Genomic DNA, 450,331 nt, shown 5'->3' with positions numbered 1-450,331 from the left:
CACCGAGGATCACCGGCGCCGTGGAGACGATGAGCTCGTCCACGGCCTCCATGGCCAGGGCCTGTCGGATCACGTCGGCGCCGCCGCCGATCGAGACGTCCTTGTCGCCGGCGTCGCAGCGCGCGGCGTACAACGCGTGGTCGAGGCCGTCGACGAAGTGGAAGCCGTTGGCGGGGTCGGGCTGGTCCTCGATGTGGTGGGTGAGGACGACGAGCGTGCCCGGGAACGGGTTGTGGCCGCCCCACGCGCCGGCCGCGTCGTACATCCCGCGGCCGACGATGCCGCCGCCGATGCGCGCGACCAGTGGCTCGTAGAACGCCCTGTCGGCGTCGCTCATCGCGAAGGAGTGCTCGCCGTCGTAGGTCCACGGGCCGCCCATCACCCAGTTGTGCAGGCGCTCGCCGCCGCGGCCCAGGCCGAGCTCCGGCCCGTCGTCCGGCCCGGTGACGTAGCCGTCGACGGACGTGGTGATCGACGCGATGACCTTGCTCATGTGCCCATCCTCCTGAAGTCGGCTCCGCAGGGACAGACCGGCGGGCACACCGTCACTCATCGGTCACTTCTTGGTGGCGATGCCGGCGACCAGGTTGATGGTGCTCGCGAGGACCACGGCCCCGAAGACGTACGAGAAGAGCGTGTGCCGCAGCACCACCGCCCTGATCTCCGGGTCGGACACGGCGGTGTCGGAGACCTGGTAGGTCATCCCGAGGTTGTAGCTGAAGTAGAGGAAGTCCCGGTACGCCGGCGGGTCGTCGGAGTTGAAGTCGATGCCGCCCTGCGGCGGGCCGTAGTACAGGTAGGCGTACCGCGCGGCGTACATCAGGTGCAGGCTCGCCCAGGCCATGAACACGCCCGCCAGCGCCAGCCCCGCCACGATGTGCCGGTCGCCCGAGTGGGCGAGCAGCAGGACCACGACCCCGAGCAGGCCGGCGAGGGCGACACCCACCACGAACGGCTCCTCCGCGGCGGGACGGAACTCCTCGCGCCGCGCGTTGGTCCGCGTCTGCGTGGCGTCCATGGGCCAGAGCGCGACCCATCCGAGCAGCACGAACAGCCCGAGGGCCACGGGGACCCCGACCAGCACGGCGATCGTCCACGTCACCAGCGCGAGCCCACCGGCCGTGGCGGCAGCGCCCACGGCCAGAGCCACGAGCAGCCGCGCCGTCGCGCCGGAGCGCCTCATGACAGGCGTCAGACCAGGATCGACGGCTCGGTCTTCTCGCGGACCTCGTCCTCGGTGACTCCCGGCGCGAGCTCGACCAGCCGCAGCCCGTCCGGCGTGACGTCGAGCACGCAGAGGTCGGTGATGATGCGCTGCACGACGCCGCGGCCGGTGTAGGGCAGGTCGCACTCGTCGAGGATCTTCTTCGAGCCGTCCTTGGCGACGTGCTCCATCAGCACGATCACCCGCTTGGCACCGTGGACCAGGTCCATCGCGCCGCCCATGCCCTTGACCATCTTCCCGGGGATCATCCAGTTGGCGATGTCGCCCTTGGCCGAGACCTGCATGGCGCCGAGGATCGCCGCGTCGATCTTGCCGCCGCGGATCATCCCGAAGGACGTCGCGGAGTCGAAGAACGACGCGCCCTTGCGCAGGGTCACCGTCTCCTTGCCGGCGTTGATGAGGTCGGGGTCCTCCTCGCCGTCGTACGGGTACGCCCCGACGCCGAGGATGCCGTTCTCGGACTGGAGCACGAGCTCCACGTCGTCGGCGACGTAGTTGGGCACCAGCGTCGGCAGGCCGATCCCGAGGTTGACGTACGACCCGTCGGTCAGCTCCGAGGCCGCGCGGGCGGCCATCTCCTCGCGAGTCCAGCTCATCGGGGCCGCACCGTCCTCTTCTCGATCCGCTTGTCCGCGGCCTGCTCCGGTGTGAGCGCGACGACGCGCTGCACGAACACCCCCGGCGTGTGCACCTCGTTGGCGTCGATCTCACCCGGCTCCACCAGGTCCTCGACCTCGGCGATGGTCACCCGACCGCACATCGCGGCGAGCGGGTTGAAGTTGCGCGCGGAGTCCCGGTAGACGAGGTTGCCGTGCCGGTCGCCCTTCCAGGCCCGCACCAGGCCGAAGTCGGCGACGATCGACTCCTCCAGGACGTACTCGCGGGTCTCGCCGTTGACGGTGAAGTCACGGGTCTCCTTGGCCGGCGAGGATACGACCACGTTGCCGGCCTCGTCGTACCTCCACGGCAGCCCGCCCTCGGCGACCTGGGTGCCGCCACCGGTCGCGGTGAAGAAGGCCGGGATGCCTGAGCCACCGGCCCGCATCCGCTCGGCGAGCGTGCCCTGCGGCGTGAGCTCGACCTCGAGCTCGCCGGAGAGGTACTGCCGCGCGAACTCCTTGTTCTCACCGACGTACGACGAGATCATCCGGCGGATCCGGCGCTGGCCCAGCAGCAGCCCGAGCCCCCAGTCGTCGACACCGCAGTTGTTCGAGACGGCCTCGAGGTCCGTCGTACCGGCGTCCAGCAACGCCTGGATCAGCACCGACGGGATGCCACACAGCCCGAACCCGCCCACCGAGAGAGTTGCCCCGTCGGGGATGTCCGCGACCGCCTCGGCGGCCGATGCCACGACCTTGTCCACGCGAGGATCGTAGTCACGCGGCACCGAGGTCTCGTGACGGGACTTCGTCCCTCCTCGACGTGCGGTGCCGCCCTAGGCTGTTCGTGTGCCACCCGACTTCCCCGGAGTACGACTCCACGTCGTCACCGGCAAGGGCGGCACCGGGAAGTCGACCGTCGCGGCGGCGCTGGCCCTGGCGCTGGCGGGTCCCGGCAAGAACGTCCTGCTCTGCGAGGTCGAGGGCCGCCAGGGCATCGCGCGGATGTTCGACGTCGACCCGCTGCCGTACGCCGAGCGGCGGCTGGCCACCGGACTGGTCGGCGAGCACGGGGAACGCGGCGGCGTGGTGCACGCGCTGCACATCGACCCCGAGTCCGCGCTGCTGGAGTACCTCTCCATGTACTACAAGCTCGGCCCGGCCGGCCGGGCCCTGGACCGCTTCGGTGTCATCGAGTTCGCGACCACCATCGCGCCGGGGGTGCGCGACGTGCTGCTGACCGGCAAGGTCTACGAGGCGGTCAAACGCAACGCCCGCAACCGGGGTGCGATCGAGTACGACGCCGTGGTGCTGGATGCGCCGCCGACCGGCCGGATCGCCCAGTTCCTCGGCGTGACCAGCGAGCTGGCCGGGCTGGCCAAGGTCGGGCCGATCAAGACGCAGTCGGACAACGTGACCCGGCTGCTGCGCTCGGACCGGACCGCGGTGCACCTGGTGACCGTCCTCGAGGAGATGCCCGTCCAGGAGACCGTCGACGGCATCGCCGACCTCCGCGCACACGACCTGCCCGTGGGTGGCGTGGTGGTCAACATGGTGCGTCCCCAGGTGCTCGACCAGAAGTCGCTGACCGAGGTGCGCAAGGACGAGGTCGACCGGGCCGCGATCGCCGCCGACCTGAAGCACGCGGGCCTGGAGGCCGACGAGCTGCTGCTGGACGGGCTGGTCGCCGAGGCCCGGGACCATGCCGAGCGGCAGGCGCTCGAGGATGCGCAGCGCAAGGTCGTGGCCGGCCTGGGCCTGCCGACGTACGAGCTGCCACGGCTCGCCGACGGCATCGACTCCGGCGCCCTCCACGAGCTCGCCGCCCTCCTCCGCGACCAGGGCCTGGCATGACGCGCCCCGCACCCGGCCAGGCGCCCCTCCTCGACGTGGACGCGCTGCTCGACGACCGGTCGGTCCAGATCGTCGTGTGCTGCGGCTCGGGTGGCGTGGGCAAGACCACGGTCTCGGCGGCGCTCGCGCTCCGGGCGGCCGAGCGGGGCCGGCACGCGGTGGTGCTGACGATCGACCCGGCGCGCCGGCTCGCGCAGTCGATGGGCATCGAGCAGCTCGACAACACCCCGCGTCCGGTGGCGGGCGTCGACGCGACGAACGGCGGCAGCCTCGACGCGATGATGCTGGACATGAAGCGCACCTTCGACGAGGTGGTCGAGAGCCAGGCCAGTCCGGAGAAGGCGCGCCAGATCCTCGACAACCCCTTCTACCAGGCGCTGTCGTCGTCGTTCGCGGGGACGCAGGAGTACATGGCGATGGAGAAGCTCGGGCAGATCTACCGCGACTCGCAGGGCACCTACGACCTCATCGTCGTGGACACCCCGCCCAGCCGCTCGGCGCTCGACTTCCTCGACGCGCCGGAGCGGTTGTCGAGCTTCCTCGACGGGCGGTTCATCCGGCTGCTGCTCGTGCCGGCGCGGGGTCCGGCGCGGTTCATGACGGCGGGGCTGGGGATCGTGACGGGCGCGCTGACCAAGGTGCTGGGCGCGCAGGTGCTGCGGGACGTGCAGACGTTCGTGGCGGCGTTCGACACGCTCTTCGGCGGCTTCCGCCAGCGCGCGCAGCAGACCTTCCGGCTGCTCCAGGCCGACGGTACGGCGTTCCTCGTCGTGGCTGCGCCGGAGCCGGACGCGATGCGCGAGGCGGCGTACTTCGTCGAACGCCTCAGCGACGACGCCATGCCGCTGGCCGGCCTGGTGGTCAACCGGGCCGGCCAGCGGCCTCTCGGGGGGGTGACCCCCGAAGAGGCCTCGTCCGCAGCGGCCAAGCTGGTCAAGAGCCTGGGGAGAGAGGACCCAGGGATGACAGACAGCACGCAGGGGCCGCTGGCGGCGGGCCTTCTTCGCCTGTACGCCGACCGGAGCCGGCAGGTGGCTCGGGAGGCGGTGCTGCGCTCACGGTTCGCGGCCGCGCACCCCCAGGTGCCTACGGCCGTCGTCCCCGCTCTCGCGGGTGACGTCCACGACCTCGACGGTCTCCGTCGTGTCGGCGTCCTCCTGGGGGGTCAGGACGAAGACACTCGGCGGGAGACCGGCTGAGACCGGTCGGAACCGCTGGCGTCAGACGCCGGCCTTCACCGGTGACGTCGCGTTGGTGCGAGCCGTCTCGAGCACCGCGCGCCACTTGGCGTTCGGGTTGCGCTTGAGGAGGGCCCGGCGCTCGCGCTCGGTCATCCCACCCCAGACGCCCCACTCGATCTGGTTCTCCAGGGCCTCGGCCAGGCACTCGGCCTTCACCGGGCAGCCCGCGCAGAGCTTCTTGGCCTTGTTCTGCTCAGCACCCCGCACGAACAGCTGGTCGGGCTGGGATGCACGGCAAGCTGCTTGGCTTGCCCACTCTTCGTTCCACATGACTGACGTCCCCACATCCGTCTTGACCGACGTCCCCATGACGCCGCCGGGTTTCCCCACGGAGAAACGTAAAGTTTCGAGCGTTCCGCCCACAGACCCCTAAAGGTTGGTTCCGTCTAGTCCGAAATGACTATGGACGGGTGACTAGACATCGGCAGGTTCGGTGTCACTTCCGGGCAAGTCGGACCCCGGCAAGTCGACATTTCCAGGCGAGGAACCTAGGCAAATACCTAGGCGTGAGCCACCGCTGAGGAATGGGTCGACAGTGACTAGTCCCGTACATTGTGCCCATGGCTCGTCCCCGGTCCGACCGACTCTCCGCGCCCCGAGTCCTCGGCCACGTCGTGGTCATGCTGGCCGTGGCCGCCGTCATGGGACTGGTCGCCGCCGGGCTCGCGATCCCCTTCGCAGGGGTCCTCGGCATCGGCTCCAAGCAGGTCGCGGAGGGCATGACCGGGCTGCCGGCCGAGCTCAAGACCGAGCCGCTGGCCCAGCGCACGGTCATGGTCGACGAGGCCGGCAACGTGATCGCCACGATCTACGACGAGAACCGCGTCAACGTCCCGCTGAAGCAGATCTCGCGGAAGATGGTCAAGGCCATCGTCGCGATCGAGGACTACCGCTTCTACCAGCACGGCGCGCTGGACCTGAAGGGCACGCTCCGCGCCCTCATCACCAACCAGGCCAACAACGGCGTGGTGCAGGGTGGCTCGTCGATCACCCAGCAGATGGTGAAGCTGACCCTGCTGGCCCAGGCCAAGGGCAACGAGAAGAAGATGGCCGAGGCCACCGACGACACCTACGCCCGCAAGATCCGCGAGCTGCGCTACGCCATCGCCTTCGAGCAGCACTACTCCAAGGACTGGATCCTCGAGCGCTACCTCAACCTCGCCTACTTCGGCGACGGCGCCTACGGCATCCAGTCGGCGGCCAAGCACTACTTCAACAAGAACGCCAAGGACCTCAGCTGGGGCGAGTCGGCGGTGCTGGCCGGCCTGGTGAAGAACCCCACCGGCTACGACCCCACCAACTACCCCGACCGCGCGCTGGACCGGCGCGACGTGGTGCTGGACCGGATGGCCCAGCTGAGCGTCATCAGCGACGCCAAGGCCGAGCAGCTGAAGAAGAAGGGCCTGGGGCTCGACGTCGTCAACACCCAGAACGGCTGCGTGTTCAGCCGGGCGCCGTTCTTCTGCGACTACGTCCTCCAGCGGCTCTACCACGACAAGTCGCTGGGCGACACGGTCGCGGAGCGCAAGGAGCTCCTCAAGTCCGGCGGCCTCACCATCCACACCACCATCGACCTGCGCGACCAGGACGCGGCCGACAAGTCGGTTGCCGACCACGTCTACCCGACCGACCAGGCGATCGGTGGCCTGGCGATGGTCGAGCCACGCACGGGCGACGTGAAGGCACTCGCCCAGTCCCGGCCGATGGGTCGCGACCGCAAGAAGGGCGAGACCTACCTCAACTACGTCGTGCCCAAGCGCTACGGCGACTCCAACGGCTTCCAGGCCGGGTCGACGTTCAAGGCCTTCGTCCTCGCCGCGGCGATCCAGAAGGGCATCCCGCTCGACACCCAGATCAACGCACCGCAGCAGGTGCACATCCCGATGTCGGACTACCCGACCTGCGGCGGGCACAACTTCTTCAGCACCGACGTCTGGGAGCCGGAGAACTCCACCGGTGCCGGCACCTTCAACCTCTACACCGGCACCCAGCTCTCGGTGAACACCTTCTTCGCCCAGCTGGAGCTGCAGACCGGCCTCTGCGAGCCCTACCGCCTGGCCAAGGCCATGGGCATCGACCTGACCGACCCCAACCGTGAGCGCGTCCCGTCGTTCACCCTCGGCGTCGTGGAGACCAGCCCGCTGGAGATGGCGGAGGCCTACGCCACGTTCGCCGGCCGCGGCCTGCACTGCGCAGCCCGCCCGGTCACCTCCATCGAGGACGCCGACGGCAACGTCGTGAAGGACTACAAGGAGGACTGCCAGCAGGTCATCGAGGCGCCGGTCGCCGACGCCGTCAACGACATCCTGCGCGGCGTCCAGGAGCCCGGCGGCTTCGGGTACGACGCCGGCATCTCCCTGAACCAGCCCTCGGCCGGCAAGACCGGCACGATCAACGACAACATGGCGGTGTGGTTCGTGGGGTACACCCCCAGCCTCGCCACCGCCTCGATGATCGCCGGCGCCAACGAGGAGGGCCACTGGGTCAGCCTCAACGGCCAGACGGTGGGCGGCTCCTACATCGACGCCGCGCACGGCTCGACCACGGCGGGCCCGATGTGGGGCGACGCCATGAAGGTCATCCAGCAGTGGCTGCCCGACGACGACTTCACCCCGCCGAGCGGCCAGGACGTCGCCGGCGTGCTCACGCAGATCCCGCAGACCGGCGGGATGAGCGTCGACCAGGCCACCTCGCTGCTGGAGTCGCTCGGCTTCGTGGTCCAGCTCGGCGGCTACCGCGACACCGGCTACGCCCAGGACACCGTCGCCTACACGCTGCCGGGCGCCGGCTCCGACGTGGCCAGCGGCACGACGGTGACGATCTACCAGTCCACCGGCCACGCCCCGCCGAAGCCACCTGGCGGCGGCGGCGGCGGCGGTGGCGGCGGCGGCGGTGGCGGTGGTGGTGGCGGCGGCCACGGCCACGGTCACGGGAAGCCCCACTGACGCACCGCGTCCTCCACAGCCTGCGACCCATGTAACGCGGTGTTAGGTGGTCTTACCCAGCGCTTGAACGCTGGGTAAGCCATCCGAACACCGCGTTACATGCGGGTCGACCCGACGACCGGGCCGCTCCGTGTCAGACGGCTGCAAGTCGGCCACAAGGCGGGGCCGCGAGTGTCCTCCTCGGACAACGACGTCCAGCACTGACCCGAGGAGAGATCGAGATGAGTCGCACCCTGGCCGCCGTCGGCCGGTACGCCGCCACCCACCCGTGGCGCACCATCGGCCTGTGGGCCGTGGTCGCCGCGGCCGTCTTCAGCCTGGCCGCCGCGTTCGGCGGCCCCACCCGCGAGGACTGGGACGTCCCCGCGGCACCCGCGCAGCACGGCACCGACCTGCTCCGCGCGCACCTGCCCGAGATGGGCAACACGTCCGCCCAGGTCGTCGTGCACGACGATGCGCCGCTGCCTTCGGGCACCCTGGACGAGCTGTCCGGCCGCCTGGCCACCCTCGACCACGTGCTCCGCGTGACCCCGCCCCGGATGTCCGCGGACGGCGACACCGCCGTGCTCGTGATGCAGTACGACGTCCCGGTCACCGACCCCGACGTCTACGAGGACATCTCCCCGATCGAGGAGGTCGTCCAGCCGTACCGCGACGCCGGGCTCCAGGTCGAGCTGGGCGGCGAGCTGCCCGGCACGGCCGTCGGCACCATGGAGGGCGTCGGCGAGATGATCGGCATCGGCGTGGCCCTCCTGGTCCTGCTGCTGGTGTTCCGCTCGGTCGTCGCCGCCGGCGTGCCGATCGTGCTCGCCGTCGCGGGCCTCGCGGTCGGAGGCGCCGGGGTGACCGTGCTCGCGGGCCTCATCTCCGTCACGCCGTACGCCCCGACGATCGCCACCATGGTCGGGCTCGGCGTCGGCATCGACTACGCGCTGCTGCTCCTCACCCGGATGCTCGAGGGCCGCCGGGCCGGCCTCTCGGTCATCGAGTCCGCGGCCCGCGCCGGCGCCACCGCCGGCCGCTCGGTCGTGCTCGCCGGCTGCACGGTGCTGGTGTCGCTGCTCGGCCTCAAGCTGGCCGGCCTGACGACGTTCAGCACGATGGGGTTCGCCACCGCGATCGCCGTCGTCGCGGTGATGGGCACGTCGCTGACCCTGGTGCCGGCCGTCTTCCGGCTCACGCACCGGTGGGTCGAGAAGCGGTTCCTGCGTCAGGTCGCGCGTCCCCGGGGCACGCGTGTCGAGCGCTGGTCCCAGCGTGTCGCCGGACGCCCGGTGCCGTGGATCGTCGGGGCGGGTCTCGTCATGATCGTGCTGGCCGCTCCCGTCCTGGACATGCGTACCTGGCCGCAGAGCGGCAGCGACGACCCGGCCAGCAGCCAGCTGCGGCGGGCCTACGACCTGGTGACCGAGGAGTTCGGGGCGGGCGCGCCCACGCCGTACCTCTTCGTCGCCGACCGCTCGGTGGTCGACGCGGGCACGCTCGCCGGCACCGTGGCCGAGCTGCGGCAGCGCGACGACCTCGTCAACGTCACCGACCCGCAGGTCTCGCCGGACGGCGCGATCGCGGTGGTCTCGGCCGAGTCCGTGTACGTCGACAACGACGCCCGCACCGGCGACCAGGTGGACTCGCTGCGGACCGGCCTCCCGGACGGCGTCGACCTCACCGGCACCTCGCCGATGATGAGCGACATCGCCGACCGGCTCGCGGGGCGGCTGTGGCTGGTCATCGCGTTCGTGGTGGCGACGTCGATGCTGCTCCTGCTGCTGATGTTCCGGTCCGTGTGGATCCCGGTGAAGGCGGCCGCGATGAACCTGCTGAGCGTCGCCGCGGCGTACGGCGTGGTGACGGCGGTCTTCCAGTGGGGCTGGGGCCTGGAGCTGCTCGGGGTCGACCACGCGCGGCCGGTGTCCACGTGGCTGCCGATCCTGATGTTCGCGATCCTGTTCGGGCTGTCGATGGACTACGAGGTGTTCCTGCTGTCACGGGTGCGCGAGGAGTACGAGCGCACGGGTGACCCGCGGGGCAGCGTGGCCCGGGGCCTCGCGGCGACCGGCACGGTGATCACCGCGGCGGCGGCGATCATGGTCGCGGTGTTCTTCGGGTTCATCAGCGAGTCCGCGACCATCATCAAGATGCTCGGGTTCGGGATGGGCACGGCGATCCTGCTCGACGCCACGCTGGTCCGGATGGTCCTGGTGCCCGCCACCATGACGCTCCTCGGCCACCGCAACTGGTGGCTGCCGGCCTGGCTGGACCGGGTGCTGCCGCGGGTGGCTCCGGAGGTGCACGAGGACGCTCCTGTCCTCGAGCGCGTCTAACCCAGCTGCTCCCTGACCGCGGCCGCGACGACACTCCCGTCGGCGCGGCCGCGGGTCTTGGGGGTCAGCACGCCCATCACCCGGCCCATCGCCTTCATGCCCTCGCCGGCCACGCCGAGCTCGGCGATCGTCTCGGCGACCAGCGCCGCGACCTCCTCGGGGCCGAGCTGCTCCGGCAGGTACTCCGCGATCACGGCGGCCTCGGCCAGCTCCTTGTCGGCCATCTCCTGACGGCCGCCGTCGGCGAACGCGGTCGCGGCCTCGCGCCGCTTCTTGGCCTCCGTGGTCAGCACCCCGAGCACGTCGTCGTCGCTGAGCTCCCTGGCCTCCTTGCCGGCCACCTCGGCGTTGGTGATCGCCGTCAGCACCATCCGCAGCGTCCCACTGCGCACCGCGTCCTGGGTCTTGATGGAGGTGGTCAGGTCGGCACGCAGCCGGTCCTTCAGGGCGCTCATGCCGCCATTCTCGCGTGTCCCCGGTCGTGTGGAACCCTGGGTGGGTGCGCCCCCTCGACCTCCTGGCCCGCACCGCGACCGCGGGTGCGGTCGGTGGCGCGGCCCTCACGGCGTACGCGATGTGGGAGGCGCGGCAGTTCGTGCTGCGCACCGTCGAGGTGCCGCTGCTGCCACTCGGCCACGACCCGCTGAAGGTCCTGCACCTCTCCGACATCCACATGACGCCCGGTCAGCGGGTCAAGCAGGACTGGCTGCGCGGGCTGGCCGCGCTGGAGCCGGACCTGGTGGTGAACACGGGCGACAACCTGGCGCACCGCGACGCCGTGCCGGTCGTCACCGACTGCCTCGGCGAGCTGCTCGACGTCCCGGGCGTGTTCGTGTTCGGGTCCAACGACTACTACGAGCCCACGCTCCGCAACCCGGTCAGGTACCTGCTGCCGGACACCGGCAAGCGGCACGTCGACGAGCCGCAGCTCCCGTGGCCGGACCTGCGCGACCGGTACGCCGCCGCCGGCTGGCTCGACCTCACCAACCGGCTCGACACGCTGAAGGTCGGGCGCACGTCGTTCGCGTTCGCCGGCGTCGACGACCCGCACCTGCGGATGGACCGCCTCGATCTCGTCGCCGGGCCCGCCGACGCCGGGGCCGACGTACGGCTCGCCGTCACCCACGCGCCGTACCTGCGGGTCCTCGACCAGTTCGCCGCCGACGGGTACGACGCGGTCGTCGCCGGCCACACCCACGGCGGCCAGGTCTGCCTGCCGGTCGTCGGCGCGCTGACCACCAACTGCGACCTCGAGAACGCCCGCGCCAAGGGCCTGCACCGCCACCCCGCGGACTCCCGGGACGGCGACCCGGGAAGTACGTGGCTGCACGTCTCCGCCGGCCTCGGCACCAGCCCGTTCGCCCGGATCCGGGTCGCCTGCCGCCCCGAGGCGACGCTGCTGACGTTCACCGCGCGCCCCGCTTCGCCACCGGCCTCAACCGATTGGGAGGGCGCCGCGCGGCTCGGGTAGGGTGGCGCAGGTTGCGGACCTGGAACCGGCTCGACCGGCCGGTCCGCATCGGGCTGTGGCGCAGTTTGGTAGCGCGCCTCGTTCGGGACGAGGAGGCCGCAGGTTCAAATCCTGTCAGCCCGACCGTGTGATCTTTCAAGAGATGCGCGACAGCCGGACCTGCGAGCGGCAGGTCCGGCTGTTGTGATGTCGGGGCTCGAAGACCTGCCGCAACGACCCGCGAAGGATGACAATGGCTCATCGAACGCGGGGGGTAGCGCGATGACGACGGTCCTGCACCACAGCACTCAGTCCGCAGTCCGGCGCCTCCTCATGGCGGAGCCGGAGCCGGGACCTGGGCTGCCGTCGGCGGCGGTCGACGCCCTGGCAGACCTGATCGGCTGCGACAGCTTCGACCTCTGCGAGGCCGACGAGACGGGTTGGTGCCTCTGGGAGCGCGTGCTGCCCTACGAGCAGCGCGACCCGCAGCTGTGCGACGGGCCGTTGTATACGGGCCTCCAGCACGACGCCGCGTTGCCCGTCTCGCTGCGCGAGGCGAGCGACTACGAGCTCACCGACATGGTTCGGCTCGGGTTCCGCAATCGGTCGGGCACGGTGACACAGATCTCCTACGACCGCCGGCACCACCACTTCACCGTGGATGAGGTCTCCCTGCTGAGGATGGTGGAGCCAGCCATCCGCCGCCTGGTCAGGGAGTCGGCCCAGCCCGGCTCGGCCCACTCGCTCTCGGCGGCCGAACGACGGGTACTGACCCTGGTGGCGACCGGCGCATCGAACCGTGAGGTCGCCGAGGAGCTCTACGTGACGATCCACACGGTGCGCAAGCACCTGGAGAACGCCTACCGCAAGCTGGGGGTCACCAACCGCACGTCAGCGGCCCTTCTCGTCACGGGCGGCTCTTCGCGCATCGGCTAATGTCCCGCCGCTGCCTCGGCTGCCAGCGTGGGTGGGTCAGATACCCACACCCGTAGGAGCCGAACATGCGCATCATCGTCCCGAGCCTGGCCGTGGCGGCCGGCCTCGTCCTCCTCGCGGCACCCTCCCACGCCACGCCTGCCACCGGCGGGTGCCCCACCGGCAACCCGCGCTTCGCTCTCTTCGACGTCGCCACTGAGCCCTACGCCGTGGACAACGCAGTCGACGCGAAGGGCAACAACGACGGCTGGGTCTGCGCGCTGCCTCTGTACACCGTCCTGGACGAGAACGGGAACGAGCTCCCCTACTACAACTTCATCGACAACGTCGTGCCCCTCAAGTGAGCGCGGGGCGAGCCCCACCCGTCTCGCCCGTCCCACCATCGACGCCCCGCCGATCCGGCGGGGCGTCGCTCGTCTCCGGGCCAACTGGTCTGATCCAGTCCAGACCGATGGTCAAGGTTTCGCGGAACCCGTCATGTGGGCCGCCCACGCATCGCAGACTCCTGCCAACCAGATGTCCGGGGGGACGTCTTGGGGGGAACTTCCAGCCCAGCTCCACCAGCAGGAGTCCAACCCGATGCGCACCCTCCGAGCTCTACGCACCCCTGTGGCCGCCACGGCCGCGGTGATGAGCCTCGCTCTCGCCGCGACGACCAGTGGCGCGCAGGCGGACACGCGGACGGCCGCGCCCTCGTCCCACTCGACCCAGCAGCGCGGACCGGACAACGAGAACTACGACCCGCCGGTCTACTCGCCGACCACCCAGACGACGTACGTCGGGACTCCCGGCAACCCGCTCGTCCGCGGGTGGGGCGTGTACCAGGGCTTGGCCGAGATGGCCTGGCTGCCCTACGTCGTCGCCAGCCCCGACCAGCAGAACCTGCTGGACAAGATCGTGCAGCGCCCGAAGGCCACGTGGTTCGGCCACTGGCAGTCCGACAACGACATCACCGACCGCGTCCGGAAGTACATCGAGCTGACCACCGGCGGCGACCCCGACGTGCTCGTCCAGACCTCGATCTTCCGCATGGACCCCTGGGAGGGCGAGGCCTGCACACGCCTTCCCTCGGCGGCCGAGCAGGCGTCGTACAAGAAGTGGATCGACGGCTTCGTCGCCGGTGTCGGCGACGCCCACATGGCCGTGATCATGCAGCCGGACGGACCGTTCGCCCTGTGCGCCCCCGGCGGCTCGAACCTGCCGGCGCACATGATCCGGTACGCCGTCCGGATGCTCAGCGCCCTGCCCAACACCAGCGTCTACATCGACGCCGGTGCGGCCGACTGGAACCGTGACGACCCGCAGAAGGCGGTGCGCATGCTGTTCCCGATGGGCATCCGGTGGGCCCGCGGTTTCGCGCTGAACAGCACGCACTACGACTCCACCGAGCGTCAGGTCCGGTACGCCGCCGAGGTCTCGCAGGCGCTGGCCAAGCGCGGGATCCCCGACAAGTACGGCGTGATCAACACCGCGTCCAACGGCAAGCCGTTCAAGGGCTACAAGTACAACGGCCCGAACTTCGACAACGCGCGGGCGTGCACCTCGACCAGCGACAAGCACTGCGTCACGCTCGGCATCCCGCCGACCGTGGACGTCGCCGACCCGAAGTGGGGCCTGAACCCGCACGACCGCCGGCTCGCGGCCCGGTACGTCGACGCCTACATGTGGTTCGGCCGTCCGTGGCTCTACAACCAGGCGTCGCCGTTCGACATGAACCGGGCTCTGACCCTGGCGCGCACCACGCCGTACTGATCCACCTCTCACACCGCAGGTTTGCCGCGGGGGCCTCAGAGGCGCCGCGCGGACGTCCATCCCGGGCACGTCCGCGCGGCGCCGTGGGACACTGCTGGGCATGCCGGACGAGCCGTCACTCGAGCTGCCGTCGCTGTTCCGGCGCAAGAAGCGGCCGGTGGCCGAGGATGACGCGCCCGCCCCGGTGGTCGAGGAGCGACGAGGTCCCGCCCTGGTCGAGCAGGGACGCAGTCCCGTCTCGAAGCCACCCGAGCCGGAACCACCCGCCGGGCCCGTCGAGGCCCCTCGCCCCCCGCGCGGACCGCTGCTGTCCCCGCTGCCGGCCGCGATCCTGACCGGCGCCGTGGTCGGCCTGGTCACCGTCGGACTGGTGTGGCTGACGCTTCGCGGCTGCTCCAGCCTGCGGGGCACGTCGTCGTGCGGAGGGCTCGGGGTCGTGGTGCTGCTGGCGATCTTCGTGGTCGTGGTGCTCGCCGGACGTGCGCTCCTCGGGATCCTGGGGGTGCCCGATGCGGGCAGCACGTCGTTCTTGGCGATGGCCGTCGTGGCCGTGGTCGCGCTGCTCTTCGTCAAGGACCTCGAGAGCACGACCAGTGCCGGCGTGCTCGCCGTCGTGACCGCGCTGGCGTTCGGGGTCTCGCAGTGGGTGACGTCGAGCTTCACCGAGCCCGGCGACCGGCCGCGCTGAGGATCAGCGCCCCGCGACGACCAGCTCGGCGATCTGCACGGTGTTGAGCGCCGCGCCCTTGCGCAGGTTGTCGTTGCTGACGAAGAGGGCGAGCCCACGGTCGTCGTCCACGCCGGGGTCCTGCCGGATCCGGCCGACGTACGACGGGTCCTTGCCGGCGGCCTGCAGGGGGTTCGGTACGTCGGAGAGCTCGACGCCGGGCGCACCCGCGAGCAGCTCCTTGGCCCGGGCGACGGTCAGCGGCCGCTCGAACTCGGCGTTGATCGCCAGCGAGTGGCCGGTGAACACCGGCACCCGCACGCAGATGCCGGACACCCGGAGGTCCGGGATCTCCAGGATCTTGCGCGACTCGTTGCGGAGCTTCTTCTCCTCGTCGGTCTCGTCGAGGCCGTCGTCGACGATCGAGCCGGCCAGCGGGACGACGTTGTAGGCGATCGTCCGGACGTACGTGGCCGGCTCCGGGAACGCGACCGCCTCGCCGTCGTAGGCCAGCTCGCGGGCCTTGTCACCGGCCGCAGCCACCTGGGAGGCCAGCTCCTCGACGCCGGCGACCCCGGAGCCGGAGACGGCCTGGTAGGTCGCGGCGACCAGGCGCACCAGCCCCGCCTCGTCGTGCAGCGGCTTGAGCACCGGCATCGCGGCCATGGTGGTGCAGTTCGGGTTGGCGATGATCCCCTTGCGGGCCCCGGTCATGGCTCGCGCGATCGCGTGCGGGTTGACCTCGGAGACGACCAGCGGGACGTCGGGGTCCATCCGGAACGCCGAGGAGTTGTCGACCACGATCGCCCCGGCCGCGGCGAACACCGGGGCCAGCGCCCGCGAGGTGGTCGCACCGGCCGAGAAGAGCGCGACGTCCAGGCCGCTCGGGTCGGCGGTCGCGGCGTCCTCGACCACGACCTCCCGGTCGCCGAAGGGCAGCACGGTCCCGGCCGAGCGGGCCGAGGCGAAGAAGCGGACCTCGTCGGCGGGGAAGCCCCGCTCGAGGAGGATCTGGCGCATCGCGACGCCCACCTGCCCGGTGGCGCCGACGACTCCGATGGAGGTCATCTGCCGGTACCGCCGTACACGACGGCCTCGACCTCGTCGGCGTCCAGGTCGAACGCCGAGTGCGTGGCCTGGACCGCGGAGTCCACCTGCGCCTCGTCGACGATGACCGAGATGCGGATCTCCGAGGTGGAGATCATCTCGATGTTCACGCCGGCCGACGCCAGCGCCGCGAAGAACCGGGCCGTGATGCCCGGGTGGGACCGCATGCCGGCGCCGATGAGGGACACCTTGCCGATCTGGTCGTCGTACAGGAGCTTGTCGTAGCCGACCTCGTCCTGGATGCGTGCGAGTGCGCCCATCGCGGTCTGGCCGTCCTCGCGGGGCAGCGTGAACGAGATGTCGGTGAGGCCGGTGGCGGCCGCCGAGATGTTCTGGACGACCATGTCGATGTTGACCTCGCCGGCGGCCAGCGCCTCGAAGATGCGCGCGGCCTCACCGACCTTGTCGGGGACGCCGACGACGGTGATCTTGGCCTCGCTCCGGTCGTGCGCGACGCCGGCGATGATGGCCTGTTCCATGTCCGTGCCTTCCGTGGGATCGGCCACGACCCAGGTCCCCTCCTTGGTGGAGAAGGAGGACCGGACGTGGACGGGGATGCCGTAGCGGCGGGCGTACTCGACGCAGCGCAGGTGCAGGATCTTCGCCCCGGACGCGGCCATCTCGAGCATCTCTTCGTGGGAGACGCGGTCGAGCTTGCGGGCCGTCGGCACGATGCGCGGGTCGGCGGTGAAGACACCGTCGACGTCGCTGTAGATCTCGCACACCTCGGCGCCGAGAGCCGCGGCCAGCGCGACCGCGGTGGTGTCGGAGGCACCACGACCGAGCGTGGTGATGTCCTTGGTGTCCTGCGAGACACCCTGGAACCCGGCCACGATCGCGATCGAGCCGTCCTCGAGCGCCTTCACGATCCGGCCCGGCGTGATGTCGATGATCTTCGCCCGCCCGTGGGCGGAGTCGGTGATCACGCCGGCCTGCGAGCCGGTGAACGACCGCGCCTGGTGGCCGAGCTGGGCGATCGCCATCGCCAGCAGCGCCATGGAGATCCGCTCACCGGCGGTGAGCAGCATGTCGAGCTCGCGCGGCGGCGGCAGCGGCGTCACCTGCTCGGCGAGGTCGCGGAGCTCGTCGGTGGTGTCCCCCATCGCGGAGACGACCACGACCACGTCGTGGCCGGCGCGCTTGGTGTTCACGATGCGCTGGGCGACCCGCTTGATGCCGGTCGCGTCGGCCACCGACGAGCCGCCGTACTTCTGCACGACAATGCCCACGGGTATCTGTCCTCGTGCCGATCGATCTGCTGGTGGGGCGCGTCCGGCGCGTCGTTGCGCGGGACGGCGAACCCTGAGTCTAACGAGCCTCGTCGACCGGCTCGGCCAACATCTCATCCGCCGCGGCGACCTGCTCGGCGTCGACGTCGGCCACGTCGGTGTCGAGGCGGTCGTGGGCGACGACCGAGAGCAGCGCGTTGAGCAGGGCGCCGGCGAGGTTGCCCCACGAGGAGACGTAGGAGAACTGCCACCACCACAGCGCCTCGTCGACGTCACCCGAGCGGTAGTGGCGCAGGCCGTTCTCGAGGTCGGAGGCGATACTCGTCAGGTCGTCGGACAGGCTGCTGTCGACGACCTCGGGGTCGTAGGGGTCGAACACCAGGCTGTAGGTGTCCACGCCGCCGAACAGGGTGGCCAGCCGCAGCCGCATGTCGTCGAGGTCGGACTCGGGACCGACGTCGGGCTGGTACTCCGAGCGCGGCTCGAAGTCGACCTGCGCGCCGAGCCGGGCACCGGCCAGGAGCACCTGGCTGATCTCGAGCAGCAGCAGCGAGATCACCGTCCCGCCGTCCTGCTCGCGCGACGCCGCGCGCAGCGCGATCAGGAAGCTCTCCACGGAGTCGGCGATCGACGCCGCGAAGTCCTCGGTGGTGCTGTCGAGGGTCTCGATGGCCTCGATGTCCTCGACCGCCTCGAGGAGCTCGTCCTCGGTCACTCCTGCTCCCTTCATTCAGCAGAGCGCCTTCCCGCAAAAGCCCGTCCGAGGGTCACCTCGTCGGCGTACTCCAGGTCGCCACCGACCGGGAGGCCGCTGGCCAGACGGGTGATCCGCAGCCCGAACTCCCTGAGCATACGGGTGAGGTACGTGGCCGTCGCCTCACCCTCCAGGTTGGGGTCGGTGGCCAAGATGACCTCGGTGATGGCGCCGTCGGCGAGCCGGACCATCAGCTCGCGGATGCGCAGCTGGTCGGGTCCGACGCCGTCGATCGGCGAGATCGCGCCGCCCAGCACGTGGTAGCGACCCTTGAACTCGCGGGTGCGCTCGATGGCCACCACGTCCTTGTACTCCTCCACCACGCACAGCACTGTCTGGTCGCGCCGCGGGTCGCGACAGATGCGGCACTGGTCGTCCTCGGAGACGTTGAAGCAGATGGTGCAGAACTTCACGCGGGCCTTGACCTCGACCAGGACCTCGGCGAGGCGGCGTACGTCGACCGGGTCCGACTGCAGCAGGTGGAACGCGATCCGCTGCGCGCTCTTGGGACCCACGCCCGGCAGCTGGCCGAGCTCGTCGATGAGGTCCTGGATGATGCCTTCGTACATCGGGGTCGGCTAGCCGCCCAGTCCGGGCATGCCACCGGCCAGCGGGCCGAGGGTCTGGCTGGCGAGCTGGTCGGCGCGGCCCTTGGCGTCGCGGTAGGCCGCGACGATCAGGTCGCCGAGGTCGGCCAGGTCGTCGGCGCTGCTGCCGTCGAAGCCGCCCTCCTTGATCGAGACGCCGACGAGCTCGCCGACGCCGTTGACCGTCACCGAGACCGCCCCGCCGCCGACCGAGCCCTCGACCGTCGTCTCGGCGAGCTGGGTCTGGGCGTCCTCCAGCCGCTCCTGCATCTGCTGGGCCTGCTGGAGCAGGGCGTTCATGTCGAAGCCTCCGCCGCCGAGGGCGTCGAAGGGGTTGTTCTCCTGGGTCATGTCCGGGCCTTCCGGTGTTAGTGGTGCTTGATTTCCTCGATCACCTCGGCGCCGAGCTGTTGCTGGAGGAGCTCGGCACCGGCGAGACCGGAGGCGTCGATGTCATCGTCGTCGGGATGGGCCTCGGCGTCGGCCGCGGCGCGCGGGTCACCGGTGGTGTCGCTCCCTGGCGCCCGCGTCTGCTGGATCGCCTCGCGGGCCCTGGTCGCGGCCGTGGGATCGGTCTGCGGCGGCTCGACGGCGACGGTCGGCTCGGGATCGGGAGCCGGGGCGGCCGGTGGCGGAGCCTGCGCCGGCTGGGCGCCGGGGTCGACGATCGTCTCGACCTTCCAGTCGCTGCCGACCACGTCGATGGCCGCCTGCCGGACGATCTCCGCGCTGCCGCCGCCGTCGAACGACTCCCGCGCCCCGGCGTTGCTGAACCCGAGGGTGAGCGTGACGCTGTCGACCGCCACCACCTGGGCGTGCTGGGTGAGGTGGATCCAGGTCAGCCGGCGCCGGGCCTTCACGGCCTCCACGATGTCGGGCCACAGGCGGCGTACGTCGACCAGCGCGAGCGCACCGGCGGGCTCCGGTGCGGGCACGGGCTCGGGATCCGGCATCGGAGACGGAGCCGGGGACGGCTCGGGATCCGGGACGGGTGTGGGCTCGGGAACCGGCGCCGGTGCGGGCGTCGGCTCCGGCGCCGGGACGACCGCCGGTGCGGGCGGCGTGCTCGCGGCCGGTGCTCCGCCGATGGCGACGCGACGCTCGAGGCGCTCGAGGCGGGCCATCACGCCGTCGTGGCCGTCGGCGCCGGGCAGCAGCACGCGTGCGCAGATCAGCTCGAGCAGCAGGCGAGGTGCCGTGGCGCCACGCATCTCGGTGAGGCCGGTGGCGACCAGGTCGGCCGCGCGGCTGAGCTCGGCCGCCCCGAACCGGGCGGCCTGCGCGACCAGCCGCTCGCCGGCGTCCTCGGCCACGTCGATGAGGCCGGTGGCCGGGGCGTCGGGGACCGCGGAGATGATCACCAGGTCGCGCAGCCGGCGCAGCAGGTCCTCGGCGAACCGGCGCGGGTCCTGGCCCGTCTCGATGACCCGGTCGACGACCGCGAACACCGACGCCCCGTCACCGGCCGCGAACGCCTCCATCACGTCGTCGAGCAGCGCGTCGGGGGTGTAGCCGAGGAGTCCGGAGGCCAGCGCGTAGGTGACGCCCTCGGGACCGGCGCCGCCCATCAGCTGGTCGAGCACGCTGAGGGTGTCCCGCGCCGACCCGGCACCGGCGCGCACGACCAGCGGCAGCGCGGCCGGCTCGATCGTGACACCCTCCTTGGCGCAGAGGTCGGTGAGGTACGTGGAGAGCAGCCGCGGCGGGATCAGCCGGAACGGGTAGTGGTGGGTGCGCGAGCGGATCGTCGCGAGCACCTTGTCGGGCTCGGTGGTGGCGAACACGAACCGCAGGTGCGGCGGCGGCTCCTCGACCAGCTTGAGGAGGGCGTTGAAGGCCTGCGGCGTGACCATGTGCGCCTCGTCGACGATGTAGACCTTGTAGCGGTCGCGGACCGGCGCGAAGAAGGCCTTCTCCCGCAGGTCGCGCGCGTCGTCCACACCGTTGTGCGATGCCGCGTCGATCTCGATCACGTCGAGGCTGCCCGGCCCGCCGCGCGCCAGCTCCCGGCAGGACTGGCACTCGCCGCACGGGTCGGCCACCGGCGCCTGCTCGCAGTTGAGCGTGCGGGCGAGGATCCGCGCGCTGGTGGTCTTGCCGCAGCCGCGGGGCCCGGAGAACAGGTAGGCGTGGTTCACCCGGTTGGCCGCCAGCGCCGCCCGCAGCGGCTCGGTGACGTGGTCCTGCCCGATGACCTCCGTGAAGGTCTCCGGCCGGTAGCGCCGGTACAGGGCAAGGGGCGACTCCACCCCTGAACCCTAACCAGCGCCGCCGACAAGCGTGAGGGGGCCGAACTTCGGCGTCGTTCCTGCCGCTTTGGCGTCGTTGCAACGACGCCGAACGTCCGGGATACCCGCTCGAGCGGGTATCGCGACCCCAAGACCCCCGGACATGAAAAGGCCCCCCACGTACCCGGCAGAGCGCGCCTACCCTTGCTGCCTTCCGGCCCTGGGGGAGTTCGGCATGATGCCGCCACATGGGGGGTTGCCGAGGAGTCTAGGTGAGCGGTTCGTACGCCACCAATCGGCCGGCCAGGCGTCGGGTCGGGTGCCTGAGGACGCGCCAGAGCGCGTCGTGGGGCACCCGACCCAGCTGCCGGCGGGCGATTTCACCGCTCGGCGAAGCCCCCGGTAGCCTCCTGCGCGGAGGATTCGCCTAGTGGCCTATGGCGCTCGCTTGGAAAGCGGGTTGGGTTAACAGCCCTCAGGGGTTCGAATCCCCTATCCTCCGCCATTCCAGACTCCCCACCGGCTGATCCGCACTGCGGATCACTCGGTCCCCGCCGCGAAATCCGCTCGGTTCCGCTGCTGCGCCGCGGATACCGCGGCACCCGGCCGTCGGGCGACAGCAGCCCGTAAGGATTGGGCCTCCCGCGCGGCGACGGCCGGTGCCAGCATCGACCCATCCGAAGAAACACCTGGAGGAGAGATGGACACTCAGCACGCCGCCCTCATCAAGCGGTCCTACGACGAGCCGGACGAGAGGCGTACGCCGCCGCTCTCCACGGTCGACGTCGTCCATCTCGGGAACGGCATCTCGTCGGCACGGCTCACCCTGCAGCCCGGCTGGCGCTGGTCCGAGGCGATCAAGCCCGTGGTGGGCACCGAGCTCTGCGAGGTCCACCACGTGGGTGTCGTGCACGCCGGCCGCATCGGCGTCTCGCACGGCGACGAGACCATGGAGCTCGGCCCCGGCGACACCTACGTCCTCGAGCCCGGGCACGACGCCTGGGTCATCGGCGACACGGCGTTCGTCGGCTACGAGTTCGACAGCAAGGCGGCCGACTCGTACGCCACCGTCGACTCCTGAGGCAGGACGCCTCAGTCGCGGCGCCGGGCCAGCACCGGCCGCAGCATCAGGGCCAGCACCAGCGCGGCGCCGCCCAGGATCGCGGTCCACAGGGCCGTGTGACGGAGGGAGGCCAGCGTGTCGACCTCCGGTTCGGGGGCACGAGCACGGGGGTTCTCGTCGCGGGCGGAGCGGGTGTCGGACACCCGCCCGTCCGCGCCGGGGACGAGTGGCCGCGTCAGCGCCTCGAGCGGCTGGACGACTCCGGCGCCGGTGAGCTTCGTCGGGTCGTCGGTCGTGCCGGAGGCGGTGTTCACCAGCCGCGCCACGACCTCGTCCGCGGTGTCCTTCGGGTACCGCGACCACAGCAGCGCCAGCACCCCGCTCACCTCGGCGGCCGCCCAGCCGGAGCTGATGTCCTGGAGCGTGCAGGTGCTGCCGTTGACGGCCAGCACGACCGAGCCGTACGTCGGCGCCGCGACGTCGGTGGCCGAGCTCGCGGCCACGTTGACCAACGGGTCGGTCCCCTCGGGTGCACCACCGCCGGTGGCGTTCACGCCGACCACTCCGTCGTACCCCGCCGGGTAGACGTCCTTCGCCACGTCCTCGCCGGGCACCGCCGACGGGTGTGCCTCCATCGGCCCGGTCGCCCCCCGGTTGCCGGTCTCGGCGACCACCACGACCCCGGCCGCTCGGACGGCCGCCACCGCGGACGCCAGCTCGCCGGATGGCGCGACCGACATCGACACGTTCGCGATCCGGATGCCGTCGGCACTCGCATGTGCGGCCACCCAGCGCAGTCCGGCCGCCAGGGCGGCGGACGACGGCGGCTCGCCGTCGAGCGACGCCTCGTCGGTCGTGTCGTACACCCGGACGTCCAGGATCCCGGCCGCGGGCGCGACGCCGACCGGTCCACCGGCGGAGTCGGGCCGCGGGGCACCCGCGATGAGCGCCGCCACTGCGGTGCCGTGCGGGTCCTGGATCTCGCCGCCGCGCGAGATCGCCGTGCCGCCGACGACCGGGACGCCCCCGCCCTGTCGGGAGACGCCGGAGTCGAGCACCGCGACGTTCACGCCGGCACCCGAGCGCGCGATGCCGCCCACCAGAGCCTGCGCATCGGGGATGCCGAGCCGGTCCAGCGGCAGGCTCGGGTCGCTCGTGGTGACCACGTCGTCGCCGACGCTCTCGCACAGCACGCTGTCCAGCGCCCCCGCCGGGGACGGGACGGCCAGCACCGAGGCGACCACACCGGCCGCCACGAGCACTCGGGTCACCGGTCGACCCTCATGGGCCGACTCTCATGGGGCCGACTCTCATCGGCACGCCTTGCCGTTCGGCCGGACCGGCGGGCAGAGGGCGTCGGCGACGGAGAGGTTCACGCCGGGGTCGAACAGCTTGACCCAGGAGTCCGGGACCACCGGCGCGTCGTACCCCGCGTACCCGAGGTTGTCCGCCGCGTCCGCGCCGACCAGCGGGTAGCTCACGCCGTTGGCGTCGACCAGGAACGGCGACCCGTCGTCGGTGCTCGTCCACGCGCCCGACAGCACGTAGGCCCCGCCGCCGGCGCTCACGGACACCGCCCGCTGCTGAGCCGGTACGTCGCGCGAGGACGCGTCGGCGGTCGGCCGCACACCGAGCGCCACCACCGGCACCTGCCCCGCGGTCGCGGACAGCTCGGCGCAGTAGTCGCCGCGCACCTGGGTGAGCGTCTGCTGCGGCCAGTGCGCCTCCCGGTTCGGGACCAGCCGGGCGACGCCGATCCGGTCGGCCGTGAGCTCCTGCACCGGCCGGCCGTCGATCTCGGAGTTGCGCAGCACCGCCAGCGAGAACGCGTCCAGGGGCACCGGACCCTTCGGGGCGAGCACCACGCTCTCGCCCGGCGTGGTCACGATGTCGCCGACGCGGGCCCTCGCCGGGATGCCCGTCGAGCCGCCGGCGTACGGCGCCGGCTGACCGGCGCCGTCGATGCCGAACGTCTCCCAGGCCAGCGCACCGCCCACGGGCCAGAGGCGCAGCCAGTCGGCCGACACCTTCATGGCGTCGGCCCCGACGCTCAGGCCCAGGTCGCGCAGCATGTTGTCCTGGGCGCCCGGGTCGCGGGGCAGCGCGAACGTGTAGGCACTCGGCTGCTCGCCCCCGCTGGTCGCGGCCTGCGCGACGACGTACCTCGTGCCCTGGCTCTCCACCAGGAACCCGGAGTCCGGCGCCGTGGCCACACCCGGCGGCGAGGCCAGCCGCAGCCGCAGACCGGTGCCGACCGACGTGCAGGCGGTCCAGCCGGTCTCGACGAGCTCGGAGGTGTCGGGCACCTGCGCCGGCGCGTCGAGGATGCCGATCGGCTCGCCGATGCGCTCGGCGTTGATGGCCTTCTCCGAGACGTACGTCGGGTCGGCGTCGGCGCCCAGGATCAAGCGGGCCGAGGTGATGTTGACGACCGGCCGGATGACCAGGCCGCCGCCCTCGGGCGTGCTGACGAGGTACGGCTGGCCGCGGTCCTTGGAGATCACCAGGCCCGGCTGCTTCCAGTCCGCCTCGTCGCGGCCGAAGATCAGGCCGGTCACCGCGCCGCCGGCGACGACGAGCAGCGCCAGCGCCAGGCCGCCGACCAGCGCGCGGCCGGGCCTGGCCGGCTCGACCTCGCGGCCGCCCGGCGCGCCGGACACGAACGCCGTGACCAGACGACGCCGGCTGAACTGGTGCGCCTCGACGAGGTCGCGCTTGGTGGCCACCGCCCGTCCCTAGCCGACGGCGTCCAGCAGGCCGGTCGCGACGACCAGCAGGGGGAGCAGCGAGAGCAGGGCGATCGTCTCGGCGACGTCGCCGAGCCGTCCGCGGCGTACCGACGGCGAGGCCGGCAGCAGCGTCGCCGCCAGCAACAGGGCACCGGTCGCCGCCAGCGCCACGGCTGCGACGGGGCGCCAGTCGGGGTGCAGCCACAGCATCGCGACGCCCACGGACAGCAGGCCGAGCACGCCGGAGACCAGGCCGACCAGCACCTCGGTGCCGGTGCGGTACTGCCGCGTCCGCAGCATGACGACCAGGCACGCCATCACCGCCAGCACGGTGCCGGCGACGCCGGTCGACACGGCCAGCGGCGCGACCAGGACGAGCAGCAGGCCGACCGTCGCCGAGACCCCGACGAGGATCTCGTGGGCGGTGCGTGCGTCGGCGCCGATCTGCTCGGGGTCGATGTCGTCGGGGTCGGCGGTGATGTCCGCGACGGTGAACAGCTGGTCGACGTTGGTGCCGGTGGCGCCGAGCGCCAGCCACGGGAAGACGCTGCCCACGAGCACGACGAACACGAGCGTGCAGACCAGGACGACGGCGGGGTCGAGGTCGAGCTGCGCGGTGGCCAGTCCGGCGGCGACGAAGACCGCGCCCACCACGACCGGAGGGATCACCAGCGTGCGGCCCTCGCCGAGGCCGACGAGGGCGACCACCCCGGCGACCAGGGCCGCGCCCCCGGCCGCGGCGACGGGGTACCCGAAGAAGGGGTCGTCCCAGGCCCACATGAGACCGGCCACCGCGGCATACCCGGCGCCCATCCACGCCACCGCGACCGCGGCATCCGCCTCGTCCTGACCGCGCGACAGCACGATCGCGCCGACGACGAGCGCCAGCGCGACCAGGCCGGCCGCGGCCACCGCCACGGTCGACTCGTGCTGGATGAGCAGCGCCAGGGCACCGAGGGCCATCAGCAGGCCGGCGGCACAGAGCGCCGTACGCCGCCCCGTCTCGGGTGACCACGGCTTGAGGTCCCTCTCGACGACGTCGGCCATCGCCTCGACCACGTCGTCGTACACGCGAGGGCTCGGGTCGGCGACACCGGCGGTCACCGTGATGACCCCGCCGTCCTCGACGCCCTGGATGGTCAGGCCCGCGTCGGGGGTGAGCTCGCGTCCGTCCACGGTGACGAGGCGGTACCCGCCGTACACGGTGGTCGCGTCCAGCAGCCCGACGCTGCGCGCCAGCTCGGGCACCAGCTCGGCGACGGGGACGGCGCCGGGGAGCACCAGGTCGACGCGACGGGTCCCCGAGGCGACGGTCACCCGGACGAGCCCGGAGGCGCCGACGCCGCCTGGCGAGCTCAAGGGGGCCTGGGTCATCGGCGTCAGTCAATCACTCCCGAGCTCGCGCCCTCGTCGTCGATCCAGTCCCGGTCCTCGTCGAACAGCTCGACCGTCGCGGGCGTGCGCTTCTTCTTGTCCTTGTCCTTGCCGCGGCCCGAGCCACCGGCTCCGGTCCCACCGGCACCGCGTCGGCCGGCCGCGCCGCGCGAGCCGCCGCGGCCGGTGCCGCCGGAGGCCGCGCCGCCGGCCATCGAGCCGCGCGAGCCGGCGGTCCCGAGCGCGCCTCGGGCCGACCCGGCCGTCCGGCCGGAAGCACCGAGGATGCCGCCGCTGCGCAGGCCGCCGGTCGCGCCGGCCATCCCGGCCGCGCGAGCGCCGGCGCCGAGACCGCCGAGGATGCCCGCGCCGGCGACGCCGCCGACGGCCATCCCGCTCAAGGAGCCCGCCGAGACCGCGGGGGTCGGGGCCAGGTCACCGATGGGCGTGGTCGCGCCCGGCGCGGCGTACGGCGTCCCGCTCGGGTGCGGGGCGAGGCCGCCGCCGGGTCCGACGTGGCCCGGATGGTAGCCACCGCCCCCCGGAGCCACCGGTGTCGGCGTCGGGATGTGTGGCGTCGGGGTCGGCGTCGGCGTCGGGGTGGGGGTCGGAGTCGGCGTGGGAGTCGGCGTCGGGTGGGGGTGCGGGTGCGGGGTCTCCGGCGGGACGTGCGGTGGCACACCGGGCGTCGTGGGCGTGCCGCTCGAGGTCGAGGGCGTGCCGCCGGTCGGCATGATCGGCCCGGTGCTCGAGCCTCCGCCGCCGCCGGGACCGCCTCCGCCGACCTGGTCGTCGGGCACCTTCTCCATGACCGCGATGGCGTCCTTCCACGCGGTCTCGACCTTGTCGGCGTGCTGCTGCGACTTGGTCTCGCGGGCGTCGGCCCACGAGTTGTAGAGGTTCATCTGCCCTGAGTAGACCTTGAGGTCGCGCATCTGGTCGGCCTCGTCGTCGCCGGGCTTGCTCGGCGGGAACTCGGGCTTGTCACGCTGGTCGCCGTCCAGCTCGGACACCGCGGCCTGGGCGTTGCGGGTGACGGTGACGGCGTGCTGCAGCGCGGAGTGGATGGCCTCGATGTCGTCGGCGCGCTGGTTGACCTTCTCGCCGACCGCCTTGAACGCCTCGAGCGCGGAGGTGACGGTCTTCTCGGGGAGGTTCTCGCTGACCGGGGTGGAGACCGCGATCAGGGCCTCGCCGACCTCGCGCAGCTTCTCCTTGGCCTTCCGCCACTCGTCGAGCTCGTCGTCGATCGCGCCGTCGAGGCTGGCGCCGGCGATCAGGTGGCGCAGTCGCTGCTCTTCCTTACCCGCCATGGGTCTCACCCCCGTGGTGCTGGCCGTCCCCGTCGTTGTGCGGGTCGTAGGTGTTCAGGTGCGTGTTGTGGGCCTGGATCGTCAGCGCCTTCAGCAGCATCTCGTCGCCGATGGTGCCGTCGGTCGAGGTGATCCGCTTGGCCGCGGTGTCGATGCCGTCGGCGAACTGGCCGAGGTCCTGCGACACGTTGTCGAGCGAGCGCGCCATGATCCCGTAGACCCGGCGGTGCTGGTGGCTCATCGTCTGGCCCAGCGGGGAGGTGCCGAAGCGGCCCTCGGCCGACTCGTCCTGCTGGAGGCCGTGCTCGTCGAGGAAGTCCTGGGCGGTCTTGAGCTTCTTGACCGCCTTGTCGATCTCGTCCTGGGACAGCTCGATGCCGTCGTTCTTGGCCGCTGCCGCGATCTTGGTGATCAGGGCGCCGAAGTCCAGGAATCCCATCGGGTGTGCTCCTCGTGCTGGGTGTCTCGTGCCGACTGGGACCGGCAGTGCACTACCGGTCCCAGGAGGGCTGTGGGTGCTCAGGCCTTCGGGATGTCCTGGAAGAGCCCGGCGTTGTTGGCGTCGGTCTTGTGGTACTCGACGTTCGCGTTGCCGACACCGGTCGCGGCGTCCTGCAGGTGGTTGATCATCTGCGTCAGCGACTCGTCCCACTGCGTCTTGGCGGGGATGTAGGAGGCCTTCGCCTGGCCGCCCCACGCCATCACGTCGTTGCGGATGTCCTGGTCGAGGGAGTCGAGGACGCCCTTGATCTCGCGGGCCTTGGCGACCATGTCCTGGGCCGCGATCTCCAGCGCCTTGTGGTTGACGGAAATCATGTCGGAGTTCTCTCTTTCTCGAAGTCAGCCGACGGCTACTGGTTGAGGTTCTTGTTGAGGGCGAACATGTTCGCCGCCTGCGTCGAGTCCTGCTCCACCGACGTCTTCTGCGTGGTGGTGAGGGAGTCCTCGAAGCGCTGGAGCAGGTCGGTGATGGTCTTCTGGCGGTCCTGCCACTCGATCATCAGCTTGCCGAAGGCGCCGCCGCCGTCGCCCTGCCAGTCGCGGTGCATGTTGCCCAGCTGGGTCTGCAGCTCGCCGGCCTTCTTCTTGAACTCGCTCTGCGCGAAGTTGATGCGCTCACCGATCCGGACGATGCCATCGTGATCGATGTCCATGACCCTGGGGTCGTCGCCTGCCATGGGCTCCTCCTCTGTTCTCCCGAGCGACCCGGTGGCTGCCCGAGCTGGTGTTCCTGGTTCCCGGTCGATCGGGACAACGCGTACCTACCCGTGCCCGATGCGGCTAAACCTGGAAGTCGGTTTCCCACAGGCCGCTTCCGGCTTTCGGCATCACGAGGTGGATTCCCACAGGATGCGGAAGAAGCCCGCCGCGACGACCACGGCGGCGATGGCGAACGAGCCCACGACGCCCTCGGCGACCTCGGCCCGGCGCGACCACCAGGCCGACCGCCAGCCGCGGCCGGTCGCCACCGCCACGAGGACGAGGAGCACGGCGAGCGCGACCGCGGCGACCGCGACGCCCAGCCACTGGCCGTCGGTCAGCACCGGCACGACGGCCCGTGCGAGCGCCACCCAGGAGAACAGGCCCGCCATCCTCAGCAGCTGACGGGCCGCCGTGTGCCGGTAGCTGCGCGCACTGAGCAGCAGCCCGGCGCCGCACAGGAGCACGAGCACCCGTGCGCCGACCCGGTCGATGGGCAGGTCGGCGGCCTCGAGCAACAGCGGAGATGCCACGGCCGAGACGGCGAGCACGGCAGCGGCCGACGCGGTGATGATCGCCGAGCCGCGGGCCGCCACCGCGACGACGGCGGCCTCGGGTACGACGACGCGGCCACGCCGGCTCCTCGGCCTCTCGCGCGCGGACCAGGCCGTGATGGCCAGCCGGTCCATGTCGATGAGGAAGCTGTCGGGGACGTCGACCGCCAGGCCGGGCACCACGCGGGCAGCCAGCATCGCCAGCACCAGCAGCAGCGACCAGGTGACCCGGGGCGGGAGGTCGGCCAGGGTCGCCAGTGAGGTGAGCACGAAGAGCCCGCCCCCGGTCGCCATCCAGACCCGCGCCGCCGCGTCGGTGCCGGCGTCCAGTGCTCGGGCGACCGCGGCCGCCACCGCCGCCGCCAGCCCGGTGATGCCGAGCACCAGCGGCAGCTTCTCCGGGTCGGTCTCGGCCAGGAGTGCGAACGCCGCGGCCCCGGCGAACGCGGGCGCGGCCAGGGCCCGGACGTGCCGGTAGGCGCCGATCGGCAGCACGCCGAGGAAGGCGCCCACGAGCAGCACGTCGACCGCCACGTCGTGCAGCCGGTCGGAGGCGGAGCGCGCGGCGAACCAGCCGGCGAGCACCGCGACCGCGGCGGCCAGCGAGAGGACGAGCACCGAGATCGGACCCGCCTCCGCGCGACTCGTCAGCGATCCTCCGGGTCCGCGCCGCGTCGTCCTCACCGACGAATCGCGAGGGGGGCGGTGGACGGTCGTGCTGGCGACGAGCAGGTCGCCGCTGTCGACGCCGTGGTCGACGAGGAGCTCGTCGGCCGCCAGCGGCTCGCCGAGCTCGGTGTAGATGAGCGGGATCGCGGGCAGGCCGGCCTGCGCGGCGTACTCGCGGGCGACGTCGGTCGCGACGGCACCGGCAGGCACGAGGAGGTCGATCGAACCGAGGGGCCCGTGGACGGTCAGCGCGAGGCTCTGGTCGCCGCGACGCCCCGCACGACTACCGGCACCCCCGAGGTGACCTGCCATGCGGGGCAGGGTAGTCCGCCCTCGCGCCTATCATCGAGCGACTGATCCGGGCAGGTGGCAGGAGGCAGCGTGAGCACGACGCTTCGGGGCGGGCGGCTGGACCAGCCGGAGATGCCCACGGGCGAGATCGTCCTCCAGGCGCCGCCGCAGCTCGAGCAGCACGAGGGCGCCGGCGGCGTGCTCATGAACGCCATCCCGATGCTCGGCAGCCTCGGCTCGATCGTGCTGGTCGCCAGCATCGGCGGTGCGGCCGGAGGCGGCCGCAGCTACCTCGCGGCGGGCATGTTCCTGTTCGCCACGGTCGGCTTCGTCGTCGTGCAGATCGACCGGCAGCGCAAGCAGCGCACCCAGCAGGTGACGGGGTCGCGGACGGAGTACCTCCGGTACCTCGCCAACATCCGCAAGGTGGCCCGCGAGGCGGCCGACCAGCAGCGTCGGGCGCTCACCTGGATGCACCCCGCGCCGTCCGCGCTGCCCGCCCTCGCCGAGGAGCGGTCGCGGGTGTGGGAGCACCACTCCTCCGACGCGAGCTTCCTGCACGTGAGGTACGGCCTCTGCTCCCAGCCGCTGGCGCTCGAGCTGGTCGCCCCGGAGACGACGGTCGTCGACCAGGTCGACCCGGCCGCGGCGTCGGCCCTCCACCGGCTGCTGGTCGTGCACCGGCTGCTGCCGAACCTGCCGGCCTCGATCGACCTGCGGGCCTTCGACCGCATCGAGCTGTGCGGCCCCGAGGACGAGGCCCGGTCGCTGGCGCGCGCGATGATCTGCAGCGCCGCGGCGTTCCAGTCGCCCGGCAACCTCGAGATCGCGGTGCTCACCTCCGAGCAGAACCTCGCCCACTGGGACTGGATGAAGTGGCTGCCGCACGCGCTGTCCTCCCAGCAGAGCGACGCCGTCGGGCCGATGCGCATGGTGTCGACGTCGCTGAACGACCTGGCCGGTCTGCTGCCGCCCGACCTCAGCGAGCGGCCCCGCTTCGGCGCCGACGAGCGGCCGGCGACCCCTCACCTCTTGTTCGTGGTCGACGGCGGCGCTCTGCCGCCCGGCAACCACGTCGTACCTCCCGACGGGCTGCACGGCGTGACGGTGCTGGACCTGCCCGCGCGCTGGGACGAGATGGACGACGCGTCGTGCCTGCGGCTGCTCTTCGAGTCCGACGTACCGATCGACGAGGGGCGCCTGCCCATCAGCGCCCTGCGACTGCGCGAGGCACCCGTGAAGGCGCTCGCCGACCAGTGCGACCAGGCGACGGCCGAGGCCTTCGCCCGGCGGCTGACCCCGCTGCACGTCGTGACGGCCGGGGTCTCCGAGACCGGCAGCGGCGAGATCTCCGGACCGATGGACTTCATGGACCTGCTCGGCCTCGGCGACGTGCACGCCTTCGACCCGGTGCTGGCCTGGCGCAACCGGCCGGCTCGTGACCGGCTGCGCGTGCCGATCGGCCTGGGCGACGGCGGCAGCGTGGTCAACCTCGACATCAAGGAGTCCGCCCAGCAGGGCATGGGCCCGCACGGCCTGGTGATCGGCGCGACGGGCTCCGGCAAGTCGGAGTTCCTGCGCACGCTGGTGCTCGGGCTGGCGCTGACCCACTCCCCCGAGCAGCTCAACATGGTGCTCGTCGACTTCAAGGGCGGCGCGACGTTCGCCGGGATGGCGGAGATGCCGCACGTCTCGGCGGTCATCACGAACCTCGCCCAGGAGCTCACGCTCGTCGACCGCATGCAGGACGCGCTCTCCGGCGAGATGGTGCGACGGCAGGAGCTGCTGCGCGAGTCGGGCAACTACGCGTCGATCCGCGACTACGAGAAGGCCCGGGTCGCCGGCGAGCCACTCGCGCCGCTGCCGTCCCTTTTCATCGTGGTCGACGAGTTCTCCGAGATGCTGACGGCCAAGCCGGAGTTCATCGACCTGTTCGTCGCCATCGGCCGGCTCGGCCGCTCGCTCGGACTGCACCTGCTGCTCGCCTCCCAGCGTCTCGAGGAGGGCCGGCTGCGCGGCCTCGAGTCGCACCTCTCCTACCGCGTCGGCCTGCGCACCTTCAGTGCCGCGGAGTCGCGGGGCGTGCTCGGCGTGCCGGACGCCTACGAGCTGCCGCCCGTGCCCGGCCTCGGGTTCCTGAAGCCGGACCAGTCGACGCTGCTGAGGTTCAAGGCGGCGTACGTCTCCGGTCCGCCCACCGCTCGCTCCCGAGCTCGTCGCGAGGACGGTGGCACGGTGCGCGGGATCCTGCCGTTCACGATCTCCGAGGTGCAGACCCTCGAGCCGCCGCGCCAGGACGACGAGCCGGAGCCCTTCGAGACGCCTCGTACCTCGGCTCCTCAGGAACCACCGGTCGTCGAGCCGCCGCAGGGCGAGCAGGCCTCGCTCCTCGACGTCGCCGTCGACCGGATGGAGGGCCACGGCCCCGAGGCGCACCAGGTCTGGCTGCCGCCACTGGACGTCCCGGACACCCTCGACGACCTGATGCCCGACCTCGTCGAGGACCCGGTCCTCGGCCTCGTGTCACCGCAGTGGCGCAAGCTCGGGGGTCTCTCGGTGCCCCTCGGCACCGTGGACCGCCCGCGCGAGCAGCGGCGCGACACCCTCACGGTCAACCTCGGCGGCGCGACGGGCCACGCGGTCGTGGTCGGCGGGCCGCGCAGCGGCAAGAGCACGCTGCTGCGCACCCTCGTCACCTCGCTGGCGCTGACGACCACGCCGCAGGAGTCCCAGTTCTACGTGATGGACTTCGGCGGCGGCGCCTTCGCCCCGCTCGTCGACCTGCCGCACGTCGCCGGCATCGGCACCCGGTCGGAGCCCGACATCGTCCGCCGCATCGTCGCCGAGGTGACCGGCATCGTCGACCGGCGCGAGGCGTACTTCCGGGCCCAGGGCATCGACTCCATCGAGACCTACCGGTCGCGCCGGGGCCAGGGCCGCGCCGACGACGGGTACGGCGACGTGTACCTCGTGGTGGACGGCTGGAGCACCCTGCGGGCCGACTTCGACGAGGTCGAGATGCAGCTCCAGCAGCTGGCGGGCCGCGGCCTGACGTTCGGCTTCCACCTGCTCGTCGCCAGCAGCCGCTGGGCCGACTTCCGCGCGGCCATGCGCGACACCTTCGGCACCCGCCTCGAGCTGCGTCTCGGCGACCCCCTCGACTCCGAGATCGACCGCCGGGTCGCGGCCCTCGTCCCGGTGGGGCGACCCGGGCGCGGCCTGGTCACCAGCAAGCTGCACTTCCTCGGCGCCCTCCCGCGCATCGACGGCGTCCCCGGCGCGGAGACGCTCGGCGACGGCGTGGAGGACCTGGTGAAGCGCGTGTCCGTGGCCTGGAAGGGGCCGCAGGGTCCCAAGCTGCGCCTGCTGCCGGACCGGGTGGACCTGTCCGCGCTCGTCGCCGCCGTGCCTCCCCAGGACAAGCGGCTGCTCCTCGGCGTGAACGAGAAGGAGCTCGCGCCGGTCGGCCTCGACCCCGAGAGCCAGCCGCACTTCCTGGTGTACGGCGACGGGCAGTCCGGCAAGAGCGCCGTCCTGCGCGCCTACCTGCGCGAGGTGGTCCGCACGCGCACCCCGAAGGAGGCCCAGCTGGTCGTGGTCGACTACCGGCGGTCGCTGCTGGGCGAGGTGCCCGAGGACTACCTCCTCAACTACCTGACCTCGGCGACCCAGGCGACGCCGACGATCAAGGACCTCGCGGCGTACCTCGAGTCGCGCATCCCCGGCCCCGACGTCACCCCCGACCAGCTGCGCACGCGGTCGTGGTGGAAGGGCGCCGAGGTGTACGTCGTCATCGACGACTACGACCTGGTGTCCACCCAGCAGTCCTCGCCGATCGCGCCGCTCCAGCCGCTGATGGCGCAGTCGCGCGACGTCGGCCTGCACGTGGTCGTCGCGCGACGTTCCGGCGGCGCCGGCCGCGCGTCGTACGAGTCCGTCCTCCAGTCGATGCGCGAGCTCGCCATGCCCGGCCTGATGCTCTCGGGGTCGCCCGACGAGGGCGTGCTCATCGCGACGATCAAGCCGCAGCCACTCCAGCCCGGCCGCGGCCGGCTGTGGACCCGGGAGCGTGGCGTCGAGGTCGTCCAGGTCGGCTGGACCGAACCCGCCCTCTAGCTCGACTGCTCTAGTCCCCTAGGTACCCGTGACCCTTCCCGGTGCCGAGGTACCACGGCTAGGTTGCGCGGATCGGTGCGGCGTGCGGGTCGTACCAGGGAGGGGTTCCGCCATGTCACGTCGTACTCGCCCACTTCTCGCGGTCCTCGGCGCCGGGGTCGCCGTCGCGGTCGCCGCGGCCGGCTCCCACTCCGGTGCGGTGGCGGCGCCGAACGGCGTGCCCGGGCCACCGGCCAAGCCGACCAAGGTCGTGATCATCGTCATCGACGCGCTCAGCAAGGAGATCGTCGAGAAGTACGACATGAAGAACGTCAAGAAGCTGATGGCCGACTACGTCGACACGCCCAAGAGCTACCTGGGCCACACCGGCTCGGTGACCGTCGTGACGCACAACGTGATCACGTCGGGCCTGCTGCCCAAGCACACCGGCTGGACGACGGAGGGCTACCGCGACGTCGACCACGTGCTGGGAGACCGCGACACCGCCAACGGCATCAGCGACGGGATGTACATCAGCAGCGACTGGGACAACACCTCGATGTTCCCGGTCATGGAGCACTACGGCTACCCGAAGCTGGCCGACTACCTGGACGCCACGGGCAAGACCTTCACGATCAGCCCGAAGGTCTACGCGGCGTACGCGTTCGGCGGACCGGGCTCCAGCTCGATCATCACCTTCGGCAGCGCGACGTGCGGCACCGCGCCGAACACGACGAGCTGGCGCGGACCGCGCGGCATCAACGTGCCCAGCTACATCAGCGCGCCGTGCGGCGGCCGTTACTACGTCGAGCGGAGCAAGGTCTACGACACCGGCAAGCTGCCGGCGGTCATGTACCCGGTCTCCGACAACCGGTACGTCGTGGGAAAGAACCCCGACCACCTGGGCGGCGACATCTGGGCGACCGACATGGCGCTGGACGTCATGGACCACGAGGACGACTGGAGCGGCATCTTCGTCACGCTCCCGGGGGTCGACAAGGCCGCGCACATGTGGGGTGGCGTCAACGACCCGGACCCGACGGGTGCCGCCGGTGAGCCGATCACGCACGTGCCCTTCGCGGCGGCGACGGCCGACGCCCAGGTGGGCCGGATCATGGACAAGCTCGAGGCCGACGGTGAGCTCGACAACACCCTCGTGGTGCTGACGGCTGACCACGGCTCGGTCGCCGTGGCGAACCCGCCGAACGGCGTGAGCTCCGATGCGCACTTCCACGGCACGGTGTGCACGACCCCCGACTGCGGCTTCTTCAACTGGTACTACGGCAACGTCGAGAACGAGAACGACACGACCAACTACAACCAGCCGCAGGACGCGCTCAAGCCGCTGGTGGCCACCGACAACCTCGCCTTCTCCTACAGCGACTCCTCGCTCAACGTGTGGCTGCACGATCAGTCGCCGGCCGCGAAGGCCGAGGCCGCCGCGATCATGGCCGACATGCCGGACGTGACCGGCGTGTGGCGCAACGACGGTGACCACTTCACGCTGGTGTCACCGGTCCGCTACGACCTGATGTCGACCAAGGCCGAGCAGCAGTGGTTCGACAAGCACGCCCAGGAGCTCGTCGACACCCAGGCCGCGCCGTACGGTCCCGACCTGGTCGCCACCCTGCCCGACAACACGACGTACTCCGTGGCGGGCGACCACGGCGGCATCCAGCGGGCGGCCCAGGAGATCCCGATCGTCTTCGCCGGCGCCGGACTCGGCAGCAGGGACGTGATGGCGCCGGTCCGGTCGGTCGACATCATGCCGACCATCCTCAAGGCCCTGGGCATCGCGCCGACGGCCCCGATGGACGGCGTGGCGTACCCGCTGCCGAAGGCGAAGTAGTCCGCTGACCCAGGTCGGCGGTGCGCGAGTGTTGGTTCCTGCGACCGGAGCCAACACTCACGCTCCGCTGCCCGGGTGTGGCCGGGTCTAGCGCCGTCGCGCCGTCCCGAACATCCCCCGCGCGATCTCGCGGGCGGCCGTGCGCATGAAGTCCTTGAACGCGCCGGACTTCACGACGTCGGAGACGATGCCGCCGTCGTCCCCCCGGGAGGTGCGCGTCGAGGTACGCCGCCCACTGGAGGTGGGCTTCGGGATCGACTTGGCCCGCTCCTTCGCCGCGTCCTCCTCGGCCTGGCGACGGGCACCCTCCTCGACCTTGACCGCGAGCATCTCGCGGGCCGAGTCGCGGTCGACCGACGTGGCGTACTTGGCGTACCTCGGCGACGCGGTGACCGTCGCCTGCATCGCGGCCGGGTCGGCCGCGCCCATCAGCGACTCGGGGGCGCGCAGCCGCGTCCACGCGACGGGAGTCGGGGCGCCACGCTCGTTCATCACCGTCACCACGGCCTCGCCGATGCCCAGCGAGGTGATGACCTCGCCGAGGTCGTCGTACGCCGACGTGGGGTAGGTGTTGACCGTCGCCTTCAGCGCCTTGGCGTCGTTCGGCGTGTGCGCACGCAGCTGGTGCTGGACGCGGGAGCCGAGCTGGGCGAGGACGACGTCGGGTACGTCGGTCGGTGACTGGGTCACGAAGAAGACACCGACGCCCTTCGAGCGGATCAGCCGCACCGTCTGGGCGATCTGGTCGAGGAACGCCTTCGACGCGTCGTTGAACAGCAGGTGCGCCTCGTCGAAGAAGAAGACCAGCTTGGGCTTGTCGATGTCGCCGACCTCGGGCAGGTCGTGGAACAGGTCGGCCAGCAGCCACATCAGGAACGTCGAGAAGATCGCCGGCCGGTCCTGGAGGTTCGGCAGCTCGACCAGGGACACCAGGCCGCGGCCGTCCGCCGTCGTCTGCAGGAACTCCGACGACTCGAACTCCGGCTCGCCGAAGAACGCGTCGGCCCCCTGGTCCTGGAACCCGATCAGCTCGCGCAGGATGACGCCGGCCGTCGCGGCCGACAGGCCGCCGAGGTCCTTGAGGTCCGGCTTGCCCTCGTCGCTGGTCAGCCACGACACGACCGCGCGCAGGTCGGCCAGGTCGAGCAGCGGCAGGCCCTTGAGGTCGGCGTAGTGGAACACCAGCCCGAGGCTGGACTCCTGCGTCTCGTTGAGGCCGAGCACCTTGGACAGCAGGATCGGCCCGAACGCCGTCATGGTGACGCGCAGCGGGATGCCGGTGCCCTGGCCGCCGAGCGCGTAGTACTCCACCGGGAACGCCGTGGCGGCCCACGCCTGCCCGACCGAGGCCGCGCGCGACGCGATCTTCTCGCCGCCCTGGCCGGGGACGCTCATGCCGGAGAGGTCGCCCTTGATGTCGGCGGCGAAGACGGGTACGCCGTTGGCGCTGAGCTGCTCGGCCATCAGCTGGAGCGTCTTCGTCTTGCCCGTGCCGGTCGCGCCGGCGACCAGGCCGTGCCGGTTGAGCATGCCGAGCGGGATCTTGATGTGCACGTCGGTCAGGTCGGTGGCGTTGCGCATCAGGCCGCCGAGCTCCAGCGCGGCGCCCTCGAACGCGTACCCCGGCGCGACCGCGTCGACCAGCGGGTCCGGCTCCGCGGAAGGAGCGGCGGCCGCCGGCTCGGCCGGAGCCGCAGGGGCAGACGCAGGGTCGGGGGCCGCGGCAGGCGGCGCGGGTTCCGCCGGCACGGCCGCGGCGGCCGCCTCCGCCGGAGGGGGCGCGGCGGCAGCGGCGGCACCGGACTCGGCGGGAGGCTGTGCAGACGGTTCGGACGGCGTCGTGCTCATGGGGCGAAGACTAACCACGCCCCGGCGTACCCCTCCCTGAACAGGTGAGGCGCTCCTTCCCGACGGTTGCCTACACTCACCGCGTGATCTTCAAGCGCGTGGGAGACGGGAGGCCGTACCCCGACCACGGGATGACGGCCGGCGGCTGGGCCGCCGTCCCGCCGCGCCAGGTGCGCCTCGACGAGCTGGTCACGACCAAGGACACGTTGCAGCTGGCGGCGCTGCTGGACGAGGACTCCACGTTCTACGGCGACCTGTTCGCGCACGTCGTGGAGTGGCGGGGCGAGTACTACCTCGAGGACGGGCTCCACCGGGCGCTCCGGGCGGCCCTGCAGCAGCGCAACGTCCTGCACGCCCGCGTCCACGCCGTCGCCGGCTGACGCGCACGTCGGGAAATGGCCAGGGCACGGGCATGAACATCCACGTCAAGACGGTCATCACGCTGGTGGTCCTGGCCGGGATGCTGCTCCTCGGCGGCGTGTGGGGCTGGTCGGCGATCAGCGACCCCCTCCCCGGCAAGGAGGAGGTCGGCAAGTGCCAGATGACCACCCTCACCGCCGGCAGTCGCGTGCGGGCGAGCCAGGTGACGGTGAGCGTCCTGAACGCCGGCACCCGCGCCGGCCTCGCCGACCGGACCCTCGGGCTGTTCGCCGATCAGGGCTTCGGCCGTGGCGACATCGGCAACGCCCCCAAGGGCAGCGAGGTCGAGAACGCGCAGATCTGGACCGACGACCCCACGCGGCCCGACGTACGCCTGGTGCAGACGCGGCTCGGCCCGGACGCCGAGGTGGTACGCCGCGACGTGACCGGGGTGGGGGTCGTGGTCGTCGTCGGCAACTCGTTCGAGGAGCTGACGCCCGGCAAGCGCTCGGTGACCGTCCACGAGGACACGACGATCTGCTCCCCGCCCGACGCTTAGCTCTCGTCGGGCAGCCAGCGCGCGAGCCGTCCACCGAGGGACACGTCGCGCAGCCGCCGCTCGGTGGCCTCGCGCAGCCGCCGCGGCGTCACCACGAGCATGTCGTCGCCGCGCTTGATGACCGTACGCCGCTCGGGGACGAGGGGCTCCCCGTCGCGGATCAGCATGGAGACCGAGGCGCCGACGGGCAGCCGGAGCTCGCCGACCTCGACGCCGTGCAGCCGGGACGCCGGGGTGATGGTGACCTGGAGCAGGTCGGCGGCGATCCGCTCCAGTGGTGCCGCCTCGAGGTCCAGGTCGCGGGGCTCGTGACGCTCCTCCACGCCCAACAACCGCGCGACCAGCGGCAGGGTCGGTCCGGTCAGCAGCGTGTAGATGACGACCATCACGAACACCACGTCGAACAGCTGCGGCGAGCCGACCACGCCCTCGGCCAGCGGGATGGTCATCAGCACGATCGGCACCGCGCCCCGCAGCCCGGCCCACGACAGGAAGCCCAGCTCCCGCCAGGGCATCGGCTGCACCACCGAGCTCGCGAACACCGACACGGGTCGCGCGACGAAGGTCAGCACCAGCCCCGCGACGAGCGCCATCCCGACGGTGTCCCAGTGGATGCGGCCCGGGGAGAGCAGCAGGCCGAGCATGACGAACAGCCCGATCTGGGCCAGCCAGGCGACGCCCTCGGCGAAGGAGCGGACGGCACCGCGGTGCGGCAGCTCGGAGTTCCCGAGCACCAGCGCGGCGACGTACACCGCGGCGAACGGCGAGGCGTGCGCGAAGGCGGCGGCACCGTAGGACAGGAAGGCCAGGGTCAGCACGAGGAGTGGGTAGAGGCCGGACGACGGCAGGGCGGCCCGGCGCATCAGCCAGGCGCCGGCGAACCCGAGCACCAGGCCGAGACCGACGCCGGCGACCAGCTCGTAGACGATCAGCGCGCCAGTCAGGAACAGCCCGTGCTCGCTGAACGCCTCGGTGGAGATCAGCGTGACCAGCACGACCGTCGGGGCGTCGTTCAGCCCGGACTCCGACTCGAGGGCGCCGGACAGCCGGCGGCTGAGCGGGACCACGCGAAGCACGGAGAAGACCGCCGCCGCGTCGGTCGGCGAGGTGACCGCGCCGAGCAGCACGGACACCTCCCACGACAGCCCGAGCAGGTAGTGGGCCCCGACCGCCACCACGGCCACGGAGACCGCGACGCCGATCGTGGCCAGCGACAGGCCGATCCGCATCGACGGGCGGGCGGTGCGCCAGCTCGTGGTCAGACCGCCCTCGGCCAGGATCACCGCCAGGGCCGCGAACCCCAGCGCCTGCGCGACGTCCGCGTCCTCGAACTGGACGCCGAGGCCGGCCTCGCCGAGGGCCACGCCCATCAGCAGGTACACCAGCAGGCTGGGCAGACCCGAGCGCGACGAGATCCGCACGGCGAGGATCGCGAGGATGGTGACGGCCGAACCCACCAGCAGGAAGAGATCGAGCTGGTGGACGTCGAACGACACGAGTCACCCCTCTCCCGGGCGGCTGAACCGGGAGTCTAGCGACGCCACGGGCCGCCGGACGCGCGTCCGGCGGGCCGTGGACGAGACTCAGAGACCGCGCAGGCGAAGCACCACGCCTCCGTGGTCGGACGGCCACAGGCCCGTGGCCGGGTCCTTGCTGGCGACGGTCGTGCCGGTCACGCGCCCGCGGTCGACGGCGAGCGGGCCGCCGTCCGCCGTACGCCCGAACACCATGTCGATGCGGTGGTCGAAGCGCACTCCGGTCGGGTCGTCGACCGTCTCCGACAACCCCGAGGTCCAGCCCTGCTCGGCCGGCGCCCACTGCAGCCACTCGTCGGTGAACCCGCCGGTGCCGGTGATCAGCCGGTACGCCGCCCAGTGCGGCTGGGTGTCGCCGATGGACGTCTTCACCTTGCCGTTGAGCGGGTCTGAGTTGCAGTCGCACACGAACACCGTGGTGCGGTCCGTGGCGGGAGCCTGGGCCAGCAGCTGGGCGGCCTGGGCACGGGCGATGTCGGAGCTGAAGGCCTCCAGGTGGGTGTTCACGAAGCGGAACCGCGTGGCGCCCGACCGCACGTCGACCCACTGGTAGCCGCGGTCGAAGGAGATCGTGCGTCCCAGCAGTGGGACCGCCAGGTTGACGGCGTACACCGCCTGGCCGTCGTCCACGGCCGACAGCCCGTCCTCGACGTGCATCAGCACCACGTCCCGCATCGTCAGCCGGACATCACGGGCGTCGGGGCTGCCGGTGCCGGTGAAGCTCGGCGCCTCGACGTCCGCTCGCGGGGCGATGCTCACCGGCTCGTAGGTCACGCCCCGGGCCGCGAGGGCGTCGAGGAGCAGCTGGAGGAAGTCGTAGTCGGTGACGTCGGCGTTCGCCACCCCGACCTGGTCGAGCTGGAGCACGCCGTGCCGCCACCAGGCCACCTCCTGGAGGCCCACCAGGTCCGGCTCGGTGGCCACGATCTCGTCGGCCAGCAGGCCCGCGCGGACGCGGAAGTCGGTGTGGTCCACGATCGCGCGCGTCACGTGCGTGGCGTTGGCGAGCGCGACGAGCACCTGCTGCGGCGTCCCGCCGGCCTGCTGGGCGGCCAGGGCGGCGTTCACCGGCCGGTTGATGTCGGCGCCGAGGTACAGGTTGCGCGTCATCACGGTCACGGGCTTGCCCGGCCGGTGCTGCGGCCGGCCGGCGTCGGCCGGGGCGGCGACGACCGGCATGGCGGCCAGGGCGACGACGGTCGCGGTGGCGAGCAGGCGGCGAGCGTGCGAGACGAGCGACATGGGTTCCCTCCCCCTCGAGAAATGTCCCGCCATGGTCGCCCGGGCGCCAGGTTTCTTCACAGGGCAATTCGTCCCGAGTTTGGTGGGTGCCGCCCCGGGCACGCTCCTCCCACGACATCTCGGGAGGTCCCATGTACGGCGACACGACGGCGATCCGGCGACGCGCGGCCGAGCTGCGCGAGCGCGCCGAGGAGATCCGGGCCGAGGCCGACCGCCTGGTCGCGCGCACCGACGCGATCGGCTGGCTGGGACAGGCCGGGGACGCGCTGCGGGAGCGGGTCCGCGAGCGAGCGGTGGCCCTGCGTCGTTCGGCGAGCCGGCACGAGGACGCGGCCGACGCCCTCGACCGGCACGCCCGCGAGGTGGACCATCTCAAGCACCTCATCGACGAGATCGAGCGACGAGCACGCCGCCTGCTCGATGCCGCCGAGGGATGGGCCTCGACCTGGCTGCGGCACTTCGACCCGCCGGCGCCGGGCCACCTGGGCTGGCTGCACGTCGAGGTGCCCGGCCTGTGACCACCGTGGATCTCGAGCAGCGCGCGCTCGACGCGGGCCGGCTGCCACTGCGCCGGGTCGTCGGGGTCCACGCCGTCGAGGCGCTGGTCGCCGCCGACCCGCGTCTGGAGCCGTTGCGGTCACCGGACGTGGTAGTCGAGGTCGACCTCACCGCGGCCCGGCCCGACGGGCGGCCGGGGTGGGCCCGGCTGCGCTGCCGGCACGCCCTGCTCGGCGACCGGGTCGCCTCGACCGCGTGGGCCGGTGGACGCGTCGAGCTGGCGGCGTACGGCGTGGAGCACTGGCAGACCGAGCTCGCCCGCGCGGCGAGGGTGCCGGCGCCGGCCGGTGCTCCCGAGCCTCCGGGCGCGTGCGCCGACGTGCCTCTGGACGTGCTCCTCGGCGCCGGCGAGGCGATCCGCGCGGGCCGGCCGGACATCCTCGACGAGCTCGTCCGCCGGTCCGGGACCGCCGACCCGGCGGGGCTGCGGGCACAGCTGGTGCGGCTGCACACCGCCGTAGCCGGCCGCCTGCTCGCGACGGTCGCCGCCCGGGACGGCGGAAGCTCGCGGGCTGGCTGGACGAGCTGGCTGCTCTTCGGCGACGGGTGGCGCTCGCTGACCCCGGTACGTCGCGCAGGCCGGCCCGTCGTACGACTCGTCCCGGCGATGCCGCTGCGGCTGGGTGAAGAGGTGGCGTCCCTGGTGACCCTGGTGAGAGGACGGCGATGAGCGAGCCGCCACCCCTCCTCGACGTCACCGGCGGCTCGCACGGCCTGACGGTCGCCTACGACCACGCCCTCGGCCTGGCCGACGACTACGACGACGCCGGCGACCGGATGCGCGCGTGGGCGGCCGACGACGGCGCCGTCCTGCTCGACGGCGACCTCCTCGAGTCCGCACTGCTCTCGCCGGTCACGTTCGCCGAGGCCGAGGCGGCGGTGCTGGCCGCGACCAGCGGCCCCGAGGGCGTGCTGGTCGCGTCGGTGGTGTGGGAGACCGACGCGGTGACGATCCGGGTCGCGGTGCGGGCGACCCTGCTGACCGACGAGCTGGTGGCGCGGGCGATCGACCGGCTCGACCACGACCTGGGGTACGTCGTCGGCTACGCCGTCGGCGCCTCGGTCCCCGAGCTCGCGGTGCCCGGGCTGGTCCTGGGCGGCACGTTCTTCCTGATCTGGTCCCAGCTGCCCGACGACGCGAAGGGCCGGCTCGAGGACGCGACCCTCGACGAGCTGCAGACGTGGCTGGTCGCCCATCCCGAGGCCGTGCAGCACGTCGTCAACGGCAGCGGCGGCCTGCTCGAGGGCCTCTGGGACGGACTGGTGCCGCTCGGCCACCTGGCCGCTCCCGACACCGAGTCGGCGGCGGCGCTGCTGGCCGGCCTGTACGCCGACGGCCACGCGCACACCACGCCGACGACCCTCTCGGTGCCAGGTTCGGACACGCGTCCGGCCGACCTGAGCGCGCTGCTGCAGCACCTGAGCACCGTCAACGCCCTCTCGTCCGTCGACCACCCCGAGAACAACGGCACGATCGAGATCCAGACGATCCGGTCCGCCGACGGCTCGGTGCGTCACGTGGTCTACCTGCCGGGCACCGACGACCTCACCACGACGCCGTGGAGCCAGGACGGCGACGTCCGCGACCTCGGCACCAACCTGCTGCTCGTCAGCGGCCAGGACAACGCCTACCAGCACGGCATCCTCGACGCGATGCAGCAGGCGGGCATCCGGCCGGACGAACCGGTGGCCCTCGTCGGGCACTCGCAGGGCGGCATGGAAGCGGCCGCGATCCTGTCGCAGGGATCGCCGTACCACGTCACGACGGTGGTCACCGCCGGCTCCCCGACGGCGTACGTCGACGGCTTCCCGTCGGGCACCCACGTCCTGTCCCTGGAGAACCACGGCGACGTCGTCCCCCTGCTCGACGGCGCCGACAACGCGGACTCCGCGGAGCAGGTGACGGTGCGGTTCGACGACCACGAGACGACCCTCGACCGCAGCCACGGGCTGGACTCCTACGTCGCCGGGGCCGGCGCGGTGGAGGCCAGCGACGACCCCTCGATCCGGGACCAGCTGGCCGACTTGGCCGAGCAGGGTTTCGTCGGGCCCGCGGACGGGCAGGAGGTGACCAGCCAGGTCTTCCGGATCACCCGCGTTCCGTAGCGGACGGCAAGGGTTTGGCGGGCACGTCTCGGGGGAAGGAGCCAACCAGCTCAACGGCGCAGACTCAGTGGCTCGAGGGAGTGGGATGTACGGCGACACCTTGGTGATGCGCAAGCGCGCCGCCCAGCTGCGCGAGCAGGGCGAGGACATCCGCGCCATGGCCGAGCAGCTGGTCACCCAGAGCGACGAGGTCGCCCACGAGAGCGGCTGGACCGGTCGGGCCGCCGACGCCATGCGCGAGCGGGTGCGTGACCGTGCCGCCCACCTGCGCGAGGCCGCCCACGCCCACGACACCGCCGCCGCCAGCCTGGAGAAGCACCTGGCCGAGTGCGACCGGCTCGGCGAGTCGATCAGCGACATCGAGCGGAAGGTCTCCTCCCTGGTCGCCGAGGGCCACGCTCCCGCCGGCTTCTCCCCGCCGCCGTCCGGTCACAAGGACTGGCTCTCCGTCGAGCTACCGGGTCTGTGATGGTCACCGTCGACCTCGGCGCCCCACCCGTCCCGCCCGTCACCACCCTCGACGGACTCCCCCGACGCCTGCCGCTGACGCTGCCCGAGCTGCGGCTGGCGGCCGAGCACGCGGGGGGTGCCCCGCTCCCCTTCGAGCCCGCCGCCCCGACGACGACCAACCCGCTCGAGGACCGGCTGGGTCAGACCCGCGGCAGCAGCGAGGAGGCGGCGTACGCCGCGGCCGTGGACGCGCTCCACGAGCCGGGCGGCTCCCTGCAGCGACGCGGTCTGCTCGTCGACGGCCGCCTCGACCCGGCGCTCGCCGGGGCGATCGGCCTGCTCGCGACTCCCACCACCGCCGTCGACATCGACGTGGTCGTGGAGGGAGTGCAGGTCAAGGCCTGGCACCGCCGGTCCGAGCACGGCGTGGCGACGCTGTCGACCGCCGACGGCATCGTGTTCGAGATCGCCTGGCTCGCCCCGTCGCAGTGGGGGGACGAGATGTCCCGCGTGGCGACGCTGCCGAGCGACCTGCCCATGCGGGCCAGCGGCGTGCCGGCCGAGGTGGACGTGCCCTTCGAGCTGCTGGACGCGGCCGGCGAGGCGCTGCACAGCGGCCGCGGCGACCTGGTGCCGGTGCTGGCCGACCACCACGCCGGTGCCGTGGTCGAGGGCGACCGGCCGGTGCCCGACGCCGACGTCGCCGGCCTGCTCCAGACCCTGAGCCGCGAGTCCCGCGGCCGCCTGCGCGCGCTCGTCGCGCACGTGGCCGGCGGCACGCCCCGGACGGTCGGCGTGCTCTCCTGGCTGCTGCTGTCCGACGGGTGGCACGCCCTGGAGACCCGCACCGGCGCCGGCAACGCGCCGCTGGTGCGGATCCGCGCCGTCGACGCCAGCGACCTCGCGCCGGCGGTCGCCCCCCTGATCGCGGAGGTGTCGGCATGACCGAGCGGCCGGACCTCGACAAGTACGACCGCATGCTGCGGCTGGCCGACCTCTTCGACTCCTCCGGACAGGAGATGCGGGCGCGCTCCAAGCTCGGCGCCGAGATCCTGCGCGACGAGGCCGTCGCCGACTCCAGTGAGCTGTCGAAGGCGACGTACGACGTGGCCGCCGAGGACATCCGGTCGGCGACCACCGGCACCCACGGCCTGCTGACGCGTTCGATCGAGCTGGATGCCGACGCGCTGGTCGTCCGCGCCACCGTGCTCACCTACCGCTGGATCGACGAGCTGCAGGAGCTGGCGTACCAGACGCTCGGCTCGATCGCCGGCCGTGCGATCGGCTACCTGGCGCCCAGCGTCGCCCTCGGGGGCGCCATCGTCTCGGCCGGGCTGATCGAGACCGACGCGCTGGAGCGCGACGGCATCGCCGACTACCTCAACGAGCTCGCCGAGGCCAACCCCGAGCTGATGGACCACGTGACCAGCGGCGGCGGTGGTCTGGTCGAGGCACTCCAGCTGCGTTCGCTGCTCACCTCGAGCCTGCTGGCCGGTGACCGCGGCCGGATGGCGGCGGCCGGTGGGCTGCGGGCGATCGGCGTCGAGCCCTTCGCGGGCATCACCACCGCGGCCGTCCGCGACGTGGCGGGGCCGGTCGTCGCAGCCGGGCCCGAGGCCGCCGAGGCGGCCGTCATCCCGGGTTCGCCGTCCGCGCCGCGTTCGCTCGAGGAGCTGTTGACCAACCTGTCCCAGACCGCGAAGGTGACCGTCCACCGTGTCGGGGAGACCCGGTTCATCGCCTACCTGCCCGGGCCCGACGGCCCGACCCACGGCCGCCGGCTGCGGCTGGTCGGCGGCGACCCGTCGTCGTACGCCGCCCGGGCCGTCGCCGCGATCGAGGCCGCGGTCGGCGACACCGATGGCGCCACGGTGATGCTGGTCGGCTCCGCGTCGGGTGGCGTGGCCGCGGCCGAGATCGCCGCGGAGGCCCGCTCGGCGTCGTTCACGGTCGACCAGGTCGTCACCGCGGGCGCCCCGTCGGCCCAGGTGCCGACCCTGCCCGAGGGCACCCGGATGCTCTCCCTCGAGGACCGCGCCGACCCGGTCGCGCTGCTCGGCTCGCTGATCAGCGCGGGCGCCACCAACCGGCTGGTCGTGGTGTTCGACGCCGGCCAGCCGGACGGGGGCGGCGAGGCGCCGGCGTACGTCCTCGGCGGCCGCGCCGCCGACCGCGCCGACAACGAAGACCTGCGGGCCGAGATCACGCGCATCCAGGGACTGGGGTACCTCGCCGGCTGACCCGCACCCGAGGTGGCCGGTCGGTGAACCTTTGGTGACAACGCACGCCTGCGGGCTGCCCGCCGCGACGCTGCCGTGGCACGATCCGCACATGGGCATCAGGGCTGTCTTCGTCAACGCCAGGGAGCAGCGGGAGGCGAAGGCAGGCGAGACCGTGTTCGCCGAGGGCGACCGCGGCCCGGAGATGTTCGGCGTGATCTCGGGCTCCATCGAGCTGCGCAAGGGCGACCGCATCCTCACCGGGCTCGGCGAGGGTGACACCTTCGGCGAGATGGCCATCATCAGCGACGCTCCCCGGAGCCTCAGCGCGGTCGCGACCGAGGACTCGGTGCTCGCGGTCATCGACGAGAAGACCTTCCTGTACCTCGTCCACGAGACGCCGATGTTCGCCATCCAGGTGATGCGCTCGATGGCCGACCGGATCCGCGAGCTCGACGAGCAGGGCTAGACGCCCCTGGCCGGGCGCCTGTTCCCGGTCCTACCGTGAGGCGTGGGCCTCGACCGGGTCACCGACATCTCGGTGATCGTGCTCGGCCTGCTCTACGTCGGTCTCGGCGTCGCCGAGACCATCCGCGTGCTGACCAGCGGCGACGGCGGGTTGGCGTTCTGGTTCGGCTCCCTGGTCGGGGGAGGTACGACGGTGCTCGCCGGCCAAGCGCTGCGCCGCCGGCCCCGGCTCTCGGCCTGGCTGGTCACGGTCGGCGGGGCGGCCGGCGTCCTGGCCACCGCCTGGACGCTGCTCGTCCCGGTCTTCGCCGTCGTGGTGATCGTGCTGGCGTGGCAGCGGGCGACCGCACCCTGACTCTTCTGCGGCTGTTGCGTCGATGGTGTGGGGGTGCCGGAAATCGCGCGATCGCGCCCGTATTGCAGGTTTCCGGTCAGAGAATCTGCAGTAACCGCGCGATCGCACCCGTACTGCAGGTTTCCGGTCAGAGAATCTGCAGTAACCGCGCGATCGCACCCGTACTGCAGGTTTCCGGTCAGAAAGTCTGCAGTAACCGCGCGATCGCACCCGTACAGCAGATTCCCGGTCACAAAACCTGCAGTAACCGCGCGATCGCACCCGTACAGCACCCCGACACCCCGCACCCTCCCCACCCTGTCGGCGCCGACCCGTAGGGTCCTCGACGTGAGCCGACGATGAGCAAGATGGACAACCTGCGGGCCATGCGCGAGGCGAGGTACGAAGCCGCGGCCGCGCGCGCGAAGGGGACCCCGGCCACCAGGCCCGCCCTGGCGCCACCCGTGGCGCCGCTCCGGGTGGTGAGCGATGACGAGACGACGCCCGAGCCGGTCGCCGACGACGAGCTGTGCGGTCACCGCAACATGAGCGGGCGGACGTGCACCCGCGAGCGCGGGCACAGCGCCAAGAGCCACCGCTACTCCTGACGCCACGCGCCGCCTCAGACGAGGTCGTGCACGAACTGGCCGAGCTGGGTCAGGTTGCGGCACTCGGCCATCGGCATGATGCCGGCGTACACCGACGCCGCGCTGTCGCCGGTGTCCCAGTGACGGCGGTGCTCGGGGTTCAGCCAGTGGGCGTGCCGTGAGCGGGAGACCAGGTCGCGCAGCACGTCCTCGGCGAGATAGCTGTTGTTGGACCGGGCGTCGCCGAGCACGAGCAGCGAGCTCTTCGGCCCGAGCGCGTGCGGGAACGACTCAGCGAAGTCGGTGAACGCGCGGCCGTAGTGCGTCCGCCCCCACCGCGCGGCGTGCTCGGTGCTCGCGGCCAGGTCCGCCATCACGTCGCCCGGGTCGGCGCCCGGCACGAACAGCCGCGTCACCTCGTGCACCTGGTCGACGAACGTGAACGCCCGCACCTGCTGGAACTGCTCGCGCAGCGCGTACACCAGCATCAGCGTGAACCGCGCGAACGACGCCACCGATCCGCTCACGTCGCAGAGCACGACCAGCTCGGTCCGGTGCGGGCGCTTGGGGCGGTGGTACGTCGTCAGCGGCACGCCGCCGGTGGAGACGGAGGCGCGGACGGTACGCCGGAAGTCCAGCGGTCCGCGTCGCCGCGCGTGCTGCTCGCGCGCCAGCCGGCTGGCCAGGCGACGGGCCAGCGGCTGGATCTCCCGGCGCATCTGCTCGAGGTCCGCACGCTTGGCAGCGGTGAAGTCGAGCCGGTCGATGCTCGGCCGTACCGCGACGTTCGCGACGTGGTCGGGGCCCTTCTCCTCGGCGATCCGGCGACGTGCCTCGGCCTCGACGCGCGCGGTGAACGCCCCGACCCGGCGGGCTGCGATGCGTTCGGCCTCCTCCTCGGTCAGCCCGTCCCCCGTCAACGCGGCCACGATGCGCGCGATCAGGTCATCGGGTGAGAGCCGGCGCAGGGCCGTGTACGCCGACCAGCTCGACAGCCCCTGCCCACGACCCGGCATCGCGCCGAACCGCCCGACCGCCTCGACCGCGAGCCGTTGCTCCTCGTCGAGGTCCCCGGTCACGAGGGCGTCGAGGAGGGTCTCCCGGAGGGCAGCGCGTGCGGCGGGGTCGTCGCGCGCCGTCGGTTCCTCGTCGCCTGCCTCGGCCTCAGCGCCGGCGCCCACGAGCCGCGGGAAGTACAGGTCGAAGAGCGTGTCGAAGGTCGGCCGGTGCCCGTGCCGCTTCACCAGGGTGGCGGCGTACGCCGTTCGCACCGTCTCCCGGTCGTCCCACCGCAGCGCGGAGAGCGCCGACACCGCGTCGACGCCCTCGGCGAGGGAGACCGGGACGCCGGCCGCGCGCAGCGCGTGCAGGAAGCCGACGTGCCGGTCGACCAGGCCGCTCACGCTCAGCTCCGCAGCTTGAGCTCGCGGACCGCCTTGGCCTGGTCGGACGCGTGCTTGAGCACCACGCCGAGGGTCTCGTCGATGGCGGCGTCGTCGAGGTCGTGGATCGCCAGCGCGACGAGGGTGCGCGCCCAGTCGACGGACTCCGCGATCGACGGTGACTTCTTGAGGTCGAGCTCGCGCAGCCGGCCGACGGTGGCGACGACCTGCCCGGCCACGCGGTCGTCGAGGTCCGGTACCTGTGCGGTGACGATCGCCCGCTCGCGCTCGGCCGAGGGGTAGTCGAGGTGGAGGTACAGACAGCGCCGCTTGAGGGCCTCGGACAGCTCGCGGGTGGCGTTCGAGGTGAGCACGACGTACGGGCGGCGTACCGCTGTCATCGTGCCGAGCTCGGGGATGGTCACCTGGAAGTCCGACAGCACCTCGAGCAGCAGCCCCTCGACCTCGACGTCGGCCTTGTCGACCTCGTCGACCAGCAGCACCGTCGGCTCGTCGCGGCGGATGGCGGTCAGCAGCGGCCGGGTGAGCAGGAACTCCTCGGTGAAGATCTCGTCCTGGGTCTCCTGCCAGGACGCGTCACCTTGTTCGGCCTGGATGCGGAGCAACTGCTTCTTGTAGTTCCACTCGTACAGCGCCCGCGCCTCGTCCAGCCCCTCGTAGCACTGCAGCCGGACCAGTCCCGCCCCGGTCGCCCGGGCCACGGCCTTGGCCAGCTCGGTCTTCCCGACGCCCGCCGGTCCTTCGACCAGCAGCGGCTTCTCCAGCGCCCCGACCAGGAACGCGGTCGTCGCGGTGGGTCCGTCGGCGAGGTACCCGGCCTCACCCAGCCGCTCTCCTGCCTCGCCCGGACTCCCGAACCAGCTCACCGGTGGAGCATAGGGCCGGCGTTCAGGTCGGTTTCATGTCCGCCGCGTAGCGTGGCCGGCATGGGTGGGCTGAGGCGCCTCGGCAGGGCGCTGCGGACACCGACGGGGATCGTGGCGCTGGCCGTCGGGCTCGCCGTGCTGCTGCGGCTGCCGTTCCTGCACAGCCTGGCGTTCCCCGACGAGGCGGGCCTGCTGCTGGTCGCCCAGAACCGGCACGAGGGCGGCGGCAACCTGTACGGCACCCTCTTCGTCGACCGCCCGCCGCTGCTGGTCGTCTTCTGGCAGGTCGCCAACGTGCTCGGCGGCATCGAGGCCGCGCGCGTGATGGGGCTGGTCGCCGTCGCGGTCGTGGTGGCCGCGGCCGGCTGGGTCGGCCACACGCTGGCCGGTCGTCGCGGCACCGCCTGGGCCGCGCTCGTCGCAGCGGTGCTCGTCGCCAACCCGATGATCGGCACCACCGAGATCAACGCCGAGCTGCTCGGCGCCCCGCTGACCATGCTGTCGGTGGCGTCCCTGCTGGCGGGGGTGCGCCCGCCCGTACGCCGCCCGCTCCGCGCTCGACGTACCTTCCTCGTCCTGCTCGCGGGTGCCGCCGGCGCCGGCGCGATGCTGGTGAAGCAGAACCTCATGGACGCCCTGGTGTTCGGGGCCACCCTGGCGCTGGCGGCCGCCCTCGCGGGCCGCTGGCCCTGGGCGCGCTCACGCCGGGTGCTGGCCCTCGGCCTGGTCGGCGCGCTCGTGCCGATCGGCCTCACCCTCTTGTGGGCCGTCACCGACGGTCCGGGTCTCGTCCAGCTGTGGGACACGCTCTACGCGTTCCGGTTCGACGCCTCGCACGCGATCGGCAGCGTGCCGTCGCCCGCGAACGACGCCCGTCGGCTGTCCCTCGGCTGGCTGGCCGTCATCTCGGGCATCGGTGTGGTGGTCCTCGTCGGTGGGGCGACCTTGTGGCGCCCGCTGCGCGGTCGCGACCCGCTGGTCGTCGCGACCGGCGCCATGGTCGCCTGGGAGGTCGCCGGGATCGTCGGCGGCGGCAGCTGGTGGTCGCACTACCTGGTCGGCCTGGTGCCGGGCGCCGTGATGATCACGGCGGTCACCGCGACCCGCGGCACGTGGGCGCGTCGGCTCGGCGCGACCGCCCTGGCCTTCACGGTCGCCTCGGCCGTGGTGTCCGCCGGGCTCCAGGCGGGCAGCGCGCGCGTGCGCGACGCGAAGCCCGACCGCACGGAGGTCGTGGGCACCTGGCTGCGCGGGGCCGCCCGCCCCGGCGACACGGGCACCGTCCTCTACGGCAACGCCGACCTGCTGCTCGTGGCCCACCTGAGGCCCGGCACCGACCAGCTCTGGAGCCTCCCGTCGCGGACCCTCGACCCGGGCTCGGTCGAGCTCAACCGCCAGCTCAACGGGGCGACTGCGCCGACCTGGGTGGTGCAGTGGTTCCCACTCGACACCTGGGGACTCGACCCCGACCACCTCGTGATGGCCACGCTCAGCCTGAGGTACCGCGTCGTCGCCACGATCTGCGGCGTACCGGTCTACCTGCACCGCGGCGAGCACCGGGTCCTGCCCGGACTCGCCACGCCCTGCCCCTGACGACTGGCCACTGCTCCGGCCACCGGTCGCGAATCGTTGCTAGGCGGAACTCGCGACTCCCGCCGCGATCAGGCCCTGCGCCGCGGTGTACGTCGCCATCACGGCCGACTCCAGGGCGGGGCGTGGCTCGGTCAGCAGGAACTTCTGCGTCGCGAGCAGGGTGTCGGAGAGCACGAACAGCGCGGTGCCGGCCTGCAGCGTCCTGCGCGCTCCCTGCCCCAACCCGGGGTCGAGGACGCGCGAGGTCGCGAACATCCCGCAGAGGATCGTCGCGTACGCGGCGACCGGGCCGCGCAGCGCCGGGTCCTTCCGTCCGGCCGCCCAGCTCATCAGCGGGGCGGCGGTCAGCCACAGACCCGCCGCCAGCCTGAGGCCCGCCTCGTCGTAGTCCTTGCGCTGGCCTCGCACCGACAGGAAGGCCGCGATGTACGCCACGTGCGCACCGAAGAACGACCCGACGCCGGTCAGGAACGCGCGCTCGCCGGCGCCGAGCAGCGCCACGTCACCACCCCATGAGAACGCCTGGGCGACGGCCGTCCCCGTCCGCAGCAGGTTCCCGTCCGTCCTTGCGGTGCGCCCCCTGGTCCCCTCGAGGAAGGCGGCCGCCAGCACCGGCATGAGGGCCGGCTTGATGACGTACCGCAGCCGTCGGGCCGCCGCACTGGTGCTCGTGCCGGCAGCGACGCTGTCGGCGATGGCGAGGGCGGCGTACGCGGCACCCGGGATCACGATCCTGGATCGGGGCACGACCCTCATCCTGAGAGCGCGGATCGTGTGGCGCAAGGAGGGGCCTCGGCCCCTTCCCGTGCGTGTCAACCGGTGCGGCCGACCAGGTGGGTGGCCGCCTCCAGCAGGGTCGCGAACTCGATGACGCCATCAGCGCGCCGTATCCGGTAGCGATACTCCTCGGGTTCGCCGGCGTCGTCGGCCGAGGGGATCGGGAGCTCGACCGTGGTTCCGTCGGGCAGCGTGAGCACCGTCAGCCAGTTCATCGTCGACCCGTACCGGCAGGAGCGTGAGCCGGACGCGAGCCCCCGTCCCCTGAACGGGGACTCACGTCAGCGAGATGTGCAGCACCCAGGAACGCACCGTGCCGTGACGGCAGGCGACGTGGACGGCTGGCTGCGTAAGCCACGCTCATAGACGACTCCGGTCACTCCACGGAGCGGTGCCGGGCAACACCATCGAGATCCGGCCCGAGCGTCGAGGTCTCACCCTTCACGGGCGCCTATCCACACCCGATATCGAGGCTAACAAAGGCGCAGCCGGATGAGTAGAGCCGAGGCGACATCCGGCGGCTCGACGGCGACGTAGGCTGGAGCCACTGAGGGTTCCGAGTGTGTCGCCCAGACCCCGTGACATCGCCTTCGGCGCTCACCAGCGTGTCCCGGACCGTGGACGCAGGCGGGAACCCGACCAGTGGATACGACGCCGAGCGCCTTCACGACGCCAGAGCCCCAGGAACCGATCGAGCTGGCTGCGGCCTTCGCCGAGCTGCAGAACCTCGTCCTCGACGGCCCCGATGTCACCGCCTTCCTCCAAGAGCTCAGTGCCCTGGCGGCAGCGATCGTGCCCGGTACCCACTGCGGGATCACCCTGCGCCGCGACGGCCAGATCGCCACTGTGGTCAGCAGTGACGAGGTCGCGATGCGCATGGACGAGGTGCAGTACATGCGCGGCCGCGGCCCCTGCCTGGCAGCGATCCACGAGGGAATCCGCGTCGAGGTGCGGGACATGGAGACCGAGACCCGCTGGGGGGACTACGCCGGCCACGCCGTCGCCAACGGCATCCACAGCGTCTGCTCGGTGCCGCTCATCCTCGACGGCAAGACGTGGGGTGCGCTCAACCTGTTCGCCGCTACCCCCCACGCCTTCACCGACCACGACATCACGCGGGCCGAAGCCTTCACCGCCCAGGCCGCCACCGCCCTGACGATCCTTCTCCGCCACGCGAGCCACACCGTTCTCGACGACCAGCTTGGTGAGGCACTCGCGACCCGGGCTCTGATCGACCAGGCCCTGGGGATCTTGATGGTCACCCGCAAGATCAGCGCTCACGAGGCCTTCGAGATCCTGCGGCACAGCTCGCAGACCAGCAACCGCAAGGTCAGCACCATCGCGGCCGAGCTCATCGAGAGCCTGACCGGCCACCCACCCGAGCCCCCTCGACCACTCGCCCAACGCAGCTGATCCTCCCCCGGTCACGGCACGCGCACACACCTCGGCACGACCCGACGGATCCCGGCAGGCGACGTGCTTCGACCTAGCATCGAGATCGGTCATCCCGGTAGGGAAGAGGCAGAGACGGGTTCCACCGGAGGGGAGCATGGGTGAGCTGCACGTCCAGATGAACATCACGCTCGACGGCGTGATCCAGGCCAACGGGGGTCCGAGCGAGCAGGACGCGGGCTTCGGGTACGCCGGGTGGGAGGCGCCGTACGGCGACGACGAGTCGGGAGCGCTGGTCGTCGCCGACATCCAGCGTTCGGACGCCCTGCTGCTGGGGCGGACGACGTACGACATCTGGCGCGGGTACTGGCCGTTCCAGCGGGACCCGATCGGGGACGTGTTCAACAACCAGCCCAAGTACGTCGCGTCGCGAGGGACGCCGGAGCTGTCGTGGGAGGGCAGCACGCAGGTCCGGGACGCGGCGGCCGACGTGGGGGCGATCCGCGAGCGGCACCGCGAGACGCACGTCTGGGGCAGTGCGGACCTGTGCCAGACGCTGTTCCGCGAAGGACTGGTCGACCAGGTCAACCTGTGGGTGTGCCCGGTGGTGGTCGGCGAGGGCAAGAAGCTCTGGCCCGCGGGCACGATGCCGAGCCGGTACGAGCTGGCCGAGCCGCCGCGGGCGTTCCCCGGCGGCTCGATCCTGCTGCGGTACCGGCACGTCGACGGACCGCCGGAGACGGGGATCAGCGGCGCGAGCTGACCGGCCGGTACCAGGACCGCGGGGCGACGTCGTGTCGGTAGCGTGCCACTCATGGCCCTCGCCGACGACGTCATCGCCATCTGGGACGAGGAGCTGGCCGGGGTCGAAGCGTGGTCGCTGGTGCTCCGATGGCGCGACCTCGACGTGGACGTCCGAGGCGGCCTGGCCTACAGCGGCGCGTCGACGATCAAGACGTTCCTGCTCGAGCTCGCGTCATCGTCGCTGTCGTGGGACCTGCCGGTGACGGTGACGCCCGAGCACGCGGCCGCGGGTGACGGCGTCCTCAAGACCTGGCCGCTCCCGGTGACGCTGCCGCTGCACGCGGTGGCCCAGCTGATGACCGCGCTCTCCGACAACACCGCCACCAACGCGGTCGTGGACACTCTCGGCGGGCTCGTGGTGGTGAACGACGCTCTTGCTGGTCGCGGCCTCGCCTCGCGGATGCGGCGATGGGTCACCGGCCGGCACAGCGACCCGCGGTGCGAGGAGTGGGACTCGTCTGCGTCGTTGCCGTCCCGCGCCGGCCTCAGCGTCGTGGTGCCCATCGAGCACGCCGACGCGATCAGCCGGATGGTCTCGGCGCCGGAGCACGCGGTGGCCCGGGCGATGCTCGAGCAGCAGTGGCACCGCGACTCGCTGGCGCGGCCGCTCGTCGACGGGGCGCCGTTCGCGCACAAGTCAGGGTCCGTCGACGGCGTACGCCACGACGGCGGCACGCTGCTCCCCGGCACGGACGATGCGCTCGTCGTGCACTGCTTCACCGACGGTCCCGGGCGCGACGAGCTCCTCGACGACGTGGCGGCCGTGGGCATGGGCCGAGCCATGGCGCGGACGCTGCCCTTGCTCGGTCTGGGTCAGCTGCTCGCCTGACCCCGGCGCTGCCGGAACGCCGCGGTCTTGGTGCGGTTCTGGCAGGTCGTCGAGCAGAAGCGGCGGGTGCCGTTCTTGGAGGTGTCGACGTACACCCGGTCGCAGCGATCGGCCGCGCAGATGCCGAGCCGCCCCGCGAGGTCGGTGCCGATCGCGAGCGCGAGGCCGGTGGCGCAGCCGGCGCCCCAGCCGGTGGCCAGGCCGTCGGTGCTGCCGTGGAAGTGCACGTGGTAGCCACCCGTGGCCAGCGGGTCGAGCCGAGGCCGCGCACCGGTGCGCAACAGCAGCTTGTTCAGGACCCGCGCTGCCTCGACGAGGTCGTCGGCCTCGGTCGCCTCGAACACCTTGCGCATCTGGACGGCGTGCGCGGTCAGGGCGGTCGCCTGACGGGCGGTCACCTCGGGAGTACGCCGGCCGTTGCCGCCGAGTGCACGGGCCACGGCCTCGGCTCGTGCGGCGCCGACTGGGACATGCACGTCCTGCCCACCCCGGAGTCCCGGCGTGAGCTCGTTGACCAGGCGTGAGGCGACGTCGACGAGGTTGAACACGTGACTGTCGAACGTCATTTGACCAGTTACCGACCTTCATCTAGGTTGGAGAGATGTCACTGACAATACCGCGAACGACAGTGACGTCCTGGCGTGAGCTGCCCGGGTCTGTGTGGCTGCTGGTCGGCGCCCGAGCGGTCAACCGGCTCGGCGCGTTCACCCTGCCCTTCCTCACCGTGACCCTGGTCGCCGAGCAGGGTGCGTCCGTCGCCCAGGCGGGATACCTGATGGCGGCGTTTGGTCTCGCCACCATCCCGTCGCGGCTCGCGGGCGGGCGGTTGTCGGACCGCTGGGGACCGCGCGCCACCATCGTGGTCGGGCTGTGTGCGACCGCCGCGGCGCAGCTCCTCGTGGCGGGCTCCCGGACGCTGCCGCAGGCCGCGGTCGCCGTGGTCCTGCTGGGACTGGCGTTCGAGGTCTACGAGCCGCCGAGCCAGTCCCTGGTCGCGGACGCGACCGCGCCGGAGGACCGTCCGATCGCCTTCGGCCTGCTGTTCGCCGCACTGTCCGCCGCGGGGATGGGAGCGGGGCTGCTGGCCGCGCTGTTGGCCGGGTTCGACCTCCGCTGGCTGTTCGTGGCCGACGCGGTCAGCTGCCTGCTGTGTGCCGCCGTCATCGCCCGGTGGCTCCCGGTCGCTCGTCCGTCGTCGGCATCCGTCGCAGGCCCGGCGCGACCCTGGCGGGACCGGCGGCTGCTGCTGCTGCTCGGGCTGGGCACGCTGCTGGCGACCCTGTACCTCCAGGTCACCATCACCCTCCCGCTCACCGTGACGGGTCGGGGCCTGCCGCCCTCGGTGATCGGGCTGCTGCTGACCGCCTCCGCCGTGACCGTCGTGATCGCCCAGCCGCTTGCGGCCGCCCGAGCGCTGCGCCGGCTGGACGACCCGGTGGCGATGGCCGTCGCCTTCGTCGTCCTCGGGATCGGGCTGGCCGGCACGGGCCTGGCGACCAGCATCCCGGCGTACGTCGCCTCCACCGTGGTCTGGAGCATCGGCGACCTGCTCCTGATGGGCCGGGCCTACACGCTCGTCGCGGCGATCGCGCCCGAGGGCGGCAGCGGCGCGTATCTGGCCGTGTACGGGACCAGCTGGGGCTTCGCCGCGATCCTCGCGCCGGTGCTGGGCACCCAGCTGCTCGCGTCGACGGGCCCCCTGGTCACCTGGCTGCTGATGGCGATGGCCAGCCTCGGCCTCGCGGCGGCGTACCTTGCCGCACGTGGACCCCTCGGCGTACCTCGCGGCCCTGACCTCGGTCGCGACTGACGTCCTGGGCGGCGACCTGGTCGGTGTGCACCCGCACGGCTCACTCGTGCTCGGCGGGTGGCGCCCGGAACGCAGCGACATCGACGTGCTCGTGGTCGTGACCCGGCCGCTGACGGCCCCGGAGCAGGACGCTCTCGCGTCGGCCTGGCGCGCGATTCCCTGCCCGGCCGTCGGCCTCGAGCTCAGCGTGGTGCTCGACTCGGTGGCGGCGCACCCGGTCCCACGGGCGGCGTTCGAGCTGCACGTGACGACCGCGCCCGGCGACGAGAAGGACGTCGACGGCCACGGCCATCCCGGCGACCTCGACCTCGTCCTGCACTTCGCGGTCTGCCACTCCCTCGGCCTCCCGGGCTTCGCCCCCGTGCCGCGCGCGCTGGTGCTCGCCCAGCTCGCCGGCGAGATGGACTGGGCCGCCGAGCACAACCCCACCGAGTACGCCGTGCTCAACGCCTGCCGCGCCCTCCGCTTCGCCGTGGACGGCTCGCTGGTCTCCAAGGTGGACGGCGGACACTGGGCGCGCGGCCGCGTCGCCGACACCGACCGCCCACTCGTCGAGGCCGCCCTCGCCCGCCAGACCGGCGCCGACCCCGACGCCCCCCTCGACCCCGACGCCGTCCGCGCCTTCCTGGCCGCCGCCCGGGACGTCATCCGACGTGGTCGTCCGGGCGACCCGGGCGGATGACGTTCCGGAGAAGAAGAGTGGCGGTGGCGGCGGGATTTGAACCCGCGGTGGACTTGCGCCCACAAACGCTTTCGAGGCGTTCTCCTTAGGCCGCTCGGACACGCCACCGCCGGAGAGGCTACCGGAGGGTCAGGAGGCCCCCGAAATCAGGACGAGCCGACCGCACGCCGGGCCACGGAGGCCAGCATCCGGCGGGTCGCGAGGACGTGCGGGCCGAGGCCGATGACGACGAAGCGGTACGCCGCGCCTTGCGGACCGGGGAACACGGCGTGCGTCGTGGCGCTCAGCCGCGTCCCTCCCGAGGGCGCCGGGGTGAGGTCGAACACCAACCGGTACCGCGAGAACCGGTGACGTCCGGCCAGCTCGAGACGCTCCCCCTCGACACGCGAGGCGACCCCGAAGCCCGAGGGCGGCGAGGTGCCCAGCACCTTGGTGAGCAGGGAGCCTCGGCCCCCGACCACTCCCGCGAGGGATGACTCCAGCGCGGACCAGACCCGGTCGCGCGGGGCGGGGACGAGGACGTCGTGGGTGTCGACGTACGGCAGGTCCTCCACGCCACGAACGTAATCGGTCGCGCGACCGATGTACCGCACCCCTGCGTCGCCTAGCGTTCTCGTCCGTGACCCGTCTGCGCGACCTCCGGCCACCGTTGCTGGACGCCTGCATCGCGGCGGTGTTCGTGGCGCTCACGGCCGGCGAGGCACTGTTCGGGCCGGCCGACCAGCCGTGGTGGAGCTCGACGCTCGCGTGCATCGCGATGGCGTCGCTGGCATGGCGGCGGCGTGCCCCGCTCGGCGTGGCCGCGCTGGTGGTCGCGGTCAACGTGGCGACCAACCCTGAGGGGCAGTTCACCACGCTGCTGTCCCTGGTGCTGGTGTGCTTCACGGTCGGGTACGAGACGCGGCCACCGCAGTCGTACGCCGGCCTCGCGCTCGTCATCGTGCCCTTCCTGGCCGTCTCGATCCGGGACGACTTCGAGTTCAGCGATGCAGCCGCCGCGATGGTCTTCTTCGCCGGCCCCTGGGCCGTCGGCGTGCTGACCCGCGACCGGACCGTGCGTGCCACCGAGGCCATCGAGCGCGCCGAGCGACTCGAGGTCGAGGCCGCCCGGATCGCGGCCGAGGAGCGCACGCGCATCGCCCGTGAGCTGCACGACGTGGTCTCCCACTCGATCAGCGTGGTGACGATCCAGACCCAGGCGGTACGCCGGAGGCTCGGCCCCGACCACGAGCGGGAGATCGCGGACCTCGCGGCCGTCGAGCAGACCGCGCGGGAGGCGCTGGCCGAGATGCGCCGGCTGTTCGGGGTGCTGCGCACCGACGGCGAGTCCGCCAGCCTGGCCCCGCAGCCCGGGCTCGGCGAGCTCCGGCGGCTCGTCGACCAGGCCGGCGCCGGGGACATGACGGCCGAGCTGCACGTCGAGGGCGAGCCGGTCGAGCTCAGCCCGGGCCTGGACCTGGCGGCGTACCGCATCGCCCAGGAGGGCCTCACCAACGCGCTGCGCCACTCCGGCGCCCGGCACGCGACCGTCACCCTGCGCTGGGGCCCGTCGACGCTCGACGTCGAGGTTGTCGACGACGGCCGCGGCGTACCTGACGAAACGCCGAACGCCGGTCACGGCCTGGTCGGCATCCGCGAGCGAGTCGCGCTGTACGGCGGCACCGTGCGGCTCGAGCCCAACCCCGGCGGCGGCACGCGCCTGTCGGCCACCCTCCCCCTGAAAGGCCAGGAATGACCAGCCTCGTCATCTGCGACGACCAGGGCATGGTCCGCGCCGGCTTCCGGTCGCTGCTGGAGTCCGAGCCCGACCTCGAGGTCGTCGGCGAGGCCGCCAACGGCGAGGAGGCGATCGAGGTCGTCACCCGTCTGCGGCCCGACGTCACGCTCATGGACATCCGGATGCCGGTCCTCGACGGGCTCGCCGCCACCCGGCAGCTGATGGAGGCCGGCATCGGCACGAGCGTGCTGGTGCTGACGACGTTCGACCTGGACGAGTACGTCTTCGAGGCGCTGCGCGCCGGCGCCAGCGGGTTCCTGCTCAAGGACGCGCCGGCAGAGGAGCTCGCCGCCGCGATCCGCGTGGTGGCCGCTGGTGACTCGCTCCTCGCGCCCGGCGTGACGCGGCGCGTGATCGACGCGTTCGTACGACGCGGCGACACGTCGACCAAGCCGGTCGACGCCCGACTCGGTCAGCTGACCCCTCGAGAGCTCGAGGTCCTCGGCCTGCTCGCACGCGGGCTCTCGAACCAGGACATCGGCCAGCGGCTCTTCGTCTCCGAGGGCACGACCAAGACCCACGTCAGCAACGTGCTCACCAAGCTGCACCTGCGCGACCGCGTGCAGGCGGTGATCTTCGCCTACGAGAACGGCGTCGTGACGCCCGGCGAAGATCAGTCGTAGGACCGAGTCCAGAACCCGTCGCGCGACCGATCCGCGCCGAGGGCCGCCGGCCGGAGAGTCATCCCTGTCAACGACGACACCACTTCACAGGGAGACCGCAACCATGACCGCCATCACCGCCACCGAGTCCTCCACCTCGGCCACCTCTGCGCCGGAGGCCACCACGACCTCGCGCGCCGTCGCCGTACGCCGTGGCCTCATCATCGCCGCCCCGATCCTGGCCGCCGGCTTCGGCTTCATGGGTGCCCTGGGCGACCCGGCCGCCGGCCACAACGGCGCCGAGATGGTCAAGACCTACATCGAGAACCCGACCCCGCTGCAGTGGAAGTCCACGGGCTACCACTGGGCCTACGCCTTCTGGATGCTGCCGGCCTTCCTCGGTGCCGCGCTCGTCAAGGGCAAGGGCGCCTGGCTCGCCAACGTCGCGGCCCTGCTGGCCTTCGCCGGCATGGTCACGCTGCCGGGGATGCTCATCACCGACTGGTACGCCTCGGCGATCGGTCACGAGTTCGGCTACGCCGGCACCCACGCCGTGGAGACCTACATGGAGGACACCATGTGGGGTGTCATGGGCTTCGGGATCGCCTCGATGGCCGGGTTCGTCATCGGCGTGCCGCTCTCCGTGGTCGCGCTGATGCGCGCGCGGCTGGTGCGCTGGTGGACGCTTCCGGCGGTGGTCGTGCCGCTGGTCGCGCTGTTCGTCAGCCAGGGCGCGGTGTGGAGCGCCGCTGTCTGCGCCGTCTGCCTCACGGCGTACGCGGTCCCGCTGCGTGGCGCGGTGCGGAAGGCCTGACGACAGCGAGAGTTCAACGGCGCTGCTCGGCGAAGAACTCGTCGAGCAGCGCCGTTGCCTCGTTCGCGAGCACGCCCGCGAGCACCTCGGGGCGGTGGTTGAGGCGCCTGTCCCGGACGACGTCCCACAGGCTGCCGACGGCGCCGGCCTTCTCGTCGTACGCGCCGAACACCAGCCGCGACACCCGCGCCAGCACGATCGCCCCGGCGCACATCGTGCACGGCTCGAGGGTCACCACGAGCGTGCAGCCGTCGAGGCGCCAGGAGCCACGGGCGGCGGCGGCCTGCCGGAGCGCGACGACCTCGGCGTGACCTGTCGGGTCGTGGTCGCGCTCCCGGACGTTGCGGCCTCGGCCGATCACCTCGCCGGCCTCGTCCACGACCAGGGCGCCGACGGGTACGTCGCCGGTCGACAGGGCGAACCGCGCCTCGGTCAGGGCGGCCTGCATGAGGGCGTCGTACGCCGGTCTCACGCAGACGCCAAGCCGACGGCCTCGTCGAACAGCTCCCCGAACCCGAGCGCGCGGGCGACGTCCGACAGGACCTCGTCGGGGTAGAGGTCCACCTCCTCGTCGAGGAGCTCGCCCATCTCGGTCGCGTTCATGCCGAGGTCGGCCAGGAGATCCAGGTCGCCGGCGGGGACCTGCTCGTCGTCCTCCTCGAAAGCCGGCAGGCCGAGCGACTCGACCGCGGAGGCGGCGAGCTCCCACTCGTCGGCCGCGGTGACGTCGGAGAGCAGCAGACGCGTGGTGGTGCCGGCGACGCGGACGATCAGGAAGAAGTCCTCGTCCACGCCGATCAGGCCGACGGCGCCGCCGTCCCCGGGGAACCGCCGCAGGGCGTGGGCCAGGCTGTCCACGTCGACGAGGACGTCGTGGACGAGCTCCTGGAGCTGCCACGCGTCTCCCTCGCGGTAGGCCGCGAGGGCGAAGTCGATGCCGTCTGTCCGGTCGGACACGCGTCCAGGGTGGCATGCGAGGTCGGGCGAACCAAGCCCCTTTGCGCTGGGCGGCGACGCGCCGCGGAGGCCCACTAGGGTGCATGCCATGCGCGTCCACGTCGTCGACCACCCGCTGGTCTCCCACAAGCTGACCAACCTCCGCGACGAGAACACGGACTCCCCGACGTTCCGCCGCCTGGTCGACCAGCTGGTCACGCTGCTGGCCTACGAGGCCACCCGCGACGTGCGCGTCGGGCCGGTCGACATCGTCACGCCGGTGGGCCCGACGTCCGGCGTGCGGCTCACCGACCCCCAGCCCCTCGTCGTGCCGATCCTGCGCGCCGGTCTGGGCATGCTCGACGGGATGATGCGGTTGCTGCCGACGGCCGAGGTCGGGTTCCTCGGGATGATGCGCAACGAGGAGACGCTCCAGGCCTCGACGTACGCCGAGCGGCTGCCCGACGACCTGTCCGGACGCCAGTGCTACGTGCTCGACCCGATGCTGGCGACCGGCGGCACGCTGGCGGCGGCGATCCGGTTCCTCACCGACCGGGGCGCCGACGACATCACCGCGATCTGCCTGCTGGCCGCGCTGGAGGGCTGCGAGCGGCTCGAGAGGGACCTGGCCGGGCTGGACGTCCCGGTCACCGTGGTCACCGCGGCGATGGACGAGAAGCTCAACGACAAGGGGTACATCGTGCCCGGGCTCGGGGACGCCGGCGACCGGCTGTACGGGCTGGCGGGTTAGTCCTCCGGGACCCACACCGCGGCGTCGTGGGCGAACACCACGCGCCGCGGGTCGAACGCGCGCAACCGGTCGAGCCAGGCGGGGTACGCCGGGAGGGGCTGCTCGTGGCCGCGCCGGGTGGCATCTGCCGCGAGCACGTCGGCGCTGAACTGAGACGCCTGGTCGTGCGACTGGCCGGCCAGCACGATGCTGCCGTCATCGCAGACCACGGCCACGGACTGGTGGCCCTCGGTGTGGCCGGGCGTCGGGATGACGTGCACGCCGGGGAGCACCTCGGCCTCGCCGTCCAGTTCCTCGTACGTCGCTCCCTCGACGAGCGGCTCGAAGGTGTAGCCGCCCGCTCGTGCCGTGGCCAGCTCGGTGCGCTGCGTGACGACCCTCCGGCCAGGCAGCAGCGGGTTGCCGCCGCAGTGGTCGAAGTGCAGGTGGCAGTTCACGACGAGGTGGACGTCGTCGAGGGTCCAGCCGTGCCGGCCCAGGGCCTCGTCCAACGGGATGCGCCGGGGGCGGTACCAGGCCTCGGTCTCCTCGTCCGCTGCGCCGATGCCCGTGTCGAGCAGCACCAGCCCGGACGGGTGCGGCACGGCGTACGCGTAGACCGCCTCGACCCTCGGCGCCCCGCCCGTCTCCTCGGGCGGGCGCACGAAGGTACCCAGGAGCAGGCGGCGTACGTCGTCGACGAGCACGCCGTCGAACCTAGCCGGGCGCCGGGATCAGGTCGGGAAGATCTGCACCGTCCCCGTCGCGATGAGGATCAGCAGGAGCAGGACAAGGGTGCCCAGGACGAGGTACGCCCAGGACTTGCCGTTGCGCTCCTCCTTGGACTCCGGCGCGTCGTAGTGGTGGCCGTCCTGGCGGCCCATGCGGTCGTCGTGCGGGTCGCTCATGCAGGGTTCAACGAGGGCCGAGGTACAAGGTCATGGCCGTCGGCACACCGGATTCAGCCGGACTCTGGCGTCGTTCCTGCCGCTTTGGCGTCGTTGCAACGACGCCGAACGTCAGGGATACCCGCTCGGGCGGGTATCCCGACCTTCCCCCTGCGCGACCTACAGCGCCTTGACCGCGTTCAGCAGCTTGCCCAGCGACTCCTTGGCGTCGCCGAAGAAGAGCGTGGTGGTGGGCTCGAAGAGGAGCTCGTTCTCGATGCCGGCGAAACCGGGACGCATGGAGCGCTTCATGAAGATGACCTGCTTGGCCTCGTCGGCGTTGAGGATCGGCATCCCGTAGATCGGGGCGCCGGGGGTCGTCTTGGCGGCGGGGTTGACGACGTCGTTGGCGCCGACGACCAGGACGACGTCGGCGTTCTTGAAGTCGCCGTTGATGTCGTCCATCTCCTTGAGCTGCTCGTACGGCACCTGGGCCTCGGCGAGCAGCACGTTCATGTGGCCGGGCATCCGGCCGGCGACGGGGTGGATCGCGTAGTCGACCTCGATCCCCCGCTCGCTGAGCACGTCGACCAGCTCGCGCAGGGTGTGCTGGGCCTGCGCGACCGCGAGCCCGTACCCGGGCACGATGATGACCCGCTCGGCGTACCCGAGCAGGATCGCGATGTCCTGCGCGCCGGCGCTCTTGACCGGACGGTCGGAGGCCTCGCCCGCGCCGAGCGTCGAGCCGCCCTTGAGCGCGCCGAACATGATGTTGGCCACCGAGCGGCCCATCGCGCCGGCCATCAGCAGGGTGAGGAACGTACCCGAGGCGCCGACGAGCGTGCCGGCCACGAGGAGCAGGGTGTTCGACAGCACGTACCCGCCGGCCGCGACGGTCAGACCGGTGAAGGCGTTGAGCAGCGAGATGACGATGGGTACGTCGGCGCCGCCGACCGGCAGCACGAGCAGGACACCGATCAGCAGGCCGAGCAGCGCCAGCACGACACCCACGAGCATCGTGGTGTCGCCGATCAGCAGACCGCCGAGGGCGAGCGACCCGATCAGCGCCAGGCCGAACACGACCGGCAGGCCGGGGAACACCACCGGCCGCGAGGTCATCAGCTCCTGGAGCTTGGCGAAGGTGATGATCGACCCGGCGAACGAGACCGAGCCCACCAGGATCGTGAACGCGGTCGCCAGCAGGACGAACCAGCCTGGGTCAGCAGAGGGGTCGGCGGAGACCGAGACGATCTCGTGCAGCTCCAGCAGGGCGACCAGGGCCGCCGCGCCACCACCGACGCCGTTGAACAGCGCCACCATCTGCGGCATCTGGGTCATCTGCACGGTGCGGGCGCCGTAGACGCCACCGGCCGTGCCGATCGCGACCGCCACCAGGATCAACGGGACGTGGTCGAGGTCGAGGTAGAAGAACGGGATCGCGCAGGCGACCACGGCTGCGATCGCGCCGATGATGTTGCCGTTGCGCGCGGTCTTCGGGCCGGAGAGCCCCTTCAGCGCGAGGATGAAGCAGACGGCCGCGCCGAGGTACGCCAGCTGGGCCCAGACGGGAATGCTCACCGGCCGCCCTCCGACGGCGCGGGTGCCTTCGCGGGCTTCTTGCGCACGAACATCTGCAGCATCCGGTCGGTGACCAGGAAGCCACCGACCATGTTCACCGCCGCGAGCACGATCGCGACCAGCCCGATGGTCAGGGCCAGCCCGTTGTCGGTCGACCCGGTGACGATGATCGCGCCGAGCAGGATGACGCCGTGGATGGCGTTCGCGCCGGACATCAGCGGGGTGTGCAGCGTCGAGGAGACCTTGGAGATCACCTCGATGCCGACGAACACGCTGAGGATGAAGATCGTCAGCCAGACGACTCCCTCGTCCATCAGGACTGTCCTCCTTCTGCTGGGCCTTCCAGAGCTGCACGCGTGGGCTCGTGCCGGATCTCTCCGTCGTGGGTGACGCAGGATCCGGTCACGATCTCGTCGTCGAAGTCGGGAGCGAACGTGCCGCTCTCGACCCCTTCGACGGTCGGCGCTGTCATCAGCGTCAGGATGTTCACGACGTTCTGGGCGTACAGCCGCGACGCCGGCCCGGGCATCTGCGACGGCACGTTCTTGCCGCCCCACACCTGCGCGTTGCCGATCCGCACGACCTCGCCGGGCACCGAGCCCTCGACGTTGCCGCCGGTCTCGGCCGCGAGGTCCACGACCACCGACCCCGGCGACATCTGCTCGACCATCTCTGCGGTCACCAGCAGCGGCGCCTGCCGCCCGGGCACCGCGGCGGTGGTGATCAGCGCGTCGGCGTTCGCGATGTACGGCGCCAACAGCTCGCGCTGGCGGGCGGCCCGGTCCTGGGTCATCTCCCGCGCGTACCCGCCCGAGCCCTCCAGCGTCTCCAGGTCCAGGTCGATCGACTTCGCGCCCATCGACCGGATCTCCTCCGCCGCGGCCGCGCGCACGTCGTAGGCCCGGACCACCGCACCCAGCCGCTTGGCCGTCGCGATCGCCTGCAGTCCGGCGACACCGGCACCGAGGACGACGACCTCGGCCGGCTGGACCGTGCCCGCGGCCGTCATGTTCAGGGGAAAGAAGCGGCGCAGCATCCCGGCGGCGACGATCGCGCAGCGGTAACCCGCGACCAGCGCCTGCGAGGACAGCGCGTCCATCGACTGCGCCCGCGAGATGCGGGGCACCAGCTCCATCGCGAACGCCGTGATCCCGCAGTCGCGCAGGTCGCGCACCGTGTCCTGCTCCGTGGTCGTCGGCAGGAACGAGACGGTGGCCGCGCCACGCCGCAGCCGGCGGATCCGGTCCATCGACAGCGGCTGCACGGACACCACGACGTCGGCGTCGGCGATCGCGTCGGCGTCGATGACGGCACCCGCGGCGACGTACTCGTCGTCGGAGAGCAGCGCGTGCAGGCCGGCGCCGGGCTCGACGGCGACGTCGTACCCCAGCCCGGTCAGCTTCCCGACGAGCTCGGGCACCATCGCCACCCGGGACTCGCCGTCGCGTGTCTCAGCGGCGACTGCGATCTTCACGGATGCGACCCTAGTGGGCGCACCGGTGCACCGAGGTCAGGCGCCCAGCGGGAACGACGCCACCAGCTCGTGCCGCGGCCGGTTGTGCGGGCCCTGGCCGAGGTACGACGCGACGAGCTCGACCTCGGCCACGTCCCACGAGGGTCCGCGGTACCCGTCCATCAGCCGCACCCACGACGACGCATCTTGCGGGTGCTTCAGCCGGGCCACCGTGACGTGCGGCTTGAACCGCGCCCCGTCGACCGCCACGCCGGCCTTGCTCGCGGCCGCCCGCGCCCCGGTGGCCAGGCGGCTCATCTCCGACCTGGCTTCGGGGTCGAGGTCGAGACCGGCCCAGATCACCCGGGCGCGACCGACGTTCGGGAACGCACCACCGCCGGCGATCGCGGTGTGGAACCTCGTACGCCGCTTGGCCGCGCGCTCCAATCGCTCCTCGAGGTCGTCCCTCGACCGCTCGGGCACCTCGGCCAGGAACGCGAGGGTCACGTGCAGCTGGTCGCGCGGCGACCAGCGGAAGTCCGCGGAGCCGCGTCGGGGCTCGAGGAAGTCGTCGAGGTGGTCCAGCGCGTCCTCGGGCGGCCGGACGGCCACGAACATCCGCACGGCCGCGACTGTACGGGCCGGGCAGAGTGGTCCCGTGCGGATCGCGACCTGGAACATCTACAGCGGCCGGCGCATCGGTGAGGAGGTCGCCGACCCGGACCGGTTCGCCGAGGCGGTCCGGTCGCTGGACGCCGACCTGCTCGGCCTCCAGGAGGTCGACCTCGGGCAGCCGCGGTCGGGCGGGCACGACCTGACCGGCATCGCGGCCGAGGCCATGGGCGCGGTCGCCGGGCGGTTCGTGGCCGCGCTGACCGGGGTGCCGGGCGGCTGGCAGCCGGCCGACGGGACCCGAGCGGTGAGCGGGCCGGCGTACGGCAACGCGTTCCTCAGCCGCTACCCGGTGACCGGCTGGCGCACGGTACGGCTGCCGCCCGCGCCGGTGCCCGTGCCGTACCGGTGGCCGGGCCACCGGCTTCCCTCCCTCGAGCGCGACGAGCCACGGGTGGCGATCGTCGCGGACGTCGACGCACCGGGCGGCCCGATGACGGTGGTGACCACGCACCTGTCGTTCCTGCCGGTCTCCAACCGACGACAGCTGCGTCGCCTGGTCGGTGAGCTGCCCGGCGACGACCGCCCGCTCGCTCTCATCGGCGACCTCAACATGCGCCGCAGGCGGGCCGAACGTCTGACCCGCCTGGCTCCGCTGGTCACCGGGTCGACGTTCCCGGCCGACTCACCCACCCGGCAGATCGACCACCTCCTGGCGCGCGGACTCGGCCAGGCGACCGGCGGCCCGGTGGCGCTACCACTGTCCGACCACCAGGCGCTGGTGGCCGACCTGGCTTGAGAGGTTCACCGGGTCCACCACTTGTCGACCGTCTCGTCCTGCACCACGACGAGCTTCGTCGAGGCGGCCCCCTCCTGAAGCTTTGCCAGAAACGCGGCCGGGTCCGATCTCCGCTCGAAGAAGGCCTCCGGACTGTCGACCTCCGCGTCCAGGAACAGTGCGAGCCAGGCGAGATCGTCGCCTTCGGTCGTCTTCCACGGCGCGCTCTTCCCCAGACGAGCGACCCGCACCCAGCCGGCCGCGACCGTCCGATGGACCCCCGTCGCGGCGACGAGCTCGACCGGCGTGGCATTCAAGATGTCCCGGATGTCGGTGAAGCCCAGCTTCTTGAGCTCCTGGGCGTGGGGCTCGAAGAGGGGCAGCTCGAGGTAGTCCTTCGGAGCCTCGTCGCCCACCAGGGACTTGAACTTCCTGCGTCGCTCGACGTCCAACCCCGACCCGCGGAAGTACCGGAAGGATGCATCCTCGCGCGCGGTCTCCTTGAGCGTCGGGTCTGCCTCGACCGCCGCAGCCAACGAGGTCAAGGCGACGTCGATGCCCGTCAGGTCGTCGAGGCCGCCGTAGAGGCATGCCTCGGCGTAGAGCTCCTGCGCGGAGTGCGCCGTCGGCAACGGATAGTCCGCTCGAATCCGGGCAACTCCGAGGGGGGAGCCGGGTCGATGGGCGCCGACGTCGGCGGTGACGAACTGGACCAGGGGACGAATGCCGTCGACGAAAGCCTGCAGCTTCGCGTCGTCTCCCTGGTCGATGTGCGCAACGGCTCGCCGCAAGGATTCCTCGGCCGCTCGACTCTTCTCCCAGTGCAGGGCTGTCTGCAGCTCGTCGGTGTCGAACCTGCTGACGTTGAACCAAGCCACCGCGAGGTTGTAGTAGAGCCGGACGCGGAACGCTTCGTACCCCTCAGGTCCGAGCAGCCCGAACTCCGTGTGGAGCCGTTCGAGATCCTTGGCACTGGCGAGCCACTGCTCGCGGGTCTTGGTCTCCTCGTCGATCACCTGCGCCAGCCGCGCGAGGGCGTACCTGGGACCGGCCGCCACCGCCTGCCTCAGCAGCTCCCTCCGATCGCTGGCCTGTCCCGTCGCGAGCGCCATGGTCAGCATGGCCAGCGCGCGCCAACGGGTAGCCCCGGCGAGGCCCGGCCTCAGGGTCCGGTGGCGCTTGCTCAGGACGACCAGAGCGTGCGATGCCGCCGCGAGTGCCAGCCGATCCCCCGGCGCAACCCCGGTCGCTGGTTGCTCGTCGTCGTCGGACTTCTTCTCCTTCTCCGACGCGAACACGATCTCGGGCACCACCAGGACCGCGTCGTCCACGGCGCGACCATTGCGGGTCATGGTCACAGTCCCGGCCGACCCCTCCCGCACGGCCACCGTCAAGCGCCACGGAGGAAGGGGACGGACGAGGCGGAGCAGGGCGAAGACAGCCTTCGCCACGCCACCGGTGGGCACCTCGGTGAGGGCATCCTCCGGCAGCTTGGTGAGGTCGCTGGCCCCGGTCGAGGTGAGCCCTCGCGGCTGCGTCGAGCCCAGCTGGGTCAACGCTGCGATCAGGCGCTTGGTCTGGGTGGTGTCAACCGATCCGCTCGCGTCCACCACCTCGACCTGCACCGCCAGAGCCGTGCCGCGCGCCCCCGCGACGATCCAGACCCCGAACGCCGCCACCGCACCCCACAGGACTACCCACCCGACAACGACGACATCCCTGTACTGCACGGACACCAGGTCGACCAGCAGGCCGAACACCACCGTCACGGCGACCGCCGAGAGCACCAGGTAGGCGCCGCCGATCCACCAGCTCGCACGTCTCGACCTCTCGCCCGGGTCCTTCACGTCCGGACCGACGACGGTGCCGGTGAGGAGCCGCGACACGACGAGCAGCAGCGCAAGCACCCCACCGGCGGCGGCCAACGGCGTGGCGGCCGGGCTCACGTAGTGCTTGGTGAACGACTTCCAAGCCGTCTCGATCTGCTCGGGCCAGCTTCCCGGTGCGGACGAGGGCTTCTCTGCCGACGCCTCCAGGTCGTCCAGGACGGCCAGTCCACGACCGGCGCATGCGTTACCCGGGGACTCGGCCAGCACCGCTTCGTAGATCATCCGGGCGACGTCGTACCGATCCGCGTCGTGCTCGTCGGCGACGATCTCGTCGGCAACGCGGGTCGGTCGATCGACAGCGTCCGCGTCGGTACACGCCGCGACGGCGTGCGGGGCAAGCGCTGGGTCCGGGACCGCCGTCGAGGGCTCGTTCGCCGTGCTCAGCCCGCCCAGCACCAGGACGACGAGCACGAGAAAGGTCGCGACGAGGACGACGATCTGCAGGTCTCGCGATCCCAAGATTCTCTTCATCAGTCCCCCGAAAGATGCAGTGCTGGGCGAACGGTAACCCCCGAAGGGGGTCGGTGGCTCGCCCCGAGCCGAACCGGGCCGCCCGCTAGCCCACCTGGGTGCCGACGGCCTGACCGATGAGGTAGGTGACCAGCATGGCGAGCAGGCCGCCGCCGACGTTGCGCAGCACCGCTCGGCGCGCATCGGCGTCTCCCATGCGCGCGCTGACGTACCCCGTGAGCGCGAGCGCCACGGCCACCGAGGCGACCGTCACCCACAGCCGCGTCGACGCGCTGGCCAGGCCGATCGTCAGCAGCGGGAGCAGTGCGCCCACCGTGAACGCGATCATCGACGCCCACGCGGCGTGCCACGGGTTGGTGAGGTTGTCCGGGTCGATCCCCAGCTCCACCTCGGCGTGCGCCGCGAGCGCGTCGTGCTCGGTGAGCTCCTCGGCGACCCGCATCGCCAGGTCGGCGCTGAGCCCCTTCTGCTCGTAGAGGAAGGCCAGCTCGGCGAGCTCCTCCTCCGGCTCCTCGGCCAGCTCCCGCCGCTCCTTGGCCAGCAGCGCCTGCTCGGTGTCGCGCTGGGTGGAGACCGACACGTACTCGCCCGCGGCCATGCTCAACGCTCCGGCGCACAGCCCGGCGATGCCGGCGATCAGGATCGTGTGCGTGTCGGACGTCGCCCCCGCGACCCCGACCACGATGCCGGCCGTGGAGACGATGCCGTCGTTGGCGCCGAGCACCCCGGCGCGCAGCCAGTTCAGCCGGCTGGCGACCCCGCCCTCGTGCGGCTCGTCGTCGTGGAGGGCGGGCACCTCGGCCGAGTCGCTGGTCACACCCCGATCTTCCAAGCCCGCTTGGGCATCCGCAACGAAGGCCAGCCTCCCCTACTCGCGCGTAGGGTCGCCCCTGCGGATGAAGGACTGGGTTCCGGCGTGTGCTTGGATCGATCCAAACACCTTGAGGAAAGTGGGCGACCACGTGGAGAGCTGGCCGGGATCGGCGTACCCCCTGGGCGCCACCTTCGACGGCAGCGGCACGAACTTCGCGCTGTTCAGCGAGCACGCCGAGCGCGTCGAGCTGTGCCTGTTCGAAGGAGCGGGCGGCCCCGATGTCACCGAGACCCGCATCGACGTGACCGAGGTCGACGGCTTCGTCTGGCACTGCTACCTGCCGACCGTCCAGCCCGGACAGCGCTACGGCTACCGCGTGCACGGACCGTACGAGCCCGAGCAGGGCCTCCGCTTCAACCCGAACAAGCTGCTCCTGGACCCGTACGCCAAGGCGACGGCCGGCTCGATCGAGTGGGACCCGTCCCTGTACACCTACGACTTCGGCGACCCGGACTCGCGCAACGACGCGGACTCCGCCTCCCACATGTTGCACGGCGTGGTCATCAACCCGTTCTTCGACTGGGAGGGCGACCGCCGCCTCAACATCCCCTACAACGAGAGCCTCATCTACGAGGCCCACGTGAAGGGGCTCACCGAGCTGCACCCGGACATCCCCGAGAACCTGCGCGGGACGTACGCCGGCCTCGCGCACCCGGCCATCACCAACCACCTCACCAAGCTCGGCGTCACTGCCATCGAGCTGATGCCCGTGCACCAGTTCGTGCACGACAGCACGCTGCAGGAGAAGGGGCTCCGCAACTACTGGGGCTACAACACCCTCGGCTTCTTCGCCCCGCACCAGGAGTACTCCAGCGCCGCCGACGCCGAGGACAAGATCGGCCAGCAGGTGCAGGAGTTCAAGCAGATGGTGCGCTCCATGCACGCGGCCGGCATCGAGGTGATCCTGGACGTCGTCTACAACCACACGGCGGAGGGCAACCACCTCGGTCCCACCCTGAGCTTCAAGGGCATCGACAACCCGTCGTACTACCGGTTGATGGAGGACGATGCCCGCTACTACATGGACTACACCGGCACCGGCAACTCCCTGAACGTGCGCCAGCCCCACTCGCTCCAGCTGATCATGGACTCGCTGCGCTACTGGGTCACCGAGATGCACGTCGACGGGTTCCGGTTCGACCTCGCGGCGACGCTGGCGCGGGAGTTCTACGACGTCGACCGGCTCTCGTCGTTCTTCGAGCTCGTGCAGCAGGACCCGGTCGTCAGCCAGGTGAAGCTGATCGCTGAACCCTGGGACATCGGGCCGGGCGGGTACCAGGTCGGCAACTTCCCCCCGCAGTGGACCGAGTGGAACGGCGCCTACCGCGACACCGTGCGCGACTTCTGGCGCGGCGAGCCGTCGCTGGGCGAGTTCGCGTCCCGCCTCGCGGGCTCGGCGGACTACTACGAGCACTCCGGCCGCCGTCCGGTCGCCAGCATCAACTTCGTCACCGCGCACGACGGCTTCACCCTGCGCGACCTGGTGTCCTACAACGAGAAGCACAACGACGCCAACGGCGAGGACAACAACGACGGCGAGAGCCACAACCGGTCGTGGAACCACGGTGTCGAGGGCCCGACCGACGACCCGGAGATCCAGGCCGAACGCGCCAAGGCCCAGCGCAACTTCCTCGCCACCCTCCTGCTGAGCCAGGGCGTGCCGATGATCCTGCACGGCGACGAGATGGGCCGCAGCCAGGACGGCAACAACAACACCTACGCCCAGGACTCCGAGATCGCCTGGATGCACTGGGACACCATCGACAAGCCGCTCGTGGAGTTCACCGCCGCCATCGCCCGTTTGCGGCACCTGCACCCGACGTTCCGCCGCAAGCGCTTCTTCACCGGCAACACCGTGCGCACCGGCGACGGCAAGCGCCTCAACGACATCGTGTGGCTGCACCTCGACGGCCACCCGATGGAGCAGGCCGACTGGAACGGCGGCGCCCAGGCGCTCGGGATGTACCTCAACGGCGACGGCATCGCCGGACTGGACGCCCGCGGTCGCACCATCACCGACGACCACTTCCTCATCTACTTCAACGCCGACGGGCAGTCGCAGGTGACCCTCCCACCGGAGGAGTACGCCAAGGCGTGGGACGTCGTGATCGACACCAGCGGCGTGTCCGACCGAGCCACCACGTTGGCGGCCGGCGCGACGTTCGAGATCGCGACCCGCACGGTCGTCGTGCTCCAGGAGCACGCCGAGCCCGAGTCCGAGCCCGATCACTCCGTGGCGGCGTCCGTGGCCGCACTCACCCAGGCGACGGTGACACCTGCTGCCGACCAGCGCGCCGGCGACCGTCCGACCAAGGCGCCCGACGCCTGAGGTGATGCGCACACCTCGGAGCACCTACCGGCTGCAGGTCACCCCGGACTTCGACCTGCACGCCGCGGCGCGTGTCCTGCCGTACCTCCACGAGCTCGGCGTCGACTGGGTCTACCTCTCACCGCTGCTGCACGCCGCGAGCGGCTCCACGCACGGGTACGACGTCGTCGACCCGTCGCGGGTCGACGTGTCGCGCGGCGGTCCGGCCGGTCTGGCCGCGCTGTCGGCGGAGGCCCGTCGGCTCGGCATGGGCGTGCTCGTCGACATCGTGCCCAACCACATGGGCGTGGCCGACCCGTCCCAGAACGCCTGGTGGTGGGACCTGCTCGCACACGGCCGCGACTCGGCGTACGCCTCGGCGTTCGACGTGGACTGGGACGCGTGCGACGGTCGGGTGCTCGTGCCGGTGCTGGGCGACGACGGCTCGCCACCCTCGGTGGCGTACCCGACCCCGGCCGACCACTACGAGCTGGTCTCGTGGCGTCGCGGGGACAGCGAGCTGAACTACCGGCGCTTCTTCACGATCACCACGCTGGCCGGGATCCGTGTCGAGGAGCCGTCGGTGTTCGCCTCGTCGCACGAGGAGATCCGGCGCTGGTTCGCCGAGGGTCTCGTCGACGGTCTTCGTGTCGACCACCCCGACGGGCTGCTGGACCCCGCGGCGTACCTCTCCGACCTCTCCGAGCTGACCAACGGTGCGTACGTGCTGGTCGAGAAGATCCTGGAGCCCGGGGAGGCTCTGCCCTCGTCGTGGGCGACCGCGGGGACCACCGGGTACGACGCGCTCGGCCTCATCGACCGCGTCCTCGTCGACCCGACCGGCGAGCACCGGATGCCGGGGCCGTCCGTGGACTGGCCGACCCTGACGCACGACACCAAGCGCGCGGTGGCCGACACGTCGCTGCTGGCCGAGGTACGACGGATCGCGCGCGAGGCCGGCGCCTCTGCCGACGCGGTCGCCGAGGTGCTGGCCTGCTTCCCGGTGTACCGCTCGTACCTGCCCCGCGGCGTCGAGCACCTGGACGCGGCGCTGACCTCGGCGCGTGAGCACCGGCCCGACCTGGCCCGAGCGATCGACGCGCTGGCCGAGGTGCTCCGGGACCCGGACCACCCGGCGGCCCGGCGCTTCCAGCAGACCAGCGGGATGGTGATGGCCAAGGGCGTGGAGGACTGCGCGTTCTACCGCTGGTCCCGGCTGACGTCGCTCAACGAGGTCGGCGGCGACCCGTCGGTCTTCGCGGTCGCGCCCGCCGAGTTCCACGCGGCGATGGCCCTGCGGCAGCGCGACTGGCCGCACGCGATGACCACGACCACCACCCACGACACGAAGCGCAGCGAGGACACCCGGGCCCGGATCAGCGTGCTGGCCGAGGTACCTGAGGTCTGGGCTGCCGCCCTCGACCGCCTGCTCGCGCTGGCCCCCGTGCCGGACCCCGGCTTCGGATCGCTGCTCTGGCAGGCGGTGGTCGGGTCGTGGCCCGCCTCCCGTGAACGACTCCACCAGTACGCCGAGAAGGCGATGCGCGAGGCGGGTGACCACACGACGTGGACCGAGCCCGATGCGGCGTACGAGCGCGCCGTGCACACCGCCGTCGACGCGGCGTTCGACGACGCCGAGGTACGTGCGGTGCTCGACGGGCTGGTGGCGCGGATCGACGAGGCGGGGCGCAGCAACGGCCTGGCCACCAAGCTGCTGGCCCTCACGGTGCCGGGCGTCCCGGACGTCTACCAGGGCACCGAGCTGTGGGACCACGGCCTGGCCGACCCCGACAACCGCCGGCCGGTCGACTACGACGACCGCGTGGCCCTCCTCGCCCACGACGCCCACCCGAAGCTCCGGCTCACGGCGGCCGCGCTCCGCCTGCGCCGCGACCGGCCCGACCTGTTCACGACGTACGCCGCCGTGCCCGCCTCCGGACCTGCCGCGGGCCACGTGCTGGCGTTCGACCGGGGCGGCGCGCTGACGGTGGTGACGCGGCTGCCGATCGGGCTCGCGGCGCGCGGAGGCTGGGGCGACACCGTGCTCGACCTCGCCGGTACGTGGCGCGACGTCCTGACCGACCGCGTCGTGACGGCACGTGTCGACGACGTGCTGCGCGACCTCCCCATCGCGCTGCTGGTGAGGGAGTCGTGAGCGTCATCCACAGATCTCCGTACGACGTGTGGGCGCCGCGCGCGCAGCGGCTGAGGCTGTCGGTGGGCGATGCCATCCTCGAGATGACGCGCGGGGCTGACGACTGGTGGAGCCCCGTCGGACCCGTTCCCCACATCTCGGAGGAGGTCGACTACGGGTACCTGATCGACGACTCGGACACGCCCCGACCCGACCCGCGGTCGCGGCGTCAGCCGGCGGGCGTCCACCAGCGCTCGCGAACCTACGACCCCTCGTCGTTCGCCTGGACCGACGAGCGCTGGTCGGGTCGGCAGCTCGCGGGAGCGGTGGTCTACGAGCTGCACGTCGGGACGTTCACCCCGGAGGGGACCCTCGACGCCGCCCTCGGCCGGCTCGACCACCTGCGCTCGATCGGCGTCGACCTCGTCGAGCTGATGCCGGTGAACGCGGTGAACGGCGTGCACAACTGGGGCTATGACGGCGTGCTGTGGCACGCGGTCCATGAGCCGTACGGCGGCCCACCGGCCTACCAACGGTTCGTGGACGGCTGTCACGCGGCCGGCCTCGGCGTCATCCAGGACGTGGTCTACAACCACCTCGGGCCGTCGGGGAACTACCTCCCGGAGTTCGGGCCGTACCTGAAGCCGGGTCGCAACACCTGGGGCGACCTGGTCAACCTCGACGGCGATGGCTCGGCCGAGGTGCGGCGGTTCATCCTGGACAACGTCCGGATGTGGCTGGCCGACTACCACGTCGACGGTCTGCGGATCGACGCCGTGCACGCGCTCGCGGACTCCTCCGAGCTGCACCTGCTCGAGGAGATGGCGATCGAGGTCGCCGCCCTGTCGGCGCACCAGCGCCGGCCGCTGACGCTGATCGCGGAGTCCGACCTCAACGACGCGAAGCTGGTCACGCCGCGCGAAGCGGGCGGCTACGGCCTGGACGCCCAGTGGAGCGACGACTACCACCACGCGGTGCACGTCGCGCTGACCGGCGAGACCACCGGCTGGCTGGCGGACTTCGAGCCCCTGTCGGCGCTGGCCAAGGTGTGCGAGCGGGGGTTCTTCCACGACGGGACGTACTCGTCGTACCGCGGCCGCCCCCACGGCGTGCCCATCGACACGTCGGCCATGCCGTCCTGGCGGCTGGTGGTGAGCAGCCAGAACCACGACCAGGTCGGCAACCGCGCGGTGGGCGACCGGATCACGCAGTCGCTGGACGACGACCAGCTCGCCTGCGCGGCACTGCTGATGCTGGCCGGGCCGTTCACGCCGATGCTGTTCCAGGGCGAGGAGTGGGCGGCGTCGACGCCGTTCCAGTTCTTCACCTCGCACGAGGAGCCGGAGCTGGCCGAGGCGACGGCGCAGGGCCGCATCGCGGAGTTCTCCCGGCTCGGGTGGGACCCCGAGGTCGTCCCGGACCCGCAGGACCCCGAGACGTTCGCGCGCTCCAAGCTCGACTGGTCGGAGCCGACCGGGGGTCGGCACGCGCGGATCCTCGACGTCTACCGCCGGCTGGCCGAGCTGCGTCGCGAGCTGCCGGCGCTGACCGACCCGGCGTTCGCGCACAACCGGGCCGAGGTGGACGAGGACACCAGGCTGTTCACCCTGCACCGGGGCGACGTGGTCGTGGTGGTCAACTTCGGGACCGACGCGGCGACCACGAAGGTCCACGAGGGCTTGGAGCTGCGCTTCGAGACCGAGTCGGGCGTCGACCTCGACGAGGGCACGTTGACGGTGCCCGGGCACGCCGGCGCCCTGCTGGCGCCTACCCGAACGCGCTGACCGGCCACTCCGCGCGCTCGGCGCGGGACAGCGCCCGCACGACCCGGTCCTGCCCGTGCCGACCGGCCGACAGGGCGGCGAGCAGCGCCAGCACCGGGTGCAGCGCCTCGTCGTCGAACGCCGGGGCCGGCAGCCCGACGCCGGCCGCCAGGTCGTCCGCGTGCACGACGACCTCCATCAGCCGGACCACCAGGAAGTCGTCGGTGGCCAGCAGGCAGTCCTGCCAGGGCACGTACGTCGTCGGCCCGGCTGCCGCGACCGCCGCCGGCAGCGCGGCGACGGACTCCGCAAGGACCGCGAGCGAGTGCTCCTGACGCCCCGCGGCCATCGCGTTGAAGTCCGCGGCGATCGAGGTGTTCTCCTCGGCGCCGACGGGAGCCTCGAACCAGTCGGTGCGCCGGTAGAGCTCGACCAGCGACACCGTCTCGGCGTGCGGCGGCACGGGCTGGATCCCCAGGAACTCCACCGCGCACTCCGGCTGGCTCACCAGATGCCGCACGAGGCCGCCGACGCTGAACCCCGGCAGCGTTGACTCCTCGTCCCAGGCGTCGGCGATGCGCGCGTCCGACACCAGCGGCGTCAGCGCCTGCGAGGCGCGGACCAGGGCGTCGCGGTCGAGGGTCCCGGCGAAGGTGAGCGGCATGCGGTGAGGCTACGGACCACACCGGACGGTTCGCGTCCGCAGCCGACAACTGGTCAGTAGTACCAGGGGAACCGCGACCAGTCCGGGTCGCGCTTCTCGAGGAACTGGTCGCGGCCCTCGACGGCCTCGTCGGTCATGTACGCGAGCCGGGTCGCCTCGCCGGCGAACAGCTGCTGGCCGACCAGGCCGTCGTCGAGGAGGTTGAAGGCGTACTTCAGCATCCGCTGGGCCTGGGGCGACTTGCCGTTGACGAGCCGGCCCCACTCCAGCCCGACCGTCTCGAGCTCGTCGTGCGGGACGGCCTTGTTGACCACGCCCATCCGGTGGCCGTCCTCCGCGGAGTACTCCTGGCCGAGGAAGAAGATCTCGCGGGCGAGCTTCTGACCGACCTGGCGGGCCAGGTACGCCGACCCGTACCCGCCGTCGAACGACCCGACGTCGGCGTCGGTCTGCTTGAAGCGCGCGTGCTCGGCCGAGGCCAGCGTCAGGTCGCAGACGACGTGGAGGCTGTGGCCGCCGCCCGCTGCCCAGCCGTTGACGAGGCAGACGACGACCTTGGGCATGAAGCGGATCAGCCGCTGGCACTCGAGGATGTGCAGCCGGCCGAGCTTCGCCGGGTCGACGGACTCGGCGGTCTCGCCCTCGGCGTACTGGTACCCGGTCCGCCCGCGGATCCGCTGGTCGCCGCCGGTGCAGAACGCACGCTTGCCGTTCTTCTCCGACGGCCCGTTGCCGGTCAGCAGCACGCAGCCGACGTCGCTGGAGGTCCGTGCGTGCTCGAGCACGGTGAGCAGCTCGTCCACCGTGTGCGGGCGGAACGCGTTGAGCACGTCGGGGCGGTCGAAGGCGACCCGCACGGTGCCGTGCGCCTTGGCCCGGTGGTAGGTGAGGTCGGTCAGACCTTCGAAGCCCGGTACGACGTCCCAGGCCGATGCGTCGAACGTCTCGGACACACCGTCGATGGCGCTCATGGTGCGACCGTAGTGGGCGGCTAGCGTGCGGATGTGAGCCCTACTGGTCGAACCGCCCGCGTACGCCGCCCCCGCCCGCCCGACATGGACGTCCCGGTCGGTGCGACGCGGGTCTGGACCGACGGGGCCTGCTCCGGCAACCCGGGGCCGGGCGGGTGGGCCTGGGCGCTCGACGAGATGTCCTTCGCCTCGGGCAGCGCGGCCCGCACCACGAACCAGCGGATGGAGATCCAGGCCGCTCTGGAGGCGGTGCTGGCGAACGACGGCCCGTTGCTCGTCGTCAGCGACTCGACGTACGTCGTGAACTGCTTCCGCGACCGCTGGTGGCAGGGCTGGCTCGACCGCGGGTGGGTGAACTCCGCCAAGTTGCCGGTGGCGAACCGCGACCTGTGGGAGCCCCTCATCGGCGCGTTCGTGACCCGCGGCGACGTCGCCTTCAGCTGGGTCAAGGGCCACTCCGGCGACCGGATGAACGACCTGGTCGACGCGCTGGCGGTGGCCGCGGCACGGGGGTGACTCGGAACACGCCACGGATCGGGCCCGGATCTTTGGATCGATCCAATCCTTCCCGCACCATGGATGCATGACCACGATGAAGCGAGTACTGAGCCGCATCGACGCCTACACCCTCCAGGTCTTCAACGCCCCCGGCACCCACGCCCGCCGCCGCCACCGCTGAGGGGAATGCCGTCGCCCACCGCGGCGGTTACGCGGACATGAGCCTTCTGCAAGGTGAGTACGTGCCGAGCACCCAGGGATGGGTCCGCGACCAGGTCGAGGAGTACGAGTCCTCCGGCGGAGAGCGCGCGAACACGCTGCGCGGCGGCCAGGACCCGATCGTGGTGATCACCTCGGTCGGTCGGAAGTCCGGGGCCCTGCGCAAGAACCCGCTGATGCGCGTGGAGCGCGGCGGCAAGTACCTCGCCGTCGCCTCGGTCGGGGGCCGCCCGACCAACCCCGAGTGGTACTACAACTTCCTCGCCAACCCGGTCGTCGAGCTCCAGGACGGCCCGGAGCCGAGGCTCTACCGCGCCCGTCTGCTCGAGGCCGAGGAGCGCGCCGACTGGTGGGACCACGCGGTCCGCACCTGGTCGACGTACGGCGAGTACCAGAAGAGGACCTCGCGCGAGATCCCGATCTTCGTGCTCGAAGAGGTCTGACGGACGCTCTCGCGGGGTCCGCCCTGCGGGCGAAGGAAATCCGCCCGAAACCCGAGGAGCCTAGGCTCGTGCCATGAGTCTCCTGCTGCGGGTCGAGCTGCCCGACGTCCCGGGTTCGCTCGGACGCCTGGCGACCGCGATCGGTGCCGCCGGTGGCGACATCGAGGCGCTCGAGATCGTCGAGAAGCGGTACGACGGCACAGCCGTCGACGACGTGCTCCTCGAGACGCCCGTCGGCGTGATGCCGGACTCGATCGTGTCGGCCTGCAACGCCCTCGACGGCGTGCGCGTCGTGTGGATCAGCCGGTACGCCGCGGGCAACAACCTGTTCCTCGACCTCGAGGTCGTGGAGGAGCTGACCGCCGCGCCGGAGACCGCCCTGGAGCGGCTCGTCGACATGCTGCCGGTCACCTTCCGGTGCGAGTGGGGGGCGTGGGTCGCTCCCGGCGACGAGGTACGCCACGGCACCGAGGGCGCGCCGAGCGACGTCCCCTTCGTCCCGGCCGACAAGCCGATCCGGCTCGAGGGCGGCGAGGACGACGACGTGCGCTGCGCGGCCCCGCTCACCGGCAAGGACATCGTGGTGATCGGCCGGCGCGGCGGACCGGAGTTCCTGGAGTCCGAGCTCGCGCGCCTCGGCCACCTGGCCGGCCTGGCGGCCTCGATCTCCGAGCGCTCGGGTCGGTGAGCTCGCGAACCGAACCGAGGTGAGCGAGGAGGTTGAGGAGGCTCGGCGCACATCGGAGCGGAGCGACGAGATGCGTGAGCCGTCTCGAAACCAAGCCGGGGCTAGTCGGCCGCCAGCCGCTCGGCCAGCCCGGACGCCCGCTGGGCGCGGCGGGTCACCGCCGCGCGGACGGCCGCCTCGGTGCCGACGACCCGCACCTCGTGCTGTGCGCGGGTGATCGCGGTGTAGAACAGCTCGCGGGTCAGCAGCCGCGAGCCCTCCTCGGGCAGCAGCACGGTGACCTTCCGGGCCTGGCTGCCCTGGGCCTTGTGGATCGTCATCGCGTGCATGGTCTCGACCGCGTCGAGCCGGCCGGGCGCGAAGTCGCGCAGCCGGCCGGAGCCGGAGATGTAGACACGGCGGCGCTGACCCTGACGCACCACCACCCCGGTCTCGCCGTTGTAGACGTCGAGGGCGTAGTCGTTGTTGGTCACGAGCAGCGGCCGCCCGACGTACCACCCGGCGACAGCGGGCCCGCCGACCTCGCCGACCTCCTCGGCCAGCCAGCGCTCGACCAGGCCGTTCCAGCGGCGCACGCCGTAGGGGCCCTCGCGGTGGGCGCAGAGCAGCCGTTGCTGGTCGAGCGCACCGAGCGCACCGTCGGGGTCCTCGGCCTCGGCGTGGCGACGGATGTCCAGCGCCGCGCGGACCAGGTCCGGGCGCAGCTCCTCGACCAGTTGCTCCTCGGACGACGCCTCGACGAACGACACCTGGCGGGTGGAGGACCTCAGCACGTCCAGGACGCCGTCGGCGTCCTCGGCCTGCAGCGCTCGAGCGAGCTCGACGATCTCCTCCTGTTCCTCGAAGCGGTGGTTGTAGGTCAGCTCGACCACGGGTGAGTCAGGCCTGCCGGAGTAGCCGCGGACCAGGTCGCCGAGCACGGCGCCGGCGCCGACCGACGTCAGCTGCTGCGGGTCGCCGACGAGGATGAGCCGGCTGTCGGGCTTCAGCGCCTCGAGCAGCCGCGCCATCATCGTCAGCTCGACCATCGAGGACTCGTCGACCACCACCACGTCGTGCTTGAGGCGGTTGCCACGGTCGTGCCGGAAGCGGGTGGTGTTGTCGGGTCGCCACCCGAGCAGCCGGTGCAGGGTCACCCCCTGCGGCCGGCCGAGGAGGGCGACCGCCTCGGGCAGCCCGGTGAGTCCGGCCAGCTCCTCGCTCACCGCCTCCTGCAGCCGGCTGGCCGCCTTCCCCGTGGGCGCGGTCAGGGCGACCGAGATCCGCTCACCTCTCGCCGACGCCTGGTCGGCCACCAGCACCAGCATCCGCGCGACGGTCGTCGTCTTGCCGGTGCCCGGGCCGCCGGTGACGATCGTCGTCCATCGCCGCGCGGCTGCCGCGGCCGCGGCGAGCTGCTCGTCGCTGGCGTGCGTGCCACGCGCCTGCGCGAGCGCGCCGGCGAGCCGCTCCTCGTCCACGTCGGGCGGCGCTTGGGCGGACCGCTCCACCAGGTCGTCGCGTACCTGGCGCTCGAGGCGGTGGTACCGGTCCAGGTACAGCAGCCCGAAGTCCGACCGCAGCACGCCGCTGTCCAGCAGCCCGGACGACGCCACCGCGCCCTCCCAGGAGTCGAGGTCGGGCCAGGGCAGCTCCGGCGCGTCGGTCCGCACCTGGTCCAGCGACAGGCACACCGAGCCGCGGCGTACCGCCCGCACCGCCAGCGCGAGGGCCAGCAGCACCCGCTCGTCGGTCTCGCCGCCGAGCACGCCGACCCGGCGGGCGACGTGCAGGTCGGAGGCGGTCAGCAGCAACCCCTCGTTGAACTCCCCGAGCAACCCACGGCGCCCGGCGGCCAGCCGCCAGTCGTGCTCGCTCGTCGGCTCGAACAGCTCGGTCATCGCACTGGCTCCCGTCCTGGTACCCGTCCGGCCAGCAGGTCGGACAGGCCCTCCACCAGGGGCACCGGCGCCCGCCAGGTGAACACGCCGCACGGGGCGCCGTCGACCAGCGGCGTGTCGGGCCCGCACATCCCGCGGACGTAGAGGTACAGCACCTCGCCGAGATGAAGCTCCGGGTCGTACGCCGGCAGCCGCCAGCGCAGGAACCGGTGCAACACCGCGGCGTACAGCAGCGCCTGCAACGGGTAGTCCGAGTGGCCCATCGCCGCGTCCAGCGCTTCGGGCCGGTAGGCCAGCGCGGTGAGCGGCTCGTCGGTCGGGCCGAGCCAGTTGGTCTTGTAGTCCACCACGTGGAACCGCGACCCGCCCGGCCCCGGCACCCGGAGGACCACGTCGACCGAGCCCGTGAGGTACCCCCGCAGCGGCTGGTCGCCCAACGGCCCGCGCAACGGCTCGGCGTACGCCCGCACCGGGTCGCCCTCGGGCAGGTGGCGCTCGAGCAAGGGGGCGAGATCTCCGAGACGGACCTCCGGGCCCGCGGAACGCACGTCCCCACCCGCCAGCGGCAGCTCGAAGTCCATCTCGCGCAGCCGGTCCGACAGGGGTACGCCGCGCAGCGTGACGCCGTCCAGCCCGGTGCCGGGACCGCCGAGCGGCGAGTCGCAGACCGCGACCAGCGCGTCGGCCAGCTCCTCGCGGTCGAGCTCGACCGGCCACCAGCCGCGCTGCTCGTCGACGTGACCGAGCAGCTCGGCACGGAAGTCCGCCGCGGCCGGGTCGGCGTGCTCGAGCACGGCGTGCACCAGCGACCCGAACGTCGCTCCCACCGGCAGGCCGGCCATCGGGGAGGCGACATCCTCGCCCAAGCCGGTCGAGCCCCCGCGAGGGACGAGCGGGGTGTCGAGACCCTCCGACGCGACCTCCTCGTCGTCCTTGCCCACCACCTCCGGCTCGCTGGTGACCGCTTCCGCGACGGTCTCGACGCGGACGGCGCTGAGCGAGGAGTACGACGTACGCCGCCACGCGGCGTCCACGCTCCGGGTGAACCGGCGCACGCCGAGGGCGGGGATCGCGTCGACCTCGGGGGCGTCGGTGAGCTCGGCGACCTGCGCGAGCTCGGGCGCCGGCCCGCCGCGGTCACGCCACTCCCCGAACAGCCGGACGACCTCGTCGTCGGACGGCACGCCCGGCTCGCCAGGGACCTCGGACGCGTCGGCCGCGCGCATCAGCATCCGGTGCAGCGGCGAGGCGATGGTGTTCTTGGTCGGCGACCACCAGCAGACGACCTGGGACTGGGCGCGGGTGAGGGCGACGTACAGCAGGCGTAGCCACTCCCCGGCGTCCTCCTCCTGGGCCCGTCGTACGGCGTCGGACCAGCCGGCCCCGCCCTTGCCGACGTTGCGGCAGCGGGTGCCGTCGTCGTCGTGGTAGCGCGGCAGCTCCGGCTCCGAGACGTGCCGGTCGGCGACGGCGGGGAGGTAGACGACGGGGTACTCCAGGCCCTTGCTGGCGTGGATCGTCACCAGCTGGACCGCGGCCGCGTCGGAGTCGAGGCGGCGGGTGCGCTCCAGACCGCGACCCGCGCGACCCTCGGCGACCTGCTCCCGCAACCAGGTCAGCAGCGAGACCAGGCCGTGACGTTCGGTGAGTGCCGCCTCGTGCAGGGCCTCGCCGATGTGGCGCAGGTCCGTGAGCCGCCGGTCTCCGCCGACCTCGGCCAGCACGCGAGCGGGCAGGCCGGCGACGGTGGCAGCCTCCAGCACGGCGGCCAGGCCGCGGCCGCCGAACAGCTCCAGCCAGGCGCGCAGGGTGTCGGCCACCTCGTCGGTCAGGTCGTCGCCACGGCGGTCGAGGTCGGCTGCCGTGTGCCCGAAGAAGCCGGTCAGCGCCGCCGCGCGCACCCGCGTGCTCCGGTGCGGCTGCTCGAGCGCCTCCAGCAGCGTCAGCCACTCGACGGCGGCGGGCGTCGCGAAGACACTGCCGCCGCCGGCGATCACGCCGGGCACGCCGACGTCGGCCAGCGCGGCCTGGGCGTCGGCCAGGTCGGCGTGGCGGTAGCTGATGACGGCGATGTCGCGCGGTCGCACCGGCCGCCCGCAGTACGTCGCGCCCGAGTCGAGCAGGCGGCGGATGTCGTGGGCCAGGTCGCGCGCGATGCGCGGCCGCACCTGCCCCACCATCAGCAGACCCGGGCGCTTCGACACGTCCGTACGCCGCACCACCCGGACCCGGAACGGGTTGCCCGCCCCCTCCAGCCGGCTCGTGGCGTGGTGCGCCTCGACGTCGCGCACGACGATGCGCTCGTCGCCGAGCTCGGCCCCACGCAGCAGCTCCTGGAGGGAGGAGAGCAGCGGGGCGTCGCTGCGCCAGTTCACCGACAGCGTCTGCTGGGTCGCGGCGGTCGCGGCCGCGGTGAGGTACGTCGTGACGTCGCCGCCGCGGAAGGCGTAGATGGCCTGCTTGGGGTCGCCGATCAGCACCATCGTCGCGTGACCGGAGAAGGCGCGGTCGAGCACCTCCCACTGCACCGGGTCGGTGTCCTGGAACTCGTCGACCAGCACGATCCGCCAGCGCTGCCGCATCCGCTCGGCGGCGGGCGAGCCGTCGGGCTTGAGGGCGTCGGCGAGCTGGGACAGGAGGTCGTCGTAGGACAGGATGCCCAGCCGCCGCTTGCGCCGGTCCATCTCCTCGCGGACGGCGCGGGCGAACGACACCCGTCTCCCCGCCGTCGTGGCGCGGTCCTCGGACGCCGGCTCCAGCCGGGCCTGCGGGTCGTCGACCACCCGTCGCGCGATCGTCAGCGCCTCGTCGTAGGAGAACGCCGGGCCCTGCTCGTCGAGCGCGAAGGCGCGGAGGTACAGGTCGTCTACGGTCTCCTTGACCAGGTCGTCGAGGTCCTCGACCAACCGGGCGCGGGAGTCGGAGTCGCCGGCCACGCCGAGGGAGTCGAGCACCATCGAGCAGAACTGGTGGGTGGTCGCGATGGTGGCCGCGTCGAAGCCGACCAGCGCGTCGACCACCCGGCGGTGCGCGAGGCGGCGCCGGTCGTCGTCGTACTCGAGCAGCAGCTCCACGAGCGTCGACGGCTCGACGGAGGCCCGGTCGGCCGGGTCGTCGCTCAGCGCCCGCTCGGCCTCGACGAGCTGGGACCGCACCCGCTCGCGCAGCTCCTGGCTGGCCGCGCGGCCGAACGTGACGACCAGCATCTGCTCGAGGGGGGCGACGCCCTCCACGACGTACCTCGTCACGAGAGCACCGATCGTCCACGTCTTGCCGGTGCCCGCGCTGGCCTCGAGGAGCACGGTGCCGGTCGGCAGCGGGTCGGTGATGGTGAAGGGCTTCGGGTCGGTCACAGAGGGCCGACCTTCTCCACGCCGCTGAGCAGCGGCTCCCAGATGCGCCAGGCGTGCTCGGGCAGGCCGAGGTCGAGCAGCTCCTCGACCGGGAGGTGCGCGCCGAACACCCGCACGTGGTAGGCGTCCTCGTCCTCCTTGGCGAACGACGCGGCCCCGGCGAACCGGTCGGTCTCCCACTCGCGGCGGGCGGCCTGCTTGACGTCGATGTCCATGCCGCGCAGGGACTTCGCGTGCGCGTCGGCCCACGCGGCGGCGGTCGCGATCGGCACCGGGAGCGGCCTGGTCAGGCCGAGGTCGCGCAGTGCGACCAGGTCGCGCAGCCAGGTCAGGGCACGCTCGTCGAGCGGGCCGGTCAGCGCGCGCTTCGGCCCGGCACGCTCACGCCCGACGGCGTGGCCGGTCCAGCTCTCGTCGGGGTCGGATGCGGTCAGGGCGAGCAGCTCGACCCAGGTGCGCAGGCGCTGCTTGGCCTTGAGGCGGGAGTACCCCAGCGAGACCAGCTTGGTGCCGTAGACACCGGCGACCGTGCCGGTCAGCCGCCGCCCGTCGCCGAGGTCGACGTCCACATCGAGGGAACGCGACACTCCCGACACCAGAGACGCAGACGCGTTGAGCAGCTTCTGACATTCAGGGATCACATCTTGAAGGGCCTTCCAACCAAGGTTGAACGGCGGGATCCGCCCCCGCAGCCGCTCGGCATGGATGACAGCGTCGGGGTCCTCTCCATCAAGTGCCGCCTGTAGGATCTCGTCTCCTACCTGCCATTGTTCGAGAGCGTTCAGCGCAACCGGGATCGCGTCGACCAGCTCCTCAGACCGGAGCAGCATCCCGACGCCAAGACGCTCGCGAAGGAACGCCTTCGCCGGGTGTTCCAGGAAAGCGATCAAGTCTTCGAGGTTGACGTCCTCGGCCGCACGCGACGGCAGGTCGCCGGTGAGCAGCGGCGGCACCGGGCGACGTACGCCGGCGGCCGACCGCGCCCCGGCCAGCGCGCTGTCGTCGAAGGAGAAGGGCCGCTGGGTCGGGCCACGCAGGTCGGGCACGTCCCACTCGGGCGGGTCGACCGCCGGGTCACCGACCTTGAGGTTGCGCGGGTCGTAGGGCTGGAGCGGGTGCCGGACCAGGATGTCGTCGCGGACCGGTGCGGCGGTGGTGCGGTCCGCGGCGTCCAGGAGCTCGCCGAGCGGCACGGCGGGGGGGCGTCGCGCGCCGGAGTGCTCGTTCGCCCCGGTGTAGGTGATCACCAGGTGCTCGGTCGCGGCCATCAGGGCATCCAGCAGGAGCTGGCGGTCCTCGCTGCGACCGTCGCGCTCGCCGGTGCGCGGGTGGCGGGCGAGCACGTCGTCGCCGTCGACGAAGCCGGCGCGCGGGAAGACCCCGTCGTCGAGCCCGAGCAGGCAGACGACGCGGTGCGGGACCGAGCGCATCGGCACCATCGTGCAGACGGTGAGCGTGCCGGTGCGGAAGTTCGCCCGGGTCGGCCGGCCGGCCAGGCGGCCGCCGAGCAGGGCGCGCACGTCGGCCAGCCGGAGCTCGAGGTCGCCACCGGAGTCGGTCGCGGCGGCCCGCGCCAGCTCGCGCTCGAGCTGGGGGAACTGCCAGGCGTCGTCGGTCGGCACGTCGGTGAGGTCGCGGACGCCGGTGCGCAGCGCGGCCATCCAGTCCGCGACCGTGCGCGCGTCGGCCAGCGCGCGCAGGCAGCGTTCGAGCCGGTCGACCAGCTCGGCGAGGCGGCCGGCGAGGTCGATCTCGTTGCTGCCGACGTCGTCGAGGGGCAGGCCGGTGCCGAGGTGGCGGTGGTCGTCGCCGCTCATGGCCACGCCGAGGAGGATGCGGTCGAGCCCGGTGCGCCAGGTGTTCTGCGGGAAGCGGTCCATCGAGAACGACGCCCGCGCCTCCTGGTCGAGGCCCCAGCGGATGCCCGTGCGCGCGACCCACCGGCCGGCGCGCTCGAGGTCGTCGTCGGTGAACCCGAACCGCCGCCGGCACGGCTCGGTGGCCGCGAGGTCGAGCACCTCCGACGCGGTGACGCGGCCGCCGCTCAGCTCCAGCAGCACGCCGGCCACCGCGAGGAGCGGGTTGGTGCTGACCAGGGCCCGGTCGGCGAGCTTCACGCGGAGGCGGTGCGCGGGGTGCGCGACCACGCCATCCGTCCCGTCAGGGCCGGTCGGCGCGAGCCCGAACCCGGCCGAGATCAGCGGCGCGTAGGTCTCGATGTCCGGGCACATCACGAGGATGTCGCGTGGCTCGAGGGTCGGGTCGTCCTGGAGCAGGCCGACCAGCACCTCGCGCAGCACGTCGACCTGCCGGGACGGCCCGTGGCACGCGTGGACCTGGAGACTCCGGTCGTCGGGGTCGTGGTGGCGACCGGCCCGCTCGTCGACGGCCGGCGCGTGGTTGGCACGGAGGTCGTGCTGGAGGAGTCCGAGGAGCGTGCGCGGCTCGCTCTCCCGTGGGACCACCGCGTCGCCGGAGGGGAACCCGGCGCCGTCGAGCGACCGCCGCAGCTCGCGGGCGTCGCGGCCGAGGGAGGCGAGCAGGGGATGCCCGACGTGCGTCGCCGACTCGTCGGCGTCGCGGGCCACGACACCACCGAGCCCGGCGAGGTCGTCCCACAGCGCGGGCGAGGCCTGCGGGAGGTACAGGTGGACGTCGCGGTGCTCGCCGAGCGCGCCCAGCAGCTCGACCTCGGTGGCCGGCAGCCGGGTGTGCCCGAACAGCGACAGCCGCGGCGGCAGGTCGAGCCCGGCCCCACCCGCGCGCAGGGCCGCCAGCGTGGCGGCGTGCCGGACGTCGGGCGGCGGCCCGTCGACGCGGGGCAGCAGCCGACGCCAGAGCTCCGGCTGCCACGCCAGGTCCGGATCGATGACACCTCCCGCACCGTCGGTGTCGCGGCCCTCGCGCCAGTCGGTGACCAGGCTGGGCCGCTGCACGGCGTACGCGGCGAACAGGGACGCGAGCCGGAACGCGACGCTGTAGCGACGGTTCTGTCGCAGCTCGGCGTCGGCGCCGGACAGGCCGTGTCCGAGGTGGGTGGCGAGGGTCGCGCACCAGGGCTCGCCGAGGCTGGCGTCGATGGTGGCCAGCAGCGGCCAGACCAGCCGCTCGGGGTCCCAGGGGTCGTCGGCGTCGCGACCGATCAGCAGGGAGACCAGGGATCGTGGCTGGAGGAACCGCACCCCGGCGCAGACGCCGTCCCCGCCACCGCCGACGCCGAGCCGGTGGGACAGGCGCTGGGTCAGCCAGCGCTCGACGCCGCGGGCCGGGACGACCACGACCTCCTGCGCGAGCGGGTCGTCGAGCGGGCGCGCCAGCAGGTCCCCCAACGCCTCCGCCAGCAGGTCGGTGCGCGGGGCCCGGTGCAGGTGGAGCGCCACGAGGCGACCCTAGACGGGAGTTCAGACAGCACTGGCCGAACAGCACGAGGCCGGCGCGTACCCGTGATCCGCGCCGGCCCTCGTCGTGTGCTGTGGAGCTAGAACACCCTCCGGCGGGTGCCGCCGATCGGGACGAGGTTGAGCACCAGGCCCACGATGATCAGGACCAGCCCGATGACCGTGAGGATCGAGATGCTGGCGACCAGGCCGATGATGAGGAGGATCAGTCCGAGAACGATCATGTGCGCTCCCTCCGCGTCCCACGCCCGTGTGGTGCGGGACAAGGGCCAGGGTGGCCGGGGACTCCTCGCCGTGCCTCACCCCTCTGGGTGGAGTCGAGGCGGTTCGAGCCCTAGGGTGGGCGCGTGCCCATCCGCGTCGCTCTGGTCAACGACTACGAAGTCGTCGTCCACGGCATCGCCTCCATGCTCCGTTCCCACACCCACCGCGTCGAGGTGGTCGAGCTCAACGCGTCCAGCCACGTGGCCGAGCCGGTCGACATCGCGCTGTTCGACACCTTCACGCAGAGTCGTGACGACGGCACCGGGGTCGTGCGACTGCTGGAGAACCCGTACGTCGACAAGGTCTGCGTCTACACGTGGAGCACCGACCGCTCGCTGCGTGAGTCGGCCCTGAGGCTCGGGATCGCCGGGTACCTCTCCAAGCGGCTCAGCGCCTCCGACCTGGTCAGCGCGCTGGAGCAGGTGCACAAGGGTGAGGTCGTCGTCAGCGACGAGCCGGCGCGACTGCCGCTCATCGGCGGCGACTGGCCGGGACGCGAGGAGGGCCTCACCGCCCGCGAGGCCGAGGTCCTCTGCCTGATCACGCAGGGCCTCACCAACGCGCAGATCGTCGAGCGCACCTCGCTCTCGATCAACTCGATCAAGTCCTACATCCGCTCCTGCTACCGCAAGATCGGCGTCGACAGCCGCTCGCGTGCGGTGCTCTGGGGCGTCGAGCACGGCATGCAGCTCGACCGGGTCCGCGTCTCCGAGCCGGACATCCCCGGCTCGCGCGACTGACCCCTGGGGCCGTTCTCGGCTCGCCATTGGGCACAAACGCCACCGTGGAAGCGCTTACACGCGGCGTTTGGTCCCAAACGCCAACTTCTCCACAGCTACTCCGCGGCCTGCTCCGCCCGAACGCCGGCGACGACCTGCTCGTGCTCCTGGCGGCGTACGGCGGCCATGCCGAGCAGCAGGTACCCGACGAACCCGACGACCAGCGCGGCCGGGACGCCGAGGTTGGCGTAGGCCCAGTTGCCGTCCTTGCCGCCGAGGCCGAAGGGCTCGAGCAGGTACCCCAGCCACGACAGGCCCTTGCCGGCACCGGTCGTGTCGATGACCAGGCCCCAGCCGATGCCCGTGGCGACGGCGAGCAGGAGCACGGACTCCCAGCGGATCGCGCCGTACCCACCCGTCTCGGTCCGCGTGAACAGCGCGCGCTCGTCGTAGGGGTAGCGGCGCATGAACAGGTCGGCCAGGAAGATCCCGCACCAGGCGGACATCGGCACGCCGAGGATGATCAGGAACGCGATGAACACCGACAGGAAGTCGTCGGCGATCCAGACGATGTAGATCGTGCCGAGGATCATCAGCACGCCGTCGAGGGCGGCCGCCGACCAGCGCGGCACCTTCAGGCCGAGGGCGAGCAGCGTCAGGCCCGAGGAGTAGATGTCCAGGATCGCGCCGGAGACCAGGCCGCCGACGGCCACGAGCGCGAACGGCACGAGGAACCAGGTGGGCAGGATCGTGGTCAGGGCACCGATCGGGTCGGCCGAGATCGCGCCGGAGAGGTCCTGGTCGGCGGCGCAGAGGAGCACGCCGTACGCCACCAGCACGACCACTGGCAGCGAGCCGCCGAACGTCGGCCAGAACACGACGCCGGTCGAGCGCGAGGTGCGCGGGAGGTACCGCGAGTAGTCGGCCGCCGAGTTCACCCAGCCGACGCCGAACCCGGTCAGCACCAGCACCGTCGCGCCGACCACCGCCGAGGTCGGGCCGTCGGGCAGCGCCCGCGCCGCGTCGAGGTTGATCTCGTCGAACGTGAGCGCGACGTACACGCCCGTCACGATGATCATTGCGATCGTCAGCCACTTCTGGATGCGCATGATCGCGTCGAAGCCCATCACCCCCGCGGCCACGATCACACCGGCGACGACGACGAACGCGGCCACCTTGGTGCCGTCGCCCGAGGCCCAGCCGAGCCGGTCGAAGACCGTCGCGGTCGCCAGGGTCGCGAGGGAGACCAGGACGGTCTCCCAGCCGACGAGCAGCAGGTACGACACCAGGCCCGGCAGGCCGTTGCCGAACCGCCCGAACGCCGCCCGGCTCAGCACGAGGGTCGGCGCCGAGCCGCGCTTGCCGGCGATCGACACCAGGCCGACCAGCAGGAAGGACGCGACCGCACCGACGACGGTGGCGACCAGCGCCTGGGTCAGGCCGATGCCGAAGGACAGCACGAACGCGCCGTACGACACCGCGAGCACCGAGATGTTCGACGCGGTCCACGGCCAGAAGAGCCCGGCGCTGCTGCCCTTGCGCTCGCTCTCGTCGATGACGTTGATGCCGTTGGTCTCGATGGCGCCGGTACGACGCGGCGCGGCGGACCTGCTGTCGGCGTGCGGATCGGTGTCCGTGCTCATGTCCTCAACCCTTCCACGACCAGCCGGACCACCACCGGTCCGAGCCTGGCGGCGCTGCGCTCGGCAATCGCCACTACTTCTGTTGGATCGATCCCCGCAGCTGCGCCGTTTCCTGGTCCCTCGATCGCGGTCACGGTCGACAGGCCGACCAGCTCCACGTCCCACTCTCGCGCCGCGATCGCCTCGTACACCGTCGACATGCCGACCAGGTCGGCTCCGATGCGGCGCAGCCAGTCGGCCTCGGCCCACGTCTCGTAGTGCGGCCCGCCGAGCAGCGCGTACACACGCTCCTTCATCTCGGGTGCCAGTTTCCGCGCGATCGCGCGGATATCGGCAGACCAGGCATCGGTGAGGTCGACGAACCTCGGGCCCTCCAGCGGTGACCCGAACGCCAGGTTGAGGTGGTCGCGGACGATCACGACATCGCCGAGCTGGACGTCGTCGCGCAGGCTGCCGTTGGCGTTGGTGAGGACGGCCAGGCGTACGCCGGCCGCGGCGGCGGTCCGCACCGGGTGCGCGACCGCTGCCGGCGCGTGGCCCTCGTAGAGATGGGTGCGCCCGAGGTACAGCAGGACGCGGAGGCCCTCGACCTCGACCGACCGGACCTCGCCTCGGTGGCCCTCGGCGACCGGCGCCAGGAAGCCCGGCAGCCGGGTCATCGGGAACGACGCGGTGGGCTGCCCGAACGCGTCCGCCGCCGGTCCCCAGCCGGACCCCAGGACGACCAGCGCGTCATGGCGCTCGGCACCGGTCAGCTCCGCGAGGCGTACGGCGGCGGCCCGAGCGTCGTCGTACCCGTCGGGTGTCCGCACGGACCTACTTTGGCACCCTGGCTGCGTGACGTGCCCCTACTGTCCTCCGCTCGAACCGCAGCAGGCGGTCCGGTTCGCCGACGAGCTGGTGATGTACCTCGACGACGAGCGCTGGCAGGGCGCCCTCAAGCACTCGGGGATCATCGTCCCGGTCCGGCACGCGGAGACCGTCTTCGACCTCACGAGCGACGAGGTCGCTGCGACGTTCTCGATGCTGGCGCGTGCCAAGGAGTGGCTGGACGCCGAGCACGACCCCGACGGCTACAACGTCGGCTGGAACGCCGGCGCCGTCGCCGGCCAGCAGGTCTTCCACGCGCACCTGCACGTGATCCCGCGCTTCGCCCAGGAACCCTTGGCGGGACAGGGGATCCGGGCCCACCTGAAGGGCTCTGAGAACGCCTGGTGAGCTCCACGCTGGTCGAGCCGTGAGGCCGGGCCACAGCCGGGCGTGTCGAGCCCACGGGCACCTAGGCTGTCGCGGGTGAGCATCGCGGAGGTCCGCTGTCACCGGCTCAGGGCGCCGCTGCACACGCCGTTCGTCACGGCCCTGCGACGTACCGAGCACCTCGAGACCACCGTCGTCGAGGTGGTCGACGACGAGGGTCGTCGTGGGTACGGCGAGGCGCCGCAGGTCTGGCGGGTCACCGGTGAGTCGCTGGCCGGCGCCGAGGCCTGCCTGAGCGGACCGCTCGCGGACCTCGTCCGCGGCCGGCCGCTCGACGACCTGGCCGGGCTGGCGCGCGACCTCGAGGGCGCCGTCGTCGGCAACTGGGGTGCCAAGGCCGCGATGGACGTCGCGCTCCACGACCTGGCCGCGCAGGCCGCAGGGGTGTCCCTCGTCGAGCTCCTGGGCGGACCGTCCGGGGAGCAGCGGGTCCCGACCGACGTGACGGTGTCGTCCGGCGAGCCGGACGAGATCGCCGCGACGACCACCAAGCGCACCGCGGAAGGGTTCACGGTCCTCAAGCTCAAGGTCGGCACCGACGCGGCCACCGACGTGGCCCGGGTCCGGGCCGTTCGCGACGCCGCGCCCGACGCACGGATCAGGGTGGACGCCAACCAGGGCTGGACGCCCCACGAGGCCATCCGGGTGATCCGCGCACTGGAGGACGCGGGACTCGGGATCGAGTTCGTGGAACAACCGGTCGAGCGGTACGACGTCGACGGGCTCGCACGGGTGACCGAGGCCGTCGACACCCCGGTGATGGCGGACGAGTCGGTCTTCGCCCCCCGCGACCTGGCCGCCGTCATCGAGCGGCGCGCCGCGGACCTGGTCAACGTCAAGCTGGCCAAGTGCGGGGGCCTCGGTGTCGCTCGCGACCTCCTGGAGACGGCCCGGGCGGCCGGCATGGGCACGATCGTCGGCTCGATGATGGAGGGCCCGATCGGCGTGGGCGCGGCCGCCGCGCTGGTCGCCGCCGTCGGCACCAGCCACGTCAGCGACCTCGACGCCGCGTGGTGGGCGGCGTCCTCGCCGGTGTCCGGCGGGGCGACGTACGACGGCGGCGTCATCGTCCTCCCGGCCGGCGCCGGCCTCGGGATCGGCGGTCTGGCGTGAGCGAGGTGCTGCGCGTCGGCGTGCCGGTGGCGACCGTGTGGACGTCGCCCGAGTCGCCGCGCGACCTGGACGCCGCCGCCGTCGCGGACGCGCCCGACCTGACGACCTGGCTCCGCGGGCTGACCGCCGAGGACCGGCTCGGCCTGCACGGCCGCACCCTCACCCAGCTCCTCGACGGCGAGCCGGTCCTGGTCGAGGAACGCCGCGACGGCTGGGCCCGCGTGGTCGCGCCCTGGCAGCCCGTACCCGGCCAGGACGGCTACCCGGGCTGGGTACGTGAGTCGCACCTCCGCGCGTCCCTGGACTCCGACCTCGACCACCCGGTCGACCACGTCCCGGCCGACCGCATCGCCGTGGCGGCGTACGCCGAACGCTTCGCCGGCCTCGTCTACCTCTGGGGCGGCACCAGCCCCGCCGGCTTCGACTGCTCGGGCCTGGTGCACTACAGCTACCGCCAGGCCGGCGTCGTCGTCCCGCGCGACTCCCCCGACCAGGCGCTCGCGGCGACGCCCGTGCCGCTCGGCGACGAGGAGCCGGGCGACCTGTACTTCTTCGCCCGCGAGGACGGCCGCGTCTACCACGTCGGCTTCGTCGTGAGCGGCGGCCGGATGCTGCACGCCCCGGAGTCCGACGGCACCGGCCGGATCGTCGAGGAGGAGCTCTCCCCCGAGCGCCGGGCTCACCTCGCCGCCGCCGGGCGGTTCGAGGTCTGAGGCTCCCGGGCACGAACCCGGACGGCTGGGGCAGCGTCCTACGCTGAGACGGCGGTCGACCGACGTCACACGCCACCCGGGAGTTGTCCTCCATGTCCGCTCTTCGCGCCCTCGGCGCCAGCGCCCTGTCCCTCGTCCTGCCTGCGTCCTTGCTGCTGACGGGACCCGGCTCGGCCTCGGACGCTCCGGCCCGCACGAACCTCACGCAGACGGTCCACCTCCTGGCCCTCCCGCAGATCGTCCAACCCGGCGGGCGGCTGGCCAGCCCCGACGCCGCGAAGGCGGCGTTCGCGGCCACGATCGCGCCCGTCGGCGCCGGCCGGGAGGTGAGCCTCCAGGTGCAGAGCGGCTCCTCCTGGCAGACGGTGGCCACGGTCCGTGAGGACGGGAAGGGTCGTGCCCAGTTCGCCGCGCGGGCGAGCCAGGACGGGCAGGCGCTGACGTACCGCGTCGTCGCGGCCGCCACGGCGAGCCTCCCGGCCATCACGAGCCGCACCGTCACCACCGGGCGCTGGCTCACCCCGACCTGGACCGACGAGTTCTCCGGCGACTCGCTCTCCTCGTCCTGGACCTATCGCGGGAAGACCTACGAGCCGCAGAGCTTCCGCAGCTGCTCGAGGGGAGGCGCGAAGGCCGTCCGGGTCGGCGGCGGCGCGCTGCGCCTCAGCGTCCTCAGGGATCCGAGCCGGCTCACCAAGTGTCCGGCGCTCCTGCGGGGGGAGATCGCCGGTCGGTACGCCTACCGCCTCAACGGCCACGTCGGCACCGACGACTCCTTCTCCTTCAGGTACGGCGTGGCCGCCGCCCGCATCAAGTTCCCACGACTGCGCGGCCAGCACGGCAGCTTCTGGATGGAGCCGGTGGGCGGCATGCGCCCCGGGAGCTCGGGTCACGAGATCGACGTCATCGAGTCCTTCGGCGCCATCAGTCATCGCAGCGGCATGTTCAGCTACATCCACCGCTACGAGGGAGGCCGAGTCGTCAAGACCGGCACCAACGTCCCCGACACGTTCCTGCACGGCCCCCGCGACGGCTGGGGGAGGAACTTCCACGTCTTCTCCGTCCAGTGGACGCCGCACTGGCTGGTCTTCCGCATCGACGGCAAGGAGACCTGGCGCATCGGCGGCGCCGTCTCCCAGGTCCGCCAGTTCCTCATCCTGAGCCTGCTGTCCTCCGACTACGAGCTGCCCTCCATCCAGGACCGGCAGCTGCCCCAGCACATGTACGTCGACTGGGTGCGCGTCTGGGAGACGGGCGGCTGACCGCAGGGGTCTTGCCGCAGAGCCGGACGGGTGCCATGATCCCGCTTCAATAGGAAAGTTTCCTATCTATTGGCGAGGTCATGAGTCAGAGCCCCGGCACCCCGAGCCTGCTGCGCGGTATCAACGACCGCGCCGCCCTCGACCTCCTGCTCGAGCACGGGCCTCTGTCGCGCACCCGGCTCGGCGAGCTGACCGGCCTCTCCAAGCCGACGGCCGCCCAGCTGCTCACCAGGCTCTCGGACGCCGGCCTGGTGATCACCAGCGGCAACAGCCAGGGCGGGCCGGGGCCGCGCGCGCAGCTGTACGCCGTGAACCCGGACGCGGCGTACGTCGCCGCCCTCGACGTCACGCCGTCCCGCATCCTGGCTGCTGTCGCGGACATCTCCGGCCGGACGGTCGGGGACTTCGAGCTGCCCACACCTCGCAGGGCGGGCTCCGACGCGGTGGCCCACGTGCTGCACGCGCTCGACGGTGCAGCCGCCTCGGCCGGCCTCCCCCGGCACCGGCTGCACCGGCTGGCGATCGGCACCCCGGGCGCCTTCGACCCCCGCACCAGCCGGCTGCGCTACGCCCGGCACCTCCCCGGCTGGCACGACCCCCACCTCCTCGACGAGCTCGCGGACCGGGTCGGGGTGCCGCTGGTCGTCGGGAACGACGTGAACCTGGCCGCCATCGCCGAGATGCACGTCGGACGCGCCCGGCAGGTGGACGACTTCGTGCTGCTCTGGGCCGACGAGGGCCTCGGCGCGGCCATCGTCATCGACGGTCGCGTGCACGGCGGCGCCACGGGCGGAGCCGGCGAGGTGGGCTTCCTGCCGGTCCCGGGTACGCCGCTCGTGCGCGACGTACGCCGTGGCAACGCCGGCGGCTTCGAGGCCCTGTCCGGTGGCCCGCAGGTGCTCGCGCTGGCCCGATCACTCGGGATCCGGGCGTCGACGCCCCAGGCCGCGGTGACCAAGGCGCTCACGACCGACGGGGCGGGCGACGAGCTGCTGACCACGATCGCGGAGCGGTTCGCCCTGGGCATCGCTGCGCTGGTCTCCGTGGTCGACCCGTCGCTGGTCGTCCTCGCGGGGCGCGTGCTCACGGCCGGCGGCCCGCGACTGCGCGACCTCATCGACGAGCAGGTGGGCTCGCTCGCCCTGACCCGGCCGCGGCTCGAGCTGACCGGCGTCACCGACAGCCCCGTGCTCGCCGGCGCGCTGCAGACAGCGCTGTCCGCCACCCGCAACGACGTGTTCGACACCATCCAGCCCCGAGGTCAGCACCGACCGGCCCGGCATGCCACGAGGAGAGAACCATGACCAGGACCCCACGACGGCGCCTCCTCGCCGCCATCGCCGTGCTCAGCCTCCCGCTCGCGGTCGGCGCCTGCACCGGAGACTCGGGCGGCGGCAAGACGGACAACCCCGACGCCGACGTCACCATCACCTTCTGGCACGGCTGGAGCGCCGACAGCGAGGTGGCGGCCATCCAGGCGACCATCGACGCCTTCGAGAAGGACAACCCCAACATCCACGTGAAGGTCGTCGGCGGCATCACCGACGACAAGATCAACCAGGCGCTGCGCGCCGGCGGTCCCCAGGCACCCGACGTCGTCTCGTCGTTCACCACCGACAACGTCGGGCAGTTCTGCAGCTCCGGTGCCTTCGCCGACCTGTCGTCCTTCATGGCCGACTCCGGCGTCGACCCGGCGGCGACGTTCCCGTCCGCCCAGCTCTCGTACACGCAGTACGACGGCAACCAGTGCGCGCTGCCGCTGCTCAGCGACGCCTACGGCCTCTACTACAACAAGGACGCCTTCGCCGCGGCCGGCATCGACGGTCCGCCGAAGACCATGTCGGAGTTCGACGCGGACGCGGTCAAGCTGACCAAGACCTCCGGCGACAGCTACTCGCAGCTCGGCTTCATGCCGACCTACCACGGGTACGAGTCCTCGATCTCGCACCTCGCCGCGCAGTGGTCCCCGACGTACTTCACCGCCGACGGCAAGTCCAACGTCGCCGCCGACCCGATGTTCGCGCAGGCCATGGAGTGGCAGAAGGGGCTGGTCGACAAGCTCGGCGGCTACGCCAAGCTGGAGAAGTACCGCAACACGTTCGGCGACGAGTGGGGCGCCAAGAACCCGTTCATGACCGGTCAGGTCGCGATGGCGATCGACGGCGAGTGGCGCGCCGGCATGATCCAGGCCGACGCCCCGGACCTGGACTTCGGCGTCGCGCCCTTCCCCGTGCCCGACGACCAGGCCGACACCTACGGCAAGGGCTACATCACCGGCACCATCGTCGGCATCGCCAGCACCAGCCAGAAGCAGAACGCCGCGTGGCGGTTCGTGAAGTACCTGACCACCGACACCGATGCCGTCGTCAACTTCGCCAACGCGATCCACAACGTGCCCTCCACGATCGACGCGCTGGCCTCGCCGGACGTCAGCCAGGACGAGGCGATGCAGACGTTCATCGCGATCGCCTCGAACCCGGCCAGCAACACCACGCCGGCCAGCCCCAACGGCGGCGCCTACCAGCTGACGCTGCAGGACGTCGGGTACGCCTACGAGTCGGGGAAGGACTCGGACCTGAAGGCCGCGCTGACGAAGGCCGCCGAGCAGATCGACACCGACATCGCACAGGCCCAGTGATGTCGTTGGTCGAGGAGGTTGCGCTAGCAACCGTCACGAGACCCGGCAAGAGGTCGGCGTGCCTCTCACCGGGTCTCGCGACAGGACTTCGTCCTTCCTCGACCAACGGGTTCTCGACGTGAGTGCTCGACGAAGGGAGACCCTGCGGAACCTGGCGTTCTTGTCTCCGTGGTTGCTCGGCACGGGCCTGTTCTTCCTCTACCCGCTGGCGTCGACGGCGTACTTCTCCTTCACCCACTACAACGGATTCGGCACGGCGACGTGGGACGGCCTGGACAACTGGCGGTTCGTGTTCGCGGACTACCCGTTCTTCTGGCCGGCCCTGCGCAACACGCTGTGGCTGGTCGTGGTGATGGTGACGCTGCGCGTGGTCGCCGGGCTGGCGATCGGGATGCTGGTGATCCGCATCAAGCGCGGCGCGGGGCTCCTGCGCACCCTGTTCTACGCGCCGTTCCTCGCCCCGCCGGTGGCCGGCACATTGGCGTTCGTCTTCCTGCTCAACCCCGGCACCGGTCCGGTGAACACGATCCTGGGCCGGCTCGGGCTGGGCGAGCCCGGCTGGTTCAACGACCCGGCCTGGTCGAAGCCCGCCCTCACGCTGCTCGCGCTCTGGGGCGTCGGCGACCTGATGGTGATCTTCATGGCCGCGCTCCTCGACGTCCCGAAGGAGCAGTACGAGGCCGCCGAGCTGGACGGCGCAGGCTCGGTCAGCCGGTTCCGGTTCGTCACCCTTCCGCACCTGCGGCCGATCCTCGGCTTCGCGGTCATCACCGGGGTGATCGCGACGATGCAGTACTACACGCAGCCCCTGATCGCGGGTCAGGTCGCGAGCGGGCAGATCGGCGGGTCCGGCCAGCAGGTCGAGCCGGGATACCCGGCCAAGTCCACGCTCACCTTGCCCCAGCTCGTCTACAACCTGGGCTTCCAGCGGTTCGACATCGGGGCGGCCTGCGTCATCGCGCTGGTGCTGTTCGCCCTCAGCATGGCGTTCGCGGCCGCCCTGATGCGGCGCGACAGCGTCTTCCTCGGTGGTGACGGATGACGCCCAGGGTCCGCGCATCGCTCGAGTGGGTCGCCGTGCACGCCTTCGCGGTCGCGGCCACGTTGTTCTTCGTGCTGCCGTTCGTGTTCGTGGCGCTCACGGCGCTGATGACCGACCAGCAGTCGCTCAGCCGCGACCTGTGGCCGAACCCCTTCCAGTGGCACAACCTCGTCGACGTCTGGCAGACGCCCGGGTTCGGGACGTGGTGGCGCAACACGCTCGTCTACGCCGCCGCGGGGACCGTCCTGACCGTGGTGTCGAGCGTCCCGGTGGCGTACGCACTCGCGCACTTCCGGTTCCGCGGCCGCCGGCTGGCGATGATGATGGTGATCGCGACGATGATGCTGCCGCCGCAGGTGGTGATCATCCCGATGTACCTCGTCTGGGCCAAGCAGCTGCACCTCTCGGGCACCCTGTGGCCGCTGATCATCCCGCTCGCCTTCGGTGACGCGTACTCGATCTTCCTGCTGCGCCAGTTCCTCGTCACCGTGCCCCGCGAGTACCTGGACGCAGCCAAGGTCGACGGCGCCGGTGAGCTCCAGGTGCTGCTCCGGGTGGTGCTGCCGATGATCAAGCCCGCGATCGCGGCGGTCGCGCTGTTCCAGTTCTTCTACTGCTGGAACGACTACTTCGGGCCGCAGATCTACACGAGCGAGAACCCGGGTGCGTGGACGCTGAGCTACGGGCTGGGCACGTTCAAGAGCGCGCACCACACCAACTGGAACCTCACCATGGCCGCCACGCTCCTGGTGATGGCCCCGGTGATCGCACTGTTCTTCATGGCCCAACGGGCCTTCATCGAGGGCGTCACGCTGACAGGAGTCAAAGGATGAAGCTGGCAGTCGTCGGCGGCGGGTCGACGTACACCCCCGAGCTCGTGGACGGCCTCGGCCGTCTCCGCGACGTGCTGCCGGTCGACGAGCTGGTGCTGGTGGACCCCGACGTACGCCGCCTCGAGCTGGTCGCCGGCGTGAGCCGGCGCATCCTGGCGCGGCTGGGCCATCCCGGCCGGCTGACGACCACGACCGAGCTGGACCCCGCACTCGACGGCGTCGACGCCGTGCTGCTCCAGCTGCGGGTCGGCGGTCAGGCCGCCCGTCAGCGGGACGAGACCTGGCCGCTGGAGTGCGGCTGCGTCGGCCAGGAGACGACCGGGGCCGGCGGCCTGGCCAAGGCGCTGCGCACGGTGCCCGTCGTCCTCGACATCGCCCGGCGTGTCACGGCGGCCGCGCCGGACGCGTGGATCGTGGACTTCACCAACCCCGTCGGCATCGTCACCCGAGCCCTGCTGCAGGACGGCCACCGGGCGATCGGGCTCTGCAACTCCGCGATCGGGTTCCAGCGGCGGTTCGCCGAGCTGCTCGGAGTGGCACCCGAACGCGTCGAGCTCGACCACGTGGGTCTCAACCACCTGACGTGGGAACGGGCGGTGCGCGTCGACGGCGTGGACCGGCTGCCCGACCTGCTGGCCGACCACCTCGACGAGCTCGCCGACTCGGTGGGGCTGCCACCCTCCCTCCTGGTCGCGATGGGCGTCGTGCCGTCGTACTACCTGCGCTACTTCTACGCCCACGACGAGGTCGTGCGCGAGCAGCAGGCTGGGCCCAAGCGCGCGGCGGAGGTGGCCGGGATCGAGGAGCGCCTGCTGGAGATGTACGCCGACCCGTCGCTCGACGAGAAGCCGGCGCTGCTCGCGCAGCGTGGCGGTGCGTACTACTCCGAGGTCGCGGTGCAGCTGACCGCGGCGTTGCTCGGCGACGGGGCCGCGTCGACCCACGTGGTCAACCTGCGCAACGGCGGCACGCTGCCGTTCCTGCCGGACGACGCCGTGATCGAGGTACCCGCCAGCGTCGACCGTGCGGGCGCCAGGGCACTGCCCGTCGACCCCCTCGAGCCGCTGTACGCCGGCCTCGTCGCGCACGTGACGGCCTACGAGCACCTCGCCCTCGAGGCCGCAGTCCACGGCGGACGGCAACGCGTCTTCGACGCGCTCCTCGCCCACCCGCTCGTCGGGCAGGTGGAGCTCGCCGACGGTCTCACCGACCGCCTGCTCGCCCACAACGAGGAGCACCTGCCGTGGGCGTGACGGACGCCGTGCTGGCCGTCGACGCGGGCAACAGCAAGACCGACGTGTGCGTGGTGTCGGCCGAGGGCGACCTGCTCGGCCGACAGCGAACCGGGCCGTTCCGTCCGCACCGTCTCGGCGCCGCCCCCGCGCTGGCCGCCTTGACCCCGGCGGTCGAGGCCGCCCTCGCCACCGCCGGCGAGGTGCGGCTCGCCCACGTGTCGGCGTGCCTGGCCAACGTCGACTTCCCCGCCGAGGAGGAGGCCGTCGAGGTCGCCATGGCGGAGGTCGGCTGGGCGCCGTCGTACGAGGTCCTGAACGACACCTTCGCCCTGCTGCGGGCCGGGCTCGACGAGACCCGGGGCATCGCAGTCGTCTGCGGGGCGGGCATCAACTGCACCGGCGTGCTGCCGGACGGGACGACGGTGCGGTTCGCCGCGGTGGGGCACCTCTCCGGCGACTGGGGCGGCGGCGACCACCTGTGGCAGGAGGCGATGTGGTGGGGGGCGCGGGCCGAGGACGGTCGCGGCCCGGACACGACGCTGCGCACTGCCCTGCCACGACACTTCGGCCTGGCGTCGATGGCGGAGCTGATCGAGGCCGTGCACGTCGGGACCATCCCCGAGGAACGGCACCGGGAGCTGGGTCGGGTCCTCTTCGACGTCGCCGACGCGGGCGACCCGATCGCCGTCGACGTCGTCCGGCGCCAGGCCGAGGAGGTCGTGACGCTGGCCGCCACGGCCGTCCGCCGGCTGGGGGTCCTCGAGGAGCCGATCGACGTCGTGCTCGGCGGCGGGGTGCTGACGGCGGGCCACGCCCTGCTGATGGACGCGATCACGAGCGGGCTCGCCGAGCGGGCGCCCAAGGCCGCCCCGCGAGTCGTGACCGCTCCGCCGATCCTCGGCGCTGCCCTGCTGGGCCTGGACCGGATCGGCGCCCCGCCGGCCGCGCAGGAGAGGCTGCGGGCAGCGTTCGACTAGGTTGCGAGGATCTCGCCGAGGGCGGTGAGGAGGCGGTCGATCTCGTCCTCCGTGGAGTACGGCGCGAGCCCGACGCGGAGGCCACCGTCCGCGCCGAGGCCCAACCGGTGCGAGGCCTCCCACGCGTAGAAGTTGCTCGACGGCGCGTTGATGTCGCGCTCGGCCAGGGCGACCGACACGTCCGCGGTCTCCGCGTCGGCGAAGGTCACCAGCACCGTCGGCGTACGCCGCTTGGCCCGCGAGTGCACCGTCAGCGGAAGCATCGCGAGGCCGGCCTCGAGCCGCTCGCGGAGCCGGTCCTCGTGCTCCTCGATGGCCGCGAAACCCGTGCGCAGCCTGGCTCTCCGGTCGTCTCCGTCGCCGAGCGAGGCCAGCAGGTCGACGGCCGCTGTGGTGCCGGCCAACAGCTCGTAGGGGAGCGTGCCCAGCTCGAACCGCTCCGGCACCGTCTCGGTCGCGGGGGCGAGCTTGTCCGGGTGGATGGTCTCCAGCAGCGCCGGGTCTGCGACGAGGACGCCGCAGTGCGGGCCGAGGAACTTGTACGGCGAGCAGGCGTACAGGTCCGCACCGAGCTCGGTGTGGTCCGTGGCCACATGGGCCGTGTGGTGCACGCCGTCGGCGTACAGCAGGGCACCGTGGGCGTGCGCGGCCTCGGCGATCGCGGGCAGGTCGGGTCGGGTGCCGAGGAGGTTGGACGCGGCGGTCACCGCGACGACCTTGGTGCGGTCGGTGATCTGCTCGGCCACGGCTGCCGGGTCGAGCTCGGCGGTCTCGGGGTCGAAGTCGGCCCACTTCACCGTGGCGCCGCGGGCCTCGGCCGCGATCACCCACGGCCGGACGTTGGCGTCGTGGTCGAGGCGGGTCACGACGACCTCGTCGCCCGGGCCCCACTCCTTGGCCAGCGCCCGCGAGACGTCCATCGTCAGCTGCGTCATGCTGCGGCCGAACACCACGCCGTCGGGCACGGCGCCCAGCAGGTCGGCCATCGCGCGCCGCGCGCCGACCACCGCCTCGTCGGCGTTCCGCTCGGCGGGGGTCAGGTCCCCGCGGTTGCTCAGCGGCTGCGTCAGCGTGCGCCGGACCGCGTCGCCGACCACGTCGGGCGTCTGCGTGCCGCCGGGGCCGTCGAAGTACGCCGTGCCGCCGGCGAGGCTCGGGAAGTGGGCGCGCAGTGCCTGGACGTCGTACACGGCGGCCATCCTTCCAGCCCCTCTGTCCGGCCCAGCCTGCCAGGCTGTCGGCGTGGAGCTCGCGGAGGCCGTCGTCGCGCTGCGGGCGGCCGGCTGCGTGCACGCCGAGGACGAGGCGGCGGCGATCTGGTCGACGTTCGCGACCGCCGAAAGTCGCGCCGGCGCCGTGGCCTCGCGCGCGGGCGGGATGCCGCTGGAGCAGGTGGTCGGGTGGGCGGAGTTCGGACCGGTACGGGTTGCGCTCGCGCCCGGCGTCTTCGTGCCGCGCCGCCGGGCCGAGGCGATCCTCGCCCCGGCGGTCTCGCTGCGGCCGTCGGCCCGGGTCGTCGTGGACCTGGGGTGCGGCGCCGGGGCCCTGGCCGCGTCGCTCGCCGCGCTCCTCCCGGGCGCAGAGGTGCACGGCGTGGAGCTGGACCCGGTCGCGGCCGCATGTGCGCGACGTACCGGCGGGTTCGAGGTCCACGACGGCTCGTGGTGGTCGGGGCTGCCCGCGTCGCTCACGGGGCGGGTCGACCTCGCCGTCGCGTACCTCCCCCACGTCCCGACCGCGCGCCTCGACGACGTCCACCCCGACTTCCGCGCGCACGAGCCGGCGCTCTCGGTCGACGGCGGCCCTGACGGTCTCGACCCGTTGCGCGAGGTGCTGGCCGGGCTCGACGCGTGGCTGTCGCCCGACGGGGTGCTCGTCACGCTGCTGGAGCGGGACCAGGTGCCGACGGGTGCTCGCGTGCTGGCCGAGGAGGACGACGACGTGGTGGTGGCGTTCGAGCCTCGACGGGCTCAGAGCTGCTGGGCGAGCCCGACCACGTGACCCTGCGGGTCCTCGATGAGCGCGAAGCGCACGCCCGGCACCTCCACGGGCTCCTGGACCACGCGCCCGCCGAGCCTGGTGGTCGAGGCGATGCTCGCGGCCATGTCGTCGACGCCGACGAAGAAGGTGACCAGGTCGCTCTCCCCCTGGAGCGGGCTGATCGCGGTGTACAGGGCGTCCGGGACACCGGTGTCGACGAACGTGTAGCCGGGGAACGCGCCCTCGGTGGGGTACGTCCAGCCGAACAGCTCGCCGAAGAACGCGCGCGTGGCGTCGGGGTCGCTGGAACGGATCTCTGCGTGCACGACGGGGTGGCTCATGGGAGACCTCCTGGCTCTGGGTCGCCCCGGTGGCGGCCTCACCGAGATGACGGACGAGGGTCCACGGAATCGACAGGTCGCCACCGGCCGCGCGGCTCGTCGGCGGTCGGCTGCGCAAATGCGGAGGCGGGGCACGGACGAGTCGGGGTAGCGTCGCCGGCGACCGTGGCACGACACGAGGAGGTGGAACCCCATGACCGATCAGGCAGATGTGGGCGCTCCCCTCGTCGTCACGGTCGGCGACTGACGAAGGGGTCGCCGGGAGCGCGAGACAGGCACTCCCGGAAGGCAACCCCATGAAGCAGTCCACGATCGAGGTCGTCCGCGTCGCGGCCGGCCACTGGCACGCGCTCGAGGACGACGGCGTCGTCGGCCGCGGCCACACGACGTACCGTCCCGACGGCCGGCTGTTCGTCAGCATCGACGCCTGGCACGGCACCACGTTCGACCTGGTGGCGCGCGCGATGCTCGCCTCTCTCCCACGACCGCTGCACACCCTGGTCGACGAGGCCGACCGCGAGCTCACCGCGCAGTGGCACCGCGTGGGCTTCGTGCCGGCCCGGCGCGAGTGGGAGTACGTCGTGCCGACCGACCCGGCGCACACCAGCCTCGGCCCAGGGCGACCACCACGGGCCACGACCATCGTGGCGCGGGGCCGCGCCGAGCCCGACCGGCTCAAGGCGCTGCTCCGCGCGATCGACGAGCCGACGTTGCTGCGCGACCCGTCGCGGTACGCCGCGGTGGCCTGGCGCGACGAGTACCTCGGGCTGCTGCGCCTGGCGCCCGTCCCACGACGACCGGTCGTCGGGCTGGTGGCCGTGCGCCCCGACGTACGCCGCCGCGGCATCGCCCGCGCGCTGCTCGCCCACGTGCTCGGTGACCTGCACGACGCCGGCACGCGAGACGTGTCGGCGACCGTCGACGAGGCGAACCTGCCCGCCGTCGCGCTGGTCGAGGCGGTCGGCGGGCGACGCGGGACCAGCCAGCTCGAGCTGGTGCTGGCATGAGTCGCACACCGAAGGGCATCGAGATGGAGGGCACCGTCGTCGAGGCGCTGCGCAACGCGATGTTCCGCGTCGAGCTGGCCAACGGACACCGCGTGCTCGCCCACATCAGCGGCAAGATCCGCAAGAACTACATCAAGGTCCTGCCCGAGGACCGGGTCCTGGTCGAGGTCAGCCCCTACGACCTCGCGCGCGGTCGGATCGTCTTCCGGTACCGCGCCTAGGCAACCTTCCTAGACTCAGTGCATGTGCCCGATGAGCGACCACGACGGACAGCACAGGGACGACAAGCCGATCAGCGACCAGATCAAGCAGGTCGTCGACGACCTGGACCTGGAGAACAAGGTGAAGGCGGTGGCCTCGGCCGCCGAGGACGCGGTGTTCCGCGGGCTCGGCGTGGCCGGGCAGTTCGTCCACGAGCGACGCGACGGCATCGAGGCCTTCATCGACCGGGCGACGAGCGGGCTCGATGAGCGGACCGGGGGGAAGTACGCCGAGCGGGTCGGCCACCTGCGCGACCAGCTCAGCGCCGGCGTGGCCTCCCTCGCCGACCGCCGATGGACGCCCGTGCCCGATGACCCGGGCGAGCTGGAGCCGCCGGCCGCAGGGCCGCAGCCCCCGCCGCCGACCGACACCTGGTCGGACGCCACGGACGACCTGGACGGCCCGCCGGGCCCCGGCACCCCTGACACGCCCTGAACGGGCACTGAACGGGCACTGAACGGGCACTGAACCGGGCCCGGACAAGCCGCAGGCCCGGACCGCCGAATGGTCCGGGCCTGTGGCCCCCCACGGACCGAGCGTGTCGGTGCCGGAGGTCCCCTGTATGACCGAACCTAGGCTCCGCGAGGGCTAGGGCGCTACACCCCTAAGGGGTCATCAGGTAGTGCCCGGCTCGAGCCGGGCACCCGCCGCCACCCGCTGGGCGCGGCCCACGACGCTGTCCCGACCGACCAGCGTGACCTCCTCGTCGCGGGCCACGCGCGTGGTCGGCACCTCGCCGACGACGCAGTCACGGGAGAACACGGCGCGGTCGTCGCTGACGGTCGTGGTGACCCGGGCCCCTCGTTCGACCCGGACGTCGGCCCAGAGCACGGAGTCCTCGACGTGCGCGCCGGCCTCGACCACCACGCCGGGGCCGAGCACCGAGCCGACGACCGTGCCGGCCACGTCCGCCCCGGCCGAGACGAGGCTGTCCTCGACGTGGCAGCCCGCGCGCAGCCGGGCGGCCGGCTGGTCGTCCCAGTGGCTGATGATCGGGTACCCCTCGTGGCCGAACACGTCCACCTTCCCGGCCAGCAGGTCGCGGTGCCCGTCGAGGTACGCGCCCGGGCGACCCAGGTCGCGCCAGTACCCGGGGAGGGGCTCGGTCCGAACCGTCCCGCCGGAGATCAGCCTGGGCAGCAGGTGCTCGCCGAAGTCCCCCAGCCCCGAGTCGTCAGGGTCGTCCTCCGGGTCGCGCTCGTGCATCAGCTCGCGGCGCAGCTCGAACAGCGCCTCCAGCAACGGCTCGGTCTGGTAGACGAAGATCTCCGTCGCCACCGTGCCGGACGACGGACGCGACGGCTTCACCTCGACACCGGTGGCCTTGCCGCCGCGGCCGGTGAGGACCACGACGTTCGAGCTCGCCTCCCGCTTGGTCACCTCCGAGGTCAGCACCGTGGCGTCGGCACCCGAGTCGATGTGCCGCTCGATCGTCGAGGCCAGGTCCGCGGCGAACACGTGGTCGGCGCTGGAGACCAGCACCGTCGGGGCGCCGAAGTGGATGAGGTCGCGGCTCAGCCGCAGCAGCAGGTCGGCGTTCCCGTGCGCGAACGCGTCCTCGGTCGCCGGTCCGCTGCCGGTCTGCGGCACCATGCGGCGAAACCCGCCGCGGTTGCGGTCCAGGCTCCACGGCCGGCCGCCCGAGAGGTAGTCGTCGATCGAGGCGACCTGGTACTCCACGCTCACCCAGACGTCGACCAGCCCGGCGTACGCCAGGCTCGACATCGTGAAGTCGATGAGGCGGTGCGAGCCGCCGTACGGCAGCACGGGCTTGGCCCGCTCGCGGGTGAGCACGTCCATCCGCGAGCCCTGCCCGCCCGCCTGCACCAGAGCCAGGACATCGCCGCGCCTCGTCAACCTGCCAACCACCCGGGCAGCCTAGGGAGGGTCACTCCTGGCAGGGACCACCCCGGAGGACGGACAGCTCGCCGTTCTCCACGTCCAGGGTGACCGTCGCGAGGGTCGCGGTGTCCACCAGCTCGGGGTCGTCCGGGTGCAGGGCGTGCCGACAGATCGGGCCGGCCGGGTCGTGGTGGGTCATCGCGGCGTGCACGTCCGCGGCGTACGACGGCGGCGCAGCCGTCAGGGTCCCGACCAGGTGGTCGCGGCGCACCCACGAGTTGTCGTCGACGACGCCGGCCTGGCACCCGGCCTCGCCCTCGGCGGAGACGAAGTGGTTGGTGCGCACGAGCAGGCCGTCCTCGGGCTTCACCTCGCCGACACCCTCCGGGAAGGTCTCCAGCGAGGCCGCATCGCCGCCGTGGTCGACGACGGTCAGGGCAGACGAGGCCGAGAAGGACAGCGACGCGACCAGGTCGCGCGCCTCGGCGACCGAGGAGCAGTCCTCGAGCAGCGTGCGCAGCAGCACGTGCACCGGGAACCCGATCCGCTCCTGGCCGGGCGCCTGCTCGTCGGCCTCGTGGTGGAGCATGTTCAGCATCACGCCGAGACCGGCGTCGTTGACACCGATCTTGGCCAGCACGCCGTACTCGGTCAGCGTCGTGATCCGTCCGCCCGAGGCGGTCGGGAACGTCCACACCATCCAGTTGGCGCGCATCGCGGGGTACCAGTCCCAGGTCTGCGTCGCGATCGGCGCGCGGCCCGGGCGCGAGAAGACGACCGTCGAGCACTCGGTCACCGCGATGCGGGGCGCGACCAGGCCGAGCACCTCGGTCCGGGCGTTGAGCGAGGCGATCTCCTCGGGCGTGCGACCGGACCCGTCGGCCAGGCCCGCGATCTCGTCGGCGGCCCGCGGCGCCTGCGCCCGGATGGACGCCAGGGCCAGCCTGCCGGCCTCCCCCAGGTCCGCGTCGGGGTCCAGGAAGCCCCACAGGCGGTGGTACGCCGCCACCGTCGCGGCCACCTGCGGCGCGTGGGCGGCGCCGTACTCCGCCCCGCGCTCGTAGGGGTCGGTGCTCGTCGACGTGAACGTGACGATGTCGGTCACACCCCTAGTCAATCAGGGTGTGGTGGCGCCCGGCGGGTCCGGGCCACGCTGGCCCATGGCCGACGAGCGCGACGAGACCGAGGACGAGAAGCTCGACCGCAACTGGAACGACATGCTCCAGGAGCTCCGGGTCGTGCAGACCGGGGTCCAGCTGCTGTCCGGCTTCCTGCTCACGCTGCCGTTCACCCAGAGGTTCGGCGACCTCGACGTGTGGCAGGAGCGGCTGTACCTCGCGCTGGTGCTGACCGCCGGCCTGGCCTCGGGGTCACCCTGACACCGGTCATGGTGCACCGGCGGGTGTTCGGCCAGCACGTGAAGGAGCGGGTGGTCGCCGCGGGCCACGCGTTCCTGCAGGTGGTGATGGTCCTGCTGGCGCTCATCATCGTGGGCATCTCGACGCTGATCTTCAGCGTCGTGCGCAGCTGGTCGGAGGCCCTGGTCGTCGCCGTCGTCAGCGCAGCGGTGCTCGGGGGCCTGCTGCTGGTGGTGCCGCTGCTGGTGGCCCGGCGCAACGCCCGGCCCTAGCCGCACCGAGCAGCCGCCCGAACAGCAGGACGCCCGGGAGGGTCGTCCCGGGCGTCCTGGTGGTCGTGCGCTACGTCGTGCTGGATCAGGTGAAGATGCTCACCCCGCCAGGGCCCACGAGGAGCCCGACGATGATGAGGACGATGCCCAGCAGGGCCTGGCCGCGGATCAGGGTCACGATGCCCCAGATCACCAGGACCACCGCAATGAGCCAAAGAATGAATGCCATCTTGTTGCCGCTCCTTGTGAGTGCGAACTCCTGGGTCTCCGCCGAGTCGGTCCCAGCCACGCGGCGAGAGGTGCCCTCCGCGCACCTCCAACCTGACAGACCCGACGACTCCACCACAGCGCCCACAAGGGTGAGAGAAGCCGACCTCGCCCACCCGCGGGGGTGGGGACATGTGACTCAGTCACATATAGCGTCGCGGTCATGACGGACAACAAGACCGGAAAGATCGAGACCACCATCAAGATCGACGGCTGGGACGAGAAGCCGACCGCGGAGTTCGCCGACGGCACCAAGGTCGCGCACGCGGTCGTGACGCTGACCGAGGGCCACGACGGGCTGGTCGCCGGCCACATGGAGTCGGTCCTCTACTACACCGCCGACGGCACGAGCACCTACGCCGGCGCCATCCGGCTCGAGGCCGAGCTGGACGGGAAGAAGGGCGCCTTCACCGCCGTGGGCGAGGGCGAGTACGACGGCACCACCGCCAGCAGCACGATGACGATCGTCGAGGGCACCGGCGACCTGGCCGGGATCACCGGCACGGTGTCGAGCAGCTCGACGCAGGAGGACTACCCGAACATGCCGCTCACGGTCGAGTACACCCTCGGGTGACCGACGACCCCGACGGGACGGTCCAGGGGCCCAGGGACGCCGCGGCCAACGCGCTGGGCGCCCTGGCCCTCGTCGTCTCCGACGAGATGACGCGCGCCGTCGTCGCAGCGGCCGACCAGGCGTCGACGACGGACGCGGCCGCCCTGGTCTCCCTGGCGCAGTTCCTCGACGGCGCCACCCTCGACCGCGTCCACCGGGTGCTCGGCGTGACGCCCTCGGGCGCGGTCCGGCTGGTCGACCGGCTCGAGAGGAACGGCCTGGTACGTCGCGACGCAGGCCCCGACGGCCGCTCGCGGGCCGTGCGGCTCACCGACGAGGGCCGCGGCCGCGCGCGCGACGCCCAGGCCGCCCGGGCGGCGTACCTCTCCTCGCTCACCGCCGCCCTCTCCGCCGAGGAGGTCGACGTCCTGCGCGGGCTGATCGGCACGGTGATGACCGGCGTGGTCGCCCACAAGGACGGCGGCGCCTGGACCTGCCGCCTGTGCGACCTCACGGCCTGCCGACGGCCCCAGGGCGAGTGCCCGGCGCTGAACGCGGCACGGCAGACGTACGGCGTGGCCGAGCACGCAGAATGACCGGGTGCCCGAGCTTCCCGAGGTCGAGTCCGCCCGCGCGGTGATCGAACGGTCCGCGCTCGCCCGCGTGATCGCCCACGTCGACGACACCGACACGTGGGAGTGCCGGCCCCACGCTCCGGGCGAGATCCGGGACGCGCTGCTGGGCCGCCGTCTGGTCGCCGCGCACCGGCGGGGCAAGACGTTGTGGGTGGAGACGTCCGGCTCGGACGCGCCGGTGCTGGGCATCCACCTGGGCATGAGCGGCCGGATCCTGGTCAGCGCACCGTCCGGCGGGGTCGACGAGGGCGGCGACTACGTCGGGATGCGTCCCCAGCGCACGCCGCTGAAGCCCCAGTGGGACCGGTTCACGGTGACCTTCGAGGACGGCGGCGCCCTGCGGCTGTTCGACAAGCGGCGGCTGGGACGGGTGCGCCTCGACCCCGACATCGACGCCCTCGGGCCGGATGCCGGCGAGGTACGCCTGCCGGCCTTCCGCGACCTGCTCGGCCGGTCGCACACCGCGGTGAAGGCCCGCCTGCTCGACCAGCACGCCGTTGCGGGCATCGGCAACCTGCTCGCCGACGAGACGCTCTGGCAGGCCGCCGTCGCACCCGAGCAGCCGGCCGACGAGCTCGACCCCGACGAGGTCGCCCGCCTGCACCGGGAGCTCCGCAAGGCCATCCGCTCGGCCATCCGTCACGGCGGGGTGCACACCGGCGAGATCATCGAGCACCGCAAGGCCGGCGACCACTGCCCGCGCTGCGGCGCGCCGATGCGGCGTACCGTCGCCGGCGGCCGCACCACGTGGGCCTGCTCGGTGGAACAGCCGGCCCCCTCGGTGACGCCGGCGCGGCCATCGCCGTCCAGACTGGGACCGTGGACGCCGACACCGAGCTGAGGATCGTGCCCGCGAACCAGGCGCCATGCGATGCCCTCGACACCCTGTACGGCGAGCGCGGATCCGGCCAGCGCTGCCGCTGCCAGCGCTACAAGCTGGGCCCGGGCGAGTCGTTCCAGGGCCTCGGCCCCGACGAGCTGCGAGCCCGCCAGCAGGAGCAGACGCGCTGCGGCGACGCCTCGGCCGGCCCCACGAGCGGCCTGGTCGCCTACGTGGGCGGCGAGCCGGTCGGCTGGTGCGCGGTCGAGCCGCGACCGGCGTACACCGGCCTGCTGCGGCCGACCTTCCGGATCCACTGGGAGGGGCGCGACGAGGACAAGGAGGACGAGTCGGTCTGGGCGATCACCTGCCTGTTCGCGCGGGCGAGGTACCGCAAGAAGGGCATCGCGAGCGCCCTTGCCGTCGAGGCCGTCGAGCACGCGCGCCGGAACGGGGCCCGGGCGGTCGAGGCCTACCCGATGATCGACAAGAACGCCCTCGCCGAGGAGCTGCACGTCGGCACCGAGGCGATGTTCGCGGAGGCCGGGATGACGATCGTCAGCCACCCGAGCAAGCGCCGCATCGTGATGCGCCTCGACTTCTGAGACCGGGCCCGCTCAGTCGACGCGGGCCATCAGGCCTTCCCGCCGGCCGACAGCGACGGCGATCGCGATCGTGGCGGCCGCCGCGCCCAGGTTGATGGCCAGCACGCTCACGCTCTTCACCAGCACGAACGTCTCCAGCGACTGGGAGAGCAGCAGGTACAGGGTCAGCGAGCCCTTGCCGAGGTACAGCAGCGCCCACATCGCCGTCAGCCCGCGGAACAGCCGCTGGATGCCGGGCCGGGACGCGACCTCGTCGGTCATCGGGTAGAAGTCGCCCGCGAGCCGGGCCACGATCGTCCGCGTCGCGAACAGGGAGGCCAGGAACGCCGCGCCGATGAGGCAGTCGGTGACGACCGGCTGGAGGAAGTAGAGGAACGGGCTGTCGGCGACGAACGAGACCAAGGTGCGGCCGGTCATCACCGCCGCGGCGAAGACAAGCAGCCCCGACGTACGCCGCCCGGTCGCCGCCCGCCAGGCCAGCGCGCCGTACTGCCAGACGAGCGCGGCCGCGATCGCCACCCACACGCCCGACAGGACGAGCACCGAGTAGAACAGCGCCGCAGGCACCGCGCACGCGACCGTGATGCTGACCGCGACGCGGCTGATGACGGCGCGTAGCCGGGGCGAGGCCGTGGCCACGCGGGGGAGGGGGAGGGCCCCTGGAGCCGAGGGGATGGACTCCAGGGACGCCGGGGTGATGGCGATCGACATGCGTGCCTGTCCTGCCGGTCGGGCCGGCTACGTCTGACCCACCGGGGAAGGCGCCGTCGGCGCCTGGGGGGATTCCCTCGGTGGTGTGACTGGAAACCTACGAGCGTGTGGCGACGAACCGCTAAGGATCAGGGCGAAATGGTCCGGTCGGGTCATGCGAGTAGTCCGGGAAGGCCAGGACGAGCCATGCGGTCGGGCGTGCAGGTCGTCGCGTTTCCCTGCCGGATCCGCGCGCGCGTGCGAACCTCTTTGCCATGACGTCCCTCCGCCTCGGGCTCGTGGGAGCCGGTGCCCAAGCCGCCGACGTGATCGTGCCGGCGCTGATGAGCACGCCCGGAACCAGCCTCGCCGCCATCGGGTCCGCCGACGGGTCCGCCCGCGAGCTGGCCGAGACGTGGGGCGTCGAGGGCGTGCAGGCCGAGGTCGACGAGTTCCTGGGCGTGGGCGAGTTCGACGCGGCCGTGGTCGCGTCCACCCCCGCCGACAGCGAGGCGGCCCTGGCCACCGCCCAGCGCCTCGGGCTGCCGGTGTACCTCGCCGGGCCGCCCGCGTCCGGCGCCGGTGCCCTGCGCGAGTACAAGCGTGCCAACGCCGATCGGGACACGCCTCTCACCTCCGCGGTAGGGCTGCACCTACGGTACGCCGCCACCACACGCGCCGCCCTGGAGCGGGTCGCCGCGCACGGCCGGGTGGTGCACGTCGCGATGGACTGCCACGTCGACGGGCCGCGCACCGGTCTCTGGGGTCGCGAGCTGCTCGACACCTTCCTGCTCTCCAGCGGCCTGCACCCGCTGGCCGTGATGGCCGACGTCCTCGGCTGGCCCGAGGTCGGCGCACTCACCAGCGGTGAGGTGACCCAGACCCGCCGGGACGACTGCTTCGTCACCGCCGACTTCACCACCCGCACCGCCCGCGGCTCGCTGCGGATGTCCAACACCCGCAACCGGTTGGACTTCGCGGCCACCATCACCTGCCAGGACGGCACCTCGGTCACGTGGAACCTCGACGAGGTCGTCACCTATCGTCCCGGCACCGCCGAGGAGGCCCGGTTCGTCCCCGGCGCGGTCGCGACCGGGTGGGCCGGTCACGCCGCGGCCCTGGCCGAGTTCCGCGACGCGGTCAACGGCAAGACCGAGAGCCGTGCCACGGTCGAGCAGCTGGTCGTGGTGATGGAGTGGATCGAGCGGCTGCGCGCGTCCTGACCCGTCGGTCGGCAGACTGGCCCGCGTGACCACCGACCTCTCCCGGTACGCCGACTTCCTGGCCTTTCTCGACGAGCAGCACGCCGCCGACACCGACCTCCGCGCCGCGTGGGTCGGTGGCTCCGCGGCGACCGGCGGGTACGACGAGTGGTCGGACCTCGACGTCGAGGTGCTGTGCACCCCGGGCACCCACGGCGCGGTGTACGAGCGCCTGCTCGCCGCGGTGCGGGAGCGGTTCGACCCGTCGGACGTCTGGCAGCTGCCGACCTCGACGTACCCCGACGCTCGCCAGTGCTTCTTCACCCTCGACCCGACGCCCGGCGCCTTCGTGCCGCCGGCCCGCCTCGTCGACATCGTGGTCTGGGACACCACCGACGAGCACCGGCACAAGGACGTACGACGCCACGGGTCGCCCATCGTCCGCTTCGACCCCGACGGGCTGGTCGTCGAGCGTCACGACGACGAGGACGAGCGCCAGCGGGCGATCCGCGAGACCGTCGAGCAGGTGCGCACCCAGCGGCCGTTCGGCGAGTGGCTGGTCAACCGGGCCATCGCCCGCGGCCAGCTGCCGGAGGCCGTCTCGCTGTACCTGCGCTTCGCGCTGCAGCCGGCGGTGTACCTGGTGCGAGTCCGCGACTGCCCGGCCCGGCACAACTTCGGGCTGCGCTACCTGCACACCGACATCGACCCGGCGGACGCCGCCCGGGTCGACGCGCTGCTGCCGGGCGTGGAGCGGCTGCGCGAGCTGTCGGCCGAGTGCTTCGCCTGGCAGGACGAACTGCTGCGGGGCTGATCCCCGGGAGAGCACAATGCGCTCGTGAGCGAAGCGGGGGCGGACCCCGAGGCACCTGAGGCCGGCACCCCGGACGTCCGGACGGCGATCCGGCTGGGCTGGGCCGTCGCCGAGCTGCGCGGGCGGTGCTGGCCCGACGGTCCGCGACCCACCACCGCCTCGCTGCCGGTCCACCCGGAGCACACCCTGCCGCTGCGCTCCCAGCGGCGCGACGACGCCGCGCGCCTCTCGGCCGTCCGCACCCTCGTGTCGCTCGCGGGCGAGCTGCAGATCCCCGTCGACGACGCCGACGAGTCGCTCGCGGACGGGCGGCCGTGGCCGGAGATGTCGACGTACGTCTTCGACCTCGACGCCCGCATCCAGGACTCGCTGACCACGCGCAGCGAGACAGCGGCCAACGCCTACCTCCTCGCGCGCGGCCTGGCCGAGTGCTACTGGGGCCTCGGGCCGGAGTCCGAGTGGCGCTTCCGCAAGGAGGACACCGGGGTGTCGCTGCGGTTCCTCTTCGGCCAGGACCGGCGGCGCGAGCTCACCCGCATGCTCGGCCGGCTCGAGTCCGGCCAGATGCACCCGCTCAGCGCGTCCGCGATCTCGGGCAGCATCGAGGCCTGGGGCAAGGTCGCCGACGACCCCGTCTGGTCCTCTGCCCCCACGCTGCGTGACGACCTCTACGAGCAGGTACGCCGCTGGTACCAGCTGCTGCTGCTCCGCCAGGACCCGACCACGCTGGTCAAGCCGTACGCCCGGCTCAGCAGCCCGCACGGCTTCCGTCGTGCCTTGCGCCTGTACCGCCCGCAGTTCCTGATGGGCTTCGCGGCGGTCACGCTGATCGCGCTGTTCTTCGTGGTCCGCGACCAGTTCGGCGGTGGCTGGATCCCGTCGCTGGTCGGCTTCCTGGGCGTCAGCGGCGTGGCCCTGACCGGCGTGCTGGCGCGGGCCAAGAACACCGCGGAGCGGCTGGCGACCCGACTCCGGCAGGACGCCTACACGGACCTGGTCGCGGTCGCGGTCGCGTCCGTGCCGGCGTACCCCGGCGCCGACGGCAGCTCCAGGTCGTCGGCGCGGGACACCGCCAACCGGATCGAGGACGCGGTCCGCCAGCGCTCGCTCACCACGTCCACCCCACCCCCCGACGCGTGAGGAGCGGGCCGGGTGATCCGTCCACCCGGCCCGCTCCGGCCCACTCTCCCTCCGGACCTTCTTGGGCGAGCCGGGACTGAACCGGCTCGCGGCCTCGGTCAGCTCGAGGGCAGTCCCAGCTGGTCGGCGAGGAAGGCCAGTCGGTCCGCGCGGGCGTCGTCGCGGAACTCGTGGTCGTTGCGTTCGTAGAAGTCCACCTGGGCGTCCGGGCTGGAGGCGGCGTACGCGTCGCGCACGTCCTGACCGATGAAGTCGTCCCGGCCGGCCCACTGGAACAGCACGCGGTCGCCCAGGCGGGCGGTGTGGTCGACGGGGTCGAGGCCGTCGAACAGGACGAGGTACTGCGTCCGCGCGTCGCCCTCGAGCTGGAGCCAGAACTGCGCGAACCAGTTGCCCATCAGCGCGTCCGGGGCCTGCAGCACCATCGCCGAGATGCGGTCGTCGGAGTCCGCGAGGAGGGCGCCGTACATCGCGCCGTAGTCGTGCCCGACCAGGGCGATCCGCGTCGGGTCGACGGCGCGCTCGGAGGCGAGCCGGTCGAGCGCGCTGCGGAAGGCGGCCACCTGGTTCTCCACGAGCGTCACGTCGCCGGTGGTGCCGTCCGGGTTCGGGACCCAGGGGAAGTAGCCGTTCGGGAGCACCGAGTAGACGCCCTTGCCGGCGAGACCGACCGCCTCGGAGAGGTACTCGCTGCGGTCGTTGTTGATCTCACCCAGCCAGTGCAGCCAGAGGACGGCCGGCGCGGAGTGCTTCTTCGCCTCCCCCGCCGGGTGCACGTACCACGCCTGCACCGGGTCCTGGCCTGGCACCGGGATGGTGATGTCCTCGACGACCACGTGCTGCTGGGCGGGGCGCTTCGCCGTCTGCGTGCCCGCCGTCGCGGTCCCGCCTGCGACCAGGCCTGCCGCCGTCACCATCCCGACCACCATCAACCCCACTCGTCGTCGCATGCGGACACCTCCGGGCGTCAGTAGTAAAAAGCCACTTACAACTGACGAACCTAGAATCGGTAGCATAAGCCGTCAAGCAACTGACGCCGATTCGTGACCTGGGAGGAGTGGATCGTGACCGGCTTCCCCGCGGACTGGCTGGCGGACCCGGCTGCGCCGGCGACCGACGTCGAGCTGGCCCTGCTGCTGGTCAACAGCCACGACCTGCTCGAGGACCCGGCCGACCGCCTGCACGACCTGCGCTGGCTCACCCACGCGCTCGCCGGGGCCGGCCACCCGCACCTCGCGGACCCACTCACCGCTCGCGACCTGCCGCGCCTGCGCCGGTTGCGGGACGCGCTGCGCCAGGTGTTCGAGGCGACGGACGACGAGGAGGCGGCCGCGGTGCTCAACCCGCTGCTGCAGAAGGCCCGGGCCGTCCCGCTGCTGGTCCGCGGGCCGGACGGCGCGACGTCGCTCGTCGTGGGTGCCGGGCTCAGCGGAGCCGCGGCCCTCGAGGCGCGGCTGCCCAGCGCACTGGCCGGCTTCGTGGCCGAGCACGGCGTCCGCCGCCTCGGGGTGTGCGGCAGCGACCCGTGCCGGTGCGTGTACGTCGACCGGACGCGCGCCGCGACGCGCAAGTACTGCTGCTCCTACTGCAACGACCGCCGAGCCGCCCGCGCCTACCGGCGGCGGCGCTCACCCGGGCTTGCGTAGCACCCAGCGGTAGGCCTGGATGTAGTCGCGGCGGAACCCGTCGACGCAGCCCCAGAGGTAGAGCCGGAACAGGCGGTACTGGCGCGACCCGAACCGGTCCTCGATGAAGTCCCGCGCCGCGTCGAGGTTCTCGGCCCAGTGCCGCGCCGTGAGCCCGTAGTCGACCCGGTCGTTGATGACGAGCTCGAGCTCCATGGGCGACCGGGCGACCGCCTTCACGTAGCTCGCCAGCGCGAGGGGCGACCCGTTGCCCGGGAAGAGCTGCTTCTCCACGAACGTGGACACCCAGTTCTTGCGCCGCGCGGCGCTGGCGTCGAGGTAGACCCGTCCACCGGGCTTCAGCAGCTGCTCGTACGTCGCGATCGTGCGCGGGTAGTCCGGCAGGTGCTCGGTGACCCCGAGGTTGACGATCGCGTCGTACGGCGCCTCCGGACGGTGGGCGAACAGGTGCTCGCGCCGCACCTCGCAGGGCAGGTCCTGGGCATCGATGATGCCCTGGACGAACGCGCGCGAGGCCTCCGAGATGGTCAGCGAGGTGACCCGGATGCCGCGCGCCCCGGCGTACTCGACGAAGGCACCCCATCCCCCGCCCACGTCGAGGACGCGGTCACCCTCCTTCAGGCCCGTGACGGACACGGCGTACTCGAGCTTGCGGCTGATCGCGTCCTCGAGCGACTCGTCGGGGCGCTCGAAGACGCCCTGCGAGTAGGCCCGGTGCCGCCGGTCGAGGAAGGCGAGGAAGAAGGCCGGGTCCTCCTCGTAGTGGTGGGCGATGTACTCGTGGTCGCTCCTGACCTGCCCGCGCAGGACCGGGCGGACGAAGCGGGCGGCGTACCGCACGGGGTGCCGGTCGGTGAACATCGCGCGCATCCCGAGCAGCGACGCCAGGTCGCCCTCGACGTCGATGTCGCCGGCCAGGTACGCCTCGCCGGCGGTCGCGAGGTCGAAGGAGCTCAGCGCGTCCAGGCCGGCCCGCGAGGTGCACACGAGAGTCACGTCGGGCTCGCCCTCGCCGATGAGCGTCTCCACCCCGTCGGGGAGGCGGAGCGTGAACGGCGTCGCGCCCGGGATCGCCCGGTGCCGGCGGCGCACCTCGTCGGCGACGCGGTGGTGGGGGGAGACGGTGACGACCACGCTGCTCCTCGTCATCGCAGGAATTCCAGCCCCGAGTGAGCACGAGGGTAGTGGCGCCGCAGTCCTCCCCTCCAGATTTCCGGACGACTTCTCAGAGCCCGGGCCGCGGAGTGGCTGACCGTGTAGGAATGGGTCCATGGGGGACTACGCGATCCGGCCGCTGAGCCCCGAGACGTGGGACGCGTACGCCGCGCTGGTCGCCAAGCACAACGGGGTCTTCGGCGGCTGCTGGGACACGTGGTTCCACACGCTCGAGAAGGACCCGGATCGCACCTACGACAGCAACCGCGCGCTGAAGTGCCGGCTGGTCGAGGAGGGCAGGGCCCACGCGGCGGTGGTCTTCGACGGTGACCAGGCGGTCGCGTGGGCGCAGTACGGGTCGCCGGACGAGCTGCCCAACATCCACCACCGCAAGCAGTACCTCGAGGAGGCCGACGCGCTTCCCGACTACCGGATCACGTGCGTCTTCGTGGACCGCGACCACCGCCGCCAGGGCGTCACCGAGGTGGCCATCCGCGGCGCGCTCGACCTGATCGCGCAGGCCGGTGGCGGCGTGGTCGAGGGGTACCCCCACGAGAGGCCGACCAAGAAGGTCTCCTCGTCGTTCCTCTACAACGGCACGCGGCCGCTGTACGAGCGGCTCGGCTTCGAGTTCGTCCGGTCCAAGGGCCAGAAGAACACCGTGATGCGGCGGACGGTCGAGCCGGACCACCGGAAGGCACCGACGAGGGGCTAGACGGCACCCAGCCACTTCTCGAGGAGGTCGGCCACCCGCTCCGGCTGCTCGATCGAGCTGCAGTGACCGGCGTCCGGGATGACCTCGAGCCGCGCGCCCGGGACGGCTGCGGCGATGGCCTCGGACCTCGGCAGCGGCGTGGCCACGTCGTCGGCACCCACGGCGACCAGCGTCGGGGCGCTGATCCGGCCGATCTCCCCGTCCACCGGCAGCCGGTCGACCACGCCGTTGATGGCCTTGGTGATGCCGCTCTTGTCGCACGCGGTCACCTCGGCCACCCACGCGTCGTTCTCCGCACGCGAGCGGGGATCGGCCAGGTACGTCGGGCCGAACATGATTCGCTCGACGGGCTTGCGCACCGGACGGAAGCCGAGCAGCCCGTAGACCCGGGTGAGCATCCGGTAGCGCGGGACGTTCTCCGGCGGCTCGGGTCCCGCGCTCGTGTCCAGCAGCACCAGCGACCGCACCAGGTCAGGGCGACGGGCGGCCAGCCGCATCCCGACGAACCCGCCCATCGACAGCCCGACCCAGTGCACCCGCCCGAGCCCGAGCTGCTCGATGACCGCGACCGCGTCGAGGTACAGCGAGTCCATGTCGTACCCGGACCTCGACGCCGGCGAGCGACCCTGGCCGCGCCAGTCGATCCGCACGCACCGGTAGTGCGCTCGCAGCCGCTCGGCCTGAGCGGCGAACGACCGGCCGCTGAAGAGCACCCCGTGCCCGAAGACGACCACCTCGGCATCCGGACGGCCGGCGGGTACGCCGGAGTCCTCGATCCAGACCTGCGCCCCGTTGACCTCGACGAGTGGCATGCCCCCCGACGCTACTCGCAGGAGACGTCCGTGCCGCCCTCGCCGGCCGGCAGGAGGTTGACAGCGCGCCGTGCGGGTCTAGGTTGCGAGGTGGAGCGGGCTCGGGCACTCCCCGAACCCGACGGGAGTCCACCATGTTGAGCGACAGCAAGGTCACCGCGAACATCCCGGCCGCCGATCTCGAGCGTGCGCGCCGCTTCTACGCCGACAAGCTCGGCCTCACGCCCGCCGACGAGAACCCCGGCGGTCTGATCTACAGCACGGGAGGAACCATCTTCTTCCTGTACCAGACCGAGTACGCCGGCCAGGCGGGCCACACCATCGCCCAGTTCCACGTCGGCGACGTGGCAGCGGAGGTGAAGGACCTCCAGTCGCGGGGCGTCACCTTCGAGCACTACGACCTGCCCGGCACCACCTGGGACGGCGACGTGGCGAGCATGGGCGACATGGGCCACGCGGCCTGGTTCAAGGACAGCGAGGACAACATCCTCTGCCTCGACGACATGATGTAGCGGGTCCCGGCACGGCTCAGGCGACGAGCGCGCGCAGGAGGGCGGGCGCACGCTCGCGCCAGTCCGCCGGGTACGCGTGACCCAGGCCGGGCACCTCCTCGAACGTGCACCGCCCGCCGGCGGCACGCACCGCGTCGCGGAACACCCGCTGGTTGGCGGCGGGGAGCGGGTCGTCCTCCCCTGCGACCAGCGCGCCGGGGACCAGCCGGTCGAACGTCGCGACCCCGGGTTGAGGCGCGCCGGCGACCGCGACCCAGCCGTCCGCGCCGACCTCGCCGTTCAGCACGGCGGACGCCGCGAGCCCGGCGCCCTGAGACGCGCCGGCGAGGACGAGCGGTACGTCGCCCGGCGCGGCCGCCACACCCGCACGGACGTCGCGCAGCGCGAGGTCGCGGACGTCCCAGCACGGGAAGCCGTCGCCGTCGACCAGCGTCGACTCAACGGCGACGACGCGGATGCCTCGGTCGACGACCGGCAGCCAGGTCGCGAGGGTGTCGGCGGCCCGGACGCCGTACATGTGCAGCGCCACCACCGTCACCCACGGGTCGGCCGCCTCGCGGACCTCGGCCCCGGGGCGGGCGGTGCGCGCCGCGGACACGGCCTCCTCGGCGCGCGCCCGCAGGCGGCGACCGACGGCGCCCAGGTCGAGCCCTTCGTCCTCCAGCGACCCGACCTGGCGTGCGGTCCAGAACCGGCCCGCGTCCAGGACGGCCTCCGCCACCAGGCGGGCCTCACCGTGGCGGCCGAGCCGGACGAGCACCTCGGCCCGGATCTGCGAGAGGGCCGCGAACCGCTCGGGGTGCCGGCCGAGGACGGCGTCGGTGATGCGCAGCGCGTCGACGAAGTCGCCCGCGGCGTACGCCCTCGTGATCGCGGTGGTCTCGACCCAGACGTCGGCGTCGCTCACTCGTCCTCCGGAGCCCTGGTCGGGTCGACGCCCGCGAGGAAACCTTCCGCCTGGGCGGCGACTCCCCTCGCCCCCGCCGCGCTCGCCCACCGGTCCACGACGTCGGCGACGGCCCGGGCTCCGCCCTCGTCGCCCTCGTCGCGCAGCAGGACGGCGAGCAGCAGGGTCTGCGAGAGCGTGCCGCCCACGTGGCCTGCCCGAGCGCCGGCGGCCGCCGACTCGCGCCACCGGACCCGGGCGTCCTCGAGGTCCCCGTCGTCGTGCGCGTGGTCGCCGAGGTGTCGCTGCGCCTCGAAGAGCAGCACGTCGTCGCCGTCGCGGCCCGGCGCCAGCCCCGCCGCGAACCAGGCCGGAGCGGCTTCCCGTTCGGCCAGCACGTTGTCGGTGATCCAGCCGCGGCAGACGGACGCCCACCCGCGGCGTACGTCGTCCGGTGCGGTGTCGTGCACGCGCGTGGCGTGATTGAGCAGCGCGGCGACGTCCTCCTCGGAGCGCCCGTCGGGGCCGACGCGGAAGGAGCCGTCCGGGTTCCTGACGGCCCGGGAGTACGCCCGCCGCAGGTGCAACCAGTCGGCGTCCCAGGTCAGATCGGGATCGCTGGTGTGCTCGGCCACGAGCTTGTCCAGCTCGGCGAACCGCGGGTCGGCGGACGCCGCCCCCGCGGCCATCTCGGCGCGGTCGGCCACGTCGGCGGCGGCCAGCGCCAGCCGCAGCCGGCCCGAGGCGTCGCCCGGCTCGGGTATCGCGGCGTCGAGGAGGTGGAGGGCCAGGTCGAAGTGCAGGCCGAGCGCGAGGGTGGTCGCGGCGTCGCAGAGCGTCGGTACGTCGGTGTACGAAATCGTCATGGAACCGGCAGAATAGTTTTGATCAAAACTTTTCACCAGAAAACTATTTGGGAGGCAACCGATGCGCTCGGCACCCGGCCCGGACTCCGTCGACGACCACGTCGCCCGCTGGGCCGCGGAGCTGCCCTGGCTGGACTCCCTGCACGAGGAGATCGTGGCCCGGCTGATGTACGTCACGAAGCACCTGGCCAAGTCCCGCGAGGACGCCTTCGGCGACGACGAACTCACCCGGGCGTCGTTCAAGGTGCTGCTCGCGCTGCGCCGGCTCGGAGCCCCCTACGAGGCCCAGCCCTCACGGCTCGCCGAGGAGCTCGGCCTGAGCCGCGGCGCGCTGTCGGTCCGGCTGACGCCGTTGGAGGAGGACGGCCTGATCACCCGCACCGTCGACCCGCACGACCGGCGCAAGGTCCACGTCCGGCTGACCGCCGCCGGCAAGCGCGCGTTCGACAAGCACGGCCAGCACGAGGGCGCGGACGAGGCCTGGCTGCTCGACCACCTGACCCGGCAGAGCCAGCAGCGGCTGGCCGACCTGCTGCGCACCCTGGTGCTGGCGATCGAGGACCGCTCGGTTTGATGGACGCGTGACCTTCAGCGCCCTCGACCACCTGGAGTGCCCGCGGTGCGGGGCGACGTACGACGCGACCGTGCGGCAGGGGCTGTGCCCGGCCGACGGGTCGCCGCTGCTGGCGAGGTACGACCTGGCGCGCGTCACGACGGACCCGAGGAGGATCGCGGGCCGCGCCCCCGACCTGTGGCGCTACCACGAGCTGCTGCCCGTCTCCGGGCCCGAGCACGTCGTGACCCTCGGCGAGGGGATGACGCCGCTGCTGCCGGCGCCACGGCTCGGGGCCGAGCTCGGCCTGCCGCGGCTGCTGGTCAAGGACGACGGACTGTTGCCGACCGGGTCGTTCAAGGCGCGCGGCGCGGCCGTCGGTGTCTCGCGCGCCAAGGAGCTCGGCGCCACGAGGCTGGCCATGCCCACCAACGGCAACGCGGGCGCCGCGTGGTCGACGTACGCCGCGCGCGCCGGCCTGCGCGCCACCATCGCGATGCCGGTCGACGCGCCGAGCATCACCCGGGCCGAGGTGGCCGTCACCGGCGGCGACCTGCGCCTCGTCGACGGCCTCATCTCCGACGCCGGGGCGCTGATCGGCGCCGCGGTGCGGGCGAGCGACGACGACTGGTTCGAGGTGGCGACGCTCAAGGAGCCGTACCGCATCGAGGGCAAGAAGACGATGGGCCTCGAGATCGCCGAGCAGCTCGGGTGGCGGATGCCGGACGCGATCCTCTACCCGACCGGCGGCGGCGTCGGGCTCATCGGCATCCACAAGGCGCTGCTCGAGGCACGCGAGCTCGGCTGGCTCGAGGGCGACCTGCCGAAGCTGGTGTCGGTTCAGGCCACCGGCTGCGCGCCGATCGTCACGGCGTTCGAGGCGGGGGACGAGGAGTCGGTCGAGGTCGAGGACTCCGCCACGGTCGCGTTCGGGATCAACGTGCCGAAGGCGCTGGGCGACTTCCTGATCCTGCGGGCGGTTCGGGACACGGCAGGTACGGCGGTGGCCGTCGACGACGCCGACCTGCTCGCCGACCTCGCGCTGACCGCGCGCCTCGAGGGGATGTTCCTCTGTCCCGAGGGCGCCGCCACGGTGACCGCGGCCCGGCGGCTCGTCGAGTCCGGCTTCCTGGATGCCGGCGACGAGGTGGTGCTGCTCAACACCGGGGCCGGCGTGATCTACCCGGACACGGTCACCGTCGACGCACCCACCATCGCCAAGGACGGCGTGCTCCACCTGTGAGCGATCGTTGCCTCATCGTGCTGGTCGCCGACCCGCGTCCGACCTAGCGTCGCGTCATGACGCGGACCCCGGGAGCCCTAGCGGCTCTCGTGGCGGCGACCGTGCTGACCGCGTGCACCACGGGCGACGCCGACCGGCTCGCTGCCGCGAAGCCGTCCGTGATCGGCATCGGCGACCCGTACTTCCCCCGCGACGGCGGCATCGGCATCGACGTGGCCAGGTACCGGATCCGGGACGCCTACGACTTCGCCAGCGGCCGGCTGAGCGGGTCGTCGACGCTGACGATCACCGCCACCCAGCGGCTCACCGAGCTCTCCCTCGACTTCCTGCTACCGGTCTCGAAGGTCCGGCTGAGCACCGGCGCCGCGACGTACTCCCAGACCCGCGCGCACGAGCTCGTCATCACCCCCGCGAAGCCGATCACCGAGGGCACGAGGTTCCGGGTCACGGTGACGTACGCCGGCACGCCGGCCGACGCGACGTACCTGGGCGCGAGCAACTGGAAGGCCGACCAGCACGAGGCCGTCACCGTGGACGAGCCGCACATGGCCCCGTGGTGGTACCCCAGCAACGACCACCCCTCCGACAAGGCCCGCTTCGACATCAGCATCACCGTCCCCCGCGGCAACACCGTCATCAGCAACGGCAAGCGGGTCTCGAAGACCTCGAACGGCGACCGCACGACGTTCCGCTGGCGGGCCGACGAGCCGATGACGACGTACCTGGCGTTCTTCGCCGCCGGGAGGTTCACGGTGACCCGTGGCGTCACCGCCGAGGGTGTCCCGTGGGTGAACGCGGTGTCCCGGCAGGGCACGGCGAAGGAGCAGCGCGGCTCGCAGCGGATGCTCGCACGGACCGCGGACTTCGTGTCCTGGCTGTCGTCGCGGCTGGGCGAGTACCCGTTCGCGCAGACCGGCGGCGTGGTCACGTCGCTCGACGTGGGCTTCTCGCTGGAGACCCAGACGCGCCCGGTGTACGGGTTCTACGTTCCGGTCGGCTCCTACCCGCTCCTGGTCCACGAGCTCGCCCACCAGTGGTTCGGCGACTCGGTGTCCCTCGAGCGCTGGCAGGACGTCTGGCTCAACGAGGGCTTCGCGTCGTTCATGAGCTGGATGTACGACGAGGACCACGGTGGCTGGACCGCGCAGAAGCACCTCGAGTCCAGCTACGGCACGTACTCCGCGACCGACGACTTCTGGGACCTCACCATCGGCAACCCCGGCCCGGACGACATCTTCGAGAACCCCGTCTACGAGCGCGGGGCGATGACCCTCCAGGCGCTCCGCAACCGCGTCGGCGACGACGTCTTCTGGCAGCTGCTCCGCACCTGGGTCGCCGAGCACCAGTACGGGAACGCCACCACCGACGACTTCGTCGCGCTGGCCGGGTCCCTCAGCGGCCAGGACCTCGGCGCCTTCTTCGACGTCTGGCTGCAGACCGGCGAACGTCCCGACCAGACGCCCGCCAACGGCCTCTGAGCGCGGCAGCTAGCCCAACGTCGACGTCCTCGCGACCAGCTCCGGCAGGAGCACGACCTGCTGGTGGACGTGGTCGGCGTTGTCGGCCTCGTCGAGGACCAGCTCGGCCGCACGGCGGCCGAGCTCGTGGCGGGGCTGGCGGACGGAGGTGAGCGGGACGGCAGCGGCGCCGGCGAAGTAGATGTCGTCGTACCCGACGATCGCCAGGTCGTCGGGCACCCGGAGGCCGGAGGCGACGACCTGCTGGAGCAGGCCGAGCGCCAGCAGGTCGTTGGCGCAGAAGGCCGCGGTGGGTCGCTTCGCCCGGGCGAGGCCGAGCAGCCGCTCGCCGGCCTGCCGACCCTCGCGCACGGTCGTCGCGAGGGTCTCGATGACCGTGATGTCGGGCGCTCCGGCGGCGGCCAGCCCCTGGCGCGCGCCCACCAGCCGGTCGCGCACCTGGCCGATGGACTCGGGCCCGCCGACGAACGCGATGCGCTGGTGGCCGCGGTCGAGCAGGTGCTCCACGGCGAGGGAGCCGCCCAGCACGTCGTCGACGGCGACCGAGCAGAGCGACTCGTCGCGGGTGGTGCGGTCGACGATCACGACCGGCGTGCCCCGGCGGGCGACCGAGGCGAGGTGGGGCGCCTCGGGGTCGATCGGCGTGACCAGGATGCCCTGCACACGCTGCTCCACCAGGTGGGCGAGGTACCCGGCCTCGCGGTCGGCGCGCTGGCCGCTGTTGCACATGTACAGCGAGAAGTGACCGCTCTCCGCGGTCTCCTCGATGCCGGCCGCGACGTCGGTGAAGAAGGGGTTGGCCGCGTCGAGCATCACGTAGGCCAGCGTCCGGCTGCGTCCCGAGCGCAGGTGCCGGGCCGCCTCGTTGCGCACGAAGCCCAGCTCGGCCATCGCCTGCTCGACCTTGCGGCGCGTGGCCGGGCTGACCCGCTCGGGACGGTTGAGGACGTTGGAGACGGTCCCCAACGAGACGCCGGCGTACGCCGCGACGTCCTTGACGCCCGCCATCCGATCCCCGTTCTCGATGCTGGTGCTGGAACGCTTCAGCACGCCTGGTCGCGAGCAATCTAGTGCAGAACCTTGACGAATGTGAACGCCGTCACCTACGGTCTGCTCCATCGAATTGAAACCTTTCAATCCCGCAAACGCACGAGCAACGACTCCGATCGAGGTCCCGATGAGCGCAGCCACCACCCCGGTGCTCGAGCTCCGCGACGTCTCGAAGTCGTTCGGTCCGGTGGTGGCGCTCCGGTCCGGCAGCCTGGCCGTCGGCGCCGGCAGCATCCACGCGCTCGTCGGTGAGAACGGCGCCGGCAAGTCCACGCTGGTGAAGGTCGTGGCCGGCGTCTACCGCCGCGACGGCGGCGAGTTCCGGCTGGGCGGCCAGCCGGTCGACTTCGCCTCGACCGCCGAGTCCAAGGACGCCGGCGTCGCGGTCATCTACCAGGAGCCGACGCTCTTCCCCGACCTCTCGGTCACCGAGAACATCTTCATGGGCCGGATGCCGCTCGGCTCGGGCCGACTGTCTGGGCGCCGCATCGACAAGGGCGCCATGCACGCCGAGGCCACCGCGCTCTTCCAGCGGCTCGGCGTGCACATCGACCCGCGTCGCCCGGCCCTGGGCCTGTCCATCGCCGACCAGCAGATCATCGAGATCGCGAAGGCCATCTCCCTGGACGCCCGGCTGCTGATCATGGACGAGCCGACCGCCGCGCTCTCCGGCAACGAGGTCGCTCGCCTCTTCGCGGTCGCCCGCAGCCTGCGCGACGAGGGTCGCGCCCTGGTCTTCATCTCGCACCGCTTCGACGAGGTCTTCGAGCTCTGCGACACGGTCACCGTGATGCGCGACGGCTCCTACATCTCCACCGACCGCGTCGCGGAGACCACCGAGTCGCAGATCGTGGCCAAGATGGTCGGCCGCGAGGTCGGCGACCTGTTCCCCAAGACGGTCGCCGAGATCGGGGAGGTCGTCCTCGACGTCCAGAACCTGGAGACGGCCGGCGAGTTCCACGGCGTCTCCTTCCAGGTCCGGGCCGGCGAGATCGTGGGGCTCGCCGGCCTGGTCGGCGCCGGTCGCAGCGAGATCGCCCGCGCGGTGTTCGGCGTCGACGCGTACGACGCCGGCACGGTCACGCTGGCCGGCAAGCCGGTCCCGGCGCACGACCCGAGGGGCGCGATCCGGGCCGGCATGGCCTTCGTCCCCGAGGACCGCCGCCAGCAGGGCCTGGTGATCCAGGGCTCGGTCGGCAAGAACATCGCCTCGGTCATCCGCAGCCGGATCAGCAAGAGCGGCCTGATCACAGCCGGGTCCGAGTACGCCGCCGCGCGGCCGTGGGCCGACCGCCTCGAGGTCAAGACCAACGCCCTCGACATGAAGGCCGCGACCATGAGCGGCGGCAACCAGCAGAAGGTCGTCATCGCCAAGTGGCTGGCCACGAACCCGAAGCTGCTGATCATCGACGAGCCCACCCGCGGCATCGACGTCGGCACCAAGGCCGAGGTGCACCGCCTGCTCTCCGAGCTGGCCGGCCAGGGCCTGGCGATCCTGATGATCTCCAGCGAGCTGCCCGAGGTGCTCGGCATGGCCGACCGTGTCCTCGTCGTCCGCGAGGGTCAGATCACCGCGGACATCGCCCGCGACGACGCCACCCCCGAGAACGTCATGGCCGCCGCCACCCGCTCGAGCGAGAAGGCGTCATGAGCACCGACCTCCTCGTCGAGCCGAGCCGGCAGTCGGCGGGCCAGCGCGCGCTCACGACGTTCCTCCGCTCGCGCGAGCTGTCCATCGCGATCGTGCTCGTCCTCATCGTGATCGCCGCGACCCTGAAGAGGCACACGTTCGTCTTCAGCCACGACGGCTGGCGCGACACCCTGCTGACCCCGTCCATCCTGCTGCTGCTCGCGGTCGGCCAGATGGTCGTCATCGTCACCCGCAACGTGGACCTGTCGGTCGGGTCGGTGCTCGGCATCACGGCGTACGCCACCGGCAAGATCTTCATCGCCAACCCGGACACCCCGGTGGTCCTGGTCTTCGCGGCAGGCCTACTGATCGGTGCGGTGCTCGGTGCGATGAACGGCTTCCTCGTCGCCTTCTTCCGGGTGCCCGCCCTCGTCGTCACCCTCGGCACGATGTACGCCTTCCGGGGGTACCTCACCCATCAGGCGGGCAGCAAGCGGATCGTGGCCGGCGACATCCCGGCGAACTTCGAGAAGCTCGGCACCCAGCAGCTGCTGACGGTCCCGGTCCTCACGCTGATCGGCCTGGCCGTGCTCGCCGTGGTCGGCTACTACCTCCACACCGCTCGCGGCGGTCGAGAGCTCTACGCGATCGGCTCCGACCCCGACGCCGCCCACCTCTACGGCCTGAACGTCGGGCGGCGGGTCTTCGGCGCCTTCGTGCTCAGCGGGGCGCTGGCCGGCCTGGCGGGTGTGTTCTCGGTGGCGCGCTACGCCACGGCCTTCGCCGGCACCGGCCGTGACCTCGAGCTCCAGGCGGTCGCCGCCGTCGTGATCGGCGGCGTCGCGATCTTCGGCGGCAGCGGCACGGTGTGGGGCGCGGCCATCGGCGCCTTCCTGCTGGTGACCATCAACCGGGCGCTGCCGATCCTCGGCATCAGCGACTTCTGGCAGGGCGCCGTGGTCGGTGGCCTGATCATCGGGGCGATCGTCCTCGACCGGGTGCTCAGTCTGCGCCGGGCCCACCAGCTGATCGAAGCCCGAGATGTGACTGAGGAGGAGGGCTGATGGCCACGACAGACGCACTTGAGCCGGCCACCACCCGACGCGGCTACCCGTCGTACTCGCGCAACGTCGTCCAGCGCCTGTTGCTGAACCGCGAGGCGGCCGTCATCGCAGCCTTGGTGGTCGTCTACGTCTACTCGCTGGTCTCCGTGGACTTCTTCGACGGGCCGCTGACGACCTACAACATCCTCAAGGAGTACTCGCCCATCCTGCTGATGGCGCTGCCGATGACGCTGATCATCATCACCGGCGAGATCGACCTGTCGGTGGCCAGCACCCTCGGCGTCTCCGCGGCGTTCTGCGGCGTGCTGGTCAAGGAGCACGGCGTCGACCTGACGACCGCGATGGTCCTCACCCTCGTCCTGGGCATCGTGCTCGGCGCGGTGAACGGCTTCCTCGTCGCGTACGTCGGCCTCCCGTCGCTCGCGGTCACGATCGGCACGCTGGCCCTCTACCGCGGCCTGGCCGAGGGGCTCATCCAGACCGACCGAATCGCCGGGTTCGACCCCAAGTGGCAGGACTGGCCGACCGAGCGGATCGGGGGCACGAACGTCCCGCAGATCGTCATCCCCGTGGCGATCCTGGCCGTCGTCTTCTTCGTCCTGCTGCACTTCACCAGCTTCGGCCGCGGCGTCTACGAGATCGGGCTCAGTCCCGAAGCGGCTCACTTCTCGGGCGTCAACGTGGCCAGGACGAAGTTCCTGCTGTTCGTGATGAGCGGCCTGATCGCGTCCCTCGCCGGCCTGTACGTGATGCTGCGTGCGGACTCCGCGGCGACCGACACCGGCATCGGCTTCGAGCTCAAGGTGATCGCCTCGGTGCTCCTCGGCGGCGTCTCCATCTTCGGCGGCCGGGGTGCGCTGCACGGCGTCATCGCCGGCGTTCTCCTCATCGCCGTCCTCAACTCCGCGCTCCTGCTCAGCAACCAGGGCTCGGAAGTCATCCAGATCATCATCGGCCTCCTGCTCGTGGCCTCGGTGATCTCCTCCAGCTTCCTGTCGCGGTTCCGGGAGCTTCTCCCGCGCAGGACGGCCAGCACCAACCAGGTATCAGGCCAGAAATCACGAAAGGCACCTCAATGAAGATCAGGTCCAAGCGATACGCCGCCGGCGCGGTGCTGGCGCTGGTTGCCAGCCTCGGCCTCGCGGGCTGCGGGTCCGACGACTCCTCCACCGCTGGTGACAGCGGCGGCGGAGGCGGAGGCGGGGACGCCACGACGGTCACCTTCCTGCCCAAGGCTCTCGGCAACCCGTACTTCGACACCAGCGACGCCGGCGGCAAGAAGGCCGTCGACGAGTTCGGCGGCACCTACGCCGAGGTCGGTCCCGACACCATCGGCCCCGACACCCAGGTGTCGTTCATCGACACCGCCGCCCAGCAGGGCGTGAACGCCCTCGTCGTGTCGGGCAACGACCCGCAGGCGCTCTGCGACTCGCTCAACGCGGCTCGCGACGCCGGGACCAAGGTCGTCACCTTCGACTCCGACGTCGACCCGACCTGCCGCGACCTGTTCATCAACCAGGCGACCGCCGAGGGCATCGCCAAGGTCGAGGTGGACATGATCGCCGAGCAGATCGGTGACTCCGGCGAGGTCGCGATCCTGTCGGCCGCCGCGAACGCCACCAACCAGAACGCCTGGATCAAGATCATGGAGCAGGAGCTGGCCGACAACCACCCGGACATCAAGCTGGTGGACACGGTCTACGGCGACGACGACGACCAGACGTCGTTCGACAAGACCGCGGCGCTGCTCTCGGACCACCCGAACCTCAAGGGCATCATCTCGCCGACCACCGTCGGCATCGCCGCGGCCGCCCGCTACCTCTCCACCTCGGACGCCAAGGGCAAGGTCGCGCTGACCGGCCTGGGCACCCCCAACCAGATGCGTGACTACGTCGAGGACGGCACCGTCACCGAGTTCGCGCTGTGGAACCCGGGCGACCTGGGCTACCTCGCGGCGTACGCCGCCAAGGCGCTCGTCGACGGCGACATCACCGGCGCCGAGGGCGACAAGTTCACCGCCGGCGAGCTCGGCGACTTCGAGGTCGGCGCCGACGCCACCGTGCTGCTCGGTGAGCCGTACCGCTTCAACAAGGACAACATCGCCGACTTCGACTTCTGATCACCCAGGCCCGAGCTTGCGAGGGCCTGACCGGGCGATCAGATCGAGGAGGGGTCCGCAGACCCGAACGAAGAGAGGGACTGCGGACCCCGTCTCGAGATCTCGCCGAGATGACGAGCAAGTCCAGGTCACCGGGTCTCGACACCGCCTCGCCTAGCGGCTCGGCGGGCTCGACCACCGGGAAACGAGGGAGGAGCTGACATGCCCCGCTACTGCTTCCAGCTCCAGGTGAAGCCGGAGCGGATCGCGGAGTACCGCGAGCGGCACGCCGCCGTCTGGCCCGACATGCTCCGGGCGCTGGCCGACACCGGCTGGCGCAACTACTCCCTGTTCCTGCGACCCGACGGGCTGCTCATCGGCTACGTCGAGTCCGACGACCTCACCGCCGCACAGGCGGCGATGGACGCCACCGACGTGAACCACCGCTGGCAGGCCGAGATGGGGTCGTTCTTCGCGGCCCTGGACGTCCCACCGGACCAAGGATTCCTCCTGCTCGACGAGGTCTTCCACCTGGAGGACCAGCTCGCCGCTCTCGACACCAAGGACACAGACCGATGACCACCTTCGCCGACATCACCGGCCGGCTCGAGAAGCTGGCGATCGAGGTGCCCTCGTGGGCCTACGGCAACTCCGGCACCCGCTTCAAGGTCTTCGGCTCCCCCGGCACCCCGCGCACCGTCAAGGAGAAGATCGCCGACGCCGCCGCCGTGCACCGCTTCACCGGGCTCGCTCCGTCGGTCGCCCTGCACATCCCGTGGGACCTGGTCGACGACTACGCCGCGCTGGCGACGTACGCCGGGGACCACGGCGTCCGCCTCGGCACCGTCAACTCCAACACCTTCCAGGACGACGACTACAAGCTCGGCTCGCTGACCAACGCCGACCCGGCCGTCCGGCGCAAGGCCGTCCAGCACAACCTCGACTGCATCGAGGTCATGAACGCCACCGGCTCCCGCGACCTCAAGATCTGGCTGGCCGACGGCACCAACTACCCGGGCCAGGCCGACATCCGCACCCGCCAGGACTGGCTGGCCGAGGGCCTCGCCGAGATCTACGCGCAGCTGTCTGACGACCAGCGGCTGGTGCTCGAGTACAAGTTCTTCGAGCCGGCGTTCTACCACACGGACGTTCCGGACTGGGGCACGTCGTACGTTCACTGCGCCGCCCTCGGCGACCGCGCCGTCGTCTGCCTCGACACCGGGCACCATGCCCCAGGCACCAACATCGAGTTCATCGTCGCCCAGCTCGTCCGGCTCGGGAAGCTCGGCTCCTTCGACTTCAACTCCCGCTTCTACGCCGACGACGACCTGATCGTCGGCGCGGCCGACCCGTTCCAGCTGTTCCGGATCATGGTCGAGGTCATCCGGGGCGGCGCGTACGACGGACCGACGCCAGCGGCCCTGATGCTCGACCAGTGCCACAACATCGAGAAGAAGATCCCGGGCCAGCTCCGCTCGGTGCTCAACGTCCAGGAGATGGTGGCGCGCGCGCTGCTGCTCGACGTGGACGCCCTGGCGCAGGCGCAGCAGGCTGGTGACGTGCTGGCCGCCAACCAGATCTACATGGACGCGTTCTACACCGACGTACGACGCGACCTCGCCGGCTTCCGCGAGGAGCGCGGGCTGCCGGCCGACCCGATGGCGGCCTACCTCGCCTCGGGCTACCAGGAGCAGATCGAGGCCGACCGTGTGGGCGGCACCCAAGCAGGATGGAACTGACCCCCATGTCACCGACGAACGAGACGGTGGCCGCGCTCGTCGCGCGGTCCAACCGCCTGGGCCGCGACCCCAAGAACACCAACTACGCCGGCGGCAACACCTCCGCCAAGGGCACCGAGACCGACCCGGTGACCGGCGAGGACGTCGACCTGCTCTGGGTGAAGGGCTCCGGGGGCGACCTCGGCACGCTGACCGAGTCCGGCCTGGCGGTGCTGCGGCTGGACCGGATGCGCGCGCTCACGAACGTCTACCCCGGCGTCGAGCGCGAGGACGAGATGGTGGCGGCGTTCGACTACTGCCTGCACGGCAAGGGCGGGGCCGCGCCGTCGATCGACACGGCGATGCACGGTCTGGTCGACGCCGCGCACGTCGACCACCTGCACCCCGACTCGGGCATCGCCATCGCGACCGCCGCCGACGGCGAGGCGCTGACCAAGGAGATCTTCGGCGACCAGGTCGTCTGGGTGCCGTGGCGCCGACCGGGCTTCCAGCTCGGCCTGGACATCGCGGCCATCAAGGAGGCCAACCCGCAGGCGGTCGGCTGCATCCTCGGCGGCCACGGCATCACCGCGTGGGGCGACTCGTCCGAGGAGTCCGAGAAGAACAGCCTCTGGATCATCGACACCGCCGCGGCGTACATCGCCGAGCACAGCAAGGCCGAGCCCTTCGGTCCCGCACTGGACGGGTACGCCGCCCTCCCGGACGCCGAGCGTCGCGCCAAGGCCGCGGCCATCGCCCCCACCATCCGCGGGCTGGCCTCGACCGACAAGCCCATGGTCGGCCACTTCACCGACTCTCCCGAGGTCCTGGAGTTCCTGGCTTCCGCCGAGCACCCGCGCCTCGCCGCCCTGGGCACCTCGTGCCCCGACCACTTCCTGCGCACCAAGGTCAAGCCGATGCTGCTGGACCTGCCCGCGTCGGCGTCGGTCGAGGAGACGGTCGCGCGGCTCAAGGAGCTGCACGGCTCGTACCGCGACGACTACCAGGGCTACTACGACCGCAACGCGGTCGAGGACTCGCCGGCCATCCGCGGCGCCGACCCGCTGATCGTTCTCGTGCCCGGCGTGGGGATGTTCTCGTTCGGCAAGGACAAGCAGACGGCGCGTGTCGCCGGCGAGTTCTACGTCAACGCCATCAACGTGATGCGCGGCGCCGAGGGCCTCTCGACGTACGCCCCCATCGACGAGGCGGAGAAGTTCCGCATCGAGTACTGGGCCCTCGAGGAGGCCAAGCTCCAGCGGATGCCGAAGCCCAAGCCGCTGGCCACCCGCGTCGCGCTGGTCACCGGCGCCGCCTCCGGCATCGGCAGGGCCATCGCCACGAAGCTGGCCGCCGAGGGCGCCTGTGTCGTGATCGCCGACCTGTCCCTGGAGAAGGCGCAGGCCGCGGCGGCCGAGATCGGCACCGCCGACGTGGCCGTCGGGGTCCAGGTGGACGTGGCCGACGAGGCCGCGGTGCAGGCCATGGTCGACGCGACCGTGCTGGCCTTCGGCGGCGTGGACCTGGTCGTCAACAACGCCGGGCTGTCGCTGTCCAAGACCCTCCTCGAGACGACGGTCGCCGACTGGGACCTCCAGCACGACGTGATGGCCAAGGGCTCGTTCCTGGTCTCGCGCGCGGCGGCCAAGGTGCTCATCGAGCAGGAGCTCGGGGGCGACATCGTCTACATCTCCTCGAAGAACTCCGTCTTCGCCGGCCCCAACAACATCGCGTACTCCGCGGTGAAGGCCGACCAGGCCCACCAGGTCCGGCTGCTGGCCGCCGAGCTCGGCGAGCACGGCATCAAGGTCAACGGCGTCAACCCCGACGGCGTCGTCCAGGGCTCCGGCATCTTCGCCGGCGGCTGGGGCGCGCAACGCGCGGCGGTGTACGGCGTGGACGAGGCCGAGCTGGGCAAGTTCTACGCCCAGCGCACGCTGCTCAAGCAGGAGGTGCTGCCGGAGCACTGCGCCCAGGCGGTGTTCGTGCTCTGCTCCCCCGAGCTCAGCCGCACCACCGGGCTGCACATCCCCGTCGACTCCGGCGTGGCCGCGGCGTTCCTGAGATGACAGGTCACAGGTCGGGGCGCTTCGCCGCCGTCGACCTGGGCGCGTCCAGCGGCCGGGTGATGGTCGGCGAGGTCGGACCCGACACCCTGCGGCTCGAGGCGGCCGCTCGCTTCCCGAACGGCCCGGTGCCCGCCGACGACGGCCTGCACTGGGACGTCGACGCACTCGTCGAGCACGCCGTCGCCGGGCTCGCCACGGCGTACGCCGCCGGTCCGCTCACCTCGGTCGGCATCGACAGCTGGGCGGTGGACTACGGTCGCTTGCGCGCGGGACGCCTGCTCGCGCAGCCCTTCTGCTACCGCGACGAGCGCCGCAACCAGGTCGGCCCGGCCCGAGTGGCCGAGCTCATCGGGGACGAGGAGCTCTACCGCCGCAACGGCCTCCAGCACCTCTCCTTCAACACGCTCTACCAGCTCGCCGCGGACGACGGCCTCGACGAGGCCGACCAGGTGCTGCTGGTCCCGGACCTGGTCGCGGCCGCGCTCAGCGCGAACGCGGTCACCGAGCGCACCAACGCCTCGACCACCGGCCTGCTCGACGTCACCACCCGGGACTGGGACACCGAGCTGATGGTCCGCCTCGGCCTGGACGTCACGCTGTTCGCCGACCTGGTCGACCCCGGGCACGAGATCGGCCACCTCATCCCCACGGTCTCCGACCGCGTCGGCGGACGCATCCCCGTCGTCGCGGTCGGGTCACACGACACCGCGTCCGCGATCGTCGGCACCCCGTTGTCGAGCGACGACGCGGCGTACGTCTCCCTCGGCACCTGGGCCCTCGCCGGCCTCGAGCTCGACCAGCCCGTGCTCACCGAGGACGCGCGCCGGACGAACTTCACCAACGAGGGGGGCGTCGACGGCACGGTCCGGTTCCTGACCAACGTGATGGGCACCTGGCTGCTCAGCGAGACCCTGCGCACGTGGGGCGAGACCGACCTGGCCGGCATGCTCCGCGCGGCCGAGGCGTACGACGTACCGGTGCCGGTCGTCGACGTGCAGGACGAGATGTTCCTGCCTCCTGGCGACATGCAGGCCCGCATCGGACAGTGGTGCCACGAGCACGGGGTCGCCCCACCCCGGGGCCGTGTGGCGGCGATCCGATGCATCGTGCTGAGCATCGCGGCCGCGGTCGCCACCGCCATCGAGCGGGCGGCGTCCTTGGCCGGCCGCTCGATCGGCGTCGTGCACGTCGTCGGCGGCGGCGCGCAGAACTCCTTCCTCTGCCAGGCGATCGCGGACCGCTCGGGCCTCCCGGTGCTGGCCGGACCCGTCGAGGCGACCGCCATCGGCAACGTGCTGGTGCAGGCACGGGCCGCGGGGGTCGTCGGCCCGACCCTGGCCGACCTGCGTGCCCTGGTCGCGCGCACCCACGACCTGGCGCGCTTCGCCCCTCACGCATGAGGATCGAGCCATGAGGGTCGCGCTGATGGTGACGTGCATCAACGACGCGCTCTTCCCCGACGTCGGGAAGGCGGTCGTCACCCTGCTACGACGTCTCGGCGTCGAGGTCGACTTCCCCGAGGCCCAGACCTGCTGCGGGCAGCCGATGGTGAACACCGGGTACCTCGACGAGGCCGTCCCACCGTTGCGGTCGTTCGTGAAGGCGTTCGACGGGTACGACGCGATCGTCACCCCGTCCGGGTCCTGCGCGGGGTCCGCCCGGCACCAGCACGGCATCGTCGCCCGCCGGTCCGGTGACCCGGAGCTCGTCGCGGCCGTCGAGCGCACCGGACCCCGGACCTACGAGCTGAGCGAGTTCCTCGTCGACGTGCTCCACGTAACCGACGTCGGCGCGTACTTCCCGCACCGCGTCACCTACCACCCCACCTGCCACTCGCTGCGGATGCTCGGCGTCGGCGACAAGCCGACGCAGCTGCTCGATGCCGTCCGCGGGCTGGAGCTGGTGGACCTGCCGCGGGCCGAGGAGTGCTGCGGCTTCGGAGGCACGTTCGCGGTGAAGAACGCCGACACGTCGGTGGCGATGGTCTCCGACAAAGCGCGGCACGTCCGGGAGACCGGCGCCGAGGTGCTGGTCGCGGGCGACAACAGCTGCCTGATGAACATCGGCGGGGCGCTGACCCGCCAGCGGGCCGGCGTACGGGTGATGCACCTGGCCGAGGTCCTGGCATCCACGGAGGAGTCATGACCGGCACGTTCGTCGGGATGCCGAAGTTCCCCGTCGCGGCCCGGGAGGCGCTGGCGGACACCCAGCTGCGCCGCAACCTCGCGCACGCCACGGCCACGATCCGCGACAAGCGGGCCCGGGTGGTCGCCGAGGTGGAGAACTGGGAGGAGCTGCGGCTCGCCGGGGCGGCGATCAAGGACGCCGCGCTGGCCTCCCTCGACGAGCACCTGGTCCGGCTCGAGGAGCGACTCACCGCGGCGGGTGCCACCGTGCGGTGGGCCCGCGACGCCGAGGAGGCGTGCGCGATCGTGGCCGAGGTCGCGCAGGCTCACGGCATCGACGAGGTGGTGAAGGTCAAGTCGATGGTGACCCAGGAGATCGGCCTCAACGAGGCCCTCGAGGCGCAGGGCATCGCGGCCTGGGAGACGGACCTCGCCGAGCTGATCGTGCAGCTCGGCGACGACCTGCCCAGCCACATCCTGGTGCCGGCGATCCACCGCAACCGCGCCGAGATCCGCGAGATCTTCCGGCGCCGCATGGACGGTGCCGAGGACCTGACCGACGAGCCGGCCGTCCTCGCGGGCGCGGCCCGCGCGCACCTGCGCGCGAAGTTCCTCTCGGCCCGGATGGCGGTGTCCGGAGCGAACTTCGCCGTCGCCGAGACCGGCACGCTGGTCGTGGTCGAGTCCGAGGGCAACGGCCGGATGTGCCTGACCCTCCCCGAGGTGCTGGTCTCGGTGGTCGGCATCGAGAAGGTCGTGCCGACCTGGGAGGACCTCGACGTCTTCCTCCGGCTGCTGCCGCGCTCGTCGACCGGCGAGCGGATGAACCCCTACACCTCCACCTGGACCGGCGTGACCCCGGGTGACGGCCCGCAGGAGGTCGTCGTCGTGCTGCTCGACAACGGCCGCACCCGGGCGCTGGCCGACCAGGTCGGCCGCCAGGCGCTGCGCTGCATCCGCTGCTCGGCCTGCCTGAACTCCTGCCCCGTGTACGAGCGGGTCGGCGGGCACGCGTACGGCTCGGTGTACCCCGGTCCCATCGGCGCCATCCTCAACCCGCTGCTGAAGGGCGTCGGCGTCGACGAGCAGGTCGACTCGCTCCCCTACGCGTCGTCCCTGTGCGGCGCCTGTTTCGAGGTGTGCCCGGTCCGCATCGACATCCCGTCGGTGCTCGTCGACCTCCGCTCCCAGGTCGTCGACGCGCACCGGGGCGGGATCCCGAGCCGCGAGAGCGTCGCGATGAAGGGCGCCGCTGCCACCTTCTCCTCGGGCAAGCGCCTCGGGCTGGCCGAGCGGGCCGCACGGCTCGGTACCGGCGTCGCCGCGCGCTTCGGCGCGTCGGCCTGGACCGGCGCGCGCGACCTCCCGCGGGCGCCGCGCGAGTCCTTCCGCGCCTGGTGGCGCCGTACCGACGGGGGACGATCGTGAGCGCCCGCGACGAGATCCTGGCCCGCATCCGCACGGCGACGGCCGGCGTCTCCGCCCCGAACTCCGCGATCCCCGCCGGGTCGTCGCCCGAGGACGTGGTGGGGCTGTTCGCCGAACGGGTAGCCGACTACCGCGCCACCGTCGTCCGCTGCACGCCCCGCACCCTGCGCGCCAGGCTCACGGCCGCGCTGCCCGAGGGCCGCGTCGTCGTGCCGGACGGCCTCTCGGTGAGACTGCCGGACGCGGTCGTCGACGACGGGCTGAGCCCGGCCGAGCTGGACGCCTGCGCGGCCGTCGTCACCGACGCGACCGTCGGCATCGCCGAGACCGGCACGATCGTCCTCGACCACGGCCCCGGCCAGGGCCGCCGCGCGATCACCCTGGTCCCCGACGTGCACGTCTGCATCGTGCGCGCCGACCAGGTCGTCGCCGACGTCCCGGACGCGATGCCCCGCCTCGACCCCGCGAAGCCGCTCACCTGGATCAGCGGCCCCAGCGCCACTAGCGACATCGAGCTCGACCGGGTCGAAGGGGTCCACGGCCCGCGGACGTTGATCGTCCTGCTCGTCGGCTGACGGGAGCTCCGTGCGGAGCCGTCCTAGGAGCAGACGGTCCCGGGGGTGGCGCACGTCGGCTGCGGTGACGGGCTCGACGGGGTCGGCGAGGGGGTCGTGGTGGCGACGGTGCCGACAGCGGGTACGACGCCACTGATCGTGGTGCCCGGGCAGGTCGCCATGGTGGTCGGCGCGGCGTAGCCGGCGATCCAGTACGACCCCGCCTCCAGGTCCATGGTCCCGGGGTGCTCGGGATCGACCGCGACCGACGCGACCGAGTTGGAGATGCGGCTGTCCGACCCCGTCTCGGGCACCGTGCCCGCGTCGCCGACGTAGATCGTCCGGTCGTCCGGGGTGAAGTTGATGCTTCCGTCGTACGGGTTCCTGACCGAGAACCTCGCGCGGCCGCCCGTGGTCGTGAACCAGGCCCACCGACCAGTGGTCAGGTACCCGAGCTCGGTCAGGGTCGCCGCGTCGCACTCCAGGGCCGGCGTCGCGGGCGGAGGGCCGCATGCGACGAGCACCGGCACGGCCAGCAGGAGGACGAGCACACGGCGCATGCCGCGAGGGTGGCATCCCCGGGCCTGTCGCGTCCTGAGTACGTGACACCAGGAGGTCAGTCGTGACCTCCGCGCCAGTCCGGCAAGGGGTGCTTGCCGACGGCGGTGTCGACCGCGGCCTGCGCGAGCAGGCGGGTGGAGTTCAGCAGCGGTACCGGGGAGACCGCGGGCGGCACGAGCAGGGACAGCTCGGTGCAGGCCAGCGCGACGGCGGAGCAGCCCTTGTCGGCGAGCCGGCCGATGATGGCCAGCACCTCGTCGCGCGCCTCGGCGGAGAAGCTCCCGACGACCAGCTCGTCGAGGATGATCCCGTGCAGGGTGGTGGCGTCACCTGGCTCGGGCACGAGCGTGGCGATGCCCCGGGCCTCGCAGCGCCGGCGGTACATGTCGGAGTCCATCACCCACGTCGTGCCCAGCAGCCCGATGGTGTCGTGGCCCAGCCGGTGCGCCTCGTTCACGACCACGTCGGCGATGTGCAGGCCGGGCAGGGCGAGGTCGGGACCGTAGGCCTCCAGCGCCAGGTGGGCCGTGTTGTCGGGGCAGGCGAAGAAGTCGGCGCCGCCGGCGCGCAGCCGCCGCGTGCTCAGGGAGAGCAGCGACCGGAACTCGTCCAGGTCCCCGCGCCGCATCGCGTCGAGGCTCTCGCCCATGGCCACGCAGTTCAGCGAGAACTCCGGGTGCTGGTAGTCCGACATGGCCCGCTGGCCGTACGTCGCGATCCCGCGCACGAAGTCGGCTGCTCCCTCGATCGTGTGCCCGACGACACCGATGTGAAACACGTTCTGCGTCCCTTCCCTCGCACCTAGGAAGCCCCCGAAAAGTCTGTCGGGAGCACGCAGGGCGCAGGTCACGAAGAGGTTGCGATTGAGGCTCGAAAGTTGCGGTTCCGCACAGCCCATTGGCCTCGCGATGACGGCATCGGATCCTGCCGAGGTCACGACTCCGAGGCACGAAAGGAACTGACGTGCGACTGAAGAGAGCTGCAGTGGCGGCGATCGCCGCTGCCTCACTGCTCGCCCTGGCCGCCTGTGGCGGCAGCGGGGGGAGCGACGCCGATACGCCGACACCCAGCCTTGGTGAAGGCGGAAACGCGGGCGCCGGCAAGAACCCCGATGCCCAGGGCCCCCTCACCGTGCCCGACGACGCCGCCCAGGGCGGCACGATCACCGTGCTCACCCTCCAGGTGCCGGCGACCCTCGACCCGACGCGGGCGTACTTCACCGACTCCACCGAGATCATGAACCTGGTGACCCGGGCGCTGACGCAGTACGCCTACGACCCCGACACCGGCGAGATGATCCTCATCCCGGACATGGCCACCGACCTCGGCCGTCCGAACAAGGACAACACCGCGTGGACCTTCACGCTGCGTGACGGACTCAAGTACGAGGACGGCACCCCGGTGAAGGCCGAGGACGTGGCGTACGCCGTCGCGCGGTCCTTCGCGATCGACGAGCTGCCCGACGGCCCGACGTACCAGCTCCAGTTCTTCCAGGACGGCGACACGTACAAGGGCCCGTACAAGGACAAGAGCCCGTACAAGGGCGTCGAGGTGAACGGCAACGACATCACGATCAAGATGTCCCGCCCGTTCCCGGAGATGGACTACTACGCGTCGTTCCCCGTGTTCACGGGCATCCCTGAGTCGAAGGACACTGGCTCGGAGTACGGCAACCACCCGCTGGCCACCGGCCCCTACATGTTCGAGGACTACAAGCCCGGCACCTCGCTGACGCTGGTCAAGAACCCCAACTGGGACCCCGCCACCGACCCGGGCCGCATCCAGGCTGCGGACAAGTGGGTGTTCAAGTTCGGCCAGGACACCGCCCAGCTCGAGAACACCATCCTGAGCGACACCGGTGACGGTCAGACGACGGTGACCTACGACAACATCACGCCGCCGACGTACAAGAAGATCACGGCCGACTCGCCCGACCGCCTGGTCACGGGCACGTCCCCGTGCACCTACATGTGGTACATCGACATGACCAAGATCACCGACATCAACGTGCGCAAGGCGATCGGTTACGCCTACCCGTACGTCGACGCCTGGAAGGCGGCCGGTGAGATCGTCGGCCTGACCCGCGTGCCCGGCACGAACATCCTCCCGCCCGGCACGGCCGGTCGCACGGAGTACGACGTGCTCGGCATCAAGGGCGAGAACACCGACCCGGAGAAGGCCAAGCAGCTGCTCGAGCAGGCCAACGCGACCGGCTTCGAGATCAAGTTCCTCTACGCGACCGACGACCCGCTGTCGGTGGCCGGCAAGGACCAGATCGTGAAGGGCCTCGAGGCCGGTGGCTTCACGGCCACTCCGATCGCCTCGACCACGGACAAGATCCGTGAGGCGCGGACCGACTACGACAGCCCGATCAACGTCCGCTCCAGCGGCTGGTGCTCGGACTGGCCGACCGGTGGCTCGTGGTTCCCGGCCCAGTGGGACGGCTCGCTCGTCGGCCTGGCCGGCATGCCGAACCTGGCCAACTTCAAGGAGAAGGAGGCCGACGACATGCAGAAGTCGATCCTCGACGGCCCGGCGGACGACGCCGCGAAGGGCTGGGACGCGCTCGACAAGCTGATCGAGGAGAAGTACTACCCGGCCGTCAACACCGGGTACGCCGGCACCGCGATCATCCGTGGTTCCAAGATCGGCGGCATGTTCAACGACAACGTGCGTGGCATGCCGACGTTCCAGACGATGTACATCACGCAGTAGGCGCCACCGTCCGGGGCGGTCACACGGGACCGGCCGCCCCGGGCTTCTGCGTGAGGTAGGTCGATCCCTCCAGGTGCCTTTCCACCTGAGGGGGACGGGGGTGGACGCATCCCACCCAACAGCCCGCCCGAGCCGTTCAGTCCGGCTCGGGCGGGCACTTTCGTTCAGAAGTCTCTCAGCGGGCTCTCACCCTATTTTCAGCAAACTGACGATAAGGTCACGAACGGGTTTCGATCCGGCATAGCAAGGGTTTCATTCGCCCTCGCCCCATTGGCGTGAAAGGCCATCAGGCGAATCCTTCCGGGCGACCCAGATGTCGAACGGAAGGACAAACACGTGCATCTGAAGAAGTCCGCGACAGCCGTCGTGGCTGTCGCATCACTCTTCGGGCTCGCTGCCTGTGGTGGCAGCGGAGACAGCTCGCCCAGCAGCACCGTGCCCACACAAGGGGCCGGTGGTGGCGCCGGCGCCGGGAAGAACCCCGACGCACAGGGTCCCCTCGAGGTCCCCAGCCAGGCCTCGTCCGGTGGGACGGTCACGGTCGACACCGTGAACGTGCCCGCGACGTTCGACCCGACTCGTGCCTACTACACCGACTCCACCGCGATCCTGAACCTGGTGACCCGGGCGCTGACGGAGTACGCCTACGACCCCGACACCAACGACATGGTGCTCGTCCCGGACATGGCCACCGACCTCGGTCAGCACAACAAGGACTTCACCGAGTGGACCTTCACGCTGAAGGACGGCCTCAAGTACGAGGACGGCACCCCGGTGAAGGCCCAGGACATCGCCTACGCCATCTCCCGGTCCTTCGCGATCGAGGAGCTGCCCGACGGCCCGACGTACCAGCTCCAGTTCTTCCAGGACGGCGACACGTACAAGGGCCCCTACAAGGACAAGTCGCCCTACAAGGGCGTGACCGTCGACGGCAACAGCATCACGATCCACATGTCGCGGCCGTTCCCGGACATGGACTACTACGCGTCGTTCCCGACGTTCACCGGCATCCCGAAGGCCAAGGACACCAAGGAGGAGTACGGCAACCACCCGCTGGCGACCGGCCCCTACATGTTCAAGGACTACAAGCCGGGGACGTCGCTCACGCTGGTCAAGAACCCCAACTGGGACCCGGCGACCGACCCCGGCCGCATCCAGTCGGTCGACGAGTGGGACTTCAACTTCGGTGAGGACACCGCCAAGACCGAGAACACGATCCTCAGCGACACCGGGGCGGGTCAGACAACGGTGACCTACGACAACATCACGCCGCCGACGTACAAGAAGATCGAGGCCGACTCGCCCGACCGCCTGGTGACCGGCACGTCGCCGTGCACGTACATGTGGTACCTCGACATGCGCAAGATCACCGACATCAACGTGCGCAAGGCGATCGGCTACGCCTACCCCTACGTCGACGCCTGGAAGGCCGCCGGCGAGATCGTCGGCCTGACCCGCGTGCCAGGAACGGCGATCCTGCCCCCGGGCACCGCCGGCCGGGTCGACTACGACGTACTGGGTATCAAGGGTCAGAACACCGACCCGGCGAAGGCCAAGGAGCTGCTCCAGCAGGCCAACGCCCTGGGGTACGAGATCAAGTTCCTCTACGCGACCGACGACCCGCTGTCGGTGGCCGCGAAGGACCAGATCGTGAAGGGCCTCGAGGCCGGTGGCTTCAAGGCGACCCCGATCGCCTCGACCACGGACAAGATCCGTGAGGCGCGGACCGACCCCGACAGCCCGATCAACGTCCGCTCCAGCGGCTGGTGCTCGGACTGGCCGTCCGGCGGTTCGTGGTTCCCGGCCCAGTGGGACGGCTCGCTGGTGAACGTCGCCGGCATGCCCAACCCGTCGATGTTCAACGAGCCCGACGCCGACCAGAAGCAGAAGGACATCCTGGACGGCAAGGAAGGCGACGCCACGAAGGCGTGGGGCGAGTTCGACAAGTGGATGGAGGAGACGTACTACCCGGCGGTCAACGTCGGCTACTCCGGCACCGCCATCATCCGCGGTTCCAAGATCGGTGGCATGGACAACGACAACGTCCGCGGCATGCCGACCTTCGCCACGATGTACGTGACCCAGTAGCCGGGTCTCTGAACACCTGAAGAGACGACCCGCCCCGGTGCCTTTCCACCGGGGAGGGTGGGTCGGAGGCCTGGTACCGGGCACCCCGACCTGAAGACGACCGCCCGAGCCGTTCAGTCCGGCTCGGGCGGTCGTGTCCCGTGCGGCACATCATGCAGGAGCCCGCGTGGCCCGTCTGCCCGCCGGTACCCGATCGTGACCTACCTGTGTCCTGACCGACGCAGGGGCCGCGGGCGACCTCCGCTGGCCTATGAGGTGTCTTCGGCGCTGGTCGAGGAGGGACGAAGTCCCGTCACGAGACCCCGCGGCCCCGCTGGTCGAGGAGCGACGAAGTCCCGTCACGAGACCCGGCGGCCCCGCTGGTCGAGGAGGGACGAAGTCCCGTCACGAGACCTCGGCTCACGGTTCGCGTGGGTTGCGGCTCGCCATGAACGAACAGGGGTGGCTGCTCGCCGGAGGTGGTTGCGGTGGCCAGCTGAAGACCGTGCCCGCCGGCAGGTCCGTGGGTGGTCGACCGCTGTGCTCACCGCCCGAAACAACCTCCCCAAAATAGTTGGCCAGATTCACGGGATCCCTTGTGGACAAGGGTTCTGAGGCCCGACCACTGTCGGTGGTCGATGCTTGGATTGATCCATGTCCAGCACGTACGCCGCCCCGCTCGATGCGGTCGAGCACGCACTGGACGACCTCGCCACCATCGCTCCCGACTACCGCAGCACCGGTGAGAAGAAGGACGCTCTCGTTCGGCTCTCCCGGATCATGGCCCGGGTCGAAGCCGAACGGATCCGGATCCTCGCCGTCGCCGAGGACATCGCGGTCGAGGCCGGAGCCCGGTCCACCGCCCACTGGCTCGCCGCCGAGACCCGCGACGGCATCGGGCAGGTCCGGCTCCGCGAGAAGATCGCCCACCACCCCGGCACCCGGATCGTGGAAGCCATGGGCCACGGCACCGTGCAGGTCGCGCAGGCCCGGGAGATCGTGGACGCCCTGCAGCGGCTGCCTAAGAACCTCGACCCCGAGCTGCGCGAGAAGGGCGAGGCGTACCTGATCAGTGAGGCCGCGCACTTCGGACCCCCGGAGCTGCGTCGTCTCGGGGCCAGGCTGTTGGAGGTCATCGCCCCCGAGGACGCCGACCAGGCGGAGTACCAGCGGCTCCTGGCCGAGGACCGGAGGGCCCGCGCCGTCACCCGGCTCACCTTCCGCGACCGCGGCGACGGGTCGGGAGACCTCCACGCCCGGATCCCGATGCCCGTGCTGAACCGGCTACGGACCTACCTGGAGGCCTACACCGCACCACGACGCGGACCCCTCGGCGGCGTGCTCGGGGACGAGATCGACCAGCTGCCCGCATCCCGACGTGGCGGGGAGGCGTTCTGCGCCCTGCTGGAGAACCTCCCCACCAACCGGCTTCCGAAGCACGGCGGGACCGCCACCAGCGTCATGGTCACCATCGACCTGGAGTCCCTCCGGTCCGGCACCGGGACCGCGGAGACCTCCACCGGCGACCGGCTCACCGCCGACCAGACCCGCCGCCTGGCCTGCCAAGCCGGCATCATCCCCGTCGTCCTCGGCGGCAAGGGCGAGATCCTCGACCTCGGCCGCAGCAAACGCCTCTTCACCGGACCCCAACGCAAAGCCATGGCCCTCCGCGACCGAGGATGCACCGCCGAGGGCTGCACCATCCCCGCCGCCTGGACCGAGGCCCACCACTTCCGACAGCCCTGGTCGAAAGGCGGCAGAACTGACCTCGCCGACGGCAAGCTCCTCTGCCCCTTCCACCACCACCGCGCCCACGACCCTGGCTGGGACACCCACCATCACCCCAACGGCTCGACCACCTTCCATCGGCGGACGTGAAGTGCCAGAACGATATGGATCAACCTGATCGTTCTGCCCACAAGGGCGCGAAGCAGAAAGCCCGGATCGGCCGGGACCCGGACGCAATCACAGCGAGTCATTCCGCCGCGTGCGGGACGCACTCTCATGCCGATGAGCGGTCGCCCGGCGCGACGGCGTTGCCAATGACCAGCAGCGTCCATCGGGTCTTGTGTCGGGTCGTGATCGCTCTGCTTGAGGGAGGCTCAACCTGGGAGGGGGAAGCCGGGGACGATGCGCCATGTGTCTGCGTCCGGCCCCGGCACGGCGAGGACGCATCGACCAGTGGACAGCTGGCAGGTGAGGATGTCGCCTCGTCCACCGACGAGCGCGATGGTGTCGTCGTCGAGCCAGTTGAAGAGGCGGAAGGTAGCGGTCGTCCCGACGTGGTAGCCGGGCGGCAGCCGGAGACGCAGAACTCGACGGGTGGCGGTGTCGAAGGCCGAGGTCGCCTGGTCACGGTCGTTCACCGAGACCACCGGGATGAGCCTCGACCCGGTGGCGTCAAACCGCATTGGGCCGTCTTCGGAGGGGCTGCGTCCGACGCCGGTGATGGGGGTGCCGATCTGCCAGTCGTCACCCAGGATCAGCCCGCGCGGCTGGCTCCTAAGGTCCTCGGCGTACTCTTGTGGCGTCGAGGCGCGCAGCCGGTTGGCCCTCAGGTCGAACCTGTATTCGGGGAGCGGGGCACCCGTGTACACACCCCGGTTGAGGTACACATACTCATCCGTGACATCGACCAGTTCGCAGAACTCCTTGCAGAACGCCACCGGCCGGCGGGCCACCTCCTGGCGGGAGGAGGTGTCGAAGACCACCAGGGTGGGGCGTGCTTGATGTGTGCAGTCGAACCATGCCACCGTGGAGCCGCTGTTCGCCGACATCACGGCCCGGTTGGCAAAGTGCCCGAACTCGCCGGTCGGCAGTCCGGCGCACAGATGCGAGCCGACCTGCTCGGGTGTGCCGCCGTCGCTGAACCACACTCCGCCGCGGTCGGTGTAGAGAAACCCGTCGTCGGTCACGTCCAGATGGACCTCGTCGTTGCCGGTCTCGACCGCGCGATCACCGAAGTGCACGGTGTCCCCGGGGGTGCCTATCTTGTGGTCGCTGTAGACGATCTGCCGGGTTGTGGTCGGCGTGGTGGTCTGGGTCTGGTGGGGGTTCGTCGGGGGGCGATGGATCGGGCCTGGGTTCTGGTCGGCGGATCGGTTCAACGCGGTCCCGCCGATCGCGAGAGCGATCGCAAGCGCCACAAAGGCTCCGGCGCCCGCCACAGCAGTGAGCCGGCGGCGGCGCAGCCGCTGCTCGCCCAGGCCGACCAGTTCCTCGATGTCGGGGTGGGCCGGGCCGACCTGGTTGATCCGCTGGGTCAGCGCGTCACGCAAGGGCGTGGTCATCGGGTCACCGCCTGGTCCTCGGGGAACAACACACCGGTCTCAGGACCGACTCTTTCGCGCAGCTTGCCCAGCGCAGCGGAGAGCTGGCTCTTCACGGTCCCGGTCGAACAGCCCATCAGGTCAGCGGTCTCGGCCTCGGACAGGTCCTCGTAGTAGCGCAGCACCAGCGCAACGCGCTGGCGTGGGGGAAGGCCGCGCACCTGCTGCCACAACACCTCATGCGTGGCGATCCGATCACTCTGGTCGCCATCGCCCCCGGAATCGGGAACGACGTCCATGGGCGGTTCGTGGAACGAACGCCTGCGCCGCCACGAGATCGCCGTGGTCACGATCGTCCGGCGCGCGTACGCCTCGGCACCCGACTCGTCCCGCAAACGCGGCCACGCCACATAAACCTTGACCAGTGCCTCCTGGAGCAGGTCCTGCGCCAACTGGTGGTCACCGACGACCGCATACGCCAACCGCAACAACGCGGTCGACCGAGCCTCGACGAGCTCAGCAAAACCCGAGACCTGCTCCCGGCTCCGTCTCGCCATGGCCGCTCCTCAGCCGTCACCACAATCCTCTACCCATAGAGACGCATCCAGCGGCAGGTGACGTTGGACGACGACGGCACGAACGTCCGCTCATGCCGCTGTGCGGGCGAGTGAGGCACGTCCTTGACCCGGTCGTGCCAGGCTGACGCACATGAGTGCCGAGGAGGAGGTCGTTGCGGCCGCCGAGGAGCGGGCGTCCGCACTCGCTGGGGCCGACGCCGAGAGGCTCAGGGGTCTCCTGCACGAGACCTTCCGGATGCCGATGACTCAGGTATGGGTGCGTGTGGTCGACCGCTGGACGTGCCTCGCTGGTCACGCGGGTACACGCCGGTCCTGACGTCCGCTCATGCCGCTGAGACTGCGACACACCGCCGCGAGAGCGCGACCTCCACCCCGGCGTGACGCCGACGGGCCGACCCACACCGGCAGTTGCGGGCGGGGACCGCAACACATCGAGGCATGATCACGGGGCGAAACTGCCAGACTGGATCGATACGCCCGTGCCTCCGGTCGCCGTGGATGAAGGCCACGACGCCATCGGGAAACTGGTAGCCGCGACCCGGGACGTCGAGTCGCTGCTCGCGTTCGCAGCCTTTCGCTTAGGAGCGTGCCCCTCTTATGAGGAGGCTGCCCGCCTGCGTGCCACCCAGCTGATCGTCAAGGTGCGGCAGTCCGCCGATCACCTCCCAGCACGGGAATACGAAGAAGTGAAGACCGTCCTCAAACGCTGCGCCATGATCTTCGATTTCCGAAACGCGGTGGTTCATGCCCTGCCGCGCCGCTACGACAACGGCCAAGCACATGAAGTGTGGGGGCTGAGCCCGCCACCACTTGAGGCGTTCCCTCGCGAGGTGCTCATCGGGGCGGCCTTCGCAGCGGAAGCTGCCTCGGACTACTTCCGCGCTTGCATCCATCTGTGGCCGCTTCGGCCCATCACGATGAAGGTCAGACGCGCCAAGCGCTGAGACTGCGTCTTACCGCCGCGTGCCGGGCGCACCGATGAGCGGACGTCGAATCGGAATCAAGGGAGCCCCCCCGACATGACTGCCGCGCGAACAACCGCGACGCCTCCTAGGCTGCGGCCATGCCCCTGACCACCCGGCCGCTCACCCGGGACGACTTGGACAAGTCGGACGCGCTCATCGACGAAGCGTTCGGCGAGCCACCGTCGGGCACGACGCCGCCGAGCGCCGACGACCCCCCGCGGCCTGGGTACCACGCATTCGGCACGTTTGACGACGACCACCTCGTGGCGCGGCTGGCAACCCGTGGGTACCACTCGTGGTTCGGCGGCAGCGCCGTACCCAGCGGAGGCATCGCCGGCGTCGTGGTGACCGCCGAGCGGCGGGGCACGAAGCTGCTCGACGACCTGTTCCGGGTAGCCCTCGACGACGGCCTGCGGGAGCGCGGGGAAGCGGTGTCGACGATGTTCTGCACCGCGCCCGGGATCTACCGCAAGTTCGGCTACGAGGTGATCTCGTCCTACGACACGGTCGAGGTCCCCGCAGTAGCGCTGGCCCGGATCGGTGCCCCGGCAGGCGTGCGCACCCGCCGGGCGACGCCCGGCGACTTCGAGGCGGTCTGTCGGGTGTACGACACTTGGGCGGCAGCGCAGAACGGCCCGCTCACGCGCCGCGGCCCGGCGTTCCCAGCCGATGCCAAGGCTTACATCGACGCGTTCACCGGAGTCACGCTCGCGGTCGACGACGCGGGCGACGTGATCGGCTTCGCGAGCTGGCGGCGCGGCCAGGGGTCCGGGGACCACGCGACGCTCGAGGTCTCCGACCTCCTCGCACTGAGGGGCGACGCCTACCGCGCCCTGTGGCACGTGCTCGGGTCGTTCGGCACCGTGGTCGGCCAGGTGCGGCTGCATACGTCGGGCCACGACGTCGCCCGGCTGTCGCTCCCGTCTGCGCACTGGAAGGCCGTGGAGCGCGAGCCGTACATGCTGCGCGTGCACGACGTACCCGGCGCGTTCGCCGGCCGCGACTGGCCGGTGAACGGCGACGTCGCGTTCTCCGTCGCCGGGGACCACCTCGGGACCACCAACGGAGACTGGCGCCTGGTGATCGAACGTGGGAAGGCCACCTGCGCGCCGGCCGCGGCGCCCGACGGTCCCGTCCTGACACCCGGCGGGCTCGCGCTGGCCTGGGCCGGCGCCCAGACCTGCGCCAACCTCCGGATGGCCGGACACCTCTCCGGCGGCATGGAGAACGACCAAGCCCTCGACCGGATGCTGGCGCCCCGGCCGATCCACATCCGCGACCACTTCTAAGTCGCGGCGGGGTCCGCCGCAGGTTCATGCATACGCTCGTCCACGCGCGGGGCGGCGCCATGATGCTGGGTGTTCTTGGGCTCGTGATGGTTGCCGTGCTGGTACTTCCTAGCTGACCGTAACCCCCGGCCGATCCGAGGCAGCTCCGAGGCGACCGCTCATGCCGCTGTCAGTACGGCATAGCGTGTCCGCTCATGCCGCGATCCGTGCCCCTTCGAAAAGTGCGTCTTATCACCGCCTACGACGCGGTGCGGATCATCCGGATCTGGCGATCCGCGCTCGCTGTGGTCACATCCGCTGGCCTCACCTCGCTACGGCCGGCCGTCGCGAGGTGGTCATCGATCAGCAGGACGGCTTGGTAGGCCCGAGCCGGTCGAAGTGTCCGATCCCGGCCCTTGCTCTCGCTTGCTGACGGCCATTGGCGACAACCGCGCGCGGCACGACACACTGTGCGCGCCATGAACGCGCCTCCGCCCGACCGCCACGAGGAGCACCGCGGCGACGACCGCGACCCGCGCGAGGTCCGCGAGATCAACGCGACGATGGACCTGGCCCTGCGGATCGGGGAGCTGCTGCTGTCGTCGGGGGCGGGGGCCGGCGACGTGAGCGCGGCGATGAACAACGTGGCGCGGTCGTGCGGGCTGCGGGGGTACTCCGCGGACGTGATGTTCACCGAGCTGACCATGAGCCAGCAGTCCTCGCCCGACCAGCCGGCGCTGATCCAGATCCGCCAGGTGAGGTATCGCGAGGTCGACTACGGCGACCTCACCGAGGTCGACCACATCATCCGCGACCTGGTCGCCGGGCGGATCGACCGCGGGGAGGCCAGGGCGCGCCTCAACCGGATCAGCTCGACCGGGCACCAACGTCCGCGCTGGTCGGTCACCGCGGCGCTCGGCGTGATGGGCGCCGGCGTCGGTGCGCTGCTGGGCGGCGACTGGGTGGTGGTGCTGGTGTCGGCCGCGGCGGCGATGCTCGTCGACCGGATGCAGCGGCGGATGGGCAAGCGGCGGCTGCCGACGTTCTACCAACAGGTGGCGGGCGGCCTGCTGGCCACGCTGATCGCGGTCGGGGTCACCGCGACGCCGGCGGAGGTCTCGTCGAGCCTGGTGATCTCGACGAGCATCGTGATGCTGCTGGCCGGGGTGAACTTCCTCGGCGCGATCCAGGACGCGCTGACCGGGTTCCCCGTGACCGCGGGCGCGCGCATCCTCGAGGCCTTCCTCAACACCTCCGGCGTCGTGGCGGGCGTGAGCGGCGGCCTCCAGGTCGCCGACGTGCTGGGCATCGACCTCGGCCGCGTCAACCCGGGCGCCTACACGATCGCGAACGTCCCGGTCATGGTCGTGGGCGGCGCCGTGGCGGCGGCCGGCTACGCCTTCTCCGCCTACGCGCCGGTGCGGTCGCTGGCGCCGATCGGGGCGGTGGCCGCGGTGGCCGTCGGTGTGTACGCCGCGGCGTACGACCGCGGCTTCGGCATCGCCTGGTCCTCGGCGCTCGCCGCGCTGCTGCTCGGCCTGGTCAGCTATCCCGTGGCCTCCCGGGCGAAGGTGCCCTCGCTGGTCGTGGTGGCCGCGTGCATCACGCCGTTCCTGCCCGGACTGTCGATCTACCGCGGGCTCACCCTGCTCGCCACCGACGCGGCGAGCGCTCTGCTGGCGATGGTCACCGCGGTCGCGATCGCACTGGGGCTGAGCTCCGGGGCGATCCTCGGCGAGTACCTCGCCCAGCCGATCCGGCGCGAGGCGCGACGCCTCGAGAACAAGCTCGCCGGGCCGCGGTTGGTCGGCCCGTACACCGTGCTCGGCGCCAGCGGCACACGACGTCGCCAGCGCAAGCGTCAGCGCAGGCGCGAGGCCGACGCGGACTGAAGGCGCGTACGCCGCTCCCGCCGCAGTGTCGCCGGCAGGGTGAGCACCACGCCCACCGCGATCCCGACCATCGCACCGAGCGTGTTGGCGGCGATGTCGCGCTCGTCCGGTACCCGGTCGGGGATGGCCCGCTGGGCGAGCTCGATCGCGTTGGTCATCGCGAAGGCGACGGCCGCGGCGACCCACCAGTACCTCGTGCCGACGAGGAGCAGCAGGAACAGCCCCACGGGCGCGAACAGCGCGACGTTCGCCAGGAACTCCGCGCGCGTGTCGGTCAGCCACGCGAGCCGGTCGTAGCTCTGCAGCTTGTCGAGCACCCGCTGGACGAACGCGCTCGAGGTCGGCGCGTCGTGCCCGGGCGTCAGCGTGATCCACCCGACGAACGCCAGGTAGACGAGCGTCACCAGGCTCAGCAGCGGATGGCGGTGCAGCATCCGTCCAGTGTGTAGAAGCGGTCCAAAGGGTCAGACGGTGGCGTCGTCCGCGGCGGCGGGCTCCGCCGGGACCACGTCCTCGCTCTTCATCGACGGTCGGGCGTCGTCCGCGCGCCCGAGGCCGGCGTACGCGCGACCCACGCGGCTCACGAACTGGTACACGCCGTCCTCCTCGGGCGCCAGCGGCCCGGGCTTCGCGTGCGGGCTGGTGAGACCGCGCTGCACCGACTCGCACGCCGCCCAGTCCTGGCGGTTGGTGAGGTCCCAGAAGTCCACGGCGTACGACGGGTCGAAGCCGGGCCGTTCGGCGACCTCGCGCGGGAACGCCCACGAGCACTCGACGAACGTGCGGTCGGCCGCGACGGGCCGCAGCGTGTGGGTCATGACGTAGTCGGGGTGCAGGCTGATCAGCAGGTTCGGGAACGCCACGACGTACATGACCGTGCGCATCTCGACGTCGGTCAGACCCGGGATCGCGACGCCGCCGCTGGTGCCGTCGAGCGACATCGTGGTCGCGTTGGCGTCGAGGTCCATCCAGCCGCCCATCCACTCGCCGTCGGGGTCGAGGTTCTCACCGCTCTGCGGCGGGCTGACCCGGCACAGCTCGGGGTGGATCGACGGGCAGTGGTAGCACTCCTGGTAGTTCTCGATGATCACCTTCCAGTTCGTCTCGAGCTCGTACGAGTGCGAGGCGACGGTGACCAGGTCCTCGGGCTTGTAGTTGGCGACGACCTGCTCGAGGCCGGCAGCGTGGTCGGTGAACGACCCGCCCTCGCCGCTCGGGTCGACGAAGACCCAGCCGTGCCACTCCACGCAGCCCAGCTCGGCGAGCGGGAACTCCGTCTTGTCGAAGCCCTCCGCGTCGCGGAAGCCGCCGGGGGCGTTGCGCAGCTCGCCGTCCAGCCTGTAGTTCCAGGCGTGGTACGGGCAGACGATCGAGCGCTTGTTGACGGTCACGCCGCACGGGACGAGCTCGTGGCCGCGGTGCCGGCAGACGTTGGCGAAGGCACGCAGCACGCCGTCGTCACCGCGCACGAGCAGGACGCCGCCCGCACCGGTCTGGATCGAGGTCTGGGTGCCCGGTTCGGCGTACTTCTCGCTGCGTCCGAGGCAGGACCACCCGGCGAAGATGTTCGCCTGCTCCCAGTCGTAGACCGCGGGATCGACGTACGCCGGCCGCGGCAGCATCCGGGACGAGCCGAACGGCGCGTACGCCGTGGCGACCGCGTCGGCCGGCAGCGGGGCGAGGGTTCCGCGGAGTTGATTGAACATACAGTCAATCCTAGTTCTGGTGGTGATGTTCGGTCCAGACCTACGGTCCCACAGAGGCGCTACTGACTCCAGAGTCAGTCTGTCGCAACCTGAGACGTGTCTCCTTGACCGAGGCCCCCAGCAGGAGAACGCTGCGGCCCATGACCACCGCTCCAGAAGCGCCGCTCGCCGACGCGACCGCGATGAACCGCTTCCACGTCATCTTCCGCGAGGCGCTGGACGCGGTGCCCCGCCTCGTCGGCGGCGCCCCCGTCGAAGACGCCGACCGTGCCGAGCACGTCGGCACCTACTACGACAACGTCCTGCGGCTGCTGCACGCGCACCACGAGGCCGAGGACCTGACCATCTACCCGTTGATGGTCGAGCGCCTGCCCGACGACGTCGAGGTGATCAACCGGGTGAACGCCGAGCACGAGGCGGTCCTGGGCACCCTGGGTGCCGCCGAGCAGGCACTGGCTGCCTGGCGGGCGGAGCCCTCCGCGGGTGCCCGCGACGCGGCCACGTCGGCGATGGCCGACATGGGGACGATCCTGCTGGCCCACCTCGACCACGAGGAGGCCGAGGTCGTCCCCCTCATCGGGAAGTGCATCACCGTGGCCGAGTGGGGCGAGATGAGCGCCACGGCGTTCCAGCACTTCTCCGGCGACAAGCCGTGGCTGGTCATCGGCCTGATCCAGGAGCAGATGCTGCCGTCGGAGAACGAGACGATGGAGGCCAACATGCCGCCGCCGGTGCGGGACTTCTGGACCGGCACCGGACGCCCGATGTTCCAGGGCTTCGTGGCCGACCTGCGGGGCTAGCCGGATCAGGTCTCGCCGGCGAACGAGCCGATCGACTCGTTCTCGCCCGTGCGCTTGCTCAGCCAGCGGTAGAGCAGGAAGCCGAGGGTGACCGCGAGCATCGCGGCCACCAGCATCAGCGTCGCCAGGGCGTTGAGCGCGGGAGTCGGGGCGGCACGCGCCGTGTTGTAGATCTTCACCGACGTGGGCTCGGTGGAGGCGTCGCCGGAGAGGTACCGCACGATCACGAAGTCGTCGATGACGTCGGCGAACACGAGCACGGCGCTGGCCACGATGGCCGGCACGAGCATCGGCAGGATCACCCGCCGCTGCGCGGCGAGGGGTGACGCACCGAGGTCCATCGCGGCCTCCTCGAGCTGCGACCCGATGGTCGCCAGCCGCGCTCTCACGAGGATGGCCGGATAGCTGAGCTGGAAGGTGACCAGGCCGATGACCTGGGAGGTGGTGCCGAGCGTGAAGGGCAACGCCAGGTTGGTGACCACGAGGAGGAGCGCGACGGCGAGCAGCGTCTCGGGGATGACGAACGACAGCAGCAGCATCGAGTTGGCGGCGTTCGGGAGCCGACCACGCCAGCGGTGCAGGCCGATCGCCAGGGCGACGCCGAGCGGCACCGTGACCAGGGTGGTCACCACACCGAGCCGCAGCGTCTGCACCAGCGCGGTCTGGAGGGTGTCGTCGTGCCAGACCGAGCGGACGGGGTCGCCGTAGTACCAGCGCATCGAGAAGCCCTGCCAGCTGGTCCGCGAGCGGCCGGCGTTGAAGGAGAAGAGCGCCGCCACGAGCACGGGAAGGAGAGACCACAGCAGGTAGAGGATGGTCACCGCCGCGAGCACGCGCGGCTTGCGCCACGGGTCTCGCCACCACGCCGTCAGCATGGTCACGCCATCGAGCCTTCCGAGCGCGAGACCGAGCGGACGTAGTAGAGCATCGGCAGGATCGAGACGATCAGCACCAGCAGCACGAACGCGCCGGCCTGCCCGGTCTGGCCGGGGGTCAGCACCGTCTCGTTGATCAGGTTGCCGACCATGGAGGTGGCCGGCGAGCCGGACAGCAGGTCGCTGGTGAAGTAGTCACCCAGCATCGGCAGGCAGGTCAGCAGCACACTGGCGACCACGACCGGCCGGGACATCGGCCAGGTGACCCGCCAGAACGCCGACACCCTGCCGGCGCCGAGGTCGCGGGCACCCTCGACGAGCTCGCTGGGCAGCCGGTCCAGGCCGGCGTACAGGGGGATGATCATGTACGGCACGTAGCCGTAGACGAGCCCGAGGATCACGACCACGGACTTGCCCGACAGCCACTCGGTGTCGCCGGGGAAGACCCCGCCGAGCGAGATGATCCGGTTCACCAGGCCGTCGTTGGCCAGCAGGTTCACCCAGGCCAGCATCCGCATCATGTAGCTGATCCAGAACGGCGCGATCAGCAGGGTGAGCAGCAGGCCCTTCCACCGGCCGGACAGCCGCGCGACGTAGTAGGCGATGGGGAAGGCGATCACCAGGCACAGCACGCTGGCCACCGACACGTAGACCGCCGTGCGCAGCAGGGCCGGGCCGAAGAACCCGTCCGGCCCGACAATGTGGCTGAGCACGTACGACGGCTGGTCGGAGGACCACAGGACCGGGTTCCACACCGGGATGACCGTGCGGAACACGGGGTCGACCCCGCCGAACACCACCGCGAGCACGACGTACAGGGGCGCGACGAAGAACAGCAGGAGCCAGAGGACGCCCGGGAAAGCGAGGATCGGGCCGAGCAGCCGGTTGCCCGGCTTGCGTCCAGCCTTCCTCACGCGCCGGCCTTGAACTGCTGCCAGACGCGGTGCCACTCGGCGTCCACGTCGACCGGCATCTCGAGCAGCCGGTAGGCCACGTCGAACCACTCCTGCTTCACCGCGGCGGTCGCCAGGTTCTCCGGCAGGTAGCCGTCGGCGACCAGCGAGTCGGTGTCGATGGCGTTCTGCGGCGGCTGGTAGCCGATGTACCCGAAGTTCTTCAGGGCGTTCTTCTCGTCGAGCATGTGGTCGAGGAAGAGGTGCGCGAGCACGGGGTTGTTGCCGCCGGACAGGATCATCATCAGGTCGTTGTCGACCAGGCCCTTGCCGTCCTCGGGGAACCAGTAGCGCAGGATGTCGACCGACGTGCCCTTCGGCAGGTAGTACTGGGCGTTGACGACGTCGCCGGACCACATCTGGCTGATACCGAGCTGGCCGGACGGCAGGTCGTTGTACATCGACACCGTCACCTTCGGCTTCACCGCGTTGCTGAGGTCGGTCAGGCCCTGCTGGATCTTGTCGAGGTCGGCCGACTCGCCACTGTTGACGTCGGTGAGCCCGGAGCGCAGCGCGACCATCGCCATCGCGGTGTGCCAGTCGTCGATTACGGCGACCTTGCCGCGGTACGACGGGTTCCAGAGCGCGTCGTACGGGTTGTCCAGGCCCGCGACGTCGTCGGGCACCAGGTCGGTGCGCCAGCCGACGCCGGTCGTGTAGACGCTGTAGGGCACGGAGTAGTGCGCCTCGCCGTCGTACCAGGGGCTCTGGAACGTCGGCCAGACGTTGCCGAGGTTGCCGATGTAGCTGTGGTTGAGCGGCCGGACGAGCTTGGCGGTCACCAGCCGGGCGATCTGGTCGTAGCTCGGGAAGTAGATGTCGTACGGCACGGCGCCGGTGCGGATCTTGGTGATGGCCTCGTCGGTGTCGTTGAACGTCGAGACCTTCACGTCGACGCCGTACCTGGCCTCGAAGGACTTCACGACCTGCGGGCCGATGTAGTCGGCGTAGTTGTAGAGGAGCAGCGGGCCCTTCTCGGGCTGGAGGCCGTCGGCGATCGGCTGGTTGTCGTCGCTGATGGGCCAGGTGACCGGGTTGTCGGGCGAGGCGATCTTCAGCGCCTCACCGCCTCCGCCGCCGCCACCGCCGGAGCCGGTCGGCGAGTCCGCGCACGCCTGCAGCAGCGCGCTGAGGGCGGGGACCGAGATCCCGAGCAGGGCGGCGTTCCTCAGCAGGGTCCGCCTGTCGACCTGGTTCCTGACCAGGGGACCACCGGCTCGCTCCATGCCACCTCCGGTTCGTCGGTGACCCAGTTGACTCCGCGGGTGTTGTGGGTCACTCTCACCGTCACATAAACTGAACACTCAGTCAATCACTGGGTGCGACCCTGGGAAGGCTTCTCGTGACCACCTCCGTGACCGTGGACCAGACGGTCGACGCACTGCTCGCATCAGAGTCCGAGGCGTTCGTGCGGCGGCAGCCGCGCAGCACCCAGATGATCGCCGACGCCGGCCGCGTGCTGGCGGGTGGCGCCACCTCCAACTGGCAGATCGCCCAGCCCCAGGCCGTGTGGATGAGCCACGGCCAGGGCTCCCACGTGTGGGACGTCGACGGCAACGAGTACGTCGACATGCACGGCGGGTACGGCGCGTGCATCGCCGGCCACGGGTACCCGGCCATCGTCGAGGCGGTCTCCCGCCAGGTGACCCGCGGCACGCACTTCGCCCAGCCCACCGAGGACGCCATCTGGGTGGCGACCGAGCTGAGCCGCCGCTTCGGCCTGCCGCAGTGGCGCTTCGCCAACTCCGGCACCGAGGCGACCATGGACGCCATCCACCTGATGCGCGCGCTCAAGGGCCGCGACCTGGTCATCAAGGTCGAGGGCTGCTACCACGGCCACCACGACTCGGTGCAGGTCTCGGTGCTCCCCGAGCCCGAGGAGGTCGGCCCGCCGGACGCCCCGAACCGCGTCCCCGGCAACACCGGGATCCCCCAGGCGATCATGGACCTGATCGTGCTGGTGCCCTTCAACGACCTGGGCGCTGTCGAGCGGGTGCTGAAGGAGCACGACGGCCGGATCGCCGGCATGATCCTCGAGCCGGTCATGATGAACGCCGGGATCATCCCACCCGTCGACGGGTACCTCGCCGGGCTCAAGGAGCTGCTGCACGCCCACGACGCGTTCCTCACCTTCGACGAGGTGAAGACCGGGTTCACGACCGGGCCCGCCGGCGCGACCGGCCGGTACGGCGTCACGCCGGACATCGTCTGCCTGGCCAAGGCCCTGGGCGGCGGCATCTCGGTGGCGGCGATCGGCGGCACCGCGGAGATCATGTCCGCGATCGGCGACGGCAGGTACGAGCAGGTCGGCACGTTCAACGGCAACCCGTTGGCGATGGCGGCCACGCGTGCGAACCTGACCCACGTGATCAACGACGCCGGGTACGAGCGGCTGGACGCGCTCGCCGCCCGGGCTCGTGAGGGCTTCGAGGACCACATCGCGGCCAACGGCCTCCCGTGGCGCGTCGTCAGCGTCGGCGCCAAGGGCTGCGTCGCGTTCACCGGCGAACCGGTCCGCAACTACCGCGACTTCCTGGAGGTCGACGACCGCTGGGGCCACCTGCACTGGCTGATGCAGCACAACGGCGGGGTGTTCCTGCCGCCGTGGGGCAAGGTCGAGCAGTGGCTGCTGTCGGTGCAGCACACCGACGAGGACGTCGACCTGCTCGTGTCGAACTTCGGGCGGCTGGCCGCCGTCGCGGGTCGCTCGACCCACGGGTCCACCCCTGGGGCCGCTTGATGACGGGCGGCGCCCTGCGCCTCTCCTCGCTGACGAAGTCGTTCGGCGACGTCGTCGCCGTCGACGGCATCGACCTCGACCTGCCCGCCGGGGAGTTCTGCTCGCTGCTCGGCGCCTCGGGCTGCGGCAAGACCACCACGCTGCGGATGATCGCCGGCTTCGAGCGGCCCGACAGCGGCCAGATCCTCCTCGACGGCCAGGACATGGCGCAGGAGCCGCCGCACCGGCGCCCGGTCAACACCGTCTTCCAGAACTACGCTCTCTTCCCCTTGATGACGGTGCGCGAGAACGTCGCGTTCGGCCTGCGCTACCAGGGCGTGCCGAGGGCCGAGGTCGACCAGCGGGTCAACGAGTCGCTGGAGGTGACCCGGATCGGCGATCTGGCCAAGCGCCGGCCGTCCCAGCTGTCCGGCGGTCAGCAGCAGCGGGTCGCCCTCGCCCGCGCCATCGTGCTCAACCCGAAGGTGCTGCTCCTCGACGAGCCGCTCGGCGCCCTCGACGCCCAGCTGCGCAAGTACCTCCAGCTCCAGCTCCGCCAGCTCCAGCGCGACCTCGGCATCACGTTCGTCTACGTGACGCACGACCAGGAGGAGGCGCTGACCATGAGCGACCGCATCGCGGTCATCGCCGACGGCAAGGTCGAGCAGGTCGGCGCGCCCGAGGAGATCTACGCGCGTCCGGCAACGGCGTACGTCGCCGGGTTCCTCGGCTCCGCCAACATCTTCGACGCCCACGTGACCGACGTGTCGTCCGGCATCGCCACCTGCACCTCGCTCGGCCGGACCGTGGCCGCCGAGGTCACCGACGACTGCCCGCGCGGCGACGCCGCCATCGTCGTGCGGCCCGAGCGGGTCGCGGTCGACGCGGAGACCGCGCCGGGGCCGCAGGGCCACAACCGGCTGACCGGCACCGTGCTCGACGTCGTGTACCTCGGCGCGTCCACCCAGGTGCGGGTCGACGTCGGCAGTGACGGACAGAGCGACCACGTGCTGCTCGTCCAGGTCGCCAACCAGGCCGGACCGAAGTCGTTCACCGCCACGCCCGGCGAGCGGGTCGCGTGCTGGTTCAGCCCGTCCGCCGTCCAGGTCCTGCGGCGCAGCGATGCGAAGCTCCCCGACCCCGTCGAGATCGAGGCCACCGCCTGACGGTCAGCGTTTGCGGGGCTTCAGCCGGCGCGGGCCCTTGGCCAGGCCGAGCTCGTGCTCGGCGTACTCCATCGCGATGTCGTGGGCGAGGTCCGAGGTGATCTCGGGGTCGTCGAGGGCGACCTGCGTGGAGAGACCGTCGAGGACGACGGTGAAGCTCAGCGCGAACCGGCGGGTGCCGACGTCGGCGCGGACGTCGCCGGACTCCTGGCCCTCGCGGACGATCCGCTCGACCAGGTCGCGCCAGCGGCTGTCGAGCTCGACGCGGGCCTCACGTACCTCGGGGTGCCGCAGCGCGGTCGACCACAGGTCCAGCCAGAGGCCCCACGACCCGTGCACCTCGCCGGGCAGCTCGGGGACGCACGACCACTCGACGAGCATCGAGAGCCGGCGCCGGAAGTCCCGCTGCTCGTCGAGCAGCCGCGACGCGGCGTCGTAGTAGGACTCCTCGGAGAACCGCAGCGCGTCGACGAGGAGCCGGTCCCGCGTGCCGAAGTAGTAGATGACCAGGCCCGAGCTGGTGCCGGCCCTCTTGGCCACGTCGGCGATGCGGGTGTCGCCGTACCCGCGCTCGCTGATCAGCTCGGCCGCGGCCTGCAGCATGGCGCGGCGGCGTGCCTCGTTGCCCTCGGTCTGCGGCGCTGCCTCGGCCATCCGGACGACCCCCGTTCTCTTGCCACGGACGCTATCACCTCGTTAGATTGAACAGTCAGTCAAACGCTTCCGTGGTCCCGAACCGAAGGGCGGACGATGACGAGCTCCTACGACGCGATCGTGGTCGGCGGTGGGCACAACGGCCTGGTGGCGGCGGCGTACCTCGCGCGCTCGGGCGCCCGGACCGTCGTGCTGGAGGGCCGGCACAAGACCGGCGGCGCGGCCACCACCGACCAGCCGTGGCCGGACGCACCACACCTGTCGGTCACCCGGCTGTCGTACGTCATGAGCCTGATGCCGCCGACCATCGTCGAGGACCTCAAGCTGGCCCAGCACGGCTACCGGGTGCACCCGATGGGCCCGTACTTCCAGGCGTTCCCCGAGGGCGGCTCGCTGACGATCTACGAGGACGACGAGGCGCGCACGTACGACGAGATGGCGCGGTGGTCGAAGAAGGACGCCGAGGCCTGGCCGAGGTGGAACGCATGGCTGGCCGGCATCGCCGGGGTGATGGGCCCGCTGCTGACCAGGGTGCCGCCGACCATCGGCAGCCACTCGCCGTCCGACCTCGCCGACCTCGGCCGGCTGGTCTGGAAGAACCGCGGCGTGGACACCCGCATGGTCGCCGACATCACCCGCCTGATGAGCATGAGCATCGCCGACCTGCTCGACGACTGGTTCGAGTCGCCGCAGGTGAAGGGCGCGCTGGCGGTGAACGGCGTGATCGGCACGTGGGCCGGCCCGTACGCGCCGGGCACGGCGTACGTCATGGCCCACCACTCGATCGGCGACGTCGGTGACGGCGCCGGGCACAGCCAGCAGCTGGGCTCGTGGGGCTACCCCGAGGGCGGCATGGGTGCGGTGTCCGCGGCGATCGAGCTCTCCGCGCGCACCTTCGGCGTCGAGGTCCGCACGAACGCCCGCGTGCAGGAGGTGACGACCAGCAACGGCCGCGCGACCGGCGTCACGCTCGAGAACGGCGACCAGCTCAGCGCACCGGTCGTGGTGACCACGCTGCACCCCAAGACGGCGTTCCTCGACCAGCTCGCGCGCACCGCCCTGCCCGAGGACTTCGTGCGCGACATCGAGCGCTGGAACACCCGCTCCGGCGTGGTGAAGATCAACCTGGCGCTGTCCGAGCTGCCGCGGTTCACCGACATCCCCGACACCGACAGGGACACCGGACACGCACGGGGCGGCGTCCCCGAGCACCTCACCGGCTCGGTCGAGATGTCACCGACGATGGAGTTCATCGAGCGGGCGTTCCAGGACGCGCGCGAGGGCCGCCCGGCCCTCCTGCCCTTCAGCGACGGCGTGATCCCGACGTCGCTGGACAAGACCCTGAACCCGGACGGCACGCACATCTTCAGCCTGTTCACGCAGTACGTCCCGCACGAGTGGAGCGAGGCGCCGCACACCGAGGAGCTCGAGGCCTACACCGACCGGCTCATCGACCTCTACGACCAGGTCGCGCCGGGTTTCGCCGCATCGGTCACCCACCGTGACATCGTGGGACCGCACCAGATGCAGGAGGAGTACGGACTCATCGGCGGCAACATCTTCCACGGCGAGCTCACGCCCGAGCAGCTCTTCCACATGCGCCCCGCACCCGGGTACGCCGACTACCGCACGCCCATCGCCGGCCTCTACAACGCCAGCTCCGCCACTCACGGCGGCGGCGGCGTCTGCGGCATCCCGGGCTGGCAGGCGGCGAAGGCCGCGATCCACGACAAGAAGTCGATCCGCAACCGACTCCGCAGGCGTGCCAGGTGAGGGGGCCGGCTTGACCGAGGCCCGGGTGGGGTCGCTCGCGCACACCCTCGCCCCGCGCAGCGTCGCGCTCGTCGGGGCGAGCCCTCGTCCGGGCTCGCTCGGGCACCGGATGGTCGGCGAGCTGCAGCGGTCGCCCGGCGTGGATCGGCTGCACCTGGTCAACCCGACGTACGACGAGATCGCCGGACTCCCCTGCCTGCCCGACCTGCACGCGATCGGCGAGGCACCGGACCTGGTGCTCCTCGGCGTCGGCGACGCCCGGCTGGTCGACCAGCTGACCGCGGCCGCCAAGGTCGGCGCCCGCGGAGCCGTGGTCTTCGGCAGCGCCCACGCCGAGGGCGTCCGCGACGAGCTGCGGAGGGTCGCCACCGAGGCCGGCATGGCGCTGGTGGGCGGCGGGTGCATGGGGTTCTGGAACGTACGCCGCGGCGTGCGCGCCATGGGCTACACCGAGCGCGACGACATGCGGGCCGGCCCGGTCTCGCTGGTGACCCACTCGGGCTCGGTGTTCTCCACGCTGCTGCGCACCCGCTTCCGGCTGGGCTTCGACCTCGCGGTGTCGTCGGGCCAGGAGCTGGTCACCACGACCGCGGACTACGTCGACCACATGGTCGACCACACCGACACCCGGGTGCTCGCGCTGGTGCTGGAGACCATCCGCGGCGGCGACCGCCTGCGCTGGTCGCTGCGCCGCGCCCGAGACGCGGGGATCGAGGTCGTGCTGCTGCCCGTCGGCAGCTCGCCCCTCGGCTCGGCCATGGTGGCCGCGCACTCCGGCGCGGTGGCCGGCGGGTCGGCGGCGTGGGAGGCGCTGGCCGACGACGTCGCCGGCCACCTCGTCGCCGACCTGGCCGAGCTCGGCGACACCCTCGCCGTGCTGGCGTGCCCGCGGCGACCCCGGCCGGGTACGGGCATCGCCACCGTCCACGACTCCGGCGCCGAGCGCAGCCTGGTCGCCGACCTGGCCGACCGCCTCGACGTACCGTTCGCCTCCCTGTCCCCCGAGACCCTCGCGGCGCTGGGCGACCGGCTCGAGGACGGCCTCGAGCCCGGCAACCCGCTGGACGTCTGGAACAGCGGGGCGGACACCCACCGGTTGTTCGCCGACTGCCTGACCACGCTCGCGGCCGACCCGGCGGTCGGCGTCTCGGCGCTGGCGATCGACCTGGTGCCCGAGCACGACGGTGACACGGCGTACCCCGACGCGGCTCTCGAGGTCGCGGCCGCGACCACCGAGCCGGTCGTGGTGATGGCCGGGTTGCCGGCGGCGATCGACGAGTCCGCGGCGGACCGGCTGCGCGAGGCGGGCGTCCCGGTGCTCGAAGGCCACCGCAGTGGGCTGCTCGCCCTGCGCCACCTGCTCGACGCGGCGGACCGACCCCGCCCCGACCCGCTCGACGGCACCTCGACGCACGACGAGATCGACCTGGCGGCGTACGGCATCCCGACCCCGGCCGAGCGCGGGGTCACCACCGAGGACGACGCCGTGAGCGCGGCGACCGAGATCGGGTTCCCCGTCGTGCTCAAGACCGCCGCCCCGGGTATCACACATCGCTCCGACGTCGCCGGTGTCGCGGTCGGCCTCACGGACGAGGGCGCCGTGCGCACGGCCTACGCCGACCTGGCCGCGCGCCTCGGACCGGCCGCGACGGTGCACCAACAGGTGCCGGCAGGGGTGGAGCTCTCCGTCGGCATCGTCCGCGACCCGGCTCTCGGCCCGATGGTCGTGGTGGCTGCCGGCGGCGTGCTCGTCGAGCTGCTCGGGGACCGCGCCGTGGGCCTGCCCCCGCTGACCCGCGACGCCGCCCGCCGGATGCTCGGCCGGCTGCGGCTGCGGCCGCTGCTGGACGGGTTCCGGGGCGCTCCGCCGGCCGACGTCGATGCCCTCGTCGACCTCGTCGTCGCGGTGTCCCGGCTGGCGCGTGACCACGGCGACCGGCTCGACGCCCTCGACCTCAACCCCGTGATCGCGACCGCCGAGGGCGCGGTGGCGGTCGACGTCCTCGTGCTCCCGACGACTCCCCAGGAGAGCCCATGACCGGCCTGAGCGACACCGACCTCGACATCCGGCGTCGCGCCCGGGAGTTCACCGACGCGCTCATCCCCTACGAGGTCGAGACCGAGATGGCCGGCGGCGCCGTGCCGCCCGAGCTCGCCGAGAAGCTGCACCACGCGGCGCTGGAGAGCGGGCTGTACGCCACCAACATGCCCACGTCCGTGGGCGGTCCGGGCTTCACCGCGCTCCAGCAGGTGCTCGTCCAGGAGCAGGTGGGCCGCGTCACCAACGGTCTGGCCTGGTGCCTGCACACGCCGCCGCAGTGGTGGAGCGAGGTCGCGACCGAGGAGCAGCGCGAGCGCTGGCTGCTGCCGGCGGTGCGCGGCGAGCGGCACGAGTGCTACGCGATCACCGAGGAGCACGCCGGCTCCGACGTCAGCGACCTGGCCACGACGGCGCGCCGGGAGGGCGACGAGTACGTCGTCGACGGGGTCAAGTGGCACGTCACGTCGTTCAACGTGGCCGACTACTGCTTCGTGCAGGCCGTGCTGACCGAGGGCGAGCACGCGGGCGAGCACGTGCTGCTGGTCGTGGACCTGCCGAGTCCGGGCATCGAGGTCGTGCGCACCCCGGCGTACTCCCACCACATCGCCGACGAGCACCCCATCGTCTCCTTCACCGGCGTGCGCATCCCGGCGTCCCAGCTGATCGGCGCCGAGGGCGAGGGGATGACGTTCACCCAGGACTGGTTCCGGTTCGAGCGGGTGATGGTGGCGGCGCGCTGCGTCGGCGCGTCGTCACGGCTGGTCGAGGAGATGACGGCGTTCGCCGGCGAGCGGATGGTCGGCGGGCACCGGCTCGGCGACCACCAGCTGGTGACCGGGATGCTGGCCGACTCGGCCGCCGAGCTGTTCGCCGGGCGGGCCGCCTTGTACGACGTCGCACGCGCCATCGACGCCGGTGAGGACCGCAAGGTGCTGCACGCCCGCGCGTCGATGGTGAAGCTGCTCTGCTCGGAGACCGCCGGGCGGATCGCCGACCGCGCCGTGCAGGTCTTCGGCGGCCGTGGCTACATGCGGGAGAACGTCGCCGAGCGGATGTTCCGCGAGCTGCGGGTCGAGCGGATCTGGGAAGGCGCCTCGGAGATCCAGCGCGTCATCGTCGGTCAACAGCTGCTCAAGCGCGGGCCGTCCGCCGTCCTCGGGGACTAGGTCAGGAGCCGACCCAGGAGTCAGGCGAGCGCGCGCACCGTCCGCGTCTCCCAGCGGCCGAAGCGGGCCGGGAACGTGCGCAGCAGGTAGCCGTCGGTGTGGTCGCCGTACCCGACGTCGAGACGGCAGCCGCGGGTCGACGTGCCGAGCAGCGCGCCGTACTCCGCGTCGTCGGCCCCGAAGCAGCGCACGACCGTGAAGGTGTCGGCGCCGGCGTCCTGGAGCTTGCGCAGCTTGTCCGCGACGGGCCTGCGGGCCCAGGCGTCGGCCAGCCCGGTGCCGTCCTGGAACGACGCGGCGAGCACGCGGGCGGCGTAGTCACCGGTGGAGAAGTCGGCCGGCAGCTCGTAGGTGCGGTACGCGAGGTTCTCGCCGAAGTCCGAGTAGCAGGTGCGGTCGGCCACGGCGAGGGGCAGCCCGAACCACGCCTGGAGCGAGCACGACCGGATCTCCTGGCTCCCCAGGGCGCGCGGCGCCCGCCACGTGCCGTCGCGCTTGACGTAGATCTGGCTGTAGCCGCCGCCGGGGCACGGGTCGTACAGCCCCTCGCCGACACGTGCGAAGCCGGTGGACGTCCACGTCTTCACGACCACCGTCGCGGCCGACCGGCACGCGGCCGCGCCGCCGGACTGGTGCCACAGGTGCAGCAGCCGCGCGTGCACGAAGTCGCGGAAGCCCTTCGGCGTCCCGGACAGCCGGCCTTCCTGGCCGAGATGGACGGTGCGGCCGTCGCCGGGGTACGTCACCACGCGCCCGGCGGCGGGGGGCTCCGCGTGGGCCGCGAGGCCGGGGGCCAGGAGAGCGGAGGCGAGCGCGACAGAGCCGAGGATGCGGCGCAGGGGGGTCATGCGGCCGACCGTACCGGGGCGTCGAGCGGTCAGCCGGAGGTGCCCGTACGACGTCGCTCCAGGCCGTCGAGCAGCACGTCCAGCCCGAACTCGAACTCGGTCTGGTCGTCGCACCAGCCGAGCGTGGAGTCGGGGTCGTCGTGCGCGACCTCGGCCATCATCGCGGTCAGGTGCGGGAACGCCTCGGCCATCGCGGCCAGCTCGGCCCCCGACTGCTCGCCGGCCCCGCCCCCCTTGCCGGGGTCGAACAGCTCCTGGCTGAAGCCGAGCGCCTTGCTCCCGAGCGCGTGCAGCGTGTGGTGGGCCAGGTCGTTCGAGAACCCGCCGGCGTGCAGCGTCGCCAGCACACCCTCGTAGTAGGCGACCAACGGCGCGCTGATCGAGGTCCGTGACTCCAGCACCGCGGGCAGCCAGGGGTGCTTCAGCATCACCGTGCGCGCGACGAGGACCCGGGCGCGCAGCGCCGCGACCCAGTCGCGCGCGGCGTCCGTTCCGCCGCCCGGCCCGACGGCCTCGATGAGCTCGCCGACGACGGCGTCGACCATGCCGTCGAGCAGGGCCTCCTTGTTGGCGACGTGGTGGTAGAGCGACATCGCCTCGACGCCCAGCTCCTGCCCCAACCGGCGCATCGACAGCGCGCCGAGGCCCTCGTGGTCCGCCAGGCCGACGGCGGTCTCCAGGACGAGGTCACGGCTGAGCGGCTTGCGGGCGGTTCCCGTCAGTTGATCGGTCATCTCGCCGCCAACCCTAGACGGATTGTGTCTTACCGCGTAAGTTTACATCGTAAGTTTACGCCGTAAGGAGACCGCCATGACCGTCCCGACCCACATGCGAGCCGCCACCTACCACCGCTACGGACGACCCGAGGAGGTGGTGAGCGTCCGCGACGTCCCAGTGCCCGAGCCGGGACCGGGCGAGGTGCTCGTCGAGGTCCGCGCGGCGTCGGTGAACGCACTCGACTGGCACTTCGTCACCGGGCTCCCGATGTTCGCCCGCCCGACGCTGGGCCTGCGCCGCCCGAAGCGGACGGTCCCCGGTGCCGACGTCTCCGGTGTGGTCGCGGCGGTCGGGCCGGACGTGACCGGCTGGGGCGTCGGCGACGAGGTCCTCGGCGAGGTGCACGGCGGCGGCTTCGCCGAGTACGTCGTGGCGCCGGCCGACTGGCTGGTCGCCAAGCCCGCGTCCTTGTCGTTCGAGCAGGCGGCCACCATCGGCGTCGCGGCGGAGACCGCCATCCAGGGCCTGCGCGACTGGGGGTCGCTGCGCGAGGGGGAGAGCGTCCTGGTCAACGGCGCCTCCGGCGGGGTCGGCACGTTCGCCGTCCAGGTCGCCAAGGCGCTGGGCGCCGGGCACGTGACCGCGGTCTGCAGCACCCTCAACGTCGAGAACGCCCTCAAGCTCGGGGCCGACCGGGTGGTGGACTACACCCGCGAGGACGCTGCCCGGCTGCTCACGTCGAGCGGGACGACGTACGACGTCCTCTTCGACAACGCCGGCGTCTGGCCGCTGCGGACCTGCTCGCGGATGCTGGCCGAGGGCGGTAGGTACGTGATGGTCACCTCGCCCAAGTCCCGCTGGCTGCGCCCGCTGCCGCGGATGCTCGCCAACCCGCTGTACTTCGCGATCGGGCACGGCACCTCGGCCGGCTTCAAGGTCGCCTCGCACAGCACCCCCGACCTCGAGCAGCTCGCGGGCTGGGCCGGCAGCGGCGTCATCACGCCGGTGCTGGACCGGCGCTACGACCTCGAGGACGCCGGCGAGGCGCTGCGCGCACAGGGCGAGTTCCACGCCCGGGGGAAGTCGGTCGTCGTCCCCTGACGCGCCGCTGGTCGAGGAAGGACGAAGTCCTGTCGCGAGACCCAGGGCAGGACCGCGTGTATCCCCACCGGGTCTCGTGACGGGCGCCAGGGCGCCCTCCTCGACCAGCGGAAGGCCTCCTCCTGACGGCCAGCCGCCGGTACCCCAGGTGGAGGCGCTCGGGGGCGGCGTACGGCGACCGTGGTCGCATGACGATCCTGCTCTCGGACCCGCGCGTCGCCGAGGTCCCCGTCCACGACTGCGGCGAGCCCCTCGTCGCCCTCGACGCCTCGTTCGGTCCGGCCCGCGCGCTGGTGCGCCGCGGGCTGGCCGAGCGGCTCGGGCTCGCCCAGGACCTGCTGCCGCGCGGCCTGCGGCTGCACGTCGTCGAGGGGCACCGCGCCCTCGCCGACCAGCGCGCGATCATCGCGCGGTACTCCGCCGAGGTCTGCCGGCTCCGCCCGGGCATCTCGCCCCACGAGCTGCACCACCTGGTCGCGCGGTTCGTCGCCCCGGTCGACGTGGCCCCGCACGTCGCGGGCGCCGCCGTCGACCTGACGCTCGTCGACGTCACCGGCGAGGAGCTGGACATGGGCACCGCGATCGACGCGACGCCGGAGCAGTCCGACGGCGCCTGCTTCTCCGCCGCCACGAACATCTCCCCCGACGCCCGCGCGCACCGGCACCTGCTCGGCGCGGTCCTGAAGCCGCTCGGCCTGGTGAACTACCCGACCGAGTGGTGGCACTGGTCGTACGGCGACCGGTACTGGGCACTGCTCACCGAGGCGGCGTCCGCCGTGTACGGGCCGGTCGAGGTGACCGCCAAGGTGCCGGCGGCATGACCGCCCTGACGCTTCCGGCCGCCGGCCGGGGCGCCGGACCGCGACTCGTGGTGGACCTCACCGCCGTCGCCGCCAACGTCCGGCTCTTCACCGAGCGCGCCACCGGCGAGCTGATGGCCGTGGTGAAGGCCGACGGCTTCGGGCACGGAGCCGTCGACGTCGCCCGTACCTCCCTGGCCCACGGCGCCACGCGTCTCGGCGTGACCAGCATCGACGAGGCCATGGCGCTGCGGGCGGCCGGGATCGGCGCCCCCGTGCTGAGCTGGCTCAACCCCGTCGACACGGACTTCGCTGCCGCCGTCGCGGCCGGGGTCGAGCTGGCCGTGCCGGGACGCGAGCACCTCGACGCCATCACCCGTCGCGCACCGGGGGCTCGGATCCACCTCCAGCTCGACACCGGCATGGCCCGCGACGGCGCGGCCCCGTCGGAGTGGACGGCGCTGTGCCGGGCGGCTCGGCTGGCCGAGCGTCGTGGTCTTCTTCGCGTCGTCGGCGTGATGGGCCACCTGGCCACCGCCGACGTTCCCGCCGACCATGCCAACGCGACCGGGCGCACGCGCTTCGCCTGGGGACTGGAGGTCGCGCGCGGCTGCGGGCTGCGGCCGGCCGATCGGCACCTGGCGGCCACGTCGGCGACGCTGACCGACCCGTTGAGCCACCACACGATGAGCCGCGTCGGTGCCGGGCTGGTCGGGATCGACCCGAGCCGCACCACGAGCCTGCGGCCGGCCCTGACGCTGACGGCTCCGCTGGTCTCGGTACGCCGTGTGCGTGCCGGGACCGGGGTCGGTTACGGGCACACGTGGACCGCGCCGGCGCCGACGACCCTCGGCCTGGTCCCGCTCGGGTACGCCGACGGCCTCCCCCGCGCCGCGTCGGGCCGTGCCGAGGTGCTGGTGCGCGGCCGCCGCCACCTGCTGGTCGGTCGGATCTCGATGGACATGGCGGTCGTCGACCTGCAGGGCGACCACGCCGAGCCCGGCGACGTCGTCACCCTCTTCGGCCCCGGCGACCGCGGCGAGCCGACCGTCGCCGAGTGCGCCGGCTGGGCCGACACCATCGAGCACGAGATCGTCACCGGCCTCGGGTCACGCCTGCAGCGGACCGTCCGTGGGACTCATGAAGGGCGCTGCGCGACCTCCTCGACCAGCGGGCACCTGCGGAGGGTCCGATGACGCCGCGCGTCCGCGTCGCCGTCATCGGCGGCGGCCAGAACTGTGAGCACGACGTGTCGCTCGCCTCCGCGACCGGCATCGCGACCGCGCTGGACCCGGCGTACGACGTCGTGCGCCTGACCATCGAGCGCGACGGCTGGTGGTGCCGCGACGGCCAGCGGATGACGCTGCCCTCCGCCGTGGCGATCCTGCGCACCTGCGCCGTCGCGATCCCGGCCCTGCACGGACCACGCGGCGAGGACGGCTCGCTCGCGGCGCTCTGCGAGCTGGCCGGGGTCCGGTACGTCGGGTCGGGCGTCGGCGCCGGCGCCCTCGGGATGGACAAGTGGGCCACCAAGCTGGTTGCGTCCGGCATCGGGATCGCCGTCGCACCGGCCGTGCTGCTGACGACGGCGACCGCGGCGACGTACGACTTCACGCACCCGGTCGTGGTCAAGCCGGTCGCGGCCGGCTCCAGCCACGGCGTCACCCTCGTGCACGAGGCCGGCGGCCTGGCGGTCGCACTGAAGGAGGCCTTCGACCTCGACGACCGCGTGCTGGTCGAGGACGTCGTCGTCGGCCGCGAGATCGACCTCGCCGTCCTCGGCCGCCCCGACGGCACCCGCCTCGTCGCGCCCGCGCTGGAGGTCGTCGTGGACGGCATCTTCGACCACGACACCAAGTACGGCGGCCGCGCCGACTTCCGCATCCCCGCCGGCCTCGCCGAGGAGGAGCGCGAGGCGCTGGAGGACGCGGCGGTGCGGACCTACGACGCGCTCGGCTGCGCGGGTGTCGCCCGCGTCGACTTCTTCCTCACCGCAGAAGGTCCGGTGCTCAACGAGGTGAACACGATGCCGGGCTTCACCGAGCAGTCGCAGGTGCCGAAGATGTTCGCCGCCGCCGGCACGTCGTACGCCGACCTGCTGGACCTGCTCGTCCGCGACGCGCTCGCGGCGGCATGAGGCCCGCGGGTCGGATCGCCGGGCTCGACCTGCTGCGCGGGATCGCCGTCGGACTGGTGGTGCTGAGGCACGCGCTGCCCGACGTGGCCCCGGGTGCGGGCGTGGTCGGGGTGGTGATGTTCTTCGCGCTGAGCGGGTACCTCATTACCGGCCTGCTCGCCGACGAGCTCGAGTCGGATGGCCGGGTCGACCTGAGGCGGTTCTACGTGCGGCGGGTGCGACGGCTCGTCCCCGCGCTGGTGCTGCTCGTCGCCGGCGTCGTCGTGGTCACGCTCGTCCTCGATCCCCTCGGTGACCGCGACCGGTTGCTGAAGACCGTGGTGGTGGCGCTGACCTGGACCGGCAACCTGCCGTTCGGGCACGCGAGCGACGCGACGTTCCACCTCTGGACGCTGGCGACCGAGGAGCAGTTCTACCTGTTCTGGCCGACGGTGCTGGCGATCGGCTTCGCGCGACACCGGGTCACGGCCACGCTGGTCCTCGCCGGCGCGGGCTGCGTCCTGGCCTGCGTGGCCACGGTGGTCTGGCTCCGGGAGGCGCCGGACAACGCCTACGCGCTGCCGACCCCGTGGGCGCTCTGCTTCGTGGTCGGCGCGGCCGCGCGCATCCATGGCCAACGCTGGGTGCCGCCGCGCTGGGCGGCACCCGCGGCCCTCACGGGCCTCGCCGTCCTGAGTGTGCTTCCCTTGCGGGGACACGCCCTGACGTACCTCGCAGGAGGCCCGGCCATCGCCATGCTGACCGCCGTGCTGCTCCTCGCCTGGCGCGCCTGGACCGACGTCACCACGCCGGCCCTGCAGGCGCTGGTCTGGCTGGGCACGGTCAGCTACGCGGCGTACCTGTGGAACTACCCGCTGACCCTCTGGCTGCGGCCGCACCTCGAGCACGGCGCGGGTCTCCTCGCGGCCGCGCTGACCGTCGTGATGGCGGCGCTGAGCTGGTACGCCGTGGAGCGGCGCTTCCAGCGACCGCGCCGGCCCGCGCCGGCGCTGGTGGCGGCATGAACCCCGATCGGCTGAGCGAGTGGGCGCCCGACTTCGCGGGCGCGATGGCGGTGCTCGGGCTGGGTCTGTTCGAGGCGTTCAACGCGTCGTTCTACGACAGCTCTGGCCGAGCACAGGTCCTCGTGGCCGTCGGCATCTCGGTGGCCGTCGGCCTGGCGCGCCACGCCCCGTCGATCGCGTTGTCAGTGGTGTGGATCGTCGGCGGCCTCCAGGTGCTGGGCGGCGTCTCGCTGATGTTCGTCGAGCTGGCGATCGCGGTCGTGGCCTTCGCGACCGCCCGCTGGGGCAGCACCGCCACGGTCTGGGTCAGCGGGCTGTCGATCCCGGCGGCGGCGTTCCTCGCGGTGGGGTACGTCGACCACGAGGGCATCGGGTCGCTGTCCCGGTTCATCGGCACCGGGCCGGCGCTGGACGCGGCCCGGCGGGTGGGCACGTCGTGGCCGCTGGTGGCCGGCGCGTTCGGGTTCGCCGTGCTCGCGGTCCCGTGGCTGGCCGGTGTCGCGCTGCGCTTCCGCACCCGCGCCGCGGAGTCGCACGTCTCGCAGGTGGCCGCGGAAGCCGACGCGGCCCGGGCCCAGCGGGAGACCGAGCAGGCCCGCGAGATCATCACGCTGCGCGAGAACCAGGCCCGGCTCGCGCGCGACGTGCACGACGTGATCGGCCACTCGCTGGCGGTGATCCTGGCCCAGGCCGAGTCGGCGCAGTACCTGCCCGACGACGACCCGGCGGCCCTCAAGAGGACGATGGCCACGATCGCGACGTCGGCGCGCTCGTCGCTCCAGGACGTGCGCCAGGTGCTGGCCGGCGGGCAGGGCACCCCGCCGCCGACCCGCACCGGCGCCTTCGAGGAGCTGGTCGAGGGCGTCCGGGCCAGCGGGCACCAGGTGGTGACGACGGAGGCGGGCACCCCGCGGCCGCTGCCGCCCGAGCTCGACCTGGTCGCCCACCGGGTCACCCAGGAGATGCTGACCAACGCCATCAAGCACGGGCGCGCCGACCGTCCGGTCATCGTGGAGCGGCACTGGCCCGGCGAGTGGGGCGGGGGCAGCTACGAACGGGACCTGCGCATCGAGGTGCGCAACGCCGCCGCGGCGCTCGGCGACGAGACCCAGCCGCTCACGCTCACCGAGCCGCCCGGCCAGGGACTCGACGGGATGCGGCGGCGCCTGGAGTCGGTCGGCGGGCGCCTCGACGTACGCCGGCGCGAGGAGCCGGACGGGCCGACGTTCACCGCGACGGCGTGGGTGCCGGTGAGTGGCCGGTGACCATCCAGCCGGTGAGCGACATCCGCGTGCTGCTGGTCGACGACCAGGAGCTGTTCCGCGAGGGCGTCCGGGTGATCGTCGACGCCCAGGAGGGCATGGAGGTGGTCGGCAGCGCCGGCGACGGCCTCGAGGCGGTCAGCCTGGTCGACGAGCTCGAGCCCGACGTGGTGCTGATGGACATCCGGATGCCCGAGATGGACGGGGTCGAGGCGACCCGGCAGATCTTCCAGCCCGACCGGGTGTCGCGACGCGCCTCGCCGGTGCGGGTGATCGTGCTGACGACGTTCAACCTCGACGACCGCGCGGCGACCGCGATCCGTCACGGGGCGAGCGGGTTCCTGCTCAAGGACACGACGCCACAGATGCTGCGGGACGCGATCCGCACCGTGCACAGCGGCAACGCGGTGCTCGCACCGACCGACCTGTCGACGCTGCTGGACAGCCAGTTCCGCGCCGTCTCCCCGCCGCCCGCGGCGTACCTGTCGCTCACCGACAAGGAGCGCGAGGTCTTCGCCGCGGTGGCCCGCGGGCTGTCGAACACCGAGATCGCGGCGCTGGTGTTCGCCGGCGAGTCGACGGTGAAGACCCACGTCGGCGCGATCCTGCGCAAGCTGGGCCTGCGCGACCGGGTGCAGATCGTGGTGTTCGCGCACCAGCACGGGCTGGTCGGGCTCTAGCCGTCCCAGACGGGGAGCTCGACGACGAACCTCGTGCCGTCCTCGGGCGAGGACTGCACGCTGATCGTCCCGCCGTGCCGGGACACGGCGCGCTCGGCGATGGCCAGGCCGAGGCCCGTGCCCGGTCGTTGACGCACGCGCGGGTCGGTGCTGCGGAAGAACTCCTCGAAGACCCGCGCCCGGTCCTCCTCGCCGATCCCGACGCCGCGGTCGACGACCTCGATGCGCACCCGCTGGTCGACCCGGTGCAGCGACACCGCGACCCGCCCGCCGGGTTCGGAGTACTTGACGGCGTTGGCCACCAGGTTGCTCACCACCGCGTCGAGGTCCTGCACGTCGCCGACCACCAGCAGCTCGGCGGGCTCCGCGTCGAGCTCGATCGCGATGTCCCGGGCATCGGCCTCGCCGGCCAGCAGGTCCAGCACCCCGCGGGTCTGCGCCACGAGGTCGACCACGTGGTCCAGCGGACGGTCCGGGCGGCCGACGCGGGCGAGCACGAGCAGGTCGTGGCACATCGCCTCGATCCGCCGGGCCCCGCGCTGGACGTTCTCCAGCCCGCGCACGGTGAGGGCGTCGTGGTGGTCCTCGGTGAGCAGCAGCTCGGCGTTCTGGAGGATCGCGGTCAGCGGGTTCTGCACCTCGTGGGACAGCACGTCCATCAGCTGCGCGCGGTACTCGGCGACCGCCTGCTCGCGGGCCAGCCCCTCGGCGTACTCGCCCCGCTCGAGCGCGGTGATCACGGCCCGCGCCGCCTGGCGCGCGTACAGCTGGAGGATCCGCTGCTGCTCCGGTCCGGGCCGCCGGCCGTTGCGGGGCAGGTCGATCGACAGGAGCCCGCGCAGGGTGCCGCTGTCGTCGTGCAGCAGCGCGCAGAGCAGGTCGTGGGGGTGCCAGGCGTCCGGCTCGTCGGACACGTCGATGTCCGGGATCCACGAGTAGTCGTCGAGGTGGCCGGCCTCCCGCTCGTACGGCACGAACTTCAGCAGCCCCCAGTCCTCCGCGTTCTCGAGCTCGGCGAGCACGGCCTCGACGGGCGTCTTCAGATCGGCCAGCTCCCGCCGCGCCCGGTCGTCGCCCGCCACGGCGGCGTAGTGCAGGATCCCGTCGCGCACCACGCTGATCGCCGCGACGTCGAAGCCGGCGAGCTCCACCACGCCCTCGGCGATGAACTGGAGGGCGGACTGGTCGCGTTCGGTGGGGGGCTCCATCTCACCCCCACCGTAGTGCTCAGAAGAGGGGCAGGTTCGGGTCTTCGCTCGGGATCCGGCCGCCGGCCAGCCTGATCCAGTCCAGCGGCCGCGCGGCGCCGGGCGGCGGTCCTCCGGTGACCTCGCCGTAGCCCACGGCCAGCACGGTCGCGACGGTCACCACCGCCTCGGGATCGCCGGGGTGGCGCGGCACGTCCAGGGCCCGCGCGAGGTCGTCGCCGTGCACCACGAGCTCGAGGAGCCGGGTCAGCACGTAGTCGTCGCGGCTGATCGGGCCGCGGCGGCCCAGCACCACGGGGCTGCGGATGGTGGCCAGGTGGGCGAACGCCGCCGCCGCGATCGCGTCCAGGCCCGCCAGCAGGTCGTCGCCGAGCTCGGCCTGGATCTCCTCGGTCTGGCCGGCGATCGCCGCGGCCGCGGGAGGGTACGCCGCGACGTACTCGCGCAGGGTGATCGGCACGGTCCCGTCCGGCGCCTCGGCGATGCCCTGCACGAGCCGGAGCCCGAGGCCCAGGTGCGCGACCAGGTCGCCGACGGTCCAGTCGCCCAGGCCGGTGGCGAGATCGGCGCGGCCGAGCACGTCCTCCTCCTCGAGCCAGGCCCGGAGGTGCTCCCACTGCCGTCGCAGGACGTCGTCCATGGCGCGCAGGCTAGCGTCGCAGTCGTGGCTGTCGAGGTGCGCCCCGCGACGCGTTTCGCCGACGTGGCGACCATGCTCGGGCCGAGGAAGGACCCGGACGCGACCGTGTGCTGGTGCCTGAGCCACCGCGTCGACTCGGCGACGAACAAGTCGCTGGTGGGCCGGGAGCGGGGCGAGTACGTGCGGAGGCTGTGCCGCCGCAAGGTCCCTCCCGGCGTGCTCGCGTACGACGACGGCGAGGTCGCCGGCTGGGCCGGCATCGCGCCACGTGCGGACCTGCCGGTCGCGCGCTCGACCAAGATCGACGCGGTCGACGACCTGCCGGTGTGGAGCATCTTCTGCGTCCGCGTGCGCCCGGGGTTCCGTGGCCGCGGCATCTCCCTGCGGCTCGTCGAGGGTGCCGTCGAGCTCGCTCGGTCACAGGGCGCGCCGGCCGTCGAGGCGGTGCCGGTCGACAACCAGGGGAAGAAGGTGGACCTGACGATGGCCTTCGTCGGGACGCGCGGGCTGTTCGAGAGCGCGGGCTTCACCAATGTCGCCGACACCCGCTCGGTGACCGCAGGGTTCCCGCGGGTCGTCATGCGGCTGCCGCTCGGCTGAGCGTCGCTACGCTCAGGCGTGGACTTCGCCCTCACCGACGAGCAGCGCAGCATCGTCGAGGTCACCCGAGCGTTCGTCGAGCGTGAGCTCGTCCCCCACGAGGAGGAGGTCGAACGCACCGGACGAGCCCGGCCCGAGCTGATCGAGCAGATCCGGGCCAAGGCGCTGGAGCTGGGGCTCTACGCCGCGAACATGCCCGAGGAGGTCGGCGGCGCCGGGCTCGACGCCGTCACGTTGGTGCTCTTCGAGAAGGAGCTCGGCAAGACCAGCTACGCCCTGCACTACACCGGCGTCGCCCGGCCGTCGAACATCCTGATGGCGGGTACGCCGGAGCAGCGCGAGCGGTACCTCCTGCCGTGCGTCCGCGGCGAGAAGACCGACTGCCTGGCCATGACGGAGCCCGGAGCGGGGTCGGACATGCGCGCGATCCGCACCCGCGCCGTACGGGACTCTGCCGGCGCCGGGGGCGATTGGGTCATCCGCGGCACCAAGCACTTCATCAGCCATGCCGACGAGGCCGACTTCGTCATCCTGCTCGCGCGGACCGGCGAGGACGGCGCCGGCCGGCCGACGATGTCGACGTTCCTGGTCGACCTCGACACCCCGGGGCTGGCGGTCCACGACGGGTACCGCAACGTCTCGCACCGCGGGTACACCAACTCGATCCTGGACTTCGACGACGTCCGCGTGCCCGCGGGCGCCCTGCTCGGCGAGGTGGACAAGGGACTGGAGCTCGCCGGCGAGTGGCTCGGGTCGACCCGGCTGTCGGTGGCCGCGACCTGCATCGGTCGGGCCGAACGCGCGCTCGGGCTGTCCGTCGCGCACGCGGCGAGCCGGGAGCAGTTCGGCCAGACCATCGGCCGGTTCCAGGGCGTCGGCTTCAAGCTGGCCGACATGGCCACCGAGCTGCGCGCCGCCGAGCTGGTCACCCTGTACGCCGCGTGGAAGGTCGACCAGGGCACCGCGACCGACGCCGACATCGCGATGGCCAAGCTCAAGGCCACCGAGATGCTGGCGATGGTGGCCGACGAGGCGATCCAGGTCCACGGCGGGATGGGGCTGATGGACGAGCTGCCCCTGGAGCGGATCTGGCGGGACGCCCGGATCGAGCGGATCTGGGACGGGACGTCGGAGATCCAGCGCCACATCGTGTCCCGGTCGCTGCTGCGGCCGCTGGGAGGCTGACCCGATGAGCGACGCGCTGCACACCCGGAGCGAGGACGGCGTCCTCGAGGTCACCCTCGACCGCCCGCCGGCCAACGCCATCGACCTGGCCACCAGCCGCGAGATGGGCGAGCTCTTCGCGTCGTTCCGCGACGACCCCGACCTGCGCGTGGCGATCGTGCGCACCGCGGGCGACAAGTTCTTCTGCGCCGGCTGGGACCTCAAGGCCGCGGCGGCCGGGGACGACGTGCTCGGCGACTACGGGGTCGGCGGCTTCGGCGGCATCCAGCAGCTGCCCGACCTCGGCAAGCCGGTGATCGCTGCGGTGCACGGCCTGGCCATGGGCGGCGGTTTCGAGCTGGCCCTCTCCTGCGACCTGATCTACGCGTCGTCGAGCACCCAGTTCGGGCTTCCCGAGATCAACGCCGGCACGCTCGCCGACGCCGCCACGGTGAAGCTGCCGAAGCGCATGCCCTTCCACGTCGCGATGGACCTCCTCCTCACCGGACGCTGGATGGGTGCCGAGGAGGCGGCCCGCTGGGGCCTGGTGAACGACGTGCTCGAGGACGACGACGCGGTGCGCGCGCGAGCGTGGGAGACCGCTCGCCACCTCGCCTCCGGCCCGCCCCTGGTGTTTGCCGCCATCAAGGAGGTCGCCCGCGTCGCGGAGTCGCTGACGTTCGTCGAGGCCATGGACCTGGTCACGAACGGCCGGCTCCCGGCGGTCGAGCGCCTCTACGAGTCCGAGGACGAGAAGGAGGGCGCGCGCGCGTTCGCGGAGAAGCGCAAGCCCGTGTGGAAGGGCCGCTGACGCGGCTCGTGCGTCACGCACGGATGCGGGTCGCGTGCGACCAGACGACCTGCCAGCGCCCCTCACGGCGCTCGTAGTAGTCGGTGTGCCACATCGTCCCGGTGTCGAGGCTGCCGTCGACCATGATCTCGATGCGCACGCGGTAGCGGACGATCCCGGCGTCGCCGACGACCCGAGCGGCGATCTCCCCGTCCGGCTCGAACACGCGGTAGTCCAGGAGCCCCGATCGGATCCCCTCCAGGTAGTCCTGCTTGGACAGCGTCCCGCCACCGGGCGTCACCAGCTGGTAGTCGTCGGCGTGCAACGGCATGGCAGCGTCCAGGTCCTTGGCCACCAACGCCCGGAGCCGCCGTCGCTCCACGTCGCTCAGGTGCGCCTCGTCGCTCACGTCGAGAGTGTCGATGAGCACGGCGGAAGCTGTCGACCGCTGGGCGGGACGAAGCTTGCGCGCCGTCGCGCGGACCCGCCTGGAGCCTTCTGATCCGTGGGCACGCATTCCTACCCGCTGACGACGAAGCGGTGCACGATGAGCGCACGATGTCGCGTGCCGCCCGCTTCCTGGTGATCGCAGCGGCCTGGGCGCTCCCGGTCGCGTGGCTCGTCGTGGGTCTGCTCCTGCGTCCCTCGGACGGCACGGTCGTCTGGTCGCCGCCGCTCAGCGGCGGGCCGGGCTGGGGTGGCTCACTGCCGGTGACCGAGACCTACGGGACCACGCCCCTCGAGGTGGACGACCGGATCACCGAGGTCGACGGCAGACCCGTCCGCGACTGGCTGTCCGGCGCCGCCTCCGACCGGCGGGCGGTCGGCGACGACGTCACCTACACCGTCGTCCAGGTCGGCGCGAGCGGCCTCGGCCAGGAGTTCCAGCGCACGGTCACCCTGCACCGCTTCCCCGTTGCGGCCGCCCTCCGGGAGGACCTGCCGGTGGTCGTCACCGGCCTCCTCCTCATGCTCGCCGGAGGTGTCGCCTTCTTCGTGCGGCCGGAGCTGGGGGCCGCGAGGTCCTTCCTGGGCGCGATGACGCTGATCCCCGCCGGACTCGCGTCGACACGCTGGGGCGTCGGCGCCATCGACCTCGCGGGCGGCAGGGGCCTGTGGCCGCACGTCACCAGCGAGGTGTTGTGCGCCCTGGGTCTGGGCCTGGCCGTGCTGAGCGCCGTCACGTTGCGCGCCCCACCGGGCCGGCTGGAGGCACGGCCGTGGATCCTTCCCGTCGCGCTGCTGCTGCCGTTCGCCGGGTACGCCGCCTGGGCGGTCGGCCGGTCCCTCACCGTCGACGGGCCGGAGCAGACGCGCTCACTGCTGTCGGTGGCCGTCCCGGCGGCCGTGCTTGCCGTGCCCGCCGTCCTGCTGGCACTCGCGTCCGGTTACCGAGACGCGCCCGGCCGGGAAGCCAGGCTCGCCGTCCGGCTGGCCCTCCTCGTCCTCGCCGCCGGCCTCGCCGCGCGCCTGCTGCTGGGCGACCTGCCCGAGCTCGTGGCCGGCGACCCCGTCATCCCCTGGGACGCCCTCATGCTGCTCCTGGCCGCGCCCGTCGTGGCGGGCCTCGTCGTCGCGGTCGTGGGCTACCGCCTCGACGCCATCGAGCCCGCCGTCCGTCGCGCGGTGACCCAGGGCGCCGTGGCGGCCGTGGTCGGTGCGGCGTTCGTCGCCGTCGCAAGCACGGTCGGCCTCGCGACCGACGCCTCCGTCGGACCGATCCTCGCCGGAGGCGCGGTCGCCCTGGTGGTGCTGCCGCTCGCGGTGGCGGTCCAGCGAGGTGTCCGCCGGGTGGTGTACGGCGACCGCGACCTGCCGCGGACCGTCGTCTCCGCGCTGCGCCGCCTCGACGCCACGACCGGCACGACCGAGGCGCTCACCGAGACGCTGACGCTGCTGTCGCGCCGGCTTCGGCTCTCCCACGCCGTCATCGAGGTCCCCGCCGGGTCGGGTGAGGACGTCGTGCTGGCCTCGGTCGGCGAGCCGCAGGGCCGGCAGCCGGTGAGCGTCGAGCTGGTGGTCGGCGGCGTCCGCCTCGGTTCCCTGCACCTGGAGGTGGCCCCGGACCGCGACCCGTTCGGCCGCGGCGACCGCCGGCTGCTCGAGGACGTCGGCGCGGAGGTCGGCACGTTGGTCCAGGCCGTCCTCGCGAACAGCGAGCTCCAGCGCTCGCGCCAGGAGATCGTGACGGCGCGCGAGGAGGAACGCCGGCGGCTGCGGCGCGACCTGCACGACGGGCTCGGGCCGTCCCTGGCCGTGTTGGCCATGCGCCTCGAGTCGGCCCACGAGCTGGTGGAGTCGGATCCCGAACAGGCCGCCGAGGTCGTGGCCGGCCTCGCCGACCTGGCGCGCGACGAGATAGCGGAGGTACGCCGCCTGGTCGACGGCCTCCGCCCGGCTGCACTCGACCAGCTCGGCCTCGTGTCGGCCCTGCGTCAGCGCGCCGCCCAGCACGAGCTGACCGCGGGCGACGGGGCCGTGGTCTGGACGGTCGACGCCGACGACTCGGTCGAGCCACTGCCCGCAGCGGTGGAGGTCGCGGCGTACCGCATCGTCGTCGAGGCCGTCACCAACGCGGTCAAGCACAGTGGGGCACGCGCCTGCACCGTCACGCTTCGGCGAGACGGCACGGACCTGCACGTGCGGGTCCGCGACGACGGCCACGGGCTGGTCGCCGGCTCCCCGGCTGGTGTAGGCCTGTTCTCCATGAGGGAGCGGGCCCAGGAGGTCGGTGGCGTGTGCACGGTGACCTCGGACGCCAGGGGGACGACGGTCGAGGCCCGCCTGCCGCTCCGTCTCGACGGGGGCCTCGACGGGGGCCTCGACGGGGGATGAGCATGGAGTCGCTGCGGGTGCTGGTCGTCGACGACCACGAGGAGTTCCGCCACAGCCTCGAGTCGCTGCTGGGTGCGATGGACGGCGTGGAGGTGGTCGGCCGTGCGGGTGACGGCCGACGGGCGGCGGAGATGGCGCTGAGCCTGCAGCCGGACGTCGTGGTGATGGACCTCCACATGCCCGAGCTGAACGGCGTGGAGGCCACCGCCCGGATCGTCGCCTCGTCGCCGCACATCAGCGTGCTGGTGCTGACGATGATGGAGGACGACGACTCGGTCTTCGCCGCCGTGAGGGCCGGCGCCCGCGGGTACCTGCTCAAGGGTGCCAAGCGCCAGGAGATCAGACGCGCCATCGAGGCGGTGGGCGCCGGCGAGGTGATCTTCGGGCCCGGCATCGCCGAGCGCGTGACGTCGTACTTCCGCCACGTGCGGAGCCGGCCGACGGCCCCGGCCTTCCCCGAGCTCACCGACCGGGAGCGGGAGATCCTCGGGAAGATCGCCGAGGGGAAGGACAACTCCGAGATCTCGCGGGAGCTCCAGCTGTCGGTCAAGACGGTGCGCAACCACGCGAGCAACATCTTCGCCAAGCTGCAGGTGGCCCACCGGGCACAGGCGATCGTGCTGGCCCGCGAGGCAGGGATGGAGAGCCCGAGCACGTGAGGGGAAGGCCCTAGGGAGAGCCCTCGCACCCCTGGTCGAACGTCGCGTCATCGACGGCGTCCTCCCCGAGCTGGTGGCCCAGCACGCTGTCGGGCAGCACGACGAAGTTGCCGACCGGGTCCTGGCTCTCCTCGCCCACCAGGATGCAGCCCTTCGCCTGGTCGGGGTCGACGGCGGTCAGGGCGTTGAGCAGCCGGTAGAGGTCGAGGGGCGACGCGTCGGTGTCGATGCCGTCGAGGGAGGCCAGCGCCATGGCCTCGACGAACCCCTCCCGGTCGTCCCGGGCCTGGAGCTGGTTCAACAGCCCGAGCAGCAGCGCCTGGTGGTTGGCCGACCGGACGAAGTCCCCCGGGCCGGCGAACGCGCGCCGGGTGGTCGCGAAGTCCAGGGCCTGCTCGCCGTCGAAGTGGTTCGGGCCCTTGACGACGTGCATCCCCCCGTCGTCGGTGTCGAACGCCACGGGCGAGTCCACGGTGACCCCGCCGAGGGTGTCGATCATGGCCTCGAAGCCCTGCCCGCCGGTGACGAGCACGAAGTCGGGACTGATGCCGACCAGGTCGGCGACCGCCCCGGCGACGAGGGCCGGGTCCCCCTTCGCCGTCCTCAACGCGACGTTGATGCGTCCCTTCTCGCCGCCGAGGTCGACATAGGTGTCGCGCGGGATCCCGATGGCCGCGGCCGCTCCCGTGCCGGCGTCGATGCCCAGCAGCTGGATCGCGTCGGTGTCCCCCTCGACGATCGAGGTACCCGGGGGCGCGTCGGAGCCGAGCACCAGCACCCACACGACGTCGCCCCCCGCGTCGTACCCCTCGGCGTGCTGCACCGTGGTCAGGGCGATCGAGGTGGGGCGCACGGCGGATCCGGGGACGGCGACGAGGAGGACGACCACGACGGGCAGGATGCGCAGCACCCACCCGGTCAGACCCAGCGCGCGCCTCACGAGGACGACACCTCGACCGGGAGCGCGTCGCTGTCGTCGCGCACCAGGGAGTAGCCGAAGACCGCCCAGGTTCCATCGACCAGGCCCAGTGCCAGGCGCCCCGTGAGCCGGACCTTGACGGTGGAGCCGCCCTGGGCGACGTCGAACGCGAAGTCGACCCAGGCCGACGCGCCGACCGCGCGGTCGTCGGGGGCCAGGAACGACAGCCGCGCGTCCAGACGAGTCGCCCGGACGGCGGTGACCTTCTCGAACCCGGACGCAGTCAGCGCGTCGATGTCGGCGACGGCCAGCTTGGCCGCACCACTGGTGAAGCGGTCGAAACCACCGAGGAAGTCCTGCCGCGGATAGTCGCCCAGGAAGGCGCCCACGACGTACGCCGCCAGGACGTCGCTCACCTGCGACTCCAGGCGGTTCCGGGTCGAGGAGGGCAGCCGGGACCCGATGGTCGTCACCGACAGGACGGCGTTCGCCGGGCCGTCGGGCCCGGGAGGACCGGAGTCGTCCGTCGGGGTGCAACCGGCCAGCAGGGCCACGGCCGTCAGCACGGCCAGCGAGGCCCGTACCCGGGGCCACACGCGGACCCGGTGTCCCACCGAGCGGCGTGACACTCCTCGGGACATGCGCCCCATGATGGCGGATGCCCGGCGGGGCGCGGTCAACTCGCCTCGACGGAGTTGACGTCGGGAAGGGGGTACTGCGACACGGTGTCGCGCGCCGGTTCGGTCCGGCCGACCGGGCCTGCGGCGTACGCGCGGAGCAGGGTGTCGGTGACCTTGCGGACGAAGTCCCGGGTGCGGTCGCCGAGAGGGTGCTCGCACCGGTCGACCACCGCACAGCCCCAGCGCAGCGTGCCTGCGGTGAACACGCCCGCGCCCGAGGGCGTCGTGTAGTAGACGGACTGAGCCGTCGTGACGACGCCGCGGCACGAGTACGACGTGTGGCTGAGCACCTCCATCGGGCGCGGCGTCCGGGCGTCGAGGTAGACGCGGTCGGCCTCGGGACCGACCAGCCCGGCGAACCGGTCGCCGAGGTGGACGCCGGTGCCGGCGAACCCGAACCACGTGGGCGAGGTGACGACGTAGTCGGCCTCGACCGGGAAGCACTCGTACTCCATGCCGACCAGTCCCTGCTCCGACTCCGGCGCCGGCGGGTCGCGGAACCGGGAGGTCGCCTCGGCCGGGCGCTCGTCGCGCTCGGGGTCGAGGGAGGCGTCGGAGCGGTAGCCGACCTCGAGCCGGGCCGGCCCCGTGCCCCGGTCCTGCAGCCGGATCCGCCAGTACATGGTGTTGGCGCCCAGGAACGCCAGGTTCGTGCCACCGTCACGGGCCTGCTCGACCGCGTGACGCATGGCCGGCGTCCAGTACTCGTCGTGGCCCATCGACACGTAGCCCCGGGCGCCCTCCAGCAGGCCGGGGTCCTGGTCGAGGTCGACGTCGGTGAAGTAGCTCAGCCGGACCCCCGACAGCTGCCGCAGTCGCTCGGCGCGCACGATCACCGGGATCGCGGCGGTCCGGTAGTCGTTGGCGCCGGTGGCGAGGTTGAAGGGCCGGTCATAGCTCACCGCCCAGCTCCGCCGGTCGCCGTCCGCGCCGTCGTACAGGCTGTAGCCGCCCCACCGGTTGTACGCCTGCCAGGTGGCGACGGGCGCGACCAGGGCGACGGTGCCCGTCGCCGCGGGTGACGACACGACGTACGGCGCGGCCGTCTCCCAGCCCGAGCCGGTGCGGAGCTTCAGCACGTAGAAGCCGGGCTCCCACCCCGTGGTGTCGAGGACCAGGCTCTCGTGCCACGGCGCAACGACGGTGCGGGTCTCGACCGGGTCCAGGACGGGCTCGGCCTGCTCCTCACCGGCGAGGAACCCCGAGCGCCAGACGAGCGCTCCGGTGCCACCCCGGTAGGAGCCGATGCGGTAGGCCGACACGCGGTACCCCCTGGCGCGTGTCGACACCTTGAGCCCGACGCGGGTGCCGGCCGGCGCGCTGATGGCGGTGGTGTACGCCGCGATCCGCCCGGCAGCCGGTCGCCTGATCCGCCAGTCGTCGGTCCCCCGCCGGCTCCCGTCGCCGGCGCGTGGCACCGTCGGCGACAGCGGCGACAGCGGCTCCCCCACGACCTCACGCCCGCCCGCCGGCGTCGCGTCGGCGGTCGTCGCGTCGGTCCCCGCACTGACCTGCTGTGCCGAGAGAGTCACCAGACCGCCGGCCAGCACGGCCGTCGCCAGCCCGGTGACCAGGCGTCCCGTCAGGCTCCACATCGCCCTGTTCCTTCCGGGGCGACGACCGGAGCGCGGCCTCGGTCCGAAGCGTCCGGCGCGGGGGTGTCACGGCGGATGGGCCGCCGGTCCCGGCTCTGCCGGGAGCAAGCGGCAGCGAGCCCGGCGCGACCGGGACCTCAGCGACTGACGACGCTCCGCGGCGCTCGTGGAATCCCGGTCCGCCCGGGACTCCCGCCTCAGGTCACGACGGCTCAGCGCGCCGAGGCTCGGACCCGCCGCTGGTCCAGCGGCGGCGACGGAAGGAGCAGATGGTGGTCACCGGAGGGGTGAGGCTCGAGCACCGGCGCGACATCCAGGGCCTGCGGGCCGTGGCCGTCCTCCTCGTGCTTGCCGACCACGCCGGAGCCGCCTGGCTCCCGGGAGGGTTCGTCGGCGTCGACGTCTTCTTCGTCGTCTCGGGGTACCTGATCACCCTGCTGCTGGTGCGTGAGGCACAGGCGACCGGCCGCGTCCGGATCGGGGAGTTCTACGCCCGGCGGGCTCGTCGGATCCTGCCGGCCGCCACCGTGGTGGTCCTGGCCACCCTGACGTACGCCGCCGTCGAGCTGTCCGCGTCCCGGGTGCAGCGGCTGCGCGTGGACGCCGCCTGGTCGGCGTTCTTCGCCGCGAACGTCCACTTCTCGCGCGAGGGCGCCGACTACTTCGCGTGGGGCCGGGAGACGTCACCGCTCCAGCACTTCTGGTCGTTGGCGGTGGAGGAGCAGTTCTACCTCGTGTGGCCGCCGCTCCTCGCGGCCTCTGTCCTCGTCATCGCTCGGCGCCACGGCCACGGGCACGGGCCCAGCGGCTCACGGGGCCTGACCTGGTTGGTGGGGGCGCTGCTCGGCGCTTCGCTGGCCTGGTCCCTGGTCCTCACCGCGCACGCACCGGCGGCCGCCTACTACTCCTCGCCGGCCCGCGGCTGGGAGCTCGCGACCGGCGCGCTGCTCGCGGTCCACGAGCCGCGCTTGTCGCGGCTCGGTCCCGCGTCACGCCGGGTCCTCGGCGCCGGCGGCCTGCTGGTGCTCGCAGCAGCCGCTGCCGGGTTCGATGCCTCCTCCGCCTTCCCGGGCTGGCGCGCGCTGGTCCCGGTGCTCGGCACCGCAGCGCTCGTCGCGGCAGGGACGGCACACCCGGGCGGCGCGACCCGCCTCCTGTGCCTCCAGCCCCTGCCGTGGCTGGGCGACCTGTCGTACTCCTTGTACCTGTGGCACTGGCCGCTCCTCGTGCTCGGCCCGGAGTGGCTGTCCTGGCCCCCAGGCCCCGGCCGGACCGCAGTGTTGCTGGCCCTCACGCTCGCCGCAGCCTTCACGACGTACCACCTGGTGGAGAACCCGGTGCGCAGGAACGCGCGGCTGCGTACGGGGCGACGGGCACTGCTCCTGTGGCCGATCACCGTCGGGGCCGTGCTGGTCGCCGCCGTCGGTGCTCAGCACCACGCCGACCGCCTGCTGCGGGACCGGATGTCCGGCGAGGGCCTCGACCAGTCGTCCGTGCTGGTGCCCGGCCCGGAACCGACCAGGCCGACGCGACGGGGACATGGGGGACGCGGCTCCATGTCGAACGGGCGGCCGAGCGTGCCGGCCAGGTCGCTCCCCGAGCGGTTGACCGAGGCCCTGGAGGTGGCCGACTCCGGCGCACCGGTGCCCTTCCCCCTGACCAACGTGCCGCGGCAGCCCGAGAAGGTCTTCCGACTGCCGCCGGAGTGCATCGTGGACCCTGCCGAGACGTCGACGAAGGTCTGCCCGGTGGGCGAGGTCACCGCGACCACGACGATCGTCGTGCTGGGCGACTCCCAGGCCGGCGAGTGGATGCCGGCCGTCGACCTCATCGGTCGCGCGGAGGGGCTCCGGGTCCTCCCGCTGATCAAGCTGGGCTGCCCGCCCTTCGACGTCCCGGTCGTCGACGGCGGTGGGGCCGACTTCTGGCAGTGCACCCGGTTCCGGGAGTGGGCCCTCGACTACATCCAGGACGTGCGCCCGGACATGGTCCTGGTCGGTTCGGAGGCCACCTCCGACCGGTTGCGGTCCGCACCGGGGCTCGACCTCGCCGGCACGTGGGCCGCGGGGGTCGGGCGCACGCTCGAGCGGCTCGAGCAGCTGAGCGGATCCGTGGTCGTGCTCGCGGACACCCCCGACTTCGGCTTCGACCCGGTCGACTGCCTCACGGATCCCGACTCCCGGCTCGCTGACTGCATCGGCACTCCGCACGACGGCCTGGCCGAGGCCAACGAGGCCACCCGGATCGTCGCCCAGCGGACCGGGGCAGGGTACGTCGACACCGTCGGCCTGGTCTGCGTCCGCGGGCGCTGCCCTCTCGTCGTCGACCGAACCATGACGTTCATGGACGACGCCCACGTCTCGGCCGCGTGGTCCGCCGCGCTGGCCCCCGACCTCGAGCGCCTCTACGCCCGAGCGCGCCGCGACGAGAGGCAGCTGTCCCATGACTCCTGAACCGACCCCGACGGCGCCGGCACTGCCGCTCTCCGTCCTCGCCACCCTGCCCCCGCGGTCCCCGGTGGCGCACTTCGCCCGCTGGGTGCGACAGAGCTGCCCCGCGGACGCTCGGGTGCTCAACATCGGCGCAGGGAACAACCTGTCCGGACCCCTCAACCAGGTCCGTGAGCGTGCCGCCCACCTCGTCGGCGTCGACCCGGACGTCTCCATCCTGGACAACCGGGACGTCGACGAACGGCACCACCTCTCGCTCGAGGACTACGCCGCCACCGCGCCGGCGCCGTTCGACCTCGCGTTCTCGGTCTTCGTGCTGGAGCACGTCGCACACCCGCGGGCGTTCACCGACGCGTGCGCCGCGGTCGTGCGGCCGGGCGGTGTGCTGCTGGGGATGACCGTCAACAAGTGGCACTACTTCGGGCTGTCCACCTGGATCACGACCCGGCTCCACGTGGCCGACCGGCTGCTGCCCCGGCTCAGGCCGGCCGAGCAGGTGGGCGCCTACCACTTCGCCACGGAGTACCGGCTGAACACGGCTCGCGCGATCAGCCGTCACCTGCGCGCGGCCGGCTTCACGTCGTTGTCCTTCCGGTACTGGGACCTGCCCGCCATGTACGAGCCCTACCTGCCGGGGCCCACCAAGAAGCTCGCCGCCCGCTACACCTCCCTGGTCTACCGCGTCGGGCAGCCCCAGCTCATGGGGAACCTCACCTTCAAGGCCACTCGGCTGTAGGCCGGCCACGAAGTCCGCGCCCGTAGGCGTGCGTCAGTAGCCAGGCACGTGGACGCACGAGCCGTGCTACGCCCGTGGATGGGTCCGGTAGTAGTCGCGCCAGATCAGCCGGTGCACCGGAACCCAGCGCGGGATGTCGCGTACGCCGGGGATGAGCGGCAGGAACATCAGTGCGAGTGTCAGCAGCATCATCAGCGCCCAGACCTGGGCGTCCGCGTTCTCAGATGTGGAGAATGGCCGGACCTGGTACCAGAACGTGTAGAGCCACATCCAGGGTTGGCCGGGGTAGTTGCCGGTCTCGTTCATCATGCCCCACTGGTCGCCGCCGAGCTGTTGGGCGACGGCGCGGTCCTCCAGGTAGGCGCCATCGGAGAGCAGGAGCAGACTCCTGGTCTGGTCACCGCCGTAGAAGTTGCCCGACGAGGTGAGCGACCCCTCGAGGTAACCCGACCGAGCCACGTCGAGGAAGGCTGCCGTCAGGTTCGGCACCGGTCCGTACTCCCCCGCGGGCGCCTGGGCGGGGTCCCCGTCCGGGGCGACGGCGAGGGCGTCGGCGTACGCAGTCGCCCACGCCGTGCGCTGGCTCGGTGTTGCCGACTGCCACTGCGTGAGGGCGTCGGTCAGGGCGGCGTCGCCGACCTGGTCGGTGAGGGGCTGCAGAACCAGCTCGGCGCTGTCGACCGGGATGCGGACGCCACCCATCTTCTGCAGCGGGATGCCGAGGACGCTCTGGCCGTCGGCATTGTGGTTGTACGGGGCGCCGTAGGTGGCGCTGGTCGTGGTGCCGGCCAGCTCGCCGGTGGCGGTCGCGACCACGTCGGCCGGGTCTGCCTGGGCCCAAGCGGACATGGTGATCGCCGGCTCGTCCGGAGACGAGAAGACCGCAGCCAGGACGACGGTGAGGAGGCTGACGACGGTCAGGGCGATCACGAACTCCTTGACCAGGTCGTAGGGGCGCTTGGAGAAGTCATGCGCGTCGGGGGTGCTCGGGGGCCGGGTCATGGTCATGTCAGTCACCCTCAGTGGCGTCGATGGGCGGCACGACGCCGTGGCGCCGGACGAGCAGGATGTGGATGACGGTCAGAGCGCCCACGACGAGGGGGAGCAGCACCACGTGCCAGAGCAGCATCTGTCCCGGGTTCAGCACGTTGAAGAAGGCCCCGGCTCCGATCGCGTTGATGCCGTCCTTGCCCTCGGCGCCGATCCACTGCGAGTCGAAGTTGGACTGCGACAGGTAGCCCGTGAACGCCGTGCCGATCGAGGCGACGAACGCGACGACGCCGGTGACCCAGGTCATCGTGCGCCGGCCGCGCCACGCGGCCATCCAGAACTTCCCCCACAGGTGGATCACCATGAACATGAAGAACAGCTCCACGCTCCAGAGGTGGAGTGAGTTCACGAAATGGCCCACCGACGAGGCGTGCCACCAGTCCGAGCCCCCGAGGGTCAGCACGATGCCGGACCCGAGCACGACCGTCAGGGCGGCCAGGGTGAGCACACCGAACACGTAGATCCACGACGAGACGTACGACGGCTGGCTGTCGGGAAGGGCCTCGCCCGCGGGCACCAACCCTCCGATCCGCCCGCGGAGGCGGACTGTCCAGCTGGCGTCGTCGGGGGGCGGTGCGACCGCGCGTGGCACGGTGGTCATGACGCACCGCCGTCAGCTCGGTCGACAGTCGAGTTCGCCTTCCTGCGGTGTCCGGGGAACGGCACGACCAGGGCGAGACCGAAGAGCACCAGCATGGCGATGACGATGAGCAGATTGGTGGTGCTGACGCTGAGCACGCCCCAGTGGAGATAGTGCCCCGCCGCGGCCATCGCCGACGTGGGGAAAGCAGCGATGAGTGGCATCCCGACCCCCTGCATCAGGGGCGCCTGATGGCGTCCGGATACCCCTCAGCGTGATCCAGGTCACACGACGTGCCCAGGGTCCTTTGGCCCTACCTGGGCATCCTTCGTCCCGACGATGATCCGTGTGGTCGCGACAGCATGGCGTGGCGCGCCCGTAGGGATTCGAACCCCAAACCTTCTGATCCGTAGTCAGATGCTCTATCCGTTGAGCTACGGGCGCCTGTCGCAGACCGTTCAGTCCGGCCAGACGACTGGTCGAGGATAGCCGACCCCTCGGAGAGCGCTGAAATCAGAGCGGAAACCGAGCGAGCGCCCGTCGTCTGACTGTCGGACCGGGGTCGGCCTTCGCGGCTGCCGGTCACCACTGCAGTTCGCGACGGTGCAGCAAGGTCTGAGCCTGAACGCCGCTGCCACGATGCGCGAACTGCCGTCGGGAATGCTCGACGAGGCCCACGTGACCCGGGCCACAGACCGTTGATCGATCCAATAGGTGAGACGGGAGAGCGTGGGTAGCCTCGCGGGCACTACTCGCCCGGAACTCCTGGCCGACACCGTCGTCGGGGGCGATCCCGACTTATTCCACAGCGCGGACGACCGCAGGCTCGAGAGGGACACCACCTATGACTACTGCCGAGACGCAGGCGCCGACCATCAACGGGGCGACCACCCATCAGGGCATCCTCGACTTCGTCAGCGAGGTCGCGGCGATGACCACCCCGGACCGCATCCACTGGTGCACGGGCTCCGACGAGGAGTGGACCGAGCTCACCGACGCGCTCGTCGCCTCCGGCACCTTCACCCGGCTCGACCCCGCCAAGAAGCCCAACAGCTTCTACGCACGGACCGACCCCACGGACGTGGCGCGGGTCGAGGACCGCACCTACATCTGCAGCGTCGACGAGAAGGACGCCGGGCCCACCAACAACTGGATGGACCCCAGCGAGATGAAGGACCTCATGCGCGGGCTGTACGCCGGCTGCATGAAGGGCCGCACGATGTACGTCATCCCGTTCGTGATGGGCCACCTCGAGGCCGAGAAGCCGATGTTCGGCGTGGAGATCACCGACTCGGCGTACGTCACCGCCTCGATGCGCGTCATGGCTCGCATGGGCACGCACGTGCTGCGCCGGATGGAGGAGCTGGACGCTCCCTTCGTGCCCGCCCTGCACTCGGTCGGCATGCCGCTCGAGCCCGGCCAGGCCGACGTGCCGTGGCCGTGCAACGACACCAAGTACATCGTGCAGTTCCCCGAGGAGCGGGCCATCTGGTCGTTCGGCTCCGGCTACGGCGGCAACTCGCTGCTCGGCAAGAAGTGCTACGCCCTGCGCATCGCCAGCGTGATGGCCCGCGACGAGGGCTGGCTCGCCGAGCACATGCTGATCCTCAAGCTGACCAGCCCGCAGGGCGTCACGAAGTACGTCGCCGCGGCGTTCCCGAGCGCGTGCGGCAAGACCAACCTGGCCATGCTGGCGCCGACCATCCCGGGCTGGAAGGTCGAGTCCATCGGCGACGACATCGCCTGGATGCGGATCGGCGAGGACGGCCGGCTGTGGGCCGTCAACCCGGAGTACGGGTTCTTCGGCGTCGCGCCGGGCACCAACGAGCACACCAACCCCAACGCGATGAAGACGATCAACCGGGGCAACTCGGTGTTCACCAACGTCGCGCTCACCGACGACGGCGACATCTGGTGGGAGGGCATGGAGAACATGCCGGCCCACGCTGTTTCTTGGAAGGGCGAGGACTGGACCCCCGACGCAGGACAACAAGGGGAGCTGTCCAGCCACCCCAACAGCCGCTACTGCACGCCGATCAAGCAGTGCCCGATCCTGGCGCCCGAGTACGACGACCCGCGCGGCGTGCCGATCGACGCCATCCTCTTCGGTGGTCGCCGCAAGACCACGATCCCGCTGGTCACCGAGGCCCGCGACTGGGTGCACGGCACCTTCATGGGCGCCACGCTCTCCTCGGAGACCACGGCGGCCGCGGTCGGCCAGGTCGGCGTCGTCCGCCGCGACCCGATGGCGATGCTGCCCTTCATCGGCTACCACGCCGGTGACTACTTCAACCACTGGATCGAGGTCGGCAAGAACAACGACGCCTCCAAGCTGCCGAGGATCTTCTACGTCAACTGGTTCCGCCGCGACCAGGATGGCGACTTCCTGTGGCCGGGCTTCGGCGAGAACAGCCGCGTCCTCAAGTGGGTCGTGGAGCGCATCGAGGGCCAGGCCGCCGCCGTCGAGACCCCGATCGGTCACGTCCCCGCACCGGGGTCCCTCGACACCGACGGGCTCGACATGACGCCCGAGCAGGTCGAGGAGGCGCTGCGTGTCGACGTCGAGGAGTGGAAGGCCGAGCTGCCCCAGATCCAGGAGTGGTTCGAGAAGTTCGGCGAGCAGCTGCCCGCCGTCCTGTGGACCGAGCTGGACGGCCTGAAGGCCCGCCTGGGCGCCTGACGACCACCTCTTCCGGAGACCCGGAGCGGCCCCGGCCGTTCCGGGTCTCCGCACATCCGGGTGTGCCATGATCCCGTTCGGGGGCCAAGGGAAGGGGATGTGGGTGCCGCACTACGGTCCCGAGGACCGTGCGGTCTTCGAGACTCGCGCAACGGAGCTGTTCGAGGTTGTCGTCACCTCAGGAGGCATCAAGGACGACGACCCCCGGATCACGGGAGACGCGGAGTCGAAGGCCGCCTTCGACCTCCTCGTCCGGCTGAACCTCGTCACCCTCGACCGCGCGGAGGACCTCTGGCACGCGGTCGACCCGAGCACCGTCCAGGCCCAGGTGGTCACGCCGATGGGCACGCGCGGGGCCGAGCTCCTCACCGAGTCCGGGCAGTGGGCGCGGGCGTTCTCCGGGCTGGCCCAGACGTGGCGGCGCTCCGGCCACACCGACCGCGGCCCGCTGACCGAGATCCGCGGTCCCGATGCGATCGGCGCCTTCCTGGTCGCCAGCGTCGCCGACGCCGAGGAGGAGCTGCTCACCGCGCAGCCGCAGGGCCTGCGCGACGGGGCGACCATCGACGAGGCCGCCCGCCGCGACAAGGCCGCGCTCGAGCGCGGCGTACGGATGCGCACGCTCTACCAGCACAGCGCGCGGCGGAGCACCACCACGCACAAGTACGTCGCGCTGGTCACCGAGCTGGGCGCCGAGGTGCGCACGCTCGACGAGTTCTTCAACCGCATCATCATCATCGACCGCCGGATCGCGGTGATCCCCGGAGCCGGCGGCCCTGCGACCGCGATGGTGATCCGCGAGCCGAACCTGCTGGCCTACCTCGTCGACATGTTCGAGCGCACCTGGGAGCGCGGTCGCCCGTTCACCAACCGCGGCAGCGCCGACCAGCGCGACATCGCGCTGGAGCAGCGCCAGATGACCATCCGGATGCTCATCGAGGGCCACGCCGACCCGGCCAGCGCCAAGCGGCTGGGCGTCAGCCCCCGCACGTACGCCGGGTACATCGCCGACCTCAAGGACGAGTACGAAGCCGAGACCCGCTTCCAGCTCGGCTACACGATGGGCCGGCTGGGCATCTCCGGCAACGAGCCCAAGGGCGGAGGCTCGGAGTCCTAGCCCCGGTCTCGCCGTACGGCGGGAAATATAACGAGGGCAGCGCCCATGGCACTGCCCTCGTTCATGAGACAGGCCGGGGGGGTGGCCATGAGGAGGCCGGCCATGGGGGGCGGCCGGGTCTCCCGTCTCAAGCGTGTGGAGTTGTGATGCTGCCCGGTGGTGTCAGTGGCCGATCCTGGCGCTGCAGCCGGGGCAGTCCCACCCGGTGTCCTGCGCGCTCGCCGGAGAGCTCACTCCGACACCGATCGTCATCGCGGCCGCTGCCGCGAGGATCGCCGCCTTGCGAATAAGTCTCATCCGTGTGCTCCCACCTTCGTGTGTCCGGGACCGCCCTCCGAACCGTCAGTCTGCTGGACCCGGCTGGTCTAGTCAGCCCCAGGCCTGGCTCATGAACTTGCAATGCAAGTTTCTGCAGTCCGGTCGGCGCGCGCCCGAGTCGGCCCTCGGACAGCCCCGTCAACCGGGCTGGGAGGACCGACTCGTCGGCGGAGGCGGCGGGATTTGAACCCGCGAGAGGTTTGACCCTCAACCCGCTTAGCAGGCGGGCGCCATAGACCGGACTAGGCGACGCCTCCTCAACGCGCAGACAGGCTACAAGGACCGGTCGGCGCACGCCGAATCAGGCGCGTCGGGCCTGCTGGAGCAGCGTGCGGAGGCGGTTGGCGAACTCGTCGCGGTCGCCGGCCAGCAGGGCCACGGGGATGGTCGTCGTCCGCCCGTCCCGCAGCGACACGACCAGCGCCGGCGAGCGGTGCACCTCGGCGGTCGCCACCTCGGCCACGTCGACCCAGCGGGCGCGCTTGGCCCCGGCGCCCCGGACCAGGCGGACGTCGTACCCGAGCGCGTCCAGGCGGACGACGTACGTCCTCCGGGTGGCCCACCACACCCCTCCGGCGATCACGCCGAGCCCCACGAGCGCGACCAGGGCCACCGGCCAGAACGGCCAGCCGGCCAGACCCGTGACGACCGACAGCAGCACTACGAGCACGGCGACGCCCACCAGCGCCGCACCGGCCACGCGGAGCACGACGGCGGGCGCCAAGCGGTACTCGGTGACGCCGTCCACGCGCGGATTCAACCGCGAGAGGACGCGATTACCGCAATTCTTGCCGAGTTCGCCCACGCGCCTTGTCCGGACGGTGGGTGCCGAGCGAGACTCATAGCCCCAGTCACCGCTTCAGACGCCTGCTCGCGGAGGCCCCCCAATGACCCACGCTGCCGCCGCCCTTGCCGGGCTCCACGACGCCCTCGACGCGCCCACGGACGCGACCAGCTGGCGGTGGACCGTACGGCGCGGCATGGTCCCGGTGCGCGACGTGCTCCAGCGTGAGCGCCAGCACCCCGACGACAGCTGGCTCTCCGCCCGCCACGGCCGGTCGGCCCGCGAGCGCGCGGTGTTGCTGCGCCGGCTGGCGGAGTTCGGCCCGATGGTGCTGGAGCACCCGGACGTCGACGAGGTGCGCGACGGCCTCAAGCGGCTGCTCGCCGACATCGACCACCACCTGCAGCGCGAGCACGACCTCGCCTACGACGAGGTGGAGCTGGAGATCGGCGGCTCCGAGTAGGGACGTGGCAGAGGGGGCGGGATTCGAACCCGCGGCTGACATCTCTGCCAGCGACCGCTTTCAAGGCGGTTCCGATCGGCCACTCCGGCACCCCTCCGTGTCCGCGCCGCGGACTCGGTGAGTCTAGAAGGTCAGCTCGACGAGCGGGTCGCCCTCCTGGACGACGTCCCCGGCGGCGACCTTGAGGGCGCTGACCGTGCCCGTGTGCTCGGAGATGACCGGGATCTCCATCTTCATCGACTCCAGCAGGATCACCGTGTCGCCCACGGCGACCGCGTCGCCGACCTCGACGACGAGCTCGATGACGTTCGCGACCATCTCCGCGAGGATCTCGACGCGCTGCTCCCTGGCCACGGGTCCGAACCTACAAGAGTGGCTGCGTGCGGCCCGGCTCGGGGCGCAGCGAGGAGCCGCTGTCCTCGGTGCGGGCGCGGCGACCGTGGGCCCGCCGGCGGCCGTCGCCGGTGACGAGGAGGTCCAGCCGGATGATGACGATGCCGAGGAGGACGCCGACGACGAGGGAGTACGCCGTGGTGAGGCCGGCGTTCAGCAGGGTCAGCGACGGGTCCAGGAACGTGTGCGTCACCTGGGCGGCGGCGGTCACGCCGAACGCGCACACCCACCAGCCCTGGCGGCGGCGGGCGCGCATGTGGGTGCCCCAGACGATCGCCGGCACGCCCAGCAGCGCCTGCACCGGCCGCGGGGCGCCCTCGAGGTTGTCCAGCGCCCACCGGCGGCCGTCGAGCAGGGCGTCGACCAGGTCCGGGGCGCCGTACCGGCGCAGCACCTCCGCGTAGGCCAGCGTCACCGCGAGCAGCACGCTGCCGGTCACCACGACCAGCAGCCCGCGCCGCCCCAGGCCGTGCAGACCCGCGCCCAGGCGGAACACCACGAGCAGGCACAGGACGAGCGACGCGGCCAGCGTGGTGTACGCGAACCGGCTCAGGCTGAGCGTCGGCTCGAGACCGACGACCCCGGCCGCGCCCACGAGCCCGACCAGCATCGCGACCACCGCCTCGCGCACCGCCTGCAGCACCGTCACCGCCGGCACGGTCACCATCACCGCGAAGACCGCGGTGACCACGCAGGTCATCAGGGCGGCCCCGGTGCGCAGCATCGGCTCGTCGGCCACCACCGCGGCGACACCGAGGCCGAGTGCGAGGCCGCCGTACACGAACGTCCGTCCGCCGGTCCGCGACACCAGGCCCGCGGTGAAGGCGACCGCGATGGCGACGCCGCCGGCCTCGCCGACGTACGGCGGAGGGTCGGGCGCCGCGGCGACCCCGAGCGCGACCAGACCACCGAGCAGGATCAGCAGCCACAACGTCAGCCCGGCACGGCGCCCCGGACGCAGCCGGGAGCGCCGGCTGGGCCGCTCGGCGCGGCGACGGGGGGCGGTCGTGGACACGGGCGCGAAGGCTAGCCGGTGGTCGGTCGGGGCGTCACAGACGCCGGTTCGCCAGGGAGGGATTGGTGCGTCGCGCCGCGGCCACCACGTCCGGGTCGAGGTCGACGGTGAGGGTCGTCGCGTCCTGCCCCGCCTCGGCCAGCACCTCGCCGAGCGGGTCGACGACGATCGAGTGGCCGGTGTACCGGGGAGCGGGCTGGCCGACGGCCACGACGTACGCCGTGTTCTCGATCGCGCGGGCGCGGGCCAGCGTGGTCCAGTGGTCGACCTTGCGCGGGCCGGCCACCCACGCGGCGGGGACGACGAGCACGTCGGCGCCGTCGGCGACCAGCGCCCGGGCGAGCTCGGGGAAGCGCAGGTCGTAGCAGGTCATCAGGCCCAGCCGGAACCCCGCCAGGTCGACGACGGTCGTGGTCAGTGGACCCGCGGTCACGCTGTCGGACTCGCGGTAGCCGAACGAGTCGTACAGGTGGATCTTGCGGTAGTCGGCCCGCGCAGCCCCGCGCAGCACCAGGGTGTTCACCGGCCGCTTCGGGTCGTCGGCCGCCTCGAACATGCCGGCGAGCACCGTCGTGCCGCGCTCCTTGGCGACCCGCTCCACCTCGGTGGCGAACGGCCCGTCGACCGACTCGGCCGCTGCGCTGAGGTCGGCGCCGGGCTCGCCGAAGTCGCGCGCGAAGGCCTCGGGGAACACCACCAGGTCGCTGCCCTCGGGTGTCAGCCCCTCCAGCCGGTCACGGTTCTCGGCGGGGTCGAGGGTCGAGGCTTCCTGGACGAGGGTGACGCGCATGACGACCAGTCTGCCCGTCCCCGTCTGCCCGTGCGCGAGACTCCTGGGGTGCCGTACGTCGCCATCGTGCTGGCCGGCGGCCGGGGTACCCGGCTCGGCGGCCGCGACAAGGCCGCCGTCCAGGTGGCCGGCCGCTCGCTCCTCGACCGTGCCCTGTCCGCCGTCGCCGGCGCCTCGGCCGTGGTGGTCGTCGGCGACGAACGCCCGGTCGCGTCCCCCGTCCCGCTCCTGTGGACCCGCGAGTCGCCGGCGTACGGCGGACCGGTCGCCGCGACGTACGCGGGTCTGGACGCGCTGTGGCGGGATACTCCGGTGCGTTTGGGTCGTGGTTCGCCGTCGGAGACAGCCCAAACACACCGGACTACCCCGATCGTCGTGCTGGCGGTGGACATGCCGGGGGTGACCGCGGGGACGGTGGCGCGGCTGGTCGAGGGGGTGGAGGGGTACGACGGCGCGGTGCTCACCGACGGGGGGCGACGGCACCTGGCGATGGCGGTCCGGGCGGACGCGCTGGAGGCCGTGCGGCCGGAGCGGACCGAGGGCGCGGCGGTGCGGGACCTGTGGGCGCGGCTGGACCTGGCCGACGTACCCGCCCTCGGCGAGGAGGCCCAGGACGTCGACGTTCCGGGCGACATCACCGCCAGGAGTGACCCGGGGGCTTGAAGGTCCCGCCGAGGTGAGCATGATGGGCCCGTGAACCTGCACGACTGGATCGACGAGCTGTGCGACGTCCTCGACATCGACACCGAGGTGGACGAGGGACTGGTGCTGGACCTGGCGAAGGTCGTGGCGGACAACGTGGTCAGGAAAGCCGCGCCGATCAGCACCTACCTGCTGGGCTACGCCGCCGGCCTCCAGGAGGCCGACCCCGTCGGCGTGGAGAAGCTCGCCGCACGAGCCCAGGCACTGGCCGAGGGCTGGGACCGCCCGTCGACGGCGCCCGACCCGGTCGACATCGACGACGAGGTCCCCGACGACAGCACGGTCGACCACACCGACGACGCGTTCGACGACTAGTGGTTGCCGCCAGGCGTACGTCGCGCGTGACCCGTGCTCCGGGTGCGCGCATCGCAAGGCGCCGGAGCGCCGCCGTACCTGGTGGTGACCACTAGGTGCGCGCCATCGTGGCGTCGGGCCCCGGCGGGCCCGAGGTGCTGGAGCTCGCCGACGTACCCGACCCCACAGCGGGTCCGGGCCAGGTGGTCCTCGACGTCGCGGCGACCGCCATCAACCGGGCGGACCTGCTGCAACGGCAGGGGTTCTACCCGCCGCCGCCCGGTGCTTCCGACGTCCTCGGGCTCGAGTGCAGCGGGACCGTCGCCGCGGTCGGCGAGGGCGTGACCGGCTGGGACGTCGGCGACGCGTGCTGCGCGCTGCTGGCCGGGGGCGGGTACGCCGAGAAGGTCGCGGTCCCCGCAGGACAGCTGATGCCCGTGCCCGCCGGGGTGTCGCTCGCGGATGCGGCCGCCCTGCCCGAGGTCGCGTGCACCGTCTGGTCGAACGTCTTCATGATCGCCCGGCTCCAGCCGGAGGACTGGTTCCTCGTGCACGGCGGCGCCGGCGGCATCGGCTCGTTCGCGATCCAGCTCGCCTCGGCGCTGGGCGCGCGGGTGATCACGACCGGCGGCTCCGCGGAGAAGCTCGCCTGGTGCGAGGAGCTCGGCGCCGAGGTCACCATCGACTACCGCGAGCAGGACTTCGTGGCCGAGGTGCTCGGCGCGACCGACGGGCACGGCGCGGACGTCATCCTCGACAACATGGGAGCCAAGTACCTCGGCCGGAACGTCGAGGCGCTGGCGACCGAGGGCCGGCTGGTGATCATCGGCATGCAGGGCGGCACCAAGGGTGAGCTCGACGTCGGCGTGCTGATGCGCAAGCGCGGCGCGGTGATCTCCACGGCGCTGCGGTCGCGGCCGGTCGAGGGGAAGTCCGCGATCTGCGCATCGGTGGTCGAGCACGTGTGGCCGCTGGTCGCCGACGGGACCATCAGGCCGGTGGTCGGCGCGACGTACCCGCTGGCCGACGCCGCCCAGGCGCACGCGCTCATGGAGTCGGGCGAGGGACGCGGAAAGGTCCTCCTCACGGTCTCCTGAAGCCTGCGCATCAGGCGTGCCTCCCTATCCTCGGCCGTCGCGAGCGTCGTCCCGTCGAGTGCCTGGCAAGGCGGAGGAGGGAGACATGACGGAGTCATGGCGACTGACGACAACGCAGCCAGGTGCCGACGGGGCGGCGCGCAGCAGGCCATGGGATAGGGAGGCACGCCTTAGGGTGAGGTCATGAGCGAGCAGCAGTCGGAGCAGGCCGACGCGTCCCAGGACGAGGTCCAGGACGGGACCCAGCAGGTCCCGCCGGGACACGTGGTGATCGTCGGCCCCGACGGGCAGCCCGTGGGCGCGGTGCCCGCGTCGGCGCTCGAGGGACGGGGCGACGGCGAGGAGCCCGAGGAGGCCGACCTCACCAGCCTGGTCGAGCAGCCGGCCAAGGTGATGCGGATCGGCAGCATGATCCGCCAGCTGCTGGAGGAGGTGAAGGCGGCGCCGCTCGACGAGGCCAGCCGCCAGCGCCTGAAGGAGATCTACCGCCAGTCGATCAAGGAGCTCGAGTCCGGGCTCGCTCCCGAGCTCGTCGAGGAGCTCGAGCGGCTGACCCTGCCGTTCACCGGGTCCGAGGCGCCGACCGACGCCGAGCTGCGGATCTCCCAGGCCCAGCTGGTGGGGTGGCTGGAGGGGCTGTTCCACGGCATCCAGACCGCGATCTACGCCCAGCAGATGGCGGCGCGCGCCCAGTTCGAGCAGATCCGACGAGCGTTGCCGCCGGGCGTGCAGATCGCCGGACAGCCGGGCGGACCTGGCGGTCCCCAGGAGGGGCAGCAGGAGGATTCGGAGCAGCAGGGGCCCGGTACGGGCGGGATGTACCTGTAGCTCGTCAGGTACGCCGCGAGCGGCCGAGGGCGCCGAACACCATCAGGCCGAGCAGGCCGATGACCAGCATCGCCGCGCCCGGAGCGGCCAGCCGGGTCAGCGACGCCGGGTCGGCGCCGGAGACCGGCTCGAACGTCGGCTTCTCCGGGGTCGGCGGGATCGGCGTGCTGCCCTGCCCGAGCAGGGCGACCAGCCGTTGGGTCTTGGCACTGGTGGCCGGTCCGGTGCCGCCACAGCCGTTGGCGAGCAGGTTCGTGCCGCTGGCCCGCACGAAGAAGAGGTAGCGGTTGTCCGCGCTCATGCCGGTCAGCCCGCAGTCCGAGACCTCCGACCGGACCGTCACCGTGGCGGAGGTGATGTCGCCCTTGTAGACGCGGTCGACCTTCACGTCGTACGACATGGTCTGCCGCTTGCCGGTGTTCGTCGGTCCGGACGCCATCGTCAGCACGCCGGAGAACACCGCGCTGGCCTTGTTCACCTTCTGCGGCAGCGTCAGCTGCTTGCAGGCACAGGCGTGCGCGCTGCCGTCGGTGACGACGACCGTCATCAGGCCCAGGAGCAGGACCACGAGAAGACGACGTGCACGACCGGGCATGGCCCTCATTGCATCACAGGCCGAAAATCTCCGAGAGGACGCTCGCCACGCCGTCCTCGTCGTTCGAGGGCGCGATGCGGTCGGCGGCCGCGCGGACGGTGGGATGGGCGTCGGTCATGGCGTACGACGTGCCGGCCCAGGTGAGCATGTCGATGTCGTTCGGCATGTCCCCGAACGCGACGACCTCCTCGGGGTTGATCCCGAGCTGCTCGGCCAGCACCGCGAGCGTGGTCGCCTTGGTGACGCCGGCGGCGCTGATCTCCAGCAGCGAGGAGGTCGAGGACCAGGTGATCACCGCCCGGTCGCCGGTCGCGGCGGCCGCGCGGTCCCAGAACTCCTGGTACCCCAGCTCCTCGTGCCGCGCGAGCAGCTTCAGAGCCGGCTCGACGAAGAGCTCGGCGATCGCGCCGCGCCGGCTGCCCTCCGGGACGGGGTGGCGCTCGTGGAAGTCGGTCTCGAGGGCGATCCCCTCCAGCGTCTCGACGGCGAACGCGCTGCCCGGTACGGCGGCGCGGATCCGCTCGCACACCTCCACGCCGACGGCCGGCGCGATCGTGCGCGTCAGCACGGGCTCCCGCTTCTCGACGTCCCAGACGAGCGCGCCGTTGGAGACGACGGCCAGGCCGTGCCGGCCGACGTGGTCGAAGACGTCCTCGGCCCACCGCAGCGGCCGGCCGGTCACGAACACGACCGGCACGTCCTGCTCGTCGAGCGCCGCGAGCACGCCCTGCGTGTACGCCGAGACGGTGCCGTCGGAGCGTACGAGCGTGCCGTCGAGGTCGGTGGCGACGAGCTTGGGCGTCACGGGTACCAGCGGGAGATCTCGAGGGCCGCGCCGTCGTCGTACACACTGGCGGTGACGGCGTCGGCGGCCTCACGGACCTCCTCCACGGCCTGGCCCATGGCCACGCCGCGGCCGGCCCAGCGCAGCATCTCGATGTCGTTGCGGCCGTCGCCGATCGCCAGCACATCGGCCGCGTCGATGCCGAGCTCGGCGGCGACGTGGGCGAGCCCGGACGCCTTGCTGACGCCGACGGGCGCGAGGTCCAGCCAGGCGGTCCACCCGACGACGTAGTCGGTGCCGTGCAGGCCGAGCCGGCGGGCGAGGTCGAGGAAGTCCTCGGCGGTCGACTCCGGGTCACGGATGATCACGCGGCTGACCCGGTCCGCGACCAGGTCGGCGACCTCGGTGATCACCATGTCGCCGGACAGCTCGCCGACGGGGAAGGGCCGGTTGACGCGGTACCCGACGCCGCGCTCCTCGACGGCCACCAGGACGCTGGGGTGCTCGCGCAGGATCGCCTCGACGGCCGGACGCGCGTCGAACGTCTCCTCGTGGACGACCTCGAGGGGCGGGTACCGGAAGACGACCGCGCCGTTGGACGCCACGACCCACAGCGGGTCCCCGTCGTCACCGGGGTCCATCCCCGGCAGGTCGAGCAGGTCGGCGACGGCGACCATGCCGTGCGGCGAGCGACCACTGGCGAGCACGACGTGCGCACCGGCGTCGTGGGCACGGCGTACGGCGTCGCGGACGGCAGCGGGCACCTCCTCGTAGGTGGTGCCCTGGCCCTCGATCCAGGACAGCAGCGTCCCGTCGATGTCGAGGGCGATCAGCCGTGGTCGCCAGGTGGTCAAGCCGGCGCTCACGTCAGTGGCTTGATGACGTCCAGCCCGCCGAGGTAGGGCTGCAGCGCCTGCGGGACCTTGACCGAACCGTCGGCCTGCTGGTGGGTCTCCAGCAGCGCGATGATGGGCCGGTTGGTGGAGCAGAGCGTGCCGTTGAGGGTCGCGACCGGCCCGACGGACCCGTCGGCCGCGCGGCCTCGGGTGTCGAGCCGCCGGGTCTGGAAGTCGGTGCAGTTGGAGGTCGACGTCAGCTCGCGGTAGCGGCCCTGGGAGGCGATCCAGGCCTCGCAGTCGAACTTGCGCTGGGCCGACGTGCCGAGGTCGCCGGCCGCCACGTCGATGACGCGGTAGTGGAGCTCGAGCTTGCCGAGGAACTCCTTCTCCCACTCCAGCAGCCGCAGGTGCTCGGCGAACGACTCCTCGACGGTCGTGTAGACGAACATCTCGACCTTGTCGAACCAGTGCACGCGGAAGATGCCGCGGGTGTCCTTGCCGTGGGAGCCGGCCTCCTTGCGGAAGCAGGGTGAGAAGGCGGCGTACCGCAGCGGCAGCGAGCCGATCTCGAGGATCTCGTCGGAGTGGTACGCCGCGAGCGGGACCTCCGACGTGCCGACGAGGTAGAGGTCCTGGCCCTCGATGCGGTAGACGTCGTCGGCGGCCTGGCCGAGGAAGCCGGTGCCCTCCATGGCCCGCGGCTTGACCAGCGACGGCGCGATCATCTGGGTGAAGCCGGCGTTGCGGGCCTGGTCCATCGCCATGTTGACGAGCGCGAGCTCGAGCTGGGCCCCGATGCCGGTGAGGAAGTAGAAGCGGCTGCCGGAGACCTTGGCGCCGCGCTCGAGGTCGATGGCGCCGAGCATCCGGCCGAGCTCGACGTGGTCACGCGGCTCGAAGTCGAACTCCGGCTTGGTGCCGACCGTCTCGATGACGCGGTAGTCCTCCTCGCCGCCGGCCGGTGCCTCGTCGGCGGCGACGTTCGGGATCTCCATCAGCGTGGCGCGCCAGACCTCCTCGGCCTCGGTCTGGGCGGCCTCCGCGGTCTTCACCCGGGCGGCCAGGTCCTTGGTCTGCTCGAGCAGCGCGGCCTTCTCCTCCCCCTGCGCCTGCGGGATCTGCTTGCCGAGGGTCTTCTGCTCGGCGCGCAGCCGCTCGAACTCGGCGATCGCCGAACGCCTGGCCGCGTCGGCGGAGATCGCGCGGTCGACCACCTCGTCGGAGAGGCCGCGCTTGGCCTGGGCGGCGCGCACGCGGTCGGGTTCCTCGCGGAGGAGACGGGGGTCGATCATGAGGATGAGGCTATCCGCGCGGCGTACGGCGCCGGAAACGAGATGCCTCCTGTGGATGAGGTCGCGGCCTCGCGATCCTGGCATGATCCGGGCGTGCTCGACCGCCCTCGCGTGATCACCCTGTCCTGGGCGGCGCTGTGCCTGGCACTGTTCGGCGTCCTGGCGTGGGCGGTCACCGCGGAGCGCGCGCCGCTGGGTGCGCTCGACGACGAGGGCCGGTCGCTCGAGCGGTGGACCGACCACCACGACTCCGTGCGGTCGGTGCTGAGGTTCGTCGAGGTCTGGTTCAACACCGGGCCGGTGCTGGTGGCGACGGGCGTCCTGGTCGTCCTGATGCTGGTCCGCGGGCACCAGCGGGCGGCCGTCTACGCGACGCTGGTCGTGCTGTCGACGTGGGGCATCACGACGTGGGTCAAGATCGCGGTCGGCCGCGACCGGCCCGAGTGGCAGAGCGACCTGGACCGCGTCCTCAGCCGCTCGTTCCCCTCCGGGCACACGTCCGCGAACGCCGCACTGATGGCCGTGATCTGTGTGCTGGTGGCGATGCTGGTGCGGCGTTCGCAGGTACGCCGCCTGGTGTACGTCCTGGCCGGCCTCGAGGTCCTGCTGATCTGGGCGGACCGCGTGCTGCTGGGCCGGCACTTCCCGACCGACGTCCTGGGCGGCACGCTGCTGGCGATCGGGATGGCACTGTTCTGGCTGGCGCTGTTCAACCCGCTGCCACGCAGCCACGCGGCGAAGGCCGTGCCCCTGCACGAGGCGATCCCCGGCAACCGCCAGCTCGCCGTCGTACTGAACCCCAGCAAGGTCGAGGACGTCGCGCAGTTCCGCTCGATCGTCTCCGCGATGGCGGCCGAGTCCGGGTGGTCGACACCGACCTGGCTGTACACGACCGTCGAGGACCCGGGGACGGGCATGGCCGAGGCGGCCGCCGTGTCCGGCGCCGACCTGGTGCTCGTCTGCGGAGGCGACGGCACGGTGCGCGAGGTGTGCGCCGAGCTCGCGGGCACGGGGATCCCCGTGGGCATCGTGCCGGCAGGTACGGGCAACCTGCTCGCCCGCAACCTGGAGATCCCGCTGTTCCTGAGGTCCGCGATCGACGTCGCGCTCAACGGCCAGGACCGGGCGATCGACATGGTCGAGGTCAGCGGCGACGGGTTCGCGGACACGCACTTCATGGTGATGGCCGGCATGGGCCTCGACGCCGCGATCATGGAGGGCGTCAACGAGGACATCAAGCGCAGGGTCGGCTGGATCGCCTACGTGCTCTCCGGCGTGCGCGCCCTGATGTCACCGGTCGTGAAGGTCGAGATCTCGGTCGACGGCGGCGAGTACACGACGTACCGCGCCCGCACCGTCGTCGTCGGCAACGTCGGCTTCCTCCAGGCCGGCATGCCGCTGCTCCCCGACGCCTCGATCGACGACGGCGTGCTCGATGTCGTCGTGCTGTTCCCCAAGCGGTTCCTGTCCTGGCTGCCGCTCGTCGCCCGGGTGCTCAGCAAGCGGCGCCGCGTCGACGAGACCATCGGCCGGCTGACCGGCCAGACCGTCGTCATCCGGGCCTCCTCCGACACCCCCCGCCAGCTCGACGGCGACTCCATCGGCCCCGGCCGCGAGCTGCGCATGCACTGCGTCCACGGCCGGTTGCTGGTGCGGGTACCTCGCTGAGACCCGCTCAGCAGTTCGAGTACGGCGGTGGGCCGGACTGGGCCGAGCGCAGCACCAGCTGCATGCGGAAGTAGTCGAGCCAGTAGTTCGTCTCCGAGAACGTCGGGTCCGTCGTGCCGTCCGGCCAGAAGGGCTCCCACCCGGTCGGGGTGAGCGTGGATCCCGGGTCCTGCTGGATGGCCTTCCAGTCGGCCGTGGTCACGGGGCCGGTGAAGAGCGCCGGGTCGATCACCATCCGCGTGGTGAGGAACGGCCACCACCACGGGCCGGTGCGCACGCAGAGCGTGGGCGCCACGTGGTACCACCACTCGACGAAGCAGCTCGGGTGGTTGCGCGTGTCCACGTGCAGCACGTGACCGCTGCTCTCGTAGTTCCAGATCTTCCCGGGACGCAGGCCCGAGGCCCGCATCAACCGGCACATCTCGTGAGCCCGCGCGAAGCAGCCGTCGTCCGGGTACATGAAGGTGATGCAGGGCGCCGGCGCGGTGATCGGCGCGCAGGTCAGGGCCGACATCTGGTCGAAGGCCGCCTGGGCACGGGTCAGCGACGGACACAGCCACCGCCACCAGAGCCACCAGATCAGCCACCCCCACCACCAGCGCCAGAACGGCGGCCGTGGGAAGTCAGGCTTGAGGACCGGGAGGTGGGGGAAAGGGGGCAGCTCCGGCCCGTCGGGAGCCGGCGTGAAGGCAACGACGTCGAGCACGCGGTGTCGCTCGTCCTCGACCACCAGCACGAGGGAGCGCGACTCGGCCGACCGCCGTACCTCGGCCACGACCTCGTCGCTGGCCGGCTCGTCCAGACCGAGCCTGACGACCGCGTGCGAGCCCGCGAGCTGGAGCACCAGCTCCCGGTCGCGTTCCTCGATGCGGTCGACCCGGGTGATGCGCGGGATGAGGACCCGAGCCACGACGTCGGTCCCGGGCTCGACCTCCACGTACACCGGATGACGTCGTTCTCCGAGCGCCTCGAGCACCTGCAGCAGCGCCCGGCTGCGGGCCTCCTCGGCCCCGAGCCGGACCCGCCGTTCGCCGTCCAGGACGACGACGCTCTCCCCGTCGGGGCCGCGCTGCACCTCCACCGAACCGGCGATGATCCCGTTCTCGTCACGCATGGCGTGCCTCCCTGCCTAGACCCTCTGATGAGTAGGAGTCGCCGAGGTGCCGGGACGTACGTCCGATCGCGGCCGGCGGTGAGCCTGGGTCGTCAGGTGGTCGTGTCCTCGGCCGCGAGGATCCCGTCGAGCTCCGCCATCGTCGACGTGAACGCCGCCTCGAGGTCGACGCCGTAGGAGTCCGCCAGCGTGAACACGCACCACAGGCAGTCGGCCAGCTCGTGGGCCAGCGCCTCGTCGAGGTCGTCACGCGGACGGACGCCGGCCTTGCCCTGCACCAGCTTGGCGAGATCGCCGACGTCGCCCAGGAAACCGAGCATGATCTCCTCGTCGGTCCACTCCCGCCCGTACCGTGCCGTCTCCATCGCGGCGTACTTGCTCCGCACCCGGCGGGCCAGGGCCTGCATCTCGCTGAGCTCCATGGGCGCATCATCACCCACCCGCCGGATCCGACAGACTGCCGCCGTGACAGCACGCGATTGGTGGAAGTCGGCCGTCGTCTACCAGGTGTACCCGCGCAGCTTCGCGGACTCCGACGGCGACGGGGTCGGGGACATCCGCGGCATCATCGGCAAGCTCGACTACCTCGAGCGGCTCGGTGTCGACGTGGTGTGGCTCAGCCCGGTGTACCGGAGCCCGATGGCCGACAACGGCTACGACATCAGCGACTACCAGGACGTCGACCCGCTGTTCGGCACGCTCGACGACCTCGACGAGCTCGTCGCCGGGCTGCACGCCCGCGGCATGAAGCTGGTCATGGACCTCGTCGTCAACCACACCAGCTCGGCGCACGCGTGGTTCCAGGAGTCGCGCTCGAGCACCGACAACCCGAAGCGCGACTGGTACTGGTGGCGCGATCCGCGCGAGGGGTTCGAGCCCGGTACGCCGGGAGCCGAGCCGACCAACTGGGGCTCGGCGTTCTCGGGACCGGCGTGGACGTACGACGCGACGACCGGCCAGTACTACCTCCACCTCTTCGCCCCCGAGCAGCCCGACCTCAACTGGGAGAACCCCGAGGTCCGCCAGGCCGTCTACGCGATGATGAACTGGTGGCTCGACCGCGGGGTCGACGGCTTCCGGATGGACGTCATCTGCCTGCTGTCCAAGGTGCTCGTCCACGGCCCGGACGGTCGAGCACAGCTCCCCGACGGCCGCCTCGAGCGCGACCCGAACGGCGCCGGCGTCGTCGACACGACCAAGTACGGCGACACCACGCCGCTGGTCGTGAACGGCCCGCGTATCCACGAGTTCATGCAGGAGATGCACCGCGCGGTGTTCGCCGACCGCCCGCCGGGCCTGCTGACCGTCGGCGAGACGCCGGCCACCCCGGTCGAGCAGGCGCGGCTCTACACCGACCCGGCTCGCGGCGAGGTCGACATGGTGTTCCAGTTCGAGCACGTCGACCTCGACTCCGGGCCGCGCGGCAAGTGGGACATCGTGCCGATGACGATGCTGGACCTGAAGCGCTCGCTCGGCCGCTGGCAGGAGGGGCTGGCGGAGGTCGGCTGGAACTCCCTGTACCTCGGCAACCACGACCAGCCGCGCTGCGTCAGCCGCTTCGGCAACGACGCCCCCGAGCACCGCGAGCAGTCGGCCAAGTCGCTGGCGACGGTGCTGCACCTGCACCGCGGCACGCCGTACGTCTACGAGGGCGACGAGCTCGGCCTCCCCAACGCCCGCTACACGCGCATCGACCAGCTCCGGGACGTCGAGTCGCTCAACCGGTACTCCGAGGCGGTCGCCGCCGGACAGGACCCGGCCGCCGTGATGGCCGCGCTCTCGGCCAAGGGACGCGACAACGCCCGAGTCCCGATGCCGTGGAACGACGAGGCGAACGGCGGCTTCACCACGGGTACGCCGTGGATCGACCCGCACCCCGACGCCGCGACCATCAACGTGGCGGCCCAGGTCGACGACCCGGACTCCGTGTTCGCCCACTTCCAGCGGCTCATCGCCCTGCGACACGACCAGCCGGTCGTCGCCCACGGCACCTTCCGGATGCTGCTGCCCGACGACGAGCGGGTCTACGCGTTCGTCCGCGAGCTCGACGGCGCACGGCTGCTGGTCGTCGCGAACCTGTCCGACGACGACGGTGTCGTCGCCGACATCGACGAGGCCGGCACGTGGACGCTCGCCCTCGGGTCGGTCGCGGGTTCCTCTCAGACCGCGACCGACCCGCTGGCGCCGTGGGAGTCCCGGGTCTACCTCACCGAGTGACCCGGGCTCCCGGGCCCTAGCCCCCGTAACCTCGCTTGCGGATCTCCGCGTTGATGGCCGGCACGATCTCGTGCAGGTCGCCGATGACGGCGTACGTCGCCCTCGTCACCATCGGCGCCTCGGCGTCGGAGTTGATCGCGAGGATGTTCTTGGCCGACGAGCAGCCCGCCCAGTGCTGGATCGCACCGCTGATGCCGCACGGGATGTAGAGCTCCGGCGTGATCCGGCTGCCGGTCTGCCCGACCTGCTCGTGGTGCGGCCGCCAGCCCGCGCTCGTCACCACGCGCGAGACGCCGAGCGCGGCGTCCAGCAGCGAGGTCAGCTCCAGCACGTCCTCGAACTTGTCCGCGCCGCCCACACCGCGGCCGGCACCGACGACCACGCGCGCCGACGTCAGCGCGCCCGACTCGTCGACCTCCGGCTGGGACGTCGACACCACGCGCGCGACCAGGTCTTCCGGCGCGATCGTCGGCGAGTGCTCGACGACTTCGCCGGCACCGCTGACGTCGGCGGGCTTCGCCTCCACGGCGTGCCCGGCGATCGTGAAGACCGCGGGCCGCTCGTGCAGCTTCATCTCCTCCATCGCCGCGCCGCCGACGACCTGGCGCGTCACCACGAACGGCGCCAGCCCGGAGAACGACAGCACGTTGGCGGCCATCGACGCACCCGTGCGGGCGGCCACGTGCGCCATCAGCTCGTTGCCGCGGTCGGTGCCGGCGGCCATCACGACCACCGAGCCCGCCGCCTCACGGACCTGCTGGATGGCCGACGCCCAGCCGGCGCCGGAGTACGCCGCGACGCCCTCGCCGCCGACGCGGTGGATGGTGCGGACGCCGTACGCCGCCAGCTCGGCGCGCAGGTCGTCGGACACGTCGCCGATGACGACGGCGTCCACGGGTACGCCGTTGCCGGCGGCCGACAGGTCGCGCCCGAATGACACCGCCTCCAGGGATACCTCGGTCGCGGCGCCCTCGAGGTCGGTCTCGACAAGAGTGAGGATCATTTCGTCAGCACTCCCAGCTTCTCCAGGACGTCGACGACGGCCGGGGCAGCCTCCGGCCCCTCGCCCAGGATCTGGACGGCGCTCGGGGTCGGCGGCGGCAGCACCAGGCGCACCCGGCCGGGGCCGGTCGGCTCCGAGAGGGGCTGACGCTCCTCGATGGCGACCTTCTTGGCCTTGAGGCGGCCGGGCACCGACGGGTACCGCGGCTCGACGCCGCCCTCGCGGATCGTCACCACGGCGGGCAGCGGGACGCGGTAGGTCTCCTGGCCGTCCGGCCCCTCGCCGACCGCGACCACGACCGGGCCGTCGTCGCCGTCCTCCAGCGTCAGGGTGTTGGCGCCGTTGACCACCGGGCGGCCCAGCTCGTACGCGAGCCGGATGCCGACTTGGAAGTCGCCGCTGTCGGCCGCGTCGTTGCCGAGGAGCAGCAGGTCGTGGGTGCGGCCCTCCTCCTCGTGCGCGCGGACGACAGCCGCGATCTCCCGGGAGACGTCGACCGGTCCGAAGCGGTAGGACTCGGGCGCGACCACGTGCGTGGCCGCCGTACACCCGACCGCCAGCGCGTTGCGCAGCTGCTCGACCGCGTCGGCGTCACCCAGGGTCATCACCGCGGCCTCGCCACCGCCGGCCGCCAGCTGCACGGCGAGCTCGACCGCGCACTCCTCGTGCGCGCTCATGGTGAAGCCCGAGGCGCGTCCGTCGACCGACTGGGCGTCCTCGCTGAGCACGACCTCCTCGGTGCTGTCCGGCACCCGCTTCACGCAGACCAGCACGTTGGCAGCAGCCATCAGCGCATCCGCTCGTTCGCGGGGTCGAAGAGCGACGTCGCGTCGACCGAGCCGACGGTCACCGGGTAGAGCTCCTCCATGTACGACACGGCCAGCTCGTTGCCGATCGTGGCCTGGTCGACCGGCAGGTAGGCCAGCAGCACGTGCTTGCCCAGCGACGGCGCGGAGCCGGCGCTGGTGACGTACGGGTGGTGTCCGTGGCCGTCGGTCAGCGTGCCTCCGTCGCGGGTCAGGATCGGCTCGCCTCCGAGCATGTAGCGCTTCTGGCCCGACTTCGACGTGTGGTCGTCGACCGTCATCGTGCAGAGGATCGTCTTCGGCTCCGCCTCGCGCTGGGCGAGGTACGCCTCGCGCCCGACGAAGTCGGCCGCCTTGACCTTCGGGCGCTGCATGCCGGCCTCGACGATGCTGCGCTCGGCGTCGAGCTCGGCGCCGTACGCGCGGTACCCCTTCTCGATACGGCCGGTCGTGCCGTAGACGCCGATGCCCACCGGTACGGCGCCCTGGTCGGAGCCCGCGGACAGCAGCGCGTCCCACAGGGCCGCGGCGTCGCCCATGGCGACGTACAGCTCCCAGCCGAGCTCGCCGACGTAGGAGATGCGCGAGGCCAGGACCGTGATCCCGTTCACGCTGATCTCGCGGCACGACAGCATGCCGAAGCCCTCGCCGCTGACGTCGTCGGACGTCAGCGAGGAGAGGATGTCGCGGGCCTTCGGGCCCCACAGGCCGATCGTGGAGATCTCGTCGGTGCGGTCGGTGAGAGTCGTCCGGCCGTCCTCGGGCAGCTGCGAGGTGAAGGTGTGGCGGTCGGCCATGCCGTGCGCGCCGCCGGTGACCACCCGGAAGTGGTCGTCACCGAGCCGCATCACGGTCAGGTCGGACAGGAACCCGCCCTTGGCGTCGAGCACCGGGGTGTAGATGACCTTGCCGACCGCGACGTCGCACTGCGCGACGCAGGTGCGCTGCACGGTGTCGAGCGCGCCCGGGCCCTCGATGTCGAGGATCTGGAACGCCGACAGGTCGATGACGCCGGCGTTCTCGCGCATGGCCAGGTGCTCGGCGTTGATGATCGGGCTCCACCAGCGCGAGTCCCACTCGTGCTCGCGCGGCATCACGGCGTCGCCGTACTTGTCGACGAGGCCGGCGTTCGACTCGTACCAGAACGGGCGCTCCCAACCGGCGGTCTCGAAGAAGACGGCGCCGAGCTTCTCCTGCTGGTCGTACATCGGCGACTTGCGCTGCGGCCGGTCCGACTCGTACTGCTCGGACGGGTGCACGATGCCGTAGGTCTTGATGAACGACTCGGTGGTGCGCAGGCGGGTGTGCTCGCGACGCAGCATGTGCGGGTGGAACCGCGCGATGTCGCTGTGCGCGACGTCGATCTCGGAGTAGCCGTGGGTCATCCACTCGGCGACCGCGCGACCGACGCCCGGACCCTCCTTGATCCAGACCGCCGCGGCGGTCCACAGGCCCTTCACGTGCGACTCGCCCAGGATCGGCGAGCCGTCGGAGGTCAGCGACAGCAGGCCGTTGATGGCGTAGCGGATCTCCGCGCCCTCGGCGCCGAGCAGCTCCGGCATCAGCTCGAAGGCCTGCTCCAGCTGCGGGTCGAAGTCCTCCTCGGTGAAGGGGAGCTCGGTCGGGGAGAGCTTGGACTGCTCGATGGTCGGGATGTCCTCGGGCTCCATCAGGATCGCGCGGTGGGCGTAGGAGCCGACCTCCATGTCGGCCCCGTGCTGGCGCTCGTAGCAGAAGGTGTCCATGTCGCGGACGATCGGGAAGTTGATCTCACCGGTGCCGCCGGCCAGCTGCGGGCAGGGGCCGACCGAGATCATCTGGTGCACGGCGGGGGTCAGCGGGATGCTCACGCCGGCCATGTCGCCGATCTTCGGGCTCCACACGCCGCAGGCGATGACGACGTACTCCGCCTCGATGTCACCTCTATCTGTCCGAACCTTGCGGATTCTGGGCCCACCTGGGGCGTCCTCGACGTCCAGGCCGAGCACCTCGACGTTCGGCACGGTCGTCAGCGCACCCGCGGCGACCGCGCCGTCGCGCATGATCGTGCCGGCGCGCAGCGAGTCGACCACGCCGACGCCGGGCTGCCAGAACGCCCCGATGATCTGGTCCTCCTCGATGAAGGGGACCTTCTCCTTCACGAACTCCGGCGAGACGAGCTCGGCCTCGATGCCCCAGGCCTTGGCCGACGACATCCGTCGGCGCAGCTCCTCCATCCGCTCCTCGGTCCGCGCGACCTCGAAGCCGCCGCACTCGGTGAAGACGCCGAGCTCCTTGTACTGCACGACGGAGTCGAGCGTCAGGTCGGTGATCTCGCGCGAGTGGTCGGTCAGGAAGATGAAGTTCGACGCGTGGCCGGTGGAGCCGCCCGGGTTGGGCAGCGGCCCCTGGTCGATCTGCACGATGTCGGTCCAGCCGAGCTTGGCCAGGTGGTGGACCAGGCTGTTGCCGACGATGCCGGCGCCGATCACGACGCACTTGGCGGATGCGGGGACGTCTGCCACGGGAACTCCTTGTTGCGGCCGGGTGGTGCTTGCTGTGGTCCTGCATGTGTTGCGTATCGCGCACTACTGTGCGCGATAGGGAACAAGGTGAAAGTGTGACGCGACGGCCCGCGCCGGTCAAGCCGAAGGCCGACCGGGCGGGCCGCCGCATCCCCCTCAGGGTTGCCAGCGACCGGCTAGCTCAGCCAGGCGTCGACCTTGTCGGGGTTGTCGTCGATCCACTTCTGGGCCGCGTCGTCGGGGTCCATGCCGTCCTCGGCGATGTACTTCGACACGAGGTTCTGGTCCTCGTTGGTCCACGTGAAGTTCTTGATCAGGTCCACCGCCGGCGAGCCGGAGTCGGCGAACTTGGTCGAGATCAGCTTGTTCAGGGCGTACGGCGGGTAGTCGCAGGCCACCTTCGCCGGGTCGGCGTCGCAGCCCTCGGTGTACTTCGGCAGGTCCACGTGCACCAGCGCCAGCTCGTCGAAGAACCACTGCGGCTCGTAGAAGTAGGCCAGCAGCGGGGTCTTGTTCTCCTCCGCCGAGCGGAAGCTCTGGATGAGCGCCGCCTCGCTACCGCCGACCACCACCTGGTAGTTGAGCTTCAGGTTCTTGACCAGGGCCTCGTCGTTGGTGACGTAGGACGGGTCGCCGTCGAGCAGCTGGCCCTTGCCACCGGACTCCGACGTCTTGAAGAGGTCGGCGTACTTGTTGAGGTTCTCCCAGTTGGTGATGTCGGGGTACTTCTCCGCCATCCACGGCGGGACGTACCAGCCGATGATTCCGTCGTTGCCGGTCAGGCCGGCGTCCTCCACGGTGCCGGCGTCGTCGATGTACTTCTTGACCAGGTCCGGGTGGCCCCAGTTCTCGACGATGGTGTCGATGGAGCCGTCGGCCATGCCCTGCCAGCCGACCTCTTCCTTGACGTCGGGGTAGGTGACGTTGCAGCCCAGCTTCTCCTTGGCCACCTGCCCGATCACGTGGGCGTTGGAGACGTAGCCGGTCCACGGGTTGACCGCGATGCGCAGGTCGCCGCAGGACGCTCCCCCGTCCCCGCCGGCCGTGGTGGTGTCCGAGATGTCGCCGCCACCGCACGCGGCGAGGCCCAGGCTCATGCCCAGGACCGAGACCGCGGCGAGTACGACGGATTGGGTACGGCGTGGTCGTCGTGCCATGGGTGTCTGTTTCCCTTCTCCGACCTCCGCGACCGCCGCGGAGGAAGCCTGTGTGGTGCTCTGGGTCGTGCTGTCAGCGGCCGTACCGCGCCGCCGCGTACCTCGCGATCCGGTCGAGCATCACGCCGAGCGCCGCGATGGCGACGCCGGCCGCGAGGCCCTTGCCGAACAGCTGGTCCTGCGAGAAGCCGGAGACGACGATGTACCCGAGGCTGCCGCCACCGACCATGCCGCCGATGACGACCATCGACAGCACGTAGAGGAGGCCCTGGTTGGTGGCCAGCACCAGCGATTCGCGGGCCATGGGCAGCTGGACCTTGGAGATCATCTGCCAGCGCGTGCTGCCGGTGGAGCGCACGGCCTCCACGGTGGTGGGCGAGACCCCGCGGATGCCGTCGGCGACGAGCTTGGTCGCGATCGGCACGGAGTAGGCCATCGCCGCGACGATGGCGGTGAAGCGGCCGGCCCCGAACAGCGCCAGCGCGGGCACCAGGTAGACGAACGGCGGGATGACCTGGAACGCGTCCAGGAACGGACGGATGATCAGGTCCGCCTTGCGGCCGCGGCCCATCGCCACGCCGAGCACGACCGCCACGAGCATCGTCATCACCGTCGCGATCAGTGTCATCGACAAGGTGACCATGGTGTCGTTCCAGACGCCCGTGAAGTAGATGATGACCTCGCAGGCCAGGGTGTACGCCGCGGGCTGCCACCCGCCGAGCACATAGGCCAGCGCCAGCAGCACCAGGGCCATCAGCCACCAGGGAGAGTCCGACAGCAGGCTCTGCAACGGGTCGATGAACCACATCGTGATGTGGTCCTTGATCCAGATCGTGTAGGTGTCGACGCCGCTGACCAGCCAGTCGGTGAAGTTGTTGATCCCCTTGGCCAGCTGCGGCCCGCTGATCCACTTCAGCACCGGCGTCTCGCTGACGTCGGGGAAGGTCGCGAGGTTGAGCTGCTGGCGGGAGAGGAGGACCAGGACCACCGCAGGGACGAACAACAGCGCCAGCAGGAAGCCTCGGCCGGCGGCCGTCACGCGGGGGAGCCTCTGGCCACGCCCGGCATCCTCGGTCGCCCACCGGGGCAGCCGCTCCAGCACGACGCCGGTCAGCATCACGCCCATGCCGCTCGCCGACCCGACGTTGCTGCGACCCTGGCCCCGCTCGCTGGCGGCGGTCGTCGTGCGGTCGAGCATGATCGCCATCAGCACGATGCACAGGGCGGACACCGACGCCACACCGACGTTGAGCGTCTGCAGCGCCGACACGACCACCTTGCCGAGGCCGGGACCGTTGACCAGGGCCGCGATGGTCGCCATCGAGAGCGCCGCCATCGTGCACTGGTTGATGCCGACGACGATCGTGCGCTTGGCCATGGGCAGCTGCACCTGGCGCAGCATCTGCTGCCGGGTGAGGCCGAGCGACCGGGCCGCCTCGATGGTCGTCGGGGAGACCGACCGGATGCCGTGCTCGGTGATCCGCACGACCGGCGGCAGCGCGTAGATGATCGTCAGCACCATCGCACAGGCCGGACCGATGCCGAAGAACAGCGCCAGGGGAGCGAGGTAGCAGAAGGGCGGGAAGGTCTGCATCACGTCGAGCACGGGGGTGATCACGCCCGACGCCGCCTTGCTGCGAGCCATCCAGATGCCGATCGGGAGCCCGATCAGGATGCAGATGACGACGCTGAGCATGGTGATGATGAGCAGGTCCATGCTGTTGGACCACTGGTCGGTGACGCCGAAGAACAGCAACGTGCCGGTCACGAGCAGCGTCGACCGCAGGCCGGCGACGGCGTAGGTGATCCAGGCCAGGACCGCGACCACGCCCAGCCAGCCGATCTCGGGCACCGGACGCGGGAACGCCGGGATGCTGATCAGCTCCTGGAAGAACTTCACGATCGCGTCGAGCGCGTCGCCGATGGCCCCCAGCACCCCGCCGAAGAACCAGTTGTCCTTGCCGTCGAGCTGGACCCAGTCGCGGGCGTCGTTGAGCTTCTGGTGCAGCGAGTTGGTGTCCTGCAGGCCGAGGGCCTTGGTCATCTTGCCCTTGAAGACGGCGTACAGGACCAGCCACACGGCCAGGAGCACGAGCAGCTTGATGCCGGTGCGGCGAGGCTTCTGCACCTCGACGTACGGCTGCTGCTCCTTGTCGACCCGGTTCGGCCCGGAAGCGGGACCGGCCGGCCCGGGGCTCTCGACGGTCGCGGTGCTCACTGGAGGCCTTCCTCCGCCACCACGACGCGCAGGATGTCCTCCTCGTCGACGACGCCGACGACCTTGTCGCCGTCGACGACGCGGCAGGGTCCGTGGTGGTCGATGACGACGCGCGCCGCGTCGCGGACGATCTGGCCGGCCTGCAGCACCGGGCTGCTCGCGTCCACCTCGCCCGGCTGCTCCGCGCGCATGACCCACTTGAGGGTCAGCACGTGCGACTTCGGCACGTCGCTGACGAAGTCGCGGACGTACTCGTCGGCGGGGGCCGCGACGACCTCGTCGGGCGTGCCGATCTGGATGATCTCGCCGTCCCTCATGATCAGGATCCGGTCGCCCAGCTTGAGCGCCTCGGCCAGGTCGTGGGTGATGAAGACCATGGTCTTGCCGACCTCGTGGTGGAGCCGGATGACCTCGTTCTGCATGTCGCGGCGGATCAGCGGGTCGAGAGCGGAGAACGGCTCGTCGAACATCAGGATGTCGGGGTCGGAGGCCAGCGCCCGCGCCAGCCCGACGCGCTGCTGCATGCCGCCGGAGAGCTGGTCGGGGAAGTTGTTCTCGTAGCCCGACAGGCCCACCAGGTCGACCATCTCCTGGGCCCGGTTGCGGCGGCCGCCCTTGGCCTCGCCGCGGACCTCGAGGCCGAACGCGATGTTGTCGATGACCTTGCGGTGCGGGAGCAGGCCGAAGTGCTGGAAGACCATCGACACCCGACGGCGGCGGGTGTCGAGCAGCGCCTTGTCACCCATGGCGGTGATGTCCTCGCCGTACAGCTTCACCACGCCCGCCGTGGGCTCGATGAGCCGGGTGAGCAGCCGGACGAGGGTGGACTTGCCCGAGCCGGACAGCCCCATCACCACGAACACCTCGCCGGGCGCGACGTCGAAGGAGACGTCCCGGATGCCGACCACGTGACCGGTCTTCTCCTGGAGGTCCTTGCGCGAGAGCTGGGCGTCGTCGCTCTTCATGATGGCGTCGGCCTTCGGCCCGAAGATCTTCCACAGCCCGCTGACGTGGACGGCGGCCTCACCACTCGTGCTCGTGTCGCTCGTGGGCTGGTCGGCGGTGAGTGTCATGACGTGCTCTTTTCGTTGCGGTGGTCGCCGGGCGGGTGGAGCGGGCTGCCGTCGCGGTAGCGGTAGAACGGCGCGTCGGACGGGGGCAGCGGGGTGTTGCCGGCGATGAGGTCGGCCGCCTTCTCGGCGACCATCATCGTCGGCGCGTAGATGTTGCCGTTCGTGACGAACGGGAACACCGAGGCGTCGACGACGCGCAGGCCCTCGAGGCCGTGCACCTTCATCGACGCGGGGTCGACCACCGACATCTCCTCCACGCCCATCGCGGCCGTGCAGGACGGGTGCAGCGCCGTCTCGGCGTCGGCGCGCACCCAGTCGAGGATCTCGTCGTCGGTCTCCACGGACGGTCCGGGAGACAGCTCGCCGTCGTTGTACGGCGCGAAGGCCGGCTGGTTGAGGATGTCGCGGGCCACGCGGACCGCCTCCACCCACTCCCGCCGGTCGTTGGCGGTGGTCAGGTAGTTGAAGACCATCGACGGATGCTGCTTCGGGTCGCGCGACGTGATGCGGATCCGGCCGCGGGTGTCGGCGTACATCGGCCCGATGTGCACCTGGTAGCCGTGGCCCTTGGTGGGCGACGTGCCGTCGTACCGGATGGCGATCGGCAGGAAGTGGAACATCAGGTTCGGGTAGTCGACGTCCTCGTTGCTGCGCGCGAAACCACCGCCCTCGAAGTGGTTGGTGGCACCGAGGCCGCTGCGGTGGAACAGCCACTGGTAGCCGATGCCGGGTCGCTTGTGCCACTTCAGGCCGGGGGCGATCGAGACCGGCTGCTTGGAGGCGTACTGGATGTAGACCTCGAGGTGGTCCTGGAGGTTCTCGCCGACGCCGGGCAGGTGGTGCACGAGCGGCACGCCGACCTGCTTGAGGTGCTCCTCGTTGCCGACGCCGGAGAGCTGAAGCAGCTGAGGGGTGTTGATGGCGCCGCCGCTGAGGATGACGTCGCCGGCCGCGACGTACTGCGGGCGGCCGGCTCGCAGGTACTCGACGCCGACCGCGCGCTTGCCCTGGAACCGCACCTTGGTGCCCAGCGCCACGGTGACGACGTCGAGGTTCTTGCGGTGCCGGGCCGGGTGGAGGTACGCCCGGGCCGCCGACAGGCGGCGACCGCGGTGCAGGTTGCGGTCGAAGCGGCCGAAGCCCTCCTGGCGGTAGCCGTTCACGTCGTCGGTCAGGTGGTACCCCGCCTGCTGCACGGCCTCGAAGAACGCGCCGAACAGCGGGTTGGTCGCCGGGCCCTGCTCGAGCACCAGCGGTCCGTCGCCGCCGCGCCACTGGTCCGCGCCGACGGAGCCGTCGACGAGGAGCCGGGTCTCCATCCGCTTGAAGTACGGCAGGCAGTGGGCGTAGCTCCACTCCTTCATGCCCGGCTGACCGGCCCAGCGCTCGTAGTCCAGCGGGTTGCCGCGCTGGAAGATCATCCCGTTGATGCTGGAGGAGCCGCCGAGCACCTTGCCGCGCGCGTGCGAGATGCGGCGGCCGTTCATCGCAGGCTCGGGGTCGGTCTCGTACTTCCAGTCGTAGAGCCGATTGCCGATCGGGATGGGCAGCGCGGCCGGCATGTGGATGAACGGGTCGATCCGCCAGTCGGCCCGGCCGGCCTCGAGGACCAGGACGCTGGTGCCGGGGTCGGCGGAGAGCCGGTTGGCCAGGGCACAGCCCGCCGAGCCGCCGCCGACGATCACCACGTCGTACCGGTCCCTCATGCGCGGCCCCCCTCAGGTGAGCCGTCGAACCAGCTCTGGACCGCGGGCCGGATGTTGTGCCAGACGTGCTTGGTCTCGCGGTACTCCGCCAGGCCGTGCTCGCCGAGCTCGCGGCCGACGCCGGACTGCTTGTAGCCGCCCCACTCGGCCTGCGGGACGTACGGGTGGTAGTCGTTGATCCACACCGTGCCCATGCGCAGGCGCGCGGCGACGCGCTGTGCCTTGCCGGCGTCCTGGGTCCACACGGCCCCGGCCAGGCCGTACTGGCTGTCGTTGGCGATCGCGACCGCCTCGTCCTCGCCGGAGAAGGTCTCGACCGTGAGCACCGGCCCGAAGGACTCGTCCTGGGTGACGGTCATGTCGCTGCGGCAGCCGTCGAGCACCGTCGGCAGGTAGTAGAAGCCGTTGGCCAGCGCCGGGTCGTCGGGCGCCTTGCCGCCGCACCGCAGCACCGCTCCCTCGGCGAGGCCGGCGGCGACGTACGCCGCCACCTTGTCGCGGTGCCCGGCGCTGATGAGGGCGCCGGTCTCGGCCTTCTCGTCGAACGGCCCGCCGAGCCGGATCAGCTGCGCCCGCTCGACGAGCGCGTCGACGAACGAGTCGTGGATCGACTCCTCGACGACGAGGCGCGCGCCGGCCGAGCAGACCTGGCCGGAGTGGAGGAACACCGCGGTCAGGGCGTAGTCGAGGGCGACGTCCTGGTCGGCGTCGGCGAAGACGATGTTGGGGTTCTTGCCGCCGAGCTCGAGCGCGACCCGCTTCACCGTCGGCGCGGCGGCGGCCATGATGCCGCGACCGGTCTGCAGGCCGCCGGTGAAGGAGACCAGGTCGACGCGCGGGTCGCTGGCCAGCGGCGCCCCGGCGTCGGGGCCGGCGCCGAGGACGAGGTTGCCCACGCCCTTCGGGAGCCCGGCCTCCTCGAGGATGCGCATCAGGTGGATCGACGTGCTCGGCGTGAGCTCGCTCGGCTTGAGCACGAAGGTGTTGCCGGCCGCCAGGCACGGCGCGACCTTCCAGGAGGCCTGCAGGAGCGGGTAGTTCCAGGGGGCGATCAGCCCGCAGACGCCGATCGGCTCGTGCACGACCCGGCTGACCACGTCGGGGTTGCCGGTGTCGACGACCCGGCCGGCGTCCTCGGAGGCGATACGGCCGTAGTACCGGAACACCGAGACCACGTCCGCGACGTCGTACTCCGCCTCGACCAGCCGCTTCCCGGTGTCCATCGACTCGGCGCGGGCGACGTCGGCGACGTCGCGCTCGAGCAGGTCGGCGACGCGGAGCAGGAGGTCACCGCGCTCACGGGCGGACGTGTGCGGCCAGGGGCCGTCGTGGAAGGCGGCGTACGCCGCGGCGATGGCCGCCTCGGTGTCCTCGCGCCCCGCCTCGTCGACGACGGCGACCTCGGTGCCGTCGGCCGGGCAGTGGATGGTGCGGGTGCCGCCCGCGCGCGCGCCCACCCATGCTCCGTCCACGTAGAGATCCGGCACGCGCCCTCTCCCGCCCTCTCAGAACCGTCCCGGAGCCGGCGTTGTTTGTTGCGCTATCTGCAACGTATTGCTTGCTCCGCAACTAGTCGTAGTCCGCAGAATAGGTGACCTGGGCCACACGTCAAGGCTCTCAGGGGTCCGGAGCGGTCAACGTTGGGTCACGTTCGTGTTACTCCCGCTGGCCCCAGCCGAGGCGGTGGGAGACCTCGAGTGCCGCCGCGAGGAGCAGGGGGATGGCCCGGTCCAGCCGGTCGGCGGTGAGGCGGAAGCTGGGGCCGGACACGCTGATGGAGGCGATGACGTCGCCGTGGGCGTTGCGGATCGGCGCCGCGACGGCGGTCAGGCCGGTCTCCAGCTCGTCGACGGCCAGGGCGTACCCCTGCTCCCGCACGTGCGCCAGCTCGGCGACCAGCTTGCTCATCGTGGTGACGGTCTGGTCGGTGTAGCGCGGGAGCTCGCGGACCGCCTTCTTCAGCTGGGCGTCCTCGAGCTCGCTGAGCAGGACCTTGCCGTTGCTGGTGGCGTGCAGCGGGATGTGCTGGCCGACCCAGTTGTGCGACTGGAGGGCCGAGGAGCCGGCGACCTGGTCGAGGTACAGCGCGGAGGTCTCGGCACGGACGGTGATGTTGACGGTCTCGCCGGTCTCGGAGGCGAGCTGGCGGCAGACCGGGCGCGCCTCCTGGACCAGGTCGAGGCGTGCCGTGGTGGCGCCGGCCAGGCGCAGGTTGCCGACGCCGAGGCGGTACCGCCCGCGCTCGCCGTCCTGCTCGACCAGCCGGTGGGCCTCGAGCGTGGCCAGCAGCCGGAACGCCGTCGACTTGTGCACGCCCAGGTCGGCCGCGATCTCGGTGACCCCGGCCTCGCCGTCGCGGGCGAGGACCTCCAGGATGGAGAGCGCACGATCGACGGACTGGACGAGGCCGCCGGACTGGCTGTCGCCGTTCGTCGCCTCGCTCCCGGGCGTCGAGACACCCGCTGAGAGGCCGGCTGAGAGTTCGGCCGAGATGGCCGCGGCGTCCGTCGCCATGGGCGCACCCTAGCGCAGAAGGTGTTGCATATCGCACACTGCGTTTCGGCCGACGCAACGGGCGTCGGGTGAGGAGGAGTCCCCAGGATGTCGGACCAGCGCCCCGACCTGTCCACCGATGTTCGCAGCGACGGGCGGTCCGAGGAGGCCGGCGGCCCCGTCGGCGACTACGTGCTCACGCTGTCGTGCCCCGACCGTGCGGGCATCGTGCACGCGGTCACCGGGTTCCTGATGCGCCATGGCGGCGACATCCGTGAGAGCCAGCAGTTCGGGGACCCGCAGCACGGCAAGTTCTTCATGCGCATCGACTTCCGGGTCGCCGCCTCGACGACGGCCGAGGCCCTGCGCGCCGACTTCGCGACGACCGCGTCGGAGTTCGAGATGACCTACGAGCTGTGGTCGGCCTCCGCGCCGTACCGGACGCTCATCCTGGTCTCCAAGCAGCAGCACTGCCTCAACGACCTGCTGTTCCGCTACAGCACCGGTGGCCTGAACATCGCCGTGCCGGCCGTGGTGTCCAACCACCTCGACGCCGAGCCGCTGGTGAAGTCCCACGGCATCGAGTTCCACCACCTGCCGGTCACGCCGGACACCAAGGCGTCGGCGGAGGCCGCGTTGCTGCAGCTGATCGACGACCTCGGGATCCACCTGGTCGTGCTGGCCAGGTACATGCAGATCCTGTCCGACGAGGTCTGCCGCCGCCTGGACGGCCGGGTGATCAACATCCACCACTCGTTCCTGCCGAGCTTCAAGGGCGCCAAGCCCTACCACCAGGCCTTCGACCGCGGCGTGAAGCTGGTGGGCGCGACGGCCCACTACGTGACGCCCGACCTCGACGAGGGCCCGATCATCGAGCAGGACGTCACGCGGGTCGACCACACCTACACCGCCGACCAGCTCGTCAACGCCGGCCAGGACGTCGAGGCCCAGGTGCTCTCGCGCGCCGTTCGCTGGCACTCCCAGACCCGCGTCCTGCTCAACCACGACCGGACCGTCGTCTTCCGCTGACCTCCGGACTCGGCGGGCCGGATCGCTTGTAACGCGGTGTTAGACCGTCTTCCCACGTGGTGTAACGCGTGGGAAGTGCACCTAACACCGCGTTACATGGCGCGATCGCGCTCAGGCGCTCCTCGCCACGATGTACGGCGCGAGGTCGGAGATGTCGGTGCCGTACGCCGCGCAGGTGGCGGCGTACTCGCGCGCAACGCGCTCCTTGGCCAGCTCGCGACGGCGGCCCCAGAAGTCGGCCCAGACGAGCCGTGACATGCCCAGACGGAAGCCGGTCACCCAGTCCTGCCGTTGCTTCTCCTGCCAGACGACCTGGTCCGGGTCGACGACGGCAAGTCCGCCGGAGTCACGGCGTTGGTACTTCTTCTCGCCGTCGAACTCGATCAGGTGGCGCCCCACCCGCATGTCGCAGCGCGCCCAGCCGGTCTCGTCGCGCAGCTCGAACTGGGTCTGCACCGGCCCGAGGCCGATCTCCCCGAGCAGGAGGCGGCCGAGGGTCTCACCGACGCTCTCGGCGCCGGGGTCCGACAGGTCGATGGCGGCTCTGACCACGGTGACCTCGGGCCAGCAGACCATCGGCGCGCACGCCGCCCAGAGCTCCGCCGCGCTGACGCCGAGCTGACGCGCGGAGTCGATCGTCACCACGCCCGCGACGAGTCCGTGCTCACGTGCGATGTCGAGGGCCGTGCGCGCGGGCCCGAGGACCGGGATGCCGTCGACGAGCACGACCTGGTCCTCGCGGTACGGCGCGAGGTGGTGCTTGACGCCGTGCTCGACGCGGCCACCCCGCACGCCGCGCCGGGTCACGTGGACGAGCTCCACCTGGGGCGCGAGCATCGCGATGCGAAGCTCGTGGGCCGCCGAGTCGTGGCTCAGCACGTGCGCCCTCCGCATCTGCAGGTGGGCCGCATGGGCGCGCGCACGTTGCCGGCCGACGTACGGGTCGAGGGCGATCCACACCTCGCGGGGCATGTAGACGCCCCGTCTCACCGTGACCAGCTGGCCGGTGCGCAGCAGTCGATTCAGGTGCTCGCGCGTGCGTCCCGTGTCCAGGAACTGTGCTCGGGAGATGAGCCCCCACTGGCGGTCGAGAGTGCGCTGGATGTCAGGTTCGCCGAGATGGACGTGCATGCCCCGAGGTTCCGCGCCCACCTCACCGGGTCGACGCTCCTGAGCCGGCCCCTGTGGACGAGGCATCCGGAAGGCGGGGATGTGGATGCTGGCCGGGCTCGGGACGCGCCCCGCCGGACGCTGACCTGCTTGTAACGCGGTGTTAGGCCGTCTTCCCACGCGTTCTAGCGCGTGGGAAGTGCACCTAACACCGCGTTACAAGTTCTCCGGCGCAGACCCGGAACCACACCTCAGTCGCCGAGCTCCTTGCGGCGCCGCGTCACGTACGCCTCGAGCTCCTCGCGGACGGCCTCGTCGATGGGCGGCGGCTCGTACTCTTCGAGCTTCTTCTTGTAGATCTCGCCGGCGCGGGCGGCGGTGTCCTTGGCGCCGTTGCGCATCCAGCGCTCGTAGTTCTCCGAGGAGGAGAGCATCGGGCGGTAGAAGCAGGTGCGGAAGCGCTCCATGGTGTGGGCGGCGCCGAGGAAGTGGCCGCCGTGGCCGACCTCCTCGTGGGCGCCGAAGGCCATCGAGTCCTCGTCGATCTCCAGCGGGGTGAACTCGTGCTGGAGCATCTGCACCAGCTCGACGTCGATGATGAACTTCTCGAAGCCCGCCACCAGGCCGCCCTCGAGCCAGCCGGCGGAGTGCATGACCCAGTTGGCGCCGGCGAGGAACGTCGGCATGAGGGTCATCAGCGCTTCGTACCCTGCCTGGGCGTCGGGCACCTGCGAGGACGTGAGCCCACCACCGGTGCGGAAGGGCAGGTTGAAGTGCCGGGCGATCTGGCCGGTGCAGAGCAGGCCGATGCCGGACTCCGGCGTACCGAACGTCGGCGAGCCCGACTGCATGTCGATGTTGGACAGGAACGACCCGAACACCACCGGGGCGCCCGGGCGGATCAGCTGGGACAGCGCGATGCCGGACAGCGCCTCGGTGATCTGCTGGACCAGTGCGGCCGGGATCGTCACCGGTGACATCGCGCCCATCAGGATGAACGGCGTCAGCACGACCGGCTGGGCGGCGGCGGTGTACTCGAACTGGGCCTCGAGCATCCGGTCGTCCCAGCGCAGCGGGGAGTTGCAGTTGATCAGCGAGATGATCGCCGGCGTCTCCTCGATCGCCTCGCGCGAGCCGAACAGGATCTCGGTCATCGCGATGGTGTCCGCGGCGTTCACCCCGGACACGACGTTGCCCATGTAGACCTTGTCGGTCAGCGTCTGCAGCGCGTAGACCATGTCGAGGTGCCGGCTGTCGAGCGGGGTGTCGTTCGGCTCGGTGACCACGCCGCCGGCGGAGTCCAACGCGGCGAAGGACTGCGCCAGCCGGGCGAAGTTCTGGAAGTCCGCCATGGTGCCGTCACGGCGTACGGCGCCCTCGCGGACGAACGGCGGCCCGTACACCGCCCCGAACGCCATCGCGTCCCCGCCGATGTGCACGCTGTTGGCCGGGTTGCGGGCCTGGAGGTCGAACTCGCTCGGCGCCTTCGCGACCTGCTCCAGGACGAAGTCCGGGTCCAGGAAGACCGTCTTGTCCTCGACCCTCTGCCCCGCCTTCCGGAACAGGTCGAGGGCGCGGTCGTCCATGAACTCCACGCCGATCTCGCTCATCAGCCGGCGCCAGCCCTTGTCGAGCGTCGCCATCGCGTCCTCGGAGAGCACCTCGTATCGGGGCATCCGGTTGCGGAACATCGTCCCTCCTGTCTAACCTCATGATGTGGGACCACAGTTCCACATCATGGAACCTCGCGAAAGACCCAGGGTCGCACAAGAGAGGCAGCGGTGACCGAGCCGACGAGCAGCGGGACGCAGGCGCTGGACCGCGCCCTCCAGCTGGTCTCGACCGTCGTCGAGGCCGACGAGCCGCTCTCCTTCGCCGACCTCCAGGAGATGACGGGGCTCGCGAAGTCCACGACGTCGCGGATGCTCTCCGCCCTCGAGCGCGGTGGGCTGCTCGAGCGCGACGATTCCGGCGGGTACGTCGCCGGCAGCCTGTTCTGGCTGTACGCCGCGCGGCACGACCCGTGGGAGGAGCTGGTCCGGCTCGCCCGCCCGGTGATGGAGCGGGTGGGCACCGACACCCAGGAGTCCGTGCACCTCTCGGTGCTCCGCGGCGACAAGGACGTCCAGGTCGCGCAGGTCGACTCCCGGTACCTCCTCGGCACCCGCGACTGGTCACAGGTCGACGTACCCACCCACACGTCCGCGCTGGGCAAGGTCTTCATCGCCTGGGCCGGCCTCGACCTCCCCGAGTCCGGGCTGGCCCGGTTCACGCCGAAGACCATCACCACCCGCGCCGGCCTCCAGCGCGACGCCGCCGCCGCTCGCGCCCGCGGGTACGCCTTCACCATCGACGAGCTCGAGGACGGCCTGACCGGTGTCGCCGTCCCCGTGCTCGACCCGCGCGGCGAGGTCATCGCCGCGCTCGGCATCTCGGGTCCCACCAGCCGGCTCTCGCACCGCGTCGACGAGCTCGGCCGCAACCTCATCGTCCGGGCGGCGGAGGTCGCCTCGGCCCACCAACGACAGCCCAACCCCGTGAAGAAAGGCGTGGCATGAGCACTCCCGACGAGGTCCTCAAGGGCCTCTATGACGAGACCCTGGTCGGCAATGCCCCGCGGGTGCTCGAGCTGACCGAGGAGGGACTGGCGATCGGCATGGAGCCGCAGACGCTGCTCTTCGACGCGCTCATCCCCTCGCTGGAGGAGGTCGGCGCACGCTTCGAGCGCGGCGACTTCTTCGTGCCCGAGATGCTGATCGCCGGCAAGGCGATGGCCGGCGCGATGGAGCGGCTGCGCCCGCTGCTCGCCGAGACCGGCGTCGAGACCATCGGCAAGTTCCTGATGGGCACCGTCAAGGGCGACGTCCACGACATCGGCAAGAACCTCGTCAACATCATGCTCGAGGGCGCCGGCTTCGAGGTCATCGACCTCGGCGTGCAGGTCGCGCCGGAGAAGTTCGTCTCCGCCATCGAGGAGCACACCCCCGACATCGTGGGCTTCTCGGCGTTCCTCACCACGACCATGCCGATGTTCAAGGCCAACATCAACGCGCTGGAGAAGGCCGGCCTGCGCGAGAAGGTCGTCGTGATGGTCGGCGGCGCCCCGGTCACGCAGGAGTACGCCGACGCGGTCGGCGCCGACGGGTACGCCGCGGACGCGTCCGCCACCGTCAAGAAGGCCAAGGACCTCCTCCAGCAGCGGCGGGCCAAGGTGCTCGCATGAGCGACCTCCTCGAGACGCACCTGCGCGGCACCTCGGGCGAGGTGGTGATGGGTCACGGTCACCGGTTCTGCATCATCGGCGAGCGCATCAACCCGACCGGCCGCCGGATCTTCCAGGAGCAGCTGCGCGCCGGCGACCTGTCGGCGATCGAGCGCGACGTGAAGGCCCAGGTCGAGGGTGGCGCCGACGTCCTCGACGTCAACATGGGCGTCCCGCTCACCGACGAGCCGGAGCTGCTGGCCAAGGCCATCCAGATGGTGCAGTCGCTGACCGACAAGCCGATCTGCATCGACTCCTCGGTCGTCGAGGCCCTCGAGGCCGGCCTGTCGGTCTACCAGGGCCGCGCGCTGGTCAACTCGATCACCGCGGAGGACGACCGGATGGCGGCGATCCTGCCGCTGGTCAAGAAGTACGACGCCGCGATCATCGCCCTGCCCAACGACCACGACGAGATCCCGATGGAGGCCGACAAGCGGCTGGTCCTGACGGAGAAGATCATCCGCGTCGCCACCGAGGAGTACGGCATCGCGAAGGCCGACATCGTCATCGACCCGCTGGCGATGCCCATCGGTGCGGACACCGGCACCTCCTTGGTGACCTTCGAGGTGATGCGCCGGATCCGCGACGACTTCGGCGTGAACATGACCTGCGGGGCGTCGAACGTCTCCTTCGGCATGCCGGCACGACACACGCTGAACGCCGTGTGGCTGCCGATGGCGATGGCCTCCGGCCTCACCAGCGCGATCATGGACGCTCGCACGCCCCAGATCGTCGAGGCCGTCAAGGGCGCCGACGTGTTCCTCGGCCACGACGACTGGGGCATGGCCTGGATCTCGGCGCACCGCGCCAAGCAGGCGGCGGAAGCGGCTGCGGCGACGGCATGACCGCCTCCGGGGACGAGCCCGGTCCCCTCGAGTACCCGCTCGAGGGCTATCGCCGGGAGGGCCTCATCGCGCCTCCGGGTGCGGAGCCGGCCGCCCACGACGGCACCGGGCGGGTCCAGCTGTCCTTCACCGTCGAGGACAAGGACGCGCCGCCCTCCCAGAAGACCGTCCGCGTGCCCCCGGGCGTCAGCGTCTTCGACTCCGCGTCGTGGAACGGCATCGCCATCGACTCCACCTGCGGCGGGCACGGCACGTGCCACAAGTGCAAGGTGCGGGTCTCCCCGGTCACGCCGGTCACCCGGCACGACGAGCGCACGTTCAACCCCAACGAGCTGCAGGCCGGCTGGCGGCTGGCCTGCCTGGTGCAGGCGACCCGCGACCACGACGTGCTCGTCCCTCCCCTGGTCACGCGCCCCAAGGCCGCGACAGTGGGCGTGGGCCGGCAGGTCATCCTGCGGCCCGCCGTCCAGAAGCGGTACGTCGAGCTGACCGAGCCGACCCTCGAGGACCAGCGGCCGGACCTGGTCCGGCTCCTCGACGCGATCGACGACCTCGAGCCGCACCCCGACCTGCACGCCCTGCGCCGGTTGCCGAAGGTGCTGCGCGAGGGCGACTTCAAGGTGACCGCCGTCGTCGTCGACGAGGTGCTCGTCGACGTCGAGCCCGGTGACACCACCGCCATCCGCTACGCGATCGCCTTCGACCTCGGCACCACCACGGTGGTGGCCACCCTGCTCGACCTGGTCACCGGCACGCCGGTCGCGGTGGCCTCGATGCTCAACAAGCAGCAGCCGTTCGGCGGCGACGTGATCTCGCGGATCAGCGCGACCATGCTCGACCCCGCCGCGCTCGGCCGGCTCCAGCAGGCGGCCGCCGACACCCTGTCGACGCTGGCCCAGCAGGTCTGCCGTGAGGGCGGCGTCGACCCGCTGCACGTCTACGAGGCGGCGCTCGCCGGCAACGCGACCATGACCGCGCTGCTGCTCGGGATCGACCCCGAGCCGCTCGGCGTCGCGCCGTTCGTGCAGACCACCGCGACCCCGCCGGCCGTGCTCGCGAGCGAGGTCGGCCTGACGCTCCACCCCGGCGCGCGCGTGGCGCTGTTCCCGGCGCTCGGCGCGTACGTCGGCGGCGACATCGTCGCCGGCATGCTGGCCACCGGCATGGACCGCGACAAGCGCGTCCGCCTCTTCATCGACGTCGGGACCAACTGCGAGATCGTGCTCAGCGACGGCGAGAAGATCCTGGCCACCGCCGCGCCCGCCGGGCCGGCGTTCGAGGGCGGCGCGATCCGCTGCGGCATGCGCGCGGCCGACGGCGCCATCGAGGTCATCAAGCTGACCCCGGGCGAGGACGACCCGGGCGTGGAGCTCGGCGTGATCGGTGACGTCGCCCCGCGCGGCCTGTGCGGCTCCGGCCTCGTCGACGCGGTGGCCGAGCTGGTCAAGGTCGGCCTGCTCGACGCGAGCGGCCGGTTCGTCACCGACGAGGTCGCCAAGGAGCTCGCTCCCGGCCTGGCCGACCGGCTCACCTACATCGGCCAGGAGCGCGTGTTCGTCCTCCACCGCGAGCGGGTCGACGCCGACCCGTCGGAGTCCGTCGTGCTGTCGCAGCGCGACGTGCGCGAGCTCCAGTTCGCCAAGGCTGCGATCTCGACCGGCTGGACCCTGCTGATGGAGGAGCTCGGGCTCGAGCACCGCGACATCCAGCAGGTGCTGCTCGCCGGTTCGTTCGGCAGCTACCTGTCGGCCGCCTCGGCGGTGCGGATCGGCCTGGTCCCCACGTTGCCGGTCCTGCGCATCGTCGCGGCCGGCAACGTGGCCGGCGAGGGCGCGAAGATGGCGCTGCTGTCGATCCGCGAGCGGGCCGGCGCGCTGGCGCTGCTGGAGGAGGTGACGTATGTCGAGCTCTCCGACCGCCCGGACTTCAACGACCGGTTCGTCGACCTCCTCGCCTTCCCGACCCCCTGACCGGACCCAGCGGGTCGCGCTGATCGCGTGCGGCGCGATCGCCCAGCCGTCGGCCGGCGTCGTCGAGCGGCGCGGCTGGCCCGTCGACGTGCACCCCCTCCCTCCGCTGCTGCACAACCAGCCGCACGAGATCGCCGGCGCGGTCCGGGAGCTGGCGGGCGAGCTGCTGGCGGCGTACGGCTCGGTCGCCGTCGGGTACGCCGACTGCGGGACGTACGGCGCCCTCGACGCCGTCTGCGACGAGCTCGGCCTGCGCCGGCTGCCGGGGCTGCACTGCTACGACCTGTTCGCGGGCGAGAGCCGGCTGGCGGCGTTCCTCGACGAGCAGCCCGGGACCTACCTGCTCACCGACTTCCTGGTGCGCTCCTTCGACCGCACCGTCGTGCGGGAGCTGGGCCTGGACCGCTATCCCGAGCTGCGCGAGGACTACTTCCGCCACTACTCGCGGGCGATCTGGCTGGCGCAGGAGCCGGACGACCCGGACCTGCGCTCGCGCGCCGAGGCCGCCGCCGAGAAGCTCGGCCTCCCGCTGACGGTCATCCCCACCGGCGACGCCAAGCTCGAGCAGGCGCTGGCCGAGTTATTGGCCGACCTCGTCGGCTAGAGGCCCAGCTCGGTCAGGCCGGGGTGATCCGGCGGTCGAGGTCCCGAGCGGTCCCAGTGGAACAGCCGGTCCGCCTCGTCGATCGCGATGTCGTTGATGCTGGCGTGCCGTCGGCGCATCAGCCCGTGCTCGTCGAACTCCCAGTTCTCGTTGCCGTGCGACCGGAACCACTGCCCGTCGGCGTCATGCGACTCGTAGACGAAGCGCACGGCGATCCGGTTGCCGGCGTGCGTCCAGACCTCCTTGACCAGCCGGTACTCCAGCTCGCGCGCCCACTTCTGCCGCAGGAACGCCACGATCTCCTCGCGCCCGTTGACGAAGGTGTCCCGGTTCCGCCACCGGCTGTCCTCGGTGTACGCCAGGGACACCCGCTCGGGGTCGCAGCTGTTCCAGGCGTCCTCGGCGGCCCGCGCCTTCTGCGCTGCGGTCTCGGCCGTGAACGGCGGAAGGGGAGGACGGTCGTTCATCGGGGTCAGAACGGGTAGCTCGCCGGTTCCCCGCGCATCGTGATCCAGCGGGTCTCGGTGAACGCCTCGATGTTCGCGGCCGCGCCGCCCAGCCGGCCCAGGCCGGACGCGCCGACCCCGCCGAAGGGGACGTTGGCCTCGTCGTTCACCGTCTGGTCGTTGATGTGCACGATGCCGGTCGGGATCTGCTCGGCGATGGCCAGGCCTCGCATGACGTCACGGGTGACGATGCCGAGCGACAGCCCGTAGTCGCCCTCCGAGGCCAGCCGTACGGCCTCGTCGACCGACGAGATCCGGGTGACCGGGGCAACCGGGCCGAAGATCTCCTCGGTGAACGCGGGCGAGGTGAGCGGGACCTCCGCCAGCACGGTCGGCCGGTAGAAGAGGCGGTCGTACTCCCCGCCCGCGGCCAGGCGCGCCCCCTGCTCGACGCTGGCCGTTACCAGGCCGTGGATCTTGTCCCGCGACCGCTCGTCGATGACCGGACCGAGGGCGACCTGCTCGGTGGCCGGGTCGCCGACGGGCAGGTGGCCGGCCTTCGCCGCGAGCTGGTCGACGAAGTCGTCGTAGATCCCCTCGGCGACGAAGTAGCGACCGGTGGTCATGCAGATCTGGCCCTGGTTGAGGAACGACGCCCAGCCGGTCAGCCCGACGGCCTTCTCGACGTCCGCGTCGTCGAGGACCAGCAGCGCGGAGTTGCCGCCGAGCTCCAGGTGGGCCCGCTTGAGGTGACGCCCGGCGAGCTCGCCGATCGACCGGCCGACCGCCGTCGACCCGGTGAACGAGATCACGCGGACGTGCGGATCGGTCACCATCGCCTCACCGACGTCCTTGCCGCCCGGGAGCATCTGGAGGACGCCGGCCGGCAGCCCCGCCTCCTCGAAGATGCGCGCCATCACCGTGCCGCCCGTGACGGCCGTGCGCGGGTCGGGCTTGAGGATCACGGCGTTCCCGAGTGCGAGCGCCGGGGCCACCGACCGGATGCCGAGGATGATCGGCACGTTGAACGGCGAGATGACACCGACCACTCCGGCCGGCAGCTGGCGGGCCATCGAGAGGCGGGGCTGCTCACTGGGGAGCACCTGGCCGATCGGCTGTCCCGGCAGCGACGCGGCCTGGTAGCACTCCTCGGCCGCGACGTGCATCGCGAAGTCGGCCATCGGTGGGATCGCGCCGACCTCGCGCACGTTCCAGTCGCGGATCTCGTCGGCGTGCTCGGCCCACAGGTCTCCGGCCCTGCGGAGCACGGCTGCTCGCGCGGTGTGCGGGAGCGCCGCCCACCCCTTCTGCGCCTCCGCCGCGGAGGCGGCGGCCTCGGCGACGTCCTCGGCGTCCGCCTGGCCCATGGTGCCGAGCTCGTTCGCGGTGGCCGGCTCCACGACGGGGTAGGTCCCGCCGCGCCCGTCGGTCCATGCGCCGCCCTTGAAGACCTTGCCCTCCCACGCGATGCCGTCCAGCAGTGCCATGACCTACCCCCACACTTCCTCGGCGGTCTCCACGACCAGCCGTAGCTTGGCTCGTTCCTGCTCCTCGCTCAGCTCGTTGCCCTCCACGGTGGAGGAGAAGCCGCACTGGGGCGAGAGGCAGAGCTGCTCGAGCGGGACGTACTTCGCCGCTTCGTCGATGCGGCGCTTCAGGTCGTCCTTGTCCTCGAGCTCGCCGGTCTTGGTGGTGACCAGGCCGAGCACCACCTGCTTGCCCTCGGGGACGAACCGCAGCGGCTCGAAGCCGCCGGAGCGCTCGTCGTCGTACTCGAGGAAGAAGCCGTCCACGTCGAGCTGGGAGAAGAGGACCTCGGCCACGAAGTCGTAGCCGCCCTCGGCCGCCCACGACGAGCGGAAGTTGCCGCGGCACATGTGCGTGGTGACCCGCATGCCCTCCGGGCGACCGGCGATGGCGGCGTTGACGTTCGCGACGTACTGCTCGTGCAGGTGCTCGGGGTCCCCGCCCTGGGCCGCGACCATCGCGCGCTGCTCGGGGTCGTTGAGGTAGGCGAGGCTGGTGTCGTCGAGCTGGAGGTAGGTGCAGCCGAGCTCCCCGAGGCGCCGGACCTGCTCGGCGTACGCCGCAGTGAGGTCGGCCCAGAACGGCTCGAGCTCGGCGTAGACCGAGGCGTCGATCGCGGCCCGGCCGCCGCGGTAGTGGACCATGTTCGGCGACGGGATGGTCAGCTTCGGCACCTGGTCGCCGGTCGTCACCCCGGACAGGTACTCGAACGCGTCCCCGAAGATCGTGTGCCCGAGCCGCACCCGGTCGTGGACGCTCAGCGCCGCGGTCTCGAAGTCGAGGTCGCCGCCCTTGTTGTGGAAGTGCACCGCGAGCTTCTGGTCGGTCGGGTCGACGCCCTCGAGCTGGTAGATGAAGTCCATGTGCCACGACGTACGGCGGAACTCGCCGTCGGTGGCGGTGCGCAGGCCCGCGTCGCGCTGGAGTGCCACCGCGTCGCGGATCGCGGCGTCCTCGGCCGCCTCGAGCCCGGCGTCGTCGAGATCCCCGGCCCGGTGCCGGGCGCGAGCCTCGAGCAGCTCCGGCGGTCGCAGCAGGCTGCCGACGTGGTCGGCGCGGAACGGTGGGAGCGTGCGCGCTGCCATGTCTCGGAGCGTACTCGGGCGTGCGCGTCGCCTCGCCGGGCCTTCGCCGCCGGCGGCAGAGTGGGCCCGTGATCGAGCTACGCAGCGACAACGCGGCCGGGGTCGCGCCGGACATCCTGGCGGCCATCGAGACCGCGAACACCGGCTCGGCCCTGGCGTACGGCGGCGACGAGCTGACCGCGCACCTGCAGGACGTCGTACGGGCGGTGTTCGAGCACCCGACGGCACGCGTGTTCCCGGTGACGAGCGGGACCGCCGCGAACGCGCTCGCCCTGTCGGCGGCGACTCCGCCGTGGGGTGCGGTGCTGTGCCACCCGACGGCGCACATCATCGGGGCCGAGGGTGGGGCGACGTCGTTGCTCAGCGGCGGGGCGGTGATGCAGGGCGTCGGTGGTGAGCACGCCCTGATCGCCCCGGAGCAGCTGCGCGCCGCGCTGGAGGCAGTGCGGTGGGGTGACCCGCACGAGAGCCAGCCGAGCGTGCTGTCGCTGACGCTGCCGAGCGACCACGGCACGCTGTACAGGCTGGAGCAGGTCAGCGAGCTGACCGCGATCGCCCGCGAGCACGAGATGCGGGTGCACGTCGACGGGGCGCGCATCGCGAACGCGGTAGCGGCGCTGGGCTGTTCGCCGGCGGACCTGACCTGGCGGGCCGGCGTCGACGTGCTCTCCCTCGGCGCGACCAAGAACGGCGCGATGAGCGCCGAGGCGATCGTGGCGTTCGACGAGCGGGTCGCCGACGAGCTGGTGTACCGCACCAAGCGGTCCGGGCACGTCACCAGCAAGCTGCGCTTCCAGTCGGCGCAGGTGGCGGCGTACCTCACCGACGGCCTGTGGCTGCGCCTGGCGACGCACGCGAACGACCGGATGCGCGAGCTGGTGGCGGAGCTCGAGACCCTGGCGTCGTACGGCGTCCGGTTGCAGGAGCACGCGGACGTCAACATGGCCTGGGCCGCGATGCCGGCGCCGGCGCTCGACGCGGCAGCCGAGGCGGGGGTCCTCTTCTACCGGATGGCGCCGGAGGTCGCGCGGCTGGTCACCAGCTGGCAGACCTCGGCCGAGGAGGTCGTCGAGGCCGCGGCGATCTTCCGCGACGCCGTGACGCGCGCCGGCTAGAGGTCCTTGGCCAGCCGGGCCAGCAGGTCGCGACGCCAGGCGGCGGTCTCGGCGACCTGGTTGAACGTGTAGACGTGCAGCCCCTCGACCAGCGCCTCGGGCGCGGACAGCGTCGGGGCGCACTTCTCCAGGAACGACTCGCCGGTGAAGCCGCCGGGGGCGGCCAGCCGGGCGAACATGCCCTTGTTCTTGTTGAGGAACCGCGTCGACTCACCCACGCCGATGCGGGTGGCCATCGCGAGCAGCTTGGCCCGCTCGACGGGGCCCGGTACGCCGAGCAGCAGCGGCATCGTGATGCCGCGGGCGCGCATCCGGGTCACCCAGGTGTTCACGACCTTGGCGTCGAAGGTCAGGTTGCTGACGACGTGGGTGGCGTACTTCCGCTTGTCCCACATCGACTGGATCGTCAGGTCGTCGCTGATCGTCGGGTGCGACTCCGGGTACCCCGCGATGCCGACCTGGTCGAAGGAGTGGCCGATCTCCTTGAGGTCCTCGAGCAGGCTCAGCGCGTCGGGGTACGCGCCGGGGGGGTCGGCGTCGCCGCCGGGCACGAAGATCTTGGTGATCCCCTTGCCGGCCAGCCGGTCGCAGATCTCGGCGAGCTCCGCCTTGTCGCGCACCATCCGGGCGGCGAGGTGCGGGACCGCCGTGTACCCGTGCCCCGTCAGCCGCTCGGCCAGGTCGAGGGTGACGTCGAGCCCCTTGCTCGGGGACGCGGTGACGGTGATCGTCTGCTCGACGGGGACGTGCTCGAGCACCTTGTCCTCGATGGTCCCTGTGGGCAGTACCTCGTAGCGCGCGTCCCGCACCAGGCGGGACATCCACTCCGTGGCTCGCTTGTTGCGCATCATGCACCCTGTTTCGTAGTGCGCACCGGACGCGGCTCAGCCTAGAGCCCCACGGGATCGCCGACAACCACCTCGGGCTAGCGCGGGCGAGCCTGCGCGACCGCGTCCTCCTCCTCGGGGGACAGCTGCTGGGAGGAGGACCAGCCGGCGATGCTCTTGGCGTAGGTACGGGCGTCGGAGCGGCCGTGGATGGAGGTGATGACGACCCCGTCGCCGGCGTCGTCGAGGAGGGCCAACGACCAGCTCAGCTGGCCGCCCATGTCGCCGAACGCGTCGTACCTCATCACCGCCAGGTGTCGCAACGCGCCCCGTGCCTCGGCGCGCAGTGCGGCGACCTCCTGCCGCAGTCCCAGGACGTCCTCGGGCAGGGCGTCGAGACCGTCCTTCGTGCGCGACCTGCGGCGGAACATGCAGGGACCGTAACCGCCCGGTCAGTGGGAACTCGGGCGCCGCGTCGCGTGCCGGTGCGAAACTGCGCGGGTGTCCGCTAACGCGCACCGGATCGCCTACCAGGGCGAGCCCGGCTCGAACTCGCACCTGGTCTGCCAGCAGCACTACGCCGCGCTCGAGGCGGTGCCGTGCGCGAGCTTCGAGGACGTCTTCGCGGCGGTCGAGGGCGGCGACGCCGAGCTGGCGATGATCCCGATCGACAACTCGCTGGCCGGACGGGTGGCCGACATCCACCACTTCCTCCCGGCGAGCAACCTGCACATCGTGGCCGAGCACTTCCTGCGCATCCAGTTCGCGCTGATGGCGCTGCCGGGTACGACGATCGACCAGGTACGCACGGTGCACAGCCACGTCCACGCGCTCGGCCAGTGCCGCAAGATCATCCGCGAGCACGGGTTCACGCCGGTGATCTCCGGCGACACGGCCGGGGCGGCCCGCGAGGTCAAGGAGGCCGGCGACCCGAGCCAGGCCGCGATCTCCCCGCCGCTGGCCGCCGAGATCTACGGCCTCGACGTCCTCGCCGCCGACGTCGAGGACGAGGACCACAACACCACCCGCTTCGTGGTGCTGTCGCGCGACCTGGTCGAGGCGCCGGCCGACGACGGACCGGTCGTGACGTCGTTCATCTTCAACGTCCGCAACCTGCCGGCCGCGCTCTACAAGGCGCTCGGCGGCTTCGCCACCAACGGCGTGAACATGACCAAGCTCGAGAGCTACATGGTGGGCGGGGAGTTCACCGCGACCCAGTTCCTCGCCGAGGTCGACGGCCACCCCGAGCACCTCCCGGTCAAGCGCGCCCTGGAGGAGCTGCGCTTCTTCACCACCGACGTGAAGATCCTGGGCGTGTACGCCGCCGACCCGTTCCGGGCCTCGTGACCGGACCTCGTCCTCCCCGACCAGCGGACGTCAGCCGGCCATCAGGCAGAACAGCGCCCCGTGGGGGTCGGTGAGGGTGGCCATCCGGCCGGTGCCCTCGAGGTCGTACGCCGGCACGATCAGCTTCGCCCCGAGCGCCTCGGCCTGCGCCACGGACTCGTCGGCGTCGACGACGTTGAAGTAGACGTTCCAGTGGGGCGGCGCCTCCTCCAGCGCCCCGTCGGCGACCGGCGCGACGCCGGCGACCTGGCGGCCGGCGGAGCTGAACGTGGTGTACGTCGGCACCGTGGCCCACGGCACCGGGTGGGTGTCGGCGCTGACCCCGAGCACGTCGGAGTAGAACTGCGAGGCCCGCCCGATGTCCGGGGTGAGCAGCTCGTTCCAGATCGGCGTGCCGGGCTCGTTGGCGCGGACCGTCTGGGTCGAGCGCGGCTGCCACAGGCCCACCCGGGCGCCGGTGGGGTCCTGGATCCGGGCCGTGCGCCCGAAGTCGAAGAAGTCGAAGGGCTCGGCCTCGACCACGCCCCCGGCGGGACCCACGCGGGCCGCGACGGCGTCGACGTCGTCGGCGGCCAGGAAGACGTTCCAGAACGCCGGGTGGCCCGCGAGCTCGGGGAGCTGGAAGGTGATGCCCGCGACGGCGTCGCCCTGGAGGCTGCCGACGATGTAGACGTGCCCGTCGTCGAGGGGGTTCTCCACCATCTGCCAGCCGAACAGCGCGCCGTAGAACTCCGCGGCGCCGCGCTGGTCGGGCGTCACCAGCTCGACCCAGTTGGGCGTCCCTTGCGTGTAGGTGTCGAACACGGCCATGTCGCTCCCCTCCCGTGCCAGCCTCCTGCCCAACAGGAAACACCCGGTGCGCGGTGGATACAACGGGGTTCGTGACCCGGCTGGTCCGGGCCCTAGAGTCGCGCCCATGACCGAGCAGGAGAACAGGGCGCACGGGGCCGACTCCGAGGTCGGCACCCTCCGGACGGTGATGCTGCACCGCCCGGGCACGGAGCTGAAGCGGCTCACCCCGCGCAACAACGACCGGCTGCTGTTCGACGGCATCCCCTGGGTGGCGCGCGCGCAGGACGAGCACGACGCGTTCGCCGCCGCACTGCGCGACCGCGACGTCGAGGTCGTCTACCTCACCGACCTGCTCACCGAGACCTTCGCCGACGAGAGCGCCCGGACCGAGGCCATCGAGACCGCGCTGAACGGCCTGCACCTCGGCGACACCATGCGCCACTACCTCCGGCCACTCCTCACCGAGGCGTCGCCGGCCGAGCTCACGACGTACCTCACCGCCGGCATCCGCAACGACGAGGTGCGCGGCGGGTTCGGGTTGGTCACCTCGCTGCTGCCCAGCGACGACTTCCTCATCGACCCGCTGCCGAACCTGCTGTTCACGCGCGACTCCAGCGTCTGGATCCGCGACCGCGTGGCCATCACGTCGCTGGCCATGCCGGCCCGCAAGCGCGAGACCCAGCTGACCGAGCTGATCTACACCCGCCACCCGCGGTTCGCCGGCACCGGCACCCTGCACGGCTGGCGTGACGACCACGTGGAGGGCGGCGACTGTCTGCTGCTCGCGCCTGGAGTCGTGGCCGTCGGCGTCGGCGAACGTACGACGCCCGCCGGCGTCGAGCAGCTGGCGCGCGAGATCCTGCACAAGGGGCTGGTCCACACGGTGCTCGCCGTACCGATCGCCCAGGAGCGGGCGACCATGCACCTGGACACCGTCTGCACGATGGTCGACGTCGACAAGATCGTGATGTACCCGAACGTCGCCGGCACCCTGACCGCGCTGACCGTGACCGTGCAGGAGCACGGCGAGACCGACGCCGACCTGGTGCTGCACGTGGCGGACGCCGAGCCGTTCCTGGTGGCGGCGGCCAAGGCGATGGCCATCGACACCCTGCACCAGATCGACACCGGCCTGGACCCGGTCACCGCCGAGCGCGAGCAGTGGGACGACGGCAACAACACCCTCGCCCTCGCACCGCGGGTGGCCGTCGCCTACGAGCGCAACGACGAGACCAACTCCCGCCTCGAGGACGCCGGCATCGAGGTCGTGCGGATCGCCGGGTCCGAGCTCGGTTCGGGCCGCGGCGGCCCGCGCTGCATGAGCTGCCCGATCAGCCGGACCCCGCTGGCCGGCTAGTCCGGTGCGCAGGCGCCGGTCGTCGCATCGCAGCTGACGACGTCGGGGGGCCCGGTCTCGCTCCCCCGGGCGACGAGGACGTGGTCGTCGTCGGCCCACATCCGGACGGCCCAGGGCCGGTCGGCGGTGAGGTCGAGCGGCGTGCGTTCGCCGGTCCGGAGGTCGCGCACCACCAGGTCCGTCCCCACCGACCGGGTCTCGTCCGGCGAGACGACCTCGTCGAGCGCGCGCCGGCCGCCGAAGTCGCGCCAGGACGCCGGCACCGGGTCGTCGCCGGCCCGCCACATCCAGACCTGGTCGCCGCCGTCGGTGAGCGCCACGCGACCGTCGTTCGCGACGGCGGCCACGACGACCGCGCCGCCCTGGTCGCAGCACGTGACCCTGCGGGACACCGGCGTCCGGCCCAGCACGGTCCGCGTCGGCACGTCGTACGCCGTGAGCTGCCAGGTCACGTCGGACGTCTGGTCCCCGGCCGGCGTCGAGGACACCTCCGACCGCCACGCTGCCGTGCCGCCGTCGGCGGAGAGCACCGGCTCGACGTACGCCGCGGCGTCGTCGAGCAGTGGCACCAGCCGGTCGTGGTCGAGCAGCCACCAGCGGCTGCGGCGCTCGTCGGTCAGCCCGACCAACGTCGTCCCGGCGCTGACGACCAGCCGGTCCGCCTCGGTCGGGACGGTGACCTCGCGGTCGTGCAGCCGGCCGTCGGCCAGCCACGGCAGCGGGTGTCCGGGCGCGGCGGCGTGGGCGCCGGGTGGTTCGGTACGCGTCCCGCAGGCGGTGGTGCCCAGCAGCACCGCCATGAGGAAGACCCCCGTCCTGGTCCTCATGCTGCTGGGACGCGGGCCGGCTCCCGTCGGTTGCCTAGGAGAGCGAGGCGATGAGCTCCTCGACCCGTCGGCGGATCTCGTCGCGGATGGGCCGGACGGCCTCGATGTCCTGGCCGGCCGGGTCGTCGAGCTCCCAGTCCTCGTACCGCTTGCCCGGGTAGAACGGGCAGGCGTCGCCGCAGCCCATCGTTACCACGACGTCGGAGTCCTGGACGGCCTCGCTCGTGAGGATCCTCGGCGTGTTGGCGGTGATGTCGATGCCGACCTCGCGCATGGCCTCGACGGCGACCGGGTTGATGCGATCGGCGGGCTCGGACCCGGCCGACCGCACCTCGACGGTCTCGCCCGCGAGGTGGCGCAACCATCCGGCGGCCATCTGGGAGCGCCCGGCGTTGTGGACGCAGACGAAGAGCACGGCGGGACGAGTGGTCATCGGAGCTCCTGGGTGAGGTGGACGTCGGGGCGGCGGGTGGCAGCCGGGAAGAGGTAGCGGACGAGCGCGACGCCGAGCGCGCCCCCAACCACCTGGGCGAGGAAGAACGCCGGGACCGAGGACGGGGCGATCCCCGCGAACGTGTCGGAGAGCATCCGCGCGACCGTGACGGCAGGGTTGGCGAAGCTCGTGCTGGAGGTGAACCAGTAGGCGGCGGTGATGTAGCCACCGACGGCGAACGCCACGCTCGACGCGTGGCCGCCGCGGAGGCAGCCGACGACGACGAGGACCAGGCCGAGGGTGGCCACGACCTCCGCCAGCCACAGGTGAGGCGCGCTCCGGTCGGTGGCGGAGAGGGTGACGGCGGGCAGGTCGAACATCAGGTTCGCCACCACCGCGCCGACGACTCCGCCGGCCACCTGGGCGGCGACGAGCGTCGCCGCGGTCGCGGTGTCGACGTGGCCGAAGGCGCGGTCGACCAGGGTGATCACCGGGTTGAAGGCCGCCGACACCGGCCGGAGGGCCAGCACGAGCGCCACCAGGACGGCTCCGGTGACGAGGCTGTTCTCCAGCAGCTGCAGCCCGGTGTCGTCCGGCGACAGCCGGCTGGCGGCGATGCCCGACCCGATGACGGCCGCCACGAGGAAGCCGGTGCCGACCGCCTCCGCCGCGGCGCGCCGGCCGAGGGTGACGTCGCTCATCCCGCCGTCGCGGCGACGCCGCCGATCAGTGCGCCGAGGTCGGCCAGGGCCTCGCGGCGTACGGCGTAGTAGACCCACACGCCGCGCTTGCTGCGGTCGAGCAGACCGACCTCGTGGAGCACCTTCAGGTGGTGGCTGATCGTCGGCTGCGAGAGGTCGAAGGCGTCGTTGAGGTCACACACGCAGGCCTCGCCGTCGGCGTGCGAGGCGACCAGGGACAGCAGGCGCAGGCGGACCGGGTCGGCGAGCGCCTTGAGCAGCGGCGCGATGCGGTCCGCCTGGTCGGCGGTGAGCGGCCGGCTGGTGAGCGGCGAGCAGCACGCCACGGTCTCGACGGGGGTCAGGGTCAACAGCGACCCGGCAGACTTCGACACACGTGAATATTGACAGATGTCGATGTACATTGCCACCATGGGTCCATCCATTGATCATCATCTATGTCTTGCAGGAGCGTGAGCCACATGTCCCGAGTCCAGCTGGCCCTCAACGTCGACGACCTCGAGCAGTCGATCGCCTTCTACTCCGCGCTGTTCGGCACCGAGCCGGCCAAGCGGCGCCCCGGCTACGCGAACTTCGCCGTCGCGCAGCCGCCGCTCAAGCTGGTCCTCATCGAGAACCCCGGCCACGGCGGCAGCCTCAACCACCTCGGGGTCGAGGTCGCCGACACCGACACCGTGGACGCCGAGCAGACCCGCCTGGCCGCGGCCGGGCTGGCCTCGGTCGACGAGCGCGACACCACGTGCTGCTACGCCAAGCAGGACAAGTTCTGGGTGCAGGGCACCCCGAACGGCGAGCACTGGGAGATCTACACGGTGCTGGCCGACAGCGCCACGCCCAACGGCGAGGCCGAGGGCCAGGAGTGCTGCACCGACCTGCTCATCGAGCCGTCCGACGGGCAGCGGGCCGCTGCGGGGGCCTGCTGCGCCTGACCGGCCGGCCGCGGACACGAGAAGACCTGGCCGTTGTCGACGGGGGATACGACAACGACCAGGCCGTGGCAAAACCTAACGAACGGTAAAGGCCGTCTCAAGCCCGACCCCAGGATCGGTGACGTGATTCCTCTCGCACCGAGGTCAGCTACGCAGGGTGACCTGGCGGTTTGCCAGGCCGGCGCGCGCGGCGCGCTGTTCCTGGGTCAGGTCGGAGTCGTCGGCGAGGGCGTCGCGCAGGGCGGTGGCGAACGCGGCGGCCGGCTCCTCCAAGGCCTCGGCGCCGGTGCCGACGGGCAGGTCCCACACCGGCACGAGCAGGCCGTGGGCACGGAACATGCCGACCAGGCGGGAGTCGTCGACCAGCCGGTCGTGGCCGGCGGCGTGCAGCCGCGCCAAGGCGTCGAGCAGCGGACCCTCGGGCTCGGGCATCACCCAGCGCAGGTGCTCCTTGGTGCCGACGTCGGTCCAGTACGCCGCCTCGACGGACGTCAGCCGGGCGCTGGGGTTGGCGGCCGCGTTGGCCTGCTCGAGCGCGGCGAGGGTGGCCGCGTCCTCGTCGGCGTCGGCCACCCAGAAGCCGAAGCCGTCGTGCACGGTGACCTCGAGCGTCTTGCTCGTCACCAGGTCCTGGAGCCGGTGGCCGGGGCCGGGCGGGTCGGTCAGGCCGACGATGCCGGTGCCGCCCTCGTCGGCGACCGCGAGGGCGTGCTCGAGCACGGCGGCCAGGTCCCGGGACGGGTCGCCGAACCCGTGCTGCACCTGGAGCCCCAGCCACACCTCGCCGGTGTCCCGCACCATGGCCGGTGCGGCCATCGGCAGCAGGGTGCAGAGCGTGACCGAGCGGTCGGTGCCGGTGACGGTGATCGGCGCGGTCGCGGCGGGCACCAGCTCGCGGAGGGCGACCACGTCGCACTCGGACGGCAGGCCCTCGAACGGCCGGGCGACGTACGCCGGCACGCCGTCCGCGGAGCCGTGGCAGTTCTTGTAGCGCCGCCCGGACCCGCACGGGCACGGCTGGCGCGGGCCGACCTCGCCTTCGGCGCGGGGCGCCTGCTGCCGCTGCCTCGTCCGGGACTTCTTGGCCATGGCCGCGACCCTATCCGCGCGGTCCGCGGCTGCCAGAAATGGCGCGATCGCGGCCGAACTGCAGATCCGCGGCGCCGAAACGTGCAGTAACCGCGCGATCGCGCGATTCTCAGGACCCCAGCAGCTCCAAGATGAACTTGGGTCGGTCGGTGATGACCGCCTGCACACCGAGGTCCAGGCAGGTCTGCAGCTCGGCCTCGGTGTTGACGGTCCACACGTGCATCTCGCGACCGGAGTCGGCCAGCCGCTGGGCGAAGGCCGGGTGCTTGCGCAGGGTGGCGACCCAGGGGCCGATGACCCAGTCGTCCTCGACCAGCGGGCGCAGCACCGGCCAGTGCCGGGCGTGCTCGATCAGCATGACCACCCGCAGGTCGGGCGCCAGGCGGCGGATGCGTTGGAGCGCGACGTAGGAGAAGCTCATCAGCCGCGCGGGCGAGTCCGCACCGTGCCAGCCGAACTCCTGGAGAAGCTCCACGGTGCGCTTCTCGACCAGCCCGGCGTACCGCGTCGGGTGCTTGGTCTCGATCGCCAGCTCGACGCGACGTTCGTACCCGGCGACGGTCTCGAGCAGCCGGCGCAGCGTCAGGACGCCGTCCCGCTCGGGGTCGCGGTCGGGCGCCTCGTCGTCGAGGTCACCCCACGGGTTCTTCCAGGACGTGAAGTCGAGCTGGTTCAGCTCGGCGAGCTCCATCGCGGAGACCACGCCCTTGTTGCTGGCGATCCGGCGCAGGTCGCGGTCGTGCACGCAGACCAGGTGGCCGTCCGCGGTCAGGCGTACGTCGCACTCGAGCGCCTCGGCGCCCTGCTCGAGGGCCTTCAGGTAGGCGCCCAGGGTGTGCTCGGCGCTCTCGTGGCTGGCGCCGCGGTGGGCGACGACCTGGGGCCGCATGCCCAGCTCCATGAACCGCATTCTGGCAGGCTTCGCGCATGGTCAAGCGCGACCGGCCGGAAGTGCCCGAGGCCTTCGTGAGCCGGATCCGCGCCGCCCTCGCACCTCTCCCCGAGTGCCGCGAGGAGGAGGCCTGGGTCGGCGTGCACTGGTCGGTGCGCGGCAACACCGTCGCACACGTCTTCGGCGGCGAGGACCAGCTCTTCCGCGTCGTGTTCCGTGGCGAGCCGGACGAGGTGATGGCCATGCAGCACCTCGGCGCGCCGTACTTCCGCGCCGGCTGGGGTCGCAACGTGATCGGCATGATCATCGACGAGCACACCGACTGGGACGAGCTCGGCGAGCTGCTCACCGACTCCTACTGCGTGCAGGCGCCGCGGGACCTCGCCGAGAGGGTCCCGCGGCCGGCTGACGGATCGGCGTGAGCGTCGTACGCTCGGCCTCACGGCCAGGGCAGCCGGCCGCCTGCACCCGGGAGACCGGGACGGTGAATGCCCACCCCGCACCGTCCCACCCGTCCGTGATGCGTCTCGACTCCTGAGGCGGACCACGCAGCAACGCAGGCCCTGTGATCCGTCCGCCGGGAGAGCAGCATCATGGCCATCGACCAGCACAGCGATCTCAAGCAACAGGCCAAGCGCCTGCGTACCTCCCTCGCCGACCGCGGCGTCGAGGTCACCCACAGCGAGGCGCTGGAGCACCTCGCGCACCAGTACGGCGCCCGCGACTGGAACACGCTCGCGGCCCGGCCGGAGGCGCCACGGCCCTTCGGGCCGGTCATCCCCGTGCTGCGCATCTTCGACGTGGCCAAGGCGCGGGAGTTCTACACCGAGTACCTCGGCTTCGAGATCGCCTGGGAGCACGTGTTCGACGACCACGCGCCGGTGTACCTCGAGGCGCGACGCGACGGCGCGGTGCTGCACCTCAGCGAGCACCACGGCGACGCCAGCCCGGGCGCGACCGTGCGCGTGCTGGTCGCCGACGTGATGGGCCTGCACCGCGAGCTGCACGAGCGCGACTACCCGTACGCGCGACCGGGCATCGAGACCGAGCCGTGGGGGCTGGAGGTCACGGTGCTCGACCCGTTCGCCAACCGCATCGTCTTCCACCAGCCGGCGTCGGACGACGCGGCCCTCGAAGGTGGGGGCACGGCCGCGGGACCGATCGAGCACGAGTACGTCGTCGCGTGCTCGCCCGAGCACGCCTTCGACGTCCTCACCCGTGACGTCGGCCGCTGGTGGCCGGACGCATACGCCCCTCCCGGCAAGGTCGACGTCCTCATCGAGCCCCGCGTCGGCGGCCCCTGCACGATGCGGATCGCCGACGGCTCGGCGTACCCCTGGGGCACGGTCTCCGCGTGGGAGCCCGGCGTCCACTTCGGCATGGACTTCACCCTCGCCCAGGACCCCGACCACCCCAGCCGCATCGACGTCCGGTTCGAGGCGACGGGGGACGGCACGCGGATGCGGTTCAGCCACGGCGGCTGGACCGCCGGCAACGTGGCGGGGCGGGCGCGGTTCAGCGAGTGGACCGTCATCCTCGACCGCTTCGTGGCCATGGCCGAGGGGCGGCCGCTGCCCTCCGGCACGCCGCCGGAGAAGTAGCCCGCCATGGACCTGCTCGTCGACGGAGACCTGACGCTGCGGCGCGCGGTCCCCGCCGACGCGCCTGACGTCGTGGAGGTCTACAACGAGGCGGACATCCAGCACTGGATGCTCTGGGAGCCCGAGGTCGTCGACGAGGCGGAGGCACTGGCCAACATCGCGCGGTCCGAGGAGGCGTGGGCGGAAGGCTCGTGGGCGGTGTTCCGGATCGTCGTCGGCGGGCACGTCGTCGGCGGCGCGAACCTGCACTTCCTGCCGTACGACGTCGCGGAGGCCTCCTACTTCCTCCGCGCCTCCGCCCGCGGCCGCGGCATCGCGACCCGAGCCCTGCTGATGCTCACCGACTGGAGCTTCCGCGAGCGCGGCCAGGCCCGCGTGTTCCTGCGGTGCAACCCGGAGAACACCGCGTCGAGGGCGCTGGCCGAGCGGGGCGGGTTCACCTACGAGGGGCTGGAGCGGCGGTCCGCGGCGTACCCCGACGGCCGCCGCTTCGACTCCTGCGTCTACTCGATGCTGCCCGCGGAGCGGGTCGCGATCCGTCCCGCGACCCTCGACGACGCCGCGTTCCTCACCGACACCGCGATCGAGGCCACCCGCGACCAGGGCCGGTTCCCCGCGGACGTCGACCTGGCGGAGTACCGCGCGGGGTTCCTCGACTGGACCCTCGAGCAGCTCCGTGACGAGGTCCCGGACAGCGTCACGTCCGTCGTCACGGCGTACGGCGCCGACGTCGGCCGCCTGCGCGTCGTGCGCACCGGCGACCTGGTCGAGCTGGCCGGGCTCCAGCTGCTGCCCGCGCACCAGGGCCGCGGCATCGGCACCCGGATCATCCGCGACCTGATGGCCGAGGCCGCCGCGACCGGCCGCGGCTTCGGGCTCTCGGTCGAGAAGGACAACCCGCGGGCCCGGGCGTTGTACGAGCGGCTCGGGCTCGTGGTCGTCGGGGACGAGGGCGACGACCCGGGCGAGCACGTGATGCGGCTGCCACGGACGTCGGGTTGAGTTGCGCCCCCGGCACCGTTGAGTTGCGCCTCCGGCACCGGTCAGTTGCGCCCCCGGGTCACGCGCGGGCGTACCGGAGGCGCAGCTCGCGCGTACCGGAGGCGCAACTCGCACGTACCGGGGGCGCAACTCAACTCCCGGAAGGGCGCTGCTCGACCAGCCCGACGATGTTGCCCTCGGTGTCCTTGACGAAGGCCTGCCACTCGTCGGTGCCGGCGGGGCCGAGGGTGTCGTCCTCGTGGCTGAAGATGACGTGCGGCTCGCCGAGCACCTCGGCGCCGGCGTCACGCAGGCGGGCGAACGTCGCGTCGATGTCGTCGACCTGGTGGTACAGCGTGGCCGGCTCGGCGCCCTGCTCGACCAGCAGACGCACGCCGTCGAGGTCGAAGAAGACCAGGCCCGGAGGGTCGTACGTCGCGGTCGGGCCCTCGCCCAGCAGGTCGGTGTAGAACGCGGTCGCCCGCGCGAGGTCCTCGGCGCGCAGCGCCACCTGGATGAGCCGCATAGCCAGAGTATGGGCCAGCACTCTGGCCCAGGATCAGGACCGCGACCACTCCGACAGCCACTCGACGAGCAGCCGCTTCTCGGCCGCCTGGACCCGGGCACGCAGCGCCTCCACCGAGTCGTCCGGCTCCACGGGCACCTCGACCTGGGCGAGGACCGGCCCCTCGTCGTACCCCGCCGTCACGAGGTGCACGGTCGCGCCGCTGACCGCGGCACCGTCGGCGAGCACCGCGGCGTGCACGCGGTCCCCGTACATCCCCTGCCCGCCGTACGCCGGGAGCAGCGCGGGGTGCACGTTGACGACCCGCCCGTCGTACGCCGCCAGCGTCAGCGGGCCGAGCTTCTTCATGTACCCCGCGAGCACCACGAGGTCGGTCCCCGCCGCGTCGAGGGCCGCGAGGACGGCCGCATCGAGGGCCGCAGGATCCGGATGCGTGACCGAGCTGAGGTGGGCCGTCGGTACGCCGTGGGCCGCGGCCACGTCCAGGACTCCGGCGCCGCTGTTGTTGCTGACGACCAGCGCCGCGTCCGCCGCGATCCGCCCGTCGGCGACCGCGTCGAGGACGGCGGCGACAGTGCTGCCCGCGCCGGAACCGAGCAGGGAGAGGCGCACGAACCGGGAGTCTAGGGTCACGCCATGAGCAGCCCGCACCTGTCGCCCGAGGAGTTCCGGGAGCTCGGCCACCGGGTCGTCGACTGGGTGGCCGACTACTGGTCGACGGTGGACCAGCGACCCGTGCTGGCCCGGGTGCAGCCCGGCGAGGTGGCCGCCGCGCTGCCGGCGTCGCTGCCCGAGAAGGCCGAGCCGCTGGATGCCGTCCTCGCCGACCTCGACCGCGTCCTCGTCCCGGGCCTCACGCACTGGCAGCACCCGCGCTTCTTCGCGTACTTCCCCGCGAACTCCTCCCCGGCCGGCGTCCTCGGCGACCTGCTCTCCAGCGGCATCGGCGCCCAGGGGATGATCTGGGCGACGAGCCCGGCCGTCACCGAGCTCGAGCAGGTCGTCCTCGACCAGCTGCGCGAGGCACTCGGTCTGCCCGAGTCCTTCGCGCGCAGCGGCGCAGGCGGCGGTGTCATCCAGGACACCGCGTCGACCGCGACGTTCACCGCGCTGCTCGCCGCGCTGCACCGCGCGACCGACGGCGGCGCCCGCCGCGCCGGCGTACCTCCCGGCCGCTTCACCGTCTACGGCTCCACGCAGGCGCACTCCTCGCTGCTCAAGGCCGCGATGATGAGCGGCCTCGGCGAGGCGGCGGTCCGCGCGGTCGCGGTCGACCCCACGACCCAGGCGATGGACGTCGCGGCGCTGCGCGAGGCGATGGGCGCCGACGTGGCGGCGGGCCTGACGCCGGTGATGGTGCAGGCGGCGGTGGGTACGACGTCCACGGGCGCCGTCGACCCGGTCGCCGAGATCGCCCCGGTGGCGCAGGAGCACGGCGCGTGGCTGCACGTCGACGCGGCATGGGCCGGTGTCGCGGCCGTCTGTCCCGAGCACCGGTGGATCCACGACGGGGTCGAGCACGCCGACTCCTACGTCACCAACCCGCACAAGTGGCTGCTGACGACCTTCGACTGCAGCGCCTTCTGGGTGCGCGACCGCGCCGCACTGGTGGGCGCGCTGTCGATCCTCCCGGAGTACCTGCGCAACCCGGCGACCGAGTCCGGCGCCGTCGTCGACTACCGCGACTGGCACCCGCAGCTCGGCCGGCGGTTCCGGTCGCTCAAGCTCTGGACGGTGCTGCGCAGCTACGGCCTCGAGGGGCTCCGCGCCCACATCACCAACGGCGTCCGGCAGGCGCAGCACTTCGCCGACCTGGTGCGGGCAGACGCGCGCTTCGAGATGGTCACCGACCCGGTGCTCGGACTCGTCGTGTTCCGGGTGGTCGGGGACGACCAGCGGACCATGGACCTGATGGAGGCGGTGAACGCCGGCGGCACGGCGTACCTCTCCCACACCAAGGTCGAGGGCCGTGCCGCGCTGCGGATGGCCATCGGCTCGTGGCAGACGACCGACGCCGACATCGACACGACCTGGGACGCCCTCGTCAGCCACCTCTCCTAGGCCGACGGCATCAGGGCAGGCGCACCATCAGCTGCCCGTTGCCGTCGACCTTCGACTCCACGGTCTCGGCGCGGGACTCCACGAACGCGCGGAACGACGAGAACCCCAGCGACTTCTCCTTGAAGGCGGGGTCCATCCGCTGCATCTGGCTCTTCACGCCGCCGGCGTAGACCCACTCGTCGTCGCTCTTCTGCAACCCGACGCGGATGGCCCGCTCCAGCAGCGCCGTCGCGCGGGTCTGCGCGTCCGGCTCCGGCGGGGGCTCGGACTTCTTGGCCGACTTCTTCGCGGTCGTCTTCTTCGCAGCCGCGGTCTGCTTGGCGGGCTCGGGCTTCTTGATGACCGCCGGCGTGATGCCCGGCAGCTCCGCGTAGTCGATGAACTCGTTGCACGCCGAGACCAGGGCGCTGCTGGTCGAGCCGGCCACGCCGATCCCCACGACGTACCGGCCCATCCGCTTGCACCGCTGCGCCAGCGGCACGTAGTCGGAGTCGCCGGCGACGAAGACCAGGTGCGAGATGTCCGGGTGCAGGCTCAGGTCCTCGACCGCGTCGACGGCCAGCCTGATGTCGGCGCCGTTCTTGGTGCCGGCGGCCGGGAACAGCTGCACGAGGTCGACCGAGCGGTTCACCAGCGGGTTCTTGTACGCCGCGTTCGCCGGCACCGACCAGTCGGCGTACGCCCGCGTGAAGGCGACGTTCCCGAAGGAGGCGGCGTAGTCGATGATCGCGCCGAGGTCGACCTCCGCCTCGGCCAGCTTGACGTCGATCGGGTCGTTGGAGCTGATCGAGCGGCGGTGGTCGCGAGCCATGTCCTTGCGCCAGGCGCCGTCCCCGTGGAGGTTGTCGTAGCGGGAGATGACCACGTTGTCGAAGTCGATGTAGACGGCCACGCGATCACTCATGCGTCGACCCTAGTCGGCCTCGATGGCGAGCCTTTCCAGGCGCCGCAGGGCGAGGGCGCACACCGCGAGGTACGCCGGCGCCCACACCGGCACCCCGAAGGTCACCCGCGTCCCGGCGCCGACCGCCTCGACCTCGTGCCGCGTCCCGGGAACGCCGGCCACCCGCCACGACCAGCGCCGGCCCGGCACGAAGTCGGTCACCGTGAACGGCAGAGCCGGTCCTACCAGTGGTTGCACCCGGCCCGTGCTACCCGCGTGGATCTGGGGAGCGCGGTCGTCGAGCCAGGCCAGCCCGACGGACGGACCCCACCGCGGCCACGAGTCGAGGTCGACCAGCAGGTGCCAGACCACGTCGGGCGGCGCGGCCATGGTGCGGGACACGGAGAGCACACCCCCATCTTCCGCCAGGATGGGCAGGTGCGTGTCGCGGTGTTCATGGGCTCCTCCCCGGGTCGTCCCCAGGACCAGGCGGCCGCCGTCGTCCTCGGCCGCGCCGTCGCCGAGGCCGGGCACGGGATCGTGTACGGCGGCGCCCACGTCGGCCTGATGGGAGTGCTCGCCGACGCCGCCCTCGCCGCCGGTGGCGAGGTCGTCGGCGTGCTCCCCCAGAACCTCGTCGAGCGCGAGGTCGGCCACGAGGGCCTGACGCGCCTCGAGCTGGTCGGCACCATGCACGAGCGCAAGGCCCGGATGGTCGACCTGGCCGACGCGTTCGTCGCGCTGCCCGGTGGCGTCGGCACCCTCGACGAGGTCGTCGAGGCCCTCAGCTGGTCCCACCTGTCGCTGCACGCCAAGCCCGTCGCGGTCTACGACGTCGACGGGTTCTGGCAGCCGTTCCTCGACCTGCTCGGCGGCATGGTCGAGGGCGGGTACGTCGCGGCTTCCGCTCGTGCGCAGCTGCGGGTGGTACGGAGCCCGGCCGAGGTACTGGAGCTGCTCGGGTAGGCCTGCCTGTCATGGCATCGGATCGCGCACAGTGTCTGCCACAGTTCGCGGATGCGCGTCGGAACGTGGAACCTGGCCGGTCGCTGGTCGGCTGCTCACCACGAGCTCCTGGTCGCGCAGTCATGCGACGTCTGGCTGCTCACCGAGGTAGACGACCGGGTCGAGGTCGTGGGGATGTGGGGCCACCGGACCGAGGCCGAGATGTGTCCCCGGCGGAGCTGGGCGGCCGTCTTCAGCCACAGGGTTCTTGAGCCACTCGAGGATCCGCACCCCGCCAGCGCGGCGGTTCGCGTGGGGCCTGTCGTCTTCGTCAGCTCGATCCTTCCTTGGAGGAGCTGCGGGCGTGCCTCACCTTGGGACGGGGAGACGCACGCCGAGAGGACGAGGCACACGGTCGAGCGCCTGGCCGCCATTCCACACACCCCGCTCATCTGGGGAGGTGACTGGAACCACGCGCTGCAGGGTCCGGAGCGGGCCGGGAGCATCGGCGGACGAGGACACATCCTCGCAGCCGTCGACGCGCTCGGGCTGGTAGTGCCGACTTCGACCCTGACCCATCGCATCCCCGGACTGAGCCCGATCGACCACGTGGCCGTTCCACGGACAGCCTCGGTTCAGGAAGTCGAGCGCGTCCCGGCCGAGCACCAGAAGAAGTGGTTGTCCGACCACGATCTCTACATCGTCACCGTCGGCGAGGTCGACCCCGCAACCGCGGCACCATGATCGCGGTGGCCCGTCAGGACGCGACGAACCGCCGCCAGAGCGGTGCCACCTGCCAGGCGTCCCACTCGGCGGACCCGAAACCCGTGCGATGGATGTGCGGCTTGCCGTTCGGCTCGGCGGTGGTGATCTCGAGGAACTCGCCCGAGACGTCGGTGATCGCCGTCCAGGCGATGGGGCGCGAGAACAGCTTGCGCACCTGGATGCTCTCGGCCGTGACGATCAGGCGGCCACGTCCCTTGGCGCGGAACGGGCAGAGCTCGGCCGGAGTGCCTTCCGCCACCTGTCGGATCGTGCGCTCGAGCAGGCGCGGCTCGATCTCCTCGCGGGCCAGCGCGTCGATCTGGTCCCAGAGCGGACGCCACGGTCCCCACTGCTCGGTGCCGGCGTCTCCTCGGAAGCTGACCGAGGTGTCCTCGCCGTCGGACAACAGGCTCACGCCACAGTCGAGCCGGTTCCAGCTGCCCGGCGCGGTGCTGCGCGAGAGGTTCCTGGAGAACCGGTCGATCCGGTCGAGCGGGAGGTGCCGTCCGTTGACCGTGAGCGCGACCCCGTCGTACTCGACGCGTGTCTTCTCGTGCGTCCAAGCGAACGGCGCGACCGACACGCGGCTGACTGTAGCCCCGCAGGCTCGCCGCCCGTGGCGAGCTCGTGGTGCGTGGGTCGGCCGCTCCACCGACGGCGGATCCGCTCGCCGCTGATCCGCTGGCGGCCGATCCGCCCGGGGCAGCAACGCCTTCGGTCGGCGTACCTCCCCGGTCATCGTGGCTGCATGACCTCCCTGACCCAGCTCGACGACGAGCTCACGCGCAGGCTCATGCACCAACGGATCGTGGTGCTGGGCGAGGCCCTCGAGGAGGGCAACGGCAACCGGCTGATGCACCAGCTGCTGCTGTTGTCCGCGGAGGACAAGCGGTCCGACATCAGCCTCTGGATCAACTCCCCCGGCGGCTCGGTGTCGGCGATGCTCGCCATCCGCGACGTGATGCGGCTGATCCCCAACGACGTCGCGACCCTCGCGATGGGGATGGCCGCGAGTGCCGGGCAGTTCCTGCTCTCGGCCGGCACACCGGGCAAGCGGCACGCCCTGCCGCACGCGCGGATCCTGCTGCACCAGGGCTCCGCCGGCATCGGTGGCACCGCCATGGACATCGAGATCCAGGCCAAGGACCTGCGCTACACCCGCGACACCGTGCTCGCGCTCGTCGCCGAGGACACCGGACAGTCCGTCGAGACGATCGAGCAGGACTCGCGACGGGACCGGTGGTTCAGCGCCGACGAGGCGAGGGAGTACGGCTTCGTCGACCACGTCGTCTCGTCCGTCGACGACGTCGCCCCGCACGGCGGCCGCCCGCTCGTCGGGTTGGGGGTCGCGCGATGAGCACCTACACGATCCCGTACGTCGTCCAGCAGACGCCGCGGGGAGAGCGCACCGTCGACCTGTACTCCCGGCTGCTCTCGGACCGGATCATCTACCTGGGTACCGAGATCGACGACGGCGTCGCCAACGCGGTGATCGCCCAGCTGCTGCACCTCGCCTCGGAGGGACCGACCTCGCCGATCAGCCTCTACATCAACTCCCCCGGTGGCTCGATCACGGCGATGCTGGCGATCTACGACGCGATGCAGTTCGTGTCCTCGCCCGTCGAGACCACGTGCGTCGGCCAAGCGGCATGGACGGCCGCCGTGCTCCTCGCCGGCGGTGAGCCCGGCCACCGGCAGATGCTCCCCCACGCCCGCGTCGTGCTGCACCAGCCGGCCACCTCGCAGCGCGGCACCATCCCCGACCTGATCGTCGAGGCCGACGAGGTCGCCCGTATCCGTGCCCTGCTGGAGGAGATCCTCGCCAGGCACACCGGTCGCACGACCGAGCAGGTCCGCGAGGACACCGACCGCGACCTCGTCCTCCCCGGCCAGGCCGCCGTCGACTACGGCATCGCGGACGCCGTGCTCAGCTCGCAGGTGCCGGTCTGACGATGAGGCTGGGGGTGCCAGTAACCGCGCGATCGCGCGGAAATGGCAGGTTTCGACGGCCGAAAGCTGCAATAACCGCGCGATCGCGTGATTTCCGGCACCCGAGGTCAGGCGGCGAGGCAGAGGGCGCCGTACGAGCCGGTCGCCGACGTACCTGCCGAGGCGACGCGGGTGCTGAGCTCGCGGACCGTGAGGTCCAGGGCGCCGGCGACGGCCGAGAGGATCTCGGAGGAGGGGTCCTTGAGGCCGCGCTCGACCTCGGAGAGGTACTGCGTCGACACCCCGGCCCGCTCGGCGACGTCGGTCAGCCGCTCCTCGCGAGCCTGGCGCTCGCGCCGCAGCTCGGCGCCGACCAGCTCGCGCCAGAGCGGCTCGGGGGACTCGGGACGCTCGACCTTGCGCTGGAGCGGCAGCACCTCACCCATGCCGTTCACGGTAGGCGGCGACGAGGAGGGAAGTCGCTCGATTCCGCTCTGGGCGGAACCTAGTGTCGGGCCCGTGCTGCGCATCGTCCCCGCCGACCCGGACCACCTCGAGGAGTGGCGGGCGATCCACAACGCGATCATCCCGACGGCGCCGCTCGGCACCGACGACGTGAAGGAGCGGGCGACGCGGAACCGGCTGACGCTGGGGTACGACGGCGACGTGCTGGTCGGGAACGCGACCGTCCGGCCACCCGACGAGGAGGGCACCGCGGTGGTGATCGTGCGGATCCTGCCGGAGCACCGGCGTCGTGGGCACGGCTCCTCGTACCTCACCCACGAGCTGGCCGAGGCCGAGTCGCAGCGGCCCGCGCACATCGGGACGGTCGTGCTGGCCAGCAACGAGGACGGGCTCGCCTTCGCGCTGGCGCGCGGGTTCGCCGAGGTCGACCGGTACCTGTTGCCCGGCGACACCGTCCCGTTCGTGGACCTGCGACTCGGGGAGGCTCAGCGGCCCCGGAGGAACTGACCGAAGTGCGGCACCGTGAACGCCACGCGACCGCGCTCGCCGGAGTACACCAGGCCCTTCTTGATCAGCCCGTCCCGCGCGGGCGACAGGGACTGGGGCTTGCGGCCCAGGTGCCGCGCCAGGTCGGCGGTGCTCACCGGGGCGTCGCCGCCGTCCTCGCCGAGGTCGGCCATCGCGGTCATGTAGTCGCGCTCGGCCGGCGTCGCCCGTTCGTACCTGACCCCGAAGAACCCCACGGCCAGCTCGGCCTCCGCGTCGGGTGCGGCGGTCAGCACGTCGTCGCGGGAGACGGGTGACTCGGTGGCGACGTCCCAGGTCGCCTTGCCGTAGGCCTGCACGAAGTACGGGTAGCCGTCGGTCAGCCGCTGGAGCTCGTCGAGGGCGGCGTCCTCGAAGTCCACGCCCTCGGTGTCCGCGGGGATCGAGAGCGCACGTCGGCAGTCGACCGGCGCGAGGCGGTCCACCACGACGTGGTGGAACAGCCGCTCGGCGTACGACTTCGACGCCGCCAGCGCGACCGGCAGGTGCGGCAGCCCGGCACCGACGAGCAGCAGCGGCGCGGACTGCTGGCTGATCTCGTGGCAGGCGCCGCAGACGGCGGCGAGCTCGTCCGGCGCGATGTCCTGCATCTCGTCGACGAAGAGGGCGACGCCCACACCCAGGTCGGCGCCGACGGCCGCGACGTCGGTGAAGAGCTCGGTCAGGTCGAGCTCGAGGTCACCGCTGTCGGCACGGCCCTTGGCGGCCGGTACGTCGACCGGCGGGCTCCACCGCAGGCCCTTGCGGTCCTCGAGCGAGGTCCGCAACGCGAAGGCCTTGACCACGCCACCCACCTCGGCGACGCGCTCGGGGTCGCGGTGCCGGTGGCTGACCTCGCGGATCGCGGCGGTCACGGCCTGGGCCACCGGGATGCGGATGCTCTGGTCCGGCCGCGCCTCGATCTTGCCGGTGCCCCACGCGCGCTGCACGGCCTGCGAGCGCAGCGCGTTGAGCAGCACGGTCTTGCCGACACCCCGCAGCCCCGAGAGCACCATGGAACGTTCCGGCCGTCCGGCGGCAGCTCTCTCCAGGGTCACCGCGAACTGCTGCAGCTCGCGGTCCCGGCCGGCCAGCTCCGGCGGGCGCTGGCCCGCGCCCGGGGCGTAGGGGTTCCGGACCGGGTCCATGACAGGACCGTATCGAGGCGTCTAGCGGATTCCGTAGACGTCAGCCCGCGTGGCGCTTGGTCATCGCCACGGCGTACGCGCGGTCGAGCCCGGTGCGCAGCACCTCGATGAAGTCCGGCACGTCGTCGACGGGAAGCCGGAACGATCCCGCGCACACGTTGTCGCGCCACAGGGACAGCACGACGACGTCCGCCTCGGGGTGCCAGGAGACGCGCAGCGCGCGGCCGTGGTCCCGGGTGTCGAGGAAGACCGACCCGGTCTCGGGCAGCGGCCGCGCGGTGGCCATGAGCCATTCTGGCGCGCGGGACCGACATGGGAAAGGTTCCCGTGGGAGGAGGGACGACCGCTCTGGTCCGGTGGGCCCCGCCGGGGCCACCCTGGGACATGAGCACGGACGACTACGACGCCGAGACCCAGGCGTTCCTCGACGACATGTGGCCGCGGCAGCTCGCGGCCGAGCGCGCCATCCACGAGGGTGATCCCGAGCCGCGCAAGGCCCTGTGGTCGCACCGCGACCCGGTCACCCTCTTCGGCGCCGATCTCGACTGCGTGACCGGCTGGGCGGCGGTCGGGCCGGCGTTCGACCTGGTCGCGTCCTGGTTCCGCGACTGCACGGCGTACGACGTCGAGCTGGTCGCCGCGGGCGCCAGCGGCGACCTCGCCTACACGGTCTGCTTCGAGCACTCCACCGTCACCGTCGACGGGGAGCCGCGCGACTACCGGCTCCGGGTCACCCACGTCTACCGCCGGGAGGACGGCCGGTGGCGCTTCGTGCACCGGCACGGTGACCGTGGTCCCGCCTAGAATCGCGAGGTGCCCGAGCTGCCCGAGGTGGAGGCGCTGGCCCTCGACCTGGAGGGCCGGCTCAAGGACCGCGCGATCGTCAAGGCGTACGTCGTCCAGATCAGCGCGCTGAAGACCTTCGACCCGCCCGTCTCCGCGCTCGAGGGCACGCTCGTCGAGAGCGTGACCCGGCACGGCAAGTTCCTCGACATCGAGACCTCGGGCCTGCACCTCGTGCTGCACCTCGCCCGCGGCGGCTGGGTGCGCTGGCGCGACGAGCTGCCCTCGATCCCGCCGCGACCCAACCAGAAGTCCGGCCTCGCCGTGCGGGTGATCCTGGACGACGAGTCCGGGTTCGACGTCACCGAGATGGGCACCAAGAAGCGGCTGGCGATGTACGTCGTGCGCCGGCCCCTCGACGTGCCGGGCATCGCCTCCCTCGGTCCCGACCCGCTCGACGACGCCTTCACCATCGACGTGCTCCAAGGCATCCTCGAGAAGGCCGGGCGCGCCCAGATCAAGGGCGTGCTGCGCTCCCAGGGCACCATCGCCGGCATCGGCAACGCCTACTCCGACGAGCTCCTGCACGCCGCGAAGATGTCGCCGTTCAAGCCCGCCAACAGCCTGAGCGAGGCCGAGCTGCAGACGCTCTACTCCGCGATCCGCGACGTGCTCGGCGACGCGGTCGAGCGCTCGCGCGGGTTGGCGATGAGCGAGCTCAAGGGCGAGAAGAAGACCAACCTCGCCGTGCACGGCCGCACCGGTGAGAAGTGCCCGGTCTGCGGCGACACCGTCCGCGAGGTGTCCTTCGCCGACTCCTCGCTCCAGTACTGCCCCACGTGCCAGACCGGCGGCAAGCCGCTCGCCGACCGGCGGATGTCGCGGCTGCTGAAGTAGCCCTAGATCCAGCCGAGACCGTCGAGGACCAGCAGCAGGCCGAAGAACGCGAACAGCGCGGCCGCGACGTACTTGATGGCCTTCTCCGGCAGGTGCTGGCCGAGCACCGCGCCGACGCCGATGGCGAGCGCGTCGGCGGCGACCATGCCGACCGTCGAGCCGATCCACGTACCGAGCCAGCCCTCCTGGGTCGCCAAGGTGATGGTGGCGAGCATCGTCTTGTCCCCGAGCTCGGCGAGGAAGAACGCCGTGCCGACGGCGACGAGGGCCAGACCCCGGCTGCGGCGGGCCTTCTCGGCCTCCTCCTCGGTGAGCTCGTCACCGCGCAGCGTCCAGAGCGCGAAGCCGAGGAACGCCGCGCCGGCGACGACGGCGATGACGCCCTGGTGCTCGGCGAACCGGTCGCCGATGAAGGCGCCGATGCCGACGGAGGCGAGGTGGACCAGGGCGGTGGCGACGGTGATGCCGAGCAGCACGTCCCGTGCCCGGTAGCGGGCCGCGAACGTCATCGCCATCAGCTGGCTCTTGTCGCCGAGCTCGGCGACGAAGATGACTGCGGTCGAGAGCAGGAAGGCGTACATCAGGTCTCTCTCCTCGACCCCTCGTCGAGGGGCGAGTCCGAGCTCCGGGTCAGTTGCCCGACGGGCTGCTGGACGCGCTGGCGGCCGGCATGCACTTCTCCTGCACGTACTGCCCCAGCGCGGCCTGGTCCTTCTTCTGCGCGGCGGTCAGGTCGCCGGCCGCCTTCGCGACCTCCTCGGCCGTGGCGTCGTCCGGGATCGCCTTGATCTTGTCGATGGCCAGCTGCAGGGCGCGCTGCGCGTCCTCGGGCATGTCGTCCGGCGCCCCGATCTGGTCGAACTCCTCGCCGACCTTCTTGAGCAGCTTGAGGGCGTCGGCGTCGCTGGTGCTCTGCTGGGACTGCGAGGCGATGCTCACGATCACGTTGCAGAAGGCCGTCACCTTCTGGGCCTGGTCGTCCGCGCCCGAGGAGGCGCCCGAGGAGCTGGCCGTCGTGGGCTCGTCGGACGCTGCGGTCGAGGACGAGTCGCTCCCGCAGCCGGCCAGGAGCACGGACAGCAGGCCGAGCAGCAGCAGAGGTACGGCGAGCAGGGACAAGCGCTTCACGGGTGGAGCTCCTCCGGGACGGGGCGGGGTGCGGACTGCTGGCAAACGCCCTCCACCATGCCCGACCGGCCCAAGGAACCCGAATCGAGCCCGCCGGGGACGATCAGGCGAACGCGGCCGGGACGGCCGCCGCCAGCGCTGCGGGCAGCCGGTCCAGGTACGCACGCCGGGCCACCTCGACGACGCCCAACGACGCCAGGTGCGGCGTGCGCCACTGCACGTCCAGCAGCCGCGCCTCGCCCGGGTCGTCCTCCAGCAGGCGTACCAGCCCCACCAGGGCGACCTTCGACGCGTCGGTCTCCCGGTGGAACATCGACTCCCCGGCGAACAGCCCGCCGATCGAGACGCCGTACAGCCCGCCGGCCAGCCGCTCGTCGCGCCACGCCTCCACCGAGTGCACCCAGCCGAGGCGATGGAGCTCGAGGTACGCCGCGCGGATCGACGGGTCGATCCACCCGGCGGGTCGGCGCGGGTCGGCGCAGGCGTCGATCACGTCCGCACAGGCGGTGTTCACGCGGATCTCGAACCGGCGGACCGAGCGACGCAGCGACCGGGACACGAGCAGCCCGTCCAGCGGCAGCACCCCGCGGCGTACCGGCGAGAACCACAGCATCGGGTCGCCCCGCCGGCCCGACGGCATCGGGAACAGTCCGCGGCGGTAGGCCGCCAGCAACGTGCCGGGCTCCAGGTCCGCGCCCGCGGCGACGAGGTCGTCCTCGGGGTCGAAGCGCCCCGGACCCGGAAAGCCCCACTGGCTGGGCGGGGGCTCGGTGCGCACGGGACCACCGTAGGTGTCCCGTCGGTCTCGCGGCCGCCACGTAGGCTTCACGCATGGGTGTCAAGCAGACCGTGGGCCGCCAGCTCGCGCCGCGCATCGCGGGCGTCGCACCCGGTCTGACCACGGCGTTCGTGCGGGAGGCGCTCAACCGCGCCATCCACGGCATCGGACCGCTCCCACCCGCGGCCAGGGCGGCCGACAAGCAGCTGGCCGAGCAGCACGGCGACGTCGAGCGGGCGATCCACGAGGTGATCGAGAACCACGTCCGGCTCGCGGGGGCGCAGGGGTTCGTGACGAACCTCGGCGGCCTGGTCACCGCGGCCGTCACCATCCCCGCCAACATCACCGGGCTGGCGCTGATCCAGTGCCGGATGATCGCGGGGATCGCCCACCTGCGCGGGTACGACCTCCACGACCCGCGGGTGCGCAACGCGATCCTGGTGACCCTGCTCGGCGAGGACGCGGTCAACAGCCTGGTGAAGTCCAAGAAGGTGCCCGCACCGCCGATGGCGCTGGCCACCGCACCGGCGCACGACGCCGGTCTCGACCAGGTCGTCTCGACCGTGGTCGCCAGCGACCTGATCACCCGGGTGGCCGGCAAGCGGCTGGCCACCACCATCGGCCGCCGGATCCCGCTGGTCGGCGGCGTGGTCGGCATGGGCGCCGACGGTTTCGCGACGTGGAAGGTCGGGCGCTACGCCGACCGCGAGCTCCTGCCGCGCGCCAAGCGGTAGACGCTCAGCAGCCCCCGCCCGACCCGGCCGCGGGTGAGACCCTTCACCGCCTTCTCGCGCAGCCGGTACGACGGCCGCAGGTAGGACCGAGACAGGGCGTCGCGCGTCTCGTCGAGCTCGGCGCGCAGCCGCTCCTCCTCGGCGCGCATCCGCGCGGTCTCCAGCAGCAGCGCCTTGATCGCGTCGACCGCCGCACCAGCGACGTCTCGTTCGCGCGGCTTGTCGGGGTCGACGAACGGGTGCAGCCCGGCGTTGCCGCGCAGGTCGTGGAGGTCGCCGACGACGTCGTACCCGCGGCGCTCGATGGCCGCCACGAACGCCGCTTCGCGCTCCTGCACCCACGGCACCTGCTCGGGCGGCAGCGCCAGCCGCGGGGAGAGCACCCGCCGCGACAGCGTCTGGTGCGCGAGCAGCTCGCGGACCAGCGGCCGGTAGTCGGCCGGCGGCAGCACCCGGTTGGCCGACCGGTTGATGCGGCGGATGAGGGCCGTCTCGGGGACGCCGAGCGAGGGGTTGACCCGCTCCTCCTCGAGGTGGAGGTCCATCCCCTCGAGACCGAACACCTGGCTGAACCGCTTCCACAACAGGTCCGGCGCACCGCCCGGTGACGGCACGGTGACGACGTGCACGCGCTCGGGGGGCAGGTCGGCTCCCCATCGGTCGAGGATCTCGGGGATCTCCTGCACGCTCCAGAACCACGACGCGATCCGGCTGTTGCGGGTCGGGTCGGTGATCCGTGCGAGGAACCGCCGGTAGCTCATGCCGCTGCGGTGCTTGATGTTCTCCTGCCACTCCGCGGGGATCTGCCGCACCAGGTCGCGCACCGAGAGCACCAGGTGCACCTCGACGCCGCCGCCCTGGCGTTCGTGTCCCAGCGAGGCCAGCGCCCGCCCCACCTGGGCGCGCGACGCGGCAGCCAGGATCTCGTGGCTGATCACGGCGGTCTCGCCGTGCCAGCCGCGCACCTGCTCGGCCAGCCGGTCCCACGCGCCCACGGCTTCGCGCTCCAGACCGCCCCACGGCAGGCGCATCAGGTCGAGGGCCGCCAGGAAGTGGGCGTCGTGCCGGTCCGCGGCGTACAGGATCCCGTTCTCGGCGAGGGTGCGCTTGTTGCGGAAGAGGACGTCCTGGAGGTACGACGTCCCGGTCTTGGGGGTGCCGACGTGCAGCAGGACCCGCCGGGTCATCGTCCGCTCCTGTCGTCAGCCTCGTCGTCCAGCAGCACCCGGACGGCGAGGTCGAGCGTCGCCTCGGGCGACGGCGCCTGAGAGATCTCAGGAGAGTCCTCGAGCGAGGTCCAGCGGGGGACGAGGTCGTCCAGGTTGCCGTGCACAGCGTAGCCAGCGCGCTTGATGCCCCGGCGCATCCGCTCCGCGGCGCCCTCGAGCCAGTCGCGGTGCTGGGCGGGTACGGCGAGCGGGAGGGCGCCGTGCACCCGGTGGGCGTGGCGCCGGACGCGCGGCCGCAGCCGCAGGCGGAGCAGTCGTTCGCCCTCCTCGGGCAGCACCAGCAGGGCCAGGACGGAGCCGACCTTGCGGGCCAGCTCCCCGGCCTCGCCGGGCAGGTACGTCGGGGCCGCGAGCCGTCTCCTGTCGCCGGCGAGCCTCGGGACGGCCGCGGGGTCGAGGACGACGGCGACCCGGGTCTTCCCGACGCGGCGCTCCCACACCCGGGCGGCGGCGAGCAGGTCGGCGCCGTAGGGCAGCTCGGACCGTTCGCGGAGCAGCCGCAGCCACTCGCCCCACGCGTTGACGCCCTCGCCGAAGGCCCGGTGCCCCCACGCGTGCGCCGTCATCGTGGCCAGGTCGGTGCCGACCACGAGGATCCGCGGCTCCCGGCCCCCGGGCGGCCGGCCGCGCGCGACCAGCTGCTCGCGCAGCCCGTCGGCCAGCTCGGGGTCGCCGACCAGGCGGTACCCGCGCCGCCACCAGGACGGCCGCGGCGGCTCGGCGACCGGCAGCGGCCCGGCGTCGACGAGCTGGTCGGCCAGCACGCTGGCCGCGACGCGGACCAGCTCGCCGGCCGAGAGCGCGGCGGGGTCGACCGGGGCGGGCCCGAACTCCGACTCCGGGCCGGCGCCGACCAGCTCGAGGTCGGGGCGTCCGCGGCCCGCCGGGCTCGACGCGAGCACGGCCGCGGCGACCTCCGGGTCGGGGCGGCCGGACAGGTTGAGGCGGCGCAGCAGCTCCAGCTGCTGGGCGCCCGGGAGGTACCGGCCCTGCGAGGCGCCCAGGCCGGACCAGTCGCGCCACGGCGTCGTACCGCCGTCGGTCAGGTGGGCGACCCAGCCCCACGCACGCCGCTCGCCGACCTCCGGCTCGTCAACGGTCTCGATCACGTCTGCTCGCGGAACTGGCGGATGCGTGCGGACAGCGTGTGGCGCGGATCCGGACGCGACGCGGCCTCGCGGGTCATCGCCGACAGGGCGTCGACCGCGGCGGCCAGCACCGCGCGGGCCGGGACCTTGTCGGGGTTGACGTACGGCTCGCCCTCGGCCGGCGGCACCGGCAGCAGGTCGTCGACGTCGCCGACGACGTGGATGCCGCTCTCCTTGACCCACTCGATCCAGCTCTCGGCCCGCTCGGTGGCCCACGCGAACCGGGCCGGCGGAAGCCGCACCGGCTCGGAGTCGCGGTGCACGAGCTTGTCCTGGGCGAGCAGCTCGCGGATCAGCTCGTCGTACTCCTTCTCGCGGCGGGTGGCGCGGTCCATCCGGCGATTCAGCTGTCGGATCACCTGCGTCTCCGCGACACCCAGGGACGTGTTGAGCCGGTCGCTGTCCAGCGGCGCCCAGGCCGGGTCGATGCCGAACGCCGTGCAGAACCGGCGGAACAGCTCACCCGGGTCGGCGCCGCGCTGCGGCACGGTGACGAGGTGGATGCGCTCGGGGGGCACGCCGCCGCTCCAGTTGGCCAGCACGCTGGGCAGGTCGAAGGCCCGGTAGAACCAGGGATGGCCGTTCTCGACCCGGTTGAGGAAGCGCCGGTACGGCCACTTCCGGCCCTGCTTGACGCTCTCCTGCCAGGCCGCCGGCAGCGCGCGGGCCAGGTCGCGGGCGGAGTAGGTGACGTGCACCTCGCAGCCCTGGAGGTCGCGCATCGCCCGGGCGATCACCTCGGGCCGGGCGGGCGCGAGGATCTCGTGGCTGACGATGCTGGTGCCGCTGCGTGACGTCAGCCGCTTCACCAGCTGCGGCCAGGCGCCGTCCGCGTGCCCGGGCTGACCGCCCCAGTCCTGGCCGAGCAGGTCGAGCGCCGCGCGGAACTGGAACAGCTCCGGTGAGACCAGCGGGTTGCGCGTCGGGAAGTGGACGTCGTGCCGGGCGAGGTTCTTGACGTTCCGGGAGAGCCGGTGCTGGAGGTACGTCGTCCCCGTCTTCGGCGCACCGATGTGCAGGTGGACGACCCGGCTCATGCCCCCGATTGTGGCGCACGGGGCGGGGTCGGTGAGTAACGCACCCGCAACCCGTCTCCTACCCCCATGTACGGGGGCAGGAGACGGGTTCTGGGTGCGTTACTCGCGGCCTCAGCCGCTCAGCGCCCGCACGACGGCAGAAGGACTCGGGCGGCCGAGGTGGCCGGCCAGCCAGGCGCTCGTCGCGACGAGGGCGTCGAGGTCGACGCCGTGCTCGATCCCGAGGCCGGTCAGGAACCAGACGAGGTCCTCGGTGGCCAGGTTGCCGGTGGCCGACTTGGCGTACGGGCAGCCGCCGAGGCCGCCGGCGCTCGCGTCGAAGGTGGTGATGCCGGCACGCAGGGCAGCGAGGGTGTTGGCGAGGGCCTGGCCGTAGGTGTCGTGGAAGTGCATGGCCAGGTGCTCAGTGCCCAGCCCCGCCTCGACAAAGGCGTCCACCAGCGCGGTCACGTGGCCGGCTGTGCCGACGCCGATGGTGTCGCCGATGCTCAGCTGGCTGGCGCCGAGGTCGAAGAGCCGCTTGCCGACGTCGACGACCTGGGCGACGGGTACGGCGCCCTCCCAGGGGTCGCCGAAGCACATCGACACGTAGGCCCGCACGTCGACGCCCGCCTCCCGCGCCCGGCGTACGGTCGGCTCGAACATCGCGAACTGGCCGTCCAGGGTGCTGTTGAGGTTCTTCGCCGCGAAGGTCTCGGTCGCGCTGCCGAAGATCGCGATGTGACGGCAGCCCAGCTCCAGTGCGCGGTCGAGGCCACGCTCGTTGGGCACCAGCACGGGGAGGTCGCGGCCGCGGTCACCCAGCCGGTCCACCAGCAGGGACATCAGCTCGGCCGCGTCGGCGAGCTGCGGGACCCACCTCGGGTGCACGAACGACGTCGCCTCGACGATCGGCAGGCCGGCGTCGAGCAGCCGTGTGACGAGCTCGGCCTTGACCTCGGTGGGGACGAGGGCGGACTCGTTCTGGAGGCCGTCGCGGGCGCCCACCTCGTAGATCGTCACGCGCTCCGGCAGTCCGGCGAGCGGCACGACGGCGGGGCGGTCCATCAGGACTCCTTCTCGATCACGAACAGCTGGTGACCCAGGGACACCTGTCCGCCGACGGCCGCGTCGACGGCCGCGACGGTGCCGGCGAACGGCGCCTTCAGGGCCAGCTCCATCTTCATCGCCTCGACCACGCCGAGCACGTCGCCCTCGGCGACCACGTCGCCCACCGCCACCCGGACGTCCAGGACCGTGCCGGGCATCGGCGCGACGATCGAGCCGTCCCCGGCCACCGGGCCGTGGTCGGCGAACACGTCGGCGCGGTCGAAGACGAACCGCTGCCCCTGGAACGCCACCTCGACCCGGTCGTGGCGCACGGTCGCGAGCGGCGGTGTCACGGGAGCCGGTCCGAGGGTGACCGGCTCGTCGAGCTCGATGACCACGGGCGCCGGGTCGGCCCCGATGCGGAACCCGTCGGACACGAAGGGCCCGTCGACGGCGCGGTCCCGCTCGAACACCGCCCACGCGGCGAGCTGACGGGCCGGGGCCGCGTCCGGGGGAGGTACGTCGTGGTGGTCGAGCCACGCGGTGTCGATGGAGGCGGTGCGGAACTCGTCGCTCGCGACGAGGGCGCGCAGGAACCCGGCGTTCGTGGTCAGCCCGAGGATCACCGTGTCGTCCAGGGCGGCGACCAGCGCGCGGCGCGCGGCCTCGCGGTCGTGCCCGTGGGCGATCACCTTGCCGAGCATCGGGTCGTACGACGTGCTCACGACCTGTCCGGTCTCCAGCGCCTGGTCGACTCTGATCTTGGACAGAGTGCGAGCGCCAGCGAGCTCGCTTTCGGTGGTCGAGGAGCGAGCGAAGCGAGCGTCTCGAGACCCGCCGTCGGGCCAGCGCACCAGCGTCGCCTTGCCGGCCTGCGGGAGGAAGCCGCCGAACGAGTCCTCGGCGTACACCCGCGCCTCGATGGCGTGCCCGTCGACGCGGATGTCCTGCTGGTCGAACGGCAGCGGCTCACCGGCCGCGACGTCGAGCTGGAGGTGGACGAGGTCCAGGCCGGTGACCGCCTCGGTGACCGGGTGCTCGACCTGGAGGCGGGTGTTCATCTCCAGGAAGTAGGCCTCGTCGGTATCGGTGTCGAGCAGGAACTCGACGGTCCCGGCGTTGGTGTACCCGACCTCGCGGGCCAGCGCGACCGCGCTCTCGGTGACCAGGCGGCGTACGTCGTCGCTGATCGTCGGCGCGGGCGCCTCCTCGAGCACCTTCTGGTGGCGGCGCTGGGTCGAGCAGTCGCGCTCGTGCAGGTGCACGACGTTGCCGTGGTGGTCGGCGAGTACCTGCACCTCGATGTGGCGGCCGTGCTCGACGTACTTCTCGACCAGGATCGTGTCGTCGCCGAACGCCGACAGCGCCTCGCGCTTCGCGGCGGCGACGGCCTCGTCGAAGTCCTCGGCGCGCCGGACGATGCGCATGCCCTTGCCGCCGCCGCCGGCCGCGGCCTTGACCAGGACCGGCATCGGGGCGTCCTCCCCGGTCGGCACGACCGGCACACCTGCCTTCACGGCGATCTCGCGGGCGGCGTCCTTGCGCCCCATCGCGTCCATCACCGCGGCGGACGGCCCCACCAGGCGGATCTCGGCGGCCTCGAGCGCGGCGGCGAAGGCGGATCGCTCGGAGAGGAACCCGTACCCCGGGTGCACCGCGTCCGCGCCGCACTCCTGGGCGGCGGCCACGACGGCCTCGATGTCGAGGTAGCTGCCGACGCGCACCGCGTCGTCGGCCGCCCGCACGTGCGGGGCGTCGTGGTCGACGTCGGTGTAGATCGCGATGCTGCGGCGGCCGGTCTCCCGGCAGGCGCGGATGACCCGCAGCGCGATCTCGCCGCGGTTGGCGACCAGGACGGTGTGGATGGGGCGGCGGATCATGGTGCGCTCCTCGGTCCGGTCAGCGGGTCTCGACGCGCCCGTTGCGACCTCGTCCCTCGGTCGCAGGGCGTGCTCGACCTGGCCGCGCCCACGCGCCGCGCTCGTTCCTCGCACGTCACTGCGCGTCTCACATCCGAAAGACGCCGTACGACGGCGCCGGGATCGGGGCGTGCGAGGCGACGGACAGCCCCATGCCGAGCACGCGGCGGGTGTCGGCGGGGTCGATGACGCCGTCGTCCCAGAGGCGGGCCGTGGAGTAGTACGGCGAGCCCTGCGACTCGTACTGGTCGCGGATGCCGTCCTTGAACTCCTCGACGGGCACCGGGTCGTCCGGGCGGCGCACCTCCGCCAGCACGGACGCCGCCTGCTCGCCGCCCATCACCGAGATGCGGGCGTTGGGCCACATCCACAGGAAGCGCGGGTCGTACGCACGGCCGCACATGCCGTAGTTGCCCGCGCCGAAGGACCCGCCGATGACCACGGTGAACTTCGGCACGACCGAGCAGGCGACGGCGGTCACCAGCTTGGCGCCGTCGCGGGCGATGCCGCGGTTCTCGTACTCCTTGCCGACCATGAAGCCGGTGATGTTCTGCAGGAAGACCAGGGGGATGCCGCGCTGGTTGCACAGCTCGATGAAGTGCGCACCCTTCAGCGACGACTCGCTGAACAGGATCCCGTTGTTGGCCACGATGCCGACCTGGTGACCCCAGACGTGCGCGAACCCGGTCACCAGCGTCTCGCCGTACAGCTGCTTGAACTCGTGGAACCGACTCCCGTCCACGATCCGCCGGATCACCTCGCGCACGTCGTACGGCGTGCGGGTGTCGGCGGGTACGACGTCGGCCAAGGTACCGGGGTCCTCGTGCGGCTCCTCGACCTCGGCGGCACTGGCGTTTGGGACCAAACGCGTGCTGAAAGCGGTTTCAGACCGGCGTTTCTGCCCAATCACCGACGAATCCGGCAGTGTGCCGACGATGGACCGCACGATGGCCAGGGCGTGCGCGTCGTCCTCGGCGAGGTGGTCGACGACGCCGGACCTGCGGGCGTGCACGTCGCCACCACCGAGCTCCTCGGCGGTGACGACCTCGCCGGTCGCGGCCTTCACCAGCGGCGGGCCGCCGAGGAAGATCGTGCCCTGGTCCTTGACGATGACGGACTCGTCGGACATCGCCGGGACGTACGCGCCGCCGGCCGTGCACGAACCCATCACCGAGGCGATCTGCGGGATGCCACGCGCCGACAGGTTGGCCTGGTTGAAGAAGATCCGGCCGAAGTGCTCCTTGTCCGGGAACACCTCGTCCTGCATCGGGAGGAAGGCGCCTCCGGAGTCGACGAGGTACACGCAGGGCAGCAGGTTCTCGGCGGCGATGGTCTGCGCGCGCAGGTGCTTCTTGACCGTCATCGGGTAGTACGTGCCGCCCTTGACCGTCGCGTCGTTGGCCACCACGACGCACTCGCGCCCGTTGATGCGGCCGATGCCGGTGACGATGCTGGCGGCCGGGACGGCGTACAGGTCGTCCGGCCCGGCGCCGTACATCCCGAACGCCGCCATCGGGCTCAGCTCCAGGAACGGGCTGCCCGGGTCCAGCAGCCGGTCCACCCGGTCGCGGACGAGCAGCTTGCCGCGGTCGAGGTGCTTCTGGCGCGCGGACTCCGATCCGCCGCGGCGGACGATGGCCAGGCGCTCGCGCAGCTCGGCGACGTCGGCGGACAGCTCACTCACGAGACAGAGGTTAACGTTCGTTAACCGCAGGCGCTACCCTGCTGCCGTGGAGCGGACCCTTGACCGGCGCAGCCAGATCCTCGAGGTGGCCGCGCGACTCTTCGCGGAGCGCGGCTTCCACGGCGTGTCCGTCGGCGACATCGGCCGGGCGGTGGGGATCAGCGGACCGGCGCTCTACAAGCACTTCGACTCCAAGGACGACGTCCTGGCCGAGATGCTCGTCGCCATCAGCGAGCGGCTGCTCACCGAGGGGCAGGAACGGGTGGCGCAGGCCCACAGCCCGGACGCTGCGCTCGCCGCCCTGGTCGACTGGCACGTCGAGTTCGCCCTCGCTCAGCCATCGCTCATCGTCGTCCAGGACCGCGACTGGCAGTCGCTGGCCGTCGAGGCGCGCGAGCGGGTGCGGTCGCTCCAGCGGGAGTACGTCGACCTGTGGGCCGACCAGCTGCGGCGCCGCGACCCCGACCTGACGACCGACCGTGCACAGGCGATGGCGCACGCGGCGTTCGGGCTGATCAACTCCACCCCGCACAGCAGCCGGCTCCCCCAGTCGGCGATGCGGGAGCTGCTGGCCGGGATGGCGTTGGGCTCGCTGGGCCTGAAGTCACTCAGTTGACGAGCGAACGCAACCACATCGATGCCCCAACTAGTCTCACAGGTATGCGGTGGGACGCCCGAGGTACGGTCGCGCTCTTCGCGTCGGCCCTCGTCGGGGTCGTCGCGGGGGTCGTCGTCGGCCTCAGCACCGGCAGCCCCGAGGCGGGGAACGCCGACCCTCCCGGTGGACCGACCGGCAGCCCCAGCGCCTCTGGTTCTGCGCAGGACCCCCTGGGCCTCGGGGTCCCGTTGCAGAACCTCGACTGCACCGGCGAGAAGATCCTGGTCGTCGGCTGGGGTGAGGAACAGGATGCCGGCGAGCTCTACAACGCCGTCTCGGCCAACGGCACCAACGACGTGAAGTACCTCGAGACGTCCAAGTCGTGCAACACGCTCTACGGGGATGCGAACCAGGTGCCCCCCACGTACGTCGCCTACCTCGGCCCGTACGACACCATCCGCGACCCCTGTGCGATGCAGATGACGTCGGCCCACGCCCGGGACTTCGTCACCAACCTCAAGCCCGGCGTGAAGATCCACGTGCAGTGCCTGTGCGTGCTCGTGCCGGCGACCTTCCCCAAGCTCAAGGTGGGGATGCACGCGACGACCAAGGACGGCGTCTACATCCGGGCGCTGCAACAGCTGCTGGTCGACGTCGACCTGCTCGGCCCCAAGCGCATCACCGGCCAGTACGACGAGAAGACGTCGCGCGTCGTCGAACGGCTCCAGGAGCTCAACGCGATCGACGCCAAGCCGCCCGGGAGCGTCGACGAGCTGACGTGGCAGATGATGCGGGACAAGGGCTGCCTCACCTACGACTTCTGAGTGCCGCGCGGTCCGAGCTTGCGAGGACCGCGGTCAGGCGCCAGGTCGAGGAGCATCGACTCGGACCGAGCCTGCGAGGGACGGGTGACGCGTGCCGAGACCCGGTGAGGAACGTAGGGCCTAGAGAAGATGCCCGACGTCGGTCTCGCCCGACTCCAGCAGCTCCAGCACCCGCCGGGCACGCGCCGCCGCGTCGGCGGCCAGCGCGACGTCGTCGGGCTGGTCGGAACGGGCTTCCTCGCGGTCGTGAAGGCGGGCGAGCAGCTCCTCGCGCGGCAGGCCGCGCAGGGCCAGCAGGACGAACGGGTCGGCGTCGGCGAGCCAGGCCACCTGGTAGCCGACCGCCAGCGCGTGCGCGCACGGGTCCATCCAGGCGGCGCACGTGCAGGAGGAGGACAGCTCGCCGCCGTAGGGGAGCAGCTCGACGCCGGCCTCCTCGGCGTGCTCGACCAGGCCGTGCGGCAGGTCACCGGCGAGCAGGGCGGGGAGCCGGCCCGCCTCGGCCACGACGGCCTCGACGAACGCCGCGCGGTCGGCCTCGTCCAGGACCGGCAGCCCCGTGGTGGTCGTCCAGAGCTCCTCGCCGTCCTCGACGGCGGCGAGGTACCGGCCGGGCGCCACCGAGATGGCCCCGACGCCACCACCGCGGGCCAGGGTGCGGGCGGTGCGCAGCTCGGCCTCGCCGTACGCCGACTCCTCGCAGGCTCTCACCCACGCCTTGCCCCACCACGTCGTGGCCCGGGCCGCCCCGCGGCGGGGCCGGATCCGCGGGTGGGTGACGCGCTCACTCATCGCGACGCAACGTGACCAGGTCGCGCAGCTCGTCGTTGCCGAGCTCGGTCAGCGCGGTCTCGCCGCGGGTCAGCACCGCGTCGGCGAGCGCGCGCTTGCGGGTGAGCAGCTCGGCGATCCGCTGCTCGATGGTGCCGCGGGTGACCATCCGGTGCACCTGGACCGGCTTGTCCTGGCCGATGCGGTAGGCCCGGTCGGTGGCCTGGTCCTCGACGGCGGGGTTCCACCAGCGGTCGACGTGGATGACGTGGTCGGCCCGGGTGAGGTTGAGACCCGTGCCTCCGGCCTTGAGCGAGAGCAGGAACACCGGCACCTCGCCGGCCTGGAACGCCCGCACCATCGCGTCGCGCGAGCGCACCGGGGTGCCGCCATGCAGGAACTGGTGGGCCATGCCGAGACGGTCCAGGTGGGTCTCGAGCAGCCGCGCCATGGCGACGTACTGGGTGAACACCAGCGCCGCGCCCCCCTCGGCCACGATCGTGCCGAGCAGCTCGTCGAGCAGGTCGATCTTGTGGGACCGGCCCGTGAGCCGCACCGCGCCGGACTGCTTGAGGAACTGCGCCGGGTGGTTGCAGATCTGCTTCAGGCCCGTCAGCAGCGCAAGCACGAGCCCGCGCCGGCTGTCCTCGTCGGCGCGCTTGATGCGCTCCATCGTGTCGCGGACGAACGCCTCGTAGAGGACGGCCTGCTCGCGGGTCAGGCCGAGCGGGTGGTCGGTCTCGGTCTTGGGCGGCAGCTCGGGCGCGATGCCGGGGTCGGACTTCTTGCGGCGCAGCACGAACGGCCCGACCAGGTCGGCGAACTGCCGGGTCTTGTCCTCGTGCCGGCCGGACTCGATCGGCGCGGCCCAGACCTTGCGGAAGGCGTTGCGGCTGCCGAGCAGGCCCGGGATCGCCCAGTCGAGGATCGCCCACAGCTCGGTGAGGTTGTTCTCGACCGGTGTGCCGGTGAGCGCCACCCGGGCCGTGCCGGGAATGGCCCGCAGGGCGCGGGCGGCGGTCGACGTCGGGTTCTTCACGTGCTGCGCCTCGTCGGCGACGACCAGGCCCCAGTCGACGTCCCGCAGACGGGTCTGGTCGCCCGCACCCGTGTGGTCGGAACGCAGCGTGCCGTAGGTCGTCAGCACGAAGCCGCCGTCGAGGTCGGACAGCGACCGCGCACCGCCGTGGAAGCGGCGTACGGCGGCGTCCGGGGCGAACCGCGCGATCTCGTCCTCCCAGTTGCCGAGGAGCGACGCGGGGCAGACCACCAGGGTGGGCCGCGCCTCGTCGATCGTCTCCCGCCGGTGCAGGTGCAGCGCGATGAGGGTGATCGTCTTGCCGAGACCCATGTCGTCGGCCAGGCAGCAGCCCAGGCCGAGCGTGGTCAGGGTGTCGAGCCAGGTGAGCCCGTGTCGCTGGTAGTCGCGCAGGGTCGCGCGCAGCCCGGTCGGAGGAGGTACGGGGTCGCGGGTGGCCGCTCCCAGGAGCCGCTCGCGGACCGGCAGCAGGCTGGCGCCGACCACCACCTCCTGCTCGCCCTCCTCGACCTCGACGGTGCCGGTCAGCGCGGCCGCCACCGCCTGGACCGGGGTCACGGTGCGGATCAGCCGCTTCTTGGCCTTGCGCGCGACCGACGGGTCCACGACGGTCCAGGCCCCGCGCAGCTTGAGGATCGGGCTGGCGCTCGCGGCGAGCTGGCGCATCTCCGCGTCGGACAGCGGCTCGCCGTGCAGGGCGACCTGCCACTTGAACGAGAACATCGCCTCCGGCCCGAACAGGCCCGTCATCAGCGGCGCCTCGCGCCCCTGTCCGTCGCGGTGCTCCAGCGCGGCCCGCGTCGTCAGGTCGCGTCCGAGGCTGCGGGGCCACAGCACGTCGACGCCGATCCGGCGGAGGGCGGTGACGCCGTCGTCGAGCAGCGAGACCAGCTCGTCGGTGTCGAGGGCGATCTCGTCGGGCACCCGGAGCTCGAGGAGCCGGTCGAGCACCGGCCAGGCGCTCGCCGCGGCACGCAGAGCGATCGCCGCGTGCGTGCGGGCGCGCTCGCCGAACCCGTGGTCCTCGGGCGCGCCCGTCCACAGGAGCGCCGCCTCGCAGAAGTGCAGCGGGTCGAGCTCGTCGTGCACCTGCAGCACCAGCCGCACCGACCCGGCGACGAGCTCCGCCTCGTCGGCCTCGACGCGCAGCGAGATCGTGACCAGCGCGGGCAGCGACGAGGCCGTGCGTCGCGGGCGCGCGAGCTCGGCGTCGAGGCGTCGCCGGAAGGCCGCCGTCCGTTCGGAGGGCCGGCCGCGCGGCAGTGCGTCCACGACCGCCGCGACCAGCTCGTGCACCGTCGACGGGTCGCCGTCGAGCTCGTCGGCCAGGCGGCGTACGCGTTCGTCCTCGCCCGGCTCCAGCGGACCGGGCAGCCAGCGGTCCCCGCCCGGCTCGAAGCGGCCCGCCCCGACCAGACGCAGCGCCAGCAGGCTCGCCTCGGCCAGCAGCGCAACGGTCGGGTGCGGACGCGCCTCACGTCGGGCCCGCGCCAGGGCCGGCAGCGCCTCGCGGACCGGCAGCGCGACGGTGTGCGCCGAGTCGGTGAACTCGACCACGCCGTCCCGCGGCGGATCGGCGACGCGCAGGGTCGCCGGGCCGGAGAGTGGCACGGCGTTCACCAGGACGTCACAGACCTTTCACACGGCCGTTTCGCCCACGGCGAAACGGATTGGTGGGGTGTCGGTGCCCGAACCTACGCTGGACCGGTGACACAAGCCTCGGCCGACAACGCTGCTCCCGAATACCCCGACAACATCGACGGCGCGGTCCTCAAGATCGCCGGCGTGGTCGTGCTCGGCGCGATCATGTCCATCCTCGACATCACGGTCGTCAACGTCGCGCTGCCGACGTTCGCGACCGACCTGGCCGACGGCGCCGAGCCACTCGCCTACTCGACGGTCGCGTGGACCGTCACCGGCTACACGCTCGCGCTGGCCACGGTCATCCCGCTGACCGGGTGGGCCGCCGACCGCTTCGGCACCAAGCGCCTCTACCTGGCCGCCATCGGCCTGTTCACCCTCGGCTCCGCCCTCTGCGCGCTGGCCGACTCGATCAACATGCTGATCGCGTTCCGGGTGCTCCAGGGCCTCGGCGGCGGCATGCTCATGCCGCTCGGCATGACGATCATGACCAAGGCGGCGGGCCCCCACCGGATGGGCCGCCTGATGGCGATCCTCGGCATCCCGATGCTGCTGGGCCCGATCCTCGGCCCGATCATCGGCGGCTGGCTGATCGAGCACGCCAGCTGGCACTGGATCTTCCTGATCAACGTGCCGCTCGGCGTCATCGCGATCGCCTACGCCTGGGTGGTCCTCGCGAAGGACTCCCCGCAGCCGTCGGAGTCCTTCGACTTCCTCGGCATGGCGCTGATGTCGCCCGGCCTGGCGCTCTTCCTCTACGGCGTCTCCTCGATCCCCGGCGCCGCTGCCGGCGAGCACGGCTACACGCGGGTCTGGGTCACCGGCATCCTCGGCCTGGCCCTGGTGGTCGCCTTCGTGTTCCACACGTTCCGTCCCGAGCACCCGCTGCTGGACCTGAGGCTGTTCAAGAACCGCAACCTCACGATCTCGATCATCACCATGTTCCTGTTCGCCGCGGCGTTCTTCGGCGGCCTGCTGCTGGTGCCGACGTACTTCCAGAACATCCGCGGCGAGACCGCCCTGATGGCCGGCATCCTGGTCGCGCCCCAGGGCATCGGCGCGATGCTCACCATGCCGATCGCCGGCAACCTGAGCGACCGGCTCCCGGTCGGCCGGATCGTGCCGGTCGGCATCGTGCTGATCGTGGTCGGCATGTTCGGCCTCACCCAGGTCGACGAGAACACCTCCTACGGCGTGCTCATTGCCATGCTCGTCGTGATGGGCCTCGGCATGGGCGGCACGATGATGCCGCTGTTCACCTCGGCCCTGAAGACGCTCAAGGCCCACGAGGTGGCCCGCGGCTCCACGCTGCTCAACATCACCCAGCAGATCGCCAGCTCGGTGGGGGTGGCGCTGATGTCGGTGATCCTCACCGCTCACCTCAACGACGCCCGGTCGCCGCACGAGGCCGCCACGTCGTACGCCGACACGTTCTGGGTCGCGTGGGTGCTGGTCGTGCTGACCCTGGTGCCCGCCTTCATGCTGCCGCGCAAGAAGGAGGAGTCGCACCTGCTCGACGACGAGGCCGGTGAGGCCGCGCCGCCCGTCGTCATGCACTGAGCGCCGCGCGGTCCGAGCTTGCGAGGACCACGATCAGGCGCCAGGTCGAGGAGCGTGGGCTCGGACCGAGCGTGCTCAGGGACGAGCCACGCGTCTCGAGACCCGGTGAGGTGACAAGCCGCCTCAGCCGGTGGTCGCCAGGACGAGCGGGTGGACGGCGGCGGCCCCGGCCGCCCGCAGGTCGCGGGCGGCCACGGTCAGGGTCCAGCCGGTGACCGACTGGTCGTCGACGAGCAGCACCTCGGCACCCTCGAGGGAGGGTGCGTCGGGGTCGGGACGCCACGCGAACCGCCGGGAGACCGCGGCGACCCGCTGGGCGGAGTTCACCGCACCCCGGCCGGGTGGGATCGACTCGTCCACGATCGCGTAGGTGCCCGCCACCGGCACCTGCAGGTAGCGGGACAGGCCCGCGGCCAGGTCGCTGACCAAGGTCGGCCGGGTCGCCGACTCGACCACCGCGATCGCCGAGACGGGCGGGCGCCAGTCGCCGAGCACCTCGAGGACCGCGTTGACCAGCGGCACGGGCACCGGGCCGTCCTCGGCATCGGCACGGAACAGCGCCCGCAGGGCGGCGCCGTGGCCGAGGTCGGTGAGCCGGGCGACGGCGCGGCCCTCCTCGGCCGCGTCGGCGATCTTGCCCTTGAGGTCGAGGCCCATCGCGGCCAGGCCGGTCGGCCACATCTTGCGAGGCGCCACCACGACCCCCGGGCGCGCGAGGCGCTCGGCGGCGGCGGTCATCGCCTCCTCCGAGATCGCCCCCGACAGGGTGAGGCCGCCGCAGTTGTCGCAGCGACCGCAGGGAACCGCACCGGGGTCGTCGAGCTGCTGGCGGAGGTACTCCATCCGGCAGCGGTCGGTGGCGAGGTAGTCGAGCATCGCCTGCTGCTCCCGCTCGCGGGCCTCGGCGACCCGCGCGTAGCGTTCGGCGTCGTAGGCCCACGGCTCACCCGTCGCGGTCCATCCGCCACCGACGCGACGGACGGCCCCGTCGACGTCGAGCACCTTGAGCATCGTCTCCAGCCGGGTGCGGCTGAGCTCGACCCGTGTCTCCAGCGCGGCGGTCGACAGGGGCCGGTCCTCCTCGGCCAGCGCGGCGAGCGTCTGGCGGACCAGCTCCTCGCGCGGGAAGGCGAGGGAGGCGAAGTAGGCCCAGATGTCGCGGTCCTCGAGGGCCGGCAGCAGCACGACCGACGCGTCGTCGACGCCGCGGCCGGCGCGGCCGACCTGCTGGTAGTAGGCGACCGGGGACTGCGGCGCCCCGAGGTTCACCACGAACCCCAGCGCCGCGTCGAAGCCCATGCCCAACGCGCTGGTCGCGACCAGCGCCTTGACCTCGCCGGCGGCGAGCTGGGACTCCAGCGCCGAGCGCTCGGTGGGGTCGGTCTGGCCGGAGTACGCGTGCACGTCGTGGCCGCGCGAGCGCAGGTAGCCGGCCACCTCCTGCGTGGCCGACACCGTGAGGCAGTAGACGATCCCGGAACCCGGCTGCTCGGCCAGGTGGTCGGCCAGCCAGGCCAGCCGCTGCTCGGCGGTCTTCAGCCGGACGACGCCCAGCCGCAGCGACTCGCGGTCCAGCGACCCGCGCAGCACCAGCACGTGGGTGCCGAGCTGCTCGGCGACGTCGGCGGTCACGCGGGCGTTGGCGGTGGCGGTGGTGGCCAGGACGGGTACGCCGTCGGGCAGGTCGCCCAGGAGGGTGCGGATCCGCCGGTAGTCCGGCCGGAAGTCGTGACCCCAGTCGGAGATGCAGTGCGCCTCGTCGACGACGAGCAACCCGGTCGTGGCGGCCAGCCGCGGCAGCACCTCGTCGCGGAAGCCGGGGTTGTTCAGCCGCTCGGGAGACACCAGCAGCACGTCGACCCCGCCGGCGCGGATCTGGTCCTGGATCGGCTCCCAGTCCTGCATGTTGGTGGAGTTGATGGTGACCGCGCGGATGCCGGCCCGTTCGGCCGCCGCGATCTGGTTGCGCATCAGGGCCAGCAGCGGGGAGACGATCACGGTCGGGCCGGCGCCCTCCTCGCGCAGCAGCAGGGTGGCCACGAAGTACACCGCCGACTTGCCCCACCCGGTGCGCTGCACGACCAGCGACCGGCGCTTGTCCACCGCCAGCGCGGAGATGGCGGCCCACTGGTCGTCGTAGAGCACGACGTCCTCGCGCCCCACCAGCGCGCGGAGGTGCTCCTCGGCGCGCTCCCTGGTCGACGTCGCGTCGGTCGTCGTCGGGGCCGGCATGCCCGCATGTCTACCAGCGGGCTGGGACAGGGTCGGTCTGCTCTCCACAGCACCTGTGCTGGTCGAGCCGTGAGGCCGGCCACGGCCGAGCGTGTCGAGACCAGCGGGGCCGCGTGACAGGGTGGCCGCATGCGGGTGTTCGTCTCGGTCGACATGGAGGGGGTGGCGGGGATCGTGGACTGGGAGCAGTGCCGCGCGCCCGGGACGGCGTACGAGGAGGGCCGCCGGCTGCTCGTCGCCGAGGTGAACGCCGCCATCGACGGCGCCCTGGCCGGCGGCGCGACCGACATCCTGGTCAACGACGCGCACTCCGTGATGAGGAACCTGCCGCCGGGAGAGCTGCACGGGCGGGCGTCGTACCTCGCCGGCTCGCACAAGCCGCTGTACATGATGGAGGGGCTCGACGACTCCTTCGGCGCGGTGCTCTACGTCGGGTACCACGGCTCGATGGGCAGCGCCGGCGTGCTGTCGCACACCTACAACCCGCGGGCCGTGCACCAGGTACGCATCGGCGGCACCGTCGCCGGCGAGTCCGGGCTCAACGCACTCGTCGCGGCGGCGTACGGCGTCCCGGTCGTGCTGGTGACCGGCGACCAGACCGTGGGCCCCGAGGCGGCGCCCTTCTGCCCGGGCATCGAGGCGGTGCAGGTGAAGCGGGCGGTGAGCCGGTTCGCGGCCGAGAGCCTGCACCCGGACCGGGCGTGCGAGCTGGTCCGCGACGGGGCCGAGCGCGCGGTCGCGAAGGCCGCCGACACCGAGGCTCCCTCGTTCGGCGACGAGGTCGTCGTCGAGGTCGACTGGCGGACCGCCGACCAGGCCACGATGGCCGCGTGGGTGGGTGGATCGGTTGAGGGGCGTACGACGACGATCACCGGTCGCGACCCGCTCGCGGTCTACCAGACCTTCGTCACCCAGGTACTGCTGACTCGCGGGGTTGCGGAGTAGTCGGGAACTCAGCTGTGGCGTCGTTCCTGACGCTGTGGCGTCGTTGCAACGACGCCGAACGTCAGGGATACCCGCTCGAGCGGGTATCCCGACCTGGCTCGTCTCACCAGATCCGAACCCGGTCCTCGGGGTCGAGCCAGAGGCCGTCGTCGGGCGTGGTCTCGAAGGCCGCGTGGAACTCGTCGAGGTTGCGCACGATGTTGGCGCGGAACTCCGGCGGGCTGTGCGGGTCGATCGTCAGGTACTGGAGCGCGGTCTCCTTGCGGCGCTTGGTGCGCCAGCAGAAGGCCCAGTTCATGAACAGCTTCTGGCTGTCCTCCTGCGACACCTTCTCCCCGGCCGCCTCGCGCGCGATCGAGTAGGCCTTGTGGGCGATGGCCAGGCCGCCGAGGTCGCCGATGTTCTCGCCGACCGTGAGCGCGCCGTTGACGTGCTCGCCGGGGAGGGCGCGCGGCTCGAACCCGTCGTACTGCTCGATCAGCGCCTTCGACTTCTTCTGGAAGGCCGCCTTGTCGTCGGCGGTCCACCAGTCGTGGAGGTTGCCGTGCGGGTCGTACTGGGAGCCCTGGTCGTCGAACCCGTGGCCGACCTCGTGGCCGATCACGCCGCCGATGCCGCCGTAGTTCTCGGCGAGCTCGGCGTCCGGGGCGAAGAACGGCTTCTGGAGGATGCCGGCCGGGAAGCAGATCTCGTTGGTGCCGGGGTTGTAGTAGGCGTTGACGGCCTGCGGCAGCATCAGCCACTCGTCGCGGTCGACGGGAGCGCCGATCTTGGCCAGCTGGCGGGCGGTCTCGAACGACGACGCCGCGGCCACGTTGCCGATGAGGTCGTCGCGGTAGAACTTCAGCGTCGAGTAGTCGCGCCACTTCACCGGGTAGCCGATCTTCGGCATGAAGGTGTCGAGCTTCTCGAACGCCTTCTGCTTGGTCTCCTCGCCCATCCACTCCAGGTCGGTGATGGACCTGCGGTAGGCCTCGAGCAGGTTGGCGACCAGCTCGTCCATCATCGCCTTGCTGCGCGGCGGGAAGTGCCGCTCGGCGTACTCGCGGCCGACGGCCTCGCCGATCGAGCCCTCGACCAGGCTGACGCCGCGCTTCCAGCGGGCCCGCAGCTCGGGCGTGCCGTTGAGCGTGCGGCCGTGGAAGTCGAAGTTCTCCTGCACGAAGTCGTCGGAGAGGTACGGCGCGGCGGCGCGCACGATCTTCGCCGCCATCCAGACGCGCCAGTCCTCGACGGGCGTCTCGACGAGGACGGTCGAGAGGTGCTCGAGGTACGACGGCTGGCGGACGCAGGTCTCGAACAGCGAGTCGCCCGTACCACCCAGGTTGAGGATCCAGCCGTCCCAGTCGAAGCCCGGGCAGAGGTCCTTCAGCTCGGCGTACGTCTTCAGGTTGTAGGTCTTGATGACGTCGCGGGTCTCCGCGCGTTCCCAGTGGCCCTCTGCCAGCCGGGTCTCGACACGCAGCACGGTCGCGGCGGAGCCGGCCGGGTCGTCGTGGCCGGCGAGGGCGAACATCCGCTCGACGTGCGCGACGTACTTCTCGCGGGTCTCGGCGAACTTGTCGTCCAGGTAGTAGCTCTTGTCCGGCAGGCCGAGGCCGCCCTGCCGGAAGTACACGATGTTGCGGTCCGCGTCGCGGTCGTCGTTGTCGACGTAGGACTGGAACAGCCCGCCGCCGCCCCGCTTCTCGAAGTCGCCGAGGAACGCCGCCAGGTCCCGGAGGTCGCGCAGCTCGGCCGCCGCCTCCAGCAGCGGCCGTACGGGCTTCACCCCGAGCTCGTTCACCCGCTCCACGTCCATGAACGAGTGGTACAGGTCGGCGATCTTCTGCGAGTCCCCGCTGACGTCACCGTCACCGCCGGCCGCGGCGAGCTCCTCGATGATCGCGTGCACGTCGTGCTCGGCCTGGTCGGCCAGCTGCACGAAGGGTCCCCAGCTCGACCGGTCGGCCGGGATGTCCTCGTCCTCGAGCCAGCGGCCGTTCACGTGCCCGAAGAGGTCGTCCTGCGGACGGATGCCCGCGTCCATGCCCGCGCGGGCGTCGTCCAGGATGCTCACGGGGCACGAGCCTAACCGGGACCCGTGAGCGGACCCTCAGCGGAGGCGCACCACCGACTTGCCCAGGGTGCGCCGGTCCTCCATGTCCTGGAGCGCCCGCCCGAAGCCGTCGAGATCGTACGTCGCCCCGATCGGCGGGTCGACGGTCCCGGCCTCGATGAGGGGCAGCAGCGCGGCCCACTGCTCCTGCATGTATCCGGGCCGCCCCATCGCGTAGCCGCCCCACCCGACGCCGCGCACGTCGATGTTGTTGAGCAGCAGCCGGTTGACCTTGACCTCGGGGATGCCCTGGCCGGCGGCGAACCCCACGACCAGCAGGCGGCCCTGCGTGGCCAGGACGCGCAGGGAGTCGGTGAAGGTGTCGCCGCCGACGACGTCCACCACGACGTCCACGCCCCGCCCGTGGGTCAGGGCGCCGACGGTGTCCTTGAAGCCGTCGAGCAGCACGGCGTCGTCGGCGCCGGCCGCCAGCGCGTACTCGCCCTTCGCCTCGGTCGACACCACCGCGATCACTCGTGCGCCGAGGCCCTTCGCCACCTGGACGGTCGCCGTACCCACACCACCGGACGCCCCGTGCACGAGGACGGTCTCGCCCCCGCGGAGGCCACCGCGCTCGACGAGCGCGAACAGGGCGGTCAGGTAGTTCATCGGCAGGGCCGCGCCCTGGTCGAAGGACACCCGGTCGGGCAGCGCGAACGTGCAGACCGCCGGGAGGACGGCCCGCTCGGAGGCGCCGCCGTACGGCACCACGCCGGCCACCCGCTGCCCCGGCTCGAAGCCCGGTCCCGACACCACGGTCCCCGCCACGTCGACACCGAGGGTGAACGGTGGCTCCGGCCGCACCTGGTACTCGCCCTTGCTCATCAGCAGGTCCGGGAACGACACGCCCACGGCGTGCACGTCGACCAGCACGTCCTCGGGTCCGGGCGTCGGCTCGTCGACCTCGCGGACCACGACGTCGGCGGGGCCGGTGGGCGTGAGGACCTGGACGGCGCGCATGCGCTGATCATGCCGGGTGGTCTCGTGACGGGCAGCGTGTGATCCAGCCTCCCTCCTCGACCAGCGGCAGGTCAGCCGGGGCGGACGATCCGGTTGGCCTCGAAGTGCATCGGGTCGGTGTAGCGCCAGTGCCCACCCCACGTGAAGCCCCACGATTCGAAGATCTGCACCACGGACCGGTCCATCTCGCCGACGGTGCCCCTCTGGTTGCCCGGGACGTTGAGGTCGAGGGCCAGGCCGAAGGAGTGGTTGGACAGCTTGGTCGTGCCGGCGATGAAGCGCGGGTAGTAGCACCCGGCGTACTCCCCCGGGTGGATCTTGTCGGCCAGCCCGCGCGCGACGACCTCGCGCAGCGCGGCCTCGAGCTGCGGGAAGATCAGGGAGTTGCAGGTGACGGACCCGAGGATCGGCACTGTCCTGGTGACGATGTGCGCGGCCACCCAGGACGGGTCCGGGGCGATCCGGCCGCCGCCGATGACGGTGTAGTTGAAGATGCCGACCGCGCTGGCGACCGAGCCGACGAGGTAGGCCGTCTGCTGGACCGACGTGTCCAGGTCCGGGCCGAGGATCTGCACCGACGCCGTCCTGCCGGCGATCTTCTCCATGGGCTCGCGCACCGACTGCGGGGAGCGGAGGGGGTAGGTCGCCACCACCAGCGCGTTGCCCGGCTTCATGCCGAGTGCCTCGCCGACCTCGGCGTCGACCACGGCGTCGACCTGCGGGATCTGCTGCGCGTTGAGGACCCCGATCGGCACCTTGGGCGCGTCGCTGCCGCTGCCGAGCTGCAGGAGGCGCTGCTTCTTGCCCAACCGCCGCGACAGGGACGGGGCCAGCGAGACCTGGCCGGCCGCCACCCGGTCCCACTGCTCCTGGAACTCGGCGCTGGCCGCGGGCGTGTAGTTGCGATAGGTCGCGGGATCGACCGCGGCGATGTTGAAGGCGCGGTTCTCGATGCTCACCTGGGCCATCGAGAGGCGCTCCACGCTGCGGACGCCCTTCAGGTTGCTGATCTGCTCGACCATGCCGTCGGTGAGCGTGTCCTGGCTGAACACCAGGATGTCCGCGCCCCGCAGCGCGCCCCGGCGCGGACCGACCCCGTCGGCCGGGTCGTCGGTCCCGGTCGTCGGCGACGAGTCGGTGGCGCCGACCGGCGACGGGTCCGGCGTACGCCGGTCGGGGCCGGCGGCGTTGCTGTCGTCCTTGCCGCAGGAGGTGAGGCTGACCGCGAGCAGCAGGGCGAGGACGCCCGACGCCACCCTCGTGCCTCCCTCACTCACCGGACCAGGGTAGGTGCGCGACGGTCACGATCCGTCGCTGTCGACGGACGCCTCCTCGAACGAGCGGGGGATGGTGAGCCAGGACACGATGCCGCCGAGGATCAGCAGCACGGCGCAGATGATGGTGGCCGATCGGAAGGCCCCGTCGAACACCGCGGCGTCGGCGTAGTCGTCACCGCCGAGCCCGACGGCCACCGGCAGCGCCGCCACGGCCAGCAGGGAGCCGGCGCGGGCGATGGCGTTGTTGACGCCGCTGGCGATGCCGGCGTTCTCGTCCGGTGCGGCGGCCAGCACGGTGGCCGTCAGCGGCGCGACCATCAGCGCGAGGCCGAGGCCGAAGACGACGAGGCCGGGAAGGACGTCGACCCAGTAGTTGACGTCCTCGCCGGCCATCAGCAGCAGGAACGAGGCCAGGCCCATCACGATCGGGCCGACCGTCATCGGGATGCGCGGCCCGATGCGCTGGCCGATGGCACCGCCGCGCGAGGCGAGGAACACCATGCAGACGGTGATGGGCAAGGTGGCGAGGCCGGCCTCGAGGGCGCCGTACCCGCCGACGGTCTGGAGCTGGAGGACCAGGAAGAACAGGACGGCGCCGAGGGCGGCGTACACGAGGAGCGTCATCGCGTTGGCGGCCGAGAACGTGCGGTCGGCGAACAGCTCGAGCCGCATCATCGGGTGGTCGCCGCGCCGTTCGACGACGAGGAACGCGACGGCGGTCACCACGCCGACGATGCCGGCCCACGGGGCCAGTGCTCCGCCCCACTCGATGAGCGCGTAGGTGATGCCGCCCAGCGAGACCGCGGCGAGCACGGCGCCGCTGACGTCGAAGTGCGGGGGCGCCGCCGGGTCGCGCGTCTCGGGCACCCAGCGCTGGGCGATCACGACCGTCAGGACGGCGACCGGGAGGTTGATGAGGAAGATCCAGCGCCAGTTGACGTACTCGACCAGCGCGCCGCCGACGAACGGCCCGATGGCCGCCGCGATGCTGCCCATCCCCGACCACGAGCCGATCGCCCGCGCGCGGCTGCCGGGCTCGAAGGCGCCCTGGATCATCGCCAGGCTGCCCGGCGTGAGCAGCGCGGCGCCGATGCCCTGGAGGATGCGGGCGACGATCAGCACGATCGCGCTCGGGGCGATGCCGCACAGCAGCGAGGCCGCCGCGAACCAGATGGTGCCGACCACGAAGACGCGCCGCCGCCCGTACCGGTCGCCCAGCGAGCCGCCGAGCAGGATCAGGGACGCCATGGTCAGGAGGTAGCCGTTGGAGATCCACTGCAGCTCGGCGAGGCTGGCGTCGAGGTCCTCGCCGATGGTGCGCAACGCGACGTTCACGACGGTGCCGTCGAGCAGCGTCAGACCCGAGCCGAGGACCGCGGCGGCGACGATCGCCCGGCCGGTACGGGAGCCGAAGGCGACCTGGCCGGATGTCTGCGTCATCTGGCGTTCGCTCACCTGTCCCTGGGTTTCGTGGCCGGTCTACCTTGACCGCCATGGCCATCCTGCACGACGCGACCATCACGCCCGGCAAGCGCGATCTCATGAAGGGCTGGCTCCCGAGCCGCCCGTGGTTCGACGGCGACCTCGAGCGCAAGCCGGTGGGGTCGTTCCGGTTCGACGACCCGGCGGGCGAGGTGGGGATCGAGTTCTTCCTGCTCGGCGGCACCGACGGGCCGACGCTGCTGGTCCCGATGACCTACCGCGGTGCCCCGCTCGAGGGTGCCGAGGAGCACCTGATCGACACCACGGACCACTCGGTCCTCGGGAAGCGATGGGTGTACGACGCGTGCGGCGACCCCGTCGGCGTCTCGGCGCTGCTGACCGCGATCACCACCGGCGGCCACGAGGCCGCGCTGGAGATGGAGCAGGACGGCGAGATCGTGACGTTCGACCCGACCTGTCGCGTCGTCGGCAGCGGCACCGCCGCGGCCGGCGTCTCGGTGGACGCCGTCACGGTCGTCGACCACGGCGACCCGACCGTCGTACGGGCCGGCGACCACGAGCTCGTCGTCGCGCGCGTCCTCGGTCCCGGCGTCACCGGCCGCGAGACCCTGACCGCTACCTGGGGCGGCGGCGGCCCGGTCGTGGTGGCCGCGATCGACTAGCCCTGGAGGACGTGCGCCGAGAGCCAGGCGATGTCGTCGGCGGCCTGCTGCGGGCTGCCGGAGGGCTGCATGACGTGGCTGAGCACGACCCGGACGATGAGGTCGATGGCCGCGTCGAGGCGCTCAGGCGGCAGGGCGACGTCGTAGGCCGCCACCCGGCCACGCACGACGTCCTTGGCCGTGCCGAGCAGCGGCTCGGCGTGGGTGGTGAGCAGCGGCAGCAGCTCGGTGTCGGCGCCGTGCGTGGCCGAGACGACGGCTTTGAGGAGCCGGTTGTCCTGGGCGAACTCCAGGACGCCGCGGCAGGCCGCGCGGATCGCCGCGACGAGGTCGTCCGGGTGGGCGTCGAAGGCGCGGTCCACCTCGGAGAGGAACGACGCCAGCTCGCGCAGCACCATCTCCTCGGCGAGCCGGGGCTTCGTGCCGATCTCGTTGTAGACCGTCTGCCGGCTGACGCCGACGTGGTCCGCGAGCCTGGTCATGGTGATCGCCGCCCAGCCCGACTCCGTGGTCAGCTCGGCGGCCGCGGCCACGATCCGCTCGTGGGTGTTCACGTTCCCACCCTAGGAGGGTCGTGTGCCTGAGAACGCGGCATGGCGCGTCGTCAGGCACACGACCCGGTGCCTCGGTCAGGCCTGGGGCGCGAGCGCGAACTGCACCCGGCCGGCCTCGTCGACGGCGGCGTCGAGGATCTGGTCGTCGAGGGCCTGCGAGGCCGGGACGTCCAGGTAGACCTTGGCGCCGTCGGCCTCCACCGTCTGGTCCCCGGGCTGGGGCTCGGGAGCGGCGGTCACCATCAGGCCCTGGGCCGGGTCCTCGCTGGTGATGCGCAGACCCGCGGTGTCGGACCCGCCCTGCTGGGCGGTGATGTCCTTGACGATCGTGCTGGCGTTCTCCGTGAGGGTGAGCAAGGCTCTCTCCTTCGTCGATTGCTGGCAGGAGCCGTCCACCATTCCCGGCCCGGGCGTGAGAATCAAACCCTCGGTCAGGTCCGGGCGGGCTCCACCGGCACGAAGTCCACCTTCTCGCGCACGCCGCAGTCGGGGCAGCACCAGGAGTCGGGTACGTCGGCCCACGCCGTGCCGGCCGCGAAGCCCTCGCGCTCGTCGCCGGTGACCACGTCGTAGGTGTAGCCGCAGCCGGGGCAGCGGGCGGCGAGGACCTCGGTGGTCTCGACACGACGCTCGTCCCTCGCGTCGGTGGTTCCTGAGGAGCCGAGGAACGAGGCGTCTCGAAGGGCTCGACCAACATGCGGGACGCCGTCCTCGATCGACGGAGGGGGCGGGTACTTGGCGAGGATCTTGTCCCGCTTGCGGGGACTGATGTTCGCGCGGGACATGTCACCCTCGAAGTGCCGCAGCACGCGCGGGTCCATCACGCGGCGCCAGACGGCGGGGACGATGGCGAGCACGATCATGCCGGCGTACCCGGTCGGCAGCACCGGGCTCTCCTGGTAGTCGCGCAGCGTCTGGTAGCGCCGCGTCGGGTTCGCGTGGTGGTCGCTGTGGCGCTGCAGGTGGTAGAGCAGCACGTTGGTGGCGATGTTGTTGGAGTTCCAGGAGTGGGACGGGTCGACCCGCTCGTAGCGCTGCCGCTCACCGACGCCGACCTTCTGCCGGAGCATCCCGTAGTGCTCCATGTAGTTGACGACCTCGAGCAGCGAGAAGCCGACGACGGCCTGGACCAGCAGGTACGGCGTGATGCCGGCGCCGAGCCACCCGATCAGGCCGCCCCACAGCACGGCCGACATCAGCCAGGCGTTGAGGACGTCGTTGGAGAGCCGGAACGGGTGCTGCTTGCGGCGGGCGATCCGCTTCTTCTCCAGGTTCCAGGCGGACTTCAGGGAGCCCCAGACCGTGCGCGGCCAGAACTGGTAGAAGTTCTCGCCCACGCGCCCCGATGCGGGGTCCTCCGGGGTCGCGACGCGCACGTGGTGACCGCGGTTGTGCTCGATGTAGAAGTGGCCGTAGAAGCTCTGCGCCAGCGCGATCTTCGACAGCCAGCGCTCGTTGGCCTCCTTCTTGTGGCCGAGCTCGTGGGCGGTATTGATGCCGATGCCGCCGATGCAGCCGATCGAGATCGCCAGGCCGAGCTTGTCCACGGTGGACAGGTCACCGTTGCGGGCGACCAGGTACATCGCCGCGACGAACCCGACGTACTGGATCGGCAGGAACAGGTAGGTGATCCAGCGGTAGTAGCGGTCCTTCTCCAGCGCCTCGATCACGTCGTCGGGCGGGTTGGAGCGGTCCAGGCCCGCGAACAGGTCGATCGCTGGCACGATCACCAAGATCACGATGGGGCCGATCCAGAACCACACGCCCCAGCCGGTCAGCGCCCACATGCCGTAGCCGACGAAGGCCAGGGACGGGACCACCAGGCCGATCAGCCAGAGGTAGCGCTTCTTGTCCTTCCACTGCTCGGTCGACCCGAGCGGGACCGTGCTGGTTGTCATGGGAGCACCTCCTGGGTTTACAAAACCATAGGTGTTGTAAACCGAACGAGGCAACCCCTACTGCAGGTACTCCAGCCGCGAGGCGAGGTCGACGAGCTCCGCGGCACCCGGCACGTCGCGTTCTTGGAGCGCGATCGCCCGGTTGCGCACGTCGTACAGGCTGGGCAGCTGGTCGGTCGACGGCTCCACGTACCCGCCGTACCCCTTCACCACGGCGGCCAGGTCCGCGACGGCCGTCGCGAGCGCCAGCGAGTCCGACATCGGCTCCTGCGGGCTCGCGGCGCGGATCGGCGCGCTGGCGAAGCCGGCGGCGTCGGTGCCGGGCGTCTTCCAGAGCACCTTGGCCAGGCCGACCTGCTCGCCGGGCTCGACGCCCTCGCGCAGCCGCAGCTCGTACAGCGCGGAGGCGTGGTGCCCGGCCCCGAGCTCCCCGGCGTCGGCGCTCAGGTCCCCGAACGACTCGTCGTCCATGGCGCGGTTCTCGTAGCCCACGAGGCGGTACGTCGCCACCTTCTCCGGGTCGAACACGACCTGCGTCCGGGCGTCGTCGGCGACCGGCGCCAGCAGGCTGGTCAGCTCGTCGACGTACAGCCGGCGAGCCTCGTCGTAGGTGTCGACGTACCGGTAGAAGCCGTCGCCCTGGTCGGCCAGCTGCTCCATCAGGTGGTCGTTGTAGTTGCCCATCCCGTAGCCGACGGTGACCAGGTGGATGCCGTTGCGGCCCTCCTCGGCGATCCGGGCGGCGATGCTGTCGGGGCCGGTCATGCCGACGTTGGCGACGCCGTCGGAGCAGAGGACGACGACGTTGACGCCGCCGGGGCGGTATGCCCGGCGGGCCTGCTCGTACCCGAGCGACAGGCCGCCCTCGACGTCGGTGCTGCCGCGCGGCGTGAGCCGGTCGACCGACGCCATCACGGTCGCGCGCTCATCGGCGCGGGTCGGCGGCAGCACCAGCTCCACCTGGTCGTCGAACCCGACCACCGAGATCGTGTCGTCGGGGCGCAGGCTCTCGGTCAGCAGGGCCAGCGAGTCCTTGACCAGCCCGAGCCGGTTGCCCATCGCCATCGAGCCCGACCGGTCGACGACCAGGGTCAGGTTCACCGACGGCCGCGCCTCGCGCGGCACCTCGCGGGCGGTGACGGCCACGCGCACCACCTGCTGGGTCATCGGGCTGTCGGGCGCGTCGTAGGCCCGGACGCCCGACTCGGCGCGCACGGCGAGTGCGGCCTCGGTCGGCGCCGGGTCGCCGTAGTCGAAGGCGTTCACCCACTCCTCGGCGCGGACCGAGTCCGCCGGGGGTCGCTGGCCCTGGGCGACCATCGCCTGCGCGACGCGGTACGAGCCGTTGTCGACGTCGAGGGCGAAGGTCGACTCGGAGTCGCTGCCCGCGTCGACGTACCCGCTGACGCCCTCGTCCTGGAAGGTGTTGCCCTGCGGATCGGGAGCGGGCTCGCCGGCCGACCCGCCGGCCTGCCCGTACGTCGCGCTCACGCCGGACGGCGACTGCACGTCCCCGTTCTCCGCATCACCCCCGCACGCGGTGAGGGCGAGGGCACTCGCCAGGGCGATCGGGACCAAGGAGTGCCGCAGGACGTGTCGCTGGCGAGTCGTCATGGTGCGTGCGACGGGACTTTGCCGAGCGACGTTCCCCGAATCGGCTGCCGCGACCCGATCGTGACCTACCTGTCACCCCCACGTGATGGGAGCGCGGCGCCACGGGGCGAGCGCCCGGCTGGTCGGCCCGTCCTCCACCTCCAGCTCGTCGGAGCGGTTCCACAGCGTGAGGTAGACGGCCACGGCCGGTCCCGTGAGCAGCACGTCGGCACGGTCGGTCACCTCCTCGCGCGGGGCCGCCGTCACCACGGCCGGACGGTCGCTGGTCTCCACCAGCCAGCCGTTCGGGGACTCCTCGGCGACCACGCCGATGCCCAACGGGTCGGCCGACCGCAGGCGGCTCTTGTTGCGGGTCATGAACCCGGCCAGCAGCTCGTCGACGCCGTCGATCGCGACGACGGGGTCGATCCAGGTGTCCGCCGACGTCGGGTACCGCCCGAGGTCCGCGGCCAGCGCGTCGACCGCGTGGATGGTCGTCTCGTGGCACTGGCGGCGGGCCCAGAAGTCCAGCGCCCGCGGCGCGTCGTTGAGGAACACGATGGTGCGCACGTCCTCGGGCGCCTCGGTGATCGCCGCGACCAGCTCGATCGCGCCATCGCGCAGCCAGTCGACCGGATCCGGGCTCCGGCGTCCGGCGCGCTCGGTCGCGTCGACGTCGATGGCCTGGCCACGCAGGTTGGCCGCCGCCCAGCGGTGCACCATCCCCTGGTGGCCGATGAGGCGACGTACGGTCCAGTCCGGGCACGTCGGCACGTCCGCCTCCAGCCCCGCGCTCCCCGCGTGCCGGGCGAACGCCTGGAGCGCGACCCGCAGGCCGTCCAGGTGCTGCGCGCGGGTCAGGGACGTGGCCACGCCGCGAACGATCTCACGGCTCCCGGGGTCCTGGCGCGCGAGTTGTCCACAGGCGAGGACGCCTGTAACGCGGTGTTAGGGGGACTTCCCACGCGTTCCAACGCTGGGTAAGACGGTCTAACACCGCGTTACATGAGGCGAGCGCGACCTTCAGGCGTCGTCCTTCTGGAAGGTGCTGACGCCCCACCAGGCCGCGAGGGCGAGGAACACGAGCGCCGCGAGCGAGCCGGACAGCACCGTGCCGTTGGCGACGTCGCCGGCGAACACGTCACGGATGGCGTCGGTGATCCAGCGGGTGGGCATGAAGTCGCTGACCCGCTTGAGCCAGTCGGGGCCGAGGGTCATCGGCAGCAGGATGCCGCTGAGGAGGAGCACCGGCATCATCACGATGTTGATGACCGGGGCCATCACGTCCTCGGACTTGGTCGCCATGCCGAGGGCGTTCGACGCCGCGGCGCAGGCCCCGCCGATCACCAGGGTGATCACGATGCCGAGCACGATGCCGTCGAACGAGCCGCGCATCCCGATCGCCAGCCCGAGCAGCACCAGGATCAGCGACTGCACGAACAGCTGGAGCACGTCGCGCATCAGCCGGCCGACCAGCAGCGAGCCGCGGGAGGCCGGGGTGACCCGCTCGGCCTCGATCACGCCCTCTCTCCACTCGCCGATCAGCGAGAACCCGGCGAAGAACGCGCCGAACAGCCCCAGCTGCACGAGGAGCCCGGGCACCAGGAACGTGTAGGCGTTGTCGGCACCGCCGGGGAACTGCGCGACGAGCGGCTTGAGCAGCGGACCGAACAGCAGCAGGTACAGCACCGGCTGGAAGACGCCGATCAGCACCCAGGCGGGGTTGCGGAGGTTCATCCGGATCTGGCGGCGGAACACGATGCTCGAGTCGCGCATGAAGCCGTTCATCGGGCGGCTCCTTCCAGGCTGTCGTCCCTCTCGGCCGCGGTGGCCTCGTCGTCCTCGGGCTTGCCGGTGCCCGCCTCGGCGTCGCGCAGGGAGCGGCCGGTCAGGGTGAGGAACACGTCGTCGAGCGTCGGCCGGTGCACCTCGACCGACTCCAGCGTCACGCCGGCGGCGTCGAGGTCGCGCAGCAGGGCGGGTACGGCGCGACCGGCGCGGCGGACGCGACCGGAGACGTGGCTGCCGGCGACCTCGACGTGCTCGGCGATGGCCCGCAGCTTGTCGGCGGCCGTGCTCACCTGGCCGGGCGCCACCTCGAGGTCGACCAGGTCGCCGTTGACCTGGGTCTTGAGGTTGTCGGCGGTGTCGGAGGCGACGATCCTGCCGCGGTCGATGATGACGATGCGGTCGGCCAGCGCGTCGGCCTCGTCGAGGTAGTGGGTGGTCAGGAAGACCGTGGCCCCGCGCTCGCGGCGCAGGTCGGCGATGTGGCCCCACAGGTTGGCCCGCGCCTGCGGGTCGAGGCCGGTGGTCGGCTCGTCGAGGAACACCAGCGTCGGGTCGTGGATCAGCCCCATCACGATGTCGAGGCGCCGCTTCTGGCCGCCGGACATGTTCTTGCACATCCGCCGCCACAGGCCCTCGAGCTGGAGCTCGTCGAAGAGCTGCTGCCCGCGGCGTACGGCGTCGGCCCTGGACATCCCGTAGAGCATCCCGTGGTCGACGACCTCGTCGCCGGCGAAGGCGCCGCTGAAGGCTCCGCCGGTCTGGGAGACGTAGCCGATGGAGCGCCGCACCTGGGCGCTCTCCTTCACCACGTCGTACCCGGCCACGGTCGCGGTGCCCGCCGTGGGCTTCAGCAGGGTGACGAGCATGCGCAGCGTCGTGGTCTTGCCGGCGCCGTTGGGGCCGAGGAACGCGACGACCTCGCCCTCCTCGACGTCGAGGTCGACCCCGTCGACGGCGCGGACCTCCGTCTTCTGCTTGCCGCGGCCGGTGTGGAACGTCTGCACGAGTCCTCGTGCGTGGATCATGGGCCCTCCTCGCGAGTTCGTCTGGACCCTACGACCCGGGACCGAGGCAGAACTCATCGATTCGTCAGCGATCCTCCGGGTACTCGGAGCGCAGCGATCGCTGACGAATCGCGGGGGGGCCGGGCGCTCAGGGACCGACGAGGGGCTTGCTGTCGGGCCGGAAGTCGGCCGTCGTGCAGACCTGGGCCTCGAGCGGCAGCCGCCACGTGTGCCGCAGGCTGGGCACGCGGAAGGTGACCAGGGTGGCCGAGGCCTCCTGGCAGTCCTCGGCCGGCACCGGGCCGGGGTCGGTCCAGTGGATGACCGCCTTGGCGGTCTCGCCGGGGTCGAGGGTCACCAGGCCGCTGCCACCGCTGACGTCACCCGGCGTCCCGAGCAGGCCGTCGAAGTCGCGGAACGCCGCCTTGGTGGCGATCCCGGCCGAGCACGCGTCGTCACCGACGTTGGTCACCTTCACGGTGAGGAACCGGCTGCCGGCGGCGCCCTCGAGGCGCCCCTTCACGACGTACAGGTTGGTGGCGGTGCAGGTGGCGGCCGCGGCGGCCGACCCCGTCGCGGGCGTCAGGGCGACGACGGTGCCGGCGAGCGCGAGCCCGGTAGCGATGCCGGCGAGCGAGCGGATCGTGGAGCTGGGGTTCATGGGCAGTGCCTCCCTCGTGGGTCTCTCCCAGTGTGACGACGGGTCGGTTGCTTCGGTTGTGGGCGTGCGCAAGATTGGCCGTGTGGAACTTCCCTTCGGCATCGACTTCGGCGGCTCGGGCATCAAGGGCGCGCCGGTGGATCTCGAGGCCGGCGACTTCGCCGGCGAACGGGTCCGCATCAAGACGCCCCAGCCGTCGACGCCCGAGGCCGTTGCCCAGGTCTTCACCGAGCTGCTCGACCAGTTCCCGAGCTCGAAGGGGGCCGTCGGCGTCACCGTGCCGGCGGTGGTCCGCCACGGTGTGGTGAGCTCGGCGGCCAACATCGACCGGGGCTGGATCGGCACGGACGCCGACGCGCTGTTCACCGAGGCGACCGGACGCGACGTCCACGTCGTCAACGACGCCGACGCCGCGGGCCTGGCGGAGGTGCGGTTCGGCGCGGCCAAGGGCCGCCGCGGGCTGGTCATCGTGACCACGCTCGGCACGGGCATCGGGTCCGCGATCGTGTACGACGGCGTGCTGGTGCCCAACTCCGAGCTCGGCCACCTCGAGATCGACGGCCACGACGCCGAGAAGCGCGCCGCGTCCTCGATCAAGGAGGACGAGGGGCTGTCGTACCCGGAGTGGGCCAAGCGCCTCACGGTCTACTACCGGACCCTGGAGAAGCTCTTCTCCCCCGACCTGTTCGTGGTCGGCGGCGGGGTCAGCAAGGACTCCGCCGAGTTCCTGCACCTCATCGACATCGAGACCGAGATCGTCGCGGCCAAGCTGCAGAACCGCGCCGGCATCGTCGGCGCCGCGCTCTGGGCCTTCGAAGCCGGAGACGAAAGGCCCTAGCCTCAGCCCGCCAGCGCCTTCTCGATGTCGTCGACGAGGTCGGCGGGCTGCTTGCGGAAGAAGTAGCGCCGCAGCACCTGGCCGTCGCGGTCGACCAGGAACTTGGTGAAGTTCCACTCGATGTCCTCGCCGTCGCGACCGGGTGCCTCGGTGCGCAGCCACTGGTACAGCGGGTGGGCGCCGTCGCCGTTGACCTCGACCTTGCCGAACATCGGGAACGTCACGCCGTACGCCGTCTCGCAGAACTCCGCGATCTCGGCCTCGGTGCCCGGCTCCTGATGACCGAACTGGTCGCACGGGAAGCCCAGCACGGTGAACCCGTCGCCGACCTTGGCGTCGTAGAGCTCCTGGAGCCCGGCGTACTGCGGCGTGTGGCCGCACTGCGAGGCGACGTTGACCACGAGCACCACCTGGCCGTCGTACGCCGAGAGGTCGACGTCGGCGCCGGTGATGTCCTGGGCGTGGAAGTCTCCGAGGGAAGTCACGCCCCCGAGTCTTGCACCCGTCCACGGATGGCTGCGGCGACGGCCTTGGGCACGGACGGGTTGAAGACGCTGGGGATGATGAAGTTGGGGTTGAGCTCCTCGTCGCTGACCACGTGGGCGATCGCGTCGGCGGCCCGCAGCAGCATGTCGAGGGTGATCTCCTTGGCGCGCGCGTCGAGCAGGCCACGGAAGACGCCCGGGAACGCCAGCACGTTGTTGATCTGGTTGGGGTAGTCGCTGCGGCCGCTGGCCACGACGGCGGCGTAGCGGTCGGCCTCCGCGGGGTCGACCTCCGGGTCGGGGTTGGCGAGGGCGAACACGACGGCCTTGTCGGCCATGTCGCGGATCCACTCGGGGTCGAGCACGCCCGGGGCGCTGACGCCGACGAACACGTCGGCACCCTTCAGGCCGTCGTGCAGGTCGCCCCGTACCTTGCGGGGGTTAGTACGCGCGGCCAGCGACGCCTTGGCCAGCGGGAGGCCGGTGTCGTCGGAGGACAGGCACCCCTCGCGGTCCCAGACCACGATGTCGGTGATGCCGGCCGCCAGCATCAGCGTGACGATCGCCGTCCCCGCCGCGCCCGCGCCGGCGACGACGACCCGGACGTCGGAGAGCTTCTTGTCGACGACACGCAGCGCGTTGGTGAGCGCGGCCATCACCACGATCGCGGTGCCGTGCTGGTCGTCGTGGAAGACGGGGATGTCGAGGCTGGCGCGCAGCCGGGCCTCGATCTCGAAGCAGCGCGGTGCCGCGATGTCCTCGAGGTTGATGCCACCGAACCCGGGCGCGATCATCTCGACGGCTCGGACGATCTCGTCGGTGTCCTGGCTGGCCAGGCAGATCGGCCAGGCGTCGATGTCGGCGAACCGCTTGAACAGCGCCGCCTTGCCCTCCATCACCGGCAGCGCGGCGCCCGGCCCGATGTTCCCGAGGCCGAGCACCGCGGAGCCGTCGGTGACGACCGCGACGGTGTTGCCCTTGATGGTCAGCCGGCTGACGTCCTCGGGGTGCTCGTACAACGCCTGGCTGACCCGCCCGACGCCCGGGGTGTACGCCATGGACAGGTCGTCGCGCGTGCGCAGCGGCACCTTCGAGGTGACCGCGATCTTGCCGCCGAGGTGGAGCAGGAACGTGCGGTCGCTGACCTTGTAGACCTCGACACCCTCGATCTCCTTGACCACCTCGACCAGCCGCTCGGAGTGCGACGCGTCGGCCGCGGAGCAGGTGACGTCGACGACCAGTCGGTCGTGGCTGGAGTCCGCGACGTCGATGGCCGTGGTGATGCCGCCCTCGCGCGCGATCGCGGTGGCGACCTTCCCGACGACGCCGTGGTCCGGCGCGGTGTGCAGCCGCATGGTGATCGAGTACGACGAGGCGGTGGCCGACATGCTCGTCAGCCTGTCCCGGTTCGGTGGTGACGGGCAAGTAGCGGTCGTTGTGGTCGCGCCGGAGAGCGCAGCGCGGACACGAGCAGCACGAGGGCGGCCAGCTGGGCGACGCCCACGACCGTCACGATCGGGAGGCGGCCGTGGGCGTACAGCCAGCCGGCGACGCCACCGCCGGCCAGCGCGGCGACCCCCTGCACGGCGGCGAACGCGCCGTACGCCGTCCCGAGCCGGGAGCGCGGGACGGTCTCGGCGACCAGGGCCTTGACGGTGGAGTCGAGGATGCCGGTGGCCAGGCCCCAGACGAGGATCCCGGCCACCGCGACGGCCGCCGTCGACGAGAACGCCAGGAACGGCACCAGCCCGACGAGCAGGGGCAGCACCAGCAGCGTCCGCCCGCCGATCCGGTCGAAGACGAAGCCGGTCGCCAGCGCGGACACGGCCTCCACGCCCATGGCGGCGGCGTACACGACCGGCACCCACGCCACGTCGAGCAGCCCGTCCTGGACGAGGTGGAACGACAGCACCCCGAAGGTCAGCAGCCCGAACGTCGCCAGGGCGCACGAGACCGTGAGCAGGTGGAAGGACCGCGGCAGCGGCCCGTCGGGTACGTCGTCCACGTGAGGACGCGGACCGGTCATCGCCAGGGGCGCCGTGAGCGCCACTCGGAGCCGCAGCAGCAGCGTCATCGCCACGACGCCCGGGATCGCCAGCGCCGCCAGGCCCGGCCACGTCGCCCCGGTGAGCGCGAGCAGGCCGGCCACCAGGAGCGGCCCCGCGAACGCCCCCACCTGGTCCAGCGCCTTGTGCACCGCGAACCCGCGTCCCCGGCCCACGGTCCGGGCCGCGTCGGCGAGCAGCACCGACTTCGAGGGCGACCGGACGGCCTTGCCGGTGCGCTCGAGGACCACCAGCACGGAGGCGACCGCCGCCCCGGCCGCGCCCACGAACGGCGCGACGGCCATCAGCGGCACGCAGACGACCGTCATGGCGTACCCCGCGACGGTCCACGACCAGTACCGTCCGGACCTGTCCGCCAGCGGGCCGGAGAACAGCCGGAAGCCGAGCGCCGCGGCCTCCCCCGCGCCGGTGACCAGGCCGACCACGAGCGCCGAGGCGCCGAGCGACGCGAGGTAGGGGCCGGTCACCGACCGGGCGCCCTCGTAGACCATGTCGGCGGCGAGGCTGACGACGCCGAACCACGCGACCACGCGCCAGGGCTTCACCCGACCAACATCCCCCAGGCGCGTACCCGCGTCCCGACGGCGGCGTGGTTGTCGTGCCCGTTGAGCCGCACCACCACCACGCGGTCCTCGAGCTCGATGGTCACCGAGGAGCCCTCGGTGGCGGAGACGGGGCCGATCGCGACGTACACCTCGCCGGTGTCCCTGACGAGCCCGCTCGGCTCGTCGTCGGGAGCCTCCTCGAGGTCGCGCATGGCCAGCATCCGCAGGGCGGGGCGGCGGCGTCCGACCCGGACCCACCACAGCCCGACCAGCAGCACGATCGCGTCGCCGACCAGGGTGAAGATCCACGGGTCCTTGCTGTAGACCTCACCCGCGACGTGGTGGTGCCGCGGCTCGCCCTCCAGCACGCGCACGTCGACCTTCCTGGTCGCGCGCGCCACGTCGAACGTCGTGCGGCCGACGACCGCGGCGTACCTGTCCTGCTCGGGGTCGACGGACTCCGGGAACCGGAAGGACACGAGGTACCGCCCGCCGTCGTCGACCGCCTCGACGACCGACGCACTGACGTCGACGCCGTCCCGGTCGACCCGGGCGCGGGTCAGCAGGGTGTTCACCAGCGGGAAGGTGAGCAGGAACAGCACCACCACCACGAAGAGCAGGCGCCTGGTGCGGGCGTTCCACGCCGGAGGAGTGAATGGCCGCATCAGAAGCCGCACACCTCACCGGCGTACGCGAACGCCTCGTTGGTGACGTGCGGGCTCATCGCCAGCCGGATCTGCGCCGGCCCCTGGTGGGGACCGCCGGCGATCGTGACGTTGACGAAGAACGTCGTGCCGCCGGTCGCCGAGCCGAACGCGTGGATGTCGCAGCGGGCGGGCTGGGCGCGCAGCTCCATGGTCACCGGCCGCCCGTTGCCGGCCACCTCCTGGTGGACCTCGAAGGCGTCGCCCTCGGCCGAGGTGTAGAGCGGGGTGCCGGTCACGGTGTCGACGGTGAACGAGCCGGCCCGGCCGGTGGGCGTCGCGGTCAGCTCGAACAGCCCGACCGCGTCCTCGCCGGACCCCTGGATGCCGACGCCGGTCCACTCGAGCGTCGCGATGCGGTCGATGACGAGCTCGGCGCACCGCTCCGCGGCCCAGCGCCCGGTCACGTGGGTCTCGTCCTCGACGGGCACGGTGACCTCGTCGCTCCCGTAGTCGACCGTGACGGTGGCGGGCTCGCTGCGCTCGGCGCCGCAGCGGGGCTCGACCAGGTCGAGGGTGAACCCGCGGTAGGAGCCCGACGGGATCGCACGGAGCCGGCCACCACGCTCGGGCCGGGAGAGCAGGGCGTCGGTGTAGACGATGCGCTTCGGCCGGATCTCGCGGTCCAGCCCGTTGGTGATCCACACCTGGAAGCGGCCGAGGGCGACGTCCCGGCTGGACTGCTGGAGCTCGGCCTCGAGCGTCCCGCTCAGCGGCTTCTCCGACGGCGGCGGCAGCGTCAGCGTCTTCGCCGGCGTGGAGGGCGTTCCGGACGGCTCGCCCGAGGCCGACGACGACGAGGGTGCGGAGGAGCACGCCACGAGGCTCAGCACCAACGCCAGCCCGGCGACGTACCGTCTCACGACCCCAACTCTGCCAGCATCAGCGCGACGCCCCGCGCCGTTCGCTCCAGCTCCGACGGGTCGACGCTCTCGTCGGCGGCGTGGATGTGGCAGGCGGGCTCCTCGACGCCGATGAGCAGGATCTCGGCATCGGGGTGCGCGCCGGCCAGTGCGTTGCACAGCGGGATCGCGCCGCCCTGGCCGGCCTCGACGAGGTCGCGACCGTACGCCGCGCGCATGCCGGCCGCCAGCGCGGCGTACCCGCGCCCCCGCCTGCCCGCGGCGAAGGGCTGACCCAGCGTCTTGGGCTCGACGGTCACCTGCGCACCCCACGGCGCGGCGGCCTCGAGGTGCGCGGCCAGCAGGCGCTGCGCCGCGGCGGCGTCCTGTCCGGGCGGGACGCGGAGGTTCACCACGGCGCGGGCCTCGTGCTGGATGGCGGCGGTGACGTTCGAGACAGAAGGAGCGTCGATGGCGAGCACGGTCGCGGCGGGCCGCGCCCACACGGTGTCGGCCACCGAGCCGGAGCCCAGCAGGCCGACGCCGTCGAGGACCTGGGCATCCGCCGCGAACCGGTCGGCCGGGTACTCCGCCCCGGTCCAGGTGCCGGTGTTGTCGAGCCCGGTGACCGTGGTGTCGCCGGCGTCGTCGCGCAGGCTGGCCAGCACCGCGATGAGGGCGGCCAGGGCGTCGGGTGCCGCGCCGCCGTACGCGCCCGAGTGCGCCGGCCCGGCCATCGTGCGGACCGTGACGAGCACCGAGCCGGTGCCGCGCAGGCTGGTCGTCACCGTCGGGGTGCCGAGCTCGACGTTGCCGGCGTCGGCGATGAGCATCACGTCCGCCGCGAACAGCTCCGGCTGGGCGGCGACCAGCCGGGAGAGCCCCCCGGTCGACATCTCCTCCGACCCTTCGCACACGACACGGACCCCGACCGGCCAGGGCTTCGGCAGCCCGCGCAGCACGGTGAGCAGCATGACCAGGTTGCCCTTGCAGTCGGCGGACCCGCGGCCGTAGAGCCGGCCGTCGCGCTCGGTCAGCTCCCACGGCGACGACGTCCACTCCGCCGGGTCGGCGGGCTGGACGTCGTAGTGCGAGTAGAGCAGCACCGTCGGCGCGTTCGCGGGCCCGGGCGTGTACCCGACGACGGCGTCGCTGCCGTCGTCGGTGGGCACGCGGCGTACGTCGTCCACGCCGGCGTCGGCGAACAGCGCGGCCACCAGGTCGGCGGCCTCCGAGCATGCCTCGACGTGCTTCCCGTCGTGGATCGAGGGGATCGCGACGAGGCGGGCCAGCTCCTCCATCAGGTGAGCTGTTCCAGGTACTCCGGGAGCATCTGCCACCACGTCGGCCAGTCGTGGTCGTACTGCGGGCCCCAGTCGTCGACCCGGTTGGGCACGCCCTTCTCGCCGAGGACGCCGGCCGCGCGCCAGGACTCGCCGACGTCCTCCCACTTGCCGGACCCGGAGGCCAGCACCACGAAGCGCTGCCGCAGCGCGTCCAGCGCCGGGCCCTCGAGCCCGGGCAGGAAGTGCACCGGCGAGGAGAAGAACAGGTCGTCGGTGAAGCCGCCGATGAACCGCTCGACGTCGTAGGTGCCACTCATGCAGACCGCGGCGCGGAACAGGTCGGGGTACCGGCAGACCAGCGCCAGGGCGTTGAACGCACCGATCGACGCGCCGGCGACGATGACGGAGTTCGGGCCACCGGTGTCGGCGTGGATGGCGGGCACCACCTCGTGGGCCACGGCCTGCTGGAACTGGTTGAAGAGCCAGCAGCGGTACGCCGCATCGCCGTCATGAGCCGTCATGGCCTGGCCGGCCACCGAGTCGCACGAGTAGACCTTGATGCGGCCGTCCTCGACCAGCCCGCCCAGGTGGTCGACCAGCTGGTGCCGCTCGACCTCCTCGGCGTCGCCGCCCGCGGTCGGGAAGACCAGCACCGGGACGCCGAAGTGGCCCCATCGCACGAGGGTGATGTCCTGGTGCATCCGGTCCGAGCGCCAGCGTTCGACTGCCTTGTCCATGCCCTGAACCTATTCGTAGACGAACTTCTGGTCGCCCGGGTGCAGCCAGCCGAGGCCGTCGCGGAGGCGGTCGCGCCAGTTCTCCCAGTTGTGGCCGTCGCGCGCCTCGACGTACCGGACTTCCATGCCCGCCTGGCGGAACACCGTCTCCATGGACCGGTTGGGCGTGATGAGCGGCTCGTACATCCCGCACGTCAGGTAGATCCTGTCGGCGATGCGGCGCGGGCGGGCGCGGTAGCGGTTGACGAACTTCACCACCGGGTCGAAGACCGGGCCGCCGCCGTGCTCCTGGCCGATGTCGGTGAAGACGAGCGACGGCGACTCGAGCAGCAGTGACCCGAAGACGTCGGGGTACCGGGCCGCGGTCGAGACCGTGGCGACGCCGCCGAACGACGACCCCATCAGCGTGCGGGACACGGGGGTGTCGGAGATCGGCAGCTGCTCGGTGAGCTCGGGCACCAGCTCGCGGGCGATGAACCGGGCGTGCGGCGCGTTGTTGGCGTACTCGACCAGCCGGTCGCCCACCGGCGAGACGAACGCGACCACCATCTCGGCCACCTCGTTGCGGTGGATCAGGTTGTCGAGCACGGTCTTGGCGGAGGTGTAGTTCAGATAGTCCAGCCCGTCGTGGCAGACCACCAGCGGGTAGCGGATCACCGACCGGAACCGGGCCGGCAGGTAGAGCTGGTAGGTCACCTGGCGGCGCAGCGCCTTGCTGGCGATGGTGCGCTCGACCACCTCGCCGGGCCTCGCCTCCGGGTCGTGCTGGGTCCAGTCGGGCACGTGGTAGCCGGCTGCCGCGCAGACCGAGCTCGACCCGAACGGCCCGTGCGCGAGCTTGGGGTTGAGGGGGTCGTTGAGGAACGAGTCGGTGTGGCCGTCGCGGGTGACCTCGAACTGGTACTCGATCCGCGAGCCCTCGGGGATGTCGGTGGTGACGTACCAGAGGTGGGTCCCCTTCACCCGGCGCAGCACGAGCGGGTCGGCCAGCCCGACCACCCGGTGCCGCACCGACACCTCGTCCGCGTCGCCGCGCCACAGGAACGTCGCCCGGGAGCCCTCGATGATCGGCGCTCCCCCACCTGCGACCAGTCGCTCGACGAACCGGTCGACCGCGGCGTCGTCCAGCGGCTTGCGCTCGATCAGCCGGTTGATGGCGAGCTTGGTGGCGGCGCGGGTCACAGGGCACCCCCGCCGGCCCCGGTCTCGGTGAGGACGCGGGCGCCGTCGGGCACCGAGCCGTCGGCGGTCATCTCCACGCTCGTCCCGTCGTCGAGGAGCAGGCAGGTGGCCGGCGCGAAGCGGTGCACGAACACCCGCGTGTGCACGGGGTCGTCGAGGCGCAGCCGGCGGCGCGCGTGCGGCATCGCGACGACGTCACGCACGCGGCCGGAGCCGCGGTCCCAGACCTCGGCGCCCTGCACGCCCTGCGGGCCACGGTCGTTGTAGAGCACCACCCGCTCGGTCAGCGCCATCGCCCCGGCCGACCACGCGACGACCGGCAGGTCCTGCGGCGGGTCGACGGCGAAGAGCCGCAGGCAGCGCAGCAGGATGCCCACGTGGCCGCCGGCGACGGCCAGCACCGCCGCGTCGCGCAGGACCTCGGCGACCTCCTCACGGTGACGCCGTACCGGCTCGCTCTCCGCGGGCGGGGCCTTCGCCTCCAGCTCGGCGTACAGCTGGTCGACGGTCCGCAGGTACCACGCGTCGATGTCGCGTACGTCCCGCACGGCGTCGGCGAACGCCGAGTCGGCGATGTCGTGGCGGGCCGGGCGGCGGGCGACGGCGTACACGCTCTCCAGCGCGCGCTGGAGCCGGAGGCTGTAGATGCCGGCGAGCTCGTCCATCGCGTCCCGGTGCGACAGGGCCTGCTCGGCGAAGTGCCCGTCGGTCTCCAGGACGTCGGTGAGCCGTTCGTACAGCCGGAGGTTGCGGCTGCGCCCACCCATCACCTCGTCGAGCTCGTCGTCCGCGGGCTCGCGGTCCTGCCAGCCGGCGGTGACCGTCGCGACCGTGCCCTCGGGCGCGACCGACTGCACGGTGGTGCCCGCGGTGGTCAGGAAGCGCTGCGGGCCGAGGAGGACCGTCCTCATCCAGCGTGCACGTGGACCGTGCGACCGACGTCGTCGAGCATGGACCGGGCGGTGTCGTAGTCGGGGTGGCGCAGGCGCACCCACGCGTTCGCCATGTACCCGGCCTCGACCGGCTGCGTCGGGGTGCCGATGTCGGGCAGGTGGGCGTCGATGATCCACTCGCCGAACCGGCCGTTGACGTCGTCGAGCCCGCTGTAGCCCCGGATCGAGCCGTCCTTGTCGGGACGCAGGGCGACGATGCCGGCGGCGTACTTCCGCGTCATCGGCTTCTCGGGACCGCCGTGCACGATGGCGTGCGCCCACTCGCGGTAGACGTCGACGTCGTTCGCGGCGGAGTACAGGTCCCACGCGCCGACCCCCGGTGGGCGGCACCCGATCTCGGAGAACCGCAACCCCTTCGGCCCGTAGAACCACTCCATGTGCGTCGCGGAGGTGGTGATGCCCAGCGCCTGGATCACGCGATGGCCCATCTCGCGGACCTCGCCGTAGAACGAGGAGTCGGAGATGCGGTTGGTGGTGATGAACTGCGGACTGATCCAGCGGTGCCGCATCGCCTCCAGCACGTTGGGGTAGTAGTGGGTGGCCCAGTCGTGGGCGATGTTCCCGTCCACGCTGATCGTGTCGTAGAAGCCCTCGTGGCCCTCGACGAACTCCTCGACGGCGATGGAGGCCGCGTCGCCGAACCCTCCGAGCTCGCGCTCGAGGTCGGCCATCGAGTCGACCCGCACGGTGCCCTGGGCGCCGGCGCCGCTGCGCGGCTTGAGGATCAGCGGGAAGCCGACCTGCTCGGCGAACGCGCGCACCTCGCCGGCGTTGTCGGCCGCGGTCGAGGCGGCGGTCGGTACGCCGGCGCGCCGGAGCGCCTCCTTCATCGAGGGCTTGTCGCGGCACAGCCAGGTCGTGCGCAGCGACGTACCGGGGATGCCGCGCGCCTCACGTACCTCGGCCGCCGCCATCTGGTGCGACTCGATGGTCGCCTCGAGGCGGTCGATCCACATGCGGTCCTGCGCCCACTGCACGGCCTCGTCGAGCTGGTGCACGTCGGTGACGTTGCCGACCTGGTAGTACGCCGCCATCTGGCCGCGCAGGTCGTCGCCCAGCTCGTGCTCGGGCGACTCCCCCACGCCGACGACGTGGGCGCCCACGCCCGCGAGCGCGGACACGAAGCGCCGCTGGTTCTGCGGGAACGCCGGCTCGACGAAGACGATGTTCATCTCCGTCACTCTAGTGAAGGTCCGCGCCGGGTTTGAGGCCCCGCAGGGGTGGACCGGCCGTCCTCAGCCGGTGTGGCGGACGTACCAGGCCGCCACGCCCGCGCGTGAGCCGAGGTCCAGCTTCCTCAGGATGCTGCTCACGTGGTTCTCCACCGTGCGCTCGGACAGCGTCAGGCGAGCCGCGATGGCGGCGTTGCTCAGCCCGTCGGCGACCAGGCCGGCGATCTCGCGCTCGCGGGGGGTGAGCGGGCCGTCGTCCGGCACCGCGAGCCCGGCGATCTGGGCCTGCACGAGCGCGCGGTAGGCGACGGCGTTGACCGCGTCGGTCGCCGCCAGGGCCGCGCGCAGGTGCGTCCGGGCGCGCTCGGCGTCGCCGTACGTCGCGGCCAGCCGTCCGAGGGCCAGGTCCACCGGGCCGTCGTACGGCGTGCTGGACAGGCCGATCGCGTGCAGCCCGGAGTACGGCGCGAGCTGGTCGTAGAGGACCCTCGCGGTGTTCGCGTCGCCGAGCCAGGCGCAGGTCTCGGCGTACCCGGCCGCCGCGATGACCCACTCGGGCGCACGCTCGGGCATCCGCCGCACGTGCGGGACCAGTCCGCGCCAGAGGCTCTCGGCCTCCTCACGCCGGCCCGCCGCCTGGAGCATCCGGCAGGTCCAGCCATGGGCGAAGGGCGGCAGCCGGTCGACCACGGCGCGCACGGCCGCGGTCTGCGCCTCGAGGTCCCGTCCGGTCTCGGCGGCGACTGCCGAGGAGAAGACGAGGTGGAAGAACGCCGCCTCCCCCTCGGGGTCGGCGTCGCGGGCCCGGTCCGCGAGCCCCAGCGCGTCGTCGTACCGGCCCTCGATCAGCCGCTGAGAGGCCTCGACGAGCAGGACGTACGCCGTCCACTCGCGGCGGTCCATCCGGGCCACGACGGGTCTGAGCGCCTCGAGCTCGGCGAGCAGCGCGATGCGGTCACCGAGCACGGCGTAGGCGTCCATCCGCCAGCGGCGTCCCCACGCGGCGTACTCCGCCGTGCCGGTGCGCCGGCCGAGCTCGACGGCCTGGTCCGCCACCGACAGCCGTTCCGGGAGGTGCTCGATGGCGAACCTCGCCGCGTGCCAGGCCTGCAGACGCAGGAACGCCGCCTCGGGGTCGTCACTCTCGGGTGGCAGGTCGAGCGGCTCGGGCGGCCCGAACGGGTTGCTGGTGGCCACCAGCTGCGCGCGCACGCGGGCCGTACGGATGGGGTCGGCCTCGCCGAGCATGGCCAGCGCCTCGACGCACAGCTCGTGCACGCGGCCGGCCATCGCGCCGCCGTGCCCGACCCGGATGACCGTCGCGGCGTCGGCCAGGGCCTCGGTGTCGCCGGCGCGCCGCGCCTCGTCGGCCGCCTGCTCACAGGCCGCCACGGCGTCGGCGAGGGCACCGCGGCGGTACAGGTCGCGGGCCCGCTTGACGAGGTCCCCTGCCCTGGGCACGCCAGCACTCTAGGTGGCCGACCTGCGTGGCGCAGTTGAGTGTTTCCTCCGATGTGCGCCCGACCCCCGCTCCCTAGCGTCCCGGGCATGGACTCACGCATTCGTAGGTACGGCCTCGTGGGGGCGGTCGCGTCGGCGTTCGGCGCCCTGGGCGCGGTGGCGATCATCGCCTGGGACCGGCAGGTGCCCGCCGACCGGTTCAGCTACCCGTTCGACGCCGGCTGGTTCACGTTCTGGCAGGTCGTCTTCGCCGTCCAGCACGTCGCGATGCTGCCGCTGTTCGGAGGCCTGCTCCTGCTGGAGCGGCGCCGCCCGTCCCGCGCCCTGAGGGTGGGTACCTGGATCGGCCTGGCCGGGATGGCGCTGCTGGCCGTCAACGAGCTGGTCGCGATCGCCGCCCGCGACGCCCTGGTCGACGACTCGACCGGGTCCTTCGTGGGGACCCTCTACACCCTGCCCATGGTGCTGCTCGGGATCGGCCCGCTCGTGGCGGGCATCGGCGTCGTCCGGACCCGGCTGCTCGACGGTTCCGCACGGTGGCTGCTGCTGGGCCTCGGCGGGTACGTGTTCGCGGTGATGTTCCCGGCGGTCTTCGGCCCGATGGTCGCCGGGCGGCTGGCGATCGGCGCGTGGATGCTCGGGTACGCCTGGCTCGGCCTGGCGCTGCGTCAGTCGCCGGTCTCGCCCGCGTCCTCGCTGTCGCCCTCGATGACCACGACCGCGTAGCTCGCGTCCAGCCGCACGTCGACGGTGGTGCCGTCGGGCTCGGTCACCTCGACCTCCCACGTCGCGCCGTTCTCCCCGTCGCGCTCGACGCTGTTGGCGGTGCCGCCGCCGGTGGCGTCGAGCGCAGCGGCGGTCGCCCGGTCGGCCTGCTGCCGGGTGTAGTCCTGGCTGTGGTCCTCGCCGGGCTCGAGCCCGCCGGCCACGGCGACCCCGCCGCCCACGAGAGCGACCACGACGGCGGCCCCACCGGTCCCGAGTGCGATGCCCTTCCTCATGTCCAGCCTCATGTCCAGCCTCATGCCGACCATCCTGCGCTCTGCGCCCTGAAGCCAGCCTGAAGCCGCGTTCAGCGCGGGTTCAGCGGCCGGTGGGACGATCGGCCCGTGCGCATCCTGGTCGTCGAGGACGACAAGCACGTGGCACAGGCGGTGCGCCGCGGGCTCGAGCGCGAGGGGTACGCCGTGGACGTCGCGCTGACCGGCACCGACGGCGAGTGGCTGGCGACCGAGAACGTGTACGACGTGCTGGTGCTCGACGTCATGCTGCCCGGCCTGGCCGGGGACGAGCTCTGCGCCCGGCTGCGCACCGCCGGCAACTGGGTGCCGATCCTGATGCTCACCGCTCGCGTCGGTGCGGAGGAGGAGGCGCGCGCCCTCGACGCCGGCGCCGACGACTTCCTCGCCAAGCCGTTCTCCTTCGTCGTGCTGACCGCCCGGATCCGGGCACTGCTGCGGCGCGGCGGGGCCGAGCGGCCCGCCGTGCTGAGCGCCGGCGACCTGACGCTCGACCCGGCCGGCCACCAGGCGTGGCGCGGCGACCGGCCCATCGCGCTGACGCCGCGGCAGTTCTCGCTGCTCGAGTTCCTGATGCGCCGCCCGGGCGAGGTGCTGTCCAAGGCCGTCATCCTCGAGCACGTCTGGGACTTCGCCTTCGAGGGCGACCCGAACATCGTCGAGGTCTACGTCCGGCAGCTGCGCCAGCGCATCGACGAGCCGTTCGGGCGCTCGGCGCTCCAGACGGTGCGCCTCGTCGGCTACCGCCTCGACCCGGACGGCGGCTGACCGGCGATGAGCCTGCGCGTGCGCACCACGGCGCTCGTGGCGGTCGTCGCGGCGGTGCTGCTTCTCGGCGGGGCGCTCGCCCTCGAGTCCGTGCTGCGGCACCGCCTCACCGAGTCGGCCGACGACCTGGCGCGGTCGCGGGTCGCCGACCTCCTCACCCTGGCCGGCACCGGCGACCTCCCGACGACCCTGGTCAACGTCACCGACGACTCCGTGGTGCAGGTCGTCGACGACACGGGTCGGGTGGTGGCCGCATCGGCCAACGCGACGGGGGCGGCTCCCCTCACCGACGAACCGGCCACGGGAGGCCTGCACGTCGCCCAGGTCACCGGGCCCGACGACCGCGAGACCGAGCAGTACCGGCTGTGGTCCGCCACCGGCCCGGCCGCCGGTGGCGGTCGCGTCCGGGCGTACGTCGGCACCTCGCTGGAGTCGGTACGCGAGGCGACGGCGAGCCTGCGGGCCGGCCTGCGCGTCGGCGTACCTGTCGTGTGGCTGCTGCTCGTGCTGGCCGCCTGGCTGCTCCTCGGCCGCGCGCTGCGGCGGCTCGACCGGATCCGGGCCGAGGTGGACACCATCACCGAGGCCTACCCGTCGCGCCGGGTGGGCACGTCGGGCCGCGACGACGAGGTCGGCCGCCTGGCGACGACCATGAACCGGATGCTCGACCGGCTCGAGGGCGCGTCGGAACGCCAGAGACGCTTCGTGGCGGACGTCTCGCACGACCTCGGCAGCCCGCTGACCGCGCAGCGCACCCAGCTCGAGGTCGCGATGGCGCACCCGGCCGACGTCGACGAGGCCGAGCTCCGGCGCGACCTGCTCGCGCACGTCACCGAGATGGAGGCTCTCGTCGGCGACCTCCTGTTCGTGGTGACCGAGGACGAGCGGCCGCGGGTGCACGAGCCGCTCGACCTCGAGGACCTGGTGCTCGAGGAGGCGGCGCGGGTACGCCGGCTCGGCGACCTGTCCGTGGACACGTCCGGTGTCTCGGCGGCACCGGTGCGCGGCGACGCGACCGAGCTGCGCCGGCTGGTGCGCAACCTGCTGGAGAACGCCGCCGCCCACGCCGGGTCCACGGTGACGCTGCGCGCCGCGGTCGAGGACGGGTCGGTCGTCCTCGACGTGGTCGACGACGGGCCGGGCGTGCCGCCGGGACAGGAGGAGGCGGTGTTCGAGCGGTTCCACCGGGGCGACGCGGCCCGGAGCCGTCGCGGCAGCGGCCTCGGCCTGGCGATCGCGCGGACCGTCGCCCACCGCCACGGCGGCACCCTCGTCGTGGTCGCCGGACCGGTCGGAGCCCACTTCCGGCTGGTGCTCCCCGCCGAAAACGCGTTGCCCTGACCGAGCCCAGCGGGTTGGCTGGCGGGGATGCTCTCCTTCGACCGGGCCGGCCCGACCGGACAGCTCCCCGTGCTGCTGGTGCACGCCGGCATCGCCGACCGGCGGATGTGGGACCCGGTCCTCCCCGCCCTCACCGCGACCCGCGACGTGGTCCGCGTCGACCTGCGCGGCTTCGGCGACTCGACGGAGCGTCCGGTCGGCCCCTGGTCGCCCCGGGCCGACGTCCTGGAGGTGCTCGACCACCTCGGCATCGACCGCGCCCACCTGGTCGGCTGCTCGTTCGGCGCGGGGGTCTGCGCGGAGCTGGCCATCGAGCGACCGGCGCTGGCCGCCTCGCTGGTGCTGGCCGCGCCCGGCGGCGCGCTGCTCACCGAGAAGACCGACCAGCTGGCGGCGGCCTGGGAGCTGGAGGGCGCCGCCATGGAGGCCGGCGACATCGACGCCGCCGTCGAGGCCAACGTCACCGCGTGGGTGGACGGCCCGCACCGCGGACCGGACGTCGTGCCGGCGGCCGTGCGGGACGCCGTACGCGTCATGCAGCGGCGCAACTACGACCTGACCCTCGACTGGCCCGACGAGGTGTGGGAGGCCGACGACGAGCTGCACCCCGAGGCGCACGAGCGGCTGGACGAGATCACCGCGCCGACCCTGGTGATCTCCGGCGAGCTGGACATCGACAGCATCCGGCTGGCCGCGGACCACGTGCTGGCCGGTGTCTCGGACGTGCGGGGCGTGGTGTGGCCCGACGTCGCCCACCTGCCGTCGATGGAGCGGCCCGCCGACTTCGCGGCCGAGGTGCTCGACTGGGTGGCGCGCGCGGAGGAATGACCTCCCACCGGGTCGCGTTGTCGCCGCATGACACGCGTGGTCGTCCCTCGTGACTTCGGCAGCCCGGACGTCCTCGAGCTCCGCGACGTGCCGACCCCCGAGCCGGGACCGGGGGAGGTCCGCGTGGGCGTCCGCGCCATCTCGGTGAACCCCGTCGACTGGTACCACTACGACGGCGTCCACTCCGACGACCCGGAGGACCTGCTCACCTTCGGCTACGAGGTGGCCGGCGTCGTCGAGGCGCTCGGCGCGGACGTCTCGGGCTGGACCGTGGGTGACGAGGTCGTCGCGACCGAGGTACCCGGGAACGGGTACGCCGACCAGGTCCTGGTCCCGGCGTCCGCCCTCCTCGCCAAGCCGGCCCGGGTGTCCTGGGCAGCGGCCGCGTCGGTCCCGGTCGCGGGCGGCACGGCGTACCACGCCCTCGAGGTCGTCGGCGTCGCTGCGGGTGACACCGTGCTCGTGCACGGCGCGGCCGGCGGCGTCGGGGTCCTGGCCGTCCAGCTCGCCGCGCGGCGAGGGGCGAGGGTGCTGGCGACCGCGAGCCCGGGCAACCACGACTTCCTGCGCTCGCTGGGAGCCGAGCCCGTGGCCTACGGCGACGGCCTGCTCGACCGGGTCCGCGCTCTCGCACCCGACGGCGTCGACGCCGCCCTCGACCTGGTCGGCACCCAGGAGGCGCTGGACACCTCGCTGGCGCTGGTCGCGGACCGAGACCGCGTCGTCACGATCGCGGCGTTCGCCGTCGCCACGCAGCTGGGCATCAAGCTGATCGGCGGCGGGCCGGACGCGGACCCCGGCACGGAGATCCGCCCCGTCGGGCAGCGTGAGGTGCTCCGGCTGCTCGACGACGGCGTCATCGACATCCCGGTCGGCCGCACCTACGGGCTCGACGAGGTCGCGGACGCGCACCGCGCCAGCATCGGCCGCCACGTGCGGGGCAAGCTCGTCGTCGTGCCCTGACCGCTCCGTCAGCTGGGTCTTCAGGCTGGGTTCAGCCGGGTCGCGGGATGGTGCGGGCATGACCAGCCGCACCCTCGCCGTCGTCGCGACGGCCTCCGCCGTCGCCGCCCTGCTGACCGGCAGCGCCGCCTCGGCGCCCGCACCCACCGCCGCGCCGGCCTCCGCACCGGGCAACCCCGACCCGCACCTGTTCGCCCAGCCCACCGACAACCCGTGGTTCCCGCTCGCTCCCGGGCTCGTCACCCGGCTGCGCGGGACCGACGGTGACGAGCACTTCCGCGAGACGGTCCGGGTCACCGACCGGACGCGGACGGTCGCCGGCGTCCGGGTCACCGTCGTGCACGACGTCGTCCGACGCCCCGACGGGACGCTCGCGGAGAAGACCGACGACTGGTACGCCGCCGACCACGCCGGCAACGTCTGGTACTTCGGGGAGGACACCGGCACCTACGACGCGCACGGCCACCTCGAGGACAAGGAAGGCTCGTGGGAGGCCGGTGTCGACGGGGCGGTCGCCGGGATCATCATGCCCGCCGACCCACGGCCGTCGTACGCCGCACGGATGGAGTTCTCCAAGGGCGTCGCCGAGGACCAGGCCTGGGTCGTCCAGCGGCTGCCCCGGGTGACCACGCCCGGCGGGACCGAGGAGGACATCGTGCGCACCCTGGAGTGGAGCCGTCTCGAGCCGAAGGTCGTCTCGATGAAGTTCTACGCCCGCGGCCTCGGCATCGTCGAGGAGAAGGACATCGCGGCCGGCGACGAGCACTTCTGGCTGGTGTCCTCCAGCTGAGGTGACTAGCTCAGGTGTCGGGGCTGGACGCGTGACTTGTGCTCCCGGTCGGCGCCCACCGCGGCCTGGGTGCCCTGGTCGGTGCGCCAGGCCGCCTTCCCGCTGGCGTGCTCGAGCCGCACGATGACCGACTTCGACGTCGGACAGTTGCTGCCGCGCGCCGTGGAGTCCAGCGGGACCAAGGGGTTGACCTCCGGGTAGTACGCCGCGGCGCACCCGCGCGGGGTGTCGTACTCGACGATCCGGAAGGCCGGCGCGGTGCGCTCGATGCCGTCGTCGAACTCGCTGACCAGGTCGACGAGGTCGCCGTTGTCGAAGCCCAGCGCCGCGACGTCGTCGTGGTGCACGAAGACCACGCGCCGCCCGCCCGAGATGCCGCGGTAGCGGTCGGACAGCCCGTAGATCGTGGTGTTGAACTGGTCGTGGCTGCGCAGCGACTGCAGTAGCAGCCGCCCCTCCGGCACGTGCAGCACGTCCAGGGGGCTGACGCTGAAGATCGCCTTGTCCTCCTCGGTGGGGAACTCCCGGGAGTCGCGCGGCGGGTGCGGCAGCACGAAGCCGCCCGGCTGCCGCACCTTCTCGTCGTACGCCGCGCAGCCCGGCACCACGTGCGAGATGGCGTGCCGGATGTGCGTGTAGTCGGCTCGGTACGACGCCCAGGGGATCGGGGTGTCAGGCCCTAGGTCGTCGGTCAGCGTGGCTTCCGCGATCCCGCAGACGATGTCGACCTCGGAGCGCAGCAACGGCCCGGCCGGCTTCAGCGGCCCGCGAGAGGCGTGGACCGCCGACATCGAGTCCTCGACGGTGACGCGCTGGTCGACGCCGCCGGTGCGGTCCTGCTCGCTGCGTCCCAGGGCCGGGAGGATCAACGCGGTGTGCCCGCAGCGCACGTGGGTCCGGTTCAGCTTGGTGGAGACCATCACCGTCAGCTCGGCCCTCTCCATGGCCTCCTCGGTGACGAGCGTGTCCGGTGCCGCGGAGACGAAGTTGCCGCCCATGCCCATGAAGAACCGGGCCTGGCCGTCCCGCAGCGCGCGGATCGAGTCCACGGTGTCGAGGCCGTGCTCGCGCGGCGGCTCGAAACCGTGCTCGTCGCGCAGGGCGTCGAGGAAGTGGTCCGGCGCCTTCTCCCAGATGCCCATGGTTCTGTCGCCCTGGACGTTGGAGTGCCCGCGCACCGGGCACAGGCCGGCGCCGGGCCGGCCGATGTTGCCCTGCAGCAGCGCGACGTTGACGAACTCCTTGATGGTGTTCACGGCGTTGCGGTGCTGGGTGATGCCCATCGCCCAGCAGTGCACGGTCGCCCTCGACGCCATGAGCATCTCGGCCGCCTCGCGGATGAGTGCCCGGTCCAGGCCGGTTGCCCGCTCGACGGCGTCCCAGTCCACGGCGCGCACGTGGGCGGCGTACTCCTCGAAGTGCGCGGTGTGCCGCTCGACGAAGTCCCGGTCGATCGCGCCGTGCTCGAGCAGTACCGCTCCGAAGGCCTGCCACAGAGCGAGGTCGCCGTTGACGCGGATCGGCAGGTGGAGGTCGGACAGCCCGGTGCCCCGGCCCGCGAGCCCGCGGACGGTCTGCGGGTTGTCGAAGCGCAGCAGACCGGCTTCCGGCAGGGGGTTGATGGACAGGATCCGCGCGCCGTTCTCCTTGGCGATCTCCAGCGCGGTCAGCATCCGCGGGTGGTTGGTGCCGGGGTTCTGGCCGCTGATGACGATGAGGTCGGCGCGGTGCACGTCCTCCAGCGAGACCGAGCCCTTGCCGATCCCGATGGTCTCGGCCAGGGCGACCGAGGTGGACTCGTGGCACATGTTCGAGCAGTCGGGCAGGTTGTTCGTGCCGTAGGCCCGGGCGAAGAGCTGGTAGACGTACGCCGCCTCGTTCGACGTCTTCCCCGAGGTGTAGAAGATCGCCTCGTCCGGGCTGTCGAGGCCCTTCAGGGTCTCGCCGATCAGCGCGAAGGCCTCGTCCCAGGCGATCGGCTCGTAGTGCGTGGCGTCGCGGCGCCGCACCATCGGGTGCACCAGCCGGCCCTGCTTGCCCAGCCAGTAGTCGCTGTGTCCCGTGAGCTCGGCGAGGGAGTGGTCGGCGAAGAACCCCGGCTCGAGCAGGTCCGTCGTGGCCTCCTCGGCGACCGCCTTGGCGCCGTTCTCGCAGAACTCCGCGTGCTTGCGGTGGTCGGGGTCGGGGTCCGGCCAGGCGCAGCCCTGGCAGTCGAACCCGTCGACCTGGTTGAGCTTCAGCAGCGTCTGCGCCGTCCGGCGCACGCCCATCGCGTCGACCGAGCGCTTCAGCGAGACGGCCACGCCGGGGATCCCGGCGGCGGACTTCCACCGCCGGCCGACGTGGACGTCGGCCTCGTCGAGGTCGACGTCGCTTCCGGCTCGGACGCGGGGCGAGTGGTCGCGAGGGATCAGCACGGTTCATGAGTACCCGGGCGGCGTTCGCCGGACACCAGCCCTAGGGGTGGAGAAGTCTGGTGCGCGAGGGGGGAGTTGAACCCCCACGTCCTTTCGGACACACGGACCTGAACCGTGCGCGTCTGCCTATTCCGCCACTCGCGCCAGAAGCGTGCTGAGGGTATCCCAGCGCCGGAGGACCGCCCAAACCGGTGGGCGACGGCGGGTCGTGCGCCTGAGAACGCGCCGGAGCGCTGCGTGAGGCACGCGACCTGAAGCATCGGTCGGGTGCGGGGAGGAGGAGACCCCCCTCGCTACGATCGACGGACCACCCGGCGGGCGCGACAACCGAGCTGGGACTTCAGCGTGCGTACCGGGAAGGAGGCGGAGGTGGGCGGCCTGCAGCGGTTCGAGCAGCGACTGGAGAACATGGTGTACGGCGCGTTCGCCCGCGTCTTCCGCAGCGCGGTGCAGCCGGTGGAGATCGCGGCGGCGCTGGAGCGCGAGTGCGACAACAACGCCCAGATCCTCAGCCGGCAGCGGCGGGCGGTGCCGAACGACTTCCACGTCGAGCTCGCGGGGACCGATTTCGACCGGTTGGCGCCGTACGACTCCACGCTCGTGCAGGACCTCACCGCGCAGCTCCAGGAGCACGCCGACCAGCAGCACTACGTCTTCCCGGGGCCGGTGACGATCGCGTTCGAGAGCGCCGAGGACCTGTCCACCGGGCGGTTCCGGATCAAGAGCCGCGCCCAGGCCAAGGTCACCAGCAACAGCAACCTGACCCGGCAGCGGCGGCCGCGCGCGCTCATCGAGGTCAACGGCACCAAGCACCCGCTGGTCCCGCCCGGGCTGGTCATCGGCCGCGGCACCGAGGCCGACGTCCGGATCAACGACCCCGGCGTGAGCCGGCGGCACATCGAGTTCCTGGTGTTCACCCGCGACGACGACCTGGACATCGAGGTCGGCGACCTCGGCTCGACCAACGGCATGCTCGTCGACGGGCACCGCGTGCAGCGCACGGCGGTCCAGGACGGCAGCCGGGTCAAGATCGGCGGGACCACGATCACGGTCCGGGTGACCGAGGATGAGTCCGAGGACAGGGAGTACGGCGATGTCTGAGCTGACCTTGTTCCTCATCAAGCTGGCGTACCTCGCGATCCTCTGGATCTTCGTGCTGTCCGCGCTGTCGGTGATCCGCTCCGACATGTTCGGCGCGCGCATCCCCGAGGGCGCGCGCGCCGCCGCGGCCAAGCGCGACGCCCGGCCGCCCAAGCCGCCGCGCGCCCGGCGCGGGGCCCCGACGCACGTGCTCGTCGTCGACGGGGAGAACCAGGGCGAGCGGGCCGAGCTGGCCGAGGCGCCCATCCTCATCGGGCGCGGGCCGGACGCCGCGATCCGGCTCGACGACGACTACGTCTCCACCCGCCACGCCCGGATCGCCGCCTCCGGCGACCAGTGGTTCGTGGAGGACCTCGGCTCGACCAACGGCACCTACATCGGCAACGTGCGCATCACCCAGCCGACCACACTCACCCTCGGCACCCAGGTGCGCGTGGGCAAGACAGTGATCGAGCTGAGGAAGTAGCCGATGGCCTTCCGTCTCCGCTACGCCGCGATCTCCGACGTCGGGCGCGTCCGCAAGGACAACCAGGACTCCGGGTACGCCGGCCCCTGGCTCCTCGCGGTGTGCGACGGCGTCGGTGGTGCGGCCCGCGGCGACCTCGCCTCGGCCACCGCCATCGGCCAGCTGCGCAAGCTCGACGCCAAGCCGAGCTCGACGGCCAGCGACGACATGCGCAGCGCGGTCGCCGGCGCCCTGCACCGCGCCAACGACCGCATCGCCGAGCTCGTGGACGACGACCCGGCGCTCAGCGGCACCAGCACGACCGCGACGCTGGCGCTCTTCGACGGCACGAAGCTGACCTTCGGCCACGTCGGCGACAGCCGCGCGTACCTCTTCCGCGACGACGAGATCCGGCAGGTCACCAAGGACCACACGTTCGTGCAGAGCCTGATCGACGAGGGCCGGATCACCGACGAGGAGGCCCGGACCCACCCGCACCGCAACCTGATCCTCAAGGCGATCGACGGCGTGCACGACATCGACGCCGACATGTTCGACATCGACATGCACCAGGGCGACCGGCTGCTGCTGTGCAGCGACGGCGCGAGTGGCGTGCTCGACGACGGCCGGCTGGCCGACATCCTCTCGATGGGCACGCCCGACTACGCCGCGGTGGAGCTGGTCCGCGCGAGCCTCGAGGCCGGGACCAACGACAACGTCACCTGCATCGTGGCCGACGTCGTCGACGAGTCCGAGGTCGGGCCCGAGCAGCAGCAGCCGATGACGGTCGGCTCGGCCGCGGACCTGAAGCGCCGCCTGCACGTGCCGAAGACCAACCTCTTCCGCGGCCACCGCGCCGGCGACACCGGCGAGCTGGAGCCGGTGAAGGCCGAGATCCCCGACAACCTGACCGGCAACATCCCGCCCTTCGCCATCGAGACCGACCCGGTCGACCCGGAGGAGGCCCGCTACGCCCCCCGTCCGCCGCGGCGGTTCCTCCTCGCCCGCCGGCTGCTGGCCGCCGTGGCGCTGGTCGGCCTGGTCTGGATGGCCGGCGCGGCGGCGTACTCCTGGAGCCAGCAGCAGTACTTCGTCGGCGAGCAGGACGGCAGCGTGACGATCTTCCGCGGCCTGAACGCCGACGTGCCCGGGATCGACCTCTCGCACGCCTACCAGACCACGAACGTCTCGCTGGACCGGCTGTCCGACTACGACGCCTCCACGGTGCGTGCCGGCATCGACGCAGACAGCCTGGCCGACGCCCAGCGGGCCGTGAAGCGGCTCGCGGCCAACCAGTCCCTCGACGAGGACACGACGGCCACCCCGACGGAGAGCGCCTCCCCCAGCGACACCGTGTCGCCCACCGCGACGGCCACGCCGACCGACACGGCGAGCGCGACGCCATGAGCCAGTCCGGGGTGATCATGGAGTTCGTGCACCGCCGCCGGCGGGGCGCGGAGCTGTTCCTGCTCGTGCTGGCGCTGGCCGTGGGCGTCGGCGCGTACGCCGCCGTCGGGCTCGGCGTCGACGAGGAGGTGCCGGCCGACATCATCGGGTACGGCGGCTGGCTGGCCGCCCTGGTCGTGGTCGCGCACGTCGTGGTGCGGTTCGTGGCGCCGTACGCCGACCCCGTGCTGCTGCCGGTCGTGGCCGCGCTCAACGGCCTCGGGCTCGCCGTGATCCGCCGTCTCGACCTCGCCGAGGACACCACCTTCGCCCGGCAGCAGCTGACGTGGATGACGGTCGGCGTCGCGCTGTTCGTGCTGACGCTGCTGCTGCTGCGCGACCACCGGGTCCTGCAGCGGTTCACCTACACCAGCGGCCTGGCGGCGCTGATCCTGCTGCTGCTGCCGCTGGTCCCCGGCATCGGCACCGACATCAACGGCGCGCAGATCTGGATCCACGCGGGTCCCTTCAGCTTCCAGCCGGGCGAGATCGCCAAGCTGCTGCTGGTCGTGACGTTCGCCGGGTACCTCGTCCTGCACCGCGACGCGCTCGCCCTCGCGGGGCGGCGCGTGCTGTTCGTGGACCTGCCGCGCGGCCGCGACCTCGGGCCGATCCTGCTGATGTGGCTGGTCAGCCTGGGCGTGCTGGTGTTCGAGACCGACCTCGGCTCGAGCCTGCTGTTCTTCGGGCTCTTCCTGATCATGCTGTACGTCTCCACCGAGCGCGCCGGCTGGCTGATCGTCGGCACGGTCCTGTTCCTCGCCGGGGCCATGGCGGCGTACCGCGTCGAGTCGCACGTGCAGGTGCGCGTGGACACCTGGCTGCACCCGTTCGACTACTACTCCGACGCCTCGGGCGGGAAGAGCTTCCAGCTCGTCGAGTCGATGTTCGGCATGGGGTGGGGCGGCCTGCTCGGCCGCGGCCTCGGCCTCGGCATGCCCGACCGCATCCCGCGCGCCGAGTCCGACTTCATCATGGGCGCCATCGGCGAGGAGCTCGGCCTGACGGGCATGATCGCGGTGATCCTGCTCTACGGCCTGATCGTCGAGCGCGCCTTCCGTGCCTCGCTGATCTGCCGCGACGGCTTCGGCAAGCTGGTCGCCGTGGGCCTCGGCGGCGTCGTCGCCCTCCAGGTCTTCGTCGTCATCGGCGGCGTGACCCGCCTGATCCCGCTCACCGGCCTCACCACGCCGTTCCTGTCCTACGGCGGGTCGTCGCTGGTCGCCAACTGGGTGCTGGTCGCGCTGCTGCTGCGCATCTCCGACCACGCCCGCCGCCCGGCTCCCATGCTCGTGACCGACGACGAGGCCGACATGGAGACCACCCAGGTGGTGAAGATGGCGTGAACAAGCCGATCCGCACCATCTCGATCTTCTGCATGCTGCTGTTCATCGCGCTGATGGTCAACGCGACGTACCTCCAGTACTGGCAGTCCGACGCCCTGGACAAGAACCCCCTGAACCGGCGGATCATCCAGGAGGCGTTCAGCCGCGAGCGCGGGGCGATCCTGGTCGACGGCAAGCCGGTCGCCGTCAGCAACGAGAGCGACGACGAGTACAAGTGGCAGCGCACCTACCCGCTGCCGTACAAGTACGCCCCGGTCACCGGGTGGTTCTCGTACTACTCCCAGACCGGCGTCGAGCAGAGCCAGAACGACGTGTTGTCCGGCGACGACTCGCGCCTCTTCGTGACCCGCCTGGTCGACCTCGTCAACGGCAACCAGACCAAGGGCGGTCGCGTGTCGCTGACGATCGACCCCGACGCGCAGAACGCCGCGTTCGACGGGCTCTCGGCGCTCGGGCCCGACGTCCAGGGTGCGGTGGTGGCACTCGAGCCGACGACCGGGAAGATCCTGGCGATGGTGTCGCTGCCGACCTACGACCCCAACAAGCTGGCCTCGCACGACTTCTCCTCGGTGAGCCAGACCTACGACCAGCTCAACGAGGACCCGGCCAAGCCGCTGCTCAACCGGGCCATCCAGACCACGCTGCCGCCGGGCTCGACGTTCAAGCTCGTCACCGCCGCCGCGGCGATCGAGAGCGGCAACTGGGACGCGTCCTCGCAGGTGCCGGCGGGCGCGACCTACCAGCTGCCCGAGACCCGGGGCGACACCGGACTCATCGACAACGAGGGCCGCTACCAGTGCGACCCCAAGCGGATCTCCTTCGAGACCGCGATGGAGTGGTCGTGCAACACGACGTTCGCGCAGCTGGCCATCGAGGTCGGGGCGGAGGGCATGTACCACCAGGCGGAGGCCTTCGGCTTCAACGACCACTACCTCGACGACCTCGGGCCGCAGGCCGAGTCGGCGTTCCCGGCGGGCACCAACAAGCCGCAGACCGGGCAGACCGGGTTCGGGCAGTTCGACGTCCGGGCCACGCCCCTGCAGATGGCGATGGTGGCGGCCGGGATCGCCAACGGCGGCACGGTGATGAAGCCCTACCTGGTCGACGAGGTGCAGTCCGCCGACCTGCAGACGCTCGACAAGACCGAGCCCAGCGAGCTGTCCCGCGCCGTGTCGCCGACGACGGCCAACGAGCTGACCAAGCTGATGGTCGCCACGGTGAACGAGGGCACCGCGTCCCCGGCCGCGATGGACGGCATCGAGGTCGCCGGCAAGACGGGTACGGCGCAGAGCGGTGTCGAGGGCAAGCCGCCGTACGCCTGGTTCGTGAGCTTCGCGCCCGCCGACGACCCCCAGGTCGCGGTCGCGGTGATGATCGAGAGCGTGCCGGGCAAGGACACGAGTGAGATCGCCGGCGGCGCGCTGGGCGGTCCGATCGCCAAGGCCGTGATGGAGGCAGTGATCCGATGACCAGTTCCGCGCACGGACCGACCCTCGTCGGCGGCCGCTACGAGCTCGGCGAGCTGCTGGGCCGCGGTGGGATGGCCGAGGTCCGCAAGGGCACCGACACCCGGCTGGGCCGGGTGGTGGCGGTCAAGCGGCTGCGCACCGACCTGGCCAGCGACGCGACGTTCCAGGCCCGCTTCCGTCGCGAGGCGCAGTCGTCGGCCTCGCTGAACCACCCGGCCATCGTCTCGGTCTACGACACCGGCGAGGAGCTCACCGCCGACGGCATCTCCCAGCCCTACATCGTCATGGAGTACGTCGCCGGGCGCACGCTGCGCGACATCCTGCGCGAGGGCCGCAAGATCCTGCCCGAGCGTGCGCTGGAGATCACCTCCGGCGTGCTGTCGGCGCTCGACTACAGCCACCGCGCCGGGATCATCCACCGCGACATCAAGCCCGGCAACGTGATGCTCACGCCGAGCGGCGACGTGAAGGTGATGGACTTCGGCATCGCCCGGGCCATCTCCGACGCGTCCTCGACGATGACCCAGACGGCCGCGGTCGTCGGCACCGCGCAGTACCTCTCCCCCGAGCAGGCCCGCGGCGAGACCGTCGACTCTCGATCCGACGTCTACTCCGCCGGCTGCCTCCTTTACGAGCTGCTCACCGGCCGGCCGCCGTTCGTCGGCGACAGCCCGGTCGCCGTCGCCTACCAGCACGTGCGCGAGCTCGCGGTGCCGCCCAGCGACCACGACACCCAGCTCTCCCCCGAGATCGACGCGATCGTGATGAAGTCGCTGGCCAAGCGCGTCGAGGACCGCTACCAGTCGGCGGCCGCGATGCGGGCCGACATCGAGCGCTACCTCGCCGGTCACCCGGTGCGCGCGACCGCGCCGCCGCCTCCCCCGCCGGACGACCGCACCACCGTCGCCCCGACCGGCTACCAGGCGTACCCGCCCGACCCGGTGACCACGACCGGCCGTCAGCCGGTCCCCGAGCCGGACGACGACGGGGGCGGCAACCGCACCGGTCTGCTGCTGTTCCTCGGTGCGCTGCTGGTCGCGCTGATCATCGGGGCGGCGTTCCTGCTGCCGATGCTCTTCGAGGACAACCCGCAGCAGGTCCAGGTGCCCGACCTGATCGGCATGACCGAGCAGCAGGCGCGCGCGGCGATCGGCGACGCGGGGTTGTCGGTCGGCCAGCCGGAGTACGTCGCTGACCCGAACGTCGCCCGCGACAAGGTGATCAAGCAGGACCCCAACCGCGACACGTTCGTCGAGCCCGGCGCGACCGTGACCATCACCGTCTCGACCGGGAAGCCGATGACGACGGTGCCCCCGGTGGTGGGCCAGACCCGGGAGGACGCCCAGGCGTCGCTGCAGAACGCCGGGCTGAAGGCCAAGTTCCAGGAGAAGGACGGCGACGCGCCTCGCGGCCAGGTGCTCGAGACCAACCCGGCCGCCGGCGAGCAGGTGCCCGAGGGGACGACGGTCACCGTGTTCTTCTCCGACGGCCCGTCGAAGGTGCCGGACGTCGTCGGCATGACCGAGGACGAGGCCAAGCAGGCTCTGCAGAAGGAGGGCTTCAAGGCGTTCGTGACGACCTCGAACGACACCACCGAGCCCAAGGGCACCGTCATCGAGCAGAACCCCGACGGCGGGAGCGAGCAGCCGCAGGGGACGTCGGTGACGATCGTGGTGTCCTCCTACGAGGAGCCGACCGAGACGCCGAGCACGGGGTTGCCGACCGAGACGCCCACCGGGCTGCCGACGGAGACGCCCACGGCCACGCCGAGCAGGGGCGGGCCGACGCCGTAGCGATCAGCCGTCGGACTTCTGCTGGGTCTCGATGGGCTTGGCGTAGCTGAGGTCGAGCAGGCCGTCGTACGCCGGGGCCTCGATGCGCTCCTCGGTCGTCTCCTGCCAGCCGACGGCGATGTCGGGCTCCGCGGCGTCGCTGCGGTACAGCTGGAGGTAGGCGTCCGCCTCGATGGAGGCCGCCAGTGCCGCGGGGTCGCCGACGCCGGAGATCGTGTAGGGCTGGGAGTACGGCACGCCCTGGAGCTGCACGGAGTTGCCGATGCACTTGATGCCGGTCGTGGTGACGACGCGCTGACCCTGCACCGTCACCGCGGTGGCGCCGCCGCGCCACAGCGCGTTGACGACCGCCTGGATGTCCTGCTGGTGCACCACGAGCAGGTTGGGGTTCTGCTGGCTGGACTGGGCGACCTCCTCGGGCGCGTCGCTGAGCACGACCGTGACGCCGGGACCGATCTGCTCGACCAGGCCGGCGGGGGCCTCGAGAGTCCTCGTCCGGGCCCGGAGCTCGCGCACCCGGGTGTTGTCGACCGCCTCGGTGAGGGCGTCGACCTCGTCGTTGAGCCGGGAGACGCGGTCGCGCAGGGCGTCGTACTGGCGGCTCTCGGTGCGGACGAGCTGCGCCACGTCGGTGTAGCGGCCCGGGCGCAGGTCGGTGCCGCCGCTGGTCAACGCGCTCACCGCGAACAGCGACCCGCTGACCAGCACGATCACGGGCATGACCACCCGCCACGCGCTCCAGGGACGCCGGCGCGCGGCGTCGCTCGCGGGCCGCTCGGCCGGCGGGTCGCCCTCCGGCTCACCCCCGGGAGCGGGGCTCGCGTGGGCGTCCTGGCTCATGCCGACTAAGGTAGCCCGAGCCCGGCCGGCGGCCGGCGCCGTTCGTGTCCGCAGTACGTAGGAGCTGTCCCCAAGTGCGAGCCCTGTCCCGGTCCAAGTCGGACTTCCTCGACCCCCAGCGGGGTCCCATCCTCTCGGTGCGGTCCGTGGTGGCGCTGGTGCTCGTCGTCCTCGGCATCGCCTGGATGGCCTACTACTACGTCGTCGTCCGCGTCGACCCGACCGCGTTCCCGGCCCCCAAGCCCGGCAACCCGGCGTTCATGGCCGACCTGGAGAACTGGAACTACCTCATCGGCTTCGGCTTGCTGATGGTCGGCCTCTTCGTCGCCGCCCACCCCAGCACCCCGCTCGGCCGCAACCGCGGCGTGGTCGTCACCATGCTCACCTGCTTCCTGGTCGGGCTGGTGTGGATCTGCACCTACTACGTCCTCACCGGCCAGCACCTCGACAAGGTCCCGGTCTTCAACGACCTCGGCCAGTACAACCTGATGGTCGGCATCGCCTTCATGGCCGTCGGGTTCGCCTACGCCACGCGCTGGGAGTGAGCTGACGGGTTCCTCGGGCGGGCGTGCCCGGGGTGCCAGTAATCGTGCGATCGCGCGGATATTGCAGATTTCCGGCCTCAAAACCTGCAGTAGCGGCGCGATCGCGCCATTTCCGGCACCCCCACGCCGCTCATCCACACCTGAGGACGAAGCTGGGGAGAACTACACGCGTGTAGTTATCCCCAGGACTTCTCCACAATGGGGAGAACTCAGGCGAGCGTGGCGATGCCGGCCACGATCGCGGCGGCGATGACGGCGCCGACCACCGTGATCCCGATCGCCTGGACCTGCACCCGGCGCTGCTTCGGGGCGTAGACGAGCACGGCGGCGATGGCGAGGCCGCCGAGGAAGCCGCCGAGGTGGCCCTGCCAGGAGAACCCGTAGGTGAGCGTCAGCACGGCGTTGATGCCGATCCACATCAGGATCTGCTGGTAGCTGCCGCCGATCTTGAACGCGATCACCAGCAGCGCGCCCATCAGGCCGAACACCGCCCCGGAGGCGCCGAGGGTCGAGCTGTTGGTGGGCGCGGCCCAGAGGACCAGGGCGGACCCGGCGAACGCGGACAGCAGGTACAGCGCGATGAACCGCAGCCGGCCGATCGCCAGCTCCAGCTGGGGACCGAGCACCCACAGCGCCAGCATGTTGAACCCGATGTGCCAGATCTGCTCGTGCAGGAAGGCACTGCTCAGCAGCTGCCAGTAGGCCCCGTCCGCCACGCCCGCGTGCCACGAACCGTCGCCGGTGTTCAGCGCGTTGCACACGCTCTCGGTCGTGACGCTGGGGTAGTAGCCGCCCGGGGACCGGATCGAGTCGCAACGTCCTACCGGGGTCAGGGCGAGCGCGTCGACCAGCTTGCTGCCGCGCCCGCCGCTGGCCACCACCATCAGCCAGACCAGCACGTTGATGCCGATGATCACCATGGAGGTGATGGCGGCGTTGGTGGGCCGCAGCCCGCCGTACGCCGTGCGCCCGCTGCGCGTGGACCGCGCACCCTCCTTGACGCAGTCGGGGCACTGGAAGCCCACCGCCGAGTCGCGCATGCAGTCCGGGCAGATCACCTTGTTGCAGCGCTGGCAGCGGATGTAGGCCTCACGGCCGGGGTGGCGGTAGCACGTGGGCACCGCACCGGCCGGCGAGGGCGGCGCGGAATCGGACATGGGTCAGTCGCGCTTGATCTCGACCGAGTCGATGACGACCTCGTCCACCGGGCGGTCGCCGCGGCCGGTCGCGGTCGTGCCGATCGCGTCGACGACGTCGCGGGATGCCTGGTCGGCCACCTCGCCGAAGATCGTGTGCTTGAAGTTCAGCCACGGGGTGGCGCCCACGGTGATGAAGAACTGCGAGCCGTTGGTGCCCGGTCCGGCGTTGGCCATGGCCAGCAGGTAGGGCTTGTCGAAGACGAGCTCGGGGTGCGGCTCGTCCTTGAACTGGTAGCCCGGGCCGCCGGTGCCGGTGCCCAGCGGGCAGCCGCCCTGGATCATGAAACCGTCGATCACGCGGTGGAAGACGAGCCCGTCGTAGAACGGGCCGGAGCGGCCGTTCCCGGAGTTGTACTCCTTGGTGCCCTCGGCCAGCCCGACGAAGTTGTCGACCGTCTCCGGGGCGTGGTTCGGGAACAGGTTCAGCGTGATGTCGCCACGGTTGGTCTTCAAGACGGCCTGCAGGTCAGCCATGTCTACCTCTCGCACAGGGTGGAGCAGCACGCCGTACGGCGCGTGCTGACCCGATCCTGCCATGCCTCGCCAGCGGGCCCGTCGGTCCCGTCACCCCTACGGGCAGTCGCACGGCCCTGGCCGGTGCGGCATGATCGAAGGCATCCACCCATGGAGAGGAAGTGCGGAGAGATGCCGTTCCGCAAGAAGAAGTCCCCGGTCGCCCAGTTCGTCGACCAGGCGATCGACCAGGCGTCCGCGGCCGTCGACGCCGCGCTCCCTGCGATCGAGTCCGCCGTGACGACGATGCGCGAGCAGGTCCGCGAGATCAGCAAGGACGCCGCGGAGGGCGCCAGGGAGCTGGCCAAGGACACCAAAGACAAGGCCGGGCCACTGATGGCCGAGAGCAAGAACCTCGCCTCCGAGATCGCCGAGGCGACCAGGGAGGTGGCGATCCCCAAGGCCAGGTCCGCGGCGGCGTCCGGCGCCGCCACCGCCGCCGGCCTCGCGGCCAGCGGCAAGGAGCTGGCCCAGGCCAAGGTGGCCGAGGTCAAGGGCGAGCCTGCTCCCAAGAAGCGCGGCAAGCTGCGCAAGGTGCTGATCGTCGGCACCCTCGCGGCCGTGGCCGGCTTCGTGGCCAGCAAGCTGCGCGGCAACAAGCAGGCGGACAACTGGCAGTCGTCCTACACCCCGCCGACCTCCACGACCCCGCCCAGCTCGACCACGAGCTCCACGACCACGACCGGCGGCTCGGTCCCGACCACCGGCGGCACCCACCTCGCCCCGGGCGTCGGACCCGACGAGCCGATCGGCGTGGACGACCCGATGACCGAGCGCGCGGACGAGGCCGCCGACGACTCGGCCGGTGCGTCGCCCGACGAGGCGCTGTCGGACGCCGTGGAGGAGCCGCACGAGGTGACCACGCCGGACGAGCCGGCCGAGGTCGTCGACGTCGAGCCGACGCCGAAGAAGAAGTAGCCGCCTATCGGTGGTCGAGGTGTGAGGAGCGTCGACGGCGCCGCGCCGGGAGGTCCTCGGCGCGGTGCTCGTCGATCCACTCGTCGATCCGCTCCCACCACCCGAAGAGCCACTCGATCTGGGCGTCGCGCCCCTCGGGGATCTCCGCGCGCGGCACCTGCCACCACTGCATCACCAGGCGCTTGTCCATCGGCAGCTCGCGCCACACGTCGCCGACCGTGAGCAGGTGGTCCATCCCCGTGTGGGCGACCATCACCACGTCCGCCTCCGGGGCCGCGGCCAGCGCCGCCAGGAAGCCGCCCGGCCGGGGCGCGAGCACGTTGGTCATCTGCTCGGCCCGGTCGGCCATCCGGTACATGCCGAGCCTGCGCAGCCGCTCGATCCCCTTCTCCCGGCGGTGAGGCGTGAAGTTGCCGCCCTCCGGGAAGATCACGAACGCGTCGTTCTCGTCCAGCCCGGTCGCGAGCTCGGAGATGTCGCGCTCGATCTGCTCGCTCGCCGTCTCCCCCTTCTTCGGGTTGGGCGAGATGAACCGCGCCGGGATGCGGTGCAGGATCACGTCGATCGCGGGGTCCCACGCCAGGGTGTCCTTGAGGACGACCCGGGGCTCCCGGTGGTACCACTGCATCAGCGCGTAGATCAGCGTGAACGAGTCGCCAGGCCCCGCGTGCCGGCAGCACACCAGCAACGGCTTGCCGGGGTAGGCGTTCGGGTCGGGGCCCTCGGTGTCGATGGTCAGGTTCAGCACCCGCCGCGCCTCACGGAAGAAGACCCAGAGCACGCCCTCGACCAGGTCGTAGTGGATGCCCTGGTAGTACGGCCGGCGCACCCGCCAGCCGAAGCCCGACGACAGCCACAGACCGAACAGCACGACCAGCAGCAGCGACTCGACGACCAGGTAGAGGATCAGCACCCACAGCAGCCGCAGGGGCCGCCAGTGGCCCGGCAGCACGGGTGACAGGGCCGCGGCAGCGACCACCCACAACGGCAGGGTCACGCCGATGAGCACGGTGACCGCGATGACGACGGGCGCCGTGATCAGCCGGCGCGTCTGCCGGGCGTACCACTGCCGAGGAGTGGTGCTCACGGCTGCCTGCTCACGGCTGCCTGCTCACGGCTGCCTGCTCACGGCTGGGCGTCCAGGTAGGCCAGGCTCGCGAGGTAGGTGTCCTCGATCCGCTGGGTGACCGACGAGAAGTCGCGGTGGCCGAGCAGGGTGTCGTCGCGCGCCGACGTACCCCGTGCGGGCAGCACGTGCGCGGCCACGCCGTCCGGGAGCTCGGCCATCACGCGCGCGAACCGGTGCCGGCGGGCGATCTCGAAGGACACCCGGGCCACCTCCCACGGCCGCTTCGGCACCGACAGCGGGCGGTCGATCCGGCCCACCTGGAGCACGTAGATGAGGTCGGCGCCCAGCTGCACGGCCCGGTCGACGGGGATGGAGTTGACGATCCCGCCGTCAAGGAAGTGCTCGTCGCCGACCTTGGCCGGCGGCAGCAGGCCCGGTACGGCGGCGCTCGCGACGATCGCGTCGACCAGCGGTCCGGTGTGGAACCAGTGCTCGGCCGCGCGCTCGATGCTCGCGGCGCACACCTGGAACTGCACCGGCAGGTCCTCGAACGTCAGGTCGCCGAACTCCTCGGCCAGCCGGCGCCGGATCGGCGAGGCGGAGTAGATGTGCGTGCCGGTGGCCACCGCACGCCGGACCGTGCGCAGCGGCCGGTCGCCGTACACCTCCCGGCCCGTCGTCGTGGTCAGCCACATCTCGGTGAGCCGGTCGATGACCGCCGGCGACGGGTCCCGCGCGACCAGCGCGCCGTTCAGGGCGCCGACCGAGGTGCCGAGCACGAGGTCGGGCGTGATCCCCCGCTCGAACAGTGCTCGCAGCATGCCGACCTCGACCGCGCCGAGGACCCCACCGCCGCCGAGCACGAACGCGGTGGTCATCGGTCGTCCATCGGGTCAGGCCCGTTCGGCGCTGAGCTCGGGGTGCTCCTCGCGCATCCGCCGGACCACGGACCGCTCGACCCAGAAGATCACGAGGGGGATCAGGCCGGCGACCAGCGCCAGCACCGTGAACGGGATGCTCCACCGGGCCTCGCGGGCCAGGAGGAACGTCACCACGACGTAGATGATGAACACCCAGCCGTGCGCGACCCACATGATGCTGGCGTTCTCGCCGAACGTCTGGAGGCTGCTGCCGTCCGTCGCGAGGTACTTCAGGGGCAGCGCCACCAGCGAGCAGAAGGCGAGCAGCACGCCGACGATGATCGCCAGGACGCGGTACGCCGTGAAGAGCCTGCCCACGACCAGCGACCCTACCGAGCGCCCGAAGCCGGTCCGGCGGCCGCCTCGACGGTCTCCCGCGCCCACCGCCACCACACGAACACCGCGAACCCGCCGAAGAACCACCACTCGAAGGCGTACAGCAGGTTGCGGATCGCGGTGAACCGGCTGGCGTCGGGCAGGGCGTCGAGGTCGGCCTGCACGAGCGGTCCGGGGGGGTCGCGCTCGACGACGTAGGCGCCGTACAGGTCCTGGTCGAACCGCTGCGCCAGGTCCGCGATCCGCAGCTGGGGGTACGTCGCGTCGGTGGGGTCGTCGTCCGCTGCGCCGCCGCTCTCGGAGGGCTGCAGCCAGCCGGTCACCTCCGCCGGCGCCGCGGGCACGATCGACACGCTGGAGACCGGAGCCTCGGCCCAGCCACGGACGACGGGCAGCAACGAGCCGCCGACGTCCAGGAGGTCCACCACCCAGATCCCCCGGCGGCCGTCCTGCTCCCGGCCGGTCACCGTCACCACGCCGTCGGGCACCCACGTGCCCCGCACCTCGACCGGCTGCCCGACGTACCGGCCCGGGAACGGGTCGTCCGGCCCGATCGCATCCGCCAGCGGGATCGGGTCGACGTGGGTCAGGTCGCGGGCGGCGTCCGCGCGGCGGTCCTGCCAGCCGTGGTACTGCCACAGCCCCAGCCAGCCGGCCGCCACCACGGCGGCGACCACGAGCAGGTGCGCCGGCCAGACCCGGGGCCTGAGGAGGACGGGCACCGGCACGCGGCCAGGATACGGAGACACCCTCCCGCCCTAGAGTCTGCCCAGGGAGGCCCCGATGACCGTCACCGCCGTGCACCACCTCAACTGCGGCACCATGTCGCTCGTCGCGACGATCGGGGAGCGGCTCGCGCCGCGCCGCATCGTCGCGCACTGCCTGCTCGTCGAGCGGGACGCCGGTCTGGTGCTGGTCGACACCGGCTTCGGCATGGGCGACGTCCGCAACCCGAAGCGCCTGACGCCGAGCTCCCGCATGCTGCTGCGGCCCCGGCTGGTCGAGGAGGAGACCGCCGTCGCCCAGGTCCGTGCGCTCGGCCACGACCCGGCCGACGTCACCGACGTCGTGCTCACGCACATGGACTTCGACCACGTCGGCGGGCTGGGCGACTTCCCGCAGGCGACGGTGCACGTGTACGCCGCGGAGCTGGACGCCGCCACGCATCCCCGGCTGCGCGAGCGGGCCAGGTACATCGAGGCGATGTGGGCGCACGGGCCGCGCTGGCGGCCGCTGTCGGAGGCCGGCGACGACTGGAACGGCCTGACGTCGGTGACCGCGCTGGACGACGACGTGCTGCTGCTCCCGCTGCACGGGCACACACGCGGGCACTGCGGGGTCGCCGTGCGCCGCCCGGCCGGCGAGGGCGGCTGGCTGCTGCACGCCGGCGACTGCTACTTCGACGCCCGCGAGGCCCACGAGCCCCCGGCCTGTGCCCCGGGCCTGGCGCTCTTCCAGCGGATGATGGCCACCGACCACCGCAAGCGGATCGCCAACCTCGAGCGGGTGCGCGAGCTGCGGTCCGCGCACACCGGTGACGTCGACGTCTTCTGCGCCCACGCCGCGGCGGACTTCGACCGGTTCTAGGGTCCGGTCGGCCGTCCCGGCACGATCGCCGCCGTGACCCATCGGCGTACCGCGGGTGACATCATCGTCGGGTGACGATCACCGCTGATCAGGCGACGCGCTTCCAAGCGGCGTTCGCCACGATGGCGGACTCCATCGGGCGGGCGGTGCTGGGCAAGGACCACGTCATCCGGCTCACCCTGACCTGCCTGCTGTCGGAGGGTCACCTGCTGCTCGAGGACCTCCCCGGCACCGGCAAGACGATGCTGGCGCGGGCGATGGCCAACACGGTCGAGGGCACCCACGCGCGGATCCAGTTCACCCCGGACCTGCTGCCGACCGACGTGACCGGCGTGACGGTGTACGACCAGCACCGCGGGTCGTTCGAGTTCCACCCCGGCCCGATCTTCCACGACATCGTCCTGGCCGACGAGATCAACCGCGCCTCTCCCAAGACCCAGGCCGCGCTGCTCGAGGTGATGGAGGAGGGCCACGTCACCGTCGACGGCGTGACGCACGACGTGCCGCGGCCGTTCATGGTCATCGCCACCCAGAACCCCATCGAGCAGGCCGGCACCTACCGGCTGCCCGAGGCGCAGCTGGACCGCTTCCTGTTCAAGACGTCGGTCGGGTACCCGGACGCCGAGTCCACCGAGGAGCTCCTGCTCAACTCGGGACTGCGCGACCGCGCGACCCTGGTCTCCCCCGTCGTCTCCCGCGACGACGTCGCGAGGATGATCGCGATGGCCGACGAGGTGTACGTCGACCGGTCGGTCGTCCGCTTCGTGCGCGAGCTCGCCGAGGCCTCGCGCGAGTTCCCCCAGGTGAAGATGGGCCTCTCGGCGCGCGGCTGCCTGGCGTTCGTGCGGGCCGCGAAGACGTGGGCGGCCGCCGACGGCCGCGGGCACGTCGTGCCGCACGACATCGTGACGCTCGCCGAGCCCGTGCTCGGGCACCGGCTGCTGCTGGACGCCCAGGCGCAGTTCGGCGGCGTCCAGGTGGCCGACGTGGTGGCGACGCTGCTCGACCAGGTGCCGCCTCCGGTCGACCGGACCGGCTGACGGGCGGCTCCGCGTGCGCCGCCTCTGGTCCGGCCTCCGCCGGGGCGTCACGCCGCTCGGTCGAGCCGTCATCTCCACCGGGCTGCTGGCGCTGACGCTGGCCCGGCTCACCGGCCTGGTGGAGCTCGCGGTCGTCGCGGCGCTGTGCCTGCTGCTGGTGGCCATCGGGCTCGCCGTCGTGCTGGCCCCGTCGGACGTGCGCGCCGTCCTGGTCCTGCGCCCCGACCGCACCAGCGTCGGCTCGCCGGTGCGCGGGCGGCTCCGACTCGCGAACCGCTGGCCGGTGTCGGTGCTGAGCCCCGTGGTCGAGGTGCCCGCCGGCACCGAGAGTCGCTGGTTGCGGCTGCCCACGCTCCGGGCGTACGGCACGCACGACGCCCAGCTGGTCGTCCCCGCGCCGCGACGCGGCGTCATCACCGTCGGGCCCGTGGTCTACCGCCGGACCGACCCGGTGGGCCTGTTCGCCCGCCGGGTCCGCTGGGCGGCGCCGGTCGAGCTGCTGGTCCGCCCCGCGACGGTGGACCTGGCGGGCCTGCCGCTGGGCGAGATCCGCGACCTCGAGGGCGTGCCCAGCGACCGGCTGTCGATGAGCGACCTGGCCTTCCACGCGCTGCGCGAGTACGTCCGCGGCGACGACCTGCGCCACGTCCACTGGCGGTCCTCCGCGCGGGCCGGCCAGCTGCTCGTGCGGCAGTACCACGACACCCGCCGCACCTCCGCCCTGCTGCTCGTCGACACCCGGCCGGAGGCGTACGCCGACCCCGAGGACTTCGAGCTCGCCCTGTCGGTCGCCGCATCGGTGACGATGCGCGCCGGCCACGACGGCTACGACCTCGCGCTCGTCTGCGGCGACACGATCGTCGGCGGTGGGGACCCGTCGTACGTCCTGGACGCCTTCTGCCGCGCCACCCTCGACGCCCCGGGCAACACCCACGCTCTGGCGGACCTGGTCACCCGCGGGCTCGCCGCGGCGTACGACGCCAGCCTGCTGTTCCTGGTCTCCGGCACGGCCACGCCACTGGTGGACCTCCAGCGCGTGGTCGCCCAGACACCGGCCGACCTCTGGGCCGCGGTCTGGCGGACCGGCGCCGGCGAGAAGGCCGGGCTCGCGGAGTACGCCGGCCGGCCGATCGTCACGCTGGGCGAGCTCGGCCAGCTGCCTGTGGCGATGAGCGAGGTGGCGCGGTGAGTCTCGAACGGGCGTGGCGCGACCCCGTCATCGCGTTCGTGCTCACGACCGCGGCCATCGCGGGCTGGTGGACGACGTTCGACGGGCTGGCGTGGCTGGTCGTCGGTGCCGCGGGCGCCGCCGTCGGCACCGTCGTGGTGCTGCTGCACGCGCGACTGGGGTCGCTGGTGTGGGCCTTCGTCTCCGTCCCGGTGGCCTACCTGCTGCTGGGGATCGTGGTGCTCGGCGTCGACTTCACCGGCGGGTCCCTGCGCGGCACCACCTTCACGCGCGTGCTGACCGGGGCCTGGGAGTCGTGGCGGCTGCTGGTCGGCACGCACCCGCCCGTGGAGGCGACCGGCACCGTGCTGCTCGCGCCGGCCATGGCCGGGCTGCTGGTCGCGGCGCAGGCGACGGCGTTCACGCGCGCGGGCTCGCGGCCCGGGTGGCCGCTCGCGCCCATCCTCGGCCTGCTCGCGTGGGTGCTCGTCACCGGCAGCCACCTGACGTCGTCCGGGACCTGGTCGCGCATCCTGTTCGGCGGGGTGTTCGGCCTGGCCTGCCTGGCCTGGGTCGTCCTCCGCGCCGGCCGCACCGGCTCGCCGACCGACTCCCCGGCCTCGGCCCGGTGGGTGCTGGCCGCGCCGGTGCTCGTGGTCAGCACCCTGCTCGCGGTCCCGCTGGGCGGCTCGCTGCTCGGCGACGGCGAGCAGCGGCTGGTGCTGCGCGAGCAGACCGCGGCGTACGCCGTCGACCTCGTCGGCACGCCGCTGGACAGCTTCCGGCGCTTCCGCAAGCAGTCCGGGGACCTCCCCGACAACGCCTGGCGCACGCAGCTGCTGCGCGCGACGTCCGCACCGGACGGCACGGTCCTGCGGTTCACCGTGCTCGACCGGTACGACGGCCGGCGCTGGGTCGCCGCGAACGACGTCGAGCCGGGCAGCCACGACGACCGGTTCCAGCTGTTCGGCGCCGACTACCTGACCACACCGGACGAGACCGGCACGACGCCGATCCGCATCGACCTCACCGGCGCGTGGAACAGCCAGTGGCTGCCGCTCGCCGGCCGGCTGGTCGGGCTGAACACCGACTTCCCGGGCGGCGTGCCCGTCTCGTCGCTGCGCTTCAACCCGGTCACGTCGACGGCGATCGCGACGCGGACGCTCGGGGGCAACGACGAGTACGAGTTCTTCGCCGAGTTCCCCGACCCGACGCTCCCCGACCACGCCGAGGCCTCGAGGCTCGTGGACCGGCCGACGTACGACGCCGCCGAGTTCCTGGACAACTGGGCCGAGGTCGCGCGCCGGGGCACCTCGTCGCGGATGGAGGCCGTGCTGAAGGCCGCCTCGATGATGCGCGCGCGCGGGAGGTACAGCGACGGCGCCTTCGGCTGGGAGGTGCAGTTCGCGCGCGGGCAGGACGAGGCCCGGCTCGACGACTTCATGAACGGCCCGCACATGGTCGGCGACGACGAGCAGTACGCCGCGGCGATGGCGCTGGTGGCCACCCGCCTGCGCGTACCCGCCCGGGTCGTGGTCGGCGCTCGGGTGCCGGCTGACGGGATCGTCAAGGGCAACGACGTCGTCGCGTGGGTCGAGCTGCGGATCGCCGACGGCACCTGGCACGAGCTGCCTCGCTCGGCGTACATGTCCTTCAGGTCGCCGCGCCGCAACGACCCCGAGAACGACCCGGTCGCGGCCGAGCCGGACACCTCGCCGACCGCGACGTCCCGGCCCTCCCCCTCGCCGTCCCCGTCACCACAGCCGGACCAGGACCACTCCGACCAGCAGGACCGGGCCGAGCAGTCGTCCGGCTCCTGGCGCTGGCTGCTCTGGCTGCTGGTCCCCGTCGCGGTCGGCGCGGTGCCCGGGTACAAGCTGCTGCGCCGGGCCCGGCGCCGCCGCGCCAGCCGCGTGTCGGTGAGGTACGTCGGGGCCTGGCAGGAGCTCATCGACCGCGCCCGGGACCTCGGCCTCCCGGTGCCCGCCCATCGCTCGCGCCCGGCCCAGGCGGTCGCACTCGGGACGTTCGCCCTGCCGCTGGCCCGCACGGCGGACGACGCGGTCTTCGGCCCCGCCACGCCCTCCATCGACGAGGCGGACTCCTACTGGGGCTCGGTGCTCGAGGTACGTGCGGGCCTCGGCCCCGACGTACCCGCCTGGCGCCGGTGGCTCGCGCCGTTCAGCCCGGCGTCGCTGCGCCAGGGTTGATCAGCCGGGGTTGGTCAGCCGGACACGGCCGCCAGCACGTCCTCGACCGCGTCGACGATCGCCTGCGGCTGGTCGGCCGGGATCTCGTGCCCGCTCTGGCTCACCACCTCGTAGCGGCCGTTCGTCGACTCGTCGGCCAACGCGTGCTGCTCCTCGCTGTGGATCCGTTCGAACTCCTTGCGCAGGCGCGGCGGCAGGTCGCCGAACGCCGCCTGGGGCGTGCCCGACGCGCTGAGCAGCACCAGCGGAAGGTCTCCGAAGAAGGGTCCCGGCGGGTCCAGCAGCGCGTTCGCCTCGTCGTAGCACGCGGTGATGTCGAGGTGCTCGGGGTTGAGGCTCGGGTCGTGCTCGAAGCTCCCCAAGTCCTCGTCGCGCCAGATCCGCACCGGCTCCGGCTCCCCCTTCCGCGGCGGTGGCAGGGCCGCGAGGAAGCGGGCGCTGGCCCGGGGAGGGCGGGGGTCCACCAGGACGACGCCTTCGACATCGGGACGGTGACGGTCGGTGTAGGTCACCAGCGGCAGCACCCCGATCGACCAGCTGACGAGCACCAGCGGACCTTCGACCCCGGCTCCGGCCAGCGTCGCCTCGAGGTCGTCGACCAGGTCCTCGGTGGTCCGCCGCTTCTCCGGTGCTGCCGGACTGCCACCCAGGCCCGCCCGGTCGTAGGAGCACACCCGCCGCGTCGGCGCCATCAGGTCGACGACGCGGTCCCAGGCGTCGCTCGGCGCGCCCCCGCCGGACTCGAAGAGGACCGTCGGCACGCCCTCCTGCTCCGGCCCGAAGCAGGTCACGTGGATGCTTCGCTCACCGATCGGCACGTCGAGGATGAGGTCGGTCGACGCGTCGTCCGCGGTCGGGGACGGCGTCGTCGCGCTGTCGGACGTCACCGGGCCGGACGACCCGTCGCCGGAGCACCCGGCCACCAGCAGCACCGTGACCGCCACGGCCACGCTGCGCCCCAGGACGTCGTACGACCTCGTCGTCATCGCAGCCGCCAAGTATGTCGCTGCTCGGGGTCCGGGCGCCACGGTCGCGACCACCGATTCGTCAGCGGTCCTGCGGGTGATCACGGCGGGACGATCGCTGACGAATCGCAAGAGACGGTGGAGCCTAGGGGACTCGAACCCCTAACCCCCTGCTTGCAAAGCAGGTGCGCTACCAATTGCGCCAAGGCCCCGGGCAGAACCGATGTGCCGCGAAGGGCCGCGGCGGGCTGCTACTCCGCGGGAGTCGAGGGTGAGGCGACGTTGTCGGTCGCCTCGGCCCAGAGAGCCTGCTCGTGCTTGCCCTCGTCCATCTTCTTCTTCGCGTACGCGACGCCGGCGGCGGCCAGCAGGATGAACAGGATCTTCTTCATGGCGTGGGGTCTCCCGTCGTCGAAGCAGTGGGCCTAACAGGACTTGAACCTGTGACCTCTTCCTTATCAGGGAAGCGCTCTAACCGTCTGAGCTATAGGCCCGGGGTCGGGGCGAGGCCCCGTTGACCGAGGTGGAGACTACCGGACGGCCCGAGGGGCCACCCAATTGGTCAGCGCTCGTCCTCGACCAGGGTGATGTCGATGCCGCCGAGCAGGGCGGCGGACATGTTGTAGAGGAACGCGCCGAGCGTCGCGATCGCCGTCAGCAGCACCACGTCGATCACGGCGACCAGCATCGTGAAGCCGATGACGCGGTCGGTGCCGAGGTAGTCCTGGATCGTGAACGGCGAACCGGCCTGGTCGCCGACGATGTCGCGGACCGTGGTGTTGATGGAGTCCCAGACACCGGCCGCGCCGAGCACCGACCACACCATCAGGACCGACACGATGGTCACCACGCCGAGGGCGATCGACAGCAGGAACGCCGTCTTCATCACCGACCACGGGTCGACCCGGGTCAGGCGCAGACGGGCGCGGCGCGGGGGCCGCTTCTGCCGCGAGGGCCGGGTCGCGCGGGTGCGCTGGGTCCGCTCGGTGCGCTGCGTCGGCGCCGAAGCCTGCGGCACGGGTGCCGGAGCCGCGGCCGCCGGCCGCTCCTCGCGGACCTCCGGCTCACGTACGGCGGGGCGCACCGCGGTCTGGTCGGGTGCGGCCCCGTTGGTGGCGGGGTCAGCCGTCGACGTACCGTTCTGCCGGACCGCGCTCAGCTTCTGCTGGAGTCGCTCGGAGAGCGACGGACCACCGTTGCCGGCAGCCGTCTCGTCGTGCGGCATCGGCGGCAGCACCGGACGAGGCTCGGCTTGGGTCACTCGACCCTGCGTCTGCTCGGTCGGTCGCTCCGTCATCAGGCCTCACTCTCAGGCGGGGAATCGGCCACGTGACCCTCGGGGGTCTCATCGATTGTTGCACTGGAGTCCGCATCGGGCGATTCCGCAATCGATTCATCCGTCGGAGCCTCGGCCTGTCCCACCTCCTCGACCGCCTCGTCTGTGGTAGTGGGACCGCCCGCCTCGTCGCCCGCCTCGTCGCCCGCCTCATCGCCCGCCTCGTCGGCGGCGTCCTCGCTCTCGGGCGCCTCGACCGACCGCGCCACGACGGCGACCGCGTCACCCTCCTTGGGCGTCACGAACTTCACGCCCATCGTGGAGCGTCCGGTCGCCCGGAAGTCGTCGTTGATCGGGCTGCGCACGACCTGGCCGCCCTGCGTGATCGAGAGCACCTCGTCGCCGTCGACGACGATGAAGGCGCCGACCAGGTTGCCGCGCTCCTCGTTGGCCAGCGACATCGTCTTGATGCCGAGGCCGCCGCGCGACTGGAGGCGGTAGTCGGAGATCCGCGACCGCTTGGCGAACCCGCCGTCGGTGATCGTGAAGACGTACTGCGGCTTGACCGCGGCCCGCTCCTCCGCCTCCACCTGGTGGGCGCGGATGACCGACATCGACAGCACCGAGTCGCCGGCGCGGAACTTCATGCCCGCCACGCCCGACGTCGCGCGGCCCATCGGCCGCAGCTGGGCGTCGTCGGCGCGGAACCGGATCGCCTGGCCCTTGCGGGAGACCAGCAGGATGTCGTCGTCGGGCTCGACCAGCTCGGCCCCGATCAGCTCGTCGTCGTCCTCGCGGAAGTTGATCGCGATGACGCCGGCCTGGCGCGGGCTGTTGTAGTCACCCAGCCGGGTCTTCTTCACCAGGCCGTTGCGGGTGGCCAGCACGAGGTACGGCGCCTGCTCGTAGTCGCGGATCGCCAGCACCTGCGCGATGTTCTCGTCGGGCTGGAAGGACAGCAGTCCGGCCACGTGGCCGCCCTTGGCGTCGCGAGACGCCTCGGGCAGGTTGTAGGCCTTGGTGCGGTAGACGCGACCCGCGGTGGTGAAGAACAGCAGCCAGTGGTGGTTGGTGGTCGCGATGAAGTGGTCGACCACGTCGTCGCCGCGCAGGGTCGCGCCGCGCACGCCCTTGCCGCCACGCTTCTGGGAGCGGTACTGGTCGGCGCGGGTGCGCTTGGCGTAGCCGCCGCGCGTGATGGAGACGACCAGCTCCTCGTCGGGGATCAGGTCCTCCATCGAGAGGTCACCGTCGGCCGCGATGATCTGGGTGCGCCGGTCGTCGCCGTACTTCTCGACGATCTCGGCGAGCTCCTCGCTGACGATCGAGCGCTGGCGCTCGGGCCGGGCCAGGATGTCCTGGTAGTCGGCGATCTCGAGCTCGATCTTGGCCAGCTCGTCGATGATCTTCTGCCGCTCGAGGGCGGCCAGACGGCGCAGCTGCATGTCCAAGATGGCGTTGGCCTGGAGCTCGTCGATGTCGAGCAGCTCGATCAGCCCCTGCCGCGCGTCGTCGACCGCCGGGCTGTTGCGGATCAGGGCGATGACCTCGTCGAGCATGTCGAGGGCCTTCACCAGGCCGCGGAAGATGTGGGCGCGCGCCTCGGCCTCGCGGAGGAGGTACGCCGTCCGGCGCCGGATGACGTCGATCTGGTGGGCCACCCAGTTGCTGATGAACTGGTCGATCGTCAGCGTGCGCGGCACGCCGTCGACCAGCGCGAGCATGTTGGCCGAGAAGTTCGTCTGCAGCTCGGTGTGCTTGAGCAGGTTGTTCAGCACGACGCGGGCGACCGCGTCGCGCTTGAGCACGACGACCAGGCGCTGGCCGGTGCGCGAGGAGGTGTCGTCGCGCACGTCGGCGATGCCCTGGACGCGGCCGTTGTCGGCCAGCTCGGCGATCTTCAGCGCCAGGTTGTCGGGGTTGACCATGTAGGGCAGCTCGGTGATGACCAGGCAGGTGCGGCCCCTGCTGTCCTCGTCGATCTCGATCACGGCGCGCTGGGTGACGGACCCGCGGCCGGTGCGGTAGGTCTGCTCGATGCCCTGGCGGCCGACGATCAGCGCGGCGTTCGGGAAGTCCGGGCCCTTGATGCGCTCGATGAGCGCGTCCTGCAGCTCCTCGCGGGTGGCCTCGGGGTGCTGGAGCGCCCACTGCGCACCCTCGGCGACCTCGCGCAGGTTGTGCGGCGGGATGTTGGTCGCCATGCCGACCGCGATGCCGGCGGAGCCGTTGACGAGCAGGTTCGGGAACCGCGCCGGGAGGATCGTCGGCTCGGCGCTGCGCCCGTCGTAGTTGGGCTGGAACTCGACGGTGTCCTTGTCGATGTCGCGGACCATCTCCAGGGCCAGCGGCGCCATCCGGCACTCGGTGTACCTCATCGCGGCGGCGGGGTCGTTGCCCGGCGAGCCGAAGTTGCCCTGGCCGTGGATCAGCGGGTTGCGCATCACCCACGGCTGCGCGAGCCGGACGAGGGTGTCGTAGATCGCGGTGTCGCCGTGGGGGTGGTACTGGCCCATCACGTCGCCGACGACGCGCGAGCACTTGCTGAACCCGCGGTCCGGCCGGTACCCGCCGTCGTACATGGCGTAGAGCACGCGGCGGTGCACCGGCTTGAGCCCGTCGCGTACGTCGGGCAGGGCGCGGCCGACGATGACGGCCATCGCGTAGTCGATGTACGAGCGCTCCATCGAGGTGCGCAGCTCGACCTCGTTGACGCGGCCGCCGCTCGCATCGGTGGGCGGCGGGATGGGGGTCTCGGTCACAGGTCCTTCTCTCTCCCGATCTCGCTCGATCTACAGATGTCTAGGGAATGCACTAGACACTTAGATATCGAGGAATCGCACGTCCTTCGCGTTGCGCTGGATGAACGAGCGCCGCAGCTCGACGTCCTCGCCCATCAGGGTCGAGAAGGTCTCGTCGGCCAGCGCGGCGTTCTCCAGGGTCACCTTGAGCAGCAGCCGCTGGTCGGGGTCCATCGTGGTCTCCCAGAGCTCGTCGGCGTTCATCTCGCCGAGGCCCTTGTAGCGCTGGACGGGGTTCTCCTTGGGCAGCTTCTTGCCCTCCTCCTGTCCGGCGCGCAGCAGGGCGTCGCGCTCGGAGTCGGAGTAGACGAACTCGTGCTCGTGCGGCTTGTTCCAGCGGAGCCGGTACAGCGGGGGCTGGGCCATGTAGACGCGGCCGGCGTCGATCAGCTGGGGCATGAACCGGAACAGCAGCGTCAGCAGCAGGGTGTTGATGTGGTGGCCGTCGACGTCGGCGTCGGCCATCAGCACCACCTTGTGGTAGCGCAGCTTGGCGATGTCGAAGTCGTCGTGCACGCCGGTGCCGAGGGCGTTGATGATCGCCTGGACCTCGTTGTTGGCCAGCACCTTGTCGATGCGGGCCTTCTCGACGTTCAGGATCTTGCCGCGGATCGGCAGGATCGCCTGGATGCGCGGGTCGCGGCCCGACTTGGCCGAGCCTCCGGCCGAGTCGCCCTCGACGATGAAGACCTCGCACTCCTCGGGGTTGGTGGACTGGCAGTCGGAGAGCTTGCCGGGCAGGTTGCCGCCGCCGAGCAGCCCCTTGCGCGACCGGGCCAGCTCACGGGCCTTGCGCGCGGCGAGGCGCGCGGACGCCGCGGCCTGCGACTTGCGCACGATGTCGCGACCCTCGGCGGGGTTCTGCTCGAACCAGGCCCCGAGCTCGTCGTTGACGGTGCGCTGGACGAAGCCCTTGGCCTCGGCGTTGCCGAGCTTGGTCTTGGTCTGGCCCTCGAACTGCGGCTCGGCGAGCTTGATCGAGACGATCGCGGTCAGGCCCTCGCGGATGTCGTCGCCGGCGACGCGGTCCTCCGGCTTCTTGATCAGGCCCCACTCCTCGCCCCACTTGTTGACCAGCGAGGTCAGGGCCGCCCGGAAGCCCTCCTCGTGGGAGCCGCCCTCGTGGGTGTTGATGGTGTTGGCGAACGTGTGCACCGACTCGCTGTAGGAGACGTTCCACTGCATCGCGACCTCGAGGCTCATGTGCATGCCGGAGTTCTCAGGGGTCTCGGCCTCGAAGGAGATGATCGTCGGGTTGGCGGCCTGCTTGGAGCGGTTGAGGTGCTCGACGTAGTCGACCAGGCCCCGGTCGTACTTGAAGACCTGCTCGCTGCCGCCGCCCTCGGCGCGGTGCATGGAGGCGGCGTCGGCGGCGTCGACGTCGTTGGCGATGGTGTCGTCCTGGACCGCGTCGGCGATCTCGCCGGCCTTCGGCCGCTCGTCTCGGACGACGAACTCCAGGCCCTTGTTGAGGAACGCCTGCTCGCGGATCCGGGTGGTGATGGTCTCCAGCGAGTAGTCGAGGGTGTCGAAGATGTCGGCGGAGGCCCACCAGGTCACGGTCGTGCCGGTGCTCTCGCCCGGCTCGAGCGTCCGGACCTGCTCCAGCGGCCCGTCCGGGTCGCCGAGCGAGAAGGTCTGGCGCCACAGGTGGCCGCGGTTGCGGACCTCCACGATCGTGCGGGTCGACAGGGCGTTCACCACGGACACGCCCACGCCGTGCAGACCCCCGGAGACCTTGTAGCCGCCGCCGCCGAACTTGCCGCCGGCGTGCAGCTGGGTGAGCGCGATGGTGACGGCCGGCAGCTCCTGGCCCGGCGCGGTGTCGGTCGGGATGCCGCGGCCGTTGTCGATGACCTGGACGCTGCCGTCGTCACGCAGGGTCAGCACGATGCGGTCGCAGTAGCCCGCGAGCGCCTCGTCGACGGAGTTGTTGACGATCTCCCAGATCAGGTGGTGCAGGCCGCGCTCCGCCGTCGACCCGATGTACATGCCCGGGCGCTTGCGGACCGCCTCGAGACCCTCGAGGACCTGGATGGCGGAGGCGTCGTAGTCGCCGTTGCTGTCCCGCGGGATCTCCTCGGAGACGACCATCGGGACGTCCTGAGGCTCGGTCGGTTGCTCGCTCACACGTACCTCTTCAGCTCGCCCTGCGCACATGACACGGGCCGCGACTCGAGGTTCGCGACCCAAGGGCCATGATAGCCCGTCAGGGGCCGCATTCCACGCCGCCGTCCCCGGCAACCGGGGGTACCGGGCCCGAAATCGGCCCTGAGCGCCCCGTGAAGGGCTCCGCAAGGCTCGCGCAGGGGTGCGGTGGAGTCCCCATACGGGCGCAGACCCCTCAGATCGGCTGGCAACCGGTCAGGCCACACGCCAGCCGCCGTCAGCCGCCCGTCAGCCGTAGGTGTCGCGGGGGCCGCGCCCGTCGCGGACGGAACGCGGTCCCTTCTTCCAGCTCGGCAGGTGCGGGCCGGCGATCTCGACCAGGGTCACCGTGCCGTCGCCGAGCTCGGCGTTGAGCCGCTTGACGAGCTCGGGGGCGAGGTACTTGAGCTGGGCCGCCCACGCCGTGGAGTCGGTGCGCACCCCCAGCACACCGTCCGCGAACGACTCGGGCGTCACGTGCCGGGCGACCTCGTCGCCGACCAGCTCGGCCCAGCGCGCGAACACCCCGGCCACCCGCAGGTCGACGTCCCAGCCGTGGTCGTCGACCAGCCGGTTGACCGTCACGTCGAGGGTCTGCGGGTCGCGCTCGTCGGGGAAGGCGCCGGAGGCCTTGGCGGGTCCGGTACGACGCTGGCCGGCCCATCCCGACTTCCCGTGGCGCACGCGCTTGGCCGGCGAGGACCGTGCCGTCGAGCGGGCGATGTCCTTGGCCAGCTCCAGCCCGTCAGGGCGGTGCGGCTCCTCCTCAGTCGACACGGGTCACCTCGCCGCCCGCGACGCGGAACCGGACGCCGGCGAGCTTCTCGGGCACGTCGTCGTCGACCGCGGCGGTGACCAGCACCTGCTCGGCGCCGGCCACCAGCTCGGCCAGCTGGCCGCGCCGCTCGGCGTCCAGCTCGGCGAACACGTCGTCCAGGATGAGGATCGGGTCGTCGCCGTCGGCGCGGAGCAGGTCGTAGGCCGCCAGCCGCAGCGCCAGCGCGTACGACCAGGACTCGCCGTGGCTGGCGTACCCGCGCACCGGCAGCCGAGCTCCCTCGCCACCCGGACCCAGGCTGAGCACCAGGTCGTCGCGGTGCGGGCCGACGAGGGAGATGCCCCGGTCCAGCTCGTCCTGCCGTCGCTCGGCCAGAGCCACCAGCAGTCCCTCGGTCAGCGCCGCGCGCTCGCGCTCGTCCCCGATCTCGAAGGACGGCTTGTAGTCCATCGCGGCGTCGTCCTGGGACGCGCCACGCGCGACCGTGGCGTAGGCGTTCCCGAGGTACGGGCGCAGGTCCTCGACCAGGGCCAGCCGCTCGGCCAGGATCTCGGCGCCGACCCGGGCGAGGTGGGAGTTCCAGACCTCGAGCGTCGAGAGGGCGGACTCCTGACCTCCGCCGCCACGCCGCGCATGGCCGGCGGTCTTGAGGAGTGAGTTGCGCTGGCGCAGCACCCGCTCGTAGTCCGCACGCACGCCGGCCAGCCGCGGGGTCCGCAGGACCAGGAGGTCGTCGAGGAACCGGCGCCGTTCGGCCGGGTCGCCCTTGACCAGCGCCAGGTCCTCGGGCGAGAACACGACCGTGCGGACCAGGCCGACCAGGTCACGGGTCTTGGGCAGCGGCGACTTGTTGACGCGTGCGCGGTTGGCCCGGCCGGGGTTGATCTCCACCTCGAGCACCGCCGTACGCCCGTCCTTGACCACCGCTGCCCGGACCACGGCCTGGTCGGTGTCGGCGCGCACCAGCGGCGCATCGGTGGCGACGCGGTGCGAGCTCAGCCGGGACAGGTAGTCGATCGCCTCCACCAGGTTGGTCTTGCCCTGGCCGTTGCGGCCGACGAACGCGGTCGCGCCGGGCTCGAGGACGACGTCGACGTCGGCGTACGAGCGGAAGTCGTGCAGGGACAGGTGCGAGACGTACAAGCGACTCCCGTCAGACCGGCGACGCGTCGCCGCCGGGCGGCGGACCGCTCTGCACGGCGTGGCCGCCGAACTGGTTGCGCATCGCCGCGATCGCCTTCATCGCCGGGCTGTCGTCCTGGCGGGAGATGAAGCGGGCGTAGAGGGCGGCGGTGATCGCCGGGGTCGCGACGGCGTTGTCGATGCCGGCCTCGACGGTCCAGCGTCCCTCGCCGGAGTCCTCCGCGTAGCCGCGGATCTTCGACAGCCCGGGGTCCTCGTCGAGCGCGTTGACGAGCAGGTCGAGCAGCCAGGACCGGATGACGGTGCCCTCACGCCAGGACCGGAAGACCTCGGTGACGTTGTCGACGAGGTCGACCTTCTGCAGCAGCTCCCAGCCCTCGGCGTAGCTCTGCATGACGGCGTACTCGATGCCGTTGTGGACCATCTTCGAGAAGTGGCCGGCACCCACCTCCCCCGCGTGCACCGACCCGAACTCGCCCTCGGGCTTGAGTGCGTCGAAGGCCGGCTGGACCTTGGCGATGTTCTCCGCCGAGCCGCCGTACATGAGGGCGTAGCCGTTCTCCAGGCCCCACACGCCGCCGGAGACGCCGCAGTCGACGAAGCCGATGCCCTTCTCGTCGAGCATCGCGGCGTTCGCCTGGTCGTCGGTCCAGCGGGAGTTGCCGCCGTCGACGACGAGGTCGCCCTCGCCCAGCAGGTCACCCAGCTCCTTGATCACCGAGCGGGTGATGTCGCCGGCGGGGACCATCACCCAGACCACCTTGGGTGACGGGAGCTTCTCCACCATGTCGGCCAGGCTCGTGGAGTCGGAGATGTCCTGGTTCTGGTCGTACCCGACGACCGTGTGGCCGGCGTTGCGGAGCCGGGTCCGCATGTTGCCGCCCATCTTGCCCAGGCCAACGAGTCCCAGTTCCACGGCGGAGCCTCTCTGCAGAAGGTCAGGTCACGAGAGCAGGCGACGGGGCATGAGCAGGTAGCGGAACCCCGGGTCCTTGCTGTCCTCGCCGATCGAACCACTGATCACGACCGGCTTGGAAGCCTGGGTGAACGCCAGCTCGACGACGGCCTCGTCGATCGCCGTCAGGCCGTCGAGCAGGAACTGCGGGTTGAAGCCGGTGGTGAGGTCCTCGCCCTCGACCGTGGCCTCGATCGACTCCGAGGCCTGGGCCTCGTCGCCGGACCCCGCGTCGAGGGTCAGCACGCCGTCGGAGAACGCCAGCTGCACCGCGGTGTTGCGCTCGGCCACCAGCGCGACGCGCTTGACCGACTCGACGAGCGCGAGCTTGTCGACCAGGGCGGTGGTCAGGTGCTCGTTGGGGAACAGGCTGCGGACCTTGGGGAACTCGCCGTCGAGCAGCCGGGTCGTCGTCCGCCGTGTGCCTCCGGCCGCGGAACCCTCGAAGCCGATGATGCCCTCGCCCGCGCCTCCGGAGGAGAGCGCGATGGTCACCTCGGGGCCAGCGGTCAGGGACTTGGCGGTGTCGCCGAGGACCTTGGCCGGCACCAGGGCGGCCAGCGAGGCGTCGGGGGAGTTGGGGTTCCACTCGAGCTCGCGGTGGGACAGCCGGAACCGGTCGGTGGCCAGCAGCGCGATGGTCGAGCCGGAGATCTCGATGCGCACGCCGGTCAGCACCGGGAGCATGTCGTCGCGGCCAGCCGCGGTGACCGCCTGGGCGACGGCGTGGGCGAACTGGTCGCTGGCCACGGTGCCGGAGGCGGCCGGCATCTCGGGGAGCGTCGGGTAGTCCTCGACCGGCATGGTCTGGAGGCTGAAGCGCGCCGAGCCACAGGTGATCGAGACCCGCGACCCGTCGAGGGTCACGTCGACCGGCTTGGCCGGCAGGCTGCGGCAGATGTCGGCGAGCAGCCGGCCGCTGACCAGGGCGCGGCCCTCGTCGGAGACCTCCGCGGACAAGGTCGCGCGGGCCGATGTCTCGTAGTCGAACGTCGAGAGCACCAGGCCCTCGTCGCCGGCGTCGATGAGCAAGCCGGACAGCACCGGAGCACTGGGGCGGACGGGGAGGCTGCGAGCAGCCCACGCGACGGCGTCCGCGAACGCGTCACGATCCACGCGGAACTTCACACGTACAACCTCTCTGGGTCCTTTGAAGTCAGGTGGGAAGGCAACAGACACAGGACGGGTTCCCGAATCCTGCCATGCGGTGTCGACACAGGGGGAGTGGCACCTGCTGGTGAGCACCCGGGCCGGGGCCCGACCGGGAGCCCGACCCGGAGCTTGACCTCGTGGTTGTCCCCAGGTCGAGGCCCGGAGCCACGTTCACCGAGGGCCCCGTTGCATAGAGGTTGTCGGTCGTAGTAGCAGCGGTGGAAACTGTGGACGAACCTTGTCCGCGCAGGTCAGGAGCCCTTTCTCTGTCCCCACGGGGTGTGGACGGGCGGGTGCACGAGTCACACGTCCGGTGGAGCCAGTGACCTGGGCAACACGGTGATCCCCAGCTGTCCACAGCGGCTGTGGAGGAGAACCGGCGCGTCGCACAGGCTCCCGCACATCTTCCGCCGTTGTAGTTCGTCCTCAGGACTGGCGCGCGTGCAGCTTGATGCGGTTGGTGAGCTCGGAGACCTGGTTGAAGACCGCCCGGCGCTCGGCGAGCAGCTGGTTGATCTTGCGGTCGGCGTACATGACCGTGGTGTGGTCGCGGTTGCCGAACTGGGCGCCGATCTTGGGCAGCGACAGGTCGGTGAGCTCGCGGCACAGGTACATCCCGATCTGACGCGCCATCACCAGGTGCCGGCCGCGGCTCGGTCCGGTGATGTCCTCGATGGGGAGGCCGAAGTACGCCGAGGTCTGGGCGATGATCAGCGACGCGGTGATCTCCGGCTCGCCGCCCTCGGGGATCAGGTCCTTGAGCACGATCTCGGCCAGGGTCATGTCGACCTCCTGGCGGTTGAGGTTCGCGAACGCGGTGACCCGGATCAGCGCGCCCTCGAGCTCGCGGATGTTGGTCTGGATCTTCGAGGCGATGAACTCCAGCACGTCCGGCGGCGCCGTCAGCCGGTCCATCGCGGCCTTCTTGCGCAGGATCGCGATGCGCGTCTCGAGGTCCGGCGGCTGCACGTCGGTGATCAGGCCCCACTCGAACCGGTTGCGCAGCCGGTCCTCGAGCGCCTCGAGGCGCTTGGGCGCGCGGTCGGAGGTCAGCACGATCTGCTTGTTGGCGTTGTGGAGCGTGTTGAAGGTGTGGAAGAACTCCTCCTGGGTCTGGGTCTTGCCCTCCAGGAACTGGATGTCGTCGATCAGCAGCACGTCGACGTCGCGGTACTTCCGCTTGAACCGGTCCTGCCGGTCGTCACGGATCGCGTTGATGAACTCGTTGGTGAACTCCTCGGAGGAGACGTACCGCACCTTGGCGCCGTTGTAGAGGCTGCGGACGTAGTGGCCGATCGCGTGCAGCAGGTGGGTCTTGCCCAGGCCGGAGTCGCCGTAGACCAGCAGCGGGTTGTAGGCCCGGCCGGGCGCCTCGGCGACCGCCACCGCGGCCGCGTGCGGGAAGCGGTTGGAGGAGCCGATGACGAAGGTCTCGAAGGTGTACTTCGGGTTGAGTCGCGTCTCGAGCACCGACGTGCGGTTCTGGTCGGCCGGCGGCTCCTCGGTCATGCCGGTGGGATACCCCGCGGAGTGGGCGACCGTGTCGATCTGGTGATTGATCGAGTTGTCGACATGGCGACTTGTCGGTCGGCTCTCGGGGGTGACCGGGGCGCGCTCGGCCAGGGCCGGGTTGACCGTGACGCCGAGGCGGATGTCGCGGCCGAAGGTCGCGGTCAGCCCTTCCTCGATCTGGTTGCGCAGCCGGCCCTCGAGCTGGGTCCGGGTGAACTCGTCGACCACCTCGATGATCGCCTGGTTGCCGTGCAGCGTGACCGGGGCGCTGACCTCCAGCCAGGCGCGCTGGTTGGGCTGCAGCTCGTCGACGACCGACCACCAGGCCGCCTCGAGGTCGGTGTGGTCCGGACTCCCCTGCTGACCTTGCTGCTGGTCCTCCACGCTCTGCCGCCGCCCTTCTGGTGACCCACTCCGTTGACCGGAACTCCACATACTTCTCCACAACCTGTGAAGGAGCGCGACGAGCCGTAGGTCCCCACCGCGCGACGGCCGCGAACGACCGCACCCGATGATGTTGGCGCAGGTCAGAGCGTTGTAGACCGGGGAATGGCCAGACGCTGCCGAGGTGCGGCACCGGAGGTGATGGGGGACGGCGGGGAATCTCGTCGTCGCCGAACCTAACCCGGCGCCGCGGGCATCGGCAAGACGTCATCCACAGGCCAGCGCGTTGTCTGAGATGCTGTCCGCAGGCCCGTCGCGGGTGGTAGCGGGTCGACGGTTTGACCCTGTGGAGAACGCTCGCGTACCGTTGGCCGGTCACCTGTCGTGGCGCCGTTTCGCATGTGCTGCCCCGGGTGTCCGCAGACCCCTTTACGCAGGCCCGCCCAGGGCCTCGACCCACGGAGAAATAGCTGTGACCAAGCGTACGTACCAGCCGAACAACCGCCGCCGTCACAAGGTGCACGGTTTCCGCCTGCGGATGCGCACGCGTGCGGGTCGCGCGATCCTGTCCGCGCGTCGTCGCAAGGGCCGCGACAAGCTCGCCGTCTGAGCCGGACGTGTTGCCCGCGGGCGCCCGGCTCACCTCGAGTGAGTCCTTCCGGCGCTGTGTGCGCGAGGGCCGCCGGGCCGGCAGCCGGACCCTGGTGCTGCACCTGTGCGAACCCGGGCACCCGGACGGTGACGAGCGGCCGGCCCAGGTCGGCTTCGTGGTCGGCCGTGCGGTCGGCGGCGCCGTTGTGCGCAACCGGGCCCGCCGGCGCCTGCGCCACCTGGTCCGCGAGCGGCTCGCCGAGCTCCCGGCCGGCTCGACCCTCGTGGTGCGAGCGCTGGCCACGGCCGGCGAGGCGTCGTACGACGAACTCCGCGCCGATCTCGCTCGTTGTCTGGAACGGGTCGTCCCTCCAGCCACGCGTCCAGCGTCCAGGGCCGGCGAGCCCGTGACCTCATGAAGACCTCCCAGTGAAGTACGTCCTCATCGCCCTGCTGCGCGGCTACCGGGCCGTCATCAGCCCGTTGTACGGCCAGGTCTGCCGGTACCACCCGTCCTGCTCGGCGTACGCCTTGGAAGCCGTGCAGGTGCACGGCAGCATCAAGGGCACCTGGCTGGCGGTCCGCCGCCTGGGCCGCTGCCACCCGTGGGCCGCCGGCGGCTACGACCCGGTCCCGCCCCACCCGACCCGCACCACCACAGGCTAAGGAGCCATCTCCGTGCTCGATTTCCTCGGCCAGGTCGGCCACCTCATCATGACGCCGCTGTACTACGCGGTGTCGGCGGTGCTGGTGTCCTGGCACTGGCTGCTCAGCCAGATCGGCTTCGACGCCGACGGCGGCTCCACGTGGGCGCTGTCCATCGTCGGCCTGACGCTGGTGGTGCGCGCCGCGCTGATCCCGCTGTTCGTCAAGCAGATCAAGTCCAGCCGGAACATGCAGCTGATCCAGCCCCGGGTCAAGGAGCTGCAGAAGAAGTACGGCCACGACCGCGAGCGGCTCGCGCAGGAGACGATGGCGCTCTACAAGGAGACGGGGACCAACCCGTTCGCCTCGTGCCTGCCGCTGATCGTGCAGATGCCGATCTTCCTGGCGCTGTTCCGGATGCTCGACCAGGCGGCGAAGAAGCAGAAGGCGCACGGCTTCCTCGACAGCGACCTGGCGAAGTCCTTCGGCCAGTCCAAGATCTTCGACACCATCCCGTTGAAGCTGACGTTCCTCAACAACGACGGCAACAGCGCCGTGATGATCCTGGCCGCGATCCTCGTCGTGGCGATGACGGCCACCACCTTCCTCACCCAGCGCCAGCTGATGAGCAAGAACATGCCGACCGACGCGATGACCGGCCCCTACGCCCAACAGCAGAAGATGCTGCTGTACGTCCTCCCGGTCGTCTTCGCGGTCGGCGGCATCGCGTTCCCGATCGGCGTGCTCCTCTACTGGACCACCTCCAACCTGTGGACCATGGGCCAGCAGTTCTACGTGATCCGGAACAACCCGGCCCCCGGCACCCCGGCGTTCGCCGCCAAGCAGAAGCGCGACGCCGCCAAGGGCACGCACACCGGTCAGGAGCCGGCGGCCACCGGCACCACGTCCACCGCCACGGACACCGTCGAGGAGGCGCCGCGCGCGGCGCCCCGGCAGCAACCCAAGAAGCAGACCCGCCAACAGCGGAAGAAGGGCGGCGCCCAGCGGCCCGCCACGAACGAGGGAGACAGCGCATGAGTGACGAGCTCACCAGCCCATCGGTGGATGTCGTCGACCAGCCGGTCGAGGACACTGACACCGAAACCGAGACCGACACGAACGCCGACGGCGCCGAGGACGCGCGCCTGGCGCAGCTCGAACGCGAGGGCGACGTGGCCGCCGACTACCTCGAGGAGCTGCTCGACATCGCCGACCTCGACGGCGACCTGGACATGGACGTCGACGGCGACCGCGCCGCGGTCTCCATCGTGGGCGCGGAGCTGAGCCAGCTGGTCGGTCAGCGCGGCGAGGTGCTGGACGCCCTCCAGGAGCTGACCCGGCTCGCGGTGTACCGCGAGACCGGCGAGCGCTCGCGGCTGATGCTGGACATCTCCGGCTACCGGGCCGGTCAGCGGGCGCGGCTCGTCGAGCTCGCCCAGCGGTCGGTGCAGCAGGTCAAGGAGACCGGTGAGCGCGTCTCGCTGGACCCGATGTCGCCGTTCGAGCGCAAGGTCGTGCACGACGCCGTGGCCGAGGCCGGCCTGACCTCGGAGTCCGAGGGCATCGAGCCGCGTCGCTTCGTGGTGATCCTGCCGGTCTGACACGCACCCCTCATGGGCGATGTTTCACGTGAAACACCCGCCGTGCCCGATCGGGCGCGGCGGGTGTTCGGCGTGGAGCGCCTGTCGGTGGCGCAGCGGTACGCCGAGCTGCTGGCGACCGACGGGGTGGTCCGAGGCCTGATCGGGCCGCGGGAGGCGCCCCGGCTGTGGGACCGTCACCTGCTCAACTGTGCCGTCGTCGGCGAGGTGATCGGCCGGGGTGCCACCGTGGTCGACGTGGGGTCCGGGGCCGGTCTGCCGGGACTGGCGCTGGCGATCGCGCGACCGGACCTGCGCGTGACGTTGCTGGAGCCGCTGCTGCGGCGCACCCGCTTCCTGGAGGAGGCGGTGGAGACGTTGGGTCTGGCAGACCAGGTCGAGGTGCTGCGCGGCCGCGCCGAGGAGCAGCACGGACAGCGCACCTGGGAGGTGGTGACCGCCCGGGCGGTGGCACCCCTCGAGAAGCTGGCTCGCTGGTGCCTGCCGTTGGCCGCGGCCCATGGTGAGTTGGTCGCGATGAAGGGGGCCTCGGCGGCCGCCGAGGTGGAGGAGGCCTGGCCCGGGCTCCGGCAGCTCGGCTGCGAGCGGCCGACGGTCGCCGAGCTGGGGGCCGGCGTGCTGGAGGAGCCCACCTGGGTGGTGCGGGTGGTCCGGCCCGAGCAGGGACAGGTAGGTTGGCGCGGGTCTGCGGGGAGCGACCGCCGGCGCCCGAGGAAGCAGCGGAGGAACGTGTGACCGACCCAGCCCCATCGACAGGCGCAGGACTGGGGTGGCCCTCCGACGGACCGGACGTCCCGGGGGAGACCCCAGGGGGGTTATCCACCGGTCTGGGGTGGCCCGACGAGCGTGTTCGTCCACAAGTGGCCCCAGTTTCTCCACAGGGTGAATCCCCGGTGGGGGAGAGCCCGGAGGGCGACGTTTCACGTGAAACGAGCGACGATGCCACCTCCGCGACCCCTCGGCGGGTGCTGACGGCCGGCGACCTGAGTGACCTGACGCCCAGCTTCGACGACGAGACCACGCCGCTGGCCCGCGCCGCCGAGCACTCGGTGCTGGCCCGCATGGGCGCTCGCCAGCGCGTCGCGGCGCCGCGTCCGGGGGCCACGCGTGTGGTCGTGGTGGCCAACCAGAAGGGCGGCGTCGGCAAGACGACCAGCACGGTCAACATCGCGGCGGCCCTCGCCCAGCTCGGCCAGCGGGTGCTGGTGGTCGACCTGGACCCCCAGGGCAACGCCTCGACCGCGCTCGGCGCGGACCACCGTCGCGGCGTCGCGTCGACCTACGACGCGCTCGTCGACGGCACCTCCCTCGACAAGGTCGCCTCCCCGGCCACCGAGGTCGAGAACCTCTGGGTGGTGCCGGCGACGATCGACCTGGCCGGCGCGGAGATCGAGCTGGTCAGCGTGGTGGCCCGGGAGAGCCGGCTCTCCAAGGCGCTGGCCACGCACCCGCTGATCGGCACCGCCGAGCAGGCGGGCGAGGACCGGTTCGACTACGTCTTCATCGACTGCCCGCCCTCGCTGGGCCTGCTCACCCTCAACGCGCTGGTCGCCGGCGCGGAGGTGATGATCCCGATCCAGGCGGAGTACTACGCGCTGGAGGGCCTCGGCCAGCTGCTGGAGACCATCGACATGGTCAAGGCGCACCTGAACCCCCGGCTGGAGGTGTCCACCATCTTGATCACCATGTACGACGCGCGCACCCGGCTCGCGGCGGGCGTGGCCGAGGAGGTGCGCGAGCACTTCGCCGACCAGGTGCTCAACACCACGATCCCGCGCTCGGTGCGGGTCTCCGAGGCGCCGTCGTACGGCCAGACCGTGATGACCTACGACCCGGCCTCCCCCGGCGCCCTCTCCTACCTCGAGGCGGCCAGGGAGGTCGCGCTGCGGGCCGTGGGGGTGGCGTCGTGAGCCGCGAGCGCCCGGTGCGCCGGGGCCTGGGCCGTGGCCTCGGCTCCCTGATCCCCACGGCTCCCGTCGAGGACGAGACGGGCGAGGAGCCCACCGTCGCAGCGGCGCACGCGGACGGGGCACCCGAGCTGGTGCGACCGGAGGGCTCGTGGTTCGCCGAGCTGCCGGCCGACCAGATCCAGCCCAACCAGGTGCAGCCCCGCCAGGTCTTCGACGAGGACGCGATGGCCGAGCTGGTGCACTCGATCCGCGAGGTCGGGCTGCTCCAGCCGATCGTGGTCCGGCAGACCAGCCCCCACAGCTACGAGCTGGTCATGGGCGAGCGTCGGTGGCGCGCGGCCCAGCGGGCCGGCCTCACCGAGGTCCCCGCGATCGTCCGGGCCACCGACGACTCCGACATGCTGCGCGACGCGCTGCTGGAGAACCTCCACCGCTCCCAGCTCAACCCGCTGGAGGAGGCGGCGGCCTACCAGCAGCTGCTCGAGGACTTCGGCTGCACCCACGACGAGCTCGCCTCCCGGATCGGCCGGTCGCGCCCGCAGATCTCCAACACCATCCGGCTGCTCAAGCTCTCCCCGGCCGTCCAGCGCCGGGTCGCCGCGGGCGTCCTCAGCGCCGGCCACGCGCGCTCCCTGCTCGGTGTCGAGGACGCCGACCAGCAGGACCGGCTGGCCGCCCGCGTCGTCGCCGAGGGCATCTCGGTGCGCGGCCTCGAGGAGATCGTGGCGACCGGAGGAGCCGAGGCCAAGACCCCCGCGGTCCGTCGCAACAAGCCCGTCGCGCCCGGCCTCACCGACCTCGCCGAGCGCCTCTCGGACCGCCTCGAGACCCGCGTCAAGGTCGACCTCGGCCGGCACAAGGGCAAGATCACCGTGGAGTTCGCCTCGCTCGACGACCTGCGCCGGATCGTCGACGTCATGGACCCGCGCAACCGGTCCGACCGCCCGATCTGACGGCGTCTCGTCGCGGACAGGCCGCTGACCTGGGCAAACAGGCTAATGTCGACAAAGCGATCTAGCGATATATCACCAGAGTGATAAGTCGCTAGGCCGACTTCTCGGCCTTGCGGGCGGCGCGGGCGGCCCGCTCCGCGGCGTCGGTCCGGGCGGCTTCCTCGAGGGTCGGCGCCGTCCCGCCGTACCTGGCGGGGAGCCACCACGCGGCGGGCTCCGGCTGCGGGTACTCGCGGATCGCGGTGTCCAGCAGACCGGACATGGCGGCGTGCAGACGCGCGGTGTCGCCGACCGCATCGCCCTCGAGCGGGACGGGCTCGCCGACCCGGACGGTGATCGCCAGACCGCGGGAGAGGTCGCGGGGGTGGTCCTTCGTCATCATCCGCTGGGTGCCCCAGAGGACCACCGGGACCAGGGGGACGGCGGCGGCGGCGGCGATGCGGGCGGCGCCGGTCTTGAGGGTCTTGATCTCCATCGCGCGGGAGATCGTGGCCTCCGGGAAGATGCCGACGACCTCGCCCCGACGCAGGTTGTCGAGGGCGACCCCGAGCGAGGACTCACCGTCGGAGCGGTCCACCTCGATGTGCCGGCAGGCCCGCATGATCGGCCCGGTGACGCGGTGGTCGAACAGCTCGCGCTTGGCCATGAACCGCGGCCGCCGGCCGATCCGCTCGACCGGCAGCCCGCCGTAGATGAAGTCGACGTACGACACGTGGTTCACCGCCACGAGGGCACCGCCGGTCCGGGGCAGATGCTCCAGGCCGGTGATCGAGATCTGCTGGCCGAGCGCGCGGAAGCCGAGCTTGGCGATCCGGATGATCGCCGAGTAGGTCAGCTCGCTCACCGACGGGACGCTACCCGGCGGCCCTCGAGCCGGCACGTACGTCGCGCGCCGAGGCCGCCCGTACCAGCGAGGCCAGCACGTCCCCCAGGTCCAGGCCCGCGGCCTCGACGGAGAGCGGCACCAACGAGGTCTCGGTGAAGCCGGGCGCCACGTTGACCTCCAGGAACGCCACGGAGCCGTCCGCGGCCACGATGAGGTCCGAGCGGGACAGCTCGCGCAGCCCCAGGACCTCGTGGGCCGCCACGGCCACCCGGGCACACTCGGCCAGCACGTCGGCCGGCAGCGGCGCCGGGACCGTGAACTCGGTCGAACCGGCCGTGTAGCGCGCCGTGTAGTCGTAGATGCCGCCGTCGGCCCGGATGGCCACCACCGGCAGCGCGCGGGGGCCGGTGCCGTCGTCGAGGACCGGGACGGCCACCTCCGTGCCCGCCACGAACCGCTCGATGAGGGCCACCGGGCCGTAGGCGAACGCGTCCACCATCGCGTCCGGGAGGTCGGCCTCGTCGCTCACGAGCGTGCAGCCGAGCGCGGAGCCGCCGCGGGCGGGCTTCACGACCAGCGGGAGGCCCAGCCGGGCGACCACCGCGGCCATCACGTCCTGGGCGCCGAGCTCGCGGAACGTCTCGTGCGGCAGGACGACCGACTCCGGCGTCGAGATCCCGACGCCCGCGACGAGGGTCTTGGCCACCGGCTTGTCGAACGCCGTGCGGCAGGCGGCCGGCCCCGCGCCGACGTACGGGACGCCCAGCAGGTCGAGCACCTCGCGGATCGCGCCGTCCTCCCCGCTCTCGCCGTGCAGCATCGGGACGACGCAGGCCGGTGGCTCCGCGGTGAACGCGGCCAGCAGCGTGCCGTCCACGTCCCGCTCCGCCACCTCGACGCCGGCCGCGCGCAGCGCCTCGGCGGCGCGGCGCCCGGAACGCAGCGAGACGTCCCGCTCGTGGGAGAGGCCGCCGGCCAACACCACCACCGGGCGCGTCACGAGAGGTCCGTCCCCGGGCCGTCGTACCCGCTGCGGGGCAGCTCGCCCAGGCGTAGGGCGTGGCCGCCGGTGGCGCCGAAGGTCGCGCGCAGCTCCATCTCCTCCTCCAGGACGCCGGCCAGCCGGCGTACGCCCTCCCGGATCCGCTCCGGGGTGGGGTAGCAGAAGGACAGCCGGATCGACCCCGACCCGAAGCCGTCGGCGAAGAACGCCGTGCCGGGCACGTAGGCCACGCGCGCGGTCACGGCGCGCGGCAGCATCGCCTTGGCGTCGATGCCCGGGGGCAGGCTCATCCAGACGAAGAAGCCGCCGTGCGGGACGTTCCACCGGCACGCGGCCGGCATCAGGTCGTGCAGCGCCTCGATCATGGCGTCGCGGCGCTCGCGGTACATCTCCCGCAGCTGCTTGACCTGCCCCTGCCAGTCGTGGGCCTGGAGGTACGCCGACACGGCCATCTGGTTGAACGCCGGCGGGCACAGCGTCGCCGACTCCTGCGCGAGCACGAGCTTCTCGCGCACGGCGTGCGGCGCCAGCGCCCAGCCCACGCGCAGGCCCGGTGAGAAGGTCTTGGAGAACGACCCGAGGTAGATGACGCCCTCCGCCTCGTCGGCGCGCAGGGCGCGCATCGGCTCGCCGTCGAAGCCCAGCAGGCCGTAGGGGTTGTCCTCGAGGATGAGGACGCCCTCGCTTCTACAGATGTCGAGGATCTCGGCGCGACGCGGGGCGCTCATCGTGACGCCGGCGGGGTTGTGGAAGCTGGGGATCGTGTAGAGGAACTTGATGGTCTTCCCGGCGGCGCGGGTGGCCGCGATCGCCTGGCGCAGCGCGTCGGGAACCAGGCCGTCCGCGTCCATCTCGGCGTGCACCACCTGGCACTGGAAGGCCTTGAAGACGCCCAGCGCCCCGACGTACGACGGCGCCTCGCAGATGACCACGTCGCCCGGGTCGCAGAACACCCGCGTGACCAGGTCCACGGCCTGCTGGGAGCCGACGGTCACCACGACGTCGTCAGGGTGCGCCTCGATGCCCTCGAGCGCCATCACCTCGCAGATCTGCTCGCGCAGCGTGGGGTCGCCCTGGCCGGAGGAGTACTGGAGCGCGACCGGACCGCGCTGGGTGACCAGGTCGGCGATGGCCGCGCCGACCACGTCGAGGGGGAGCCCGGAGATGTTGGGCATCCCGCCGGCCAGCGAGACGACCTCGGGGCGCGACGCCACCGCGAACAGCGCCCGGATCTCGGAGGCCGTCATCCCCTGGGTGCGCGCGGCATACCGGTCGACGTAGGTGTCGAGCCGGGTACGGGACACATCGGGGGAGTCGGGCGCCATGACGCGTCTAGCATGGACGATGAGGGCCCGATGTCGCACAGGCGTCCGTGATTGGGTCCGCGATCCGAGGAGGCCGGATGTCGCGCAAGGTCGTCCGTCTCACCCTCGACCACCTCGACGAGATCACCGCGCCGTGCCGCTCGTGCGTGTTCTGGCAGCTGGACCCGGTACGCCGCGGGCGGGTCGAGCAGTCGAACGGTGACGCCGCCGACGAGGTGGACGCATGGGTCTCGACGGTGCTGCGCGAGTGGGGCTCCTGCGGACGCGTCGTGCTGGTGGACGGGGTGCCGAAGGGCTTCGCGCTCTACGCCCCCGAGGCGTTCCTGCCCGGCGCGGCGTCGTTCGCGACCGCCCCGGTCTCCCACGACGCGGTCCTCCTGACGCAGGTGTACGTCGCCCCCGACGCGCGCCGGGGCGGCCTCGGGCGGATGCTGGTGCAGGGGATGGCCCGCGACCTGATCGAGCGCGGCGGGATCAAGGCCGTGGAGGCGTTCGGCGACACGCGCGGGGACCCTGGGTGGAACACGAAACGACCCCCGCGGGACCATCCCCGCGGGAGCCGTTGTGTCGCGTCGGTGGAGTTCCTCAGCAGCGTGGGGTTCAAGACCCACCGCCAGCACGCCCGGAACCCCCGGATGCGGATGGACCTGCGCTCGGCGCTGTCGTGGCGCGACGAGGTCGAGGCCGCTCTCGAGCGGCTGATCGGCGTCGTCCGGCCGGTGCCCAAGCCCACGACGGAGCGCCCGACACGGGCGTCGCTGCGTCAGCGGCTCAGGCCTCGAGGAACTCCGAGAGCTCGTTGAGGATCGCGGCCTTGGGCCGCGCGCCGACGATCGACCGGACGACCTCGCCGTTCTGGTAGACGTTGATCGTCGGGATGCCGTTGACGCGGTAGGAGAACGGCGTCACGGGGTTCTCGTCGACGTTCATCTTGAGGAACGTGATCTTGTCACCGTGGGTCTCGGCGATCTCGCTGAGGATCGGGTCCACCTGGCGGCACGGACCGCACCACTCCGCCCAGAAGTCGACCAGGACGGGCTTGTCCGACTTGAGGACCTGGGCCTCGAACTCGTCGTCGGTGACGGCTGGCATGTTTCCCACGGGGGACGCTCCTCGGATTGGGGTGGATGGGGTGGTGTGTGGAGTGAACACCGTCGCGCCGACGGTGATTCCGGGTCAGGAGCCGACGGACACCGTCTCGGCGGCGGTCTGCTCGGCCGAGCCGGCCGACGAGGCCGCGTGGTCGAGAGCCGCGATGTACCGCTCGGCGTCCAGGGCCGCGGCGCAGCCGGTGCCGGCCGCGGTGATGGCCTGGCGGTAGTGGTGGTCGACCAGGTCGCCGCAGGCGAAGACGCCGGCGAGGTTGGTGTGGGTCGAGGGGTGCTGCACCAGGACGTAGCCGTCGTCGTCGAGGTCGACCTGGCCGGTGAGCAGCTCCGAGCGCGGGTCGTGGCCGATGGCGATGAACAGGCCGGTCGCCGGGAGGTCGCTGGTCTCGCCGGTCACGGTGTCGCGCAGGGTCAGCGACTCCAGCCGGTCGGTGCCGTTGATGCTCGCGACCTCGGAGTTCCACCGGATCTCGAGCTTGGGGTCGGCGAAGGCCCGCTCCTGCATGATCTTGGAGGCGCGGAGCTCGTCGCGGCGGTGGATGAGGGTCACCTTCGACCCGAACCGGGTCAGGAAGGTGGCCTCCTCGATCGCGGAGTCGCCGCCGCCCACCACGGCGATGTGCTGCTCGCGGAAGAAGAACCCGTCACACGTCGCACACCAGGAGACGCCGCGCCCGGAGAGCTCGGCCTCGTTGGGCAGCCCCAGCTTGCGGTAGCCCGACCCGGTCGCCAGGATCACGGCCCGCGCGGTGTAGGTGTCGGTGACGGTCTTGACCGTCTTGATGTCGCCGGTCAGGTCGACCTCGACGATGTCGTCGGCGACCAGCTCGGCACCGAAGCGCTCCGCCTGGGCCCGCATCTCGTCCATCAGGGCGGGACCCATGATGCCGTCGCGGAACCCGGGGAAGTTCTCCACCTCGGTGGTGTTCATCAGCGCGCCACCGGCGGTCACCGACCCCTCGAACACCAGCGGGTGCAGGGAGGCACGGGCGGCGTAGACAGCCGCGGTGTAACCCGCGGGGCCGGAGCCGATGATGATGACGTTGCGGGGGTCGCTCATGGGTTGCGGATCACTCCTGAGGTGACGAGAGAACTCGTGCGGTTCAACCGATCGTAGGCGAGCGGAATTCCCTCGTCGCGGCCGTCTCCGCGTGGCGGCCGGGGAGTTGGCGTTTGGTCCCAAACGCCAGTGACCAGGGCCTCAGGAGTGGCGTTTGTGACCAATGGTGACCCGTCGGGGGCCCCTCAGGGCGTGGTCAGGGTGATGCTGCGCAGCGGCGTGTCCTGCCCGCAGAGGTAGAGGTCGACGACCTGGGTGTCACCGGTGGGCGGCCGCAGGACCAGGGCGGCGGCGGCCGCGTCGTACGTCGCGGCGAGCACCGTGCCCGGACCGACGGGAGCGACCAGGCAGGAGGCGCCGGGGGCCGCGGAGAAGTTCTTGGCGTCGCCGTCGTCGAGGCCGTCGCGGATCCGACGTACGTCCGGCCCGAAGTGGTTGGAGCGGATGCGGGCGGCGTTGGCGGGGTTCGGCTCGGCCGCGCCGCTGGATGCCGTGCGCGACGAGGCGTCGCCGTCGAGGGGGGCCGCCTCGGGGGCCGCCTGGTCGGCCGCGGCGCCGCCGGCGGACGTCTCCTGGGTGTCGCCGCCACCGGAGCCGCCGAGGTTCGGCAGCACCTGGCCGACACCGACGCCGGCCACCACCACGGCCGCGGCCGCGACCAGGAGCTTGGCGGCGGTACGGCGCCGCCGGGCGAGGTCGACCACCGGTGCGGCCGGGGCCCGCTCGGTGGCCAGGCCGTCGAGGACGCGGTCGAGGCGGGCGACCACGTCGGCCGGCATCGGCTCGTCGTGCCGCGCGTCGGCGAGCAGGCGCCGCACCCGCGCGTCGGTCGCGGGGTCGAGCGGGCTCTCGTGCAGGAACTCGGCACGGGAGTCCGGCAGCTCGTCGTGGTCGTCGGGCATGGTGCAGCACCTCCCTCCAGGCGGGAAAAGGAACGGGACGGACGATCAGCCGGGCGGCGGGCCGCGGGGCTGGTCACCAGGTGGGACGGGCGGGTCGGCGGGGCGGTTCCCGTCCACCGGCGCCTCGGCGGTGGGATCCAGGTCACCCAGCAGCTCGGCCAGCTTGGCGCGGCCGCGGAAGCACCGCGACTTCACGGTGCCCTCGGCGCAGCCGAGGATCTCGGCGGCCTCCTGGACCGGGTACCCCTCCATGTCGACCAGCACCAGGGCCGCGCGCTGGTTGCCCGGCAGCCGCTGCAGTGCGTCGAGCACGCGGCGCCGGCGCTCCGTGGCCACGCTCGCGTCGGCCGGGTCCTCGCTGCCGTGGCTGGTGACCAGCGAGCCCCGGCCGCCGCGCTCGTCGAGGTCGTCCGGCAGCGGCTCGGCACGCCGTACCTTCGCCGACCGGATGCGGTCCAGGCAGGCGTTGACGACGACCCGGTGCAGCCAGGTGGTCACGGCCGCCTCGCCGCGGAAGGAGCCGGCCCGGCGGTACGCCGCGATCAGCCCGTCCTGCAGACCGTCGGCGGCGTCCTCGGGGTTGCCCATCGTGCGCAGCGCCACCGCCCAGAGCCGGTCGCGATGGCGCGCGAAGAGCTGGGCGAACGCGTCCTGGTCGCCGTCCACGTGCGCCTGGAGGAGCTCCGCGTCCGGACGCTCACTCACCGGCGGCACCCAGCACCGAGACCTCGGCGATCTCGCCGCGGAACCCGCCGTCGACGGCGGGCAGCGACGTCAGCCAGATCGTCACGTACCTGCCGGTGGCCGGCTGGTCGAGCTCCAGCGGGACGTCGGTCCCGTCGGCGGTGGCGGTCGCGACCGGCGTCAGCCCCTTGACGCCGCGGGGGGCCGTCTCGCCGACGTACACGGCGACGCCGGTGGGCGCGCCGACCAGGGTCAGGTCGACCTCGGTGACCTCGCCGGACGTGCCGAGGTCGAGCGTCAGCCCGACCCCGGTCTTGAGGCCGCCCGGCCCGAGCTGCTGGCTGTAGGTCATCGTCTTCCACGACGTCGCGGCGTCCCCGTCGACGGCGAGGGGCGTGGTCTCGGGGTTCTCCTCGGGCGGGTCGCCCTGCGGGTCGAAGTCGTCGGCGGCGACACCGGTGTACGCCGTGGCCCCGGCGTCGGCGCTCGCGCTGGTGCTCGGCGACCGGCTGGCCGCCGGCTTCGAGTCGTCGTTGCCCACGATCTTGGGGAGGTCCGAGCCGAGGTTGAAGACGAACACGATGGTCAGCAGGGCCAGGGCGAGGACCGCGACCAGAGCGGCCAGCCACAGCCAGCGGCGGCCGGGTCGTCCCTCGTCCTCGTCGAACTCCTCGACCGCTTCGATGTAGCCGCTGCCGGTCGTCACCTGCATGCCGGTGCCGGTGCCGGTGCTGGTGTCCCAGGGCCAGAACCCGCCGTGGCCGGGCCCGACCGGCGTGCGCGGCCGCCGGGCGGGACTGCCGTCGGCCGGGTCGGGCGCGAACAGCGGCCGCTCCGGGAGGTCCTCGAACGGCGGCGGGGGCGGCGGGGTGTCCGCGCGCTTGGCGATCCAGGCCACACTGCCGTCGTCGTCGAAGATCGGCAGCCCGGCCTCGGTGGGCTGCTCGGTGCGGGAGACGGGTTCCGGCAGCGGGTCGGGGTCGGGGAGGGGCTCGGCCAGGGGGTCCGGCAGCGGGTCGGCCTCCTGGGCCGGGAGGTCCCCCGTCGAGCCCGGCGGCGCGAACGGGACCATCGGCATCGTGCGGGTGCCGCCGGCCTCGCGCCGGCGGACGGCCGCCACCTCGGCGTCGGCCAGCCCGGCCGGGTCGCCCACGAACTCCCGGAGGGCGTCGGCGATGCCGCCGGCCGTGGTCAGGTCGTAGCTGCCACGCGCGTGCGAGCCGGGGGCTGCGGAGTACGGGTTGAGGACGCTGTCGCACAGCGTGTCGAGCACCCGCGGGACGCCGGCGCGCACCTGCCGGGGCCGGAGCACGCGTCCGTGCTGGTGCGGAGCGGACTTGACCAGTGACTGCGAGACGCCGGCCCAGCGAGCGGTGAGGGCGGCGTACAGGAGGCCGGCGAGGTCGGTGACGTCGGCGGAGATGCGCCCGGGCGGCAGGCCGTGCAGCGCCGCGTCGACCGCGAAGCCGATCACGCGGACCGACCCGGTGCGGTCGATGAGGACGTTCTCGGGGACCAGCCGGCCGTGCGCGACCCCGGCGGCGTGCGCCACCTCGAGGGTGGTCGCGACCTCGCCGACCAGCCAGGCGGCGCGCCGCGGCGACAGCGGGCCCTCGTCGGCCAGCAGGATGTCCAGGGAGATGCCGGTGGCCCACTCGTTCACGACGTAGCAGAGCGCCGTGCCGTCCTGGGCCGTGCGGTCGGAGGTCTCGTCGACGTCGAGCACCCGAAGCAGCCGCCGGTCGACCACGCGCGCCGAGGTGCGTGCGGCCTCGCGGAGCAGCTCGGCGCGCTCGTCGTCGGCGCGGATGATGTGCATCGCGACCGACCGCTCCAGGGACGAGTCGTAGGCCCGCCAGAAGAGGCCGCCGCCGCTCTCGTCGAGCAGGTCGACGAGGTGGTACCGGCCGGCGAGCACGTCTCCGGGGCGGATCGCGTGCGACACCGTCTCCCTTCCTCGACCTCGGCTGATGATCACCTCATCGTAGGTGCGGACGGTGCCCGGTCCGCGTCATCACCGGCGCCCCCTGCGCGTCACCCTGCTCGTCACCGTGTCGAGCACGGCCGTCACCTCGCCGATCCGGAGGGCCCGGGCCAGCACCAGGAACGCCGCGACGTCGACGCCGCCGACCGCGACCAGGCGCACCAGCGCCAGGAGGTGGCCCGGCTCGTCGCGTCCGGGCAGCACCCGGGCGACCAGCAGCGCCGCGGCCGTCGCCGCGGCCGTGACGAGCGCCAGCCGCACCAGGAACCGGACCAGCCGGGGTGTCCGCAGGCCGCCGAGCACGCGGCGCAGCACGAGGTAGGAGAGGACCGAGCCGACGGCGTACGACGCGGTGTAGGCGACGACCAGCGCGGGCGCGGTGTGCTCGGCGTCGGTGCGGGCGACCAGGACGACCGCGGCGAGGACGTTGGTGCCCGCCACCACGCACTGGATCCAGAAGACGGTGCGGTTGCGCTCGAGGGCGTAGAACCCGCGCAGCACGAGGTAGTGCACGGTGAAGAACACGACGCCGATGCCGAACAGCGACAGGGACAGGATGTAGAGGGTGTAGGTGCTCCGGGCCGCGCCGTAGTCCCAGAGCAGGACGGCCAGGTCCGGGGCGATCACCGGCAGCAGCACGGCGAAGGGCAGCACCACCGCCAGCGCGGTCCGCAGGACCCGTCCGAGGCTGGTGGCGAGGCCGGGCAGGTCGCGGGCGCTCGCCTGGGACGAGAGCAACGGCAGCATCGCGGTGGCCAGCGACACGGTGATGATCGCGTGCGGGACCATCACGATGAGGAACGTGTTGGCGTACACCGTGTAGCCGGTCGCCTCGGAACCACCTCGGGTCGTGCCCCCGGACGCGAGCCGGACGACGACGGCGTACGCCACCTGGTTGGCGATCACGAACAGCACGGTCCACAGGCCCAGCTGCAGCGTGTGTCCCAGGCCGGTGCCGCGGAAGTCGAAGCGCGGCCGGTAGTGGAAGCCCGCGGCGCGCAGGAAGGGCAGCAGGACCAGCAGTTGTACCGCGATGCCGAGCGTGGCGCCCAGGCCGAGCCACGCCTCCTGCCCGGAGGAGTACGCCGCCGAGAGGTCGGCCTGCGGAACGGGGCCGTAGTGGACGAGGTACCCGACCAGCACGACGACCGAGACCACGTTGTTGGCGATCGGTGCCCACATCATCGGGCCGAACCGGCGACGGGCGTTGAGGACCTGGCCGACCAGCGCGAACATCCCGTAGAAGAAGACCTGCGGCAGGCAGTACCGGGCGAACGCGACGATCGAGTCGCGCTGCTCGGCCAGCGCCGGCTTGTCGTAGTCCGAGGACAGGAACACGCTCATCACCCACGGCGCGGCGACGACGAGGACCACGCTCACGGCTCCGAGGAACAGCGCCGCCAGGGTGATGACCCGGTTGGTGTACGCCTCGCCCCCGTCGGCGTCGTTGCGCATCGACCGGACCAGCTGCGGCACGAGCACGGCGTTGAAGACCCCGCCGGCCAGCAGGATGTAGAGCATGTTCGGCACGGTGTTGCCGATGGTGAAGAGGTCGGCGTGCAGCACGTTGCCGATCGCCGCCGCGAGCAGCAGCGAGCGCAGGTAGCCGCTGAGCCGCGACACCATCGTGCCCGCGGCCATCACGGCGCTGGAGGCGAGGACGGAGTCGTCCCCCTCGTCGGCCCCGCCACTCGACGGGGACGGCTTGGACTCCGTCACGGTCCGGCCACGGGTTGTGGCTCCCGGGCGTCCGCGGCGCCCTCCGGCCCACCGCCGGGCGCCGGGTCGTCGCCGGGGTCGTCCCCGCCGGAGCCGCCGCCCCGGATCCGGCGGACCAGCCGCAGGATGATGGCGAGCAGCAGCAGGCCGCCGGCCAGGCCCATGATCAGCCAGATCACCCGGCTCACCTGGGCGGCGCGGACGGGCACCGTGTCGGAGGAGCCCAGCGGCCGTCCGTCGGGGTCGGCCAGGGAGATCGTCACGTTGTGCACGCCGAGCCGGTTGGTCGAGGCGCGCAGCAGCACGGTCGTCGCCGCGTCGGCGCCCAGGTCGAGCTTGGTGGGTGCGGTGATGTCCATCGGCGGCGAGGAGCTCGTCTGCACCTGCACCGAGACGGGTTCGTCCAGGCCGTTGGTGATCGTCACCGAGAAGCTGCCGTTGTCGCTGGACAGGATGACCCGGCGCGGGGCGGACACCGAGACCGAGTGGAGCTTGTCCTGCACCCAGCCGGCGGCGTCCTGGGTGGCGACCAGCGATCGCAGCTCGTCCTCGCGGGCGAAGTAGGAGACGTTCCCGAACGCCTCCGCCCGGATCCGCGCGGCCAGGTCCGACTCGTCGGCCAGCACCCCCTGCAGCCGCGTGGCCTCCTCGGTGAGCCGGTCGATCGCGGTGAACCCGTCCGGGTCGACCTCGTGGTTGCTCTGCCACTGCGGGTAGACGTACCGGTCCGCGGTCAGCGGCCGCGCCCGGACCGCCGTGGCGTCCGCCAGCGAGGTCAGCCGCATCCAGTTGACGTCCAGGCCCTGGAAGAACGCGGAGTAGTCCGGCCCGCCGGGCGGGCTCCAGCTGGGCGGGAACACCACGACGAGCGGTTGCCGGCCCGGCTCGGTCATCCGCAGGGCGGCCTCGCTGAGGATCCGCTGCCGGACCGCGACCGGCGCCAGCGGGTCGTCAGGGCCGGGACCGCCGTCGAGGACGTCGGAGGCGTACATGACCAGACGCTTGCCGTTGTACGACGCCACGGACGGCGCGCGGCCGCGCGCCACGCTCTTGTCGGCGACCAGGATCGTGGTGGCGGCGTCGGTGGCGGCCAGGGCCGCGTCGTCGAGGTGCCCGCTGGGTGCGGCGACGGCGGGAGTGGCGGGCAGGGTGCCCTGGGTGATCTGGGTGCCGGACCGGGCCTTGGCGTCGTTGTAGACCTGCAGGGAGCTCTTGGCCGCCGCGGCGACGTCCACGTCGCCCCAGGGGAGGGCGAGCACCTGCTTGCCGGACAACGCCTGCTGGAACCGGGCCAGCCACTGGGTGGCGACCCGGCTCGCCTCCTGCCGCTGGGGGCTGGCCGGGTCGGCGGTCTCGCCGGTGGCCGGGTCGGTCGGTGTCGTCGAGCCGTCGCCGGGTTCCCCGGCCCCGCCGCCGGTGTCGGTGTCGCGCACGACGAGCGGGCGCGCCGGGTTGCCGTTGTTGATCTTGCTGACGGCGTCCGGCACCGACGGGTCCACCAGCCACGTCAGCGGCCGGCTGCCGGCGGCCACCCCGAAGTTCAGGATCGACGACAGCTGGCCGCCCTCGTCGAGGGTGTCCAGCCAGCCGTCCTCACCGGCCACCCGGCCGTCGCGCTCGTGCAGCACCTGGTGCCGGACGGGCAGCACCAGCGCGGTGTCGATCGGTTCGCCGCGGCCCTGGCGCGGCACGTACGGGAGGAAGGTGCGCGCCCGGCCGTCGGCCACCGGGTCGCGGCCGGCCGGGCTGGTGCCGAGGGCGTGCACCCCGAACCAGTAGACGCCGGCCTCGTCGACGTCGAGGACCGAGACCGGGACGCGGTCGGTGTACCGCGCGGACGCGCCCGGGGCGAGCTCGGCGATCGTGTCGAAGGTGCCCGGGACGGTGATCCGGTCCCCGACGTACTCCTCCGACCCGCGGGTGCTCTCGAAGGCGAGGTCCGTGGAGTCGACGATCGGGTCGGCGCTGATGAAGGCGTGCACGTTGATCGCGGTCCAGGTCTCGTCGGACTGGTTGGTGACCAGGCCGCTGATCCGGACCTTGCCCTTCTCCGGGATCGAGGACGGCGTCAGCTGGTCGATGGAGATCGCCAGCGGCGCCTCGGTGGCGGAGGCCTGCGAGGCGGACGCGGACGCCGGTGCCACCGGCAGGGCGAGGAGGCCGAGGCCCCACACGACGGCCGCCAGGGCAGGCAGCAGCGTCGGGCGTCGGGGCACCGTCCGATGCTAGACCGCCGGGGAGTGCGGTCCGGGGACGACGAATACGGCCCCGTCCGGCGCGGCCACTACGCTGGACCCCCGTGTCCGCCACCGATCTGCCTCCCCTGCGGATGGCCGACGTCCAGGAGGCGGTGGGGCGCGAGCTGGACCGGATCGCGCCGGTGCTCGACCCGCTCGGCGACCTCTTCTCCTCGGCCGGGCACGAGCTGGCCCTGGTCGGCGGGCCGGTCCGCGACGCGATGCTCGGCCGGGCGCACAACGACCTCGACTTCGCCACCTCCGCCCGCCCCGACGACACCGAGCGGCTGCTGCGGAGCTGGTCGGACGCGGTGTGGACGATGGGTCGCGACTTCGGCACCATCGGCTGCCGGAAGGGGCCCTGGGTCGTCGAGGTGACGACGTACCGATCCGAGAGCTACGACCCGGCCTCGCGCAAGCCGAGCGTGGACTTCGGCGACACCCTCGAGGGCGACCTCGGCCGCCGCGACTTCAGCGTCAACGCGATGGCGGTGGCACTGCCCCGGCGCGAGTTCGTGGACCCGTACGGCGGCGTGGTCGACCTCGCGCACCGGCTGCTGCGGACCCCGGGACGGCCCGAGGACTCCTTCTCCGACGACCCGCTGCGGATGCTGCGGGCCGCCCGGTTCGCGGCCCAGCTCGGCTTCGCTGTGGACCAGGGCGTTGTCGCGGCGATGTCCGCGATGGCCGACCGCATCGACATCGTCTCCGCCGAGCGGATCCGTGACGAGCTCGTGAAGCTGGTGCTCGCGCCGTACCCCCGCGCAGGTCTCTCGCTCCTGGTGGAGACGGGACTGGCCCAGCGGGTGCTGCCCGAGCTGCCGGCCCTGGCGCTGGAGCGCGACGAGCACCACCGGCACAAGGACGTCTACGAGCACACGCTGACCGTGCTGGAGCAGTCGATCGACCAGGAGGGGCGGCTGGCCGACCTGACCGGCGGCGGGCCGGACCTCGTCTCCCGGCTGGCCGCGCTCATGCACGACGTCGGCAAGCCACGCACGCGCCGGTTCGTCGAGGGCGGGCAGGTCACCTTCCACCACCACGACGTGGTCGGCGCGAAGCTGACGCGGGCGCGGCTGCAGGCCCTGCGCTTCCCGACCGAGACGATCGACGCGGTCAGCAAGCTGGTCGAGCTGCACCTGCGGTTCCACGGGTACGGCGACGGCGAGTGGACCGACTCCGCCGTGCGGCGCTACGTCCGCGACGCCGGCGACCAGCTCGAGCGGCTGCACGTGCTGACCCGCGCGGACTGCACGACCCGCAACCAGCGCAAGGCCGAGCGGCTGCGGCGTACCTACGACGAGCTGGAGGCGCGCATCGCCCGGCTGTCGGAGGAGGAGGAGCTGGCCGCGATGCGGCCGGACCTGGACGGCACCCAGATCATGGACGCGCTGGGCATCGGGCCGGGCCCGGAGGTCGGGAAGGCCTACCGGTTCTTGCTGGATCTGCGCCTGGACCACGGGCCGATGGGCGAGGATGCGGCACGTGCCGCCCTCCTCGACTGGTGGGGCCGACAGGCCTGAGCCTCTCGGCCGGGTGGTGCTCGCCACGACCGCCGTCGTCGTGGCGTTCCAGAACCAGCAGTCCGCGCACCCGCTGGTGCAGGCGCTGCTGCTGACCGTCCTGTGCCTCCTCTCCGTGGCTGCCGCGTCCGGGCTCGGGCTCGCCCAGCGACTGCCGGGCCGGAGTGGCCTGGTCGTGGTCCAGGTGCTCGTCTCCCTGTGCGCGCTGCGCGCCGGCCACTTCGAGGCCGCTCTGTCGGTCGCGGGGCCGCCGGCGCTGGCCGCCGCCCTGTCGTGGGGCGCCGTGCTGGCGGCGCTGGTCGCGATCTGGGCCCGGGGCCCTCGGGCGGCCGTCGCCTTCTGGGTGACCCTGGCGCTCCAGGGCGTGATGCTGGCCCTGGTCGTGCACGCCACGCCGTACCTCGACGACGTCCCGCTCTACGTCACCGGCGGGCTGCACGACCTGGTGCACGGCCACCTGCCGTACGGCGGCAGCGTGCCGAACCCGTTCGACGCGCAGGAGACCGCGAGGTACCTGGCGCCCGAGCTGGTCCGCGACGGCCGGATCCTCATCGGCTTCCCCTACCTGCCCGGCATGCTGCTCGCGGAGGTCCCCGGGTACCTCGCCGGCGACTACCGCTACGGCCACCTGGCCGCGCTGCTGCTGCTCGTGGTCGTGTGGCGGCGGCTCTCCGTCGACCGGACGGGCCGGATGCTGGCGCTCCTCGCGGTGATGTCGCCGTACACCGCCCGCCTCGTCGGCGCCGGCTGGGTCGAGCCCCTGGTCATGCTCGGCGTCGGCGTCCTCGCGCTCGCCGTGGCTCGCGGCTGGGAGGCACGCGGGGTGCTGGCGATCGCGTTCCTGCTCGCGAGCAAGCAGTACGTCGCCCCGGTGGTGGCCTTCCTGGTGCCGGTGTGGCGGCGGCTGGGGCTGCGCGTGGTGGTGGCCGGGGTGCTGCTGGCCGGCGTGCTGACGCTGGTCTTCCTGGCCTGGGGGCCGCGCGACTTCTGGCACGACGTGGTGGCCACCCAGCCGCTCCAGCCGTACCGTCCCGAGTCGGTGTCCCTGATGGTCGCGCTCGGCAACGAGTGGGGCGTCCCGCCGTCGTGGGCTCTCACCGTGCTGCCGCTGGCCGGCGGGGTCCTGGTGTCCGCGCTCGTCGGCCTCCGCGGTCGGCCGGGTGCCACGACGAGCGCCGCCGCGCTGGCCCTGGGTGTCTTCGTGACCCTGCTGCTCTCCAAGCAGGCGTTCATGAACTACTACGCCACGGTCGTCGCCGGGCTGCTCACCGCCGCGATCGCCTGGCCGCGCGACGGGCACGGCGCGGTGGAGGGCGAAGCGGGCTGAGAACCGGCGGCGGCGCCCTTCGGCGGCTCGCCGTAGTCTGCGCGGATGGCGAGCATCGAGGTCACCGGTCCGTCCGTCGACCGGTCCGATGAGGTCCTCACCCCCGACGCCCTGGCCTTCCTGGCCGACCTGCAGCAGCGGTTCGGGGCCCGTCGGGACGAGCTGCTGGCCGCGCGGCGCGCCCGCCGCGAACGCATCGCATCCGGTGAGCGTCCCGACTTCCTCGCGGGGACCGCCGAGGTCCGGGCCGGCGACTGGAGGGTGGCGCCGCCGCCTCGCGACCTGCTCGACCGGCGCGTGGAGATCACCGGGCCGACCAGCCGCAAGATGGCGATCAACGCCCTCAACTCCGGCGCCCGGGTCTGGCTGGCCGATCTCGAGGACGCGAACACCCCGCACTGGCGCAACGTCGTGGAAGGGCAGGTGAACCTGGCCGACGCGGTGCGCCGGACGATCGCCTTCACCTCGCCGGAGGGGAAGGGCTACTCCCTGGCGGATCCCGACCACCTGCCGGTGATCCTGCCGCGGCCGCGTGGCTGGCACCTCGACGAGGCGCACCTGACCCTGGACGGCCGTCCCCTGGTGGGCGGGCTGGTCGACTTCGGCCTGTACTTCTTCCACAACGCGGCCGAGCAGCTCTCGCGGGGCAGCGGCCCCTACTTCTACCTGCCCAAGATGGAGAGCCACCTCGAGGCACGGCTCTGGAACGACGTGTTCACCTACTCCCAGCAGGCACTGGGGATCCCGCAGGGATCGGTGCGGGCGACCGTGCTCATCGAGACCATCACCGCGGCCTTCGAGATGGACGAGATCCTCTTCGAGCTGCGCGACCACGCCAGCGGCCTGAACGCCGGCCGGTGGGACTACCTGTTCAGCATCATCAAGAACTTCCGCGACGCCGACGGCTTCACGCTGCCGGACCGGAGCGCGATCACCATGAAGGCGCCGATGATGCAGGCGTACGCCGACCTGCTCGTGCGGACCTGCCACCGTCGGGGAGCCTTCGCCATGGGCGGCATGGCCGCGTTCATCCCGTCGCGGCGCGACGCCGCGGTCAACGAGGCGGCGTTCGCGAAGGTGCGCGAGGACAAGGAGCGCGAGGCGCGCGCCGGCTTCGACGGTTCGTGGGTCGCGCACCCCGACCTGGTGCCGGTGTGCGCCGAGATCTTCGACGGCGTGCTGGACGGCGACAACCAGGTCGCACGCCAGCGCGACGACGTACGGGTCTCGTCCTCCGACCTCCTCGATGCGGCGGCGACCCCGGGCGAGCGGACCTTGGACGGGCTGCGGCTCAACGTGAACGTCGGCATCGCCTACGTCGCCGCCTGGCTGGCCGGCAACGGCGCGGCCGCGATCCACAACCTCATGGAGGACGCCGCGACCGCCGAGATCTCCCGGTCGCAGATCTGGCAGTGGACGCACCACGCGGTCACGCTCGCGTCCGGCGAGGAGGTCACCCGCGAGCTCGTGGAGTCGGTCGTGGCCGAGGAGCTGGCCGGCCTGCGGGAGTCGGGCTGGTACGTCGACCACCTCGACACCGCCCGCGACGTCTTCGTGGCGACCGCCCTGGACGACGAGTTCGTCGACTTCCTGACGCTGCCCGCTTACGCCGAGGTCCTCGACGCAGGAGAGTGAGCGCATGGCCCAGCCGATCAGCCAGCCCGCCTTCCTGACCGACCGCCTCGAGCACTGGGCGGAGGTGAAGCCGGACGAGACCGCGGTGTCGTACCTGAACCGCTCGTGGACCTGGTCGCAGTGGTGGGACCGCGTGCGCCGGTTGGCGGGAGCCCTGCAGGACATGGGGATCGGGCGCGGCGACGTGGTCTCGTTCGTCGACAAGAACCACCCGTCGTGCGTGGAGCTCACGTTCGCCTGCTCGATGGTCGGCGCGGCCAACGCGATCGTGAACTTCCGGTTGGCCGGGGACGAGGTCGACTACGCCGTCAACGACGCCGGGTCGCGGATGCTGCTGGTCGGCAGCGAGCTGATGCCGCTCGTGGACGAGCTGCGGGACCGGCTGCCGCGGGTGGAGCGGGTGGTGGAGGTGACGCCGGACGGAGCGCCCGGCGACCAGTACGAACAGCTGCTGGCCGCTGCCACACCCATCGACCGCCCGCCGGACGTGACGAGCGACGACACCGTGCTCGTCATGTACTCGTCGGGCACCACCGGCCACCCCAAGGGCGTGATGCTCTCGCAGGCCAACATGCTCGCCCACACCGTGAACGCCCACGACGGCTGGGTGTTCGAGGAGGGCGACGTCAACCTGGTCGCGATGCCGCTCTTCCACGTCGGTGGCTCGTCGTACGTGCTCTTCGGGATCCACGACGGCGTCACCAGCATCATGACCCGTGACCCGGACGGGGCCTCGCTGGCCGGCGCGATCATGGCCGGGGCGAACCGGACGTTCCTGGTGCCGGCCGTGCTCGCCCAGGTGCTCCAGTCGGGTGAACAGGCGATCGCGGTGTTCGGGAGGCTGGGCACCTACACCTACGGCGCCTCGCCGATGCCGTTGCCCCTGCTGCGGGCGGCGATGAGCGCGTGGCCCGGGACCGACTTCATCCAGGTCTACGGGCTGACCGAGGTCGGCGGCGTGGCCACCCACCTGATGCCGGAGGAGCACCGGGCGGCGGCGGCCGGGGACCATCCCGAACGGCTGGTGTCGGCCGGCCGGCCGATCCCCCGGATGGAGCTGCGCATCGTCGACCCGGCGACGCTGGAGGACCTGCCGGTCGGCGAGCACGGCGAGATCTGGCTGCGCACTCCCCAGCTGATGAAGGGGTTCCTCGGCAAGCCGTCGGAGACCGCGGCCGTCGTGCTCTCCGACGGCTGGTTCCGCACCGGGGACATGGGCAAGGTCGACGAGGACGGGTTCGTGTTCGTCGAGGACCGGATCAAGGACATGATCATCAGCGGCGGCGAGAACATCTACTCGCCCGAGATCGAGCGGGTGCTGGCCGAGCACCCGGCCGTCATGGAGGTCGCGGTCATCGGCGTCCCGCACGAGAAGTGGGGCGAGACCGTCAAGGCGGTGGTGTCCCTCCAGCCGGACGCGTCGGCGACGCCGGAGGAGCTGATCGCCTACTGCCGCGAGCACCTGGCGGCGTACAAGTGCCCGACGTCCGTGGACGTCCTCGACGCACTGCCGCGAAACCCGACCGGCAAGATCCTCAAGCGCGACCTGCGCAGGCCCTACTGGGAGGGGCGCGACCGGTCCATCGTGTGACCGATGACTTTCCGTGCGGGCCGATGTCGAAGCCGGCGACGACCGTACGTCGCGTGAGCATGACCTCGACCAAGGAGACCCCGATGACCTCGACCACCACCGAGACCCTGCACCTGCCCGACGTCGACCTCGTCTACGACGTGCACGGACCCGTCCCGACCGCCGACGGACGGCCTCTGCTGTTCATGATCGGCCAGCCGATGCAGGCCGACGGCTTCACCGACCTGGCCGCTCAGTTCCCGGACCGCACCGTCGTCACCTACGACCCGCGCGGCCTGGGTCGCAGCGCGGTGCGCCGCGACGGTCGCCACGACCAGACCCCGCAGAACCAGGCGGCCGACCTGCACGCGCTCGCCGCCCACCTCGGGCAGGGTCGCGTCGACGTGTTCGGCTCGAGCGGCGGTGCCGTCGCCGGACTCACGTGGGTCTCGCTGCACCCCCGCGACGTCGCCACCCTCGTCGCCCACGAACCGCCCTCGACCTGGGCGCTCCCGAACGACGCCGAGGAGGCCGACCGCGCCTTCCGCGGTGTCCGGGAGGCCTACCAGGACCGCGGCTTCGGCGCCGGCATGGCCCAGTTCATCGCGCTGACGATGTGGCCGGGCGAGTTCACCGACGCCTACTTCGCCCAGCCGCCCGCCGACCCGGCGATGTTCGGGATGCCCACCGAGGACGACGGCAACCGCGACGACATGCTGCTCTCCGAGCGGGCCGTCACGGTGACGCGGTACGAGTACGACCTCGACGCCATCCGCTCGTCCGGTACCCGCGTCGTGCTCGGCGTCGGCGAGGAGACCGGCGACACGATCACCGCCCGCACGGCTCGCGCCGTGGCCGACAAGCTCGGCGCCGACGTCGCGATGTTCCCCAGCCACCACGGCGGCTTCGTCGGTGGCGGCCCCGAGAACCCGTACGCCGGCAAGCCGGTCGAGTTCGGCGTCACGCTGCACGAGGTGCTGGACGCGTCCTGAGGGTGGCTGTGCTGGGGTGCCGGTTTCGGCGCGATCGCGCGGAAATGGCAGGTTTCTCGGCCCGAGACTTGCAATAACCGCGCGATCGCACGATTTCCGGCACCCTCACGGCGGTGGCCCGCTGGGGTGCCCGTTTCGGCGCGATCGCGCGGGAATGGCAGGTTTCTCGGCCCGAGACTTGCAATAACCGCGCGATCGCACGATTTCCGGCACCCTCACGGCGGTGGCCCGCTGGGGTGCCCGTTTCGGCGCGATCGCGCGGAAATGGCAGGTTTCTCGGCCCGAGACCTGCAATAACCGCGCGATCGCACGATTTCCGGCACCCTCAGGCCCGGCCCCCCAGGGGTGCGGCGATCCGCACGGTTTCCGGCACCCTCAGACCCGGTCCCGCCTCGGCAGCACCAGCGCCGCGACGACCGCGAGCCACACCGAGGCGTAGACGACGCTGGTCAGCACGTCGGTGAGGTGGTGGGCGCCCTGGTACAGACGCGCCAGCACCGTCGCGACCGGTAGCAGGAGCAGCCAGACGAACCACCAGCGCGCGGAGCGGAAGTACGTCCAGATCAGCACCAGCGTGCCGACGCAGAAGACCAGGGCGGTGGCGGTGTGGCCGGACGGGAAGCTGGCGTTCGGGTCGAGGCCGGCGTCCAGGATCTTCACCGGCGGCCGGTCGCGGGTGATGAGGTGGGTGGCCACGAAGTAGTAGGCACCGAGCCCCGCCTCGAGGATCGCGACCAGCAGGATGGGGATCCAGGTGCGCCGGACCAGGCTGACCAGGATCCCGACGACCGTGAACGCCGAGGCGCCGACGATCGTCTCGCCGAGGAAGGTCCCGGCGTCGGCGTACGGTTCGAGCCCGGAGGTGCGCTCGTCGGCGAACCAGCGCGCGATGTCGTTGTCGGTCGGGTCGATCGACTTCTCGAGGGAATGGGTGAGCAGCCAGCCCCAGCCGACGAGCACCGCGCAGATCAGCACCCAGGCCAGCACGACGAGTCCCGCGGTCGCCGCCCACCCGCGCTTCCGGGGTTGCGTGGTACGCCGCTGGTCCGCCGTGCTCGTCAAGGACATCCCCGCATCCTGGCGGGGCCGCGCACCCGCCCACCACACACCCTTGGGTGGGTCACTCACCCCGACGGGTGCAAGGACCGGCGACCGCGGAGGGTTAGCGTCGACAGACGTGCCCTCCCTGTCCTCGGCGGTCTCCGCCGCCCTCGCAGGAGCCGCCGGTCTCGCGGTCGTCGCCGCTCACGACCTGCTCCAGCGCAAGCACTCGATCCTGCGCAACTACCCGGTCATCGGGCACGCGCGCTTCCTGCTGGAGGGCGTCCGGCCCGAGCTCCAGCAGTACTTCGTCGAGCGCAACTGGGACGGCCGGCCCTTCGACCGCGACATTCGCTCGATCGTCTACGAGCGGGCCAAGGGCATCGCCGGCGAGCAGGCGTTCGGCACCGAGCGCGACGTCAACGAGCCGGGCTACGAGTACCTCGTCCACTCCAGCCTCCCCGTCCCCGAGCCCGAGCAGCCGCCCCGCGTGACGGTCGGCGGACCCGACTGCACGCGGCCCTACTCCATGTCGCTGCTCAACGTCTCCGCGATGAGCTTCGGCGCGCTGTCGGCCAACGCGATCCGGGCGCTCAACCAGGGCGCCGCGACGGGCGGCTTCGCGCACGACACCGGGGAGGGCGGGCTCTCGCCGTACCACCTCGAGCACGGCGGCGACCTGGTCTGGGAGATCGGCACCGGGTACTTCTCCACCAGGACGAAGGACGGCGACTTCGACGCCGCCCAGTTCCGGGAGAAGGCGTCGTACGACGTCGTGAAGATGACCTCGCTGAAGCTCAGCCAGGGCGCCAAGCCGGGCATCGGCGGGGTGCTGCCCGCCGCGAAGGTGAGCCAGGAGATCGCGCAGATCCGCGAGGTGCCGCAGGGCGAGAAGTGCGTCAGCCCGTCCACGCACCGGGTGTTCACGACGCCCGTGCAGCTGATCGAGTTCGTCGCGCGGATGCGCGAGCTGTCGGGCGGCAAGCCGGCTGGGTTCAAGCTGTGCGTCGGCTCGCGGGTCGACGTGCTGGCGATGGTCAAGGCGATGCTCGAGGTCGGCACCACGCCGGACTTCATCATCGTCGACGGCTCCGAGGGCGGCACCGGAGCAGCGCCGCTGGAGTTCGAGGACCACGTCGGGATGCCGCTCACCTTCGGCCTGATGACGGTCCACAACGCGCTCGTGGGCGCGGGACTGCGTGACCGGGTGCGCGTCGGCGCCAGCGGCAAGGTCGCGGCCGGCAACGACATCGTCAAGCGGCTGATCCAGGGTGCGGACTACACCAACGCCGCCCGGGCCATGATGTTCGCCGTCGGCTGCATCCAGGCCCAGCGCTGCCACACCGACACCTGCCCGGTCGGCGTGACGACCCAGAGCGCACGACGCCAGCGGGCTCTCGTCGTCGGCGACAAGTCGGTCCGGGTCAAGCAGTTCCACGAGGCGACGGTCGCGGAGGCCGTGAAGCTGATGGCCGCGATGGGGGTGCGCGACCCCGCCGACCTCAGTCCGCACCAGCTGCGCCTGAACATCTCGCCGCACGAGAACCGGTCGTACGCCGAGCTGTACGAGTGGCTCGAACCCGGCGAGCTCCTCACCGACCCGCCCGAGTCCTGGGCCGGCGACTGGGCCGCCGCCTCGGCCGACACCTTCCGACCGACCTCCAGGAGGACCTGACATGCCGACCGTCGCCAGCTCGATCGTGACCGCCCTCGCCGAGCACGGCGTCACCCAGGTGTGGGGCGTCGTCGGCGACGCCCTCAACCCGGTGACCGAGGCGATCCGCACCGAGGATCGGGTCGAGTGGGTCGGCGTACGTCACGAGGAGGCCGCCGCCTTCGCCGTCAGCGCGCAGGCCCAGCTCACCGGCCGGATCGGCGTCTGCATGGGCACCGTCGGCCCAGGGTCGATCCACCTGCTCAACGGCCTGTACGACGCCAAGAAGTCGCACGCGCCGGTGCTGGCGATCTGCGGACAGGTCCCGAGCGAGGAGCTGGGCAGCGACTTCTTCCAGGAGGTCGACAACGACCGGCTGTTCGCGGACGTGGCCGTGTACTGCCGGACCGTCACCTCGCCCGCCCAGCTGCCGCTGATGCTGGAGCAGGCCGTCAACGCGGCGTACGCCGAGCAGGGGGTCGCGGTGCTCACGCTGCCGGGCGACCTCGGCGACCAGGAGCTGCCCAAGCATGCGCGGCCGGCGACCTTCGCGCCGCCCGGCCGCTGGGCCTCGGCGTCCGAGGACCAGCTCGCGACCGCCGCCGAGGTGCTGAACGGCGCGTCGTCGGTCACCCTGCTCGTCGGCCGCGGCGCGCGCGAGGCGCGCGACCGCGTGCTCACCCTGGCCGAGACGCTGCAGGCGCCGATGGTGCTGACGCTGAAGGCCAAGGAGGGGCTCGAGCACGACAACCGGTTCCAGGTCGGCCAGTCCGGGCTGATCGGCAACCCGGCGGCGGCCGGCGCGATGGACGACGGCGACGTGCTGTTCCTGCTCGGCACCGACTTCCCGTACCGCGACTGGTACCCGACCGGGAAGACCGTCATCCAGCTCGACGCCCGGCAGGCCCACGTCGGCCGGCGCACGTCGGTCGCACACGCGCTGGTCGGCGACGTCGGGGAGACACTTCGTGCGCTGGTCCCGCGGCTCACCGCGCGGACCGACAGCGCGCATCTCGACAAAGCCGTGGCGGCGTACGACGACTGGCACGCGCGTCAGGAGTCGCTGCTCGACCCGCACCACGACTCGACGCTGATCGGCAAGGTGCGCGCGGTGTTCGACAACCCCGACGACCGGATCCGGCCCGAGGCGGTGGCGGCCACCGTCGACCGGCACGCGGCGCCGGACGCGGTGTTCACCACCGACACGGGGATGTCGACGGTGTGGCTGTCGCGGTTCGTGACGATGAGCGACCGGCGGCAGCTCGTCGGCTCCTACAACCTGGGGTCGATGGCCAACGCCCTGCCCCAGGCCCTCGGCGCACAGGCTCTGGACCGCTCGCGGCAGGTCATCTCCTTCAGCGGCGACGGGGGCCTGATGATGCTGCTCGGCGACCTGCGGACCGCGGTGACCTACCGGCTGCCGCTCACCGTCGTGGTCTTCGACAACGGCCGGCTGGGCATGGTGAAGCTCGAGCAGGAGCAGGGCGGCCTGCCGGAGTTCGGCACCGAGCTCGACAACCCCGACCTCTGTGCGGTCGCCCTCGCCATGGGCCTGCAGGCCCGCCGGGTCACCGACCCCGCGTCCCTGGACGAGGCCGTCGCCTGGGCCCTCGGCACCGACGCCCCGACCCTGCTCGACGTCGTCACCAACCCCGACGAGGTCTCCGTACCTCCCAAGCCGACGCTCGCCCAGGGCTGGGGCTTCGCGATCGCCAAGTCCAAGGAGGCCCTGGAGTCGCGCTGACCTCTCGCGATTCGTCAGCGATCGTCCGGGTCGCCGCCGCGGGACGTCTGCTGACGAATCGGGGAGCCGGCCACCCAGGTCTGGCGGACGTCGGCCGGGGTCGCCAGCGCGAACGCCTTGGCCAGCGCGTCGTCGGGGGAGTCGGCGTGCCGCAGCGCCACGTCGAGGGTGGTGCCGGGCTCGGGACGCAGCCAGAGCGCGTCGTACTCCTTGCCGACCTCGAAGTCACCGATGACGTCGGCAAGGCCGAGCGCGTCGGCGCCGGCGGCGGTCGCCAGGTGGAGCAGGTGGCCGGCGGTGAGACGGTGCCCGTCGCGGCCCTGGAGCTGCTGGCAGAAGTACGCCTGCAGGCCCTCCTTGAACAGCGAGAAGCCCGTGCCCGCGCCGACGTCGGAGCCGAGGGCGACGCGCACGCCGTAGGCCAGGTGCGCCCCGAGCGAGAACAGCCCGCTGCCCAGGGCGGCGTTGCTGGTGGGGCAGTGTGCGACCGCCACGCCCCGCTGCGACATCAGCCGCAGCTCGCCCCGGGTGGGGTGCACGTCGTGGGCGAGGACCGAGCGCGGGCCGAGGAGGTCGTGCTTGTCGTACGTCGTGGCGTAGTCGCAGCCGAACAGGTCGCGGACGCCGCGGATCTCCTCGGGGTTCTCGTTGATGTGGGAGGTGAACCAGGCGTCGGGCACGTCGCGCAGCAACGCGCCCGCCGACTCGAGCAGCGGGTCGGTGCAGGAGAGGGAGAAGCGCGGGGTGACGGCGTACCTCGTGCGGCCAGCTGGGTTGCCCGCCCCGTGCCACCGCTTCGCGAGCTCGGCGCCCTCGGCGTACGCCCGGTCGGGGTCGGTGAACAGGTCGGCGCGCAGGATCCGGTCGCTGAGGACCAGCCCGCTGGTGATGCGCAGCCCGACGCGGGTGGCCTCCTCGAACAGCGCGTCGACCGCGCCGGCGAAGTGGCTGCCGAACACCAGCGCCGTGGTCGTGCCCGCGCGCGCCAGCCCGTCGAGGAAGTCGGCCGCGACCCCGGCGGCGTACGTCGTGTCCGCCAGGCGCGCTTCCTCCGGCAGGGCGCAGCGCTCGAGCCAGTCGAGCAGCGGCATGCCGAGCCCGCCGATCGCCCGTACCTGCGGGAAGTGCACGTGGGTGTCCACGAACCCGGGCAGCACCAGGCCGCCCGTGAGGTCGACGACCTCGTCCGCGGGGTGGTCGCGCAGCAGGTCGTCGGCCGGGCCGCGGGCGGCGATGACGCCGTCGCGGACCAGCACTGCCGCGTCCTGGTCGGCGCGCAGGTGGTGGCCCTTGAAGGGGCTGAGCGGGGTGTCGACGAACGTGCCGCGGTAGACGGTCATGCCCCGTGGCGACCCTGGCGGGCGCCCTCGCGCTCGAACGCCGCCAGCAGCGCGGCCGCGACCGAGACGGCGATGGACGCGGGCTCCTTGCTCGTCGTCACGCCCGGCATCCCGATCGGCAGGGTGATCCGCGCGACGGCACTCTCGTCGTGTCCGTCGGCGAGCAGCTGCGCCCGGAAGCGCGCCCCCTTGGCGCTCGACCCGATGAGCCCGATCGGCCCGAGGTGGTCGAGCCGGATGGCCGCGTCGCACAGGGCGACGTCCTCGGCGTGGTCGTGCGTCATGACCAGGACGTGGGTGCCGCGCGGCAGCTCGGCCAGCACCAGCTCGGGGAGCACGGGGACGGGGTGGACCTGCACGTTCGCCACGGCATCGGCGAGCGGAGCCATCGCGGCCGCGTCGAGGTGCTCGGTCCGCGAGTCGACCAGGTGCAGGTCGAGGTCGTGACGCGCCAGGATGCGCGCGAGCTCCAGCCCGACGTGGCCGACGCCGAAGATGGCGACGCTGGGGACGACGGGGAGCGGCTCGAGCAGGACGGACACCTCGCCGCCGCAGCACTGCACGCCGTGCTGCAGCGGCGCCTTGTCGGAGAGATGGCTCTCGAACGTCTCCGGTCTCGGGCCGTCGGTCCCCAGCAACGCCCGCGCGCGGCGTACGGCCTCGGCCTCCAGGTTGCCGCCCCCGATGGATCCGGTCGTCGTCGTGGCTGTGACGACCATCTTGGCCCCGGCGTCGCGGGGCGCGTGGCCGCGGACGTCGGTGACGGTGACCAGGACGCCGGCCTCGCGGCGCGCGCGGAGGTCCGCGACCGCCTGCCACCAGGTGCTCATGAGCGCCGTGCCCGGTCGAGCGCCCAGTAGACGGCCTCGGGTGTGGCGGGCGACGCCAGCTCGACGCTCACGCGATCGGGCCCGAACGCCGCGCACGCCGCCCGGATCGCCTCGCGGACCGAGAACGCCAGCATCAGCGGCGGCTCGCCGACCGCCTTGGAGCCGTACACCGCGCCGTCCTCGTGCGCCCGCTCCAGCAGGGCGACGTTGAAGACGGGCGGCATCTCGGAGAAGGAGGGGATCTTGTACGTCGAGGCGGCTCGCGTGGTCAGCCGGCCGTCGTCCGGGTCCCAGCGCAGGTCCTCGAGGGTCAGCCAGCCCGCGCCCTGCACGAACCCGCCCTCGATCTGTCCGAGGTCGACCAGTGGCGAGAGCGAGTCGCCGACGTCGTGCACGATGTCGACGCGTCGCGTGGTCGTCGCGCCGGTGAACCCGTCCACCTCGACCTCGGCGACGGCCGCGCCGTAGGCGAAGTACTTGAACGGCGTCCCCGTCATCGTCTTCACGTCCCAGGACAGCCCCTCGGTCCGGTAGAAGCCGGCCGCCCAGAGCTGCACGCGCTGGTGGTAGGCGAGGGTGACCAGCTCCTCCCACGACAGGTCCGGGTTGGCCGCGCGGACCGGCTGCAGCCGGGTCATGATCTGCTCGCAGGCGTCCTTCACCGCGCCGCCGTTGAGGTCGGCGCCGGCGCTGGCCGCGGTGGCGCTGGTGTTCGGCACCTTGTCGGTGCGCGTCGGCGCGAGGCGCACCCTGCTCAACGGCAGCCCGAGGGCGGTCGCGGCGACCTGGAGCATCTTGGTGTGCAGGCCCTGGCCCATCTCGGTGCCGCCGTGGTTGATCAGCACCGAGCCGTCCTTGTAGACGTGCACCAGCGCGCCGGCCTGGTTGAACGCCGTGAAGTTGAAGGAGATCCCGAACTTCACCGGCGTGATCGCCAGGCCGCGCTTGGTGTGCGGGTGCTCGACGTTGTACGCCGCCACCTCGGCCCGGCGGCGTACGAGCTCGCTGGTCTCGGTGACCTGGTCCCACGCGGCGACCATGCGCTCGGGGTGGCGGACGGGCTGGCCGTACGGCGTGGCCTGGCCGTCGGCGTAGAAGTTGCGGCGGCGCAGCTCCTCCGGCGCGATGCCGAGCAGGGGTGCGACCCGTCCGATGATGTCCTCGGTGACGAGCATCCCCTGCGGACCGCCGAAGCCGCGGAAGGCCGTCTGCGAGGTCTTGTTGGTCTTCGCGATGCGGCCGTGCACGCGGATGTGCGGGATCCAGTAGGCGTTGTCGACGTGGCACAGCGCGCGCGACAGCACCGGCTCGGAGAGGTCGAGGCTCCAGCCGCCGTCGGAGGTGAGCGTGGCGTCGAGTGCGACGAAGCAGCCGTCCTCGTCGAAGCCGGCCCGCCACGTCGCGTGGAAGCCGTGCCGCTTGCCGGTCATCGTCATGTCCTGCTGGCGGGTCAGCCGCACGCGGACCGGTCGGCCGGTGATCGTGGCACCGAGGGCGGCGACCGCGGCCAGCCCGTGCGGCTGCATCTCCTTGCCGCCGAACCCGCCGCCCATCCGCAGGCACTGCACGGTGACCTGGTTGCTCGGGACGCCGAGCACGTGCGCGGTGATCTCCTGCGTCTCGGTGGGGTGCTGCGTGCTCGACTGGACGAACACCTGGCCGTTCTCGTCGACGGTCGCCAGCGAGCAGTGCGTCTCCAGGTAGAAGTGCTCCTGCCCGGCGAACTCGATCTCGCCCTCGAAGACGTGGGTCGCGTCCGCCAGCCCTGCCTCGACGTCGCCGCGGGCCATCACCGGGCGTGCGCCCTGGAAGCTCTCCTGCGCGATCGCGTCGGTCACGGTGACGATGGCGGGCAGGGGCTCGTAGTCGACCTCGACCGCTGCCGCCCCTCGCCGCGCGGCCTCGAGGGTCTCGCCGAGCACCCAGCACACCGCGTGCCCGTGGTACATCACCTCGTCGGGGAAGAGCGGCTCGTCGTGCTTGATGCCGGCGTCGTTGGTGCCCGGGACGTCGCGCTGGGTGAGCACGCGCACGACGCCGGGCACGTCGTAGGCCAAGCTCTCGTCGAGCCGGGTGATGCGCGCGTGGGCGTGCGGCGCCTGCACGGGGTGGGCGTGCAGGGCGCCGTGGTGGCGGAGCACGAGGTCGTCGGTGTAGAGCGCGTGCCCGGTCACGTGCAGCGCCGCGCTCTCGTGCGGCATCGTCTCGCCGACGACGGCGTTCGCGGGACGCTGACTCAGGCTCGTCATGACGCGGCCAGCTTGCGCAGGGCGTTGCCGAGCATGGCGCGGCGGTACGTCGCGCTGGCCCGCATGTCGTCGATCGGGGTGCCCTCGGCGGCGAGCACCTGAGCGGCCCGCTCGACGGTCTCGTCGTCCCACGGCCGCCCTTCGAGGGCCTGCTCGGTCGCGGTGGCGCGGATCGGGGTCGCGGCGACGCCGCCCAAGCCGATGCGGGCCCGGGTCACCGTGCCCTCGGCGATGTCCAGCGCGAAGGCCACGGCCACGCTGCTGATGTCGTCGAACGGCCGTTTCGCGATCTTGTGGAACGCCGTGGTGGTGGGAGCCGGCAACGGGACGACGACCTCCGTGATCAGCTCACCGGGCCTGCGGACCGACTCCCTGTAGCCGGTGAAGTACGCGCTCAACGGCACCGTCCGCTCGCCCTCACCGGAGGCGAGCACGACGCTCGCGTCCAGCGCGAGCAGCACGGGCGGGGCGTCGCCGATGGGCGAGCCGGTGCCGAGGTTGCCGCCCAGCGTGGCGCCGTTGCGGATCAGCCGGGAGGCGAAGTTCGGGAACAGGCCGGCCAGCAGGGGCAGCCTCCCCTCCAACCGGCGCTCGACCTCGGACAGCGTGAGGGCGGCGCCGATGCGGAGCTCGTCGTCGCCGACGGTCCAGGTGCGCAGCTCGTCGAGGCGGTCGACGGCGAGCACCATCCGGGCGCGCGAGCCCTTGAGGTTCACCTCGACGCCCCAGTCCGTGGAGCCGGCGACGACGGTCGCGTCGGGCTGCTCGGCCAGGAGCTCGATCGCGTGGGTGAGGTCGAGCGGCCGGACGAACATCGCCTCGGGGTCGTGCAGCCGGGTGGGTACGGCGGCCGGCGGGAGCGCCGTACGTCGGCCGGCGATCGCGTCGTCGGCGGCCGGGGACCCGAGGGCGTCGGCGGCGTCCTTGATGGGGCGGTAGCCGGTGCAGCGGCAGAGGTTGCCGCTCAGTGCGTGGAGGTCGAAGCCGTGCCCGTCCTCGCCGCGGCCCTCGCGGTAGTACTCCGCGGCCATGCTGCAGACGAAGCCCGGCGTGCAGTAGCCGCACTGCGACCCGCCGCGTACTGCCATCTCGTGCTGCACGGGGTGCAGGTCCTCGGGGCTGCCCAGGCCCTCGGCGGTGACGACCTCCTGCCCGTCGTAGGCCGCCGCCGGCACCAGGCAGGAGTTGATCGCCGTCCACTCCGTCGCGTCCGACCCGTCGGCCGCCGGCCGCGCGACCATGACCGCGCACGCCCCGCACTCGCCCTCGGCGCAGCCCTCCTTCGCACCGGTCAGCCCGCACGCGCGCACGAAGTCCAGCAGGTTGGTGTGCAGCGGCACGCCCTCCAGCGGGCGGTGCTCCCCGTTGACCACGATCCCGGCCATCGCACCTCCCGTCGCGGCCCGTGCTCGCAGACGCATGGTTGCTGGCGGATCCCGCGCCTGCTGGTTATCCATGCGAACAACAGGCCGTGCCGGTCACTCTAACCGGGCTTCGAGCCTCCGGTCACGGGCTCCCGAGCCCGAGGTGGGCGTGGCGGTTGACGTCCTTGTAGAGCAGGTAGCGGAAGGGGCCGGGTCCGCCGGCGTAGCAGGCCTGGGGGCAGAACGCGCGCAGCCACATGAAGTCGCCGGCCTCGACCTCGACCCAGTCGGTGTTGAGGAGGTACACGGCCTTGCCCTCCAGCACGTACAGGCCGTGCTCCATGACGTGGGTCTCGGGGAAGGGGATCGCACCGCCGGGCTGGAAGTTGACGATGTTGACGTGCATGTCGTGGCGCAGGTCGTCGATCTCCACGAACCGTGTCGTCGACCAGGCGCCGTCGGTGCCGGGCATCTCGATCGGAGTCACGTCGCGCTCGTGGGTCACCAGGACGTCGGGCTCGAAGAGCCCCTCGACCTGCTCGTACCGCTTGCGGATCCAGTGGAACGTCGCGGTCGCCTCGCCCGAGTTCCTCAACGACCAGTCGGCGAGCGGCGGCAGGAACGCGTAGCTGCCCGGCTCCAGCTCGTACCGGTCACCGTCCGCCTCGAGCTGCAGCGTCCCGTCGACCACGAACAGCACCGACTCGGTGCCCTCGGTGGGCTCGCCCTCCTCCGTACCTCCCCCGGGCGACACCTCGGCGACGTACCAGCTGAACGTCTCGGCGAACCCCGTCAGCGGCCGCGCCAGCACCCACATGCGCATGCCGTCCCAGCCGGGCAGGTACGACGCGGTGATGTCGCTCTGGGTCCGTGCGGGGATCACGGCGTACGCCTCGGTGAACCGCGCCCGGCCGGCACCACCGGTCGTCAACGCGGTCTGCGGCGGCAGTCCGCCACGGGGCACGTGATAGGTCACGAATCTCCTCCTCTGACCAGCAGCCGACCTCGGGGCCCATCCTCGTCCGCGACCGGTACGCCGCGCAGCCAGGTCTCCCGTACCTCGCCCACGAGCGGCATCCCGTCGTAGGCCGAGACGGCGTTCCGGTGTCGCAGGGCGGCGGCCGAGACGGTGAACGACGCGTCCGGTGCGAACCGCACCAGGTCGGCCTGCATCCCCACCGCGATCGACCCGCGGTCGGACAGCCCGACCAGCGCGGCGGGCCCGGACGCCATCCACCGCACGACGTCCACCAGCGAGCAGCCGCGCGACCGGGCTCCCGTCCACACCGCAGGGAGCCCGAGCTGCACCGACGCGATCCCGCCCCACGCCACCCCGAAGTCCGGGCTGGCCTTCAGCGCCGCGGTGCACGGTGAGTGGTCGGAGACGACCACGTCGATGTCCCCGGACGCGAGCGCCGCCCACAACGCCTCGCGGTTGGCGGCCTCGCGGATCGGCGGGCAGCACTTCATCTCGGTGGCGCCGTCGGGCACCGACTCGGCGTCGAAGGTCAGGTAGTGCGGGCAGGTCTCGACCGTGACCGGCACCCCGGACGATCGCGCCTCCCTCAGCAGCGGAACCGCGTCCGCGTCCGACAGGTGCACGACGTGCGCCCGACCGCCGGTGGCCCGCGCGGCCGACAGCACCAGGGAGATCGCCGCCTCCTCGGCCGACCTCGGCCGCGAGGCCAGGAACCCGGCGTAGGTCGGACCCCGCAGCAGCGAGTCGTCGATCAGCGAGCCGTCCTCGGCGTGCACGATCATCAGCGCCCCGAGCCCCGCCGTCTCCGCGAGGGCCGAGGAGAACTCGGACGACGAGAGCGGCGGGAACTCCTCGACGCCCGAGTCGAGCAGGAAGCACTTGAACCCGAAGACGCCGGCCTCGTGCAGCGACGACAGCGAGCCGAGGTTCGACGGCACCGCACCGCCCCAGAACCCCACGTCCACGAAGCACTGCCCCTCGGCCGCGGCGCGCTTCACCTCGAGCGCCTCGACGGTGGTCGTGGGAGGGATGGAGTTGAGGGGCATGTCGAGGATCGTGGTGACACCGCCGGCCGCGGCGGCGCGGGTCGCGCTGGCGAAGCCCTCCCACTCCGTCCGTCCCGGCTCGTTGACGTGCACGTGGGTGTCGACCAGGCCGGGCAGCAGCACCTCGTCCTCGCCGAGGGTCACCACCGTCGGGGCCGACGGCACCCGGTCGTACGCCGTGACCGAGGCGATGCGTCCGCCCCTCACCTCGACGCAGGCGGGCACCTCCGCGTCGCCGACGACGACCCGAGAGGCGCGGATGACGAGATCACCCAACGGGTCAGCTGCCACGGTAGGTCGAGTACCCGTACGGCGAGAGCAGCAGCGGCACGTGGTGGTGCCGGTCGTCGGCGACCGTGAACACGATCACGACCTCGGGGAAGAAGCCGCTCACGTAGGCCGCGGTGTCGAACCGCAGCACGTACGACGCCAGCCCCAGCTCCCCGCCCAGCGACCCGACCCGCCCGTCGTCGTCGGTCGTCGCCGAGTCCAGGAAGTCGCCGTCGCGCGACTCCAGCCGCACGGCCACCCCGGCCGCCGGCTGTCCGAGGGCCGTGTCGAGCACGTGAGTCGAGAGGGTGGCCATCAGACGAGTGCCTCCAGTCGGAGCAGGGCGATCTGCCTCAGGTTGTCGACGGTCTCGGCCCGCTCGGCGTCGTCGGTGTTCGCGAGACGGCGCTCGAGCTCGGCCAGGATCTCGTCGGCGTCCCGGCCCGCGGCCCGGATCAGGAAGACCCGCCCGAACCGTTCCTCGTACGCCGCGTTCCCGGCCGCCAGCCGGTCGGCCGCCGAGGCGTCCACCCCGGCCTGCTCCCGCTGTGACTGGGCCCCACCCCGCTCGCCGATCCGCGGGTGGGCCGACAGCGCCTGGTCGAGCTCCGGGTCCGACATCGAGCGGGCCGCGGCGTCGGCCGCGGCCAGCAGCGCGGAACGGTCGGCGTACGGCTCGCCGGACAGCACCTCGTCCGCCCACCGCGGCACGGAGAGGCAGCCGAGCAGCTGCTCACGGGTGAGGCTCATGCCGGCGCATCTCTCAGCACCGTGCACTCGATGAGCCCGTACGGCCGGTCGGCGGCGATGAACACCTCGCCGTCGTTCGTCAGCCCGTCGACCTCGAAGCCGGAGAAGTCCACCAGGAAGTGGTGCTTGTTCGGCGCGGAGAACGAGATCTCCGCGATGCCCGGCATCGTGTCGACGACCGCCGAGCCCATCAGGTACAGCGTCTCCTGCAGGGCGCGGGAGTACGTCGTCGCGAACGTCGAGAGCAGCACCTCGCGCACGTCGTCGAAGGAGGCGTTCCAGTCGACGTCCGTGGTGTCGTGCCGCCACCGGGCCACCAGCGACGTGGCCAGGATCCGGTCGTCGGTCTCGGCGAGCGTGGTGAACTCGTCGACCAGGAAGCCCTTGAACTCCGACCCCGTCGACTTCAGCACCACCAGGTCCTTCAGCCCCGACACCACCGACGCGCCCGACCGGGAGACGGTCACCTCGCACGTCCGTACGTCGCCGCCGCGGCGCGCGAACGCGTGCTGGCCGAGACGGTCCCAGGCGTACTGCTCGACGCGCACCTCGGCCGCGGCCGCCGCCGGTGCGGCCTCGAGCAGCCGGGAAGCCAGCGCCAGCGCGTAGTCCTCGGGCGAGGACACGCCGTGCAGCTTGGCGTACGCGAACGCGGTGTTCTTCTGCGTGTCGGTCGGCAGCACGGCCGCCTGGTCGCCGGACACGTGCGCGGCGTCGAAGTCGCCGCGCAGCGACGACGACACGTTCAGGTCGACGATCTCGTGGCGGGGGGTGTCCCGGACGATCCGCACGACCCGGCTCTCCGCCTTGCCGTACCGGTTCTCGCCCAACACCGCCATGCGGGCACCCTAGTAGGGTCCGCTCCTGATCCCATGGCCTGCTGCGCGCCGCCCCGTCGGCGCCTGGACTGCGTTGTCGTCAGTCGCCATGACTCCGTCATGTCTCCCTCCTCCGCCTTGCCAGGCACACGACGAGACGACGCTCGCGACGGCCGAGGATCAGGAGCGCACCCCAGCCAGCCATAAACCGGGCGACGACCGTCCGTGGTGCCTGGAACACTCGACCAGGCCATGAGCTCACCGGTTGCCTCCCTCGTCCGCCGCTTCCACGCGCCCTCCCCGCTCGCGGGCCGCCTCGCCGGGCAGTCGCTGCTCTTCGCCCTCGGCGAGGGCACGTTCATGACCGGGTCGGCGGTGTTCTTCACCCAGGTCGTCGGCCTGAGCGCCGCCCAGGTCGGACTGGGCCTGACGATCGCCGGCGTCGCGGCGTTCGTCGCCGCGCTCCCCGCCGGCAAGCTGGTGGACCGCTACGGGCCCAAGCGGATGTGGGCGTTGAGCGCCGCCGGGCAGGCGGGCATGTTCACGCTCTGGCCGTTCATCCACGGGTTCACCGGATACGTCCTGATGGCCTGCGCGATGCAGGTGGTCGGCTCGCTCGGCGGGTCGGCGTACGGCGCCTACACCGTCGACGTGCTGCCGCCCCAGGAGCGGGTGAAGTCGCGGGCCTACATGTACTCCGCCCTCAACGTCGGCTTCACCCTCGGCTCCCTGGTCGGCGGCATCGCCCTGGCGTTCGACTCCAACGTCGTGCTCGAGGCGATCCCGTGGTTCACCGCGGTCGCGTTCCTGGTCAACGCCGCGGCCATCCTGCGGCTGCCCAACGCGGCCCACGACGACCGCACGCCCGACGAGCGCAGGGAGAGGATCCCCGGTCCCGGCCCGCTGCGGAACCCCGGCTGGCTGGCGAGCACCTTCTTCGCCGGCGTCCTGTGGACCAACCAGGTGCTGCTCAACATCGTCATCCCGCTGTGGCTGGTGGAGGAGACCGACGCCCCGCGGGTGCTGCTGGCGTTCCTGTTCGGCACCAACACGGTGATGTGCATCTTCCTGCCGATGGTCGCCTCCCGCGGCATCAAGAACATCCCGACCGCGCTGCGCGCGATCCGCGTCTCCACGGCCTTCTTCGTGGTCTCGTGCCTGATCACGCTGGCCACCCACGACACGGTCGGCTGGAAGACCATCGCGCTGGTCTGGCTGGGCCACGTCACGGTGACCGGCGCCGAGCTCTACCTGTCCGCCGCGAGCTGGTCGTTCGAGGCCGAGCTGATGGACCCGCGGCGCCGCGGCGAGTACCAAGGCGCCGCCGAGTTCAGCGGCACCCTCGGCCGGGTCTGGGCGCCGGCGCTCTACACGTTCCTCGCGATGAACTGGGGCGCCGCCGGCTGGCTGGTGATCGCGGCGATCGGCGTGGTCGCGACGATCGGCCTGCACCCGTCGGTGCGCGCCGCCCGGGGGTTCCTGGTCCGCCACGTCCCGCCCGAGGAGCTCGCGCAGGCGAGCGCCGGCGGCGACGAGGACGTGCCCCAGGTCTCGCCCGCCGTCGACGATGGCCTCGGAGCCGCGACTGCGTCACGCTGAGCGCGTGCACCCGCAGGCCGACGACACGGAGCTCGCCGACCGCCTTCGATCCGTGTGGCCGCACCTCACCTGGCGTGACGCCGGCGACGTGCCGCGCACGATCGTGGTGATGCAGTCGATCTCGGCGTACCTCCCCCCACGCTGGCAGCCGTTGCTCCCGGCCTACGAGGAGCGCTACCTGTGCTACCTCCTCGGCCTGCTGTCGGGCGGCACCCGCGTCGTCTACGTGACGTCGATGCCGATCCACCCGCGGCTGGTCGACTACTGGTTCGGCCTGGTGCCGGGGCTCGACACCCCGGCCAACCGCGCGCGCCTGGTCCTCGTGCCGGTGGTCGACGCCCGGCCCGTCCCGCTGACGCGTAAGGTGCTCGAGCACCCCGGCGTGATGCGCCGCATCCGCGAGGCGGTGGCCGACCCGAGGTACGCCGTCACCGTCGGACACACCGTGACCGTCGACGACGTCGAGGTCGCGCGGCACCTCGGCATCCCCGTGTACGGCGCGCACCCGCGGTTCGCCCGCTGGGGCACGAAGTCGGGCAGCCGCGAGTCGTTCGAGGCCGCCGGTGTCCCGATCGCACCGGGGCGCGCGGTGCGCGACCGGGCCGACGTCGCCGAGGCGATCGCGGAGCTCCGGGCCGCCGACCCCGGCCTCGCCCGCGTCATCGTCAAGCTGGACGAGGGCGCGAGCGGCATCGGCAACGGCACCATCACCCTGCCCGGCGACCTGCCCGGCGGCCTGCCCGGCGACCCCGACGCCATCGAGCTCGAGGAGCCGGAGATCGACGTGGCCGACTACTACGCGCACCTCGAGCGGGAGGGCGGGGTCGTCGAGGCGTTCCTCGTCGGCGAGGAGGTGCGCAGCCCCAGCGTCCAGCTGCGGATGTCCCCCTTCGGCGAGGCCGAGGTGCTCTCGACGCACGAGCAGGTGCTCGGAGGACGCCACGGCCTGACGTACCTCGGGTGCACGATGCCCGCCCGGCCCGAGTACGCCGCCCGCATCGCCGACCAGGCCCTCGCGGTCGGCACCGCGCTGGCCTCGCACGGCGTGGTCGGCCGGTGCTCGATCGACTTCCTGGCGGTCCGCAACGGCGGCTCCTGGGCGACGTACGCCTCGGAGACCAACCTCCGCGCCGGCGGCACCACGCACCCGTCGGCGACCCTGGCGGCGCTGACGCGGGGCGACTACGACGTCCGCGCCGGGGTGTTCCGCGCCGCCGACGGGACGCCGAAGTTCTACACCGCGACCGACCACCTCGAGAGCGAGGCGTACGCCGCGCTGACCACCGACGACCTCCTCGACGTGAACCCGGGCGGCTGGGACGCCGGGACCGAGACCGGCACCGTCCTCCACATGGCCAGCGCCATCGGCGGCACGGGCAACCTCGGGCTGACCGCCATCGCGGACTCGGGCGACGCGGCGACCGCGCTGTTCGAACGTTCCCGCGCCGCGCTCGACCGGGCCGCGGCCGGCATCTAGCGGTGCGCCAGGCGGCGCAGCTCCTCCACGTCGCCGACCTCGCCCGCGTCGACCGCGCCGCAGTCCAGCCCGCGCAGGACGAAGTCCGCCAGCGCCCGGGCGGTCGCGGGCTCGTCGGCGATCGAGCCGGTCGGACCGTCTGTCTGCCGCTGCTCGGCGTAGGTCGCCAGCCGCTCCAGGGCCTTCGGCAGTCCGCCGCGGAAGAACGTGTACGTCGCGGCGTACCGCGTCGGCAGCTGTCCCGGGTGCAGGTCCCAGCCCTGGTAGAAGCCGCGCTCCAGCGACCGGGTCACCAGCCGCAGGTGGTTGTCCCAGGCCAGGTGGATCGCCTCGGCGTCCCCGACCGGCAGCACGTTGGTCGACCCGTCGGAGAGCCGGACGCCGGTGCCGGCGGCGGCCGCCTGCATCACCAGCTTCGCGTGGTCGGCCGCGGGGTGCTCCAGCGACTGCTGGCCGGCGGCGATGCCGAGGTAGGCGGAGTAGTCGTAGGTCCCGTAGTGCAGCCCGGTCAGCCGGCCGCCCGACGCGTGCACGATCCGGGCCACCAGCGCGGTGCCGTCGGCGCCGAGGATCGTCTGCGGCGTCTCCACCTGCACCTCGAACCGCACGGCCTCGTCCGCCAACCCGATCTCGTCCTCGATGGTCGAGGCGGCGTGCACGAACGCGGCCACCTGCTCGGTGCTCGTGACCTTGGGCAGGGTCACGACGAAGCCGTCCATCGAGCCCTTCGCCTCGGCGTACGCCGTCAGGAACCGTGTCAGCGTCCGCACCCCGCGCGCTCGCGACGCCGGGTCGAAGGACCTGATGCGGATGCCGGAGCACGGCGGTGCCGTCTCGTCCTGCTGCGCCTCGGCCAGCGCATGGGCCGCGGTACGGACGTGCTCGTCCTCCTCCTCCGAGGAGTGCCCGACGTACCCGTCCTCGAAGTCGACCCGCAGGTCCTCGACCGGCTCGTCGCCGAGCTTGGCCTTGACCCGCCGGATGATGTCGGCGTCGGCGACGACGGTCGCGAACTCGGCGGCGTGCTCGTCGAGCAGCGCCAGCGCCTCCTCGCCCCAGGAGCGGGCGGTGCCCGCGCCGAACCGGTCGGCCGGCACGTACGCCGTGTGCACGGGCTGGCGCCCCGGACGCTCGCCCGGGTACCTCGACGCCAGCTGCCCGTCAGCCTCCGCCAACCGTTCGTCGAGCTCGGCGGTCAGGCGGGCGCTCAGCTCGTCGGGATCGACCATGGGCGCCACCCTAGGCGCGAGGGTCACCGGGTCTCGTGACGGTCGCTGCCCGACCTCCTCGACCAGCGATGAGGCAGGCTCTCTGCATGCACAGCGACCTCTTCGACGCCGGCAACCTGGAGAACGAGACCGGGCAGCGCTTCGCCCTCCAGAACGACCAGCTGCTGCGGGTGTCGCTGGGCCCGGACGTGCTCGCGGTCAAGGGCGCGATGGTCGCCTACCAGGGCCAGGTGGAGTTCATCCACGAGAAGGCCGGCAGCGTCGGGCGGCTGCTCAAGAAGATGGTCACCTCCGAGGACATGCCCCTGATGCGGGTCCGCGGGCAGGGCGAGGTGTTCTTCGCCAGCGACGCCGGGTACGTCTACCTCATCGAGCTCGGCGGCGACGGGATCAGCGTCAACGGACGCAACCTGCTGGCCTTCGACTCCGCCCTCCAGTGGGACATCAACCGGGTGAAGGGCGCCGGCATCATGGCCGGCGGCCTCTTCAACACCACGGTCACGGGCCAGGGCACCGTCGCCCTCTGCACCGTCGGCAAGCCGGTCGTGCTGGACTGCAGCACCCAGCCGACGTACGTCGACGTGCAGGCCGCCGTGGCCTGGTCGGCCACCCTGGTGCCGAACGTCGTGAGCTCGATGAAGTTCTCCTCGGTCATCCGTGGCGGCTCGGGCGAGGCCTTCCAGTACGCCTTCCACGGCCCGGGCTTCGTCGTCGTCCAGCCCAGCGAGTGGACGCCGCCGGCGCAGGGCACCGGCGGCGGCACCGGCGGGCTGATCGGCGAACTCTTCAGCTAGCCGGTGGTCCTCGGCGGCAGGCGGTGGTGGATGTCCTCGCTCATCCGCGTGATCGCGAGGTAGAACTCCAGCGTCATCCGGATCAGCGCGAGGTACACCAGCATCACGACCGGCCCGATCAGCAGGACCAGCAGCCCGTACGCCGCAGAGCCGGCGAACCCGGCCGCCAGCCAGGCCAGCCACGCGACGACGAGCAGGCCGGTGGCCAGCATGTAGACGAACCGCACCACCTTCGGCGTGATGAACGTCGAGAAGCTGAAGTCGAACAGCGCCTTCAGGACGCCCGCCGGGTCGACCGACTGCGCCGGCCCGTCGGGCGGCGGCTGCGGGGCCGGGCTGTAGCTCGGCGGGGGTGACGGGGGAGGAGGCGGGAGGATCGGCGCCTGCCGGGTCGGGTCCGGCTGCTGCCGGTCGTCGGGATGGCCCGGGGGCGGCGGGGTCTCGGTCATGGGCGAAGGCTACAAACGAGAACCGCCCGGACCGTGGTGGGTCCGGGCGGTTCCGTCGTTCGTCGGTCGAGTTTGGTTCGTTGGTCGAGCTTGTCGAGACCCCGACTCTTCGGTTACCGGGTTTCGACGCGCCCGTTGCGGCTTCGTTCCTCAGCCGCAGGGCTTGCTCAACCTGCGGGTGAGACGAGCGAGCGTTCGTTCCTCACGCTCACTCTTCACCCTTGATGAAGGCCTCGACGCGGCGGCGACCCTCGTCGTCGGGGAGCTGCACCGGCGGGGACTTCATCAGGTACGACGACGCCGAGATGATCGGGCCACCGAGGCCGCGGTCCTTGGCGATCTTCGCGGCGCGGACCGCGTCGATGATGATGCCGGCGGAGTTCGGGGAGTCCCAGACCTCGAGCTTGTACTCGAGGTTCAGCGGGACGTCACCGAAGGCGCGGCCCTCGAGGCGGACGTAGGCCCACTTGCGGTCGTCGAGCCACGCGACGTAGTCGGACGGGCCGATGTGCACGTTGCGGTCGTGGGTCTTGCCGGCCAGCTCGCCGTGCAGGTTGGACGTCACGGCCTGGGTCTTGGAGACCTTCTTGGACTCCAGGCGCTCGCGCTCGAGCATGTTCTTGAAGTCCATGTTGCCGCCGACGTTGAGCTGGTAGGTGCGGTCCAGCGCCACGCCGCGGTCCTCGAACAGCTTGGCCAGCACCCGGTGGGTGATGGTCGCGCCGACCTGGGACTTGATGTCGTCGCCGATGATCGGGACGCCCGCGTCCTCGAACTTCTTGGCCCACACCGGGTCGGAGGCGATGAACACCGGGAGGGCGTTCACGAAGGCCACGCCCGCGTCGATCGCGCACTGGGCGTAGAACTTGTCGGCCTGCTCGGAGCCCACCGGCAGGTAGGAGACGAGCACGTCGGCCTGGCTGTCCTTGAGGACCTGGACCACGTCGACCGGCTCGGCGGCCGACTCCTCGATCGTCTCGCGGTAGTACTTGCCGAGGCCGTCCATCGTCGGGCCGCGCTGCACCTCGATGCCGAGCGTCGGCACCTCCGCGATCTTGATCGTGTTGTTCTCCGAGGCGTTGATGGCCTCCGAGAGGTCCTTGCCGACCTTCTTGTCGTCGACGTCGAACGCCGCCACGAACTGCAGGTCGCGGACGTGGTACTCGCCGAAGGTGACGTGCATGAGGCCCGGCACCGTGGCCGACGGGTCGGCGTCCTTGTAGTACGTCACGCCCTGGATGAGGGACGTCGCGCAGTTGCCGACGCCCACGATTGCTACTCGTACCGATCCCATGCCGGGTCTTCCTTCCTTCACTGCGGTTCAGCCGCCGGCGTCGCGGCCGGTGCGGTGTGCTGGGAACTTCTGGGTGGGGTGCTGCTGGTGGTGCTGCTGGAGCCGGGTGCCTCGGGTCCCGTCCCGCGCTCGGCGTTGATCAGGTCGGTCAGCCAGCGGACCTCGCGCTCGACGGAGTCGATGGCGTGCCGCCGCAGCTCGGTGAGGTAGCGGTCGTCGCCGCCCGCGGCCCGGCGCTGCCGGTCCAGGCGCTCCTGCAGCCGGCTGCGCCGGCCCTCGAGGATGCGCAGCCGCACGTCGGCGTCGGTGCGCGAGAAGAACGCGAACCTCATGTTGAAGCCCTCGTCCTCCCACGCGGACGGGCCGTCGTCGGTGACCTCGCTGGCGAAGGCCTCGCGCCCCTTCGCCGTGATCTGGTAGGTGATCCGCTGCCGCATCGAGACCGATGCGGGGTTGGTCACCTCCGTGATGACGCCCTCGCGGAGCATCCGCTTGAGCGCGGGGTACAGCGAGCCGTAGGAGAGGAGGCGGGTCCACCCGAGCAGCAGGTTGAGGCGCTTGCGGAGCTCGTAGCCGTGCAGTGGCGACTCGTGGAGCAGGCCGAGGACGGCCATCTCCAGCGCTGCACCCTTGCGTTGCACGTGTCCCCCATCGGTGTGAAACCCTACGAACCGCTCTATCGCGCGGATCTATCGGGTGAATGTATCAACACGATACATCGGTCGCGCAACCCGGCCCAGGGCCGAAGGTCCCGTCGTGGCCGGACGCTGCGCGCCTTCGACCCGCTGGCCCGCCGGAATCACACGCGCGGCGGTTGGGTGGGGGTGGGTCGCCCCCCGTACCCTCGGTGGAGTTGTCCTTCCCCCAACAGCCGAGCCAGTCGTGGAGTCGAAGAGTTGAGCAAGCGTCGCGCCGAGGGCCCCGCGGTCAAGCGCAAGCCGAACCGTCCGAAGCCCCCGGGCACCACGAAGCGCCGCGTCCTCAAGGTCGTCAAGTGGCTGCTGATCATCGGCCTGGTCACCACGCTGACCGGCATCGGCGCGTTCTACTACGCCTACACCCAGACCACGATCCCGGACCCGGACGCCGACTTCACCACCGAGACGACCAAGGTCTACTACGCCGATGGCAAGACCGAGCTGGGTCAGTTCGCGGTCCAGAACCGTGAGTCGATCCCGCTCTCGGAGATGCCCGACCAGCTGCAGCAGGCGGTCATCGCCGCCGAGGACCGGTCGTTCTACACCAACAAGGGCATCGACCCGAAGGGCATCATCCGGGCCGCGTTCAGCAACGCCCGAGGCAACGCCACGCAGGGTGCGAGCACGATCACCCAGCAGTACGTCAAGATCCTGTACCTCACCCAGGAGCGGTCCCTCAAGCGCAAGCTGAAGGAGGCCTTCCTCTCGCTGAAGATCCAGCGGGAGAAGAGCAAGCAGCAGATCCTCGAGGGCTACCTCAACACCATCTACTTCGGTCGCGGCGCGTACGGCGTGCAGGCAGCCGCCCAGGCCTACTTCAACGTGCCGGCCAAGGACCTCAACCTGAAGCAGTGCGCCGTGCTGGCCAGCGTGCTCAACGACCCGACCGACCTGGACCCGAAGAACGGCAAGGACTCCAAGGCGGCCCTCAAGGAGCGCTACGACTACGTCCTGGACGGCATGGCCTCGACCGGCGACATCACCGCCGACGAGGCCGACCAGGCCCAGCAGGCGCTGCCGCGGTTCCCGAAGATCCAGGCCCAGAGCCAGTACGGCGGCCAGAAGGGCTTCATGCTCCAGCTGGTCCGCAACGAGCTGCACTCGATGGGGTACTCCGACTCCGACATCGACGGCGGCGGCCTGCGGGTGACCACGACGTTCACCCCGGCGGCGATGAAGGCCGCCGAGGACGGCGTGCTCGCCCAGAAGCCGGAGGGCTTCGGCGACAAGGAGCTGCACATCGCCGCGGCCACGGTCCAGCCCGGCACCGGCGCGCTGCTCGGCTTCTACGCGGGCCAGGACTACCTCGACTCCCAGATCAACTGGGCCGTCGCCGGCGGCATGGTCGGCTCGACGTTCAAGCCCATCACGCTGGCCACCGCGATCAACGAGGGCTTCTCGCTCAAGGACACCTTCCAGGGCACCTCGCCCTACACCTTCCCCGACGGCCTCGAGGTCAACAACGAGGGCGAGAACGGCGGCAACGACTACGGCTCGTCGGTCACCGCCCTGTTCGGTCTCGAGGAGTCGATCAACACGGCGTACGTCGACATGTCCGCGTCCATCCCCGACGGGCCCGCGAAGATCCACGCGATGGCCAACGCCCTGGGCATCCCGCCTGCGCACGCGTCGAAGAAGTACCCCGGCATCCCCAAGACCAGCCGGGACCTCAGCGCCGACGACACCCTGATCACGCTCGGCCGTGCCCGCGTCAGCCCGATCAACATGGCCAACACCTACGCCACCTTCGCCAACGGCGGGGTGCGGTCGAACGTGCACGTCGTCAAGAAGGTCGTCGACCGCACCGGCGAGGAGCCGCAGGTCTACGACGTGGTCAACACCGACGTCCTCGACCCCGACATCGACTCCGACGTCTCCTACGCCATGCAGCAGGTCGTCGAGAACGGCACGGGCCAGGCCGCCCAGGCGCTGGGCCGTCCGGCGGCGGGCAAGACCGGGACCGCGACCAACGCCAAGGACCAGGTGTCCTCGGCGTGGTTCGTCGGGTACACCCCGCAGCTCTCCACTGCGGTGATGTACGTCCGAGGCGACGGTGACGACCAGCTCGACGGCTGGCTGCCGTCGTACTTCGGGGCCGACTACCCCGCCCGCACCTGGACCGCGATCATGCAGCAGGAGTCCGAGGGCATGGACGTCGAGGAGTTCCCGGAGCCGGCGAACGTCGACGGCGACGCCCCGACCGATGGTCACGACCCGGCGCCGACGGCCACCCCGACCAAGAGGCCCTCGCCGACCAAGAAGCCGTCGCCGACCGGGACGCCGACCGAGACGGACTCGCCGAGCGACTCCCCGACGGAGCTGCCGACCAAGACGCCGACCGGCCAGCCGACGACCGAGCCCACCCCGACCGTGGAGCCCACGCCGTCCGACACGACGCTGCCGACGGTGACGGTCAACCCGACCCCGGACCCGCCGCCGTCGCAGACGCCGACGCAGGCGGCCACGACCACGGTCGCCCAACCGTCGACCTCCCCGACGCCGCGCAGCAGCTCCTGGTTCCTGAGCTACTTCCTCTGACCCCCTTCCTCTGACCCCTTCCTCTGACCCATGAGGAGCGACCACGTGCCGGCCGACGACCGGGTGCACCCCACCCACGACGACCCCGGCATCCGGGCGCTCAGCGAGGGCGTGGGCGGACCGGTCGGCACGCACGCCGGTCGCCACCGGTGGTGGACGCCGCTGCGCGTGCTGCTGGCGCTGACCGCGGTCTGCTTCGCGATGGGGCTGGTCAAGGACGCCCCCTGCTACCGGGACAAGTGGGGCGACTCCGCCACCAACTACACGCACATGTGCTACTCCGACCTGCCCTACCTCTACACCGGACGAGGGTTCGCCGAGCTGCACTGGCCGTACGTCGACGACGACTCGGTCCGGGCGAGGTACCCGGCGATGGAGTACCCCGTCGTCATCTCCTACTGGGCCTGGTGGTCGGCCGAGGTCACCCAGCGGCTCAGCGGGAACCCCGACGTCACCGAGCGCGCCGGGATGCCCGTGGACACCCTCGGGGCGCGGCCGGAGATCCGCACCGAGATGCTGCGGTTCGTCGCCGTCAACGCGATCGGCTTCGCTGCCCTGGCCCTGCTCTCCGCGTGGCTGCTCGCCGGCGTCCACCGGCGGCGTCCGTGGGACGCGGCGTTCTTCGCGATCTCGCCCGCGCTGGCGCTCGCGGGCCTGGTGAACTGGGACATGCTGGCCGTCGCCTGCGTGGCCGGCGCGCTGTGGGCCTGGTCGCGCGACCGCACCATGCTGACCGGCGGCCTGATCGGCCTGGGCGTGGCCACCAAGCTCTACCCGCTGTTCCTGCTCGGCGGGATCCTGGTCATCTGCCTGCGCCGGCGGCGCTTCCGCGAACTCGGGGAGACCGCGGGCGTGGCGGCGGCCACCTGGGTGCTCGTCAACGCCCCGGCGTACCTCTCCGGTGGCGAGGCCTGGAAGACCTTCTGGCGGTTCAACTCCGACCGGGCCGCCGACCTGGGCTCGGTGTGGCTGCTGCTCGACCAGCGCTTCGACCTGTCATTGACGTCCTCGACCATCAACATGTGGTCCTGGCTCGTGTTCGGCGCCTGGTGCGTCGGCGTGCTCGTGCTCGGGATGACCGCGCCGGCGACGCCGCGGCTCGCGCAGCTCGGCTTCCTCGTGGTCGCGGGCTTCCTGCTGGTCAACAAGGTCTACTCGCCGCAGTACGTCCTGTGGCTGCTGCCGCTGGCCGTGCTCGCCCGGCCGCGGCTGCGCGACCAGGTCATCTGGCAGCTCGGCGAGGTGGCGTACTTCGCCAGCGTCTGGTGGTACCTCGGGAACTTCCTGGCTCCCGCCGACGGCGGCGACGCGGAGTTCTACTGGTTCGCGATCATCGTGCGGATGCTGGCCGAGCTGTACCTCGTGGCGATCGTCGTGCGCGACATCCTCTGGCCGAGGTACGACCCGGTCCGCGAGCTGGGCTGGTCGGCCCACCTGCCGCGCCGGTCGGCGCCGAGGTCGCTGGCTCTCAGGTGACGACCACGCGGTCGAACGTCGTCGCGGTGTAGCGCACGCGGACGTCGACCTGGTCGCCGACGGCGGGCACGTGCGCGCCGGAGGGCAGGAAGAGCATGGAGGCCTGCATGTGCGGGGGCTCGGCGAACAGACGCTGCTTGCCGTCGATGGTGAACGGCGAGCGCACGAACCCGACGGCGTCCAGGCCGCCGCGCGCGATGGTGGCCGCGCGCGCCTTGATGGAGGAGTCGCCGGTCGGAGCCTCGAGGCCGATCCCGTGGGCGGTGCCGCCGCTGACCACCACCACGTGGCCGGACTTGGGGGCGCTGCGGCCGCGGTACCCGAACACGTCGCCCCGCTCGACCGCGTGCACGTCGAGCACGGTCGCGGTCACCCGCAGCGCGCCGCGGTCGCCCAGCCAGAGCTGGGTGCCGATGCGCGGCCGGATCTCGAAGTCGGCGTGGCTGGTGCGCAGCCGGGCGAGCTCGTCGCCGGTCAGGTGGCTGACCCAGATCGCGGTGCGGCTGCCGGCGAGGCCCGCGCCGACGACCTCGTCGACCAGGCGGTGCACCTCGGCGAGGTGCGAGCCGCTGGCCAGCGGCAGGTGCAGGGCGATGCCGCGGAACCGGCGTCCGCCGTGACCGGGGCCGAGCACGTCGGCGGCCTCGCGCAGGTCGCGCGCGGTCAGGCCGTGGCGCAGCATGCTGGTGCGCAGCTCGAGCACGAAGCGGGCGTCCGGCTGCCGCTCGCGCAGCGCCCGGAGGTCCTCCACGCGCGACACCGTGTGCACCAACCGGGTCTGGAGCGAGTCGTCCACGTCGAGGGCGGCTCCGAACGGTCGCCACGGGGTGAGCACGAGGAGGCCGCCCGGGAACCGTGAGGAGACCTCGGGCAGCTCGTCGTAGGTGCCGACGGCCATCGTGTCGACCCCCAGCCAGGCCGCCTTCCGGGCCAGGCGTGCGAGGCCGAAGCCGTAGCCGTTGCCCTTGGCGACCGGCACCAGTCCGGGCTGCTCGCCGGCCACCTCCTTGAGGTGGGTGCGCCAGCGGTCGCCGTCGACGGTCAGGGTGAGGCTCACCGCTCAGCCCCGCCTCTTCATGGCGGCCTGGAACGCCTTGTAGAGCAAGGGCCGCAGCGGCAGGTCCCACTCCCCGGCGTGCTCGACCGCCTCGCCGCCCGTGCCGACCTTGAACTGGATGAGCCCGGCGTGCGGGTCGTCGGGGTCGAGGGTGTCGGTGATGCCCCGCAGGTCGTAGACCGTCGCACCGGCCGTGATCGCGTCACGCAGCATGGCCCACTGCACGGCGTTCGAGCCGCGCACGTCGCGGTTCTCGGTGGAGGAGGCGCCGTAGGAGTACCAGTCGTGGGTGCCGACGCGCACCGCGATCGTGGCGGCCACCAGGTCGCCCTCGTGGTGGGCGAGCCAGAGCACGAACCGGTCCGGCTCCTCGGCCGCCATCGCCTCGGCCATGGTGCGGAAGTACGCCAGGGGGCGCGGCGTGAAGTGGTCGCGCTCGGCGGTGTGGGCGTAGAGGTCGTGGAAGGCCTTCAGGTCCTCCAGGCCGCCGCGCGTCACCACCACCCCGGCCTTGTCGGCCTTCTTGATGTTGCGGCGCCACTGCTGGTTCATGCCGGCGAGCACGTCCTCCTCGGTACGCCGGGTGCCGTCCGCGGCGACGAGGGGGACCTGGAAGTTGTAGCGCGGCTGCCCGGCCGCGAAGCCGCCGCCCTCGGACCCCTGCAGCCGCCAGCCGAGCTCGTGCAGCTGGGAGACGACGCGGGCGCCGACCGGCTCCCGGTGGGTCGGGGCGACGTCGTCGAGGCGGCGTACGTCGGGGTCGGCGATGCCCTCCTTGACCGTGGCCGCCGACCAGCGCCGGGTCACGACCGGCGGGCCCATCCGCACCGCGAACGCGCCGTGCTGCTTGAGGTGCTTGGTCATCGGGGCCAGCCAGGCCCCCAGGTCGGGGGCGGACCAGTCGATGACCGGGCCCTCGGGGAGGTACGCCAGGGAGCGCTGGAGCCGCGGGAGGTTGCGGTGCAGCACGAGGCCGGCGCCCACGAGGTCGGACCCGTCGAACCATCCCAGCGACTCCGCCCGCCACTCCGGCTTGACCTTCGCCCACGCCGGCGTCTGGAGGAAGCTGGTCCACGGCTGGGCGCGCACGAACGCCAGGTGCTGCTCCGGGCTGATGGGCCGGACGGTGGGGGCGCTCGTCACCCGACCCACGCTAGCGGGGCAGGACCCATCCGCTGGTCGAGGAGGTCGCGCAGCGACCGTCACGAGACCCGGTGACCGGACCGTGGACCGTTCACCGGGTCTCGTGACGGGCCTCCGGCCCTCCTCGACCAGCGGTGAAATGCCAGAACCGCGGTGGCACGGACCTCTCTTCCGACCACCGCGGTCCTCAGGGCAGGCCCCAGTGGATCTACCCGGGGCGGCCCAGCTCTCTCAGTCTGTCAGGGCTCGACCGTCACCTTGATGGCCTCGCCCTTCTTGACGATCTGGAACGCGTCGAGGACGCGGTCCAGGGGGATGTGCTCGGTGATCAGGTCCTTCACGGGGACCTGGCCGGTGGAGATGTACTCGAGGGCCCGCTTGTTGTGCTCGGGCGCCGAGCCGTTCGCGCCGTGGATGTGCAGCTGGCGGTAGTGGACGAGGTTGCTGTCGCACTTGATGAACGGGTCGGTCTTGGGCAGGCCGCCGAAGAACGAGATGCGGCCGTTGCGTGCGGCCATCGAGATGGCCTGCTCCTGGGTGACGTTGGCGGCGGTGGCGGTGATCACGACGTCCGCGCCGCGGCCGCCGGTCAGCTCCATCACGCGCTCGACGACGTCGACCTCGGCGCCGTTGATGGTCTCGTCGGGCTGCACCGCGTCGGCCGACATCTTCAGCCGCTCGGCGTTGACGTCGACGAGGTACACCGGCCCGGACTGGTGCACGCCGCGGGCGATGCGGATGTGCATGCAGCCGATCGGTCCGGCGCCGAAGACCACCACCGTGTCCCCCGGCTCGATGCCCAGCAGCTCCTGGGCGTTGATGGCGCACGCGAAGGGCTCGGCGGCCGACGCCTCGTCGTACCCCACGTTGTCGGGGATCCGGTTCAACCCGTCGACCTTGAGCACCTGCCTGGGCACGATCATGAACTCGGCGAACCCGCCGTCGTACTGGTAGCCGACCGAGGTCTGGTTCTGGCAGACCGCCATCCAGCCCTTCTGGCACTCGTAGCACTCGCCGCACGGCACGGCCGCGATCACCTGCGCGCGGTCGCCGGGCTTCCAGTCCGAGCCGTAGGTCGCGTTGACGTCCGCGCCGACCTCGACGACCTCGCCGGCGATCTCGTGGCCGATGGTCCGCGGCGGACTGAGGTTCTGGTGCCCGTTGTAGAAGATCTTGACGTCGGTGCCGCAGGTCGAGCAGTTCTTGACCTTCAGCTTGATCTCGTCCGGCCCGCACTCGGGCTCGGGGACGTCCTCGACCCGGACGTCTTCGGGGGCATAGAAGCGGAGAGCCTTCATGGGGGCGACGCTACCGAACCCGGAAGCAAAAAAGCCACACAAACGGGCATAAATCTGTGCCCGAATACTTGGCAACGTGCCCGTTTTGGGGCAGAGTGCGGTGCATCGGGCCGTGACGGGCGTCACGCGCCTAGAGATTGAGGAGGAACCTCGATGGCCTCGACAGCCACCGCAGCAGCGCCCCGCGGTGGGGCGCGGGTACGGGTGCAGCAGTTCGGCACCTTCCTGTCCAACATGGTCCTGCCGAACATCGGCGCGTTCATCGCGTGGGGCCTGATCACCGCTCTGTTCATCCAGTCGGGCTGGATCACCCTCATCGGCGACAAGCTGTTCGACAAGCCGCCGGGCATCGGGGACGGCCTCTACGACTACGGCTTCGTCTCGCAGCTCGGCGGCTGGGACGGCGTCCACGGCGGCATCGTCGGCCCGATGATCACCTACCTGCTGCCGATCCTGATCGGCTACACCGGCGGCCGGATGATGTACGACGACAACATCCGCGGCGGCGTGGTCGGCGCGATCGCCACCGTCGGCGCGATCACCGGCGCCTCGGTGCCGATGTTCCTCGGCGCGATGATCATGGGCCCGCTCGGTGGCTGGTCGATGAAGAAGATCGACGCCATCTGGGACGGCAAGATCCGGCCGGGCTTCGAGATGCTGGTCAACAACTTCTCCGCCGGCATCTGGGGCATGATCCTGGCCGTCGTCGGGTTCTTCGTGGCCGGCAAGTTCGTCGAGCAGTTCAGCGCCGGCGCCGAGAACGTCGTCGACTTCCTGGTCGACAAGAACCTGCTGCCCCTGGCCTCGGTGTTCGTCGAGCCGGCCAAGGTGCTCTTCCTCAACAACGCGATCAACCACGGCGTCTTCACCCCGCTCGGCACCGCCGAGGCCGTGGACAAGGGCAAGTCGATCCTGTTCCTCATCGAGGCCAACCCCGGCCCCGGTCTGGGCCTGCTGCTCGCCTTCGCGCTGTTCGGCAAGGGCCTGGCCAAGGCCTCGGCGCCCGGTGCCGCACTGATCCAGTTCGTCGGCGGCATCCACGAGATCTACTTCCCGTACGTGCTGATGAAGCCGTTCACGCTGATCGCCGTGATCTGCGGTGGCGCCACCGGCGTGGCCACCAACATGGTCTTCCACTCCGGTCTGCGCGCTCCGGCGGCACCGGGTTCGATCATCGCGGTCTGGCTGCAGTCGCCGGCCGGCTCCATCGTCGGCACCACGCTGTCGGTGGTGTTCGCGGCCACGGTGTCCTTCCTGATCACCTCGGTGATCCTCAAGGCCGACAAGAGCGAGGCCGTGGACGACCTGGCCCACCACACCGCGCAGATGGAGGCCAACAAGGGCAAGGCGTCCTCGGTCTCCGGCGTGCTGCTGGGTGGCGGCGCCGCGACCGCCGGCAAGCAGATCCGCAACATCGTGTTCGCGTGCGACGCGGGCATGGGCTCCTCGGCCATGGGCGCCTCGGTGCTCCGCAAGAAGATCCAGGCCGCCGGCCACCACGAGGTCACGGTCGTCAACAAGGCGATCTCCAACCTGCGCGACGACGTCGACCTGGTGGTCACCCACCAGGACCTCACGGCCCGGGCCCAGCAGCAGTCGCCGTCGGCGATCCACGTCTCCGTCGACAACTTCATGGGCAGCCCGCGGTACGACGAGATCGTGGAGCTCATCGAGCAGTCCAACAGCGTGGGAGCGGCGGTCCCAAAAGCTGAGGCCCCCTCGGGTGGGGCCGAGGCCGAGGTTCTTGCTCCGGGCTCGATCGTGCTGAACGGCACGGCGAGGGACCGCGACGCGGCCATCGAGGAGGCAGGACAGCTCCTCGTGGCGGCCGGCGCCGTGGACCCGTCGTACGTCGCCGCCATGCACGACCGGGAGACGTCGGTGTCCACGTTCATGGGCAACGGCCTCGCGATCCCGCACGGCACGAACGAGGCCAAGGGCGCCATCAGGCGCTCCGCGATCTCGTTCATCCGCTACGACGACCCGGTGGACTGGAACGGCAAGCCGGCGGAGTTCGTCCTCGGCATCGCCGGTGCCGGTGACGACCACCTGGCGCTGCTGTCGCGGATCGCCGAGACGTTCACCAGCAAGGACCAGGTGGCCCGGCTGCGGGAGGCGACGAGTCCGCAGCAGGTCCTCGACGTCCTGCAAGGGGTCCGGGTCTAGCACCCTTCCGAAGGACCAGCGAGGAGCCGCACACCCGGTCCCGGTGCGCGGCTCCTCGCTACGTCCGGAGCTTCTCGCCCAGCCGGCGCAGCACCGTGGGCCAGGCCCTGCTCTCCGGGCCGATGAGCGCCGAGTGGTCCCCCGGCACCTCGTCGAGCGTCACGGGCGCGCCAGCACTCCTCGCCGCGGCGACGTACGCGTCGGACTGCGACCGCGGCACCACCTCGTCGTCGCGGCCCACGAGGCAGGCCACCGGGCAGCCCGCGGGCACCAGCCGGGTCGGGTCGCCGACGTCGTAGTGGTCGGGCACGTCGGCCGGTGTGCCGCCCATCAGCAGGTCGACGTTGCCCGACCCGAGGCCCTGCCGCGACGCGCCGGTCAGGTCGAGCACCCCGGCCAACGACAGGCAGCGGGTCACCGTCACCGCCGACGGCCCGCCGGGCGTGGTGTCACGGCGCGAGGCCGCCCAGACCGCCAGCTGGCCGCCGGCCGAGTGCCCGACCAGCCGGACGTCGCCGGCGTCGACGGTGTCGAAGGTGTCGAGGTGGTCGATCCCGGCGGCCACGTCCTCGAACGTCATCGGCCAGCCTCCGGTGCCGCCGACGCGGCGGTACTCCAGGTTCCACACGGCGTACCCCTCGGCCTGCAGCGCCTGGCACATCGGCCGCATCGCCTCGGCGCCGAAGCCCTGCGCCCAGTACCCGCCGTGCACGACCACGACGGTGGCCAGCGGGATACGCGCGGGGAGGTACAGCTCGCCGTACTGCGAGGGGTCGTCGCCGTAGGCCGACCGGGCCACGCTCGCGGTCGGCACGCGCGGGCCGACCGAGCAGCCCGTCACCGCGATCCCCAGGGCCGCGCCCAGCAGGCCGCGCCGGGTCGGCGACGGTCCGGCCCCGGTCAGCCCTGCCGTCAGCCCTGCCGTCGGCCCTGCCGTCAGCACTGCGTCACACGCGGTCCAGCAGGCTGGCGAAGTCGGCCCTGTGCTCCTCGGCGCCGCCCGGGGTCTCGCAGATCACCGGCGCGCCGGCGTCGCGGACGACCGCGGCCAGCAGGTCGGCCCCGATGTGACCGCCGCCGACGTTCGCGTGCCGGTCGGCGCCGGAGTCGAACTCGTCGCGGCTGTCGTTGCAGTGCACCAGGTCGATGCGGCCGGTGACCTTGAGGACGTCCTCGACGATCGTCTCCAGTGCGTTGCCGCCGGCGTGGGCGTGGCAGGTGTCGAGGCAGAAGCCGACCATGTCGGCGCCCTCGGCCTTCGAGACCGCGTCGAAGACCCGGTCGATGCGCTCGAGCTGCCGGGCCATCGCGTTGTCGCCGCCGGCGGTGTTCTCGATGAGCAGCGGCAGCTTGATGTCGGTCGCCTCGATCGCCTTGCGCCAGTTGTCGAACCCGGTCTCGACGTCGTCGGCCTTGTCGACGTGGCCACCGTGCACGATCAGGCCCTTCGCGCCCAGGGCCGCGGCGGCGTCGACGTGCTGCTGGAGCAGCTTGCGCGACGGGATGCGGATCCGGTTGTTGGTGGTCGCGACGTTCACGAGGTAGGGCGCGTGGACGTACAGCTCGACCCCTGCGGCCTGCGCGTCGTCCCGCAGGCCCTCCAGGCCGCCGGCGTACTGGATCTCGGGGCCCTTGTAGCCCTGCGGGTTGCCGAGGAAGAACTGCACCAGGTCCGTGCCGCGGGCCCGCGCCTCCGCGATCGGGTCCTGCTGCTCGACGTGCGCGCCGATGCGGATCATGGGGCAACGGTAGTCGGCGGCACGGACACCCAGGACGACGGTTCGACCAGCCCGATAACCGGTCGAGAGGTGTCGGTGGGCAGTGGAACCATCGACCCGATGGCCGACACCGCTCCGCGCACCACCCTCGCGTCGTTCTGGGCGCAGCTGCCCCGCGAGGGCCGCTGGCTGCTGTCGACGGTCGCGATCCAGCTCTTCGGCCGGGGCATGACCCTCCCGTTCACGGTGATCTACCTCCACGAGGTGCGCGGCATCGGCCTGGACGTCGCGGGCGCGCTGATGGCGTGGATCTTCGCCGTCGGCGTGATCGTGACGGGCCCCGGTGGCGCGGCCGTGGACAAGTACGGCGCCCGCCTGGTCACCCTCGTCGCCTGCGTCGTGCACATGACCGGCGTCGGCATCCTGGCCTTCGCCGAGTCGCTGCCGGCCGCGATCGTGGCGACCACCCTGATGGGCGTCTCGGGCGTCACCTGGCCGGCGTTCAACGCGATGGTGGCCGCGATCGTGCAGGGCCCGCTCCGCCAGCAGTACTTCGGCGTGAACTTCGCGCTGGTCAACCTGGGCATCGGCCTCGGCGGGATCGTCAGCGGGCTCTACGTCGACGTCCACGTCCCGCGGACGTTCACGACCATCTACCTGGTCGACGCCGCGTCGCTGCTGATCCCGGTCGCGCTGCTGCTCGGTCCGCTGCGCCACGTGCACGCGCGGGCGGACAAGCCCGACGGCGCCGACGACGTCCCCGCGTCGTACCTGCGCATCGCCCGCCAACCGGCCATGGCCTGGCTGCTGGCGCTGACGTTCATCGGCACGTTCGTGGGCTACGGCCAGATGGAGGCCGGCTTCCCGGCGTTCGCGCGCGAGGCCTCCGAGGTCAGCACCCGCACCATCGGCTGGGCGTTCGCCGCCAACACCGCGGTCATCGTGCTGGCGCAGTTCCTGGTGCTCCGGCGCATCCAGGGCCACCGGCGCACCCGCGTGCTGGTGCTGATGAGCCTGATCTGGGCGCTGGCCTGGACGGTGCTCGGGCTGACCGGGATCGTGGCCGGCACGCTGACGGCGGCGTTCGGCGTGGTGCTCTACCACGTGTTCTTCGGGCTGGGGGAGACGCTGCTGCAGCCGACCATCCCCGCGATCACCAACGACCTGGCGCCCGACCACCTGCGCGGGCGCTACAACGCGCTGTCGTCGGGGTTCTTCCAGGTCGGTGGGATCCTCGGCCCGGTCGTGGCCGGGTTCCTGCTGCGGCACGACCAGCCGACGCTGTTCATCGCGCTGGTGGTCGCCGGGTGCCTGTCGATGGTGGCCCTGGCTCGCGGCCTCGAGGGACGCATCCCGGCGTCGGCCAACGGCGTCGAGGGCGACGAGGTGCCCGCGGTGGCCGACCGGCCGCACCCGGCCGCCGACGTCATCTGACGAGCAGCCAGCCGAGGAGTCCGCCCACGGCGGCGGCGCCGGCGAAGCAGCCCGCGACGAGGGCGAGGTACGACGGCAGGAGCCGCTCCGGCGGCCGTGGGCGCTCGAGGACGTCGGTCACCTCGGGCCAGGCCGCGTCCCGCGGGACGCCGAGGTCGCGGAGCGTGGCCAGGGCGTCGGCCGCGGAGGGCGGGCGGCACGCCGGGTCGGGGTCGGTGAGGCGGGCCAGCAGCGGACCGAGCGGGCCGGTGACGGGTGCCTCGTCCGGTGAACCGGTCAGCAGCTGGCGGGCGACCACGCCGGCGGCGTACAGGTCCTGGCGCGGGTCCGGCGGGGCGCCGTCCGCCTGCTCGGGCGCCATGTAGCCGCCGGTGCCCACGCCGCCGGGCACGCGGGTCAGCCGCTCGTCGCCCACCACCGCCGCGACGCCGAAGTCGCTCACCCGCACCCACGGCCGGCCGGTGCCGGTGGGCTCGAGCAGCAGGTTGCCCGGCTTGAGGTCGCGGTGGACGACGCCGCGGGCGTGCACGGCGACCAGGGCCTCGAGGGTCTGCTCGAGCACGACGCGCACGAACGCGTCGGGCAGCGGCCCGTGCCGCCGCAGCAGCTGCTCGACCGAGCCGCCGCGCACCAGGTCCATGGTGAAGCCGCCCGGGACGAGTCCCGTGGGCTGCACGACGTGGCGGTGCCGCACCCGCAGGTCCTGCTCGCGGACGAACCGCCGCAGCGACCCCGCGTCGTACCGGTCGAGCAGCTTGACCGCGATCCACCGCCGGTCCTCGCGGTCCCACGCGCGCCACACGGTCCCCATGCCGCCGGCGCCGATCCGGTCGGCGAGGAGGAAGCGGTCGGGCTCAGCCATGACCGGTGGGACGCTAGTCCCGATCCGCGCTTCGCGCCGCGGTCCTGGGCCCCGCCTGTGGATCGTCTCGGAATTCGGAGGCTGGGCGCGCCGCTGATAGATTCGACCGGTTGCCCGGACCGCGTGGTCCTGGGCCGACGCACAGCCCTCCTGCCACGGAGAGACCGTGGCCGATGAGTCCAGAGGAGGTGGAGACCGCTATGCGTGCCTATGAAGTGATGGTCATCCTCGACCCGAGTCTCGAAGAGCGCACGGTGGAGCCGTCGCTCGACAAGTACCTGAACGTGGTCCGCAAGGACGGCGGCTCGGTCGAGTCCGTCGACGTGTGGGGCCGCCGCCGGCTGGCCTACGAGATCAAGAAGCAGGCCGAGGGCATCTACGCCGTCGTCTCGCTGACCGCCGAGCCCGCCACCGTCAAGGAGCTCGACCGCCAGCTCGGTCTCAACGAGTCCGTGCTGCGCACCAAGGTGCTCCGTCCCGACGCTCACTGATCTGTGGATGGCCGCTACCGCATGTCGGTACGGCACGCCACGATGAGGCCGAAACTCGCGACGTACACACTCAAGGAGACGTGACATGGCAGGCGAGACCGTCATCACCGTCGTCGGCAACCTGGTCGACGACCCCGAGCTGCGCTTCACCCCGTCCGGGGCGGCCGTGGCCAACTTCCGGATCGCCTCGACGCCGCGCGCCTTCGACCGGCAGACCAACGAGTGGAAGGACGGCGACGCGCTGTTCCTGTCCTGCTCGGTCTGGCGCCAGGCCGCGGAGAACGTCGCCGAGTCCCTCCAGAAGGGCATGCGCGTCGTCGTGCAGGGCCGGCTCAAGCAGCGTCAGTACGAAACCCGCGAGGGCGAGAAGCGCACCGTCGTCGAGCTCGACGTCGACGAGGTGGGCCCGAGCCTGAGGTACGCCACCGCCAAGGTCACTCGCACCACCCGTCAGGGCGGCGGGGGCGGCTACTCCGGTGGTGGCGGCGGCCAGTCTGACGACCCGTGGGCCACTCCGGCTCCCCAGTCGGGAGGCTCGGGCGGAGGCCAGGGCTACCAGGGCGGCGGCCAGCACCAGGGCGGCGGGGGTCAGTCCGCCCCGGCCAACGACCCGTGGGCCGCTCCCGGCGTCAGCAACGACGAACCGCCCTTCTGACCACTGAACACACCCACCAACCCAGCCAGCATTCCGGCGTGAGCCGGGCTCTACGAAAGGGAGCACCACAATGCCCAAGGCAGTCATGCGCAAGCCGAAGAAGAAGGTTTGCCAGTTCTGCAAGGAGAAGGCGACCGGTGTCGACTACAAGGACACCACCCTGCTCCGCAAGTTCATCTCCGACCGCGGCAAGATCCGCGCCCGTCGCGTGACCGGCAACTGCGTCCAGCACCAGAGGGACGTGGCGATCGCCGTCAAGAACGCTCGCGAGGTCGCCCTGCTGCCCTACACGTCCACCGGACGCTGAGCGGAGGCACGGACATGAAGCTCATCCTGACCCAGGAGATCGACGGTCTCGGCGCCCCCGGCGACGTGGTCGAGGTCAAGGACGGCTACGGCCGCAACTACCTCGTGCCCCGTGGCCTGGCCATGCGCTGGACCCGTGGCGGCGAGAAGACCGTGGAGTCCATCAAGTCCGCCCGTGCCTCGCGCGCGGTGCGCGACCAGGACCACGCCGAGCAGATCAAGACCAAGCTCGAGGCCAACCCCGTCCCCGTCCAGGTGCGCGCCGGCTCCGGCGGCCGCCTGTTCGGTGCGGTGACCACCGCGGAGATCGCCGGCGCCCTCGCCGACGCCTCCGGCGAGCAGGTCGACAAGCGCACGATCGTGGTCAAGCAGCCCATCAAGACCCTGGGCTCGCACGAGGTGTCGATCAAGCTGCACGACGACGTCTCCGCCGTCGTGGCGCTGAACGTCATCCCCGCCTGACCGCCCGACTCACCCCCTCGGCCCCGGCCCGGACTCGTTCCGGCCGGGGCCGAGGTGCGTCCTGGGGTGTGCCGGTAATCGTGCGATCGCGCCGAAATGGCAGGTTCGGGGGCCGGAAACCTGCAGTACGGGCGCGATCGCAGCGAAACCGGCACCCGACCGGATGCCCGATGCCGGCGACTGCCGGCGAACGACGGCCGGCACCGGTACGTCGTCGGGCCGCGCTCGTCAGACCGGCAGCACCGGCCGGACCCAGCGGGAGCATGATGGGACCGTGCTCGCCCCACGCGTCCGGGACCTGGTGGCCGCGGTGGCCGCCGCCCTGCCGGACGGCGGCGCCGAGCTGCGCGCGCAGCTGGTGGCCGCGACGGTCGCCGACGGCGGGGCCACCCATCTCGATGTCACGGTGCCGGACGAGTCGCCCCGGCTGGAGCACCCCGACGGTCCGCTCCCGACGGTCGCCACGGTCGTCGACGACGCCGGCGAGCTGGTCGGCGAGGTGCAGGTCTGGGTGCGCGACGGGCTGATGGTCGGGGTCGAGCAGACCTGGTACGGCGACACGCCGCCGACCGGCTGGCCGGACCTGGCGCACGTCCGGGTCGGCTGACCCCTCTCCCGGCGGGCCTACGGGCGACCCGTCCGCAACCAGGCGTCTCCGCGGGCCCGGAGCACCAGCACCACGAACCGCGCGCCCATCAGCACCGCCGCCAGCGCCACCCACACCAGCACGACGCCGCCGTCGAGCGCGCCGACGGCCAGCACCACGGGCGCGTACACGGCGAGGACCGCCAGCCCGGCCCAGGCCAGGTACGTGCCGTCGCCCGCGCCGATGAGCACGCCGTCCAGCACGAACACCACGCCGGCGAGCGGCTGTCCCGACGCGACCACCAGCAGGACCGGCACGAGCAGGTCGTGCACCCGGTCGTCACCGGAGAAGAGCGGCCCGAGCAACGGGCTCGTCGCGGCCAGCAGGGCGCCGCTGACCACGCCGCCGTACGCACCCCACCGCACCATCCGGCCGGTCACGGCGCGGGTGCCCTCGCGGTCGCCGGCGCCGAGGTACCGGCCGGTGATCGCCTGCGCCGCGATCGCGATCGCGTCCAGCGCGAAGGCCAGGAAGCTCCAGATGGTGAAGGCCAGCTGGTGGGTGGCCACCGAGACCGACTGGTCGCCGTGGGCACCGAGGACGACGGCGTACGTCGTCAGCAGCAGCGCCGCGCGCAGGGTCACCGTCCGGATCACCAGCGCGACTCCGCTGCGGGCGGCGGCCCGGATCCCCGCCAGGTCGGGGCTCAGGGGCGCGCCCTCGGCGCGCGCGCCGCGGACGACCACCGCCACCAGGACGGCGGCGCTCGCCAGCTGCGCGAGGACCGAGCCGAGGGCCGACCCGGCGATCCCCATCCCGTCGAACGAGCCGACCCCGTAGACCAGCAGCAGGTTCAGCACGATGTTGAGCGCGTTGCCGCCGACGGCCACGACCAAGGGGGTGCGGGTGTCCTGGAGGCCACGCAGCACCCCGGTGGTCGCCAGCATGACCAGCAGCGGCGTGGTGCCGAGGAAGGCGATGCGCAGGTACGTCGTGGCGGGCTCGGCCACCGCGGCGTCGGCCCCCAGTAGCCCGACGAGCGGGCCGGTGGCGGCCACCCCGACCAGGGTGACCAGGACCCCGAGGACCACCGCGAGCCACACCCCGTCGATGCCCTGCGCGAGGGCGGCCCGTCGGTCGCCGGCGCCGAGCAGCCGCGCCACGCTCGCCGTGGTGCCGTACGCCAGGAACACGCAGATGCCGACCACCGTCTGCAGCACGGCCGCGGCCACGCCCAGACCGGCCAGCGGCTCGGTGCCGAGGTGGCCGACGATGGCGGCGTCGGCGAGCAGGAACAGCGGTTCGGCGACCAGCGCCAGGAACGCCGGCAGGGCCAGCCGCCAGATCTCCCGGTCGAGGGCCCGGCCCACCGCTCGGCCCACCGCTCGGCCGTCTGCTCCGTGCGGTGGGTCAGCCACGATGAGGCAGCCTAGGGAGGAGCGTCGAACGGCCCGGAGTCAACCCCAGGTGGTTATACACAGATGGGTGGTATTTCGGGACCCGAACGGACGAAAGTCGACAAGTCGCGACGGAAATCCCAGATGGCGGGAGAGTGAACGGACGTTCAACCCGGGAATTTCCCGTGCACAGCCGTGGATGGACGTTTGCGCAGGTCAGCGGCTTGCGAGAGCTGATCCCGGGCGTGTCGTGCACAGCGACACCCCCAGGCGGTGCACAAGGGCGCGGCGGGTCCTCCACGACCCGGTGAGCGTTCTCCCCAGGGTGGCTCCGAGCCTGTGGATAACGTGCTTCCCGGACGGTCCGCGGACGACGTACGGTCCTCCTCACCACGGGCGCGAGACGGGACACGCCACGGGTGTCGGCACCGATGTCGGTGGTCCCTCCTAGCGTCACTCCTGTCACACCCGTCGCACCCCCGCAGCCGCCCTCGTCCGCCGTCCGGAGGCATCGTTGAGCATCACCGAACCCGACCAGCGCGGGCCCTCGGACTTCAACGACGCCTACGGCGAGTGGGGTGACGGTCCTGCGACCTACGAGCCCGGCGAGCGCCCGTCCCGCCCCGGCGACCGGACGCCGCCGCAGGACAACGCGGCCGAGCAGAGCGTGCTCGGGGCGATGCTGCTGTCGAAGGACGCCATCGCCGACGTCGCCGACCTGGTGCGCGGCATCGACTTCTACCGGCCGGCCCACGAGGTCATCCACGACGCGATCATCGACCTCTACGGCCGTGGCGAGCCGGCCGACCCGGTCACCGTCGCCGCCGAGCTGGGGCGCCGTGGCGAGCTGGTGCGGGTCGGTGGCGCGCCGTACCTCCACACCCTGTCCGCCAACGTCCCGATCGCCGCCAACGCCGGCTACTACGCCGAGATCGTGCGCGAGAAGGCCATCTTGCGCCGCCTGGTCGACGCGGGCACCAAGATCGTCCAGCTGGGCTATGCGGGCGCGGGCCAGGTCGACGACGTGGTCGACACCGCGCAGGAGACGATCTACAAGATCACCGACCGGCGCACGTCGGAGGACTACGCCCCGCTGTCGGACATCATGGACGGCGTCCTCGACGAGATCGAGGCGATCGGCAACCGCGAGGCGGGGCTCTACGGCGTGCCCACCGGGTTCGCCGACCTCGACGACCTGACCAACGGTCTGCATGCCGGCCAGATGATCATCGTGGCGGCGCGGCCGGCGATGGGTAAGTCCACCCTGGCGCTCGACCTGTGCCGCGCGGCCTCGATCCACAACAACATGACCAGCTGCTTCTTCAGCCTGGAGATGACGCGCTCGGAGATCACCATGCGCCTGCTGTCGGCCGAGGCGCGGGTGCCGCTCAACCACATCCGCAACGGGCAGATGAACGACGACGACTGGTCGCGGATGGCGCGCAAGATGGCCGAGGTGTCCTCGGCGCCGATGTTCATCGACGACTCGCCCAACATGACGATGATGGAGATCCGGGCCAAGGCGCGCCGGCTCAAGCAGCGCCACGACCTGCGGCTGGTGGTCATCGACTACATGCAGCTGATGAGCTCGGGCAAGAAGGTCGAGTCCCGCCAGCTCGAGGTGTCGGAGTTCTCCCGCCAGATCAAGCTGCTGGCCAAGGAGCTCGAGGTCCCGATCATCGCGCTCTCCCAGCTCAACCGTGGCCCCGAGCAGCGCGGCGACAAGCGCCCGATGATGAGCGACCTGCGCGAGTCGGGTTCCCTCGAGCAGGACGCCGACATGGTGATCCTGCTGCACCGCGAGGACGTCTACGAGAAGGAGTCCGCCCGCCCCGGCGAGGCCGACCTCATCGTGGCCAAGCACCGCAACGGCCCCACGCGCGACATCACCGTGGCCTTCCAGGGCCACTACTCCCGCTTCGTCGACATGGCCCACTGATCCGGCTCTCGGTAGTCCCGCGTCCGGGCTCCGTGGCGCGAGCCGCCACGTCCGGTACGCCGGGCACCGGGCCGCCGCGAAAGCGGCGCGGCACGAAGTGCGCGAGGAGTCCACGCTGACCGTCGTGTGAGCGCTACGCTCCCGACGTGGATCCCGTGCTGCTGTACATCTTCGGCGGTGCGCTCGCGCTCTTCGCGATCTACTTCCTGTTCCTGCGTGACTCCACGATGTGGGGCTTCCTGTGCATCCTCGGCCTGGTCGTGGTGGGGATCCTCTACTTCTACCCCGACATCGTCGACCGCACCTTCTAGCCGCTTCCAGCCGCGTCATGCCGACCGACCCGCGCGGGCTGCGCGGCGAGGCGCCGCTGCTGGACGCGTGGCTGCGGTTCCACGAGGAGCGGCCGACGCCGTTCACCATCCCCGGCCACAAGCAGCGCCACGACCTGGTCGGCGACGTCGTGGCAGGAGACGTCCCGCTGTACGCCGGGCTCGACACCATGAAGCTGGGCGCCGGCGTGCTCGCCGACGCCGAGGCCAGGGCCGCGCGGCTGTGGGGCGCGGACCACTGCAGGTTCTCGGTCGGCGGCGCCACGCACGCCAACCAGGCGGTCGCGCTGGCCCTGGGGACGGACGGCGACGAGGTCGTGGTCAGCCGTACCCTGCACCGCTCGATGCTGGTCGGCCTCGTGCTGGCCGGGCTGACGCCCGTCTGGGTACGCCCGGACCTCGACGCGGCCACCGGCCTGCCGCTCGGCGTGCCGCCGGCCGCCGTCACCCGTGCCCTGGGCGAGCACCCGGCCGCGCGGGCGGTGCTGGTCGGCGACCCGTCGTACGTCGGCACGGTCGGCGACGTCGCGGGACTCGCCGCCGCGGCGCACGCCCACGACGTCCCGCTGGTCGTCGACGCGGCGTGGGCCGCCCACTTCGGCTTCCACCCCGACCTGCCGCCCCACCCGCTCCAGCTCGGGGCGGACGCGATGGTGGTCAGCGCCCACAAGGCGCTGCCCGCATGGAGCCAGGCCGCCCTCGTGCTGGCCGGGTCCACGCGGATCGACCGGGCGCGGCTGGACGCCGCGGTCGACGCCGGCGCCACCACCAGCCCGGCCGGTGCGATCCTGGCCAGCACCGACGCGGCCCGAGCCCTGCTGGAGCGCGACGGCGCGGAGCTGCTCGGGGAGGCGATCGCTGCCGTCTCCGCTGCCCGGAACCGGCTGGCCGACGTCGACGGGCTGGTCGTCCTCGACGGCGCCGGCGTGGACCCCCTGAAGCTCACCCTCCTGCTCCCGGGCACCGGCGCCGACGGCATCGCGGTGGAGGACGACCTGCTCGCCGCGGGGCTGCCGCTCGAGGCCGCCGAGCGCGACACCCTCGTCGCCCAGGTCTCCCTGGCCGACACCGACGGCACGCTGCGCCGGCTCACCGACGTCCTGACGAGCTCCGTCGAGACCCACCGCGGCCCACCTCGCGCCGTCGTGACGGGAGCGGCGTACGCCGTCGAGCCGGTGACCGCGATGTCCCCGCGCGCCGCGTTCTTCGCGGCCGCCGAGCGTGTGCCGCTGGACCGTGCCGTCGGCCGGGTCAGCGCGGAGCTGGTCGCGCCGTACCCGCCCGGCATCCCGGTCCTCGCCCCTGGCGAGGAGGTGACCCGCGACGTGCTGGCCGCGCTCGCGGAGGCCCGCGCCGCAGGGGTGCGGATCGCCTATGCCGCCGACCCCCGGCTCGACACCCTGAGGGTCATCAGGACGGACGCGCCCCGACGAGGGTGACGGCGCGGGCCGCCAGCCGGGTGCCCTGCGCCAACGCCTGACCGAGGTCCGGGCCGCGGGTGAGGCCCGCGATCAGCCCGGCCACGAACGCGTCGCCGGCCCCGGTCACGTCCACGACCTCGGCGGCGACGGCCGGGACCCGCACGACCTCCGTCCCGGACCTCGCCAGCGCTCCGTCGCCCCCGAGAGTGACCACCACCAGCTCGTGGTCCGCGGCCAGCGCCGTCGCCGCGCGCTCGGGGTCCGGATCACCGGCGAGCAGGGTGGCCTCGTCGCGACCGGCGACCAGCACCTCGACGCCGCGCACGAGGTCGCGGAACCGCTCCGCGCCGTACGCCGCGAGCATCGCCACCGAGCCGGGCGACACCCAGCGGCGTACCCGCGCACGGGCGGCCCGGTCGAGCAGGTCCCGCCACGTCGCGTCGTCGTCGCCGTCCATCACCGCGTGCCCGGTCAGATACAGGTGCTCGGTGCCGGCCAGCGCGACGTCGTCGACGTCCGCGCCGCCCAGGTCGAGGTTCGCGCCCCGGCTGGTGAGCATGGTGCGCGTCGAGCCGTCGGAGATGACCACGATCGAGCCGGTCGGACGCGGTCCACCCGTCACCGCGACGCGCAGGCGCGGCTGCGCGAGCAGGTCGGCCTGGTGGTCCAGGTCGTCTCGACCCACGTGCCCGACGAAGGTGACCTCGACATCCTGGGAGGCCAGCCAGCAGGCGGTGTTGGCGGCCGAGCCGCCCGGGCGACGCTCGATCTCGCTCGGGGTGTCGGTGTCCACCGCGATCGGGCCGAGCGGGCGGGCGATGACGTCGTCCATCACGTCCCCCACCACCAGCACCCGCGGCACGGCGGCCAACCTAGGACATCAGCCGGTAGACCGAGACGTGCGACGGCGAGTCGGCGGTGAACGGCGAGCGGTCCCAGCCGGCGTACCGGTCCTCCAGCGCGAACCCGGCGATCCGGGCCATCAGGTCCAGCTCGGCCGGCCAGACGTACCGGTGCGGGCTGCGGCCGATCCGGGCCTCACGGCCGCCCGACTCGTCGTAGGTGACGTGGTGCGAGACCACGTGCTGGCGCAGGGTGTCGTAGGTGTCCACGAGGAGGTAGCCGGGCTCGTGCACCCCGACCGTCGCCGGCACGCCGGGCGGCAGGCGCCGCAGCTCGGGCACCCACAGCTCGACGACGAAACGCCCTCCAGGTGCCAGGTGCCGGGCGGCGTTCTGGAAGCAGGCGACCTGCTCGTCCTGCGTGAGCAGGTTCGAGATGGTGTTGAAGACGAGGTAGACGAGGCCGAACTCGCCCTCCGCGCGGGTGGTCGCCATGTCGCCCATGACGACGGGGATCTGCTGCTCGGTGACCTTCTCGCGCAGCTTCGCCACCATCGGCGCGGACAGCTCGATGCCGGTGACCTCGACGCCGCGCTCGCTGAGGGGTACGGCGACGCGGCCGGTGCCGATGGCCAGCTCGAGCACCCGGCCGCCCTCGGCGAGGGTCTCGAGCAGCTCCGTGGTCGGGCCGAGCACCTCGGGCGCGAACATTCCGGTCCCCGGGGTGTCGTACCGGCCGGCGACGTCCGCGTCCCAGAGGAAGTCCTGCGGCAGGTGGGTCATGCGAGCTCCTGGAACAGCGTCAGGTGGACCTCGCCCGGCGCGTCGAACCGGGCGTTGAGCGAGTCCCACGGCGTGCGGGTCGGCGGAGCGACCGGTACGGCACCCCCGGCGGCGGCCTGCTCGCTCGCCGCCGCGCAGTCCTCGACCTCCAGCGCCACCCGGAAGTGCCCGGCCACCCGGTGCCCGACCTCGACGTCGTCGATCATCTCGACCTGGGCGGTGTTGGCGATCTCCAGCGTGGCCCGGCCGGCGTCGAGGATGGTGACCAGGGCGCCGCCGTCGCCGGCGTACGCCTCCTGCTCCGGCATCCCGAGCACGTCACGGAAGAACCGCAGCGCCCCCTCGTAGTCCTCGGCGTGCACGACCAAGCGGAGCTGTTTGACGGGTTGCTTGACGCTCATGCGTCCATCCTTCCGATGAGTCCGCGCCGCGGCACAAGTCATTTGGGCATGAGCGTGTGGATGGACGAGATCGTGTTCGGTGAGTCGCCGCGCTGGCACGACGGACGGCTGTGGTTCAGCGACTGGGGTGCCGGTCGCGTCTGGTCGGTCGCCGAGGGGGGCGAGCCGGTGTGCGAGGCAGAGGTCGAGTCGCTGATGTGCATCGACTTCCTGCCCGACGGCCGGCTCCTCGTCGTGTCGCCCGGCGCCGGGCTGCTGCGCCGCGAGCCGGACGGGTCGCTGGTGCAGCACGCCGACCTGTCCGCGGTCACGGCGACGGGGTGGAACGACATCGTCTGCGACGCGCACGGCCGGGCGTACGTGAACAGCATCGGCTTCGACTTCCCCGGCGGGGAGTTCCGGCCGGGGCTCGTGGCGCTCGTCTCCGCCGACGGTTCGGTGCGGACCGTCGCCGAAGGGCTGGCGTTCCCCAACGGCATGGCGATCTCACCGGACGGCTCGACCCTGGTCGTGGCGGAGTCCTACGGCGAGAAGCTCACGGCGTACCCGATCGCCGACGACGGCACCCTCGGCACCCCGCGCACCTGGGCGGAGACACCCGGCGACCACCCGGACGGCATCTGCTTCGACGCCTCCGGTGCCCTCTGGTACGCCGACGTCGGCAACGAGCACTGTGTCCGCGTCCGCGAGGGCGGCGAGGTGTTGGACACCGTCGACTCCGACCGCGGCGCGTTCGCCTGTGCGCTGACCCGTGAGGGCGACCCGCTCCTGCTCGTCGTCGGGCAGGAGTGGGGCCCCGACACCTGGGGCAGCGGCCGCCGTACGGGCCGGCTGGTCGCGTACGTCGCGCCCGAGCACGGCGACGGCCGTCCCTGACCACCGCTGGTCGAGGAAGGCGTGCAGCGCCTGTCACGAGACCCGGTGAGACGACAACCTTCGTCTCACCGGGTCTCGTGACGGGACTTCGTCCCTCCTCGACCGGCGATGAACACGACCTCCAGGCCGAGCCACGCCGCGAGGTCCTCGATCTCCGCGTCGACGGCGTCGCGCATCTCAGCCGTGAACGGCTCGTCCTCGTGGACGGCGTCGACACGGAGCACGCCCTCGTCGCGCTCGGCGGTGGCGTCGAGCTTGCCGACCAGCCGGTCGCCGTACAGGACCGGCAGCGCGTAGTAGCCCCAGATCCGCTGGGCCTTCGGCTTGTACATCTCCAGCACGTAGTCGAAGCCGAACAGCTGGTCGAGGCGCTTGCGGTCCATCACCAGCCGGTCGAACGGCGACAGCAGCGCGGCACGACCCTCGAAGTCGCCGAGCCCCTCGAGGTACGCCGGCTCCACCCGCCACGTCCCCTTCACTCCCTCGACCACGGCCGGCTCGCCGGCGTCGCGGACGTACGTCGGTTCGGCGCGGTCGGCGGGACCCTTCGGGCGCGCGACGCCCAGGGACAGCAGCCGGCGGCGGTCCCGCTCCGCGAGCGCCTCGTCGGGGTCGGGCAGCGGCTGGTCGTCGTACACGCGCTCGGCCAGGTCCCACAGCTTCTCCCGGCCGAGCGGGTCCGCGATCGCGACCTCGTCGCGCTGGAGCATGTACCAGAGCATCTGCTGGACGTTCTTGTTGTTCGTCCAGCCGCTCGAACCCCACGTGCGCTGGCAGGTGTCGGGCAGGGCGGTCGCCGGCAGCGGGCCCTCCGCGCGCAGCGTGGCCAGGATGTCCTGGCGGCACTCCTCATTGGCCGCGAACCAGCCGGCCACCTCGTGCACCCAGGGCTTGAGGTCTCCGCGGCCGGGCCAGTACGGCGCCTCGGCCCGGTGCAGCGGCAGGTCCTCGACCGGTCGGTAGAACCCGAGGTAGTGCACCAGCCGCTGGTCCTGGACCAGCGTCTCCAGCTCGCCGGGGTCGTAGGCCGCCCCCAGCCGTGACCAGCACAGCAGGTCGTAGCTGGTGGCGATCGGTGCCGTCGGCTCGGTCGGCAGCAACGTCAGGTGCCGGACCATGCCCATCAGGTCCGACGGCCGCTCGGCGGTCAGCAGCTGGGCGCGGAGCGCGATGCGACGCGCGTCCTGCTGGGTCAGCTCGTGCACGCGACCATCCTCGACCAGCGGACTACGGGTTCAGCAGGCGCTCCATGCGGGCGGCTTCCTCGTCGAACGCCGACCGCCGGACGCGCTGGCCGCACGAGGACAGCAGCCGCGCGAAGTCGGCACCCGCACGGTCGACACGGTCGTCGAGCGGCGGCTGGTCGGAGGTGACCCCGAAGTCCTCGGTGGCGGCGTACACGCCGGTGGGGGACACGACGGCGCGCAGGTACGAGAAGAGCGGACGCAGGGCGTGCTCGAGGACGAGTGAGTGCCGCTCGGTCCCGCCGGTCGCGCCGATGAGCACCGGCATGTCGGTGAGCGACTCCTCCGGCAGCACGTCGAAGAACGACTTGAACAGCCCGCCGTACGACGCGTTGAACGCCGGTGTCACCGCGATCAGCCCGTCCGCGGAGGCGACCGTCTCGTAGGCCTCCTCGAGCTCGGCGTTGGCGAACCCCAGGGTCATCGCGTCGGCGATCGACCGGGCCAGCGGGCGGAGCTCGACGATCCGGGTGTTCACCGACAACCCCAGCTGCGACAGGTGTGTCGCCGCCGACGCAGCGAGGCGGTCCGCGAGCAGTCGGGTCGAGGACGGCTCGCGCAGCCCTCCGCTGACGACGGTGAGCTCAGTCATCCTCGGTGTCCTTTCGGGATGCGGCCAGCAGGGAGTCGTGGGTGGGTGCGTCCGGTACGTCGGCGGGCCGGTCCTTCTCCATCTCGACCCGTAGCGTGGCGACGACCTCGCCCAGCAGGTCCAGCTGCTCGAGCACCGTCTTCAGCGGCAGCCCGGCGTGGTCGACGAGGAAGAGCTGGCGCTGGTAGTCGCCGACGTACTCCTTGAAGCCCAGCGTCTTCTCGACGACCTGCTGCGGCGACCCGACGGTGAGCGGCGTCTGTTCGCTGAACTCCTCGAGCGACGGGCCGTGGCCGTAGACGGGGGCCACGTCGAAGTACGGGCGGAACTCGTCGACCGCGTCCTGGCTGTTGCGGCGCATGAACACCTGGCCGCCCAGCCCGACGATGGCCTGCGCGGCGGTGCCGTGGCCGTAGTGCTCGAACCGGCGCCGGTAGAACTGCACCATCCGCTCGGTGTGCGAGGCCGGCCAGAAGATGTGGTTGGCGAAGAACCCGTCCCCGTGGAACGCCGCCAGCTCGGCGATCTCGGGGGTACGGATCGAGCCGTGCCAGACGAAGGGCGGTACGCCGTCCAGGGGCTGCGGCGCGAGGGTGAAGCCGTGCAGGGGCGTGCGGAACTGGCCCTCCCAGTCGACGACCTCCTCGCGCCAGAGCCGGCGCAGCAGGGCGTACTTCTCGACCGTCAGCGGCACGGCCTGGCGGATGTCCTCGCCGAACCACGGGTAGACGGGCCCGGTGTTGCCGCGGCCGAGCATGACGTCGACGCGGCCGCCGGAGAGGTGCTGGAGCACCGAGAAGTCCTCGGCGATCTTCACCGGGTCGTTGGTGGTGATCAGCGTCGTGGACGTCGAGAAGACCAGCCGGTTCGTGCGCGCGGCGAGGTACCCGAGCAGCGTGGTCGGCGAGGAGCACACGAACGGCGGGTTGTGGTGCTCGCCGGTCGCGAACACGTCGAGCCCGACCTCCTCGGCCTTCTCGGCGATCGCGACCGTCGCCATGATCCGCTCGTGCTCGGTCGGCGCGCGGCCCGTCGTCGGGTCGGGCGTGACGTCGCCGACGGTGAAGATCCCGAACTGCATGGCACTCACGATCGCCATCCTCCCAGGCGGGGCCTAGTCCGTGCGCCGCGCCAGGAGCGTCGAGTCGTCGATGGTCATCGTCCGGCCCTCGCGCTCCACCGTGCGCGGCCGTTGCTCGACGACGACGGGCTCGAAGCCGCCGGGCAGGGCGGGGACGAGGTCGGCGGCGAGGAACATCGCGCGCCGGTCGTCCTCCGAGTGGTGGCCCAGGTCCGAGGTCGGTGCGTGACCGACCACCAGCAGGTGCCCGCCCGGGGCGACCGCCGAGGCCAGCCGGCGCACGACGTCGGCCATGCCGTCGTCGCCCGGCGGGTGCAGGTAGTGAGTGGTCACCAGGTCGAACGTGCGTCCCGCAGGGTCGAACGAGCGCGCGTCGACCTGCCACCACGAGGTGAGGTCGGCGACGGCCTCCTGCTCGGCGTGGCGGGCCGCGCGGGCCAGTCCGTTGGCGGAGAAGTCCGCGCCGGTGACCTGCCAGCCCTGCCGGGCCAGCCAGATCACGTCGCCGCCCTCGCCGCAGCCGACGTCCAGCGCGGTGCCCGGCGTGAGCCCTGAGACCTCGGCGACCAGCTGCGGGTTGGGACGGCCGCTCCAGACCTGCTCGTCGCCGGCGTAGCGCTCCTCCCAACTCTGCGGCTCGAAGTAGTCCGGACCCTCGTCGTGCTGGTGGTCGTGGCTCACCCGCTCAGTCTGACGCCGTGGTCAGGCCGCTTCGGCGGCGCCCTTGAGGCGGGCGAGGGTCGTGGTCATGCCACGCCGGAGGTCGGCGTCCCGGTCCGGGCTGCCGGTCCACTTCTCGGTCAGCCAGGTCATCACCGGGCCGAGCAGCTTGTCGGCGTCGAACGACTCGGTGACCCGGGTGCCGGTCGCCGTGGGCGTCAGCACGTACCTCCACGTGTAGGACCCGATGGCCGGCCCGCTGCGGTTGAAGGCGAACTCGCGACCGGGCTCGGCGGCCGTCACCACCGGCCAGTTGAACCACGCGGGACCACGACCGCCCTTGTTCCACGCCTTGAACCGCGCTCCCACCACCGGGCCGGTGGCACCCCTGACCCACACGGCCCTCACGCACTCGGGACTCCACTCGCCCATCCGGGTCACGTCGGAGATCAGCGCGTAGACCGCCTCCGGCGGCGCCGTGATCTCGGTGGACACCTCGTCGTGCGGGATGCGCTTGGTCATCGGGTCGTCCTCTTCTCCATTCGCCTGTCGGTGACAGACGAGTTGACGTCGCCACTGTTGCACGGCCACACTTGTCTGTCAATGACAGACAAAGCGAGGTCCTCGGTCGCCACGCGGCGGGCCCGGGCGCAGCGCGAGATCCTCGACGCCGCGTGGGCCGAGATGGCCCGCGAGGGCGTGGCCGCGCTGAGCGTGCGCGAGGTCGCGCGGTCGGTCGGCATCCGCCAACAGTCGCTCACCTACTACTTCCCGACCAAGCAGGAGCTGCTCGACGCGCTCTTCGCCGACGGCTTCGCCGGCCTGCGCAAGCGGTTCGACCGGCTGCCGCCGATCACCGATCCCGACCAGGGAGTCGTCGACGCGGCGGTCGCGTTCGTCAAGCACCTGGTCGCCAGGCCCGCGGCGTACCACCTGATGTTCCAGGGCACCGTCCCCGGCTTCGAGCCCAGCGAGGAGAGCCACGCGATCGCGCTCACCGTCCTGGGCGAGCTGGTCGGGCGCCTCGCCGCCGCCGGGATCACCGCGGCCCCCGACCTCGCGCTCGTGCGGGCGATGATGAGCGGCCTCGCCGCCGAGCAGATCGCGAACGCCCCGAGGGGCCGACTGTTCGTCGACCAGACCGAGCGCGGCATCCGTGCGGTGCTCGCCGCGATCAGGTCCTGAGCCCGGCCCGACCCGTCGTACGACGTCGGCGGCAGGCTCGGCGTGCGCCGACCCGTACCCCGTCCCGGCCCAGAGGTTGACCAGCTCGCCGTCCCCCGCGGCTCGGGCGGCGGCGCGGATCGGGGCGGTCAGGAAGTGCACCTCGGGGTACGCCGCGGGGGCGTCGGCGTAGGCGCCCATGAACCGGTTCTCGATCCCTCGCGCGGTGCGGCCGGTGAACGCCCGGGTGAGCGCGGTCGGCCGGGCGGACCGCAGCGCCGCCCGGTGGGCGGGCGTCGTGCCGGCCTCCGGACAGTCGAGGAACGCGGTGCCCAGGGCCACGCCGGACGCGCCCAGCGCCAGGGCGGCCGACGCCGAGGCGGCGTCCATGATCCCGCCGGTCGCGACGACCGGCAGGGACGAGACGGCCCGGACGGCCGGCACCAGGTCGTGCAAGGGGAGCTGGCCGGCGAGGTCGTCGGTCAGCCCGCCCCGGTGGCCGCCGGCCTCCAGCCCCTGCACCACCAGCACGTCCGCGCCCACCGACGCGGCCGCGACGGCGTCGGCCGCGGATGTCACCGTCACCCACACCTCGGACCCCACCCCCTGCAGCGCCGCAACCGCGGACGCGGGAGGCAGCCCGAACGTGAACGACACGACGGCGACCGGCTCTGCCACGAGCAGCTCGACCTTCGCGGAGAAGGCGTCGTCGTCGTACCTCGCCTCGCCCGGGTCCGTCGGGACCGACGGGTCCCTGGCCAGGCGCGCCCGGAACGCCTCGAGGTCGGCGGCGACGGCGTACGGCGTCCCCGGCACGAAGAGGTTCACGCCGAACGGCCCGTCGGTGAGCCCCCGGAGTGCGGCCAGCCGCGAGGCGGCGTCCGCGAGGGACAGGTACCCGAACGCCAACGTGCCCAGCCCGCCCGCGTTCGTGACGGCGGCGGCGAGCTCCGGCGTCGAGGGGCCCCCGGCCAGCGGGGCGAGGACGAGCGGGAGGGGTCGGCGGTCGAGGACGCTCACCTCGCCATGGTGACGGGTCGACGTCAGGCGGCCGACCCGGCCGTCCGGCCCATCGCGGTGGTGATCACCGCTCCGGGCGGGACTCCCAGCTCCGCCCGGAGCATGCGCACGTACGACTCGTAGTGCCGGCCCGCGGCCGTGTGGTCGCCGGCCGCGCGGTAGTGCTGGACCAGGTCCGCGTGGCCGGCTTCGTCGAAGGGGGCGAGGGCCACCCGTCGCACCGCGTAGGCGATGGCCGCGCGGTGGTCGCCCCGGGCGCGCATCGCGTGCGCGGCCTCCTCCAGGTGGACGGCGCTCGCGGCGGCCAGCCGGCGCTGCTCCGCGAGCAGCCAGGACTCGAAGACGACGGCTCGCGGGATGCTCATGCCCTCGAGCAGCTCCGACCCGAGCCCGGGCATCCGCACGGCCCTGGTCCACGGCCCCTGAGCGACCACGTCGACGTCGACGACGAGGTCGCCGTCGCGCACCAGGACGACGGGGTCACCCCCGATCGTGGCGACGCAGCGCAGGCCCCGTCGTACCTCGGCCAGCGACCAGCGCAGGGCAGCGAGGGGGTCGTCGGCCTCCGCGAACAGGAGGTCTGCGAGCCGGGCTCGTGACGGGGGTCGGTCGGCGAGGACGAGATAGGCCAGCAGCGCCCAGCTCTTCCGGCCGCGCATCCGGTAGGCACCGCAGCGTCCGTCCACGCCGGGCCAGCCGAGCAGGTTGACGCGGGTGCCCGAAGCATCGATGGGGGGCGTCATGGCCCGGTCCGAGCGGCCGGGCGGGGTGCGGGGCCGCATCCCGGCACGTCCTCGACGCGGAACCACACGGGCAGGCCGCGCTCGCGCGCGGTCGCGACGTCCTGGTCGGCACCGCGGGAGTCCCCGGGCAGCCGGAGCACGCCGTCGCAGTGGGCGAGCAGGCGCTGGGCGGTGGGGTAGAGGACCTGATCGGCCAGGTCGTCGTCCGGTGCCACCGCGCCGGCCGAGCGGATGACGGGCAGCGCCACCCACTCGCTGACCATCGGGACGTGGCCGGCCCGGAACAGCGGCCACGAGGCCTCCTCGAGGCGGGCGAGGTTGGCCGCGATGCGTGCAGGGTTGTTCCGAGTTCCCGACCGATACGGTCCGGCGATGAGGATCATCAGCGACGTCATGGCGCTACACTAGACCACAACGCGCAATAACACGCATGATTAAGGAGAAACGCGCATGCTGCCCGCTCAACGACGTGACCTGCTCCTGACCCGGCTCGAGCGGGACGGACGCCTGGTCGCCAAGGACCTCGCCGCCGAGCTGGGCGTGGCCGAGGACAGCGTGCGCCGGGACCTGCGTGAGCTCGCCGCCGCGGGGCTGTGCCAACGCGTGTACGGCGGGGCGCTGCCCGTCTCGCCCGCCGTGGCCGACTACGCCACCCGCGGCGGGGTCGCCACCGAGAGCAAGCGTCGCGTCGCCGCGGCGGCCGCCCGGCTGGTGCGGCCCGACATGACCGTGCTGCTCGACGGTGGCACCACCGCGCTCGCCGTGGCCCGGGCGCTCCCGCACGACCTGAGGGTCACCGTCGTCACGCACAGTCCCACGGTGGCGGTCGCCCTCCTGGAGCACCCGGGCGCCGAGGTCTTCGTGCTCGGCGGGCGGCTCTTCAAGCACTCGGCGGTCACGAGCGGTGCCGCCGCCGTCGAGGCGGCCCAGTGGGTGCACGCCGACCTGTTCCTCCTCGGGGTCACCGGCGTCCATCACGAGACCGGGCTGACCACGGGCGACGCCGACGAGGCCGCCATGAAGCGGGCCCTCGCCGCCCGGTCCGCCGACACCTACGTGCTGGCGAGCTCGGAGAAGATCGGCGCCGCCTCCCCGTTCACCGTCCTGCCCCTCTCCGAGGTCAGCGGCATCGTCACCGATGCCCCCGAGGACCATCCCGTCCTCGACGGCCTGCGCCGCGGTGGGACGCCCGTGGTGATGGCCGACTGATCCGTCCTCGACGGCCCTCTCTAGGGTGACGACGTGGACGACACGCTGCGGGTGGTGCTGACCGCGCTGTCCCTCCTGGTGGCGCTGGTGGCCCTCGTGTACGTCGTCCGGGACCGGTCGGCGGACCGCTTCCTGGTCGGCCTCGTCGGCGTCCTCTTCGTGGGTACGCTCGCCCAGCTCGTCTACGGCGTCTCCCGGCTGCCCGACGCCGAGCACGACGTCCACAAGGTCGTGTTCGTGCTGTACCTGCTCGGCCTGGTCGCCGTTCCTCCTCTCGCCGCGTGGTGGGCCCGCGGCGAGCCGAGCCGGGCCGGCGCCGCTGTGGTCGTGGTCGCCGGGCTCCTCGTCCCCTTCCTGCTGCTGCGTCTGGACACGCTCTGGAGCGGCGGTGCCTGAGTCGGTCCAGCGGCGCTCCGGATGGGGGCGCGTGCTGATCGCGGTGTACGCCGTGTTCGCGGTCGCCGCGACCGGCCGGTCGTCGTACCAGCTGATCGCCCAGGCGAGCGAGGCGCCGTTCCCGTACGCCCTCTCGGCCCTCGCCGCGGTCGTCTACGTCGCCGCCACCCAGGGGCTCGCGCATGAGGGCGACACGTGGCGGAACGTCGCCTGGGCCGCGTGTGGCACCGAGCTGGTCGGCGTCCTCGTGGTCGGCACGCTGAGCCTGGCCGACCGGGACCTGTTCCCCGACGACACGGTCTGGTCGGCGTACGGCGCCGGCTACGGCTTCTTCCCGCTCGTGCTGCCGTTCGCCGGTCTAGCGTGGCTGTGGCGGACGCGGGCATCGGGGTGACATTGTTCCCCCGGGCACGACGCGAGGGGGGTGCCGATGGACGCGTGCGCGACCTGCGGCATCGACCTGGCCGTCGACGCACGCTTCTGCTTCTCGTGCGGAGTCCGGTGGCTGCGCGACCTGGAACCCGCCTCCGCCGTCCACGCGATGGAGACCTGAGGAGAGTCGAATGCCGGAGACCAAGGAGGGCGCGCGCGACTCGCTGCGCAGCGTCCTGAGGAACCCGAACCTGCGCCGCATCCAGCTCGCCTTCGGCGGCTCGCTGCTCGGCGACTGGGCCTACGGCACCGCGATCCTGGTCTGGGCGTTCCAGGAGTCCGGCGCCACGGGTGTCGGGCTCTTCACCGCCGCACGGTTCATCGCGGCGGCCTTCGCCGGCCCGCTCGGTGCGGCCGTCGCCGACCGGATGGACCGGCGGCGGTTCATGATGACGACCGACCTGATCCGGGCGGTGCTGGCCAGCATCACCGCGGTCCTGATCATGACCGACGGCCCGGTCGCGTTCGTGTACGTCGTCGCGGTGGTCACCGCGACGGTCGGCGCGCCGTTCCGTTCCGCCCAGGCCGGGCTCATCCCGCGCCTGGTCGACACCCCTGGTGAGCTGACCGCCTCCAACGCCGTCGCGGCCAACATCGAGAACGTCGTGGTGTTCATGGGCCCGGCCGTCGGGGCGCTGATGGTCGGCACCTTCGACGTCGCGGCCGTCGTCTGGCTCAACGTCGCGTCGTTCATCTGGTCCTTCCTGATGGTCTCGGGCGTGAAGGAGCGCGTGCCCGACGACCAGCAGGCCGACGGCGGTGACGACGACGGGCCCCAGGAGAAGATGCTCGCGCAGATCACCGCGGGCTTCGCCTACGTCGGTCGCAACGCCGACCTGCGCACCATCTCGCTGCTGACCGCGGCACAGACGATCATCTGGGGCGCCCTGTCGGTGTTCATGGTCGTCATCGCGGTGCGCGACTTCGGCGAGGCCGCGAGCGTCGGCTGGCTCCAGGGCGCCATGGGCGTCGGCACGATCGTCGGTGGCGTGATGATCCTCGGCCGGGTCTCGAAGGGCCGGCTCGCCAGCGACATGGTGATCGGCGTGCTGGGCTGGTCGCTGCCGGTCATCGTGCTGGCGGTCTTCCCCTCACCGATCACGGCCATCGCCGCGCTCGTCGTCATCGGCACGGCCGACCCCTGGGTGAACCTCGGCCTCGAGACCATCCCTCAGCGGCTCGCGCCGGAGAACGCCATCTCCCGCGTGTACGCCGCCGTCGAGAGCATCGCCATCGGCGCCATCGCCCTCGGCTCGCTGCTCACCCCAGCACTGCTCCACTTCTTCGGCATCCGGCCCTCGCTGATCGGCATCGGCCTGGTGGTGACGGCGTACGCCCTGAGCACGCTGCCCCGCCTGCGCGCCCTCGACCACCGGCTCACCGCGCCCGAGGGTCTGGCCGTGCTGCGCGCGATCGCGATGTTCGAGGCGCTGCACCCGTCGGTGGTGGAGGAGATGGCGCACCGCCTCGAGGCGGTCACCTTCTCCGCCGGGCAGGTCGTGGTCCGCGAGGGCGACCCGGCCGACCGCTTCTACGTGATCGCCGAGGGCGAGGTCGAGGTCAGCCACGGCGACGTGGTGGTGCGCCGCGAGACCGCCGGGGACTTCTTCGGCGAGATCGGCCTGCTGCGCAACGTGCCGCGTACCGCGACCGTCACCGCCGTCACCGACGTCAAGCTCTGGTCGCTGGAGCGGTCGGTCTTCCTGGGCGCCGTCACCGGCACCGGTGCCGCCCGCGTCGCCGCCGAGGACGTGGTGTCGCGGCGGATCGCGACCTGAGGCTGGGGTGCCGATAAGGGCGCGATCGCGGCCGTTTGGCAGGTTCTGCTGCCGAAAACCTTCAGTTCGGCCGCGATCGCGCGATTTCCGGCACCGCCACCCCCAGCCAGCCGGCCGGTCCTCAGGCGTGCATGACCACCCGCCAGGGGCGGACCTCGGCGCTGAAGAACCCCGAGGCCACGCTGGCGTCGTCCTCGGTCGCCAGCCTGACCGCCTCGTCGTACCTGCCCTCACCGGGCAGTCGGAGGATGGCCATGCCCTGGCCCGCACGGTCGGTGAAGGAGCCGGCCGCGACGAGGTACCCGGCCTCGGCCATCCTGCCCAGGAACGCGACGTGGTCGGCGAACTGCGGCTGCTCGAACACATGACCGGCCACCGCCGGGTCGGTGGGTGTGTGCAGCAGGGCCACCCAGGTGTCGGTCATGCAGCGGCGAGGGCGGCGTAGGCGTCGAGGACCACGGGCCAACCGTGGTCGTACTCCTCGCGGGCCTCCTGGGCCCGCTCGCCGAACGCCTCCCAGCCGGTGTGCTCGAGGCGGACCAGCGTCTTGCCGCCGGAGTCCTCGAACGTCACGCTCACCTGGCTGGCCCGCTCGGGGCCCTGACCGGGGTGCCAGGTGAACGCCACCGCGTCCACCGGCTCCCAACGGGTGACGGTGCCCCAGACGGCGTCGTCGGCGCCGGCCTTGGACTCCACGAGACGGCCGCCGACCTCCTCGGCGTCGAAGACGACGGTCGCGCCGGCGCCGTGGACGCTGTGGACGTCGACCGGCCACCAGGCGCCGATCCGCTGGGTGAAGACCGCGAACGCGAGGGTGCGGTCGGCGTCGACGAGGACCTCGCGGCGCAGGGGTGCAATGGTCATGAGTCTTCTTCTCCTGGATCTTCGATGGGTACGTCGTCCGCCCGCTGCTGGCGCGCGGCCTCGTCGACCGCGTCGGCGAACGCCGCGAGCGCGACGTCCCACATCCCGACGAGCCACTGCTGGGCCACGACCATCCCCTCGGGGGCGAGCGCGTAGAGGTTGCGGGTCCCGTGCGACTCGTGCCGCACCAGACCGGCGCCCTCCAGGACGCGCAGGTGCTTGCTCACCGCCGGTCGTCCGACGGTGAGCTGGTCGGCGAGCTTGCCGACGGGACTCGGCCCGCCGTGGAGGCGGGCGATGATCTCGCGGCGGACAGGCTCGCCGAGGGCGTCGAAGACGGCTCCGGCGTCGTGGTGCGCAGCTGCTGAACGGTTCCTCATGAGTAACCGTTACTCTAGAGGAACCATTGCCGAACGGCAAGGGTCAGGCCCGGCCGCCGGATCCGGGAGCGTGCCGCAGGTGCGCCTCCCGCGCACCCTCCGCGGCGGAGCGCGCCTCGGAGATGCTGGTGACCGCGGGCAGGAAGTCGCCCGAGCAGATGGCGTACAGCGCGGTGGGCCTGGTGGCGCGCACCGTCATCGTCCGGGTCGTGCGCCCCAGCAGGGCGATCTCGCCGAACCCCTCGCCGGGCCCCATCGAGCGCACCCGCTCGTCCCCGTCGAGGATGTCGACCGCGCCGTCCACCACGACGTAGAACCGGTCGCCGGTGTCGCCCGCGCTGAACAGCGTCTCCCCGGCGGCGAGCTCGGTGGTCTCGGCGTGCACCGCGAGCTGCTCGATGGCCGGCACGGGGAGCGGCCGCAGCATGGGTACCTTGCGCAGCACGGTGATCGCATCGGTGCGCACCGACATCGAGCGGTCGATCAGGGTCGAGGCCCGCCACCACAGCACGCAGCACACCGGAGCCAGCAGGCCGACGGTGACCAGCGCCGTGGACGCGCCGAAGCCCTTGACGAGCAGCGGGGCGAGCAGCGAGCCGAGGCCGACGCCCAGGGCGCCCAGGCTCTCCAGCACGCCGAAGACCCGCGCGAGCACGGCGTCCGGGACCATCCGGGCCACCAGCGTGAAGGCCGTGACGTCGACCATCGCGTTGCCGATGCCGATCACGCCGGCGGCGACCAGCGCGACGGCGTACACGTGCCAGGCGCCCATCACCGCCAGGGGCAGCCCCCACAGCACCACCGCGATCGTCAGCCAGCGCGTCATCGCCCGGCTGCCGACCAGCATCGAGGAGACCAGGCTGCCGGCCACCAGCGCACCGACGCCGACCGCGCCCTGGATGACGCCGACGCCGGACTCCCCGCGGTCGAGCAGGTCGATCGACACCACCACGACCAGCACGGTGAACGCGCCGCGGATCAGCGTCTGCAGCACCACGAACACGAAGACGGTGGGCACGCCGGCGCTGCCGCGCACGGCGCGCATCCCCTCGCGCATCTCGCCGAGCAGGTCGGTGCGCCCGGTCGGCGGGCGCGATATCCGCTCGTACCTCAGCCCCAGCACCAGCACGGCCGAGACGATCCCCGCGGCGCCGGCGAACACGAACACCGACGCGACGTCGCCCACGTCGACCAGGAACGCCGCCACGAACGGCCCGATCACCACGCTCAGCGAGTCGAGCACGCCGCGCACCACGTTGATCGAGGTCAGCTCCTCCGGTGCCCGGCACAGCAGGGGCATCAGCGCGGAGTGGGACGCGCGGTACGGCGTGAAGGCGATCGTCGAGACCACCGCGAGCGCGTAGACGATCCACGTCGGACCGTCGGCCAGCAGCACCGGCGCGGCCAGGAGCGTGGCCACGCCACGGACCGCGCTGGAGTAGAAGAGCACCTGCTCGCGCGGCAGGCGGTCGGCGTACGTCGAGACGACCGGCGCGAAGACCGCCGACGGCACCAGGCGCAGCGTGCCGACGAGGCCGACGGCCACCACGCCGCCGTCGGCGAAGGCCACCAGGCTGATTGCCACGGTGAAGGCCCACTCCGCGGTGTAGGCGCCCCAGAACGACAACAGTGCGCGCACCAGCGCCGCGTTGCGGAACAGGCGCAGGTGCACAGACCGAAGGATGTCAGGGTCGCATCGGCCCGGCCAGGATCCTGCGACGCGCCTCGTCCCGGTCCAGCCGCGGCGGGACGTACTCGTGCCACCAGTCCGCCCCGGCAGCCTCGATCGTCGCGAGGTACCGGCGTTCCCCGTCGAGGTCCTCGCGGCGTTCACGGCCACCGACGGCGATGACGTACGGCGCACCGGCGTCCGCCCGCAGCGCCGCGACGTCGTCGGGCGTCAGGTCCTCCCACTCGGGGGGTGGCACGCGGTAGAGGCAGGAGCCGTCCCACCGCAGCGCCCGCGCCCGAGGCCCGGGCTTGGTGATCGCCCCGCCCACCCACACCGGCACGCCGGGACAGGCCTCGCGCACCGCGGCCAGCCCGGCCTCGAGCAGGTCGACGCGCGACCCGTCGCCGACGACCGGATCACCCTCGGGGTCGCCGCTGCCCACCCCGAGCACCAGCCGCCCGCCGGCGACGGCCGCGACCGAGGCGACCTGGAGCACGAGCACGCCGACGTGCCGCGCAGGCACCGGGGTGACCATCGTGCCAAGCGTCAACCGCGTCGTCGCCCGGGCGACGAGGCCCAGCGTCACCCACACGTCGTAGGTCACCGCTCCGCCCGGGAAGGCGAGGTAGTCCTCGCAGAACACGCCGTCCCAGCCGTGGTCCTCGGCGAGCACGGCCAGCTCGGCGATCTCGTCGGGCCGGCCCCACGGGCCGGCAGCGGTGATGTCGAGTCCGTACCTCACCCCTGCACCGTGGACCCGACCACCGACATGAGGGACCTTTAACCACTCATTTGGTTGACTTTCTCGTAACCTGTCGGGCACACGCCCGGCACCTGCCGGACAACTCGCTCCGCCACCCTGGATCCACCGCACGATCTGAACCAGAACGGGGAACCGACGATGACGACTGCCGACGATCTCGACCGCCGCATCCAGCAGCTCAAGGACGCCCGCCTCAAGCAGGAGGTACGCCGCGGCAAGGGCCTCCTCGAGCTGCTCGACAAGCGCCCCGAGCTCCGCGAGGTCATCCCGCTCGCGGACATGACGGGCGAAGGGCTGCTCTGGTCCGCCTAGCCTGGGGCGCGTGAGCCCCGACCAGCCGACCGACTGGCACGCGTGGCACCAGGAGTACGACGACCCTGGCTCGTCGCTGTCGCGGCGCCTGACCGTCGTCCGCGAGCAGCTCGCGAACCTGCTCGCGGACCGACGCGTGGGGCGGCCGGGTCCGCTGACCCTGCTGTCGCTCTGCGCCGGCGACGGGCGCGACACCCTGCCGGTCCTCGCCGCGACGGACGCGCAGGTCACGGCGGTGCTGGTCGAGCTCGACCCCGTCCTCGCCGACGCGGCTCGGGCGTCGGCGGTCGGGCTCGGGCTGGACGTCGACGTCCGCACCGACGACGCCGGCCTGGTCGCGTCCTGGCTCGACGTCGTACCCGTCGACGTGCTCCTGCTCTGCGGCGTGCTCGGCAACATCTCCGACGACGACGTCCGGAGCACCCTCCGCGGCGCTGCGCTCATGCTGCAGCAGGGCGGCACGGTGATCTGGACGCGCGGCGCCCAGGGCGCCGGCGACGACCCGAGCGAGCGGGTCCGCGAGCTGCTGCGCGACGCGGGAGGCTGGGAGGAGGTGGCCTTCGTGAAGTCCGACGACGCGTCGTACCGGGTCGGGGTGCACCGCTGGGAGGGGATCGCCGCCGGGGTGCTGGCCGACCGGCTGTTCGCGTTCGTGTCCTGATTCGTGCGCCGGTTCGTACGCTGGTTCGTAGTCTGGCCAGATGCGACGTACCCCCCTCGCCGCCGTGCTCACCGTGCTCGTGCTCCTGTGGCCCTCGGTGGCCCAGGCCGGTCCCGCGGCGGACTATGCGGCGGCCGCCGTGAAGGCGACCAACCAGGCCCGCGACGCCGCCGGCCTGCGGGCGCTGAGGGTGGACGACTGCCTGCACCGCTTCGCCGTCAAGCAGGCGAAGGCGATGGCGGCCGCCGGCGAGATCTACCACCAGGACCTCGGGGCGATCATGAGCGAGTGCCACCTCGTGACCGCCGGGGAGAACGTCGCCTACGGCTACCCGACCGGGCGGTCGGTGGTGAACCAGGGCTGGATGAGGTCCGCGGGCCACCGGGCCAACGTCCTCAGCACGGCGTTCAGGCGGGTCGCGGTCGCGGCGCGTCGCGACGACAGGGGCACGTGGTACGCCGCGCAGGTCTTCGGAGCGCGCTGACCCGTCCTCGGGGACCGTCCTACTGACCGGTCCGCCCGTCGGTGACCTCGCGCAGCAGGTCGAGGTGGCCGCAGTGCCGGGCCGTCTCCTCGATCATGTGGGTCAGGGCGTAGCGCAGGTTGAACGTCATGTCCTCGCCCTTGGCGAGGTCGTCGAGCCCGGCGCCGGCGATCGCGGCCCGGGAGCGCTCGCACTCGCGCTGGTACTCCTCGACGATCGCCTCGAGGGTGTCGCCGTCCACGAGCCGGAAGTTGCCGTGCGGGTCGTCGTCCGGCCAGGGCCAGGAGAGGTCGAGACCGGCGAAGTCGATGCTGAACCAGAACCGCTCCGTGCCGCTCAGGTGCTTGACCACCCCGGCCGGGGTGAGGACCGACGGCGGCACCGGCGAGGCGAACGCCTGCTCGTCGGAGAGGTCCTCCACCTTCATCACGACGGTGGCGCGCAGGAAGTCCAGCATCGAGGTCAGCGTCGTCCACTCGTCGGCGTCCTCGACCGGTCGTGATCGCTCCACCATGGCGGCAACCTACGTTGGGGCACATGAGATTCGTCGTGTACGGCGCGGGGGCGGTCGGCGGGGTCATCGCGGCCCGGCTCCACCTCGGCGGCGAGGACGTGCAGGTGGTGGCCCGAGGGGAGCACCTGTCCACGATCCGGGAGGACGGTCTGCGGCTGGTCACCGCCGACGGCGAGTCCGTCGCCCGGGTGCCCGCGGCCGGGCGGCTCGCCGACCTCGACGTCGGGTCGGACTCCGCGGTGGTCGTCGCGGTGAAGAGCCACCAGACCGCCGGCGTCATGCACGACGTCGCCAGGTCCACGCCCCCGGACGTCACGCTGGTTAGCGCGCAGAACGGCGTCGCCAACGAGGCGGTGCTGGCGCGCGGCCGGGCCCACGTGGTGGGCATGGTCGTGATGCTGCCGGCCAGCCACCTCGAACCGGGTGTCGTGGTCCAGGGCAGCTCGAACGTCCCGGGCCTGCTGGACGTGGGACGGTACCCGGGCGGTACGTCGGAGCGGGCCGAGGCGGTGGCGGCGGGGCTGCGCGGAGGCGGGTTCGATTCCGTCGTACGGCCGGACATCATGGCGTGGAAGCACCGCAAGCTGATGATGAACCTGGGCAACGCCGCTGGCGCCGCGTGTGCGCCGGGTCCGGAGCGGGACCGGCTGGTGGACCTCGCGGTCGAGGAGGGCGAGGCGGTGCTGGCCGCCGCCGGGATCCCCGTGGTCAGCAGGGCCCGGGACGACGAGCGGCGCGGCGACCTGCTGGACACCTCGCGCATGCGCGAGCGCGGCGGCGGGTCGACCTGGCAGAGTCTGCGCCGCGGCACCGGGGACGTGGAGGTCGACTACCTCAACGGCGAGGTGTCGCTGCTCGGCCGGCTCCACGGCGTACCCACGCCGGTCAACGACCTGCTGCGCGACGCCGCCTGGCGGCTCGCGGCGACGCGGGCGGAGCCGGGGAGCCTGTCCGCCGCCGACCTGCTGGAGGAGCTGGAGCTGTGATCACCGGAGTCGAGCCCGACGAGCTGGACCGCGCGCTGGACCTCATCGCGGGGGAGCAGGCGTCACTGGCGCGGGGGACGACGATGCTGGGAGACACCCGTGACGGGGTGGCCGCCGAGCTCGCTGACCTCTCGCCGTCCTGGGCCTCGACGGTGCGGGTCGCGCGGTCCGGCGGGGACTTCCTCGGGGCCTCGCTGCTCGAGCACGACGAGGAGGCCGGCCGGGCCTGGGTGTTCGGGCCGTGGGTGACCGGCGCGGACGACGCGGCCTGGGAACGCTGGGCCGGCCCGCTGCTCGACGCGGCGCTGGACCAGGTGCCGGCCGGGATCGACCGGGTGGAGATGGGCGGCGACGTCACCAACGTGCGGATGGCGGCGTTGGCCGCCTCGCGCGGCTGGGAGACCAGCGAGGTGAGCCACGTGTTCGCGGCGACCGCATCGGCCGCCTCGTCGTGGCCGCCGCCGGGCGACGGCATCCGGGTCGCCAACGCGGCCGACCGGGACGAGATCCGGCCGCTGCACGAGGCCGAGTTCCCCGCGACGTACGCCTCGGTCGAGCGACTGCTCCCCGACGAGCCGGACGGGAAGTTCCACGTGCTGGTGGCCGAGGACGATCGGGGCCGGTTCCTCGGGTACGCCGCGGGGCGGGTGCAGCCCGACGGCGACGGGTACCTCGACTACCTCGCGGTCTCCGACGCGGCTCGCGGGCGGGGTACGGGGCGCGACCTCCTCGCCGCCGTCTCGCGGTGGCTGGTCGAGGCCGCCCCGCACGCCAACGTGAACCTCACCGTCCAGGACCACCGCACCCCCGCCCGCCGCCTCTACGAGTCCCTCGGCTTCACCCTGGAGCTCTCGATGGTGGGGTACTCGCGGCCGCCGAAATCGGGGTAGTCCCTGACGTTTGGGCCCTTTTCCACAGCCTGGAAGGGCCCATTCGTCAGGGACTACCCCGCGACGGCGTCCGATCAGGCGGCGGCCAGCTCCTCGTCGGCGGTGACCTCGGGGTCCGGGGTCCCGTGCACCTGCATGGGCTGGGGGCGGAGGAAGACGCCACCGATGACGGCGGCCAGGGCGGCGGCCACGGCACCGGCGGCGAAGGCGACCTGGTACCCGCCGGTCAGCGCCTCGGCGGTCGAGGAGCCGGTCTCCAGCAGCGAACCGGTCCGGGAGGACGAGACCGCGACCAGCACGGCCAGGCCCAGCGCGCCGCCCATCATGAAGGAGGTGTTCACGACTCCCGAGGCCAGGCCGGCCTCGTGCGGCTCCACGTCGCCCATCGCGGCCAGCAGCACCGGGTTGAAGGCGATGCCGGCGCCGATGCCGAGCAGGACCATGCCGGGCAGGACGTTCACGACGTAGCTGCCGTCGACCGGCACGAAGGCGAAGCAGGCCAGCGCGGCGGCGGCCAGGCCGAGGCCGACGACCAGCGGCGGGCGGATGCCGTACTTCATGACCAGCTTGTCGGAGACGCGCAGCGACATGAGGGCCATCACGACGCAGGACGGCAGGTAGGCCAGGCCGACCTGGAGGGCGTCGTACCCGAGCACACCCTGCATGTAGAGCGCGGTCAGGAAGAAGCAGGCGAACATCGCGGCGGCCCACAGCGCGCCCACGCCCTGCGAGATGCTCATGTTGCGGAGCCGGAAGAGGCGCAGCGGCACGAGCGGGTTCGCGCAGCGGGCCTCGCGGACCACGAAGGCGACCAGCAGGACGACCGCGGCGGCCAGGATGCCGAGGGTCTTGGTGGAGGTCCAGCCGGCGTCGTTGCCGCCGACCACGCCGTACACCGCCAGCATCAGCGCGACGGTCACGAGGGAGGCGCCGGGGACGTCGAGCTGGCCGCCGGTGGTGGCGGGACGGTGGTCCTCGACCACGCGGGTCACCAGGATCCACACCGCGATGCCGATCGGCACGTTCACCAGGAAGATCCAGTGCCAGGTCAGCAGCCCGGTGAGCACGCCGCCCAGCAGCACGCCGACCGCGCCGCCGCCGGACATCACGAAGCCGAAGACGCCCATCGCCTTGGCCCGCTCACCGGGGTCGGCGAACAGTCCCATGATCAGCGCGAGGGCGACGGCCGAGACGGCCGCGCCACCGAGGCCCTGCACCGCCCGTCCGATGACGAGGAACGCCGCGGTCGGGGCGAACGCGCACGCGACGGAGGCCGCCGTGAAGGACGCCACGCCGCCGAGCAGGACGCGGCGGTTGCCGTAGAGGTCGCCGAGCCGCCCGCTGAGCAGCAGGAAGCCGCCGAAGGTCAGCATGTAGGCGTTGACCACCCAGGCCAGCGCCTCGGCGGAGAAGCCGAGGTCGCTCTGGATGGAGGGGAGGGCGACGTTCACGATGTTGGTGTCGAGCACGATCATCAGGTCGCCCAGGCAGAGCGCGTAGAGCGCCAGCCAGCGGGTCTGCTTGTCGTTCATCTCTGGACTCCTGGGTCGGTCTGAAGGGTGTTCTTGCCTGTGCCACGATCGAGACGAGGTGGATCCGACAGTCCAGGTCGGAGATTTCCTCGTACGCCGTGGCAGACCGGCCCAGGAGCCCTAACTCATCGCGGCCCTACTGCGCCGCAGCGATGTTCACCATCCAGTCGATGCCGAACCTGTCGGTGAGCATGCCGAACTCGTCGCCCCACATCTGCTTCTCCAGGGGCATGGTGACCTGGCCGCCGTCGGACAGCTTGTCGAAGTAGTCGCGGAGGTCGTCGTCGTCGTCGCCGCTGATGCTGATGGTGCCGTTCTTCACGTCGCCGCCGGTGTCCATGCCGGGCGGGATGTCGGAGGCCATCAGCGTGAAGCCGTTGGGGGCTTCCAGCTGGGCGTGCATCACCCCGTCGGCGGCCGCGCCGTGGGTGCCGCCCTCGCCGCCGTACTCGCCGAACGTGCTGACGTTCAGGTCGCCTCCGAAGACGCCCTGGTAGAAGGTCATCGCGTCCCGCGCGTTGTCGCGGAACTGCAGGTAGGGGTTCAGTTTCGAGGCCATGGCGCCAACGTAACCCCGCGCGCCGACACGCACGAGACGTAGCAAGATGGACGAATGGAGAACCCCCCGTTGTCCCGGGCCGCCGTTCCCGTCGTCCGCATCGGCGCCGACGAGCTCACCGCGTCCGACCCCACGCCCGGTATGAGCCGCAGCCTCGCCATGCACGAGGACGGCATGTGGACCGGCGTCGTCGACACCGAGGCCGGGTCGACCTCCGGGTGGCACCACCATGGCGAGCACGAGACGACGCTGTACGTCGTCAGCGGACGGATGCGGATCGAGTCCGGGCCGGGCGGCGCGACGGTGGTCGAGGGCGGCCCGGGGGACTTCCTGCGCGTGCCCGCGGGCGCGGTGCACCGCGAGTCGAACCCGGGCGGCGAGCCCGCCCGTGCCGTGATCGTGAGGTGCGGCACGGGCGAGCCCACCATCAACGTCGAGGCGCCGGCTCAGGACTGAGCTGCTCCGGTGCCTCGGCGGGGGCGGCGGTCAGCACGGCGAGGACCATCAGCCCGGCCACGACGTACCCACCGCCCTGCAGCGCGAGGATCGGGATGATGCCGACGCTCTCGCCGAGGAAGCCCGCACACGTCGCGCCGATCCCGAGCGAGAGCGACGAGACGCCGAACAGCAGCGCGAAGATCCGGCCCCGCTGGGCGTCGGTGCTGTGGTCCTGCATCAGCGTGGTGCGCGCCGCGACCACGACCGCGCCCGGGAACCCGACCAGCACCATGCCCATCACGGCCGGCCACGCGGCGACGTACAGGGTCGGGTACAGGAAGATCGCGAGGTCGACGAGCCCGAACAGCACCGAACCCCAGCCGAACAGCACCCGCGGGGTCCAGTGCCGCGCGGCCGCTGCGGCCACGAACCCGCCGAGGATCCCGCCGACCGCCTGCGAGGACGAGATGGTGCCGAGCGTCGCGGCGTTGCCCTCGAGCACGTCCTTGACGTACGGCGTGAAGAGGGTGCCCATGATCCCCTCGCCGACCGAGGTGATCAGCGTGAAGGCCAGCACCACCTTGAGCGCCCGCGACCGGGCGACCGTGCGGGCTCCGTCACGCCACTCCGTGACGATGGTGGCGAGCCGGCCGCTCACCTCGTGGTCCTCGACGGTCTCCTCGGCGACGGCGGCGCGGGTCGAGGTACGGATCAGGTGGACGAGCAGGGCTGCCAGCACGAACGTCGCCCCGTCGACGAGCACGACGGCGCCCAGGCCACCGGTGGCCGCGACCACGCCGCCGACCGAGCCGCCGACCAGTCGCGCGACCTGCGCGACCTGGCCGTTCAGGGCGTTGGCCGGGAGCCTGCCCTCCTCGGGCACCAGCAGCGGCAGCATCGCGGAGTCGGCCGTCGCGACGAACACCTCCACGACCGACGTGGCCGCCAGGACGGCGTACACGATCCAGATCCGCGACGAGTCGCCGACGAGGAGCAGCGGCAGCAGGCCGACCGCGAGCAGCAGGTTGCCGACCACCATGGTGCGGGCCCGCGACCAGCGGTCCACGAACACCCCTGCGAACAGCCCGACCACCACCTGCGGCACGAACGCCGCCAGCAGCGCCCCGGCCGACGCGAGCGTCGAGCCCGTCACGTCGTAGACCGTGTAGACGAGCCCGACCGACAGCACCCAGTCGCCGGTCATCGAGATCAACCCGGCCGCCAGCAGCAGGCGCAGGTCGCGGTGGCCGCGGACCAGCGCCCGGACGGTCGGGGTGGAAGCAGGTGCAGTCACTCGCGACACCATAGTGACATCACCAGGGTGCCGCAATGGTGTCGTGGATGACGACGTACGACGTCAGGCCAGCATGACCGTCCCTCAGATCGACCCGTCGGCGAGCAGGCCGTCGAGCTTGGCGTACCCGTCGTGGACGCCGACCTCCATGCCGGAGGCGAGCATCATGTCCCGGCCCTCGAAGCTGTCGCAGAGGGAGAGGGCCTCGAGGCGGGTCCGGCCGTCGCCGAGGTCGGTGAAGGTGATCGTCTCCAGCGCGACGCCGTCGGGGAAGCCGTCGTAGGTGAAGGTCTGCACGATCCGGTCGGTCCGCACCTCGTGGAAGCAGCCGTGGAAGCCGTACTCGCCGCGGTCGTCGCGCGTCACGTAGCGCCACTCGCCGCCGGTGCGGGCGTCCCACACCTGGATGTCGGTGTCCATGTCGTTCGGGCCGTTCCAGCGCAGGAACAGGTCGCGGTCGGTGTGCGCGCGGAACAGCTGCTCCGGCGTCGCCTCGAAGTCGCGGACGAACCGGATCCCCGGGATCGTCGCGTCGGCCTCGATGGTGGCGACGGTGACGCGCGCGTCGGTGCTCATGGTCATGACTCCTCCTCGGTTGCTGACTGCTTCATGTCCTCCAGCACGGCCTCGAGGCGCTGTGCGCGCTCCTCGGCCCGGCGCTGGTACTTCTCGATCCACTTCGTCATCAGGTCGAAGACCTCCGCCTCCAGGTGCACCGGCCGGCGCTGCGCGTCGCGGCCCTTGCTCACCAGGCCCGCTCGCTCGAGCACCTGCAGGTGCTTGGAGACCGCCTGGACGCTGACGTCGTACGGCGCCGCGAGCTCGCCGACGGTCGCGTCGCCGACCGCCAGCCGGGCGACGATGTCGCGCCGGGTCGGGTCCGCGAGGGCGGCGAAGACCTGGGAGAGCGGGTCCGGCATGGCGGCGACCTGTCTTTCTTCAACTGATCGGTTGACGAGGACCGTAGGTCGAGCGGGGGACGTTTGTCAACCAGGTGGTTGAGAATGCGGAGTGCGGCGCCCGTGTCGCATCCCTGCGGGTGTGAAGCATCACCCCGGCTGGGATATGTTTCCGGTCATGTCCGAGGCGCCGGTGGGGTCGCAGCCGGTGCGCGTGGCCCTGATGAACGACTACGAGGTGATCGTGGCCGGCCTCCAGTCCATGCTCGCGCCGTACGCCGACCGGGTGCGCGTGGTGGAGCTCGACAGCCTGCTCCCGGTGCACAGCGCGATCGACGTGCTGCTCTACGACGCCTTCGGACGCGAGCGCGTCACCGGCCCCGTCGAGCAGACCATCAAGGAGACCGACGCCAAGGTGGTCATCTACACCTGGCACCTCGAGTCCGAGCTCGTCGAGGAGGCGCTGGCCAAGGGCGCCGTTGCGTGCATCTCGAAGACCCTGGACGGGCTCGACCTGGTCGCCGCGATCGAGAAGGTGCACGCCGGCTCCGTCGTCGTCAGCGAGCTCTCCGGCTCCGCCGACGCCTCGGCCGCGGAACCCGTGATCCAGCAGGGGGACTGGCCCGGGCGCGGCCACGGCCTCAGCGCCCGCGAGTCCGAGGTGCTGGCGCTGATCGCGCAGGGGCTGTCCAACCAGGAGATCGCCGACCGCGCGTTCCTCAGCATCAACTCGGTCAAGACCTACATCCGCTCGGCCTACCGCAAGATCGGCGTCGAGCGACGCACGCAGGCCGTGCTGTGGGCGACCCGCAACGGGTTCGTGCCCACCCGCGCCCGGCACATCCTCGGCGACCCGTAGGCCGCTCGGGCAGGATGGCGGGCATGGCCACGTACTCGGTGAACAAGGCCGCCGTCGCGCACTGCCGCGAGCTGATCGAGAAGAAGCAGTACGTCCTCGACAGCGACTGGGGCGACGTGCAGCCCGGCGCGGACGACCAGAACGCCTACCTCGACAAGCACTCGTGGGACGAGTACGCCGCCTGGCACCTCGGCCTCACCGAGGGCGCCCACGACGAGACCAAGGCCCGCTACGCGTTCGTGTACGGCGACCTGCGCCGCGTCCACCGCACCGCCCTGATCGCCTGCGTCTACCGGGCGAGCGAGTGGCGGCACAAGGAGGTCGAGCTCGCCGCCCACGACCTCCTCCAGCTGTTGGACGCCACCAGCGGCTAGACCTCGACGCCCACCGCCTGCTCGCACCGCTTGAGGGTGCGGACGGAGACGGACAGCGATGCGATGAGTCCGGCCCCCCGAGGAGGTCCACACGCCATGGCAACCCAGAAGAAGCACCTCGTCGAGTTCGACGAGACCCTGCGCACGAGCCCGGCCAGCGGCGGTTGGACGTACGTCGTGTGGCCCGGGTCGGTGGAGTTCTTCGGCACCCGCGGCCTGGTGAAGGTGCGCGGCACCGTGGACGGCCACGCCTTCGAGTCGTCGTTCATGGCGCTGGGCGACGGCACCCACAAGCTCCCCGTGAAGGCCGCCGTCCGCCGGGCGATCGGCAAGGGCGAGGGCGACTCCGTGCACGTGGTCGTCGAGGAACGCCTCTAGCGGGTGACCCCGTGCTCGACGGCCCAGGCCGTCGCTCCCGTGCGCCCGCGGACCCCGAGCTTGCGGTAGATCGCCACCGAGTGGTGCATGACGGTCTTCGCCGACATCCCGAGGATCTCCGCGATCTCCCGGTTGGTCCGGCCCGACGCCAGCTCCGCCAGGACCTCGAGCTCACGGGGGGTGAGGTCGGTCGGCGCATCCGCGCGTCCGGTGGGCGAGGCCGGCCGGTGCCCGGCCAGCCGACGGGCGAGGTCCTGGGCCCACGGGTTGACCTTGGCCATCCCCTGGGCGGCCACCTCGCCCGCGAGCGCGGCACGCCGGTCCTGCGGCACCGTGTCGTCCAGCCGGGCGGTGTCGCGCTGGTAGTCCACCATCGCGGGGGGACCGATGCAGTACGGCACGAAGAGCTCCAGCGGTCGCGTGCACTCGCGCAGCCGGGCCGCGTCCTCCTCCTCGCCCAGGGCCAGTGCCACCGAGAGCAGCAGGGCCACCCCGCCGAGGGTGGCCATCGGCTCGGTCCGCTGCCGGTTCGCGCCGATCATCAGCAGCCGCCAGATCCAGCGCGCGGCCGCGGGGTCCTCGCCGCGAGCATGAGCCTGGTGCGCCAGCGCACCGAGCACCGTCATCGCGGTGAACGGCTGCTCCAGCCGGATGCAGTCCTCGAGCAGCTCCTCGAGCGTCGGCAGCGGCGGGTCCAGGACCGGTCGCAGCTCCTCCGGCAGCGTCAGCAGGAGCTGGGCACCCGCCGTGGTGGAGACGGGGTCGCCGTGCTCGCGACCGCGCACGACGGCCGACGTGGCCAGCCGTACGGCACCCTCCGCGTCGCCGGCGGTCCGAGCGGCCATGCTGACCCAGCACTCGAAGCGGGAGAGGGCGCGCTGGTCGTCGAGCCGGCGCGCGAGCTCCAGGCCCTCGTGGGCCGCGGCGACCGCCGACGCCAGGTCGAGCGTGATCCGCAGGGACCGCACGGTCCGGTCGAGCACGGCCAGCAGCGCCGGCCCGTCACCTGACTCGCGAGCCAGCCCGGCCGCCTCGGCCAGTCGCCGGGCCGTCCACAGCCCGACCCGCTGCATGTCACCGGACTCGCCGCCGGTGAACGTCGACGTGGACCACATCAGGGCCTGCGCCCGGAGCCGGTCGGGCACCGGCTGGTCGCGGGCCAGCAGGTCGCCGATGCGCTCCTCGAGCGATGCCTTCGCGCCGGGCACCTCCTGGACGTCCGGCGCGAGGGCCACCGCGGCGGCCAGGACGTCGTCGAGCCGGCCGGTGTCCAGCGCGTGGTCCAGTGCCGCCGCGATGTCCGGCCACTCGCGGCGGACGATGTCCGCGCCCGCGCGGCCGCGGTTGCCGTAGTAGAGCGCGTGCCGGTCGCGCACGCCGTCGGCGAGGTCGCCGGAGACGAGGAGGTGCCGGGCGAACCGGCGGACGGGGCCGGGCAGCACGAAGCGCGCCTCGCCCTCGCGGCCGGGCGAGGGCTCGACGAGGTGGGCGTCGACGAGCTCCAGCACGTCATCGGCCGGGTCCCCCGAGGTCGGGCCACGGTCGACGACCGCAGCGACCGCGTCGAGCTGGAAGGGGCCGACGAAGACGGAGAGCTGCACGAGCGTCTGCTGCGCAGCCTTCGTCAGCAGCTCGAACGTCCAGCCGAGCGCGGCGTCGATCCCGTCGTGGCCGGCGAGGGCATGGGCGACGACCGACGGACCCAGCGTGCGGACCCGGGCCGCCGCCAGGACGATCGAGCCGGGCAGGCCGCCGGCCTCCCGGCAGATGCGTGCGGCGTCGGCGCGCACCGCCGGGTCGTCGAGGTCGATCCAGGCGTGTTCGGCGAACACGAGCAACGCCGGATGGTCACGCGGAGCGTCGTCGCCGGGCAGCGACAGGGCGGCCACGCGGACGACGCGCTCGTCCGGCGCGTGGAGGGGACGCAGCGCGGTGCACAGCACCGTCGCTCCGGGGTAGCCGGCACGCAGCCCGGTCACGAGCTCGACGAGACCCTCGACCCGGTCGACGTCCTCGAGCACCACGACCACCGGCGCCCCGTCGTACGCCTCCCACAGGGCCTCGGGGAGCGACGTGCTCAGGTTGTCGCCGGGCAGCTCGGCCAGCACGGCGTCCGCGGCGCCCATGGAGTCCTCCACGGCACGGAGCGGTACGACCACGCTGGCGACGCCGTCCGCCGCCAGCTCGGCAGCCGCCGCTGCCGCGAGCGCCGACCTGCCGACCCCGGGCAGGCCGGTGATCGCCACGAGGGCGCGGCTGTCCAGGGCTCGCCGTACCGCGTCCAGCTCAGCATCGCGGCCGACCAGCCCGAGTCCTCCCGCCGACCCCACTCGCGGCACCCCCGGACCTCCCTGTCCGCCGACATCATCACAGGCCACCGCCCGCCGGGCCAGGGCGCGGCGGGCGGTGAGCGAGGATGTCGCGGGTGAACGTGCGGTGGGTCGCCCGGTGGGCGGTGCGTGCCGTGCCCGGTGTGTACGGCGCCGCGCGGTCGGCCGGGCTGGGGCGACGTGACGCGGCGCGGGTGGTCGAGGGGTCGGCGTACGCGTTCGTGCTGGCGCGGCGGCGCTACCCGCGACGCTGGCGGGCGGAGAACGCCGTGCGCCACTTCGTGTGGCAGGCGTGGATCACCGCGGCGTACGGGCGTGCGGTCGCCGAGGCGGTCGGGCTGGAGCACGAGCGGCTGTCGGGCGACGCGCGGGACAGCACGGTCGACCGGGAGAACAACCGGATCGGGCAGGCGTACGGCGAGGCGCACGCGACCGAGATACGTGCGGACGCGATGCGGCGCGCCCAGTCGGCACTGGCCGACGAGGCGGGCCGCTTGTGGACCGCTGGTCAGCTCCGGGGCGCGAGCGAGACCACCGGCTGAGGCTCCGGCACGAAGCTCGGCAGCTCGCGGCCGTGGCCGCCGCTCCGCCTGAGGCAGCCGGTCATCAGGCCGACGTGCCGCATGCCGTTGAGGTCGCCGGCCTGGTAGACGCCGTTGTTGACGTTCTGCGCCGACGGGTACATCTGCTGGTTGTTGTCGCCGGTGTGGCCGAGGCCGACCACGTGCCCGAGCTCGTGGGCGATGATCGAGCCGCGGGCGTTCGGGCCGACGAATCCGGCCGGCGCCGGGAACGTGTTGTCGAGCACCAGCCCGGACCGGGTGATCTGGTAGGCCCGCTTGCCCGTGGCCGTGCGTGCGTTGGCGGTGTAGATCTGGCCGCCGCGGCCGATCACGTTGCCGTAGAGGTTCCACTTGGTCTGCGAGGGCTTGGCCCAGGCGACGACCATGTTGGTGTTGCCGGGCCACCCGCGCTTGCTGCCGGGGATCGCGTGGGTCTTGCCGGCGTACACGAACCGGATGCCGGTGGCCTTGGAGAGCTGCTCGAACGCCGTTGTGACCTCGGCCTTCACGCCGACCGGGGCGTACTGGGTGTTCAGCCGCCAACGGACCGGCTGGCAGGGGTTGAACTGCACCTTGTAGCCGGGCGCGATCCGCGTCCAGGCGCCGGGGTTGCCGAGGGGGGCGTACTCCGGGTTCACGGTGAAGCCGTGGCCCTTGCTGGCGTTGCCGGCCGCACGCCGGGTGGGCTGCACGACGACCCGGAACTTCAGCTTCTTGTGGTACCAGCTCGTCTTCGCCTTGAGGTGGAAGCGGCCGTGCCCGTTGGTCTTGTCCTTGTCGACCTTCATCCAGCCCGAGGGCAGCTTCTGCTGGAGGACCACGACCCGCTTCTTGCGCTTCTTGCTCTTGATCGAGCCGTTGACGTACGCCGCGGTGCCGTAGACCGCCGGGGACGCCGGCCAGCGGATGGACTTGAACTTGGTGGCCACGCGGCGGGCGGCGAGCGGGCCGGCCGCCCCGTCATCTGCCTGGGCCGTGGGGATCGACGTCGTCCCGGCGACGAGGGCCAGGAACGTGATCACCGCCGCCAGCAGGGCGGGCGTCTTGCGGGTCGAGGGCACCATTCACTCTTCTCTCTTGAGGCTGTTTCACGTCAGGTGGGTTCAGGGGCGCCGTCCCCCTACCCCTCGGACGAGGAGGCGAAACCCCGGACGGGACGAGCTGTCGGATGCGGTGCCGGCCGTTCGTGGAGAGGATGAGCGGGCCACCCGGCCCGCCCGACGAGGACGACGAAGGAGACCGACCATGACCCAGTACATGATGTCCGTGCACACCGTCGAGGGAGAGGCGATGCCCACCGGCGACGACATGCAGCGCATGTACGACCAGGTCGACGTGTTCAACCAGAAGCTCGTGAACGAGGGGATCTGGGTGTTCGGTGGCGGGCTCGAGCCGATCGAGACGGCCACCACGGTCGACGCCACCGGCGGCGAGCCGATCATCACCGACGGCCCGTTCGCCGAGGCCAAGGAGTGGATCGGGGGGTTCTGGGTCATCGAGGCCCCCGACCTCGACGCCGCCCTCAAGCTGGCCGCCGAGGCGTCGGCCGCCTGTGAGGGCAAGGTCGAGGTACGGCCGTTCCAGCCCGAGCCGGCGTGACGGAGACCTCGCGGACCACGGAGGCCGAGGTCGAGCGGATCTTCCGCGAGGAGTACGGCCGGGTGGTCGCCTCGCTGATCCGTCGTTTCGGCGACATCGACCTCGCCGAGGACGCCGCCGCCGAGGCCCTGCTCGTCGCCGTCGAGCGGTGGCCGGTCGACGGCGTACCTCCCAACCCCGGCGGGTGGCTGACCACCACCGCCGCCCGACGGGGCATCGACAAGATCCGCCGCGAGTCCCATCGCGACGCCAAGCACCAGCAGGCCGCCATGATCGCCGACCCGACCCCGCACCAACCGACCGGAGCGGTCGAGGACGACCGGCTCCGCCTCATCTTCATCTGCTGCCACCCCGCGCTCGCTCCCGAGGCGCGCGTGGCCCTGACGCTGCGGCTGCTCGGCGGCCTGACGGTGCCCGAGATCGCCGCGGCGTTCCTGGTCACCGAGACCACCATGGGCCAGCGGATCACGCGGGCGAAGAAGAAGATCGCGGCCGCCAACATCCCCTACCGCGTTCCGGACGCGGAGGACCTGCCCGCCCGACTGTCCGGAGTGCTGGCGGTGCTCTACCTGGTCTTCAACGAGGGGTACCTCGCGACGTCCGGCTCCTCGGGGATGCGGACCGACCTGACCGCCGAGGCGATCCGGCTGTGCCGGGTGCTCCGCTCGTTGCTGCCGACCGAGCCCGAGGTCGCGGGTCTGCTGGCGCTGATGCTGCTGACCGATGCGCGGCGTACGGCCCGGTTCTCGGCGTCCGGGGAGCTGGTCCCGCTCACCGAGCAGGACCGGGCCACCTGGGACGCCGAGCAGATCACCGAGGGACTCGCCCTCGTCCGCGAGTGCCTCGCCGTCAACCGTCCCGGCGTCTACCAGATCCAGGCCGCCGTCAACGCCGTGCACACCACCGCCCGGACCTCCGCCGACACCGACTGGGCACAGATCGCGGCGCTGTACGCGCAGCTGCTCGCGATCTCCCCCTCGCCGGTCGTGGCCCTCAACCGCGCCGTCGCGATCAGCGAGCTCGACGGCCCGGCCGTGGGCCTGGCCGCCGTCGACCAGCTCGCCCTCGACACCTACCACCCCTGGCACGTCACCCGCGCCGAGCTGCTCCGCCGCCTCGACCGCCCCGCCGACGCCCGGGCGGCGTACGACGCCGCCCTGGCCCTCATCGACAACCCCGCCGAGGCGGCGTACCTGGTCCGCCGCCGCGACGAGCTCTGAGGGCGGTCGGTTTCCCCGGTCAGCCGGGGAATCCTGCGCGCGATTGTCCTTGAACTCCCCGACAGTCGCTCGTACGATCGCGATATATCGTGAACGGTCGGCGAGGGGTCGACCAGATCGCGACCCGAAACAAGGAGACATCATGGGAGACCACGACTTCGGCCGGCAGTGGAGCCGGCACGCAGAACAGCGCTGGGGGCAGCACCGCAGCGGCTGGGCCGGGGACTGGGGCAACGGCCCCGGGTCCGGGTGGGGCGGCGGCTGGGACGGCCCGCGCGGCCGGCGCGGCCGTCAGGGTCCTCCGCCGTGGATCGCCGAGCTCTTCGGCCTGGCCCAGGGCCAGCCGCAGCGCGGCCCGAAGGTACGCCGCGGCGACGTGCGCGCGGCGATCCTGGACATGCTCAAGGACGAGCCGCTGAACGGCTACCAGCTCATCTCGCAGATCGCCGAGCGCAGCGGCGGGCGCTGGAAGCCCAGCCCCGGCTCGGTGTACCCGACCATCCAGCAGCTCGAGGACGAGGGCCTGGTCGAGGCCGACGACGAGCGCGGCCGCCGTACCCTCCGCCTCACCGAGGACGGACGCCGCTACGTCGAGGAGCACGCCGACGAGCTGGCCGAGACCTGGGCGCCGTTCGGCGGCCCGACCGGTGAGCAGGGCCGGCAGCAGGGCCCGGGCACGGAGTACTCCTCGCTCAAGCCCGAGATCGGCCAGGTCATGGCCGCGGTGTGGCAGATCGTCACCACCGGCACCGACCGCCAGCGCCGCGAGGCCATCAACATCCTCGTCGAGGCACGCCGCCAGCTCTACGGCCTGCTTG

The 450,331-nt window shown here is 72.0% G+C and carries 442 protein-coding genes, 9 tRNA genes, 1 other RNA gene and 1 pseudogene (2 of these 453 only partly in view); 215 read left to right on the top strand and 238 right to left on the bottom strand.

Annotated elements, in window-relative coordinates:
* The 4 genes from ISU07_RS04395 to ISU07_RS04380 all read right to left on the bottom strand — a co-directional run.
* Window positions 1-493, bottom strand: partial view of a dihydrofolate reductase family protein gene (locus ISU07_RS04395; protein ID WP_194705482.1) — the 5' portion only. The gene continues 116 nt to the left of window position 1, outside the view; only the first 493 of its 609 coding nucleotides appear in the window; its start codon is at window positions 491-493; the stop codon falls past the left edge of the window.
* 63 nt (window positions 494-556) lie between these two features.
* Complete coding sequence (locus tag ISU07_RS04390; RefSeq protein ID WP_194705481.1) at window positions 557-1,183, bottom strand: DUF1345 domain-containing protein; 627 nt, start codon at window positions 1,181-1,183, stop codon at window positions 557-559.
* Window positions 1,184-1,191: 8 nt separating this feature from the next.
* Window positions 1,192-1,821 carry a CoA transferase subunit B gene (locus ISU07_RS04385; protein WP_194705480.1) on the bottom strand — a complete coding sequence of 210 codons (630 nt, stop codon included), beginning with the start codon at window positions 1,819-1,821 and terminating at the stop codon, window positions 1,192-1,194.
* Complete coding sequence (locus ISU07_RS04380) at window positions 1,818-2,588, bottom strand: CoA transferase subunit A (RefSeq protein WP_194705479.1); 771 nt, start codon at window positions 2,586-2,588, stop codon at window positions 1,818-1,820. The genes ISU07_RS04385 and ISU07_RS04380 overlap by 4 nt, the downstream gene beginning before the upstream one ends.
* Window positions 2,589-2,673: 85 nt before the next feature.
* Here ISU07_RS04380 and ISU07_RS04375 point away from each other — a divergent pair, with 85 nt between their 5' ends.
* The gene (locus ISU07_RS04375; protein WP_194705478.1) at window positions 2,674-3,678 is read left to right on the top strand and encodes an ArsA-related P-loop ATPase; all 1,005 of its coding nucleotides are present in this window, start codon (window positions 2,674-2,676) and stop codon (window positions 3,676-3,678) included.
* Window positions 3,675-4,877, top strand: coding sequence for an ArsA family ATPase (locus ISU07_RS04370; protein ID WP_194705477.1), 1,203 nt, complete (start codon window positions 3,675-3,677; stop codon window positions 4,875-4,877). Before ISU07_RS04375 ends, ISU07_RS04370 begins: the two co-directional genes overlap by 4 nt.
* A 21-nt stretch (window positions 4,878-4,898) precedes the next feature.
* Here ISU07_RS04370 and ISU07_RS04365 read toward each other — a convergent pair whose 3' ends face one another.
* Complete coding sequence (locus ISU07_RS04365; RefSeq protein ID WP_194705476.1) at window positions 4,899-5,189, bottom strand: WhiB family transcriptional regulator; 291 nt, start codon at window positions 5,187-5,189, stop codon at window positions 4,899-4,901.
* Between the two features lie 290 nt (window positions 5,190-5,479).
* Between ISU07_RS04365 and ISU07_RS04360 the strand changes: the two genes are divergently transcribed.
* Both ISU07_RS04360 and ISU07_RS04355 read left to right on the top strand, forming a co-directional pair.
* Complete coding sequence (locus ISU07_RS04360; RefSeq protein WP_194705475.1) at window positions 5,480-7,864, top strand: penicillin-binding protein; 2,385 nt, start codon at window positions 5,480-5,482, stop codon at window positions 7,862-7,864.
* 221 nt (window positions 7,865-8,085) lie between these two features.
* Window positions 8,086-10,185 (top strand): MMPL family transporter, encoded by a 2,100-nt coding sequence (locus ISU07_RS04355; RefSeq protein ID WP_194705474.1) that lies wholly within the window; start codon window positions 8,086-8,088, stop codon window positions 10,183-10,185.
* Here the strand turns inward: ISU07_RS04355 and ISU07_RS04350 are convergent.
* Window positions 10,182-10,640: a GatB/YqeY domain-containing protein gene (locus ISU07_RS04350; protein ID WP_194705473.1), complete on the bottom strand. Its 459-nt coding sequence runs from the start codon at window positions 10,638-10,640 to the stop codon at window positions 10,182-10,184. The two genes, ISU07_RS04355 and ISU07_RS04350, sit on opposite strands and share 4 nt — an antisense overlap.
* 44 nt (window positions 10,641-10,684) lie before the next feature.
* Here ISU07_RS04350 and ISU07_RS04345 point away from each other — a divergent pair, with 44 nt between their 5' ends.
* The 6 genes from ISU07_RS04345 (at window position 10,685) to ISU07_RS04320 (ending at window position 15,011) form a co-directional block, all read left to right on the top strand.
* The gene (locus ISU07_RS04345; protein ID WP_323742423.1) at window positions 10,685-11,656 is read left to right on the top strand and encodes a metallophosphoesterase; all 972 of its coding nucleotides are present in this window, start codon (window positions 10,685-10,687) and stop codon (window positions 11,654-11,656) included.
* 49 nt (window positions 11,657-11,705) lie between these two features.
* Window positions 11,706-11,779: transfer RNA gene (locus ISU07_RS04340), tRNA-Pro, on the top strand.
* A gap of 138 nt (window positions 11,780-11,917) precedes the next feature.
* A complete protein-coding gene (locus tag ISU07_RS04335; RefSeq protein ID WP_194705472.1) occupies window positions 11,918-12,571 on the top strand; it encodes a response regulator transcription factor in 654 nt (217 codons plus the stop codon).
* Between the two features lie 65 nt (window positions 12,572-12,636).
* Window positions 12,637-12,915 carry a hypothetical protein gene (locus tag ISU07_RS04330; protein ID WP_194705471.1) on the top strand — a complete coding sequence of 93 codons (279 nt, stop codon included), beginning with the start codon at window positions 12,637-12,639 and terminating at the stop codon, window positions 12,913-12,915.
* A 265-nt stretch (window positions 12,916-13,180) separates the two neighbouring features.
* Window positions 13,181-14,323, top strand: a complete 1,143-nt coding sequence (locus ISU07_RS04325; protein WP_194705470.1) for a glycoside hydrolase family 6 protein — start codon at window positions 13,181-13,183, stop codon at window positions 14,321-14,323.
* A 100-nt stretch (window positions 14,324-14,423) separates the two neighbouring features.
* A complete protein-coding gene (locus ISU07_RS04320; protein ID WP_194705469.1) occupies window positions 14,424-15,011 on the top strand; it encodes a hypothetical protein in 588 nt (195 codons plus the stop codon).
* Window positions 15,012-15,014: 3 nt separating this feature from the next.
* Here the strand turns inward: ISU07_RS04320 and ISU07_RS04315 are convergent, their stop codons facing one another.
* The 7 genes from ISU07_RS04315 to ffs form a co-directional block, all read right to left on the bottom strand.
* The gene (locus ISU07_RS04315; protein ID WP_194705468.1) at window positions 15,015-16,058 is read right to left on the bottom strand and encodes an aspartate-semialdehyde dehydrogenase; all 1,044 of its coding nucleotides are present in this window, start codon (window positions 16,056-16,058) and stop codon (window positions 15,015-15,017) included.
* Window positions 16,055-17,326 (bottom strand): aspartate kinase, encoded by a 1,272-nt coding sequence (locus tag ISU07_RS04310; RefSeq protein ID WP_194705467.1) that lies wholly within the window; start codon window positions 17,324-17,326, stop codon window positions 16,055-16,057. The genes ISU07_RS04315 and ISU07_RS04310 overlap by 4 nt, the downstream gene beginning before the upstream one ends.
* A gap of 79 nt (window positions 17,327-17,405) precedes the next feature.
* Window positions 17,406-18,041 (bottom strand): DUF5063 domain-containing protein, encoded by a 636-nt coding sequence (locus ISU07_RS04305; protein WP_323742422.1) that lies wholly within the window; start codon window positions 18,039-18,041, stop codon window positions 17,406-17,408.
* Between the two features lie 11 nt (window positions 18,042-18,052).
* Window positions 18,053-18,649: a recombination mediator RecR gene (gene recR, locus ISU07_RS04300; protein WP_194705465.1), complete on the bottom strand. Its 597-nt coding sequence runs from the start codon at window positions 18,647-18,649 to the stop codon at window positions 18,053-18,055.
* A gap of 9 nt (window positions 18,650-18,658) precedes the next feature.
* Window positions 18,659-19,018, bottom strand: coding sequence for a YbaB/EbfC family nucleoid-associated protein (locus ISU07_RS04295; RefSeq protein WP_194705464.1), 360 nt, complete (start codon window positions 19,016-19,018; stop codon window positions 18,659-18,661).
* A gap of 17 nt (window positions 19,019-19,035) precedes the next feature.
* Entirely contained in the window at window positions 19,036-20,916 is a 1,881-nt protein-coding gene (locus ISU07_RS04290) for a DNA polymerase III subunit gamma and tau (protein ID WP_194705463.1), read from the bottom strand.
* Window positions 20,917-21,062: 146 nt separating this feature from the next.
* Window positions 21,063-21,153: signal recognition particle sRNA small type (gene ffs / locus ISU07_RS04285), an RNA gene on the bottom strand.
* Between the two features lie 158 nt (window positions 21,154-21,311).
* Here ffs and ISU07_RS04280 point away from each other — a divergent pair.
* A tRNA-Ser gene (locus ISU07_RS04280) sits at window positions 21,312-21,400 on the top strand.
* A 195-nt stretch (window positions 21,401-21,595) separates the two neighbouring features.
* Entirely contained in the window at window positions 21,596-21,976 is a 381-nt protein-coding gene (locus tag ISU07_RS04275) for a cupin domain-containing protein (RefSeq protein ID WP_194705462.1), read from the top strand.
* 11 nt (window positions 21,977-21,987) lie between these two features.
* Here the strand turns inward: ISU07_RS04275 and ISU07_RS04270 are convergent, their stop codons facing one another.
* The 8 genes from ISU07_RS04270 to ISU07_RS04235 all read right to left on the bottom strand — a co-directional run bounded on the left by ISU07_RS04270 (window position 21,988) and on the right by ISU07_RS04235 (window position 30,109).
* On the bottom strand, window positions 21,988-23,229 hold the full coding sequence (locus tag ISU07_RS04270; protein WP_194705461.1) for a S8 family serine peptidase: 1,242 nt from the start codon (window positions 23,227-23,229) through the stop codon (window positions 21,988-21,990).
* A 39-nt stretch (window positions 23,230-23,268) separates the two neighbouring features.
* Window positions 23,269-24,684, bottom strand: coding sequence for a type VII secretion protein EccB (gene eccB, locus ISU07_RS04265; protein WP_194705460.1), 1,416 nt, complete (start codon window positions 24,682-24,684; stop codon window positions 23,269-23,271).
* Window positions 24,685-24,693: 9 nt separating this feature from the next.
* Window positions 24,694-26,061 carry a type VII secretion integral membrane protein EccD gene (gene eccD, locus ISU07_RS04260; protein ID WP_194705459.1) on the bottom strand — a complete coding sequence of 456 codons (1,368 nt, stop codon included), beginning with the start codon at window positions 26,059-26,061 and terminating at the stop codon, window positions 24,694-24,696.
* A gap of 5 nt (window positions 26,062-26,066) precedes the next feature.
* Window positions 26,067-27,374: a hypothetical protein gene (locus tag ISU07_RS04255; RefSeq protein WP_194705458.1), complete on the bottom strand. Its 1,308-nt coding sequence runs from the start codon at window positions 27,372-27,374 to the stop codon at window positions 26,067-26,069.
* Window positions 27,364-27,813, bottom strand: a complete 450-nt coding sequence (locus ISU07_RS04250) for a hypothetical protein (protein ID WP_194705457.1) — start codon at window positions 27,811-27,813, stop codon at window positions 27,364-27,366. Before ISU07_RS04250 ends, ISU07_RS04255 begins: the two co-directional genes overlap by 11 nt.
* A gap of 80 nt (window positions 27,814-27,893) precedes the next feature.
* Window positions 27,894-28,190, bottom strand: a complete 297-nt coding sequence (locus ISU07_RS04245) for a WXG100 family type VII secretion target (protein WP_194705456.1) — start codon at window positions 28,188-28,190, stop codon at window positions 27,894-27,896.
* Between the two features lie 35 nt (window positions 28,191-28,225).
* Entirely contained in the window at window positions 28,226-28,552 is a 327-nt protein-coding gene (locus ISU07_RS04240; protein ID WP_194705455.1) for a WXG100 family type VII secretion target, read from the bottom strand.
* Window positions 28,553-28,702: 150 nt separating this feature from the next.
* On the bottom strand, window positions 28,703-30,109 hold the full coding sequence (locus ISU07_RS04235) for a hypothetical protein (RefSeq protein ID WP_194705454.1): 1,407 nt from the start codon (window positions 30,107-30,109) through the stop codon (window positions 28,703-28,705).
* Between the two features lie 69 nt (window positions 30,110-30,178).
* Here ISU07_RS04235 and eccCa point away from each other — a divergent pair, with 69 nt between their 5' ends.
* Window positions 30,179-34,204: a type VII secretion protein EccCa gene (gene eccCa, locus ISU07_RS04230; protein WP_323742421.1), complete on the top strand. Its 4,026-nt coding sequence runs from the start codon at window positions 30,179-30,181 to the stop codon at window positions 34,202-34,204.
* A gap of 112 nt (window positions 34,205-34,316) precedes the next feature.
* Entirely contained in the window at window positions 34,317-36,032 is a 1,716-nt protein-coding gene (locus ISU07_RS04225; protein WP_194705453.1) for an alkaline phosphatase family protein, read from the top strand.
* A gap of 87 nt (window positions 36,033-36,119) precedes the next feature.
* Here the strand turns inward: ISU07_RS04225 and ISU07_RS04220 are convergent, their stop codons facing one another.
* Window positions 36,120-37,880: a helicase HerA-like domain-containing protein gene (locus tag ISU07_RS04220; protein WP_194705452.1), complete on the bottom strand. Its 1,761-nt coding sequence runs from the start codon at window positions 37,878-37,880 to the stop codon at window positions 36,120-36,122.
* An 83-nt stretch (window positions 37,881-37,963) separates the two neighbouring features.
* Here ISU07_RS04220 and ISU07_RS04215 point away from each other — a divergent pair, with 83 nt between their 5' ends.
* Together ISU07_RS04215 and ISU07_RS04210 are read left to right on the top strand one after the other, a co-directional pair.
* Entirely contained in the window at window positions 37,964-38,260 is a 297-nt protein-coding gene (locus tag ISU07_RS04215; protein WP_194705451.1) for a type II toxin-antitoxin system VapB family antitoxin, read from the top strand.
* A 32-nt stretch (window positions 38,261-38,292) separates the two neighbouring features.
* The gene (locus tag ISU07_RS04210; RefSeq protein ID WP_194705450.1) at window positions 38,293-38,799 is read left to right on the top strand and encodes a LytR C-terminal domain-containing protein; all 507 of its coding nucleotides are present in this window, start codon (window positions 38,293-38,295) and stop codon (window positions 38,797-38,799) included.
* Here ISU07_RS04210 and ISU07_RS04205 read toward each other — a convergent pair.
* Window positions 38,796-40,295, bottom strand: coding sequence for a potassium/proton antiporter (locus tag ISU07_RS04205; protein WP_194705449.1), 1,500 nt, complete (start codon window positions 40,293-40,295; stop codon window positions 38,796-38,798). The two genes, ISU07_RS04210 and ISU07_RS04205, sit on opposite strands and share 4 nt — an antisense overlap.
* An 87-nt stretch (window positions 40,296-40,382) precedes the next feature.
* A complete protein-coding gene (locus tag ISU07_RS04200) occupies window positions 40,383-41,576 on the bottom strand; it encodes a hypothetical protein (RefSeq protein ID WP_194705448.1) in 1,194 nt (397 codons plus the stop codon).
* A gap of 131 nt (window positions 41,577-41,707) precedes the next feature.
* Between ISU07_RS04200 and ISU07_RS04195 the strand changes: the two genes are divergently transcribed.
* From ISU07_RS04195 to ISU07_RS04155, 9 genes are all read left to right on the top strand, one after another.
* Window positions 41,708-42,094 (top strand): putative T7SS-secreted protein, encoded by a 387-nt coding sequence (locus tag ISU07_RS04195; protein WP_194705447.1) that lies wholly within the window; start codon window positions 41,708-41,710, stop codon window positions 42,092-42,094.
* On the top strand, window positions 42,091-42,804 hold the full coding sequence (locus ISU07_RS04190) for a hypothetical protein (RefSeq protein ID WP_194705446.1): 714 nt from the start codon (window positions 42,091-42,093) through the stop codon (window positions 42,802-42,804). The genes ISU07_RS04195 and ISU07_RS04190 overlap by 4 nt, the downstream gene beginning before the upstream one ends.
* Entirely contained in the window at window positions 42,801-44,240 is a 1,440-nt protein-coding gene (locus ISU07_RS04185; protein ID WP_194705445.1) for an alpha/beta hydrolase family protein, read from the top strand. The genes ISU07_RS04190 and ISU07_RS04185 overlap by 4 nt, the downstream gene beginning before the upstream one ends.
* Window positions 44,241-44,325: 85 nt before the next feature.
* Entirely contained in the window at window positions 44,326-44,709 is a 384-nt protein-coding gene (locus tag ISU07_RS04180; RefSeq protein WP_194705444.1) for a hypothetical protein, read from the top strand.
* Entirely contained in the window at window positions 44,709-45,635 is a 927-nt protein-coding gene (locus ISU07_RS04175; RefSeq protein ID WP_194705443.1) for an ESX secretion-associated protein EspG, read from the top strand. Before ISU07_RS04180 ends, ISU07_RS04175 begins: the two co-directional genes overlap by 1 nt.
* On the top strand, window positions 45,632-46,930 hold the full coding sequence (locus ISU07_RS04170; protein WP_194705442.1) for a hypothetical protein: 1,299 nt from the start codon (window positions 45,632-45,634) through the stop codon (window positions 46,928-46,930). The genes ISU07_RS04175 and ISU07_RS04170 overlap by 4 nt, the downstream gene beginning before the upstream one ends.
* A gap of 91 nt (window positions 46,931-47,021) precedes the next feature.
* Window positions 47,022-47,378, top strand: coding sequence for a Crp/Fnr family transcriptional regulator (locus tag ISU07_RS04165; protein WP_194705441.1), 357 nt, complete (start codon window positions 47,022-47,024; stop codon window positions 47,376-47,378).
* 42 nt (window positions 47,379-47,420) lie between these two features.
* Window positions 47,421-47,732 carry a hypothetical protein gene (locus tag ISU07_RS04160; protein ID WP_194705440.1) on the top strand — a complete coding sequence of 104 codons (312 nt, stop codon included), beginning with the start codon at window positions 47,421-47,423 and terminating at the stop codon, window positions 47,730-47,732.
* A 338-nt stretch (window positions 47,733-48,070) separates the two neighbouring features.
* Window positions 48,071-48,319 (top strand): hypothetical protein, encoded by a 249-nt coding sequence (locus tag ISU07_RS04155; RefSeq protein ID WP_194705439.1) that lies wholly within the window; start codon window positions 48,071-48,073, stop codon window positions 48,317-48,319.
* A gap of 14 nt (window positions 48,320-48,333) precedes the next feature.
* Here ISU07_RS04155 and ISU07_RS04150 read toward each other — a convergent pair whose 3' ends face one another.
* Both ISU07_RS04150 and ISU07_RS04145 read right to left on the bottom strand, forming a co-directional pair.
* The gene (locus ISU07_RS04150) at window positions 48,334-49,701 is read right to left on the bottom strand and encodes a vWA domain-containing protein (protein ID WP_194705438.1); all 1,368 of its coding nucleotides are present in this window, start codon (window positions 49,699-49,701) and stop codon (window positions 48,334-48,336) included.
* 2 nt (window positions 49,702-49,703) lie between these two features.
* Window positions 49,704-50,567 carry an AAA family ATPase gene (locus ISU07_RS04145; RefSeq protein WP_194705437.1) on the bottom strand — a complete coding sequence of 288 codons (864 nt, stop codon included), beginning with the start codon at window positions 50,565-50,567 and terminating at the stop codon, window positions 49,704-49,706.
* A 60-nt stretch (window positions 50,568-50,627) separates the two neighbouring features.
* On the opposite strand from ISU07_RS04145, the gene ISU07_RS04140 reads away from it, so the two are divergent.
* Complete coding sequence (locus tag ISU07_RS04140) at window positions 50,628-52,160, top strand: hypothetical protein (RefSeq protein ID WP_194705436.1); 1,533 nt, start codon at window positions 50,628-50,630, stop codon at window positions 52,158-52,160.
* 39 nt (window positions 52,161-52,199) lie between these two features.
* Here the strand turns inward: ISU07_RS04140 and ISU07_RS04135 are convergent, their stop codons facing one another.
* Together ISU07_RS04135 and ISU07_RS04130 are read right to left on the bottom strand one after the other, a co-directional pair.
* Window positions 52,200-52,907 carry a lysoplasmalogenase gene (locus tag ISU07_RS04135; protein ID WP_194705435.1) on the bottom strand — a complete coding sequence of 236 codons (708 nt, stop codon included), beginning with the start codon at window positions 52,905-52,907 and terminating at the stop codon, window positions 52,200-52,202.
* A 65-nt stretch (window positions 52,908-52,972) separates the two neighbouring features.
* Window positions 52,973-53,152, bottom strand: coding sequence for a hypothetical protein (locus ISU07_RS04130; protein WP_194705434.1), 180 nt, complete (start codon window positions 53,150-53,152; stop codon window positions 52,973-52,975).
* A gap of 427 nt (window positions 53,153-53,579) precedes the next feature.
* Between ISU07_RS04130 and ISU07_RS04125 the strand changes: the two genes are divergently transcribed.
* The 3 genes from ISU07_RS04125 (at window position 53,580) to ISU07_RS04115 (ending at window position 55,962) form a co-directional block, all read left to right on the top strand.
* A complete protein-coding gene (locus ISU07_RS04125) occupies window positions 53,580-54,350 on the top strand; it encodes a GAF and ANTAR domain-containing protein (protein ID WP_194705433.1) in 771 nt (256 codons plus the stop codon).
* Window positions 54,351-54,486: 136 nt separating this feature from the next.
* Window positions 54,487-55,092, top strand: a complete 606-nt coding sequence (locus tag ISU07_RS04120; RefSeq protein ID WP_194705432.1) for a dihydrofolate reductase family protein — start codon at window positions 54,487-54,489, stop codon at window positions 55,090-55,092.
* A gap of 51 nt (window positions 55,093-55,143) precedes the next feature.
* Complete coding sequence (locus tag ISU07_RS04115; protein ID WP_194705431.1) at window positions 55,144-55,962, top strand: serine hydrolase; 819 nt, start codon at window positions 55,144-55,146, stop codon at window positions 55,960-55,962.
* Here the strand turns inward: ISU07_RS04115 and ISU07_RS04110 are convergent.
* Window positions 55,947-56,528 (bottom strand): CGNR zinc finger domain-containing protein, encoded by a 582-nt coding sequence (locus tag ISU07_RS04110; protein ID WP_194705430.1) that lies wholly within the window; start codon window positions 56,526-56,528, stop codon window positions 55,947-55,949. The two genes, ISU07_RS04115 and ISU07_RS04110, sit on opposite strands and share 16 nt — an antisense overlap.
* Window positions 56,529-56,590: 62 nt before the next feature.
* On the opposite strand from ISU07_RS04110, the gene ISU07_RS04105 reads away from it, so the two are divergent.
* The gene (locus ISU07_RS04105) at window positions 56,591-57,772 is read left to right on the top strand and encodes an MFS transporter (RefSeq protein WP_323742420.1); all 1,182 of its coding nucleotides are present in this window, start codon (window positions 56,591-56,593) and stop codon (window positions 57,770-57,772) included.
* Window positions 57,726-58,454, top strand: a complete 729-nt coding sequence (locus tag ISU07_RS04100; RefSeq protein ID WP_194705428.1) for an aminoglycoside adenylyltransferase domain-containing protein — start codon at window positions 57,726-57,728, stop codon at window positions 58,452-58,454. Before ISU07_RS04105 ends, ISU07_RS04100 begins: the two co-directional genes overlap by 47 nt.
* Window positions 58,455-58,472: 18 nt before the next feature.
* Here ISU07_RS04100 and ISU07_RS04095 read toward each other — a convergent pair.
* Together ISU07_RS04095 and ISU07_RS04090 are read right to left on the bottom strand one after the other, a co-directional pair.
* Window positions 58,473-58,562 (bottom strand) — tRNA-Ser (locus tag ISU07_RS04095).
* 38 nt (window positions 58,563-58,600) lie between these two features.
* Entirely contained in the window at window positions 58,601-59,008 is a 408-nt protein-coding gene (locus tag ISU07_RS04090) for a hypothetical protein (RefSeq protein WP_194705427.1), read from the bottom strand.
* Between the two features lie 65 nt (window positions 59,009-59,073).
* Between ISU07_RS04090 and ISU07_RS04085 the strand changes: the two genes are divergently transcribed.
* The 3 genes from ISU07_RS04085 to ISU07_RS04075 all read left to right on the top strand — a co-directional run bounded on the left by ISU07_RS04085 (window position 59,074) and on the right by ISU07_RS04075 (window position 61,647).
* The gene (locus tag ISU07_RS04085) at window positions 59,074-60,189 is read left to right on the top strand and encodes a sensor histidine kinase (protein ID WP_194705426.1); all 1,116 of its coding nucleotides are present in this window, start codon (window positions 59,074-59,076) and stop codon (window positions 60,187-60,189) included.
* Window positions 60,186-60,854 carry a response regulator gene (locus ISU07_RS04080; RefSeq protein WP_194705425.1) on the top strand — a complete coding sequence of 223 codons (669 nt, stop codon included), beginning with the start codon at window positions 60,186-60,188 and terminating at the stop codon, window positions 60,852-60,854. The genes ISU07_RS04085 and ISU07_RS04080 overlap by 4 nt, the downstream gene beginning before the upstream one ends.
* 103 nt (window positions 60,855-60,957) lie before the next feature.
* Window positions 60,958-61,647, top strand: a complete 690-nt coding sequence (locus ISU07_RS04075) for a hypothetical protein (RefSeq protein WP_194705424.1) — start codon at window positions 60,958-60,960, stop codon at window positions 61,645-61,647.
* A 13-nt stretch (window positions 61,648-61,660) separates the two neighbouring features.
* Here the strand turns inward: ISU07_RS04075 and tadA are convergent, their stop codons facing one another.
* Window positions 61,661-62,095, bottom strand: coding sequence for a tRNA adenosine(34) deaminase TadA (gene tadA / locus ISU07_RS04070; protein WP_194705742.1), 435 nt, complete (start codon window positions 62,093-62,095; stop codon window positions 61,661-61,663).
* Between the two features lie 20 nt (window positions 62,096-62,115).
* Window positions 62,116-62,604: a tRNA adenosine deaminase-associated protein gene (locus ISU07_RS04065; protein ID WP_194705423.1), complete on the bottom strand. Its 489-nt coding sequence runs from the start codon at window positions 62,602-62,604 to the stop codon at window positions 62,116-62,118.
* Between the two features lie 88 nt (window positions 62,605-62,692).
* On the opposite strand from ISU07_RS04065, the gene upp reads away from it, so the two are divergent.
* Window positions 62,693-63,334: a uracil phosphoribosyltransferase gene (upp, locus tag ISU07_RS04060; protein ID WP_194705422.1), complete on the top strand. Its 642-nt coding sequence runs from the start codon at window positions 62,693-62,695 to the stop codon at window positions 63,332-63,334.
* Here upp and ISU07_RS04055 read toward each other — a convergent pair.
* The 6 genes from ISU07_RS04055 to thpR all read right to left on the bottom strand — a co-directional run bounded on the left by ISU07_RS04055 (window position 63,331) and on the right by thpR (window position 67,849).
* On the bottom strand, window positions 63,331-64,020 hold the full coding sequence (locus ISU07_RS04055; RefSeq protein WP_194705421.1) for an MBL fold metallo-hydrolase: 690 nt from the start codon (window positions 64,018-64,020) through the stop codon (window positions 63,331-63,333). The two genes, upp and ISU07_RS04055, sit on opposite strands and share 4 nt — an antisense overlap.
* Before the next feature lie 27 nt (window positions 64,021-64,047).
* Entirely contained in the window at window positions 64,048-64,221 is a 174-nt protein-coding gene (locus ISU07_RS04050) for a hypothetical protein (protein ID WP_194705420.1), read from the bottom strand.
* Window positions 64,222-64,380: 159 nt separating this feature from the next.
* A complete protein-coding gene (locus tag ISU07_RS04045) occupies window positions 64,381-65,778 on the bottom strand; it encodes an NAD(P)(+) transhydrogenase (Re/Si-specific) subunit beta (protein ID WP_194705419.1) in 1,398 nt (465 codons plus the stop codon).
* Complete coding sequence (locus tag ISU07_RS04040) at window positions 65,775-66,092, bottom strand: NAD(P) transhydrogenase subunit alpha (protein ID WP_194705418.1); 318 nt, start codon at window positions 66,090-66,092, stop codon at window positions 65,775-65,777. Before ISU07_RS04040 ends, ISU07_RS04045 begins: the two co-directional genes overlap by 4 nt.
* Window positions 66,092-67,252 carry an NAD(P) transhydrogenase subunit alpha gene (locus tag ISU07_RS04035; protein ID WP_194705417.1) on the bottom strand — a complete coding sequence of 387 codons (1,161 nt, stop codon included), beginning with the start codon at window positions 67,250-67,252 and terminating at the stop codon, window positions 66,092-66,094. Before ISU07_RS04035 ends, ISU07_RS04040 begins: the two co-directional genes overlap by 1 nt.
* Before the next feature lie 36 nt (window positions 67,253-67,288).
* On the bottom strand, window positions 67,289-67,849 hold the full coding sequence (thpR, locus tag ISU07_RS04030; RefSeq protein ID WP_228521306.1) for an RNA 2',3'-cyclic phosphodiesterase: 561 nt from the start codon (window positions 67,847-67,849) through the stop codon (window positions 67,289-67,291).
* 40 nt (window positions 67,850-67,889) lie between these two features.
* Between thpR and ISU07_RS04025 the strand changes: the two genes are divergently transcribed.
* Complete coding sequence (locus ISU07_RS04025; protein WP_194705415.1) at window positions 67,890-68,642, top strand: endonuclease/exonuclease/phosphatase family protein; 753 nt, start codon at window positions 67,890-67,892, stop codon at window positions 68,640-68,642.
* Between the two features lie 5 nt (window positions 68,643-68,647).
* On the opposite strand, the gene ISU07_RS04020 is transcribed toward ISU07_RS04025, so the two are convergent.
* Together ISU07_RS04020 and ISU07_RS04015 are read right to left on the bottom strand one after the other, a co-directional pair.
* Window positions 68,648-71,164, bottom strand: coding sequence for a hypothetical protein (locus ISU07_RS04020; RefSeq protein ID WP_194705414.1), 2,517 nt, complete (start codon window positions 71,162-71,164; stop codon window positions 68,648-68,650).
* The gene (locus ISU07_RS04015) at window positions 71,067-71,798 is read right to left on the bottom strand and encodes a VIT1/CCC1 transporter family protein (RefSeq protein ID WP_194705413.1); all 732 of its coding nucleotides are present in this window, start codon (window positions 71,796-71,798) and stop codon (window positions 71,067-71,069) included. The genes ISU07_RS04020 and ISU07_RS04015 overlap by 98 nt, the downstream gene beginning before the upstream one ends.
* A gap of 145 nt (window positions 71,799-71,943) precedes the next feature.
* Between ISU07_RS04015 and glgX the strand changes: the two genes are divergently transcribed.
* From glgX to treZ, 3 genes are read left to right on the top strand one after another with little or no spacing between them, the layout of a single operon-like run.
* Entirely contained in the window at window positions 71,944-74,184 is a 2,241-nt protein-coding gene (gene glgX / locus ISU07_RS04010; protein WP_194705741.1) for a glycogen debranching protein GlgX, read from the top strand.
* A gap of 4 nt (window positions 74,185-74,188) precedes the next feature.
* Complete coding sequence (treY, locus tag ISU07_RS04005) at window positions 74,189-76,318, top strand: malto-oligosyltrehalose synthase (RefSeq protein WP_194705412.1); 2,130 nt, start codon at window positions 74,189-74,191, stop codon at window positions 76,316-76,318.
* Window positions 76,315-78,081 carry a malto-oligosyltrehalose trehalohydrolase gene (gene treZ / locus ISU07_RS04000; RefSeq protein WP_323742419.1) on the top strand — a complete coding sequence of 589 codons (1,767 nt, stop codon included), beginning with the start codon at window positions 76,315-76,317 and terminating at the stop codon, window positions 78,079-78,081. Before treY ends, treZ begins: the two co-directional genes overlap by 4 nt.
* Here treZ and ISU07_RS03995 read toward each other — a convergent pair.
* Both ISU07_RS03995 and ISU07_RS03990 read right to left on the bottom strand, forming a co-directional pair.
* On the bottom strand, window positions 78,065-78,724 hold the full coding sequence (locus tag ISU07_RS03995) for a maleylpyruvate isomerase N-terminal domain-containing protein (RefSeq protein WP_194705411.1): 660 nt from the start codon (window positions 78,722-78,724) through the stop codon (window positions 78,065-78,067). The genes treZ and ISU07_RS03995 overlap by 17 nt on opposite strands.
* Before the next feature lie 53 nt (window positions 78,725-78,777).
* Window positions 78,778-79,695 carry a 1,4-dihydroxy-2-naphthoyl-CoA synthase gene (locus ISU07_RS03990; RefSeq protein ID WP_194705410.1) on the bottom strand — a complete coding sequence of 306 codons (918 nt, stop codon included), beginning with the start codon at window positions 79,693-79,695 and terminating at the stop codon, window positions 78,778-78,780.
* A gap of 33 nt (window positions 79,696-79,728) precedes the next feature.
* Between ISU07_RS03990 and ISU07_RS03985 the strand changes: the two genes are divergently transcribed.
* The 3 genes from ISU07_RS03985 (at window position 79,729) to ISU07_RS03975 (ending at window position 81,543) form a co-directional block, all read left to right on the top strand.
* Window positions 79,729-80,211: a ribonuclease H family protein gene (locus ISU07_RS03985; protein ID WP_323742418.1), complete on the top strand. Its 483-nt coding sequence runs from the start codon at window positions 79,729-79,731 to the stop codon at window positions 80,209-80,211.
* Between the two features lie 200 nt (window positions 80,212-80,411).
* Window positions 80,412-80,855 (top strand): nitroreductase family deazaflavin-dependent oxidoreductase, encoded by a 444-nt coding sequence (locus ISU07_RS03980; RefSeq protein WP_194705409.1) that lies wholly within the window; start codon window positions 80,412-80,414, stop codon window positions 80,853-80,855.
* Window positions 80,856-80,928: 73 nt separating this feature from the next.
* Complete coding sequence (locus ISU07_RS03975; RefSeq protein WP_194705408.1) at window positions 80,929-81,543, top strand: ACT domain-containing protein; 615 nt, start codon at window positions 80,929-80,931, stop codon at window positions 81,541-81,543.
* Between the two features lie 101 nt (window positions 81,544-81,644).
* Here the strand turns inward: ISU07_RS03975 and recD are convergent, their stop codons facing one another.
* The 4 genes from recD to ISU07_RS03955 form a co-directional block, all read right to left on the bottom strand.
* Window positions 81,645-83,423 carry an exodeoxyribonuclease V subunit alpha gene (gene recD / locus ISU07_RS03970; protein ID WP_194705407.1) on the bottom strand — a complete coding sequence of 593 codons (1,779 nt, stop codon included), beginning with the start codon at window positions 83,421-83,423 and terminating at the stop codon, window positions 81,645-81,647.
* On the bottom strand, window positions 83,420-86,776 hold the full coding sequence (locus ISU07_RS03965; RefSeq protein ID WP_194705406.1) for a UvrD-helicase domain-containing protein: 3,357 nt from the start codon (window positions 86,774-86,776) through the stop codon (window positions 83,420-83,422). Before ISU07_RS03965 ends, recD begins: the two co-directional genes overlap by 4 nt.
* Complete coding sequence (gene recC / locus ISU07_RS03960) at window positions 86,773-90,156, bottom strand: exodeoxyribonuclease V subunit gamma (RefSeq protein WP_194705405.1); 3,384 nt, start codon at window positions 90,154-90,156, stop codon at window positions 86,773-86,775. The genes ISU07_RS03965 and recC overlap by 4 nt, the downstream gene beginning before the upstream one ends.
* A 98-nt stretch (window positions 90,157-90,254) precedes the next feature.
* On the bottom strand, window positions 90,255-90,398 hold the full coding sequence (locus ISU07_RS03955) for a hypothetical protein (protein WP_194705404.1): 144 nt from the start codon (window positions 90,396-90,398) through the stop codon (window positions 90,255-90,257).
* Window positions 90,399-90,521: 123 nt separating this feature from the next.
* Here ISU07_RS03955 and ISU07_RS03950 point away from each other — a divergent pair, with 123 nt between their 5' ends.
* Window positions 90,522-91,178: a response regulator transcription factor gene (locus ISU07_RS03950; RefSeq protein WP_323742417.1), complete on the top strand. Its 657-nt coding sequence runs from the start codon at window positions 90,522-90,524 to the stop codon at window positions 91,176-91,178.
* A gap of 95 nt (window positions 91,179-91,273) precedes the next feature.
* Here ISU07_RS03950 and ISU07_RS03945 read toward each other — a convergent pair whose 3' ends face one another.
* Window positions 91,274-92,800, bottom strand: coding sequence for a purine-cytosine permease family protein (locus ISU07_RS03945; RefSeq protein ID WP_194705403.1), 1,527 nt, complete (start codon window positions 92,798-92,800; stop codon window positions 91,274-91,276).
* Complete coding sequence (locus tag ISU07_RS03940) at window positions 92,797-93,612, bottom strand: purine-nucleoside phosphorylase (RefSeq protein WP_194705402.1); 816 nt, start codon at window positions 93,610-93,612, stop codon at window positions 92,797-92,799. Before ISU07_RS03940 ends, ISU07_RS03945 begins: the two co-directional genes overlap by 4 nt.
* A 25-nt stretch (window positions 93,613-93,637) precedes the next feature.
* Between ISU07_RS03940 and ISU07_RS03935 the strand changes: the two genes are divergently transcribed.
* The 10 genes from ISU07_RS03935 (at window position 93,638) to ISU07_RS03890 (ending at window position 103,870) form a co-directional block, all read left to right on the top strand.
* Entirely contained in the window at window positions 93,638-94,018 is a 381-nt protein-coding gene (locus ISU07_RS03935; RefSeq protein WP_194705401.1) for an HIT family protein, read from the top strand.
* Between the two features lie 75 nt (window positions 94,019-94,093).
* The gene (locus ISU07_RS03930) at window positions 94,094-95,170 is read left to right on the top strand and encodes a dipeptide epimerase (protein WP_194705400.1); all 1,077 of its coding nucleotides are present in this window, start codon (window positions 94,094-94,096) and stop codon (window positions 95,168-95,170) included.
* Entirely contained in the window at window positions 95,167-95,883 is a 717-nt protein-coding gene (locus ISU07_RS03925) for a C40 family peptidase (protein ID WP_323742416.1), read from the top strand. Before ISU07_RS03930 ends, ISU07_RS03925 begins: the two co-directional genes overlap by 4 nt.
* Before the next feature lie 92 nt (window positions 95,884-95,975).
* Window positions 95,976-97,145: a glycoside hydrolase family 16 protein gene (locus ISU07_RS03920; protein ID WP_194705399.1), complete on the top strand. Its 1,170-nt coding sequence runs from the start codon at window positions 95,976-95,978 to the stop codon at window positions 97,143-97,145.
* Window positions 97,146-97,225: 80 nt separating this feature from the next.
* Window positions 97,226-98,449 (top strand): ROK family transcriptional regulator, encoded by a 1,224-nt coding sequence (locus ISU07_RS03915; protein WP_194705398.1) that lies wholly within the window; start codon window positions 97,226-97,228, stop codon window positions 98,447-98,449.
* Window positions 98,446-99,783 (top strand): ABC transporter substrate-binding protein, encoded by a 1,338-nt coding sequence (locus tag ISU07_RS03910; RefSeq protein ID WP_194705397.1) that lies wholly within the window; start codon window positions 98,446-98,448, stop codon window positions 99,781-99,783. The genes ISU07_RS03915 and ISU07_RS03910 overlap by 4 nt, the downstream gene beginning before the upstream one ends.
* 118 nt (window positions 99,784-99,901) lie before the next feature.
* Window positions 99,902-100,825: a carbohydrate ABC transporter permease gene (locus ISU07_RS03905; RefSeq protein WP_194705396.1), complete on the top strand. Its 924-nt coding sequence runs from the start codon at window positions 99,902-99,904 to the stop codon at window positions 100,823-100,825.
* A complete protein-coding gene (locus ISU07_RS03900; protein WP_194705395.1) occupies window positions 100,822-101,658 on the top strand; it encodes a carbohydrate ABC transporter permease in 837 nt (278 codons plus the stop codon). Before ISU07_RS03905 ends, ISU07_RS03900 begins: the two co-directional genes overlap by 4 nt.
* Window positions 101,655-102,911 (top strand): 6-phospho-beta-glucosidase, encoded by a 1,257-nt coding sequence (locus ISU07_RS03895; protein ID WP_194705394.1) that lies wholly within the window; start codon window positions 101,655-101,657, stop codon window positions 102,909-102,911. The genes ISU07_RS03900 and ISU07_RS03895 overlap by 4 nt, the downstream gene beginning before the upstream one ends.
* Window positions 102,902-103,870 (top strand): N-acetylglucosamine kinase, encoded by a 969-nt coding sequence (locus ISU07_RS03890; RefSeq protein WP_194705393.1) that lies wholly within the window; start codon window positions 102,902-102,904, stop codon window positions 103,868-103,870. The genes ISU07_RS03895 and ISU07_RS03890 overlap by 10 nt, the downstream gene beginning before the upstream one ends.
* On the opposite strand, the gene ISU07_RS03885 is transcribed toward ISU07_RS03890, so the two are convergent.
* Window positions 103,867-105,069: a cysteine desulfurase-like protein gene (locus ISU07_RS03885; protein ID WP_194705392.1), complete on the bottom strand. Its 1,203-nt coding sequence runs from the start codon at window positions 105,067-105,069 to the stop codon at window positions 103,867-103,869. The two genes, ISU07_RS03890 and ISU07_RS03885, sit on opposite strands and share 4 nt — an antisense overlap.
* Window positions 105,070-105,112: 43 nt before the next feature.
* Between ISU07_RS03885 and ISU07_RS03880 the strand changes: the two genes are divergently transcribed.
* The gene (locus tag ISU07_RS03880; RefSeq protein WP_194705391.1) at window positions 105,113-105,871 is read left to right on the top strand and encodes a methyltransferase; all 759 of its coding nucleotides are present in this window, start codon (window positions 105,113-105,115) and stop codon (window positions 105,869-105,871) included.
* Here the strand turns inward: ISU07_RS03880 and ISU07_RS03875 are convergent.
* The gene (locus ISU07_RS03875) at window positions 105,841-106,191 is read right to left on the bottom strand and encodes a VOC family protein (protein WP_194705390.1); all 351 of its coding nucleotides are present in this window, start codon (window positions 106,189-106,191) and stop codon (window positions 105,841-105,843) included. The genes ISU07_RS03880 and ISU07_RS03875 overlap by 31 nt on opposite strands.
* A 296-nt stretch (window positions 106,192-106,487) precedes the next feature.
* On the opposite strand from ISU07_RS03875, the gene ISU07_RS03870 reads away from it, so the two are divergent.
* The 3 genes from ISU07_RS03870 to ISU07_RS03860 are packed head-to-tail and all read left to right on the top strand — an operon-like array spanning window position 106,488 to window position 107,894.
* Window positions 106,488-107,198, top strand: coding sequence for a GNAT family N-acetyltransferase (locus ISU07_RS03870; RefSeq protein WP_194705389.1), 711 nt, complete (start codon window positions 106,488-106,490; stop codon window positions 107,196-107,198).
* Window positions 107,195-107,419, top strand: a complete 225-nt coding sequence (gene infA, locus ISU07_RS03865) for a translation initiation factor IF-1 (protein WP_194705388.1) — start codon at window positions 107,195-107,197, stop codon at window positions 107,417-107,419. The genes ISU07_RS03870 and infA overlap by 4 nt, the downstream gene beginning before the upstream one ends.
* Before the next feature lie 22 nt (window positions 107,420-107,441).
* On the top strand, window positions 107,442-107,894 hold the full coding sequence (locus ISU07_RS03860) for a hypothetical protein (RefSeq protein ID WP_194705387.1): 453 nt from the start codon (window positions 107,442-107,444) through the stop codon (window positions 107,892-107,894).
* Window positions 107,895-108,074: 180 nt separating this feature from the next.
* On the opposite strand, the gene ISU07_RS03855 is transcribed toward ISU07_RS03860, so the two are convergent.
* Entirely contained in the window at window positions 108,075-109,328 is a 1,254-nt protein-coding gene (locus tag ISU07_RS03855; RefSeq protein WP_194705386.1) for a glucose-1-phosphate adenylyltransferase family protein, read from the bottom strand.
* 19 nt (window positions 109,329-109,347) lie between these two features.
* Window positions 109,348-110,406 carry a C45 family autoproteolytic acyltransferase/hydolase gene (locus ISU07_RS03850; RefSeq protein ID WP_194705385.1) on the bottom strand — a complete coding sequence of 353 codons (1,059 nt, stop codon included), beginning with the start codon at window positions 110,404-110,406 and terminating at the stop codon, window positions 109,348-109,350.
* 55 nt (window positions 110,407-110,461) lie between these two features.
* Between ISU07_RS03850 and ISU07_RS24405 the strand changes: the two genes are divergently transcribed.
* The gene (locus ISU07_RS24405; protein ID WP_194705384.1) at window positions 110,462-110,680 is read left to right on the top strand and encodes a DUF6328 family protein; all 219 of its coding nucleotides are present in this window, start codon (window positions 110,462-110,464) and stop codon (window positions 110,678-110,680) included.
* An 8-nt stretch (window positions 110,681-110,688) separates the two neighbouring features.
* Window positions 110,689-110,931, top strand: a complete 243-nt coding sequence (locus ISU07_RS24400; protein ID WP_194705383.1) for a DUF6328 family protein — start codon at window positions 110,689-110,691, stop codon at window positions 110,929-110,931.
* An 85-nt stretch (window positions 110,932-111,016) separates the two neighbouring features.
* On the opposite strand, the gene ISU07_RS23795 is transcribed toward ISU07_RS24400, so the two are convergent.
* Window positions 111,017-111,160 carry a GPGG-motif small membrane protein gene (locus ISU07_RS23795; RefSeq protein ID WP_228521096.1) on the bottom strand — a complete coding sequence of 48 codons (144 nt, stop codon included), beginning with the start codon at window positions 111,158-111,160 and terminating at the stop codon, window positions 111,017-111,019.
* Window positions 111,161-111,361: 201 nt separating this feature from the next.
* Between ISU07_RS23795 and ISU07_RS03835 the strand changes: the two genes are divergently transcribed.
* From ISU07_RS03835 to ISU07_RS03820, 4 genes are read left to right on the top strand one after another with little or no spacing between them, the layout of a single operon-like run.
* Window positions 111,362-111,772 carry a DUF3224 domain-containing protein gene (locus tag ISU07_RS03835; protein WP_194705382.1) on the top strand — a complete coding sequence of 137 codons (411 nt, stop codon included), beginning with the start codon at window positions 111,362-111,364 and terminating at the stop codon, window positions 111,770-111,772.
* A complete protein-coding gene (locus ISU07_RS03830; protein WP_194705381.1) occupies window positions 111,769-112,347 on the top strand; it encodes a MarR family winged helix-turn-helix transcriptional regulator in 579 nt (192 codons plus the stop codon). The genes ISU07_RS03835 and ISU07_RS03830 overlap by 4 nt, the downstream gene beginning before the upstream one ends.
* A gap of 4 nt (window positions 112,348-112,351) precedes the next feature.
* On the top strand, window positions 112,352-113,227 hold the full coding sequence (locus ISU07_RS24650; RefSeq protein WP_194705380.1) for an Fpg/Nei family DNA glycosylase: 876 nt from the start codon (window positions 112,352-112,354) through the stop codon (window positions 113,225-113,227).
* Window positions 113,206-113,811: a GNAT family N-acetyltransferase gene (locus tag ISU07_RS03820; RefSeq protein WP_323742415.1), complete on the top strand. Its 606-nt coding sequence runs from the start codon at window positions 113,206-113,208 to the stop codon at window positions 113,809-113,811. Before ISU07_RS24650 ends, ISU07_RS03820 begins: the two co-directional genes overlap by 22 nt.
* A 12-nt stretch (window positions 113,812-113,823) precedes the next feature.
* Here ISU07_RS03820 and ISU07_RS03815 read toward each other — a convergent pair whose 3' ends face one another.
* The gene (locus ISU07_RS03815; protein ID WP_194705379.1) at window positions 113,824-114,522 is read right to left on the bottom strand and encodes a VC0807 family protein; all 699 of its coding nucleotides are present in this window, start codon (window positions 114,520-114,522) and stop codon (window positions 113,824-113,826) included.
* A gap of 254 nt (window positions 114,523-114,776) precedes the next feature.
* On the opposite strand from ISU07_RS03815, the gene ISU07_RS03810 reads away from it, so the two are divergent.
* From ISU07_RS03810 to ISU07_RS03800, 3 genes are read left to right on the top strand one after another with little or no spacing between them, the layout of a single operon-like run.
* The gene (locus ISU07_RS03810) at window positions 114,777-115,724 is read left to right on the top strand and encodes a Gfo/Idh/MocA family protein (RefSeq protein WP_194705378.1); all 948 of its coding nucleotides are present in this window, start codon (window positions 114,777-114,779) and stop codon (window positions 115,722-115,724) included.
* A gap of 25 nt (window positions 115,725-115,749) precedes the next feature.
* Window positions 115,750-116,517: a nucleotidyltransferase domain-containing protein gene (locus ISU07_RS03805; RefSeq protein ID WP_194705377.1), complete on the top strand. Its 768-nt coding sequence runs from the start codon at window positions 115,750-115,752 to the stop codon at window positions 116,515-116,517.
* Between the two features lie 24 nt (window positions 116,518-116,541).
* Window positions 116,542-117,657: a hypothetical protein gene (locus tag ISU07_RS03800; protein ID WP_194705376.1), complete on the top strand. Its 1,116-nt coding sequence runs from the start codon at window positions 116,542-116,544 to the stop codon at window positions 117,655-117,657.
* A 98-nt stretch (window positions 117,658-117,755) separates the two neighbouring features.
* Here ISU07_RS03800 and ISU07_RS03795 read toward each other — a convergent pair whose 3' ends face one another.
* The gene (locus ISU07_RS03795; protein WP_194705375.1) at window positions 117,756-118,607 is read right to left on the bottom strand and encodes an alpha/beta hydrolase family protein; all 852 of its coding nucleotides are present in this window, start codon (window positions 118,605-118,607) and stop codon (window positions 117,756-117,758) included.
* A gap of 114 nt (window positions 118,608-118,721) precedes the next feature.
* Here ISU07_RS03795 and ISU07_RS03790 point away from each other — a divergent pair, with 114 nt between their 5' ends.
* Window positions 118,722-119,303 (top strand): ABATE domain-containing protein, encoded by a 582-nt coding sequence (locus ISU07_RS03790; RefSeq protein ID WP_194705374.1) that lies wholly within the window; start codon window positions 118,722-118,724, stop codon window positions 119,301-119,303.
* On the opposite strand, the gene ISU07_RS03785 is transcribed toward ISU07_RS03790, so the two are convergent.
* Window positions 119,286-120,452 (bottom strand): class I SAM-dependent methyltransferase, encoded by a 1,167-nt coding sequence (locus ISU07_RS03785; RefSeq protein WP_194705373.1) that lies wholly within the window; start codon window positions 120,450-120,452, stop codon window positions 119,286-119,288. The genes ISU07_RS03790 and ISU07_RS03785 overlap by 18 nt on opposite strands.
* A gap of 121 nt (window positions 120,453-120,573) precedes the next feature.
* On the opposite strand from ISU07_RS03785, the gene ISU07_RS03780 reads away from it, so the two are divergent.
* Window positions 120,574-121,173, top strand: coding sequence for a GNAT family N-acetyltransferase (locus ISU07_RS03780; protein WP_194705372.1), 600 nt, complete (start codon window positions 120,574-120,576; stop codon window positions 121,171-121,173).
* On the opposite strand, the gene ISU07_RS03775 is transcribed toward ISU07_RS03780, so the two are convergent.
* Window positions 121,170-121,985 carry an alpha/beta fold hydrolase gene (locus ISU07_RS03775; protein WP_194705371.1) on the bottom strand — a complete coding sequence of 272 codons (816 nt, stop codon included), beginning with the start codon at window positions 121,983-121,985 and terminating at the stop codon, window positions 121,170-121,172. The genes ISU07_RS03780 and ISU07_RS03775 overlap by 4 nt on opposite strands.
* Before the next feature lie 134 nt (window positions 121,986-122,119).
* On the opposite strand from ISU07_RS03775, the gene ISU07_RS03770 reads away from it, so the two are divergent.
* Entirely contained in the window at window positions 122,120-122,497 is a 378-nt protein-coding gene (locus ISU07_RS03770) for a VOC family protein (RefSeq protein ID WP_194705370.1), read from the top strand.
* Between the two features lie 16 nt (window positions 122,498-122,513).
* Here the strand turns inward: ISU07_RS03770 and ISU07_RS03765 are convergent, their stop codons facing one another.
* A complete protein-coding gene (locus ISU07_RS03765) occupies window positions 122,514-123,404 on the bottom strand; it encodes an alpha/beta hydrolase (RefSeq protein ID WP_194705369.1) in 891 nt (296 codons plus the stop codon).
* The gene (locus ISU07_RS03760) at window positions 123,401-124,249 is read right to left on the bottom strand and encodes a hypothetical protein (protein WP_194705368.1); all 849 of its coding nucleotides are present in this window, start codon (window positions 124,247-124,249) and stop codon (window positions 123,401-123,403) included. Before ISU07_RS03760 ends, ISU07_RS03765 begins: the two co-directional genes overlap by 4 nt.
* A 61-nt stretch (window positions 124,250-124,310) precedes the next feature.
* Here ISU07_RS03760 and ISU07_RS03755 point away from each other — a divergent pair, with 61 nt between their 5' ends.
* Genes ISU07_RS03755 through ISU07_RS03745 form a run of 3 tightly spaced genes read left to right on the top strand, consistent with a single transcriptional unit; the run spans window position 124,311 to window position 127,523 of the window.
* Window positions 124,311-124,823, top strand: a complete 513-nt coding sequence (locus tag ISU07_RS03755) for a MarR family winged helix-turn-helix transcriptional regulator (protein WP_194705367.1) — start codon at window positions 124,311-124,313, stop codon at window positions 124,821-124,823.
* Window positions 124,824-124,830: 7 nt separating this feature from the next.
* The gene (locus ISU07_RS03750; RefSeq protein ID WP_194705366.1) at window positions 124,831-126,045 is read left to right on the top strand and encodes a threonine synthase; all 1,215 of its coding nucleotides are present in this window, start codon (window positions 124,831-124,833) and stop codon (window positions 126,043-126,045) included.
* A gap of 56 nt (window positions 126,046-126,101) precedes the next feature.
* A complete protein-coding gene (locus ISU07_RS03745) occupies window positions 126,102-127,523 on the top strand; it encodes a M1 family metallopeptidase (protein ID WP_194705365.1) in 1,422 nt (473 codons plus the stop codon).
* 9 nt (window positions 127,524-127,532) lie between these two features.
* Here the strand turns inward: ISU07_RS03745 and ISU07_RS03740 are convergent, their stop codons facing one another.
* A complete protein-coding gene (locus tag ISU07_RS03740) occupies window positions 127,533-128,573 on the bottom strand; it encodes a LacI family DNA-binding transcriptional regulator (protein ID WP_323742414.1) in 1,041 nt (346 codons plus the stop codon).
* 127 nt (window positions 128,574-128,700) lie between these two features.
* Here ISU07_RS03740 and ISU07_RS03735 point away from each other — a divergent pair, with 127 nt between their 5' ends.
* The 11 genes from ISU07_RS03735 to ISU07_RS03685 all read left to right on the top strand — a co-directional run bounded on the left by ISU07_RS03735 (window position 128,701) and on the right by ISU07_RS03685 (window position 141,281).
* Window positions 128,701-130,224 carry a sugar ABC transporter ATP-binding protein gene (locus ISU07_RS03735; RefSeq protein ID WP_194705364.1) on the top strand — a complete coding sequence of 508 codons (1,524 nt, stop codon included), beginning with the start codon at window positions 128,701-128,703 and terminating at the stop codon, window positions 130,222-130,224.
* The gene (locus tag ISU07_RS03730; protein WP_194705363.1) at window positions 130,221-131,267 is read left to right on the top strand and encodes an ABC transporter permease; all 1,047 of its coding nucleotides are present in this window, start codon (window positions 130,221-130,223) and stop codon (window positions 131,265-131,267) included. Before ISU07_RS03735 ends, ISU07_RS03730 begins: the two co-directional genes overlap by 4 nt.
* Window positions 131,267-132,346 (top strand): ABC transporter permease, encoded by a 1,080-nt coding sequence (locus tag ISU07_RS03725; protein ID WP_194705362.1) that lies wholly within the window; start codon window positions 131,267-131,269, stop codon window positions 132,344-132,346. The genes ISU07_RS03730 and ISU07_RS03725 overlap by 1 nt, the downstream gene beginning before the upstream one ends.
* Window positions 132,343-133,386 (top strand): rhamnose ABC transporter substrate-binding protein, encoded by a 1,044-nt coding sequence (gene rhaS / locus ISU07_RS03720; protein WP_194705361.1) that lies wholly within the window; start codon window positions 132,343-132,345, stop codon window positions 133,384-133,386. Before ISU07_RS03725 ends, rhaS begins: the two co-directional genes overlap by 4 nt.
* A 201-nt stretch (window positions 133,387-133,587) precedes the next feature.
* Entirely contained in the window at window positions 133,588-133,944 is a 357-nt protein-coding gene (locus ISU07_RS03715) for an L-rhamnose mutarotase (protein WP_194705360.1), read from the top strand.
* Window positions 133,941-135,104 carry an L-rhamnose isomerase gene (gene rhaI / locus ISU07_RS03710; protein ID WP_194705359.1) on the top strand — a complete coding sequence of 388 codons (1,164 nt, stop codon included), beginning with the start codon at window positions 133,941-133,943 and terminating at the stop codon, window positions 135,102-135,104. The genes ISU07_RS03715 and rhaI overlap by 4 nt, the downstream gene beginning before the upstream one ends.
* Window positions 135,095-137,152 carry a bifunctional aldolase/short-chain dehydrogenase gene (locus ISU07_RS03705; RefSeq protein WP_228521095.1) on the top strand — a complete coding sequence of 686 codons (2,058 nt, stop codon included), beginning with the start codon at window positions 135,095-135,097 and terminating at the stop codon, window positions 137,150-137,152. Before rhaI ends, ISU07_RS03705 begins: the two co-directional genes overlap by 10 nt.
* Window positions 137,149-138,552, top strand: coding sequence for a rhamnulokinase (locus tag ISU07_RS03700; RefSeq protein ID WP_194705358.1), 1,404 nt, complete (start codon window positions 137,149-137,151; stop codon window positions 138,550-138,552). Before ISU07_RS03705 ends, ISU07_RS03700 begins: the two co-directional genes overlap by 4 nt.
* A 10-nt stretch (window positions 138,553-138,562) precedes the next feature.
* Window positions 138,563-139,297 (top strand): (Fe-S)-binding protein, encoded by a 735-nt coding sequence (locus ISU07_RS03695; RefSeq protein ID WP_194705357.1) that lies wholly within the window; start codon window positions 138,563-138,565, stop codon window positions 139,295-139,297.
* Window positions 139,294-140,706: a LutB/LldF family L-lactate oxidation iron-sulfur protein gene (locus ISU07_RS03690; RefSeq protein WP_194705356.1), complete on the top strand. Its 1,413-nt coding sequence runs from the start codon at window positions 139,294-139,296 to the stop codon at window positions 140,704-140,706. Before ISU07_RS03695 ends, ISU07_RS03690 begins: the two co-directional genes overlap by 4 nt.
* Window positions 140,703-141,281 carry a LutC/YkgG family protein gene (locus ISU07_RS03685; protein ID WP_194705355.1) on the top strand — a complete coding sequence of 193 codons (579 nt, stop codon included), beginning with the start codon at window positions 140,703-140,705 and terminating at the stop codon, window positions 141,279-141,281. The genes ISU07_RS03690 and ISU07_RS03685 overlap by 4 nt, the downstream gene beginning before the upstream one ends.
* 23 nt (window positions 141,282-141,304) lie before the next feature.
* Here ISU07_RS03685 and ISU07_RS03680 read toward each other — a convergent pair whose 3' ends face one another.
* Entirely contained in the window at window positions 141,305-141,820 is a 516-nt protein-coding gene (locus ISU07_RS03680) for a hypothetical protein (protein ID WP_194705354.1), read from the bottom strand.
* 56 nt (window positions 141,821-141,876) lie between these two features.
* Entirely contained in the window at window positions 141,877-142,599 is a 723-nt protein-coding gene (locus tag ISU07_RS03675; protein WP_323742413.1) for an aspartate/glutamate racemase family protein, read from the bottom strand.
* Between the two features lie 185 nt (window positions 142,600-142,784).
* On the opposite strand from ISU07_RS03675, the gene ISU07_RS03670 reads away from it, so the two are divergent.
* The 3 genes from ISU07_RS03670 to ISU07_RS03660 all read left to right on the top strand — a co-directional run bounded on the left by ISU07_RS03670 (window position 142,785) and on the right by ISU07_RS03660 (window position 148,481).
* Window positions 142,785-144,536 carry an ABC transporter substrate-binding protein gene (locus ISU07_RS03670; RefSeq protein ID WP_194705353.1) on the top strand — a complete coding sequence of 584 codons (1,752 nt, stop codon included), beginning with the start codon at window positions 142,785-142,787 and terminating at the stop codon, window positions 144,534-144,536.
* 435 nt (window positions 144,537-144,971) lie between these two features.
* On the top strand, window positions 144,972-146,624 hold the full coding sequence (locus tag ISU07_RS03665) for an ABC transporter substrate-binding protein (protein ID WP_194705352.1): 1,653 nt from the start codon (window positions 144,972-144,974) through the stop codon (window positions 146,622-146,624).
* A 633-nt stretch (window positions 146,625-147,257) separates the two neighbouring features.
* Complete coding sequence (locus tag ISU07_RS03660; protein ID WP_194705351.1) at window positions 147,258-148,481, top strand: HNH endonuclease signature motif containing protein; 1,224 nt, start codon at window positions 147,258-147,260, stop codon at window positions 148,479-148,481.
* Window positions 148,482-148,705: 224 nt separating this feature from the next.
* Here ISU07_RS03660 and ISU07_RS03655 read toward each other — a convergent pair whose 3' ends face one another.
* Together ISU07_RS03655 and ISU07_RS03650 are read right to left on the bottom strand one after the other, a co-directional pair.
* Entirely contained in the window at window positions 148,706-149,893 is a 1,188-nt protein-coding gene (locus ISU07_RS03655) for a hypothetical protein (RefSeq protein WP_194705350.1), read from the bottom strand.
* On the bottom strand, window positions 149,890-150,429 hold the full coding sequence (locus tag ISU07_RS03650) for a SigE family RNA polymerase sigma factor (RefSeq protein ID WP_194705349.1): 540 nt from the start codon (window positions 150,427-150,429) through the stop codon (window positions 149,890-149,892). Before ISU07_RS03650 ends, ISU07_RS03655 begins: the two co-directional genes overlap by 4 nt.
* Before the next feature lie 500 nt (window positions 150,430-150,929).
* Between ISU07_RS03650 and ISU07_RS03645 the strand changes: the two genes are divergently transcribed.
* The 3 genes from ISU07_RS03645 (at window position 150,930) to ISU07_RS03635 (ending at window position 154,575) form a co-directional block, all read left to right on the top strand.
* Window positions 150,930-151,394: a hypothetical protein gene (locus ISU07_RS03645; RefSeq protein ID WP_194705348.1), complete on the top strand. Its 465-nt coding sequence runs from the start codon at window positions 150,930-150,932 to the stop codon at window positions 151,392-151,394.
* 119 nt (window positions 151,395-151,513) lie between these two features.
* Window positions 151,514-152,704: a GNAT family N-acetyltransferase gene (locus ISU07_RS03640; protein ID WP_194705347.1), complete on the top strand. Its 1,191-nt coding sequence runs from the start codon at window positions 151,514-151,516 to the stop codon at window positions 152,702-152,704.
* Window positions 152,705-153,162: 458 nt separating this feature from the next.
* Entirely contained in the window at window positions 153,163-154,575 is a 1,413-nt protein-coding gene (locus tag ISU07_RS03635) for a threonine/serine exporter family protein (protein ID WP_194705346.1), read from the top strand.
* On the opposite strand, the gene ISU07_RS03630 is transcribed toward ISU07_RS03635, so the two are convergent.
* The gene (locus tag ISU07_RS03630) at window positions 154,545-155,009 is read right to left on the bottom strand and encodes a VanZ family protein (RefSeq protein WP_194705345.1); all 465 of its coding nucleotides are present in this window, start codon (window positions 155,007-155,009) and stop codon (window positions 154,545-154,547) included. The genes ISU07_RS03635 and ISU07_RS03630 overlap by 31 nt on opposite strands.
* Before the next feature lie 30 nt (window positions 155,010-155,039).
* Entirely contained in the window at window positions 155,040-156,281 is a 1,242-nt protein-coding gene (locus tag ISU07_RS03625; protein WP_194705344.1) for an aromatic ring-hydroxylating oxygenase subunit alpha, read from the bottom strand.
* A 140-nt stretch (window positions 156,282-156,421) separates the two neighbouring features.
* Here ISU07_RS03625 and ISU07_RS03620 point away from each other — a divergent pair, with 140 nt between their 5' ends.
* On the top strand, window positions 156,422-157,081 hold the full coding sequence (locus ISU07_RS03620; RefSeq protein ID WP_194705343.1) for a hemerythrin domain-containing protein: 660 nt from the start codon (window positions 156,422-156,424) through the stop codon (window positions 157,079-157,081).
* A 5-nt stretch (window positions 157,082-157,086) separates the two neighbouring features.
* On the opposite strand, the gene ISU07_RS03615 is transcribed toward ISU07_RS03620, so the two are convergent.
* From ISU07_RS03615 to ISU07_RS03605, 3 genes are read right to left on the bottom strand one after another with little or no spacing between them, the layout of a single operon-like run.
* On the bottom strand, window positions 157,087-157,956 hold the full coding sequence (locus ISU07_RS03615; protein ID WP_194705732.1) for an ABC transporter permease: 870 nt from the start codon (window positions 157,954-157,956) through the stop codon (window positions 157,087-157,089).
* Between the two features lie 2 nt (window positions 157,957-157,958).
* On the bottom strand, window positions 157,959-158,870 hold the full coding sequence (locus ISU07_RS03610; protein WP_323742412.1) for an ABC transporter permease: 912 nt from the start codon (window positions 158,868-158,870) through the stop codon (window positions 157,959-157,961).
* Window positions 158,867-160,135: a polyamine ABC transporter substrate-binding protein gene (locus ISU07_RS03605; RefSeq protein ID WP_194705341.1), complete on the bottom strand. Its 1,269-nt coding sequence runs from the start codon at window positions 160,133-160,135 to the stop codon at window positions 158,867-158,869. The genes ISU07_RS03610 and ISU07_RS03605 overlap by 4 nt, the downstream gene beginning before the upstream one ends.
* A 116-nt stretch (window positions 160,136-160,251) precedes the next feature.
* Here ISU07_RS03605 and ISU07_RS03600 point away from each other — a divergent pair, with 116 nt between their 5' ends.
* Window positions 160,252-161,649, top strand: a complete 1,398-nt coding sequence (locus ISU07_RS03600; RefSeq protein WP_323742411.1) for an aspartate aminotransferase family protein — start codon at window positions 160,252-160,254, stop codon at window positions 161,647-161,649.
* A complete protein-coding gene (locus ISU07_RS03595; protein WP_194705340.1) occupies window positions 161,649-162,794 on the top strand; it encodes an ABC transporter ATP-binding protein in 1,146 nt (381 codons plus the stop codon). Before ISU07_RS03600 ends, ISU07_RS03595 begins: the two co-directional genes overlap by 1 nt.
* A 3-nt stretch (window positions 162,795-162,797) precedes the next feature.
* On the opposite strand, the gene ISU07_RS03590 is transcribed toward ISU07_RS03595, so the two are convergent.
* The gene (locus tag ISU07_RS03590; RefSeq protein WP_194705339.1) at window positions 162,798-163,448 is read right to left on the bottom strand and encodes a TetR/AcrR family transcriptional regulator; all 651 of its coding nucleotides are present in this window, start codon (window positions 163,446-163,448) and stop codon (window positions 162,798-162,800) included.
* A 96-nt stretch (window positions 163,449-163,544) separates the two neighbouring features.
* Between ISU07_RS03590 and ISU07_RS03585 the strand changes: the two genes are divergently transcribed.
* The 3 genes from ISU07_RS03585 to ISU07_RS03575 are packed head-to-tail and all read left to right on the top strand — an operon-like array spanning window position 163,545 to window position 168,428.
* Window positions 163,545-165,221 (top strand): phytoene desaturase family protein, encoded by a 1,677-nt coding sequence (locus ISU07_RS03585; RefSeq protein ID WP_194705338.1) that lies wholly within the window; start codon window positions 163,545-163,547, stop codon window positions 165,219-165,221.
* 10 nt (window positions 165,222-165,231) lie between these two features.
* Window positions 165,232-167,259, top strand: a complete 2,028-nt coding sequence (locus tag ISU07_RS03580) for an acetate--CoA ligase family protein (RefSeq protein WP_194705337.1) — start codon at window positions 165,232-165,234, stop codon at window positions 167,257-167,259.
* Window positions 167,256-168,428: an acyl-CoA dehydrogenase family protein gene (locus ISU07_RS03575; RefSeq protein ID WP_194705336.1), complete on the top strand. Its 1,173-nt coding sequence runs from the start codon at window positions 167,256-167,258 to the stop codon at window positions 168,426-168,428. The genes ISU07_RS03580 and ISU07_RS03575 overlap by 4 nt, the downstream gene beginning before the upstream one ends.
* A 20-nt stretch (window positions 168,429-168,448) precedes the next feature.
* On the opposite strand, the gene ISU07_RS03570 is transcribed toward ISU07_RS03575, so the two are convergent.
* Together ISU07_RS03570 and ISU07_RS03565 are read right to left on the bottom strand one after the other, a co-directional pair.
* A complete protein-coding gene (locus tag ISU07_RS03570) occupies window positions 168,449-169,276 on the bottom strand; it encodes a hypothetical protein (RefSeq protein WP_194705335.1) in 828 nt (275 codons plus the stop codon).
* Between the two features lie 29 nt (window positions 169,277-169,305).
* Window positions 169,306-170,010 carry a TetR/AcrR family transcriptional regulator gene (locus ISU07_RS03565; protein WP_194705334.1) on the bottom strand — a complete coding sequence of 235 codons (705 nt, stop codon included), beginning with the start codon at window positions 170,008-170,010 and terminating at the stop codon, window positions 169,306-169,308.
* Between the two features lie 76 nt (window positions 170,011-170,086).
* On the opposite strand from ISU07_RS03565, the gene ISU07_RS03560 reads away from it, so the two are divergent.
* The 7 genes from ISU07_RS03560 (at window position 170,087) to ISU07_RS03530 (ending at window position 176,977) form a co-directional block, all read left to right on the top strand.
* On the top strand, window positions 170,087-171,094 hold the full coding sequence (locus ISU07_RS03560; protein WP_194705333.1) for an NAD(P)-dependent alcohol dehydrogenase: 1,008 nt from the start codon (window positions 170,087-170,089) through the stop codon (window positions 171,092-171,094).
* Between the two features lie 188 nt (window positions 171,095-171,282).
* Window positions 171,283-171,915, top strand: a complete 633-nt coding sequence (locus ISU07_RS03555) for a M15 family metallopeptidase (protein WP_194705332.1) — start codon at window positions 171,283-171,285, stop codon at window positions 171,913-171,915.
* Window positions 171,912-173,090 carry an alanine racemase gene (gene alr / locus ISU07_RS03550; protein WP_194705331.1) on the top strand — a complete coding sequence of 393 codons (1,179 nt, stop codon included), beginning with the start codon at window positions 171,912-171,914 and terminating at the stop codon, window positions 173,088-173,090. The genes ISU07_RS03555 and alr overlap by 4 nt, the downstream gene beginning before the upstream one ends.
* Window positions 173,087-174,031 carry a D-alanine--D-alanine ligase family protein gene (locus tag ISU07_RS03545; RefSeq protein WP_194705330.1) on the top strand — a complete coding sequence of 315 codons (945 nt, stop codon included), beginning with the start codon at window positions 173,087-173,089 and terminating at the stop codon, window positions 174,029-174,031. The genes alr and ISU07_RS03545 overlap by 4 nt, the downstream gene beginning before the upstream one ends.
* The gene (locus tag ISU07_RS03540; RefSeq protein ID WP_194705329.1) at window positions 174,028-175,035 is read left to right on the top strand and encodes an acyltransferase family protein; all 1,008 of its coding nucleotides are present in this window, start codon (window positions 174,028-174,030) and stop codon (window positions 175,033-175,035) included. Before ISU07_RS03545 ends, ISU07_RS03540 begins: the two co-directional genes overlap by 4 nt.
* Window positions 175,032-176,300 carry a sensor histidine kinase gene (locus ISU07_RS03535; protein ID WP_194705328.1) on the top strand — a complete coding sequence of 423 codons (1,269 nt, stop codon included), beginning with the start codon at window positions 175,032-175,034 and terminating at the stop codon, window positions 176,298-176,300. The genes ISU07_RS03540 and ISU07_RS03535 overlap by 4 nt, the downstream gene beginning before the upstream one ends.
* Before the next feature lie 11 nt (window positions 176,301-176,311).
* Entirely contained in the window at window positions 176,312-176,977 is a 666-nt protein-coding gene (locus tag ISU07_RS03530; protein WP_323742410.1) for a response regulator transcription factor, read from the top strand.
* On the opposite strand, the gene ISU07_RS03525 is transcribed toward ISU07_RS03530, so the two are convergent.
* Window positions 176,974-178,185 carry a sensor histidine kinase gene (locus ISU07_RS03525; protein WP_194705326.1) on the bottom strand — a complete coding sequence of 404 codons (1,212 nt, stop codon included), beginning with the start codon at window positions 178,183-178,185 and terminating at the stop codon, window positions 176,974-176,976. The two genes, ISU07_RS03530 and ISU07_RS03525, sit on opposite strands and share 4 nt — an antisense overlap.
* Before the next feature lie 19 nt (window positions 178,186-178,204).
* Complete coding sequence (locus ISU07_RS03520) at window positions 178,205-178,825, bottom strand: maleylpyruvate isomerase N-terminal domain-containing protein (protein ID WP_194705325.1); 621 nt, start codon at window positions 178,823-178,825, stop codon at window positions 178,205-178,207.
* A gap of 24 nt (window positions 178,826-178,849) precedes the next feature.
* Here ISU07_RS03520 and ISU07_RS03515 point away from each other — a divergent pair, with 24 nt between their 5' ends.
* The 3 genes from ISU07_RS03515 to ISU07_RS03505 are packed head-to-tail and all read left to right on the top strand — an operon-like array spanning window position 178,850 to window position 181,400.
* Window positions 178,850-179,425, top strand: coding sequence for a GNAT family N-acetyltransferase (locus ISU07_RS03515; protein WP_194705324.1), 576 nt, complete (start codon window positions 178,850-178,852; stop codon window positions 179,423-179,425).
* 18 nt (window positions 179,426-179,443) lie between these two features.
* Window positions 179,444-180,610: an acyl-CoA dehydrogenase family protein gene (locus ISU07_RS03510; RefSeq protein ID WP_194705323.1), complete on the top strand. Its 1,167-nt coding sequence runs from the start codon at window positions 179,444-179,446 to the stop codon at window positions 180,608-180,610.
* Window positions 180,611-180,614: 4 nt separating this feature from the next.
* Window positions 180,615-181,400, top strand: coding sequence for an enoyl-CoA hydratase-related protein (locus ISU07_RS03505; protein ID WP_194705322.1), 786 nt, complete (start codon window positions 180,615-180,617; stop codon window positions 181,398-181,400).
* Between the two features lie 13 nt (window positions 181,401-181,413).
* Here the strand turns inward: ISU07_RS03505 and ISU07_RS03500 are convergent, their stop codons facing one another.
* Window positions 181,414-181,788: a nuclear transport factor 2 family protein gene (locus ISU07_RS03500; RefSeq protein ID WP_194705321.1), complete on the bottom strand. Its 375-nt coding sequence runs from the start codon at window positions 181,786-181,788 to the stop codon at window positions 181,414-181,416.
* Window positions 181,789-181,937: 149 nt separating this feature from the next.
* Between ISU07_RS03500 and ISU07_RS03495 the strand changes: the two genes are divergently transcribed.
* Together ISU07_RS03495 and ISU07_RS03490 are read left to right on the top strand one after the other, a co-directional pair.
* Window positions 181,938-184,214: a sensor histidine kinase gene (locus tag ISU07_RS03495; RefSeq protein WP_194705320.1), complete on the top strand. Its 2,277-nt coding sequence runs from the start codon at window positions 181,938-181,940 to the stop codon at window positions 184,212-184,214.
* Window positions 184,215-184,216: 2 nt separating this feature from the next.
* A complete protein-coding gene (locus ISU07_RS03490; RefSeq protein WP_194705319.1) occupies window positions 184,217-184,873 on the top strand; it encodes a response regulator in 657 nt (218 codons plus the stop codon).
* Window positions 184,874-184,883: 10 nt separating this feature from the next.
* Here the strand turns inward: ISU07_RS03490 and ISU07_RS03485 are convergent, their stop codons facing one another.
* The 3 genes from ISU07_RS03485 to ISU07_RS03475 are packed head-to-tail and all read right to left on the bottom strand — an operon-like array spanning window position 184,884 to window position 188,067.
* Window positions 184,884-185,813, bottom strand: coding sequence for an LCP family protein (locus ISU07_RS03485; RefSeq protein WP_194705318.1), 930 nt, complete (start codon window positions 185,811-185,813; stop codon window positions 184,884-184,886).
* The gene (locus ISU07_RS03480) at window positions 185,810-186,433 is read right to left on the bottom strand and encodes a hypothetical protein (protein ID WP_194705317.1); all 624 of its coding nucleotides are present in this window, start codon (window positions 186,431-186,433) and stop codon (window positions 185,810-185,812) included. Before ISU07_RS03480 ends, ISU07_RS03485 begins: the two co-directional genes overlap by 4 nt.
* 35 nt (window positions 186,434-186,468) lie before the next feature.
* Complete coding sequence (locus ISU07_RS03475) at window positions 186,469-188,067, bottom strand: N,N-dimethylformamidase beta subunit family domain-containing protein (protein WP_194705316.1); 1,599 nt, start codon at window positions 188,065-188,067, stop codon at window positions 186,469-186,471.
* A gap of 272 nt (window positions 188,068-188,339) precedes the next feature.
* Between ISU07_RS03475 and ISU07_RS03470 the strand changes: the two genes are divergently transcribed.
* Both ISU07_RS03470 and ISU07_RS03465 read left to right on the top strand, forming a co-directional pair.
* Window positions 188,340-190,520: an acyltransferase family protein gene (locus tag ISU07_RS03470; protein ID WP_194705315.1), complete on the top strand. Its 2,181-nt coding sequence runs from the start codon at window positions 188,340-188,342 to the stop codon at window positions 190,518-190,520.
* On the top strand, window positions 190,510-191,253 hold the full coding sequence (locus ISU07_RS03465) for a class I SAM-dependent methyltransferase (protein ID WP_194705314.1): 744 nt from the start codon (window positions 190,510-190,512) through the stop codon (window positions 191,251-191,253). Before ISU07_RS03470 ends, ISU07_RS03465 begins: the two co-directional genes overlap by 11 nt.
* A gap of 66 nt (window positions 191,254-191,319) precedes the next feature.
* Here the strand turns inward: ISU07_RS03465 and ISU07_RS03460 are convergent, their stop codons facing one another.
* The 4 genes from ISU07_RS03460 to ISU07_RS03445 form a co-directional block, all read right to left on the bottom strand.
* Window positions 191,320-192,261 (bottom strand): hypothetical protein, encoded by a 942-nt coding sequence (locus ISU07_RS03460; protein ID WP_194705313.1) that lies wholly within the window; start codon window positions 192,259-192,261, stop codon window positions 191,320-191,322.
* Window position 192,262: 1 nt separating this feature from the next.
* Complete coding sequence (locus tag ISU07_RS03455) at window positions 192,263-192,904, bottom strand: cytochrome b N-terminal domain-containing protein (RefSeq protein WP_194705312.1); 642 nt, start codon at window positions 192,902-192,904, stop codon at window positions 192,263-192,265.
* Entirely contained in the window at window positions 192,901-193,107 is a 207-nt protein-coding gene (locus ISU07_RS03450) for a hypothetical protein (RefSeq protein WP_194705311.1), read from the bottom strand. Before ISU07_RS03450 ends, ISU07_RS03455 begins: the two co-directional genes overlap by 4 nt.
* 144 nt (window positions 193,108-193,251) lie before the next feature.
* A tRNA-Arg gene (locus ISU07_RS03445) sits at window positions 193,252-193,327 on the bottom strand.
* A gap of 400 nt (window positions 193,328-193,727) precedes the next feature.
* Here ISU07_RS03445 and ISU07_RS03440 point away from each other — a divergent pair.
* Both ISU07_RS03440 and ISU07_RS03435 read left to right on the top strand, forming a co-directional pair.
* The gene (locus tag ISU07_RS03440; RefSeq protein ID WP_194705310.1) at window positions 193,728-195,563 is read left to right on the top strand and encodes a phosphoenolpyruvate carboxykinase (GTP); all 1,836 of its coding nucleotides are present in this window, start codon (window positions 193,728-193,730) and stop codon (window positions 195,561-195,563) included.
* 103 nt (window positions 195,564-195,666) lie between these two features.
* A complete protein-coding gene (locus tag ISU07_RS03435) occupies window positions 195,667-196,680 on the top strand; it encodes a LuxR family transcriptional regulator (protein ID WP_323742409.1) in 1,014 nt (337 codons plus the stop codon).
* Window positions 196,681-197,166: 486 nt separating this feature from the next.
* Here the strand turns inward: ISU07_RS03435 and ISU07_RS03430 are convergent.
* Together ISU07_RS03430 and ISU07_RS03425 are read right to left on the bottom strand one after the other, a co-directional pair.
* Window positions 197,167-197,255: transfer RNA gene (locus tag ISU07_RS03430), tRNA-Ser, on the bottom strand.
* Window positions 197,256-197,299: 44 nt separating this feature from the next.
* The gene (locus ISU07_RS03425) at window positions 197,300-197,746 is read right to left on the bottom strand and encodes a hypothetical protein (RefSeq protein WP_194705309.1); all 447 of its coding nucleotides are present in this window, start codon (window positions 197,744-197,746) and stop codon (window positions 197,300-197,302) included.
* Window positions 197,747-197,885: 139 nt separating this feature from the next.
* Between ISU07_RS03425 and ISU07_RS03420 the strand changes: the two genes are divergently transcribed.
* Entirely contained in the window at window positions 197,886-198,245 is a 360-nt protein-coding gene (locus tag ISU07_RS03420) for a hypothetical protein (RefSeq protein WP_194705308.1), read from the top strand.
* A gap of 5 nt (window positions 198,246-198,250) precedes the next feature.
* Here the strand turns inward: ISU07_RS03420 and ISU07_RS03415 are convergent.
* The 4 genes from ISU07_RS03415 to ISU07_RS03400 all read right to left on the bottom strand — a co-directional run bounded on the left by ISU07_RS03415 (window position 198,251) and on the right by ISU07_RS03400 (window position 200,443).
* Window positions 198,251-198,342 (bottom strand) — tRNA-Ser (locus ISU07_RS03415).
* A 26-nt stretch (window positions 198,343-198,368) separates the two neighbouring features.
* Window positions 198,369-198,599, bottom strand: coding sequence for a biotin/lipoyl-binding carrier protein (locus tag ISU07_RS03410; RefSeq protein WP_323742408.1), 231 nt, complete (start codon window positions 198,597-198,599; stop codon window positions 198,369-198,371).
* A 10-nt stretch (window positions 198,600-198,609) separates the two neighbouring features.
* Window positions 198,610-199,653 (bottom strand): hypothetical protein, encoded by a 1,044-nt coding sequence (locus ISU07_RS03405; RefSeq protein WP_194705307.1) that lies wholly within the window; start codon window positions 199,651-199,653, stop codon window positions 198,610-198,612.
* Window positions 199,654-199,687: 34 nt separating this feature from the next.
* Entirely contained in the window at window positions 199,688-200,443 is a 756-nt protein-coding gene (locus ISU07_RS03400; RefSeq protein WP_194705306.1) for a carbon-nitrogen hydrolase family protein, read from the bottom strand.
* A 30-nt stretch (window positions 200,444-200,473) separates the two neighbouring features.
* On the opposite strand from ISU07_RS03400, the gene mobA reads away from it, so the two are divergent.
* From mobA to ISU07_RS03380, 4 genes are all read left to right on the top strand, one after another.
* Window positions 200,474-201,106 carry a molybdenum cofactor guanylyltransferase gene (gene mobA, locus ISU07_RS03395; RefSeq protein WP_194705305.1) on the top strand — a complete coding sequence of 211 codons (633 nt, stop codon included), beginning with the start codon at window positions 200,474-200,476 and terminating at the stop codon, window positions 201,104-201,106.
* A gap of 30 nt (window positions 201,107-201,136) precedes the next feature.
* The gene (locus ISU07_RS03390; protein WP_194705304.1) at window positions 201,137-201,460 is read left to right on the top strand and encodes a DUF6457 domain-containing protein; all 324 of its coding nucleotides are present in this window, start codon (window positions 201,137-201,139) and stop codon (window positions 201,458-201,460) included.
* 95 nt (window positions 201,461-201,555) lie between these two features.
* Window positions 201,556-202,536, top strand: a complete 981-nt coding sequence (locus ISU07_RS03385) for an NAD(P)H-quinone oxidoreductase (RefSeq protein WP_194705303.1) — start codon at window positions 201,556-201,558, stop codon at window positions 202,534-202,536.
* Window positions 202,537-202,719: 183 nt separating this feature from the next.
* The gene (locus ISU07_RS03380; protein ID WP_194705302.1) at window positions 202,720-203,364 is read left to right on the top strand and encodes a bacterial proteasome activator family protein; all 645 of its coding nucleotides are present in this window, start codon (window positions 202,720-202,722) and stop codon (window positions 203,362-203,364) included.
* Window positions 203,365-203,368: 4 nt separating this feature from the next.
* Here the strand turns inward: ISU07_RS03380 and ISU07_RS03375 are convergent, their stop codons facing one another.
* Genes ISU07_RS03375 through serS form a run of 4 tightly spaced genes read right to left on the bottom strand, consistent with a single transcriptional unit; the run spans window position 203,369 to window position 206,874 of the window.
* Window positions 203,369-203,959: a hypothetical protein gene (locus ISU07_RS03375; RefSeq protein WP_194705301.1), complete on the bottom strand. Its 591-nt coding sequence runs from the start codon at window positions 203,957-203,959 to the stop codon at window positions 203,369-203,371.
* A gap of 13 nt (window positions 203,960-203,972) precedes the next feature.
* Window positions 203,973-204,764, bottom strand: a complete 792-nt coding sequence (locus tag ISU07_RS03370; RefSeq protein WP_323742407.1) for an HAD family hydrolase — start codon at window positions 204,762-204,764, stop codon at window positions 203,973-203,975.
* Window positions 204,761-205,609, bottom strand: a complete 849-nt coding sequence (locus ISU07_RS03365; RefSeq protein ID WP_194705300.1) for an HAD family hydrolase — start codon at window positions 205,607-205,609, stop codon at window positions 204,761-204,763. The genes ISU07_RS03370 and ISU07_RS03365 overlap by 4 nt, the downstream gene beginning before the upstream one ends.
* Entirely contained in the window at window positions 205,606-206,874 is a 1,269-nt protein-coding gene (serS, locus tag ISU07_RS03360; RefSeq protein ID WP_194705299.1) for a serine--tRNA ligase, read from the bottom strand. Before serS ends, ISU07_RS03365 begins: the two co-directional genes overlap by 4 nt.
* Before the next feature lie 93 nt (window positions 206,875-206,967).
* Here serS and ISU07_RS03355 point away from each other — a divergent pair, with 93 nt between their 5' ends.
* Entirely contained in the window at window positions 206,968-208,542 is a 1,575-nt protein-coding gene (locus tag ISU07_RS03355) for a diacylglycerol kinase family protein (RefSeq protein ID WP_323742406.1), read from the top strand.
* 7 nt (window positions 208,543-208,549) lie between these two features.
* On the opposite strand, the gene ISU07_RS03350 is transcribed toward ISU07_RS03355, so the two are convergent.
* Together ISU07_RS03350 and ISU07_RS03345 are read right to left on the bottom strand one after the other, a co-directional pair.
* Window positions 208,550-209,656: a protein-glutamine glutaminase family protein gene (locus ISU07_RS03350; protein ID WP_194705297.1), complete on the bottom strand. Its 1,107-nt coding sequence runs from the start codon at window positions 209,654-209,656 to the stop codon at window positions 208,550-208,552.
* Window positions 209,657-209,748: 92 nt separating this feature from the next.
* Window positions 209,749-210,078, bottom strand: a complete 330-nt coding sequence (locus tag ISU07_RS03345) for a MazG nucleotide pyrophosphohydrolase domain-containing protein (protein ID WP_194705296.1) — start codon at window positions 210,076-210,078, stop codon at window positions 209,749-209,751.
* Window positions 210,079-210,121: 43 nt separating this feature from the next.
* Between ISU07_RS03345 and ISU07_RS03340 the strand changes: the two genes are divergently transcribed.
* A complete protein-coding gene (locus tag ISU07_RS03340) occupies window positions 210,122-211,873 on the top strand; it encodes a glycoside hydrolase family 13 protein (protein ID WP_323742405.1) in 1,752 nt (583 codons plus the stop codon).
* 16 nt (window positions 211,874-211,889) lie between these two features.
* On the opposite strand, the gene ISU07_RS03335 is transcribed toward ISU07_RS03340, so the two are convergent.
* From ISU07_RS03335 to ISU07_RS03295, 9 genes are all read right to left on the bottom strand, one after another.
* A complete protein-coding gene (locus tag ISU07_RS03335; RefSeq protein ID WP_194705294.1) occupies window positions 211,890-212,876 on the bottom strand; it encodes an electron transfer flavoprotein subunit alpha/FixB family protein in 987 nt (328 codons plus the stop codon).
* Window positions 212,873-213,664, bottom strand: coding sequence for an electron transfer flavoprotein subunit beta/FixA family protein (locus ISU07_RS03330; protein ID WP_194705293.1), 792 nt, complete (start codon window positions 213,662-213,664; stop codon window positions 212,873-212,875). Before ISU07_RS03330 ends, ISU07_RS03335 begins: the two co-directional genes overlap by 4 nt.
* Window positions 213,664-216,186, bottom strand: a complete 2,523-nt coding sequence (locus tag ISU07_RS03325) for a GcvT family protein (RefSeq protein ID WP_194705292.1) — start codon at window positions 216,184-216,186, stop codon at window positions 213,664-213,666. Before ISU07_RS03325 ends, ISU07_RS03330 begins: the two co-directional genes overlap by 1 nt.
* 176 nt (window positions 216,187-216,362) lie before the next feature.
* Window positions 216,363-217,283 (bottom strand): ABC transporter substrate-binding protein, encoded by a 921-nt coding sequence (locus tag ISU07_RS03320; protein ID WP_228521092.1) that lies wholly within the window; start codon window positions 217,281-217,283, stop codon window positions 216,363-216,365.
* Window positions 217,284-217,416: 133 nt separating this feature from the next.
* A complete protein-coding gene (locus tag ISU07_RS03315) occupies window positions 217,417-219,561 on the bottom strand; it encodes an ABC transporter permease (protein ID WP_194705290.1) in 2,145 nt (714 codons plus the stop codon).
* Entirely contained in the window at window positions 219,558-220,634 is a 1,077-nt protein-coding gene (locus ISU07_RS03310) for a quaternary amine ABC transporter ATP-binding protein (protein WP_194705289.1), read from the bottom strand. The genes ISU07_RS03315 and ISU07_RS03310 overlap by 4 nt, the downstream gene beginning before the upstream one ends.
* The gene (gene betA, locus ISU07_RS03305; protein ID WP_194705288.1) at window positions 220,631-222,340 is read right to left on the bottom strand and encodes a choline dehydrogenase; all 1,710 of its coding nucleotides are present in this window, start codon (window positions 222,338-222,340) and stop codon (window positions 220,631-220,633) included. The genes ISU07_RS03310 and betA overlap by 4 nt, the downstream gene beginning before the upstream one ends.
* On the bottom strand, window positions 222,337-223,827 hold the full coding sequence (locus ISU07_RS03300) for an aldehyde dehydrogenase family protein (protein ID WP_194705287.1): 1,491 nt from the start codon (window positions 223,825-223,827) through the stop codon (window positions 222,337-222,339). Before ISU07_RS03300 ends, betA begins: the two co-directional genes overlap by 4 nt.
* Window positions 223,828-223,996: 169 nt before the next feature.
* Window positions 223,997-224,854, bottom strand: coding sequence for an IclR family transcriptional regulator (locus tag ISU07_RS03295; protein WP_194705286.1), 858 nt, complete (start codon window positions 224,852-224,854; stop codon window positions 223,997-223,999).
* An 87-nt stretch (window positions 224,855-224,941) separates the two neighbouring features.
* Here ISU07_RS03295 and purU point away from each other — a divergent pair, with 87 nt between their 5' ends.
* Window positions 224,942-225,862 carry a formyltetrahydrofolate deformylase gene (purU, locus tag ISU07_RS03290; protein ID WP_194705285.1) on the top strand — a complete coding sequence of 307 codons (921 nt, stop codon included), beginning with the start codon at window positions 224,942-224,944 and terminating at the stop codon, window positions 225,860-225,862.
* Window positions 225,863-225,973: 111 nt separating this feature from the next.
* On the opposite strand, the gene ISU07_RS03285 is transcribed toward purU, so the two are convergent.
* Together ISU07_RS03285 and ISU07_RS03280 are read right to left on the bottom strand one after the other, a co-directional pair.
* On the bottom strand, window positions 225,974-226,993 hold the full coding sequence (locus ISU07_RS03285) for a type IV toxin-antitoxin system AbiEi family antitoxin domain-containing protein (RefSeq protein ID WP_194705284.1): 1,020 nt from the start codon (window positions 226,991-226,993) through the stop codon (window positions 225,974-225,976).
* A 230-nt stretch (window positions 226,994-227,223) separates the two neighbouring features.
* The gene (locus tag ISU07_RS03280; RefSeq protein WP_194705283.1) at window positions 227,224-228,663 is read right to left on the bottom strand and encodes a trimethylamine methyltransferase family protein; all 1,440 of its coding nucleotides are present in this window, start codon (window positions 228,661-228,663) and stop codon (window positions 227,224-227,226) included.
* Window positions 228,664-228,753: 90 nt separating this feature from the next.
* On the opposite strand from ISU07_RS03280, the gene ISU07_RS03275 reads away from it, so the two are divergent.
* Genes ISU07_RS03275 through ISU07_RS03255 form a run of 5 tightly spaced genes read left to right on the top strand, consistent with a single transcriptional unit; the run spans window position 228,754 to window position 233,653 of the window.
* The gene (locus tag ISU07_RS03275; RefSeq protein WP_194705282.1) at window positions 228,754-229,530 is read left to right on the top strand and encodes an IclR family transcriptional regulator; all 777 of its coding nucleotides are present in this window, start codon (window positions 228,754-228,756) and stop codon (window positions 229,528-229,530) included.
* The gene (locus tag ISU07_RS03270; protein WP_194705281.1) at window positions 229,527-230,195 is read left to right on the top strand and encodes a corrinoid protein; all 669 of its coding nucleotides are present in this window, start codon (window positions 229,527-229,529) and stop codon (window positions 230,193-230,195) included. The genes ISU07_RS03275 and ISU07_RS03270 overlap by 4 nt, the downstream gene beginning before the upstream one ends.
* The gene (locus ISU07_RS03265) at window positions 230,192-231,079 is read left to right on the top strand and encodes a dihydropteroate synthase (RefSeq protein WP_194705280.1); all 888 of its coding nucleotides are present in this window, start codon (window positions 230,192-230,194) and stop codon (window positions 231,077-231,079) included. Before ISU07_RS03270 ends, ISU07_RS03265 begins: the two co-directional genes overlap by 4 nt.
* Window positions 231,076-233,049: an ASKHA domain-containing protein gene (locus ISU07_RS03260; protein WP_194705279.1), complete on the top strand. Its 1,974-nt coding sequence runs from the start codon at window positions 231,076-231,078 to the stop codon at window positions 233,047-233,049. The genes ISU07_RS03265 and ISU07_RS03260 overlap by 4 nt, the downstream gene beginning before the upstream one ends.
* On the top strand, window positions 232,979-233,653 hold the full coding sequence (locus ISU07_RS03255; RefSeq protein ID WP_194705278.1) for a DUF1638 domain-containing protein: 675 nt from the start codon (window positions 232,979-232,981) through the stop codon (window positions 233,651-233,653). The genes ISU07_RS03260 and ISU07_RS03255 overlap by 71 nt, the downstream gene beginning before the upstream one ends.
* On the opposite strand, the gene ISU07_RS03250 is transcribed toward ISU07_RS03255, so the two are convergent.
* The 3 genes from ISU07_RS03250 to ISU07_RS03240 are packed head-to-tail and all read right to left on the bottom strand — an operon-like array spanning window position 233,650 to window position 236,711.
* Window positions 233,650-234,120, bottom strand: a complete 471-nt coding sequence (locus ISU07_RS03250; protein WP_194705277.1) for a nuclear transport factor 2 family protein — start codon at window positions 234,118-234,120, stop codon at window positions 233,650-233,652. The two genes, ISU07_RS03255 and ISU07_RS03250, sit on opposite strands and share 4 nt — an antisense overlap.
* Window positions 234,121-234,125: 5 nt before the next feature.
* Window positions 234,126-235,586, bottom strand: a complete 1,461-nt coding sequence (locus ISU07_RS03245) for a benzaldehyde dehydrogenase (protein WP_194705276.1) — start codon at window positions 235,584-235,586, stop codon at window positions 234,126-234,128.
* A 3-nt stretch (window positions 235,587-235,589) separates the two neighbouring features.
* On the bottom strand, window positions 235,590-236,711 hold the full coding sequence (locus ISU07_RS03240; RefSeq protein ID WP_194705275.1) for a 5-methyltetrahydropteroyltriglutamate--homocysteine S-methyltransferase: 1,122 nt from the start codon (window positions 236,709-236,711) through the stop codon (window positions 235,590-235,592).
* A gap of 68 nt (window positions 236,712-236,779) precedes the next feature.
* Here ISU07_RS03240 and ISU07_RS03235 point away from each other — a divergent pair, with 68 nt between their 5' ends.
* Window positions 236,780-237,826, top strand: a complete 1,047-nt coding sequence (locus ISU07_RS03235) for a threonine aldolase family protein (protein ID WP_194705274.1) — start codon at window positions 236,780-236,782, stop codon at window positions 237,824-237,826.
* Here the strand turns inward: ISU07_RS03235 and ISU07_RS03230 are convergent.
* Together ISU07_RS03230 and ISU07_RS03225 are read right to left on the bottom strand one after the other, a co-directional pair.
* Window positions 237,823-238,674: a methylenetetrahydrofolate reductase gene (locus ISU07_RS03230; protein WP_228521091.1), complete on the bottom strand. Its 852-nt coding sequence runs from the start codon at window positions 238,672-238,674 to the stop codon at window positions 237,823-237,825. The two genes, ISU07_RS03235 and ISU07_RS03230, sit on opposite strands and share 4 nt — an antisense overlap.
* 77 nt (window positions 238,675-238,751) lie before the next feature.
* Complete coding sequence (locus ISU07_RS03225; protein ID WP_194705273.1) at window positions 238,752-239,084, bottom strand: DUF4446 family protein; 333 nt, start codon at window positions 239,082-239,084, stop codon at window positions 238,752-238,754.
* Between the two features lie 70 nt (window positions 239,085-239,154).
* On the opposite strand from ISU07_RS03225, the gene ISU07_RS03220 reads away from it, so the two are divergent.
* Window positions 239,155-240,000: a prephenate dehydratase gene (locus ISU07_RS03220; RefSeq protein ID WP_194705272.1), complete on the top strand. Its 846-nt coding sequence runs from the start codon at window positions 239,155-239,157 to the stop codon at window positions 239,998-240,000.
* A 30-nt stretch (window positions 240,001-240,030) separates the two neighbouring features.
* Here the strand turns inward: ISU07_RS03220 and ISU07_RS03215 are convergent, their stop codons facing one another.
* On the bottom strand, window positions 240,031-240,810 hold the full coding sequence (locus tag ISU07_RS03215) for a VOC family protein (RefSeq protein ID WP_194705271.1): 780 nt from the start codon (window positions 240,808-240,810) through the stop codon (window positions 240,031-240,033).
* A 106-nt stretch (window positions 240,811-240,916) separates the two neighbouring features.
* On the opposite strand from ISU07_RS03215, the gene ISU07_RS03210 reads away from it, so the two are divergent.
* Window positions 240,917-242,149 (top strand): arginine deiminase, encoded by a 1,233-nt coding sequence (locus tag ISU07_RS03210; RefSeq protein WP_194705270.1) that lies wholly within the window; start codon window positions 240,917-240,919, stop codon window positions 242,147-242,149.
* Here the strand turns inward: ISU07_RS03210 and ISU07_RS03205 are convergent.
* The 4 genes from ISU07_RS03205 to ISU07_RS03190 form a co-directional block, all read right to left on the bottom strand.
* The gene (locus tag ISU07_RS03205; RefSeq protein ID WP_194705269.1) at window positions 242,146-242,949 is read right to left on the bottom strand and encodes a hypothetical protein; all 804 of its coding nucleotides are present in this window, start codon (window positions 242,947-242,949) and stop codon (window positions 242,146-242,148) included. The two genes, ISU07_RS03210 and ISU07_RS03205, sit on opposite strands and share 4 nt — an antisense overlap.
* Window positions 242,950-243,010: 61 nt before the next feature.
* Window positions 243,011-243,409, bottom strand: a complete 399-nt coding sequence (locus ISU07_RS03200; RefSeq protein ID WP_194705268.1) for an arsenate reductase ArsC — start codon at window positions 243,407-243,409, stop codon at window positions 243,011-243,013.
* A complete protein-coding gene (locus tag ISU07_RS03195) occupies window positions 243,406-244,110 on the bottom strand; it encodes an aquaporin (RefSeq protein WP_194705267.1) in 705 nt (234 codons plus the stop codon). The genes ISU07_RS03200 and ISU07_RS03195 overlap by 4 nt, the downstream gene beginning before the upstream one ends.
* The gene (locus ISU07_RS03190; protein ID WP_323742404.1) at window positions 244,107-244,484 is read right to left on the bottom strand and encodes a metalloregulator ArsR/SmtB family transcription factor; all 378 of its coding nucleotides are present in this window, start codon (window positions 244,482-244,484) and stop codon (window positions 244,107-244,109) included. The genes ISU07_RS03195 and ISU07_RS03190 overlap by 4 nt, the downstream gene beginning before the upstream one ends.
* 87 nt (window positions 244,485-244,571) lie before the next feature.
* Between ISU07_RS03190 and ISU07_RS03185 the strand changes: the two genes are divergently transcribed.
* Window positions 244,572-245,039, top strand: coding sequence for an ArsI/CadI family heavy metal resistance metalloenzyme (locus ISU07_RS03185; RefSeq protein ID WP_194705266.1), 468 nt, complete (start codon window positions 244,572-244,574; stop codon window positions 245,037-245,039).
* 144 nt (window positions 245,040-245,183) lie between these two features.
* Here the strand turns inward: ISU07_RS03185 and ISU07_RS03180 are convergent, their stop codons facing one another.
* Window positions 245,184-246,128, bottom strand: coding sequence for a DUF5926 family protein (locus ISU07_RS03180; protein WP_194705265.1), 945 nt, complete (start codon window positions 246,126-246,128; stop codon window positions 245,184-245,186).
* 109 nt (window positions 246,129-246,237) lie between these two features.
* The gene (locus ISU07_RS03175) at window positions 246,238-247,029 is read right to left on the bottom strand and encodes a glycerophosphodiester phosphodiesterase family protein (protein ID WP_228521090.1); all 792 of its coding nucleotides are present in this window, start codon (window positions 247,027-247,029) and stop codon (window positions 246,238-246,240) included.
* Between the two features lie 26 nt (window positions 247,030-247,055).
* Between ISU07_RS03175 and ISU07_RS03170 the strand changes: the two genes are divergently transcribed.
* The 3 genes from ISU07_RS03170 (at window position 247,056) to ISU07_RS03160 (ending at window position 249,623) form a co-directional block, all read left to right on the top strand.
* Window positions 247,056-247,442, top strand: a complete 387-nt coding sequence (locus tag ISU07_RS03170) for an MmcQ/YjbR family DNA-binding protein (RefSeq protein WP_194705264.1) — start codon at window positions 247,056-247,058, stop codon at window positions 247,440-247,442.
* Between the two features lie 171 nt (window positions 247,443-247,613).
* Window positions 247,614-248,621 (top strand): glyoxalase superfamily protein, encoded by a 1,008-nt coding sequence (locus ISU07_RS03165; RefSeq protein WP_194705263.1) that lies wholly within the window; start codon window positions 247,614-247,616, stop codon window positions 248,619-248,621.
* 6 nt (window positions 248,622-248,627) lie between these two features.
* Window positions 248,628-249,623 carry a GNAT family N-acetyltransferase gene (locus ISU07_RS03160; RefSeq protein ID WP_194705262.1) on the top strand — a complete coding sequence of 332 codons (996 nt, stop codon included), beginning with the start codon at window positions 248,628-248,630 and terminating at the stop codon, window positions 249,621-249,623.
* Window positions 249,624-249,753: 130 nt separating this feature from the next.
* Here the strand turns inward: ISU07_RS03160 and ISU07_RS03155 are convergent, their stop codons facing one another.
* Window positions 249,754-250,128 (bottom strand): VOC family protein, encoded by a 375-nt coding sequence (locus ISU07_RS03155; protein WP_194705261.1) that lies wholly within the window; start codon window positions 250,126-250,128, stop codon window positions 249,754-249,756.
* A 33-nt stretch (window positions 250,129-250,161) separates the two neighbouring features.
* The gene (gene purN, locus ISU07_RS03150; RefSeq protein WP_194705260.1) at window positions 250,162-250,740 is read right to left on the bottom strand and encodes a phosphoribosylglycinamide formyltransferase; all 579 of its coding nucleotides are present in this window, start codon (window positions 250,738-250,740) and stop codon (window positions 250,162-250,164) included.
* A 24-nt stretch (window positions 250,741-250,764) separates the two neighbouring features.
* Between purN and ISU07_RS03145 the strand changes: the two genes are divergently transcribed.
* Window positions 250,765-252,189 carry a pyridoxal phosphate-dependent decarboxylase family protein gene (locus ISU07_RS03145; protein WP_228521089.1) on the top strand — a complete coding sequence of 475 codons (1,425 nt, stop codon included), beginning with the start codon at window positions 250,765-250,767 and terminating at the stop codon, window positions 252,187-252,189.
* 10 nt (window positions 252,190-252,199) lie between these two features.
* On the opposite strand, the gene ISU07_RS03140 is transcribed toward ISU07_RS03145, so the two are convergent.
* Window positions 252,200-253,093: an NYN domain-containing protein gene (locus ISU07_RS03140; RefSeq protein ID WP_194705259.1), complete on the bottom strand. Its 894-nt coding sequence runs from the start codon at window positions 253,091-253,093 to the stop codon at window positions 252,200-252,202.
* Between the two features lie 9 nt (window positions 253,094-253,102).
* Complete coding sequence (locus tag ISU07_RS03135) at window positions 253,103-253,483, bottom strand: SRPBCC family protein (RefSeq protein WP_323742403.1); 381 nt, start codon at window positions 253,481-253,483, stop codon at window positions 253,103-253,105.
* A 27-nt stretch (window positions 253,484-253,510) separates the two neighbouring features.
* Between ISU07_RS03135 and ISU07_RS03130 the strand changes: the two genes are divergently transcribed.
* A complete protein-coding gene (locus tag ISU07_RS03130) occupies window positions 253,511-254,038 on the top strand; it encodes an LOG family protein (protein WP_323742402.1) in 528 nt (175 codons plus the stop codon).
* A gap of 51 nt (window positions 254,039-254,089) precedes the next feature.
* Window positions 254,090-254,761, top strand: coding sequence for an endonuclease/exonuclease/phosphatase family protein (locus ISU07_RS03125; RefSeq protein ID WP_323742401.1), 672 nt, complete (start codon window positions 254,090-254,092; stop codon window positions 254,759-254,761).
* Window positions 254,762-254,774: 13 nt separating this feature from the next.
* Here ISU07_RS03125 and ISU07_RS03120 read toward each other — a convergent pair whose 3' ends face one another.
* Window positions 254,775-255,365 carry a hypothetical protein gene (locus ISU07_RS03120; RefSeq protein ID WP_194705257.1) on the bottom strand — a complete coding sequence of 197 codons (591 nt, stop codon included), beginning with the start codon at window positions 255,363-255,365 and terminating at the stop codon, window positions 254,775-254,777.
* A 165-nt stretch (window positions 255,366-255,530) separates the two neighbouring features.
* Here ISU07_RS03120 and ISU07_RS03115 point away from each other — a divergent pair, with 165 nt between their 5' ends.
* Both ISU07_RS03115 and ISU07_RS03110 read left to right on the top strand, forming a co-directional pair.
* Window positions 255,531-256,139: a ClpP family protease gene (locus tag ISU07_RS03115; protein ID WP_194705256.1), complete on the top strand. Its 609-nt coding sequence runs from the start codon at window positions 255,531-255,533 to the stop codon at window positions 256,137-256,139.
* Window positions 256,136-256,732 carry a ClpP family protease gene (locus ISU07_RS03110; RefSeq protein WP_194705255.1) on the top strand — a complete coding sequence of 199 codons (597 nt, stop codon included), beginning with the start codon at window positions 256,136-256,138 and terminating at the stop codon, window positions 256,730-256,732. The genes ISU07_RS03115 and ISU07_RS03110 overlap by 4 nt, the downstream gene beginning before the upstream one ends.
* Before the next feature lie 107 nt (window positions 256,733-256,839).
* On the opposite strand, the gene ISU07_RS03105 is transcribed toward ISU07_RS03110, so the two are convergent.
* On the bottom strand, window positions 256,840-257,157 hold the full coding sequence (locus tag ISU07_RS03105) for a helix-turn-helix domain-containing protein (RefSeq protein ID WP_194705254.1): 318 nt from the start codon (window positions 257,155-257,157) through the stop codon (window positions 256,840-256,842).
* 73 nt (window positions 257,158-257,230) lie between these two features.
* Here ISU07_RS03105 and ISU07_RS03100 point away from each other — a divergent pair, with 73 nt between their 5' ends.
* Window positions 257,231-257,683, top strand: coding sequence for a GNAT family N-acetyltransferase (locus tag ISU07_RS03100; protein ID WP_323742400.1), 453 nt, complete (start codon window positions 257,231-257,233; stop codon window positions 257,681-257,683).
* Here ISU07_RS03100 and ISU07_RS03095 read toward each other — a convergent pair.
* Window positions 257,662-258,849: an ATP-binding protein gene (locus ISU07_RS03095; protein ID WP_194705252.1), complete on the bottom strand. Its 1,188-nt coding sequence runs from the start codon at window positions 258,847-258,849 to the stop codon at window positions 257,662-257,664. The two genes, ISU07_RS03100 and ISU07_RS03095, sit on opposite strands and share 22 nt — an antisense overlap.
* A gap of 40 nt (window positions 258,850-258,889) precedes the next feature.
* Complete coding sequence (locus ISU07_RS03090) at window positions 258,890-259,135, bottom strand: hypothetical protein (protein ID WP_194705251.1); 246 nt, start codon at window positions 259,133-259,135, stop codon at window positions 258,890-258,892.
* A gap of 98 nt (window positions 259,136-259,233) precedes the next feature.
* On the opposite strand from ISU07_RS03090, the gene ISU07_RS03085 reads away from it, so the two are divergent.
* Together ISU07_RS03085 and ISU07_RS03080 are read left to right on the top strand one after the other, a co-directional pair.
* Complete coding sequence (locus ISU07_RS03085) at window positions 259,234-259,653, top strand: YybH family protein (protein ID WP_194705250.1); 420 nt, start codon at window positions 259,234-259,236, stop codon at window positions 259,651-259,653.
* A gap of 9 nt (window positions 259,654-259,662) precedes the next feature.
* Entirely contained in the window at window positions 259,663-260,529 is an 867-nt protein-coding gene (locus ISU07_RS03080) for an Fpg/Nei family DNA glycosylase (protein ID WP_194705249.1), read from the top strand.
* Between the two features lie 2 nt (window positions 260,530-260,531).
* Here ISU07_RS03080 and ISU07_RS03075 read toward each other — a convergent pair whose 3' ends face one another.
* From ISU07_RS03075 to aat, 3 genes are all read right to left on the bottom strand, one after another.
* Entirely contained in the window at window positions 260,532-261,110 is a 579-nt protein-coding gene (locus ISU07_RS03075; protein WP_194705248.1) for a TMEM165/GDT1 family protein, read from the bottom strand.
* A 49-nt stretch (window positions 261,111-261,159) separates the two neighbouring features.
* The gene (locus ISU07_RS03070; protein WP_194705247.1) at window positions 261,160-261,657 is read right to left on the bottom strand and encodes a hypothetical protein; all 498 of its coding nucleotides are present in this window, start codon (window positions 261,655-261,657) and stop codon (window positions 261,160-261,162) included.
* Between the two features lie 103 nt (window positions 261,658-261,760).
* Window positions 261,761-262,435 (bottom strand): leucyl/phenylalanyl-tRNA--protein transferase, encoded by a 675-nt coding sequence (gene aat / locus ISU07_RS03065; RefSeq protein WP_194705246.1) that lies wholly within the window; start codon window positions 262,433-262,435, stop codon window positions 261,761-261,763.
* A gap of 53 nt (window positions 262,436-262,488) precedes the next feature.
* Here aat and ISU07_RS03060 point away from each other — a divergent pair, with 53 nt between their 5' ends.
* Complete coding sequence (locus tag ISU07_RS03060) at window positions 262,489-263,169, top strand: EcsC family protein (RefSeq protein WP_194705245.1); 681 nt, start codon at window positions 262,489-262,491, stop codon at window positions 263,167-263,169.
* On the opposite strand, the gene ISU07_RS03055 is transcribed toward ISU07_RS03060, so the two are convergent.
* From ISU07_RS03055 to ISU07_RS03030, 6 genes are all read right to left on the bottom strand, one after another.
* A complete protein-coding gene (locus ISU07_RS03055; protein ID WP_194705244.1) occupies window positions 263,130-264,356 on the bottom strand; it encodes a hypothetical protein in 1,227 nt (408 codons plus the stop codon). The two genes, ISU07_RS03060 and ISU07_RS03055, sit on opposite strands and share 40 nt — an antisense overlap.
* Complete coding sequence (locus tag ISU07_RS03050) at window positions 264,353-265,507, bottom strand: hypothetical protein (protein WP_194705243.1); 1,155 nt, start codon at window positions 265,505-265,507, stop codon at window positions 264,353-264,355. The genes ISU07_RS03055 and ISU07_RS03050 overlap by 4 nt, the downstream gene beginning before the upstream one ends.
* A complete protein-coding gene (locus ISU07_RS03045; protein WP_194705242.1) occupies window positions 265,504-266,583 on the bottom strand; it encodes a hypothetical protein in 1,080 nt (359 codons plus the stop codon). Before ISU07_RS03045 ends, ISU07_RS03050 begins: the two co-directional genes overlap by 4 nt.
* Window positions 266,584-266,694: 111 nt before the next feature.
* Window positions 266,695-267,630, bottom strand: a complete 936-nt coding sequence (locus ISU07_RS03040) for a hydroxymethylglutaryl-CoA lyase (RefSeq protein WP_194705241.1) — start codon at window positions 267,628-267,630, stop codon at window positions 266,695-266,697.
* Window positions 267,630-269,492: an acetyl/propionyl/methylcrotonyl-CoA carboxylase subunit alpha gene (locus ISU07_RS03035; protein ID WP_194705240.1), complete on the bottom strand. Its 1,863-nt coding sequence runs from the start codon at window positions 269,490-269,492 to the stop codon at window positions 267,630-267,632. The genes ISU07_RS03040 and ISU07_RS03035 overlap by 1 nt, the downstream gene beginning before the upstream one ends.
* A 127-nt stretch (window positions 269,493-269,619) precedes the next feature.
* On the bottom strand, window positions 269,620-271,215 hold the full coding sequence (locus tag ISU07_RS03030) for a carboxyl transferase domain-containing protein (RefSeq protein WP_323742399.1): 1,596 nt from the start codon (window positions 271,213-271,215) through the stop codon (window positions 269,620-269,622).
* A 46-nt stretch (window positions 271,216-271,261) separates the two neighbouring features.
* Here ISU07_RS03030 and ISU07_RS03025 point away from each other — a divergent pair, with 46 nt between their 5' ends.
* Together ISU07_RS03025 and ISU07_RS03020 are read left to right on the top strand one after the other, a co-directional pair.
* The gene (locus ISU07_RS03025) at window positions 271,262-271,831 is read left to right on the top strand and encodes an SACE_7040 family transcriptional regulator (protein ID WP_323742398.1); all 570 of its coding nucleotides are present in this window, start codon (window positions 271,262-271,264) and stop codon (window positions 271,829-271,831) included.
* Between the two features lie 44 nt (window positions 271,832-271,875).
* Window positions 271,876-272,637 carry a hypothetical protein gene (locus tag ISU07_RS03020; RefSeq protein ID WP_194705238.1) on the top strand — a complete coding sequence of 254 codons (762 nt, stop codon included), beginning with the start codon at window positions 271,876-271,878 and terminating at the stop codon, window positions 272,635-272,637.
* Window positions 272,638-272,757: 120 nt separating this feature from the next.
* Here the strand turns inward: ISU07_RS03020 and ISU07_RS03015 are convergent, their stop codons facing one another.
* Together ISU07_RS03015 and ISU07_RS03010 are read right to left on the bottom strand one after the other, a co-directional pair.
* Entirely contained in the window at window positions 272,758-273,429 is a 672-nt protein-coding gene (locus ISU07_RS03015) for an SWIM zinc finger family protein (protein ID WP_194705237.1), read from the bottom strand.
* Window positions 273,422-276,067 (bottom strand): DEAD/DEAH box helicase, encoded by a 2,646-nt coding sequence (locus ISU07_RS03010; RefSeq protein ID WP_194705236.1) that lies wholly within the window; start codon window positions 276,065-276,067, stop codon window positions 273,422-273,424. Before ISU07_RS03010 ends, ISU07_RS03015 begins: the two co-directional genes overlap by 8 nt.
* An 87-nt stretch (window positions 276,068-276,154) precedes the next feature.
* Here ISU07_RS03010 and ISU07_RS03005 point away from each other — a divergent pair, with 87 nt between their 5' ends.
* Window positions 276,155-277,648: a DHA2 family efflux MFS transporter permease subunit gene (locus ISU07_RS03005; protein WP_323742397.1), complete on the top strand. Its 1,494-nt coding sequence runs from the start codon at window positions 276,155-276,157 to the stop codon at window positions 277,646-277,648.
* A gap of 123 nt (window positions 277,649-277,771) precedes the next feature.
* Here ISU07_RS03005 and ISU07_RS03000 read toward each other — a convergent pair whose 3' ends face one another.
* Entirely contained in the window at window positions 277,772-279,880 is a 2,109-nt protein-coding gene (locus ISU07_RS03000; protein WP_194705235.1) for a RecQ family ATP-dependent DNA helicase, read from the bottom strand.
* A gap of 129 nt (window positions 279,881-280,009) precedes the next feature.
* Here ISU07_RS03000 and ISU07_RS02995 point away from each other — a divergent pair, with 129 nt between their 5' ends.
* Entirely contained in the window at window positions 280,010-280,825 is an 816-nt protein-coding gene (locus ISU07_RS02995) for a M55 family metallopeptidase (RefSeq protein WP_194705234.1), read from the top strand.
* Window positions 280,826-280,928: 103 nt separating this feature from the next.
* Here the strand turns inward: ISU07_RS02995 and ISU07_RS02990 are convergent, their stop codons facing one another.
* The 4 genes from ISU07_RS02990 to ISU07_RS02975 all read right to left on the bottom strand — a co-directional run bounded on the left by ISU07_RS02990 (window position 280,929) and on the right by ISU07_RS02975 (window position 286,600).
* Window positions 280,929-282,884, bottom strand: a complete 1,956-nt coding sequence (locus ISU07_RS02990) for a M13 family metallopeptidase (RefSeq protein ID WP_323742396.1) — start codon at window positions 282,882-282,884, stop codon at window positions 280,929-280,931.
* Window positions 282,885-282,920: 36 nt separating this feature from the next.
* On the bottom strand, window positions 282,921-283,883 hold the full coding sequence (locus tag ISU07_RS02985; protein WP_194705233.1) for an NADPH:quinone oxidoreductase family protein: 963 nt from the start codon (window positions 283,881-283,883) through the stop codon (window positions 282,921-282,923).
* Between the two features lie 71 nt (window positions 283,884-283,954).
* On the bottom strand, window positions 283,955-285,160 hold the full coding sequence (locus ISU07_RS02980; RefSeq protein WP_323742395.1) for a M15 family metallopeptidase: 1,206 nt from the start codon (window positions 285,158-285,160) through the stop codon (window positions 283,955-283,957).
* 24 nt (window positions 285,161-285,184) lie between these two features.
* Entirely contained in the window at window positions 285,185-286,600 is a 1,416-nt protein-coding gene (locus tag ISU07_RS02975) for an MFS transporter (protein WP_194705232.1), read from the bottom strand.
* 53 nt (window positions 286,601-286,653) lie between these two features.
* Between ISU07_RS02975 and ISU07_RS02970 the strand changes: the two genes are divergently transcribed.
* Entirely contained in the window at window positions 286,654-287,265 is a 612-nt protein-coding gene (locus tag ISU07_RS02970) for a CG0192-related protein (protein ID WP_194705231.1), read from the top strand.
* Here the strand turns inward: ISU07_RS02970 and ISU07_RS02965 are convergent.
* The 8 genes from ISU07_RS02965 to ISU07_RS02930 all read right to left on the bottom strand — a co-directional run bounded on the left by ISU07_RS02965 (window position 287,262) and on the right by ISU07_RS02930 (window position 294,766).
* Window positions 287,262-287,819, bottom strand: a complete 558-nt coding sequence (locus tag ISU07_RS02965) for a TetR/AcrR family transcriptional regulator (protein WP_323742394.1) — start codon at window positions 287,817-287,819, stop codon at window positions 287,262-287,264. The two genes, ISU07_RS02970 and ISU07_RS02965, sit on opposite strands and share 4 nt — an antisense overlap.
* Before the next feature lie 75 nt (window positions 287,820-287,894).
* Window positions 287,895-288,176, bottom strand: a complete 282-nt coding sequence (locus tag ISU07_RS02960; protein WP_194705230.1) for a Fe-S cluster assembly protein HesB — start codon at window positions 288,174-288,176, stop codon at window positions 287,895-287,897.
* 74 nt (window positions 288,177-288,250) lie between these two features.
* Window positions 288,251-289,717 (bottom strand): fatty acid desaturase, encoded by a 1,467-nt coding sequence (locus ISU07_RS24645; protein WP_194705229.1) that lies wholly within the window; start codon window positions 289,715-289,717, stop codon window positions 288,251-288,253.
* A gap of 57 nt (window positions 289,718-289,774) precedes the next feature.
* Window positions 289,775-291,331, bottom strand: coding sequence for a vWA domain-containing protein (locus ISU07_RS02950; RefSeq protein WP_194705228.1), 1,557 nt, complete (start codon window positions 291,329-291,331; stop codon window positions 289,775-289,777).
* 72 nt (window positions 291,332-291,403) lie between these two features.
* Window positions 291,404-292,183, bottom strand: coding sequence for a maleylpyruvate isomerase family mycothiol-dependent enzyme (locus ISU07_RS02945; RefSeq protein ID WP_194705227.1), 780 nt, complete (start codon window positions 292,181-292,183; stop codon window positions 291,404-291,406).
* A 150-nt stretch (window positions 292,184-292,333) separates the two neighbouring features.
* Entirely contained in the window at window positions 292,334-293,098 is a 765-nt protein-coding gene (locus ISU07_RS02940; protein ID WP_194705226.1) for an ABC transporter permease, read from the bottom strand.
* Window positions 293,095-294,126, bottom strand: coding sequence for an ATP-binding cassette domain-containing protein (locus tag ISU07_RS02935; protein ID WP_194705225.1), 1,032 nt, complete (start codon window positions 294,124-294,126; stop codon window positions 293,095-293,097). Before ISU07_RS02935 ends, ISU07_RS02940 begins: the two co-directional genes overlap by 4 nt.
* Before the next feature lie 127 nt (window positions 294,127-294,253).
* Window positions 294,254-294,766 (bottom strand): DUF4232 domain-containing protein, encoded by a 513-nt coding sequence (locus ISU07_RS02930; RefSeq protein ID WP_194705224.1) that lies wholly within the window; start codon window positions 294,764-294,766, stop codon window positions 294,254-294,256.
* Between the two features lie 82 nt (window positions 294,767-294,848).
* Between ISU07_RS02930 and ppgK the strand changes: the two genes are divergently transcribed.
* Complete coding sequence (ppgK, locus tag ISU07_RS02925) at window positions 294,849-295,604, top strand: polyphosphate--glucose phosphotransferase (RefSeq protein WP_323742393.1); 756 nt, start codon at window positions 294,849-294,851, stop codon at window positions 295,602-295,604.
* Between the two features lie 2 nt (window positions 295,605-295,606).
* On the opposite strand, the gene ISU07_RS02920 is transcribed toward ppgK, so the two are convergent.
* The 11 genes from ISU07_RS02920 to ISU07_RS24640 all read right to left on the bottom strand — a co-directional run bounded on the left by ISU07_RS02920 (window position 295,607) and on the right by ISU07_RS24640 (window position 307,037).
* A complete protein-coding gene (locus ISU07_RS02920; RefSeq protein WP_194705222.1) occupies window positions 295,607-296,089 on the bottom strand; it encodes a glutathione peroxidase in 483 nt (160 codons plus the stop codon).
* A complete protein-coding gene (locus tag ISU07_RS02915) occupies window positions 296,086-297,477 on the bottom strand; it encodes an NAD-dependent malic enzyme (RefSeq protein ID WP_194705221.1) in 1,392 nt (463 codons plus the stop codon). Before ISU07_RS02915 ends, ISU07_RS02920 begins: the two co-directional genes overlap by 4 nt.
* 5 nt (window positions 297,478-297,482) lie before the next feature.
* Entirely contained in the window at window positions 297,483-298,700 is a 1,218-nt protein-coding gene (locus tag ISU07_RS02910; RefSeq protein ID WP_323742392.1) for an MFS transporter, read from the bottom strand.
* Window positions 298,697-299,365, bottom strand: a complete 669-nt coding sequence (locus ISU07_RS02905; RefSeq protein WP_194705220.1) for a hypothetical protein — start codon at window positions 299,363-299,365, stop codon at window positions 298,697-298,699. Before ISU07_RS02905 ends, ISU07_RS02910 begins: the two co-directional genes overlap by 4 nt.
* Complete coding sequence (locus ISU07_RS02900; RefSeq protein ID WP_194705219.1) at window positions 299,365-300,267, bottom strand: hypothetical protein; 903 nt, start codon at window positions 300,265-300,267, stop codon at window positions 299,365-299,367. Before ISU07_RS02900 ends, ISU07_RS02905 begins: the two co-directional genes overlap by 1 nt.
* Window positions 300,264-301,547: a M20/M25/M40 family metallo-hydrolase gene (locus tag ISU07_RS02895; RefSeq protein ID WP_194705218.1), complete on the bottom strand. Its 1,284-nt coding sequence runs from the start codon at window positions 301,545-301,547 to the stop codon at window positions 300,264-300,266. Before ISU07_RS02895 ends, ISU07_RS02900 begins: the two co-directional genes overlap by 4 nt.
* The gene (locus tag ISU07_RS02890; protein WP_194705217.1) at window positions 301,547-302,269 is read right to left on the bottom strand and encodes an esterase family protein; all 723 of its coding nucleotides are present in this window, start codon (window positions 302,267-302,269) and stop codon (window positions 301,547-301,549) included. The genes ISU07_RS02895 and ISU07_RS02890 overlap by 1 nt, the downstream gene beginning before the upstream one ends.
* 9 nt (window positions 302,270-302,278) lie before the next feature.
* Entirely contained in the window at window positions 302,279-303,451 is a 1,173-nt protein-coding gene (locus ISU07_RS02885) for an alpha/beta hydrolase-fold protein (protein ID WP_194705216.1), read from the bottom strand.
* A complete protein-coding gene (locus tag ISU07_RS02880) occupies window positions 303,448-304,362 on the bottom strand; it encodes a type 1 glutamine amidotransferase family protein (RefSeq protein ID WP_194705215.1) in 915 nt (304 codons plus the stop codon). The genes ISU07_RS02885 and ISU07_RS02880 overlap by 4 nt, the downstream gene beginning before the upstream one ends.
* Window positions 304,359-305,576: an ATP-grasp domain-containing protein gene (locus tag ISU07_RS02875; protein WP_194705214.1), complete on the bottom strand. Its 1,218-nt coding sequence runs from the start codon at window positions 305,574-305,576 to the stop codon at window positions 304,359-304,361. Before ISU07_RS02875 ends, ISU07_RS02880 begins: the two co-directional genes overlap by 4 nt.
* A 63-nt stretch (window positions 305,577-305,639) precedes the next feature.
* Window positions 305,640-307,037 (bottom strand): response regulator transcription factor, encoded by a 1,398-nt coding sequence (locus ISU07_RS24640; RefSeq protein WP_323742391.1) that lies wholly within the window; start codon window positions 307,035-307,037, stop codon window positions 305,640-305,642.
* Between the two features lie 87 nt (window positions 307,038-307,124).
* Here ISU07_RS24640 and ISU07_RS02865 point away from each other — a divergent pair, with 87 nt between their 5' ends.
* Window positions 307,125-307,763 (top strand): hypothetical protein, encoded by a 639-nt coding sequence (locus tag ISU07_RS02865; protein WP_194705213.1) that lies wholly within the window; start codon window positions 307,125-307,127, stop codon window positions 307,761-307,763.
* On the opposite strand, the gene ISU07_RS02860 is transcribed toward ISU07_RS02865, so the two are convergent.
* Window positions 307,706-308,062: a PepSY domain-containing protein gene (locus ISU07_RS02860; RefSeq protein WP_194705212.1), complete on the bottom strand. Its 357-nt coding sequence runs from the start codon at window positions 308,060-308,062 to the stop codon at window positions 307,706-307,708. The two genes, ISU07_RS02865 and ISU07_RS02860, sit on opposite strands and share 58 nt — an antisense overlap.
* A gap of 84 nt (window positions 308,063-308,146) precedes the next feature.
* Between ISU07_RS02860 and ISU07_RS02855 the strand changes: the two genes are divergently transcribed.
* From ISU07_RS02855 to ISU07_RS02835, 5 genes are read left to right on the top strand one after another with little or no spacing between them, the layout of a single operon-like run.
* Window positions 308,147-308,824 carry a response regulator transcription factor gene (locus ISU07_RS02855; RefSeq protein WP_194705211.1) on the top strand — a complete coding sequence of 226 codons (678 nt, stop codon included), beginning with the start codon at window positions 308,147-308,149 and terminating at the stop codon, window positions 308,822-308,824.
* A gap of 6 nt (window positions 308,825-308,830) precedes the next feature.
* Window positions 308,831-310,165, top strand: coding sequence for a sensor histidine kinase (locus ISU07_RS02850; RefSeq protein ID WP_194705210.1), 1,335 nt, complete (start codon window positions 308,831-308,833; stop codon window positions 310,163-310,165).
* A gap of 27 nt (window positions 310,166-310,192) precedes the next feature.
* A complete protein-coding gene (locus ISU07_RS02845; protein ID WP_194705209.1) occupies window positions 310,193-310,993 on the top strand; it encodes an alpha/beta fold hydrolase in 801 nt (266 codons plus the stop codon).
* Between the two features lie 27 nt (window positions 310,994-311,020).
* A complete protein-coding gene (locus tag ISU07_RS02840) occupies window positions 311,021-311,956 on the top strand; it encodes an NADP-dependent oxidoreductase (RefSeq protein ID WP_194705208.1) in 936 nt (311 codons plus the stop codon).
* A gap of 58 nt (window positions 311,957-312,014) precedes the next feature.
* Entirely contained in the window at window positions 312,015-312,746 is a 732-nt protein-coding gene (locus tag ISU07_RS02835; protein WP_194705207.1) for a hypothetical protein, read from the top strand.
* Between the two features lie 5 nt (window positions 312,747-312,751).
* Here ISU07_RS02835 and ISU07_RS02830 read toward each other — a convergent pair whose 3' ends face one another.
* Entirely contained in the window at window positions 312,752-315,163 is a 2,412-nt protein-coding gene (locus ISU07_RS02830) for an FdhF/YdeP family oxidoreductase (protein ID WP_323742390.1), read from the bottom strand.
* 57 nt (window positions 315,164-315,220) lie between these two features.
* Window positions 315,221-315,307, bottom strand: a tRNA-Leu gene (locus ISU07_RS02825).
* A 201-nt stretch (window positions 315,308-315,508) separates the two neighbouring features.
* On the opposite strand from ISU07_RS02825, the gene ISU07_RS02820 reads away from it, so the two are divergent.
* From ISU07_RS02820 to pknB, 6 genes are read left to right on the top strand one after another with little or no spacing between them, the layout of a single operon-like run.
* Window positions 315,509-316,264, top strand: a complete 756-nt coding sequence (locus tag ISU07_RS02820; RefSeq protein ID WP_323742389.1) for a DUF3662 and FHA domain-containing protein — start codon at window positions 315,509-315,511, stop codon at window positions 316,262-316,264.
* The gene (locus tag ISU07_RS02815; protein WP_194705206.1) at window positions 316,257-316,730 is read left to right on the top strand and encodes an FHA domain-containing protein FhaB/FipA; all 474 of its coding nucleotides are present in this window, start codon (window positions 316,257-316,259) and stop codon (window positions 316,728-316,730) included. The genes ISU07_RS02820 and ISU07_RS02815 overlap by 8 nt, the downstream gene beginning before the upstream one ends.
* A 3-nt stretch (window positions 316,731-316,733) precedes the next feature.
* A complete protein-coding gene (locus ISU07_RS02810; protein WP_194705205.1) occupies window positions 316,734-318,116 on the top strand; it encodes a PP2C family protein-serine/threonine phosphatase in 1,383 nt (460 codons plus the stop codon).
* On the top strand, window positions 318,113-319,501 hold the full coding sequence (locus ISU07_RS02805) for an FtsW/RodA/SpoVE family cell cycle protein (RefSeq protein WP_194705204.1): 1,389 nt from the start codon (window positions 318,113-318,115) through the stop codon (window positions 319,499-319,501). The genes ISU07_RS02810 and ISU07_RS02805 overlap by 4 nt, the downstream gene beginning before the upstream one ends.
* On the top strand, window positions 319,498-320,970 hold the full coding sequence (locus ISU07_RS02800) for a peptidoglycan D,D-transpeptidase FtsI family protein (protein ID WP_194705203.1): 1,473 nt from the start codon (window positions 319,498-319,500) through the stop codon (window positions 320,968-320,970). The genes ISU07_RS02805 and ISU07_RS02800 overlap by 4 nt, the downstream gene beginning before the upstream one ends.
* Entirely contained in the window at window positions 320,967-322,763 is a 1,797-nt protein-coding gene (gene pknB, locus ISU07_RS02795; RefSeq protein ID WP_194705202.1) for a Stk1 family PASTA domain-containing Ser/Thr kinase, read from the top strand. Before ISU07_RS02800 ends, pknB begins: the two co-directional genes overlap by 4 nt.
* A gap of 3 nt (window positions 322,764-322,766) precedes the next feature.
* On the opposite strand, the gene ISU07_RS02790 is transcribed toward pknB, so the two are convergent.
* Window positions 322,767-323,603, bottom strand: coding sequence for a DUF881 domain-containing protein (locus ISU07_RS02790; protein ID WP_194705201.1), 837 nt, complete (start codon window positions 323,601-323,603; stop codon window positions 322,767-322,769).
* Window positions 323,604-323,677: 74 nt separating this feature from the next.
* Between ISU07_RS02790 and ISU07_RS02785 the strand changes: the two genes are divergently transcribed.
* A complete protein-coding gene (locus ISU07_RS02785) occupies window positions 323,678-324,148 on the top strand; it encodes a cell division protein CrgA (protein WP_323742388.1) in 471 nt (156 codons plus the stop codon).
* A 209-nt stretch (window positions 324,149-324,357) separates the two neighbouring features.
* Here ISU07_RS02785 and ISU07_RS02780 read toward each other — a convergent pair whose 3' ends face one another.
* Together ISU07_RS02780 and ISU07_RS02775 are read right to left on the bottom strand one after the other, a co-directional pair.
* Complete coding sequence (locus ISU07_RS02780; protein WP_194705200.1) at window positions 324,358-325,305, bottom strand: rhomboid family intramembrane serine protease; 948 nt, start codon at window positions 325,303-325,305, stop codon at window positions 324,358-324,360.
* Window positions 325,306-325,308: 3 nt separating this feature from the next.
* Window positions 325,309-325,821 carry a peptidylprolyl isomerase gene (locus ISU07_RS02775; protein ID WP_194705199.1) on the bottom strand — a complete coding sequence of 171 codons (513 nt, stop codon included), beginning with the start codon at window positions 325,819-325,821 and terminating at the stop codon, window positions 325,309-325,311.
* Between the two features lie 150 nt (window positions 325,822-325,971).
* Here ISU07_RS02775 and ISU07_RS02770 point away from each other — a divergent pair, with 150 nt between their 5' ends.
* Window positions 325,972-326,778 carry a hypothetical protein gene (locus ISU07_RS02770; protein WP_194705198.1) on the top strand — a complete coding sequence of 269 codons (807 nt, stop codon included), beginning with the start codon at window positions 325,972-325,974 and terminating at the stop codon, window positions 326,776-326,778.
* Window positions 326,779-326,782: 4 nt separating this feature from the next.
* Here the strand turns inward: ISU07_RS02770 and ISU07_RS02765 are convergent, their stop codons facing one another.
* From ISU07_RS02765 to ISU07_RS02750, 4 genes are read right to left on the bottom strand one after another with little or no spacing between them, the layout of a single operon-like run.
* Window positions 326,783-327,865: a 1-acyl-sn-glycerol-3-phosphate acyltransferase gene (locus ISU07_RS02765; protein ID WP_194705197.1), complete on the bottom strand. Its 1,083-nt coding sequence runs from the start codon at window positions 327,863-327,865 to the stop codon at window positions 326,783-326,785.
* Window positions 327,866-327,903: 38 nt separating this feature from the next.
* Window positions 327,904-328,725, bottom strand: coding sequence for a patatin-like phospholipase family protein (locus ISU07_RS02760; RefSeq protein ID WP_194705196.1), 822 nt, complete (start codon window positions 328,723-328,725; stop codon window positions 327,904-327,906).
* A 15-nt stretch (window positions 328,726-328,740) separates the two neighbouring features.
* The gene (locus ISU07_RS02755) at window positions 328,741-329,085 is read right to left on the bottom strand and encodes a DUF3817 domain-containing protein (RefSeq protein WP_194705195.1); all 345 of its coding nucleotides are present in this window, start codon (window positions 329,083-329,085) and stop codon (window positions 328,741-328,743) included.
* Window positions 329,086-329,096: 11 nt separating this feature from the next.
* Window positions 329,097-329,831: an SURF1 family protein gene (locus tag ISU07_RS02750; RefSeq protein ID WP_194705194.1), complete on the bottom strand. Its 735-nt coding sequence runs from the start codon at window positions 329,829-329,831 to the stop codon at window positions 329,097-329,099.
* Window positions 329,832-329,886: 55 nt separating this feature from the next.
* Between ISU07_RS02750 and ISU07_RS02745 the strand changes: the two genes are divergently transcribed.
* The 4 genes from ISU07_RS02745 to ISU07_RS02730 all read left to right on the top strand — a co-directional run bounded on the left by ISU07_RS02745 (window position 329,887) and on the right by ISU07_RS02730 (window position 335,108).
* Window positions 329,887-330,690, top strand: a complete 804-nt coding sequence (locus tag ISU07_RS02745) for an MBL fold metallo-hydrolase (protein ID WP_194705193.1) — start codon at window positions 329,887-329,889, stop codon at window positions 330,688-330,690.
* 71 nt (window positions 330,691-330,761) lie between these two features.
* On the top strand, window positions 330,762-331,730 hold the full coding sequence (locus tag ISU07_RS02740; RefSeq protein ID WP_323742387.1) for an AAA family ATPase: 969 nt from the start codon (window positions 330,762-330,764) through the stop codon (window positions 331,728-331,730).
* A 13-nt stretch (window positions 331,731-331,743) separates the two neighbouring features.
* Window positions 331,744-332,919, top strand: coding sequence for a DUF58 domain-containing protein (locus tag ISU07_RS24635; RefSeq protein WP_194705192.1), 1,176 nt, complete (start codon window positions 331,744-331,746; stop codon window positions 332,917-332,919).
* Window positions 332,916-335,108 (top strand): DUF3488 and transglutaminase-like domain-containing protein, encoded by a 2,193-nt coding sequence (locus ISU07_RS02730; protein ID WP_194705191.1) that lies wholly within the window; start codon window positions 332,916-332,918, stop codon window positions 335,106-335,108. Before ISU07_RS24635 ends, ISU07_RS02730 begins: the two co-directional genes overlap by 4 nt.
* Window positions 335,109-335,122: 14 nt before the next feature.
* On the opposite strand, the gene ISU07_RS02725 is transcribed toward ISU07_RS02730, so the two are convergent.
* From ISU07_RS02725 to dnaA, 12 genes are all read right to left on the bottom strand, one after another.
* Complete coding sequence (locus ISU07_RS02725; RefSeq protein ID WP_194705190.1) at window positions 335,123-336,094, bottom strand: alpha/beta fold hydrolase; 972 nt, start codon at window positions 336,092-336,094, stop codon at window positions 335,123-335,125.
* A 118-nt stretch (window positions 336,095-336,212) separates the two neighbouring features.
* Window positions 336,213-336,285: transfer RNA gene (locus ISU07_RS02720), tRNA-Ala, on the bottom strand.
* Between the two features lie 39 nt (window positions 336,286-336,324).
* Window positions 336,325-336,465: a DLW-39 family protein gene (locus ISU07_RS02715; protein WP_194705189.1), complete on the bottom strand. Its 141-nt coding sequence runs from the start codon at window positions 336,463-336,465 to the stop codon at window positions 336,325-336,327.
* A 28-nt stretch (window positions 336,466-336,493) separates the two neighbouring features.
* A tRNA-Ile gene (locus ISU07_RS02710) sits at window positions 336,494-336,567 on the bottom strand.
* Window positions 336,568-336,635: 68 nt separating this feature from the next.
* Complete coding sequence (locus ISU07_RS02705; RefSeq protein WP_228521088.1) at window positions 336,636-337,370, bottom strand: DUF3566 domain-containing protein; 735 nt, start codon at window positions 337,368-337,370, stop codon at window positions 336,636-336,638.
* The gene (gene gyrA / locus ISU07_RS02700; protein ID WP_194705710.1) at window positions 337,370-340,036 is read right to left on the bottom strand and encodes a DNA gyrase subunit A; all 2,667 of its coding nucleotides are present in this window, start codon (window positions 340,034-340,036) and stop codon (window positions 337,370-337,372) included. Before gyrA ends, ISU07_RS02705 begins: the two co-directional genes overlap by 1 nt.
* 135 nt (window positions 340,037-340,171) lie before the next feature.
* The gene (locus tag ISU07_RS02695; RefSeq protein ID WP_194705709.1) at window positions 340,172-342,244 is read right to left on the bottom strand and encodes a DNA gyrase subunit B; all 2,073 of its coding nucleotides are present in this window, start codon (window positions 342,242-342,244) and stop codon (window positions 340,172-340,174) included.
* Window positions 342,245-342,547: 303 nt separating this feature from the next.
* Window positions 342,548-343,075 carry a DUF721 domain-containing protein gene (locus tag ISU07_RS02690; protein ID WP_194705188.1) on the bottom strand — a complete coding sequence of 176 codons (528 nt, stop codon included), beginning with the start codon at window positions 343,073-343,075 and terminating at the stop codon, window positions 342,548-342,550.
* The gene (gene recF / locus ISU07_RS02685; RefSeq protein ID WP_194705187.1) at window positions 343,065-344,219 is read right to left on the bottom strand and encodes a DNA replication/repair protein RecF; all 1,155 of its coding nucleotides are present in this window, start codon (window positions 344,217-344,219) and stop codon (window positions 343,065-343,067) included. Before recF ends, ISU07_RS02690 begins: the two co-directional genes overlap by 11 nt.
* A gap of 10 nt (window positions 344,220-344,229) precedes the next feature.
* Window positions 344,230-345,135 carry a phosphogluconate dehydrogenase (NAD(+)-dependent, decarboxylating) gene (gene gnd / locus ISU07_RS02680; RefSeq protein WP_194705186.1) on the bottom strand — a complete coding sequence of 302 codons (906 nt, stop codon included), beginning with the start codon at window positions 345,133-345,135 and terminating at the stop codon, window positions 344,230-344,232.
* Between the two features lie 27 nt (window positions 345,136-345,162).
* Window positions 345,163-346,302 (bottom strand): DNA polymerase III subunit beta, encoded by a 1,140-nt coding sequence (gene dnaN, locus ISU07_RS02675; RefSeq protein ID WP_194705185.1) that lies wholly within the window; start codon window positions 346,300-346,302, stop codon window positions 345,163-345,165.
* A gap of 450 nt (window positions 346,303-346,752) precedes the next feature.
* Window positions 346,753-348,273: a chromosomal replication initiator protein DnaA gene (gene dnaA / locus ISU07_RS02670; protein WP_407671334.1), complete on the bottom strand. Its 1,521-nt coding sequence runs from the start codon at window positions 348,271-348,273 to the stop codon at window positions 346,753-346,755.
* A 421-nt stretch (window positions 348,274-348,694) separates the two neighbouring features.
* Between dnaA and rpmH the strand changes: the two genes are divergently transcribed.
* From rpmH to ISU07_RS02630, 8 genes are all read left to right on the top strand, one after another.
* Window positions 348,695-348,832, top strand: a complete 138-nt coding sequence (rpmH, locus tag ISU07_RS02665) for a 50S ribosomal protein L34 (protein ID WP_194705183.1) — start codon at window positions 348,695-348,697, stop codon at window positions 348,830-348,832.
* Between the two features lie 7 nt (window positions 348,833-348,839).
* The gene (gene rnpA, locus ISU07_RS02660; RefSeq protein ID WP_194705182.1) at window positions 348,840-349,232 is read left to right on the top strand and encodes a ribonuclease P protein component; all 393 of its coding nucleotides are present in this window, start codon (window positions 348,840-348,842) and stop codon (window positions 349,230-349,232) included.
* Between the two features lie 10 nt (window positions 349,233-349,242).
* Window positions 349,243-349,479 (top strand): membrane protein insertion efficiency factor YidD, encoded by a 237-nt coding sequence (gene yidD, locus ISU07_RS02655; RefSeq protein ID WP_194705181.1) that lies wholly within the window; start codon window positions 349,243-349,245, stop codon window positions 349,477-349,479.
* A gap of 12 nt (window positions 349,480-349,491) precedes the next feature.
* Window positions 349,492-350,496, top strand: a complete 1,005-nt coding sequence (gene yidC, locus ISU07_RS02650) for a membrane protein insertase YidC (RefSeq protein ID WP_194705180.1) — start codon at window positions 349,492-349,494, stop codon at window positions 350,494-350,496.
* Entirely contained in the window at window positions 350,493-351,059 is a 567-nt protein-coding gene (locus tag ISU07_RS02645; protein ID WP_194705179.1) for a Jag family protein, read from the top strand. Before yidC ends, ISU07_RS02645 begins: the two co-directional genes overlap by 4 nt.
* 42 nt (window positions 351,060-351,101) lie before the next feature.
* On the top strand, window positions 351,102-351,794 hold the full coding sequence (gene rsmG, locus ISU07_RS02640; protein WP_323742385.1) for a 16S rRNA (guanine(527)-N(7))-methyltransferase RsmG: 693 nt from the start codon (window positions 351,102-351,104) through the stop codon (window positions 351,792-351,794).
* Between the two features lie 230 nt (window positions 351,795-352,024).
* Entirely contained in the window at window positions 352,025-352,969 is a 945-nt protein-coding gene (locus ISU07_RS02635) for a ParA family protein (protein ID WP_407671333.1), read from the top strand.
* A complete protein-coding gene (locus ISU07_RS02630) occupies window positions 352,966-353,922 on the top strand; it encodes a ParB/RepB/Spo0J family partition protein (protein ID WP_194705177.1) in 957 nt (318 codons plus the stop codon). Before ISU07_RS02635 ends, ISU07_RS02630 begins: the two co-directional genes overlap by 4 nt.
* 91 nt (window positions 353,923-354,013) lie before the next feature.
* Here the strand turns inward: ISU07_RS02630 and ISU07_RS02625 are convergent, their stop codons facing one another.
* The 3 genes from ISU07_RS02625 to ISU07_RS02615 are packed head-to-tail and all read right to left on the bottom strand — an operon-like array spanning window position 354,014 to window position 357,076.
* Window positions 354,014-354,766, bottom strand: coding sequence for a lysophospholipid acyltransferase family protein (locus tag ISU07_RS02625; RefSeq protein WP_194705176.1), 753 nt, complete (start codon window positions 354,764-354,766; stop codon window positions 354,014-354,016).
* Between the two features lie 10 nt (window positions 354,767-354,776).
* Complete coding sequence (locus tag ISU07_RS02620) at window positions 354,777-355,748, bottom strand: D-alanine--D-alanine ligase family protein (protein ID WP_323742384.1); 972 nt, start codon at window positions 355,746-355,748, stop codon at window positions 354,777-354,779.
* On the bottom strand, window positions 355,745-357,076 hold the full coding sequence (locus ISU07_RS02615) for an aminotransferase-like domain-containing protein (RefSeq protein WP_194705175.1): 1,332 nt from the start codon (window positions 357,074-357,076) through the stop codon (window positions 355,745-355,747). The genes ISU07_RS02620 and ISU07_RS02615 overlap by 4 nt, the downstream gene beginning before the upstream one ends.
* Window positions 357,077-357,153: 77 nt before the next feature.
* Between ISU07_RS02615 and ISU07_RS02610 the strand changes: the two genes are divergently transcribed.
* Window positions 357,154-357,879: a GNAT family N-acetyltransferase gene (locus ISU07_RS02610; protein WP_194705174.1), complete on the top strand. Its 726-nt coding sequence runs from the start codon at window positions 357,154-357,156 to the stop codon at window positions 357,877-357,879.
* Here ISU07_RS02610 and trxA read toward each other — a convergent pair.
* The 7 genes from trxA to ISU07_RS02575 form a co-directional block, all read right to left on the bottom strand.
* On the bottom strand, window positions 357,848-358,168 hold the full coding sequence (gene trxA, locus ISU07_RS02605) for a thioredoxin (protein WP_194705706.1): 321 nt from the start codon (window positions 358,166-358,168) through the stop codon (window positions 357,848-357,850). The genes ISU07_RS02610 and trxA overlap by 32 nt on opposite strands.
* An 84-nt stretch (window positions 358,169-358,252) precedes the next feature.
* Window positions 358,253-359,245: a thioredoxin-disulfide reductase gene (gene trxB, locus ISU07_RS02600; protein ID WP_194705173.1), complete on the bottom strand. Its 993-nt coding sequence runs from the start codon at window positions 359,243-359,245 to the stop codon at window positions 358,253-358,255.
* Between the two features lie 185 nt (window positions 359,246-359,430).
* Complete coding sequence (locus ISU07_RS02595; protein WP_194705172.1) at window positions 359,431-360,147, bottom strand: hypothetical protein; 717 nt, start codon at window positions 360,145-360,147, stop codon at window positions 359,431-359,433.
* A 45-nt stretch (window positions 360,148-360,192) separates the two neighbouring features.
* Window positions 360,193-360,852 carry an RNA polymerase sigma factor SigM gene (gene sigM / locus ISU07_RS02590; RefSeq protein WP_323742383.1) on the bottom strand — a complete coding sequence of 220 codons (660 nt, stop codon included), beginning with the start codon at window positions 360,850-360,852 and terminating at the stop codon, window positions 360,193-360,195.
* Window positions 360,845-362,776: a protein kinase family protein gene (locus tag ISU07_RS02585; protein WP_194705170.1), complete on the bottom strand. Its 1,932-nt coding sequence runs from the start codon at window positions 362,774-362,776 to the stop codon at window positions 360,845-360,847. Before ISU07_RS02585 ends, sigM begins: the two co-directional genes overlap by 8 nt.
* 69 nt (window positions 362,777-362,845) lie before the next feature.
* Window positions 362,846-364,534: a murein biosynthesis integral membrane protein MurJ gene (gene murJ / locus ISU07_RS02580; protein ID WP_323742382.1), complete on the bottom strand. Its 1,689-nt coding sequence runs from the start codon at window positions 364,532-364,534 to the stop codon at window positions 362,846-362,848.
* Window positions 364,531-366,750, bottom strand: a complete 2,220-nt coding sequence (locus ISU07_RS02575) for a DUF6049 family protein (protein WP_194705169.1) — start codon at window positions 366,748-366,750, stop codon at window positions 364,531-364,533. Before ISU07_RS02575 ends, murJ begins: the two co-directional genes overlap by 4 nt.
* Window positions 366,751-366,863: 113 nt before the next feature.
* Here ISU07_RS02575 and ISU07_RS02570 point away from each other — a divergent pair, with 113 nt between their 5' ends.
* The 5 genes from ISU07_RS02570 to ISU07_RS02550 are packed head-to-tail and all read left to right on the top strand — an operon-like array spanning window position 366,864 to window position 373,818.
* Window positions 366,864-368,294, top strand: a complete 1,431-nt coding sequence (locus ISU07_RS02570; protein ID WP_194705704.1) for a CCA tRNA nucleotidyltransferase — start codon at window positions 366,864-366,866, stop codon at window positions 368,292-368,294.
* Between the two features lie 13 nt (window positions 368,295-368,307).
* On the top strand, window positions 368,308-369,621 hold the full coding sequence (locus tag ISU07_RS02565; protein ID WP_194705168.1) for a hypothetical protein: 1,314 nt from the start codon (window positions 368,308-368,310) through the stop codon (window positions 369,619-369,621).
* A 45-nt stretch (window positions 369,622-369,666) separates the two neighbouring features.
* Entirely contained in the window at window positions 369,667-371,256 is a 1,590-nt protein-coding gene (gene aceB, locus ISU07_RS02560) for a malate synthase A (protein ID WP_194705167.1), read from the top strand.
* A 4-nt stretch (window positions 371,257-371,260) separates the two neighbouring features.
* The gene (locus tag ISU07_RS02555) at window positions 371,261-372,847 is read left to right on the top strand and encodes a long-chain-fatty-acid--CoA ligase (RefSeq protein WP_194705166.1); all 1,587 of its coding nucleotides are present in this window, start codon (window positions 371,261-371,263) and stop codon (window positions 372,845-372,847) included.
* Window positions 372,848-372,906: 59 nt separating this feature from the next.
* Entirely contained in the window at window positions 372,907-373,818 is a 912-nt protein-coding gene (locus ISU07_RS02550) for an alpha/beta fold hydrolase (RefSeq protein WP_228521236.1), read from the top strand.
* A 375-nt stretch (window positions 373,819-374,193) separates the two neighbouring features.
* Here ISU07_RS02550 and ISU07_RS02545 read toward each other — a convergent pair whose 3' ends face one another.
* A complete protein-coding gene (locus ISU07_RS02545; protein ID WP_228521087.1) occupies window positions 374,194-374,886 on the bottom strand; it encodes a phosphatase PAP2 family protein in 693 nt (230 codons plus the stop codon).
* A gap of 109 nt (window positions 374,887-374,995) precedes the next feature.
* Between ISU07_RS02545 and ISU07_RS02540 the strand changes: the two genes are divergently transcribed.
* A complete protein-coding gene (locus tag ISU07_RS02540) occupies window positions 374,996-376,534 on the top strand; it encodes an FMN-binding glutamate synthase family protein (protein ID WP_323742381.1) in 1,539 nt (512 codons plus the stop codon).
* Window position 376,535: 1 nt separating this feature from the next.
* Complete coding sequence (locus ISU07_RS02535; RefSeq protein ID WP_194705163.1) at window positions 376,536-378,257, top strand: thiamine pyrophosphate-dependent enzyme; 1,722 nt, start codon at window positions 376,536-376,538, stop codon at window positions 378,255-378,257.
* 14 nt (window positions 378,258-378,271) lie between these two features.
* Here ISU07_RS02535 and ISU07_RS02530 read toward each other — a convergent pair whose 3' ends face one another.
* From ISU07_RS02530 to pucL, 9 genes are all read right to left on the bottom strand, one after another.
* Window positions 378,272-379,597, bottom strand: coding sequence for a guanine deaminase (locus tag ISU07_RS02530; RefSeq protein WP_194705162.1), 1,326 nt, complete (start codon window positions 379,595-379,597; stop codon window positions 378,272-378,274).
* Window positions 379,594-380,427: a xanthine dehydrogenase accessory protein XdhC gene (gene xdhC / locus ISU07_RS02525; RefSeq protein ID WP_194705161.1), complete on the bottom strand. Its 834-nt coding sequence runs from the start codon at window positions 380,425-380,427 to the stop codon at window positions 379,594-379,596. Before xdhC ends, ISU07_RS02530 begins: the two co-directional genes overlap by 4 nt.
* Entirely contained in the window at window positions 380,424-382,676 is a 2,253-nt protein-coding gene (xdhB, locus tag ISU07_RS02520) for a xanthine dehydrogenase molybdopterin binding subunit (protein WP_194705160.1), read from the bottom strand. Before xdhB ends, xdhC begins: the two co-directional genes overlap by 4 nt.
* The gene (locus ISU07_RS02515) at window positions 382,673-384,061 is read right to left on the bottom strand and encodes a xanthine dehydrogenase small subunit (RefSeq protein ID WP_194705159.1); all 1,389 of its coding nucleotides are present in this window, start codon (window positions 384,059-384,061) and stop codon (window positions 382,673-382,675) included. Before ISU07_RS02515 ends, xdhB begins: the two co-directional genes overlap by 4 nt.
* A gap of 121 nt (window positions 384,062-384,182) precedes the next feature.
* Complete coding sequence (locus ISU07_RS02510) at window positions 384,183-385,016, bottom strand: bifunctional allantoicase/(S)-ureidoglycine aminohydrolase (RefSeq protein ID WP_194705158.1); 834 nt, start codon at window positions 385,014-385,016, stop codon at window positions 384,183-384,185.
* A complete protein-coding gene (gene allB, locus ISU07_RS02505; RefSeq protein WP_323742380.1) occupies window positions 385,013-386,356 on the bottom strand; it encodes an allantoinase AllB in 1,344 nt (447 codons plus the stop codon). Before allB ends, ISU07_RS02510 begins: the two co-directional genes overlap by 4 nt.
* Complete coding sequence (uraH, locus tag ISU07_RS02500; RefSeq protein ID WP_194705157.1) at window positions 386,346-386,651, bottom strand: hydroxyisourate hydrolase; 306 nt, start codon at window positions 386,649-386,651, stop codon at window positions 386,346-386,348. The genes allB and uraH overlap by 11 nt, the downstream gene beginning before the upstream one ends.
* Complete coding sequence (gene uraD, locus ISU07_RS02495; protein ID WP_194705156.1) at window positions 386,651-387,085, bottom strand: 2-oxo-4-hydroxy-4-carboxy-5-ureidoimidazoline decarboxylase; 435 nt, start codon at window positions 387,083-387,085, stop codon at window positions 386,651-386,653. Before uraD ends, uraH begins: the two co-directional genes overlap by 1 nt.
* Window positions 387,082-387,924, bottom strand: a complete 843-nt coding sequence (gene pucL, locus ISU07_RS02490; protein ID WP_194705155.1) for a factor-independent urate hydroxylase — start codon at window positions 387,922-387,924, stop codon at window positions 387,082-387,084. Before pucL ends, uraD begins: the two co-directional genes overlap by 4 nt.
* A gap of 231 nt (window positions 387,925-388,155) precedes the next feature.
* Here pucL and ISU07_RS02485 point away from each other — a divergent pair, with 231 nt between their 5' ends.
* Window positions 388,156-389,502 carry an MFS transporter gene (locus ISU07_RS02485; RefSeq protein ID WP_194705154.1) on the top strand — a complete coding sequence of 449 codons (1,347 nt, stop codon included), beginning with the start codon at window positions 388,156-388,158 and terminating at the stop codon, window positions 389,500-389,502.
* 4 nt (window positions 389,503-389,506) lie between these two features.
* The gene (locus tag ISU07_RS02480; RefSeq protein ID WP_194705153.1) at window positions 389,507-390,979 is read left to right on the top strand and encodes a peptide ligase PGM1-related protein; all 1,473 of its coding nucleotides are present in this window, start codon (window positions 389,507-389,509) and stop codon (window positions 390,977-390,979) included.
* Here the strand turns inward: ISU07_RS02480 and ISU07_RS02475 are convergent.
* Window positions 390,976-392,208, bottom strand: a complete 1,233-nt coding sequence (locus ISU07_RS02475) for a DUF6986 family protein (protein ID WP_194705152.1) — start codon at window positions 392,206-392,208, stop codon at window positions 390,976-390,978. The genes ISU07_RS02480 and ISU07_RS02475 overlap by 4 nt on opposite strands.
* An 86-nt stretch (window positions 392,209-392,294) precedes the next feature.
* Between ISU07_RS02475 and ISU07_RS02470 the strand changes: the two genes are divergently transcribed.
* Window positions 392,295-393,002, top strand: a complete 708-nt coding sequence (locus ISU07_RS02470) for an AIM24 family protein (RefSeq protein ID WP_194705151.1) — start codon at window positions 392,295-392,297, stop codon at window positions 393,000-393,002.
* Here ISU07_RS02470 and ISU07_RS02465 read toward each other — a convergent pair.
* The 3 genes from ISU07_RS02465 to ISU07_RS02455 form a co-directional block, all read right to left on the bottom strand.
* A complete protein-coding gene (locus tag ISU07_RS02465) occupies window positions 392,999-393,451 on the bottom strand; it encodes a DUF4282 domain-containing protein (RefSeq protein WP_194705150.1) in 453 nt (150 codons plus the stop codon). The two genes, ISU07_RS02470 and ISU07_RS02465, sit on opposite strands and share 4 nt — an antisense overlap.
* Window positions 393,452-393,659: 208 nt before the next feature.
* A complete protein-coding gene (locus tag ISU07_RS02460) occupies window positions 393,660-394,745 on the bottom strand; it encodes an inositol-3-phosphate synthase (RefSeq protein WP_194705149.1) in 1,086 nt (361 codons plus the stop codon).
* Window positions 394,746-394,762: 17 nt separating this feature from the next.
* Window positions 394,763-395,386: a PadR family transcriptional regulator gene (locus tag ISU07_RS02455; RefSeq protein ID WP_323742379.1), complete on the bottom strand. Its 624-nt coding sequence runs from the start codon at window positions 395,384-395,386 to the stop codon at window positions 394,763-394,765.
* 255 nt (window positions 395,387-395,641) lie between these two features.
* Between ISU07_RS02455 and ISU07_RS02450 the strand changes: the two genes are divergently transcribed.
* Together ISU07_RS02450 and ISU07_RS02445 are read left to right on the top strand one after the other, a co-directional pair.
* Window positions 395,642-397,981, top strand: coding sequence for a transglycosylase domain-containing protein (locus ISU07_RS02450; protein WP_194705148.1), 2,340 nt, complete (start codon window positions 395,642-395,644; stop codon window positions 397,979-397,981).
* Window positions 397,982-398,011: 30 nt separating this feature from the next.
* A complete protein-coding gene (locus tag ISU07_RS02445) occupies window positions 398,012-399,457 on the top strand; it encodes a glycosyltransferase family 87 protein (protein WP_194705147.1) in 1,446 nt (481 codons plus the stop codon).
* On the opposite strand, the gene ISU07_RS02440 is transcribed toward ISU07_RS02445, so the two are convergent.
* The 3 genes from ISU07_RS02440 to ISU07_RS02430 all read right to left on the bottom strand — a co-directional run bounded on the left by ISU07_RS02440 (window position 399,450) and on the right by ISU07_RS02430 (window position 402,955).
* A complete protein-coding gene (locus ISU07_RS02440) occupies window positions 399,450-400,514 on the bottom strand; it encodes an alanine racemase (protein ID WP_194705146.1) in 1,065 nt (354 codons plus the stop codon). The genes ISU07_RS02445 and ISU07_RS02440 overlap by 8 nt on opposite strands.
* 3 nt (window positions 400,515-400,517) lie before the next feature.
* On the bottom strand, window positions 400,518-401,657 hold the full coding sequence (locus ISU07_RS02435) for a lipid II:glycine glycyltransferase FemX (protein WP_194705145.1): 1,140 nt from the start codon (window positions 401,655-401,657) through the stop codon (window positions 400,518-400,520).
* A gap of 239 nt (window positions 401,658-401,896) precedes the next feature.
* Window positions 401,897-402,955: a zinc-dependent dehydrogenase gene (locus ISU07_RS02430; protein WP_194705144.1), complete on the bottom strand. Its 1,059-nt coding sequence runs from the start codon at window positions 402,953-402,955 to the stop codon at window positions 401,897-401,899.
* A gap of 153 nt (window positions 402,956-403,108) precedes the next feature.
* On the opposite strand from ISU07_RS02430, the gene ISU07_RS02425 reads away from it, so the two are divergent.
* On the top strand, window positions 403,109-405,121 hold the full coding sequence (locus tag ISU07_RS02425; RefSeq protein WP_194705143.1) for a PTS mannitol transporter subunit IICBA: 2,013 nt from the start codon (window positions 403,109-403,111) through the stop codon (window positions 405,119-405,121).
* Between the two features lie 58 nt (window positions 405,122-405,179).
* Here ISU07_RS02425 and ISU07_RS02420 read toward each other — a convergent pair whose 3' ends face one another.
* Together ISU07_RS02420 and ISU07_RS02415 are read right to left on the bottom strand one after the other, a co-directional pair.
* Window positions 405,180-406,064 (bottom strand): alpha/beta hydrolase family protein, encoded by an 885-nt coding sequence (locus ISU07_RS02420; RefSeq protein ID WP_323742378.1) that lies wholly within the window; start codon window positions 406,062-406,064, stop codon window positions 405,180-405,182.
* 4 nt (window positions 406,065-406,068) lie between these two features.
* On the bottom strand, window positions 406,069-406,860 hold the full coding sequence (locus ISU07_RS02415; RefSeq protein WP_194705142.1) for a deoxyribonuclease IV: 792 nt from the start codon (window positions 406,858-406,860) through the stop codon (window positions 406,069-406,071).
* 99 nt (window positions 406,861-406,959) lie between these two features.
* Here ISU07_RS02415 and ISU07_RS02410 point away from each other — a divergent pair, with 99 nt between their 5' ends.
* Window positions 406,960-408,273 (top strand): MFS transporter, encoded by a 1,314-nt coding sequence (locus ISU07_RS02410; RefSeq protein WP_194705141.1) that lies wholly within the window; start codon window positions 406,960-406,962, stop codon window positions 408,271-408,273.
* Here ISU07_RS02410 and ISU07_RS02405 read toward each other — a convergent pair.
* Complete coding sequence (locus ISU07_RS02405) at window positions 408,266-409,135, bottom strand: serine/threonine-protein kinase (protein WP_194705140.1); 870 nt, start codon at window positions 409,133-409,135, stop codon at window positions 408,266-408,268. The genes ISU07_RS02410 and ISU07_RS02405 overlap by 8 nt on opposite strands.
* A 200-nt stretch (window positions 409,136-409,335) precedes the next feature.
* Between ISU07_RS02405 and rpsF the strand changes: the two genes are divergently transcribed.
* From rpsF to ISU07_RS02380, 5 genes are all read left to right on the top strand, one after another.
* Complete coding sequence (gene rpsF / locus ISU07_RS02400) at window positions 409,336-409,626, top strand: 30S ribosomal protein S6 (protein WP_194705139.1); 291 nt, start codon at window positions 409,336-409,338, stop codon at window positions 409,624-409,626.
* A gap of 85 nt (window positions 409,627-409,711) precedes the next feature.
* The gene (locus ISU07_RS02395; protein WP_194705138.1) at window positions 409,712-410,281 is read left to right on the top strand and encodes a single-stranded DNA-binding protein; all 570 of its coding nucleotides are present in this window, start codon (window positions 409,712-409,714) and stop codon (window positions 410,279-410,281) included.
* Between the two features lie 70 nt (window positions 410,282-410,351).
* Window positions 410,352-410,588, top strand: a complete 237-nt coding sequence (rpsR, locus tag ISU07_RS02390; RefSeq protein WP_194705137.1) for a 30S ribosomal protein S18 — start codon at window positions 410,352-410,354, stop codon at window positions 410,586-410,588.
* 14 nt (window positions 410,589-410,602) lie between these two features.
* Entirely contained in the window at window positions 410,603-411,049 is a 447-nt protein-coding gene (gene rplI, locus ISU07_RS02385; RefSeq protein ID WP_194705136.1) for a 50S ribosomal protein L9, read from the top strand.
* 274 nt (window positions 411,050-411,323) lie between these two features.
* On the top strand, window positions 411,324-411,656 hold the full coding sequence (locus tag ISU07_RS02380; protein WP_194705135.1) for a hypothetical protein: 333 nt from the start codon (window positions 411,324-411,326) through the stop codon (window positions 411,654-411,656).
* Between the two features lie 17 nt (window positions 411,657-411,673).
* On the opposite strand, the gene ISU07_RS02375 is transcribed toward ISU07_RS02380, so the two are convergent.
* A complete protein-coding gene (locus ISU07_RS02375) occupies window positions 411,674-413,053 on the bottom strand; it encodes an MATE family efflux transporter (RefSeq protein ID WP_323742377.1) in 1,380 nt (459 codons plus the stop codon).
* A gap of 493 nt (window positions 413,054-413,546) precedes the next feature.
* On the opposite strand from ISU07_RS02375, the gene dnaB reads away from it, so the two are divergent.
* The 3 genes from dnaB to ISU07_RS02360 all read left to right on the top strand — a co-directional run bounded on the left by dnaB (window position 413,547) and on the right by ISU07_RS02360 (window position 416,739).
* On the top strand, window positions 413,547-414,971 hold the full coding sequence (gene dnaB, locus ISU07_RS02370) for a replicative DNA helicase (protein WP_194705134.1): 1,425 nt from the start codon (window positions 413,547-413,549) through the stop codon (window positions 414,969-414,971).
* Between the two features lie 146 nt (window positions 414,972-415,117).
* Entirely contained in the window at window positions 415,118-415,282 is a 165-nt protein-coding gene (locus tag ISU07_RS02365) for a hypothetical protein (RefSeq protein ID WP_194705133.1), read from the top strand.
* 17 nt (window positions 415,283-415,299) lie between these two features.
* The gene (locus ISU07_RS02360; RefSeq protein WP_194705132.1) at window positions 415,300-416,739 is read left to right on the top strand and encodes an aminotransferase class I/II-fold pyridoxal phosphate-dependent enzyme; all 1,440 of its coding nucleotides are present in this window, start codon (window positions 415,300-415,302) and stop codon (window positions 416,737-416,739) included.
* Here the strand turns inward: ISU07_RS02360 and ISU07_RS02355 are convergent.
* The 3 genes from ISU07_RS02355 to ISU07_RS02345 are packed head-to-tail and all read right to left on the bottom strand — an operon-like array spanning window position 416,711 to window position 418,747.
* Complete coding sequence (locus tag ISU07_RS02355; protein WP_194705131.1) at window positions 416,711-417,583, bottom strand: carbohydrate kinase family protein; 873 nt, start codon at window positions 417,581-417,583, stop codon at window positions 416,711-416,713. The two genes, ISU07_RS02360 and ISU07_RS02355, sit on opposite strands and share 29 nt — an antisense overlap.
* Window positions 417,584-417,593: 10 nt before the next feature.
* A complete protein-coding gene (locus tag ISU07_RS02350) occupies window positions 417,594-418,346 on the bottom strand; it encodes a class I SAM-dependent methyltransferase (protein WP_194705130.1) in 753 nt (250 codons plus the stop codon).
* Window positions 418,343-418,747: a VOC family protein gene (locus ISU07_RS02345; RefSeq protein WP_194705129.1), complete on the bottom strand. Its 405-nt coding sequence runs from the start codon at window positions 418,745-418,747 to the stop codon at window positions 418,343-418,345. The genes ISU07_RS02350 and ISU07_RS02345 overlap by 4 nt, the downstream gene beginning before the upstream one ends.
* Window positions 418,748-418,795: 48 nt before the next feature.
* Here ISU07_RS02345 and ISU07_RS02340 point away from each other — a divergent pair, with 48 nt between their 5' ends.
* Entirely contained in the window at window positions 418,796-419,623 is an 828-nt protein-coding gene (locus ISU07_RS02340; RefSeq protein ID WP_194705128.1) for an SMP-30/gluconolactonase/LRE family protein, read from the top strand.
* 65 nt (window positions 419,624-419,688) lie between these two features.
* Here ISU07_RS02340 and ISU07_RS02335 read toward each other — a convergent pair whose 3' ends face one another.
* From ISU07_RS02335 to ISU07_RS02315, 5 genes are read right to left on the bottom strand one after another with little or no spacing between them, the layout of a single operon-like run.
* Window positions 419,689-420,828 carry a DNA glycosylase AlkZ-like family protein gene (locus ISU07_RS02335; protein ID WP_323742376.1) on the bottom strand — a complete coding sequence of 380 codons (1,140 nt, stop codon included), beginning with the start codon at window positions 420,826-420,828 and terminating at the stop codon, window positions 419,689-419,691.
* Window positions 420,829-420,850: 22 nt separating this feature from the next.
* Complete coding sequence (locus ISU07_RS02330; protein WP_194705127.1) at window positions 420,851-421,459, bottom strand: FMN reductase; 609 nt, start codon at window positions 421,457-421,459, stop codon at window positions 420,851-420,853.
* A complete protein-coding gene (locus ISU07_RS02325; RefSeq protein WP_194705697.1) occupies window positions 421,452-422,540 on the bottom strand; it encodes an LLM class flavin-dependent oxidoreductase in 1,089 nt (362 codons plus the stop codon). The genes ISU07_RS02330 and ISU07_RS02325 overlap by 8 nt, the downstream gene beginning before the upstream one ends.
* A gap of 33 nt (window positions 422,541-422,573) precedes the next feature.
* Entirely contained in the window at window positions 422,574-423,221 is a 648-nt protein-coding gene (locus ISU07_RS02320) for a class I SAM-dependent methyltransferase (RefSeq protein ID WP_194705126.1), read from the bottom strand.
* A gap of 21 nt (window positions 423,222-423,242) precedes the next feature.
* Complete coding sequence (locus ISU07_RS02315) at window positions 423,243-423,722, bottom strand: SRPBCC family protein (protein ID WP_194705125.1); 480 nt, start codon at window positions 423,720-423,722, stop codon at window positions 423,243-423,245.
* Between the two features lie 81 nt (window positions 423,723-423,803).
* Between ISU07_RS02315 and ISU07_RS25015 the strand changes: the two genes are divergently transcribed.
* Complete coding sequence (locus ISU07_RS25015; RefSeq protein ID WP_194705696.1) at window positions 423,804-424,385, top strand: TetR/AcrR family transcriptional regulator; 582 nt, start codon at window positions 423,804-423,806, stop codon at window positions 424,383-424,385.
* Window positions 424,386-424,424: 39 nt separating this feature from the next.
* On the opposite strand, the pseudogene ISU07_RS25010 reads toward ISU07_RS25015, so the two are convergent.
* From ISU07_RS25010 to ISU07_RS02295, 3 genes and pseudogenes are all read right to left on the bottom strand, one after another.
* Window positions 424,425-425,384 (bottom strand): annotated as a pseudogene (locus ISU07_RS25010) (nitronate monooxygenase); the annotation flags it as partial.
* Between the two features lie 23 nt (window positions 425,385-425,407).
* On the bottom strand, window positions 425,408-426,127 hold the full coding sequence (locus ISU07_RS02300) for an AfsR/SARP family transcriptional regulator (protein WP_194705124.1): 720 nt from the start codon (window positions 426,125-426,127) through the stop codon (window positions 425,408-425,410).
* Entirely contained in the window at window positions 426,124-426,522 is a 399-nt protein-coding gene (locus tag ISU07_RS02295) for a DUF4406 domain-containing protein (protein ID WP_194705123.1), read from the bottom strand. Before ISU07_RS02295 ends, ISU07_RS02300 begins: the two co-directional genes overlap by 4 nt.
* A gap of 55 nt (window positions 426,523-426,577) precedes the next feature.
* Between ISU07_RS02295 and ISU07_RS02290 the strand changes: the two genes are divergently transcribed.
* Genes ISU07_RS02290 through ISU07_RS02275 form a run of 5 tightly spaced genes read left to right on the top strand, consistent with a single transcriptional unit; the run spans window position 426,578 to window position 429,942 of the window.
* Entirely contained in the window at window positions 426,578-427,336 is a 759-nt protein-coding gene (locus ISU07_RS02290) for a DeoR/GlpR family DNA-binding transcription regulator (RefSeq protein ID WP_194705122.1), read from the top strand.
* A gap of 33 nt (window positions 427,337-427,369) precedes the next feature.
* Window positions 427,370-427,732, top strand: a complete 363-nt coding sequence (locus ISU07_RS02285) for a hypothetical protein (RefSeq protein ID WP_194705121.1) — start codon at window positions 427,370-427,372, stop codon at window positions 427,730-427,732.
* Window positions 427,725-428,126 carry a hypothetical protein gene (locus tag ISU07_RS02280; RefSeq protein ID WP_194705120.1) on the top strand — a complete coding sequence of 134 codons (402 nt, stop codon included), beginning with the start codon at window positions 427,725-427,727 and terminating at the stop codon, window positions 428,124-428,126. The genes ISU07_RS02285 and ISU07_RS02280 overlap by 8 nt, the downstream gene beginning before the upstream one ends.
* A gap of 36 nt (window positions 428,127-428,162) precedes the next feature.
* Window positions 428,163-428,285: a hypothetical protein gene (locus tag ISU07_RS24385; protein ID WP_267238871.1), complete on the top strand. Its 123-nt coding sequence runs from the start codon at window positions 428,163-428,165 to the stop codon at window positions 428,283-428,285.
* Between the two features lie 10 nt (window positions 428,286-428,295).
* Window positions 428,296-429,942 carry an MFS transporter gene (locus tag ISU07_RS02275; protein ID WP_194705119.1) on the top strand — a complete coding sequence of 549 codons (1,647 nt, stop codon included), beginning with the start codon at window positions 428,296-428,298 and terminating at the stop codon, window positions 429,940-429,942.
* A gap of 121 nt (window positions 429,943-430,063) precedes the next feature.
* Here the strand turns inward: ISU07_RS02275 and ISU07_RS02270 are convergent, their stop codons facing one another.
* From ISU07_RS02270 to ISU07_RS02250, 5 genes are read right to left on the bottom strand one after another with little or no spacing between them, the layout of a single operon-like run.
* Window positions 430,064-430,366 carry a YciI family protein gene (locus ISU07_RS02270; protein WP_194705118.1) on the bottom strand — a complete coding sequence of 101 codons (303 nt, stop codon included), beginning with the start codon at window positions 430,364-430,366 and terminating at the stop codon, window positions 430,064-430,066.
* Entirely contained in the window at window positions 430,363-430,806 is a 444-nt protein-coding gene (locus tag ISU07_RS02265; protein ID WP_194705117.1) for an SRPBCC domain-containing protein, read from the bottom strand. The genes ISU07_RS02270 and ISU07_RS02265 overlap by 4 nt, the downstream gene beginning before the upstream one ends.
* Complete coding sequence (locus ISU07_RS02260; protein ID WP_194705116.1) at window positions 430,803-431,186, bottom strand: ArsR/SmtB family transcription factor; 384 nt, start codon at window positions 431,184-431,186, stop codon at window positions 430,803-430,805. Before ISU07_RS02260 ends, ISU07_RS02265 begins: the two co-directional genes overlap by 4 nt.
* A 43-nt stretch (window positions 431,187-431,229) precedes the next feature.
* The gene (locus tag ISU07_RS02255) at window positions 431,230-432,858 is read right to left on the bottom strand and encodes an MFS transporter (protein WP_194705115.1); all 1,629 of its coding nucleotides are present in this window, start codon (window positions 432,856-432,858) and stop codon (window positions 431,230-431,232) included.
* Between the two features lie 13 nt (window positions 432,859-432,871).
* Window positions 432,872-433,600 carry an LLM class flavin-dependent oxidoreductase gene (locus tag ISU07_RS02250; RefSeq protein WP_194705114.1) on the bottom strand — a complete coding sequence of 243 codons (729 nt, stop codon included), beginning with the start codon at window positions 433,598-433,600 and terminating at the stop codon, window positions 432,872-432,874.
* Between the two features lie 159 nt (window positions 433,601-433,759).
* On the opposite strand from ISU07_RS02250, the gene ISU07_RS02245 reads away from it, so the two are divergent.
* From ISU07_RS02245 to ISU07_RS02235, 3 genes are read left to right on the top strand one after another with little or no spacing between them, the layout of a single operon-like run.
* Window positions 433,760-433,933: a hypothetical protein gene (locus tag ISU07_RS02245; RefSeq protein WP_194705113.1), complete on the top strand. Its 174-nt coding sequence runs from the start codon at window positions 433,760-433,762 to the stop codon at window positions 433,931-433,933.
* 10 nt (window positions 433,934-433,943) lie between these two features.
* On the top strand, window positions 433,944-434,594 hold the full coding sequence (locus ISU07_RS02240) for a class I SAM-dependent methyltransferase (protein ID WP_194705112.1): 651 nt from the start codon (window positions 433,944-433,946) through the stop codon (window positions 434,592-434,594).
* Between the two features lie 40 nt (window positions 434,595-434,634).
* Complete coding sequence (locus ISU07_RS02235) at window positions 434,635-435,078, top strand: CAP domain-containing protein (RefSeq protein ID WP_194705111.1); 444 nt, start codon at window positions 434,635-434,637, stop codon at window positions 435,076-435,078.
* 19 nt (window positions 435,079-435,097) lie between these two features.
* On the opposite strand, the gene ISU07_RS02230 is transcribed toward ISU07_RS02235, so the two are convergent.
* Window positions 435,098-435,592 carry a DinB family protein gene (locus tag ISU07_RS02230; protein ID WP_194705110.1) on the bottom strand — a complete coding sequence of 165 codons (495 nt, stop codon included), beginning with the start codon at window positions 435,590-435,592 and terminating at the stop codon, window positions 435,098-435,100.
* Window positions 435,593-435,615: 23 nt separating this feature from the next.
* On the opposite strand from ISU07_RS02230, the gene ISU07_RS02225 reads away from it, so the two are divergent.
* Window positions 435,616-436,578 (top strand): ketopantoate reductase family protein, encoded by a 963-nt coding sequence (locus ISU07_RS02225; protein ID WP_194705109.1) that lies wholly within the window; start codon window positions 435,616-435,618, stop codon window positions 436,576-436,578.
* Complete coding sequence (locus tag ISU07_RS24630; RefSeq protein WP_194705108.1) at window positions 436,575-437,468, top strand: GNAT family N-acetyltransferase; 894 nt, start codon at window positions 436,575-436,577, stop codon at window positions 437,466-437,468. The genes ISU07_RS02225 and ISU07_RS24630 overlap by 4 nt, the downstream gene beginning before the upstream one ends.
* Window positions 437,469-437,542: 74 nt before the next feature.
* On the opposite strand, the gene ISU07_RS02215 is transcribed toward ISU07_RS24630, so the two are convergent.
* Window positions 437,543-439,000 carry an MFS transporter gene (locus ISU07_RS02215; RefSeq protein WP_194705107.1) on the bottom strand — a complete coding sequence of 486 codons (1,458 nt, stop codon included), beginning with the start codon at window positions 438,998-439,000 and terminating at the stop codon, window positions 437,543-437,545.
* A 136-nt stretch (window positions 439,001-439,136) separates the two neighbouring features.
* Complete coding sequence (locus ISU07_RS02210) at window positions 439,137-439,559, bottom strand: VOC family protein (protein ID WP_194705106.1); 423 nt, start codon at window positions 439,557-439,559, stop codon at window positions 439,137-439,139.
* A 54-nt stretch (window positions 439,560-439,613) separates the two neighbouring features.
* Here ISU07_RS02210 and ISU07_RS02205 point away from each other — a divergent pair, with 54 nt between their 5' ends.
* Entirely contained in the window at window positions 439,614-440,015 is a 402-nt protein-coding gene (locus tag ISU07_RS02205) for a cupin domain-containing protein (protein ID WP_194705105.1), read from the top strand.
* On the opposite strand, the gene ISU07_RS02200 is transcribed toward ISU07_RS02205, so the two are convergent.
* From ISU07_RS02200 to ISU07_RS02190, 3 genes are all read right to left on the bottom strand, one after another.
* Window positions 439,987-441,291: an MFS transporter gene (locus ISU07_RS02200; RefSeq protein WP_323742374.1), complete on the bottom strand. Its 1,305-nt coding sequence runs from the start codon at window positions 441,289-441,291 to the stop codon at window positions 439,987-439,989. The genes ISU07_RS02205 and ISU07_RS02200 overlap by 29 nt on opposite strands.
* An 84-nt stretch (window positions 441,292-441,375) precedes the next feature.
* The gene (locus ISU07_RS02195) at window positions 441,376-441,867 is read right to left on the bottom strand and encodes an SRPBCC family protein (RefSeq protein WP_194705103.1); all 492 of its coding nucleotides are present in this window, start codon (window positions 441,865-441,867) and stop codon (window positions 441,376-441,378) included.
* Window positions 441,868-441,869: 2 nt separating this feature from the next.
* Window positions 441,870-442,211: an ArsR/SmtB family transcription factor gene (locus ISU07_RS02190; RefSeq protein WP_194705102.1), complete on the bottom strand. Its 342-nt coding sequence runs from the start codon at window positions 442,209-442,211 to the stop codon at window positions 441,870-441,872.
* A 157-nt stretch (window positions 442,212-442,368) separates the two neighbouring features.
* Here ISU07_RS02190 and ISU07_RS02185 point away from each other — a divergent pair, with 157 nt between their 5' ends.
* From ISU07_RS02185 to ISU07_RS02175, 3 genes are all read left to right on the top strand, one after another.
* Window positions 442,369-443,049 carry a helix-turn-helix transcriptional regulator gene (locus tag ISU07_RS02185; RefSeq protein ID WP_228521085.1) on the top strand — a complete coding sequence of 227 codons (681 nt, stop codon included), beginning with the start codon at window positions 442,369-442,371 and terminating at the stop codon, window positions 443,047-443,049.
* A gap of 23 nt (window positions 443,050-443,072) precedes the next feature.
* On the top strand, window positions 443,073-443,423 hold the full coding sequence (locus ISU07_RS02180; protein WP_194705101.1) for a hypothetical protein: 351 nt from the start codon (window positions 443,073-443,075) through the stop codon (window positions 443,421-443,423).
* Window positions 443,424-443,519: 96 nt separating this feature from the next.
* A complete protein-coding gene (locus tag ISU07_RS02175; protein ID WP_194705100.1) occupies window positions 443,520-443,801 on the top strand; it encodes a DUF1905 domain-containing protein in 282 nt (93 codons plus the stop codon).
* Here ISU07_RS02175 and ISU07_RS02170 read toward each other — a convergent pair.
* Window positions 443,798-446,131 carry a LuxR C-terminal-related transcriptional regulator gene (locus ISU07_RS02170; protein ID WP_194705099.1) on the bottom strand — a complete coding sequence of 778 codons (2,334 nt, stop codon included), beginning with the start codon at window positions 446,129-446,131 and terminating at the stop codon, window positions 443,798-443,800. The genes ISU07_RS02175 and ISU07_RS02170 overlap by 4 nt on opposite strands.
* 95 nt (window positions 446,132-446,226) lie before the next feature.
* On the opposite strand from ISU07_RS02170, the gene ISU07_RS02165 reads away from it, so the two are divergent.
* A complete protein-coding gene (locus ISU07_RS02165) occupies window positions 446,227-446,673 on the top strand; it encodes a DUF6973 domain-containing protein (protein ID WP_194705098.1) in 447 nt (148 codons plus the stop codon).
* Here ISU07_RS02165 and ISU07_RS02160 read toward each other — a convergent pair.
* Complete coding sequence (locus tag ISU07_RS02160) at window positions 446,640-447,755, bottom strand: matrixin family metalloprotease (RefSeq protein WP_194705097.1); 1,116 nt, start codon at window positions 447,753-447,755, stop codon at window positions 446,640-446,642. The two genes, ISU07_RS02165 and ISU07_RS02160, sit on opposite strands and share 34 nt — an antisense overlap.
* Window positions 447,756-447,939: 184 nt before the next feature.
* Between ISU07_RS02160 and ISU07_RS02155 the strand changes: the two genes are divergently transcribed.
* The 3 genes from ISU07_RS02155 to ISU07_RS02145 all read left to right on the top strand — a co-directional run.
* Entirely contained in the window at window positions 447,940-448,293 is a 354-nt protein-coding gene (locus ISU07_RS02155) for a YciI family protein (RefSeq protein ID WP_194705096.1), read from the top strand.
* Window positions 448,290-449,513 carry an RNA polymerase sigma factor gene (locus ISU07_RS02150; protein ID WP_194705095.1) on the top strand — a complete coding sequence of 408 codons (1,224 nt, stop codon included), beginning with the start codon at window positions 448,290-448,292 and terminating at the stop codon, window positions 449,511-449,513. The genes ISU07_RS02155 and ISU07_RS02150 overlap by 4 nt, the downstream gene beginning before the upstream one ends.
* A gap of 142 nt (window positions 449,514-449,655) precedes the next feature.
* Window positions 449,656-450,331: the 5' portion of a PadR family transcriptional regulator gene (locus ISU07_RS02145; RefSeq protein WP_194705094.1), read on the top strand. 101 nt of this gene lie beyond the right edge of the window; only the first 676 of its 777 coding nucleotides appear in the window; it begins with the start codon at window positions 449,656-449,658; its stop codon lies beyond the right edge, outside the window.

The sequence above is a fragment of the Nocardioides islandensis genome (genome assembly GCF_015352455.1).
Taxonomy (GTDB): Bacteria; Actinomycetota; Actinomycetes; order Propionibacteriales; family Nocardioidaceae; genus Nocardioides; species Nocardioides islandensis.
The sequence above is the reverse complement of the archived record's forward strand: the minus strand, read 5'-3'. Positions and strand labels throughout refer to the sequence as shown.

Coding starts and splice junctions, on each gene's coding strand:
- ISU07_RS04390 (WP_194705481.1), bottom strand. CDS start 1,183: ATGAGGCGCTCCGGCGCGACGGCGCGGCTGCTCGTGGCTCTGGCCGTG.
- ISU07_RS04385 (WP_194705480.1), bottom strand. CDS start 1,821: ATGAGCTGGACTCGCGAGGAGATGGCCGCCCGCGCGGCCTCGGAGCTG.
- ISU07_RS04370 (WP_194705477.1), top strand. CDS start 3,675: ATGACGCGCCCCGCACCCGGCCAGGCGCCCCTCCTCGACGTGGACGCG.
- ISU07_RS04365 (WP_194705476.1), bottom strand. CDS start 5,189: ATGTGGAACGAAGAGTGGGCAAGCCAAGCAGCTTGCCGTGCATCCCAG.
- ISU07_RS04360 (WP_194705475.1), top strand. CDS start 5,480: ATGGCTCGTCCCCGGTCCGACCGACTCTCCGCGCCCCGAGTCCTCGGC.
- ISU07_RS04355 (WP_194705474.1), top strand. CDS start 8,086: ATGAGTCGCACCCTGGCCGCCGTCGGCCGGTACGCCGCCACCCACCCG.
- ISU07_RS04350 (WP_194705473.1), bottom strand. CDS start 10,640: ATGAGCGCCCTGAAGGACCGGCTGCGTGCCGACCTGACCACCTCCATC.
- ISU07_RS04335 (WP_194705472.1), top strand. CDS start 11,918: ATGACGACGGTCCTGCACCACAGCACTCAGTCCGCAGTCCGGCGCCTC.
- ISU07_RS04330 (WP_194705471.1), top strand. CDS start 12,637: ATGCGCATCATCGTCCCGAGCCTGGCCGTGGCGGCCGGCCTCGTCCTC.
- ISU07_RS04320 (WP_194705469.1), top strand. CDS start 14,424: ATGCCGGACGAGCCGTCACTCGAGCTGCCGTCGCTGTTCCGGCGCAAG.
- ISU07_RS04315 (WP_194705468.1), bottom strand. CDS start 16,058: ATGACCTCCATCGGAGTCGTCGGCGCCACCGGGCAGGTGGGCGTCGCG.
- recR (WP_194705465.1), bottom strand. CDS start 18,649: ATGTACGAAGGCATCATCCAGGACCTCATCGACGAGCTCGGCCAGCTG.
- ISU07_RS04295 (WP_194705464.1), bottom strand. CDS start 19,018: ATGACCCAGGAGAACAACCCCTTCGACGCCCTCGGCGGCGGAGGCTTC.
- ISU07_RS04275 (WP_194705462.1), top strand. CDS start 21,596: ATGGACACTCAGCACGCCGCCCTCATCAAGCGGTCCTACGACGAGCCG.
- eccD (WP_194705459.1), bottom strand. CDS start 26,061: ATGACCCAGGCCCCCTTGAGCTCGCCAGGCGGCGTCGGCGCCTCCGGG.
- ISU07_RS04255 (WP_194705458.1), bottom strand. CDS start 27,374: ATGGCGGGTAAGGAAGAGCAGCGACTGCGCCACCTGATCGCCGGCGCC.
- ISU07_RS04250 (WP_194705457.1), bottom strand. CDS start 27,813: ATGGGATTCCTGGACTTCGGCGCCCTGATCACCAAGATCGCGGCAGCG.
- ISU07_RS04245 (WP_194705456.1), bottom strand. CDS start 28,190: ATGATTTCCGTCAACCACAAGGCGCTGGAGATCGCGGCCCAGGACATG.
- ISU07_RS04240 (WP_194705455.1), bottom strand. CDS start 28,552: ATGGCAGGCGACGACCCCAGGGTCATGGACATCGATCACGATGGCATC.
- ISU07_RS04235 (WP_194705454.1), bottom strand. CDS start 30,109: ATGGCAGGTCACCTCGGGGGTGCCGGTAGTCGTGCGGGGCGTCGCGGC.
- ISU07_RS04225 (WP_194705453.1), top strand. CDS start 34,317: ATGTCACGTCGTACTCGCCCACTTCTCGCGGTCCTCGGCGCCGGGGTC.
- ISU07_RS04220 (WP_194705452.1), bottom strand. CDS start 37,880: ATGAGCACGACGCCGTCCGAACCGTCTGCACAGCCTCCCGCCGAGTCC.
- ISU07_RS04210 (WP_194705450.1), top strand. CDS start 38,293: ATGAACATCCACGTCAAGACGGTCATCACGCTGGTGGTCCTGGCCGGG.
- ISU07_RS04200 (WP_194705448.1), bottom strand. CDS start 41,576: ATGTCGCTCGTCTCGCACGCTCGCCGCCTGCTCGCCACCGCGACCGTC.
- ISU07_RS04195 (WP_194705447.1), top strand. CDS start 41,708: ATGTACGGCGACACGACGGCGATCCGGCGACGCGCGGCCGAGCTGCGC.
- ISU07_RS04185 (WP_194705445.1), top strand. CDS start 42,801: ATGAGCGAGCCGCCACCCCTCCTCGACGTCACCGGCGGCTCGCACGGC.
- ISU07_RS04180 (WP_194705444.1), top strand. CDS start 44,326: ATGTACGGCGACACCTTGGTGATGCGCAAGCGCGCCGCCCAGCTGCGC.
- ISU07_RS04175 (WP_194705443.1), top strand. CDS start 44,709: ATGGTCACCGTCGACCTCGGCGCCCCACCCGTCCCGCCCGTCACCACC.
- ISU07_RS04170 (WP_194705442.1), top strand. CDS start 45,632: ATGACCGAGCGGCCGGACCTCGACAAGTACGACCGCATGCTGCGGCTG.
- ISU07_RS04165 (WP_194705441.1), top strand. CDS start 47,022: ATGGGCATCAGGGCTGTCTTCGTCAACGCCAGGGAGCAGCGGGAGGCG.
- ISU07_RS04155 (WP_194705439.1), top strand. CDS start 48,071: ATGAGCAAGATGGACAACCTGCGGGCCATGCGCGAGGCGAGGTACGAA.
- ISU07_RS04140 (WP_194705436.1), top strand. CDS start 50,628: ATGGGTGGGCTGAGGCGCCTCGGCAGGGCGCTGCGGACACCGACGGGG.
- ISU07_RS04130 (WP_194705434.1), bottom strand. CDS start 53,152: ATGAACTGGCTGACGGTGCTCACGCTGCCCGACGGAACCACGGTCGAG.
- ISU07_RS04120 (WP_194705432.1), top strand. CDS start 54,487: ATGGGTGAGCTGCACGTCCAGATGAACATCACGCTCGACGGCGTGATC.
- ISU07_RS04115 (WP_194705431.1), top strand. CDS start 55,144: ATGGCCCTCGCCGACGACGTCATCGCCATCTGGGACGAGGAGCTGGCC.
- ISU07_RS04110 (WP_194705430.1), bottom strand. CDS start 56,528: ATGACGTTCGACAGTCACGTGTTCAACCTCGTCGACGTCGCCTCACGC.
- ISU07_RS04080 (WP_194705425.1), top strand. CDS start 60,186: ATGACCAGCCTCGTCATCTGCGACGACCAGGGCATGGTCCGCGCCGGC.
- ISU07_RS04075 (WP_194705424.1), top strand. CDS start 60,958: ATGACCGCCATCACCGCCACCGAGTCCTCCACCTCGGCCACCTCTGCG.
- tadA (WP_194705742.1), bottom strand. CDS start 62,095: ATGCAGGCCGCCCTGACCGAGGCGCGGTTCGCCCTGTCGACCGGCGAC.
- upp (WP_194705422.1), top strand. CDS start 62,693: ATGCGCGTCCACGTCGTCGACCACCCGCTGGTCTCCCACAAGCTGACC.
- ISU07_RS04050 (WP_194705420.1), bottom strand. CDS start 64,221: ATGAGCGACCCGCACGACGACCGCATGGGCCGCCAGGACGGCCACCAC.
- ISU07_RS04040 (WP_194705418.1), bottom strand. CDS start 66,092: ATGGACGAGGGAGTCGTCTGGCTGACGATCTTCATCCTCAGCGTGTTC.
- thpR (WP_228521306.1), bottom strand. CDS start 67,849: ATGTTCGTGGCCGTCCGGCCGCCCGAGGACGCGCTGGACCACCTCGAC.
- ISU07_RS04020 (WP_194705414.1), bottom strand. CDS start 71,164: ATGCGCGCCGAGCGGTGCTGCGCAACGTCGGCGGCGGCCTGCTCGCCA.
- treY (WP_194705412.1), top strand. CDS start 74,189: ATGCGCACACCTCGGAGCACCTACCGGCTGCAGGTCACCCCGGACTTC.
- ISU07_RS03995 (WP_194705411.1), bottom strand. CDS start 78,724: ATGCCGCTCACCTTCGCCGGGACCCTCGACCGCGACGCCCTGGTCCGC.
- ISU07_RS03990 (WP_194705410.1), bottom strand. CDS start 79,695: ATGAGCGCCATCGACGGTGTGTCCGAGACGTTCGACGCATCGGCCTGG.
- ISU07_RS03980 (WP_194705409.1), top strand. CDS start 80,412: ATGAGCCTTCTGCAAGGTGAGTACGTGCCGAGCACCCAGGGATGGGTC.
- ISU07_RS03975 (WP_194705408.1), top strand. CDS start 80,929: ATGAGTCTCCTGCTGCGGGTCGAGCTGCCCGACGTCCCGGGTTCGCTC.
- recD (WP_194705407.1), bottom strand. CDS start 83,423: ATGACCGAGCTGTTCGAGCCGACGAGCGAGCACGACTGGCGGCTGGCC.
- ISU07_RS03955 (WP_194705404.1), bottom strand. CDS start 90,398: ATGATCGTTCTCGGACTGATCCTCCTCATCATCGGCCTGGTCGCCAGC.
- ISU07_RS03945 (WP_194705403.1), bottom strand. CDS start 92,800: ATGAGCACGGACACCGATCCGCACGCCGACAGCAGGTCCGCCGCGCCG.
- ISU07_RS03920 (WP_194705399.1), top strand. CDS start 95,976: ATGTCCGCTCTTCGCGCCCTCGGCGCCAGCGCCCTGTCCCTCGTCCTG.
- ISU07_RS03915 (WP_194705398.1), top strand. CDS start 97,226: ATGAGTCAGAGCCCCGGCACCCCGAGCCTGCTGCGCGGTATCAACGAC.
- ISU07_RS03910 (WP_194705397.1), top strand. CDS start 98,446: ATGACCAGGACCCCACGACGGCGCCTCCTCGCCGCCATCGCCGTGCTC.
- ISU07_RS03900 (WP_194705395.1), top strand. CDS start 100,822: ATGACGCCCAGGGTCCGCGCATCGCTCGAGTGGGTCGCCGTGCACGCC.
- ISU07_RS03895 (WP_194705394.1), top strand. CDS start 101,655: ATGAAGCTGGCAGTCGTCGGCGGCGGGTCGACGTACACCCCCGAGCTC.
- ISU07_RS03885 (WP_194705392.1), bottom strand. CDS start 105,069: ATGGCCGCCGTGTACGACGTCCAGGCACTGCGCGCCCACTTCCCGAGC.
- ISU07_RS03875 (WP_194705390.1), bottom strand. CDS start 106,191: ATGAGCCACCCCGTCGTGCACGCAGAGATCCGTTCCAGCGACCCCGAC.
- ISU07_RS03870 (WP_194705389.1), top strand. CDS start 106,488: ATGAAGCAGTCCACGATCGAGGTCGTCCGCGTCGCGGCCGGCCACTGG.
- infA (WP_194705388.1), top strand. CDS start 107,195: ATGAGTCGCACACCGAAGGGCATCGAGATGGAGGGCACCGTCGTCGAG.
- ISU07_RS03860 (WP_194705387.1), top strand. CDS start 107,442: ATGTGCCCGATGAGCGACCACGACGGACAGCACAGGGACGACAAGCCG.
- ISU07_RS24405 (WP_194705384.1), top strand. CDS start 110,462: ATGGCCGACGAGCGCGACGAGACCGAGGACGAGAAGCTCGACCGCAAC.
- ISU07_RS24400 (WP_194705383.1), top strand. CDS start 110,689: ATGGTGCACCGGCGGGTGTTCGGCCAGCACGTGAAGGAGCGGGTGGTC.
- ISU07_RS23795 (WP_228521096.1), bottom strand. CDS start 111,160: ATGGCATTCATTCTTTGGCTCATTGCGGTGGTCCTGGTGATCTGGGGC.
- ISU07_RS03835 (WP_194705382.1), top strand. CDS start 111,362: ATGACGGACAACAAGACCGGAAAGATCGAGACCACCATCAAGATCGAC.
- ISU07_RS03815 (WP_194705379.1), bottom strand. CDS start 114,522: ATGTCGATCGCCATCACCCCGGCGTCCCTGGAGTCCATCCCCTCGGCT.
- ISU07_RS03810 (WP_194705378.1), top strand. CDS start 114,777: ATGACGTCCCTCCGCCTCGGGCTCGTGGGAGCCGGTGCCCAAGCCGCC.
- ISU07_RS03795 (WP_194705375.1), bottom strand. CDS start 118,607: ATGCGACGACGAGTGGGGTTGATGGTGGTCGGGATGGTGACGGCGGCA.
- ISU07_RS03785 (WP_194705373.1), bottom strand. CDS start 120,452: ATGACGAGGAGCAGCGTGGTCGTCACCGTCTCCCCCCACCACCGCGTC.
- ISU07_RS03780 (WP_194705372.1), top strand. CDS start 120,574: ATGGGGGACTACGCGATCCGGCCGCTGAGCCCCGAGACGTGGGACGCG.
- ISU07_RS03775 (WP_194705371.1), bottom strand. CDS start 121,985: ATGCCACTCGTCGAGGTCAACGGGGCGCAGGTCTGGATCGAGGACTCC.
- ISU07_RS03770 (WP_194705370.1), top strand. CDS start 122,120: ATGTTGAGCGACAGCAAGGTCACCGCGAACATCCCGGCCGCCGATCTC.
- ISU07_RS03760 (WP_194705368.1), bottom strand. CDS start 124,249: ATGACGATTTCGTACACCGACGTACCGACGCTCTGCGACGCCGCGACC.
- ISU07_RS03755 (WP_194705367.1), top strand. CDS start 124,311: ATGCGCTCGGCACCCGGCCCGGACTCCGTCGACGACCACGTCGCCCGC.
- ISU07_RS03745 (WP_194705365.1), top strand. CDS start 126,102: ATGACGCGGACCCCGGGAGCCCTAGCGGCTCTCGTGGCGGCGACCGTG.
- ISU07_RS03735 (WP_194705364.1), top strand. CDS start 128,701: ATGAGCGCAGCCACCACCCCGGTGCTCGAGCTCCGCGACGTCTCGAAG.
- ISU07_RS03730 (WP_194705363.1), top strand. CDS start 130,221: ATGAGCACCGACCTCCTCGTCGAGCCGAGCCGGCAGTCGGCGGGCCAG.
- ISU07_RS03725 (WP_194705362.1), top strand. CDS start 131,267: ATGGCCACGACAGACGCACTTGAGCCGGCCACCACCCGACGCGGCTAC.
- rhaS (WP_194705361.1), top strand. CDS start 132,343: ATGAAGATCAGGTCCAAGCGATACGCCGCCGGCGCGGTGCTGGCGCTG.
- ISU07_RS03715 (WP_194705360.1), top strand. CDS start 133,588: ATGCCCCGCTACTGCTTCCAGCTCCAGGTGAAGCCGGAGCGGATCGCG.
- rhaI (WP_194705359.1), top strand. CDS start 133,941: ATGACCACCTTCGCCGACATCACCGGCCGGCTCGAGAAGCTGGCGATC.
- ISU07_RS03705 (WP_228521095.1), top strand. CDS start 135,095: ATGGAACTGACCCCCATGTCACCGACGAACGAGACGGTGGCCGCGCTC.
- ISU07_RS03700 (WP_194705358.1), top strand. CDS start 137,149: ATGACAGGTCACAGGTCGGGGCGCTTCGCCGCCGTCGACCTGGGCGCG.
- ISU07_RS03695 (WP_194705357.1), top strand. CDS start 138,563: ATGAGGGTCGCGCTGATGGTGACGTGCATCAACGACGCGCTCTTCCCC.
- ISU07_RS03690 (WP_194705356.1), top strand. CDS start 139,294: ATGACCGGCACGTTCGTCGGGATGCCGAAGTTCCCCGTCGCGGCCCGG.
- ISU07_RS03680 (WP_194705354.1), bottom strand. CDS start 141,820: ATGCGCCGTGTGCTCGTCCTCCTGCTGGCCGTGCCGGTGCTCGTCGCA.
- ISU07_RS03660 (WP_194705351.1), top strand. CDS start 147,258: ATGTCCAGCACGTACGCCGCCCCGCTCGATGCGGTCGAGCACGCACTG.
- ISU07_RS03655 (WP_194705350.1), bottom strand. CDS start 149,893: ATGACCACGCCCTTGCGTGACGCGCTGACCCAGCGGATCAACCAGGTC.
- ISU07_RS03650 (WP_194705349.1), bottom strand. CDS start 150,429: ATGGCGAGACGGAGCCGGGAGCAGGTCTCGGGTTTTGCTGAGCTCGTC.
- ISU07_RS03640 (WP_194705347.1), top strand. CDS start 151,514: ATGCCCCTGACCACCCGGCCGCTCACCCGGGACGACTTGGACAAGTCG.
- ISU07_RS03635 (WP_194705346.1), top strand. CDS start 153,163: ATGAACGCGCCTCCGCCCGACCGCCACGAGGAGCACCGCGGCGACGAC.
- ISU07_RS03630 (WP_194705345.1), bottom strand. CDS start 155,009: ATGCTGCACCGCCATCCGCTGCTGAGCCTGGTGACGCTCGTCTACCTG.
- ISU07_RS03625 (WP_194705344.1), bottom strand. CDS start 156,281: ATGTTCAATCAACTCCGCGGAACCCTCGCCCCGCTGCCGGCCGACGCG.
- ISU07_RS03620 (WP_194705343.1), top strand. CDS start 156,422: ATGACCACCGCTCCAGAAGCGCCGCTCGCCGACGCGACCGCGATGAAC.
- ISU07_RS03615 (WP_194705732.1), bottom strand. CDS start 157,956: ATGCTGACGGCGTGGTGGCGAGACCCGTGGCGCAAGCCGCGCGTGCTC.
- ISU07_RS03605 (WP_194705341.1), bottom strand. CDS start 160,135: ATGGAGCGAGCCGGTGGTCCCCTGGTCAGGAACCAGGTCGACAGGCGG.
- ISU07_RS03595 (WP_194705340.1), top strand. CDS start 161,649: ATGACGGGCGGCGCCCTGCGCCTCTCCTCGCTGACGAAGTCGTTCGGC.
- ISU07_RS03590 (WP_194705339.1), bottom strand. CDS start 163,448: ATGGCCGAGGCAGCGCCGCAGACCGAGGGCAACGAGGCACGCCGCCGC.
- ISU07_RS03585 (WP_194705338.1), top strand. CDS start 163,545: ATGACGAGCTCCTACGACGCGATCGTGGTCGGCGGTGGGCACAACGGC.
- ISU07_RS03575 (WP_194705336.1), top strand. CDS start 167,256: ATGACCGGCCTGAGCGACACCGACCTCGACATCCGGCGTCGCGCCCGG.
- ISU07_RS03570 (WP_194705335.1), bottom strand. CDS start 169,276: ATGACCCCCCTGCGCCGCATCCTCGGCTCTGTCGCGCTCGCCTCCGCT.
- ISU07_RS03565 (WP_194705334.1), bottom strand. CDS start 170,010: ATGACCGATCAACTGACGGGAACCGCCCGCAAGCCGCTCAGCCGTGAC.
- ISU07_RS03560 (WP_194705333.1), top strand. CDS start 170,087: ATGACCGTCCCGACCCACATGCGAGCCGCCACCTACCACCGCTACGGA.
- ISU07_RS03555 (WP_194705332.1), top strand. CDS start 171,283: ATGACGATCCTGCTCTCGGACCCGCGCGTCGCCGAGGTCCCCGTCCAC.
- alr (WP_194705331.1), top strand. CDS start 171,912: ATGACCGCCCTGACGCTTCCGGCCGCCGGCCGGGGCGCCGGACCGCGA.
- ISU07_RS03545 (WP_194705330.1), top strand. CDS start 173,087: ATGACGCCGCGCGTCCGCGTCGCCGTCATCGGCGGCGGCCAGAACTGT.
- ISU07_RS03540 (WP_194705329.1), top strand. CDS start 174,028: ATGAGGCCCGCGGGTCGGATCGCCGGGCTCGACCTGCTGCGCGGGATC.
- ISU07_RS03535 (WP_194705328.1), top strand. CDS start 175,032: ATGAACCCCGATCGGCTGAGCGAGTGGGCGCCCGACTTCGCGGGCGCG.
- ISU07_RS03525 (WP_194705326.1), bottom strand. CDS start 178,185: ATGGAGCCCCCCACCGAACGCGACCAGTCCGCCCTCCAGTTCATCGCC.
- ISU07_RS03520 (WP_194705325.1), bottom strand. CDS start 178,825: ATGGACGACGTCCTGCGACGGCAGTGGGAGCACCTCCGGGCCTGGCTC.
- ISU07_RS03505 (WP_194705322.1), top strand. CDS start 180,615: ATGAGCGACGCGCTGCACACCCGGAGCGAGGACGGCGTCCTCGAGGTC.
- ISU07_RS03495 (WP_194705320.1), top strand. CDS start 181,938: ATGTCGCGTGCCGCCCGCTTCCTGGTGATCGCAGCGGCCTGGGCGCTC.
- ISU07_RS03490 (WP_194705319.1), top strand. CDS start 184,217: ATGGAGTCGCTGCGGGTGCTGGTCGTCGACGACCACGAGGAGTTCCGC.
- ISU07_RS03480 (WP_194705317.1), bottom strand. CDS start 186,433: ATGTCCCGAGGAGTGTCACGCCGCTCGGTGGGACACCGGGTCCGCGTG.
- ISU07_RS03475 (WP_194705316.1), bottom strand. CDS start 188,067: ATGTGGAGCCTGACGGGACGCCTGGTCACCGGGCTGGCGACGGCCGTG.
- ISU07_RS03465 (WP_194705314.1), top strand. CDS start 190,510: ATGACTCCTGAACCGACCCCGACGGCGCCGGCACTGCCGCTCTCCGTC.
- ISU07_RS03460 (WP_194705313.1), bottom strand. CDS start 192,261: ATGACCATGACCCGGCCCCCGAGCACCCCCGACGCGCATGACTTCTCC.
- ISU07_RS03455 (WP_194705312.1), bottom strand. CDS start 192,904: ATGACCACCGTGCCACGCGCGGTCGCACCGCCCCCCGACGACGCCAGC.
- ISU07_RS03450 (WP_194705311.1), bottom strand. CDS start 193,107: ATGCCACTCATCGCTGCTTTCCCCACGTCGGCGATGGCCGCGGCGGGG.
- ISU07_RS03440 (WP_194705310.1), top strand. CDS start 193,728: ATGACTACTGCCGAGACGCAGGCGCCGACCATCAACGGGGCGACCACC.
- ISU07_RS03420 (WP_194705308.1), top strand. CDS start 197,886: ATGACCCACGCTGCCGCCGCCCTTGCCGGGCTCCACGACGCCCTCGAC.
- ISU07_RS03400 (WP_194705306.1), bottom strand. CDS start 200,443: ATGCGCGTCACCCTCGTCCAGGAAGCCTCGACCCTCGACCCCGCCGAG.
- ISU07_RS03380 (WP_194705302.1), top strand. CDS start 202,720: ATGAGCGAGCAGCAGTCGGAGCAGGCCGACGCGTCCCAGGACGAGGTC.
- ISU07_RS03375 (WP_194705301.1), bottom strand. CDS start 203,959: ATGCCCGGTCGTGCACGTCGTCTTCTCGTGGTCCTGCTCCTGGGCCTG.
- serS (WP_194705299.1), bottom strand. CDS start 206,874: ATGATCGACCCCCGTCTCCTCCGCGAGGAACCCGACCGCGTGCGCGCC.
- ISU07_RS03350 (WP_194705297.1), bottom strand. CDS start 209,656: ATGCGTGACGAGAACGGGATCATCGCCGGTTCGGTGGAGGTGCAGCGC.
- ISU07_RS03345 (WP_194705296.1), bottom strand. CDS start 210,078: ATGGAGCTCAGCGAGATGCAGGCCCTGGCCCGCCGGGTGCGGAGCAAG.
- ISU07_RS03335 (WP_194705294.1), bottom strand. CDS start 212,876: ATGATCCTCACTCTTGTCGAGACCGACCTCGAGGGCGCCGCGACCGAG.
- ISU07_RS03330 (WP_194705293.1), bottom strand. CDS start 213,664: ATGGCTGCTGCCAACGTGCTGGTCTGCGTGAAGCGGGTGCCGGACAGC.
- ISU07_RS03320 (WP_228521092.1), bottom strand. CDS start 217,283: ATGAGCCTGGGCCTCGCCGCGTGCGGTGGCGGCGACATCTCGGACACC.
- ISU07_RS03310 (WP_194705289.1), bottom strand. CDS start 220,634: ATGACACTCACCGCCGACCAGCCCACGAGCGACACGAGCACGAGTGGT.
- betA (WP_194705288.1), bottom strand. CDS start 222,340: ATGAGGGACCGGTACGACGTGGTGATCGTCGGCGGCGGCTCGGCGGGC.
- ISU07_RS03295 (WP_194705286.1), bottom strand. CDS start 224,854: ATGGCGACGGACGCCGCGGCCATCTCGGCCGAACTCTCAGCCGGCCTC.
- purU (WP_194705285.1), top strand. CDS start 224,942: ATGTCGGACCAGCGCCCCGACCTGTCCACCGATGTTCGCAGCGACGGG.
- ISU07_RS03285 (WP_194705284.1), bottom strand. CDS start 226,993: ATGCACGTCCATCTCGGCGAACCTGACATCCAGCGCACTCTCGACCGC.
- ISU07_RS03280 (WP_194705283.1), bottom strand. CDS start 228,663: ATGTTCCGCAACCGGATGCCCCGATACGAGGTGCTCTCCGAGGACGCG.
- ISU07_RS03270 (WP_194705281.1), top strand. CDS start 229,527: ATGAGCACTCCCGACGAGGTCCTCAAGGGCCTCTATGACGAGACCCTG.
- ISU07_RS03265 (WP_194705280.1), top strand. CDS start 230,192: ATGAGCGACCTCCTCGAGACGCACCTGCGCGGCACCTCGGGCGAGGTG.
- ISU07_RS03260 (WP_194705279.1), top strand. CDS start 231,076: ATGACCGCCTCCGGGGACGAGCCCGGTCCCCTCGAGTACCCGCTCGAG.
- ISU07_RS03255 (WP_194705278.1), top strand. CDS start 232,979: ATGTCGAGCTCTCCGACCGCCCGGACTTCAACGACCGGTTCGTCGACC.
- ISU07_RS03250 (WP_194705277.1), bottom strand. CDS start 234,120: ATGAACGACCGTCCTCCCCTTCCGCCGTTCACGGCCGAGACCGCAGCG.
- ISU07_RS03245 (WP_194705276.1), bottom strand. CDS start 235,586: ATGGCACTGCTGGACGGCATCGCGTGGGAGGGCAAGGTCTTCAAGGGC.
- ISU07_RS03240 (WP_194705275.1), bottom strand. CDS start 236,711: ATGGCAGCGCGCACGCTCCCACCGTTCCGCGCCGACCACGTCGGCAGC.
- ISU07_RS03230 (WP_228521091.1), bottom strand. CDS start 238,674: ATGCGCAACAAGCGAGCCACGGAGTGGATGTCCCGCCTGGTGCGGGAC.
- ISU07_RS03225 (WP_194705273.1), bottom strand. CDS start 239,084: ATGTTCCGCCGCAGGTCGCGCACGAAGGACGGTCTCGACGCCCTGCCC.
- ISU07_RS03215 (WP_194705271.1), bottom strand. CDS start 240,810: ATGGCCGTGTTCGACACCTACACGCAAGGGACGCCCAACTGGGTCGAG.
- ISU07_RS03210 (WP_194705270.1), top strand. CDS start 240,917: ATGACCGAGCAGGAGAACAGGGCGCACGGGGCCGACTCCGAGGTCGGC.
- ISU07_RS03205 (WP_194705269.1), bottom strand. CDS start 242,949: ATGGCGGTGCTGCTGGGCACCACCGCCTGCGGGACGCGTACCGAACCA.
- ISU07_RS03200 (WP_194705268.1), bottom strand. CDS start 243,409: ATGACCACTCGTCCCGCCGTGCTCTTCGTCTGCGTCCACAACGCCGGG.
- ISU07_RS03195 (WP_194705267.1), bottom strand. CDS start 244,110: ATGAGCGACGTCACCCTCGGCCGGCGCGCCGCGGCGGAGGCGGTCGGC.
- ISU07_RS03185 (WP_194705266.1), top strand. CDS start 244,572: ATGTCCCGAGTCCAGCTGGCCCTCAACGTCGACGACCTCGAGCAGTCG.
- ISU07_RS03180 (WP_194705265.1), bottom strand. CDS start 246,128: ATGGCCAAGAAGTCCCGGACGAGGCAGCGGCAGCAGGCGCCCCGCGCC.
- ISU07_RS03175 (WP_228521090.1), bottom strand. CDS start 247,029: ATGGAGCTGGGCATGCGGCCCCAGGTCGTCGCCCACCGCGGCGCCAGC.
- ISU07_RS03170 (WP_194705264.1), top strand. CDS start 247,056: ATGGTCAAGCGCGACCGGCCGGAAGTGCCCGAGGCCTTCGTGAGCCGG.
- ISU07_RS03165 (WP_194705263.1), top strand. CDS start 247,614: ATGGCCATCGACCAGCACAGCGATCTCAAGCAACAGGCCAAGCGCCTG.
- ISU07_RS03160 (WP_194705262.1), top strand. CDS start 248,628: ATGGACCTGCTCGTCGACGGAGACCTGACGCTGCGGCGCGCGGTCCCC.
- ISU07_RS03155 (WP_194705261.1), bottom strand. CDS start 250,128: ATGCGGCTCATCCAGGTGGCGCTGCGCGCCGAGGACCTCGCGCGGGCG.
- ISU07_RS03145 (WP_228521089.1), top strand. CDS start 250,765: ATGAGCAGCCCGCACCTGTCGCCCGAGGAGTTCCGGGAGCTCGGCCAC.
- ISU07_RS03140 (WP_194705259.1), bottom strand. CDS start 253,093: ATGAGTGATCGCGTGGCCGTCTACATCGACTTCGACAACGTGGTCATC.
- ISU07_RS03125 (WP_323742401.1), top strand. CDS start 254,090: ATGCGCGTCGGAACGTGGAACCTGGCCGGTCGCTGGTCGGCTGCTCAC.
- ISU07_RS03115 (WP_194705256.1), top strand. CDS start 255,531: ATGACCTCCCTGACCCAGCTCGACGACGAGCTCACGCGCAGGCTCATG.
- ISU07_RS03110 (WP_194705255.1), top strand. CDS start 256,136: ATGAGCACCTACACGATCCCGTACGTCGTCCAGCAGACGCCGCGGGGA.
- ISU07_RS03105 (WP_194705254.1), bottom strand. CDS start 257,157: ATGGGTGAGGTGCTGCCGCTCCAGCGCAAGGTCGAGCGTCCCGAGTCC.
- ISU07_RS03095 (WP_194705252.1), bottom strand. CDS start 258,849: ATGGACCCGGTCCGGAACCCCTACGCCCCGGGCGCGGGCCAGCGCCCG.
- ISU07_RS03090 (WP_194705251.1), bottom strand. CDS start 259,135: ATGGCCACCGCGCGGCCGCTGCCCGAGACCGGGTCGGTCTTCCTCGAC.
- ISU07_RS03085 (WP_194705250.1), top strand. CDS start 259,234: ATGAGCACGGACGACTACGACGCCGAGACCCAGGCGTTCCTCGACGAC.
- ISU07_RS03075 (WP_194705248.1), bottom strand. CDS start 261,110: ATGTACGCCTTCCTGCTCTCGACCGCAGTCATCTTCGTCGCCGAGCTC.
- ISU07_RS03060 (WP_194705245.1), top strand. CDS start 262,489: ATGGGTGTCAAGCAGACCGTGGGCCGCCAGCTCGCGCCGCGCATCGCG.
- ISU07_RS03055 (WP_194705244.1), bottom strand. CDS start 264,356: ATGACCCGGCGGGTCCTGCTGCACGTCGGCACCCCCAAGACCGGGACG.
- ISU07_RS03045 (WP_194705242.1), bottom strand. CDS start 266,583: ATGAGCCGGGTCGTCCACCTGCACATCGGTGCGCCGAAGACGGGGACG.
- ISU07_RS03040 (WP_194705241.1), bottom strand. CDS start 267,630: ATGGACCGCCCCGCCGTCGTGCCGCTCGCCGGACTGCCGGAGCGCGTG.
- ISU07_RS03035 (WP_194705240.1), bottom strand. CDS start 269,492: ATGATCCGCCGCCCCATCCACACCGTCCTGGTCGCCAACCGCGGCGAG.
- ISU07_RS03020 (WP_194705238.1), top strand. CDS start 271,876: ATGCGGTGGGACGCCCGAGGTACGGTCGCGCTCTTCGCGTCGGCCCTC.
- ISU07_RS03015 (WP_194705237.1), bottom strand. CDS start 273,429: ATGAGTGAGCGCGTCACCCACCCGCGGATCCGGCCCCGCCGCGGGGCG.
- ISU07_RS03000 (WP_194705235.1), bottom strand. CDS start 279,880: ATGCCGGCCCCGACGACGACCGACGCGACGTCGACCAGGGAGCGCGCC.
- ISU07_RS02995 (WP_194705234.1), top strand. CDS start 280,010: ATGCGGGTGTTCGTCTCGGTCGACATGGAGGGGGTGGCGGGGATCGTG.
- ISU07_RS02985 (WP_194705233.1), bottom strand. CDS start 283,883: ATGCGCGCCGTCCAGGTCCTCACGCCCACCGGCCCCGCCGACGTCGTG.
- ISU07_RS02975 (WP_194705232.1), bottom strand. CDS start 286,600: ATGACGCAGACATCCGGCCAGGTCGCCTTCGGCTCCCGTACCGGCCGG.
- ISU07_RS02970 (WP_194705231.1), top strand. CDS start 286,654: ATGGCCATCCTGCACGACGCGACCATCACGCCCGGCAAGCGCGATCTC.
- ISU07_RS24645 (WP_194705229.1), bottom strand. CDS start 289,717: ATGACAACCAGCACGGTCCCGCTCGGGTCGACCGAGCAGTGGAAGGAC.
- ISU07_RS02950 (WP_194705228.1), bottom strand. CDS start 291,331: ATGACGACTCGCCAGCGACACGTCCTGCGGCACTCCTTGGTCCCGATC.
- ISU07_RS02940 (WP_194705226.1), bottom strand. CDS start 293,098: ATGAACGGCTTCATGCGCGACTCGAGCATCGTGTTCCGCCGCCAGATC.
- ISU07_RS02935 (WP_194705225.1), bottom strand. CDS start 294,126: ATGATCCACGCACGAGGACTCGTGCAGACGTTCCACACCGGCCGCGGC.
- ISU07_RS02930 (WP_194705224.1), bottom strand. CDS start 294,766: ATGAACCCCAGCTCCACGATCCGCTCGCTCGCCGGCATCGCTACCGGG.
- ISU07_RS02915 (WP_194705221.1), bottom strand. CDS start 297,477: ATGTCGGCCACCGCCTCGTCGTACTCGATCACCATGCGGCTGCACACC.
- ISU07_RS02905 (WP_194705220.1), bottom strand. CDS start 299,365: ATGCGGCCATTCACTCCTCCGGCGTGGAACGCCCGCACCAGGCGCCTG.
- ISU07_RS02895 (WP_194705218.1), bottom strand. CDS start 301,547: ATGGAGGAGCTGGCCCGCCTCGTCGCGATCCCCTCGATCCACGACGGG.
- ISU07_RS02890 (WP_194705217.1), bottom strand. CDS start 302,269: ATGGACAAGGCAGTCGAACGCTGGCGCTCGGACCGGATGCACCAGGAC.
- ISU07_RS02880 (WP_194705215.1), bottom strand. CDS start 304,362: ATGAGGACGGTCCTCCTCGGCCCGCAGCGCTTCCTGACCACCGCGGGC.
- ISU07_RS02875 (WP_194705214.1), bottom strand. CDS start 305,576: ATGAACATCGTCTTCGTCGAGCCGGCGTTCCCGCAGAACCAGCGGCGC.
- ISU07_RS02865 (WP_194705213.1), top strand. CDS start 307,125: ATGGACTCACGCATTCGTAGGTACGGCCTCGTGGGGGCGGTCGCGTCG.
- ISU07_RS02860 (WP_194705212.1), bottom strand. CDS start 308,062: ATGAGGCTGGACATGAGGCTGGACATGAGGAAGGGCATCGCACTCGGG.
- ISU07_RS02850 (WP_194705210.1), top strand. CDS start 308,831: ATGAGCCTGCGCGTGCGCACCACGGCGCTCGTGGCGGTCGTCGCGGCG.
- ISU07_RS02845 (WP_194705209.1), top strand. CDS start 310,193: ATGCTCTCCTTCGACCGGGCCGGCCCGACCGGACAGCTCCCCGTGCTG.
- ISU07_RS02840 (WP_194705208.1), top strand. CDS start 311,021: ATGACACGCGTGGTCGTCCCTCGTGACTTCGGCAGCCCGGACGTCCTC.
- ISU07_RS02835 (WP_194705207.1), top strand. CDS start 312,015: ATGACCAGCCGCACCCTCGCCGTCGTCGCGACGGCCTCCGCCGTCGCC.
- ISU07_RS02815 (WP_194705206.1), top strand. CDS start 316,257: ATGTCTGAGCTGACCTTGTTCCTCATCAAGCTGGCGTACCTCGCGATC.
- ISU07_RS02810 (WP_194705205.1), top strand. CDS start 316,734: ATGGCCTTCCGTCTCCGCTACGCCGCGATCTCCGACGTCGGGCGCGTC.
- ISU07_RS02805 (WP_194705204.1), top strand. CDS start 318,113: ATGAGCCAGTCCGGGGTGATCATGGAGTTCGTGCACCGCCGCCGGCGG.
- pknB (WP_194705202.1), top strand. CDS start 320,967: ATGACCAGTTCCGCGCACGGACCGACCCTCGTCGGCGGCCGCTACGAG.
- ISU07_RS02790 (WP_194705201.1), bottom strand. CDS start 323,603: ATGAGCCAGGACGCCCACGCGAGCCCCGCTCCCGGGGGTGAGCCGGAG.
- ISU07_RS02780 (WP_194705200.1), bottom strand. CDS start 325,305: ATGTCCGATTCCGCGCCGCCCTCGCCGGCCGGTGCGGTGCCCACGTGC.
- ISU07_RS02775 (WP_194705199.1), bottom strand. CDS start 325,821: ATGGCTGACCTGCAGGCCGTCTTGAAGACCAACCGTGGCGACATCACG.
- ISU07_RS02770 (WP_194705198.1), top strand. CDS start 325,972: ATGGAGAGGAAGTGCGGAGAGATGCCGTTCCGCAAGAAGAAGTCCCCG.
- ISU07_RS02760 (WP_194705196.1), bottom strand. CDS start 328,725: ATGACCACCGCGTTCGTGCTCGGCGGCGGTGGGGTCCTCGGCGCGGTC.
- ISU07_RS02745 (WP_194705193.1), top strand. CDS start 329,887: ATGACCGTCACCGCCGTGCACCACCTCAACTGCGGCACCATGTCGCTC.
- ISU07_RS02725 (WP_194705190.1), bottom strand. CDS start 336,094: ATGACGACGAGGTCGTACGACGTCCTGGGGCGCAGCGTGGCCGTGGCG.
- ISU07_RS02715 (WP_194705189.1), bottom strand. CDS start 336,465: ATGAAGAAGATCCTGTTCATCCTGCTGGCCGCCGCCGGCGTCGCGTAC.
- ISU07_RS02705 (WP_228521088.1), bottom strand. CDS start 337,370: ATGACGGAGCGACCGACCGAGCAGACGCAGGGTCGAGTGACCCAAGCC.
- gyrA (WP_194705710.1), bottom strand. CDS start 340,036: ATGGAGCGCTCGTACATCGACTACGCGATGGCCGTCATCGTCGGCCGC.
- ISU07_RS02695 (WP_194705709.1), bottom strand. CDS start 342,244: ATGGTCGTCTCCGAGGAGATCCCGCGGGACAGCAACGGCGACTACGAC.
- dnaA (WP_407671334.1), bottom strand. CDS start 348,273: ATGTGGAGTTCCGGTCAACGGAGTGGGTCACCAGAAGGGCGGCGGCAG.
- ISU07_RS02645 (WP_194705179.1), top strand. CDS start 350,493: ATGAGTGACGAGCTCACCAGCCCATCGGTGGATGTCGTCGACCAGCCG.
- ISU07_RS02615 (WP_194705175.1), bottom strand. CDS start 357,076: ATGGCGCCCGACTCCCCCGATGTGTCCCGTACCCGGCTCGACACCTAC.
- ISU07_RS02610 (WP_194705174.1), top strand. CDS start 357,154: ATGTCGCGCAAGGTCGTCCGTCTCACCCTCGACCACCTCGACGAGATC.
- trxA (WP_194705706.1), bottom strand. CDS start 358,168: ATGCCAGCCGTCACCGACGACGAGTTCGAGGCCCAGGTCCTCAAGTCG.
- trxB (WP_194705173.1), bottom strand. CDS start 359,245: ATGAGCGACCCCCGCAACGTCATCATCATCGGCTCCGGCCCCGCGGGT.
- ISU07_RS02595 (WP_194705172.1), bottom strand. CDS start 360,147: ATGCCCGACGACCACGACGAGCTGCCGGACTCCCGTGCCGAGTTCCTG.
- ISU07_RS02570 (WP_194705704.1), top strand. CDS start 366,864: ATGGCCGACGTCCAGGAGGCGGTGGGGCGCGAGCTGGACCGGATCGCG.
- aceB (WP_194705167.1), top strand. CDS start 369,667: ATGGCGAGCATCGAGGTCACCGGTCCGTCCGTCGACCGGTCCGATGAG.
- ISU07_RS02555 (WP_194705166.1), top strand. CDS start 371,261: ATGGCCCAGCCGATCAGCCAGCCCGCCTTCCTGACCGACCGCCTCGAG.
- ISU07_RS02550 (WP_228521236.1), top strand. CDS start 372,907: ATGACCTCGACCAAGGAGACCCCGATGACCTCGACCACCACCGAGACC.
- ISU07_RS02545 (WP_228521087.1), bottom strand. CDS start 374,886: ATGTCCTTGACGAGCACGGCGGACCAGCGGCGTACCACGCAACCCCGG.
- ISU07_RS02535 (WP_194705163.1), top strand. CDS start 376,536: ATGCCGACCGTCGCCAGCTCGATCGTGACCGCCCTCGCCGAGCACGGC.
- ISU07_RS02530 (WP_194705162.1), bottom strand. CDS start 379,597: ATGACCGTCTACCGCGGCACGTTCGTCGACACCCCGCTCAGCCCCTTC.
- xdhC (WP_194705161.1), bottom strand. CDS start 380,427: ATGAGCACCTGGTGGCAGGCGGTCGCGGACCTCCGCGCGCGCCGCGAG.
- xdhB (WP_194705160.1), bottom strand. CDS start 382,676: ATGACGAGCCTGAGTCAGCGTCCCGCGAACGCCGTCGTCGGCGAGACG.
- ISU07_RS02515 (WP_194705159.1), bottom strand. CDS start 384,061: ATGGCCGGGATCGTGGTCAACGGGGAGCACCGCCCGCTGGAGGGCGTG.
- uraH (WP_194705157.1), bottom strand. CDS start 386,651: ATGGCCACCCTCTCGACTCACGTGCTCGACACGGCCCTCGGACAGCCG.
- uraD (WP_194705156.1), bottom strand. CDS start 387,085: ATGAGCCTCACCCGTGAGCAGCTGCTCGGCTGCCTCTCCGTGCCGCGG.
- pucL (WP_194705155.1), bottom strand. CDS start 387,924: ATGGCGGTGTTGGGCGAGAACCGGTACGGCAAGGCGGAGAGCCGGGTC.
- ISU07_RS02485 (WP_194705154.1), top strand. CDS start 388,156: ATGAGCTCACCGGTTGCCTCCCTCGTCCGCCGCTTCCACGCGCCCTCC.
- ISU07_RS02475 (WP_194705152.1), bottom strand. CDS start 392,208: ATGGTCGATCCCGACGAGCTGAGCGCCCGCCTGACCGCCGAGCTCGAC.
- ISU07_RS02470 (WP_194705151.1), top strand. CDS start 392,295: ATGCACAGCGACCTCTTCGACGCCGGCAACCTGGAGAACGAGACCGGG.
- ISU07_RS02465 (WP_194705150.1), bottom strand. CDS start 393,451: ATGACCGAGACCCCGCCGCCCCCGGGCCATCCCGACGACCGGCAGCAG.
- ISU07_RS02460 (WP_194705149.1), bottom strand. CDS start 394,745: ATGGGATCGGTACGAGTAGCAATCGTGGGCGTCGGCAACTGCGCGACG.
- ISU07_RS02445 (WP_194705147.1), top strand. CDS start 398,012: ATGAGGAGCGACCACGTGCCGGCCGACGACCGGGTGCACCCCACCCAC.
- ISU07_RS02430 (WP_194705144.1), bottom strand. CDS start 402,955: ATGAAGGCTCTCCGCTTCTATGCCCCCGAAGACGTCCGGGTCGAGGAC.
- ISU07_RS02425 (WP_194705143.1), top strand. CDS start 403,109: ATGGCCTCGACAGCCACCGCAGCAGCGCCCCGCGGTGGGGCGCGGGTA.
- ISU07_RS02415 (WP_194705142.1), bottom strand. CDS start 406,860: ATGATCCGCATCGGCGCGCACGTCGAGCAGCAGGACCCGATCGCGGAG.
- ISU07_RS02410 (WP_194705141.1), top strand. CDS start 406,960: ATGGCCGACACCGCTCCGCGCACCACCCTCGCGTCGTTCTGGGCGCAG.
- ISU07_RS02405 (WP_194705140.1), bottom strand. CDS start 409,135: ATGGCTGAGCCCGACCGCTTCCTCCTCGCCGACCGGATCGGCGCCGGC.
- rpsF (WP_194705139.1), top strand. CDS start 409,336: ATGCGTGCCTATGAAGTGATGGTCATCCTCGACCCGAGTCTCGAAGAG.
- ISU07_RS02395 (WP_194705138.1), top strand. CDS start 409,712: ATGGCAGGCGAGACCGTCATCACCGTCGTCGGCAACCTGGTCGACGAC.
- rpsR (WP_194705137.1), top strand. CDS start 410,352: ATGCCCAAGGCAGTCATGCGCAAGCCGAAGAAGAAGGTTTGCCAGTTC.
- rplI (WP_194705136.1), top strand. CDS start 410,603: ATGAAGCTCATCCTGACCCAGGAGATCGACGGTCTCGGCGCCCCCGGC.
- ISU07_RS02360 (WP_194705132.1), top strand. CDS start 415,300: ATGCCGACCGACCCGCGCGGGCTGCGCGGCGAGGCGCCGCTGCTGGAC.
- ISU07_RS02350 (WP_194705130.1), bottom strand. CDS start 418,346: ATGACCCACCTGCCGCAGGACTTCCTCTGGGACGCGGACGTCGCCGGC.
- ISU07_RS02345 (WP_194705129.1), bottom strand. CDS start 418,747: ATGAGCGTCAAGCAACCCGTCAAACAGCTCCGCTTGGTCGTGCACGCC.
- ISU07_RS02340 (WP_194705128.1), top strand. CDS start 418,796: ATGAGCGTGTGGATGGACGAGATCGTGTTCGGTGAGTCGCCGCGCTGG.
- ISU07_RS02330 (WP_194705127.1), bottom strand. CDS start 421,459: ATGACTGAGCTCACCGTCGTCAGCGGAGGGCTGCGCGAGCCGTCCTCG.
- ISU07_RS02325 (WP_194705697.1), bottom strand. CDS start 422,540: ATGCAGTTCGGGATCTTCACCGTCGGCGACGTCACGCCCGACCCGACG.
- ISU07_RS02315 (WP_194705125.1), bottom strand. CDS start 423,722: ATGACCAAGCGCATCCCGCACGACGAGGTGTCCACCGAGATCACGGCG.
- ISU07_RS25015 (WP_194705696.1), top strand. CDS start 423,804: ATGACAGACAAAGCGAGGTCCTCGGTCGCCACGCGGCGGGCCCGGGCG.
- ISU07_RS02300 (WP_194705124.1), bottom strand. CDS start 426,127: ATGACGCCCCCCATCGATGCTTCGGGCACCCGCGTCAACCTGCTCGGC.
- ISU07_RS02295 (WP_194705123.1), bottom strand. CDS start 426,522: ATGACGTCGCTGATGATCCTCATCGCCGGACCGTATCGGTCGGGAACT.
- ISU07_RS02290 (WP_194705122.1), top strand. CDS start 426,578: ATGCTGCCCGCTCAACGACGTGACCTGCTCCTGACCCGGCTCGAGCGG.
- ISU07_RS24385 (WP_267238871.1), top strand. CDS start 428,163: ATGGACGCGTGCGCGACCTGCGGCATCGACCTGGCCGTCGACGCACGC.
- ISU07_RS02275 (WP_194705119.1), top strand. CDS start 428,296: ATGCCGGAGACCAAGGAGGGCGCGCGCGACTCGCTGCGCAGCGTCCTG.
- ISU07_RS02270 (WP_194705118.1), bottom strand. CDS start 430,366: ATGACCGACACCTGGGTGGCCCTGCTGCACACACCCACCGACCCGGCG.
- ISU07_RS02265 (WP_194705117.1), bottom strand. CDS start 430,806: ATGACCATTGCACCCCTGCGCCGCGAGGTCCTCGTCGACGCCGACCGC.
- ISU07_RS02260 (WP_194705116.1), bottom strand. CDS start 431,186: ATGAGGAACCGTTCAGCAGCTGCGCACCACGACGCCGGAGCCGTCTTC.
- ISU07_RS02245 (WP_194705113.1), top strand. CDS start 433,760: ATGACGACTGCCGACGATCTCGACCGCCGCATCCAGCAGCTCAAGGAC.
- ISU07_RS02235 (WP_194705111.1), top strand. CDS start 434,635: ATGCGACGTACCCCCCTCGCCGCCGTGCTCACCGTGCTCGTGCTCCTG.
- ISU07_RS02230 (WP_194705110.1), bottom strand. CDS start 435,592: ATGGTGGAGCGATCACGACCGGTCGAGGACGCCGACGAGTGGACGACG.
- ISU07_RS02225 (WP_194705109.1), top strand. CDS start 435,616: ATGAGATTCGTCGTGTACGGCGCGGGGGCGGTCGGCGGGGTCATCGCG.
- ISU07_RS02215 (WP_194705107.1), bottom strand. CDS start 439,000: ATGAACGACAAGCAGACCCGCTGGCTGGCGCTCTACGCGCTCTGCCTG.
- ISU07_RS02210 (WP_194705106.1), bottom strand. CDS start 439,559: ATGGCCTCGAAACTGAACCCCTACCTGCAGTTCCGCGACAACGCGCGG.
- ISU07_RS02205 (WP_194705105.1), top strand. CDS start 439,614: ATGGAGAACCCCCCGTTGTCCCGGGCCGCCGTTCCCGTCGTCCGCATC.
- ISU07_RS02195 (WP_194705103.1), bottom strand. CDS start 441,867: ATGAGCACCGACGCGCGCGTCACCGTCGCCACCATCGAGGCCGACGCG.
- ISU07_RS02190 (WP_194705102.1), bottom strand. CDS start 442,211: ATGCCGGACCCGCTCTCCCAGGTCTTCGCCGCCCTCGCGGACCCGACC.
- ISU07_RS02185 (WP_228521085.1), top strand. CDS start 442,369: ATGTCCGAGGCGCCGGTGGGGTCGCAGCCGGTGCGCGTGGCCCTGATG.
- ISU07_RS02180 (WP_194705101.1), top strand. CDS start 443,073: ATGGCCACGTACTCGGTGAACAAGGCCGCCGTCGCGCACTGCCGCGAG.
- ISU07_RS02175 (WP_194705100.1), top strand. CDS start 443,520: ATGGCAACCCAGAAGAAGCACCTCGTCGAGTTCGACGAGACCCTGCGC.
- ISU07_RS02155 (WP_194705096.1), top strand. CDS start 447,940: ATGACCCAGTACATGATGTCCGTGCACACCGTCGAGGGAGAGGCGATG.